Here is a 461,373-nt window from a genome sequence, read left to right on the forward strand (position 1 = left end):
GGAGGTCGCGGGTTCGAGTCCCGTCCGGACCGCCATTTTTCAAAAGAATACATGGCTCGGTAGCTCAGTTGGTAGAGCAACGGACTGAAAATCCGTGTGTCGGCGGTTCGATTCCGTCCCGAGCCACCACTATTTGCCGGTGTAGCTCAATTGGTAGAGCAACTGACTTGTAATCAGTAGGTTGGGGGTTCAAGTCCTCTTGCCGGCACTGTTTTTCAAAAGTGGAGGGGTAGCGAAGTGGCTAAACGCGGCGGACTGTAAATCCGCTCCCTCCGGGTTCGGCGGTTCGAATCCGCCCCCCTCCACCATTTTTTGTTTTCATAGGGGCATAGTTTAACGGTAGAACAGAGGTCTCCAAAACCTCCGGTGTGGGTTCGATTCCTACTGCCCCTGCCAATTATACTTTATCATTCATTACATCTATGGCGGTTGTGGCGAAGTGGTTAACGCACCAGATTGTGGCTCTGGCACTCGTGGGTTCGATTCCCATCAATCGCCCCATTTTATTATTGGGCTATAGCCAAGCGGTAAGGCAACGGACTTTGACTCCGTCATGCGTTGGTTCGAATCCAGCTAGCCCAGTTGATGTGCGGAAGTAGTTCAGTGGTAGAACACCACCTTGCCAAGGTGGGGGTCGCGGGTTCGAATCCCGTCTTCCGCTCCAATAATGGCGGCATAGCCAAGTGGTAAGGCAGAGGTCTGCAAAACCTTTATCCCCGGTTCAAATCCGGGTGTCGCCTTTTTTGAAAAGACTGCCGGGGTGGTGGAATTGGCAGACACACAGGACTTAAAATCCTGCGGTAGGTGACTACCGTGCCGGTTCAAGTCCGGCCCTCGGCACCATTGTTTTTTAATATAAGATGCGCTCTTTAATGATCATGCCGGTGTGGCGGAATTGGCAGACGCGCACGACTCAAAATCGTGTTCCTCACGGAGTGCCGGTTCGACCCCGGCCACCGGTATCTATTTTTAGATATTCTTTATTGTTTACAGAAGAATTAAGAAATATCAACGTTTAAAACGTCTTTCTACAAATTGTAGGAGGGCGTTTTTTTATTTGTTTTTTAGCTGATTTTTCACACGACAAAATTACTTCAAATCGTGTTCACTGCTGAAAGGGGACCTAGCTAAATGGCAAGACGTAAAAATATTTTAGAACAAGTTGAATTGGAATTTTAGAAAAGGAAACTAAGTCTTATGTTGAATCATTTCGGAAAGCTATTGAATTATTTGTTTAGGACTGTGAGTAATAAATTTAAGGCGTTTCTTAATTTCCTAACAGCAAAAGGAATAAGTATTGCTGAATTAAAGCCTTACAATATGACAGAGGAACATATTAAGGAGATTAACTTTTACTTTATTGATGGTTACCTTATGATTAAACTAAAGGGGCAGGATAATTGAAGAAGGATTGGATAAATTGTACACAAGAGGTGTTGTAATGATTACGGTTAAAAATGCTGAACGTTATCTTAAAGATACCATTGGTGAAGATACCGATGATATAAAAAAGGTTTGGGAAATATTTAAGGCTTTTTCAAGGGAGACAGTTGAGGGCGAAGAAGATAAAGAAATTTTATTTCAGTGTGGTGTCTATGATTTTACAGGAGAGAAACTATTTCATTTTGACTTTGTACGTCAGTTTACAGTTTATGAAGAAGATGATTATTCTCACATGGAACAACTACACTGTGAATTTTTATTTAAACCAACAAGCGAGTTAAAAAAGTTAAAGGTGGTAGAAGAATGGTCAATGGATTATGACGATATCGATCATTTCTTTAATCATATTGAAGGTATTCATGAGTTTAAAATACCTTTGAGTTTAAAGCCGATAAAATCAGAAATATACCAAGAAGAACTTTAATTCTTATTTCATAAACGGGTGCTTTACTTTAAGAGGGTATACCTTTCCTTTTAGGAATAATTTATCATGGAGTGCCGGTTCGACCCCGGCCACCGGTATCTATTAAAAGTTTCATGATTGGTTTTTCCATGAACCTAACGTTTCACCCTTGTGGTAAAACGTTTTTTGTGGCTTAAATGAGTTATTTAGATAAAAATAGAAACCTATTAGAAAATAATGAGCATGTACTTCTTTTAGCAGAATAATCTTTAGATGATTTGCAACGTTTGATAAGATACATTTAATCATGTAAGGAAACAAAATGGGGCAGCACATTCACATAAAACAGTGTACTACCTTTGTGTAACTAAATGAATATTTGTGGGTACATACATATCTTTAGCTGACATCATCATTGTGACCCAGTTTGAGGGGAGAATTTATGAAAAAACAAAATGATTATGAGGAGTTATTGACAGGTGGCAATGTCTCGAACGTATATCGTTCTGGAGATACGGTTCGTCGAGAAGTAAAGTCAGACAATATCAATATACGAAAGCTGCTAAAGCATTTAGAAAAAAAGAATTTCTCCTATGCTCCAAAGTTTTTAGGGGTTGATGAACAAGGTAGAGAGATATTGTCCTTCATTGAAGGCGTAGCCGGTCATGATCCTTTAAAAGAATACATGTGCTCTCACCCTGCCTTAAAAGAAATAGCGAGAATGCTTAGACTGTATCATGATGCTGTTTGTGATTTTCCTATTTCAGACGATTGGGAACGAATGGACAATACGCCTAACAACATAGAGGTTGTTTGCCATAATGATTTTGCGATGTACAACATCATTTTCAATAATGAAAAACCAGTGGGTATCATTGATTTTGATGTAGCTGCTCCTGGTCCGAGACTATGGGATATCGCTTATACCCTTTATACATGTGTGCCTCTAAGTAGATTTTTTCGCACTGAAACAGGGGAGGTCGTAAATTATCTTTCATTAGACCATGCAGACCAGATAAAGCATAGAGTGAAACTGTTTTTTGAAGCTTATGGTGAGGAAATAGCAGAAGATTATTTGGATATGGTGCTGCTGCGTTTAGAAGGATTATGTCAGTATATGAAACGAAAAGCGAGTGAGGGGGATATCGCTTTTCAAAACATGATTCAAGAAGGACATCTTGAACATTATCAAAAAGACATTCAATTTATTCATAAATATAGAAAAGAATGGATGTAAAGAGGCGGCGTTGTGATCATGCAAACGAAGACGATATTACAGGCTATCATTCAAGACGAAGGAGTAAATGATTATCCTCTTTTTAGACAGTACTGTGTGAGAAAAGAACAGGGCCTGCGTAAAGATGCACTAAACGTTCTTCAGGCCTTTATTGAAGAGATGAAAGAGAACGATTTTGAAGTACAGCGTGAATTTGCTGCTTGGCTGTTTGAGTGGATTGAACGATTTGAGGATGGTCATCATCTGCTTGTGTATCCGCTGGTAAATGGGGTGATCCAGCCTGTTTTTCAAACGTGGGAGAATGTTGACCCATTGGATGTGAGACCGTATCGCTGGCAAGGTTTGTTTGTGCATCAGGGAGAAGGGCTGCCTCATTTATTGAAGGCACTAGAGCTTGGGGGCAGCAAGGAACAGCGTGTGATTGTTCAAATTTGTGAAATCTATTTATCGGCCTTGTGGTATTCGTTTCATCATATACATGAAGATCTTTATTTAAGCACCTATGAGAAGGATCAAGAGAGAATTCAGGGGATTGAACGTGTTATGATGCTGATTCAAGATCAAAGAACTCGTACGAATGTTCAAAGACAAGCCGCTTATTATGGCCAGCTTTTAACGGATTGGATGGCGTTTCAGCAGACGGAGACAAGAGGCTTTATGAAATGGTGTGCGGAGCGTAAGAAACCGTATGAGTGGGTAGAGTCCTTTTATTATCAGCAATAGTTGAGAAAACGGCAGAGTTCATTCTGCCGTTTTTTTATTGCCATATTCGCTTTGCTTCTATATGATCTGGACTAAAATATTTCAGGGTATAGACATCTGGATTGCTTAGTTTCTTCCACTCCTCGAATCCAATCGATGGATCGGCGTGTTTAAGAAGCAGGCTCATGATATTGCCATGTGTGACGAATAGGGTATAATCTTTTTCTAATTTTATTTGTTCGTGGAGTGCTTCTACAATACGATTCATGGCTTCTAAACTCGATTCTCCGCCTTCACAGGTCATATGTAAGTCTGTAAAACTGAGCTTTAGCTTCTCATACCAATTGTCTATTGGTTTGCTGCTTAATACACGTTCAGAGAGGCGCTGATCGATTTTTATCTCGAGCTGTTTTGTATGAGCAAGAGGCTCAATAGTTTGGATCGCTCGTTTATAAGGACTTGAGATAATTTGATTGAGATGAATGCTGGAAAAAAACTGTGTCAGTTCATGAGATTGAGTGATGCCTTGTGGTGTTAAAGCTGCATCTTTAGATTGTCCATCTGCTTGGCAGTGTCTGACGATATAATATGTTTTCATTGGCTACACCTTTCATTGAGTATAAAAAAATCATCCAGTATTGGATGAGGATTTACGAAGGTCTAGGTAAGCTTGTTCGTATCTGTTTCTTTATAGGGATCTGTGAGCTTGGAGGTCAGGTCTAGGTTGAACAAAAAATCATCGACGGTGTCTGTGCCAAAGGGAAGTGTGGAGAAGTTGATTGGGATGCTGTCTTCTTGCTTTTCTGAAGTGATTTGCTGTGCAGGCTGCTTTTTTCTCCAGTTCTTAAACAAGCGCATGTGAGGCCCCCTTTTCTTTGAAAAAGATGGATTTATACATAATATACGGGGAGAGTTGTCCAGGCGTCAAATGTTTTCTTCAAAAGGAACGATTCAATTGATAAACAAGAGCCACAGGAAAGTGCGGCTCTTGTTGTCAGTTTACATTGCGCGTTGTAATGCTTGCAGTAATTTACGTTCGCATCTTAAGTTGTAGCGCTTCTTATGGAGTTTCTCCGTTTTAAACCTGCCTATGACACGTCGAACATCGGAATCATAAATGATGAGGTCCCTGCAAGTTTGATCATGTAATAGTGTTTGAAACCAGTAATATTTTTTGAGATGCGCTGCGTTCTTCGAGATCTTCTCTTCATCCACTTGTAGAAAAGGGATATATACAGCAAGTGAAAAGATGTCTAAAATGAATCCCATTTTGCTTCCTCCTTTCATATTATTCATTACGCTTAGGAGCTGGCAAGGTTTCATTCAATAGACGTTAAAAACAATCCCAGTGCATAAACCATTCTTTTAATTCTTTGTTGTAATAGAAATACATCGTGCCGTTATCACCAATCATGAAACGAGGTTTTTCTTCTGAGGCGATTTGCAGCATGAATTCGCCTTGTTGTTGATGGGGCGGGGATTGAATATATGCCCCATATCCACCGATTTTTGTGAATGAATAATTTGTGTATTGATGAAAGAAGTGGTTAGTGGCTTCTTCACTTTCGTTGACTTCTGATAAATCGACGTATGTCCATGCTTCTTCCCAGCAAGGGAAGTCCCTTTGCTCACTTTCGTTCCATTGGATTTGAAAGGGTTTGAGTCCTCTCACTTCTTCAGGAGTTTCAGCTACTTCTAAACCTTCGATTGTTGAATATTCAATGAGCTGCCAGCCTTCGCCGTTTTTGGTGAGATCAATCGGAAGCGTTTTCTGATTGAGAAAAATTTGAATCAACTTACATTCATTGAAACCGTTCATTCCTCCTGGCACTTCTGGTAAATAAATTTGTACAATCGGAATCATGGCCCCATCTTGATCAGTCGGCCAGCCTTGATTAGGATCGATGAAAAAATGGCCTGCAAACCAGCTGTGTACAGCTGGATCAGGACGGAAGCCGCCAATTTTGGCGAGGGCTGGCGTTTTCCCAATTAGATTTAATTCTTGAAAAGCTTTGATTTCCATGGGTTATTCCTCCAGCCTTTAGCCTGCAATGTGGGCATCATGAAATGTGCCATTTATATTTCCTGTGACAATAATGACATGACCCCAAAATAAATCACCATCATGATAGTAGACTTCGAACTCTCCCTCAGGGTAAACATGCAGGCTTTCAAGTGAAATGCGGCTTATAAATTGATTCATTGTGAGTTCTTCTTGCTCTTCAGCTGATTCGTCTTGTTCCTGCCAATCCTTTGCTAGATCTATCAGCTGATTCGCGGCAAATGATTTAATAGAAGAATCCCATTTGGCTTGCTCTTGCATAAGTTGGTTTGCTGTTCGAAGAGAGTCATTTATTTTTTCATCTTCTTCGAGGTTAAAGTAGAGAAGGCACTCTTCATTGCTCCATTGGATCGTCTTTTCAAATAAGTCTAGTCCTTTCACTAATTCAAAGGTTCCAAGTGTATCATCATGATAAAACACAGGCTTTTGGGCTTCTTCTAAAATTTCTTGAAGCGCTTGATCCTGTGTATCTGTTTCGATCAAAGATACAAGCATGAATTCACCTTCGCCTTTTCGAACCTGAAGTGTAACGATTGATTCTTTATGTAATTGTGCCTGTTTTTCCCTTAATCCCTTATCATCTGTTAGCCAGCAAAGTCTTACATTTTCGGTTGTGATATGGCCGTTTTCCTTCCAAGCAATCAGTGGAATAGAAGCGGTCCAAAGAGGTGCCTGTCCTGCTTTTCCTGCTCCTACGCCAGAAGGTCCTGTAACAGCAATGATAGTGACTACATCTTCTGAAAATCTCTCTTCAAAAGTGTTGATTTGTTTGTTCATCTTCATGTGATGTCCTCCAGCCTGATTTTTTTCTCATGAACATATAAGTGTTGCGATCAAGTTCTACCTCTTTATCACACCGCACATCAGTAGGGGAAATCAAGTTTTTTTTGTTTTAAACTGTTTTTTTAGGGAGGTACATGGATTAATGGAGGTTGAGTCACAATAAAAGAAGCAAGGATCGAATTTTGTATAAATTTGGGTAAATGAGTCGAAAAGCCTAGGTGATTCTTCCTTTTCTTTATAATTACTTTGACACGAATAGATGAAAAAAGTAAAGTAATACTGAGTGATTTACAAAACCTTCTTCATCCACTAAAACATGAAGTGTGCGTAAATTTAATGTAAATGGATATTTTTCCTTTTATTTACTCGTATTTTTTTTGAAACTTATGATGCCTCTCATTCGTTATATTAAAGGAGCGCATGTATCCGGCGGAGACAGAGCATCGGCATGCTTGGCGAAGAAGATTTACATTTGCAAAATGAATGTAAATTTTTTATGATTTCATTTATATCAGAACGATGATAAGAAAGAAGAGGTTTTATGAAAAAAATATTTGCAAACAAATATAGCTTTTTTGTTTTGGCTGTCCTTTTATTCTGGGCTAAATCGTACACAGCCTACAAAATGGACTTTAATTTAGGAGTAAAAGGTTCTTTTCAAGAGGGGCTTCTCTTATTGAATCCATTTAGTTCAGCCATCGTGTTTTTTGGACTTGCTCTCTTTTTGAAGGGGCGTAAATCTGCCATTGTTTTAATTGTTATTGATTTTATTATGACCGCACTTTTATATGCGAATGTAGCGTATTACCGTTTCTTTGATGACTTTTTGACTTTCTCAACAATGAAGCAGGCAGGAAATCTTGGGGGAGGGATGACTGGCGGTGTGCTAGCAAGCATTAAGCCGCATGACCTTTTATACTTCCTTGATATTATCATCTTGATTGCGATTGTCATTTGGAGACCAGAAGTGAAGAAGTTCCAAATGAAAAAGACGTTTGCACTGCTGATTGTAGCTGCAGGTATTGGACTGTTCTTTGTAAACCTTCATTTGGCTGAAAAGGATCGTCCAGAATTATTAACGAGAACCTTTGATCATAAGTATGTTGTCAAATACTTAGGTGTTTATAATTATACGATTTATGATGGGGTACAAGCAGCACAAAACGCAACACAGGTAGCAAATGCAAGCAGTGAAGATTTAACGGATGTTGTGAACTATACGTCTTCTCACTATGCGAAGCCAAATGCAGAGTATTTTGGGAAGGCAAAAGGCAAAAACATTATTAAAATTCATTTAGAAAGCTTCCAGTCTTTCTTAATTGACTACAAATTAAATGGAGAAGAAGTGACTCCATTCTTAAACAAACTGGCTCATGGGAAAGACGACTTTACGTATTTCGATAACTTCTTCCATCAGACTGGTCAAGGGAAGACATCAGATGCTGAGCTGATGATGGATAATAGTATGTTTGGCTTGCCAGAGGGAGCAGCATTTGTGACAAAGGGTGAAAATACCTTCCAATCACTACCTGCCATCCTAGATCAAAAAGCAGGCTATACGAGTGCAGTACTTCACGGGGACTATAAATCTTTCTGGAACCGTGACACGATTTATAAACATATGGGAATTGATCAATTCTTTGATGCTTCCTATTACAACATGGATGAAGAAAACCTTGTGAATATGGGTCTGAAGGATAAACCGTTCTTCAAAGAATCAATTCCAATGCTAGAATCAATGAAAAAGCCATTTTATGCACATTTAATGACACTGACAAATCACTATCCATTTAATTTAGATGAAAAAGATGCGACAATTGCTAAGGCAACAACTGGCGATAAAACAGTCGATAACTATTTCCAAACAGCAAGATATTTAGATGAGTCATTAGAGCAATTCTTCAAAGACTTGAAAAAATCAGGTATGTATAAAGACTCAGTCATTTTATTATATGGTGACCATAACGGTATTTCTGAGAACCATAACCGTGCAATGAGTGAAATTCAAGGGAAAGAAATCACTCCTTATCAAAATGCACAAAACCAGCGTGTTCCGCTCATGATTCGTATTCCTGGTAAGAAGGGCGGCGTGAACCATACGTATGGTGGTGAAGTCGACGTTATGCCAACACTTCTTCACTTACAAGGTATCGATTCAAATGAATTCGTGAATTTTGGAACAGACTTATTCTCTAAAAAGCATGATGAGACTGTTGCCTTCCGTAATGGAAACTATGTGACACCGAAATACACACTTGTCGATAATACCGTTTATGATACGAAAACGGGTAAAGTGGTGAAACAAAATAAAAAGACAGAGGCGATTAAAGCCCGTGTTGATAATCAGTTAAGTCTTTCAGATAAAGTGCTCTATAGGGATCTTCTTCGATTCCATAAGTTATCTGATTTCAAACCAGTGAATCCATCGGATTATTTCTATGGAAAAGCAAACAAAGAAAAAGAAGCGGATTCTTCTGCTAACTAACTGAGTTTTGGGCAAGCACAGAAAGGTGCTTGCCTTTTTCTCTCTCTTCGCTTGATTTGTTGGCAAAATATGTTTATATTTAGGGAGAAACAAGCGTGACGCCGGCTGGTAGCTGGTGACACACATTTCGTCCTTGGGGAATTCAGGAGGAGCTTATGACAACAAATACAAAAACACAAAAAAAGAAATCAGAATTATGGGGCTGGATCAAAGCCATCTTAATCGCATTTATTGCTGTTTTTATCATTCGGAACTTTTTATTCGCGCCATACATTGTCAAAGGATCTTCCATGTATCCGACATTGCATGATACAGAGCGGGTGTTTGTGAATAAAACGGTTGATTATTTCGGTGATTATAAACGGGGACAGATCATTGTTCTTGATGGGGAAGACCGCAGCACTCATTATGTCAAACGATTGATTGGTTTACCTGGTGATAAAATTGAAATGAAAAATGATCAGCTATATGTTAATGGAAAAAAAGTGGCGGAGCCTTACTTAGCATCAAACAAAAAGAAAGCAGCTGCAGATGGCACCTTGCTGACACCTGATTTTGGCCCTCTGACTGTTCCAAAAGGAAAGTACTTTGTCATGGGGGACAATCGTCAAAATTCAATGGACAGCCGCAACGGCTTAGGTCTTTTTACAAAGCGTGATATTCAAGGAACTACCTCATTTGTATTTTATCCTTTCCAAGACATTCGATTACTCAATCATTAATAAACAATAAAAAAGCACACGGCCGTGTGCTTTTTTCTATGTCATTCAGACTGACTTTTTGTAATCGCCTGTTCAAGATCTGCAAGAATATCTTCAATCGCTTCTGTTCCAACAGATAAACGAATGAGCTCTGGTGTGACACCTGTCGCTTTTTGTTCTGCCTCGCTTAATTGCTGATGCGTTGTGCTGGCAGGGTGAATGATGAGGGATTTAGAATCGCCCACGTTTGCGAGATGGGAGAAAAGCTGCACAGAATCAATGAGCCTTTTACCTGCTTCGCGTCCACCTTTAATACCGAATGTGAGGATTGCGCCTTGTCCTTTTGGTAAATAGGTTTGAGCAAGCTCATAGGATTCGTGACTTTCAAGACCCGGATAGCTTACCCAATCGACAAGAGGGTGATCCTGTAAGAATTGTGCTGTTTTCAAGGCATTTTCACTATGCCGCTCAAGACGAAGATGTAATGTTTCTAAGCCCTGCAGAAGTAAAAATGAGTTGAATGGTGACAGAGCTGCCCCTAAATCACGTAATAGCTGTACTCGTGCTTTTGTGATATAAGCCGCTTCTCCAATCGCTTCTGTATAGGTCAGACCGTGATAGCTTGGATCTGGTTCAGTCAGTCCTTTGAACTTATCGCTGTCAGCCCAAGGGAATCGGCCGCTATCAACGATGACGCCGCCAATTGATGTACCATGACCGCCAATAAATTTCGTCGCTGAGTGGACGACAATGTCTGCACCAAACTCGATAGGTCTTAATAAATAAGGGCTGGCGAGCGTATTGTCCACAATAAGCGGGATATGATGCTTGTGTGCAATGGCTGAGATGGCTTCAATATGTAAAATGTCGCCTTTTGGATTTCCAATGCTCTCTGCATACACTGCCTTTGTTTTGTCTGTGATCGCCGCTTCGAGTTCTTCAAGGTTGGATGAATCGACGAATTTTACTGTAATTCCGAGTTTTTTGAGTGTATGGGCAAATAAATTGTAGGTGCCGCCATAAAGACTGCTTGAGGATACGATTTCATCTCCGGCTCCTGCGATGTTTAAAATAGAATAAGTCGTCGCTGCTTGTCCAGAAGAAACAGCAAGTGCACCAATTCCACCTTCAAGCTCAGCAATACGCTTTTCAAATACGTCATTTGTAGGGTTCATAATACGTGAATAAATATTTCCCGGTTCCTGAAGACCAAATAAATTCGCTGCATGCTCACTGTCTCTAAAACCAAAGGAGCTTGTTTGGTAAATAGGCACGGCTCTTGAATAGGTTGCTGAATCAAGCTCCTGACCTGCGTGAATGGCTTTTGTTTCTAAACGAAATGGACGTTCTTCTGACATGGGTATATCCTCCTTTTGTTAGATAAAACCAACTGTTTTGATAAGAAATATTTAATAAGACTATAAATCTTGTTCCCTGCTCGGTCAATCATTTTTTAGATAAATCTGAAAAAACAATAAATATAGTTGACAGGTAGGAATAGTGTGTATTAACATGAGCATACTGAAAAGACGAACAAGAATGGCTGATCGGTCAACCGAAGGCTCTATCACTCAAGCATGAGTGAAGAGCCTTTTTTTATTTGAATGAGAAAGGATGATGAAGATGGAAAAAAAGAAAAAACGAAAAAAATACAGAAAACACATGGATATCACACTAGACATATTGATTGAGCGGAACAAATATGAGATTTACAGCAGCAAGGAACGAATAGAATCGATTTACGATCGGATCGATGAAAAGCATACAAGGACAAAATAACCATTTTATAAATTTGAGTTGATTTATGGGATTGATATGATTTAGGATGGTGCTAACAAATCAATATGATTAGCTGATCGGACAACGCGAAGGCTCTTATCTCTTTTTTGGGATAAGGGCCTTTCTGTGTATTTATCTGATCGTATGAGGAGTGGAGGTTTCAATGACGATTTCAATTGATATTGTGGATAAATCCTTTTGGAAAGACAAACAGACCATTCGGGTACTTGAAGACTTAAGATTGAGCATTATTCCCGGTGAATTTGTAACAGTGATAGGTCCGAGCGGATGCGGGAAAAGTACATTGCTAAAAATCATAGGCGGGCTCGACACAGCGTATGATGGGCAAATTTTGATAGGAGACAGACGGGTCGCAGAACCAGGAATGAAACAAGGCTTTATCTTTCAGGAACACCGCCTGTTTCCATGGCTGACGGTTGAAGAAAACATAGCGGCCAATTTCAATTTAAAACAACAGGATGTACGCCGCAAAGTGGATGAATTGATTGAAATTGTTCGATTAAAAGGATTTGAACATGCTTATCCACATGAGCTTTCAGGAGGAATGTCACAACGGGTTGCCATTGCGAGAGCACTCCTTCGTGATCCGGAGATCTTATTGCTTGATGAACCATTTGGTGCGCTGGATGCATTCACACGAAAACACTTGCAGGATGTGCTGCTGGACATTTGGCAGGAGAAAAAAACAACGATGATGCTCGTAACTCATGATATTGATGAATCGATTTATTTAGGAAATGAAATTGTGCTCTTACAAGCGAGACCTGGCCGAATCCATAAGATTCTTCCTGTGAACCTGCCTTTTCCGCGTGATAGAACGTCAGCCGCTTTTCAAAGCTTAAGACAAAAGGTGCTTTCAGAATTTGAGAAAACAGATGAATTGTTACTAACCCATGGATCAGGGATTTAGGGAGGGGAAATCGCATGAAAAAGAAACAGATGATCGTTATCTTTTTGACTCTTCTGCTTGTTTTAGCAGGGTGTGATCAAGCAGCAGACGGCTCAGAAAACAAGGTGAAAGAAATTCGGATTGGGATTCAGCAAAGTTTGAGCCCGCTGCTTTTAGCAAAGGAAAAGGGGTGGTTTGAACAATCATTTGAAAAAGAAGGAGTGAAGGTAAAGTGGGTGGAGTTTCAAAGTGGCCCTCCCCAATTTGAAGGACTTGCGGCAAATCAATTAGATTTCTCACAAGTTGGAAACTCACCTGTCATAGCAGGTCAGGCTGCAGGTATTGATTTTAAGGAAATTGGTTTATCTCAGGATGGGCTGAAAGCGAACGGTATTTTAGTGAATAAGAACAGTGAGATTCAAAAAGTAGAAGACTTAAAAGGGAAAAAAATTGCTGTCGCTAAAGGGAGCAGCGGCTTTGACTTTTTATACAAAGTATTAGATCAGGCAGGTTTATCTGCGAAGGATGTTCAGATCATTCAGCTTCAGCCAGATGAAGCGATATCAGCATTTGAAAATGGGTCCGTTGATGCTTGGTCGATCTGGGAGCCGTTCTTATCACTTGAAACGATAAAGAAAGGAGCAAAGCTGCTGGTGAATGGGGAAGCGACCGATTTATATTCTCCAGGTTTCACACTTGTTCGAACTCAGTTTGCTGATCAGCATCCTGAACTAGTAGTGAAATTTTTAAGGGTATATGACCATGCGGTGAAGTGGCAGAAATCACATCCAGAAGAGGCTGTTACTCTATATGCGCGTTTAAAAAATTTAGATAAGAAGGTCGTCACACAAGTATTAAACAATACGGAACCACTCAATAAGCCCATTTCGAAGAAGATCATCAATGCTCAGCAGCATACCGCTGATTTTCAATATCAAACAAAAGCGATCCAGCGGAAAATTGATGTCAATCAGGTTGTAGAAAATTCGTTTATTGAAAAAATGCTAAAAGAGGAGATGAATAAATGAAAGCTATTTCGAATCCGGCTTTAGCATCTGAAATCGAGCGAACAAAGAGAAAAAGGAGAAAAGCTTTATCTTTATATAAGTTAAAGGGACTGGTATTACCTGTTCTACTTATTGCGGTTTGGCAGATCATAGCTGGTTCTCAAATCGTTTCTTCCACTGTCTTGCCTTCGCCCGTCTTGATTGCAGAATCCTTTCGAGAGTTGATTCGTTCTGGTGAACTGTTTGGCCATCTATACATCAGCCTTTATCGAGCGATATGTGGATTTTTACTTGGTGGAGGCTTAGGTCTTATGCTGGGTGTATGCGTAGGATTTTCTAAAAAAACAGAGCAGTATGTAGATCCGACTTTGCAAATGCTGAGAACCGTTCCACATTTAGCGGTCACTCCTTTATTCATCCTCTGGTTTGGCTTTGATGAAACGGCGAAAATTTTATTGATTGCACTTGGGGCTTTTTTTCCGATTTATATTAATACGTTTCTAGGTATTCGCAGTGTAGACAATAAGCTGTTTGATGTGGCTCGCGCCTTAGAGTTTAATGTGTATCAAAGCATCACAAAGCTGATTTTACCGGCTGCTCTTCCTCATATTCTTCTGGGCGTGAGACTGTCATTAGGAATTGCTTGGCTTGGTTTAGTGGTAGCTGAGTTGATGGGTTCAAGCAGCGGCGTCGGCTATATGATTATGGATGCAAGGCAATTCTCCCAAACGGATAAAGTGTTTGTAGGAATTATCATCTTTGCAGTAGTTGGTAAGCTGACAGATTCATTTGTACGTCTGTTAGAAAAGCGTCTGCTCAAGTGGCGCACTAGTTATCAAGGTGAATAATAACAGGGGGCGATGTCATGAATATTTTATGGTTTATTCCAACGCATGGAGACGGCCGTTATTTAGGATCAGCAAAAGGGGCAAGACAGGCAGACTATCCATATTTTAAACAGATTGCTCAAGCAGCTGATCAGCTTGGTTATACAGGGGTCTTGCTGCCTACTGGGAGATCATGTGAAGATCCATGGCTGACGGCAGCTGCTTTAGCTGCGGAAACCACTCATTTAAAGTTCCTCGTGGCTCTTAGACCAGGGCTGATGCAGCCGTCTGTTGCTGCTAGAATGACTTCTACGTTAGATCGTCTTTCAGGCGGGAGACTGCTGATTAATGTGGTAGCAGGGGGAAGTAAAGAGGAGCTTGAAGGGGATGGGCTGTTCATTTCTCATGATGAACGCTATGAGGCAACAGAAGAGTTTTTGACAATTTGGAAGCGGTTATTGAAAGGAGAAAATGTACAATTTCATGGCAAACATCTACAAGCGGAGAATGGCCGTCTGTTATTCCCACCAGCTCAAACACCCCATCCACCAGTCTTTTTTGGCGGATCATCATCAGCAGGAATTCAAGCAGCCGCCAAGCATACAGATGTCTATTTAACTTGGGGCGAACCGCCTGCACAAGTAAAAGAGAAAATTACACAAGTGAAGAAGCAGGCTGAAAAGGAAGGAAGAACGGTGAAGTTTGGCATTCGTCTTCATGTGATTGTGAGAGATACCGAAGAGGAGGCATGGCAGGCAGCGGAACATCTGATTCGTCATTTAGATCAAAAAACAATTGATGAGGCGCAAAAAGTGTTACAGGGGATGGACTCAGTAGGTCAAAGACGAATGGTGGAATTGCACCAAGGGAGGAAAGACAAACTTGAAATCAGCCCAAATCTTTGGGCAGGCATTGGTTTAGTACGCGGCGGTGCAGGAACAGCACTCGTCGGAGATCCGCAAACAGTAGCAGATCGTATCATAGAATACCAGTCTCTAGGCATTGATACATTTATATTTTCTGGATACCCGCACCTAGAAGAAGCTTATTATTTAGCAGAGCTTGTTTTCCCGCTCCTTCCATTCAAGAGATCAGGGGCTACAGGACTCTCTGTGCCAGCTGGTGAAATCATTGGGAACAATCATTTCCCAGATGCTGCCTCTGCTGCTAGTTCCTCATAAATATGAAAAAGCAAAGCAGTCTGCGGTGGCTGCTTTGCTTTTTTTATAGAATAGCGGGAGCCTTATGTTGTGTACTGCTGAACAAAGTAAGGGCTTTTTTCCCAATCGCTTTTCTTGTATATACACATTTATAGAGTCAAGAAAAGAAGGGAAATATGCCCACTCTTTTATCAGAATGATCAGTAAATATTTCATAATTGGCATTATTGCGACATAAAATCAGGACTTTTTTATCTGATATATCGGGGGAATTCTTTCTATCTCACAAAAAAGAAAGAATAAATATGATAGATGATAAATATGGACTATTTGAAAAAAAGAAGAAAAAAGATGGTGCAAATGACATTAAATGGGTTTTGTGGTTCTTATGGGGTGTCAAAATCTAGTAAATAAGAGAGGGTTTAAACGGATGAAAGTGAATAATTGAATAAAAAGTCACATTTTAATCAAATGTATGTTCGGTCAAAAATGGGATGTTCTGTAGATGTTTGGAGTGTGACGCCTATGATACGATCATCATAAGCTGGGAGGTGAAAAGTATGACTTATGCAGCGCCGCAAGTTGACTATTCCACTATGGAACCTGCTATTATGGACCAAGCTTGGTTCTTAGTATTTGTTGCTGTCCTTCTTGGATTGGGAGCAACAGTCGTTCTAGGAGCAGCAGTTTGGTGTATCGCAAACGGCAAGGGTAGCTTTACAGGAGCCGTTCAGTGGGAAAGTGGCTTAAAAGTCAAAATTGAATGTAAGTAGCTATACTTAGGATTCATCTTTTTACTTCTTAGATAAGACACCAGGGCTAAACCGTCTGTGGCGGGCGGTTTAGCCTGATCTGTTTTTAAAGAATATGCAGACACTTGGAGGTTATATGTTTACGATCGAGAATTTAACCAAGACGTATAAAAATAACGTGACTGCTGTCAATGATTTTCATTTAAAGATCGACCCTCATCAAATCGTTGCTGTTGCTGGACCGAATGGTTCGGGTAAAACAACGATGATTAACTGTATACTCGGCATTATTAAGCATACAGAAGGAAGGATTCACTTGCAGGACGTCCCAAACGATGAACCATCCTTTAAAAAACAAGTAGCCTATGTTCCAGATGACCTGCTGCTCCCTGAAGCATTGACTGGTGCTGAATATTTAGATTTTGTTTCTTCTATGTATGAATGTAAAACAATTCACAGAAGAAATCAACTAATTGAACTGTTTGATATGGACTCGGCTTTATCAAGACCGATCGAAACCTATTCACATGGGATGAAAAAAAAGACACAGCTGATTGCTGCATTTATGCTTGATAGTCAATTGGTGATCATGGATGAGCCCTTTAGAGGACTTGATATTGAAGCGGTTATAAACACAAAGAAACTGATGAAGCGGTATGCCAAGCACCATGGTGCGATCTTGCTTTCAACGCATGATATGCTTTCAGCGGAAGAGCTGTGCCACAAAATCGCCATTATTTCTAAAGGAAATAAAATGGATGAAGGGACGGTCTCAGCCTTAAAGGAGAAGTATCAATCAAGCACATTGGAACAGGTGTTTCTGAAAGCTTCAATGTTAAGTGATAGGGGTGCACATTTTGATGAAATCATTAATCATTTCTAAAATGATGCTTAAAATGTGGCAGCAGGAGATGTATAAGCTCTTTGATACTCAAACGAAGCGGATCATTGTGGTCTTATTCTTTTTGTTTGCCATCACAATGGGAGCCATTATCGGATACAGCTTTACAGGTGTCTTTATGAAGGCTTTCTTAAATGGAGATGAACGTTCACTTGGATTACTTGTCGTGTCAATGGCGATCAATGCCTCTATTTTTACAAGCTTGTTATTCGTTTTGATCAAGGTCAGAACACCTGAACAAGACCGGTTTTCTATGCAGCTCAGCTGGTTCCCGCTCTCTACCTTTCAGAAAAGTTTTGGATACTTCATTCCGATGGTGACAGTGGTGGCAGGGCTTGTTTTATTTTTTATCGGCATCCTGCTTTTACCTAATTTTATTGCCCAGGGAATTGGTATTTTCTTTATCTTTACTTTCTTTTTGATGGTGCTTTTGCAGTCGCTTTTTGTCTTAATGCTGCTGCAGTTTATTTACAATATCACTTATTTACTCGTTTTGAAATTAAGATTACCGTTGCAAAAATTTGCAGCGATATTTGTTTTATTGGCACTGGTTGTCACGTATGGATTGACGCACTTTGATATTAGCCAAATTCAGCAATCATATATTCAGTTTGATTATCATTTGATGTATTTGACAGCTCCGTTTTTCCTAGCGGCACAAGGAATGCCTCCTGAAGGAGTAAATTATGCCATCTTGATTCTGATCATCCTCTTATCGGCAGGCGGCGCATTTCTTTCTCTTGCGATGATGCCGATTATGGCAGAGAAAAAAGCGTTAACCTTTTTACACAAGCTGCCATTCTCTTCTTCAAAAAAGTGGTCACTTATTGTGAAGGAAATGAAATCACAGGTGCGAAATGAAGAAAATATTTTAAATTTTCTTATTCTCCTTATTGTGATCTTATTCGTTCGTTATCAATTTGGATTCCGCTTTGAAGAAGAAGCATTTTTTGTACTATGCGCTCTTGCTGGATTAACAGCCTTCAATTCGTTTGGCAATGATAAACGAATGCTGGGCATGTATAAAACATTTGGTCTGAGATCGTGGGAAGTGGCTTTGTATAAGTTTATCGGCCTTCTGCTCGTTGGTGTACTGCAAATTGTTTTATTCATGCTGACAACGCTGACGCTTCCTGATCAGATTTGGCACACATTGATTGGTGCCGCTGTGTTATGCAATGCGACTGCGCTCTTTTATGTGGTAGGTATTTTACTTCCTCTTGATCGAAACAATCCCTATACAGGCATTTTTTCATTTGGAGCGCTTATTTTACTCATGATTCCGATTGTTTTTATTGGAAACTATGTCATAGGGGCGTCGAGTCAAACGCTTCAATGGCTGCTTGTGGCTGCATTTGAGGGTCTGCTCATCTTTGCCATATACAAAGGTTTTTCATGGAGGTATTCACATGATTCAACTTCTTAACAATAAGCTAAAGATTGAGCGGGTACCGGCACTAGCGCCGTATGTGACCTTACAAAAAAGGCATCTCACGGATACGCAGTATGGAAGCACACTCCCGATCAATGAAAGTGCCTATCATATGTTAACGAAAGTGGACGGTAAAAGAACAGAAGCGAGTATTACCGCAGAGCTCGCCGATTTGTTTCAGGTCGATGAGTCGGTGATTGCTCGTGATTTTTATCAGCTGATGACGGGATTGAATCAGCATCACTTGCTATCAATTCATTATCATTCACCATATCGGATTGTGACAGCCTGCTGCCAATTTTTCAAGCAGTATCAAGTCAAAATGAAGGAACGATTTGATTGTACTGGTCACTCGTTCCTTCACATTTTTGGGACGGCTTTGCTCATGGTGACACGTAAAATCATCTTTTTCTGGATGCTTTTCATGGTCATGGCAGGGATCGCTTTTTTATTCATTCCTGATCCGTCGATTGCAGCCATTGCGATTTATTTTACGATTATTTATTTCGGGTTAATTACCGGAACCGCTTTACATGAAGCGGCACATGGCTATGCGCATCGAAAATTTGCAGGACGAGATGGTCCTCAAGGCTTTTTTGCGAGTGACATGATGTCAGTGAAGTTTGTAAGACCCGTATTAGATCCATTTCAGAAAAAGCAGGTATGGATTACGCTGCTTGGACCGCTTGTTCCCGGTGTGATTGGCGCAGCAGGCATCATTGTGACCATTTTATTTCTAAAAGAAAACCCGGTTTCGACAGCTTTTTTCATTTTTTCAATCACGTATTTTATTCAATTACTCTATCTTCTTCCGTTTATGGGGGATGGTAAGTCCATTATGAAGCAGCTATTGCTTGGGGGAATGGGAGGACAACGATCATGAACGTACAGGCGATGAAACAAGGCGCGATAGTTGGTAGTTTTCTAGGGTTCTTAGGCTTTCCGATGCTGACAATCGGCGTACTATTCTATCATTTATTTCAATCAAAAACGAATGATGCTTTATTATTTAACAGTCTCGCTTTTGAGATGGAAGGCTCATCCGCATTTACTTTTCAGATCAAGCCAAACTTTTTTATTTATATGATGGTGATTTTTGCTGTGAGTTTTCTCATGGTGGCATTCCTATCAGCCATGAAACAGAAAAAAGCAAAAGGTTAGGAGAATTCTCCTAACCTTTTTTTGTATTCCGACCAAATTTTAGTATAATAAGAAATAAAAAACATCAAAGGGGATCACAATGTTTAAAAAATGGAGCATTCTTTTATTCACAGTTTTTCTATTAGCAGGATGCGGCGAGAAGGCCGAAGAAACCACGACGACAGAGAAGACGGTATCAGAAAAACCAGCAACAGAGAAAAATAAGGAAACATCAACTCACGATAAAGTAACCGTTGAACCAATGAAACTAACAAAGAGTGAAAAAAATCTTTTGGATGTAATAACAGCAGATAAACCCGAATTAATGATGACAGTGCAGGGGCTTAATGCAAGTAATAAAAGCGTTTCCTTAATCGGTGTGCATTACAAGGATGGGCAATTACTGAAAGAAGACACAAAAGATCTCACCATTAAACTTCATCAAAATGGTGTCGATAAGAGTGTGAATTTTATCTACCAGCTAGATGAGGAAAAAGATGATTTGTTAAAAGCAGCGTATGGCTTTTGGATAGAAAAAGAGAATAATGAACTAAGGAAACTCTCGACTAACATGGATTTTAAACAGGACGTGGGAGGAAACCTAATGATAAAGCAAGCAGAACCTTTTCACATGACTCCTGGAGAGAAAAAATTAATATCAATAACCATCACAACTGGAGCTAAATCATCAGTTCCTGGTTTAATAGAATTTGAAAAGAACCCTAAAAAGAATTTAAAGAAAGTGAAGCATGCCCATTTGGTGTATTTGCATTTAGATAAATAACTATCGTAATATATACGGAGAATATGAAGTTTTTTGACGAAAAATCTTCATATTCTCTTGACGAATTGTTAAGAAAGTTGTAACATAATAAAAGTCAACGCGATGACGTTGCTTTTAAAAGATTGATGCGGGTGTAGTTTAGTGGTAAAACCTCAGCCTTCCAAGCTGATGTCGTGAGTTCGATTCTCATCACCCGCTCCAATACATAATTTTGTTTATAACGCAGTATTTCGTTTCTTAGATAAACGAAGTGTTGCGTTTTTTATTATGTCAGTATAATGTGAAAAAGCACTGTCAGGCTACAGTGCTTTTTCAATGAGTTCATATTTGCTTTCTCCGCCATGTATTTGTACAAACATCTTCGTCAAGGATTGAATAAGAGCTTCACTCTTTTCCCGGGAAATAGATGGCGGGAAAAGGATGATTTGAAGAATGTTCTTTGTGTCGTGAGAAATTTGTGCTTTACTTGCTTCAGAAAATAATCCATTCAGTCCTGCGCTGTCCTGCCATTCGATGTGACCAGCCTCTTGTTTTGCCAGTGAAAGTGGTCCTTTGATGCGATCGGCATCTAAAGTCAGGATAGGTAAGAAATATTTTAGTGAGAAAAATATCGACAAATCCTGTACGGAATTGGTCGAGTCAATGAATTGTTCCTTTTGGATGTCAGAAAGAAGTGGAAGGAAAGGAACGTCTTTTAAAAGATCCGTCCATTCTTTGATGGCTGATACTTCTTCTAAGACTTTATCTTCGTATTCAAAAAATAAAGATTCTTGAAACAGGCGTAATCGGCCTTTTAACATTTGAGGTGATGTACCCACTTCAATATGAGAATATTCAATCTGTCCAACATGGATAGACGGGTTTTGAGGATGAGAAATTTCCATATGTATCTTCACAGTGACTCACTCCAATCGGTCATGATACACTCGTATTATACTGAAAACAACAGAAGAAACAAAGAAAGGAGGTTTGCAAGGTGATTCATGTTGGAGAATTAAAAGAAGAATTGATTCAATATGCGAAAGAAATTGGTGTCGATAAAATTCGATTTGCAAGTGCCGATACATTTGATTCATTAAAGGACCGTCTCATCTTACATGAATCGTTAGGGTATTTGTCAGGCTTTGAAGAGCCTGACATTGAAAAACGGACAAACCCTTCTTTGCTGCTTCCGAAGGCCAAATCAATTGTTGCGATAGCGCTCGCGTATCCTTCCAAAATGAAAGATGCTCCTCGAAGTACAAAGGATGCGAGACGGGGGATTTTTTGCAGGGCTTCATGGGGAACGGATTATCATGTCGTGCTGAAAAAAAAGCTCGATATGCTCGAGGAATTTTTGCGAAGCAAACATGTCGATATACGGACAAAATCAATGGTGGATACAGGAGAATTGTCTGATCGTGCTGTAGCGGAACGTGCTGGCATTGGTTTTAGTGCAAAAAACTGTATGATTATCACGCCAGAGTTTGGATCTTATGTGTATTTGGCTGAAATGATCACAAATGTCCCATTTGAACCGGATGAGAAAATTGAAGACCAGTGCGGAACTTGTAATAAATGTGTGGATTCGTGTCCAACGGGTGCGCTGGTGAATCCAGGACAGCTGAATTCTCAGCGGTGTATTTCATTTTTAACGCAGACAAAAGGCTTTTTACCTGATGAGTTTCGTTCGAAAATAGGGAATCGATTGTACGGGTGTGATACATGTCAAACTGTCTGCCCGATCAATAAAGGAAAAGACTTTCATCTGCATCCTGAAATGGAGCCAGACCCTGAAATTGCGAAGCCGCTGTTAAAGCCGCTTCTGACGATCAGCAATCGTGAGTTTAAGGAAAAATACGGTCATGTTTCAGGTTCATGGCGGGGGAAAAAGCCCATTCAGCGGAATGCAATTTTGGCACTCGCTCATTTTAAAGATACATCTGCCTTACCAGTATTAATTGAGTTGATGCACAAGGACCCAAGACCGGTCATTCGAGGAACGGCTGCATGGGCAATTGGCAAAATTGGTGATGATCAGCAGCTCCCAGAGCTGGAAAAGGCCCTTGAGCGGGAAAGTGATGAAGAAGCGAAAGAGGAGATTGTGAAAGGGATTGAGCTTTTACAGACACCTTTAAATACTAAATAACATCCCTGTGAACATAGAATGAACCAAACAAAGATTTTAAAAAATGTTTGGTGGTGTCTGTGTGAAACAATTATTAGAGAAAACTTTAGAAGACAGGCTGGCGTATTTAATCAATGACCGTGCAATCAAACAGCCGCAGCTTATGTCTGATGTGGAAGCAGTAGAGCGGAAAAAAGAGCTTTTTGCTAGAAGACAGGTTGAGATTGTGAAGGCGAAAGCAAAAACAAAACTTCTCGATTCAGCCCTTCAAGATGATGGGGCTCAGCATGTGCAGTACCTTGCTCATCTCACATATGTATGCAAGGATGTAGACGATTCTTTTTATTTAGAGGAACAGGTGGAAAAAAGAGAAGCATTTCTTTATAACAACATGCTTGTCAAAGATCGGATGATGTTAGAAGAGCGGCAAATGGAAGAGTATTTGGATGAGCGCTTTCAGACCGAAGAACAATTTGGGAGAGCCTTTCATTATGACCGGCGGGCGGCCGTGAAGTATGCGGAGACATATTGGAATAAACGGAATCCAGCCTATAAAAACTTTGAAGATAACTGTACAAATTTTATTTCACAATGTTTGAAAGCAGGGAATGCGCCAACGAGAGGGTATCCGAACCGCGGGTCTGGCTGGTGGGTGCGTCCGCATACGTGGAGCTATAGCTGGACGGTGGCTCATTCGATGAAAAATTATTTAGCGAATTCAAAAGCGGGTTTGAGAGCAAAGAAACTCAAAGAAGCGCACGAGCTTCAAATTGGTGATGTCATTTGCTACGATTTTGAAGGTGATGGAAGGTATAATCATACAACCATTGTCGTTGATCATGACAAAGGAGGAATGCCTCTTGTGAATGCACAGACGTATGACTCCCGCATGCGTTATTGGTCATACGAGGATTCGACTGCCTATACACCTTCTATTCGATATATGTTTTTTCACATTCTGGACGATGCCGCGAAGGATAGTTAGTGGTATAATGTTGAGCGGAAAAGAAAATTAGAGGTGAACTTTTTTGGGACTTCATGTCGTTTTATATCAACCAGAGATTCCAGCTAATACTGGAAATATTGCGCGTACATGTGCAGCAACAAATACAACCCTTCATCTGATTCGTCCGCTTGGTTTTTCGACAGATGACAAAATGCTGAAGCGTGCAGGACTCGATTATTGGAAATATGCCAATGTGGTCTATCATGATTCACTTGATGAATTGTTTGAGGCACATCCGAAGGGGCAATTTTTCTATATCACTAAATTTGGCCAAAAGCCGCATACAACATTTGATTACTCTCAGCTGGATGAAGACTATTTCTTTGTGTTTGGAAGAGAGACAAGTGGATTGCCAAAAGATTTGATTGAACAAAATATGGACCGTTGTCTTCGATTACCGATGACAGAGCGTGTTCGTTCTCTGAATCTGTCGAATACGGCAGCCATTCTTGTATATGAGGCACTTCGCCAGCAGCAATATCGCGATCTCATATAAGATCATGATAAAAGCCGAGATACTGAACTCGGCTTTTTTATGTGAAATCACTTTTTTTGACATGTTGAAAATGAAAAGGATGTTCCGCAAATGGAACATCCTTTTTTTTCATTTACCAGGCTTGCCTTCGTAGCCAGCAGTGAAAATGGATACTAAAAACGTAATGATGACGCCCATCATAATGACCGTTCTCATATAAGCTCCCCCTTATCCCTTTGTTCCGTTCGCTGCCTGTTTCATATGATGTGAAGTTCACCTTGAAAAGCAGGAGAAGAAAATCATTTTTCTCCTATTTTTCCTTTATTATGAAGGGTCTTGCGGATGGTTGTCAATTCAGTTTGCCAATTCGTCATTTTGAAGAACAAAAGCATGTAATAGGACGCCTCCGCATAGATTGTAAAACAGTATCTGATTTCTAGCTTCAATCTTGAAAGAGGAGGTTCATATGGATATTTTAAAGAAAATCGAACAGCACAGAGAAGAAGAGCAGCGTCTCAAATGGGAAGGCACATTCAGCGATTATTTAGACATTATTAAGGAAAATCCACTTGTCGCTCAATCTGCTCATTCTCGCGTTTATCATATGATTAAAGACAGCGGGATTGAAGAGGAGAATGGGGTCAGAACCTACAAATTTTTTGATCAGGAGCTGTTTGGGTTAGAGGAATCACTCGAAAGATTAGTGGAGGAATATTTTCACCCTGCTGCCAAGCGGCTAGATGTCAGGAAGCGTATTTTATTACTGATGGGACCAGTAAGCGGGGGGAAATCGACGCTTGTCACTAGATTGAAAAGAGGACTTGAAGAATATTCACTGACAGATCATGGCGCAGTTTATGCGATCAAAGGCTGCCCTATGCATGAAGATCCGCTTCATCTCATTCCGCAAAATCTGCGGGAGGATTTCTATAGAGAATATGGGATTCGTGTGCAGGGGAATTTGTCGCCTCTGAACATGATGAGACTGGAAGAGGAATATGGCGGCAGAATTGAAGATGTAAGGGTCGAGCGGATCTTTTTCTCTGAAGATAAACGGACCGGTATTGGTACTTTTAGTCCGTCTGATCCGAAATCTCAGGACATTGCCGATTTAACAGGAAGCATCGATTTTTCAACCATTGCTGAATTTGGATCAGAGTCAGATCCCCGCGCCTACCGCTTTGATGGAGAACTCAATAAAGCAAACCGAGGGATGATGGAGTTTCAGGAGATGTTAAAGTGTGATGAGAAATTTCTCTGGCACCTCCTGTCATTAACGCAGGAAGGAAATTTTAAGGCAGGAAGATTCGCCTTAATTAGTGCAGATGAATTGATCGTCGCCCATACGAATGAAACCGAGTACCGGTCGTTTATTTCAAATAAAAAGAACGAGGCGCTCCATTCAAGAATTATTGTGATGCCAATTCCTTATAACTTAAAGGTCACAGAAGAAGAACGCATTTATCATAAAATGATTTCAGAGAGTGATGTCTCAGATGTGCATATTGCCCCGCATACGCTGAAGGTAGCAGCAATGTTCTCCATTTTGACGAGATTGAAAGAGCCGAAGCGTTCTGATATTGATTTGGTGAAAAAAATGCGTTTGTATGACGGAGAAAGTGTCGAAGGCTTCCAATCAGTCGACATTGATGAGATGAAAAAGGAATTTCATGACGAAGGGATGAGCGGAATTGATCCGCGGTATGTGATTAACCGAATTTCATCTACCATCATTCGAAAGAATATGGAATCGATCAATGCACTGGATGTCCTTCGCTCCTTAAAAGAAGGGCTCGATCAGCATCCGTCTATCTCCAGCGAGGACCGGGAGCGTTATTTGAATTTCATTTCAGTCGCGCGAAAAGAGTATGATGATATTGCGAAGAAGGAAGTGCAAAAGGCATTTGTGTATTCCTATGAGGAGTCTGCGAAAACGCTGATGGATAATTACTTAGATAATGTCGAGGCATACTGCAATAAAAACAAGCTGCGTGATCCGTTAACGGGTGAAGAAATGAATCCTGATGAAAAGCTCATGCGTTCAATTGAAGAGCAGATCGGTATTTCTGAAAACGCCAAAAAGGCATTTAGAGAAGAAATTCTAATTCGTATTTCGGCTTATGCGAGAAAGGGAAAACGCTTTGATTATAATTCGCATGAGAGATTGCGGGAGGCCATTCAGAAGAAGCTGTTTGCTGATCTAAAAGATGTGGTGAAAATCACGACATCGACGAAGACACCGGATGAACAGCAGCTGAAGAAGGTCAATGAAGTAGTGGCTAGATTAATTGATGAGCATGGCTATAATTCAACAAGTGCAAATGAACTTTTAAAATATGTAGGCAGTCTTCTGAATCGTTAATATATGAAGGAGGCATTATTGGCGCATCAGCACCGGTAATGTCTTTTTTAGAAATGATCGTCAACTTGGATGACGAGCAGCATAGGATAAAGGAATCGATGGTTAGAAGAATTGTGCAAATAGGTGAGGAGGGGGATGGATGTCCCGGCAAGAAAAAAGTCAGTTTATTGTGTCTCAGGAAGACTGGTCCCTCCATCGAAAAGGCTATGACGACCAGCAGCGTCATCAGAAAAAAGTCAAAGAGGCGATTAAAAACAATTTGCCGGATCTTGTCACAGAAGAAAGCATCATCATGTCGAATGGAAAAGATGTTGTGAAAATTCCGATCCGTTCATTAGATGAATATAAAATTCGGTATAACTACGACAAAAATAAACATGTGGGTCAAGGCGATGGAGACAGCGAGGTTGGCGATGTTGTTGCGCGTGACGGCTCAGACAGCAAGCAGGGTCAAGGAAAGGGGCAGGGTGCTGGAGATCAAGCTGGTGAGGATTATTACGAAGCAGAAGTCTCATTAATGGATCTCGAGAAAGCACTGTTTCGTGAACTAGAGCTGCCAAACCTCAAGCAAAAGGAGCTTGACGACATCATTGTTGAACAAATTGAGTTTAACGATATTCGCAAAACCGGGTTAACAGGAAATATCCACAAAAAACGAACGATGCTGTCGGCATTTAAACGAAATGCGATGACAGGCAGTCCTTCCTTTTATCCAATCTACCCAGAGGATATCAAGTATAAAACGTGGAATGAAGTGACCAAACCAGAGTCGAAAGCCGTCGTTTTGGCGATGATGGATACGAGCGGAAGTATGGGGCTTTGGGAAAAATATATGGCGAGAAGTTTTTTCTTTTGGATGACACGTTTCTTACGGACAAAGTATGAGACGGTCGATATTGAATTTATTGCCCACCATACAGAGGCGAAGGTGGTAGACGAAGAACATTTCTTCTCACGGGGTGAGAGCGGGGGGACCATTTGCTCGTCTGTCTATCGAAAGGCACTAGAGCTCATAGATGAACGATACCCGCCGTCGAGATATAATATTTATCCTTTTCACTTTTCTGATGGTGACAATTTGACCTCAGACAACGCCCGGTGTGTGAAACTTGTTTCTGAAATCATGAAAAAAGCCAATTTATTCTGTTACGGTGAGGTCAATCAATACAACCGGCATTCTACGTTAATGTCAGCATATAAGCACATTCAGGATGAGAAATTTAAGCATTATATTTTGAAGCAAAAATCAGACGTTTTTCTCGCACTAAAAAAATTTTTTCAGCAGGAAGAAGTTCATTCATAACGAGCACATTTGAAAAAACCTTTCAGCATAAGGGCTGAAAGGTTTTTTGTGTGGAGAAGGAAAGGATCGCCAAAAAAAAAGTAAAACTTTCTCTTTGACATTTCAATTTTCATTTATTAATATTTAATCTTGTTAAATATAAGTTTTTCAAAAAAGATGCCGATCGTCTTTTCTTCTTTTTCTGCTCTTTGCTCATAAGTGAACAATAAGTATAAATGGGCTGCACACCATGATAGGGGCGGGAGTAGATGAAGGGAAAAGGACAGATTGTTGAGCTTGTTTCATATTCTGTCAGATGATGGGCATTCTAAGTTTGCTAAAGCAGATGACACTATATTTTTATACATGAAAGGAGAAACAAAACATGAACAGAGGGCGTTTATTGCTAACGAACATTATTGGCCTTATTGTGATTCTTGCCATTATTGCCGGAGGTGCTTATTACTACTACGAAAGCACAAACTTTGTCAAAACAGATGAGGCAAAAGTGACAGGTGACATGTATCAAATTACAGCACCAGCAGCTGGACAAATCAAAGGCTGGGATATCAACGAAGGTGACGAAGTTGAAAAAGACAGCACAGTTGCAAAAGTTGAAGGACAAACAAAAACAAACATTAAAGCAGTGGCTGATGGCACATTAGTCAAAAAAGAAGTACAAAACAATCAACAAGTGCAGCCTGGTACAGTTCTTGGTGAAACAATTGATTTAAGCAAGCTTTACATCACAGCAAATATTAAAGAAACAGATATTAAAAACATTGAAAAAGGCGACAAAGTCGACATCGTTGTAGATGGAGATCCTGATACAACATTTGAAGGAACTGTTGAACAAATTGGTTATGCGACAAACTCAACATTCAATATGCTGCCAGCAACGAATTCAAGTGGTAACTATACAAAAGTAACGCAAAAAGTAGCAGTGAAAATTTCAATTAAAAATCCATCAGACAAAGTGCTTCCAGGTATGAATGCTTCTGTCAAAATTTCATCTTAATGATGATTGATATCAAAATATGAAAGGAGGTTGTCTGAGATGGCAAATCAACCTGCAGCGACAAAACAGGGAACAGGCTCCTTGTCTTTACTGATCATTTTAATGGCCGGTTTGTTCGTAGCGATTTTAAACCAAACGCTTTTGAACGTAGCCATGCCCCATTTAATGACAGAATTTAATGTGAGTGCAACGACGATTCAGTGGCTGACAACAGGCTACATGCTTGTCAACGGTGTGCTGATTCCGTTGTCTGCGTTTTTAATCACACGTTTTGGACAGCGCAGCTTATTCCTAGTGGCTATGATCTCTTTTACACTAGGTACATTTATTTGCGGTATTGCGCCAAACTTTTCAACGATGCTTATCGGCCGTTTGATTCAGGCTGTCGGCGGCGGTATCTTACAGCCGCTCGTCATGACAACAATCCTTTTTATTTTCCCTCCGGAAAACAGAGGGAAAGGAATGGGGATTTTTGGTCTTGCGATGATGTTTGCTCCTGCAGTAGGACCAACATTATCTGGTTACATTATTGAACATTATTCTTGGCGTATTATGTTTTATGGACTTGTGCCAATCGGTGCGATTGTCATTATCGCGGCTTTCTTTATGTTTAAAAATATTGTAGAGCCTAAAAAAATCAAGCTGGACAGTCTTGGTGCGATTCTTTCAATCGTCGGTTTTGCTTCCCTTCTATACGGAGTGAGTGAAGCAGGAAGTGATGGTTGGACAGATCCGATCGTCTTATCTACGATTATTATTGGTGCGATTGCGATCATTCTCTTTATTTTCCAACAGCTGAAAGCTGATAATCCAATGCTTGATTTCCGTGTATTTAAATACAGCATTTTCTCATTATCAAGTGTCATTAACATCATTATTACAGTTGCCTTATATACGGGGATGTTCTTACTTCCGATTTATCTGCAAAACCTCGTTGGGTTTACGGCATTGCAATCTGGGCTATTAATGCTTCCAGGGGCACTTGCGATGCTCATTATGTCCCCGATTTCAGGAATCTTATTTGATAAATTTGGACCTCGTCCGCTTGCCATTGTGGGGATGCTCATTACCGTTGTCACGACATATGAGTTTACAAGGCTGACCATTGATACTTCCTATAGTCACATTGTGCTCATGTATGCAGTACGTGCATTTGGTATGTCACTCTTGATGATGCCGGTTATGACAGCAGGGATGAACCAATTACCGCAGCACTTAAACAGCCATGGTACAGCGATGTCTAATACATTAAGACAAATTAGCGGTTCCATCGGTACGAGTTTGATCACAACGATTTATACGAATCGGACGACATTCCATTATTCCAATATGGCGGATCAAACAAATACAGCGGACCCGTTCTTTATGAATTCATTCCAGGCGGCTGTATCGAATGTGATGCATCATATGGGCATGACAGCAGAAGCTGCACAAAAATATGTATCCACCCAGCTCTTTACAAAAGCACAGGTTGATTCAAACGTGATGGGCATCAATGATGCTTACATGTGGGTGACATTATTCTGTGCGGCTGGTGTTATTCTCAGCTTGTTCCTGCGAGATGTTCGTAAGGATAAAAAGCGAAAAGAACAGCAGCATAAGAAACAAGAAATATCACTGCTTCCAGCACCTAAGGAAGCTAACCAAGATGCAAGATAAGTGTGGAGGGACCGTACATGAAAATTTATGTTGTATACGATAGTGAAGGTGACCATACAAAAGCACTTGCAGAAGCGATTGCAGCAGGCGCGGGTGAAACAGAGCAGGCTGAAGTATTCATTGATCACGTGAAAGATGCGGATATTCGCAAGCTCGATCAAATGGATGCGATCATTTGGGGCTGCCCTGGTCATTTTGGTACCATTAGTTCTGGGTTAAAGACATGGATTGACCGTCTCGGCTACTTATGGGCAGAAGGAAAACTAATCGATAAAGTCGGTGCTGTTTTCTGTACAACTGCTACAACACACGGCGGTTTAGAAATGACAATGCATAATTTGATCACACCAATGTTCCACCAAGGAATGCTTGTTGTCGGCCTTCCTGGAAATGTTCCAGAGAATGCTTTATACGGCTCTTACTATGGAGCTGGTGTGACATGTCCGATCGATTCAGATGAATTGATTTCGACTGAAGGCATTGAACTTGGAAAAGCACTAGGAAGACGTGTAGCATCAGTCACTGCATCATTTAAGCGATAAGGAGAGGGTTCTTTTGGCGACGATTATTGTAGCGTTAGTAGCTGCTGTTCTAGTCATTATTGGATTAGTAGCGTTCAATGTCAGACACGCATCAGCCGATAAGGAAGAGATCAAAGAAGATGTCTCCAATCAGCCTGACGTGCCGCATAGCGAGCCAGAAGCTGTGGCGAGACATGTAGAGCCTGAAGTTGAAAAAAAAGCGTCAGAGCCTTCTCAAACGGATGATGCTGCGTCTGGCGACGATTTCTATAGACAGGCGCTTCAAAAGTTTAAGCAGCCAGAACCACCTGTCAAAGAAGAAGAACCAGAGACAAAAATGAATGATGACATGTATCGTTCTGCTTTGCAGAAGCTAAAGCAGAAGGACAAATAAAAAAGAGAACCCCTCATCAGGTTCTCTTTTTTTATGGCACAAAAAAACCGCCGGCAGAAGCCGGGCGGTTTTCCTTCACTCTATAAAGTGCTAAAAGAGCAGATGCTCTTAAATTACGCTTTGTTAACGTTAGCAGCTTGTGGTCCACGGTTACCTTCAACGATTTCGAAAGAAACTGATTGACCTTCTTCTAAAGTTTTGAAGCCTTCGCCTTGGATAGCAGAGAAGTGAACGAATACATCGTCTTGACCTTCTACTTCGATGAATCCGAAACCTTTTTCAGAGTTGAACCATTTTACTTTACCTTCTAACATGAAATTTCCTCCTAAAGCGATCTTAACGCTTAAATTCACTATTCTTGCTCTTACACAAACTTCAAAGACGAAAACTCTTTCAAAACTTTCTTCTTAAAGATGATACGAACAAAAATAATTACCTTTACTTTACCAGTGTTTGCGGGAAAAAACAACTGTTATACGAAAACTTTTTTAAAAATAATTAGCGCTAACAAATTGAGGAAAATGCCTATGTCAAATGGTCTTTTTTTCTCTCTGAAAAGCTCACTTGATTTCGGCCAGACTCCTTCGCTTTATAGAGCTCCTGGTCAGCTATAATCGGTAATTGCTTGATGTCTGCACCAATTCCTTGAGAATAAGCACATCCAATTGATACCGTAGTGTGGATAGACAGACCGTTTTTTAAATAAATCGGCTGATCGGCTATTTTTTTTCGCAAGCGTTCTGCAATCTGCCATGTTTTTTCAATTGTACAATTTGGTAGAAGGACAGCGAATTCTTCACCGCCAATCCGACCAATATAATCAGAGCTTCTTGTGTTTTTAATCAGCCTTGTACCGATTTCTTTTAAAACAATATCTCCCTCATGATGCCCATATTGATCATTGATGGTTTTAAAGTAATCGATGTCTAGGTAAATAAGGGACATTTGATGGATAGGCTGCTTCAACTTTTTAGTAAAAGCATCACTTAATACCTCATCGAACTTCCGTTTATTTAAAACACCTGTTAAAAAGTCATAATGAGCCTGGAATTTATACAAATTTAACAGCTGATATGCTTTTGTTTGATGCTCAATGACATAAAAGTTAAACAATCCAGCAATATATGAGAAAATCCAATAAGTAGAATGCAGCTGAAATGATGTCTCATGCACGATCAAGATGAACAGGCTTGTGGCAACCACATTACCAATCGTAATGGATAACAGCATTTTCACAACATGATTCATATGACGCTCTGCAATCAAAAAAGAAGCGGCTGCGATAAACATCATGGAAAAAATATTGATGGAAGAAGCGATATTGGCATCAATTAATAATCGGCCAATGATCACAACAAAAGCTGCAATCATTGTTTGGGCGATGCCTCCATAAAAGGCCGTTAAAATAAGGGGAATATGTCTTAAATCGATGATCGCTGGTCCTGTTTTAATAGAGAAGAACATTAAAAGGACACCGAGTAACCCAGAAAGCATGCCTTTGCATATTTGTCTGAGCAAGGTATCTTCTTTCTTCAGAAAATTCTCTTTAAACACAAGTATAAATAAGTAATGGAAAGTGACAAGAATTGTTAAATTAATAAAGAGGTCTCTTAGCAAAATAGAATCACCTTTTTAAAATTACTAAAATTTGTTGCAAAAGAAAAGGGGAAAAAAGATAATTAATAAAAATTTTAATGATGAGGAATTGAAGAAAATGCGAGGAAAACGCTTTCCAGATCAAACGGACTGGCTTTCTTTTTTTGAAAAAATGCCAGATGCCGGATTTGAAAAAGAAATGCCGGTTGAATATCAAGATTTGACTTTTCGGTTCGAGAATCAGGAGGAGCGATTTGTTGTGAACATGTCGCTTGCTATGAAGGAGTTTAGCTTAAACGTCGTTCGAAAAAAGACCGAATCCGTTTTAGGAATATATGATTTTAAAACAGTGCAGCATGTAGAGATAAAAAAAGATCGGAAGGAAGAAAAGGAGCTTTTGCTGATATTAGAGCATCATGACGACTTCATCACAACAATCGAAATCACATTTCTACCTTCCTTTTGTCTTATGGTCAAAGAACATTTTTCAGGAGAATAAACAGGAGCCTCTTTTATGAAGGCTCCTGTTTTATTATTTGTGCTCGATGTCATTGATGACTTGCTGGATCGATTCATCATCCATCACATTCATCACACTTTCATCAATGTGAAGAGATTGCGCATAAGACTCTCTTGGCTGATGAGTTTTTGATGGTGATTGGTGCTGGTTCGTTTGATTTGGCTGGACAGCTGTGAATGCCTGCTTGATCATTTGGCCAACTTCACCTGTTCCTTTTGATTCCTTATGTGAGTGGGACTCATGGCGAGATGAGTTTTGGTGCTGATGGTTTGCGCCTTTCATCATTGAAGACATATTCATTTGTGTCATGCTTTTCAGTCTTCTTCGTAAAACCGGGGAGAATAATGCAATGATTGCTGTTGATACTGCGATCATTGCGCCAGTGCTCATACCTTTTCTTTTTTTAAACAAACGAATCCCTCCATTTGATCGTGATGATCTTTCATCAAGTTTAGGATGACCAATCACAGCTGAATTATGAATTCATTTTGCGGAAAGAGAGGATATGTGCATAAAAAGCCGGCTGGATGAAAAACCTATGAGCAAAAGGAGGGAATAATTGATGAATAAGAAATGGATGCTATCTTTACTGCTCGTGCCAACATTAATCACCGCTGGGTGTGGAATGAACAACCAAGGCGATGAGCGTATAGGAACAATGAAAAGGCAGTATGAAAATGTCACATATAAGAATGACAACATGAGACAGGATCAGCAAGATGTTCAAACACCTCAGAAGGTCAAAGTGGCAGATAAGGCGTCAGAGCTTGTAGCCAATATGTCTGAAGTGAAGACAGCAAACGTGCTTGTCACAGGAAAAAATGCATTTGTTGCCGTTGTACTTGAAGGCAATAAAAGCGGTGATGTGACGGACGATCTGAAAAAGAAAATTTCAGACAAAGTCAAATCAACGGATCAACAAATCGATAACGTGTATGTATCTGCTAATCCAGACTTTGTCGATCGTATGCAAGGTTACGGAAAACGTATTAAAAGCGGAGAGCCAATTTCAGGATTTTTCGATGAATTTACTGAAACGGTTAGACGTGTCTTCCCTGAATCAAAATAGCTACGACAAAAGCCGTATGTCATATGCGGCTTTTTTGTTTGGAACCGCACCTCGCGCACCTGACTGCATAAAGTAAAAAATATATCACCTCTTGTTGATCTTTGTTTCTTCATAGAGAGAGAAAGAGGGTGCAGGATGAATTCAGGTGGGGAGCAAATGAAAGCAGGGCCGTCATTGATTCATAAAAAACTTGTAGGCGGGATGATTGCAGCAGGTCTGATTTTTTATGCTTTCACCGCGTACTTGATTTATGTTGCGTTTCAGCTGACAGGACAATATTTGGAGCAGTCGTCTCCTAAAACGGTTATCACGGAGGGACTCAATAAGCAAGTCTATGAACATATTCGAATCTACTATGCAGAGGAAGAGGATGCTTTTGTTGATCTGACCATAGAGGCCATGAAGCAAGCAAAGAAGAGGACAGCGTCAGTGTTTCAGTTTGAAGCTGACAGACCTTTAGACGTTATTTATTTTGATGATAAAGAGACGATCGAACAAATGGCTGGAATTAAGCATATAACCGGATTTTACTCCGATCATGATCAAATGATTGGGTTATATCCAGATAAACGGGAAGCATTATTGAAGAAAGAGACACTGCCTTTATACTTTTTCAATACGCTTTTTATTCATGAGTATGCTCATTTTGTTTTCTATGAAAAGGTCCATTCATATGAAGTATCTCCAGGCATTTTTCCGCTTTGGTTCCACGAAGGAACAGCAGAATGGACGGCCTATGACGTGTTAAATGCTACGTCTGAACGCTTCGACGTGATTCCTTTTCAATCTCTTCATTCTGATCAAGACTGGCAGAACTCCCGGGTGACATATGAGACAGATGTCTATTTACAAAGCTACTATATAATCTATGAGCTGGTGCAGCTTTACGGACGAGACATCATACATGAGATCATGGAGGAAACTGCAAAAACGGGCCAATTTGCTAGCGGCTTTGAACAGGCGACGGGGGAGAGGCTCACAGATTTTGAAGAACAGTTTAAAGCGATGTACCAAAGAAAAAACGGCTGACCAAAGAAGGGGGTCAGCCGTTTTTTTAATGAAGAGGCTTTTGTTGATCGGCCTTGCTAGAAGGCATTTGAACCTGCCCCTGAAGCGGTGCAAAAGCTGATGTCATGGCTGTCATATCTTGTTTGGAAAGCTGAGGAACTTGATAGTAGCCATGCTTGTTTTGATACAAGAAAATTTCATAGGCCATTTCGATAAAGTTCGGAATCTGCGCAGCAAGCACACGTCTGACAACAGGGTTTGTAACTTCTAATGCGGACATGGAAAGTAACCCAGCGTGTGATTTGACTAGGCTGAGCATATGTCCTGTGATGCCTAAGTCTTTTACATCCTGTAATGACTGATTCGGCTTCTTCGGCTGAGTAGGTTTGATTCCGTATGTCACTTGTGTGTGTTCTTTCATCATATAAGTAGCGGTTTCTTCACTAGGCTTTTGGCCTGTAGAAAAACAATCTACAGTGACATTGTACTGGGATAAAACGAATTGATATTGTCGATCCAGGATGTCGGATAATGCAGGATCTTGAATAAATTGCCGCAGGATCATATATTGATCCAAAATATTAATCGTGCCGGCTAAAATTTCATGTAAATCGAATAACTCATGCCCGCCATGGTTGAGTTCAGGCTGCTGAGCGTTTCCTTGAAACATTGGCTGTTGATCGTTTTGCATTGAGATTCCTCCTTTTGTTTATACAATCTGTTTTAATGTGAGGATGTTTTCACGTTTTCATGCAAAAAACATTATTTACAATTAGAGGGTTTTCTTTCTTTTTGTCGAAAAAAAGTATCAGACGAATGAACATGGGGGTACCAGATGCAGGACAAAATCATTAATCGTTTGATAGAAGACGAACATGTGCAGGCACCAGTGATCGGCATCGGTGTTTCGCCGTTTGAACAGCATCATCTTGAGGCTTTTTTTCAATCGTTGCCACCTGAATTAAATGCCTCTTTTATTGTTGTGCAAAATCATGTGACAGGCGATTGTATCACAGATTTAGAAGCACTTGTTTTACCGATTGGCTACCGGGCAAAAACGATTAAACATGGTGAGAAAGTCATGAAGAAGACCATCTATTTTTGTCCGCAGCATGCGGCTGTGACGTTAACAGAAGATCATCGGCTTCATGTATCAGAGCAGCTGCCAACAAACAAGGCATGCTCTGTCGACTCGCTTTTTAAGTCACTTGCCAGTGTTCAAAAAGAAGAAGCGTTTGCGATCTTTTTTCAAAAAGGTCATTGTGTGGGGAGTGGATTGCTTCGGTTGGTTGAGCAAGGCGGTACAGCCTTATCATGCAGTGAGGTAGAGAGTGGTTTTGACAGCATGTATCATCACACATTCAAAAATCCATCCACCCTTGCAGCTTATATGGCCAATATCATCAATGTCCCGTATGTGGATGAGACGGATCCAGCTTTACTAAGAATCATTGAACGTCTCGAAATGTATAAAGGGATTGCCTTTTCAACCTATGAAAAGAAAAGGCTGCTTTCTGTTATTCAAAAACGCATGCGCACTGCAAACGAACCGATGTCATTATTAACAGAGTACGATCGTTTATTAGAAAGAGAACCAGATGAGCTTGACCGCCTGCATGCCCAGCTCCTAAGCGGCACGACTGCTTTCTTTAGAGATATGGAGGCTTTTCGAGTATGTGAACAGAAGGTGATCCCGTCAATCATTGACCATTCGATGAACAACGGGAAATCTCGATGCCGAATTTGGATTGCGGGATGTTCGACAGGGGAAGAAGCTTATTCTTTTACGATTTTATTTTTAGAAGAAATGAAGCGAAGAGATGTGTCCATTGAACTTCAAGTCTTTGCGACAGATATCAACCGAAAAGCCATTCAAATAGCTAGTAAAGGTCTTTACTCGATAGAGTCTATGGCAAGCATACCGGAAAAATGGCGGGCGCGATATTTCGAAAAAAAAGGTGACGCTTTTATTGTGAAGCAGTCGCTTAGAAAACATATTGTTTTTGCTCCTCACAATTTATTGATTGATTCACCTTTTATCCACCTCGATTTTATCAGTTGCCGAAATGTTCTGATGTACTTTGAGCCAGAAGTACAAAAACGAGTATTATCCCGATTCCAATATGCTTTAAAAAATCAAGGGGTGTTAATCTTAGGGCCAAATGAAACTGTTCCCAATATTCCTCGATTGTTTCAATTGTTCAATGAGAAGTGGAACATTTACACCTATTCAAATGTTCCTGCATCTAGTGTCCCTTGGGTATATGACGCTCGTGATGCCGAGTTAAAAAAGCGAGCTGCACAATATATGGAAGAAGTGAGCGGAGAATATGACGCATGCATGGTGATCAATGATTGTGACAAAATTCTGGCGATGTCAAATGGGGCCTATTCCTTCTTAGACCATGCAGAGGTGTCAGATCAATCATGTGAATATGTGACACCTGATTATTTGAAAGAGATGTTGAGTCAAACCTTTCAAAAGGTGTGGACAGACGAGACAGAGCTGGTGTTTCAGCATGTCCTCATTTCGGAAAAAGGAAAAAAGCAGTATGCGGATTTTATTGTAAAGAGTTTTGATCACCGTTTTAAAGGGGTATACGTCATTCTCATTCGAATGAATGAGAGAGGGAAAATTCAAAAGAACAGCAGGGAAAAAGGGATGCCAGATCAGAATTCAGTTTATCAGCAGCGTATTGTCGATTTAGAAAATGAACTCAATGAAATTAAACAAAAGGAGCAGGAGGCAAGGGCTCAATTAAAAGTGAAAAACACGCAAATAGCGGAGCTTGAGAAAAAACATGAACATTTTATTAATATCATAAACAACTTAAGGGTAACAAGGGAAGAACTGTATAGACCTTCTGTTAAGCCTCAGCTTGCGACGTTGTTTGTGGACCGGGACATGAATATTCGCTATTACACTCCTACAGCCGCCTCTTTATTTACTTCAGCTCAAATAAGGCAACAGCAATCCTTTCAGGCGATGGCTAAGAAGCTTACGCAGGAAACGCTCTATCATGACATACAATCGGTTATCTCGGACAGGCGCGTCATCGAACGAGAAATTGAAACGAATGAAGGAGAACAATTCACTGTACACATCACACCTATCTTTGACCAAGATCATGAGGGAGCGGTGATGACGTGGATTAAAATGACGGAAATGACAAAAATCAAACAGTCACTCCATCTAGCGGTAACAGCACTGGATAATAGCCATATCCATATTGTTGTTGCAACTGAGGAAGGGGTCATCCAATGCGTGAATCAGCGTTTTTGCCAGTTTGTACAGCAGCATGAATATGACCTGATCGGCAAAGATATTTTTTCTGTCTATCATTCGCTGTGTCAATGTGATGATTTAGAAAAGCAATGGGACGTTTGTTTAAAAGAAGGCAGCTGGACTGGTGAGCTGTACTTTCAGGATTTATCAGGACGTGAACGATGGGAGAGGGTCTCTTTACACCGAATTGATGATCCTGACAAAATGCAGTCAACCGTGATGCGGATTTCAGAGGACATTACCAATCAAAAGCAGTCAGAGAAGATGCTGATGAAGTCAGAGATGCTGTCCGCAGTTGGTCAGCTTGCAGCCGGCATCGCCCATGAGATACGGAACCCGCTGACGTCGTTAAAGGGATTTTTACAGCTGATGATTCAAAGTAAGAAATATCAGAAGGATTATGCAGATGTGATGATGTCTGAATTTAATCGGCTTGAAGCGATTATTAATGAATTCCTTGTGCTCTCTAGAAGCAAATCGGTGAAATTTGAGCCGGTACATGTCAATCTTCTGCTTGAAGAAGTGATCATGGTCGTTGAATCACAGGCGGTTTTAAAAGGCGTGTCTATTCAGAAGAATTTGTCTCCGTCGCTGCCAAACATTCAAGGTATACCGAATGAGCTGAAACAAGTTTTCTTAAACATTCTTAAAAACGGTATTGAAGCGATGGATGGTGTGACAGGTGTTATTCAAGTCACATCCGTATTGGAACATAATCAGATGATGCTAATCTTTGAAGACCAAGGAAAGGGCATACCAGAAGACGAAATAGGGAAACTGGGTGAACCTTTTTATACAACGAAAGAAAAAGGGACTGGCCTTGGTTTAATGATGACGATTAAAATCATTGAAAGCCATGGCGGCAGCATTCGTTTTGAAAGCAAAAGCTTTGAGGGGACACGAGTGATTATTACGTTTCCAATGAGCTGACAGACATAAGATTTACAAGAAATCCATCTACCATCAATATTTACTTAGTACACTATGAGAGATAAAGCTCGGAAGGGGAGGGTCTAATGAAACGTGTTCGATCCATTCGAATGATCTGTTGTCTGGTTTTAGTGATCTTTAGTCTGCAATCCTTACTGCCTGGCATGATCACAGCAGAACAAGCCATTGCGTCTGAAAAGAAGGAAACGGTTTGGAACCAAAAGAAGTCAATGAAAATCAAGAAAGCCCGCCAGCTGATCGGAGAGACGGTGACGGTGAGTGGAATTGTGACAGCAGACCAATCGGCTATAGGCAATGGGAAACTATCAACGTACATTCAAGACAAATCAGCTGGAATCAATATGTATTCAGCACAGCCCAACAATTTCCCAGAACTAAAAGCAGGCATGAAGGTGACAGTAACGGGGAAGATCACGTCTTATAAAGGACTGATTGAAATTGTGCCGGATCGAGACCGTCTGAAGATCGATGGTGTGAATCAAACTTTGCCAAAGCCGAAGCGAGTCTCCGTGAAACAACTAGAAACGGATCAGGCACGTAAACATGAAGGAAAACTTGTGAAGGTCAAAGGCTATGTTGAATCAAAACCAGAGCAGCCGGCTGGCGGAGGATACAATGTCGTGATCATTGATAAAAAATATCACAGCACCATCCTTAGAGTGATGGTGGATACAAGTGCCATTGATGAAGTAAAGACAGGGAAATGGTATGAGTTTACAGGAGTGTTAAGCAGATATGATACGCTGCAGGTGCTTCCAAGACACAAGGGTGATGTCAGTCTGCTCAAACGCCAGCCAAAGCCGCCAAAAATGAAGAAAGAATACGAGGCAACGGTTGACCGGGTGGTAGATGGAGATACGATTCATTTAAAGAAGCCTGTGCTTGGTACAACAAAGGTGCGCTTTGTGAATATGGACACGCCGGAAACGTACCATAAGCCAAAAAATGAATTAGATCAAAACCAGCTGCGTTTTGGACAAAAGGCGGCGGACTATTTAAATACGCTTCTTTCAAGCGGAGATAAAGTCACATTAAAGATTGGTCCTGAGACGAAGGATGGCTATGGACGTCTTTTAGCTCAAGTGAAAACCAAAAAAGGGGTCAATACGAATTTAGAGCTTGTGAAAAAAGGATATGCCCCTACGTATTTCATCTGGCCGGTTGGAGATGAAAAGGACTATCAGATGTTCCAAAAAGCTGTCAAAGAGGCAAAAGAAAAAGGGCTGGGCATATGGAACGAAGCGGACCCGCTGCTGGAACAGCCGTTTGAATTTAGGGCACGTGAACAGAAAAAAGGACTGACACGCTACGTCGGTGATTCATCAGCGAAAACCTACGTATCGCCTGGCAGCTGGAAAGAAATCGCTGTAGATAAACGCATCTTTTTTGCTTCAAAAGAAGAAGCAGAACGGGCTGGCTATCAGCCGGCAGAGGAAGCTGGGGAAGTCCCATTAACCATTTTAAGCATGAATGATTTACACGGAAAAATTGATCAACAATACGAGCTGGATCTAAAAGGTGATGGCAACAAAGGAACGTATGGACGGATGGATTATGTGGCGGCTTATATGAAACAAAAACAAGCAGCCCACAAAAATACGATCACAGTCCACGCCGGAGATATGATTGGCGGCAGCTCTCCAATATCGTCGCTTCTGCAGGATGAACCAACGGTTGAACTCATGGAGAACATAGGCTTTGATGTTGGCACGGTCGGCAACCATGAATTTGATGAAGGGGTGGACGAGCTATTACGTATCATAAATGGCGGAGATCATCTTAAAGGCACAAAGGGATATGACGGACAGAATTTTCCGCTCGTTTGTGCAAACTGTGAATACAAGGATACAGGTAAACCCCTTTTACCTGCTTATGAAATCATGGATGTCGAGGGAATTCCTGTAGCATTTATCGGTGTTGTGACAAAGTCAGCCGCAGGAATGGTGATGCCAGAAGGGATTAAAGACATTCAGTTTACAGATGAAGTCAAAGCCGTAAATGAAGCCGCGAAGGAATTAAAACAAAAAGGGATCAAAGCCATTGCGGTCTTAGCTCATATGACGGCCTCTCAAAATGGAGATACCATCACTGGAGAAAGTGCGAAGCTGGCTAAAGAAGGCGATGATGAAATTGATGTCATCTTTGCGGGGCATAATCACGAAGTGGTAAACGGAGAGGTCAATGGGAAATTAATTGTTCAAGCCTTTGAATATGGGAAGACCATTGGCGAGGTCAATGTAACACTTGACCGCAAAACGAAGGATATTGTCAAAAAGAGTGCAAATATCCAGTATGTAGACCAGTCTGGTATTGAAAAGGACAAGGAAGCAGCCGGCATCTTGGCTCATTACGGGAAAGAAGTTGAGCCGATTATTAGTGAGGTAGTTGGAGAAGCTGGTGTCAAAATGGAAGGCGGCTATTCAAATGATGGAGACACGCCGCTCGGTAATTTGATTGCTGATGGTATGAGGTATTCTATGAAAAGTGATTTTGCCATGATGAATGGCGGCGGCATCAGGCAAAACCTTGAAAAAGGGCCGATTACGTGGGGAGATCTGTTTAATATTCAGCCTTTTGGCAACGTCTTAGTTAAACTTGAGATTAAGGGGAAAGACTTGGCTGAGATCATTGAAGCGCAAATTTCTCCTCAATTTGGACCAGATTATAGCATTTCGGGCTTTTCATATTCCTATGATCCGGTAACATATAAAGTAGTCGACTTAAAGCTGCCAGATGGATCAAACGTTGCGCTCGATCAAACATATACACTCACGGTGAATAACTTTATGGCAACTGCAACTGGCAGTAAGTATGCACCGATAGGAAGGCTGGGGAAAAATCCTGAAACAGGTCCAGAGGATTTAGAAGCCACTGTCGCTTTTGTGAAGAGCTTTGAAGGAGCTTCCATTGTGTATCAAAAAGAGGGACGCATTCAAAAAGCAAAACAAGAAGAAAAAGCAGCAAGCTAAAGAGCGTATCATCTAAGAGAAATGTAACAGGTAAAGGAGTTTAAGCATGAAAAAGTGGCTTGCACTTACTGTGATGACAGCAGGAATTGTCTTGCTAGGCTGGGGAATTTGGCAAATCGCCTCTACGCACCTTCAAACAGCACAATCATTAGAAGACGCGAAGAAAGCGGTAGCGGACGATCAAAGGATATCAAAGAAGCAGTTTTCTCCTGAAGTGGGGAAAGCCTCTGGCATTCTGACGATTCCGAAATTAAAAGCAGACCTTCCCATTGTCGAAGGGACAGATGCGGATGATCTTGCCAAAGGAGTCGGGCATTACAAAGGCAGTTATTACCCTGATCAAAAGGGACAAATCGTCCTATCTGGCCATCGTGACACGGTATTTCGTCGAACAGGTGAATTGAATATTGGAGATCAGCTGAAAATCACTGTGCCGTATGGTGAGTTTGTTTATAAAATCACACATACGAAAATCGTGGATCAGCATGATACATCCATTATTACTTTGCAGAATAAAAAGGAAGAGCTGGTGTTAACGACATGCTATCCATTTCATTTCGTCGGCAATGCACCAGAGCGGTACATTATTTATGCCAAAAGAGCATCTGTCTAATGAAGAAAGAGCCTGCTTATCAAAAGCAGTCTCTTTTTTAATGAATGATCTCGTCCATGAGCTGAGCCATATCTAGTGGAAGCGGTGCTTCTATGCTCAGTTGCTCACCTGTAAAAGGATGTGTCATGTCTACTTGTTTGGCGTGGAGAGCGCATCTGTTGATATGATGGCGAGCTCCGCCATAAAGTGTATCTCCGGCTAAAGGGTGCCCAAGACTGCTAAGATGGACTCGAATTTGATGTGTTCTTCCCGTCTCAAGTTGCAGATTGACGGCTGTCATTTGCAGGCGTTTATTGATGTCCATGACCTGAAAGTGAGTGACAGCACTTTGACCAGTAGGAGAGATTCTGCGTCTGACGGCATGATGCTTGTCACGGCCGATCGCTGCATCGATAGTTCCTTTCTTTTTCTTGAAAAGTCCTTCTGCGATAGCGATGTAGGTTCGGCTGATCGTTTTTTTAGAAAGCATTTGATCAAGCACAGCATGAGCTAATCTGTGTTTGGCAAAAATGACTGTGCCGCTTGTGTCTTGATCGAGTCTGTGAATATGTCTCACTCGCTTTTCCTCGCCATTTGCTTGAAAATGAAAGGCCACAAGGTTTGCTAGTGTGCCTGTTTGTCCCTTTTCATTCGGGTGCGTTGGTCGTCCAGCGGGCTTTTGTACAATCAATAAGTGCTCGTCCTCAAAGAGCACCTCTAATTCACCATATTCTGGCGTCACATCACTTTCTTCCGTTTCAAATAAATCGATCAGGATGTGATCGCCTGTACTGACTTTTGCCGCGTGATGGGCAGGCTTTTGATTTAAACGTATTTTTTGATGCTCCATCCAAAAATGGATAATCGGTTTTGAGGCCGACACGGCTGTTTTTAAAAACTGACTCAGTGAAGTGTCATGATCGTGCTCACCTGCTTTTAGCGAGAGCGTGTGTCCGTTAATGTTCATGATATCCGTTCCTTTCTTTGGGTATATATAGGAAACACTTACCTTGGCGAACGCCTTTTTTTCTGTGCTATTCTGAATGGAGAACTAACGACAGAGAGGTAGATGCCACGTGAGAATAATGAAAGCTGCTACAGACCTGCAAGAGCAGGCAATTGAAGAAATATCAAAGGATGTTGAAGATCTTCTATCCCATGCTGTCGGTGAAAACCCAGCTGCGCGACAACAAGAACGCCCGCTGACCTTCGTTGAAGGGGTTTATAACGGAACGATGGACGATGCTTTTCGTATTTTATCGGGACTTCAGCTATTACATACCATTATTGTAAAACCTAAACGCCATATTACAAAGCGTGATCGTGAGCTATTCGAGCGAAATCGTGATCAGGTCAATGCATGCGGCTTTTCTTTTCCGTTTGATTTAGACGATTTTGCCAGCCGCCGTCTTCAAAATGCGTAAAAGTTGGTGTGAACTTCCTTGTTAACTTACAAGGCTGCCGCACATACTATTTTTAAGGGAACGGAGAAACCTTAAGATCTGTAATACCAAACCCGCTCTTTTTCAACATTGCCTATTTCTCCACGAATCGGAGCGCTTGGACCTCTTGCAGAATAAACCGAACACGGGTAGGAGCCTGACAAAATGGTACAGGCTCCTTTTATACATAATGATTTTAGCAGACATTCATCTTTGAAAGTCAATTTTATTCACGATATGATAGCATTGAGTATCATATTAAAGACTTTCGTAAAAAAAGGAGTGGCCTCGTTGGTAAAGGCGATTATATTTGATTTTGACGGATTAATTTTAGATACAGAAACACATGAATATGAAGTTTTACAAGAAATGTTTGCAGAGCATGAGTCGGAGCTGCCTCTTTCTGTATGGGGCAACGTCATTGGGACGCAGGCAGGCTTTAAGCCTTTTGAATACTTAGAAAAGCAGCTAGGAAAGACGCTCGATCATGAGGCACTCACAGCGGACCGGCGTTCTCGTTTTCAAAAGAGAATGAAGGATGAATCAGCACGACCTGGCGTAGAAGCTTATTTACAGGCAGCGAAGGAGCTTGGGATCAAGATTGGACTTGCTTCCAGCTCAGACTATAAATGGGTGTCTGATCACCTGAAGCAAATTGGTCTTTTCGATTATTTTGAATGTATCCGCACGTCAGATGATGTGGAAGAAGTCAAACCTCATCCAGAGCTTTATTTGCAAACCGCAAGCTGCTTAGGTGTAGAGCCAAAGGATTGTGTGGCATTTGAGGATTCAGTGAATGGATCAATTGCTGCCAAACGCGCAGGCATGAAATGCGTCATCGTCCCAAACAAAGTGACGAGCACGCTGCAGTTTGAAGAATATGATGTCAGATTAGAATCCATGGCTGAAATCGAATTGCTCCAGCTATTCCATCAGCTTGAAAAAGAGGATCAGTAAGGGGGCAAAAACATCATGGCAGAAAAACTCGATTTAACGCGGTTTGAAAAAAGAATGGTGATCCGTAATATCCGAGAAGAAGATATTGACCGAATCATCGCCTTGCAGGAGGTATGCTTTCCGGGCATGGACCCTTGGAAACGAGAGCACCTTGAAAGCCATCTTGAGCATTTCCCAGAAGGTCAGTTTTGTGCTGAATTTGAGGGAGAAATCATTGGCTCTTGTTCAAGTTTATTAATTAACTTTGATGAATACGATGACCGTCATACTTGGCAGGACATCACAGATGATGGGTACATCACAAACCATAATCCAGATGGGATGAATATGTACGGAATTGAAGTGATGGTTAGTCCTGAGTACCGCCGCATGAAAATTGGCCATCGTTTATATGAAGCAAGAAAAGACTTAGCGAGAAGATTAAATTTAAAAAGCATCATCATTGGCGGACGCATCCCGAATTATCATAAATACCAAGAGGAAATGACGCCTCGTCAATATGTGGAGCAGGTCATGCTTCACCAAATTTATGATCCTGTTTTATCTTTTCAGCTGTTAAATGAGTTTAGCCTCATGCGGATCAATCCGAATTACTTGCCGGATGATAAGGCATCGAGCACATATGCGACGTTAATGGAATGGAACAACGTCGATTATCGTCCGCAATCGAAGAGATATTATAAATCGGCATTCCCAGTTCGTATTTGCGTCATTCAATATGCGATGAAACAAATTCATTCCTTCGAGGAATTCATGAATCAGGTGGAGTATTATGTTGATGTCGCATCAGATGCGTCAGCTGACTTTGCCGTATTCCCAGAAATTTTTACAACGCAGCTCATGTCTTACTTAGAGGAGCGCTCCCCAAGTCTTGCAGTACAAAGGATCACAGAATATACCGAGGATTACATTAATTTGTTCACAGACCTTTCTGTGAAGTACAACATTAACATCATCGGCGGATCCCATTTCGTTGAAGAGGAAGGGAAAATCTACAATATCGCTTATTTATTTAGACGTGATGGAACAATTGAAAAGCAATATAAGCTCCATATCACACCGAATGAAAGAAAATGGTGGGGGATTTCAGCAGGTGATCAAGTTCGGGTATTTGATACAGACTGCGGTAAAATTGCGATCCAAATTTGCTACGATATTGAATTTCCTGAGCTTGCTCGGATTGCAGCTGATAAAGGAGCGAAAATTATTTTTACTCCGTTTTGTACAGAAGACCGCCAAGGCTATTTAAGAGTGCGTTACTGTGCACAGGCTAGAGCGGTTGAAAATCAGATTTATACCGTTATCTCAGGAACAGTCGGAAACCTTCCGCAAACCGAAAATATGGATGTCCAATATGCACAATCAGCGATCTTTGCCCCATCAGACTTTGAATTTGCAAGAGATGGGATTGTAGGTGAGTGTAATCCGAATATAGAAATGGTTGTCGTTGGCGATGTCGATTTAGAAATTTTAAGAAGACAGCGGCAAGATGGAACGGTACGTCAGCTCAAGGACCGAAGAAGAGACGTGTACCATATTGAATATAAGAAATAATGAAAGGAAGCGCCTGTCACAAGGCGCTTCAGCGCGCAGACAAACCCTCGCATTCGGTGTCAGGTCTGCGCTCCAGTGCTCATGAATGTTTCATTCGCTCCGCTCCGGTGCTCGATCTTCCTAGACTGCAAAGGTTTTCTATCACGCTGAAAAGAAGCGCCTGTCACAAGGCGCTTCTTTTTGTTGACATTTTTTAAGAGACATAGTAGAGGCACGAGCGCTGCTACCTGTTCAAGATTCATCATCATTTTTTGCCTACATAAGATGGAGAGCTTATTTTTTTATGTGATAAAGGGATGCCGGAGCAAAATCTGAATATACTGAAAGGAGATCATGTGTTCAAAAAGGAGAGGAACATGGGACGACAAGCTAAACATTTATATATCAATTTGCCGGTAAAGCATGTCAAGGAATCAAAGGCTTTTTTTGAGCAGCTGGGTTTTGAGTTTCAAGAGCAGCTGACGAATGATCAGGCAGCTTGTTTGGTCATTGGTGACACCATTACGGTCATGCTGTTAACCCATAAGCATTTTCAAACCATCTCAGAAAAACAATTGGTGGATGCAAGGCAGGGATCAGAGGTCATTGTCTCTATGCGGGTTGATTCACGAAAAGAGGTCGATGAGCTTGTCGAGCAGGCGATGGCAGCAGGCGGGTCACCGTTTAAGGAAAAGCAGGATCATGGGTTCATGTACGGTTGGAGCTTTCAGGATCTTGATGGTCATTTGTGGGAAGTGTTCTATTTGGATGAGGAGAGAAGCGGCCTTTCATAAGGGTGCTTCTTTTTTATTGTTTAACAGTGGTATGATTATGAGGAAGAATAGGAATTCATCTAGAGAAAAGTAGGTGCAGCATGGAGTTTTTACTTGTCTTACTGCCAGTGTTCGGTATTTTCCTTATCGGGTATATTGGGCAGAAGGCCATTGGTTTTGACATACATACGCTCTCATCAATGTCTTTATATTTAATGTCACCATTTCTTGCGTTTGAAACCTTTTATCAAAACAAAGTATCGATGGACTATGTGTACCTATCTATTTTTGTCATCGGACTTTGTCTTTCACTTGTTTTATGTGTCTTTATTTTATCTCGTATTTATGGTTATTCGAAGGAAATGTATTGTGCCATGATTCTGTCGTCAGCATTTATGAACAATGGGAATTACGGCACGCCCGTTGTCCTGCTTGTCTTCGGAGCAGCAGGTTTAGATATTGCCATCGTCTTAATGGTACTGCAGCAGCTTGTCATGAGTACAATCGGTATGTATTATGCAGCAAAGGGCGGAGAGGATGCAGGAGATGGAAAGGTTGTGCTGAAAAAAGTGCTGCGTATGCCGGTGGCATATGGGGCACTCCTCGGTCTATTATTTCAGCTGATTGATCTTTCATTACCTAAAGAGGTGATGACGGGTGTCCAGCTTGTGGGGGATGCCGCCATACCGACGATTATGCTTATTTTAGGCATGCAGCTCGCCGTCATTTCTTTTAAGCAAGTGGATTATCGAAATATTTCTTATGCTGTATTGCTGAAGCTGTTTATCTCACCACTCATCGCATTTGGTTTTACGCTCATTTTACCGGTAGACGATTTGGTGAAACAAATTATGATCTTAGTTGCAGCCATGCCGACAGCAGCAAATACCACGCTGATGGCTGTACAATTCCGAACGAAGCCTGAGTTTGTCTCAAGCACGACATTTCTCAGTACTGTTTTAAGTATCGTGACATTACCAGTTTTATTATGGATTTTATCGATGCACCCTCTGGGATAGGGGATGGGCGGCAAAACAAAGGGGGACATATCAATGAATGTAGATGTTCATTTTCAAGTGAGTGATGTGTTGAAAACAAAGTATTTTGCCCATGCAAAAGTGTTAGCAGGAGAAAAGGGATTGTTTCGGCAGGTCAAATGGGTCCATGTGCTAGAAGTGCCTGCTGTAGAAGATTTGTTAAATGGGGGAGAGCTCATACTAACAACAGCCGCAGGCTTTCATGATCAATTGGATGTGTTTCAAGCATTTTTAAAACAGCTGATCGTTTCTGGTGCGGCAGGCTTGTGTATTGAATTTGTTCCGCTCAGATTCGATGTGCCGGAAGAACTGATTGCGTATGCAGAAGAAAGAGATTTTCCGCTGATTCTGTTTACAAAAGAAGTGAAATTCGTCAACATCACACAGCATCTCCATACGATGATGATTGAACGCCAGTATCAAATGATGGCTGATTTAGAAGCACTATCATCAAAGCTGAATGAGCTTTTATTGACTCCGCATCCGCAGATGGATATTTTGGATCAAGTGTATCAGCACGTAAGGGGCATTCTTTTACTTATTCCTGTTCAGGGGGAGCCGATTATTTTATGTGATTCCTCTAAACAAACCGAAGAGCTGGTCATGAATTATTTACAGTTTGCTTCCTTGCCAAAAGGATACGAAGTGACCAAAAAAGAAGTGCTTGCACTCAAGCAGACATTTGCAGACCTTGTGCTCATTCATCAAACGAACACACTCTCAGAATTCGAACTGCTCGTCATGGATAAAGGGGCAAATGCTCTTGCCCAGCAAACGCTAAGAGAGCTTTATACAGAAGAGCTGAAGAAGACAAAAGAGAACGAATGGCTGCAAAAATGGTTCCAAGAAGAGCATACAGAAAGAGATATTTTAGAGCATCTTGAAGAAACAGAAGGATTGAAAAAGCCAACCGGCTGTGTGGTGATGCTCTTTCAAAAGCATCATCAAATCGAAGAAATCGCAGGAAATCTTTATTTTCTCGTATCGTGCCGCTCCATCTTTCAGCGTGCGGGTTTCCACTTGATTCCATATGAGCATCAAGGACAAACCTTGTTTATTTTATTGAACACGAGAAAGAAGGAGGATTGGAAAGAGCGTGCAGAGAGGGCTGCGAGTGACATCAAACAATTGTATGATCGGGAGCAGCCCCGCGGAACTGTGATCAATTTTGGCATCGGTCCATATTGTGAACAGTTTCAGCATATGAGAAAAAGCTTTCAAGCAGCCAAAGAAGTGCTGCATTTAAAGAAAGTGATGCCCCAGCGTGTGGAAAGCCCATTTTATCAAGATTTGCATATGCTCCGTCTCATGCCTTTCATGAAGGAAAGCGGACTGCTTGAATGTATGGTGAAAGAGTATTTGGAGCCTGTCATTTTATATGATAAGCAAAATAGCGGAAGACTTTATCAAACGCTGAATATCTTTTTACAGACAAACGGTTCTAAAAAGGAAACTGCAAGCCAGCTCTATATTGTCAGGCAGACGCTTTATCATAGACTAGATAAACTGCAAGCATTGCTTGGCGAGGATATGATGCAGGCACCGAAACGACAGGCGCTTGAATTTGCGATTCTTGCATATGAATTCCTGCAAGGAAATGACCGTTAACGAGGTATGTTAGATTTGCTAAGCATCCGAGTGGAGTGTCTTACGGTTCTTTTCAATCAGTTGACGATCTGTCTAATGTAATGGGCCCGGCCCCTTTTTTATAATGAAAGTAATGGTTGGTTCTCTCTTACGGGCGGCCTAGTTTCAGTTTCATATGCCTCCCTTTTCAGCCATATAATGAATAGAGGGGCAATGTGCTGCTGAACCGGTTTAAGCTTCTTTAATGATGAAAACGGATACATGGGGGTCGGGAAGATGAAAATACATGAGCAGGCTCAAAATCTTCAGACGAAAGATGATCAGTTGATCTGGCATCATATGAAAGGGACAAACAAGGAAAATGAAAGCATGGTCATTCACAAGGCAGAAGGCGCATGGGTGACTGATATTCATGGGAATCGCTATTTAGACGGGATGTCAGGTCTTTGGTGTGTAAATGCCGGTTATGGCAGAAAAGAGCTTGCAGAAGCGGCATATAAGCAGCTCAATACAATGCCTTACTATCCGCTGACGCAAAGCCATGTGCCAGCGATTCAGCTGGCTGAAAAGCTAAATGAATGGCTTGGCGGGGACTATGTCATCTTCTTTTCTAACAGCGGTTCTGAAGCCAATGAAGCCGCATTTAAGATCGCCAAACAATATCATGCGCAAAAAGGAGAGAGCACAAGAACAAAGTTCATCTCCAGGTATCGGTCGTATCACGGTAATACCGCAGCAGCTCTTGCTGCAACGGGGCAGGCGCAGCGTAAATATAAATATGAACCATTAGGTCAAGGCTTTATCCATGTCGCACCGCCTGATATGTATCGTCATCCTGAGGATCAAGAGACTTTGGCAAGTGCAGCGGCAATCGATCAAGCCATGACGTGGGAACTAAGTGAGACCATTGCTGGGGTCATTATGGAACCGATTATTACAGGCGGCGGTATCTTAATGCCGCCAAAAGGGTATTTGAAGAAGGTCAAAGACATCTGTGAGGCTCATGGAGCGCTTCTCATTGTGGATGAAGTCATCTGCGGCTTTGGCCGGACAGGGAAGCGGTTTGGTTTTATGCATGAAGATGTAAAGCCGGACATCATTACAATGGCAAAAGGGATCACAAGCGGCTATTTACCTCTTTCTGCAACGTGCGTGAAACGAGAAATCTATGAAGCCTACGCAGGGGAAGATACGTATGACAGGCTGCGCCATGTAAATACATTTGGCGGTCACCCTGCTTCTTGTGCGGTTGCCCTTGCCAACCTAGAGATCATGGAAACCGAGAAATTAGTAGAACGGTCTGACACGCTGGGGCAAGACATGCTTGAACGTTTGCAAGAGTTAAAAGAGCATCCATTTGTCGGTGATGTCAGAGGGAAAGGCCTGCTGTTTGGTATTGAACTTGTTCAGGATCAACAGTCTAAAAAACCGGCTGATCCACAGGTTGTCGGTCAATTGATTGCAGAATGTAAAAAACGCGGACTGATCATTGGGAAAAATGGTGATACGGTTGCCGGCTATAATAACGTTGCCCAGCTTGCACCGCCGCTAAATATAACAAACGAAGACGCCTCATTTATTATCAACACGCTAAAAGAAAGTATGGCGCAGTTATAGCAGAGAGATTTCTCTGCTTTTTTCTATGGGAAGAGCACATACATTAAGATGCTGTTAGGTAAAATCGGCATTGGATACATTAGGTGTATTGAAAAATAGAAGAGATTCTATTACTGTTAGGAGAAGACTGAACCAATACACTTTAGAAGGAGACGGCATATGAGTTTTCATGATCAACCCATTCTACCTGCTGTTCGCAATATGAAGCAATTTGAGGAATTTTTAAAAAGTCCATTTACATATGGGGTCTTACTTGATGTGCATTTAGGCCGGCTAAAGGGCATCATGAATGAGGCGAATGCCCATCATAAAAAAATGTTTGTCCATGTCGATCTCATTCATGGGATCAAACATGATGAGTATGGAACGGAATTTATTTGTCAGGAAATGAAGCCGGCAGGAATTATTTCTACTAGGTCTTCTGTCATAGTGAAAGCCAAGCAAAAGAAGGTATATGCCATTCAGCGAATGTTTTTACTTGATACAAGTGCGATGGAAAAAAGCATGGAGTTCGTAGGAAAACATCGTCCAGATTTTATTGAAGTATTGCCTGGGGTTGTGCCGGATTTAATTACTGAAGTGCGCGAGCGAGCTGGGATTCCAATATTTGCAGGCGGATTTATCCGTACAAAAGAAGATGTGGAAAGAGCGCTTGAAGCGGGAGCTACAGCTGTGACAACATCGAATACAGCCCTTTGGAAAGCGTTTCAAAAGTGAAAAAGATAAAATGTGAAAATTGATTGACAACGTTTTCATCCTCTGATACTATAGCACTAAGTTAATATCATGTGATGGAGAAACGGAGATCCACAACAGCGCTTTACTAGGTGACAAATGACCCTGATGTAAAGTATGTTTGTTGTGGATCTTTTTTCTTTATCTTTTTTTACACATTCATAGGGATGGCAACTGAACCAGAGGAGGAATTTTCATGACACCATTTTGGGGTGAAGTCGTAGGTACAATGCTTCTCATTATTTTTGGAGGCGGTGTATGTGCGGCAGTCAATTTAAAGAAATCGCTCGCATATCAGTCCGGCTGGATTGTAATCGCTTTCGGATGGGGATTTGCAGTAGCCATAGCAGCTTATGCAACAGGTGGAATCAGCGGAGCACATTTGAATCCAGCACTAACAATTGGGCTTGCGCTTGAAGGAAGTTTTCCTTGGGCTGATGTACCAATGTATATTGCCGGTCAAATGCTTGGCGCATTAATAGGAGCTATTATTGTCTTTTTACATTACTTACCGCACTGGAAAGCAACAGACGATCCAGGTGCAAAGCTGGGTGTATTCTCAACTGGTCCTGCGATTCCGCATACTTTTGCAAACGTACTTAGTGAAGTCATCGGTACATTTGTATTGGTTCTAGGAATCTTAGCGATTGGTGCAAATAAATTCGCAGACGGAATCAATCCGCTGATTGTTGGATTCTTAATTGTCGCAATTGGTCTTTCTTTAGGCGGAACAACTGGTTATGCAATCAATCCTGCACGTGATTTAGGTCCGAGAATTGCACATGCGATTCTGCCGATTCCAGGTAAAGGTCCATCGAATTGGAAGTATGCTTGGGTGCCAGTCGTTGGTCCAATTTTAGGCGGCGCATTTGGCGGTGTTTTCTACAATGCAGCCTTTAAAGCGAACATCACTCCAGCCTTTTGGATTGTAAGCGTTATTTTAGTTGTGGTATTGTTAGGACTCTATGTCTCTACGAAAAATCAAACAAATGCTGTAAATGAAAGTATGTAAGGGGAGGAAAACACCATGGCAAAAGAAAAATATATTCTCGCTTTAGATCAAGGGACAACAAGCTCAAGAGCGATCTTATTTGATCAAGAAGGCAAAATTGCACATACAGCTCAGAAGGAATTTAATCAATATTTTCCGAACCCAGGCTGGGTAGAACATAATGCAAATGAAATTTGGAGCTCTGTTCTATCCGTCATTTCAACTGCTTTAATTGAATCAGGCATTGAAGCAGATCAAATCGCCGGTATCGGAATTACGAACCAGCGTGAGACAGCTGTTGTTTGGGATAAACATACAGGCGCACCCGTTTATAATGCAATTGTTTGGCAGTCTAGACAAACGTCTGGCATTTGTGAAGAGTTAAAAGCGCAAGGACACAATGAAACGTTTAGAAATAAAACAGGTCTTCTCATTGATGCTTATTTCTCAGGGACAAAAGTAAAATGGATTTTAGACAATGTAGAAGGTGCTCGTGAGAAAGCAGAAAATGGCGACTTGCTGTTTGGCACAATTGATACATGGCTCATTTGGAAGATGACAGGCGGTCAATCACACGTCACAGATTACTCCAACGCGTCAAGAACGTTAATGTTCAACATTTACGATCTGAAATGGGATGAAGAATTACTTGAGATCCTTGGCGTACCTGCTTCTATGCTTCCTGAGGTGAAACCATCTTCACATATCTATGGTGAAACAACAGACTATCACTTCTTCGGCAGAAATATCCCGATTGCAGGGGCGGCGGGAGACCAGCAGTCTGCACTATTCGGTCAGGCTTGCTTTGAAGAAGGAATGGCGAAGAACACGTATGGCACAGGATGTTTCATGTTGATGAATACAGGGGAAAAAGCAATTAAGTCGGATCATGGTTTATTAACGACAATTGCATGGGGCATTGACGGTAAAGTTGAATATGCTTTAGAGGGAAGTATTTTCGTAGCTGGTTCAGCGATTCAGTGGCTGCGCGATGGACTGAGAATGTTTAAAGACTCAAAAGACAGCGAAGCCTATGCAAAGCGCGTTGAGTCAACAGATGGCGTATATGTCGTTCCAGCATTCGTTGGTCTAGGCACACCATACTGGGACAGTGATGTCAGAGGCGCTGTATTCGGATTAACACGCGGTACTTCTAAAGAGCACTTTGTCCGTGCAACGTTAGAATCACTTGCTTATCAAACGAAGGATGTTTTAGATGCGATGGAAAAGGATTCAAACATCTCATTAAAAACGTTGCGTGTGGATGGCGGAGCTGTAAAGAATGATTTCTTAATGGGCTTCCAAAGTGATTTGCTGGATGTACCAGTAGAGCGTCCAGAAATTAATGAAACGACGGCACTCGGTGCGGCCTATCTTGCGGGAATAGCAGTTGGCTTCTGGAACGACCGTTCAGACATTGCAAAACAATGGAACCTTGACAAGCGCTTTGACCCTAAAATGGAAGAGGACAGCCGCGACTCGTTATACAGCGGGTGGAAAAAGGCTGTAAAAGCAGCTCAAGCTTTCAAATAAACCAAAAGTATGGTATACTTCAAGTAAGTTAATAGAACGGTTGGAGAACTGGAGAGACCGCAGGCACCGAAGTGTAGAAATACGCTTTGGGTGTTTGCGGTCTCTTTTTCTTTACCGTACAACATGGGAGGAACAAGAGATGACTTTTTCTAGCTTAGAAAGAGAACAAATGCTGCAGGAAATGACAAAAAAACCATATGATGTGTTTATCATTGGTGGGGGTATAACAGGCGCTGGTACAGCACTTGACGCGGCTTCACGCGGAATGCGTGTCGGTCTTGCAGAAATGCAGGATTTCGCAGCAGGTACGTCTAGCCGCTCAACGAAACTAGTGCACGGCGGACTTCGTTATTTAAAACAATTTGAAGTGAAAATGGTCGCAGAGGTCGGTAAAGAGCGTGCCATTGTATACGAAAATGGTCCTCATGTGACAACGCCAGAATGGATGCTTCTTCCGATGCATAAAGGCGGGACATTTGGTAAGTTTTCAACCTCTATTGGACTTAGAGTGTATGACTTTTTAGCTGGCGTAAAGCATAGCGAACGCAGAAGCATGCTAAGTGCAAAAGAAACACTTGAAAAAGAACCGCTTGTCAAAAAGGACGGCTTAAAAGGCGGCGGCTACTATGTTGAATACCGTACAGATGATGCACGCCTCACAATCGAAGTCATGAAAGAGGCTGTGAAATTCGGAGCGGAAGCGGTCAACTATGCGAAAGTAAAAGAATTTATTTATGATAAAGGCAAAGTGGTTGGTGTTGTCATTGAAGATGTCATGACGCAGAAAACATACGATGTGTATGCGAAGAAGATCGTCAATGCGACAGGTCCATGGGTAGATCAGCTGAGAGACAAGGACCACTCAAAAGAAGGAAAACACTTACAGCATACAAAAGGAATTCACTTAGTATTTGACCAATCGGTCTTCCCATTAAAACAAGCGATTTACTTTGATACACCTGATAAACGTATGGTCTTTGCCATTCCAAGAGAAGGCAAAACGTACGTTGGAACAACAGATACAGTGTACAAAAAACAGCTGGAGCACCCGCGTATGACAAAGGCCGATCGTGACTATGTCATCCAAGCGATTCAGTACATGTTCCCTGATCTCAATATTACAGAAAAAGATGTAGAATCCAACTGGGCCGGTCTTCGTCCGCTCATTCATGAAGAGGGCAAAGATCCTTCAGAAATTTCTCGTAAGGATGAAGTGTGGACATCATCTTCAGGCTTAATCACCATTGCTGGCGGTAAATTAACAGGCTACCGTAAAATGGCTGAGCATATTGTCGATCTAGTACGTGATGGACTGAAACAGGAAACGGGCAAAGATTACGGACCATGTAAAACAAAGCATATGCCAATCTCAGGCGGCCATGTAGGCGGATCTAAAAACATGGCAGCCTTTGTTCAAGCGAAAACAGCAGAAGGAGCATCTGTTGGTTTAACAGAACCGATTGCACAAAAACTAGCTGAAAAATATGGTTCAAACGTCAGCAGTGTCTACAAACGAGTAGAGCAGCTTCAAGGGGAAGCAGACAAACGAAACATTCCAGCATATGTGCTGGCAGAGCTTGTCTATGCGATCGAAGAAGAACTAGCTGTAACACCTGTCGATTTCTTCTTAAGAAGAACAGGAAGCCTATTATTTAATATCAATTGGGCAAAAAAATACGCACAGCCTGTTGTTGACTACATGGCAGAGCGTTTTGGCTGGGATGAAGCAGCAAAACAGAAACATCAAACAGAATTAGATCAACTATTCCATGAAGCAGTCGTACCGCTTGATGCTGAATAAAAAGAAGACAAAGGGTTAAAGCAAGATCATTTTAGCCCTTTGTCAACAATCTGAAAGCCGATCATGTATCGGCTTTTTTTATTTGTGCAGCATTTTTTCCAACTGCTAATGATATAGCATGACATAAAGGATGATTCCATATAGAATAACAGTAGATGTTATTTTATTGATGATAAGAGCTGGGGAGGACGACCATGAGTTGGAAGACGAATTATGAGCGATGGATCAATGAGAAGCACCTGGATACTGAACTAAAGGAATGGCTAAAGACGCATCAAGATGACCACCAAGCACTTGAAGACTGTTTCTACAAAAACCTTGAGTTCGGCACTGGAGGAATGCGCGGTGAGATTGGTGCAGGCACGAACCGAATGAATGTGTACACTGTTCGTAAAGCATCAGCAGGTCTTGCTGCGTATATTGCGAAACATGGAGAGGATGCAAAAAAAAGAGGCGTCGCCATTGCATATGATTCACGCCATAAATCGCCTGAATTTGCGATGGAAGCAGCCAAAACACTTGCTTCACAAGGCATTCAAACGTATGTATTTGATGAATTGCGTCCGACACCAGAGCTCTCCTTTGCGGTTCGTGAGCTGCATGCATTTGCTGGAATCGTCGTGACAGCAAGTCATAATCCACCAGAATATAATGGCTATAAAGTGTATGGTGAAGATGGCGGGCAGCTGCCTCTATTTGAAGCAGATCAAGTCATTCAAGAAGTAGATGCAATTGAAAATGAACTGTCGATTTCAGTTGATTCTGAAGAAACGTTGAAACAGCAAGGGCTGATCAAAATAATCGGAGAAGAAATCGACCATGCTTATATTGAAAAATTAAAAACCATTAGTGTGCACCCTGAGCTGGCACATGAGGTCGATGTCAAAGTTGTGTTTACTCCGCTTCATGGGACAGCCAATCACCCTGTCAGAAACGGGCTTCAGGCTCTAGGTTATCAGCATGTCACTGTTGTGCCTGAGCAGGAAAAACCAGATCCACAATTCTCAACAGTGACCTCGCCGAATCCAGAGGAGCATGCAGCATTTGAGTACGCCATCAAGCTTGGTGAAAAACAAAATGCCGATATCCTCATTGCCACAGACCCAGATGCTGACAGGTTAGGCATTGCGGTCAGAGATCACGAAGGAGAATTTACCGTCTTAACAGGCAACCAAACAGGCGCCCTGCTGCTCCATTATTTATTGTCTGAAAAACAAAAGCTGGGTCAATTGCCGCCTCGTCCCGTTGTGATGAAAACCATTGTTACAAGTGAGCTTGGGCGCGCTGTAGCATCAGCTTTTGGTGCCGACACGATAGACACACTCACAGGCTTTAAATTTATTGGAGAAAAAATTAAGCAGTTTGAAAAGAGCGGAGAATACACGTTTCAATTCGGTTATGAAGAGAGCTATGGCTATTTAATCGGTGACTTTGCCCGAGATAAAGATGCGGTGCAAGCGGCACTTTTAGCCGTTGAAGTCGCTGCTTTCTATAAAAAGCAGGGCAAGTCCTTGTACGATGCGCTTGTCGATATTTTCAAGCAGTTTGGATTTTACCGGGAAGGGTTAAAGTCGTTAACCTTAAAAGGAAAAGAAGGAGCAGAGCAGATTTCAGCGATCCTTCATACCTTTAGAACAAATCCGCCAGCTGCCATCGCAGGGCAGCGCATAACAGTGATTGAGGATTACCAATCAAGACAAAGACAACTTGTGGCTGAAAAGAAAGAGGAAACCATTCACCTGCCAGCATCAAATGTGCTGAAATATTTCCTTGAGGATGGTTCGTGGTTCTGCTTAAGACCTTCCGGAACTGAGCCTAAAGTGAAATTTTATATTGCAGTCAAAGGCACGTCTTTAACAGATAGTGAAGAAAAGCTAAAGCATTTGTCAGAAGAAGTGATGAAAGTCGTTTATGATATTGTGGAAGAAACAGCGAAATAACGAAAGATAAGGCCATCATGTATGAATACATGATGGCTTTTTCTCATCCAAAAGGATGAGAAGAAATCATTCTTTTGGAGAAAGAGCGACGAAGGGGCTCATGGTATAATGAGCGTAATGATAAGTGAAGGCTGCAAATGCCGGGGGTAAACAGTATGGGAGAATATCAAGAGAAGGTTGAAACATTAAAAACGTTAAAAGAAATTGCTGAAAAGCTTAATGAAGGCATGGAAATGAAAGAAACGCTCCATGAAGTGCTCCATATGCTGATGGATGTCACAGGCTTTCATTCAGCATGGATTTATTTTATAGAAAAAGATGGGTCATATGAACTGATGGCAGAGGTTTCCTTACCTGAAGCACTTGCAAAGCATCAAAAGCAGCTCATGTGTCAAAATGATTGTTATTGCATCAATCGATACACAAAAGGTTCACTGCAATCAGCCACCAATATTATTAATTGCAAACGGATTGAAACGGCGATTGAAGAAAAGCTCGGGGATACAGAAGGAATTACTCATCATGCGACCGTACCGTTAAAAGCGTGTAAGCGTACATTCGGTTTATTAAATGTGGCGGCAAAAGGAAAAGTCACGTTTACGCAAGAAGAGCTGAATTTGCTTGAAAGCATTGCACTTCAAATTGGCACTGCCATTCAGCGGATGAAGCTTGTGCAAAATGAACAGCAGCACGCACTTCTGGAAGAAAGAAACCGGCTCGCACAAGACTTGCATGATTCTGTCAACCAAATGCTGTTCTCTGTCAGTCTGACTGCTAAGGCTGCACGGCAAATGACAAGCGATCAGAATCTAGGGGAAATGATTGATTTTATTCAGCATTTGTCACAAGACGCTCTGATTGAAATGCGATCACTCATTTGGCAGCTGAGACCAAGAGGCCTTGAAAAAGGGTTTACGACAGCAATTGAAGAGTATGCACAGCTTTTAGGATTACGCTGCACTTTATCTTTATCAGGCTGTATAGAAATGGATCATTCTCACAATGAAACTTTGTTTCGGGTATGTCAAGAAGCGCTGAATAACTGTCAAAAACATGCGGAAGTAGAAGAAGTCGAGGTCAAGCTTGAGCAATCAAAAGACACGTTGGAGATGAAAATCCTTGACCACGGAAAAGGTTTTCAATATGACGAGCAGATGAGCCTTCCTTCACTTGGGCTGAAAGGGATGTCTGACCGCATCCGAAGAGCAGGAGGTACATTTTGTATCCATTCAGAGTTAGGTAAAGGAACTACGATTCATGTAAAAGTGCCATTTTCACAAGAAAGGAAGGGATCGTCATGAGAGTTGTCATTGCAGATGATCATCATATTGTGAGAAAAGGGCTTGTGTTTTTCTTGCAGACACAGCCTGATGTGGACATCGTTGGTGAGGCGTCCAATGGGCAAGAGGCATTAGAGGTTGTCAGAGAGTCTCAGCCTGACATTGTCTTAATGGATTTGTCTATGCCTGTAATGAATGGCATTGAGGCAACGAAACAAATGACGCTGGAAATGCCGGACGCCCGCATTGTGATCCTGACAAGCTATGCGGATAAAGATTATGTCATTCCCGCCATTCAAGCAGGGGCGAAAGCCTATCAATTAAAGGATGTAGCACCAGAAAAGCTGCTTTCGACCATGATTGAAGTCCAAAATGGCACCTATCAGTTAGATGGTCATATCACGACCTTTCTCGTGCAGCATCTGACAGAGCCAAAAGAGCAGAAATGGGCATTGATGAAAGAGCTCACCAATAGAGAGCGAGATGTCTTATTTGAGATTGCAAAAGGCAAAAGCAACAAAGAAATTGCCTCATCGCTGTTTATTTCTGAAAAGACTGTCAAAACGCACGTATCTCATGTATTATCAAAATTAGAGCTGGCAGATCGAACCCAAGCGGCTCTGTATGCAGTGGATTATCAAAAAAATCAGCCGAAAGAGCTGCTATAACAGAAAAGAATTTAGTCGTTATGCTAAAACTTTTAAGCGCACATTCAAAACAATGAATTGAATAAAAAAGAGCACAGATGTTGGTTATTTGACGTTTCTAATAGAAAAACAAAAAAAGACTTGATGAGAGTATGCTCATCAAGTCTTTTTTTATTTTAAAGGAGGTGAAGAGCTGGTCAATCAAAGGTGAATGTAAAATGGGGGGGGATCAGGTGGAGGCATATGAATTAGTAAGTGATTTTCGTTAGGATTATCTCTAACGCTCCCGTCTATTTCATGTCAGCCACTTTATGTTTCCCATCACAGCGCACTGCTAATTGTATGTAAAAGGGAAGGGCTAAAAAAATTCATTTTAGCCCTTTTTCTTTATGTGTACATCGGTTGTGAATAAACTTCAGCAGCAGCAGCCTCTGAAGCATGGTCAATGTACTGCAGGAGCCCATATAAACATTTTTCAACATCTGCATCGTTCCGGTTAAATTGATACGCATGTAAGAAATGCTCAATACGTTTCGAGAGCAAATCATCTTGCGTACGTACCATAAGAATAAGTAAATTATCCCATTGCGAGCGATGCGTATAATAAAGTGCTTTATCATAATCCGCCACATTCATTAAACCTTCTCCTTTCCCTTGAGAAGTCCTCATTAGTTTGCTCGGATGATATCGACTTTTTCAGGGGAAAAGTTGGTGTCCGCATCAATCGTGTACCGGGAATTATAGGCTGAATAATTGCTTCATGTATGAAAAAGGACCAGCCAGCTAAACCTAAACAAAACATATATGAAAGTGAGTTCAATGATATCATGCAGCCGAAATGGTGGATGCTTATTGCAACAGAAATCGTTTTGCTTGGCAGTTTGATGATTCATCCTGCATCAAAAGCAGCGGTGCAGCCGTTTGAAAATTGGGAAAGACTTGCGTACACAGCGTTTAAAGATGAATATAAAGGTGCCGCTTTCAATGATTATCATTACATTGGCCGGACAGAAGTGAATGATGAGCAGACAAAAGATGTGTTTCGCGTCACTGTAAAGGAAGGATCAACTCGCTTTGCCGCACATGCAGAAATTTATTTTCATCCGGTAACCGGTCATTTGATTAGTATTAACGTGTTTCGGCTATAAAGAAGCACCTTTTTTTGTAAAAGATGCTCGAGGCGTTCAGTCAAAAAAGACAAAGGGCTAAAATCAAGATCATTTTAGCCCTTTGTCCAACAATTTTTTTCGAAATGGAATTACTTCATGCTACCTTGAAGATAAGCGCGAATATCCACTCCAAGTGAATCTGCTAAACGCTGGCCGTAATCTTCATCGGCACGATAGAAGTTGCAGATTGCAAGTAATTTTGTTTTGTCATTCACATCTTTCAAATCAGCTGTTAGGTTTTTAATCAATGCTTGTTTCTCTTCTTCAGAGTAGCTTCGATATTTTTCTCCAGCTTGTTTGAAATCGTTCGGTTTTTCAATTTTTTGTCTCACCATACGGTCACCGTGAAGAACTGGCTCACTTTCTTTGTAGTGAGGGTTTTCTTTTGGCTGATCGGCATAACGGTTTGGTTCATAGTTAATATGACCGCTTGGACGAGTCGTTGTCATAAAGCCATCCTGCTGGTTATTGTGTACAGGTGCATAAGGGCAGTTAACCGGAATGCGCATGTAGTTCGCACCAAGACGGTGGCGCTGCGTATCAGGATATGAGAACAGACGGCCTTGAAGCAGTTTATCTTCAGATGCCTCAATTCCTGGAACAAATGCACTTGGCGTGAAAGCAGACTGTTCTGTTTCAGCAAAGAAGTTATCAGGATTGCGGTTGAGTGTCATGCGTCCTACTTTTTGAAGCGGGTAATCTTCCTCGCTCCACGTTTTTGTTGGGTCACATGGATCATAATCAAGGTCATCATAATCGCTAAGCGGCATAAGCTGAACATATAAGTCCCATGCTGGGAAGTTGCCTTTTTCAATGCGGTCATATAAATCTCTTGTCGCATGCTGGAAATCATTTGCTTGAATTTCCGCTGCTTCTTCCATAGATAAGTTGCGAATACCTTCAGAAGGTCTCCAGTGATATTTCACATATTTTGCTTCGCCGTATTTGTTCACCCATCTAAATGTATGCACTCCAGAACCGCGCATTTCAGCGTAGCTTGCAGGGATTCCTTCGTCAGAGAAAAGCCATGTGAGCATATGAGTGGATTCAGGTGTTAAGGTCATAAAATCCCAATAACGGTCAGGATCTTGAATATTGGTTACAGGATCTGGCTTGAGAGAGTGAACCATATCAGGGAATTTCAATGCATCACGAATAAAGAAGATCGGCAAGTTGTTACCAACGAGATCATAGTTGCCTTCTTCTGTATAAAATTTGACAGCAAATCCGCGCGGGTCACGCAATGTTTCAGGTGAACCTTTCGGATGAATAACGGTAGAGAAGCGAACAAAAACGTCTGTTTGTTTTCCTTCTTCACTTAAGAAGGCTGCTTTTGTATGTTTCTCCATGCTGTTTTCTACTTCAAACACACCGTAAGCGCCGGCGCCTCTTGCATGAACGACGCGCTCTGGAATACGTTCACGATCAAAGTGTGCAAGTTTTTCAATCAAATGGTAATCATCAAGAAAGGTAGGTCCGCGGTGACCAGCAGTTCTTGAGTTTTGGTTATCGCCAACAGGCACGCCTTGGTTCGTTGTCAAATTTTTATGATTTGAATTTGTCATTCTTTTCTCCTCCTGTAAACAAAAAAGTGTTTTCTAGCAATCTATATACCCTAATTATATTGAATCAAACATGATAGTCAATATTTATTTATAATAATTTTAAATAAATTATTATTACAAGAAGGTAAAGAAAAAGACGAAAGAATAAATTCTTTCGCCTTAAAGCAGGAGCTCTCTAAGAGCATCTTTGTTTCGTGTTAAATCGTTTAGTGTGTATCGGTCTAGAACGCTTAAATAAGCAGTGAGTGCTTCATGAAGTACATGCTTTAATGAACAAATTGGGGAGATGATGCAGCTGTTTTTCTTTGGATCAAAGCATTCAACCATGACTAAATCATCCTCTGTATAACGGACAACCTCTCCAATATTAATGCTTTCTGGGCTTTTTCCAAGCCTGATCCCGCCATTTCTTCCGCGAATCGTTTCCACATACCCGCGTTTTCCAAGATGATAAATCACCTTCGTCAGATGATTTTTAGAAATGCCATAAACATCGGCGATCTGCTGAATATTTGACAGTTCATTATTTTCTCTCGAAGCTAAATAAATGAGTACCCTTAATGAGAAATCTGTGTAATTCGTAAGTTTCATTTTGACGACCTCTAAACCTAATAGAGTTTTGTATCATCGTAACACATTTTAGACAAAAACTGTTCGAGAAAGTGTAAAATGTGACAACATTTAAAACATGTATTATAAATATTGCTTTTAGAGACTGTCATCTATTACGATAAAGATGTATTTAAAATACTTCTTTTGAAAGAAGGAATGACGATGTTATCTAAAGATCAAATGAATGCAATAAAGCAATCAGCCCCTCTACTAAAAGCCGAGGGAACCAAACTTGTCACTGTTTTTTATCAAAATATGATTCGCCAGCACCCGGAGCTGCTCAATCAATTTAATAAAACAAATCTGATGAACGGAAGTCAGCCAGAAGCACTTGCTGCGACACTATATCAAGCTGCACTGCACATTGATCGGTTAGAGGAATTACTTCCTGCGGTCAAACAAATTGCCCATAAGCATGTCAGTGTCATGGTCAAAAAAGAACAATATCCAATTGTTGGCTATCACCTGATTGAAGCGATGAAAGAGGTGTTTGGCTTAAGAGAAGAAGATGCCACTTTATTAGCTTGGAAAGCTGCATATGACATCATTGCGAATATTTTCATAACCATAGAAGCAGAAATGATGGATGAAAATGTGAAACAGACAGGCGGATGGGCAGATGTGAAGCCGTTTGTGATTAAGAAAAAGAAGCAAGAATCTCCATCGCTTATCTCTTTTTATTTAGTACCAAAAGATGAATCAGAGCTGCCAATGTATAAAGCAGGCCAATACATTACGGTTCAGGCAGATATGCCAGGAGAAGCCTATATGTGCAGCAGACAATACAGCTTATCAGACGAGCATCATCCATCTTATTACCGTATTACTGTGAAGCGTGACGGTCATGTGTCTACATTTTTGCATGATGAAATGGAAGAAGGGGACGTTCTTCAAGTGAGTATGCCGCAGGGAATGTTCTGCTTGCAGGGAGACACAAAAGAGCCTGTTTATTTTATCAGTGCCGGGTCTGGTGTCACACCAATGATTGGTTTAGTGAAAACTGCCGCACAAAACAGCCAGACATTCACGATGATTCATGCAGATCGATTAGAGGATGTAAACGCTTTTGAAAATGAGTTTGAACGCGTTCTAGCTTCAGCTTCCTATGGGCGCATCATCCTATGTAACGAACAATTTGCGCAGTCTGGAAAGGGTGAACTTGTTGAGAAAGCGGCTTCCCGCATTGACCGTCCATTTCTTCAATCGGTGATCGGAGAGGGGAAAGGCCAATTTTATCTATGCGGTTCCCCGGTGTTTACACAGGAGATCATTCATCATCTAAAAGAGCTGGGAATTCCAGCACACCATATTCATTTCGAAGCATTCGGCGGGCAATCCACGAAAGAAATAGAAGTCGTCTAAACGATTGGCGGAACATCATGTTTTTTTACATACGCTCATATAGTAGGGATAAGTCCGATGAGGAGGGATGGTTTCCTTGAGCGTATCTGAAAAACGTCTTTTACAAAGAGCGATTGATGAAATTACAGAGATTGCAGAAGGATTTGGTCTAGATTTTTATCCGATGAGGTATGAAATCTGTCCCGCGGAAATTATTTATACGTTCGGTGCATATGGAATGCCAACACGATTCAGCCACTGGAGCTTTGGGAAGCAATTTCATAAAATGAAGCTTCATTATGATTTAGGGTTAAGCAAAATTTATGAACTTGTCATCAATTCAAATCCTTGCTACGCCTTTCTACTTGATAACAATACGCTTGTTCAAAATAAATTAATTGTGGCTCATGTATTGGCGCACTGTGATTTCTTCAAAAATAATTGCCGTTTCCAAAACACAAAACGAGATATGGTCGAAAGCATGTCAGCAGCGGCAGAGCGGATCAAAGAATATGAGCATATCCATGGAACAAAAGAAGTCGAGTCCTTTTTAGATGCCGTATTGGCTATCCAAGAGCATATTGATCCGTCTCTTGTTCGATCAAAATTAAGCTGGAATATGGACGATGAAGAAAGTGAAGATGATAAACCAAAACGTCAAACGCCTTATGATGATTTGTGGGGAATGGATGAGCCGAAAACGCGTGAGAAAAAGAAAACCGTTAAGCAATTTCCGCCAAAGCCGGAAAAGGACCTTTTACTCTTTATTGAAGCGCATTCCCGGGAGCTGGAGCCGTGGCAGCGGGATGTCCTTACCATGCTGAGAGAAGAAATGCTCTATTTTTGGCCGCAGCTGGAAACCAAGATTATGAATGAAGGCTGGGCATCGTATTGGCACCAGCGGATTATGCGAGAGCTTGATTTAGATTCAAGTGAATCGATAGAGTTTGCGAAATTAAATGCAGGTGTGGTGCAGCCATCTAAAACAGGCATCAATCCTTACTATTTAGGGCTGAAAATTTTTGAAGATATTGAAGAACGCTATAACAACCCATGTGAAGAATTAAAAAAAGCAGGGGTCACAGAAGGATCTGGCCGCAGCAAAATGTTTGAAGTCAGAGAAATTGAGTCAGATATTTCCTTTATTCGAAACTACTTAACGAAAGACCTTGTGATGAGAGAAGACTTGTACTTGTTTCAAAAGCAGGGGAGAGACTATAAAGTCATTGATAAAGAATGGAAGGCGGTTCGTGATCAGTTAGTCAGTATGAGAGTGAATGGCGGCTTTCCGTATTTGACCGTGATCGATGGCGACTATTTAAAAAATAACGAACTTTATATCAAGCATTGGTATGAAGGCATTGAACTTGATTTGAAATACTTAGAAAAAGTCCTTCCGTATTTATATCAGCTGTGGGGAAGAAGTGTGCATATCGAGTCAGTTCTTGAAGGAAAAGAAGTGATGTTTTCTTATGATGGAAAAGGGGTTCATAGGAAATATCTTGCATGAAAAAGACCAAAAAAGATGTCTCTTAGCAGACATCTTTTTTGTCCATTTTATTGGTTTTTCAGCAGTTTGAAAATGTGTTTTGCTTGATCGGTATTTTCCATCAGACCTTTTAGCTGCTGGCTTGTTGGGCCATACGCAAAGAATGGAACTTCATCACCGGTATGACCAGATGTTGTCCAGCCTGTATGTGATCTTGTATTGATCACTTCTTCAATCGCATCATCAATTTTAACAGTATCCTTTGTTTCAGCGGCCTTTTGAATGGATGCTATTTCTTCTTTTGTGAAATCAAGATTGATATATTGTTTCAGTGCTGACTCGACAGGCATGCCGCTGACAATTTTGTTTGCGATAAAGTCAGGCGTTTTTTTCGCTGCTTTTACCGGTTTGTAATCCCAGCTGCCTGAACCGTCTGCTCCGAAGGAAAGTCCGCCAGTTGAATGATCCGCAGTCGTGATGACTAACGTGTTTTTATCCTTTTTCGCAAAACGAATCGCTTCTTCAAATGCTTTTTCAAAATCCTTCATTTCGCTCATTGCACTGACAATATCATGATCATGTCCTGCCCAGTCAATTTGACTGCCTTCGACCATAAGGAAAAATCCTTTTTTGTTTTTAGACAGCTGTTTGATGGCTGAGGATGTCATGTCTTGCAGGGAAGGAGTCGCTTTATCACGATCAATGGCTTTATCGAGACCTCCATCAGCAAAAATGCCTAACACTTTTTCATTTTTGTTTTTTTGTAAGGCAGCTTTATTGGTGACATAATCATAACCGGCTTGTCTGAATTCCTTCGTCAGATCACGATCCTTTCGGACAAAGTCGACAAGTCCTCCGCCAAGCATGACATCGACTGTATGCTGTTTTCCGATTTTCTCATCGAAGAAGTCATCAGCGATGGCTGCTGTGTTCTTCCTAGACACATCGTGAGCGGCATACGCAGCAGGCGTAGCATTTGTTAATTCAGATGTCACGACAAGACCCGTCGATTTTCCTTTTCGTTTGGCTTCTTCTAAAACGGTTTTTAGTTTTTTGCCGTTTGTGTTTACACCAATGGCATTGTTGTATGTCTTTTTACCAGTGGCCATGGCTGTACCAGCAGCTGCTGAATCGGTAATGTTACTTTTAGAGTCGTCAGGGTATGTTTTATGCATGCCAGTGAGGTAAGGGTCAAACGCTGTTTGCTTTGAAAGGTCTCCGTTGTGTTTAAATGAGCGGTAAGTTGAAAGATAAGGTGTTCCCATGCCATCTCCAATCAGCACGATCACATTTTGCACGTCATTTTTCGGCTTCTTTTTAGCCTCAGCTTTGTCAGCTTGTCCAAATTCAATCCCTGAAAAAATGCCAATCGATAGCACAGATGCTGCTGCCACTGCAGCGATTTTCGTTTTCGAGCTTTTCAACACACTCATTCATTTTGCCTCCTCATTGTTTATGTATCGCTCTTACGTTTACAATGGTAGAGCAGAAGTGTGGATTCCTTTTTACAGCACCGTAAAGTTCACTTTAAAATTGTAAAGGTCCACTTTACATAGAATGAACCAAAAAGAGAAATGAATGTATCATTTATCCATGACAAGATACGATTCTTTTGTCATGATTGTGTAATAAAAATGAAATAAAAAGAACCCTAAAAAAAAATAAATTTTGCCGAATTAATAAGCATAATGTCGTAGGAAGTCAAGACTATTTCTTCTGGTATTTGATCCTTATAATAGGGAGTAGATAAAAATTCGGATCAGATAGATACATACAGGAGGAACAAATGAAAAAACAATTGATCACAGCTGCAAGTGCAGTTCTACTTGGGACGACATTATTTGCCGGAGCTGCCTCAGCACAATCAGTAAAAGTTCAAAAAGGTGACTCTCTTTCTGTTCTAGCGAAAAGATACAAAACAAGCGTGAGTAAAATTAAATCAGACAATAAGCTGAAATCTAACGTGATTTATGTTGGACAAACCTTAAAAGTGAATGGCACTTCTTCGAAAAAAGCAGTGAAGACATCAAAAACAACAACAAAAGTAAAAACAGCTTCAGCAACTGCCACTCATAAAGTTGTCAAAGGTGATACTTTATCTAAGATTGGCAAAAAATACGGGATGACTGTGAAAGAGTTGAAATCGTTAAATAAACTTAAAACAGACCTCATTAAAATCGGGCAAAAGCTAAAGGTGAAAAAGACGTCTAAAGTAAAGACGAAACCTGTGAAAGAAAAAACAGTCTCTACTTCTTCCTTAAACACGTCTAAACTCATAGCAGATGCTAAAGCGCAAAATGGTACTCCATATAGATGGGGTGGAACGACACCGAAGGGCTTTGATTGCAGCGGATTTATGTGGTATATCATTAACAAACAAAAAAAGATTTCAAGACAAACAACTGAAGGTTTCTGGGGATCGATGAAAAGTGTGTCCAAACCAAAGGTTGGAGATTTTGTCTTCTTTACAACGTATAAATCGGGTCCATCTCACATGGGTGTCTACCTTGGGAACAATAAGTTTATCCATGCTGCTTCTGACGGTGTAACGATCAGTGATATGACATCAAGCTATTGGAAGCCTATTTATCTTGGAGCGAAAACATTTGTAAACTAATTCATTTTAAGAGACTGCTATGAAGCCGTCTCTTTTTTCATATATCATTTATGCCGCAGAACTGGTCTTTTTCTCATAGATCACTATCAGTCTAAAGGCTTTAAAATAACATAAATGTGGACCCGCTTTTAAAAAAGGGTCTTATTTTTGTTGAATAATAAGTATATGAAAAAAATATAATCTTCCATGTTGTATAATAAATAGAGGGAGACAAACTATCAATTGAATAAGGATTGAAGAAAATCTAACCGTTTTATTGACAATATTTTCGTTGATATATAAGAATTTTCACTCTATTTTTTAAAAAAGTGTTTTCATTTTTTAATTTTCATATATAATAATTTTACGCCACCAATTTATTGTGCTAAATTTAATCTAAATATTCAGAAAATATTGTGAATTATACGAATGTGGCGTCTTTAGACTGATACTAAGTTTTGGGAGTGATGGTATGAGCAATTCGTTGTTTAGAAAAAAGAGCATTTCAGAGCTCATTGCGGCAACACAAGGGGAAAAAGCATTAAAAAAGGAATTGGGTTCATTTGATTTAACCATGCTGGGCATTGGAGCCATTATCGGAACAGGGATATTTGTTCTAACAGGTACAGGAGCCGTCACTGCGGGGCCAGGACTTGTGCTATCATTTGTCATCGCAGGTCTTGCTTGTTTGTTTGCAGCACTGTCATATGCGGAATTTGCTTCCACAGTGCCTGTATCAGGGTCTGTGTATACATTTACGTACGCATCAATGGGGGAATTTCTAGCATTCATCATTGGATGGGATTTAATATTAGAATATATGCTGGCCGCTAGTGCCGTTTCAGCGGGATGGTCAGGCTATTTTGTGTCTTTTTTAAATGGGATAGGGATTCATATACCAGTTGAGTTAACGGCAGCTCCAGGTGGTTTAAAGGGGCAAGTGACATATTTTAATCTTCCAGCATTTATTATTTTAATGGTCATCACCTTCCTGCTGTACTTTGGTATTAAAGAATCAAAACGAGTAAATAACATCATGGTTATTATGAAAATTGCTGTGATTCTGCTCTTTATTTTAGTCGCTGTGAAATATGTAAAACCTGAAAACTGGACACCATTCGTACCATTTGGGACATCAGGGGTCTTAAGTGCAGCAGCCCTAGTATTCTTTGCATTTATCGGGTTTGATGCAGTTGCTTCTGCGGCAGAGGAGACAAAAAATCCATCACGCAACCTGCCTAGAGGGATTATTACTTCCTTATTGATTTGTACACTGCTTTATGTCGTTGTCAGTGCGATTATGACGGGCATTGTTCCTTTCATGAATTTTGAAGGAGTATCACATCCAGTGTCTCTCGTTTTACAAGTAGCCGGACAAAACTGGGTGGCTGGTATTGTGGATGTCGGAGCGATTCTAGGGATGACAACCGTAATGCTTGTCATGCTGTACGGTCAGACACGCGTGATGTTTGCTATGTCTCGTGATGGTTTGGTGCCAAAGGTATTATCAAAAGTTCACCCAAAGCATAAAACTCCTTACATCAATACACTGTTCTTCGGTACATTGTCAGCATTAATGGGTGGATTTATTCCACTTGATGAGCTGGCAAGCCTAGTGAACATCGGGACACTTTCAGCATTCATTTTGATTTCAGTGGCGGTCATTGTGATGAGAAAAACGCAGCCGGACTTACCAAGAGCTTTCAGATGCCCAGCAGTTCCGCTTATTCCGATCTTAGCTATTCTATCTTGCGGATTGCTCATTTATAAGCTTGGTGCAATCACCTTTGTTCGTTTCTTAATCTGGCTTGCTATTGGACTGGTTGTGTATTTCTTATATTCAAGAAAGCATTCAGAATTGAATAAAAAGTAAATGAAAAAAGCCCGTGCTTGGCATTAGTCAAGTAACACGGGCTTTTGCTTTTGGTGCTGATTAAAAACCTAATTGAAGATCGACATCGATTGATACGATGGCATAGACACAAACAATGACAAAGATATTCAGTACGACACCGAGGAAACCTGGACCCGTACGGCCTTTTTTAATGAACAGTTCAATAATGCCAAATGGAACTGCGGCCATTGCAAAAGGAAGCATTTGAAAAGAATAAAATGTCACGTTGCTGATAATGGCGAGGTTTAGCATGAGCAGGGATAATATCGCTGTGCCGACAGAAATCCAGCCAAATACATTATGCTCTTTAAAAATTCTTACCAATTCCATAATTCCACCTCGCTCACTTTTGCCGTTTTAATGCGTTTTGTCTTTACAAATTTCTCAATTTCTTTTGAAGGCCCAGTGACCACAGAGCCATAAACCGTGACGCCATTTTGATCGATATAGCGTATACGATTAGACAGGTCAAGATCAGGTCTGCCAGAGATCGTTGTTGCCCATGTCGGGTGCTGATTAACATAAGCAAGGGCATCTTTGAATTGATCTACCTCAGTTTTTGATGTGTGCTGAAGCTCTTTTAAAAATTCAGAGTCCTTCCCAGGAAAGCCGATTGGCCGCTGATTTCCACTTAATGAATCCTCTGTTTTAATCGCATTCCACAGCACTTTCATATCGTATTTTTTAGCAAAGGAATAAATATCCTTTGGTGTGTAAGCTCTATCATAGGATACATACACTTCACTTACTGTTCCTTCAGGAAGCTTGTCTAACGTAGTGAGTGTTTGTTTTTTTGAGGCATCTGCCTGCGACGAAGGATGGGTAAAGAAACCCTCCGTTTCGCGTGCGCTGTCACCATAATAAGAGATAGTAGGCTGCTTTAATTTATCGAAAAACATCTCGATTTGTTCACTGCCAATAGCTTCTGTTTTATTGCCAATTTGTTTTTGCAGCTTCAATTCAGTGTTCATCCCAAAAAGTTTGACCTGACCTTTTAAATCCTTCATATCAATGGCCACGTTTGGTTTGGTTAAAGCGACGGTGACAGCGGCTGTTTCCATGAAGTGATTGCCTTTGCTCTCGGCTCCGCCAACGCCGTAGTATAAATAACTTCCTAATGTACAAAGCGGTAAAATAATGAGTGTCGATATGACAGCAAGTACGGAAATACGTAAATATGACTTTCTTTTTCCGTATTGTAAAATGGCTTTTTGCTTCTCAGGACTGATGGAAAAATCTGTCCAATCCGAGTCGTTCAGTTCCTGGCTTAAGCGTTTTTCGTTTTCTTCCAGCTCTTCTTCAAACGCTATCATTTCTTCCTCATTCATCTCACCATTATTATATTGTTCCCATCGCTTGTTAAACTCTTCATTCATCATTAACACCTCTGTTGTAAAGTGCTTTTAGGCGCTGCCTTGCACGAAATAAAACACTTTTAAAATTTGCTTCAGTTATATTCATGACCTTGGATGCTTCCTTGTAATTTAGCTCTTTTAAATAATACAATGTCAACGCTTCCTTGTAGTTATCTGGAAGCTGCTCCAAATACATGGTGAGGACTTCCTTTATTTCAACCTGTTCAGCAGGGCTTTGTACAGACGTTTGTAAAAGACCGCCAATGAGGTCATCCGATATGGTCACTTCTTTTTTATGTTTCCTGACATAATCAATAAAAGCATTTCGTGCCACCTGAAATAACCAAGGTTTCACTTTGCTATGGTCGTAGGAATGAATATGTATATACGCACGCATAAAGGTTTCCTGCAATAAGTCTTCTGCCAAATGTTTGTCTTTTGTCATGGAGAGCAGAAACCTGTAAACATCGTTCATATACATTTGATAAATTTCATCGATCGTCACTGATTTTTCTCCCCTCTATGTTATACACGCATAAGAAAGGCATAAAGTTGCACGAAACTTCTCATTACCGTACATTACTCATTTCTTTCGCCGAATCAAAATCATTTCTCCTTATCATAGCGAAATTTGCATCATTTATAAAGTATTTTCAATAGAACAAATCAGGAAAAAACATCGAAAAACGACAAAATTGGACACAATTCCTATTCTATTCTCCCCTAAAACCTTGTGCTTGAATACAGTCAGAACGTTCATTTTTAAACGAAAAAAATAGGGAGGATTGGACTGTGTACAAATTTTTAGTACCAGGTAATAAAAAATTTGTTATAATAGAGACAAATCCTTCATTCTTCAAACAAAGGAAGTGCACTATGTATAAATTTTCAGGCTATACCGTCAAACTATTATTTGGTCTCCGAGGTGGAATCAAAGTATATCAAAAAGAGAATCTGCCCACTGATCGGGGTTTTGTCATTGCTTGTACACATGAGGGTTTTGTGGATGTTCTTGCATTAGGCGCAGGAATTCTTCCGTTTGAGATCCACTACATGGCGAAAAAAGAATTGTTTGCAAATAAATGGATTGGTGGATTTTTAAAAAAGATTCATGCCTTTCCTGTTGATCGAGAGAATCCTGGGCCAAGCAGTATTAAAACGCCCATTAAATTATTAAAAGAGGGAAAGATCGTTGGGATTTTTCCAAGCGGAACACGTACAACAGAGGATGTTCCTTTAAAAAGAGGGGCGGTTACCATTGCGCAGCTCGGTAAAGCACCAATTGTTCCAGCCGCATACAAAGGACCTTCAAATGCGAAAAGCCTTTTCAAAAAAGGGAAAATGCGCTTAATCATCGGTGAACCGATTGAGCTGTCTGAATTTGACCATCTGCCGCCAAAAGAAAGATTAGGTGCCATGACAGAAGTATTAAACACAAGAATCAAAGAGCTAGAAGCTCAATTAATGGAAAAGGCATAAGAAAAACGACCGCTTGCTTAGGCAAGGGTCGTTTTTTCCTTAAGAAGCGCCTTCTTCAGCTGCTTCTAATAACTGTTCATTTAACTTTTTTACTTCGATGTATGCCACATGGTGTCCATCGACTTCATTAATAATAAATTCATAGCCTTGTTCACGAATGGCGTCATTTTTCTCTACTTCATATTTCTGAGTAAGGAACCAGCCGCCGATTGTGTCGACCTCTTCATTATCAAGCTGTATACCTAATAGCAGGTTGACTTGATCAACAAGAACCTTGCCATCAAAGATGTAATGGTCTTCTCCAAGTTTACGTACTTCGTTGATTTCATCAATGTCGAACTCATCACGAATTTCACCAACGATTTCTTCAAGGATGTCTTCAACGGTCACAAGACCTGCTGTACCACCATATTCATCTGATAAAATGGCCATGTGTACACGTTCACGCTGCATTTTGAGCAGTAAATCATGAACAGGAACCGTTTCAATCACATGAATAATCGGATTTACAAACTTTTCGATCGTATCGCTTGTAGAGCACTCACCGCTAATGCAGGCAGTGAGAACCTCTTTAATGTTAAGAACACCGATAATGTTGTCTTTGTCGCCATCTTCAATTGGATAACGTGTATATTTCTCTACCTTTGTTACCTTCAGCATTTCCTCAATAGTAATATCATACGGGAAGCTGACAACTTCGGTACGAGGAATCATAATTTCTTTCGCCAGACGGTCATCAAATTCGAAAATTTTATTTACATATTTGAATTCAGACTGGTTAATCTCGCCGCTCTTATAGCTCTCTGATAAAATAATCCGCAATTCTTCCTCAGAGTGCGCCATGTCATGCTCAGAAACTTGCTGAAGTCCGAACGCTTTCGTTAACAAACGAGCAGATCCATTTAATACCCAAATGAACGGGAACATCACTTTGTAAAAGATCATCAGTGGTCTAGCAAAAAGAAGGGATACTTGCTCAGCCTTTTGAATGGCGAGTGTTTTCGGTGCAAGTTCTCCAACTACAACGTGTAAAAACGTCATGATACTAAACGCGATAATAAAAGTGACAATAGAACTAGCTGATTGAGGAATGGACAACTCTGCAAAGAGCGGCGCAAGCATATGCGCAATTGTTTCTTCCCCTAACCAACCAATACCAAGGGCGGTAATGGTAATACCAAGCTGACAGGCTGATAGGTACTCATCAAGGTGAGTCGTTACATGCTTGACAGCAACTGCTGTTTTATTACCTTCTGCGATTAACTGATCAATTCTTGAGCTTCTTAAGCGAATGATCGCAAACTCTGATGCAACGAAAAACGCGGTTAAAGCTATAAGTAAAGCAACTATGAGTAAATTAACTATGTCCAATTAAGGCCTTCGTTCTGACTTTGAGAACGAAGGTAACACCTCCTGTTTAGTAAAAATTTTAACTTAACAGCAGTAAAAATGATTGGACAGCCGTCATTTTTTCAGGAGTAAGCTGCTCTTTTAGTTTTTCACGTTGTTCCGGCTGAAGCTGCTTACAACGTGCCAAAATGCGGTCCATATGCTCATTCATCCGATCGATATCAGAGGTTAAATGGACAAGTTCATCATGATCTTCCTTTTGAGAAGGGAATTGTTCATCTAATCTGGATTTGATGTCAGAAAGAGCCAATCTCTGCTGTTTGCAAAGAACGATTAATTGTAATCGTTTTAAAGCATATTCATCGTAATAACGATAATTTGAGCAAGATCTAACAGGCGCAAGCAAACCTAGATTTGTATAATAATCTACAGTTCGTTTCGTCACCTGTGCAATCTGTGCTAGTTCACCAATACGATACTTTTTCTCAGCCCCATCTGAACATCTCCTCCTAACCGTCACGTTATAGTTTATGAAAATAGTTTAATATAATTCTAGTCTGAAACACAAGTTAATTGTTCATATTTCCTGCCAATAAGAAGAAACAGAGGAGGATTTCCCTCAATTTAGTCAGTCATGTCAAAAACAGCATGATGATACAGGAATTTTCAGATTATTTATGGTAAGATAAAATGAATACCGTTTCATATATATGTAGTGAGGCGGAATTTTACGTGAACCGGAGGTGGTTAAGTGGGGCCCTCAATGTAGTCTTATTTAATCAGTTAACCGTTTTGCAAAACATAACATCATCAATCAGGAGGTGACTCCTTGTTCTTCTAAGAAAGAGCAAGGTTAAATGGACGATATTGTTAATCTGAGTATAGTCGGTGTTTTGATTGCTTTAACAGCTTTCTTTGTTGCATCTGAATTTGCCATAGTAAAGGTGAGAAGTTCAAGAATTAATCAGCTTGTTGCCGAAGGGTCCAAAAAGGCCATCATGGCGAAAAAGGTGACATCAAGGCTAGATGAATATTTGTCAGCCTGTCAGCTCGGTATTACAGTGACATCCCTTGGTTTAGGGTGGATTGGTAAGCCGGCTGTGAAAGAACTTTTGGTTCGAGGTTTTGGTTTGACAAACATTCCTGATTCAGCAATCAGCCTGATCTCAGCAACACTTGCGTTCTCTATTATTACCTTTTTGCATGTAGTTGTAGGTGAGCTTGCACCAAAAACGCTTGCCATTCAAAAGGCGGAAAAAATGACGCTATGGCTGTCAGGCCCGCTGCATGCATTTTATATCCTTATGTTCCCTTTCATTTATGTGTTAAACGGGTCAGCCCGTGTGCTTACTAAAATGATGGGTATCGATATGGGGTCTGAAAAAGAACATTCCCATTCTGAAGAGGAATTGAAGATTTTATTATCTGAGAGCTTAAAAAATGGGGAAATCAACCCATCAGAATATAATTATATGAACAAGATTTTCGATTTTGATAATCGAATTGCCAGAGAGATCATGATACCGCGGAGAGAAATTTGTGCGATTCCAGAAGATATGCCGTTAGATGATATCCTCGCCATCATGACACAGGAAAAGTATACACGTTTCCCTGTGTTTTCAGGAGATAAAGACCATGTCATCGGCATGCTGAACAAAAAGCAGCTCTTTGCAGATCTTGTGTATCAAGGAGAAAAAGATCAACTGAAAATTCAAGATTATATATATCCAGTGATAGAGGTCATTGACACGATTCCTATTCAAGAGCTTCTCGTCAAAATGCAGCGTGATAGAATGCATATGGCGATCTTAACTGACGAATATGGCGGAACGTCTGGACTTGTCACAACGGAAGATATTTTAGAAGAGATTGTCGGAGATATTCGAGATGAATTCGATGAAGATGAGCAGCCAGTTATTCAAAAAAGAGCGGATCATCATTATGTTTTAGATGGCAAAGTGAGATTAGATGAAGTTCAAGATTTGATCGAGATCTCTTATCATGATGAGGAAATTGATACAATCGGCGGACTCATCTTAAAAGAGAATATTGATATCAGAGAAGGACAATCCGTCTATCTTGATGATATTCGAATGAAAGTGCTGGAAATGGATGGACGCTACGTTAAAAAGATCGATTTGAAAAAAGGCGTCACATCGTCAGAAAAAGGCAGCGCACGCACTGGGCTTGATTTAAAGGAGCCGCTGCTAGTAAACGAAATGACCTTGAGCGAAAAATAAGCTCAAGGTTTTTTTAGGTATTTAGTCTCTTTTAAAAGAATGTATGTTCGATATATAATAAGAACAAACGTTCGATAGAGGGGGATGGACATGCTTTGGTATGAAACAGCAAGTATCACGGAGAAAAAAACCTCAATGAAACGAATTGAGTTTCATTTAAAGAATTTCAAAAATTATCAAGCAGCAATCTTAAATATCGAAAGGCAGCTTGAAAAAAGAAGCCCGCATCATCTCGACCACATGACACGGAAAAAGTTAGAAGAGCAAAAAAGTCAGTATGAACTCATCGTTGCTTGTATTGAAACGGCATTAAAAGAGTTGGACGAAATAGAGCAGCAGCTCATCGATTACAAATATTTTCGAGATTGGCGGATGGCAAAGTGTGCAATGGAAATTGGCTATAGTGAAAAAACACTCTTTTTGATGAAGCGCCAGCTCATGGATCAGCTGCTCATCAGCTTAGCCGCTATTACAAATATTTAAAAAAGATGCTGGCCTATTTGATAAAACGCAGCAAAGAGACATAAAGATCCGATGATTGTGACCAATAAGTAGACAGCAAGAAGTCCAATTTGCCGCTCACACAGCATGGACGCAGCCTCTACACTAAATGTAGAGAAGGTTGTAAAACCACCGAAAAACCCAGTACCAATGATCATAAGCAGCGGATCATTGTCAGTTACTGCACCTGTCAGTAAACCTAAACCGGCAGCGCCGAGTAAGTTGATGAGAATAATACTATACGGAAAACGAGTATGAAACTTGGTTTTCTGAATCGATTGACTGAGGAAAAAACGAAGGGTACTGCCCATCCCGCCGGCAACAGCTGTATAAAATACAATCATTTATCTGCTTCCTTTCGGCTGCTCATTTTGTTGAAAGAGACGCTGAGCGGTGATCAGCCCACATAAGGCAGCGCCCACTCCAGCAATCACTGAGAGTATAATGTACATGATACTTGATGTGAACAGTCCATCCTGTAATAAGAGAACCGTTTCTTTAGAAAAAGTGGACATTGTCGTAAAACCACCGCAAAATCCTGTTCCGATCAAAGCAGCAAGATATTTTTTTCCCTTCCGAAACATAAAATACCCTGTTGAAAAGCCAAGAAGCAGACTGCCTGTCATGTTTTCAATCAGTGTTGCATAGGGGAATGTCTGGCTGACAACGGATTGGCTAAGTTCATATCTGCAAAGGGTACCAACCAATCCACCGATAAATACGGCGAGATATGCTTTCATTTAATCATTTCTCCTTTAGAAAAAATGGCGGGTGATCCGTCACCACTCCATCAATGTGGTATGTTTTAATCCTGTCGGCTGTTTTTTGATCTTTCACTGTCCATATAAAGACATCCATTCCAAATGAGTGGATGCGATCAATCCACCATCTGTTGATCATCGTTTTCTTCATATTAAGGCAATCCGCAAAGGAGCTGTACTCCACTAATTTCCTTTTCGTCAGTTTAAAGGCAGAGGGTTTTATAATAAAAGCTGTTCGAAGAGAAGGGGCGTAAGCTTTGACTCTTTGAAGTGCATTGGCATCAAAAGATTGAACCATGATGTGACGGGAATAGGCAAACCGGTTGATGATGTCGACAACTGCCTTTTCAATCCCAATCTGCCGTTTTGGATGCTTGATCTCAATCAGTATCCCGACACGCTGACTGTATCTTTCAAGAATTTCCTGTAAGGTGGGAATTCGTTCGTTGGCGTACTGAGAATCGAACCAGCTTCCTGCATCTAATTTCTTCAGCCGATCAAGTGTATAACTTTTCACTAAGCCGCTTCCGTTGCTCGTTCGATCAACAGTATCATCATGGATGACGGCTACGTGCTGATCCATTGTCAGCTGGACGTCTAACTCAATATAATCCGCACCCTGCTGAACAGCTAAATCAAATGCAGCGATTGTATTTTCTGGGGCAGCGCTTGAGGACCCTCTATGCGCAATAATATACACATGCTCCAGCTCCTGACATAAGTTCTGGTCTTATCATATCAAATTTTTGCTGTTTTTCCTTCTTTACTATATGGTACGAGGGAGAGCTGTATGTAATGGAACATGGCATATGGTGAGAAAGCATCGTGTATGAAAGGTGAAAAGTTGCAGGAATATCCCAAGCTCTTATTGAGTAAATCTGAACTACATCATTTTTTCTTCGATCAATTTTGTCCAAATCGTCAGCGTTCGTCAAAATATTAGTGCTTTCGTCATGTTGACTGAAAATTCTGATGTTTTATAATGATGAAAAGGAGGCGAGATGATTGGGTAAAGGGAGAATTAGAGTGGAAGAACGTATTAAGGCCGAAACGGATGCTGAAATGTTTAAAGCGACTCTCCTTGATCAGGCTCAGAAGAAAAAGTAGTTTGCTGCCCGTCGATATGTCTCTAGCCAAAATTTCATATTTGAACTTCATGCCTCGGGATCTGTCCCGAGGCTTTTTATGTAGAGGTCAGACATTTAAGAGAGGACATGAACGAAGGTTATATTATAAACTAGAGAGGATTGTTTTAAAGGAGAGAGACAGACATGTTTACACAAAAATGGATGGATACATATTTTACAGTAGATATTGCGATCCAAATTGGTATTAGCCTTTGTATTTTATTGCTTTTTTTATTGCTTCGGAAAGTATTTACGAAGTATTTATTTCAGCTTCTGTTTAGGCTGACGAATCGGTCTAAAACGGAGGTCATTAACCAAATTGTTGTGGCATTTGAAAAACCAGCCAGGCTGTTTTTCGTGGCACTTGGTTTATATTTTGCGTTAAGACAGGCACCATACTTTGAGCACCATATGGATGTCATCATTAAATTGTATAGATCCTCAATTATATTGATGCTGACGTGGGGGCTTTGTAATTTAACCGCTGCATCTTCTTTCTTGTTTCAAAAGGTCAATTCGAAATTTGAATTAGATATGGATGATATTTTAGCACCATTTTTATCAAAGGTACTTCGCTTCATTATTATTGCACTGAGTATTAGTGTCATTGCACAAGAATTTAATTATGACGTAAATGGACTTGTGGCAGGTCTTGGTCTAGGTGGTCTAGCCTTTGCGCTCGCCGCTCAGGATACAGTGGCTAACTTTTTTGGAGGGATTGTCATCATTACAGAGAAGCCTTTTACGATGGGCGACTTTGTGGAGACACCAAGTGTTCTTGGGACTGTGGAGGACATTACATTTCGAAGTACAAGGTTTCGAACACCTGCTGAAGCCGTCGTGACCGTTCCGAATTCTACGCTTTCTAAGGAGCCAATCACAAACTGGACAAGAATGAATAAACGTCAGATTACGTTCTCTGTTCGCGTTTCCTACAATACACCAAAGGAAAATATTGATAGGTGTATTAAGCGTCTCAAACAGATGCTTCACGAGCATGATGGTGTGCATAAGGAGACAATCATGGTAAATCTCGATGTACTGGCAGACAGCTATTTGAACTTGTTTTTCAACTTTTACACAAACACGACAGCTTGGTCTGAAAACCTTGATATTAAGCAGGATATTAACTATCGCATCATAGATATTTTCCACGAGGAAGGCGTAGAATTTGCTTTCCCTGGTCAGGCCATTTATATGAAACAAAAAGGTGAGAAGCAGCTGGGTGAATAAAGGAGGAATGATGCGTGGACCAAACAAAGGTGGATGTGTTAAGAGAGAAATTATCGCAGGCTTCACATATCACAGTACTCTCAGGTGCAGGTATGAGTACAGAATCCGGTATTCCTGATTTTAGATCAACGGGTGGTCTGTGGACAGAAGATACTTCCCGCATGGAAGCGATGAGCCGGTCCTACTTTTTATCAAACCCTCATCAATTCTGGCCGAAATTTAAGGAATTGTTTCAGATGAAAATGAGTGGAGAATATGAGCCAAATAGCGGGCACACCTTTTTAGCCAGCCTTGAGCGACAAGGGAAACATGTGGATATTTTTACCCAAAATATTGACGGTCTTCATAAAAAGGCGGGAAGCCAGCATGTATATGAACTCCATGGCTCCATTCAAACGGCCACTTGTCCATCGTGCCAGGCGGTATATGATCTGCCTTATTTATTAAAAGAGGAGGTGCCGGTCTGTCAAAGGGTTTCCTCAGACGGCAGTACGTGTGGACGTGTGCTAAAAACAGATGTTGTCCTATTTGGCGATATGGTCAAACATTTAGATCAAGTGGAGATATCACTTCAGAAAACGGACATGCTTCTCGTCATGGGGACTTCCCTGGAGGTAGCGCCAGCAAGGTATATTCCAGAAGATGCAGCTCATGATCCTTCCATCTTCATGGTGATGATGAATTTGAGTGAAACAGAATTCGATCCGCTTTTTGATCTTGTCTTTCATGAGCGAATTGGTGATCTCGTGAAAGCTTTATAAATCATTAAAAACCCGCATCCTAAAGGTGCGGGTTTTACTTTATTGCTGCAGCGGCTTCATTGTTTCATCAAGGACTTCAAATGTATAGCCCTTTGCCTTTAGCTGCGTAATTAAGCTGCTTAAGTATTTTGCCGTCGCCGGCTGATCATGCATTAAGATGATTTTTGGTTCTTTTGGATATTTTGTCTCCAGCACTTGCAGCTGATTTAATACCTCTGGTACATATTTTGAGCTTTTATATTTCCAGTCAAGACTGTCAATGGTCCAGTCCCAGTAGACAAAGCCTTTTTGTTTTAAACGTGCCTTTTGCTGATCGGTTAAATTTGGGGTGCTGCCATAAGGTGTTCTTACAAGATGGGTATACTCACCTGTGACAGAAGCCAAAATGCGCTGATCTTCCTTCATCTCGTTTACAGGAGAATCTTTTTTTTGATAAAAGCGTTTCACATCATGGGTGATGCCATGAAGCCCTAATTGATGACCTTCTTGATGGAGTCTTTTCACAGCTGCCGGGTGTTCTTTAATCTGCGGTCCGAGCATAAAGAATGTGGCTTTCACTTGATGCGCTTTTAGCACATCTAACAGCTGATTTGAAGTCGCTGATGGACCATCATCAAAGGTTAAAAAGATCGTTTGATCCGTTACATGTTTATTTGAATTGATCTTAAAATGTGCATCTAATGTTTTCCGAGAAGCATCTTTTGCTTTCATACTAGTGCTTGTGTCCCTAAATTGACTGCTCGCAGACAATTTCGCCGGCTGATCTGCTGCCTGCATATTGGTTTTGGACATATCCCAAATAAAAAAGAGGATCAGTGTCAGGATGACAAAACCAATCGCCTTTGAGAGCAGCATTGTGTTTGAAGGTGTCTGTTTTTTTTTAACCCGTTGCATTACAATCGCTCCAATAAATCAAAAATTTGTGTCGAATCATGTAGTGGATTCTGTCTTTTTTCGCTGTTTTTTGTCGTGTTTATATGGAGTAAGTATACAGGAAAAAAGAGCCTATGAATATAGAAGATGCTAAAAAATTGGAATCTTTTTGGTTATCAATCTATATTTGTTACAATGAAAGGTTATCCATTTCATATGATGTGAAATAATTCTGAATAATCATTGAAACGAACCCATTTATCCGCTAAGATAGCATCAGATTCAACCATTAATGCAAAGCGAAGGGGAGATTCCATATGAAAATATTGTACAATGGAGATTTCATTGAAAAAAAGGATGCACATGTTGATATTGAGGACAGAGGCTATCAATTTGGTGACGGAGTCTATGAGGTCATCCGTGTATACAATGGTACTTTGTTTACGTTAAAGGAACATACAGAGCGTCTGTTCAAGAGTGCAAAGGAAATTGGCATTCATCTGCAAGGTACAGTATCTGAAATGGAAGAAAAGTTACAACAGCTCGTCGCTCACAATCAATTAACAGATGGCGGTGTGTATATTCAAGTCACGCGGGGTGTCGCCCCTCGTAAACATCAATATAGTAATTCTCTTACTCCTCAAATCACGGCATATACGTTCCAGGTGAAAAAGCCTGTTCAAGAGCAGAAAGCTGGGGCAAAGGCCATTTTATCTGAGGATCTTCGCTGGTTAAGGTGTGATATCAAAAGCTTAAACCTTTTATATAACATCATGGAAAAGCAGAAAGCATCTGAAGCTGGTGCGTTTGAAGCAATCCTTGTGAGAGACGGTTTTGTGACCGAGGGAACCTCCTCGAATGTATATGCCGTGATTGATGGCGTGATTCGTACTCACCCTGCAAACAATCTCATTTTAAACGGCATTACTCGTAGAAAGCTGCTGGAGGTATGTGAGGAAGAAGGGTGTACTGTTGAAGAAACTCGTATAAGCAAAGAAGAACTGCTGCGCGCTCAGGAAATCTTCATCAGCTCGACGACAGCTGAAGTCATTCCGATTGTTGAAATAGATGGCGAGCCAGTAGGGGAAGGCGTTCCAGGCAAGCTGACAAAGCGTGTACAGGAAGGCTTCCAGCAAAAAATTAAACATGAAAGTGAAGCATCGATCTCTTCATAAATAAAAAAAGGCTGTAAACCAATGTTTACAGCCTTTTGTGATGCGTTTATTTCACAATAAGCACAGGTATATCTGATTTTGCTGATAACTTTTCACTCACACTGCCAAACAGCATTTTTTTCAATCTGCTTTGGTCACGTGCTCCCATGACGATGAGGTCTGCTGATATTTCCTCCGCATATTCGATAATCGCTTCCGCTGGTTCTCCTTCTACAATTTCAATGGCAGCCTCAAACTGCTCCTCATTTAAAAGCATTCTTGCTTCCGCAACGACCTCTTCTGTATGGTCTTCAAAAATCAAGGGATTTTGCTGTTCATCATGAGGTACATATACAGGGGGTGTTTGAAGATCTGCCGTACCGCCGCCGATATAAGCTCCGCCAGTCATTGGGCGCGGCACATCAAACACCTGTCTGTCTGTTTTGCCATCATGTGCATAGGTAACGGTCAGCTTGGCATGTAAGGTTTTAGCTAAAGCGATTGCCTTTTTTAATGCTTTCTTACTGTCTTCATGTCCATCAAACGCAACGACCATCCGATCAGCTTGAAACAATGTCCTCATTCCTTTCAAAAGGAGTCTTTACACTCATGGTATACCCGTTAATAGAAAAAGATACACATAAGGAAGATTGATTTTTGTTAGAAAATTTCATTTATTGAAAAATATTTATTGACAAAATGGTGACAGCCGCTATAAGATAAAAAAAGATTCAAGAGCCAAAAGGAGGAAATGTCATGTGCAACATTGGAAGAATGAAACCAAACTGCATGAATGGGTTGATTCACGTGACAATTACACCTTCATTGGTCATTGAAAAGGAACTCGTCTGTTCCAATTGATCGGATGAATCAAGGCGTATGTTGCGTATTTGTCAACATGCGCCTTTTTACATGACGAAAAGAGGCGTACCAGCCAGCTGGTGGCCTCTTTTTTTGTTGAATTCATTTCGCATTTCGAAATAAAGGGATGAAAAACAACAAGTAAATGAAGAGGAGTGAAAGCATGTGAACATGCCAAAATCAAGACAAATGACAAAACCTCAAAAAACGAAACAAGGTGACTTGCAGGAAAATTTAGAAAGCGGCTAGCTTGAAAAGGAGAGACAAACATGTTTTCAGTATTTGCGAAATTAGGCTGGTTCTTTAAACAAGAGTGGAGGCGTTATACGATTGCTATTACGCTCCTGCTCATTGTGAATGTGCTTGAAATGCTGCCGCCAAGATACCTTGGCCAGGCAGTTGATGACATTCGTTCTGGTCAATTTACAACATCCAGTATTGTGTTTTATGTGACCATTTTTTGCTTACTAGGTGTCGTCGTCTATACACTTACATATTTTTGGATGTATCAGTTATTTGGCGGCGCAAATGTCATGGAGCGTGTGATGCGTGGGAAACTGATGCGCCACTTGCTTAAGATGACGCCTACCTTTTATGAAAAGAAAAAAACCGGCAACTTAATGGCATTAGGTACAAACGACTTGAATGCTGTGGCCTTAACAACAGGCTTCGGCGTTCTGACCTTGGTTGATTCCACTGCTTATATGCTGATGATCTTCTTTACGATGGGGCTGACGATTAGCTGGAAATTAACCTTAATGGCGATTATTCCTATGCCGCTGATGGCGCTCTTGATTGCGTTTTATGGAAGCAAAATCCATGAGCGCTTTACAGTCGCTCAAGATGCATTTGGAGATATGAACGATCGCGTTCTTGAATCAGTGGCAGGTGTCCGGGTCATTCGGTCTTTTGTGCAGGAGAAACAAGATGTCGAACGCTTTCGAGAAATGACAGATGATGTATTTCAAAAAAACATGCGAGTGGCGATCATTGATTCTTTGTTTGAACCGACAGTGAAATTACTTGTGGGGATCAGCTACTTAATCGGAATCGGCTACGGAGCCTATCTCGTGTTCCAAAGTGATTTAACCATTGGGGAGCTTGTTGCATTTAACGTCTATCTTGGCATGATGATCTGGCCAATGTTTGCGATCGGCGAATTGATTAATATTATGCAAAGAGGAAATGCGTCGTTAGACCGGTTAAATCATACACTCAGCTACAAGCCGGACGTAACAGATGCTGCTCAGCCGAAAACGTTACAAGAGCCTGGAGATATTGAGTTTGATCATGTGACATTCAGGTATCCAACTTCATCTAAAGATAATCTCATTGATGTGTCCTTTACCGTTCGAAAAGGACAGACGATTGGGATTACAGGCAAAACGGGAAGCGGCAAAACGACCATTGTCAAACAGCTTCTGCGCCAGTACCCGGCAGGTGATGGGCAAATCTTGCTATCAGGTGTTCCAATCCAAGACATTGAGTTAGATCAGTTATTTCAATGGATCGGATACGTCCCTCAGGATCATATTCTTTTCTCAAAAAGTGTGGAACAGAATATGCGCTTTGGTCATCGGGACGCGAAACAAGATGAGTTAGCACAAGCAATTAAGGATGCTTACTTTGAAAAGGATCTACGCCTTCTGCCAGAGGGTCTGGAGACCATGGTTGGGGAAAAAGGTGTGGCGCTCTCAGGCGGACAAAAACAGCGAATATCCATTGCACGTGCTTTATTAATTGATCCAGACATTTTAATTCTGGATGACTCATTATCTGCTGTAGATGCAAAAACAGAAACCGCTATCCTAGAAAATCTAAGACAAAACCGTCATGGCAAAACGACGTTTATTACAACTCATCGCCTATCAGCTGTAGAACATGCGGATCTCATTCTTGTCATGGAAGAAGGACGCATTGTCCAAAAGGGCACCCACAACGAGCTCATCCAGCAGGATGGGTGGTACAAAGAACAATTTTTGCGTCAGCAGCTAACAAATCAGCTGGAAGGAGGGGATGAGGCATGACAACAGGAAGAAGACTCCTTGCCTACGCACTCCTATATAAGAAAGTATTGTCTGTTGCCTTAATCTTTCTCATGATTGCAGTTGGTGCTGAGCTGACAGGGCCATTTATTGGGAAGAAAATGATTGATGATCACATTTTAGGTGTAGAAAAACCGTATGTCGAGGTCCATGAAAAGACAGACAAAACCGTTTATTACCAGGGAAATAACTATATACGAAGCGATCGATTAAATAATGGAATGGATTCTGGAAAGCAAATCAATGTAGTGCAAGTCGGGTTCGGTTACTATTTTGTGAATGAGCCGATTCGTTTTGATGGAAACAGAAAAATATCGGGAGATCAGCTCACCATTGATAATGGGAACGAGCGTGAAACCTATGAGGTAAAGCGTTTATCAAAAGAGGAGATTTTCGCTTTTTATCAGCCAGAAATCAGTGGTTTGGTGCAGCTTGTTCTATTTTATCTAGGACTGCTCATCGTTGCGATTTTCTTTCAGTATGGGCAGCATTATTTGCTCCAGAGGATTGCAAATCGAATTATTCAAAAAATGAGGGTAGACGTATTTGAGCACATCCAAACGCTGCCGATCCGATATTTTGATAATTTACCGGCTGGAAAAGTTGTCGCGAGGATTACAAATGACACGGAAACCATTCGTGATTTATATGTAACGGTCCTTGCAAATTTCGTGACAAGTGCTATTTACATGATTGGGATTTACATTGCCATGTTTTTATTAAATGTGAAGCTGGCACTCATCTGTTTGGTCGCTGTACCGATTATTTTCCTTTGGTCGATGACTTATAGAAAGTTTGCATCAGTGTACAATCACCGCATTCGTTCAATCATCAGTGAAATCAATGCCAAACTAAATGAAGCCATTCAAGGGATGACAATCATTCAAGCGTTTCGTCATGAAAAAGCGACGCAAGAGGAATTTGATGAGCTGAACAACAATCACTTTCGATATCAGCGAAAGATGTTGCATTTAAATTCACTTCTTTCACATAACTTGGTTAACCTGCTGCGAAATTTAGCATATGTGGCACTCATTTGGTATTTTGGTGGTGCGTCGCTAAGTGCGACAGGCATTGTGTCCATTGGTGTGCTCTATGCATTTGTCGATTATTTAAATCGATTGTTCCAGCCGATTACAGGCATTGTGAATCAGTTCTCTAGGTTGGAGTTAGCAAGGGTTTCATCGGAAAGGGTTTTCCGATTATTAGATGAACCAGGAACAGAAGTTGAAGAACCTGTTCAGAAGAAGCTGGAGGGACACGTTCAGTTCAAAGATGTCACCTTTGCTTATAATGAAGGGAAAAATGTCTTAAAGAACATTACGTTTGAAGCGAAGAAAGGTCAAACGGTTGCACTAGTGGGGCATACTGGTTCTGGGAAAAGCTCGATCATGAACTTGCTGCTGCGTTTTTATGACATTCAGAAAGGAGACATTCTCATAGATGGTGAAAGCATTTATGATCAGTCGCGCCAAACGCTGCGTAAACAAATGGGCATCGTGCTGCAAGACCCGTATTTATTTTCTGGAACGATTGCCTCCAATGTCAGCTTAGGGAATGAAGACATCAAAAGAGAAACCATTGAATCCTCATTAAAGCAAGTAGGTGCCGCAGAGTTATTGAAGCACCTGCCAGAAGGCTTTGATGAACCAGTCGTTGAAAAGGGAAGCACCCTTTCCTCGGGGGAACGTCAGTTGATTTCATTTGCGCGCGCATTGGCGTATGATCCAGCGATTTTAATTTTAGATGAAGCTACAGCCAACATTGATACAGAAACAGAAGCGATCATTCAGCGGGCACTTGATGTAGTCAAAGAAGGACGGACGACTTTTGTGATTGCTCACCGATTATCCACCATTAAGAAAGCCGATATGATCTTGGTGTTAGAAAAAGGTGAAATCGTCGAGCGTGGCAGTCATGAACAACTCATGCAGCAAGAAGGGCTGTATGCACAAATGTATGAACTGCAAAAAGGTGCTGTTGCCAACAGCTGATGAATAGTAGAAAAAAAGAGCCTCTTCCAATTGAATGAGGCTCTTTTCCTTTGCATGAAAAAGTCGAGGATTCTGTTCTCGACTTTTACTGATTATATTGTTTGGACAGGCTGCATCATCAATAAGCGATGCCGACGCGTTGATGTACAAACTCCTTCGAATTTAACTGCTGATATAAAAAGTGTGCGGTATCTTCAACTGAAATTTTCTTTCCATCTATAGGGAGAAAATCTTTCTCATAGCGATATGACCGTGTCACTTCTCCATTTGGTAAATAGGTTGGACAAATAATGGTCCAATCTAGATCAGTCGATTGAAGGATTTCAAACGCTTTCGCATGCTCTTTAGCTGCTCGGGAAGTGGTCCGTCTTGATTCATTTGTTTCAAAACGGTAGAGCTCCGGCTGCTTTCTTGCTTTTAAAATACCTGCTGTACCAATTGTAATAATTCTAGATGTATTTGTTTGCTTCATGGCTTGTACGATATGCTCCATTGAAACAGATAATGTATCATCACCATCTGTTGATAGACAGCTCACAACAATATCTGCTCCTTTGATTGTCTCAAGCACATCTTCCCGATTTCTTGAATTGCCGGTGACTTGAAACATACCCGCAAGCATTTCTTCTCGGTTTGTCCGAATCAATGAACGAACCATGTAACGATCATCTACTTGAACGAAACGAAGAAATGCTTGTCCTACACGTCCATGAGCACCGAAAAGAGCTATTTTCATCTGTTCGATCCCTCCACTACATACTATAAGTGAAAAGAACCCAAAATGGTACAACTTTTATGTGATGCTTTTTTTATAAAGGTGAAAGGACCGAATACTATGAGCATATTCATATAATAGAGAGATCCCTACAAATTGTAAAAGTTCAAAGTTCATACCAGAAATAATGTCCATGAAGATCCGCTCCTTTCTACTACATGATATGAGCTGAAAGGAGTTTGGTGAGGGATAAAAACAAAAAAAGAAGACACCATAAGAGGTGCCTTCTATGATCCAAATATGAAATTAAGCTTTTGTTCCGCCAAGGTTTTGTTGAGCGAAAGACACAAGACGTTTTGTAATTTCTCCACCAACTGAACCGTTAGCACGAGATGTTGTTTCTGCTCCAAGGTTTACACCAAATTCAGAAGCGATTTCGTATTTCATTTGATCGATCGCTTGCTCTGCTCCAGGAACTAGTAATTGGTTTGAACTATTAGAATTTGCCATGATGTGATTCTCCTTTTTGTATATGATTTGTTTTTTTGGTTGGGTTTGCTGGAATCGCACCAGCGAAATGATCAAGTCATTTGCCACTTGGCGAAACCCAATGCAGTAACTGCTTTGTACTAAGTATTATGGTTATTTCCGAAAAAAACATACGAGAAAAGAACATGGTAAATGTTGTGTTAACATACAAAAAACCATCACCCAATGATGAGTGATGGCGCTGCTTATATATCTTTTTATTCTGCTGAGCGAATGCGCAGCTCCGTATCCGCATCAAAGAAATGGGCTTTGTTCATATTAATCGCAAGAGGGATAGACTGTCCGGCCTGTACATCGGTACGAGAATCAACACGTGCAATAAATGATTGACCATCGATAGAAGAATAAAGCATCGTTTCTGCCCCCATTAATTCAGCTACTTCTACGTCAGCATGAATTTTTGTGCCTTCAGACGCCTCTATAAATACTGGTTCATCGTGAAAATCTTCTGGTCTGATGCCTAAAATGACATCCTTTCCAATATAGCCTTGGCTGCGTAATACTTTCATTTTTCCTTCTGGTACACGAATATGAGTTTTTCCAACCGCAATGGCACCGTCAGAGAGCTTTCCTGTGAAAAAGTTCATCGCAGGTGAGCCGATAAATCCACCTACAAACACATTCTCTGGGTTTTCATATACATCTTTCGGCGCTCCTACCTGCTGAATAAAACCATCTTTCATGACAACAAGGCGTGTTGCCATTGTCATGGCTTCAGTCTGATCATGTGTCACATAGATAAATGTCGTTTGCAGACGCTGATGAAGCTTAGAAATTTCAGCACGCATCTGAACACGGAGTTTTGCATCTAAATTAGAAAGCGGCTCATCCAAAAGAAAAACCTTTGCATCACGTACAATCGCTCTGCCAAGTGCAACACGCTGCCTTTGACCTCCAGACAGTGCTTTTGGTTTTCTGTCTAAATATTGCTCAAGCCCTAATATTTTAGCGGCATTTCGAACCCGCTCATCAATTTCTGCTTTCGGAAACTTCCGCAGCTTTAATCCAAAAGCCATATTATCGTACACATTCATATGAGGATATAATGCATAGTTTTGGAAAACCATTGCGATATCCCGGTCTTTCGGCGCTACATCATTCATCCGTTTTCCATCTAACAGAAAGTCTCCTTGTGAAATTTCTTCTAGACCTGCAATCATGCGAAGGGTTGTTGATTTTCCGCAGCCTGATGGACCAACAAACACAATAAATTCTTTATCTTCTATATGTAGATTAAAGTTGTCTACTGCTGTTACCTTGTTATCATATACTTTATAAATTTGATTCAGCATCATTTCAGCCATTAGATGTCAGCCTCCCCAGTCCCTCTTTTTTGAAAGCGCTTTACTAGTAAATAAAGTGTATAAAATGAGGAAGAGTCTGTAAATGGACAACGTGCACAACATCCTATTTTCATTTTTGGGCAGGATGCTCATGTCTTCATTCTTTATGAAAGATCGAGTAGAGTCATCATCAAATAAGCAGCGGATGCTTCTGGAAAATGTCGTATATCTAGCCCAGTGCGCTCAATAAATTTATCAATTCGATATTGAAGACTGTTTCTGTGAACATATAACGCTTTTGCTGCCTTGGATGCGTTTAAATTACATTGCATATAGGTCATGAGAGTTCGGTAAACATCCCGATCAAAGACCGCTTCTTTAAAAGCATCTGAAATAGCGTGAGAGAGTGCAGAAACATCATAACAAATGAACGAAGGCAGGCATTGATAAAATGTGGCAGCCCCTGATCTAAGCTTTTCTCGCTGTATATGACATAAAAAGAGCTGTTGTTCATTTAATAGCCTCATCTGTAAATGGTCATTTGGCAAATGCAGCTGTCCTTGTATAAAGACTGAGTCTGTTAAAAAATCACTTGTAATAGCCAGAGACAAATCATTTAACTGATCTAATTGACTGTTTTCTGATGTGGCATTTGGTTGAATCAGCATAGCTGTTTCAGGGCCTGTCCATATGAAATGAGTATGTTCGAGGCTGTTATTCACAGCCTCTTTTATTTGCTGTCTTTGTTCTTCTTGATGGATCATTTGAAAATAATAAACACGGACGGGATGTTGGACAGTTAGTGGTTTGTTTTCAAAAAGATAGCTGAACCATTTTTGTTCATCCTCGGTCTGCGCTTTTTGAAATAGCTCAATTGGTGTAAGAAAAGAGTTGAGAAGAAGTGTTTCTCTTTCTGAAAGCTCCGATTTGTTTACTCCAAATATTTCGCCTTCTTCTGTTTGATACCAAAGAATATGTTTGTCATGAGTAGGTGTGCTGATGATATGGTCTCCGTAAACAAGTTTTAATTTTTCTAACATGGCGGGGCTCCTTAAACAGTTTAATCATAGACATGGAACAGCATTAATTCGTGGATTTCTTCTTTTAAAGTTGGCTCAACTTCATGGGGCGGAAGCTGAGATCCCCATTCAATGTCACCTGTTTTGTGGTAGATGCCTTCATAGTGCGCACCATTGTGGAAAAAGGATATTTTCCAGCCTGGCAATTGTGCTTTCTTAAAAAGGGGTTTCCATTGAAAATGAGAAATCATATCATCATTGCCTCCTTGCTTTTATTGATGAAACAATAAACAAACACGACAACACGGAAACAACCTTGAACTTGATTTTATTGTATCTCATCTCATGAAAAGAGCATAGAAAAAGCATAAATTTAAGAGCACTGCCATGTGACAAAAAAGCGTCAGTAGACGTTCGTGTGATCTGAAGTGGTGAGTGCCGTTTTTGAAAGGTAAGATGCGTAATCCATGATTCTTTTCCCAATCAGCCATTCTGATTTTTTCAAAGAGACATGCTGGAAAATCTCTCGGCCAGGGCGAGAATTGGCTTCGAACATCCAAATTGCACCTGTTTGATCAATGCCTAAGTCAAAACCGATTTCACCAATATGCCCGGTCATTTTTTGATCTATCACTTGGCTAAGCATGATGGCAGTATGAGAAAGCTGCTGTAAAATCTGCAAACGTTTCTTTTCTTCTGGAAAGACAGCATAAAGTGTTTTCACCGTTCCCCCGTGTAACTGGTGAGTCGTGATGGTATGATCTCCAGAAACCTTTGCTGCTGCTGCTGTGACTGTCCAATCACCTTCTTTATTTTTATTCGTATGAACTCTGAAATCCATCGGTTGATTGCCTATTTGAAGAAGCTCAATGCCTTGTTGTGCAATAAAATCATGAATTGCATGATCCTTTCGCAGCCTTTGAACAAACTGATCTATTGAATCATATGGAATGGGCATTCCAAAATTTGAGAATACAGTGATTCCGTCGTTTTCCTTCTTTAACTGATAAATCCCGTCTCCATGACTTCCGTTTGTCGGTTTTAAGTATATAACTTGATGCAGGTAGAGAAGTGTTTCAATTTTACTTAGAGCGTCCACGGGATCTAATTGTACAGAATGTGGGAGAAAGGACCATGTTTTTTCATCTGTTAATAGCTGTTCATGAATCTCCCATTTATTAAAAAAGTAAGGATTGAACCAAGGGATATCATAGTCTTGGGTGAGTTTTCGCTTCGTTTCTTGAATGAGTGCCGACTGAGCAGCTTTTCTATTTGGAAGCCGGTCATAAATGACTGACGGAAGGGGAAGCTGTTTTTTAACCCATGAATCTTGGTGGTAGAACAGTCCTTCTACAATTCCTTTTTCCCAATCAATAGAATGTGACCCAAAAAGATAGGCAAAACCAGGATGCTGCCTGAAAGAGTGCAGCAGTTTGATAAAAAATTCTGATCTCGTTCCTAATGGCTGTGTACTTTGCTCAAAACCTGCAGTGAAAATGCCCATCAACGGCCCTATAAAAAGTGTATGGTCAATGATGATCACATCAGCTTTTGATTGGTAAGGAATCAGTAAACTTCTGTATAGATCTTCAGACAATAAAATTTTATTTGGATGCTGATGATAGGAAATGTTGAAGCCATCTACTAAACGAGACCCTAGAGCAAGAGAATAGATGGCATCTTTCTGTTTATAATGGACGGGAAGATGAATTGTTTTTTCACTTGTGAGGTGTGGGGCGATGATGCAGCGCTTTCTGTTCATTAGAAACCTCCTTCGGTTGAGACTTTATCGATTGAGCATGTTCAAGAATGATACGAATCAATTCGTGTTCCTTGTCAGGATAAACTTTTAAAAAAGCGGATCGCCCTGGCTTTGATCTGATATTTGATATGAAAAGTCTGCCTTCACTTGAATGAAGTAAGTCTACTGCGAATTCAAAGCAAGGAGAGTAAGTTTTATCTATATAAGCTGGGATTGATGCCTGAATGGATGCAATATCATCTAAAAGGAGTTCCTTGATGTGTGGCTGCAATGTATTTAGATAGTGTTCAAAGCCTATCACAGGAGCTGATTTTTGTGTATGACTTAAAAGACTATTTTCTGCAGGTGATTTTGTGTGAATTCCCATGCGTTTCCATTGATTTTGTGAATCTTTCATAAGAAAAATCTTGATTTCATTGAATAAAATTTCTTTTTGATCATTCGTGTTGAAAAATTGAAGGAAATACCGGCCTGCATATTTTTTGCACCAGCGCTCCAGCTCTGACGTACGAGAAAATGTAATGGTTTGATTGGAACTTAGCTGAACAGTAAATGTTGATTTGCCATCAAAGGAAATGAAGTAAGTAGATGCTGCATGCTGATGGGAGAGAGGCTGCATTCTACAATAACCGCCAGCCCCGCACTCTCTTACCATATTGATCAGGTCTGAGGGCTCTTTTAATAAAAAGCAGACAGGTAAATATGGCTGTGAAGCAGAGAGGAGACGGAGCTGCTCAAATAGCACCATTTTATTTGAGATGCCGGTATTCAAAAAATCTGTTTTTGGATATTTTTTTAGCCATTCCATGATGGGTTTTGCTTTTTTAGATTGTGCGTCATGCCGGTAAAGACATCGGTCATAAATCAAGTCGGGAATCGGAAATTGTGCGTCGGCAAACCCTTGGCCATTCGTATATGTTTGGCCTTTTATCAAATTTGAAGCCGGCTTTAAATCAAATGGTGTAAAACGAACAACCTCTAAACGATAAGAAGAGGCAGCTTTGGCGAGCTGCCGTGTGAATGCCTCTTCATACTGCGGAGAAAGGCTCGCAATACCTAATGTTGTCATTAAAAAACACCTTCTTTTCAACTTCTTTTTTTACCATCAAAAAAACATTTTTTTATGATTTTACATAAAGCTCATGCTCCTTTATCATTACGACAGATCGCTTGATCATATGTCTCGCTGCATGCTTCATTTGCTTGGGAACTTGACAACAACTATAATACGTATAGATCAAAACAATAAACTTCGGGTGTTGTTTGAAAGGTAGATGACGACTTTGAATATATTCACAACGTTTATCTTTATGATTGTTATTGGCGCAGTCATAGGAGCAGCGACAAACCATCTTGCAATTAAAATGCTTTTTAGGCCTTATAAGCCATATTACTTATTCGGAAAACAGCTTCCATTTACACCAGGGCTTATCCCTAAAAGAAGAGACGAAGTAGCCAAGCAGGTTGGTGTCATGGTTATGGAGCATTTGCTCACGCCAGAAGGTATTCAAAAAAGATTTGAATCATCGGAGGCAAAGCAGGAGATCCTGCGTACAGTCCATCGATATATTGACAAAGGCGCAAATATGGAGATCACCGTATTCTCTCTGCTAGAAAAATTCGGCGTTACAGAGGCTGATGTCAAAGCAGATGAATGGCTCCATCAGTGGTCTGACCAGAAGCTTGCTTCACTGCTGGAAACATATAACGAGCAAACTTTATCTGAATTGCTCCCGGTAGAAGTTGAAACCAAAATATCATCAAAAATTCCAGATGCAGCAGATTATATTTTAAAGAGAGGTATTCATTATTTTGAAAGTGATGAAGGCAAAGCCAGGCTTGGCAATATGATTGATGATTTCTTAAAAGAACGGGGAATGCTTGGCAGTATGGTTCAAATGTTTCTAGGGAATTCAAGCTTAATTGATCGTGTGCATCCAGAAATTATCAAGTTCTTAAGAAACGCAGAAACCAAAAGATTTTTATCAGATTTACTTGTTCAAGAATGGGACAAGGTGAAGCAATTTTCTCTTCATGAGCTTGATGAAAAATGGAATGTGAAGGAACTTATTTTTAGTGTGAAAAATCAATTGCTTTCTCATTTCTCTACAAAGCTGATATTAGACAAACCAGTTGGAACATATGTCAGTGCTGTAGCGGATGATCTTAAAACACATTTTGCGCCAGTGTTGATTGATAAGGGGATCGAAGCGGCTTCAAATTCTTTAGAGAGTCTGCTTGCAAAGCTGCAATTTGAAGATATCATTCGTGAACAAATTGAACTTTTCCCGCTTGAAAAAATGGAAGAGCTTGTAGTCAGCATCTCTAATAAGGAGCTGAAGATGATAACATTTCTAGGCGGTCTTTTAGGCGGGATGATTGGTGCTATCCAGGCTGTTTTTGTGGCGCTATTCTAAGACAAGCTATAGAAATTTTAATGAATTCATTGTATATATGTGAAACGAAAGCCATAGTTTGTTATAGTGGAGTGGTGTCCGCCGATCATATCGGTGATAACGGATAGAAAGGAGACATAACATGTCTGTAAATCTTTATGATGTTGCATATGACCTTGAAAAAGCATTGCGTCATAGCGAAGAATATTCAACTTTAAGAAATCTTTATGATGAGGTAAACGCGGATGATTCCTCTAAAAGAATGTTTGAGAACTTCCGTGACATTCAAGTAAACCTTCAACAAAAACAAATGACTGGTCAAGAGATCACACAAGAAGAAGTGGAGCAAGCTCAAAAAACAGTTGCTCTTGTTCAGCAGCACGACAAAATCTCTCAGTTGATGGAAGCAGAACAACGTGTGAGTGTTCTTATCGGTGAATTAAATAAAATTATCATGAAGCCACTTGAAGAGCTTTATGGGAATCCAGAAGAAAACTAATGGAAAGGGCGATGTCATTCGCCCTTTTTTGTTTTATCTTTTCTCCTCAATATCTTTTAAAAAAAGGTTGTCGAAGCACATAAATTCTGCGATAATACTTATATTGAAAGTGCTTTCAAAAAGGCGCTCTCAAGGGACAATTGGGTGCGTTTCACTTGGGATTTATGGCGGTGAGCCAAACGAGAGAGAAGCGCTTCTGGGAGAAACGCAAAGCATCATAAGGGGATCTGATATAAGCAATGCTTTGGTGTGTAAATGATAAGGGGATCATGGGGAGCTTCATCACTCCATTGTAACGCATCCAAACCATACATAAAAAAAAGCCTAGGGGTAGGCTTTTTTTATTTATCCATCTATTCATAACCTGGGGCTCTTTCAACTGCATGTTCTAAAGCACCAAGCTAGGGCATATCCTCATCGTAAGTACAGTCATCAAGAAGGGGGATGCCTCAGTGTCAAAAAAACTACTTGCACTCAATATAGATGGGACGTTACTTCGTTCCAATGGTAAAATCCATTCTGCTACAAAAGAAGCTGTGGAATATGTAAAGAAAAAAGGGGTTTACGTGACGATTGTCACCAACCGGCATTTTCGTTCCGCTCAAAAAATTGCCAAGGCGTTGAAGATTCCAACATCAACCCTTGTGACGCATAGTGGTGCATTTATCGCCGATAAACTCGATGAGCCGCTTCATGTGAAAAAATTAACGGAAGAAAAGACATTTAATCTTGTGCAAATCCTTGAAAGCTTCGATTGTAATGTCCGCTTGCTGCATGAAAAATTCTCGATCGGCAACCGGAAAAAAACGCAGTCTCAGCTGATGGGAAAGACGCTCATTCATCCGTCTGATCCAATTTTCTATCCTGTCCAATTTGTTGAATCGTTAAGTGATATGCTGATGGATGAACCAGTCAGTACTCCAGTGATTGAAGTATATTCGACCGCGGAGCTTCAGCCTGAGATTCACAGGACTATTCAACAAGCATTCCCATCTGTTGATCTTATTAGGATCAGTGATGAGAAAATGAATATTGTATGCAAAGGGGTTTCGAAGGAAGCGGGACTTTCTCTTTTAACCTCTGCACTCGGTTTTACTTTAGAAGATACGGTCGTCATTGGCCATGGAACAGATGACATTCCAATGCTTGAATTGGCTGGTTTAGGCGTTGCTATGGGAAATGCCCCCAATGATGTCAAGCGTAAAGCCGATTGGGTGACGCGCTCGCATGATGAACAGGGTGTGGCTTATATGATCAAGGAATACTTTAGAATGCAGCAAAGAGAAGGATTTTTACATCAATTCGATATTAAGAGATAATAAAGTGAAGGCCCTGTCAATCAAGAAATGACAGGGCCTTCGTCTGTTCCCTTCATTGCTTTTCCTACATGAATTTTGTAAAATGAAACAAGTTTGAAGATAAAGGTGATATGATGCGAATTTTAATTAAAGGGCTGTCAGATGAACGATTTCATCGCCCGCTTGTCAATATAGCCAATTTATTTGAAGAAGATAGTGAAGTGATGTTTGAACCAAGTGAATTGGATGATGGTTTGATCATGGAATTTAGCTGGAAAGAAGAAAATGGCATGGTGGAAGCATCTGGCCATATCGATGGATCAGACATCACCAGTCGTTTTTCGCGGGATGTCCCAGAGAGCTTGAACGATAAGGAGCGCTGGAAACAAATCAAAAACACAGTGCTGTCTGTTTATTTACACTTGCTTCAGGAGCACACAGGAATGACACAAAAGTGGGGGATTCTCACAGGAATACGTCCGACGAAATTGCTTCATAAGATGCTGAGAGAAGGCATGTCAAAGGAAGATGCACATGCGGCGTTAAAGCGTGATTACTTGATTCATGATGAAAAAATCAATTTGATGCAGGAGATTGTCGACCGTCAGCTTAAAGCCATTCCAGATCTGTATGACCTTCAGCAGGAAGTGAGTATTTATATTGGCATTCCTTTCTGCCCCACAAAATGTGCTTACTGCACGTTCCCTGCTTACGCCATTAAAGGACAAGCTGGCAGAGTGGGAACGTTTTTGTTTGGTCTGCATTATGAAATGCAAAAAATGGGCGCATGGCTAAAAGAACATGGGATCAAAGTGACGACTGTTTACTTTGGCGGAGGCACGCCAACGAGCATCACAGCGGAAGAAATGGACTTGCTGTATGAAGAAATGTATCGCTCGTTCCCAGATGTGAAGCATATACGGGAAGTGACTGTCGAAGCAGGGCGTCCTGATACGATTTCGCCTGATAAGCTAGAGGTGCTAAATCGCTACAATATTGACCGGATTAGCATTAACCCGCAATCGTATGAGAATGAAACACTAAAGGCTATTGGCCGGCATCATAGTGTGGAAGAAACGATTGAAAAGTATCACTTATCAAGACAGTACGGCATGAATAATATCAATATGGACTTAATCATTGGATTGCCGGGAGAAGGGCTCAAAGAATTTCAGCACTCCTTGCAGCAGACTGAAGAGCTCAAGCCTGAATCTTTGACTGTGCATACACTCTCCTTTAAAAGAGCATCTGAAATGACGCGCAATAAGGAGAAATACCAAGTAGCAGACCGAGAAGAAATCACACGTATGATGGATGAAGCGGTCACTTGGACGAAATCACATCATTATCACCCGTATTATTTATATAGACAAAAAAATATTTTGGGAAATCTCGAAAATGTCGGGTATTCATTAGATGGGCAGGAAAGTTTGTATAATATCATTATCATGGAAGAAGTACAGACAATCATTGGCATTGGATGCGGTGCAGCAAGTAAATTCATTGATCCTCGATCAGGAAAAATTACGCAGTATGCCAATCCAAAAGATCCAAAATCGTATAATGACCGCTATGAACACTATACAGAAGAGAAAATTCAATTCCTTGAATCATTATTTGTTTCTCACGTTTAAACACTGCGATGACGCAGTGTTTTTTTCATTTGTAAAAGGGTATATAAGTGATAAAAAGGTAAAGCAGGTGTACATATGATAGATGTGATCGGAATTGGGATTGGGCCCGCCAATTTAGGGTTGGCCGCTTTGTTAGAGGAGTATGAGGATGTCTCATGCTGTTTTTTTGAACAAGAGTCTGAGTTTGCTTGGCATCCTGGTATGCTGATCAAAGGAACGGATTTGCAAGTTTCCTTTTTAGCAGACCTTGTCACAATGGCGAATCCAAGGAGCAGGTATACATTTTTAAATTATTTACATGAATCAAATAGACTTCACCGGTTCTATACATTTGAACAGTTTGATATCCCGCGGAGAGAATTCAATGAGTATTTATCATGGGTAGCAGGAGAATTAGACAGCTGTCAGTTTGGGATGAAGGTAGAAGAAGTGACGGACTGCCAAGATGGCTACCTTGTGAAAGTCAGACGGCTGAAAGATGGATCGCTTTCTGAGTATCGTGCAAAGCATGTCGTGTTAGGCACAGGAAGCAAACCGATGATTCCAGTCGATGTGCCTGAAGCAGCATATCCATATGTGACCCATAGCAGCCGTTATTTAGATCAGCAGAAAGCACTTCATGAAGCTGAGTCGGTGGCGGTAATCGGCTCAGGGCAGAGTGCAGCTGAAATTTTCTTAGACCTGCTTCAGCATCAAAAGAAAGGGCAGCAGCTTTCATGGTTTACGCGTTCTAGTGAATTTAGAGAGCTGGAGACAGCAGAACTTGGCCAAGAGCTTTTTACACCAAAGTATGTCGAGTATTTTCATTCGCTTCCTTATGAAGAACGTATGAACACATTGCCTAGGCTGACAGGATTAAGAAATGGCATCGATGCATCGACGCTTTCGCGCATTTATCAGGAGCTGTATCATCGCTCCGTTTCAGGTGAAGAGCCATCTGTGCTCATTCAGCCAATGACAGAGCTTGAAGCGATTCAAAGAGGAGAGCATCAGCCTTTGGAGCTGCACCTCAAACAGTGGCAGCTGAAGAAAGAAAAAAGCATAACTGTAGATCATGCTGTATTGGCTACAGGGTATACACCGAATATTCCTGAATGGTTTAGCGCATACGAACCTTTGATTGAATGGGAAAGTGATGAGCATTTTAAAGTGACAGACGACTTCAGGCTTGTGTTCAAAGACAAGCGTTCAAATTATTTCTTTACATTCACGAATCTTGATCATTCTCATGGAACAGCGGCGACCAATTTGAAACTATCGATTTACCGCAACCAGAAAGTCATTCGAACCATTCGCGGGGTCGAGGAAACGCCAGTCAAGCAAGAAACTGCATTTCAGCAATTTGAATAAAACATAGAAAAGGGCCCAAGCATAGGGCCCTTTTTTATTAGAACGTCGTTTCTTTTTTTACTTTTGGTTTTTCAGGTTTCCATTTGAAGATTTTGTTTAGGATTTGATAGATTTTCTTAGATTCTTTCGTTACGAGCGGTCCTAAGATCGCAAGGATTAAGACATACAATGCAGCAAAGGGCTTCAAAGTAGCGGCAAGTCCGCCGGCGATGCCAAGCTCGGCAACGATGATTGAAAACTCTCCTCTCGATACGATGGTTAATCCAATATTAGAAGAGGCTTTATGAGAAAATCCAGCTCTCCGTCCAGCGAACATTCCGGCAGTGAAGTTCCCAATTAAGGTAAGAATCACAGCACCGATCGCAAGCCAGAAGGCATCACCCAATGTAAACGGATCGATACTGAGACCAAAGCTGAAAAAGAACATCGCTCCAAAGAAATCTCTAAACGGAACCACGAGATGCTCGATGCGGTCTGAGTGCTCTGTTTCTGAGAAAACAAGACCAAGTAAGAGAGCCCCAATAGCCTCTGCTACATGAATTGTTTCTGAAAAACCAGCGACAAAGAACAAAGCCGCAAAAATCACAATGATGAACACTTCGTTCGAACGGATATCAAACAACTTATTTAATAGTTTTGGCAGCTTCCGCGCAATGATAAAGAAAAGCATCATATAACCAAAAGCGATTAAAATCGATAATAAGGCACCGCCCACAGTAGTGGCATCTCCAAGGACAAGACCTGATACGACGGATAAATATACGGCAAGGAAAATATCCTCAAACATAATAATCCCTAGAATTAACTCTGTTTCAGGATTTGCCGTCCGTTTCAAATCGACAAGGACTTTGGCCACAATGGCACTGGATGAAATGGTGATCACACCTGCCATAATGAGAACCTCAAGGAATCCAAATCCTGTGATAAAACCGTAGAGCAGTCCTAAGCTGAAGTTGATCAAAATATAAATAGATCCGCCGACTGCAATAGATTTACCCGATTTAATGAGTTTTCCGACAGAGAACTCAAGTCCAAGATAGAAAAGAAGGAACAGGACGCCCATTCTGCCAAAAAACGAAATGATCTCCGTGCTTTCGATAAATTTCAAATCAATGATCCCGATAGTTGGAGCATGCGGCCCAACAATCATTCCGAGGACAATGAGAAAAGGGATGATAGAAAATTTAATTTTATTGGCGATTAAGCTGGCGATGGCGATAAGAATTAGCGCCGTCCCAACTTCAAAGACTAAATGATCCATTCATCACTCTCCCCCTCTAGAAAGAAAATCACGTACCAATCGCTTCAAGTGTTTTCTTTCGCCCGAAATGACCATCGTATCATTTGCTTGAATAATCGAATCGGCACCAGGGTTGAGTAATTTTTCATTTGTATGTTTAATGATCGCAATCACGGTGACTTCATAATTTTGTCTCACATCTAAATCACCGAGTGTATGTCCAACCGCTTTTGCACCTTTTTCCACCTTAAACCATTCAATGATCAAGTCGTTGAAGGCCATTTCAATGGTTTCTAGTGCCTGCGGTTTATACACCATACCGCCGATAATAGCAGCGATTTGCCGGGATTCAGCATCATCGAGTGAAATGGTAGACAGCACTTCATCTGGATCATCATCGTCAAAACGATAAATTTCCCGTCTGCCATCATCATGAATCACAATCGTCATCTTTTCTCTATTTCTCGTTTCAATTTCAAATTTCTTTCCGATCCCAGGAAGATCATTTTCTTTAATGTTCATTTTATCCCTCCGAATTTGATAGGCTGTGTTTTTCAAATAGTAAATGCGGATGAAATAAAATGAATCAGTAGAGGTAATTAGATTGATACATAACGGGGATCGCACACTTCATTTCCAAAAAACATAGATCAATGGACAATGCAGCTGATGGGGCAGGCTTTGGCAGAAAAGTCTTGGCATCCACCATGGATAATCTGTCCTTCAACAGAATGGATGAAGCATGTTTTTTTGAAAATGAAGGTGTCTTCACAGCATTGATTTCTTCATCATAAATGGATGGAGAAATCATGCTAGTACTCGCTTCTGCCTGTGAAGCAAAAACGACATTTGAAAAAGGAGAAAACATGACGATGAAGCTAACCAATATTATGATGGAACATCTGATCAATCATCCTCCTCCTTTCAAATTTATTTTCTTTCTTTTTTTACTATATAAAAATATATTTCTTGTTTCAATCATTATGCTTATTTTAGTATCAATTGATCTTGAAATTTTTTATTTAGAGAAAAAGGTTTTACATGATGGAAATGGAAGTAAGTGATGAGCTTTTAAAAGAAGAGGGGGATGGATGATGACATATATCAATTGTCAGTTAGACGGGGATGTTTTTGAAATCGTTTTCAATAGGCCTGAAGCTTATAATTCTTTTCATGTGGACATGTTTGCTGAATTCAAAGAAGCATGTGATGCAGCGGAGGAAAGTAGTGCAAAAGTCGTTGTCATCAAGGGAGAGGGAAAAGGATTTTCAGCAGGCGGAGATATTGGGATGATGCTTAAGCAGGAAAGTGAAGAAGATTTCCATCGTGTGATGGATTTGATCGAGGGAATTACACTTTCTCTAGCTAGTATGAAAAAAGTGACGATTGCGCTTGTCCACGGGTCAGCAGCAGGCCTCGCTTTTAGCTTTGCCCTAAGCTGTGACTACTTGTTTATGCATCAGGATGCAAAACTCGCCATGAATTTTAATGGAGTAGGATTAATTCCAGATGGCGGGGGGCATTTTTTCCTCACAAAAAGAGTGAGTGAGCAAACCGCTAAACAATTGATTTGGAGCGGACAAAAGCTGCCGGCTGAAGAAGCGTTAAAGCTGCGCCTTGCAGACGGGGTGTTTCAGGATGAGGTCGATACGTACCAAAAAGTGTGTGTGAAGCCATTTATGAACATGCCGCTTCAAGCCTTTATCGAAACAAAGATGATCTATTTCCAGCAGTCAGAATCAAAGCTCTTAGCAGTTCTTCAAAAAGAGAGAGCAGCACAGGCAAGACTGAGAAAAAGTCATGATCACAAGGAAGGTATACAAGCCTTTTTAGAAAAAAGACGTCCTGTCTTTCAAAAAGCATAAATGAACATGAGGCCGGCGAAAGCCGGCTTTTTTAACGTTCAAATAAAAGCAGCTTTCCTGCTTGATCAACGAGTCGATGAGAATGTTTTGTATATTGCTGTTCCATTAAGCGATGACGTCCTAATTCCTTTGCTTTCTCATCACTATCCGCTGTGATTTTTTCATTTAATAAAGTATCACCCGACCGGTCAAATACGGTTAAAAAGTATGTCTTCTCCATTCCTCATCTTCCTTTCCTCTGTTTTTAATGTAATTAAACATGGAATAAGTCAAAACCTCTTTTTTAGCCCTTAAAAATGTGTTTTTTAGATTGAGAGTGATAGAACGTGCATTCGTAAAAATGGCATGATAAAATATGGACAATGACAGTATCGGACAAGGAGATAGACGTTTGACTAAGCTCACCTTTATTCATGCCGCAGATTTACATTTAGACAGTCCCTTTGCAGGAATGTCGACTATACCTAGTTCTATATTTAAGCGGCTCAAAGAAAGTACATTTCAAAGTGCTAAGAACATCTTTGATCTTGCCGTTGCGCGGGCGGTAGACTTTGTGCTGCTGAGCGGAGATTTATTTGATGAATCCAATCGCAGCTTAAAAGCACAGCTGTTTTTAAGAAATCAGTTTGTAAGACTGCAAACGCACGGGATTGAAGTCTTTATTATTTATGGGAATCATGATCATTTAGGCGGGGAATGGACACCGATTGAGTGGCCTGAGAATGTACATGTCTTTACGAGCAGTACACCAAGTGAGCACTCCTATTATCGAGGGGAGCAGCTTGTCGCCAGTATTTATGGGTTTAGCTACAAAGAGCGGGCTGTCTATGAAAATATGACATCTCATTATGTCAAAACAACAGACGCTGCCTATCACATTGCAATGCTTCACGGCACATTAGCCGGACAAGAAGGACATGATGCATATGCCCCATTTCAGCTTCAGCAGCTCATAGCACGGGATTTTGATTATTGGGCGCTCGGACATATACATAAAAGAGCCCTCCTGCATGAAGACCCATATATACTTTATCCTGGTAATGTGCAGGGCAGACATATAAAAGAAACGGGAGAAAAAGGCTGTTACTTGATTCACCTTTCCGAAGATTCACGGGCAGCGGATTTTATCAGCTGTGCAGATATCATCTTTGAGAAACTGGCAATAGACATCACAGAAACGGCTCATATGACGGATCTTGTCACACTTGTGGAAGGCAAAATAAATGACCTGAAAGAGGAAGGCGTTCCTCATTTTGTGAGAATTGAATTGACAGGTGATGCACCTTCTTACTTTGAGCATACGCAGCTTGAGATCCTAGAAGAGCTGTTGACTGTTTTTCATGAGCAGGAGGAAGATGAAGATGTGTTTGTTTGGGTGATGTCAATTGACTGCCGAACAAATGAGGATGGGATCTATCCAGAGGATTCTTTTTTGAAGGAACTAACAGCAGAAATTGCACAGTTTGAGTCATATGAAGAGCTGCTTTCACCGATCAAGCGTCACCCAATCTACAGGAAGTCAGGAAAAGCGCTCACAAAAGAGGATGAATTGGATATAAAAGAAGAAGCACAAAGGCTGCTGACGGAACAGCTGAAGCAATTATGAGAAAAGGAGAGGTATGATGAAAATACGTTCACTCCATATAGCGAATTTCGGGAAATTTTCAAATCGAACCTTTCACTTTTCTGATGACGGTTTTCAGCTAGTTTACGGCCTGAATGAATCGGGGAAAACGACATTGAAGGCGTTTATTGAATCGATGTTATTTGGTTTTTCAAAAAACAAGATATACAAGCCGAAACAAGGATCTTTCTATGGCGGCTCCCTCACTTGCTTAGATGAGGAGTTAGGTGTCATTCACATTGAGAGATCGTCCGATCGAGGCGGTCAAGCACAGGTGTTTTTACCGAATGGTGAAGTGAAAGATGAAGCATTTCTACGAACTCTTTTAAAGGGAACAGATCGCAGATTATTCCAATCAATCTATTCATTTGATGTGTTTGGTCTGCAAAATGTCCAAGCCTTAAACGAAGATCAAATCGGTGAATTTCTCCTTTTCTCAAGTTTATTTGGCTCAGATGCTGCCTCCAAGATGGATAGCAGGCTGCTTAAGCGGCAGGAGCAGCTGTTTAAACCAAATGGACGCAAGCCGGAATTAAACCAGCAGCTTGATCGTTTAAAAGAGCTGGCTGCACAGCTGAAACAAGCTAGATTGGCAGAAGGCCGTTATACAGAAAAAAAACGGGAGCATTCTGAATTAATAGAGACGATCGCAGCGCTTCAAAAGGAAATGAAGCAGACAGAAGAACAGATTCAGCAGTTAAACGAACACATTCGACTTTATCCCATGATAGAGAAGAAGATGGAGTTAAAAAAAGAATTAGCCCGTTATCCAGAACGAGTCAAACGCTTTAGAGCAGAAACAGAGCATGAATTGGATAAATTAGAATCACACCTTCACCCGAAAAAGGCTCAAATGACTGCACTAAAGCAAAAATTAGATCATTTGCAAACCTCGCTGGCACAAGTTCAACCGCTTTATGACAAGGATACATTACTGGAGATGAAGCGTGTTGTTGATGAATCTTCTCATGCTGAACGTGTCAAAAACCGCTTAGCTGAATGTAAAGCAGAACGTGATTCATTAAAACAAAAAATGGACGAAGCCGCAGCGAAGCTAAAGTGGCAGCGTTCAGTCAAGCTTGATCAGATTGACGACTCCCTTGAATTTGAGTGGGAATTAAAGGAGGCTGTCAGCCAATACGTTCGTTTAATGGACAGAAAGGCACAGCTGGATGACCGGTTTGATCATGCAAGACATGAGCTGGAAGAAGCGGAAACCGCTTTAAAAGGATTAAAGGAACAGCAGGCCAAATCGCACAGTTCAGTGGAAGCTGGGGAAACAAGAACAAAAGAGAAACGGGTTCATTCCCGGGCGTGGTTATTTCCTGTGATGGTGATATTTGATGCTGCACTTCTGCTTGTCCTTTTCTTTTTAACAGAGTGGTGGGTTACTTTCTTATTTGCAGGGTTTTCTGTTTTTGTCTTCTTTGCTATTTACCCATTTTTGAAATCGACACAGGTGAAACACGGAAGCGGCGGGGGAACATTCGATTCCTTCCAAGTACAGGCAGCTTCAGCTGAAACGCTTGTGAGGCAGAAGGAGCTTTTGTACGAAAGGATCATCCGGCAATATGAAGACTGGGAGCAGGAGCTGGAACCAGTCCAGCAGCAAGTAGAGGAAAAGAAAAGACAGCTGGGCTTGTCCTCAGAGCTTTCTTTCCTAGTAGAAGCCTTCCTTATCCTGAAGCAATTAAAAACGAATACAGCGGGATATGAGGAGCTTAGCCGGGAAATAGACGAGCTTGCCGGCCAGCAATCCAATTATGAGCACAGGGTGGAAGCGTTAAGCAGTCTTCTGCAACGAAAGGAAGGCACCATTCAAGAGAACATCTCGGCCTTTCAAGAGATGTTGAAAGATGAGGCGAAAAGAGAAAAAGAACGTCAGACATTGGATGTATCGATTCAACATGTGAAACAGCAGATCACGACACTAGAAGGGGAAATTGACTATTACGAAAAACAAATGGACGCGCTTTTTCGTCAAGTAGAGGCAGAGTCCAAAAAAGATTACCAAATTCTTTCCCATCTATCGAAAGAATATCGGGAGCGGCTTTCCCATTTGCAACAGCTGAATCAAGAGCTGCATAGAAGCGGCTGCTTTGATGAGGAAGAATCGATTGTTCGTAAAGGATTGCGTCTTCTTGAAGAAGAGTGTGCGGAAGCAAAGCAGCACCTGAATAACATACAATCGAATGCGGCGAATATGGAAAAACGTTTGGCAGAACGAGCAGTGGAAATCCGGCAAATAGAAGCTTCAGGTACGGTGTCTGATTTGACTCATCAGCTTTCAGCTGAGCAGGAGCATGCAAAGCACCTTGCGAAAAAATGGGCGGCGATTCAGCTTGTTCGCTCCGTCATTCGAGAAAAAATGAATGAACATAAAGAAAAAAGGCTGCCAGCACTGCTGCAAACAGCTTCCCGCTTTATTCAGCCGTTAACGAATGATCGATATGAAGCCATTTTATTTTCACCAGAGGATGACCGGCTGATCGTGAAAAGGATGGATGGACGAATATTCCGCCCAGAAGAGCTCTCGCAAGCAACATGTGAACAAGTCTATCTGGCCATTCGTTTTGCACTCGCCTTGTCTCATCAGCAGGAATGTCAGCTTCCGTTTATGATGGATGACAGCTTCGTTCATTTTGATCATGTTCGTCTAGGAAGAGTACTGGAGTTGATTAATGAACTCACGCGTTTTGAAACACAGCTGTTTTATTTTACCTGTCATCAGCATATGACGCAGGCAGCTGAAGATGGACAGATTACGAGTTTAGCAGTTGAATGATTGACAAATAATGACTTATGTTATACTTATATGAGCAGAAACATGGAAGGAGCTTTTATTGAATGGCTAAAGGGATCATGACCTATGATGTCGGCGAACAAGTTGACCTGCATTTATTAATTAAATCATCTACTAAAGGGATTGCAAGTAATGGCAAACCATTTTTAACGCTCATTCTTCAAGATCAAAGTGGAGATATTGAGGCGAAACTATGGGATGCAAAGCAGAATGATGAAATCACCTACGGCCCGCAAACCATTGTGAAGGTAGTAGGCGACATTCATCATTATCGCGGGAGGAATCAGCTGAAGCTTAGGAATATACGCCCTGTTGCTGAAAACGAGCAAATTCGAATTGATGACTTTCTCGAAACAGCTCCTATTCCAAAACACGATATGATGGATACGATTATGCAATATATCTTTGATATGAAAAACCCTAATATTCAGCGTGTTACAAGGCATCTGCTAAAGAAATATGGACAGGAATTTGCTGATTATCCGGCAGCGACAAAAAATCATCACGAATTTGTCTCTGGACTCGCTTACCACGTTGTGTCCATGCTGCATTTAGCAAAATCCATTGTTGACTTATATCCATCACTAGATCGAGATCTTTTATATTCAGGCATCATTCTTCATGATTTAGGGAAAGTCAAAGAGCTTTCGGGTCCAGTCTCCACGACATATACGGTGGAAGGGAATTTAATTGGCCACATTTCCATTATGGTGACAGAAATTGCGAAAGCTGCGGAAGAGCTTAGCATTGATTCTGAGGAAATTCTCATTTTACAGCACTTAGTCCTGAGTCATCATGGAAAAGGGGAATGGGGCAGCCCGAAACCACCAATGGTGAAAGAAGCTGAAATTCTCCACTATATTGATAATTTAGATGCGAAAATGAACATGATGGATCGTGCGCTTGAGCATGTGAAACCAGGAGAATATACAGAACGTATTTTTGCACTTGAGAATCGTTCGTTTTATAAACCAACCTTCCATCACGAATAATCATGTCAAAACGTCCGTTTATGCGGGCGTTTTTTTCATAACTTGTCTTCTTTTCGCATAAGCATGTAACACAAAGGAAGAGAGGAATGTCCTTAAGAAAAGGAGGCGATGAAAAAATGTTGTTTTTTCCGTGGTGGGTGTATGCATGTATTATCGGCATTATTTTCTGTGCGTATAAATTAATGACAACAGCCAAAGAGGAGCAAGAAATTGATCAATCCTTTATTGAAAAGGAAGGAGAAATTTTTATCGAGCGAATGGAACAGGAAAGAGAGCGCAGACGCCAGAATCAGCAGGTGAAAAGATCACAGGATACTGCGGCACATGAAGATCATTCAATTGCTTAATCTCGTCATACAAAACCCCTCTGCACGATGACGGCAGAGGGGTTTTTTGTGATTACTGGTTCTGTTGTGTCTGCTGATTTTGTGCAGGCTGTTCAGATTTTTCTTTGAACGTTTTTTGAAGCTCTTTATCTTTTACTTTCACATCAGCATCTTTTACTAATTTGTTTAAGATGTTTTGGATTTCATTTGTGTCTGCTTGTTTTTGGTCAAGCAGTTCTTTTTTCAAGTCCGCTTTCATGTCATCATATTTACCGCGTTCTTCAGTCTTTTTAATGATATGGTAGCCGAATTGGGATTTTACTGGCTTGCTGATTTCATTTACTTTTAGTTTGAAAGCTGCTTTGCTGAAGTTCTCGTCCATTTGGCCTTCTTTTGCGAACCAGCCTACATCGCCGCCTTGTGCTGCTGAAGCAGTATCAGTTGAATATTCAGAGACAAGGGAATCCCATTTTTCACCTTTATCTAATTTCTTTTCCACTTCGTCAGCTGTTTTCTTATCAGCTACTAAAATGTGGCTTGCACGGATTTTTCCTTTAAGGTCATCGTAATACGATTTTACTTCTTTATCAGTGATTTTGATGTTAGCTTTGGCAGCCTTTTGAGTCAGCAGCTCATATTTCACTTGATCTTTGATGTAATCTTTACCGAATTCATCTTGAAGCTGTTTTAAACGATCTTCACCAAGTGTCTTTTTATATTCTTCCAATTTCTTATCAATTTCTTTATCAGATACTTTGTATTTGTCAGCAAGAACCTTTTGTTGAACAAGTAGGTTTAGAGCATCTCCACCTGCTTGTTTCTTAAGAGTTGTATAAAGTTCTCCTTTTGTGACATCTCCTGATTTCGTTGTGGCGATCACATCTTTATCACCGCTACTGCATGCGCCAAGAGTTAAAACACTTACTGCTGTTACAGCTGCTAAAGCCATTTTTTTCATTCAAAAAACACTCCTAATCTTTCCAATTTATTTATCATTGCTTGTATCATAACATATTGTGACACGCTGTAAAAAGAAATGCAAATGGAAGGGCATTCGTCTAGTCAAAAAATTGCGAGCGACATACACATATAGTGATCACAAAAAGGAGGCTGAATTATATGGGAGCAGGATATTCTAATGGGTTTGCTTTATTGGTCGTGCTATTCATTTTGCTGATCATCGTTGGTGCAGCATATCTTTACTAATTAAATCGCTGTGACAGAAGGGAGCCGTCCTGCCGTGCGTGAGGGCGGTTCTTTTTTCAAACGATGACAGGTGCCTAAACGTTTTTTATTTTTCTGCATACACTGAGCTTAGAACAGAGGAAGAACTGGCAGGAGGTGTTTTCACATGGGAGGAGAAGTCTTTGCTGGCGGTTTTGCACTAGTCGTCGTATTATTCATTTTATTGATCATCATCGGTGCATCTTGGATTTGCTAATTCAAATATACACAAAAAGCTGCCCTCAAACTGGCAGCTTTTGCTTTGATCTTAAATGGAAATGGTAATTTCAACAAATGATGAGATAAGTAAGATCAGTATCGATACATTGATAAAGCGAAACACCTTATCTTGCCGTTCTTCAGGAATCTCTCTGACAAGGCATAATGTATTAGTAAGCCTGTTTATTGAATACACAATAAACGCGGCAAAGACGATGAAGTAAAATAAAACTATCGGAGATCCCCCCTCTCTATGCTATTCCCATACTACATTACCAAATTTTTTATGAAAAAGATAGAAGTTGGCTTTAAAAACCTCATGATGAGGAAGTTTGGTCAACTAAAATATCAAACTCGTCTTGAGCTTGATCGATGATGCAGGATTTAGGTGCTTTGAGCAGCTTCCATGCAAATAAAAAGTCAGGCAAACAATAGCCTGCATGTATACTAGCGATGATGATAAAATAGTGTGCGTACATAGGAAACGCCACGCCTAACACAAAGTAAACCGGTGAGATGACACAAAACGGGCTGAGAAGTGAAAAAAGCATCACTTTCTTAGGCACGCGCTGCCAGCAATTTCGTTTCATCAATAGCGTCATTTTTTTCTTATTTTTCATCACTGGGATCAAGTGAACCACACGGTGGACAAGCAATGTCACAAGTAAGAGCACGGCAAAAAGCGGTGCGTTATGGCTGCTTAGCCTCGTTTCAGGATGAGTCAGTTGAAAACATAAAAATGCCATAATGAAAAAAAGGATAGCAAGACTTATGGCAGAAATCATCATTCTCGTATAACCATAATCCTTTTCAAGATTAATGGTCTTCCAACAATTCATTTTTCATCCTTCCAATCTAAAAATCGAATTGAATATCTCAAGATAATTTACTCTTCCTGAGGATAAAAATCAATGGTTTTGATGAAAAAAAATAAAATGGTGCCTTCATATGGAATAAAGAGAGGAAACTTTGGATTTTTCAAGAAAAAAGAACTGAAGGGGGAGGTTCGTCTCTTTCGTCAATGAGTAATTTCGGCTAAAATAGAAGGACTAAGAGAAAGAGGGAACGTACATGAGTATTGAGGAACGAATGAGCCAGCTTGAATATTATATGGAACTTTTATTGACGGCAACCGATATGAGCCGTTATCCATATTATGCGTTATTGATCAGGCAGCGTGTATCGAAAGAAGAGGCAGAGGAAATTGAGCGTATTTGTGCTGAGCTTTCAGAGGAAATGGATAAGCAAAAAGCACAAGGCTACGTCATGTTTGACGATCTCCTTGCGCTCTTTGCGGGACAGTTAATTGAAAAGCTGGATGTTCATGAGACGATATTTGCTTTGCATGATCAAGGGCTCTTTCAGCCGCTAATGAATGAATTTATAAAGATCATTAAACAATTTGATTTGTTTTAGACGCTTTTTCTGCTGCCTCAGCTGAGTTTTCGAGTTCCTCAGTCTTTTTTGTGACTTTTCCTTGCTCATTCAAAAAGTCCTTCTCAATGTTTGAAAACGATTTCTCAAAAATCTCCATGAAATCCTCACCATAAATGTTTCGGATGATACACATCATTTCTAAAATCTCAGGGAACTTTCCGTAAATGTCATGAAGCGGCTGTGCGCCTTTGACAATACCAGTTCGGGCCGGGTCATAATCTTCGAGTAGTTTATGGAATGTCTCTTCGCCTTTTGGCGTTAGCTCAATATACGTATTGCGCTTATCGTTTAACTTTTTAGAAAATTTTAAAAATCCTCGTTCCTCCAGTTTCTTGGAGAAGTTAAACGCCGTTGATACATGCATGACGCCAAACTTTGCAATTTCTGATATTGAAGCTCCTTTTAATTGATACGCAATCCACAAAATATGATGTTCATTGATATTTAGGTTATACGGTTTGATCCACTGCTGCCAGTCCTTTTCAATGGATTTCCAAAGAGCTTTGCTCAATTGGGCCATTCTTTGACTGAATAAAAGTGCTTCTTTTACATCGAAAGGCTGTTCCGAATGATTCATCCATTTCACCTACTTCTCTTTTTCTTGTAATTCTATTATGCCAATAAAATAAAGATTAATAAAGCTGAAAATTCAAGAATTTTTAAAAGTCATGAAAAACATTGTCAAAATAACCTTTTTTCAACAAAAAAAGTGCGGGATACGCACCCCGCACACTTTTGTAAACGAATATTTTTTTGTGAGTATATTAGTTTTGTAAGGTTTTCTCCAGTTGTTTGAGCTTTTCCTCAATTTCCTGAATTTCCTTTTGTAAGTCCTGCTGATGAGGTTTGATTTCTTCGCGCCATTGCTGAATCGATGTTTGCAATTCAGACCCGACTTCTTTAATCACCTCTGCGCTTTCTTTTGCTGTTTCCACAATTTGCTCTTTTAAAGCTTGTCCATCTCTTTTTAATTTTGTCAGCGTATCTTCGAATTTGTCATAGCCGTCTTTCACTTTTCCGCGCACATCTCTGCCAGAAGAGGGAGTCGTCAGGAGCACTGCCGCACCTCCGAGGAGACCGCCTACAAATAATCCTGTTAATAAAGAACGTCCACTAGCCATTCAAATCACCTCTAGTCAAATTTTACACATTCGCATGTTCTCTCTGAGCTGACGATCAGCTTCATTGAACTTCCATACATAGCTTGCTTTATTTTAGCATACTTTTGAAGAAAAGGGAGGGGAGAAGGTTGTCTGTCTTTCTGTTCGTTTTTATGTGTATCGTCATCGTTTTTACAGGTGGTTCTATTCATTATGCAAGACAGCTTGGGTATGCAGGGTCTTATCCGCCAAAACATGTTTTAAAGCAAAAAGCACTTGTGTGTGCGGCTGGTGCAGGAATTTCGCTCCTCATTTTGCTGCTGACCCTTTTTCTTTTATAAAAGCATGAAAAAAACCTCTTCATCTATCATGAAGAGGTTCGGTTATTCGTTAAGCAACTTCTATCATTCTTGCACGTCTCAGAATGGACTGAGCAATTGGGAAGACAAATACCATAGCAATGGTATTAATCACGGCTGCTGGCAGGACAACACCCACAAGAAGTGCCGGTAATGCAGCTGGCAGTCCAGTGATCAATAAAGCGGCAGATAAGAAAATCACGCCGGATACGATGGTTCCAATCGCAGTTAACACAGCGGTCAGCACCACTTTGTTCTTTATCTTCAAGCAAGATAAGAAAAGGGCTAAGAAGATAAAGGCTGTCACTGGCTTATCAATCATATTCGGAATTTGTCCGCCTGGGAATCCCGTTGTTAATGCAGAAATCACGCCAGTCACTAGCGCAATTACGACAACATGCTGTACCTTTGGGAAAAGGATGATGCTTAAAAACATCATGACCAGCATCATGTCAGGTTTCATTCCAAAAAAGATGGGCGGGAAAATCGTATGCAAGACAGCTCCCATTGCTGCAAGCAATGACATAATCACTAATTCTTTTGTTTTCATTTCTATGCTCTCCTCTGCTAAGCTCTTATAGGACTCTCCAATAATATGGCTCATCATTTATTGCAAGAGTCATGACTTTATATTTCTCGTTATTATAACAAATTTATTTCCCTATAGAAAAGCCTTTTTACTCATTTTCTTGCTGGAACTTTTTCATAAAGTCCGCAAGCTTTTGGCAGTCTTCAATTGAGACCGCATTGTAAATAGATGCTCTGCATCCACCGACAGAACGGTGGCCGGCAAGTCCAACCATTTGCTCTTGCTTTGCTTTTTCCACAAAGGAAGAAGTAAGTGCATCATCGCGAAGAGTAAAGGTGACATTCATATGCGAACGGCTGTCAGCGCGCGCATGTCCTTGATAAAAACCGCCGCTTTGATCAATGGTATCATAGAGAATACCTGCTTTTTGTTCATTGCGTTTTTCCGCTGCTTCTACACCGCCAGCTTGTTTGACATGCTCAAGGACAAGTGACAGCATATAAATCGCAAAAGTCGGTGGTGTATGATAAAGAGAATTGGCTTTTGCGTGTGTTGAATATTTTAATATTTTCGGCGTGCTGCTTTTCTCTTTCTCTAATAAACGTTTGCGCGCAATCACAATCGTGATACCTGAAGGTCCTAGGTTTTTTTGTGCCCCAGCATAGATGAGATCAAATGAAGAAACGTCTATTTTTTTGCTGAGAATATCACTGGACATATCCGCAATGAGCGGGAGTGACGTGTTCGGGAACGTTTTCCACTGGGTACCGAAGATCGTATTGTTCGATGTGATGTGTAAGTAAGCACCATCTGTTAAACCGGAAGCATCTACTTCTGGAATATACGAGTAGTTGTCATCTTCACTTGAAGCAAGCACAGATGTCTGACCAAACCCTTTTGCTTCTGACAATGCTTTTTCTGACCAAGCGCCTGTTTGAATGAAATGAGCTGTTTCGCCTTTATGTAAGAAGTTCATAGGAATCATCGCAAATTGAAGACTAGCTCCGCCTTGTAAAAAGAGGACTTCATAATCTTCTGGAATGTCCATCAACTCCATCAAAAGCGCTTTTGCTTTATTGTGGACTTCTTCATATTCACCGCTGCGATGAGAAAGCTCCATCACAGACATCCCAGTTTGTTTAAAATCAACAAGTTCTTCCTGTGCTTTTTGAAGCACTTCTAGCGGCAATGCCGCCGGACCAGCATTAAAATTCGTTGTTCGCTTCATCACAATCTCTCCCTATTTCTCGCGTTAATGGATCAAAAGATAAAACCATCCTATCACAAATTTGAAGCATTTGGACAAAAAATTTGAATCGTTCAAAATATCTTACTATTAAGAGAAGGAAGCGATGAAAAGGGGTAAAAATAAGAAAAACCTCATCTGTTAAGATGAGGTAAGCCGCGTGTGGATGGCAGAGGAAATGTCTTTTAAATCCTCTGACGTGTATTGATCTTGATGTGATTTCCATACGGCACCAAAGCCATCGCCTTTTCCGTAGCGCGGAATGATGTGCATATGGTAATGGAACACCGATTGACCGGCTTTTTCACCGTTGTTGTTCAGGAGGTTTAACCCGATTGGTTCAAATTCCTGTTTGATCGCCCTTGCAATTTTCGGAATCGCTTGGAAGTAGTGGTTAGACACTTCTGGTGTCATCTCATAGATGTTTTCTTTATGTATTTTCGGAATTACAAGGGTATGTCCTTTTGTTACTTGGCTGATATCAAGAAAAGCCAATACATGCTCGTCTTCATATACTTTTGCACATGGAATGTCTCCATCAATGATCTTGCAAAAAATGCAGTCGCTCACGCCATGTCACTCCTCATTATTTTTCCTTTATCGTATCACAAAAAGAAGCAAAAAAGAAAACAGGACAAGCGAACTCCTTTGGTCGCTCATCCTGCTCCTGCAGAAGAAATGCTGATGCTTTCATTCGAATGCCTTTTGAATTCTCTATTTATTGAAATAAAGAATTCACGTGCCTGCTATTTCTGCCGTAAACACCTCATTTGACGTTTTGGTTTGTCGTATACATATTGTATAGGACACAAAAATCAAGAATCAGTGAAGCAAAACAGAAGCTAAGGTTTTTAGATGAAAAACCAACTTGTCATGCGGTTCTTTGCCTTTAACAAACACCTCATTTACTTATTGGTCATCAAGTTCATTTCTTCTACATACATTATGATGACCAAGGCGCCTATTTTTTATTCATGACTCGTCTATAGGTAAACATTTCAAATTATCATTCGTTTTTGTTACTATAAAGGAAAAAAGAAAGAAAGGAACGAATTCATGTCCCTTCTCACTGTAAAAGATGTAACGGGCGGATATACGAAGAATCCCGTTCTAAAAAATATTTCATTTGAATTAGAAAGAAATCAAATCGTCGGTCTCATTGGCTTAAACGGGGCGGGGAAAAGTACAACCATCCGACATATTATCGGGCTCATGAAACCGCATAAAGGTGTCATTGAATTAAATGGACGAACCCTTCAAGACGACCAAGAGGCGTATCGTTCACAATTTACGTTTATTCCTGAAACACCTGTTTTATATGAAGAATTAACGTTAAAAGAGCATTTAGAGCTGACAGCGATGGCTTACGGTCTATCAAAGGAACAATTAGACGAACGCCTGCCATCGTTGCTGAAAGAATTTCGAATGGAGAAAAGGCTGAAATGGTTCCCTGCTCATTTTTCAAAAGGAATGAAGCAGAAAGTCATGATTATGTGTGCATTCCTTGTGGAACCAGAGCTGTATATCATCGATGAACCGTTTTTAGGGCTTGATCCTCTTGCAATCAATGCACTGCTTGAACGGATGAATGCTGCGAAGAAAAGCGGCGCTAGTGTCCTGATGTCAACGCATATTTTAGCGACAGCTGAGCGCTATTGTGATTCCTTCATTATTTTGCACGAAGGGGAAATCAGAGCGAAAGGAACACTGGCAGAGCTGAGAGAACAGTTCGATATGAGAGATGCGACACTCGATGATCTTTATTTGGAATTAACAAAGGAAGAAAGCTATGAGTAAAACAACGCTTACTATCTGGAAATCAAGATTAGAGGAACACATACAAGAAACAAGAAAATACTTAAAATACATGTTCAACGATCATCTTGTCATTGTGCTCATTTTTTTCCTTGCAGGCGGAGCAAGCTGGTACAGCAACTGGCTCAAACATATTCCGGCTCACTTCCCATCCTACTGGGTGATGGCAGTTGTTTTCTCATTGGTACTTACAAGCTCATACGTACGTACGTTGATTAAAGAAGCCGATCTCGTGTTTTTGCTTCCTTTGGAAGGGAAGATGGAGCCTTACTTAAAACAGGCGTTTAACTTTAGCTTCATTTCTCAGCTGTTTCCTCTCATTGCTGTATCCATTGTCGCACTTCCGCTTTATTCGGCGGTGTCTTCAGGAGGCATCACGGAGTATGTGCTGATATTGGCGCAAATGATCTTAATAAAGGGCCTGAATACAGCCATTCAATGGAGAATGACTTATTTTCAAGGAAAACACGTGAGATGGCTCGATGCAGCCCTTCGTTTTCTATTAAATATGATGTTGATTTACACCGTTTTACAGGCAGCCTATGCGATTGCAATCGTTTTTTATCTTATCTATGGTGTCTATCTCGTCTACTTAACAAATGCAGTGAAAAAACAGCCCTTTCAATGGGAAATGCATATTTCTGATGAATTAAAACGGAAGCAGCGCTTTTATCGTTTGGCAAACTTATTTACAGATGTGCCTCACTTAAAGAAACAGGTGAAAAGAAGAGCATACATGGACTGGATTTTGAAGTTTGTTCCTTACGATCAGCGTAAAACTTTTTCTTATATGTATGTGAGGGCGTTTGTACGCTCAAATGACTATTTTGGTCTCGTGTTTAGATTAACGGCTGTGTTTGTCCTGATTATTTTGTATACAGGTGCAGCAGGCTGGGTGGGTGCGTTACTAGTCTTGTTCACAGTATTTATCACAGGTGTACAGCTTGTGCCGTTAACGAAGCACTTTGCTCATCTTTCATTACAGGCACTCTATCCAGTTTCTCAAAAAGAAAAGGATCGAAGCTTTTTTGTTCTCGTCCGTAATGTGCTCATCATCCAATCGATATTGCTGAGCTGTGCGCTACTTCCAGCAGGAGGCTGGCAGGGAAGCGGACTTGCCTTTCTCATTTCTTTAGCATTTGTGCTTGTCCTCTTTAAGCCTTACGTGCAAAGCAGGTTAAAAAAGATGAGATAAGTGGAGATTACAGCGAGCGTATGATGACATCAAGGAGGGGACCGGATGAATGCAGCTGAACGGGAGTTGTATGAAGAAGCCATTCTTTTTCAAACACGTTTTTTAAGAAAACCTTCAAAGATCGAACGGTTTTCAAAAGGAGTTCAGCAGCAGGTGAACCGCCGAATTCCTGCCAGGTTTCATCAAGTCATCACAAGTGCAGTCAAAACAATGGTTGAATCCACCGTATCAGGATCACACTTTACTTCATTTTCAGTGATTGATGAACAATTATCTATTGTAGAACGAAATGAACTGGCAAAGGATAAAGTGAAGTATTACCAAAAGGCGGCTGCTATCGAAGGGGTTGGAACAGGTGCAGGCGGTTTATTCCTTGGAATGGCAGACTTTCCGCTGCTGTTAAGCATAAAGATGAAATGCCTTTATGAGCTGGCGTGTATTTATGGCTTTGATTTATCTCAAAAGGAGGAAAGACTCTTTTTGCTCTGCATATTTCAACTCGCCTTTTCCAGCAGTGCCCATCGTCAAAAAATGATGAAGATCATAGATGATTGGGAAACGAGCCGCAAGGAAATGGATTGGTACAGCTTTCAGCAGGAGTATCGAGATTACATTGATCTTGTAAAGCTGTTTCAATTAATGCCGGTCGTCGGAGCCGCTGTTGGCGGGGTGGCAAATCATCAGCTGACAGGACAGCTCGGAGAGGTTGCACGCCATGTGTTTCACTTGCGAATATTGAAAGAAATGAAATAGAAAAGCCGCTGATGACAGCGGCTTTTTTTTTATTCATTGTAGGAAAGAACGGCGTTAGCGAGTACCTTTGCTGCGATAGGCATTGCTTTTTCGTTGATATCAAACTTTGGATGATGATGTGGATACACGTCTTGGCTGTTTTCGGGCATGGCGCCTGTGTAGAAGAAGGTACCAGGGACATGCTGAAGGTAGTAAGCAAAGTCTTCTCCGCCCATTTGGGTTTCCGCTTCTTTTACTTCTGTGACACCTTCTGTCTGGTTTGCGATGTCAGCAATATATTCAGTCGGCTTTGGATGGTTTTTGACAGCAGGGTATCCTCTGACGTATTCATATGTGTAGGCAGCATCATGCATCTGGCATACCCCTTTTACCACCTGTTCAATTTCTCGTTCGATGATATGCCGTGCATTTTCTTCAAAGGATCGTGCAGTACCAGTTAAAACAGCTGAGTCTGCAATAACGTTAAAGGCATTCTCCGCTACAAAACCTCCAACAGAAACAACAGCAGAATCAATTGGATTGACTTTACGTGCAACGACTTGCTGCAGGTTTGCGACGATTTGTGAACCGATGAGTACGGCATCTTTTGTTAAATGAGGCTGGGCGCCGTGTCCGCCTTTCCCTTGGACTTGAATGGAGAAACGATCCGCCGCTGCCATAAAGTTCCCGCTTTTATAAAGAATCGTGCCACAAGGCTCTGAAGACCAAAGGTGCGTACCGAATATCACATCGACACCGTCTAAACAGCCGTCTTCAATCATTGGTTTTGCACCGCCGGGAGCATATTCCTCGGCATGCTGATGAATGAGGACGATCTTCCCTTTTAATTGATCACGATGCGTATGCAAAATTTTAGCTAATACAAGAAGTGTCGCAGTATGCCCATCGTGACCGCACGCATGCATCACACCAGGCTTTGTTGATTTGTAAGGTACATCTTTTTCATCGTGGATGGGAAGTGCATCAAAATCAGCTCTGAGGGCAATGGTTGGTCCCGGAGAAGCTCCTTTAATAAAAGCGAGTACGCCATGACCGCCCACCTTGGTGCGCGTAGGTATTTGTAATGTATCATAGTAGCTGGCGATGAAAGCGGCTGTTTCTTCTTCCTGAAAAGAAAGTTCAGGATTCATATGGAGATGGCGTCTAATTTCAACCATTTCCTCATAATGTTCATCAAGACGTTCATTGATGCTTTTTTGTAAAGTGGATATTGTCATTGAATCGAAAACCTCCTTCATGCTCTTTTACTGATTGTATGGTAATTGTTAGAATCTTTCAACAGAAGAGGATTTCGTGGTCAGTATCAAAAGGTCATTTTACATAAAAGTCGAAGTGGATATGAAGCAAGGAAAGGGAGGAGTAGCGTTGGGAAGCTGTCCAAATTGTTCAAAAACATTTTCTTTCGTCGAAAAATTTCATTTATCACATACGAAAATGATGATGTGTCCAAGCTGCCGGCATCAAATCAAAGAAACATTTGTCTCAAAAATGAGTTTTTTCATGATCTGCTTGATTCCACTATTGGTGCTGCTGATTCAATTGAAAGGTGCTTCACCTATGTTGAAGTGGCCGATCTTATTAGGTTGGATATTGCTAAATTTCTATGTGCTTCAGCCGATCATTCATCGGTACGAGCTGAAATCAAGCTCATAAAATGAAGAGCCCAGCGACTGGGCTTTTTTTGATGAAAAAAAGAAGTGCTAGAGCAGCACTTCCTTAATTGTCTGTGACGGCATGGTAGGATGTGAGGTAAGCTGGACGAGAGAAAATGGAGCCTGTATCCTCGTGTGGCTGAAAGAATGCTTCTGATTCTTGAAAGTCTTGAAATAAGTCCTCTGATTCCCAAAGTGTCAAAATCAAATAAACTTCTTCATCTTTTTTAGGTCTTAACACGCGAATAGCCTGGAAGCCGCGCTGATGTTCTGAGATGTTCGTCTTTTTCTGAAAGGTGGATTCAAACAGTGCTCTGCTTTCAAGCTTAACAGGGATATGATTCAAGGTGACGAAACCAGATTGGACAAGCTCGCCTTTCGCATAAATCACATCATAGGCATGAGGGGCTTTAAATACAGTCTCACCCTCCGTTTCATGAAAAAGAGCTGCTTGTTCTTTTCCGACCATATAAAGCAGATTTTCCAGATGGTGTTTTTTTGCGATTTTATGCAAAAAATCTGCTGTTCCATATGTAATATAGAAATTCATCTAAACCGCCTCCTGCTTGATAGTATAACAAAAGAATGATATATAATTCTTTGGCAGTCAATCCATAAAACATATTATGAAGCAATACATCCCATACTATCCGTATAAAGGAATGAGGTGACCTAATTTGAAGAAAAAGAAGATAATCATTCCATTAGTCATTGCAGGAAGTACAATTGTACTCTCATTTATTGGCTATCTGACGATTTTATTTTTAGGACATTATGTCATAGATGAAAAGAAGCTTGTTTTTCATGCTTCCTCCAAAATCATTGATCAGAATGGAAAAGAACTCACAAGCATGTATTCAGAAAATCGGGACCCTGTTTCATTAAAAGAGGTGCCCGATAAAGTAGCAAAAGCTTTTGTGGCTGTCGAGGACAAGCGTTTTTATGAGCATCACGGAATTGATGCACAGTCTATTTCAAGGGCGGTTTATCGAGATATATTAGCAGGAGGGAAGGTAGAGGGCGGCAGTACAATTACCCAGCAGCTCGCAAAAAATATTTTTCTCACAAATGACAAAACCTTTCTTCGAAAAACGAAAGAAGTCATTATTGCCATTAATTTAGAGAGAGATTATTCAAAGGATAAGCTGCTAGAGATGTATTTGAATCAGCTTTACTTTGGCCATGGTGTTTATGGTATTCAGGCAGCAGCCAATTATTATTTTAGTAAGGATGTCAAAGATTTAACGGTCAGCGAAGGTGCCACACTCGCTGCGATGCCAAAGGCACCATCTTCTTACTCGCCTGTTTTACACCCTGATAAAAATAAACAGAGGCGGGACACCATCCTGAATTTAATGAACGAACAAGGATATTTGTCTTCAACAGAAACAGTAGAAGCAAAAGGGAGAACACTAGGCATTCATTTAAAAAAGAAATCAGAAACACCTTGGGTGGACAGCTATGTTGATCTCATTATTAAAGAAGCAGAATCAGAGTATGCCATTTCACATGAACAATTGCTTCAAGGCGGCTATACCATTACAGTTCCGATTGATATGAATCTGCAAAAAACCGCTTATGATGCGACGAAGAACAACCGTTATTTCCCGGGAAAAAGCGGTTCTCCGGAAGGCAGCGCCGTATTCATTGATAACGAGTCTGGTGGAGTGAAAGCAGCCATCGGTGGACGAGAATATCAGGCAAGAGGCTACAACAGGGTGACAGCTGTTAGGCAACCGGGATCTGTTTTTAAGCCGATCGCAGTCTACGGTCCGGCAATGCAGGAGAAAAAATTCAGACCTTATTCACTGCTTGAAGACAAAGAAAAAAGCTATGACGGCTATTCACCTAAGAATTACGATGGGCAGTATGAAGGCAGGGTCACAATGGTGGAAGCCCTCATGAAAAGTAAAAATACCGCTGCTGTGTGGACATTAAGCCAGCTGGGCATTGATATGTCGAAATCATATCTCGAGAAAATGGGGATAGATATCTCGGATAAAGGCTTAGCTATTGCGCTTGGCGGTTTAGAAAAAGGAGTTTCTCCATTACAGATCGCTGGAGCCTTTCATACATTTGCAAATGAAGGCGTATATAAAAAGCCTTTCTTTATTCAAAAAATCACCAATGATGAAGGAGAAACTGTAGAAAAGAATCGTAGTCAGCAAGAACGAGTATTTAGTGTGCAGAATGCTTGGAATATGACAAGAATGCTCCAGCAAGTCGTCAAGGGCGGAACAGCCCAGAGCGGTTCATACGCTGGAGATTTAGCAGGTAAGACAGGTACGACCACATATTCAGGTGTGAAAGGTGCAACAAAGGATGCTTGGTTTGCCGGCTATACGCCTAGTACAACGGGTGCAATTTGGATGGGGTATGACAAAACCGATAACAGCCACTATTTAACTGGAGGCAGTCAATACCCTGTGCAGCTGTTTAAAGATATTTTAACAGCAGCTCAAATCACCAATGAAACGTTTGAAAAACCAGAAGGGATTAAAGAGCTCGAGTCGCCCATCCATTTAGAGGGATTATCAGGATTTGAAGCCCGCTATGCGTTTAAAATCAAAGGCTTGTTTACATTAGAGCTGTCTTGGGACAATCAGGAGGATAAACGCATTGAATACCGCATCTATGAAAAGAGAAATGGAAGCGAGACGCTGATCGACACAGTGACAGGCGTGGACAGCTATACAATGCCGTATGCCAATGTATTTTCAAATGCAGAGTATAAGGTTGTTCCCTATAATACCCAAACGCAAGAAGAAGGAGAAGGCAGTCCATATGTCAAGCCAGAGGCTTTTGGACGTTAATATTCGGCGATTTTTTGAACATTGAGCCGCTTTAGTATACCGTGCCTTGAAAAAACGGTATAGTAAAAGCAGGTTTGAGCCTTGTACAAAAAGAGAGTATAAGGCGAAAGGTGGAATGAAAGGTAATGGGAAAAACGAAGGTTTTTAATGACACGTTCTTAAAGGCGTGTAAAGGGGAAAAAACAGACCATGTACCAGTTTGGTATATGAGACAGGCAGGACGCTCACAGCCTGAATATCGTGCCCTTAAAGAAAAATACGGGCTATTTGAAATTACGCATCAGCCAGAGTTATGTGCTTATGTAACAAGACTTCCTGTAGAACAATATGGTGTAGATGCCGCTATTTTATATAAAGATATTATGACCCCGCTTCCGGCTATTGGAGTGGACGTAGAAATTAAAAATGGAATTGGACCTGTGATTGATGCACCGATTCGATCTAAAGCAGATATTGAACGTCTTGGGGAACTTCATCCTGAAGAAGACCTGCCATATGTGCTTGATACCATTCAGCTTTTAACGAAGGAGCAGCTGAATGTTCCGCTTATCGGTTTTGCTGGCGCACCATTTACGATGGCAAGCTATATGATTGAAGGCGGTCCATCTAAAAATTATCATAAAACAAAGGCGCTGATGTACAGTGATCCTGAGGCGTGGATGCTGCTCATGAACAAGTTAGCTGATATGACGATCACGTACATACGTGCGCAGGTAAAGGCCGGGATCAGTGCATTTCAAATTTTCGACTCATGGGTTGGCGCTTTAAATGCAGCAGATTACCGGACATTCATTAAGCCTGTCATGCAGCGAATTTTCACAGAGCTGAAGTCTGAAAACGTCCCAATGATCATGTATGGAGTTGGTGCAAGCCATTTAGCGAAAGATTGGCATGACCTGCCGCTTGATGTGGTTGGACTGGATTGGCGTATGAGTGTAGACGAAGCAAGAAAAGAAGGGCTCACAAAAACGTTACAGGGGAACCTCGATCCAACCATCTTACTTGCTCCTTGGGAAGTCATTGAAAAGAGAGCAAAAGATATTTTAGATCAAGGAATGAAATCAGATCACTTTATCTTTAACTTAGGTCATGGGGTATTTCCTGATGTTTCACCAGATACGTTAAAGAAGCTGACAGATTTTATTCACGATTATTCAGCGAAACATAAAGAATCATCCATCTAAACTATTTCAAATGATCTGAAGGAGTGTTGGTTGTGGAGAAAAAGAAAATGGGACTTCTTGTCATGGCATATGGCACCCCATATAAAGAAGAAGATATTGAGCGTTATTATACACATATCCGCAGAGGCAGAAAGCCGGAGCCAGAGATGCTGCAAGATTTGAAGGATCGCTACAAGGCAATCGGCGGTATTTCTCCTTTATCAAAAATTACCGAACAGCAGGCAAATGGTTTGTGTGATCATTTGAACGACATCCAAGACGACATTGAATTTCATGTCTACATTGGCTTAAAGCATATTGAGCCGTTCATTGAGGATGCAGTTGCAGAGATGCACAAGGACGGCATCACAGAAGCAGTGAGTATTGTTCTTGCGCCGCATTTTTCAACCTTTAGCGTGAAATCGTATAACAAGCGTGCACAAGATGAGGCAGACAAGCTTGGCAATCTGAAGATTACGTCTGTGGAAAGCTGGTACGATGAGCCGAAGTTTGTGGACTATTGGGTGAAACAAGTGAAGGATACGTATGCATCGATGAGTGAAGAGGAAAGAGAATCAGCCGTACTCATTGTGTCTGCACACAGCCTTCCTGAAAAAATTATTGCAGCAGGAGATCCATATCCTGATCAGCTCGCACAATCTGCCAAAATGATTGCAGAAGGTGCAGGAATTGAACATTATGAAATTGGCTGGCAAAGCGAAGGCAACACGCCTGATCCATGGCTTGGACCAGACGTTCAAGACTTAACACGGGATCTATTCGAACAAAAAGGCTATAAAACGTTCGTATATGTGCCTGTTGGGTTTGTCGCTGACCATCTTGAAGTGTTATACGACAACGATTATGAATGTAAAGTCGTGACAGATGAAATCGGTGCAGCCTACTATCGTCCAGAAATGCCAAATGCGAAACCAGCATTTATTGATGCTCTCGCAACTGTCGTATTAAAGAAGCTTGACGAAAGCAAGTAATTATATAAAAGAAGGCGATCCTATGCATGACAATCAAAAACACCTTGTCATCATCGGCGGTGGCATCACTGGTTTAGCCGCCGCCTTCTATTTGGAAAAGGAAGTCGAAGAAAAAGGTCTTCCCATTCAAATATCTCTTATTGAAGCGAGCCCTAGGCTAGGTGGAAAAATCCAAACATTATATAAAGACGGCTACATCATTGAACGTGGACCTGATTCATTTTTAGAAAGAAAGGTCAGTGGACCGCAGCTGGCGAAGGATGTGGGGCTCGCAGATCAGCTCGTCAATAATGAAACAGGGCAGGCATATGTACTAGTTAATGAAACCCTTCACCCGATGCCAAAAGGCGCTGTCATGGGTATTCCAACTCAAATCAGCCCATTCATCACAACCGGTCTTTTTTCAGTTGCAGGAAAAGCGAGAGCCGCAATGGATTTCGTCTTGCCAAAAAGCAAACAAACAGAAGATCAGTCGCTCGGTGAATTTTTTAGAAGACGTGTCGGTGATGAAGTAGTTGAGAATTTAATCGAACCTCTTCTATCAGGCATTTATGCAGGTGACATTGACCGTCTCAGCTTAATGTCCACCTTCCCGCAGTTTTATCAAACAGAACAAAAGCATCGCAGTTTGATTCTTGGGATGAAAAAATCACAGCAGCATGCGAAAGCGCAGCAAGTGACAGCGAAAAAACAAGGGCAGTTCCAAACGATCAATCAAGGACTGCAAGCGCTTGTTGAAGCAGTAGAAGGCAAGCTCAAGCTGACAACGATTTATAAAGGGACAAAAGTGAAGCAGATTGAAAAAACAGATGGGGGCTACGGTGTGCAGTTAGACAGCGGTCAAACGCTTTTTGCTGATTCAGCCATTGTGACAACTCCGCATCAATCGATCTATTCCATGTTTCCAAAAGAAGCGGGGCTTGAGTACTTGCATGATATGACATCTACTTCTGTTGCAACGGTTGCACTCGGTTTTAAAGAAGAGGATGTTCATAATGAATATGACGGCACTGGTTTTGTCATCTCAAGAAACAGTGATTTCTCTATTACAGCCTGTACGTGGACGAACAAAAAATGGCCGCATACAGCTCCTAAAGGAAAAACGCTATTGCGTGCTTATGTAGGGAAGGCTGGCGACGAATCAATTGTCGAACAGTCAGACCATCAAATCGTCAGCATTGTGCTGGAGGACTTGAAGAAAATTATGGATATTAAAGCAGATCCAGAACTGACGACAGTGACTCGCTGGAAGACGAGCATGCCGCAATATCACGTCGGTCATCAAAAGGCCATTTCGAACATGCGAGAAACGTTTAAGCAATCATATCCTGGTGTTTATATCACAGGTGCTGCTTTTGAAGGTGTCGGAATCCCTGATTGTATTGATCAAGGAAAAGCTGCCATTTCAGAGGCTGTATCTTATCTATTTTCATAAAACAAACTCCCTTTTCTATTAAGGAAAGGGAGTTTTTCATGTTCGAATCATTCAAAAAGAGTTGTGAATCATAAAAGTGAACAAAGTTGTTGCATCCGGAGAAAAGGATATGGTATATTACTTTCTGTACTTAATGACCAAAACGTTCAAATAGTCATTTTGGGAGTGAGATCATGAGTGTTGATAGGAGACAAATGATTTTAGACGGGGCTACGAAGGCATTTACTCAATTCGGTTATAAAGCCACCACAATGGACCTTGTGGCGAAGCTTGCCAACGTCGGAAAAGGAACCATTTATACCTTTTTCAAAAACAAAGAAGAGCTGTTTGATGAAATTTTCACATCCCTTTTAATGGAGATGAGGAAAATTGCGGATGAAGCAATGGATGAGGAGAAAAGTTTCTCTGAAAATCTTCACTTAGCACTCTTTGCAATATTGGAATTTCGAAAAAACCACCAGCTCACAATCAAAATCTTTCAGGAAAGTGCGGAGCTTGGCACGTCAGCGGTCAAGGAAATGATTGAGAAGATGGAGCAAATGATCATTCGCTATATTAAAACGAAAGTAAAAGAAGCGATTGATAAAGGCGATATTAAGCCTTGTGATCCTGAATTGACTGCATTTGTGATGGTGAAACTATATATTGCACTTATTTTTGATTGGGAAAAGCGATACGAGCCTTTAACAAAAGAAGAGGTGGCCGAGTCGCTGGAGCTTTATGTACTCAAAGGACTTTTAGCAGCAACATAATTTTTTTTAAGTTCAAATGACCAAATTCTAAATTTAGTCATTCATCTATGGGAGGAAAACAGCAATGAATTTAATTCGGAATCAATGGAAAGACATTGTGACGAGCAAAAAACTACTGATCCCGATTTTCGCTGTCTTATTTATTCCGCTGATTTACAGCGGCGTATTTTTAAAAGCGTACTGGGATCCTTATGGTACAGTTGATCAATTGCCTGTAGCGGTTGTCAACTTGGATGAAGGCAGTCATTATGACGGAAAAACACTGCATGTCGGCGATGATTTAGTGAAGGAATTAAAGAAAAATGATAATTTCAAATGGAACTTTGTCGATAGTGAAGAAAAAGCCTTGAAGGGATTAAATAACGAGGATTATTATCTCGTCGTGGAAATACCAAAGAATTTCTCGAAAAATGCAAGTACAGTCCTTGATAAACATCCGAAAAAATCGAATCTGAAATATTATACGAATCCAGGCGCCAACTATGCGGCGTCACAAATTGCGAATAATGCCATTATCAAATTAAAAGATTCGGTTTCAAAGGAAGTCACAAAAAATTACGCAGAGGTCATTTTTGATAACTTCAAAACGATTGCAAAAGGCTTAGATCAAGCAAGCGATGGTGCGAAGAAAATTGATGACGGAACAAAAAGTGCAAAAGATGGCAGTAACAAGTTAAAGGATAATTTAGCAAAATTGGCTGAAGGAACATTAACCTATAGCGAAGGTGTTCATCAGTTTGCTGGTAAAATGGGTGAATTGAACACAGGGATACAATCTCTTGACAGCGGTCTTGGCCAGCTCTTAACAGGCTATCAAACCATCGATCAGAAATTTGGGGAGCTTGGTACAGGGATTGATACATTGACTGAAGGGCTAAACACAAGCCGCGAAGGCCATCAGCAGCTCGCTTCTAAAATGCCGCAATTTACAGCGGGTATTGAGCAGCTAAACAACAAAGCACAATCTTTTTCAGAAAAAATCGAAGCAGTAGAAAAAGTCTTGTCTTCACCAGAATTAGCGAATCTTGAAAAGATGGCGCCTAAACTTGATCAGGTGAAAAAAGACGCAAAAACGTTTAGTACAAAACTTGCTTCATTAAAAGAAGCGTTATCGAATCGAGATGCTAAAGTAAAAAGCATCATCCAAAACAGCTCAATGACAGATGAAGAGAAAAAGGCGGCAATGGATCAGCTTGACAGTTTGCCTAAAATCGAACTGCCTGATCTGTCTGGACTTGAACAAAGCTTAGCAGCCTTGCAGGAACTGCCTGATGCTAGTGAGGTTCAATCTGCGGTTGCTTCTGCAAAAGCTCAGCTGCAGCAAGTCAAACAGCTGCCAAAGAAAACGGAACAGCTGTACACGTCTACAGTCGCGATACAAAATGCGATTGATCAAATGACATCTGGTACGAATAAATTGTATCAAGGTGCACTAAAGCTCCAAACAGGCCAAGGCCAATTACAAGATGGTCTGCAAACAGCAAATGGAAAGCTTGATACAGCGAAAAGCGGTGCGGATAAGCTTGCCAATGGTTCAAGCCAGCTGAGTGCAGCGTTAAATAAGCTGGAAAGTGGTTCAACGAATATCCAAAGCAACACATCTAAGCTTGCTGAAGGCTCAAAATCACTCGATAAAGGATTGGGAGATTTAAAGAGCGGTACAGGTAAGCTGTCCGATAAATTAAAAAGCGCCGCTGATGAAACAGGAGAAATTGATGCGGGTCAAGACAATTACAATATGATTGCGAGTCCCGTGAAAACAGAAAATGATACAGCGAAAAAGATCGATAATTATGGTACAGGGCTCACACCTTATATTTTATCGATGGGACTCTTTGTAGGGGCTCTCATGCTCACAGTTGTATTCCCAATGAAAGACCCTGCTGGACGCCCTAGAAATGCGTTTGAATGGTTTTTCAGCAAATATAGTGTGCTCCTCTTTGTCGGTATCCTGCAAGCAGTCATTGCAAGCTCCATGCTCATCTTTGGGCTTGGTCTTGAGGTGGAAAGCCTCTGGCGCTTCTATCTCTTTGCGATTATCGTCAGTCTGACATTCTTAGCGATCATTCAGCTGCTGGCGACAACGATGGGGAACCCAGGACGCTTCATTGCCGTTATTATCTTGGTTCTTCAGCTCGCAGCAAGTGCTGGTACATTCCCGCTTGAGCTTGTGCCGAAATTCTTCCAAGTCATTCATAGTCTGCTTCCAATGACGTATACCATCAACGGATTTAGAACGATCATTGCAAGCGGTGATGACAGCTATTTATGGCACCAAGCAGCGATCCTTGGAACAGTTGCGATCATCATGATGGCAGCAACTACAGCATACTTTGCTTGGAACGTAAGAAAAATGAAACAGGACGAAGCTTAATCTATGAATCCTTTCTCTTTATAGAGGAAGGATTTTTCATTTGAAATTAGACATCTCGAACCTGAAGCGATATATTTTAAGAAGAGATGCTGAAAAAGGCATACATGGAAGGAATTGCTTTCAGACAAAGGAGGAAATGCCGAATGACAACTGAAGTAAACGAAACCGTTCAGCTGATTCAAAAGCTCGTATCAATCCCAAGTCCCTCAGGCAATACAGAAAAAGTGATCGGCTTTGTTGAACGTTTTTTACAAGATTTGAATATTGAGACAAAACGAAATCGAAAAGGCGGATTAATTGCCACCATCAAAGGGACAAATGACAAAGAACACCGCATGCTGACAGCGCATGTTGATACGCTCGGTGCGATGGTTAAGGAAATTAAATCAAATGGACGGCTTCGTCTTGCACTCATTGGAGGCTTTCAATATAACTCAATTGAAGGCGAATATTGTGAAATTGAAACAGCATCAGGCCATACATACACAGGGACCATCCTTATGCATCAAACATCCGTTCATGTTTATGCGGATGCTGGAAAAGCGAAACGAGACCAAGAAAATATGGAGATTCGTCTCGATGAAAAGGTGAAAAATGCAGACGATATCAAAGCACTTGGCATTCAAGTAGGGGACTTTATTTCATTTAATCCGAGAGTGGAAGTGACGTCTTCAGGGTTTATTAAATCAAGACATCTTGATGATAAGGCAAGTGTTGCGCTGCTTTTGCGGCTCATCCACCGGATTCAAAAGGAAAAGATCACATTGCCGCATACGACGCATTTCTTAATTTCCAATAATGAAGAGATTGGCTACGGTGGCAACTCGAATATTCCAGAAGAAACAGTGGAATACCTAGCTGTAGATATGGGTGCGATCGGTGACGGTCAATCAACAGATGAATACAGTGTATCGATTTGTGTAAAGGATTCGAGCGGCCCTTATCACTATGGATTACGCAAGCATTTAGCTGCATTAGCAGAAGAGAACAACATTGATTACCGCCTTGATATTTACCCTTATTATGGCTCTGATGCATCAGCAGCCATTAGAGCAGGGCATGATATCATTCATGGACTGATTGGTCCTGGTATAGACTCCTCGCATGCTTTTGAAAGAACACATGAAGATTCACTTATCCATACAGCGGATCTCCTTTACTACTATGTTCAATCACCATTAATCACAGCATAAAAAAAGAACCCCGAAAGTTGGGGTTCTTTTTCATTAACTTGAAAGCTGTGTTGGCTCAGGTGCCTCTTGTCCAGTCATCACACGATGTCCTTTTTCAGGGTCATACTGCCCTTCCCATTTAGACATGACAACAGCTGCAAGTGCATTTCCTGTTAAGTTCACAACTGTCCGCGCCATATCCATGATACGATCCACACCTGCAATAAATGCAAGACCTTCAGCAGGTACACCGATCGTTCCTAATGTTGCGAGTAATACAACAAATGAAGTACCAGGAACGGCAGCCATTCCTTTAGATGTAACCATCAGCACAAGAACTAGTGTAAGCTGCTGGACGATCGTAAGGTCAATGCCATATACCTGTGCAAGGAAAAGCGCAGCAATGGCTTGATACAAGACGGAGCCGTCCAGATTAAACGTATAACCGATTGGGATAACGAACGAAACAATTCCTTTTGGACATCCGATGCGCTCCATTTTATCCATGACTCTTGGTAAAACTGTTTCAGAGCTGGATGTACTAAAGGCAAGAAGCATTTCGTCTTTCATGTAAGCAAGAAATCTGAAAATATTGACGCCAATCATCTTTCCGATAATTCCGAATACAACGATAAGGAAGAGGGCGAGCGCAAAATAAACAAGACCTACAAGCTTACCTAATGAAATAAGAGATTCAAGACCAAATTTTGATACGGTCACACCAATGAGTGCAAATACACCAAATGGTGCAGCTTTCATCACAACATTGACGACATGGAACATGGCATGTGATACACCTTCGAAGAAGGCGAGCACTGGTTTACCGCGTTCCCCAATCGCTGAAACGCCAAGTGCAAATAGCACAGTGAAGAAAATAATCGCAAGCAAATCACCTTCCGCCAATGATTGGAAGAAGTTCGTTGGAACGATATGAAGGAACGTATCAGCAACTGATTTGCTGCTTTGCTCTTTTTCCGTTTCAACATACTGGCTAATATCTTGTTTTTCTGCATGTCCAAAGTCAACGCCTGCACCAGGCTGTACAAAGTTTGCAAGGACAAGACCAAGAATAATCGCAAATGTTGTGATAATTTCAAAATAAAGAATGGTTCTAAAACCTAGTTTCCCTACTTTTTTACCATCACCCGCACCTGCAACACCTAAAATTAAGCTGGATACGACAATTGGTATGACAATCATTTTGATGAGCCTTAAGAAGAAGTCTCCAATTGGTTTTAAGTATGTCTCGACACCTGGGTTACCGAAAAAGATTGCCCCAACTACGACACCGAGAATAAGACCGATTAGGATTTGAGTAGCCAATCCAAATTTTAATTTTTTCATAGATTTCCTCCCTAACATATTCATTAAAGGAATATTCCCATTATATTAAGTTTTAATATATGAATTAAAGTATAACTAAAATTAAAGAGGTTCGTCCACGATAAAATTATATTAAGAAAATACAAAATTGTTAGAAAAAATAGACATTTAGAACCCCCTTCATTGTTTCGAGTCAATAAAAAGTGTCTTCAGAACTAAAACTCATCATATGAAAATACTAAAAAACCCATTTGTGACGGGGGTTTTACCTTTTTACCTATTTTTCAGAAAAAATAAAAAGCACTTTTGACTCCAACTGACGAAGGAGGAAAAAAGTGCTTTTTTATTCAATTTATTTCCTTATTTAAGATAACTTACTTGTGAGCATTCCTCACATTCATTACCATAACACTCGTGCTGTTCCATTAAATCATTTCCACATTTTGTGCATTTTTTTGAGGGCAAATTTCTAAAAAACTCTGTGATTTTTCCTAGCATTTGTCATCCTCCAATACGTTTTGTTGCTATTATTGTATTATAACAGATTAATAATTGTCAATCTGTTTTGCAACAATAGGCAGGAAGAATGCTTTTTCCATGAAAAATGGGTATATTGTAAGAAGGGGATTTTTAGAAAAGGAGGGAAAAATGACGATGAAATTAACCGTAATTGGATGCTATGGAGGGTTTCCGGCAGCTGGTGAAGCGACATCAGGCTACCTTTTTGAATCAGATGGCTTTCGTCTTCTTGTAGACTGCGGAAGCGGTGTTCTTTCAAAGCTGCAGCAATACATTGATATAGAAGAACTAGATGCTGTTCTCCTTTCTCATTATCACCATGATCATATTGCAGATATCGGACCACTCCAATATGCGAAGCTAGTGGGGTATCATTTAGGAAAAAGCAGCGGTCCGCTTCCGATCTATGGCCATACTGGTGATCAAGAAGCATTTGGACGGCTTTCTGATGATGTACATACAAAGGCAGAGCCTTATCAGCCGGAAGAAGGGATTCAAGTCGGACCCTTTCAAATTGATTTTTTGAAAACGGTTCATCCGGCAGAATGCTATGCAATGAGAATTCAGGCAGAAGATGCTGTGGTCGTGTATACAGCAGACTCAAGCTATCAGGAGGCATTTATTCCATTTAGCAAGGGGGCAGATCTGCTCATTGCCGAAAGCAATTTTTACGCTGGACAAGATGGATCAGGTGCTGGACATATGAACAGTACGGAAGTAGGGAAGATTGCAAAGGAAGCAAATGTTGGGGAACTCATCATCACCCATCTGCCCCATTTTGGTCGTCATAAAGACCTAGTCAATGAAGCACAGGCGTTATATACTGGCAGTATACAGCTTGCCCATTCAGGGCTTAGATGGAACAAGGAAGGAAGATAGAGATGCTGTTTATCGATAACGAACAACATTATGATCCAATGATTAATTTGGCAATTGAAGAATATTGCTTAAAATATTTAGATCCAGAAGAAACATATTTGCTGTTTTACATCAATAAGCCGTCGATCATTATTGGAAAGAACCAAAATACAATAGAAGAAATCAACACAAAGTATGTGGAAGACAACGGAATCAAAGTCGTGCGCCGCTTATCCGGCGGTGGTGCAGTTTACCATGACAAAGGGAACTTAAACTTCAGCTTTATCACAAAAGATGATGGAGACAGCTTCCATAACTTTAAAAAGTTCACAGAGCCAGTCATCAAAGCGCTTGAAAAGCTGGGCGTTAAAGCTGAATTGAGCGGCAGAAATGACATCATGGCAGATGGACGTAAAATTTCTGGAAATGCCCAGTTCGCAACAAGAGGACGTATTTTCAGCCATGGCACACTGCTATTTGATTCAGAAATTGAACATGTCGTTTCGGCTTTAAATGTGAAAAAAGAAAAAATTGAATCAAAAGGCATCAAATCGATTAGAAGCAGGATTGCCAATATCAGTGAACTGATGGATCAAAAAATGACAACAGAAGAATTTAGAAAAATTCTTTTAAGCTACATTTTTGATACAAATGGGGACGTGCCTCAATATCGCCTGACTGAAAAGGATTGGGAAAAGATTCACGAAATTTCTCGAGATCGCTATCAAAAATGGGAATGGAACTACGGCCGTTCACCGAAATTTAATTTGCAGCATTCTAAGAGATTCCCTGCAGGCTCCATTGATTTGCGATTAGAAGTGAAAAAAGGGATGATCCAGGATTGCAAAATCTTTGGTGATTTCTTTGGCGTAGGGGATATTGCTGATATTGAGAAGCGGCTCATCGGACAACAATATGATCGTAAAACGATCAGTGATGTCTTAGAAGATATGGATATGCGCCACTATTTCGGCAACGTATCAAAAGAGGATTTTCTTGATTTGATTTATTAAATGCGGGAAAGCACGGCTAGAGATAGCAGTGCTTTTTTGATTGAAGGAAATGAAAGCGATTTACATTTGATCTTGTGGATTTTTTCGATTGTCTATTATAATAGAAAGGAGGAATGTTCGGCCATAAAATGAATGGTCATTCATTCATTGATGACATGTAAGGGGTGGGAGAATGGATTTGATCAAAAATCTTCAGCAGACGGCGATGACGAAGGGAGAAAATATCGCACTGATCTTTGAAGGAAAGAAGTGGACCTATCGAGAGCTGATGACAAGTATCGAGCGTTTTGCAGATGGATTAGTGAGCGAAGGGTTTCAAGCTGGGGATCATATCGCGCTTATTTTGGGAAATTCACCGCATTTTGTCATTTCTTTTTTTGGCGCATTAAAGGCAGGGCTTGTCGTTGTACCTATTAACCCAACATACACACCTAGTGAAATTGGATATATGCTCATCACAGGCGATGTGAAAGGTATTGTGGCGCCTGAACAGCTTCTGCCAGTTTACGAGCAGGTGTATGAGCAGCTTCCGTCCATTGAAAGAGTCATTATTTGTGCAGAAAATGAATCGGCGTGCAGATCAAGCTTCAAGGAAGTATCTGATCGACTTGTTTTCTTTGGAAAGCTTGTGACAGGTTCTGCGAATGAAAACGTACATCCTTCCATTCAGCCAGATGATACTGCTGTTATTTTATTTACATCTGGCACGACAGGAAAACCAAAAGGTGCCATGCTGACTCATTTCAACCTTTATTCAAATGCCAGAGATGTCGCTGAGTATTTATCAATTGATAAAAAGGACAAGGTTATTGCCGCTTTGCCAATGTTCCATGTATTTTGTTTAACAGTCTGTATGAATGCGCCGTTGATTCATGGTGCGACGATTTATGTCTTGCCACATTTCAGCCCGTCAGAGCTTTTGAGCATGATGGAAAAAGAGAAGCCAACGCTATTTGTTGGAGTGCCCACCATGTATAACTATTTGTACCGCCAGGAGGGACATGAGGAAGCGATGTCATCCGTGAGGATCTGTATATCAGGTGGTGCCTCAATGCCTGTTGCCTTACTCCATGGCTTTGAGGAAAAATTCGGTGTTACGGTCCTTGAGGGCTATGGGCTATCAGAGGCATCTCCAGTGACTGCATTCAATCCTCTTGACGGAAAAAGAAAACCAGGTTCTGTCGGGACTGACATTATGAATGTGAAGAATAAAATTGTGAATGAACTAGGAGAAGAAGTCGGTCCAAATGAAGTCGGAGAGCTGATAGCAAAAGGGCCAAACATCATGAAAGGCTATTATCAAATGCCAGAAGATACAGAAGCTGCACTAAGAGACGGCTGGCTATATACTGGCGATTTGGCGAGAAGAGATGAAGAAGGATATATTTATATTGTCGATCGGAAAAAGGATATGATTCTTGTTGGCGGTTATAATGTTTATCCAAGAGAAGTAGAAGAAGTACTCTATCAACATGAAGCTGTAGCAGAAGCCGTCGTCATCGGTGTGCCAGACCCAAACACAGGAGAGGCAGTCGTCTGTTACATTTCCCCTAAGAAACATGCTCACATTAATCAAGAAGACATCATCACACATTGTTCACGCTATTTAGCAAAATATAAGCAGCCCCAAACGATCCATTTCATAGATGATATTCCTAAAAACACAACAGGTAAAATTTTAAGAAGAGCGCTAAGAGAAAAGTATCAAGCAGAAGAAAGTAAATAAAAAAAGGGAGTCTCTGATGAGGAGACTCCCTTAGCATGTAGACAAATCCTCGCAATTCAAGGTTTTCTCTCAAAGATCATTTCAGCTCTTTTGAATGGCTTCTTTTAACTGTCTTTGAAAAGAATTCGACTGTTTTTGATTCAGTTCATAAAACGTTCCATCAACTAAAAAAACGACCTGTGATCGGTTGGTCCAAAGCTGGAAGGTGGTGCCGTTTGTTCGTCCGAACATCACCTTGGCGATATAATCGGGCTTTTTTAAATTTTTCTTGAGATGATTGCTTGTTTGTTTGCCTTTATTTAATTCTTCAATTAAATCTTCTACTGTGTCTTTATCATCTATTTCATAAGAGATGGCTTCATTCGCAGGTGAGAGCAGCAATTTTTCTGCTCGATTCTCATCAAAGATTTCGCTCGTCCGGCTGAACACATAAAAGAAGGTGATTAATAAAAGTCCAAAAATCACAACTCCTGCAAGGATTTTCTTCATTTTGATCCTCCAACTTACTGTTTTACATGTAGCTTCTCCGATTTTTGAGTCGCATAATCATTTTTTTCGCGAAAGCTTTTTCAGATGGGGCATGCTATGATGGAGCCACATGAGACAGGTTCTAAACGAAAAAATGCGTGACTAGAATAGAGAGAGGGATGGAAAGGAGGCTGACCTGTGCGAGTACGTAAATGGGTAGCTCTTGCAACGGTAGCATACATATTGTACGGTCTTTTTATTTATTCGTATCTGTTTCTAATGGGGGATTCATCGGTACCTGAAAGTGTAAAAGGGACAAGTGCAGATCCGCATACCTTTATGACAAGTCATGAGCTTGTGATCAGCGAGAATTTCTCGAATATACGGAATCTGCTGTATTTCATAACCATCCCATTAGATTGGTATGTCTTTTTTCTTTTGCTCATTTTAGGGTTTTCACGGAAAATAGCAGACTGGAGCTTGGCAGCAGCTCGTTTCAAGTTCTTAAGCAAACTTGTGTATGTGTTTGTGCTGTCACTTCTAACAATGATCATTTCATTCCCAATTAAATGGATTGGCTATCAGCTGTCTTTACACTACGGAGTTTCTGCACAAAGTACGGCAAGCTGGTTGAAAGATCAAACACTGGATTTTTGGATTCAATATCCGCTCCTTGCCCTTTGTGCTATTGTGTTCTTTTGGCTGATTCAAAATAGAAGAAAACGCTGGTGGCTGTATGCGTGGTGTTTGACAGTCCCAGTTACGCTGTTTCTCTTCTTTATACAGCCGGTCGTCATTGATCCGTTATATAACAATTTTTATCCACTAAAGGATCAATCTCTAGAGAAGAAGATATTAACGCTGGCAGACAAAGCGCATATTCCGGCAGATCATGTATATGAGGTCAATATGTCTGAGAAAACGAATACGATGAACGCTTATGTCACAGGAATTGGTGAAAATAAGCGTATTGTCTTATGGGACACAACACTGCAAAAGCTGAAAGACCGAGAAATTTTATTTATCATGGCGCATGAAATGGGTCATTACGTCATGAAACACGTCTATATTGGATTAGCAGGATATTTAGTGCTGTCATTGGCCGGATTATTTGCGATCGACCGTCTTTATTTTTATCTTTATCAAAAAGGAGCGGCCACATTTCGTCTCAAGGTGTCACATGACATTGCTGCTCTTCCGCTTCTTTTAATCATCGTATCGATGCTGTCATTTGCAGCTTCACCTTTTACAAATGCAGTGTCAAGGCATCAAGAACGGGCAGCCGACGAATATGCGGTGAACATGACAAAAGACGGGGAGGCAGGCGTAACGTCTTTTCAAAAGCTTGCAAAATCAGGACTGTCCCAGGTAAATCCACCGTTTTTAGTGAAGGTCTTCCGCTATGGACACCCAACTATGATGGAGAGAATCATGGATATGGAAAAAGCGGCGGAAAAAGAGAAAACGCCCAAAAAGCAGTAATAAATAAAATCCGGCTGGATCAGCCGGATTTTTTTATCACACTTGGTTAGTTAGAAGCAGCTTGAACGTTGATTAACCCTTTTCCATAATAGAATGAGTCACCAAGCGGTGTCGCTGTATTTTCTAAGCGCTGGCGAACCTGTGAATTTGTTAGGTTCGGGTTTTTAGAAAGAATAAGCGCTGCTGCTCCTGCTACATGAGGAGACGCCATAGATGTTCCAGTATAAGATGTGTATCCGCTGCTTGGCACTGTACTTAAAATAGAAGTACCAGGTGCAGAAACATCTAATTCAGGACCTGCGCTAGAAGATGAGTTTCTGACATTGTTACTGTTTACATTGGCAACAGCAATTGTAGAATCGTATTTTGCTGGATAGCCAACGGTGCTAGTAGAGCCAAATGAACCTGAATTTCCTGCTGCGGCAACGACAACGACTCCGCGGTTATTCGCTGTGTCAACAGCATTTTTAAGCGCTGTGGAGCCGTTTGGTCCGCCTAAGCTCATATTGATGACATCCATGTTATTGGCTACAGCCCATTCAATACCGCTAATAATCCAGCTGTATTGTCCGTCGCCATTACGGTCTAATACTTTCACAGCATATAGGGAAGCGCTTGGAGCGACCCCAAGAACACCAATTGTGTTATCAAGGGCAGCAATGGTTCCAGCTACGTGAGTTCCATGTGATTGAAAGTCTTGGGTGGCATTTGGCTCTGAAGGGACGAAGCTCGCACCGCCTGCAACATTTAAGTCAGGGTGTGCAGCGTGGATTCCAGTATCAAGGACAGCTACTTTGACATTAGCACCTTTATAACCTTGAGCGTGTACAGCTGGAGCTTTGATTTGAGGGATTCCATAAGGGACGGTTTGTGCATATGCTTCTGCTTTATGGTCTTCTTCTACGTAAGCAATGCTAGGGTCATGTTCAAGTTTTTGGGCGGCTTGTTCGGACATTTTCACTTGTGCAGCATTAATGAGGCGGTATTGTTTTTCTAGTTTTCCACCATTTTGAACGACAGCTTGTTTCTTAGAGCTGTTTGTGGTGGCAGAGGCTTTAAAACCAACAATATAGCTTTTTTCACTATCTGTTTTGGAGACCGTCTCGGCATTTGCCATGGATCCTCCAAACCCTGCTGAAAACAGAAGAGGGACAGCCAATAAAACACTTGTCATCACATTTTTCTTTTTCACGCACATTCCACATCCCTTTTTTCTTATTTCAGAATAATCATCCGTAGTCTATAAGAATGAACCGTTTGATTATTCTGTATATTCAGTTTAAGGGAAGTAGGCAAATAAGAGTAGACCCGAATTTTTGTGAAAGTCCTAGCGAAAATTGGGGAATTAAGTCACTTGGAACCGGTGGTAAAATATGTTTATTCTATCGTTTCAGCGATAATCTATTAAAAAGGGAGTGTGCTTTTTTTCTCATGATCCATTTCCGGTTAAATATTCGATACCCGAAAAGCCATAAAATAGGTAGAATCGTCTAGCATCTATTTCGAATTTCGATATAAAAAAATATTATTTTATCATTGTTTTTGTCATAAAAAAGAACCTGCTCAGATAACAGGCTCTTTAAGAAGGGGCGGATTGAGTTAAATGGCTGACCACGTTGTATTCACGGACCTTCCATTTACCATCTGACCATTCCACATAATTTAAGCAAGCATTAACAAGTCTCGTGTTCTGTAGACCCATATGTTCATCAGCCAAAGTGGTGAGTAAAGCATGGATAGCAGCTCCGTGAGCCACGATCAGGACATGTTGATCTGGATAGGCGGCTCTGACTTTCTCAATACCTTCTAGCATTCGGTTTTGAATCGTCTCAATTGGTTCCATATTTGGATACTGTTTATCTGGAAACAGCTTCTGACGCTCCTCAAACGACATGCCTTCAGCGTCACCATAATCTCGTTCTATAAAATCATCCATGATGACAAGTGGGGCATGGACATGATTTAAAATCAAGTGTGCTGTTTCTTTTGCCCTTGTTAGTGGACTGGAAATGACAACATCCCAATGGACATCCTTTAAGTAAAGTCCAGTTTGTTCAGCCTGCCATTTACCTGTATCGTTTAAAGGGATATCTGTTCGTCCTTGAATTCGTTTCGCTGCATTCCAATCTGTTTCCCCGTGTCTGACTAGGCAAATTGTTGTCAATCAAATCCCGCCTTTTCTATCTTTTCTTCTATTATACTAAAGTAGAAGAAAAAAGACTGTATTAGCGATTTGTCAGGCTTGTTAAGGATTCGACGGAGCTTGCGACTTGAGACACCGTTTGTTTGACTTCCTTCAATTCGTTAAGGAAGGTCTGAAGGTCAATTTCAATTTTTCCGTTTTGGTTTTTGCTTAAGTTCATGCTGCTGACGATATCATCAAAGAGTGAATTGATTTGTGTCATTTTTTCTTTACTGTCTGTCACAAGTAGATTCACGTCCGCAATGTGCTGAGAAACAATGGCGATTTGTGAATTGGTATTGTTGACAAGTTCAGATACAGTTGAAACCGTTTTCTTGGTGTCCTCTGATAATTTGCGTACCTCGTTTGCAACCACAGCAAAACCTTTTCCATGTTCACCTGCTCGTGCAGATTCGATTGAGGCATTTAAAGATAACAAGTTCGTCTGCTCTGCAATGCCTGTGACAATCCCAAAGATTTGTTCAATTTGTTTGGCGATTTCTTCAAGGCGCTTAATTTCTGTTTCAATTTTTGTCATGCTGCCATCAATTTGGTTCATTTGTGTTTGCTGAATTTCTAATTCTTTTTTACCGCCGATTGATTTTTCTTCGACTTGTGCTGAAATTTGTGTTCCAGCTTGTGACATGTCCGCCATCTCATCCGATTTTGAGACAAGCTTGTCGACTGCACTTGTTGTGTTTGAGAAGAGCGAAGCAAGCGAATTTGAAGTCTCTGTGATTTTTGTATGAAGCTCCTGCTGCTGCTCTTCTGCTTCATCACGAATTTTAGAATATTCATTTTGGAATGTATCTAGGACTAACTGCTGTTCTAAATTTAAAATTTTCGTCGTCGCTTTGACCGCTGTCTGATATTCTTTGAAATCTTGGATATGGTTAGCGAATAAATCCATAATGGATAGCAGAAGGTCTTGGAATGCTGCCATGTACCATTTAGGCTGGAGTCCAATCCGTAAATGAACTTGCGCAATTTTAATGCGTTTTGCCACATAGGCTTCGTCAATCACACCTGCAAACATTTCGCTAATATGAATGCGGAGTGTTTTTTTCAAACGATCGACAGAACTATTGTCTTGAATGATATGCATCAAGGAAGACTCGACTTCTAAATTTTTATAAAACTTATCAACAATATGTGCAATATCATCCTGAACAATTGGATTGAGCTGCTTTAATATCAATAGGTCATGCTGCGTCAGGTCAATCATTTTGATTTGTTTGGCGATGTCCGTATTGTTCGAGAAGTTGATTCGTTTTATCCCATCATCCTGCTGTGTGAAAAAAGCAGTGTTTTTTCTTTTCGGTTCTTTTTTAAATAACAATGTGTTTGTCCCCCCATAATCATCAAAAATATCAGACTTTATGTTTTTTATCGGATAATATTGGATTTTTTAAAGGGGGGACGAGTGAAATTTCACTGTTCTTTATATGACCTTTTTAGTGGTTTTTTAGCAGGGCCTTCTACTACTTCTCCAGTAATGGAAAAACGTGAACCGTGGCACGGGCAATCCCAAGTGCGGTCACTATTATTCCAAGCCACTTCACAGCCTAGGTGAGTACACGTTGTATCGACTAGAAAGACATTCCCATCCTCTGATTTATAGGCGCCGCACCTTTTATGTTCATACGAGATAATGCCGCCCTCGCCTGGTTTTAAATCATCGATTGTTTGATCAGTTCGTTTGAATTTACCACTGATCAGCTTGGTAGCGACATTGGCATTTTCTTTAACGAAATCTTTGACGAAAGAGTCAGTAACAGGTCTTGATGGCGTAAAGATTGATTCATATGGATTCGATTTTCCTTCAATTAAATCACCGATAAGAGTGGCTGCGACGTGGCTTGTGGTCATACCCCATTTTCTAAAGCCGGTTGCTACAAAGATATTCTGGTGGTGTTTGGTCAGGCGGCCAATGTAAGGGATTTGATCCATTGTGACCATATCGTGTGTCGACCAGCGATACAGCACCTCTTCTATTCCAAGGGTGGCGTCTCCAAACGTTTCTAGTCCTTCATAGTGAGCGGATTCATCTCCGCCTTGTCCAGTTTTATGGCCTTCTCCTCCGATGAGGACTACTTCTTCACCGTGCCATTCTGCTGTTCTTAAAGAGTGAGCAGGCTGGTCAATTCCTAGGTACATTCCGTCTGGGAGTGGTTTGGTTGTTCTAGCTGCTACGACATAGGATTGCTCTGGATGAATTCGGGTGAAATAAAGTCCTTTTCCATCATAAAAAGGAAAGTGTGAACATGAAATGACATAGCGCCCTGTCAGATGATGTCCGCTTTTTGTGACGACAGCAGGGCGGTTCCCTTCTTTTATATTAACAGCGGTTGTTTGTTCAAAGATACGTACACCTCGCTCTAGGAGCTTGTCGATTAGCGCATTGAGATAATGAAGGGGATGAAACTGTGCCTGCTTGGTCATCGCAAGGGCTGCTTTGATGTCAGCGTCAAAAGGAAGCTTTGTTTTCCATTCTCGGTCAATACCAAGCTGTTTGTAGGCATCTAATTCCTTCTTTAACTTTTTTACACCGCTTTCTTCCTTTGTATAAAGGTAAGCATCTTTTATCTCTAGCTGACAATCGATGTCGTGCTCTTTGATACGAGCTTGAATGAGGTCTTTTGCTTTCTCATTTGCTTCTACATACAAACGTGCTTTTGGCATCCCAATTTGTTGAATCAGCTCATAATAGTACACATCATGCTGTGAGGTGATTTTAGCCGTTGTGTGTCCGGTCGTGCCTTGCAGCAATTGTTCGGCATCAATGATAATTACATCTAATCCTCGCTCTGTCATTTCAAACGCCGCAGCGATACCGGTAATACCGCCGCCGACAATGATCACATCTGCTGTGAGATCTTCACTGACAGAAGGAAAAGAATGTTTCTGACTGTCCGCCAGCCATAATGATTTTGCCTGTTCCATTCCTTTATGTTCTTGTTCCATGTTGTCGCCTCCATTGACTTGTTGTGTATAATTTTTCCACAATGCTGAAAATCATACATCAGAAAGGAAACAGGGGTGCCATACATAAAAAAGCCGCCAGCACATAAAAATAAACAAGATAAAAGGAAGGAGTGGACTAACGTGTCAACAAAGCAGCCGAAGAAAACATTACCGCCTCAGCACCAAAATGAACGTCCGGGTCTTGAATATAAAATGAACCCTAGACCTGTCTTTGATCGTGAGGTGCAGGACAAAAAGTTAGCAGGAAAAACAGCCATTGTGACAGGTGGAGACAGCGGGATTGGAAGAGCAGTTTCTGTCTTATTTGCGAAAGAAGGTGCCAATGTCGCCATTGTTTACTTAAGTGAACATCGTGACGCCGAGGAGACGAAGGACTATATTGAGAAAGCGGGAGGCCGTGTCATTTTAATTGCAGGTGATTTAGGGGATGAGGCTTTTTCGAATGAGGTCGTCAAAAAAACAAAAGATGCCTTCGGTTCCATTGATATTTTGGTGAATAACGCCGGGGAACAGCATCCGCAAAAAAGCATTGAGCAAATTACCTCGCATCAGCTTCTTCGGACGTTTCAAACGAATATTTTTGCCATGTTTTATTTAACAAAGGCTGTTCTTCCTCATTTAAAAAAAGGAAGCAGTATCATTAATACAGCATCTGTCACCGCCTATAAAGGGCATGAAACATTGATCGATTATTCATCCACAAAAGGGGCGGTCGTAACCTTTACGAGATCATTATCTTTATCGCTAATTAAACAAGGGATTAGAGTGAATGGAGTAGCTCCTGGCCCTATTTGGACACCACTGATTCCCTCAACCTTTACGGAAAAAGAAGTCTCTGAATTTGGCGGAGATGTCCCAATGGAACGTCCTGGTGAGCCAGTAGAGCTTGCGCCAAGTTATTTATTTTTAGCGAGCGAAGACTCATCTTATATGAATGGACAAATGCTGCATGTGAATGGCGGGACCATTTTAAATGGATAAACAAAAAACTTGCGGTAAAGAGACGAGTTGATGTCTCTCTGCCGCAAGTAAAATCATCATGATTGATGTAAGCAGTGTTCTGCATATTGAGCTGACAGGTCATTGAATCGCTTTTCATCACGCTGATCCAGTGCCTTATCAATCTCTTCTCTTAGGAAGGTTAAGCGCTGTTTATAAAGCGCTTCATCTAAAACCATTTGAATATAGATGTCTAAAATGGTGACGCCGTTTTCTTCGGTTTTTTGGGTGTTGCGGGACTTCATGAGCTCAGCATACGTTTTTTTCTCTTTCATAAAGAATCCCCCCGATGCCTTTTTTATAGTATATGGATTGGCGGAGAAAAAATCAACAAGAATTTATAATTTTTAGACAATTTATTTTTGAGCAGAATCGACACCTCTTGTCCAATCGACAGGATGTGATATATCTTTAAAAATGGCTTTTCGATAGATCGAATGGACTAAAAAATATGATAAAAAGATGATTTTTAATAAATTTTGAAAAAATCCTGTCGTTTCTTATATGTTGGTGATAGATTAATAGTATCTTAAATAACCAAATATTAACACAGGAGGAAATGAAGTGTCAGGAATTAGTGAAACACCTTTAGATTCATACGTCATTAATCAAACAACAATGGCGGTCCTTCCAGTTGAAGAAGGAAAAAGAGTATATTCAAAAGTCATAGAAAGAGAGACAAGCTTTTACGTTGAATTAAAGCCCCTGCAAATTATTGAACGCAGCTGCAGATTCTTCGGCTCAAGCTATGCAGGCAGAAAGGCGGGAACATACGAAGTAACAGGAATTTCTCACAAACCCCCAATTGTGATTGACTCATCCAATCATCTATATTTTTTCCCAACCTATTCATCCAACCGTCCTCAGTGCGGCTGGATCTCCCACAAATACATTCATACCTTCCAAGAATCATCCCTCGGAGACACGGTGGTCACCTTTACAAATGAGCAAACCGTCAAACTTGATGTCTCATATAAATCATTTGAGAGTCAGGTGCACCGGACAGCATATCTCCGAACGAAATTTCAAGATCGTCTTGATGGTGGTCTTCCGAAGAAACAAGAATTTATGCTGTATCCAAAGGAACAGCAGCTCAATCTCGTATACGATTTTATATTAAGGGAGCTTCGCAACAGATATTAGTCAAAATCCAGCGGCAGAACAGCCGCTGGATTTCTTATCAAGCATGAATGCAATGCAAAAAGGCGCCGCTACATCATAAAGATGAATTCATTGAAACCAAATACGTATGTCTCGTCGTCTATTGGTTGTATTGGGAAATGACAGGGAAATGTGAATCCTTAGACATATTTTCATCCATTTACTCATAAATCACAGAAGTGACACGAGCTTGTCTGTTACAATAAAAGAAATCTTATGTGGTAAAGGATGCATATATTTGACCGATATGAACGAATGGGATAAAGAAATGGAGGCTCTGTATGAAAAAACAATCACATTTGGTGCTGCTATTTATCCTAACAGTGACATTACTAGCAGCCTGTCAGCAAGCAGGTCAATCGCCTTCAAAGCAAGACGCAAAAGAAGCTGCTTATGAACAATGGGTTCAGTCTTATATGGATGAGTTAAACGAAGCATATGAAAAGATGACCGATCAGTTTATCTCAGATGGACATGGAAAGATCCAAACAAATAAAAAATTGACAGAAGCGACGAAAGCATTTGATCGTGTGATTCAAAAAGGGCTTGATCATCAAGAAGTTCCAGCCGCTTATCAAAAGGCCGATCAACAATTAAAGACAGGCCTTGCTTCATTTGAAAAAGGGATTAGTAAGGTGGAAAAGCTCTTGAAGCATCCCGATCAAGAAAAGCTGTTTATTTCCGCTACCCATCATTTTCAGGATGGCTTGCAGCAGACAGCCGCATTTATTGAAGAAGTAGGTCAGATTCAGCAATCATCCTAAAAAAGCCTGGAAGTAAACCTTCCAGGCTTTTTTAGATGTGAAGGATTTTCTTTAAACGGCGAACGCCCTCTTGAATCATGCTTTCGTCCGTACAGGCGAATCCTAGCAGTAATCCCTTTCGATTGCTTTCAAAACAATAAGGACTTAATGGATAAATGCCAACGCCAGCTGCTTTTGCTGCCTCAATGGTTCCTTTTTCATCAAAGTCTTGCGCTCCTTCTAAAAAGACATGAAGGCCCGTATCGGTTCCGTAGATACGGAAGTGTTTGTCAAAGTGATGTGTCAAAAGGGCTTCCATCATGGCTGCCTGTCTTTTTTTATACAGCTGTCTCATTCGCCTGACATATCGTGTGAATTCTCCTTCTTTGAAAAAAGAAGCGAGTGTGATTTGTTCCATGATGGGCAGCTGCCTTTGAATGAGTGATTGCAGTGCGGCAATTTCTTTCATGACTGCTTTGGAGCCGACAATGGCAGCCAGGCGGATGCCAGGTGCCAGCACTTTTGAGAAGCTTAAGATGTAAATCACATGCTCGGGTGCTTCTGAAAATAGGGAAGGGAGCGGCCCGCCATGGTAACGATAATCTCCATCAAAATCGTCCTCTAATATATAAGACTGATGGCTGACAGCAAACTTCAGCAGCTGCTGCCTTCTGTTTACACTCATACATACTCCAGTTGGACGCTGATGGGAGGGCGTCACAGCAATCAGTTTTGTTCGCCGGGGCAATGTGTTCACCACCATTCCTTCTTCATCAACTGGTGCGGGGTGAATGTTCATTTCGCGATGCATAAACGACAGCCTTGCCCCAGGAAAACCTGGATCTTCAACAGCCACTGTATCACCTTTTTTAAGCAATACCTGTGAAATCAAATCAATGGCTTGTTGCGTGCCACCCGTTAACACCATTTGATCTTCTTCTACATCGATCCCGCGTTCAACAGATAAGTATTGGCGTATTTCTGAACGTACTTCCCATAATCCATGCGGTGAGGAATAGCCCCAATCCTTCATATCTAATCGCTGTAATGCTTTCATGAGCGAGCGCTTCCATATGTTTTGAAAGTGTGCATCGATGGCTGGCTCCTGATGACGAAAATCAATATCAAGCTTCTCATGAAATTGATTGGCTGACAGCCAATGATCCATTTGTTTTTCGGCCTCTTCAAAGTGAGGTCTTATCGGAGGTGAAAAAGGCGGTTCACTTTGATAGGGAGGGGAAGCTGTATATTGATCGCTTGAAATGACCTTGGTACCGCCTCTTCTAGATGTGCTCACGTAACCTCTTGCCAGCAGCTCATCATAGGCAAGCTGTACGGTTGATCTTGATACATTAAGCTCCTGTGCTAACACTCTTGTCGGTGTTAACTGATCGTCAGGATGCAGTTTTTGTGTATGAATTTTTTGAATGATCTCAGTCACGATTTGTTGCCAAAGCGGAGTAGCGCTTGAACGGTCTAAATGAATATACATCGTGCACCTTCTCTCGTTTTCACATCATAAGTTGATGATGACACGGAATTATGGACTGGTCAATAGTGTCATTTTTGGATGTAGGAAGTAAGCCAAATAGTGTGTACACTGTTCTCATATGCAATGACATAGAGGAGAGAGTCAAATGATCCCAGCATCCAAAGAGGAAACGGCACACTTATCCATCATCCCGTTTATTTTCGTTTTACTTGGTCTTTTTATGATTACGATTGCTGTGAATCTGCAAGTGCCCCTTTATACGGCGTATGCAGAACACGCAGGGTACGGAAAGGCGGCAACAGCACTTGTATTTGCCGCGTATGTCTTCGGACTTATTCCAGTTTTGCTTTTTCTTGGCGGCATTTCTGACCGGGTTGGACGCAAACCGATTTTATTGGTTGCGCTTAGCTTTTCGTTATGTGCCACCTTGTTGATGATTGTCCACCCTTCCATACAGATGCTCTTTGCTGCCCGGCTTTTGCAAGGTGTCGGACTTGGTCTTAGTGTTGGAACATGCACCGCATATTTGATTGCTTTATATCCAGAGAAGTCAGGCTGGATTCCAACTTTTATTGCACTATGCAGTTCGGTTGGATTTGGGGGCGGTGCTCTTTTTACGGCACTTCTTTCTTTTCAGCGTGTGTCCCTCACGCCGCTTAGCTATTGGATTGTGCTGGCTTTTTTGATCTTAACCATTGTGGGTGTCTTCTTTTTCGTGCCACCTGTCCAAGGAGATTCAGGTAAACCGATGATGAACATGCCAAGATTTCCAAAAGGAACAATGCCGGCGAATGCAGCCATTGCTATCGCATGGTCGGTGTGCGGCCTTGTCATTTCGATTTTGCCAGCACAGCTTAAACTAAATGGTTATGAATTGTGGGTAGGGCCAGCGCTCTTTTTAATTAATATGGCAGGTGTCCTGATGCAGCCCTTTGTGCGCAAGATGAATAGCAGCACAGCGCTCCTTTTGGGGTTTATCTGTCTTCCATGCGGATATGGCCTCTTACTATACGGTGCAAGCAGCGGATCTATTTTCCTTGTGCTTGCCGGAACGATGCTGGCGGGTACTGCCTGCTATGGATTTACTTATTTAGGTGGCCTTCAGCTCATTGTTGAGCGAGGGAAAAAGGAGGCGGCTAGAGCCGTTGCAGGGTATTACTTGTTTGCCTATTTAGGACTTGGTATTCCGAGTGTTTTTGTTGGACTCTTTGCTGATATATACGGTACTCAGATCGTGTTAACCCTCTTTCTCTTGATCGTTTTGGCTGCCTGCCTCATTCTCTTGATCTCAGGTGTCAGGCAGAAACAAAAGTAAGATGTCCATCTTTCTCTTTCTCCTCCAATTCGTTTAAAATATAGGCAAGAGAGGGGAAGATGAACATGAAAAAAGTGCAGCTTGATGGCGCAGCGTGCAGGTCGCAAGAAGAGCTTCATGACCAGCTAAAAACAGTTTTACACCTTCCTGACTATTACGGGAAAAACCTTGATGCCCTTTGGGACTGTTTGACAGGAGAGGTGACTCTTCCAGTAGAACTGACATGGGTGAATTTTCAAACGAGCAAAGACGCTCTTGGTGATTATGCTGAGAACTTGCGTCAGTTATTTCAAGAAGCAGAAGAGGAATTGAAAGGACAATTTCAATTGAATATTCAATCATGATGTAAAAAGCAGCCGCTGCCGCAGGCTGTTTTTTTTTGAGTTTTCGCCTTTTTTATACCGCTATTGAATATTTCACTAGATGTGATAATATATGAACTGTCGCTTAATTGATAATGATAATCATTTATGGCGGATAGAGCTTGATAGAAAGTGAGAAACCTGTATGAAGTTGTATCAATTAAGTTTGTTATTTGTATGTTTGGCATGTATATCTCTGTTTGTGGGTGTACAGGATCTGTCCATTTTACAGCTGTTTCATTTAACAGATGAACAAGTGCACACGTTAGTTTCAAGCCGCCTCCCGCGTCTCGTGAGTATTGTGCTTGCTGGTATGAGCCTGAGTTTATGCGGCTTTATTATGCAAAGCATGACGAGGAATAAATTTGTTTCACCAACCACTGCAGGAACGATGGATTGGGCGAAGCTTGGTATTTTAGTAGCAATGCTTGTTTTTACACATGCGAATCCGCTTATGAAAATGGGGATTGCGTTTCTATTTACTTTAGCTGGGAATCTTCTTTTCTTAAAAATCCTGCGGCATATCAAGGTGAACGATACGATTTATGTACCATTAGTCGGCTTAATGTTTGGGGGGATTGTCAGTTCAATATCTACGTTTATAGCCTATAAATATGATTTGATCCAAAACGTATCCGCATGGCTTCAAGGGGATTTTTCTCTTATTGTCCAAGGGCGTTATGAACTGCTTTATGTGAGCGTTCCACTGTTGATCATTGCGTATTTATATGCTGACCGCTTTACAGTGGCAGGCATGGGCGAGAGCTTTGCTGTCAACTTAGGTTTAACGTATAAACGTGTGATGGCAGTTGGTTTGGTGATCGTTTCAATGATTACGTCTGTCACCATTTTAACTGTCGGGATGCTGCCATTCCTTGGATTAATCATTCCGAATATTGTTTCGATCTACCGCGGCGATCACTTGAAAAAAAGCCTCCCGCATACAGCTTTACTAGGAGCTATTTTTGTTCTGATTTGTGATGTGCTCGGAAGGGTGATCATTTATCCATATGAAATATCAGTTGGGCTCATGGTAGGCATCATCGGGAGTGCGATCTTCCTGTACATGTTATTAAGGAGGAAACGCTATGCATAAGAAACGTATATTATATCTGATTGCAGCCATTGCAGCCGTGTTGATCGTAATTTTTATTACCTTTCAAATGGGGTACTGGCCGTACACAGTCCCAAGCCGTTTAAAGAAAGTGCTTGCGATGACATTAACGGGAGGCGCGATTGCCTTTTCATCTGTTGTCTTTCAAACTTTGACCAACAATCGAATCTTAACGCCGAGCATATTGGGTTTAGACGCACTGTACTTGTTTTTGCAAACAGCGATTATTTATGTGTTTGGGTCGACTCATTTAATGATCGTCAATAAGAATTTTAATTTTTTCCTTTGCGTTGGGCTGATGATCCTATTTTCTGTACTGCTGTATACAGTCATGTTCAAACGCAAAAATAAACACATTTTCTTGCTTCTGCTTGTTGGAATTGTGTTTGGGACATTGTTCAAAAGTCTTTCTTCGTTTATGGAAATGCTGATCGATCCGAATGAATATCAGGTCGTACAGGATAAATCCTTTGCAAGCTTTAATCACATGAACACGGACATCTTACTGATTGCTTCTGTTTTATTTGCGGCGCTGTGTGTTTACATTTGGACATTCCGCTCCAAATTAGATGTCATGTCTCTTGGTAAGGAGCATGCGGTAAATCTAGGCATTGACTATGACAGCATCACAAAAAAGATGCTGATCGTGATAGCTGTCCTTGTGTCTATCGCAACAGCACTTGTCGGACCAATTACGTTCCTCGGCTTACTCGCCGTAAACGTCGCACGAGAGCTTTTTCGGACATACCGGCATACATACTTGCTATTAGGCTCTTTTTTTATTAGTGTGATTGCCCTTGTAGGCGGGGAATTTCTTGTAGAAAAGGTATTTACTTTTCAAACGCCGCTTAGTGTGTTGATTGATTTAGTCGGCGGACTGTATTTTATTTATTTACTGTTAAAGGAGAGTCGTTCATGGTCTTGATGAAGGGCGTCAGTAAGGCGTATAACGGAAAAACAGTGCTTCACGACACAACGATCAGTGTGAAAAAGGGACAGCTGACGTCTCTCATTGGTCCGAATGGTGCGGGGAAAAGCACGCTTTTATCCATCATGAGCCGGCTGATTCAGCCAGACTCAGGTGCAGCTTATTTAGAAGACAAGCCATATAGTGCATACCCTCCGCAGGAACTTGCAAAGAAGATGAGTATTTTAAAGCAGGCCAATCATATGAATGTGCGGCTGACCGTTCGGGAGCTTGTCAGCTTTGGCCGTTTCCCTTACTCGCAGGGTCATCTGACAAAAGAGGATGAGAAGATGATTGATGTGTCCCTCCAATACATGAAGCTTGCCGATATCCAGCATCAATATGTAGATGAACTGAGCGGTGGACAAAGACAAAGAGCTTTTATTGCAATGGTGCTGGCGCAGGATACAGATTATATTTTCTTAGATGAGCCTTTAAACAATTTGGATATGAATCATTCTGTCGAGATGATGAAGCTCTTTCAGCAGCTCGTGAAAGATCTTGGGAAAACAATTGTTGTGGTTCTTCATGATATTAACTTTGCCTCTGTGTATTCCGATCATATCGTCGCCTTAAAAGATGGACAGGTCATTAAAGAAGGTGGAGTGGACGACGTGATTCAAACAGAAGCACTTGAACAAATTTATGACATGCGCATACCGATTGAAGTTATTCGCGGTGAGCGTATTTGCTTATATTTTTCTTAAAAAATGAAGAGGTGATTACGTATGAAAAAATGGACTTGGATGATGACTATATTAATAGCAATCGTGGTACTCGCTGCCTGCGGGAACCAAGGGAAAACTGAAGGCACAAAAGGGGAAACCGTCACGGTAAAAGACATGCTGAATAAAGATGGTGTAAAGATCAAGAAAAACCCGAAAAAAGTGGTCGTGTTTGATATGGGAAGCCTTGATACGTTAGACAAACTAGGTGTGAATGTAACAGCTTTACCGAAACAAGCGGTGCCTAAATATTTATCTAAATATGAAGGAGACAAATATGAAAATGTCGGCGGATTAAAAGAGCCGAACTTTGAAAAAATTGCAGAAATTAAGCCGGATTTAATCATTATCCAGCACCGTCAAGCAGATGCATTCGATGAATTTTCTAATATTGCCCCTACGATTTATATGGATGTAGACAATGCCAATTATATGGAATCATTTAAAAAGAATGCCAAAACTTTAGGCAAGATTTTTGATAAAGAAGACAAAGTTAAAGAAGAACTTGCAGCCATTGATCAAAAAGTGGATGCTTTAAAGAAAGAAGCAAAAGAGTTAAAGAAAAATGGGCTGGTGATCATGGCGAACGACAGCAAAATGACAGCGTTCGGACCTAAGTCAAGATACGGTCTCATCCACGATGTGTTTGGTATCACACCGGCAGATCAAAAGCTTGAGCCATCTGATAAACACGGTCAAAGCATTTCGTATGAATACATGGTCAAAACGAACCCAGACTATCTATTTGTCGTTGATCGAGGCGCAGCGATCGGAGAAGAAACGTCTGCGAAACAGCTTGTTGAGAATGATTATGTGAAATCAGTCAAAGCGGTCAAAAACAACCATGTGGTGTATTTGAACTCTGACATGTGGTATCTATCCGGCGGCGGGCTTGAATCATTATCTGCCATGATTGGTGAAGTAAAACAAGGTATTAGCCAAAAATAATGAACGAAAGCTGCTCATCTTGAGCGGCTTTTTTATTGTGGATTCATAAAAATATGTTGCGTGCAGGAAACTTTCATCTAAATATGTTATAGTGGAACCTACATTGATAGACTAAGATAGAGTGAGGGTTCGGAAAGGATGAAGGAAAAAAGATCAAAAAGAAGACTAAGGCCTTGGGTAAAAGCCGTGCTGTTTATCATGGCATTTGTCATGGTGATGGCAGTGTCCGTGACTGGATACGCATACTATAAAATTTCAAAAGCGTCGAATAAGGCGCAAGTATCATTAGAAAGAGGAGACACTTCGCAAAAGCGTGTGAAAGCTTTTGATCCAGGAAAGGACAGCTTTTCGGTGCTGCTGCTTGGAATTGACAGCCGTCCAGGTGAAACGGTAGATGAAGCAAGAAGTGATGCGGTCTTACTGGCGGCGGTGAACCGAACAGACAAAACCATTAAGCTTCTCAGTATTCCTCGTGATTCTTATGTAGATATACCGGGAAGAGGATATGATAAAATTGCTCACGCCCATGCGTTTGGGAGTGCAGATTTGTCAGTCAAAACGGTCGAAAATTTGTTGAACATTCCTGTAGACTATGTGATTTCAGGGAACTTTAAGGCGTTTCAAGACATTGTGGATGAGCTAAATGGAATTGACGTAACGATTAAAGATGAAGGTATCGCAAAACAGATGGAAAAGGATTCAAAGGGAAAAGTTCAAGTGCAAACAGGCACTCATAGACTGAATGGCGAAGAAGCTTTGGCCTTTGTGAGAACGAGAAAGGCTGATAGTGATCTCATGCGCGGAAAGCGCCAAATGGAAGCACTTCAAGCCATCTTTGAAAAATCTAAATCGATTTCTTCGATCCCGTCATACGACAACATCATTGATACGCTTGGTGATAATGTCTCAACCAACCTTTCCATGAAACAGTTCATCGGTCTTTTTCCATTACTGAGCTCATTGAAATCAGTTGATACGATTCAGCTAAAGGGCCATGATTATCAGCCTGGGAATGTATATTACTTTGAGTTAGATGGACCAGGATTAGAAGAAGTTAGAACAGAGCTGAGAAAACAGCTTGAATTATCATAAATAAGAAGGAGCCTGCCGCAGCGGCAGGCTTTTTTTGCATGGGTACCACGCCGCATTTCAGCAAGAAGTTAATTTGCTTGATGCAGAAAATATGCAGTCAGCAGTTCCTCTACTCGATGACGTATACGCGGATTAAAGTATTTATGCTTTTCTTCATAGCCATTTATGATAAATAGATACGTTGTAAATCCTTCATCGTGTTCAATTTGCTGTACTTTCATATTTTCTTTACGTAAATGCTGCTTCAGTTCGTAAAGTGCTTTCTGTGCTTCCTTTAACACAGAGGTCACAAGCTGAATGTATGGTTCATTTAGTTTAAATGTTTGATGTTGTTTTAAGTGTGTCAGGTCACGATTGAGGATGGAGATGACCATTGGAAGAAAGATGGCCTGTTCCATCATCTGAAGCTGTATTCTTGTTAGTCTTGTCATGTCCAAGCCTGCTTTCTTTATGGATAGAACAAATGTTCTTATTTATTATATCGAATGAGTCAAACAATCTCAAGGGGGGCGAGTGGGATTCATTTGTATATTTTTATGTTTTCCATGTAAAATGAAATGTAGACAAACCTTGAAGGAGTCAAACAAGTTGACATCATTTCTTTCTCTATTTACTCATGAAAATATCACATCATTTTTTGAAAGCTACAAGGCCTTTGGACCAATTGTCGCTATATTGCTTCCTCTGATTGAAGCATTTCTTCCGTTTTTACCACTTGTGGCGTTTGCGGTGGCCAATGCAAATGCATTCGGCCTTTGGGAAGGCTTTTTATTAACCTGGATCGGTGCAAGTGCAGGGTCTATTCTTGTCTTTTTACTGATCAGAAAATTTGGACAGATGAGAATGCTGAACTTTATCAGCAGACACCCTTCCATTAAGAAATTGATGCTTTGGGTAGAGAAGCGGGGATTTGGTCCGTTATTTATTTTACTCTGTTTTCCTTTTACACCTTCTGCAGCTGTCAATGTTGTCGCAGGCTTATCAAGAATTAGCATGTGGCAATTTTCATTAGCTGCTTTAGCTGGTAAGTGTGTCATGCTCTTTATCATTAGTTTTATCGGTTATGATCTTTCTGCTTTAGTAAAGAATCCGTTAAGAAGTGTTTTTGCGGTTCTAGTTATCGTTTTATTATGGTATGTTGGAAAGAGAGTAGAAAATAGGTTGAATATTCGAATGAGCAAGCGTGAGGACAAAGGAGGCTCTTAATGAAAAAGAAGCCATTGCTATGGTTGATGATTATTACATGCATCGTCTTATTGTTCCAGGTAAAGAATTTCATGTTTGTGAAGTATAAAGTAGAAGGGGTTAGTATGGACCCTACATTTACAGATGGAACAGAATTATTAATCAACAAGTTCTCGCCAAAACTCACGAAAATTAATCGGTTTGATTATGTGTTATTTCACGGACCCAAAAATCAAATTTTGATCAAACGAGTCATTGGGCTCCCAGGAGAATCGATCAAGTATGTAGATGATCAGTTATTTGTCGATGGGGCAAAATGGAAAGAACCCTATTTAAAAGAGCAGAAAAAACATAAAATGGGGAATGTCCTGACAGGAGATTTTCAGCTGAAAGCCATCACAGGGCAAAATAAAATCAAAAAAAACCATTACTTCGTGATCGGAGATAACCGAATACATAGCTTCGACAGCCGGCATTTTGGAACGATATCAAAGGATCAAGTAGTTGGTGTCAAAAGAAATCAGGATGAATAAAAAAAGAGGCGCTCTGCACATGCAAAGCGTCTCTTTTTTTATTTTGCGGCTTTATATTCAGGATGTCTTTTTGCCCAGACATGATGTAAGAATCGAAAAAACGGTGGCAGCATCGCAATGACAAGAATGATTCTAACGACTTGTACAGCTACTACAAAGGTTGAGTCCTCATGGAGTGTGACTGCTGTTGTTGCCATTTCTGCAATACCGCCAGGCGAAAAGGCAAGAATGGCTGTAATGACAGAAATGCCTGTGACCTCTGCAATGGCAATTGAACTGAGAACCGTTGCAGCAATCAGCCCAGCTGAGCTGACGACGGCCACAATTAACGTGTTTTTTAGCCCGACAAACATCTGTTTATTCATTTTTGACCCGATGGTTGCACCTAGAAATACCTGTGATGCGATATTCGCTTGTGCTGGCCAGTAAGGAATCAAATCATGACCTATGAGCGCACCTGCACCTACTTGAAGAGCTGCAACTCCTAACATGCTGCCAATCAGCCAAGGGGCAGGGAAATGAAGCCGAACCGCGAGGCGTGACATAAGCCAGGCACCTAAAATAAGTGCAGCAGTCCACGAGATATTTGACAGGGTGAAAACGCCGGATGAAAAGGCGCTCCCTTGCACGGTTGCAGCTGCATCCGCTGGATTTTTTGTATTTAAATAGAACACCGTAAATGGGATGGTGAGTACCACCATTAATACACGTGTTGTTTGTACGAGACTGACAACGGCTGTATTTGCTCCAACCTCTTGGGCAATCCCTGGCATAGCAGATAAACCGCCTGGTGCTGTTCCGACAAAGCTGGTCAGCATATCTGTTTTACTCAGCTTCCATAAGGCAAAGCCAGAGAGCATCGCCAGTAGAATAGAAAAAACGAGCATGAAACTCACAGGGAGCCAATGTTCAGCGAAAATATGAAGAACTTTCATGTTCATTTTCTGTCCGAGTTCGATTCCGAGAATGAATTGACCAAGGAGTAGCCATCTGCTGTGAATACGCAAGGTGTTGTTTCCTTTACGCTGAAACAGGGTGGGACGTCGCATGGCAATAAATGCAGCTGTGATTAATGTACCGACCATCCAGCCAATAGACATTCCTGTTAAAGACAAAAGAAATCCACCTAAACCGCTTATCGCGATCAAAATGAGATCGGTTCGAAGGCTGTTTCCTTGTTTCATCACATGTAAACCTTCTTCCTATAAATTTGTTCAGTAAGTGAAATGTTGTTATCTTCACTATAATACAAAAGTCTCTATAAATAAAATACGAATTTTTTTACCATTTTCATAAGATTATCTTATCGTGAATCGGATAGCCTATTGATATAAATAGGTTCGTAATTTTTACCAAAAAGCAAGGTAATATGCAACGATTTTCCCCTATTTTGGTTATCTGTTGACTATCATTTTCAATTACACTACAATGCTTAGTGTGAGGTGATGACATGAAAATTCCTTCTTTTAAATATAATGAAAAGGGATTGAATCGCTTTTTCGGTCCTTTAGAGGGAAGGATTATGGAGATCCTTTATCAAGGTGAGGATATGCCGATTAAAGAAGTGCAGCAGAAGCTGTCAGATGAGAAGCCGATTAATTTCAACACGGTGATGACTGTGCTGAACCGCTTAACCGAAAAGGGAATTGTCGAGAAGAAAACAAAAGGGCGTTCATCTATTTATAATCCCATTTTAACAAAAGAAGAATTTCTAAATGAGCAGACAAAATGGATTACCCAAGGGCTGATGGACGATTTTGGTCCACTGGCAGTGAATCATATGGTGGATGCAATTGAAAGTGCTGACCCTGAATTACTCAAAGTGCTTGAAGCAAGGCTGGCATCCAAAAAAGAGGAGCAGCAAAATGAATAAAATGAAATCGAGCCTGCTGTTTTTAGGCGGTATATTGATTGGTTTAACGATTTTTTATCAGATGGGTTATTACGTGCTTTCAAGCTTTTTTGGCTGGAATCAAGCATATAATCTCATTCATGTATGCCAGTCTGTTCTCGAATTCTATGGATTCACTCCTTTGAAATATTTTCTAGATGCTTTAGTCCTCTATACACTGGGATTTGCGATTTTCTATATGACGAAGCAAATCAAAACGTACATTCAATTCAAGCAAAATCTGATGCTTGCAGTCGATTACCACTCGACCGAATCTTTATCTGAAAAATATGCAAACGACATCATTGTGTTTCATTGTCATGAACCGCTTGCTTTCGCCATGGGGATGCTTCACCCAAAGGTCTACTTATCAACGTCTCTCATGGACATGCTGGATGAAGAGGAGATTGACGCTGTTGTTTATCATGAATTACACCACAAATACAGCTATGATCCTTTAAAGGCCTTCACATTCTCAATGCTCACAAAAGTCATTTGGTACATTCCAGTGTTAAAGCATATGAGACAAAGCTATTCCGTTTTTCGTGAAGTGATCGCAGATGACTATGCGATTCGGCAGACAGGCACTGAGCTTGGAGTAGGGCAAGCCCTTTTGAAACTGATTAAAAAGAGAACGCAGTTTCAAAAACAAACGAAGTTTGCGGTATCCTTTGGAGATCGGGCATTGAATTTAAGAATACAGAAGATCTTAAATCCAACATACAATATTCCTTTCAATGTACCCATCATTCCCATTGTCACATCAACCATTCTCATGGTGGCCTTAATGATTATGCTTAACCTAAATTACTAATTTTTTTTACTTATTAACATTACATTATGTAGTGTAAAAACAGGAGGAAATCACTATATGAAAACGAATCAAGAAATAGGAACACTTTTTGTACGTGTTATTTTAGGTATTATCTTCTTTCTACACGGACTTCAGGCATATCAAGGAGGTCTGGGGGGAACAGCGGCATTCTTTGGACAAATCGGTGTACCGGAATTTATGGCCTATATTGTAAAGACAATTGAGCTGGTCGGTGGTATCGCCTTGATTTTAGGTCTAGGAACACGTATTTTCGCAGCATTATTTGTACCAATTATGGCTGTGGCGATTATTACGGTTGGTTTTTCTAAAGGATTTGTTGGCGGTTATGAATTTGAACTATCGCTGCTTGTCATGGCGCTTTATTTAACACTCAGCGGCAGTAAGATGCTGTCCATTGATGGGTTGCTAAAACATCAGCAGCAAAGCAATGAAGCAAAATTTCATTAAACGATCATGAAAAAAACTCCTTCTGCTATTTGTGGTAGAGGAGTTTTTTTATTTATCAAATTGTCGTTTTCACGTTTGAAAAAGTGAAAGAGATGAGGGATTTGTTGAGAATAGTATTTTATTTGATAGATTGAATGAACAAAAAGCCGATTTCATTTTTTGACGGAACATACGATCTCCTATTAAAATAGGACTATCTAAGACACATGGTGCGTTATAAGATATAAAAACCATACAGCATGCTGCTGTTCATCTTGAGCGATACGTTTCATCAGCTCTTTTGTTCCTTGATCCCGGACATAATCTGATATCGTTAAGTAAAAATCGACCGTTCTTTGTTCATCTTTAAATGCGAAAAGAAGTCCTTCTCTAAATTGATCTGGACAAGGTTCTGTTACGCTTGGTTTGTGGCTTTTACCTGTTAAAGAATAATACAGCTTTGAAAATAGTTGATAGTGTCTGACTTCATCCTGGCGTATTTCTTGAATGATTTTTTTTGCCTCAGGAGTTTTTGCTCTTTGGGCAAGTTTTTCGTAGCATTGGATCGCAGAATATTCACCATTGATTGCTTTTTCAAGATCTGAAATGATTCTTGTGTTTTGGCGCATGTCATATGGCGAGTAGTCATAATAACCGTAATACATGATATTGCCAGCCTCCTTTGAGTTCATGATGGTTTATGATATGAGAAGAGTAAGGAAAGGTGCCTATATCTTTTTAGGAAGGAGAAGGGGAAAATAGCTATTTACTTTTATTTTCGCTAGAATATGAGTACATAAGAAAGGTGTTGTGGAGCGTGGAGATTCAGTTTTTAGCAGGCAGATCGGGGAGTGGAAAAACGACTGCAATCTTAGAGGAAATCAAAGAACAGCTTCGGCTTGATCCGTTGGGTCCGCCAATCATTTTTTTAGTCCCGGATCAAATGACATTCTTAATGGAATACGAGCTTGCAAAAACGTCTGAAGCTGGCGGGATGATCAGGGCCAAAGTATTTAGTTTCACGCGTCTTGCTTGGTCTATTTTACAGCAGACTGGCGGAGCGAACAGGCAATTTGTGACAAGCACAGGAATTCAAATGCTTTTAAGAAAAGTGATTGAAGAGGAGAAAGAAAAGTTTAAGGTATTCAAAAAAGCGAGTGATAAGCCGGGGTTTGTCGAGCAAATCGAAAAGACGATGGCTGAGTTCAAGAGATACTGCATGCTGCCGGAGGATATTGAAAAAATTTCATTATCGAGCATGCATTCAGAGTATACAGAAGAAAGACGGGCAGCCGAGAAATTGCATGATCTGCATGTTCTTTATCAGCAGATGGAGCAGCATTTACAAGATGAATATGTGCACTCAGAAGACTATTTGACGCTTCTCACGCAGCAAATTCCTTTATCTGAAGAAATAAAAGGAGCACACATTTATATAGATGGTTTTTATCAATTTACACCGCAGCAGCTTCTCGTCATTGAACAGCTTCTGCTGCATGCTGAGAAAATAACGGCTGCTTTCACAGTGGATCGTTCCTATCATGATAAACAGCCAAATGAACTTGATTTATTTCGTATGACAGGTAAAACGTATTTCCAGCTCTATCAGCTTGCCAAAGAGTGCGGCGCGTCCATTTCTGAGCACATTTTGGAGAGAAATAACCGTCATCTTCATACGCCAGATCTTGCTTATTTAGAACGGCAATATGAGCAGAGACCGGTGAAGCCATATCAGGAAATAACCCCTCATCTCACAATATCTAAAAGTGCAAGTAAACGAGCTGAAATTGAGGGAGTAGCGAGAGAAATTCTTCATTTAGTGAGAGAAGAAGGACTCAGACTGCGAGATATTTCGATTGTAGCGCGGCATGTAGACGACTATAAAGATACGTTAAAAGAGGTTTTTCGAGATTACGATATTCCTTTTTTTATTGATGGAAATGAATCGATGCAGTATCATCCGCTCATTGAATTAATTCGTTCGAGCTTGGATGTCATAAAAGGAAACTGGCGTTATCAGGCCGTTTTTCGCTGCGTGAAGACAGAGTTCTTATTTCCGCTCGAACTTGCCAAAAACAAAGCGAGAGAACAGGCAGATCAGCTTGAAAACTACTGTATTGCTTATGGTGTAAAAGGAGAACGCTGGACAAACGGTTCCCGTTTCCATTACAGACGATTCCAATCCTTAGATGAGGATTTTGGACAAACAGATCAAGAAATTGAAATGGAACAGATGCTGAATGATGTAAAGGAATGGATCGCACCGCCGCTTTTCCAATTGCAAAAAAGGCTGAAAAAAGCGCAAAAAGTAAAAGACATGGTAGAGGCAGTCTATGTCTTTTTAGAGGAAATACAAGTGCCGGATAAACTTGAAAAGGCTAGGCTGGAAGCTGAAGAAGCAGGTAGATTAGCTGAAGCCATGCAGCATGGACAAGTATGGGATGCTGTTATTCAATTAATGGATGAATTTGTTGAAATGCTCGGTGAGGAGGAGCTCTCATTTCCTTTATTCCAACAGATGATGGATACAGGATTGGCCTCTTTAAAATTCGCTTTAATTCCGCCTTCACTCGACCAAGTATTTATCGGAAGTATGGACTTATCGAGAATGTATCAAGTGAAGTGTATGTTTATCATTGGGGTAAATGATGGCGTTATTCCCGCACGCCCTTCTGACGAAAGTGTTTTGTCTGAGGATGACCGGGAATGGTTAAAACGAGCAGGAGCAGAACTCGCAGAGACAGGAAAGGAACGGCTGCTAGATGAGCAATTTTTAATTTACCAGGCGCTGTCGAGTCCATCTCATCATTTGTATCTGTCTTATTCAGTGTCAGATGAAGAGGGGCGCTCTCTATTGCCTTCGACTCTTATCAAGTATTGTCAGGAGCTTATGCCAAATCATGAGCATGCTTTGTATGTGTTAGACCCGGAACAGCTGGATGACAAGGAGCAATTAAAATTTGTAGCGAATGAGCATGTCTCGTTATCGTATACTGTCTCGCAGCTGCAGCAATGGCTCAACCAATACCCCATCAGTGGTGTATGGTGGAGTGTCTATAATTATTTGATGACGTCATCTCATCGGGATGTATCAAAAAACATCTTATCGAGTTTGTTTTTTACAAATCGAGCGAAGCGCTTAAAACCAAACGTCACAAAAGAACTTTATGGTGATCACATTCAAGGCAGTGTTTCAAGAATGGAGAAATTCAATGCGTGTGCATTTTCTCACTTTGCTTCCCACGGGTTAAAACTAAAGGACCGGCAATTTTATAAATTGGAAGCACCCGATATCGGCCAGCTGTTTCACTCAGCTTTAAAGCATATTTCAGATACGCTTGTTGAACAAAAAAAGGATTGGAAAAATCTAACGAAGGATGACTGTGTCAACTATTCAAGACATGCAATCGAACAGCTTGCACCGCGTCTTCAAAAGGAAATCCTATTAAGCTCTAACCGGCATGCTTATATTAAAGAAAAGCTCCAGAAAATCTTGATTCGAGTCTCTTCTATCTTAAGTGAGCATGCAAGAGTGAGTGGATTTTCTCCCGTTGGGCTTGAGTTAGGCTTTGGCGGCCAAGGGCCACTTCCGCCGTTTACTTTTCAATTGAAAAATGGCTGCACGATGGAGCTTGTCGGAAGAATTGACCGGGTGGATAAAGCAGAAGGTTCAAAAGGGCTGCTGTTGAGAATCGTCGACTACAAATCGAGTGAGAAAGGTCTTGATCTAGCAGAAGTATACTATGGGCTGGCCTTGCAAATGCTCACATACTTAGACCTGACCATTACGTATTCGAAGGAGTGGCTCGGTGTAGAAGCAACGCCAGCTGGCATTTTATATTTCCATATTCATGATCCGCTCATTCAAGCACCGATTCCGCTTGCAGAGGATGAAATTGAGCAGGAAATATTCAAGAAATTTAAAATGAAAGGTCTATTGCTTGAAGATGTAGAAGCGGTAAAGCTAATGGATCAAACGCTTGAATCAGGAAGATCACAAGTCATTCAAGCTGGATTGAAAAAGGATGGGTCTTTCCGTTCTGACTCTGCTGTTTTAAGTGAAGATCATTTCCATATACTCACACAGCATGTTCGGCGCACGTTTGAAGAGGCAGGCGAAAGAATTACAAATGGCGAGGTAGCCATTAATCCATATAAATTGAAGGATCAAACACCATGCCGCTTTTGTTCATTTAAGTCTATTTGCCAATTTGATGAATCGATAGAGGATAATGAATTTAGAGTGCTTTCATCTGAAAAGGATGATGTTGTGATAGACCGGATCAAAAAAGAAGGGGATCAGTATGCAAATACCAAAACCGAATAACAGTACTTGGACGGATGACCAGTGGGAAGCCATCGTTTCAGAAGGACAAGATATCCTTGTTGCGGCGGCGGCAGGGTCAGGTAAAACAGCTGTTTTGGTTGAACGGCTGATTCGAAAAATGACCCGTCCTGAAGATCCAGTCGATGTGGATCGTCTGCTCGTTGTGACTTTCACAAATGCATCTGCGGCAGAGATGAAGCATCGGATCACAGAAGCACTTGAAAAGGAATTAGCCAAGAACCCCGGGTCTCTTCATATGAGAAGACAGCTGTCACTCATGAATCGTGCCAATATTTCTACCCTGCACTCCTTTTGCTTGCAGGTTCTGCGCACCTTTTACTATGAGATTGACCTTGATCCAGGCTTTCGTTTGGCTGATCAAACAGAAGGAGAATTATTAGGAGATGAAGTGTTAGATGAACTGTTTGAGGATGAATATAAGGCTGGAAAGCCAGCGTTCTTTGAACTGGTTGATCGTTACACTTCTGACCGTCATGATTTAGACTTGCAATGGCTTGTGAAGAGAATTTATGAGTTTTCCAGATCTCACCCTTCACCTGAGCAATGGATGAGGGCATTCCTTTCTCTTTATGATGTAGAAGCTCAAACAAAAGTAGAACAATTACCGTTTTACCCATATATCAAAGAGGACCTTTCTCTCGTTTTTCGAAGCTGTCTGGAACTGCTCGAACGAGCTCTCGCCCTATCAAAAGAACCGGGTGGGCCGGCGCCGAGAGCAGAAAATTTTATAGATGATTTAGAGCAAGTCAATGAATTAATCAGGCATCAAGATGATTTTGAGAGGCTTTACGAGCTTTTGCCAAACATCAATTTTAAAAGGCTCAAAACATGTAAAGGGGACGAATATGACCCTGTGCTGTTAGAAAAAGCCACAGATGCACGCAATCAAGCAAAAAAACAATTAGAAAAGCTCAAAGATGAATACTTTATGCGCAGTCCCGCCCAGCATTTGAAAAGCTTAGCTGAAATGAAGCCGGTGGTCGAAACACTTGTGGAGCTTGTCATCCAATTTGGACAGCGCTTCGAAAGAGCGAAGCAAGAAAAATCAATCGTGGATTTTTCGGATTTAGAGCATTATTGCTTACGCATTTTAGCAGAGCAGGACGCGGAAGGAAATTTGATTGAAACAGAAGCGGCCAAGTACTATCAACAGCAGTTTGAAGAAGTGCTCGTTGATGAATACCAGGATACAAACCTTGTACAGGAAACGATTTTAAGGCTTGTCTCTAAAGGGGAACATGCTGCAGAGGGCAACCTGTTTATGGTTGGTGATGTAAAGCAGTCCATATATCGTTTTAGACTGGCTGAACCCATGCTCTTTTTAAACAAATATAAACAATTTACACCAGACGGCAAAGAAACAGGGAAGAGAATTGATTTAAATAAAAACTTCCGCAGCCGTTCAGATGTGTTAGACAGTACGAACTTTTTGTTCAAACAGCTGATGGGGGAAACAGTTGGAGAAATTGAATATGATGAACAAGCTGAATTAAAGCTTGGAGCGAGTTATCCAGAAAGCGAAGATACAACGACAGAAATGCTTCTTGTACATTTAGATCAACAGGAAGCAGAAACTGACGAAGAGAGAGAAGAGCTAGAGACCGTACAACTAGAAGCGAGAGTCATTGCTAAAAAAATAAGGCAATTGGTGGAGCAGCCATTTCAAGTGTACGATTCAAAACAGCAAATGACCCGTAACTTGCAGTATCGGGACATTGTGATTTTGCTTCGCTCCATGCCATGGGCACCGCAAATGATGGAGGAATTGAAGAAGCAGGGAATCCCTGTGTATGCGAATCTTTCCTCCGGTTATTTTGAAGCAACAGAGGTGTCTGTGATTCTTTCTCTGTTAAAAGTCATCGATAATCCATATCAGGATATCCCGCTTGCAGCTGTATTAAGATCACCAATTGTTCATTTAGACGAAAATGAAATGGCACTGATTCGCACGAGTGATAAAAAAGGCACTTATTATGATGCTGTGAAGGCATTTATGAGTGTGACTCATTCAGATCACCCTACATGCAAAAAACTAGAACGATTTTTCAGGTTGCTGCGTAAGTGGCGTGATTTCTCCATGAATCATTCAGTAGCGGAATTGATTTGGGAAGTATACCGCGATACGCAGTATCTAGATTACGTTGGCGGGATGCCTGGAGGCAAGCAGAGACAGGCGAACCTCCGTGCTCTTTATGATCGAGCGAAGCAGTATGAAAAAGCTGCCTTTAGAGGGCTGTTCCGTTTTCTTCGTTTTATCGAAAGAATGCAGGAGCGTGGAGATGATCTTGGTGCGGCAAAAACGTTCAGTGAAACAGAGGACGTTGTTCGCATGATGACGATCCACAGCAGTAAAGGATTGGAATTTCCAATCGTCTTTACCGCAGGACTCGGCAGGAACTTTAATATGATGGACTTAAACCAGTCCTACTTGCTTGATAAAGAATTAGGATTTGGAAGCAAATATATTCATCCAGAGCTGAGAATTAGCTATGCAACATTACCGCTTGTGGCAATGAAAAAAAAGATGAGAAAAGAGCTATTATCTGAAGAGCTGAGAGTTCTATATGTAGCGCTCACAAGGGCTAAAGAAAAATTATTTCTTGTCGGCTCTGTCAAAAATCAGGTGAAGGCATTAAGCAAATGGCAAAATGCTGCAACCGGAGAGGACTGGCTCCTCCCTGATTTTGAACGTTATCAATCGAAAACATACTTAGATTTTATTGGTCCTGCTCTCATCCGTCACCAAGCAATGTCATCTATTTTAGAAGAAACAGGTGATGTTGTTCTTTCACACCCATCAGCATTCACGATCTCATTTACTCAAGCTTCCGATCTTCTAAAAGAAGATATGTCACTTGAAAAGAAGCAGCAGGACGAGGTGGTACAAGCTTTGATGGAAGGTCTGCCTGTTGAAGAATATGGTGATGCTGATGAGAAAGTAGCAGAGAGACTTTCATGGAGATACCCGTATCTAGCGGCCTCACAAGTCGGCACAAAGCAGTCTGTTTCCGAGATAAAAAGAATGAAAGAAATACAGGATGAGTACAGTGTTCCTTCTTCTCTTCAAAAAGCCCGTGCCACGATGTATGACCGGCCGGCTTTCATGAAGAAAAAAACACTCACAGCCGCAGAGCAAGGCACCGCAATGCATACAGTCATGCAGCATATTGCGCTTCCTTCTGACGAGCCCTTCGATGAAATCCGTATACATCAGCTGCTCGATTCCTTACAGCAGCGAGACTTGCTAACAAATGAACAAGTCCAGTCAATTGATCAAGAAGGAATTGCAGCTTTCTTCTCTACTTCTATTGGTCAAAAGCTGCGGAAAGCGGACTGGGTGAAACGAGAAGTGTCATTTAGTATGGTGTTACCTGTTAAAGAGGTATACAGCCATATTGATGCAGAGGGGGAGCCTGTCCTTATTCAAGGGATGATTGACTGTTTATTTGAAACGGATGGAAAACTATATTTACTAGATTATAAAACAGATAGAGTGCAAGGCAGATATACAGGCGGTCTTGAAGCAGCTGTACCTATATTGAAAAAGCGCTATGAAACTCAAATAGCGTTATATGCACAAGCAGTGGAACGTTTAACAAACAGAACATTAGAGGAGAAAATTCTTTATTTCTTTGATGGGAATTTAGAAATTTCATTATAAATGTATCGGAATGAGAGGTGAATCACATGAGGATTTTGCATACGGCAGATTGGCATTTAGGAAAAACCCTTGAAGGCCGGAGCCGGCTTGATGAGCAAGCACAGTTTTTAGATGAGCTGTATCAAATCGTAAAAGACGAACATATTGATGTCATTGTCATGGCTGGAGACGCCTTTGATACAGTGAATCCGCCTGCTAGAGCAGAACAGCTTTTTTATGAAAGTCTATCCGCCTTATCTGATAAAGGAAAACGTCAGGTCGTGGTCATCTCAGGCAACCATGATAATCCGGATCGACTATCTGCCGCATCTCCTTTAACAAATGATCAGGGGATTCATTTAATTGGATATCCGACAAATGACATCATCCGCGTCGATGTTCCTTCTTCGAGTGAACGTTTATCCATTGCAGCACTCGCTTATCCGTCTGAAGCGCGACTTAACGAGGTGCTGGCTGAAACATTTGAAGAGAAATTGCTTCGTGATCATTACAATTTAAAAATACAGCAAGCGTTCCAACATTTAAGCGCTCAATTTCAAGCCGATACGGTCAATATCGCAACAAGCCATATTTATGTGGCAGGAGGAAGTCAAACAGATTCAGAAAGACCGATTGAAGTAGGCGGTGCATATACCGTTGCAGCTGAAAGTCTGCCAGAAGCAGCCTGCTATGTGGCCCTTGGTCATTTGCACCGCCCGCAAACCATCAAACGTGCCAAAACGATTGCCCGCTATTCCGGGTCCCCTCTTGCTTACAGCTTTTCTGAATCAGGATATGCCAAATCAGTCACGATTGTAGAGGCAAAACCTAATGAAAAAGCAAGCTGGAAAGAAGTGTTGTTATCAAGCGGAAAACCACTTGTGAAATGGAAGGCAACTGAAGGATTGAGCCAAGTACACGAGTGGCTGGATGAAAAACGGGATCTTCAGGCATGGATTGATTTAGAGATTCATTTAACAGATCAGCTCTCCATAGAAGAGATCCATCAGCTCCGAAAGCAGCATAGCGGGTTTGTCCATATTAGACCGAAATTTAAAGAACTTCAGCAAATGGAAGAACAAAAGCAAGCCGAAAAGCTCTCAATCGAAGAGCGGTTCGTGAAATTTTATGAGCGCCAGACAGGCGGCGGTCTTCCTGATGAAAAAACAGTCAAGCTGTTTTTGGAGCTCGCCAATGAAATGCAAGAGGAGGAAGCGACTTGAAGCCGATTACGCTAACCATTAAAGGACTTCATAGCTTCAGAGAAGAACAAACAATTGACTTTAGCTCATTATGTGATGCAGGTGTGTTTGGCATTTTTGGACCGACAGGAAGCGGAAAGTCGTCCATATTAGACGCCATGACCCTGGCACTTTATGGAAAAGTGGAACGTGCGTTAAATAATACACATGGTATTTTGAACCAAGCGGAAGAGAAGCTGTCAGTTTCCTTTACGTTCGCTTTACAAAAGGAACACCACATTTCTTATAAAGTCGAACGTGGCTTCAAGCGGGCAGATGAAATGAAAGTCAGAACGACACTATGCCGTCTGATTGAAATTGGTGATACGCAGACAGTTCTTGCAGATAAAGCGAGTGAGGTCAATCGTAAAATAGAAGAATTACTCGGGTTAACCATTGATGATTTTACGCGAGCGGTTGTCTTGCCTCAAGGGAAGTTTGCAGAATTCCTTTCCCTAAAAGGAACCGATAGACGACAAATGCTACAGCGTTTGTTTAACCTGGAAAAGTATGGGGATCAGCTCGTCAAACGTTTGCGCGCAAAGGCGCAGAATCAGTATGGACAAAAAAATGAACTGCTTGCTGAGCTGAATGGCTTAGGAGAAGCTGGCCCAGAGGCGCTCGCAAAGGCAAAGGAAGCGGCTGAGCAGGCAAAGGCTATTTTTCATGAGAAAAAACAAGCGCGGGATGAAGCGTTCACTGCTTTTACAAAGGCGCAAACAATTTGGCAGTATCAAAAGGAACGAGAAGCTTATGAGACGGAACTAAACCATCTGAATCAACTGGCACCATCAATGGAAGAGAAAAAGGCCAAGCTTCATATTGCTGAGCAGGCAGAGGCATTAAAACCTTATGCGGATGCATTAACAAAAGCTGAAAATCAGCTTTCTCAAGCATTAAAAGAGAAGCAGGAAGCAGAATATCAGCTTCTGCATCAACGAACGATCTATGATCAAATGACGCAAAACTATGAGCAAGCCAGGCAAAAGAAAATAGAAACTGAGCCAGAACTTCTCCAAAAGAAAGAGCAGCTGATTCAGCTAAAGGAAATTGAACGGAAAAAAGAGGCGGCTCTTCAGGAAAAGACGACAATCGAACAGCGGAAAAATGATACAGCGCAGCAATTATTACAAAAAAAAGAAGAAGCAGATAATCTCCAATCTTTGTTAGAACGTGCACTCGCAAAACAAACACAGCTGAAGCGTGAGCTGGAGCAATTACAAGTCTCTGTAAAAGAACGGAAAAGTGTACAGGATGCTTTGCGTTTAAGCGAAAATGTTCAAAGAATACACCAAAGCATACACAAGGAACAACAAAAGATGGAGGAGCTCAAAAAGCGATCAACACAGACCGCAGCAGCATATGAAAAGCTTCAAATACAGCAAAAAGACCATCATGAAAAAATAGACCAATCGTTTCAAGCGATAGAACAGCTTTATTTCTATGTATGTGAATTCGAACGGGCTTTTACAGAATGGAGTAAAAGAGAACAAAGTCAGAAGCTCGAAAAATTAAAACAGCGTGATGCTGTTAGGGCGGCAGAATTAAGAAAAGAATTAGCGGCAGAGCTCGTAGATGGTGAGCCATGTCCTGTTTGTGGATCGATTCATCATGACCCAAAGGCATTGGAAAACAATGACCATGAAGAAACAGTGGCACAAATCGATGAAGTGATTCAACGGATGGACACAGAGCTCAAGCAAGCAGAGGAATATACAAGAGACATGTATGCCGCCAAGCAGTTATTGGAAACGCACGCCAATCAATTAGTAAAGCAGTTTGCCTTTTTATCTCAGAAAGCTCCAGGTGCGGAAGTTGCAGCAGCAGTAGAAGCAGTGCAAAAGCCGGAGTCCTTGCAGTATCTCATGCAAGAATGGAAAGGCTTGAAACAAGATATTCAAGAAGTTGAACGTAAAAGAGCTCGTTTAATGGATGAAACATATGATCAAGCAGCAGAGATAAGCAAGACGAAAGATCAAATGACATTTGATCAGCAGCGTATCGAAGAATTAGACGGGCTGATCAAGGAGCTCCAATCTGAGCTTTCAGAGCAAACGTCTCAATTTGAACAGGCCTTCCCGCACTTAACATTGCACCAAGTACAAGAGATGCAAAAGCAGATCGACGAAAAGGACCAGCAAGCGGAAGGCTATAAAGAGCGTATTGAGAAAAGTATTTCATTTTTGGAAGAAAAACAGCTGGCAAAAGAACAGCTGCAAACAGCCATATACGATGTAGAGAAGGAACTTGATAAACTCGCGCATCAGCTAGAAAGCCAGCATCAGCTCATTCATCAATATGAAACAGATTTAGGGAGATATCCATTGAAAGCTGTCTCTATTTCTGATGAACTGATTGAAGTTGAACACACGCTTGCTCGTCTCAATGAAATGGAACAGCAATCGTACAAGCAATTTCAGCACGCGCAGGAGCTCTTTAGTGAAGCACAAAGTCATTTTTCAAGCTGTGAGCGTCAGCTTCAAGAGGCTGACCGGAGAAAACAAGAAGCAAGTGTCGCATGGACTAAAGAATCGGAGTCTTCTCCTTTTGATAAGCCTCAAGAGATTGAATCTGCTTTCATGAATCAATCAGTACGTCAATCTGTTAAACAAGAAATTGACGAATTTGAGGATAAAAGAAAGCAATGTGCCGCAAACTTAAAGCGAATTTCTGAACTGCTGAAAGATGAGTCACTAGATGAAAAGCAATGGACTGACATTCAACTGAGGAAAGAAGCGGCAGAAAAGGCATTGGAAGAAGCAACAGTGATGAGCGGCTCTGCATATGAACATCTGCGTGTAATGGAAGAAAATCACCAGCGATTTGCAAGTATTCATGAACTCTTGGCGGAGCTGCAGCAAGAAATTGATCGGCTCGATAAGCTGCAAACCGTGTTTAAAGGAAATACATTTGTTGAGTTCTTAGCAGAAGAACAGCTGGAAAGTGTCAGTCGTGATGCATCTGCCCGTCTTGGTATTTTGACAAGACAAAGGTATGCGATTGAGGTTGATTCAGAAGGCGGCTTTGTCATGCGTGATGATGCGAATGGCGGTGTCAGACGTCCAGTGTCCAGCTTGTCCGGCGGGGAAACCTTCCTGACGTCGCTTGCGCTTGCGTTAGCTCTTTCAGCACAGATTCAGCTGAGAGGTGAGTTCCCGCTGCAATTCTTTTTCCTTGATGAAGGCTTTGGTACCCTTGATCAAGACTTGCTTGATACAGTGATTACTGCATTAGAGAAATTACAGTCTCAAAACTTAGCTGTTGGTGTCATCAGCCATGTGGAAGAATTGAAAATGCGGCTGCCGAAAAAACTGATTGTCCATCCGGCAGATCCAAGCGGGAAAGGGACAACAGTCTCAATGGAATTAATGTAAATATTGAGGTGATGACGCGGTGGCAAAGCAAACAATTGGATTATGTGAGATGTGTGGAAGACAAGATGTCCTGCTCACAGAACATCACTTAACCCCAAGAGAAGAAGGCGGGACTTTTTTACCGACTGCCTTCCTATGCATCCCTTGTCATAAACAAGTACATGCCCTCTTTACAAACCAGGAGCTTGCCGCACGTTTGAACACAATTGATGCGCTGAGGCAGGATGAAAAGCTTGCTTCGTACATCAAATGGATTCGGAAACAGCCGGCAAGCAAGCTGGTCAAAACAAAAAAATCGAGACAGCGCAGAAAGAAATAAGCATAAAAAAGCGCTCCTCTATTTGAAATGGATGTAGAGGAGCTGCTTTATGCATTGCCTACCATATTCTGATCATTTAAGTCAGGATCCACATAGTTGGTGGCGCTAATACCATTATTTAATATCAAGAAATCTCCGGTATTCCCCGCTCCAGAGCCTAAAGCAGATTTTGACGAACTTTTAGGCGACAGGTAGAATGAGTCACCGACGTTTACGACGCCTCCAGAAATAGAGTTAATGTAAATGGGTCCGACAATTGCTGGCATAATCGACATCCTTTATTCGAAGTCATATCACCATCATATGCGCAGGTAGGTCCATTTGTGAGTTTTGCGGACTTTCATCATTGCTAAACAGCTCTCTAATATGCTTCACTCGCGCAACGCCATTCATTCTACAAGTAGAGCCGATTTGATAGACAGAGGACGATGATACCCCTTCTACATGGATTGAAGACACTTTAATCACAGGCTTTTCATGGTAAAATGCCGTTCTCACTGATCGTTCTGGCAGCATCAATGGAATGGGCTCATAATACACTTCAAATTCTTTCGCATCTAAATTTTCTGCTTCATAGCCATAAAACAAACTAATGGTTCGTTGAACAGCTAATACCTTGACTTTCGGGCATAGCTCCTGAGTATCACCAATTTGAACCACACTCGAAATCCCGACAGAATTCACCTTTGAAAACTTCACTTGAGATGTGCGTTTGATCATTATCGAGGCGCCAGAGGAACAAACGGGCCAATAATCAGTGATTCTGGCGGTGTATCGAAAATCGAGGATAATTGTACATGGTCTGTGTCCCCGATGATAAATAGGGAAGAGGACGATACCCCGACTACTTTAATGCTTCCAGTCTCGATGTTGCGGTTGACAACTGTGAAATTCATCCGTTTTCCTCTCCTTTCGTTTCACTTGGAATATGGGCTAAAAAGTGCTCAATCGCTCGCTTTACATCATGCTTCACATATTCAGCAATTTGCTCTGAACGCTGCAGCGGTGTCATATCTTCCCGGTGTGGCAGCTGTCCCGCATAGTATTTGATCCTGCTGTCAATTTGCTTGCGAATATCCTCAATGATATGGTGTTTGTTGCTTTCATCGAGGGACCCTTCATATCGCTGTTCTAGTTCTTCAAGAAGTTCTGGAGCTTCTTCATTTAAAAATGCATCGACAAGCTGCCGTGTTTGATTGAAAAATTGACCAGCCATTTCTTGCTGCATCATTCCAATTCCCGGGGTTGTTGTTTGGCCCACTTCAAAGTTTTGAACACTGTTTGGATCAGATGGATTGAGGCCGATATTCAGCGTTCCTTCCAGCCGTTCGATTTTCAGTTGATCAAATTGATAATCAATCCGTTCAATATTCGTTGTCGGTTTATCTTTGATCATTTGTATTTCCTGCTGAAGCTCGTTAAGCCTTTTTTCAAGCATCATGATTTGTTGCGAGTGTTTTTGAATGATGCCATATACTTGTGAAGCGTTGCTCTGATAATCATACATTTACATACACCTCCGGGGATTGCAGATGGCTTAAGTTGTTGGTGACTGAAGAGGTACAAAAGGTGCTGTGCTTGCGCCTTGAGATTCTTCAATTCCTTGTGTACCTGCTGCGGCAGGCGCTGCTTCTACGTAGCTTCCCGTGTTATACAGGTTGGAAAGGGCCTTGATGGATCCAGCACTCCCAATTTGCAGAACAGAGGAGTTACTCACAGACTCTACACGTAAATAATTAATTTGTATCGCTTGATTAATATAGAAGTTCAACGGATCCTCACTCCTTACAAGTTACCAACAAGCGGTTGATCAATGACATCACTGTCGTACGTATTTGTCACACTTTTGTAGTTGCTAATTTGTAATTGATCACCTGTATTAAAACTGCCTGCGCCAGCAAACGTTTTAACCTGACTATTTGGAGAAATGGTGATGCAGTCTCCAACATGAACGACTCCGCTCGTTCCGACGGCATTTACTTTAAAGGCTCCCACAATAGCCGGCATAGCGGTGCACATCCTTTATAAAATTAGGGCACTTGTTTTGGGCGTTTCACCATAGCTTATGATGGGTCTTTTAATGTGTGATTGTCTTTTTGAAAGCTTTTGATGAGAGGAATTAGATGTATGGCTTACCCTTTTTTTGAGCAATCTTTAGAGGTGGATTTGATGCCTTTATTTAAGAGTGTGTCAAGCTCTTGACTGCACCTGATTGTTTCTTCGGCATTCATCCCGAATTTTTTCGCAGTCTCAATTAAATGTAATCTTTTTTGTTCAATTTCATAATTGATCATAACGGACGCCAACTCTCACATTTTTTATCAAATAGAAGGATATGGTTAGTATACCCTATTTTTCTATAAAAAAAGCTGTTTCGTCAATATGAGTAATAAAGTGACAAAATTCGAAAGTGTTCTTACGTACCAAATATCTCTTTTTTGATCTCAGTCTGTAAATAACGTCGTCTTTTGTTGATATACTGCCGAATTAAGTCTCTTTCAGACTGCAAGATGTCTTTTCGATCTTTCATATATGGATCATCTCCAATTCGATCCTCAATCGATTCATGCCATTTCTCGATGACTGGGCAGAGCCGGTCTTCTACAAAATGTGTATCGAGTACATGCTGGAAAAGTGTGTAATAGGCTCTTTTAAACGAAGGGATATCTAGTAATCTAGCAGTTAATGTATTAAAGCCGTTTACTGGGATATAATCAAACGGCATTTCTTCTCCATGAATGTCACGACCCCATGTTGCATCATAATCCCAAGGAAGTACTTGAAACCTCCCTTGTTCATTTACATAAAGAGCGTAGTTATGAACAAAACCATCAAAGTTTTGTGTGCATACCACACCGATGAGCCAGCGGAAATATTGTGTCACATCTAGGTATTGTTCAATTTTTTCTGCAAAAGTGTCATCTTTCGCTGTGTTGAGAAAGTAAATAAATTCGCTCAGCTGCTGATCATGTTGAGAAGTCCCCGTTTTTTTCTCGTATCCGAGAAGAAGGTGCTTTTTTGGTTTTTTATCAAAAGAACTCAAAAGGGAGAAGTTCGCGTCATCATCAACCGCATAATAAATGCCGCCTCCTGAAAGCTGCCGTTTTTGAAGAAAGAACTCATCGACGGATTCTATTTTCAAATAAATCCCTTCTTTTCTTCCATTTATGGTGAGAAACACATGAGAAGCAGCGGGGCTATGCACCCCCATCTGCTCAAAGAAATAAAAGGACAGCCTGTTTCGGATAAACGAAGGATCATTGTACTCTGCATTTAAATGAAAGATGGATTCGCCTTGTCTTTGTTTTGGCTTTCGATATTCGATTTGATAGGACTTTTTCTTAAGCTTTCTAATGTGTGATCCGCGGTATGAAGCATAAATATGTGATTTGGTTTGGCCGGTTTTTAGAATAGCTTCAACAGGTTCATCGTTCCAAATGTCTTTTTTTAATTCAATCAGGTCTTTTGGATGAATCCACATATCAAGTTGTTTTAAAGATTCTGTGTTCATATGTTCATCAGCCTCCTATATGCTCTTCTTTACGATATGAAAGTGAAGGAATGTCCTGTACCGGCTGGTAGGTATTCATGGAGTTTTCAAGGAAAGAGGCATTCGTCACGAACACTTGTCTACCGAGTCTCGTAACATAAAGCAGAGAAGATAAACAGCTTTGTCTGTTTGTTTTGTCGAAGATAGACTGGGAGGGGAATTGTTCGTGAGTACATTTGATCATTCACACATTGAACATGCAGTAGCTTCACTTCGAAGTGAGGGACGTGATCATCACTTAGATCGTGAACCAGAATCGAGACGTTCTCATAAGTCAGCTCGTTCTCGTCATTCAAGTCGCGGTCATTGGTTCTTTGGCGGTGGTGGACGCCGTAAATCACGCCGCAGTAAAAAAAGCTACAGAAGCTATCGTTCAAAGAAAAGTTATCGCTCTAAGAAAAGCTATCGTTCGAAGAAAAGCATGAAGAGTAAAAAGTCATATAAAAGCAAAAAATCTTACAGAAGCAAAAAGAGCGAACCGAAAAAGTCACACCGCAGCAAACACAGATCTCATCATAAGAAGAGCTGCCGCAAGTCACACCGTAGCAAATGCAGATCTCATCATAAGAAAAGCTGCCGTAAGTCACACCGCAGCAAATGCAGATCTCATCATAAGAAGAGCTGCCGCAAGTCACATCGCAGCAAGCACAGATCCCACAATAAGAAGAGCCGCAAGTCGCGCCGCAGCCATCGATCTAAACGTTCTCATCACCATAAACGCAGCCGCTCTTGCCGAAGATGTGGAAAGAAATCGCATCGTTCCCGAAATAGAGGAAATGTTGAGCGTAAATGGGATCAAGGGAACATGTGGGAGTACCGCCGTTTCCGCTAAGCATTCAATCATCATTTTTGAAACCCTTTTTAAAAGAGAGTATGATAAAAAAGGGTTTTTTTTATTTCGTAGAGAAATAAAATGAGACATCATAACTTAGCGAAATGAAGATTGTGAGGGGAAGATATGAAGTTTTTTACAGGTGAGATACATAGCAGCATGTTTATTGGGGTAGTCATTGATGATGAATGGGTGATGGACGTCAAAAAGGCAGAAGCCAAATTATTTGAGCTTGAGACACTGCCAAACTCTTTATCTGAGTGTATCAAAATGGGGGACAAGTTTGTGGAACATGTAGGGCAGCTTCTTGATTGGGCTGAGAAAAAAGAAGAAGACCGCGGTTCTTATGTATATCCGCTTTCGGACGTGAAACTCCATGCCCCGATTCCAAAGCCGTCTAAAAACATCATGTGTGTTGGAAAGAATTATCAAGATCATGTCATGGAGATGGGAAGTGCGGCGGATATTCCTAAAGACGTGATGATTTTTACAAAGGCACCTACTTCTGTCATTGGACACGAAGCGGACATTCTTCTTCATGAAGGTGTGACAAGTGAATTGGATTATGAAGGGGAGCTTGCCATCGTGATGGGCAAATCAGGGAAAAACATTGCTCCTGAAGAGGCCCAAGATTATATATTCGGTTACACCATTTTAAATGATGTGACGGCAAGAGATTTGCAGAAAAAACATAAACAATTTTTCATCGGCAAGAGCTTAGATACTACCTGTCCGATAGGACCTTATATCGTTCATAAGTCAATGATCGAGGATCATGGTGCGCTCCATGTCGAAACAAAGGTAAACGGAGAGGTTCGGCAGTCTGCCAGTACGGAATTAATGATCTTCACAATTGAAGACATTGTCTCCACTCTTTCAAAAGGGATGACATTAGAAGCGGGTGACATCATTGCAACAGGTACACCTTCTGGGGTAGGGAAGGGCTTTGAACCGCCTAAGTTTTTAGCTTCTGGAGATCGAATTGACATCACGATTGAACCGATTGGAACGCTGACAAATCACGTCAAATAAAGCGCGTGATGACACAGGATTGTCGCTTTGTGTTCGACTTATTTCGTGGTACGATGAGAAGGTACTTGTTCTGATAAAGGGGGAAATCACAAATGGGAACACATTTACATATCACAGCATGGGTGCTGGGGATTATTTTATTCTTCGTAGCCTTTGCTCTAGCAGGTAAAAACGACAAAGGCGCTAAAATTGTGCACATGATCGTTCGTTTATTCTACTTGATCATCATCGCAACAGGCGTAGAATTGTATGTTCGCACAGGAATGAAAATTCCAGGTTTCGGAGGCGAGTATATTGGGAAAATGATTCTCGGTATCCTCGTGATCGGTTTCATGGAAATGGTCCTAGTGCGCAAGAAAAAAGGAAAATCGGTGACTGGTGTGTTGATTGGTTTTATCGTATTTGCGATTGTGACCATTCTTCTCGGTTTACGTCTGCCGATCGGTTTCCATATCTTTTAATATAAAAAGGACATTGCTTATACGAAGCAGTGTCCTTTTTATGTGGCATCAAATTGTGAAACGATCCGTTGTCCGTCTGAAGTGGTCCATTCAAAACGAATGTGGCTGGCGGCTGGCTCATGGTGACATTGAAGTGCAAGTGATTGTGTATCTGCCGAAAACTGAAAGAAAGAGACGCGCTGCATTGAATGAAAGGAAGAGAAGACACAATCATAGACGGAAAAACCAAGCTGCTCAATCTGGTCAAGGATGTGATCAAAGGCGTTGTCCGGTACGAACATGAGAAGATCAAGCCAGCCTTTGGCAAGAGACGCCGTATATTGAATGTTTTCTCCTCCCTGTACTTCTATTAGCTGCCCGTTTTCATGAAGAATCATAGAACCAAGCAATTCTCCTTTTGTCCATCGGTCATTTTCCTTCAAACAGATCATTGTGCTTTGAAGACTTTCTGGCAGCATGATCTCTCCTTCTTCATCTTCAATTAGACAATGCCCGTTCTCAATGAGCAAATACCCTTTACACCATCTTCTGCTGCAGCGTTCAAGCTGCTTCATTCGATTCTCCATATGCAAAAGCTCCTTTCCTCTTTCTTTTCTTACCAAATCAAGCTTGTCCTATACGCCGGGAAAAAAGGACAAATCAACTATCAAGGAGACGATGCATAAACTAAGAAAGGCTGAATGAGAACACTTGAGGAAAAACGGATGGGAGCTGATGATGATGTGTGGAATTACAGGCTGGGCAGACTTTAAAAAGCAGCTCATCCAACAGGATCATGTAATCAATCAAATGACAGATACATTATCTAAAAGAGGGCCAGATGATACAAACACGTGGAAAAGTGAGCACGTTCTTTTCGGGCATAAAAGGTTAGCGATTGTAGATGTAGAAGGCGGAAAGCAGCCGATGACATATACACATCAAAACCATGCTTATACGATTGTATACAATGGAGAGCTCTATAACACGGAGGATATAAGAAAAGAATTGTTAAAAAGGGGGCACCGCTTTCTTGGGCATTCTGATACAGAAGTTCTTCTTCATGCCTATACAGAATGGAAGGAAGAGTGTGTCTCTCATTTTAATGGCATTTTTGCATTTGTGATCTGGGATAGTGAGCGTGAATTGTTATTTGCAGGGAGAGACCGGTTAGGCGTCAAGCCATTTTTCTATACAGAACATCATCATTCCTTCTTATTTGGTTCAGAGATCAAAGCACTTCTTGCTCACCCTGATATCAAAGCAAAAGTCGATCATGAAGGGCTGTCGGAGATCTTTGGCTTAGGACCGTCAAGAACACCAGGTCAAGGCGTGTTTAAAGGGATAAAAGAGCTGAGACCTGCACATGCCTTGACCTTTTCAAAAGACGGTCTGCGCGTGTGGAGATACTGGAATGTCAAAAGCAAGAAACATACCGATTCACTTGATGACACCGCACAGCACATTAAGCATCTCTTTACAGATGCCGTGACAAGACAGCTCGTCTCTGATGTGCCGGTATGTACATTTTTATCTGGGGGCGTCGATTCTAGTGCCATTACTGCCATTGCCGCTAAGCACTTTGAGAAAATAGGGAAAGCACCGCTTCATACGTATTCCATTGACTACGAAGGAAACGATCAATTCTTTGAGGCAAATCAATTCCAGCCGAATGCTGACGGTCCTTGGATTGATCGAATGACCAAAGCGTTTCAAACGAATCATCATAGCTGTATCATTGGACAAAAAGAGCTCGCTTCCTATCTGAAGGAAGCCGTTGAGGTTCGAGACTTACCGGGTATGGCAGATATTGATTCTTCCTTGCTGTGGTTTTGCCGAGAAATTAAAAAGGACTTCGTTGTTGGCTTGTCAGGTGAATGTGCGGATGAAATCTTTGGAGGCTATCCTTGGTTCCATATGGAAAATGAAACGAATGGTTTTCCGTGGATGAGATCGACTGAAGCGAGAACTCAGCTCCTGCAAGACTCGTGGCAAAAAAAGCTGTCACTTAAGGAATACGCGCAAAGCAAATATGAAGAAACAGTGGCAGAAACGCCTCTTTTAGATGGAGAAACTGGCGTCGATAAAGCCAGGAGAGAACTTTTTTACTTAAATATGATCTGGTTTATGACAACACTGCTTGATCGAAAAGATCGAATGAGTATGGGGGCTAGTCTTGAGGTACGTGTGCCATTTGCAGATCATCGCCTTGTCGAATATGTGTGGAATATTCCTTGGGAAATGAAAATGCATGGAAATCGTGAAAAAGGGGTTTTACGAAAAGCATTAGAGGGAATTTTACCGAATGAAGTGCTTTATCGAAAGAAGAGCCCTTACCCGAAAACACATCATCCAGCCTATACTCAGGCTGTGAAAGAGATGCTCACAGACTGTCTCGCGCAAAAAGACTCTGTACTTCACGAATTTTTAGATCCACATCAATTAAAGCAGCTGATTGAAACGGAAGGGGCTTCCTTTCATGTGCCATGGTATGGCCAGCTCATGAAGGGCCCGCAGTTGATTGCCCATCTAGCACAGATTCATCATTGGTTTGAAACGTATCGAATTGATATAGAAGCGTAATAAAGAGTCGGCTTTCTTGCACTTGTTGAAAGGAAGCCGGCTTTTTTGATACATAACATGAGACTTTTTGAGCACATCAAAAGTTGATCAAATCTTTCTAATTTGTATAATTAACTTAAAGTGAATTAATTTGGAGGAAAAAGGATAATGAAAATCATTGTGATTGGAGCGGGACCAGGGGGCCTTGCAGCAGCTATGATGCTTCAAAGCAAAGGACATGATGTTCATGTATACGAAAAACAGCCCTTTGTTGGCGGGCGTAACGCTAAGTTTCAACTTGGTGATTTCACGTTTGATACAGGTCCTACCTTTCTCAGTATGATTCATATTGCAGAGGAGCTGTTCACCTTTGCTGGTAAAAATCTTTATGACTATATTGATGTGATTGAATTAAAAGAGATGTATAGATTAATATTTCAAGACAATCAGCTCGATATGATCCGGGATCGCGATGAAATGCACAAACGATTAGAAGCCTTTGCACCTGGTGAGGGCGAAGGGTATCTAAGATTTATGAAGGATACAAAGCGCAAAATGGATCGTTTGACACCAATTTTACAAAGTAAAATGGATCGCTTTCATCATTACCTTCGTCCGAAGGTGATCAAAGCACTTCCACAGCTTTCACTAAATAAAAGTTTGTATGATGTGCTGTCAGACTATTTTTCGAATGAATCAGTGAAATACGCTTTTACATTTCAATCAAAGTACTTAGGAATGTCCCCGTGGGAATGCCCTGGTGCGTTCTCGATCCTTTCGTTTATGGAACATGACACAGGTGTATTCCATCCGAAGGGCGGTGTCAATCAGCTGTCAGAAGCGATGGCAAAGGCCGCGCTTGAAGCTGGAGCAGAGATTCATCTGTCAGCTGGCGTCGAAAAGCTGCTCACGGAGGGAAGAAAAGTAAAAGGAATTCGTTTAGAATCTGGGGAAGAAATACAAGCAGATGAGGTTGTCGTCAATGGAGACTTTGCACATGTGATGACAAAGCTTGTCGAGCCAGGACTCTTAAAGAAATACAGCGAGAAGAAATTAAAAAAGAAAAAATTCTCTTGCTCTACCTTTATGCTTTATTTAGGACTGGATACCATATATGATGAGCCGCATCATACCATCGTTTTTTCCGATGATTATGCTAGATTTGTCAAAGGCATTACGAAAACATATGAGCTGCCAGATGACCCGTCTATTTATATTCAAAATGCAAGTGTAACCGATGACTCACTTGCTCCAAAAGGAAAATCAGCTCTTTATGTGCTGGCTCCAGTTGCTAATAACCAAAGCGGTATTGATTGGGAGGCGCATCAAGGTAAATTTAGAGAGCTTGTGCTGGATACATTGGAGCGGAAAACGGGCTTTCAGAATGTGAGACAGCATATAGAAGTCGAGCGGATGATCACACCGAAGCAATGGGAGGAAGACCTTTACGTATATGAAGGAGCTACATTTAACCTCGGCCATCAGCTGACGCAGATGATGGTCCTAAGGCCGCACAATGAATTTGATGAATTAAAGCACTGCTGGCTCGTTGGAGGAGGAACACATCCAGGAAGCGGACTGCCAACCATTTTAGAATCAGCACGTATTACGACAAATGCCATTCTTAAAAAAGAGAAACATTCACACAAAACAATGCCGCATCAAGAAAAGGGGAGCGCCTCATGAAAAAACATATATTGATTGCAGGTGGCGGTATTGGCGGAATGATCTCAGCGCTTTATTTAAAAAAAGCGGGACATGATGTCACCCTTGTTGAAAAAAATGAACGGCTTGGCGGGAGACTTGCTTTTGTACGTGAGAAAGGATATAAAGTAGATGAAGGTCCGACCATTGTCCTACTTCCTGACATGTTAAAAGGCATTTTACATGAGGTAGGAATTGACGAATCATCTCTTGACCTTGTGGAGCTTGATCCGCTGTATACAATTCAATATCAAGATGGAACCTCCTATACGAAATACTCTGATGCACTTCGTCAGTTAGATGAAATCAGACGTGTTTTTCCAAAAGAAGATCAAGGGTTCCTGAGGTTTATGGAAGAAATGACGGACCGGTTTCAAGAAGGGCAGCAAGCCTTTCTAGAAAAATCATTTCACGAAAAACGTACATTTTTTACAAAAGCGAATATGAAGATTTTAATGAAATTAAAGGCGTATCGAACGGTACAAAGCGCTCTGAAAAAATATTTCTCAGACGAACGCCTGCGAGATGCATACGCACTTCAAACCCTCTATGTTGGGGGAAACCCGTATGAAGCATCGGCTATTTATTCGCTTGTGTCCTATAGTGAGCACGCACATGGAATCTACTATTTAAAAGGCGGCTATGCGAGTTTAGTAGATATATTGGAAGGTCAGCTCATCAACATGGGTGTGCATGTAAGAAAAAATGAAGAAGTCACGCAATTGGTGTTTGAGGGGAAACGGGCAGTCAAAGCAAAAGTAAATGATGAATATGAAACCGCTGATGCATTTGTGATCAATGGAGATTATCCAGCTGCGTTAAAACAATTTGGTTTAGACGAACAAGATCGCCGGAAATACGTGCCGTCCTCTGGCTGTGTGATGGTGTATCTCGGGTTAAACAATATGTATCATGAAGCACCTGTTCATCAATTTTTTATGGGAGAACACTTTGATCAGCATATGAAAGAAGTTTTTCAAACGAAAACGATTCCTCAAGACCCGTCGTTTTATACATTTAATCCATCGATCATTGATCCATCTCTTGCCCCAGATGGCTGCAGTGTTCTTTATATGCTGATTCCCGTTCCTTCAGGAGATCATATCAACTGGGAAGAGGAGACAGATTTTGTCGAGAACATGGTGAATGTCCTTGAGAAAAGAGGCTTTCCAAGATTGAGAGAGTCGATTGTCTGGAAAAAGGTCAGAACACCAAATGATTCCTTGCGAGAAGGATTGTTTGAAGGCGGCAGTTTTGGACTTGCGCCTAATTTGTTTCAATCAGGTGTCTTCCGCCCGCAAGTGAAGGTCAGTGAGACAGATAATCTTTATGCGGCAGGTGCTTCCATCCATCCGGGCGGCGGGGTGCCGATCGTGATGCAAAGTGCAAAGCTCATGGCTTCTGTACTACTAAAAGATTTGAATGATAGAAAGGAAGTGAAGCTAAGTGGTTGATGTACAAACAGCATTAAAAGTGTGTGAGGAAACCATTCAAACCCATTCAAAAACGTTTTACCGGGCCTTTTCCATGCTGCCTAAAAAGAAAAGACAGGCCGTCTGGGCCGTATATTCCTTTTGCCGTAGAGCAGATGACATTGTAGATGAATCCCCTTCGCCAAAAGAGGACCTTGCATCCTTTCGGGAGACGTTTGATCGATTTTTACAAGGAGAGGTAGACCGGAATGATCCAATATGGGTGGCGCTAGAGCATACATTTCAAGAGTTTCGGATGGATGAAGCCCCGTTTCGTGACCTGCTCCAAGGACAGGAGATGGATTTAGAGCAGCAGCGCTACGAAACGTTAGATGAACTGCTCATCTATTCCTATCATGTTGCTAGTACCGTTGGACTGATGCTCCTTCCCATTATTGCACCGCGTAAAAAAGAGCAGTTAAAAGAAGCAGCCATTTCGTTAGGGATTGCTATGCAGCTAACCAACATCCTTCGAGATATTGGGGAAGATCAGGCTGAAAGAGACCGCATCTATTTGCCAAAGCAGGTGATGGATCAATTCGGGTACACAGAGCAAGAATTGCAGGAAGGGATTGTGAATCAAGCCTTCCAGCACGTCTGGGAGTACATTGCCTTTGAGGCAGAGGCATACTACGAGGAGTTTTTTGACCATCTTCATGAATTCCCGCTCTATTCACGTATACCGGTGAAAGCAGCAGCTCACTTTTATAAAGCCATTTTAGATAAAACAAGAGAAAACGAATACCGCGTCTTTACAGAGCGAGTATTTATTTCCAAACAGGAAAAAGCACTTATTTTAGAAGATATTACGTAAAAAAGGACTGCACCCAGTCCTTTTTTATGTGGAAGAAAAGCGATACTCCGTCCATACTCTGGAACGCCAGCGCCTATACATGAAGATGCCTCTGACCCATTCATCCACGATAAAAGAAATCCAAACCCCGATGAGCCCCATTTCAAACTGAATGCCTAACAAGTAAGCGATCGGAAGCCCAATTCCCCACATTGATATCATCGCCATATACACTGGAAACTTCGCGTCACCAGCAGCCCGCAATGAATTAATAATGACCATATTAAAAGAGCGCCCCGGCTCTAAAATGATCGTCAATAGGAGAAGTGTGGCGGCGATTTGAATGATTTCACGATTGCTAGTGAAAAAGGTAAGCAAATGCGTCGATGATAAAGATAAAGCAGTGGAAGAAAGAAGAGAGATCCCAATGGCCCAGTATAAGCTTTTCATACATCTGCGGTAGGCAGCATCAAATTCTTTCGCCCCAATATGGCGCCCGATTAAAATCTGTGTCCCTTGGCTAATCGCTGCACCAAACAAAATAATGAACATCATCAAATTTTGAGTGTAGACCTTTGCTGCTAAAGCCTGCGTTCCCATAAATGTAATAAACAGTGTAATAATCATTTGAGAGCCGTTATAAGAAAGCTGCTCTCCAGCAGAAGGAATGCCAATTTTCAGCAGCTTTTTTAAATGCGTCCGCTGGATGTGAAACATACTCTTCAGCGAAAAGCGCAATCCAATTCGGCGGCGGACAATGAGGATCATCACCATCAAGCCGATCAATCGAGCAAGCGAGGTTGAAAAGGCAACACCCATGACACCTAATACAGGAAAGCCAAACGGACCAAAAATGACCAAATAATTGCCGGCAACGTTTAGCAAATTCATTCCGATGGTGACATACATCGTGTCTCTTGTATATCCGTAGCTTTTTAAAATAGCACTATACGTCATAATGAGTGCTTGAATAAAAGAAAGCAGGCCGACAATTTGTAAAAAAACCGCCGCATCCGGCATGAGTTCACTTGATAAGCCCATCATGTGCAGGATTGGCACAGCTAACACAAACATAAGGAGACTAATGACAAAGCTGATCAAGAAGTTGGTTCCTAGTGAAACATAGGCGACTTGAGTCGCTTCCTGCTTGCGGTCAGCTCCTAAAAGCTGCGCAATGACAATGGTCGTTCCTGTTGTAACGAAGCTGAACATGACAATTAATAAATTCAGGAGCTGGTTGCTTACACCTACTGCGGCCACACTGTTATCGGAGTATTGGCTGAGCATAAGTGTATCAGCGCTCCCCATGAGCATATATAAAGAGATTTCGATAAAAATAGGCCAAGTTAATGCAAATAATGAAGGATGGGTTTTCTCATCTTTGGCTTGAACCTTTTCATATGACAGGGTTTGAGATTTCATCACACAGCCCCCTTTCGTATAAATCCGATTTATAGTGTACCGTGCATCGACTATAATAAGAAGAGATGAAACCGAAACTTATTGGAGAAATCCGACTTCATAAGGGGATGAATATGGATCGATTTATTACATTTACCGTACCGCCTTTTCCTATTTATATTGCTTCAGGTAAAGGTGTATTTCATCAAGGAGAAAGACATATCTCAAGAACCTTCACTGTATTTGATCTTCTCTATGTCACAAAAGGTAAACTATGGATGACAGAGGACGAGGCAGCTTATCAAGTAAAAGAAGGTGAATATATGATTCTCTCACCGGGCCTGTCTCATGGTGGACATCTGCCATGTGAAGAGGAAACCCACTATGAGTGGCTGCATTTCTCAATTGATCGATTTGAGTTGACGAACCGGCCGAGAGAACACTGGATTGATATGAAACAAAATCAAGCTACCTTCGAAAAGCCGGCAACCTATGAATTTAGTCTGCCCCGTTTAGGAAAAGTGAAAGGGCGAAGTGTGTTAAAAAAACACCTTTCAGCGATGAGAGCACTAAATCATGATGCATCTGAACTTCCGCTGAAAAAACAGCTATTATTTGAGGAACTGCTCATTCACCTGCAAAAGGAAGCATTCCATATTCCAAGTGCAAAGGAGACCGTCGCATCAGAAGTGGTTCACTATCTTGAGCATCACTTTATGGAGAAATTACACATGGAGCAGCTTGCAGAGAAACTGCACTATCATCCTGACTACATGACAAGATGTATGCAGACGGTATATGGATTGACACCAAACCAGTACAGCCATCGTCTCAAAATCGAAAAAGCCAAAAGCATGCTGGCATCAACGAATGAAAAAATCGCTGTTATTGCAGATCATGTAGGTATTGACGACCCTACTTATTTTTCTAAGCTGTTCCGGCAAAATGAAGGCATGACGCCGATCGAGTACCGTCATTTAGCAAAAAGAACGACAAAGTAAAGGAACGTGAACAGATGAAAAGTGAAAAGGAAGAGCTTGTGAACATACGTCCATTAACCGAAACGGACTTAGAGACGGTGTGGCATTTAAAATTTAAAGCATCAGACCAGTCCTATCGAAAATGGAATGCCCCTTATTTTTATGAACACGAAATCCCGCTTGCTGTATTTAAGAAACGTTACTTACAGGAAGAATCCATTCCCCAAAAGCTATATGGCATTGAAATAGATGGTGATATCAAAGGCACCGTATCTTATTATTGGGAGAATGAACGTACGAGGTGGCTTGAATGCGGCATTATCATTTATGACTCACGTTTTTGGAGCGGGGGTATTGGGACAAAGGCATTAAATCTTTGGATTGATGTGTTATTTACGCATATTGATATCCCTCGAATTGGTTTAACAACTTGGTCAGGGAATGAACGGATGATGCGGTGCGCAGAGAAATGCGGATTTATCCTTGAGGGGAGACTGAGAAAGGTTCGTTATTATCAAGGGGTTTATTTTGATTCAATGCGCTACGGAATGTTGAGAGAAGAATGGCGAAGCCTTCCGCGGAACAATGATAAAATATTTTAGGACAAAAGTATCGTATGTTTGAATAAATTGAAAAAAATCGGTTATTCAACCGAATAATAGAATATGTGTTTTTTTACATAAGGGGGAATGTAAATATGAGATTAACGGGTCTATTCGTTTCACTTGCTGTTGCCATCTATTTATGGTTTGATGCGCCAAAGCATAACAAAGACAAATGGCTGTGGGCCATTTTAGGCGTGCTATTTAGCACCATCGTACTCGGTATTTATTTGATCAAGACAGAGAGAAAGGGGCTGGGATGGACGATCTTGATTTTAACCATCTTGTTTTATCTCATGCTGCTCATCTCTGTTTTGATCGGTGTTATTCTTTTTTATCAGGCGCCTTCATGAAGAAGGGCCTTTTTCTTTTACCTTTTGAGCCGGTACACCTGCAATGACGATCTGCTCTTCATGAAAGGAACGATTCACCACGGCATTTGCTCCGATAGAAATATGATTTGCAATATAAATGTCTCCAAACAGCTTAGCACCGGGGCCAATCCATACGTGATCTCCAATGGTTGGTACATCCTTTTCGGAATGGTTTTGGCCAATATTCACCCCTTGATGAATATCACAAAATGCCCCAATTTTTGCGTGCTTATTCACAATTAAGAGTCCACTATGATTGATTCTAAGGCCGGGGCCAAAGACGCCAATCGGAATATCAAAGCCAAGCTGCATGCCTTTCTTTTTATGTAAATAGCGATAAAACCATTTGCGCAGTAGAGCGCCGCTATTAGAATAGTATTCATATTTTCGTAAATACCTTTGATATTTCCATATATCGTCTCCAAACCACTTTGGTCTTCTGCGCGTAATCGCTAATGCTTTCTTATCCTGCGTTAAGTAATGGTGAAGATCGTGCTTTGTAAAAATCATCAAATTCCCCTCCATTCCTTTATGTTTCAGAGGAATTATACCATTCAAACCATTTATATCAAGAAAAAATGATGTTACTTCTTCAATTTTCTACCTTCATTTCATCCAAATTTCTTCATAAAATGAGCGCTTTGAGTTGAGTAGAACAAAAGAACCAGGAAGAATGATTTGTAATTATTTTCAATATCAAACCGTCTCATGCGTTCCATCTCCTTATGGCAGTAAGGTTTGTAAAAATTACTCGAAAATACTCATTAAAAAGAGAATATTGCATTCATATGCTTTTTGAATCATCTTTTTGAATACAATTGACTTTCCTATCTCACATCCTCTAGGCTAATAAATGAAAATGATAATCTTTATCAATTGGAGGAGTGTTTTATTATGTCCATCAAAACCGTTTCTAAAAATCAGCAATTTTTAGAGCAGCAAAGTCAAAGAGAATCTAATGCAAGGTCTTACCCGAGACGGTTCCCGTTAGCCATGCAAAAAGCCGAGGGTATGATCGTGACAGATGCAGATGGCAGAGAGTTTTATGACTGTCTGGCAGGCGCAGGAACACTTGCACTTGGTCACAATCATCCGGTTGTTATAGAAGCTATTGAACGTATGCTTCATGAAAAAAGACCATTGCATACGTTGGACATAACCTCAGAAATTAAAGAAGAGTTTGTGAATGAAATTTTTTCTCACCTGCCAGAAGAGTTTGCAAAGAGAGCAAAAATTCAATTTTGTGGACCAACTGGCGGTGATGCGATAGAAGCTGCGATTAAATTAGTCAAGACAGCGACAGGAAATCGTTCCATTCTTTCTTTCCACGGTGCTTATCACGGTGCGACACATGGCACAATGTCATTAAGCGGAAATTTGTCTCCAAAGGAAAGAGTGCAAGGGTTAATTCCAGATGTGCATTTCATGCCTTATCCATATGAATATCGCTGCCCATTTGGCATTGGCGGGAAAGATTCACACCGTATTTCCAGTTCTTATATTGAGCGTGTATTAAATGATCCTGAAAGTGGTATTCTTCCGCCAGCAGGTATGATCTTTGAAGCAGTGCAAGGTGAGGGAGGTTCAATTCCAGCATCTATTGAATGGATAAAAGAAATGAGAAGAATCACAAAAGAAAAAGGCATTCCGCTCATTATCGATGAGGTTCAATCAGGCATTGGCCGAACAGGCAAGATGTTTGCCTTTGAACATGCGGGAATTGTGCCAGACGTTATTGTATTATCTAAAGCCATTGGTGGAAGCCTGCCGCTTTCAGTTGTGATTTATGATCAAGATTTGGATCAATGGAATCCAGGTGCACACATTGGCACATTTAGAGGAAATCAAATGGCGATGGCTGCAGGAACTGCTACGCTTAAATTTATAAAAGAAACCAATCTGCTTGATCATGTAGACCAGTTAGGGAATCGCATGCAGGCTTATTTAAAAGACATTCAAAAAAATGTACCTGCTATCGGTGATGTTCGAGGAAGAGGATTAATGATTGGTGCTGAAATTGTCAATCCAAATGAAAAGCAGGATGTAGATGGAAGTTATCCAGCAAATCCTGAGCTAGCCAGTCTCATTCAAAAGAATTGCTTCGACAAAGGCTTAATTGTAGAGACAGGAGGCCGTTTCGGTAGCGTCATTCGATTCTTACCGCCATTGATCATGACAGAAGAACAGCTTGAACAAGTCATCGCTATTTTCAAAGAGGCCGTTTACGATGCAATCAACTAAAGCTTCTATAGATTCATTATTTATCAATCAAAGCCAGCTTGGAAGAGAGTCCTTCCGAGCGGCTCTTCATACATCTATCGACAGCTTACTGGATCAGTGGCAAAAAGACGAAGGACCATACAGCGGAATATTGCCTGGGAAATTAGCGGCTAGTGTCGAATCCTTATTTCAGTTTCAACCGTCTGGCGAATCAATGGAATCTGTCTTTCAAGATTTAAAGCAGCACCTTTTGCCGCATCTCGTTGATGTATCGCATCCTAAATGCTTGGCACATTTGCATTGTCCGCCGCTTATCCCTGCTCTTGCCGCAGAGGTGATGGTGAGCTCCTTTAACCAATCAATGGATTCCTTCGATCAGAGCGGTATTGCATCTTTGGTTGAGGAGGAAATTTTAAAGTGGCTATGTGCGAAGTTTTCTTATGGAAATCTAGCAGATGGGACATTTACGAGCGGTGGCACCCAATCTAACTACATGGGACTGCTTCTTGCAAGAGATGCATTTTGTGAAAACACATGGCAATGGAATGTTCAGCAGAAAGGCTTGCCAAGTGAGGCTCACCGCATGAGAATTCTTTGCTCTAAGAATGCTCACTTCACTGTGAAGAAATCTGCATCACAGCTAGGCTTAGGGGAGCAGGCAGTCGTTCTAGTAGAAACGGATGAGCATCACCGTATGGACCTCAATGATTTGAAGAAGAAACTTGTTGAGTTAAAAGAACAGGATCTCCTGCCTTTTGCGGTAGTTGCGACTTGCGGGACAACTGATTTTGGCAGTATTGACCCGGTTCGAGATGTGTATGACATCGTCAAGCCATTCGGTTTGTGGATTCACGCAGATGCTGCCTACGGCGGTGCGCTTGTATTAAGCGAAACCTACGGGCGGAAATTAGACGGTATCGAGCTTGCAGATTCCATCACGATCGACTTTCATAAACAATTTTATCAGCCGATCTCCTGCGGGGCATTTTTGCTGAAGGATAAAAGGCATTTTGGTTTGATTCATTATCATGCAGATTATCTCAATCCAAAGGAAGATGAACTAGATGGAATACTACACCTCGTCCATAAATCTGTCCAAACGACGCGCCGGTTTGACGCACTGAAATTACTTCTTTCTCTTCGTCTAATTGGAGAGGAAGGGTTTGGTGACATCATTGACCATACCATTGATTTTGCGAAGGATGTGGCTGCGCTTATTGAAAGCAATGATCACCTTGAAGTGATCAATCCTGAGCCAGAAATCAATGCAGTAGTGTTTCGATTTAAGGGTGGGAATGACATCAATAAAATCATCCATCGAACGCTATTCAAATCAGGAACTGCTGTCATTGCGAAAACAGTGGTGGATGGTCAAACATGCTTAAAATTCACTTTGTTAAATCCGAGAACGACAATCACACATATTGAGGAAATCCTTTCTGACATCGTTGATATCGGGATCGCTCATATTCAATCCGGGAGGGTACTACGTTGAGTCAATATAAACAAATGGCTGAAAATGCAACTATGCAAAGCTTTTTAAACTGTTTTTTACGTGAAACAGGAATCGATCGATCTGCAAAAAAAGAGACGAAAGCAGATGGTTCGCTTGTATTCGTGGCAAAACTAGCAAAGCAAGACCTTGAGCTTGTGATTCCGATCCGATATTTTTCATCTGTAGGCCGCCATCTCTTTAATTTTCCGATTCGCTTTCGTCCAAGTGGCAGCGAAAAAGAGGGAACGATCGTCGATTACACGACACTTGTTGCTTTATGTTCAAAGGAGCTTCTCATTGCATATGGCCGCACAGATGCAGAGGATGAATTCATGCTTCGCATCATTTTAAGCTGCCGAAATATTGAACGTTTCTTACGGGAGAGAGAAAGTGATCAAGCTGCTTTATCTCAAGCTGATTTTGAGTACATCGAGGCTGAGCAGTCACTTCTCCTTGGACATTTAACACATCCTACACCAAAAAGCAGACAAGGAATGACAGAAGAGGAGGAAGCCGTCTATTCTCCTGAGCTGAAAGGAGCTTTCCAGCTTCATTACTTTAAAGCGCACCATTCGATTGTGCTTCAGGATTCGTCTATTTCACAACCTGCGGCAAGCCTCATGTTAGAAGAGCTTTCGCGTCAGGTGCCAGAAGAAACAGAGAAACTGAATAGGTTAACAGAAAACGGAGAATATGTGCTCATTCCGATTCATCCGCTGCAAGTCAAAGTGGTCATGGAGAAGGCATTCGTGAAGCGTTATATAGAGGAGGGGAAACTGACTTATTTAGGCCCGCTGGGGTCTGAATACACAGCGACCTCATCCTTTAGAACGGTCTATCAAAAGGATTCTGCTTACATGCTCAAATTCTCTGTTCCTGTGAAAATTACGAACTCGTTACGCATCAATAAACAAAAGGAACTGGATCGAGGAGTAGAGATGTCCCGCATCTTAAAAACAGAATTAGGCGTTTCTTTATATGAAAAATTCTCTGGATTCCGGGTCATTGAAGATCCCGCATATCTCTCTATTCGAGGAGATGAAGCGGAATCAGGTTTCGAAGTGGTCATTCGTCAAAATCCATTCTTGCATCGTGAAAAAGGCGCAAGCTTAATTGCGGGGCTGTGTCAGGATCATGCGTACGGAGGAAAATCGAGATTAGCAGGAATTATTCATAAACTTGCAGGCGCAGAAGGCAGGTCAACAGAAGCGGTCAGCCAAGATTGGTTTAAACAATATTTGACCATTTCGTTAAAGCCGATGCTCTGGCTGTTTGAAACGTATGGTCTTGCACTCGAGGCCCATCAGCAAAATGCTGTTGTGCAAATGAAGGATGGTTATCCAGAGACTTTCTATTATCGTGACAACCAAGGCTACTATTATAGTGAATCAAAAAAAGATAAGCTCGCGAATCTAGTTCAAAACTTGAGCGTAAGAAGTGAAACCATTTGTGCGGATGATGTAGCCGTTGAGAGACTCCGTTATTATTTCTTCTTTAATCATTTATTTGGTCTCATTAATGGCTTTGGCACGGAAGGTCTTGCAAAGGAAGAAGATTTGCTGGCACTCGTGAGAGATACATTGCTCGCTCATGAGGAGACGTACGGAGCATCTGATCTGACTAACAGCCTTCTCCGCTCAAAAGAACTTCCTTCAAAAGCGAATTTGCTGACACGATTTGAAGATATGGATGAGCTGACAGGATCTCTGGAAACACAGTCTCGTTATACGGCTGTCTTGAATCCGCTCTTTTTACATAAGGAGGCGCTGATTGGATGAGGCATCGTATCAGGTTTATTCGTGCTGAATATGAAAGAGACGTCCAGCTTGTCCATAAGTGGATGCAAGAAGAGTATGTTCACCCATTTTGGCATTTGAATATTCCGTTTCCTGCTTTTGAAAAGCATTTTTATCAGGCCATACATGATCCGCATCAAACCCTTTATTTAGGCACGATTGATGGGACGCCAATGAGTTATTTTGAGGCTTATAATGTCAAAGGAGATATCATTGAATCCTACTATGAGCCTTCTCCGCATGATCAAGGCATCCACCTATTAATAGGGGAGCCGGATTATGTGGGAAAAGGATTTGCTGCGCCGCTCCTTCAGGCAATGACAGCATTTCAATTTGAGCAGAACAAACGAACAGAAAAAATCGTTGCTGAGCCGGATATTCGCAATGAAAAAATGATTCATGTATTTGAGAAATGCGGCTTCGAACGTGTGAAACCAGTCACTTTACCCGATAAAACAGGTCTTTTGATGTTTTGTGATCGAGAACGATTCGAAAGGAAGTATAACCATGACGCGGTTCAACAAGCAAAATAATGTAGTGGATGTAATTGGGATCGGCATTGGCCCGTTTAACCTGGGGCTTGCCGCATTATCTGAAGAGGTAAATGAAATCGACGCTTTGTTTTTTGAAAGAAGTGAAGCTTTTCACTGGCACCCAGGGATGCTCATTGAAGGGACGACACTGCAAGTCCCATTTTTAGCGGACCTTGTCAGCATGGCAGATGTGAAAAGCAAATATAGCTTCCTCAACTATTTGCAGGAACAAAACCGTTTGTATTCATTTTACTTTCTAGAGGACTTCCATATCCCGCGCAAGGAATACAGTCATTATTGCCGCTGGGTCGCTGACCAGTTAGACTCTTGCCGATTTGGCATGAACGTCGAATCTGTCTCACTGATCGAAAAGGCAGGAGAAAAGCGGTATGAAGTGCATGTCCGTCATGTAAAGAACCAAACTGTAGAGGTGTTTGAAAGCAAACATCTCGTTTTAGGAATTGGCACGCAGCCGGCGATACCCGCTTCGCTCCAGCCAGCTTTAGGAGAGAAGGTTTTTCACTCAGCTGACTATTTAAAACGAAAGAAAGAAGGCTGTTTCAAAGGGAAATCTGTAACAGTTATCGGCTCTGGTCAAAGTGCGGCAGAAGTGTTTTATGACATTTTATCAGATGATGAAGCGAAGGATATTTACTGGTTCACACGGTCAAAAGGATTTTTCCCAATGGAATATTCAAACCTTGGACTTGAGTATTTCTCCCCTGACTATATTGATTTCTTTTATGAGCTTCCGCAAGCCAAAAAGGATGCGTTATTAAAACAGCAAGACCTGCTGTATAAAGGCATCAGTTCGGCGATGATTCGTGATATTTATCATTTGCTTTATGAACGTTCTGCCTGTGGAAAGCAGCTGAACACAGTGCTTCAAGCCATGACAGAGGTTAACTTGATTGAGGAAACTACAGGCAGATTATCACTTTCATGCACCCAATGGGTCAAGGAAGAATCCTTTACACATGAGACAGATATTGTCGTATTGGCGACTGGCTATCAATCCGTTCTGCCGCCATTTATCAATCCTATTTCTCATCACATTCAATGGGATGATCAAGGGAGATTCCAAGTTGAACGTGAATATCGTTTGAAAACAAATACGATGGGTGAAAATGATATTTTTGTACAAAATGCAGAGCTTCATACACATGGGGTCGGCGCTCCAGATTTGGGGCTGGGGGCTTATCGAAACAGTGTGATCATCAATGAACTTGCTCGTCAAACTGTGTATCCACTTTATCAAAAACACGTCTTCCAGACATTTGGTACACACAAGAACGCACACACATTTGAAGAAATCAAAGGATAAGGAGGATGAAGCGATGAGTGTACAAGATGAATTGAAAAAAGCGGTGAATCCTGCTGCTTGGAAAAAGGCAAACCAGCGAATGGTGGCAAAAATGCTGTCTGAATATATGTATGAGGACATGCTTCATCCTGTTGAGCTGGATTGTAAGGATGGCATCGCGCAGTATGAATTAATCATTCACGAACATAAGAAATATCGTTATCTGGCAAAACCTCGGTTGTTTGATAGTTTTGATACAATCGCTGAATCAATTGAGTACTGTCAAGATGGAAAATGGTCAAAGGATGTCAGTGCCATTGTGTTTTTACTAGACATTCAGCCGATCATTCCAATGTCTTCTGACACAACAGGCCATCTTATCAAAGAGCTTCACCATACTTTGTTAGCCGATGTCCATTTGCTGTCGAAAAAAGCACTTCGTGCGAATGAACTGACAGATACGGATTATGCTTGGATTGAAGGAGAAATGACAGGCCATCCTTGGATTGTGTATAACAAAGGACGTATAGGATTCAGCTACGATGATTACTTAGCCTATGCACCAGAACGGCAGGAATGTGTGCAGCTGTCTTGGATTGCTGTACATAGAGAGCTTGCGACATTCCATGCAGTCGATCATGAAAACTATGAGCAGGTGATCGCCAAAGAATTAGATGAAGTCACGATTCGTCAATTTCAGCGTGTGTTAAAGGATGAAGGACTGAATGCAGCTGACTATTATATGATGCCTGTTCATCAGTGGCAGTGGACGCATATGATTATTCAGCATTTCCCTGAAGATTTGGCCATGCGCCGGATTGTGTATTTGGGAGAGGGGCTGGATCAATATATTCCGCAGCAGTCGATCAGAACCTTTACAAATATCTCAAATAAAGACAAGCATCATATTAAACTGCCAATGAGTATTTTAAATACGCTCGTGTACCGTGGACTCCCATCAGAACGTACGGTCATTGCCCCGCGCATTACAGCGCATATTAAAGGGATTGCCGATCAAGACTCATTTTTATCTGATGTCTGCCGCGTCATTTTACCAGGTGAGAATGCAAGTATCAATGTCGATCATCCATACTACAGCAAACTGCCTGGTGCGCCGTATCAATATCTTGAGATGCTCGGTGTCATTTTTAGAGAAAGCATTTATACGTACTTAGAAGAAGGGGAAAGCCCTGTTACACTTGCGGCACTCACTTATGAGGATCAAGAAGGTGAGCCATATATCAAGCAGCTGATTGAAAAATCAGGTCTCTCAGCAAAAGAATGGATGGCGAAGTTCTTCCATGTTGTGATGCCGCCGCTGCTGCACTTTATGTATCAATACGGCACAGTCTTTTCACCGCATGGGCAAAATACAATTCTTGTGTTAAAAAATCATCAGCCGCATCGTTTGGCGATCAAAGATTTCGTTGATGATGTGAATATAAGTGACCAGCCGCTGCCTGAATTAGCTTCACTAGAAGAAGATTTAAAAGAAGTGCTGCGCAGTGAGCCGCCAGAAGGTCTAGTGCAATTTATCTTTACAGGATTATTTATTTGCAATCTGCGTTATGTATCCAACGTATTAGACAATCACAATCTGTTAGATGAAACGACTCTTTGGCGCTTGCTTGCAGAAGAAATTCAGCAGTATCAAAAGCAATTTCCGCAGCTAAAAGACCGTTTTGAATTATTTGATCTATTCCAGCCGAAGCTGACAAAGCTTTGCTTAAATCGTAATCGAATGATTGATTATGGCTATGGAGATGGTGATGACCGCCCGCATGCTTCAGAGCATGGGAAGGTCACAAATGCACTCGCTCATGTTCTTTCGTCAGTTGGGGAGAAGTAATAGAAAAGCTGTAGACATCAAATGTCTACAGCTTGTTTGTTTTTTAAGAAAATGCTTGAGAGGCAAGGAAATAGAAAAGGGCGGGATCATTCAGTTTTTCTTTCCCGCGAATCATCATAAAATGCGCTACGTTTGTTTTTGTAAATCCTGCTTCAACAAGTGTTTCATGCAGGCGTTCAGCAGTTTCTTCCTGCATATCTAAACGAATTGCCCCTGAATAAGACGAGATGAGTGATTGGATGAGCGAGAGAGCGGTTTGTTCATCGTTTGCTGTAAGCGGTCCAATCATTAGATTAGCAGGGGTTTCGATGCCAAATGCAAAGCCAGTTGTTTCATGATGCTCATTCTTTGCAATCAGCCGGAACGATGCTCGTTCCATTCGCTTTTTTATAAAGCTTGATCGATTGGTGCCTGCACCTTTTTCGTCAAGTGCTTCAATAGACGGCAGGTCCGTTTCATCAGCAGGAGAAAGGTGAATCCCGCCTGACACACGAAAAGCCGATGGATTCGTGGTCTGTGCTTTGTATGTATGAATATAGCCGACCGTTTGAAATCCGATTTTTTCGTAAACGGGCTGTCCTTGTACAGTAGCAGTTAAAACGACAGAAACGCTTTGATCGCTTCTGCGAAGCAGGGTGTCAATCATTTTCCGTGCAAGGCCTAAGCCGCGATGCGTCTCAGATACAATAACGGCACCAATTGATGCTGCTTTATCATATTGGAAAAGTCCTGCACATGAGATCACTTGTCCATCTGTTGTTGAAAAACCTGTAAAATATCCGTTTGTTAAAAGAGATGTAAGCTCATCCGCATTGTAATCTGGCCAGTCGACCTCTTTTGACAATGCGATAAGATCGGGTATGTCATCAAGTGTTAAAGTTCGTTGTACAACGTTTTCCAATACACGCAACTCCTTCTTAGCTGATTTCATCTATATGTATCGTACCATAAGAAGGCATAAGAAAAAGGAAAAGGGAGATCCTTTTCCTCTCAGCGTGTATCAAAAAAGAACCCCCAATGACGGAGGTTCTAGTCTTAATGAACATTAAAATATCGAGCTTCAGGGTGGGAAACGACGATCGCTGAAACAGATGCTTCAGGTTCCATCATGAATCCTTCTGTCAGATGGATGCCGATTTTTTCAGGCTGAAGCAGCTTGAACAGCTTTTCTTGGTCCTCAAGATTTGGACACGCTGGATAACCAAAGGAATAGCGCTGCCCTTGATATTTCGCTTGGAATCGTTTTTCCATTGTAAAATCGACTGGGTCAGGGAATCCCCATTTGTCACGAATCACTTGGTGGGTTCTTTCAGCTAATCCTTCTGCAAGCTCAAGTGCCAGAGCTTGGACAGCATGCATTTTTAAATAATCTCCTTCCTGCTTAAATTGCTGCGCGACTTCACGTATACGCGCGCCGGCTGTGACGGCAAATAAGGCAATATAATCTTTCTCGTTTTCATCACTTTTCCGTACATAATCAGAAATAGAGCGGTACGGGAGCTTCTCCTGCCTTGGAAATTGGAACGTTTCAATGATGCGGTCAGGCTCTTCGGGATCATAAATATGCAAATCATTTCCGTCTGAACTGGCAGGGAAGAATTGATACACAAATGCTGGCGCAAACCAGTTTTTCTCTCTGCCTTCGTTTAGAAGATCTGTGACAAGCTGTTTTAATTCCAATGCTTTTGGGTGCTTTTCAGCTAATAAGGTTTTGACCTTTCCCTTTAAGCCGAGATGATGACCAATGAGCATTTGTTCATTCACATAAGGCATAATATGATGCAAATCGATGTCCCTCACATAATGGCGTGTGGTATTTTCTGGCGTGAATACCGGTGCCTTCGGGAGTGCTGCGCGTTTTTCTAGTAATTCAATGACAGCTTTCGGCTGCTTTCCTTCTTTCTCCTTGATAGGTGCCGCTGGCTCCTCTTGCGGCTCTGTTTGAAATTGAAGAGGATTCGCTTTTAACTCATTGGCTAATGATAGTCCGTCCATCGCATCTTTTGCGTAAAGAACAGGCCCATCATAATGAGGCGAAATTTTCATTTTTGTAAATTTACGAGAAAGGGCAGCACCGCCGACCAAAATAGGAACAGAAATGTTTGCTTTTTGTAAATCTTGAGCGGTTAGTACCATTTGCTGGGCGGACTTTACAAGTAAGCCTGATAACCCGATCATATCTGGTTTTTCCTTTTGCACAGCTTCAATCAATGTTTGAGGCGTCACCTTGATGCCGAGGTCGACCACCTGAAAGCCGTTATTGCTCAAAATGATGTCGACAAGGTTTTTCCCGATATCATGGACATCTCCTTTTACGGTCGCAAGTAGAATCTTTCCTTTCCCGCTCGCATGCTGCTTTTCCATATATTGCTCAAGAAACGAAACAGATGCTTTCATGACCTCAGCCGATTGAAGCACTTCGGCTACAATCAGTTCGTTTTGATTAAAAAGACGACCAACTTCAGCCATTCCCTGCATTAACGGGCCATTGATGATATGAAGCGGCGATTCATATTGCTCCAAAGCAAGGGATAGATCATCGATGAGACCTTCTTTCGTTCCCTCGACGACATAGAGCGCCAGCCTTTCATCAAGTGATAAGGAGATCTTTGGTTTTTTCTCCGTTTTCTTTTTGCCGCGGTAAAATTGGGTGAATTCAGCCAGTGTTTGATCATTTGTTTCATAAAGTAAGGTTTCAGCTAGTTTGATTTCTTCCTTTGGAATGGAAGCGAAGCGTTCAAGCTTTTCTGTATTGACAATGGCATAGTCAAGCCCTGCTTGCACGCAGTGATACAAATAGACGGCATTTAAGATTTCTCTTCCAACAGGCGGAAGTCCAAAAGATACGTTGCTGATGCCTAAAATGGTGAGGCACTCAGGCAGGGTTTCCTTGATCATTTTAATGCCTTTGATCGTTTCTTCAGCGGCGCCAATATATTGCTCGTCTCCAGTGCCTACGGGAAAGACAAGCGGATCAAAAATGATGTCACTTGCGGGAATACCATACTTCCTCGTTAGTAAATCGTGAGAACGTACAGCAATTTCAAGCTTTCGTTCTGCTGTCACCGCCATTCCTATTTCATCAATCGTGCCAACAACAAGTGCACCGCCATATAGCTTTACAAGAGGAAGAATCTCTTCAAAGCGTTCCTCGCCATCCTCAAGGTTGATGGAATTGATGATGGCTTTCCCTTGAGAATAGGTGAGTGCCTTTTCAATCACGTGTTGATCCGTTGAATCAATGACAAAAGGGGCTTTCACCTTTTTCATGGCTTCTTGTAAAAAGCCTTCCATGTCTGCTGCCTCATCACGGTCTGGATCGGCGAGACACACATCAACGACGTGAGCGCCATTTTTCACTTGAGCACGAGCAATTTCTGCTGCTTCTTCAAACTTTTGTTCCGCAATGAGCCGTTTGAATTTGCGAGAACCAATGACATTGGTCCGTTCGCCTACAAAAAGAGGACGCATCGAATCCTCATAAATAAGGGGATCAATTCCTGATACGGTATGCTGCGGTGATTCGCGATTGATATGACGCGGCTGAAGCGTGCGTACTTCATCTGACAATGCTTGAATATGCGCAGGTGTAGTCCCGCAGCAGCCGCCGACGATATTTAACCAGCCTTCCTTAGCAAAGGCGGCGATTTTTTTAGCAAGGGAGGCAGGGGATTCATGATATTGGCCTTCTTCATCTGGGAGACCAGCATTCGGATAGCAGCTCACCGCTGATTTTGCGATGGAGGAGAGCGTGCGGATGTGGTCTGTCATAAATTCTGGACCAGTCGCACAGTTAAGGCCCACACTGATTGGTTTCATATGCTCAAGAGAGATATAAAAGGCTTCAATATCTTGACCAGCAAGGGTGGTGCCCATCGGTTCAATCGTTCCTGATACCATGAGTGGTAATTGAATGCCCGTCTGCTGAAAGGCTTCCTGAATCCCTTTGAATCCTGCTTTTACATTCAGCATATCTTGGCTTGTTTCTAAAAGAAGGGCATCACACTTTCCATCAATCAGAGCGCGGGCCTGCTCTTCATAGTTTCTGACGAGCTCACTGAAGGTTGTGCCGCCTGTTACAGATAATGTTTTCGTTGTCGGGCCCATTGCGCCTACAACAAAACGAGGCTTTTCCGGTGTGGAGAAACGGTCTGCTTCTGCCTTTGCCAGCTGCGCAGCTCGAACATTGAGTTCATAGGCAAGATGGCCAAGCCCATATTCATCAAGGACGAGCTCTGTCGCGCCGAACGTATTTGTTTCAATGAGGTCAGCATTTGCTTCGAGGTACTCCCTATGGATATTGGAGATGATGTGAGGGGCTGTCACATTCAAATACTCGTTACAGCCCTCATACTCTTCTCCGCCAAAGTCCTCTGCTGTCAGGTTGGCGTTTTGAATCATTGTGCCCATTGCCCCATCAAGGACGAGGATGCGTTTTTTGAGCTGTTCAGTGATAGTTGACATGGACGTTAGACTCCTTTTCTTTCTGATGGATGTAGGTGGTCAGTTCTGCTGTTAAATCTGATCGAAGGAAAGGAGTAATTAAATAAATGCCATTAAACAATTCGCAGGCTGTATCTAATAAAGAGCGGGCAATCGCTAAGCCTTCTGCTCGCTGCTTTTCTTTATCCTCGCCAGCTTTGGCCATAATGTCACGAATAGAATCAGATAATTTGATACCTGGAATTTCGTGATGAATAAACTCGGCGTTTCGGCTGCTTGTTAACGGCATAATGCCGATATAAATCGGTTTATCCAAGTGGCGGCTTTCCTCATGAATTTTCACAAGCTGTTCCTCAGAATAAACAGGCTGTGAAATAAAATAATCAGCCCCGTATTCGATTTTTTTCTCAAGACGTTTGACTGCTTTATCAATATGGCGCACATTTGGGTTAAACGCGCCAGCCACTGAAAAATTGGTCTTTTTGCCAAGGGGCTTTCCTGAGAAAGAAAGGCCTTCGTTAAATTGTTTGATGAGACGAATCAAATCAAAGGAGGTTAAATCATACACAGATGTTGCACCTGGGAAGTCTCCAATTTTAGATGGATCGCCTGTGATCGCTAAAATATCGGTTAATCCAAGGGTGTCGAGCCCCATTAAATGAGATTGAAGTCCAATCAAATTACGGTCGCGGCATGTGATATGAACAAGAGAACGCATATCAAGCTGCTGCTTTAATAATGCGCCGCAAGCGACATTGCTAATGCGCGGAGTCGCAAGAGAATTATCGGCTAACGTCAATGCATCAATGCCAGCATCCTTTAATTCATTTGCAGCAACGAGAAATTTTTCGAAGTTCAGCTTCTTCGGCGGATCAAGCTCTACGATAATCGAACGTTTTTTCACAGCCAGCTCATCAAGACCTGGCTCAGTGCGCTGATCTTGTATTGAAATGATTTCCTCTTTTAACACCTTTACTTCTTTTTCAGTGATCGGTGCTAAATCTTTGACCGCTTCAGCCATTGCGCTAATATGCTGAGGTGTTGTTCCGCAGCAGCCTCCGATAATACGTGCGCCCTGATTTCTAAATTCAAGTGCACTTTTTCGGAAATAATCGTTATCTGTATCATAGACGAGTCTGCCTGCTTCAAGAGAGGGGAGACTGCTGTTAGGGTAGACAGATAAATGAGAATTTTCCAAAAGTGGAACGCCTTCGAGTGCCTGAATCATGTGATAAGGGCCTAGCCGGCAGTTGATGCCGACAACATCTGCACCAAGAGATGATAACTCAGATAAACCATCCTTCAGCGGGGTACCATCCTGCAAAACGCCTTGTTCATGCATAGAGACGTTCATGACAATCGGGAGAGTCGTTTCTTTTCGGGCAATTTGAAGAACAGCCTTTGCTTCTTCTATGTCATAATACGTTTCAAGCAACAATCCGTCAGGTTCTTCATTTAATAGAATGTACAGCTGCTCTCTAAAGCTTCGTTTGATTTCTTCTATAGAGTAGGCATTTTTGTTAAACGTCCGAATGCCGCCAATTGTTCCGAGTACATAAGCAGAGCCTGCGGCTGCTTTTGCAATTTGTACTGCTTTTGTATTGATGCGTTTTGTTTCTTCCTCTAAGCCGTAGCGGGATAGTTTAATATAATTCGCGCCGTATGTGTTTGTTTGGATGATGTCAGCGCCTGCCTGCACATATGCCTCGTGCACCCGTTTCACTTCATCCTCTTTCGATAAATTTAATTCTTCAAAGCAGCGGTCAATGCCGTAAGAGTATAAAAGTGTTCCCATCGCTCCATCAGCTATCAGTACGCGGTTTTGTAAGTCTTGTAATAGGCCCATTGTATTCCTCCTTATTTCTATGTAACAAAAAAAGCCTTCTGATAAGAAGAAGACTTTTTGGCTGTATCGTAATTCTTCTCCTTATCTTCCAAGCAGTTGCTTGCTGGATTTAGCACCTTGGTCATAGAAAATAGATTTCTACTACACCGGTTGCTGAGGCTTCACAGGGCCAGTCCCTCTGCCTCTCTTGATAAGAAAGCAATATGAACATGTCAATGAATTGAACTTCCATCAACTGTAACGAAAAATGCAGAAATAATCAATGGAAAATTTGAAATTTATCGAAAATTTATAAATTGGACATCAATCGGCAAATCAGCCTTGCGCATAAGAGAAATTACCTCTTGTAAATCATCTTTATTTTTCCCTGTCACACGCACTTGGTCATCCTGAAATTGTGATTTCACTTTGATACCAGACTGCTTGATAAGCGCGTTGATCTTTTTGGCGTTGTCTTGATCAATCCCGCTGATCAGCTTCGCACGCTGGCGTACTGTACCGCCAAGGGCATGCTCGGTTTTTCCGTAATCGATGTTTTTAGTTGGAACATTTCGTTTGATCAGCTTTGTCACAAGCACATCTTTTAGCTGCTCAAGTTTGAAGTCATCATCAGAGATGAGAACGAGCTCTTCTTTTTCGAGAGAAATATCACTTTTACTTCCTTTAAAATCATAACGGTTTTTAATTTCTTTCAGCGCTGCTTGAACAGCGTTTTGCACTTCAGGCAGTTCAACCTTCGATACAATGTCAAATGAGCTTTCTTTTGCCATCACACATGACCTCCAAGTTTAGATATTGCGTCTATTTTATCATGCAAATAGCAGAAGAAGAAAACTTTATCAAAGAGTAAAGGCGCCAGCCGTATAAATCGTGTCCAGTTTGTCCACTTTAGCTAACAGAACTAGAGATGTTCATGCAGGAAGAAGTATAGTAGAATAGAGTGAATCAAAAGATGAACGAACGCTCTTTTATGGGCAGATAGGAAGGAAGAGAACATGAGACCAGGTGAGCAACTGACCTTGCAAATAGAGAACGAAATGGAATACGGCTACTTTTTGACAGACGGTGAAGATTCGGTCCTCTTACATCGCAGTGAAATGACAGAAGATATTGGTGACCGAGATGAAGTAGAGGTCTACTTATATGTAGATCATGAAGAAAGACTCGCTGCCACGATGAAAATACCTACAATTAACGCACATACATACGGCTGGGTAGAAGTCGTGGACGTGGTAGAAGACATGGGCGCATTTGTCGATGTTGGGCTGTCAAAGGATGCACTTGTTGCAACAGAACACCTCCCGCCTTTTGAGGAAGCATGGCCGAAAAAAGGAGACAAACTCTACTGTATGCTGAAAGTCACAAGCTACGGCAGAATGTTCGCAAAACCAGCCACAGAAGACGTAATCAGTGAATTGTTCACAGAGGCACCAGAAACCTTAATGAACAAAGAAATCACTGGAACAATTTATCGTTTAATTGCGACAGGTTCTTTTATGCTGACAGATACAGGCGTGCGAGGGTTTATTCACCGCACGGAACGAAAGGAAGAGCCAAGATTAGGATCGACCGTTACAGGACGCGTCATTGCAGTGAAAGAGGATGGAACCGTGAACGTTTCTCTGCTTCCTAGAAAACAGGATGCATTATCTGTCGATGCAGAAGAAATTTTAACCTATATGAGAACAAGAAACGGCGCTATGCCTTATGGAGACAAAAGTGATCCAGAGGATGTCCGCGAAAGATTTCAAATGAGCAAAGCAGCCTTTAAACGAGCACTAGGTCATCTCATGAAAAATGATTTAGTTTACCAAAAAGAAGGCTGGACATACGAGAAAAAGTGAGCATTTGCTCACTTTTTTATTTTTGTCTTAAATAATGGATTTTTTCTATGAAAAAAGTCACGAAAAACCTTCACTATATCATTGAAACAACGCCTCTCAAATCCGATAAAAAAGGAGTAAGGATGATAAAAGGAGTGTGTTTTTGGATGAAAGTGAAGATTTCATTACTTCTGATGGCAGCCATGCTTATGGTGCTCGCCGCATGCGGTAATCAACAGGAGGGGGCGCCAAAATCAACTGCGAAGCATATTGGCGTTATGCTCACAGATGATGGTCTTGGTGATCAATCATTTAACGATTCATCATTTAAAGGATTAGAAAAAGCACGTGATGAGCTTGGCATTGAATTTGATTATAGAGAAATTGCAGAAACTGATACATATGAAAAAGGGCTGACAGAGCTCGTAAAAGATGGAAATGATCTTGTCATTGGTGTAGGTTTCAGTATGCAAGAAGACCTAGAAAAAGTTGCGAAGAAATATCCGAAGAAGCAGTTCCTTCTGATCGATGCTGTATCTGAGCTGAAAAATGTGACCTCTGTGACATTTAAAGAAGAGCAAGGCAGCTATTTAGCAGGTGCACTTGCTGCGATGACAACGAAAAGCGATGTCATTGGATTTGTTGGCGGTGTTGACGCAGATGTCATCCATCGTTTTGAAAAAGGATTTCAAAAAGGCGCCAAATCAGTCAATCCGAAAATCAAGATTTTATCTACCTATGCCGGTACGTTTAGTGATGCAGGCAAGGGGAGTAAAATAGCCAAAGACATGATCAAAAAGAAAGCAGACGTTTTATATGCGGCAGCCGGTTATACAGGTGTCGGTGTATTAAAAGAAGCACAGTCACAGGGGAAATATGCCATTGGTGTAGACAGCGATCAGTACTATACTGCTGAAAAAGCGGTCATTTCGTCTATGGTGAAAAAAGTCGATGAAGTGGTCTATCAATTCAGCGAACAGCTCGTCAAGAACAATCAAATGAAAAGCGGGCATGTTGTCTATGACTTAAGCAATGATGGAATCGATATGGCAAAAATCCGGATCCTGAAAAATGCTGAGACACTGACCAAAAAATTAAATGGTCTGAAGCAGACGCTTCTAAAAGAAGAGGGGGGCGCATCATGAGCTTACGCGTCAAAATTTTACTCAACTCACTTATCTCACTTCTTTTAGCAGTTGGCGTTATCGCCTTTATCATTGTCAGCATGACAAAGATCCAATCATCAAATGAGACAGATGTCCAAACCTTATTAAATGTACAAAAAACGAAGGCAAGCTTTGAAAGTGTCGAGCAAGCCATGACCAATTATTCGATGACACTCTCAGATGAACAGCTAGAGATCGTTCAAAACGATATTTCTACAGCAAAAAAACAGCTGCAAACGTTAAAAAAACATGCAGGAAATATGAACAAAGAGGCATTAACAAGGTTAAATTCAAAATATGACACGTGGACCAAGGAAGCAAACAATGCCATTGGTGAAAAAAACGCATCGGATGCAAGACGTGTGGCAGCAAGAATTGATGGCGTTTTAAACGATGTGCATACGATGAATAAAAGAGCAGAAGAAGCGTATAAACAAAATCTAGAGGCTGCAGCAGACAATGTCCAATGGATTATCACAAGTGCACTCGTCTCAGCCCTCACACTGATTGTCATTGCCGTCTTTTTAAATATTGGATTAACGCGATCCATCGTGACACCCATCAAATCACTATCCTACAGAGCAAAGCAGATCGCAGAAGGCAATCTTGCTGTGGAGCGGATGGATATTCAGCGCAAGGATGAAATCGGCGGCTTGAATGAATCCTTTAATCAAATGACAGATCAGCTGATTAGTCTGATTAAAGAAATCAGCAATGTCTCAAGCCGAGTAGAGACATTCTCGATCCACCTGAATGATGAAAACAAAAAGATGATGGAGTCTGCGAATCAAGTATCTGTTTCGACAGATGAAATGGCCAATGGGTCACAAGCGATTTCAGAAGATCTCCAGCACGGCGTCAGCTTGATTGAGAAAATGGACCAGCATGGACGTAAAAATTCCGAACGCTCGCAAACGGTCATCCGCAGTACAGAGGATGCCATCGAAGCCGTAGAAAGCGGAAAGCACACGTTAACAGAAACAAAAACAGCGATTGAAAAAAATACACATGCCACGAGACAAATCGAAGAATCAGCAGGAGAATTCACGCAATACGCCAGCGGAATCTCGGCCATGGCCAAAACGGTTTCTGACATTGCGGACCAAACAAACCTGCTTTCCTTAAACGCAGCCATTGAAGCGGCAAGAGCAGGCGAGGCTGGAAAAGGCTTTGCCGTTGTAGCAGATGAAATTCGCAAGCTTGCTGATGAATCATCTAATGCAACAAGACAAATCTTTGACATGGTCAGTCATATTGAAAGAGGCATTCAATCCATTAGTCAAACTGTTCAAGAAGGGGTCAAGCTTTCACTTCAGCAGCAGGATGCGATGGACAAAACCTCACACTCCTTTGAAGATATAGAAACAAAAGCGCAGCATATTAAACAAGAAATGGCGGTCTTAAATGACCAAATTATGCAATCAACAGAACTTGGCGGACAAGTACTGCACTCGATTGAAAATATTAGTGCAGTGGTAGAAGAAACAGCAGCTGGCAGCGAAGAAATTTCTGCCTCAGCCAATGAACAGCTGCAATCGTTCCATCAAATGAACAAACAGGTCGAAGAATTGATGAGTATGACGGCGAGGTTAAATGAAACCGTCCAGCGATTTAAACTTTCATAAGAAAAGCACCCTTCCCGTGTTGTGTCAGGGAAGGGTGCTTTTTATGATCATTTGCCTGTAAAAAAGATCGCAAGCGTGCTAGGTCCTGAATGGGACCCAACAGCGGCGCCGATGATCTGAATATCAATTTCCTTTGGATGAAATTCGGCTTCGATCAGCTGTTTCATGTCTTCCGCCAGTGCAGGATCATCACCATGACTAATACCAACCGTTTGGTTCGACCAATCCGTTCCGCGTTCTTTCATTAGTTCAATAATGCGTTTCAGCAGCTTTTTACGTCCGCGGATTTTTTCAAGCGGGATGAGTTTTCCATCTTCGACATGTAAAATGGGCTTAATGCTTAACAAACCGCCAACAAATGCGGACGCTTTACTGATTCTTCCGCCCCTTGCTAAATACGATAAATCGTCTACAGTAAAAATATGTTGTAAAGATTCACAAAAATGCTTTACAGACGTTTCAATTTCTTGTATTGTATTTCCGTCAATGGCAAGTGATTGAGCGTGTTTGACAGCAAGCCCATAGCCGAGTGAAGCGCATTTAGAATCAATGATTCGTAAATCAAAATCAGGGTATTCTTCCTTCACTTCGTTTGCCATCATCACAGCTGTCTGGTATGTGCCTGAAAGCTCTGATGAAAAAGCGACATAGATGGCAGATGTATGGGTTTGAGCGGCAGAAACAAAGGTTTCCTTGATCCGGTTTGGTGAAGCCTGTGACGTTTTTGGACTGGCTCCTTGTCTCATCGCATCAAATACTTGTTTTGGTTCAATGGTGATCAAATCCTCAAATTCCTGCTCGCCAAGCAATACGCGGAGCGGAATGAGCGTTATGTTATGTTCATCATAATAGGAAAGAGGCAGATCAGCAGCACTGTCTGCTATGATATGAACAGTCATATAAATCCCTTCTTTCTAAAAAAATAAGCTATAATTTCCATCTTTTTAGCCTAACTATATCATAGAAATCATCTTTTCGTGTTCAAATTCTAAATTTTAGGGAAAACCATAGAGAGAATGGTAAGTGGAGGAATGACAACATGTTCATTGGAGAAGCAAAAAAACTCATTGTCGTCGTTATTGGTGCATTACTCAATGCGATTGGGCTGAATTTATTCTTAATCCCAGCTGACGTATATGCGAGCGGTTTTACAGGGGTAGCCCAGCTGTTATCCAGCTTAATCGATCAATATGCGCCATTTTATGTATCAACAGGGATTCTATTATTTATTTTAAACATTCCAGTCGGCATTTTAGGCTGGATGAAAGTTGGCCGTTCCTTTACTTTGTACAGCATCATCAGTGTTGCACTGACGACCATTTTCCTTGGCATTTTACCAGAAACGAGTGTTTCCCACGATATTTTGTTAAATGCTGTGTTTGGCGGTGTCATATCCGCAGTAGGGATTGGGATCACGCTCAAATACGGGGCATCGACAGGCGGACTCGACATTGTTGCTATGGTTTTAGCGAAGTGGAAGGATAAACCAGTTGGCACGTATTTCTTCATTTTAAATGGAATCATCATTTTTACAGCAGGATTATTACAAGGTTGGGAGAAAGCATTATATACCCTTGTCACATTATATGTGACCACAAGGGTCATTGATGCCATCCATACAAGACATGAGAAGCTGACCGCGATGATTGTCACGAAGAAAGCAGATGAAATCAAAGAAGCCATTTATGGAAAAATGGTCAGAGGCATTACGACTGTACCTGCAAAAGGCGCATTTACCAACGAGCAAAAGGAAATGATGGTGATCGTCATTACAAGGTATGAGCTGTATGAACTTGAACAAATTATTAATGAAGTCGATCCAAAAGCCTTTACAAATATTGTGCAGACAACCAATATTCTTGGATTTTTCAGACGAGATTAAAGGTGGGTAGCAGATGAAAAAAGGGTTAGTGCTTCTTCTCATTCTATTGGTTTTAGCCGCTTGTGGACAACAAAAAAAGGATGAACCAGACAAGGAGGTATCCGGTCAAATGGGAGAAAAAACGGTTGAGCTCACAGTAGACCCCGTCCAGAAAGGTTCTTCAGTTCAATTTAACATGTCACTGAAAAATGAATCAGATCGAGATATTGAATTTACCTTTAACACAAGTCAAAAATTCGAACTTAGTGTGTTTGACGAAAACGGGGATGAACAATACCGCTATTCGAAAGACCGTATGTTCACACAGGCCATCCAAACTTTTGTGCTGAAAAAAGGCGAGGCCTATGACTTTCAAGATACGTGGTCAAACGGTGTAAAGCCGGGAACATACGAAGCGGTCGTAACGTTTAAAGGAAAAGCAGAAGGGCTGAAACAAATCACGGAAAAGAAAACATTCCAAGTCAAATAAGCGAGGGATCAGAAAAAGCTGTCCACATTAGGTGAACAGCTTTTTTATGTTAGAGATCATCGAGCAAGTCTTGGAAAGTATGCAGCTGGTTTCTTTCTGCATCTGTCGAATTGGCAAATGCAGAGGATACAGCATTTTTCGCTCGTTTGACTGCCTGCTGACGCTCTAACCCAGATGAAAATGAAGAAGTAAGAGCTTCTTCAGTAAATGATTTGGCTTGATCAAAAAGTTCGTTTCTCACAATGAACCTCCAGAAGCATCAGTCTTCATATTTCCTCTGTCTGACGCTTCTTCAAGTGTCGAACGATAAGGAAAACGTGCGTCATGAAGACTGACTGAATCTTTACCTTGTTGTATAAAGCGTTTCGATTTGCTTCTTTTACCCATTCGGAATCCGCCCCTTTACACAAGCTGACAGGACAACCTGTCTAACGGTAGTATGCCCGCTTCCATCTGCTATGTATGAATGGAAAAATTAAAGCGAGAAGTAATTCGTTAGAAACTTTGCAATCCCATCTTCTTCATTTGTATCAGTGACTTCATTTGAGACTCGTTTCACGGCATCAATTCCGTTGCCCATTGCTACACCGCATCCAGCAAATTCAAGCATTTCTAAATCATTGTCTTCATCTCCGAATGCCACAATCCGCTCCTTAGGAACACCGTAATAATCACTGATCTTTTGCAGTCCAACGGCTTTGTTCATGCCTGTTTTAATGATTTCAATCACGTGCCACGGGGCAGCCCAGCGCCTGTGATCAATCACTTCTGCATGAACATCTGATAAATAGCTTCGAATGGCCCCGACGTCCTCTTCTTTTGCATGAATTAACACGCTCGTCACATTCTCTCCAAGGTTGTCCCTAAGGTCTCCAACAGTGACTTTGTTTGCATTCATATTAAAGATATCAATGAGTTTTTCATCATGATAATGGAAATACAAATCGTCTAACACTTCAGCTAACACATTGTGCACTTTATACTCTTCACTAATGTCTACAAGCTGTTTGACTACTTGAAGATCAAGTGACGTATGAAATCTGCCCCATTTTTCATCAAGAGGATGATGGACAAACGCTCCGTTAAAATTCACAATGGGTGAATCAAGCTGTAATTGCTGATAATAAGGAGAGCTGGAACGAAATGGCCGGCCTGTTGATATACAGACGTGATGACCGCTGTCTCTCACTTTTCGAATGACGTCAAGTGTATGCGCAGAAATGGTTTTATCATCTTTTAATAATGTGCCATCCAGGTCAAGTGCGATTAGATAAGGTTTAGTCTCCATAAAATCTCCTTTGATCTGTAAGTAATAGGAGGCAATTTCATGTTAGCGCCTCTTTCTATAGTGTATCTTTATCACATCTTTGTTGTCTACATGTTAAAATAAACAAAGACGGGAATGATAAAGGAGGATTCATAGGCTGTGATCACCATTGATGAGCAAATTGAGCGCGATATTCCATTTTTACATATCGTAAAAGCTGAAAATAAAGACAAACCGCTGCCGCTTGTATTTTTTATTCATGGATTTACAAGTGCACGTGAGCATAATTTACACTTCGCCTTCCATTTGGCGGAAAAAGGCATGAGAGTCATTTTGCCTGACTGTGCTTATCATGGTGTAAGGTCAGAAAACCTCAGCTTAGAGGAACTGGCATCAAAGTTCTGGGAAATTGTCCTGAACGAAATTCGTGAAATCGATATACTCAAAACATACTTTCAAGAAAAACAATTGATTGAAGCCGATCTGATAGGCGTTGCGGGTACATCCATGGGCGGCATCACCACCTTTGGTGCACTTGCCAAGCATGATTGGATCAAAGCCGCTGTCAGCTTGATGGGAAGTCCAAACTATACGACGTTTCTAAAAGCACAAATCATGGACATGCGTCACAAAGGGTTGATGAAAGACATTACAGACGAAGAGGTTCATCTGCAATTAGACGCCCTGCGCCCATATGATTTAACGCTGCAAACGGATCGATTAAACAAAAGACCGCTCTTATTCTGGCATGCAGAAAATGATCCTGTCGTCCCTTACCGGCACGCAAAATCCCTATATGATGAGTTAGCGGCCACACAATATAAGCAGGATCCGCATCTGATTCGCTTTATTACTGATGGACAAGCAGGCCATAAAGTCTCAAGACAAGCGATGTTTGAAACGATTGACTGGTTTGTGACACATCTGAAAAGCACAAACGTTTAGTCATAAGAGAAAGTACGTTATACTAATGGAAAAAGGAGTGGATATCATGGATGAAGCATTGAAAGAAAATATTTTAGGCGCCCTAGAACAGGTGATTGACCCTGAGCTGAATGTCGACATCGTCAACCTTGGACTTGTCTATGATGTCGATCTTGATGAGAATGGAAAAGCGGATATCACCATGACCTTAACATCAATGGGGTGTCCTCTTGCACCAATTATCGTGGATGAAGTCAAAAAAGCATTAAGTGATCTTCCAGAAGTAAAAGAAACAGAAGTTCACATCGTATGGAATCCGCCTTGGACACGAGACAAAATGTCAAGATACGCAAAAATTGCGCTCGGTATTCAATAAGCAAAAATGAAAAATGCCTGGTATGAGTTGAACTCATGCCAGGTTTTTTTATGAAAAATTAAGGTGGAGGAAGAGAGTAGCTTGATATAATGGATGTTTTTCGCCAGCAGTTTAATATTTCCTTTTACATTATTCTTATTAAAAATGTTGAATCAAGCTATTCACAGTTTGGTCTTGCCTAAGGTGTGTTTGGTTTAAGTGGTCCTCACAACAGAGAACAAAAGAATGAAAGAAGTCGGTCACTATCATTTTTGGACAGCCCTATTTTCATCCATTGCCATTATGCTTGGCGGCCTGTTTGCTGATTTCTTTACCGTTTACTTCATTTTTTATGCAAGCTCCATATTATATTTATGCAGTGCACTCATGGTCCTCTATATCAAAAACGAAAGATAAATCCGCATGTCTCATGAAGATATGCGGTTTTTTTGTTGAAAAAAAATGAAAACAAATATTAAATATACAATTGAATTAATTTTTATACATGTTATAATGTTAAATAATTTCACAAAGATCAAGAGGGTGTATTGACGTTGAAAATAGGTATTATAGGTGCTACAGGGTACGGTGGTGCGGAATTGGTTCGTATCTTCAAGCATCACCCGCATGTGGAGGAATGTATATTGTATTCATCAACTGGTGATGGGCAATCATACAGTCAATCTTATCCGCATCTAACAACTATGACTGACCAAACATTAAAAGCCATTGACCCGGCTGCCATTGTGCAAGAGACAGATGCTGTGTTTTTAGCGACACCAGCAGGCGTATCAAGTGAACTGACGCCAAAGCTTATGAATCAAGGAGTGCCGATCATTGATTTATCAGGTGATTTGCGCATTCAAGATGGAGCAACCTATGAAGCTTGGTATAAACGAAGGGCAGCGAATGCAGCATCTGTTCAACAAGCGGTGTACGGTTTATCCGAACTGAATCGTGACAAAATTCAACAGGCTGAAGTGATTGCCAATCCGGGCTGCTTTCCTACCGCAGTTCTTCTCGGTTTAGCACCGCTCATCAAACAGAATGTCATCGATGAATCCATGATTATAATAGATGCAAAAACAGGGGTGTCCGGTGCCGGACGATCTGCCTCGCTTGGCACGCATTTTTCAGAACTAAACGATAACTTTAAAATTTATAAGGTGAATGAGCATCAGCATACGCCAGAAATAGAGCAAATATTAAGAGAATGGAATCCGCAGACGGCGAACGTCACATTTTCTACGCATCTTGTCCCGATGACAAGAGGGATTATGGCGACGATGTATACACAATTAAAAACAGGTGTCACAAAAGAAGAATTGATGAAGCGAATGAAAGACTTTTATGAAGATTCCTATTTTGTCAGAGTGAGAGATCACGGCGTTTATCCACAAACGAAAGAAGTATACGGCAGTAACTTCTGTGATATTGGCTTTCATTTAGATGAGCGTACAGGGAGACTTACAATCGTGTCGGTCATAGACAATCTCATGAAAGGCGCGGCCGGCCAAGCGGTTCAAAACTTCAACATTATCAAAGGCTTACATGAAGAGGCGGGCCTCACAATGACACCTCTTTATCCATAAGAGAACAGGGGAGACAACAAACATGATTGAATTGAATGAAAAAAGCATTGTCAAAATAGACGGTGACGTATCATCACCAAAAGGCTTTGAAGCAAAGGGGATTCACATTGGCTTGCGCTATTCAAAAAAAGACCTTGGCCTTATCGTCAGTGAAGTACCAGCAGTAAGTGCAGCGGTCTACACACAAAGTCACTTTCAAGCTGCGCCTCTCAAAGTCACACAACAAAGCTTAAAAAAGACAGGACAATTAAAAGGTGTCATAGTCAATAGTGCCATCGCCAATGCATGTACTGGTGAGCAGGGATTAAAAGACGCATACGACATGCAGGCAGCCTGTGCAGATATGTTAGGTGTAGCACCGGATTATATTGCTGTTTCTTCTACAGGTGTCATTGGGGAATGTCTGGAGATGGATAAAATCAAAAAGGGCATCGCCGAGTTAAAAGAAGCAAAAGCCGAAAAAGGCCATTTTGAAGAAGCGATCTTAACGACAGATACTGTCATTAAAAATACAGCATACACCCTTACGATAGACGGAAAAGAGATCATCATTTCAGGCGCAGCAAAAGGCTCTGGCATGATTCACCCGAACATGGCGACAATGCTTGGCTTTGTCACAACAGATGCAAATGTCGAACAGGAAGCCTTACAGCAAGCGCTTCGTGACATTACGGATGTGACTTTTAATCAAATTACCGTTGATGGAGAAACTTCGACAAACGATATGGTGCTCGTGATGGCAAATGGCATGGCAGAAAACAATGTACTCAATGAAGAGCATCCAGAATGGCCATTGTTTAAAGAAGGATTAAAACTAGCTTGTGAGGATTTAGCCAAAGAGATTGCGAGAGATGGAGAAGGCGCAACCAAATTAATTGAAGCAAAAGTCGATGGTGCTAAAAATAACTTGGAAGCCGGCATCATTGCAAAAAAAATCGTTGGTTCAAGTCTTGTTAAAACCGCTGTGTATGGTACGGATGCCAACTGGGGACGAATCGTTGGAGCCATTGGTCATAGCGCAGCTTCCGTTACACCGGAAGAGGTAGAAGTCTATTTAGGCGGACAATGTTTGTTCAAACACAATGAACCGCAGCCATTCTCAGAAGAGGAAGCAAAAGCATATCTAGAGCAGGATGAGATTACGATATTCATTCAAATGAGTGAGGGGAATGGTAAAGCAGCAGCATGGGGCTGTGATCTTACCTATGATTATGTGAAAATTAACGCGAGCTATCGCACATAAAGAAGGAGATAGACATGAATAAAACGATCGTGTTCAAGTGTGGAGGCAGTGTCATTCGAGAACTTTCAGATACATTTTATGAAAATGTCCGCTCACTTCAAGCTGCTGGATTTAAGCTGGCTATCGTGCATGGCGGAGGACCTGAAATCACCGACATGCTGCAAAAATTAGAAGTGAAAACAGAATTTGTTGACGGTCAGCGTAAAACAACGAAGCCTGTGTTAGAGGTAGCCGAAATGGTTCTCTCAGGAACAGTCAATAAATACTTTGTGTCTGAGCTCGCAAAGCATGATATATCATCTGTCGGCGTATCCGGTAAAGATGGGCAGATGCTTGTCGCCGATTTCCTTGATCAAGACGTTTACGGGTACGTTGGCGAAATTAAAGAAGTTCATCCAGAAATGGCAGAAGCACTCATGGAGAAACAATTCATTCCTGTGATTGCGCCGCTGTCTATGACGGAAGAATGCCAAACGTTAAATGTGAATGCTGATTTAGCTGCATCAGCTGTCGCCGGAGCTATGAAAGCTGATAAGCTCATGTTTGTCACAGATGTTGAAGGCATTTTAAAAAATGGTGAACTATTAGATGTCGTCACAGAACAAGAAGCCCTTTCACTCATTGATGAAGGCATTATTTCCGGGGGAATGATTCCAAAAGTACAATCCGCTTTGAGTGCTTTATCAGGTGATGTAGATGAAGTGATGATCGTAAATGGCAAAGGCAGTATCTTTACAGGGGAAACCTTTAAAGGAACAAGAATCGTGAAACAAAAGGAGGCGGTCCTGTGAGTCATCTTTTTCAAAACTATGGACGGTGGAATGTTGAAATTAAAGAGGCAGCAGGTTCTTGGGCAATCGATACAAATGGAAAAAAATATTTAGACTTTATACAAGGCATTGCCGTTACAAATTTAGGCCACAATCACCCAAAGGTCAATCAAGCCATTAAGGAACAGCTTGACCACGTCTGGCATGTATCGAATCTATTTGAAAATGGACTGCAAGAAAAAGCAGCAGAAAAGCTAGCAGCAAACAGTTCAGGGGATCTCGTGTTTTTCTGCAATAGCGGGGCAGAGGCAAATGAAGGTGCCATTAAATTAGCACGTAAAGCGACAGGGAAAACAAATATCGTCACATTTTTGCACTCTTTCCATGGGCGCACGTATGCTGGTATGGCTGCCACAGGTCAAGATAAAATCAAAACTGGCTTTGGCCCTATGCTAGAAGGCTTTCACTACGTACCGTTTAATGATCCAGACGCTATGTCAGCCTGTGCAGTCGATGATGTGGCAGCGGTGATGCTGGAGGTTGTGCAAGGTGAAGGTGGAGTGAATCCAGCGACACCAGAGTTTCTTGAAGCCGTTCAAGCATTTTGCAAAAAGCATGAAGCACTGCTGATTGTAGATGAAATTCAAACGGGCATCGGTCGTACAGGAACAGCATTTGCGTACGAAGAGACGTGTCTTGACCCTGATATTATCTCAGCAGCAAAAGGATTAGGAAACGGCTTTCCAGTTGGTGCAGTCATAGGGAAAAAAGCTCTAGGGGATGCATTCTCTCCAGGTTCACATGGTACAACATTTGGTGGGAATATGCTCGCCATGGCCGCTGTGAATGCGACACTCGATGTCATTTTCAAAGAAGAGTTTCTTTCAGAAGTGAAAGAAAAGGGTGATTACCTGTTAGAAAAGCTGCAAAATGTCAAACAGCTGAATATCGTAAAAGAAGTGCGGGGAAAAGGATTGATGGCAGGTATTGAATGTGATCAGCCAGTCGCCGGCTATATCACAGCTCTTAGAGAACAAGGGCTGCTGGTGCTTCCAGCTGGTCCGAATGTCATTCGTTTATTACCTCCGCTGAATGTGAAGAAAGCAGAGCTGGATCAAGCGATCGAAGCAATTGTTCAAGTATTAGCCAATAAAACAGTTTCGGTGTAAATTTTTTTACAAACGAACGTATAAAAATGCATTTATATCATTAATTATTCAATTTCTGGGGTGACATAAGCATGAAAGGTTATTTAAATTTAGAAGATGGAGCCTCTTTTGAAGGAGATCTGACAGGAGAAGCTGGCATCACAGGTGAAGTGGTCTTTTTTACAGGTATGACAGGTTATCAAGAGGTGCTCACGGATCCTTCCTATAAAGGTCAGATCATTGTTTTCACTTATCCGCTGATCGGAAATTACGGCATTAACCATGAAGACTTTGAGAGCAAGAAGCCTCAAGTAAAAGCGGTAGTTGTGTACGAGGCAGCAGAACATTTTTCACATCATCTTGCAGCGGTCAGCTTAAAAGATTATTTACAAAAGTGGAATATCCCGCTTCTGACACATACAGATACGCGCGCAGTCGTGCAAAACATCCGGGCAAATGGAACGATGAACGCTGTGCTCAGTGTAGACGAAAACGAAACGCCGCCTGCAATGAAACAAGACAATGTCGTCGCACAGGTGACAGATAGCGAGATCTACACACAATGCAGCGGTGAGGAGCATGTGGCGCTCATTGATTTTGGCTTTAAAAAATCAATTGCAGATTCGCTTGCAGCGCGCGGCTGTAAAGTAACCGTCATTCCATATAAACAAATGGAAAAGGTATTTGAGATCAAGCCGGATGCGATCCTGCTGTCAAACGGACCTGGAGACCCGAAAACCATGACACCGTATTTAAAATCAATTCATGACATCATGATGTCATTTCCGACACTTGGGATCTGCCTAGGTCACCAATTAATCGCTCTTGCACTTGGCGGAGATACGTATAAGCTGCCATTTGGCCACAGGGGAGCGAATCATCCTGTCCAGGATACAGAATCCAAACGTGTCTTTATGACAAGTCAGAACCATAGCTATGTTGTGAATGAAAAAAGCATGAATGACAAAGAAGTGGATGTGAAATTCCTTCATGTCAATGATGGATCTGTAGAAGGATTCATTCATAAAGAAAAGCTGATTATGTCAGTTCAATTTCATCCAGAAGCACACCCAGGGCCTGCTGAAAGTGAATGGGTATTCGATGATTTTATTGAGAAAGTGAAACAAGCAAGGAGAGAAGTCGCACATGCCTAAAGATCAAAGCATACAAACCATTCTAGTCATCGGGTCTGGTCCAATCATCATTGGTCAGGCAGCAGAATTTGATTACTCAGGAACACAAGGATGTATGGCCTTAAAAGAAGAAGGCTACAAAGTCATCTTAGTGAATAATAACCCAGCAACCATTATGACAGACGAGTCATTTGCTGATGAAATCTATTTTGAACCGCTTTCAGTTGATTCAGTGACAAGAATCATTGAAAAGGAAAAACCAGATGGTCTTTTAGCCAACCTTGGCGGACAGACGGCTTTAAACCTTGCTGTCGAGCTGGAAAAAGCCGGTGTGCTGAAAAAGCATGGGGTGACTCTGCTCGGAACGTCAGTTGAAACCATTGAAAACGGTGAAGATCGAGAGAAATTCCGTGCTCTCATGAAGCATTTAAACGAACCTGTGCCAGATAGTGAAATTGTGGATAATGCGGAAGATGCTCTTCAATTTGCAAAAGAAGTCGGCTTCCCAGTCATCCTAAGACCAGCATACACACTTGGCGGTAAAGGCGGCGGAATCGCTCTAACAGAAGAGGCGTTTAAGCCGCTCATTGAAGGAGCTCTTTTAGCGAGTCCGATTCACCAGTGTTTAGTTGAAAAAAGCATAGCTGGCTTTAAAGAAGTCGAATATGAGGTCATGAGAGACCGTCAAAATACGTGTATCACGGTATGCAACATGGAAAATATCGATCCAGTTGGTGTGCATACAGGAGACTCGATTGTCGTTGCACCTTCCCAAACATTAACGGATCAGGATTACCAAATGCTCCGTTCTGCAAGCCTGAAAATCATTTCAGCGCTGGATGTAGTCGGCGGCTGCAACATCCAATTTGCCCTTGATCCACTCAGTAAAGAATACTTTGTCATTGAGGTGAATCCTCGGGTCAGCCGTTCTTCCGCTCTTGCATCAAAAGCAACAGGCTATCCGATTGCGAAAATGGCAGCTAAGCTTGCTGTAGGTTATACGCTAGACGAATTGAAAAACCCGCTTACAGGTACAACCTATGCTAGTTTTGAGCCGGCACTCGATTATGTTGTCGTGAAATTCCCGCGCTGGCCGTTTGATAAATTTAAACAGGCAGACCGTCAATTAGGCACAAAAATGAAGGCCACTGGCGAAGTCATGGCGATTGATCGGAATTTAGAGTCAGCCATTCAAAAAGCAGTTGCATCACTTGAAATTAAAACGAAGGGCTTCCATCTGCCAGAACTGAAAGAGCAATCGACAGAACAATTATTTGAACTCATCAAAACACCAGACGATCGCCGGTTTTTTGCTGTTATGGAGCTTCTTTTAAGACAAGAAACGGTTGAAACGATTCATCAAACGACGAAAATCGATCGATTCTTCTTACATGTGTTCCAGAATATGATTACGCTCGAACAAGAATTGAAAGATCATAAGGGGACGCTATCAAAAGATACCTTGAAAAAGGTAAAGGAAAAGGGTTTCCTTGATGAAACGATTGCTCTGCTTACGGGTCACACGGAAGAGTCAATCAGGCAGCTTCGTCAAGAATACGGCATTGCTGCTTCATTTAAAATTGTCGATACATGTGCGGCGGAATTTGATGCAAAAACGAATTACTTCTATTCCACTTACTTTGGCAAAAGCGATGGTGAGCATCAAGAAAAAACAAAGCAGCGTGCACTCATCATTGGCTCTGGTCCGATTCGAATCGGGCAGGGGGTCGAGTTTGATTATAGCGCTGTTCATGGTGTTCTGACCTTGCAAAAGCTTGGATTTGAAACCATCATGATGAACAACAATCCAGAAACAGTCAGTACTGATTATGAGATTGCAGATCGTTTATATTTTGAGCCGATTACATTAGAGCACATCCTAAACGTTGTGGAAGCAGAACAAATTGATTTTGTCATTGTCCAATTTGGCGGACAGACTGCGATTAACGTCGCAGAAGGCTTGGAAAAAGCCGGTGTCACGTTGTTAGGTACGTCCTTTGATACGCTGGATGCACTTGAAGACCGTGATTTATTCTATCAGCTTCTTGATGAACTGAATCTTCCTCACGCAAAAGGAGATACGGCTCATTCAAAAGAAGAAGCACTCGTACATGCGAAAAGCATCGGTTACCCTGTATTAATTCGCCCATCGTATGTCATTGGCGGAATGGGAATGATCGTTGTTCAGTCAGAAGCACATTTGGCGTCACTGCTTGATCAGCCAGATCATTTGCCATACCCAATCTTAATTGATGAGTACGTCACGGGAAAAGAAATTGAAGTCGATCTTATATCTGACGGAAAAAAGGCGTTCATTCCAACCATCGTAGAACATATTGAGAAAGCGGGCGTGCACTCAGGTGACAGCTTTGCCATTTTACCAAGTATCTCAATCAGTGAAGACATCAAACAGCAGGTGCATACCGCGTCTGAACAAATAGCGAAGAAATTAGCGTTCAAGGGCATTATGAATATCCAATTTGTCATCAAAGGTGATCAGGCGCTTGTATTAGAAGTGAATCCACGGGCAAGCCGGACTGTACCAGTCGTCAGTAAGGTAATGGGCATTGATATGATCCCAATGGCCACTCAATTATTAGCTGGTGCGTCGCTTGAAGAACTAAACCCTGCAACGAAAAACAAAGGGGGGACAGCGGTCAAATTCCCAGTGTTCTCATCCCATGCCATTCAAGATATCGACCTCAAGCTGACACCTGAAATGAAAGCGACAGGAGAAGGAATGTGTGTAGGCAAGAACCCCGAAAGCGCCTTGAAAAAAGTGTTTGCGCCGATCTGGAAGCAAAAAGGAAGCCTCTTTATACAAGGCAGCGATCAATTGATAGATGAAGCGAAGCATGCAGGCTTTGACGTCTGGACTGGCAGCTTTGAATCTTGGCTGCAGAATGAAGATAAATCCCTTCATATTCATTTAGGAGAAGATGAAGAGGCAAAAGAACAGCGTGTAAAAGCACTCACACACGGCGTTCAAGTCCTAACCGAATATGAAACAGTTCAAGCATTCCTGCAAGGGAAAAATGGAGATGTATCACCAGTATCACTCCATGAATTATATAAAAAGGAAGTGACGGCATGAGTCAAGTCGACGTGCAACCGGCATTATACGGAAAAGACTTTTTATCATTAAAAGATTTCTCAATCCATGAGATTGCTTATTTAATTGAAAAAGCGGAAGAAATGAAACAAAACCCATATCAAGATTTATTCAAAGGAAAAACGTTAGCGATGATCTTTGAAAAATCTTCAACTAGAACCCGTGTCTCGTTTGAAGCGGGGATGACGCAGCTAGGAGGACATGCGCTCTTCCTCAGCTCAAATGATTTGCAAATTGGCAGAGGAGAAACCATCAGTGATACAGCGCAGGTGCTGTCTGGTTATGTCGACGGTATTATGATTCGAACCTTTGAACATGAGAAGGTTGAAGAGCTTGCACAATACGCGTCTATTCCAGTCATTAATGGATTAACTGACTACTCACATCCATGTCAGGCGCTTGCTGATTTATTAACCATTAAAGAAACAAAAGGCACTTTAAAAGGAATCAAAGTGGCCTATATCGGTGACGGAAATAACGTGGCGCACTCCTTGATGGTCGGCTGTGCGCAGCTAGGCTGTGACATTGCGGTTGCATCACCAAAAGGCTATGAACCACTTCAAGAAGTAACAGACACTGCCCGTGAGTTTGCAAAACAATCAGGCGCAGAAGTGACCGTGACAACAGATCCTGTTGCAGCTGTAAAAGATGCAGATGTTATTTATTCAGATGTGTTTACAAGCATGGGGCAGGAAGCAGAAACAGAGAAACGTCTTGCTGAATTTAAAGAATATCAAGTCAATGACGAACTGATGAGTCATGCAGCAAAGGACTATATTTTCCTTCATTGTCTCCCGGCACATCGCGGGGAAGAAGTGACGGCAGATATTATTGACGGGCCGCAATCAAAAGTATTTCAACAGGCAGAAAACCGCCTGCATGTGCAAAAAGCGTTAATGAAAGAACTTATGTATCAACCATCCAAATAAATCCAAGTGTCCTTGACTCGTATGAGCAGGGACTTTTTGCATAAAGGATTGGAGAGGCAAGGGACGGGACATAATAACATCAATCGAGAAAGGAGGATGAAAATGGGTCAGCAGCATCAGTTTAAATCAGGGAATAAAGCACCGAATAATGGTGTGTATATCGAGATCGGCGAAACTGGAAGTATGGTGAAAGATCCTTTAAAGATTAAGCTTAAAGCAGGCGACGTCTTTCCTGATAACTCGAACCATAATCGTGTTTGGACCTACCAAAGAAAGCCGTAAGCAATTGACTAAGAGTCAGCAGGAATAAGACTTTAGAGGCATGTGTCATGCCTCTTTTTTCTTTATAATAAAAAACAATTAAGTTCAAATTTTCAAATAAATAGTATGAAAAAAAGAGAACTTAAGGTAAAATATGTAATATATTGTTGAAAGGATTTGTGTGATGGAAAAGATGAATCTCAGTGAAAGTGTTTGGAATAAACGCTTCACCTCATTATTCATATCAAGACTCATAAAAAACACAGGGGAAAGTTTTGCTTTTACATCCGTCCTTTGGCTATTGATTTTAAGAGGGGATGGAGCGCTCGGTACAGGACTTCTTCTAGCAGTAACTGTTCTCCCTTCATCATTGTTAGCCCCAATATTAGGACCTCTTATGAAAAAGCACCATTTGTCTAAATGGATGTTCGCTTCAGATGTTGTTCGAGCAACAATTGTACTCATTATTCCACTTCTGCACTTTTCGCATCTATTGCCTCTATGGTTATTGATTTCATTAATGGTTATTCAATCGGCAACAGGTGCAGCTTATAATCCAGCTTCGGTGGCGATCTTACCGCAGATTGTTCCAAAGCATCTCATTCAAAAAGCAAATGCAATCCTGCAATCTTCTTTTGAAATTGTTGCACTTGCAGCAGTCATGGTGGCAGGTCTTTTGGTTAAATTAATTGGACCTGCAGATACTCTGCTGATCACCACTGCTTTATTTGTGATTTCTGGTCTGTTTATTATCGGGGTCAAACTAAAGAAAAGCGATGAAGAAAAAGCAGCGGGCATTAAACAAGCGAAGAATACATATTTGTATAACTTAAAAAGAGGTTTTCTCGTTGTCAAAAACCATCACATTTTATTTGCGCTCACGCTGTATTGTATCTTAATGAATGTCGCAGCAGCTCCGTGGCAGGCACTGTCAGCGGTATACGTAGCAGAAGCGCTGCAAAGCGACTCCATGGTGTATTCTATTTTAAGAGGCGTTGCCGCAGTTGGCGCGTTTATGATGGGCTTTGCTCTGGCAAAGGTGAAAATTAAGAGATTTGGTTTGTTCTTTATTGTCGCTGGCATGATTGAAGGAGCTGCATTCTTTATTACAGGGATGAGTACATGGCTGCCGGTTGTTCTGCTTGCTTCCTTTATTTTCGGAGCTGCTGTCAGTGCGATCAATGTGCCGGAAATGGTCATTATTCAAACATCTGTTGACCAAGAGGATCAGCCGCAAGTATATGCTGTGATCAATGCCTCATCAAATGTCTTCCTCCCGCTTGCAGCTGTCGTATCAGGCGTCCTGGCAGAAAGATTTGGAGCGGGACCTGTCATTGCTGGCGGAGGAATCCTTGAAATTTTATCAGGTATCGCGATCTTCCTGTTTACAGGGCTTGCGAAAAGCCATTTGACTCAAGACAAACAGAAGTCCGAAACCGTCGAGGTATAAACAATAAAAACCCCCTGTATGTTTAGGCAGGGGGTTTTAGCATGCCGCTTTTCAATCACGCAGAAAAAAAGAAAAAAGAGCTAAAAATCAATTTAGCTCTTTTTCACAAGTCATATTAAGAATGTTTTGTTGAACTTTCCGTTTCTTTCATTGGACTTACTTCAGCAAAGATGAATAAAATAACCGTAAACACAACTGCAAGAATGGAAGTGAGCGTAAAATCATAAGCAGCTCCATTCATAGAGGCAACGATGTAACCAGCCATATGTGTCAGCAGAAAAGTCCAAATGAGGGTGATAATATAATGCATAATCCCACCGTCCTTTATGTAACAATCTATTGATTATCATACCATAGATGCAAGTGAAGGGAAAAGACTGTTTTCCGCCTTTATGTGACCATTTTGAGACCTTCTGCTATAAAAATAAAAAGAATTCTTCTGTCTTTAGGGGATTTCCTTATTCCTACAAGAGTTGTTGTTCATATCATAGAAAGCAGAATCACTGAAAGGAGGCTGGCCATATGGGTGTAAGCGAACGTTTTTTCCAGCTTGGTTCCCAGTGGAACATCATTCACCTTCCTCAAAAACCAAATGGCTTTGGCATTCTAATCCTCGGTGACCGAAATCACTTTGTGCAGGAAAATACATCATTCTGGCTTCAGCATTATGGAAGAAACCAGCTTTTAACTGCCTTAAAGGATGAAGGATATACATTGTTTAATAGTCATCTTCATGGGAATCACTGGGGATGCGAAGATGCTGTTTTTAGTGCCAAGCAGCTCGTGCATCACACACTAAAACAAGAAATATTAAACCGGGAAATTCATGTGCTCGCAGAGGGAATGGGTGCACTTGTTGCCATGAGCCTTGCTGAGGAGATGCCTGAAGTACTAAGGTCCATTGCGATGGTAAATCCATGTCTGAATCTGGATGCACAACGAGAAAGAGAAAAGGAACACAAATTCTTTTATAAGCAGCTGCTAAAAGAGTTAGCAGAGAGCTATGGCTGTTCTGAAAAGGAAGCTGAAACGTATCCACTGCCTTCTTGTCCAGTTCATTCTGCTCATGTGCCGATTCATATATGGCAAAGGCTAAACGGCGCACCTTATGCATATGAACTTCACGCAAAGCCTTTTATTGATCAGCATATGAAAAATCCAGAACATTGTCAGGTCGATCTCACGCTGCATATGTTTGATCATCCGAGAAGAATCTTTCAATCCATTCACAAGTTTTATAAATCGCATGAAAGAGAATTGTGATGAATAGGATGATAACAGCCCTTCATAGAAAGGGCTCTTCTTTTTATTCGATATTAAAAAAGGGGACATGAACATGGAAACAGGACTGATCATAGGGGCAGATGAGTTTTTTGGCCTGACACTTTGTGAATATATGATGAAAGAGGGCATTCAAGTGGATATCACGCGTCCTCATGATCTTAAAGAAGAACAAAAGGGACTGTTAGAAGAGCGGATGATGTGGCTGGGCAGAAATGATCTCGTTCGTGTCATTGACCTTCAGGATAGTAAAGACACGTATGACCTCATTTTTATTCAATCAGAGGAACCGTATAACAGGCAGGAAGACATCAAAGCAGAGCATGGCATGTACCAGATTCTTTATGAAAAACCTGAAAACGAATCAGCGAAACAGAATGTGCCGGCAGTTATTCTTCCTCGCATGTTCGGACCATGGTCACTCAATGAAGATCGAACAAAGCGTGCAAATTCACTTTTTGTAGAAGATGTGGCAAAGGAATTGTTACAATGGGCATCGGACACAGGTCAAAGTCAGGACATGACGTATGAATTGAAGGTAGAAAGGCAAACAGATGACAAACAAGCAGAAGACATGATTGCAGAATGGAAAAGACAAAACTCAACATTTTTCGACAAAAAGCAAGAATGATCTTCCATCTTATCTTTTTTCAGTATAAAATAAACCTATATTTAACATACAGGTTCATCACTGCATGTTGCAAAAGGGAGTTGAACATGGCATGAAGTACCAGCGGCTTGTCATGATCTTTTCGTTCCTTCTTCTATTATCTGCCTGCTCGCAGGCGCCTTTAAAAGGAAAAATTGAGAAGGTGGGTTTACTCGTCCCCGATACGATCAATGATCAAGTTTGGGGAACGAAAGGTTATAAAGGCTTATTAAATATCCAATCAACATTTGGTGTAGATGTTTATTATAAGGAAGGAATGGTTGACAAGGAGAAAATCGTTGATGCCATTGAAGAATTCCATAAAAAAGGAGTCAATTTGATTATTGGCCATGGCAATGAATACAGTGAAATTTTTAACTTGATCAGTGAAGATTATCCAAACATACAATTTATTACGGTCAATGGAAACAAGCCTCAGGCGGGCAATGTCACAAACGTGACGTTTAAAGGTGAAGCGATGGGCTTTTTCGGAGGCATGACAGCTGCACATATGTCAAAAACAAAAAAGATTGGGATTCTTGCTACATATGATTGGCAAAGTGAAGTAGACGGCTTTATCAAAGGGGCAAAATATCAAGATGAACATGTACAAGTATTAGCAGAGTTTGTCGAAAACTGGGATGATGCTGACAAAGCGGTGGAGCTCTATCAAAAATTAAAAAAGCAGGGCGTTGATGTTGTGTATCCAGCAGGCGATGGTTATAATATCCCTGTCATTGAACAAATCAAAGCCGATAATTTATCAGCGATCGGATACGTCACCGATCAATCCAACCTCGGCAGCCATACAGTTTTAACGAGCACTGTACAGCATGTTGATAAAGCGTACAGTATCATTGCAAAGAAGTTTAATGAAGGCAAGCTAAATGAACAAGATGAGTACTCCTTTGATTTTAAAGAAGGAGTGGTCGAGATGGGGAAATTTAGTTCCACCATTGACGACGCTTTTGTGAAAGACATTGAAAGTGATATTGTGTCATACAAAAAAACAGGTAAACTGCCAAATGAAAAGTGAGGAGACGAAGACATGCAGCACGAAAAATCGATGGAATTTTTACAAATTGCCATGAAGTATTTTCCGCAGGCGAAGGAAGAGTTAGATAAAGCAGGGATTCAGCTTGAGCCTGAAGCACTTCAGCCGCTTCTAACATTATTTACATCTGTCATGCAAGAAGCATACGAGCTTGGAAAAGCAGATGCAGAATCAGAAAAAGCCACAGAATAGTGGCTTTTTTTTATGATAATTTTTTCTTGAAGGCACTAATCATAGGACCAACATCTTTAAACACAGGCTTCAGCTCATCGATGGAGTTCATAATGTTCCCAATTTGATTCATGACATGCATGTAGTCAATTGAGTCCTCACTTGAAGATGTCTCCGCACGTTCCTCCTTTGCCTCTGTCTTGCTTTTCTCCTTTTCAATCGGCTGTCCAAACATCATTGCTGAGAAAATATCTTTTTGCGCCATATCACATGTTCCTTTCTACTATTGGTATATATCATTAATCTATGAAAAAAGTGAGAGGAAAGGTTAGACGTTTGTATTGCCAAGAAGAAAAAAATAAGGTAAAATTAGTACCAGATACTAATATAAGATCACAATATCACATGCTCGTATGAGTAAAAGGAGTCTTATTCAATGAATGCTGGAATTATTGGCCTTGGCCGCTATATACCTGAAAAAGTATTAACAAATCATGATTTAGAAAAAATGGTTGAAACTTCTGACGAGTGGATTCGTACTAGAACAGGTATAGAAGAAAGAAGAATTGCATCTGATGATGTCAATACATCTCATATGGCGCTTGCTGCTGCAAAAAAAGCATTAGCTGACGCAGATGTGGCTGCAGAAGATATCGATATGATTCTTGTGGCGACAGTCACGCCAGATCAAGCATTTCCGACAGTTGCTTGTATGATTCAAGAGCAGCTCGGTGCACATAAAGCATGTGCAATGGATATTAGCGCTGCGTGTGCTGGCTTTATGTATGGGCTTGTTACTGGAAAACAATTTATCGAATCAGGAACTTACAAACACGTGCTTGTCGTCGGTGTTGAAAAGCTTTCTCGCATTACCGACTGGGATGACCGCAATACAGCTGTTTTGTTTGGAGATGGAGCTGGAGCTGCTGTGCTGGGAGAAGTCAACGAAGGTAAAGGAATTCTATCATTTGAACTTGGAGCAGATGGAAGCGGCGGGAAGCACTTGTACTTAGATGAAAAAGATCATACAATCATGAATGGACGAGAAGTATTTAAATTTGCTGTAAGACAAATGGGCGAGTCAAGTGTAAATGTCATTGAAAAAGCTGGACTATCAAAAGAAGACGTTGATTTCTTGATCCCGCATCAAGCAAATATTCGCATTATGGAAGCAGCACGCGAACGCTTAGAGCTTCCAGTTGAAAAAATGTCGAAGACTGTCCATAAATATGGAAACACATCAGCAGCATCCATTCCAATTTCACTATGTGAAGAAATCGAAGCCGGAAAAATTCATGACGGCGATGTGATTGTAATGGTTGGTTTTGGTGGCGGATTAACTTGGGGCGCAATCGCTATGCGATGGGGCCGATAAAAGAGTGGGGTGCACAAATTAATGGATAAGAAACGAGTAGTTGTTACAGGATTAGGTGCTTTGACACCACTTGGCAACGATGTAGAGTCAACATGGAAAAATGCTTTAGCGGGTGTATCAGGGGTTGGACCGATTACACGTGTCGATTCAAGTGAATATACCGCAAAAGTAGCGGCAGAACTAAAAGATTTTAACATTGAAGATTACATGGAGAAAAAAGAAGCGCGAAAAATGGCACGCTTCACGCAATATGCAGTCGTTGCTGCTCAAAAAGCGCTGGAAGATTCACGTCTTGAAATCACAGATGAAATCGCACCGCGTGTTGGTGTATGGGTTGGGTCTGGTATTGGCGGACTTGAAACATTTGAAGAGCAGTTCGAAGTGTATTCAAATAAAGGGGCAAGACGCGTCAGTCCATTCTTCGTCCCAATGATGATTCCTGATATGGCGACAGGCCAAATTTCTATTGCACTTGGCGCAAAAGGGGTTAACTCTTGTACAGTGACAGCATGTGCAACAGGAACAAACTCAATTGGTGATGCATTTAAAGTCATTCAGCGCGGCGATGCAGATGCGATGATCACAGGCGGAACAGAAGCGCCGTTAACAAAAATGTCGTTTGCAGGTTTCTGTGCGAACAAAGCCCTTTCGACAAATCCTGATCCAAAGACAGCAAGCCGTCCATTCGACAAAAACCGTGACGGATTTGTCATGGGTGAGGGTGCAGGGATTATTGTTCTTGAAGAACTTGAGCATGCCTTAAAACGTGGTGCGACCATTTATGCAGAAATCGTTGGTTATGGTTCAACTGGAGATGCCTACCATATTACAGCACCAGCTCCAAATGGAGAAGGCGGCGTCCGTGCAATGAAAGAAGCGATTCGAGATGCAGGGTTGTCTGTGGAAGATATTGATTATATCAATGCCCACGGTACAAGCACACCTTACAATGATAAATTTGAAACAATGGCGATTAAAGAAGTGTTCGGAGAGCATGCGAACCAGCTTGCGATCAGTTCGACAAAATCAATGACAGGTCACTTACTTGGCGCAGCAGGCGGAGTAGAAGCCATTTTCTCTGTTCTTGCGATTAAAGACAGCGTCCTTCCTCCAACCATTAATCTTGAAACACCGGATGAAGAATGTGATCTTGATTATGTAGCAAATGAAGCACGTTCAAAAGAAGTACAAGTGGCTTTAAGTAACTCACTTGGTTTTGGCGGGCATAATGCGACAATTATTTTCAAAAAATACGAAGCGTAATACTTTCTGAGAAAGCGGCGGTCGATAAACAGATCGCCGCTTTTTTGCATATGATGAAAATGGAGGTGTTCAGCGGTATGGGTCTGATCAATACACAATATCTCATTCATCAATCATCATCATTTCAGGAGCTTGCAGCGCGCTTTGTTCCTTATTTTAAAGGGGCCGAGGATAAAGAATGGTCGTCTATCCTCGCTCACCTGCAGCATCACGGGATGGTTCGGTCTTGGAGCTCGTGCAAAAACATGATCGACAGGCTCAAGGAAAAAGGGTACTTCAAGCTTGTCATGAAAGAATACCAAACGCTTCAAAAGCAGTGGAAAGGTCCTGACATTCCCGTGTTTATTTTACCTGTCAACGAGAGTAGCAGAGAAATCAGAGAGCAATTTTATTATCAATCTGGCATGGCATTTGATGACAAGGTCTTTCTTTTTTTGTCTCCAAATACCCCGAAGGAGCGAATCGGTACATTGCTGACTCATGAATATCACCATGTATGCAGGCTGCATTTTCTCTCAAAAGAAGAAAAAGACTTTACATTCCTCGATACAATCATGATGGAGGGGCTCGCTGAATATGCTGTGTATCATAGATATGGAGAAAACTATACAGCGAAATGGACCACCTTCTATAGCGAAGATCAGCTGCAGCGTATGTACAAGAAATGGGTATCCAGTCATCTTGATCAAAGAGTCCAGGACGACGAAAGGCTGATACAGAATCTTCTTTATGGAAAAGGGAACTACCCTAAAATGCTTGGTTACGCTACCGGGTTTTATATTGTGAAAAAATATTTCAATGAGCACCGAATCAGCGAGGAGTCTATGATTGCAGAGCCAGCAGAAACCTTTTTAAAGGCGATAGAATCACAAAGTGAATAATTCACATAAAAAGAGACATATTACAAATTTACTAAATACTTCTTGATTTCGTCATAGCGATGTAATAATATACAAATAATTCTTTTTATTTTAAAAAGACGGAATATTCAGGTTCAATTCTATTGATCTATGGAGAAAGGGGCGAATGAATGAGCACGCTGCTTGAAGTGCAAAACTTAAAAACATATTTTTTTCGAAAAAAGGAACCGATACCTGCTGTGGATGGCGTTGATTTCAGCATCAACAGAGGAGAAACTGTCGCATTAGTCGGTGAGTCTGGGTCTGGCAAAAGCATTACGTCCTTATCCATTATGGGTCTGATTCATGGCACGGGCGGGAAAATTATGGACGGTTCCATCAAACTTGATGGAAAGGACCTTGTTACATATAGTGAAAAGGAATTATGCAGCATCCGCGGTAATGATGTATCTATGATCTTTCAGGAACCCATGACCTCACTTAATCCCGTCTTAACGATCGGAGAACAAATAACAGAAATCCTCATCTATCACAAAAAAATTTCAAAAAAAGAAGCGGTCAAAAAAGCGGTTGATCTGCTGAAGCTTGTTGGTTTTTCCCGTCCGGAGCAAATCATCAAAGATTATCCGCACCGTTTATCAGGCGGGATGAGGCAAAGAGTGATGATTGCCATTGCGCTAAGCTGTGATCCGAAGCTTCTTATTGCAGATGAACCGACAACTGCCCTGGATGTAACCATTCAAGCCCAGGTACTCACATTAATGAAGGATTTATGCTCTACCTTTGGTACATCTATTCTTCTTATCACACATGATTTAGGTGTCGTGTCTGAAGTTGCAGATCGAGTGATTGTCATGTACTGCGGACAGGTTGTTGAAAATGGGACTGTCGAAGAGTTGTTTGAACAGCCGCTTCATCCTTACACAGAAGGGCTTCTTGAATCGATTCCTGTCATTGACGGAGACATACAGCCGTTAACAGCCATCAAAGGGAATGTTCCTGCGCCAGATCAGCTTCCAGCCGGCTGCCGCTTTGCTCCTAGATGTCCGCAAGTGAAGGAACGCTGCCTGGGAGAACTGCCTAAGCTGAGAACATTTGAAAATGGCAGAAGCGTCAGATGTTTCTTATATGAGGAGGCAGACAACACATGACACTTGCTCAAAATCAAACACAAATAACAGACTTACCAGAGAAAGAAACGATCCTTGAACTGAAACAGATTCGAAAACATTTTCCGATTAAAGCGGGCGTCTTTCAAAAGAAAGTCGGTGCAGTGAAAGCTGTTGACGGCATAGACTTGAAGATTTATAAAGGTGAAACGTTAGGTATTGTCGGGGAGTCAGGATGCGGGAAATCCACACTAGGCCGGACAATGATTCGCCTATACGAACCAACTGACGGTCAAATCTTTTTTAAAGGGCAAGACATCACGCGCGTATCAGAATCAAAGCTAAGACAATCTACACGAAAAAACATCCAAATGGTTTTTCAAGATCCCTTTGCATCACTCAACCCTAGAAAAACACTTCGAAGCATCATCAAAGAACCCTACAAAACACATCACTTATATTCCTTAAAAGAAAGAAATGAAAAAGTAGAACAGCTTTTATCAAAGGTAGGTCTTCATCCAAGCTTTGCGAACCGCTATCCCCATGAATTTTCAGGCGGGCAGAGGCAGCGAATCGGCATCGCTCGTGCGCTTGCCATGAATCCCGACATGATCATCGCAGATGAGCCTGTATCAGCACTTGATGTATCCATTCAGGCGCAGGTTATTAATCTGATGGAGGAGCTTCAGGAGGAATTTGACCTTACCTATCTATTTATCTCACACGATTTAAGTGTAGTCAGGCATATTAGCGATAGAGTCGGCGTCATGTATCTCGGCAAAATGATGGAGCTTGCCGATAAGCACAGTCTGTACGATGATCCGCTCCATCCGTATACACAGGCTCTGCTTTCTTCCGTTCCTGTCACCCGTAAAAAAGGGCAGACGAAAAGAGAACGCATTATGCTCCAAGGCGATTTGCCGAATCCTGCAAATCCGCCAAAAGGCTGCGTATTTCACACAAGATGCCCGCACGCGAAAGAAATCTGTAAAGAAAAAGTACCAGCATTTCAGGAATTAAAAACGAACCACTTTGTTGCCTGCCACCTCTACAACGCTTGATCAAGCTTGTATGATCTCATCTTTGAGAGGGGGGATGAAACAGGATTCGGTCATTATTTTTAAAAAAGAATAGGGGGAATTGTCTATGAAAGTTAGAAATAGAAAGTCCATTTTGATCAGTTTACTGCTGATTTTTACATTAATCCTTGCTGCTTGTTCTGGTGGAAATAAAACGTCTGGAGATAGTGGAAAGAAATCCACAGGTAAACCTGTACAAGGCGGCGATCTTGTCATCGGTTCAATTGCAGAGCCAACATTATTTAACTCGCTGTATTCTACAGATGTGGCAAGCTCTGATATTGAGGAAAGAATCTACAGCTTCTTACTTCAAACAGACGGAAAGCTCAACCCTCAGCTATCGCTGGCAGAGGATATTAAAGAATCTGATGACGGCAAGCAGTTTGATGTCACCATTAAAAAAGGTGTGAAGTTTCATGATGGTGAAGAACTGACTGCTGATGATGTTGTGTTTACATACAGCATTCCAATCAATAAGGATTACAACGGGGAGCGCGGATCAGGCTTTGAAGTTTTAGAGTCTGTTAAAAAGACAGGGGACTACTCGATCGAATTCAAGCTCAATAAAAAAGATCCTTATTTTTATAATGTCACACTAGGAAGCTATGGTATTTTACCTAAGCATATTTTAGGTGATGTGCCTATAAAAGATCTCGGTGAAAACGAATTTAACCGAAAAAAACCAATCGGTTCTGGTCCATTTAAATTTGCAGAATGGAAAGAAGGAGACTACGTCAAACTAGAAGCCTTTGACGATTATTGGGATGGACGTCCTTACCTTGATACTGTCACAATTAAAACCATTCCTGATCAGAATGCAGCGATTGCCCAGCTGTCAGCAGGAGATATTGATTTCTTTGCTGTACCAGGCTCCGAGCTGCAAACAGCTGAAAAAGTGAGCAACATTAAAATTGAATCTGATCTAGGACTCAATTATTCATACATTGGCTGGAACCAGAAAAATGAACTCTTTAAAAGTAAAAAGGTCCGCCAAGCGCTGACACATGCTATTGATCGTCAAACGATTGTTGACCAAGTGCTAGATGGAGACGGCAAAGTAGCCAACATTCCAGAAAGTCCGCTGTCCTGGAACTATCCAAAGGATGAAAGTGTGCCAGTGTTTGAATTTGATCAAGAAAAAGCGAAAAAGATGCTGAAAGAAGAGGGCTGGGAGGATACAGATGGAGACGGCTATCTTGATAAAGATGGCAAGAAATTCTCCTTTGTCATAAAGACCAACCAAGGAAATAAAGTTCGTGAAGATATCGCTGTCGTTGTCCAGCAGCAGCTCAAAGAAATCGGTGTGGAAGCGAAGCCGCAAATTGTGGAATTCAGTGCACTCATTGAGCAGACGACACCGCCTAAGTGGGATTATGATGCACTGCTGCTCGGCTGGAGCCTTGCGACATTCCCTGATCAATTCAGCATATTCCACTCAAGCCAGTCAGAAAAAGGCTTAAATAACATCTGGTATAAAAATAAAGAGGTCGATAAGCTGTTAGTTGATGCTAAAAACTTAAGCGATCGAAAAGATTATTCAAAGGCATATGAAAAAATTTATAAACTGATCGCAGAGGATCAGCCGTACACGTTCCTTTACTATGCTAACTCACATCGTGCTATGCCATCTAATCTCCAAGGCTACTCTTACCACCCGAAAGATGAATATTACAAAATCGAAAAATGGTGGCTTGAACAGTAGGCTGATAGTGAAGAAGGGGGGGATTCTCCCCTTTCACCGTGAAAACAATCCCTTGCATTCGGTGTCAGTTCTCTGCGTGGGTGCTAAAAAGATCACTTCGTTCGCTCCGCATCAGCATGAGGATTCAAGGGTTTTCATATCACGCTGAAAAGCAGACAAAGGGCTAAAATAACATCATTTTGGCCTTTTTTTTCACAGAATGGCGATCCGATGAAAAAGGAGTTGTGCATATGGTTACATATATCATTAGAAGGACATTGCTCTCGATTCCCATTTTATTAGGGATTACCATTTTGTCCTTTGCCATTATGAAAGCAGCACCAGGCGATCCGATGTCACTCATGATGGACCCTACCATTAGTGCGGCAGACCGGGAAGCCTTTATTGATAAGTACGGCTTGAACGATCCTGAATATGTGCAATATATGAAATGGCTTGGCAATATGCTTCAAGGTGACTTTGGCACATCCATTGTCAAAAAGGGAACACCCGTGGCTGATTTGATTTTTGCCCGGCTGCCAAATACCCTCATCCTCATGATCTTTTCTACATTAGTTGCCCTGCTGATCGCCATTCCATTTGGTGTTCTTTCAGCAAAACGTCCATACACAAAGCTTGACTATGGCATTACGGTTACATCTTTTATCGGACTGGCTATTCCAAACTTTTGGTTTGGTCTCATCCTTATTATGGTTTTATCCGTGAACCTAGGTTGGTTTCCAACTGGCGGAGTCTCTACCTTGAATGCCGATTTTAATGTGTTTGACCGGCTCCATCACATCATTTTACCAGCCTTTGTTTTAGCAACGGCTGACATGGCAGGGCTGACCAGGTACACAAGGTCAAGTATGCTTGATGTCATGAGGCAGGATTATATTCGCACAGCAAGAGCGAAAGGCTTTAGAGAAAACAAAGTCATTTTTAAACATGGTTTAAGAAACGGTCTTATGCCTGTCATAACGATTTTCGGATTAATGATACCATCCTTTATTGGCGGCGCAGTCGTGGTGGAACAAATATTCACCTGGCCAGGACTTGGAAAGCTGTTCATTGATTCTGCCTTTTCGAGAGATTATCCGGTCATTATGGCGATGACCGTTATTTCCGCAGTGCTTGTGGTGGTTGGAAATTTAATAGCGGATATTTTATATGCGATTGTTGATCCGCGTATTGAATATTAGAAGGGAGCTGAAGCACAATTGGCACAGCCTAATATGGGAACACCTCCTGTTGATATCAAATTAAAGGAGGGCCTTCAACCAAAGCCAGAGACGATGCTGCGTTTATTTTGTGAGAAATTTTTTAAAAATAAATTGGCGGTTGCCGGCTCCGTGATCTTATTGGTCATTATCTTTTCAGCCATTTTCGCTCCAGTGATCGCTCCATATACACCAGAACAGCAAGATTTATTGAAGCGGCTCCAGCCGCCAAGTGCTGAGCATTTTATGGGCACTGACAAGTTTGGCCGCGATATTTTCTCAAGGGTGCTATATGGCGCGCGGGTCTCTTTATTGGTTGGTTTCGTCTCAGTGGTCGGTGCAATCACCATTGGCACTGTCGTTGGCGCGGTCGCGGGGTATTTCAAAGGGTTTGTTGATTCTTTGTTAATGAGGTTTGTCGATGTCGTGTTGTCGATTCCAGACATTTTTCTTTTGATCACGCTTGTCACCATTTTCAAACCGGGCATTGATAAATTGATTTTAATCTTTGCTTTGACAGGCTGGACAACAACCGCAAGGCTTATCCGCAGTGAATTCTTATCACTTCGAACAAGAGAGTTCGTCCTCGCGGCGAGAACCATTGGAACGAAAAATCATGTCATCATCTTTTCGCATATTTTACCGAACTGTATTGGTCCTATTATTGTATCAGCTACATTAAAAGTAGGCTCCGTCATTTTAGCTGAATCAACGCTCAGCTACCTTGGCTTTGGTATTCAGCCGCCAACTGCAAGCTGGGGCAACATGCTGCAAGATGCACAAAATTTCTCGATTATGGTGCAAGCTTGGTGGTACCCGCTTTTCCCAGGTTTATTCATTTTGCTGACTGTTTTATGCTTTAATTTTTTAGGAGATGGGCTGAGAGATGCACTTGATCCTAAAAAGCTGAAATAAAGTTTAAAGGGGCTCTGCGTTTCCTGAACGAAAGAAAGACATGAAGCTCATCATTCTCAGCTTGAAGTTTTGATAAAGTTGGAATAATTTCTCTATCCCTTGCCCATACTGTGGACAACAGTTTTTATAAAGTGAGGGATTGGTTATGTTATTTCTTCATGACGTATGGGTGAATTGGTTTGAAGGGGAAGAAAATGGCTACAATGTGTGTCATTTTCATGAGTGGCGTAAGGAGGACAGCGTTGAACTGTTAGATCAAGTGCCTTTACTTAAGGTGCAGAGCCCTTTGTTTGATTACATAGAGAATGATCTATCAGAGCTGCCGAAGACACTGCTAGAGTCTGTATTTGAGAAATCCTATATTCGAAAAAATCATGAACGCCGTAAATTAGAGTATTGCTTTGTGGTCACAGACGGCATTCGAATTATTGCTGTAGATACGATTGGGTATTCCATACCTGTGAGAAAAAGCCGCTTGATCCCAAGGCAGGAGCAATTGGTGTATGAAATGGTGAAAGATGTGAAGGCAGAGGAATATGAATTTTCTAAGGACAGCCTTGAATCGACAAAAGAGTATCACATTCTATCACTGCCGCCGCAGCATATCAGCGGATTAACGAGAAAAGAAAGACAGCTGAAACAGCTGATGTTTATGGCGCTCGATCAATTAAAAGGGCTCAAAAACAGGGCGGAGATTGCGTATTGGTATACGGAATGGAACCCGCGGATGTACAACCAAATCAAACGAATGTCTTTCGAAGAGATTTGGAACATGCTTTACAATGAAACGATTGATGGGTGGTCAGAGAATCATTTAGCCTTCTGTGAAAAAATGATTAAAGGACAGCCTTTTTTCGAAAAGCTTTGGGAAATGGAAAACGAATCAAAAGTAAACTAGAAAAAGCTTGCAGCGAGTCGTGCTGCAAGCTTTTTTTATTTGCGTTTTCTGCCAAGACCCATCGCATTCTCCATTTTTTTCAGCATTTTGTTTGCTGCGCGGTTTGCTTTTTCAGCACCTTCGTCTAGAATACGGTCAAGCTCGTCTGATTCAATGAGTTCATGGTATCGATCTTGAATTGGTTTTAAAGCATCAATGACAACGTTCGCAAGATCTCCTTTAAACTCACCATATCCTTTGCCTTCGTACTTTTGCTCCAGCTCTGCAATCGATATGTTGCCTAATACAGAATAAATCGTCAGCAAGTTGGCAATTCCAGGTTTGTTCTCTTTGTCATACCTCACGATGCCTTCTGAATCCGTCACAGCACTTTTAATTTTCTTTTCAAGTTGCTTTGGTTCATCTAATAAGGTAATGAAGGATTTTTGGTTCGGATCGGATTTGCTCATTTTTTTCGTTGGATCTGTTAAAGACATAATCCGAGCGCCTTCTTTTGGGATTTTCACTTCAGGCACAGTGAAGATATCATTGTACTTTCGGTTAAAGCGTTCAGCAAGCGTTCTAGTCAATTCAAGGTGCTGCTTTTGGTCTTCTCCAACAGGGACTAAATCAGTACCATATAATAAAATATCGCCAGCCATTAATGGGGGATACGTTAATAGGCCTGAAACAACTGCTTCCTTACCAGCGGATTTGTCCTTAAATTGGGTCATTCTTTCTAATTCCCCAATATAAGCAACACATTGCAGCATCCATCCTGCCTGGGCGTGAGCAGGTACCTCTGATTGGATAAACAATGTCGCTTTCTCTGGATCAAGTCCAACAGCTAAATAAAGAGCTGCTAAGCTTCTAATATTTTGGCGGAGAGCTAATCGGTCCTGACTCACTGTAATCGCATGTTGATCCACGACACAAAAATAGCCATTATAGTCATGCTGCAAATCGACAAATTGCTTCATTGCTCCAATATAGTTCCCTAACGTGACAGAACCGCTCGGCTGAATACCTGAAAAAATTGTCTTCTTTGTCATACTAAAACCTCTTTTCTTCAATATAAAAAGGCCCACCCATCACTTTTCAACAGAAAAGGGACGAATGAACCGTGGTACCACCCTTGTTATTTCACATAGAAATCACTCAAGACGTTGATAACGGAGACTGCTCCGTCTAAGCCTACTCACTTTTTTAGAAGTGTTCGGTTAGCTGCTCCAAAGCCCATTCCATACATGCCATTATCTGCTCACACCGGCCGCAGACTCTCTGTAAATGGTGAATATATGTACTCTTCTTTTTCATCGCAACAATATGTCTATCTATTATAAAGGATGACCATGAAAAAGTCACGAAGCCTTTATGTGACCTTCTCATCATGCCTATTGACACTTAAAATTTTAGATAAAATACCAAATAACTGTCAGAATTTTTTAAAAAAGGATGATTAATTATATGTATAAAACATTATTCCTGCTGAATTTGTTAAATTATTTTAATCAATTTACGCTTTAATTTGTTGAAGTGATTGAGACTTTAGTTTATAAAAATCCCTCTTTATCCCCATTTACGTTTTTAAAAAATATATGAAATTGATATTGCAATAAATTATTCTATTCATTATAATGAATTTGTTCACACGTTTGTGCTAGGCTCTTTACATAGTGAAAATTCAGAAAAAACAAAAGAAATAGAAAGTAAGCTATTTAGGGACTTTTTTACGCTATTTCTTAAATCTGAATCTCATCTTCTATCGAGACCTTTGAACTAAAAACATATTATAAGGGGGAATACAGTTGAAAAAGCGTTGGTCTGTTGTTACTTTAATGCTTATTTTCACACTTGTATTAAGCGCTTGTGGTTTCAGCGGAAACAAATCAGGCGACAGCACGAGCAGTTCTGGAGAGGCTAAAACAACATTAAATGTGAATATCTCCACTGAGCCTTTTTCTTTACATCCGGGATTGGCAAATGATTCAACTTCAGGTAGTGTCATCCGTCAGACTTTTGAAGGGTTAACAAGAATTAACGCTGAAGGAAAGCCAGAAAATGCAATGGCTTCTGATATCAAAACAAGTGCTGATGGTAAAACTTATACATTCACACTTCGTGATGCAAAATGGTCTAATGGTGACCCTGTAAAAGCAGAAGATTTTGAATATGCTTGGAAATGGGCATTAGATCCTAAAAATGAATCTCAATATGCTTACCAGCTTTACTATATTAAAGGTGCTGAAGCAGCAAACAAAGGGAAAGCGAAAGTTGCTGATGTTGGCATTAAAGCTAAAGACGACAAAACGCTTGTAGTTGAGCTAGAGAACCCAACACCGTTCTTTACTGAACTAACTGCATTCTATACTTATATGCCAGTCAACAAAAAAGTGGCTGAAAAGAATAAAAACTGGTACACAAATGCTGGTGAAAACTACGTATCTAACGGACCATTCGTTCTTTCTAAATGGAAACATGGCGGTTCTATCACGCTTGAAAAGAACAATGAATACTGGGATAAAGATACTGTGAAATTGAAAAAAATCAACATGTCTATGATCAAAGATACAAACACTGAACTTAGCATGTTCAAAAAAGGCGAGCTTGACTGGGCTGGTTCTCCAACTGGAAGCCTTCCAACTGAGTCTTTAAAAACATTGAAAAAAGAAGGCGGTCTGAAAATTCAAACGATCGCTGGTATCTATAACTACAAATTCAACACAGAAGTAAAACCTTTAAACAATGCAAACATCCGTAAGGCCCTTGCATACTCAATCAACCGTCAAGCGATCGTTGACAAAATTACGCAAGGTGAACAAGTTCCAGCAATGGCAATCGTTCCACCAACAATGGAAGGATTCACAGATAACAAAACTGGCTACTTCAAAGATCATGATGTAGATACAGCTAAAAAGCTTCTTGAAAAAGGTGCGAAAGAATTAGGTTATAAGTCTGTTTCTGATCTTCCAACATTGAAACTTTCTTACAACACAGATGAGGGCCACCAAAAGATTGCACAAGCAATTCAAGAAATGTGGAAAAAAGATTTAGGTGTGAAAGTTGAACTTGATAACTCTGAGTGGAACGTATACATCGACAAAATCCACAGCGGAGACTACCAAATCGGACGTATGGGCTGGTTAGGTGACTTCAACGATCCAGTGAACTTCCTTGAGCTTTACAAAGATAAAGACGGTGGAAACAACGACACTGGATGGGAAAGCAAAGAGTACAAACAATTGTTGAATGATTCTGCAAAAGAAACAGATAAAACGAAGCGTGAAGAAATGCTGAAAAAAGCAGAAGAAATCATCATCAACGATATGCCTGTAGCACCAATTTACTTCTACACTCAGCTTTGGGTACAAGATCCAAAACTTAAAGGTGTAGTTGTATCTGGACTAGGTGATGTTCAATACAAATGGGCACATTTCGAAAAGTAAGAGTAATAGTGTAAGAGATCTACGGCAAGGATCTTAAGGTATATGGAGGATGTCTCTCCATATACCTTTCTTGCTGATTAGAGAAATTGTTGTAAAATCATGGAGGTGCAATTCCGTTGCTTAAATATATCGGTAAGCGATTAATATATATTTTAATCACACTGTTTGTTATTGTAACTGCAACTTTCTTTCTCATGCAGGCAGCACCTGGTGGTCCATTCTCTGGTGAGAAGAAACTTCCTGCTGAAATTGAAGCAAACCTAAACGAGCACTACGGATTGGACAAGCCCTTATTTGTTCAATATGTAAGCTACCTAGGTTCAGTTGCAACATTAGATTTTGGTCCCTCATTTAAATATAAAGGACAAACCGTAAATGACTTAATCAGTTCTGGATTCCCCGTTTCCTTTACCCTCGGAATTGAGGCAATTCTCCTCGCATTAGCATTTGGTGTATTGTTTGGGGTCCTTGCAGCGCTCTATCATAACAAGTGGCAAGACTATACGATTGCCATTTTAACGATCTTTGGAATTTCAGTTCCAAGTTTCATTTTAGCGGCGCTACTACAATATGTATTTGCATCTGAGGCAAGTATTATAGCGATCTTCCCAGTTGCAGGATGGGAGTCTTGGGCAAGCACCGTACTACCTTCTATTGCACTTTCCTTCATGCCAATGGCATTTATCGCTAGACTTGCACGGTCAAGTATGCTTGAAGTACTAAATAGTGACTACATTAGAACGGCTAGAGCAAAAGGCTTAACAAAATCTGCTGTGACGATCAAACACGCCATCCGAAACGCATTGTTACCTGTTATCACATACATGGGACCAATGGCTGCTTCAGTTTTAACAGGTAGTTTTGTCGTTGAGAAGATTTTTGGTATCCCTGGATTAGGCTCTCACTTTGTCACAAGCATTACAAACCGTGATTACACCGTCATCATGGGTGTTACAGTCTTCTACAGTATTATTCTATTAATCAGTATTCTAGTCGTTGACGTCCTCTACGGTATTATCGATCCTAGAATTAAACTGACGAAGGCGAAGAAAGGGGTCTAACACATGGAAGAGATGAGAAAAGATTTATTTGTGCCTGCGACAGCTGACGCAGCAGAATCTGAAAAAATTTCTAAACCTAGTCTATCTTTATGGAAGGATGCCATGCTTCGCTTCCGTGCCAATAAACTTGCAATGGTTGGACTTACAATCATTTTTATTATTGTGATGCTGGCCATCTTTGTTCCGATGTTTTCTAAATATGATTACTCCACGACCGATTTGCTGAATGCTGACCAGCCGCCTTCAAAAGAGCACTGGTTTGGTACAGATGATTTAGGACGTGACATGTTTGTCCGTACATGGGTCGGGGCAAGAATTTCGATCTTCATCGGTCTTGCTGCAGCGGTCCTTGACGTGATCATCGGTATTATCTGGGGAAGTATTGCTGCGTTCAAAGGCGGCCGTACAGATGAAGTGATGATGCGTATCGCAGACGTTTTATGGGCAATTCCAACACTATTAATGGTTATCTTAATGATGGTTGTTCTGCCAAAAGGATTATTAACGATTATCCTCGCCATGACAGTCGTAGGCTGGATTAACATGGCACGTATTGTTCGGGGACAGGTTTTACAATTAAAGAGTCAAGAATACGTTCTTGCAGCACAAACATTAGGTGCGAAAACATCTAGACTTTTATTTAAACACTTAATTCCAAACTCAATGGGACCAATTCTTGTGACGATGACATTAACGATTCCTTCTGCTATCTTCACAGAGGCATTCCTAAGCTACCTAGGGCTTGGTGTACCGGCTCCGTTAGCGAGCTGGGGAACAATGGCGTCTGACGGAATTCCGGCCATGACGTACTACCCTTGGAGATTATGGTTCCCAGCCGCATTTATCTGTATTACAATGTTTGGTTTTAACGTGGTTGGAGACGGACTAAGAGACGCTTTAGATCCGAAGTTGCGTAAATAAGGAGTGATTAGGATGGAACGTGAACGTATTCTAGAGGTGAAAGACCTTGCAATCTCATTTAAAACATATGGTGGAGAGGTTCAAGCCATTCGTGGTGTGAACTTCCACTTAAATAAAGGCGAGACACTTGCTATTGTAGGTGAATCTGGCTCTGGTAAAAGTGTGACATCACAAGCGATCATGAGATTAATTCCGATGCCGCCGGGTTATTTCAAGCGCGGACAGATCCTGTTTGATGGCCAAGATATTGTCAAGAAAACTGAGAAACAAATGCAAACCATTCGAGGAAAAGATATCTCAATGATCTTCCAAGATCCGATGACGTCTTTGAATCCAACGATGAAAGTCGGGAAACAAATTACAGAAGTGCTATTCAAGCATGAACAAATTTCAAAAGAAGCGGCTGAAAAAAGAGCCATTGAACTATTGGAGCTCGTTGGAATTCCAATGCCTGAAAAAAGAATTAAACAATATCCGCACGAATTTAGTGGCGGGATGAGACAAAGGGTTGTCATCGCCATGGCGCTTGCAGCAGATCCAAAGTTGCTGATTGCCGATGAGCCAACGACTGCACTTGATGTAACAATTCAAGCACAAATTTTAGAATTAATGAAAGAAATTCAGCAAAAGGTTGACACTTCGATTATCTTTATTACGCATGATCTAGGTGTTGTTGCCAACGTCGCTGATCGTGTAGCTGTTATGTATGCAGGACAGATTGTGGAGACAGGGACTGTCGATGAAATTTTCTACAATCCTAAGCATCCGTATACATGGGGACTTTTAGCATCCATGCCGAGTCTTGACACAGATGGCGGAGATGAAGGAAAGCTGACTGCCATTCCAGGAACACCGCCAGATCTGACAAACCCGCCGAAAGGAGATGCATTTGCACTCCGCAGCGATTATGCAATGAAAATTGACTTTGAACAAGAACCGCCAATGTTCAAAGTATCAGATACGCATTATGTGAAATCATGGCTACTTCATCCGAATGCACCTAAAGTTGAACCGCCTGCTTCTGTAAAGGCGAGAATGCGTGAACTAGAAGGTAGCTACGAAAAACCTGTATTAGTAAAAGAGGGTGAATAGCATGGCAGAAAAACTGTTAGAAATCAAAAATTTGAAACAGCATTTCCATACAGCAAGAGGAACTGTGAAAGCAGTTGATGGGGTTTCATTTGATATTTACAAAGGTGAAACGCTTGGTCTTGTAGGTGAGTCTGGTTGTGGTAAATCCACTACGGGCCGTTCGATCATTAGACTTTATGATGCGACAGATGGTGAAGTTCTTTATAAGGGAGAAAATGTACACGGGAAGAAATCAAGACAAAAAATGCTTGAGTTCAACCGTCAAATGCAGATGATCTTCCAAGATCCATATGCTTCACTCAACCCTAGAATGACAGTGCTTGATATCATTGCAGAGGGCATCGACATTCATGGCCTTGCAAAAACAAAACAGGCGCGTAAAGAGCGTGTGTACCAATTACTTGAAACTGTTGGCTTGAACAAAGAGCATGCGAACAGATACCCGCATGAATTCTCAGGCGGTCAAAGGCAGCGTATCGGAATTGCACGTGCATTAGCAGTAGAGCCGGATTTCATCATCGCCGATGAACCAATCTCTGCATTAGACGTGTCGATCCAAGCGCAGGTCGTCAATTTATTGAAAGAGCTTCAAGAGGAAAAAGGTTTAACGTACTTATTCATTGCCCATGACTTGTCCATGGTAAAATACATCAGCGATCGTATCGGCGTGATGTATTTCGGAAAATTGGTTGAGCTGGCACCAGCGAATGAATTATACGAAAACCCGCTTCATCCATATACAAAATCATTGCTGTCTGCGATTCCGCTTCCAGATCCTGATTATGAGCGTAACCGCAAACGAATCAAGTATGATCCATCTGTTCACAAAGGAACAAACACCGAGTTCCGTGAAGTGAAGCCAGGCCACTTTGTGAGCTGCACAGAGGAAGAATTCAAAGAGCTACAGGCGAAACAATCATAAGAAGGAAGAAGCACTGCTAAGTCAGTGCTTCTTTTTTTATTTTACAAAAAAACAAGATGATGGTAATTTTTAGTTAAGTGCAATCAGATACCGGAGGAAATCAAATGTTAAATTGGAAAACTTATCGTTATTCATTGCTTCATGTTCTCCTTGTATTCATGCTTTTTTCAACGTCTTTTTTCAGGAAACCAAACGGAGGAAAGTGGATGCTCGCGTTTATGGTGCTCATTGGGATTGTGTCTTTTTCGGTGGAATATTTGCTTAACCGAAAGACAAGCGGTCAGAAGAAAGAAGCACGGCGCGTAAAATATCTTTATTTCATCATGCTTCAAATTGCGATGACAATTATCCTGTTTGTCTGTATTCAACTCGTCATGAATCGTTCGTTATAAAACTTTTTTTGCGTTAATTGAAAAAAAGTGAAACTACTTTAGACTTTGCTGCGTCTTACTAGTACAGGCGTTTAAATAGCAGGAAATCGGGAATATCTAAGGAAGTGGTTCTTAACTATAGCATAAGGAGCAAATCCATGAATTGGTATGAAAAGCTCAGTGAATACTTCCCGATAGAAGAAATGAAGTCAAAAGAGCATATGGAAGCTTTATTAAAGGAAAGAAGTGATATTTATCATAAGGAGGAAGGACCTCATCATGTGATGATGTACGCCGAATTTGATTCTTTCATCTTTATTGATTATTTATTTGTTTCCAAAGATGCAAGAGGTGAAGGCCTCGGGTCAAAGCTTATTCATAAGCTGAAGGAAAAAAAGAAACCGATCTTGCTTGAGGTCGAGCCTGTAGATGAAGATGATGCAGATACTGCAAAACGCCTAAAGTTTTACCAAAGAGAGCACTTCAAGCATGCAGAATCAATCGGTTATAAACGCAGGTCACTTGCAACTAATGAAGTGAACCGCATGGAAATTCTTTATTGGTCGCCTCTTACAAATCATGAGGAAGAGATCATGGAAGCCATGAGGAAGACCTATGAACGAATCCATACGTATAAAGATGAAGAATGGTATGGACAATCGTATGAGGATGTTGATGATGTATTGAAGATCATTGAAAATAGAAAGCAAAAAAATATTTTCGATCATCTCGAGTAAATGAGAATGTTCTGACATCCAGCAGCACGACAAAATGAATGAAATTGTCTAGTTTTTGTCACAAAAATTGCAAGAAAATCTGTTCACACTTACTTTTTTATAGTATAATCACTATAAAGATTACTTATTTAGAACAATTTTAATTTAAGAATACAGATCAATATTCATTCTACAAATTGAGGAGTGAAGATTTATGGTAACATTATACACATCACCAAGCTGTACATCATGTAGAAAAGCAAGAGCGTGGTTAGAAGAGCACAATATCCCATATCAAGAGAGAAACATTTTTTCTGAGCCTCTTTCAATCGATGAAATCAAAGAAATTCTTCGAATGACAGAAGACGGTACAGACGAAATTATCTCAACACGTTCAAAAGTATTCCAAAAACTAAATGTCAATGTTGAGACAATGCCGCTTCAACAATTGTATAAACTAATCAATGAGCATCCAGGTCTTTTGCGTCGTCCAATTATCTTGGATGAAAAAAGATTACAAGTTGGGTACAATGAAGATGAAATTAGACGTTTCTTACCAAGAACGGTTCGTACATTCCAACTAAGAGAAGCTCAGCGACTTGCTAACTAATAAAAACGCGAAAAGCTGCCGATCATTTGGCAGCTTTTTTTATTTGTTTTCAGCCGTTTGTTCGTAAAAGAGGCTTGCTAATATGACAGTAATGACGGTTAAAAACGGTAGCATCAATTCAAGCGTGGCATGCTGTGACATAAATTCAGTCAATTTCACATCACGCACAATCATTTCTCCGCCAGTAAAGGCCAAAAGTGCACTTCCTCCGTATAAAAGAAACGGAATTTTAGTTAAAGCTGCATGAATCAGTTTGCTTCCCCAAATAATAATCGGTACAGAAATCATGAGGCCAAACGCGGTCAGAAGCATGTTCCCTTTTGCTGCACCTGCAACTGCGATGACATTATCAAGTGACATAAAGAGGTCGGCAATCACAATGGTTTGAACTGCACGCCAAAGGGAGCCGCTGCTCTTAATCCGAATGGATTCCTTCTTTTGTTCAATTAACAGATTGTATCCTATATAAAGGAGAAAAAGACCGCCAATAAACTGCAAATAAGGGATAGTCAATAAATAAACGGCGGCACCAGTCATTGTAATTCTCATCAACACGGCTAAAAGAGTGCCGATCCAAATGGCTTTATTGCGTTTGTCATGTGATAAACTTCGACTGGCCATCGCAATGATGAGTGCATTATCTCCGCCTAAAATCAGGTCTATGCCAATAATCATCAGTAAGGATACGATCCACTCTGTTTCCATCCATTTCACCTCTTGTCCTAATAAAGCTCGTACAACCAATATATGAGGACAATTCAAATATATGTTTCTGCAAGTTTTCTCTGCAAAAAATGCGTTTTTATTTCTTTTATTCATGTTTTATCATAAAATAGACAGTACGAAGCAATACCTCAATTCTTTAAACGGTTAACATGTAGACGGAACGGGTAAAGTGTAGTAAAGTACTATTAATTGGGAGCTTGTATGTCCCTTCAACATCTTATATAGAAGGGAAGGTTGGCAAAATGGAAATCGAAAGAATAAATGAACATACAGTAAAATTTTATATTTCCTACGGTGATATTGAAGATCGCGGATTTGACCGTGAAGAGATTTGGTATAATCGTGAGCGCAGTGAAGAGCTGTTTTGGGAAGTAATGGACGAAGTGCACGAAGAAGAAGAATTTGCAGTAGAGGGACCGCTTTGGATTCAAGTACAGGCACTTGACAAAGGTCTTGAAATTGTCGTGACAAAAGCCCAACTTTCTAAAGATGGACAAAAGCTCGAATTGCCGATTCCAGAAGATAAAAAAGATCAAACAGATGAAGAAAGCTTAGACGCACTGCTTGATGATTTTCATAAAGAAGAGCAAGATCAAGAAGAACATAATGAGAAGGACAAAAAACTTCAACTTCAATTTGTGTTAAAAATGGATGACTTTGAAGATTTGATTGCACTTTCTCAATTAAATATGCAGGATTTTACCACAAGTTTATATTCGTTTGAAAACCGTTATTATCTATATGTTGACTTCCACGAGGATTTGTCAGATGAGCAAGTGGAGAATAAGCTCAGCATTTTGCTTGAATATGCTCATGAATCAGTGGTCAGCATCTACAGACTGAAAGAATACGGTCAGCTGATTATCGAAGGGAATGCCCTTGAAACGATTCAACAGCACTTCTCGTAACTAACAAAAAGTCGATTTCTATAGAGGAATCGGCTTTTTTATCTGAATGAATAGGTAAATAAAGAGATCGGCAAGGAGAAAAATGAAATGAGAAATTTAGTCAAAGTTCTATTTTTTCTAATCATTACGATAGGTGCTTATTTAATCATCCAATTGATTGTCGGTGATTTAGCGGTAAGTGTATTAAGTTCTGTCAGTGTTCTATTTACTTTATCGATTATTTTCATCGGATTTGTTATTTTCTTGGAGAACCGGAATCCGTCTCAAACGATTACATGGCTTGTCCTGCTTGGCAGCTTTCCGTTATTCGGCTTTTTGTTCTACATTTTCTTTGGACGCAATATCAAAAAGCGCCGGCTGTTTGAAAAGAAGGCGGTATTGGACGAGAAGTTAATCCAGGAAGATGAACGTATCCATAGAGAAGCGATTGAAAAAATGACGCATATGGGTGATCATCAGCAGCTCTTATTTAAGCTGGCCCACAGACTCGGACATACTCCTATTACATATCGCACGTCCTCTAAAGTCTTAACCAATGGTGAAGAAACATTCTCTCATATTTTTGAAGAGATTAAAAAAGCAACTCATCACATTCATTTAGAATATTACATTCTCCGCCACGATGACCTTGGTCAAGAATTAAAGGAGATTCTCATTGAAAAAGCGAAAAATGGCGTGATTGTCCGTTTTTTATATGACGATGTAGGAAGCTTAAAGCTTTCTCGTCAATATATTGCTGACCTAGAAAAGGCTGGCGTTCAGATCGTTCCGTTTTTACCAGTAAGGCTCCCCCTTTTAAATAATAAAATCAACTTCCGAAATCATAGAAAAATTGTCGTAATTGATGGAGAAGTGGGATTTGTCGGCGGGCTTAACATTGGAGACGAATACTTGGGCCGAAGCAGACAATATGGATTCTGGCGTGATACACACCTGATGATTAAAGGCGAAGCTGTTCGTGACCTCCAGCAGATTTTCATGCAGGATTGGTATTATATGACGAATGAAAGATGCTCAGGTGTGGACTATTTCAAAGATTTCAGCCACCTTGAGAGTACAACAGAAGGCGTACAAATGATTGCTGGCGGGCCTGACAAGCAGTGGGAGGTCATTAAAAATCTCTTTTTCTCTATGATCATCTCCGCTAAAAAGTCCATCTGGATCGCTTCACCGTATTTTGTCCCGGATGATGATATTTTGTCAGCATTGAAAATTGCCGCATTGAGCGGAGTAGATGTCCGGATTATTGCTCCAAAGAATCCAGATAAACGGATTGTTTTCCATGCGTCTCGTTCATACTTCCCAGAGCTTCTTGACGCAGGGGCGAAGGTGTACGAGTATGATCAAGGCTTTATGCATAGTAAATTTATTATTGTGGATAATGAACTGGCTTCAATTGGAACGGCAAACATGGATATGAGAAGCTTTCATTTGAACTTTGAAGTGAATGCCTTCCTCTATAAAACGAAAAGCACAGAGAAGCTCGTCAACGATTTCTTAGGTGATTTAGAGCATTCACATGAAATTGTTTCAGAAGAGTTCGCAAAGAGACCTTTGAGGGTCAGACTGTTTGAATCAACCGCAAGATTATTATCACCACTTTTATAAAGATTATATTTTCCCCCTTTTCTATAAGGGGGATTTTTGATTTTACTGAAGAAATGATTATTAAAATCATCTTTTGACACGGTAAAAATTCATTTTGCCTTTTCGCTTCCTTATAGAAGAACAAGCTATAATACGGTTATCAAAGAGCAAGGGGCGAACTGAATGAATGCAGCAATTATGGATAACGGTAAGCTTATCCGAATGACACATCATCTATCGAAAAGCCGTCTGGAGCATGTAAGAACGACGTGCAAATTTTATTGTCCTGAGTGCAGGGAGGAGGTGCAATTAAAGCTAGGGGAGCATCGTGTCTATCATTTTGCGCATAAACAGCTGACAGCATGTCCGTTAGCCTCAGGCGAAACGGCTTATCATCAGGCGGGAAAGGATGCTATTATGAATTGGCTGAAGGGGCTTGGACATAAACCTGCGCTGGAAAAGTATATGTCAAATATTCATCAGCGTCCTGATGTGACCGTCTCTATAGGAAATGAAACCTATGCAATCGAATTTCAATGTGCAAATATTTCCCGGCAAGAGCTTCGCAAAAGAACAGCAGGTCTCCGCGAGGCAGGGCTCTTTCCCATATGGATGATAGGGGCAAATCGTTTAAACCGAAAATCTGCCCAGCTTTTTTCTTTCTCCTCCATTCATTGGGGAATTTTAAGGGAATCAGAGGAAAGGCGGTTGATTTTTTTCTGCCCGATCCAGAATAGGTTCATCCATCTTGATCAATTCCTCGTGTTTCAACCAAAGAAAATATGTGCGGCCATGACTGTCAGACCGCCTTCATCATACCGCGTAATTCCGGCATTTCTATCTCCGCCTTCAAGCAAGCGTCAAGTAAACCAACAATGGATTAAATGTATACAGCAATTTAGGTTGCGTCCTCCTCGCATTTTATCAAATGAAAGCAAACGTTTGAGAGATATTTTTTATGAGCATCATCAAACAGCATTCCCTTTTTTGCCAACTGAATTATTTATCCCGGTGCAAGAAGCGTATATCTTTACAAGTCCCGTGTATGTTTGGCAGGGGTGCCTCTATGATTGGATGATGCGGAAAAAAGGAAGCGGAAGAGTGACGATTCAACAGCTGATGATGGAAATCAATCGATGTGTGCAAATGAAAGAAGTGAAACTCCGATATGGCGATGTTTCAAGAGAAGAAATAAAAGAGGTGGTCACTGCATATGTAAATGCGCTTGTAAGACAAGGGTTTTTACATATGACGAAAGAGGGTAATTATGAAGTATCGTCGAATCAAATGCCTATACGAACACTAGATGAAGTGTTAAAACGAGATGCTTTCTTATTTCATTAGCATGTTTCATGACCACTTTGATCATGATAAGAAAAAGGTGGTGCTGCTATTGAATCAAAAGAAACGCTTTTTTCTCATTTTTTTAGTCTGTTTGGTATTTATTTCTGCATATGATTTGACAAATATAGTTCAAAACAAAGAAGATAAATACAACACCAATTTCTTTCACTTTCCGAAAGGTTGGTTCAACACAACTCATGCAAGGGGGATTCATATGACTTCACAAAACAAAAACAATCATTTACCAGACAGAAGCGAAGTAAAAGAAGAAAACAAATGGCGTCTTGAAGATATTTTTGAAAGCGTTGATGCATGGAACAAGGAATTCGAAGCGGTCAAAAAAGAAATTCCGAAGCTGGCCCAGTTTAAAGGCAAGCTGGCCCATTCTGCTGATGTTCTGTATGAAGCCCTCACCTTTCAGGATCAACTTTCTGAAAAGCTTGGCAAGCTTTATACATATGCGCACATGAAATATGATGAAGATACAACGAACTCATCATTTCAGGCGTTAAATGATAAGGCATCGAATCTATTTACACAGCTGTCTAGTACATCTGCTTATATTGTTCCAGAGATTTTATCGATTCAAGAAGATAAATTGCAGCAATTCATACTAGAAAAAGAAGAATTAAAACTGTATTCACATGCTCTCGAAGAAATTAATAAAGAGCGTCCACATATTTTAAGTGAGGAGCAAGAAGCTTTATTAGCTGAGGCATCTGAACCACTTTCATCTTCATCTACTACGTTTAGTATGTTTAACAACGCCGACATTTCGTTCCCTTCTGTAAAGGATGAGAATGGGGAGGAAAAGAAGATTACCCACGGCAACTTCATCACATTTTTAAATAGTGATGATCGTGAAGTGAGAAAGAATGCTTTTAAAGCTGTGTACAAAACGTATGATCAGTATAAGAATACACTTGCTTCTACACTGAGCGGTTCGATTAAAAAGGATAATTTTTATGCAAAAGTACGAAATTACAAATCGGCAAGAGAAGCAGCACTATCACGAAACAGCATCCCGGAAGAAGTGTATGACAATCTAATTGATACAGTTCATCAATATTTACCGTTATTACACCGTTATATTGAATTACGTAAAAAGGTATTAAAGCTTGATGAAGTGCACAATTACGACTTGTACACACCACTTGTGAAAGATGCTGGCATGAAGCTCACCTACGATGAAGCAAAGGATTATATGCTGAAAGGGTTAGCCCCATTAGGAGAAGAATATGTGTCCGTGTTAAAAGAAGGACTCGAAAATCGCTGGGTAGACGTTTATGAGAATAAAGGGAAACGAAGCGGTGCTTATTCATCTGGGAGCTATGGTACAAATCCATATATCCTCATGAACTGGCAAAATAATATTGATAATTTGTTTACACTGGCTCATGAATTTGGGCATTCCGTCCACAGCTACTATACAAGAAAGCACCAGCCATATCCGTATGGAAACTATAGTATCTTTGTAGCTGAAGTGGCTTCCACTACAAATGAAGCGTTACTAGGCGAATACCTGCTTAATCATTTAGACGATAAAAAGCAGCGTTTGTATGTATTAAACCACTTGTTAGAAGGATTTAGAGGAACGGTATTTAGACAAACGATGTTTGCTGAGTTTGAGCATCTTATTCATGTGAAAGCACAAGAAGGAGAGGCTTTAACGCCAGAATTTATGACGAACCTTTATTACGACCTGAACAAGAAGTACTTTGGTGACGGCATGGTGGTTGATAAGGAAATCGGATTAGAGTGGACGAGAATCCCTCATTTTTATTACAACTATTATGTGTATCAATACGCGACAGGCTATAGTGCGGCGCAGGCATTAAGCAAGCAAATCTTACAAGAAGGAAAACCAGCGGTAGAGCGCTACACCGATTTCCTTAAAGCAGGAAGCTCTGATTATCCAATCAATGTGCTGAAAAAAGCAGGTGTTGATATGGCTTCTAAAGAACCAATCGAAGCAGCATGTCAATTGTTCGAAGAAAAACTAAAAGAAATGGAAGAACTCATCTCCAAAACAGGTGAGTAATGAAAAGACTTCTGTCAGACGTGTGAGTGCTATCTCATCTTTTGACAGGAGTTTTTTTCTCATAAAAAAGACCTCTTCAGATGTCGAGGCCGTTCCTGGTCAAGCATCAACCTTTAAAACCTCTAAAGGTCTTACGGTGATTCATTCGATAAAGCGTAAAAAGAATAGAAGCAAATAAGAGTGGAGACGTCAAATAAAGAGGAAGCATCTTCATTAAGCCTAATATATTTAAAAAGAAACATAAGCCAATGGCAACAAGTCCAATAGTTGTGCTGCGCATGCAGATCCCCCCATTTTTTTGTTACTTTTACTATATGAAAGTGACAACCCTCTTATGTTTTGTGACAAAAATATGAACATATAGTATATCTGTTGTCATAAGTCGACAAAATTTGATATACTACAGATGTGAAATTAATCACATACAAACATTACCCCTTTGTTTGACCGTGAAAAATTTCTCCCATCCCCTTTGTTGTCGTTAAGACATAGTGAAACCGCGCTTATCCCGGCGCGGTTTCTTCGTATTTATAAACAGAACACATGTTCCTGGTGAAGGTAAAGAAAAACATGGGTCAGCACCCATGTTCATTTTCACAGCGATAGACATCAAGATCTGTATGGTGGTCATTCTCTTTATAGCGCCAAAACATTTCTTGCTGCACTTGTACACGTTCTACCTTTTGAGCGAAAGCCAGCTTCTTCATTTCTCGTTCAACTTCTTCAAGCGTCAGGTCATAGACAACGGCTATTTCTTTTGCGGAAGCAAATTGAAAGTAAGCAATAAACCATTCAATTGGAGGCCGTTCTGATGGTGTTGGTTTTTCACCAATCATTTCAAAAAGGATTTCCTCGTATATATCATAAGAGTAGGCACCTGAAATTTTTAATCCTTCATCTCCATTTACGGTATTAAAAAAGGCGAAGGTCGGAAGCTCAGTTACGTCCATTTCAGCTGCAATTTTCATATCACATTGCAGGGCTTTCACAGCACTTTGAGAATGAATGTCCCGCTGGAATTCCTCGATGTCCAGACCAGCACTTTTTGCATTTTCTATCAGTACCTGCTCACTTGTGACATCTTGCTGATGGCAAAAAAGTGATTCTTGAATAAGACGCAAAAATTTCATTCCGCATTTTCTGCCTTGAAGCTCCGCTGCTTTTAGTGCGAGTGAGGCGAGGTAGGGTGATGTCACAATTTGTTCAGACAGCATTTGTTCTTTTTTGGTCTGCGTTTTAGTGGCAAATTTCCCCCATGCTTCAGTCAGTAAATGTTTCTTTCTTTTCCGATTCAAAGCATTAATACTAGAACTTGTTACCGTTCGTAAAGTGAAAAAACGGCCATATTTCATTTTCAACTTTTTAATGGATGGCTCTAATAACCAGCAGTCTGGGCTTAGAGGATCAATGAATACATAGATTTCAATCGGCTTTTGAGGATGTCCGTGACAGTGTGAGAAATATTGATCGTGCGTATTGCAGCTCAAGATCGTCCATCCTTTTCAGGTGTTTGGTTGACCATATGACGAGCCGTCAGAGAAAGCCGTTCAAATAAAAAGTCACGAATATCGCCGGTTAATCCTACTTGATCCATTGCATCCTCCATGCATTCAAGCCATGCGTCAGCCCGCTCCTCAGTAATCGGAAAAGGGAGATGTCTCGCCCGCAGCATTGGGTGGCCATGCTCTTCTGTATAAAGCGGTGGTCCGCCTAAATATTGCGTTAAAAACTGTTTTTGTTTTCTTGCTGTTTCTTTTAAGTCATCCGGGAAAATAGGATGAAGCAAAGGATGACACTTTACATTTTCATAAAAAGTATCAACAAGTTGCGATAGAAGTTCCTCTCCAACCGCTTCGTAAGGTGCGTTAAACGATTGTACCATGTTGACTACTCCTTTTACTCGTAGTTAATAGGATGACTCACCCTATTGCGCATTTCATTTATTTCAAAAGTGATATTCAGTTTGTTCTATTTTATTGTTTCTATTCTTGTACTTATTTTAACAACCTCATCTCAATTCCACAAACAAACCGCTTTGGTCTGCTCGAAATAAAGAGAGAATCGGATTCTGTGATCAATTGACCATATCATAACACATTCAGTCAAAAAAGGGGGAAAAGCGACATACAAAAAACCGAAGAGGTTATTCTCTTCGGTTTAAGCGAAATATTGAGCTGTGATTTTCTTTACATAATTTTGTGTTTCTTTAAATGGAGGAATGCCTCCATATTTATCTACATTTCCTGAGCCTGCATTATAGGCCGCTAAGGCGAGTGAGATATTTCCGTTATATTTATGGAGCATTTGTTTTAAATACTTCGTTCCGCCTTCAATGTTTTGGGCGGCATCAAAGGCATTGTTGACGCCAAGTGATTTAGCCGTAGATGGCATGAGCTGCATGAGTCCAAGCGCACCTGCATGGCTGACAGCATTTGTGCGGTAGCCGGATTCCTGCTTGATGACCGCGTGAATCAGCTTTTCGGGAACGCCATGCTTTTGAGCCATTTGTGACACGATTTGATTAATCTCTTTTGATGATGAGCCGCTTGAGACTGCCTTTTGAAGCGGCGGTGTGTAGCTGTTGTTTAAGACATTTCCAATGCCATTCGCTGTATTTAATTGATTGTCATTTGCGTACAAAGATTGGGCCTGAAGCTGCTCACTGCCGGAAATGGCAGATAAATATGGATTTGTACGCGCATATTGCGTGTTCGGAGCCGTTGACGGGTCCGTGCCCATAAAAGCAGAGATGGAAAGCGGGATACGTGATAATTCTGATCCGCCTAAAAAATCTTGCAGCAGCGACTGAAATGAAGCTTGGGCATTCGATTCTTGACCTGCAGACATTTGCGTTTGTGCTGGATCTGTCTGTAACGTTTTAAGCGCTTGAAGCTGCATAAAGGATTGAAGTTGATTGACGTTCATCATGTTCCTCCTTCAAGGAATTCATCTATTCTGTGTTTTCATTTTTTCTTCATAAAAACGAACGACTTTGTTTTTCGTGTTTCGTACTGGAATATGAAATTTGCGGAGCAATGTGGAGAAAGCGGCTTGTCCGATTTCCAGGTCGCTCACTTCAAATTCAAGTTCATAGTCCTCTACTGTTAAATATCGGCTGTGATCCAAAACAATTAAGCCTTCTTGGATCATTTTTTCTGCTCTTGACGTTTCAAGTGAACCAAAGTACACAATTTGATCCTTTTGAATGTTCAGGTGGTCTAATCTGTCCGCAACTTCACCTTCTGGCAGCTCAAAATCGTCAAGTTGAGATGGGGGAGCGATTGTTTGGTGGGTTTCGAGCAAGCCTAATTCGTGCGGTTCTTTTAATGTGAGCACCCATTGACCGTTTTTTTCTCTCATTCTTAATGCAGCCAATTGAGATTTTATATCAAATTGAGGTGTATCAAAATAATAGTTGGTTTGCGTGTGGAAATCCGCATCCTTCAATTGAAAATGGTGTTTCAGCCGTTCAAATTCTTCTTTCATTAATAATTGCTTTAGTTCGATTTCAATTTCCTGTGCCATTTTGACATCAACCTTTCATTAGAGGAAATATGATTATTGTACATGAAGTGTATTCACCATGTAAAAGACTGTTTTTTTCTCTCTATTTTCTTTAGGTATGGACCAAAATGAATGAAGAATCTTGGGAAAGGATCATTTAAAAGAGAAAAACAGGATTTTCTCAAAAAGTTCGGTTTATCAATATTGAACTTGATATGATAAAATAAAGCTGTACTTTGTTGTAAAGGAGATCATGATGCAAAACAGAATTGAAATCACAGAAGCAACTTTAAAAGAAGATAGGCTGATTTTGACAATCCAGTCAGAAGAGCAAATCCAAAAAGCAAAAGCATCAGGACAAATGCTTGTTGATTCTGATCACTTTGCGTTCGTTTACATACTTGAAACCGAGGAGTCCTTTTCGTATCTTATTTTAGGGGAACATACATGGGCTCCATTAAAAGAAGCAATGAATCGTGACATCCCTGTCTATTTGGCATCGGGTGAACAATCGCTGGAACTCATTCAGCTTCAACAGGAATTACATTATTTAATCGACAATATTAAAGACAATGCCAATTACGGAGATATGGAAGAGAAAGTGAAAAGCACATTCCTCTGAAATAATTAGGTATATGGAATTGGGGGAAGTTTCATGGACAAAAAACAATGGGATCAATTCCTCGCACCGTATAAACAAGCAGTCGAAGAATTAAAAGTGAAACTAAAAGGCATTCGAAAGCTGTATGAATTCGAGGATGACCATTCACCAGTAGAATTTGTCACAGGCCGAGTGAAACCCGTTGCCAGCATATTAGAAAAGGCAAAGCGTAAAAACATCCCGATGCATGAGATTGAAACGATGCAGGATATTGCTGGGCTTCGCATTATGTGCCAGTTTGTAGAAGATATACAAGTCGTGAAAAAAATGCTCCAGTCACGTAAAGATTTTGTGGTTGTAGATAAACGCGACTATATTGCAGAACATAAAGAAAGCGGATACCGCTCTTACCACCTTGTTGTGTTATATCCGCTGCAAACCGTAAGTGGAGAGAAACAGCTCCTCGTCGAAATCCAAATTCGTACGCTTGCGATGAACTTTTGGGCGACCATTGAGCATTCTCTGAATTATAAATATAGTGGGAATATCCCGGAGAAGGTCAAGCTGCGCCTTCAAAGAGCATCTGAGGCAGCATCTCGTCTCGATGAAGAAATGTCCGAAATCAGAGGGGAAATTCAAGAAGCACAAGTGGCATTTTCCCGGAAAAAGAAAAACGACAACTGAGCCAGTTTGATCAAATATGATGCTGCCCTCTTATAGCAGCAAGGTGAAAAAGGAGAAGAATTCATGAAATTTGCAGTTTCTTCAAAAGGGAATTCTGTATCTGACACGCTCAAAAGTAAAATTCAGACCTACTTATTGGATTTTGGTATGGAACTAAATGAAGAGGAACCGGATCTTGTCATTACGGTTGGTGGAGACGGCACCCTTCTTTATGCGTTTCACCGTTATAGCGACCGTCTAAATGAAACAGCTTTTGTCGGTGTTCATACAGGTCATCTTGGCTTCTATGCTGACTGGGTGCCGAGTGAAATTGAAAAACTCGTCTTAGCCATTGCGAAAACGCCTTATCATATTGTGGAATATCCGATCTTAGAAGTCATTGTCAGATACAACGACGGCGGCAGAGAAGAGAAATATTTAGCAATGAATGAATGTACAATTAAAAGTATGGAAGGGACACTTGTGGCAGATGTTGAAATTAGAGGCCAGCTGTTTGAAACATTCAGAGGTGACGGCCTTTGTCTGTCTACACCATCTGGCAGTACGGCCTATAATAAGGCACTGGGTGGCGCTATTATTCATCCTTCCATTAGAGCCATTCAGCTGGCAGAAATGGCTTCAATCAACAACCGAGTGTTTCGGACGGTCGGTTCACCGCTTATTTTGCCTGACCATCATACTTGTGTGATTAAACCGAGGAATGATGTCGATTTTCAGGTGACCATTGATCATTTGACACTGCTTCATAAAGACGTCAAATCCATTCAATGCCGGGTGGCAGACGAGAATGTCCGTTTTGCCAGATTTAGACCTTTTCCGTTTTGGAAAAGGGTGCAAGATTCCTTTATCGGAAAAGGAGAATAAGAAAGAGGTTGTTCCCGCTGGAATACTTTACGTTAAACAAAACCATAACAGCCAAAGAAGAAGGGCTGCTTTTAAAGGAATATTTAATTGATCTTGGCATTTCGAAAAGAATGCTGACGGATATTAAGTTTGATGGCGGTGACCTCCTCATTAATGGAGAGCATGTTACCGTGAAGTGCGAGCTGCATGAAGGGGACAGGCTCACCATTTTATTTCCCGAGGAAAAAGTGAGTGAAGGACTGAAGCCTGCACCGATTCCGCTTGATATTATATTTGAGGACGAGCATGTCCTTGTGCTGAATAAAAGGCCGTATATTCCTTCGATCCCTTCTCGGGAGCACCCTGAGCACAGTATTGCGAATGGATTGCTGCATCATTATGCCAAGCAGTCTGTTCGGCATACGGTTCATTTGGTGAACCGTCTTGATCGTGACACATCTGGCGTCATGCTTGTGGCGAAGCATCGCTTTGCCCATAGCCTTTTATCAAAGGCGCAAAAAAGTGGAGCGGTTAAGCGAACATACAGAGCGTTTACACATGGCATGATCACAGAAAAACAGGGAACGATCGCTGCAAAAATTGCCCGAAAAGGGGATAGTATTATCGAGCGGATGGTTGATGATACTGGGCAGGAGGCAGTGACGCATTATTCCGTGCGAGCGGTAATCGCCGAGTTGAACATGTCGGATGTGTCTCTCTCGCTTGAAACCGGGAGAACACATCAAATTCGTGTTCATATGCAATTTCTTGGGTATCCGCTCATCGGAGATACGCTGTATGGCGGAACGGCCGAGCGGATGGACCGGCAGGCACTGCATAGTGAAACCCTTGTATTTCCTCATCCGATGACAGGTGAGCAAATGACATTTTCAGCCCCGCTTCCTGATGATATGAAATCATTGCTTTTTTAAATAGAGAACCCGGTCACCTGCAGCGCAGGGCCGGGTTTTTTATGATGTGAAATGCTGAAATCTTGACTCATCATAAGGCATGGATGAAGGAACGGAGACCGTTTTAAGCTCAGGGTATGTGAGGGCAGACAGCTTGTTGCCAAATACGCAGCCTGTGTCAATATTGACGGTTCTGCCAACGAATCGAGGTTCTTTCACTGGTGTATGGCCATACACAATCCACGGTTTTCCGTGATACTCCTTTGCCCAGTCCTTGCGAACAGGTCGTCCATCTGGCCATGTTTCTCCTGTGACGGCACCAAATAATAAATAGGACCGCATTTGTTTATTCGGCTTTTTTCCAATATCCTTTTCTTTCATCGCTGCGTGTGCAATGATCAGCTCATCAGGAATGAGTACATCATAAAGCGGAGCCTTCTCGAATAATTGCTTAAATTCATGTGACAATTTATTTTGTTCATGAATTGGCAGTTTTTTTATTTCGTTCACTGTGGTTTCGATGCCATGAAGCAATTTGACGGGATTTCCTTTTAAGTAACGATAAAGCTTAAAGCAATGGTTGCCAGGTACATAGCGGATTGCGCCGTGTGAATAGGCATGAATGACAAATCGCATGACGTCTACTGACTGAGGTCCACGATCTGTTAGATCACCAACAAGGGCCAGCGTTCTCTTATCAGGATGGATGGGTAATCCATGTTTGAGTTCGTATCCTAGTTTGTGTATGAGGGTAAGCAGCTCTTCGTAGCAGCCGTGGATATCGCCAATGATATCGAATTTCATAAGGTTTCCTCCTGATTTTTTTCATCCATTCGTCGGATATAAAGAAGTTTGAATTTTAGAAAATATAACGAATGGCTTTCATTTCATTTGGGCAATTGTTAGAATCAATGCTTTAACGTAAGACTTAAAAATTAAACATGAATGTTAGGAGGCTTTAGCCAATGGAGCATACATCTGTTTCATCACTCGTTGTCGTTATCATTGTCGCCTTTTTCACCCCTATTTTATTGCACCGATTTAAGCTGACCATTCCGGTCGTTGTAGCTGAAATCATCATGGGGCTCATCATTGGGAAAAGCGGTCTTCAACTGGTTGTCGAACATGATGCGTGGTTAGATACATTATCCATGCTCGGTTTTATTTTTCTGATGTTTTTAAGTGGACTTGAAATAGATTTTTCTTCTTTTGAGTCAAAGAAGAAAGCACGAGAACTTCCAAATGGTTTAAAAGAACCAAATACATTTAAAGCTGCCACCATTATTTTTCTTGGGGTATTTTGTATTTCTTTTATTCTGTCCTATGCGTTTGTACTCGCAGGGTTTATCCAAAATGCCTTTTTAATGACGCTCATTATCTCTACCATCTCATTAGGCGTAGTGGTTCCAACATTAAAAGAGGAAAAGTTGATGCAGACGAATATCGGTCAAATCATTCTGCTTGTAGCTGTCATTGCCGATTTGGTCACGATGATTTTGCTTGCTGTGTTTTCCTCCATTTATGGAGATGGAACAGGGAACATGTGGCTCCTGCTCTTATTATTTGCTGCAGGCATTCTTCTTTATTTATTTGGCCGCGTATTTAAGACAAAGTCAATTTTTCAGTCGATGTCTAAAGGAACCGTGCAAATTGGGACAAGGGCAATCTTTACTCTCATTATAGTCTTAGTTGCCTTATCTGAATCACTCGGGGCTGAAAATATTCTTGGGGCGTTTTTAGCTGGCGTGCTTGTGTCCCTTCTTTCGCCAAATAAAGAACTCGTTCAGCAACTGGACTCATTTGGCTACGGATTTTTAATCCCGATCTTTTTTGTGATGGTCGGAGTAGATCTGAATATATGGGCACTGTTTAAGGACCCAACCATCATGATCATGATTCCGCTGCTGTTTATTGCGCTGCTTATGAGTAAGCTCATCCCGATTCTTTATTTGAAAAAATGGTATGACATGAAAAAGGTCATTGGCTCCGGCTTTTTATTAACTTCAACGCTATCTCTCGTCATTGCAGCTGCGACGATTGGTGAGCGGCTAGGTGTCATTGATCATAAAATGTCAGGAGCGCTGATTTTAGTTGCTGTGCTAACGAGTATTTTAACACCTGTTTGGTTTAAAGCGCTGTTTAAAAAAGAACAAGCGGCAAGCCATAAGAAGCGTGTGACCTTTATTGGAGCAAATCAGCTGACCTTACCTGTCACACTTGATTTACATCAAGATGAATATGACATTCGGATTTTGCATGTGTTTCAAGAAAATAAGGAAGCACTGCTGGCAGACTCTATCTTTGAAGTCGAATCAATTGAACAATACGACGATGAGACGCTGAGAAAGGCAGGCGTCGGTCAAGAGGATGTCCTTGTCGTCGCAACAGGCAGTGAGACGAAAAATAAGGAAATTGCTTTATTTGCAAAAGAAGAAGGAGCGAAACAAGTCATTGCAAGTGTCAACAAAGCAGAGGCAGAGCTGACATTGAAGGAAGCGGGCATTGATACGTTTTCTACTTTCCTTTCATCTAAAACGGTGCTAAGAGCTTTGATTGAAGCACCTGATGCGATTCGATTGCTAACAAATGAGGATTCTTCTTTGTATCAAATTCAAATGAACAATCATCGTTATCATAATGTCATGCTGAGAGAATTTCCTTTCACCGGTGATTTGGTATTTGTCCGCATTTTCAGAGGGATAGACAGCTTAGTACCGCATGGAGATACGACACTCAGAAGCGGCGACCGTGTGCTTGTATCGGGCTCTCGTGAGTATGTGGCAGGACTAAGAGCCCAATTAGAATGACAATGAACCCTTGACCAATGAACAATTCCTGATTAAGATAGAGGTACAACATCATATATTTGATCCACTAGGGGAGTCCTTTAAAAGGGCTGAGATAAAAGTGTTCACTTTTAGACCCTCATTACCTGAACAGGTTCATACCTGCGTAGGGAAGTGGTGCGGTTTTTGACTATGCTTTTTACAAATTCCAAGCCACTTTCCACGCGGAAAGTGGCTTTTTTATATGGAAAAACAGGAGGAGAGGAACATGACGTTTTCAACAGAATGTAAAGAGGCTGCAGCAACATGGTGGAATGGAAGCTTTACACATCCTTTTGTCAAAGGGATTGGAGATGGAACACTTTCACTCGATCGTTTCACCTATTACGTGATGCAGGATTCTTATTATTTAACTCATTTTGCAAAGGTGCAGGCATATGGAGCGGCGATGAGTGAGGACTTACATACGACGGGCAGAATGGCGTATCATGCCCAGGGCACGTATGAAGCAGAGCTGTCGCTGCATAGGAAATTTACAGAGCTTCTGCAAATTTCTGATGAAGCCATTGAGAACTTTAAGCCTTCTCCCACTGCTTATGCGTATACCTCTCATATGTACCGATCTGTAAAAAGTGGACGGTTTGAAGAGATTTTAGCCGCGTTATTACCGTGTTACTGGCTCTATTATGAGGTAGGTGAAAAGCTGAAACAAACAACACCTGACCATCCAATTTACCAAGAATGGATTTTGACATACGGAGGCGATTGGTTTAAGGAACTCGTCTTCGAACAAGTGAACCGCTTTGATGAACTAGCAGAAAAAGCACCAGACCATGTACGGGCCAATATGAAAGAAAATTTCGTGATTTCAAGCTATTATGAATATCACTTTTGGGAGATGGCGTATCAAAAAGAAATGTGGCAAACAGCTTGCTTAGATGGGGTTGGTGCAAATGGAACTCCACGCAGTGACAAATGATTCCCTTTCTGCGGGTGAACTGATCAAACAAATAAAAGCCATAGCGTCTGAAGTGGATTTTATTCATATTCGGGAACGGTCTAAAACAGCAAGTGAGCTTGTTGATCTCGTGAAGAATCTCCTTTTAGAAGGTGTGCCGAAAGAAAAGCTCGTGATCAATGACCGAGTAGACGTTGCACTGCTTACCAATATTCACAGGGTGCATCTCCCGGGCCACAGCTTTTCGCCAAAAGAACTGCGAAAAAAATTTCCTCACCTTCATGCGGGAGTATCTGTCCATTCGATAGAAGAAGCGAAAGCAGCAGAGAAAAATGGAGCAGAGTATGTCATGTTTGGGCACATATATGCTACCTCTTGTAAACCAGGACTTCAGGCAAGAGGTGTACAGCTTGTGAAAGAACTGACTTCTGCACTAACGATTCCAGTGATGGCCATCGGCGGGGTGACCCCAGAACGAGTTCCAGAATTGAAACAAGCAAATGTGAAAGGAATTGCTGTCATGTCTGGGATTTTTGCTCATCATCAGCCGCGTATGATGGCACAAGCATTTTCTGAAAAGGTAAAGGAGAATCCTTATGAAAAAGCATTATGACGTTGCAATCATTGGTGGTGGAATCATAGGGGTCTCCATCGCCTATCACCTTGCAAAAGCAGGAAAACAGGTGGTCTTATTTGAAGCGAGTGGGATAGGGAAGCAAACGACAAGTGCGGCTGCCGGGATGCTCGGTGCACATGCTGAAGGAGAGGGTCATGAGGATGTTTTCTTTCAGGCAGGCAGAGCAAGCCAGGCATTGTACGAAAAATTAAAAGTCGATCTTCTGCATGAATCAGGCATTGATATTCGAACTTCAGCGGGCGGTATCATGAAGGTCGCCTTTACAGAAGAAGAGAAACAAGCCCTTTGCCGGATGCAGCATTTGTCTACATTTAAATGGCTTGACGCTAGCAGCGTAAAAAAATGTATGCCTCAAGTTACAGATCACATGCTGGGAGCAGGTTTGATTGAAGAGGATGTGCATGTGGAGCCTTACGCTGTATGCAGGGCTTTATGGCAGGCGGCGGTCCGGTACGGAGCAGATGTGAAAGAGTGTACACCTGTTATCGATGTGAAGCGGGGCAAAGAAGCGTTAACTGTCAGAACAACGAAGGGCACATTCACATGTGATGATCTGACAATCGCAAGTGGTGTATGGTCTGGCCGTTTTTTTGAAGAACTCGGATTATCGCATTCTCTTTATCCAGTAAAAGGGGAATGTGTGTCTGTATGGAATAATGGTCCGGCGCTCGCACACACCATTTATCATGATCATTGTTATATCGTTCAGCGAGATAGCGGAAAGCTTGTTATCGGCGCAACAATGAAGCCAAACGAGTGGCAGGCTGTTCCAACGCTTGGCGGCATGGAAGCTGTGATTCAAAAGGCGTCTCAGCTTATGCCTTCTATTAAGGAGATGCCGATTGAAGAGTGCTGGGCAGGCCTTCGTCCGGCGACAAACGATCGGCATCCCTATATCGGAAGACATCCAGAAGACAAGCGTATTCTTTTTGCTGCAGGGCATTACAGGAATGGCATTTTACTTGCGCCGATTACTGGAGAAATCATTCGTGACCTGATATTAGACGAACCGGTCAAAGAGGAATGGCTACACGCGTTTCGTATTGGACGAAAGGAGGCACTATTCGTATGAAGATTCAATTGAATGGCAGAATCGTTGATTTCGATCAAGAGAATGGAACGATCTATGATCTGCTATCAGCCTATCAGCTTGAAAACCGTGTGGTGATCGTTGAAAAGAACCATGAAATCATTGATAAAGAAGCGTTTCAACAAGTAGAAATTCAACCAAATGACACGATTGAAATCGTTCATTTCGTAGGAGGAGGATGATCCAATGCTGCACATTGGCGGAAAAACATTCACATCAAGACTATTACTCGGAACAGGAAAGTACCCATCATTTGAGGTTCAAAAAGAAGCGGTGAACGTATCGGAAGCCGAAATTTTAACCTTTGCTGTCAGAAGAATGAACATATTCGAAGCATCTCAGCCTAATTTTTTGGAGCAGCTTGATTTATCAAAATATACGCTGCTTCCGAATACAGCTGGAGCAAGTACAGCAGAAGAGGCAGTGCGTATTGCCCGTTTAGCAAAGGCTTCTGGACTTTGTGACATGATCAAGGTAGAAGTCATTGGCTGTTCAAGGTCTCTTTTGCCAGATCCAGTTGAAACATTAAAAGCATCTGAAATGCTGCTCGAGGAAGGATTTATCGTGCTGCCATATACATCTGATGATGTGGTGCTGGCAAGAAAATTAGAAGAACTCGGTGTCCATGCCATCATGCCAGGTGCTTCACCAATTGGTTCAGGCCAAGGCTTACTAAATCCTTTGAATCTCTCATTTATTATTGAGCAGGCGAAGGTGCCGGTCATTATTGATGCTGGCGTAGGTTCTCCGAAGGATGCAGCTTATGCGATGGAGCTTGGAGCAGACGCTGTATTACTAAATACCGCTGTCTCTGGTGCAAAGGATCCTGTGAAAATGGCAAAAGCAATGAAACTGGCGATTGAATCAGGAAGACTAGGCTATGAGGCAGGACGTATTCCGCTAAAAAACTATGGGACAGCGAGCAGTCCACAGGAAGGAATGCCGTCATTTTGAGCACTCGTTATTCACGCCAAGAGCTTTTTCAGCCAATCGGAACAGAGGGGCAAAAGCGGCTAAATGACTCAAAGGCGATCATTATTGGAGCGGGGGCACTTGGAACCGCAAGTGCTGAAATGCTCGTTCGTGCCGGCGTTGGATCTGTCACCATTTTGGACCGAGATTATATTGAATGGAGCAACCTTCAGCGTCAGCAGCTTTACACGGAGCAAGACGTGAAGGATCGGCTGCCAAAGGCTGTAGCGGCTGAAAAAAGACTCAAGCAAGTAAACAGTGACGTGCACATCAAAGGAATCGTAATCGATGTGACTGCTCACAATATTGACGAACTTGTCAGTGAGGCTTCAATCATTGTCGATGCAGCGGATAATTTTGAGGTAAGAATGATCGCAAATGATGCCGCTGTCAAACATCAAATTCCGTTCCTTTATGGGGCCTGTGTAGCAAGTTACGGCATTCAATTCACAGTGATCCCTGGTGAGACGCCGTGTTTACACTGTCTGCTTGAACATTTACCCGCACAAGGCATGACATGTGATACAGCAGGTATCATTAGTCCAGTTGTGCAGCAAGTGGCGGCATATCAAGTGGCAGATGCACTTAAATATTTAACAGGACATCAAGTGACTCCAATTTTAAAATCCTTCGATTTATGGAAAAATGAACGGTCTGACATTCGGTCGGCCGCGTCTTTAAAGAAGAAGCAATGTCCAAGCTGTGGACTAAAGACCTATCCATTTCTTTCATATGACAAGAGAGCGAAGGCAGATGTACTATGCGGCCGCAATACGGTACAAATCCGCAGTGCAGCAGAAACACCGCCGCCTTTACATGAAGTAGCTCTTCGGTTAAAAAAAGCAGGGATGGATGTGCTTGAGAATCCATATTTGCTTTCGTGTCAAAAGGATGAGTTTAAGCTTGTCTTATTTAAAGATGGCAGAGCGCTTGTTCATGGTACGAATGATATTTCTAAAGCAAGAACCATTTATCATCAATGGATTGGCTAATGAGAGGTGTGAAGAAATGACGATCAAAAAAGCATTCACAATCGCGGGTTCTGATTCTGGCGGCGGAGCAGGCATTCAGGCAGATTTGAAAACTTTTCAGGAGCTCGGTGTGTACGGAATGTCTGCGATCACGGCGATTACTGCGCAAAACACACTAGGTGTTCACGGGATATACCCGCTTTCAATTGAGGCGTTAGAGCGTCAAATAGATGCAGTGGCAGAAGACTTACTGCCAGATGCCGTCAAAACAGGGATGCTGTGGAGTGCAGACATGATCAAGATCGTAGCTGAAAAAACGATTCAATATGATATGAAGCTGATTGTAGATCCAGTCATGATCGCAAAAGGAGGGGCCTCTTTATTAAATGAAGATGCGGTCTCTGCGATGAAAACACACTTGCTGCCTGTCAGCTATGCTGTAACGCCGAATCTTCCTGAAGCAGAAGTACTGACAGGGATACAAATTCAGACGAAAAAGGACCGCTATCTGGCAGCGGAGCGCCTTTATGAGCTCGGTACGAAACATGTCGTGATCAAAGGCGGCCATGGGCCATCTGATGGGATGATTACAGATCTGCTGTATGATGGAAAAGGCTTTATTGAAGTCACAAATGAACATATTGATACACCGCATACACATGGCACAGGCTGCACGTTTGCAGCAGCATTAACAGCTGAAATTGCGAAAGGATATTCGATGCAAAAAGCCTTTGAAACAGCAGAAACCTTTGTTCATGAAGCCATTAAATTCCCTTTGCGTATTGGAGCTGGACACGGACCTACGAACCATTTTGCTTATCAGCAAAACAGAATCAAACGATAAGGGTATCGAACCGTCTTCACTTGTGAGGGCGGTTTTTTCGCGAAAATGAAACTTTCTTTCAGCGGAAATTGTCATTCTCTTATGATCTGTGATAATATTATGATCAGGTACTAATACTATGTCTTGAAAAAATAGGAGGCTTTATTACATATGAACTTTTCTTTAGAAGGCCGTAATATCGTGGTGATGGGTGTTGCCAATAAACGAAGCATCGCTTGGGGAATTGCCCGCTCACTTCATGAAGCTGGAGCTCGTTTGATTTTTACTTATGTTGGAGATCGTCTTGCTGAATCGGTAAAAGAGCTGGCAAGCACACTTGAGCGTGATGATTCAATCATTCTTCCATGTGATGTGACAAGTGATGAAGAAATCGAAAAATGTTTTGCTGCAATTAAAGAAAAAGTACAAGTCATTCATGGCGTTGCGCATGCCATTGCATTTGCAAACAAGGAAGAGCTTGTTGGCGAATACTTGAACACGAACCGTGAAGGTTTCCTTTTGGCGCACAACATTAGTGCATACTCATTAACTGCTGTAGCAAAAGCAGCACGTCCATTAATGACAGAGGGTGGAAGCATTGTGACGCTTACATACCTAGGCGGAGAACGTGTTGTATCAAACTACAACGTAATGGGTGTAGCGAAAGCATCACTTGAAGCAAGTGTGAAATATTTAGCAGCTGATTTAGGCGCAGAAGGCATCCGCGTGAACAGTATTTCTGCTGGTCCAATTCGTACGTTATCTGCAAAGGGCATCAGCGGCTTTAATACCATTCTGAAGGATATCGAAGAGCGCGCACCACTTCGCCGTACAACAACTCCTGAAGAAGTTGGCGATACCGCTCTATTCTTATTCAGTGATCTATCTCGCGGCATGACAGGTGAGAATCTGCATGTTGATTCCGGCTTCCATATCATTGCCCGCTAAACGAATACATGACTTGCAGCATACCGATGAAGGGTATGCTGTTTTTTTATTTTTCTTCTGATTTAAGGCCTCCGTTCATATATATAAGGAATGAATCATTCGGGAGGGATTAGTATGTCAAATAAAGGTGATGAGAATCAAAAGCCGCTGATGTATATTGTTCAGCCGAGCTATCATGAATCAAAGCCGGCCATGCAAAATATTGTGAGAAAGCGAAAGAAATCAGAAAAACAGCCAGAAAGTGATACCACTGCAAAAGACGTGATCGAAGAAAGCACGCAGGAGGAGCCTGCAGCTCAAGAAATAGAGCATAAAAAAGAAGCCGAGCCGCCTAAACTTCAACATGAACGAGATATGACACAAGAAGTTGAGTTTACAGAAGAACAAGAGATCCCACAAGAAGCCGAGCCTGCACAGGAACAAGAGATCACAGAAGAAGCCGAGCCAGCGCAGGAACAAGAGATCTCACAAGAACTAGAGCTCATACAAAAGCGAGAGTCTCAAGAAGAAGAGGGAAACCAGCCAGAAGGTGTCTTTCATGAAACAAAAGAAGAATCAAGAAGAAAACGAGTGAAAAAGCCTTTAAGTCAGATGAGTATTGATGAAAAAGTCGATTTTCTCACAAGACTGCCTCATAATATGCCAAGGGCTCTTTGTCTGATTGAAGCTGATGGTAAAACATATAGAGGAATCATCATGGATCGAAAAGATGATACAGTGATCATTCGTACAGCAGGCGGGGGAAATCCAGTTGAATTAGCGATTGCTGAGATTTCTTCCATTCACCCGCTAGGTTTTTAACTAATAAAAAAAGTCCCATTTAGGGACTTTTTTTGTTAGCAGTTACGATTGATGAGTCTTGGGTTTAGACACTCGATTGCGCAGAAGCAGTCAAGGTCTACTTCAACACAATACTTCGATTTTTCTAATCGGAACACATCACATAAGGAATCTTTATCTGTAAAATCTAAAATATGACGGTCTTTGTCAAATGCGATAAGCAAGCTGAGTGTTGCACAGTGATCACAGATATGTTCGACTCTGAAAAATGCAGTGCTGAAGCAAGGGCCTGCATCTACTTCTCCGACGTTTCCGAATGCGACGAATGGTTTTGATTTGGATGTAAAGAGAACAAACGGGACAGTGTCACCTAATGAATGTGATGGAGAAAGGAGATTGCTGTAACAGCTGGTCGGGCAATCTTCTTTGACAGCATTTTGCAAGTCGCTAATGTTTTCAACAGCCTCTGTTACACAGCTCCATGAATGATTGCGGCTCATATTCAACCCTCCTATACTAGGAAATTTGTTTGAGTGTTTGAGCACTGTCATCATCTTCAAGCTATCTATGCCGGCTCGTGCATCTACTTTTAACCAATGCGGAAGCGGCCGCTTCTTATGCTGACTGCTCCGCATCATTGGCTGTCTTTCGTGAGGAAGGGGATGCTTTGACTCATGACAAGTTAGATGAGCGGCCTGTTGATTTAGCCGTGGTGATGATGCTTTTTATCTTTTGATGGCATGACTCTGTCGACAAGCTCTGGGTTTAAGCATTGGATTGCGCAGAAGCAGTTTAAATCAACCTCAATACAAAAGTCCGTTTTTTCTAGACCAAAGAAGTCAGGGTCACAAGGGTGACACACGCTTAGCGTATGTCCGTGTACATCAACAGGTCTTAATACAGATAACGTAGCACAGCAGTCGTGTAATTTTTCAACCCGGAAGAAAATAGATTCGAAGCATTGGCAATCGTCAACGAATCCTCCGATGTTTCCGAAAGTAGAGAACAACCCGCCCTTTTTATCAAAAAGTAAAAACGGAATCGTATCTTTTCCAGAAACTGTTGGGCTTAATAAATTACTGTAGCAGCTCGTAGGACATTTATCTTCTACAGCTTCCTGCTCTGCTAAAATCTTATCAACCGCATCGCATACACAGTTTTCATCATGTCGGCCATGGTGTTTTCCGCAGCTCATGGATTTCAGCTCCTTTAACAAGGTATTTGACTTTAGTCCTTAACAACATATGTATGCGCCCGCTAGTTGGTGTGGGTAAATGACCATTTATATTTGATGTATTTTGATAAAAGGAAAAGCAGAGCTTTTCGCTCTGCTTTTGGACATTAGAGGATACCGATTGCAACGATTGTCGCAACAAGTGTTTGAGTAAGTGTTTGGATTGCGATAGAGATGTCCGCATCGATTGTAGATACTGTAACGTTTCTTGAATTTTCGATGACAAGTTTTTGGCGGTTTGTTTGTTTGTGAGTAGCAGCTTGTAAGAGATCCTGCGTGACGCGGTCTGCCAAATCACCGTCTGCGATTGAGATATTTGTAATCGTGATGATCGCTGTTTGAATCGCTACTTGGATAGATGCTGCAACCTGTGCATCAACAGAAGAGACGTTAATGTCACAAGAGTCTCTGACGATAATGACTTCTTCAGATGTCTGCTTTGTGAAACTTACTTGATCCAAGTCTTGTAAGACATTTTCATCATCATAATAGTCGTCACAAAGTGCTTTTCTTTCATAGTTGCAATCGTCGTGGTATCTGTGGTGTCCGTGGTGTCCGTGATGTGTACAGTTACGATCTAGAGCGACCCAAGAATATGGTTTAGAATCCATTTCTATTCCTCCTTCCGTTTACTTTATTAAATGCTGGAATGCGTGGTTTTGTCTCGGGCATTTACCCTAGCAGGCAACCCATTTTTATTTAATCGTTATTACGCTGCGCATCACGGCGCTGCTGAATACGATTTCGAAGTGAATTTCGTTTTGGACGTACTTTTGGTTCAGGCTCTTGTTCCGGCTGTTTTGCTGCCTCAGCCTGCCTTTTTTTCTCCTGCTGCTGTTCTACGAAATCATTTGCTTTCTTTTGCAAGTCCTCCACTAATTTCAAAATCATTCTTCTTTGATCATCTGAGATATTTGCTTTCTGATCATCAGTGATATTGTTTTTGTTTAACACATCACTTACAAGAAGACTTGTTAATGGATCAATATCAGTATTGATTTGAAACTCCTTTTTTTCGTTCTCTTCAGCCACGATGATTTCACCTCTTTCATACGTCATTAGAAAAAGAAAGGGTCAAAGAATGCCGGCTTCAACTAAGAGCACATTCAATGTTTGAGTGAGAATTTGGACGGAGTTCATAATGGATGCATCTGATAATGTAATCGTAATGTTATAGCAGTTGATGATTTGAATCACAGTTTTCTTTTGGACTTCCACTTGTTGCACAGCTAAAAGCTGGTCTGTGATGTCAGCAGCCAATTCATCGTCTGGTACAAGAATTTGGATTAAAAGAGTAATGATTGTCGTTACGGTCGCTTGAAGGGAGAGTGCAGCTGTTACATCTGTTTTATGAATTGTGACATTTTCGGAATCTTTGATCTCAATGAAATCATCATAATTGCTGATTAATTCGTTTAACAGTTGTGTATATAATATTTCAGCACTTTCTTCAATAGACAATACTTTCACTCCTTTCTTATCTATACATTATTTAATGCAGGAAGGACTCAAGGTGGAATCGGAAAGTGTGAAAAAGTACAACCCAATTTTATTTCCGCTCGATTCATCATGACGGTCTTTTTTCTTGCATATATAAAGAAAGGACGGAAAAAGAAGAAAGAAGGAGGTGGAGGCTTCTGAGCGGTGCTTTGTCATTTGTCGTGTTTGCCCTCGCATCCTTTAGACTGACGAGACTGATTGTGTTTGATACCATTACGGCCCCTTTCCGCCGTCTATTTCATGAAGAACAGGAAGAGGTAAACGAACAAGGTGAGGTCGAAACATATATCATCATTAAAGGGGAAGGACTGCGGTCTTGGGTTGGAGAACTGTTAAGCTGTTATTGGTGTACTGGCATATGGTGCACTGCTGCCTTACTTCTGATATACATACTTTTTCCTGTCATTAGTATGTGGCTTAATTTACTATTAGCGATTGCCGCAGCAGCAGGCATCATTGAAGCGGTCGTCTCAAAGCTTGTGAAATAAACAGGCATTCTGATCAGACACGCTTTCAACAAATGCATATACTATCATGGAATAGGAAAGGAAGGGTTGCGATGAAACCAAACGAAACGCCGTCACATACGCTTCAAGGTTATCCAGCGCAGTCAAATCAACAATCTGTATATACGAAGAAAATCAAGAAAACAGGCTGCGGCTGTGGAAACAAAAAGAAACCTCAATAGAAGAGAAAAACAAAAGCCGGATTTATCCGGTTTTTTTGTTGCCCTTTTTTTGAGTGATGCATATGTAAGAGAGAAGGGGTGACCAGAATGGATGCATTCGAACAATTAATCGGTTCCTTGTTCACTAAACCTCATGATGGGAAAGAACAAGCGCACGAGAAGGCTGAATTGGATCTAACGGATAAAGCGAATGATCTTGAGGAGCACTTAAAAGCATTTGGCGTGAAGATGGATGCTTTTGCGAAGGAAACAGAAGCATTCATGGTGCGTCATAGAGAGGCAGATTACATCTTTAAACAGCAGAAATAAAAATTCCGCACTTTTTTATGTGATCGTCCAAACCATTTCTTTCATTTTTCATACTTTGTAAGGGAGAAGAGGAGGTGCTTATATATGAGTTACGGTTACGGTGGCGGTTCTTGCGGCGGCTACGGTGGTGGCTACGGCGGCGGATATGGATCAACATTTGTTCTTGTCGTTGTGCTTTTCATCCTTTTAATCATCGTTGGTGCTTCTTTCTTTAACTACTAAAAAGTAAGAAGGTGAGGGAAGCAAGGGGGAAGCCTTTTGCTTTCCTTTCTCTTTGGTCAAACAAGGCTTTAGGATAGGCACATATCTCGCCTATTTTCATATAGTAAGGTGATTACTCCACAAAGAGGAGGCAAATGAATGGATAATAAATTCTTTAAAAGCGTAGAAAACAAAACCGGTGTGAATATGAATGATGTGTTTAAACTTGCAGGTTCTTTGCAAAATGCCAACTTTAAAGATGAGAATACCGTTCGAGGTGTCATTAAAAAAGTAGCACAGCTTGCGAACAAACGTGTACCTAAAGAAATGGAAGACAAAATCGTTCAATCGATTACAAGTGGAAAAGAAAAGCTTGATTTCAATACAATCTCTAAAATGATGAACAACAAAAAATAAACAACAGGCTCTCCGTTTAAAGGGGGGCCTGTTGTTTTTGCGTAAATAATTCACGGTTTTTCTTTAGAAGAGGATATAAAAAGCGAGAACGATGAGCCGTTTTTCCTCGTCTAAATGATGGAACAGACAGATAAAGAGATTGTTCAGCTCTTGTCATAGCAACGTATAATAAACGGCGCTCTTCTTCCAGCGCTTCTTCATCACCGTTTCTGAGTTCATCCAGTGAGAAATCATGGGGAAGTGCCCCGTCGACCACACAAGTAATGTATACTGTCTGGAACTCAAGTCCCTTTGCGCGGTGGATCGTCATGAGCTGAACACCGGGTTCATCTGTTTTTTCCTTTTCGGCAGACTTCATATGTTCGGCATGTGCGAGAAAGGCTTCAATCGTTTCAAAGCGTTTGGCGGCTGTTTTCACATCACGTACATCATCCGCTCCTTTTTCAAGTACATTCGTATCGTTCACCCGTTTTTTTAAGTAATCCCCGAGTCCCATTTTTTGTTCAATAAATGTCACTGCGTCCGATGGCTTTAACGTCCGTAACGTTCGGAACAAAGGAACAATTGATTGCAGCTTTTTCCGTTGAAACGGCTGTATATCTGTCAGTTTTCCAAGCGCTTCTATCATTGAGCAATCTTCTGTGATGGTCAGTGCCTTTAGTGTATTCAGGGTTTGCTGCTTTAAAAAGAAAACGGGCAGCAGCTGTTTTATGGCGGCCACATCATCTGCATCCTGACTTAAGGAAAGAAAGGCGAGGAGTACCCGAACCATTCGTCTGCTGTAGAAGGCTTTGACGCCAGCATCCGTCTCATATGGAATCGCCGATTGATGCAGCCGTTCATAAATCGCACGGCCGCCTGTATTCGTTCGAAACAGCACGCAGAAGTCATTCGGCTTTGCACCATTTTTAATTTTCTCCTGAATATCTGCGACAATCATCGTCGCTTCCTCTTCTTCGTCATATGGATAGAAGAGCGTCGGAGGAATTTTCTCCGCGCGCACGGCTTTTAACGTCTTCTCATAACGATGCTGATTTTTCTTAATAATCGCATCAGCACTTGCGACAATCGTATGGTGAGACCGGTAATTCGCATGTAAATGGACGATCTGAGCCGAAGGATAGTCCTGTTTGAATTCAAGAATGAAAGCAGGATTGCTACCCCTAAAGGCGTAAATGGCTTGATCATCATCCCCTACACAAAATAACTGCTCTGATTCTCCGGCTAAAAGCTGAATTAATTGATATTGCACTGGATTAATATCCTGAAATTCATCCACTAAAATATACTGGAATCGTTCTTGATACCGTTTTAGCAGTTCTGGCTGTTCTGTGAGCATATGTAAGCAGGCAATCGCCATATCATCAAAGTCAAATTGCTGATGATCTCGTTTTTGCTGTTCATATGATTGATAGATCGTCCACATGTGTTTTTCCTTTTCATCATTCAAATCAGGAAGTTCACCTGGTAAAAAGGCATTTTTCCAATAGCCGATCGATTGCAGTACTTGATCGGTAGGGTAGTCTTTCTCATCAAGTCCTTCATTCATAATGGCTTTTCGAATGTATTGCTCCTTTTGCCAGTCAAACTTGATCAGATGCTGGCCGTTCCATTTGCTTGCGTCATCGTGAAGCAGCATTTTATAAAAAAGACTGTGGAAGGTGCCTGTCACCACTTGGCTGGCTTGTGAAGGATGAAGCTGATATTGCTTACGCAGCCTTTCTTTCATCTCATTGCTCGCTTTTGTGGTGAAAGTTACGAGTAAAATATGGTGAGCAGGAATATGATGATGGGACATGAGATAAGCCGCTCTAGCCGTCAGGACTCTTGTTTTCCCGCTGCCGGCACCAGCCAGCACAAGCATCGGACCATCTAAATGTGTGACAGCTTGAAGCTGCGGTGTGCTAAAGGTGATATGCGGGAAGAGGTCGATCGTATGAACTTCTTCATTCTCTTCTAAATGTAAGGCATCGCTAAATTGAATCGACCTTGGTTCCTGCCAGTCATATGATTCGCTCGTTTGCGAGATGATCTGTTTGCCGGTTGGAAAACGGAAGCCTCCGAGTTCTTTATAGGAAGTCTTTTCCTCTTGTTCAGCCGTTTGATGATGATCTGCTTGTTCTTCAGCTTTTTCACATATCTCTTGCTGAGACATGTGCTTATGAATAAAGGCAGGTTCATCATGTATATTTAATCTAAAAAAGACCGGTTGTCCGCAATATGGGCAGAATAATTGTCCTTTTTTTCCCTCGTCATGGAGGAATTGATAGTGTTCTCTCGAATACATATGTAATGAGATCGTTCGATCATATCGTCGTGCGCATTTCAAAGCTAGTCCTCCAATAGTCAATCAATCTTAAAACGAAACACATCTAATCATATCAAATGAGGCGTGTTTCAAACAGTCATAATTAGGGAATAGTAGAATAGAAGAGAAGCAAAGGAGGCGTTCTTGATGGGATATATAGCCCCGATTCAGCCGGATCTGTATTTTCAATATATCAATCGTCCAGCTCCTCAGGATAAAGAAGACTATGCGAAAGTAACAAAGGTTACTCGCACCTTTCATGACAAGATATACAGAGAGCTGGAGAAAAAAGAGGACTTAGTGACAGAAGCGGAAACGAAAGTACAGCAAAAAAAGCGGGAACGCTTTGTACGAGATATGTTTATGGAGGAAGGCAAGGGCATTCATATCAATACGTATATATAAATGATTGCGCTTTCTTCCTGTGGCGAACGATAATGAAAAAGAAAAAGCCAGGGCATCTTGAATGCTCTGGCTTTTCTTTTGGTCAAACAGACAGCGTTTTTGTCATTTTGACATGTGTGATCCCTGCTTCTTCAAACGGTTCAGAAACCGCTTTGTAGCCTTTCTTTTCGTAGAAAGGAAGAGCTTGGACTTGGGCATGCATAACCGCTTCTTTTGCTCCATTAGCAATCGCTTCTGTTTCTAGCGCCTCTAATAGTTTGTGGCCAAGGCCGAAGGAGCGCGCCTCTTTTAACACACAAATGCGTTCAAGCTTTGCCTTTGAACCCTCAATGATCCGCAGTCTAGCGGCTGCCTGAGGCTTTTTGTCATCATTGTAAATGACAAAATGGGTGGCTTTGTCCTCTAGTTCATCTATTTCGATCTCTACTGGAACTTCTTGTTCTTTTACGAATACTTCTTTTCGTACATAATATGCATCTTCTCGTTGTGTTTGTTCTGTTACGATGACTGTTTTCAAATGTCTTTAACCCTCTTCTCCTAAAATAAATGTTTCATAGACGGTCCAAGAACCGTTCTCTAATTGATATAAAAGGTGGAAGCGATCCACTGTTTCTTCATGGTCAATCTTTCTCAGCTTTAATGTGCCAAGTACGTCTGAATGCTCATCATCTGATAGTTTTTGAGCCACTGTCACATGAGGAACAAAGGCATATTCAGGTGTACCAGCAAGTGGATCTGCGTACAATCTTTCATTGAGCGCTATGATGTCCTCGTTCGGTTCTACTTTCATATAAATGACGTTGTTTACAGGAGCGAATGAACTGAATTTTTTAATACGTAACGTAATAGGAGAAGCATTTTTTGCATAATCTCTTAACGTTGAGACGACCTCAGCCGCTTCTAGATCCGTTAATTCAAAAGGTGTTCTTAATGTTAAATGAGGCGGTATGAGTGCATAGTTCGGATCATAACGCTTCCGGTAAGAGTTCGCAATATCTTGCAATTTTTTTGATGGAAATATAACAACTCCGTATTTCATCATGTTCCCTCCTGAATAAGAAAGTATTTATTATTGTTTATTATAACAAAATTCAGTTGATTAACGAATATGGGAGCATTCTTTTTAACGAAGGCGCAATGAGCGGCTGCCAAAACGTCCATTTATGATCCCCTTCGAATGTCTCAAATAAGTAATCCGCACCAGATTGTTCAAGAAGGGCCTTTAAATCTTCGTTCGGCTGAACAAAATCAAGCACCTGGCCATCTGTTGTTTTCACAGCCGTTTCCTCAAGCCCAATTTGATGGATAATGGCATAATGAGAAAGGGCTGTTGACTGTTTGACGGCTTCTAGAACCGACTCGTCAACGTAAGGGGACTGCAAAATCAGCCCGCCAAATAAAGAAGGATAATCAATGGCTGTCATGAGGGAAATCGTCGCACCCAGTGAATCACCAATAAACGTCCGTCCTGATCCAATTTGATAGGTTGGATAGTGTTTATCAATATAAGGGACCAGTTCATTTGCTAAAAAGCGTTTATACGCTTCAAACTTTGTACCATCTGGATGATACGTGTTTCGTCTTTCCGTGACATTTTCATAAGGAACACCAATGATAATCGAGCGTTCCATTTCTTTGTTTTGCATCAATTCTTCTGCCTGTCTGCCTATTTTGCCTAGGCGGAAATAATCATGACCATCCTGGGCAATGATGACATGATATGTATAAAGGGGGGAGTAATTGACTGGCAAATAGATCAAAATGGTCATGTCCGCCCCAAGTTCTTTTGACTGTAAGGTTTCTTCTTGAATGATTCCTGTTTTCTTCACCATAATCCATTCCTCCAGCTAACCAAATTCATCATAAAGTGAAACGTTTCCATTCATTGTAACATGAAAAACAGCGTTGTTCCTATATGCTAACATGCAATCAAACCGTATAACATCGATTCTGTTATAAAATACAGAAAATTTTAATTAATCATGACATTTCCCCTTGAAAAATGAGATTTAATGGGTTACAGTATTAAGAATTAGAACAGACAGACAACACATTCTTATCGTGAGAGGTGGAGGGACTGGCCCTTTGAAACCTCAGCAACCGGTATGCATCACTTCATGTGATGTACCAAGGTGCTAAATCCAGCAAGCAGCTTTTTTGCTTGGAAGATAAGAGGAAGCGATTAAACCCCTTCTTCTTATGAAGAAGGGGTTTTCTGTTTTGAAATCAGATTTTTACTTAGGATGGTGTCAAATGACAGAACATGTGGAAACGAAATTAGCGCAGATTGGAAACCGTAGCGAAGAGGTGACTGGCACTGTCAGTCCTCCCGTTTATCTTTCGACAGCATACAGACATAGAGGTATAGGGGAATCTACAGGATTTGATTACATTCGAACGAAAAACCCAACAAGACAGCTCGTAGAGGATGCAATTGCTTCACTCGAAGAAGGGACGGCCGGTTTTGCCTTCAGTTCGGGAATGGCAGCGATCCAAACGATCATGGCTCTATTTGAAAGCGGAGATGAACTCATCGTCTCTTCAGACCTATATGGCGGTACATACCGTTTGTTTGAAAACGAATGGAAAAAGTACGGATTACGTTTTCTTTATGATGATTTTTCAGATGAAGACTGTTTACGCTCTAAAATCACGCCAAACACAAAAGCGGTCTTTATTGAAACACCGACAAATCCACTGATGCAGGAAGCAGATATTCAAAAAATAGCGAAGATTGCAAAAGAGCATGGCGCTTTGGTGATTGTCGATAACACCTTTTACACACCAGTCTTGCAAAAGCCGATTACGCTTGGAGCGGACATTGTCATTCATAGCGCAACCAAATATTTAGGCGGACATAATGACGTTCTTGCAGGGCTTGTGGTGACAAAAGGAGAGCAGCTGTCTGAAGACATGTTCCAGCATCAAAACGCGATTGGAGCGGTTCTATCACCATTTGACTCATGGCTTTTAATGAGAGGAATGAAAACACTGGCTCTTAGAATGCGCCAGCACGAGGCAAATGCGAAGGAGCTGGCACAGTTTTTAGAGAAGCAGCCAGAAATTCAAGATGTGCTTTACCCAGGAAAGGGAGGCATGCTGTCATTCCGAGTAGCCAAAGAGGAATGGGTCAATCCATTTTTGAAGCAGCTGAAAACGATTTGTTTTGCTGAAAGCCTTGGCGGAGTCGAAAGCTTCATTACGTATCCTGCGACACAAACGCATATGGATATTCCAGAAGAGATTCGCATTGCAAACGGTGTATGTAACAAGCTGCTCCGTTTCTCTGTTGGCATCGAGCATGTAGATGATCTGAAAGCAGACCTGAAACAGGCACTCTCACAAGTAAAAGAGGAGGTACACGCCAAATGACCACACACGATTGGACACTTGAAACACAACTCGTTCATAATGCGTTTAAAACAGACCGTTCAACAGGTGCAGTCAGTGTACCGATTCAGCATGCATCCACATTTCATCAAAGCAGCTTCGATGAATTTGGCCAATATGACTACTCCAGATCGGGGACTCCGACACGTCAAGCATTAGAAGATACAATTGCAGCGCTGGAAGGAGGAACAAGAGGGCTTGCTTTTGCATCAGGCATGGCAGCTATTTCGACTGCTTTTCTTCTATTATCAAAGGGAGATCACGTCCTTGTCACAAGAGATGTGTACGGCGGGACTTTCCGAATGATTACCCAAGTTCTTTCAAGATTTGGAATTGAGCATACCTTCGTGGACATGACCGATTTGAATGAAGTTAAAAGAGGCATTCAATCAAATACAAAGGTCATTTACATGGAAACACCGTCAAATCCAACACTAGGGATTACAGATATTGAAGGTGTTGTCCAGCTTGCGAAAGAGCATGGCTGTCTGACTTTCTTAGATAATACGTTTTTAACGCCTGCGCTTCAGCGTCCGCTCGACCTTGGTGTTGACGTTGTTTTGCACAGCGCAACGAAATTTTTAAGCGGCCATAGTGATGTGCTGTCAGGCTTAGCTGTGGTGAAAGATGAGAAGCTGGGAGACGAACTCTATTCGCTGCAAAACTCTTTCGGTGCGGTCCTTGGCGTGCAGGACTGCTGGCTTGTGTTAAGAGGGTTAAAAACCCTTCAGGTGAGATTAGAAAAAGCAAGCCAAACGGCCTTCGAACTAGCTTCCTTTCTCAAAGAACATCCTGCGGTGAAAAAAGTATACTACCCAGGCTTAGACGATCATCCAGGCGCAGATATTCAGCGAAAGCAAGCAAGCGGAGCAGGAGCGGTTCTCTCATTTGAACTAGAAAATCAAGCGGCAGTCAAAGAATTGGTGGACGCTGTCACATTACCTGTATTCGCCGTCAGCCTAGGTGCCGTCGAATCCATTTTGTCGTACCCAGCCAAAATGTCACATGCGGCTATGCCAAAAGAAGAAAGAGAAAAAAGAGGGATTACAGATGGGCTGCTTCGTTTAAGTGTCGGAGTTGAAAACGGAGAAGATCTCAAACGCGACTTCAAACAAGCACTTGATCAACTAAAGCCCGTCCTTGTGAACCAATCATAAAGAAGGAGAGAAAAAAGCCGGCACAGCCGCCGGCTTTTTGACCTTTTTTGAACAAAACCATTGACGCTTTATTATTATGGTTATATAATAGAGACTGTCAGTAACAGAAAGCCCAGAACTGATACATAACCCGATTCCGTAGCTCAGCTGGGAGAGCGCTACCTTGACAGGGTAGAGGTCGCTGGTTCGAGCCCAGTCGGAATCATCGTTTAAACCCTTGCGTAGCAAGGGTTTTTTGTTTTTTTGACAACGAATATCTGTTCAGTTTCTTTTGATTGGGGACGAACTTTATCCGCCAGATTGTTTCTCAGTTGGCAGGAGGTTTTTGACTGATTGCCTAACGATCTTCTCGTCTTTACCTGTTTTTCTTTTCAGGTCATCAATTGTTGGATTCTTACGAAAGCGACTCATATTATAAATAATTCGATAAATCTTTCTCTCAATATCAGGCATGCAATCACACCATAAAACAGTTTGATAGAATGTACGTTCGTAAAAGAGTTTTGTTAAATGACACTAGGAGGAAAAAACTTTGAAATCTTTTTGGGAAATAGACGAGGAAGGTTACTATACGTTAAAAAAGATCACTGCATACGAATTAGCTAAGGCTGAAAAGAAACTTGGAGTCACTTTGCCAGATACATATAAAAAGCTCATATTAGAACAAAATGGTGGTTATACAGTTCATAATGCTTTTCCAACCACTCACTCTAATTCATGGGCTGAGGATCATATTCAATTTAATCATCTTTTAGGAATTGCAGAAGGTGAAGGAATTATGGATAGTGGCTACTTAATAAAAGAGTGGGAGCTTCCAGAAGGGCTTGTTTTGATTAGCGGGGATGGACATACTTGGGTAGCAATGGATTATCGAAAAACGAAAGAGAATCCTGCAATTCATTATTTTGATGTTGAGATGGAAGAAGACTTTAAATTAGCAGATTCCTTTGATGAATTCATTCAGGGGCTGTATACAACTGAGTACACTGTTGATGAGGAAGCAGCAGAGGGTGAATATGAACTTCCTGAAGCTCATTTAAGTAAAGAAGAACTTGAAGCCATATTTGAATTGGACGTCCTTGATGAAGGTAATCTGTATAAAATTCAATATTACCCGATGGTTGATTTGAACGAAATTGAATGGTTTTTTAAAAAGATGCAATATCATATTGAAAAAACAAAAGATGAAGATGCGCTTTATCAAGTAGCTGATACGATTCTCTGCATTTTCTTATTAAATCAAAATATGCCGATTAACGAAAAAATTAGTGAGGTTCTGTATCAAATTGTTAAATTTTTAGAAAAAAATAAAGATCCACTTATAGTAAATCAAGGAGAACAAATTGCTATGCAAACAAGTTTCCTTTAATAAGCTTTGAGCATGCAAAGACAGGCCATACTGGTGGAAGACCTATCTGGGGAAGCATGAAATAAAATGAATATCATTTTGCCGTCCAAAGGGACGGCTTTTTTCAATAGAAACAGTTAACGGAAATACAACATTTCAAAACGTATATACAAGATAGATAGGGGCTATTCATTCCTATAGTATTCATTAGATTAGAAGTTCTCTATAGCTCCATTGCCCTTCATAGTCAATACTTGAATTATCTATACAAAAAGAATTTAATTACTTCGATTTTTCTCTCCCCAATCACATAACTGTTCTAAAATTGGTAAAAGTGTTTCTGCCTTATCTGTAAGACTGTATTCCACTTTAGGGGGGATTTGTGGATATTCCTTTCGTATAATCATCCCATCTGCCTCCAAATCTTTAAGTTGTGCACTCAATGTTTTAAAGGTAATCGTTCCAAGTCTCCTTTTCATATCATTAAAGCGAACGGGTTGATTTTCCGAAAGGAGATACAGAATTAGCATTTTCCATTTGCCTCCTATAACTGATAATGTATATCCAAAAGGTGTCTCTTGGATATTACCCGTTTTTCTATAATCAGCCATACTCATATTGACACTATCCTTTCTGATAGTAGCTATCTAAATAGTGCGTACTATTTTTTTATTTATATTCATTTTATACTTACTTTACTTTGAAATAAAGGAGAGAAAACGATGACTAATATTAAAACCTACAATCACAATCTATGGGATCACGGTATTACCCAAGGATATAGCGTTAAAGGAACAATCTACATTTCAGGTCAGTTTTCATACGATAAAAATGGTATGTTCGTTGGTAAGGAGAATATTGAAGCTCAGACTCTGCAAACATTTGAGAACCTTGATCGGGTATTGGTGGAATTGGGAGCTACGAAATCCAACATTGCATATGTTGAAATTTTTCTAACAAATCCACAAGAACACTCCGAAACAGTCATAGATCTATTCAAGGAATACTTAGGTCAACACCGACCAGCTGGCAGTCTCATTGGTGTGACATATCTGGCTTTCCCAGAGCAATTGATTGAAGTCAAGGCTATCGCACACACTGATTAAATACGTTATCAGATTAATTTGACCAATTCTCTATACAAGGGAAAGGGTAGAATCTAGAATTGCTCAACGTGTAACCAATAAAAGGGCAGAGGATAGACAGCACTATTTAAAGCATATGTGGGAAAAACTGAAATACAAAGTTATGTGCAGATGAAGGCTTCTCATTAGATATGAATTAAATTAAAACAGACCTTTAAGGGTCTGTTTTTTTATGGGGACGGATTGGGGACGAACCCTTTCAGTTTTCTTCAGAAATGCACATTTTTTATCAGAATAGCTCATCATAAATCAGTCTTTTCAAGAAAGGTCTGTTTGCTTCGGATGAGGTCATTCACCTTGACAGGGTAGAGGTCGCTGGTTCGAGCCCAGTCGGAATCATCGTTGAAACCCTTGTGTAGCAGTTTTTTGTTTTTATCTTTCTTCATGAAAACGTATGAAATTTGTATCGCAACGCCTTTTGAGTCACCTAATAAATAGACCAGTAACGTTTAAATCCTGTATGATTTTATTTCCTTTATCTTTCCAGACTTTGCAGCACTACTAAAAATATATACATCACAGAAATCAATTTTTAAACCATTCGCTAATAACATCACACCATTTATTGAAGCAAATTTCCCGTGTGTTATTACTTGGTAAATTTCAAGGTTGCCAACGATTTCTCTGTCCTCTTTGTACAAAGTGGAGATTAAGGCATTTCGCCCTTCAAGCTTTGTATTATCCTTTAACTGATACCAGATAATAGATTCATCCGCAAATTCCTTAATAACTTCAGTCTGCCGCGTTAATATAGCTACTGTAAAATCAATGACTATTTGCTTCCTGGGAGCATTGTCACATCCTGTTGGAATGATAAGCTTTATTTCATTGAGGGAACTGTCCACTAATGTTAACCTCCTAAAAATACGTATTATAAAAGCTTTTTGTGATGTAATCTGGATCGTCTGTTAAAGTTCAAAAAAGGCATTTTTAAACTGATATTGAATTATAACATAAAGAATTTATAGTTCATTCCCTAAGATGGGACAGATTAATTTAGAAAAACAATTAAATTCTTCCTTAAAAAAGGTAGAGTAATCCTATCTGAGGGTGTTTTAGCCCTAGCATGTCCAGCTCTTTTTTGAATAGTATTTAAGGAGTGCGACCATTATGAATCGTGGTTGTTGAAATAGGTAATTTTGATGTGAAAGAGTCATTAGACAATAAAAGAACCAGAAACAAAGTATGGGGATATATGACGGCTTGGCCCGCCATCTCGTAGGGGGATAACGACGTTTCAAAGTATTGATGGAAGATAATCCGTTGAACAAATTTTCCTTTCCATACTAATCACACATCTTTTAATAGTATCAGCATATCCAGTTTAAGAGGATTCTTACAAAATATTTAGTATTTTTTGCGAGAATCCTCCTAAATGTAATAATATTTTCATTTATAATTCTCTATTTGTCTATACTTTTCATATCGCTGTTGTATAAGCTCTTCTGAGGATAATGGTATCAATTTTTTTAGAGATGATTCGATCACAGATTTAATCATTTGTGCCTGTGATTTTATATCATTTTGTGCTCCACCTTGCATTTCAGGGATGATTTCATCAATCATTCCTAACTGTTTTAAATCTTTTGCTGAAATTTTCATATGTTCAGCAGCTTCTGGAGCATACTTAGCGTCCTTCCATAGGATAGATGCTGCTCCTTCTGGCGAAATTACCGAGTACCATGAATACTCTAACATATGGATATGGTTACCGACACTAATGCCAAGAGCTCCACCACTTGATGCCTCTCCAATTACAATACAAACAATTGGCACTTTAAGCGTAGCCATTTCAAATAGATTTCGAGCTATCGCTTCAGAAATTCCACGTTCTTCAGACCCTTTCCCTGGATAGGCACCTATTGTATCAATAAATGTAATAATAGGGCGATTAAATTTATCAGCTTGTTTCATAAGTCTTAGCGCTTTTCTATATCCTTCTGGATGAGCCATTCCAAAATTTCTTTCTATATTTTCCTTTGTACTTCTACCTCTTTGATGACCAATAACCGTAACGGGCATTCCTTTAAATTTTGCAATACCACCTATCATTGCTTTATCATCACCATATAATCGATCACCATGAAGTTCGAAAAAGTTTGTAAACAATAAAGGTATATAATCCAATGTCGTGGGCCGGTTACGTAGTCTTGCAATTTGAACTCGTTGAAAAGCTGTAAGATTAGAATAAATTTCATCTTGCATTTTATTTAAACGTTTTTCTAATAAATGAATTTCTGACGATAAATCTACATTACTTTCTTTCATCATTTTCTTTAATTCATCAAATTTCTCTTTTAGTTCAATAATAGGACGTTCAAAATCCAAACTCATTTTATCCTCCAAAGGTTATGATTTACCTCACTCTAATCAAAAGACTTAGAAATAGAATCAATAAATAATTCAAAACCATCCACAACTATTTTTTGTTCTGATTCTGATAAATTATTGAGGATACGTTGATAAAATGTAAGGGATTGCTCTCTTAAGCGATTAACAGTAATGTGTCCTTTTTCTGTGAGGTGCAGAAAAAGTTCTCTTCTGTTTTTTTCATTTACTTCACGATAAACAAGCCCCATTTTTACTAACTTATCTACCAATCTACTTACAGTTGAAGTCTCTAATCTAAGTTTATTGGATAGTTGCCAAACAGTTAATTTTTCCACCTCTAGTTCCTCTAGCGCCATCATTTGAGAAGTTGGTAGAGGTTTTTCAAATGGTCCATTGGGCAAATTTTGAGATTCAAAAACCCCAGTGATTATAATCATTTTCTTAATATCTGTTCTTAGTTTTAAGGCATCTTCTCTTTTCAAAAAGGTCATCCTCCTACAATTGATGTATCATACATCAATTGTATTATACATGAATATGATTTTTTCACAAGCTTAACGTAAGCCAATATTCAGGAATGCACAGTATTGCAGCTGATCGAAACACAACTTCTCAAAACGTATAGGCAAAATTAAAACAGACCCTGCATGGTCTGTTTTTTATGGGGACGGATTGGGGACGAACCCTTTCAGTTTTCTTCAGAAATGCACATTTTTTATCAGAAAGGCTCATCATAGAACCTTATTAAATCAGTTTTTTTCAAGGAAGGTCTGTTTGCTTCGGATGAGGTCATTCACCTTGACAGGGTAGAGATGACGGTTCGATCCAGCTGAATTAGAGACCATCGTAAAGAACTCTTCTCTGTTAAAGATTAAAGAAGCAATCGGTAAAAAAATATGAAACTATTTTATTTCCTCATCCATTACTTTCTTATATTTTTCAAACTCAGAATCCTTCATTTCTCCGTTCATTTGAAGCAGGAAGTTCCCTTTTGAATATGTGTGAGAGAAGAACATAGATCCAGCATTTCCTAACTCATCATAATAAGATTTGGCTTGGTTAAGGTCAGTTTCATTTCCAAATTTAAAAATCCTTCCACCAGCATTTTCACCTAAAGAAGGAATGAGAATCCTTTTTCCTTCTTCTCTTATATTTCCAAACTCTTTTTGTTCAAGATCAGTTGGTTTTTCTGCTTCAAGCCCAGCACTTTTGAAAGCTTCAATCACGTTGTCTGTGGTGAGCTGTTTTTTAGTAGATGCTGCATTGCTACAAGCTGTTAACAATAATAAACATGTAAAACATAATACAAAATATTTCTTCATAGTAGATCCTCCTGATTGATAGATGCATAAGGATCTTACACTAAGTAATTCCTGTTTACTATCATTTCGACAAAAATAGACAAATATGAAAAATAAAGAAGGGTAAAATGATAACGTTCAGGTAAATAGATATTTGATAAACCATTTATCGAGGGGGAGGAAGATATGAAGTCATTTTTACTAATTGGACAATCAAATATGGCGGGGCGCGGCTTCAAACATGAAGTGCCTCCGATTTATAATGAAAGAATCATGATGCTGCGAAATGGTAGATGGCAAATGATGACTGAGCCCATTCATTTTGATAGGCCGGTAGCTGGCGTAGGACTAGCGGCTTCCTTTGCGGAGTCTTGGTGTAAGGATCATGAAGGAGAGAAGATTGGCCTGATTCCTTGTGCAGAGGGAGGCAGTTCCATTGATGAGTGGCCGCCGGATGGAGCATTATTTCGTCATGCTATAAGTGAAGCTAAATTTGCAAAGGAAAATAGCGAATTGGCAGGGATATTATGGCATCAAGGAGAAAGCGACAGCCAAGATGGGAAATACAAAGAATACGATGAAAAAATACGAAGATTATTTCATGAACTAAGAACTGAGTTATCTGTACCTAACATTCCGCTTGTAATAGGAGGTTTGGGTGATTTCTTGGGAAAAGTGGCATTCGGCGCAGGATGTGTGGAATATCCACTGATGAATGAGGAACTTCAAAAATATGCACATCATCATGAAAATTGTTATTATGTTACTGCCAAAGGCCTTGCGCCTAACCCAGACGGAATTCACATCAATGCGATGTCCCAGAGAATTTTTGGTATAAGATATTATGAAGCATTTCGAAAAAAAGAACATATACATGAACCATTACCAAATGAACATGAGTTAGTGAATGAATGTCATAATAGAATGAATACCACAGCGGAGAAAACATATATAGCACTAGAAAAGTTCACGTTAGGCAAGATGACTTACGAAGAGTTGCTGAAGACTTATCGTAGGAAAAACTCATGGTAGACTTTGAATGGACAAAAACATGACATATCTCTTGAAAGGATGATTGTGGTGGTGAAAACAGATAAAGTCTCCTCCTGAATACATGAAATTACATTCAGGAGGAGATAAAAATGTTCAAACAAATAGATGAAAATTATCCGAGAAAAGAGCACTTTCATCATTATATGAAGGTAACCCGATGCTCATATAGCCTGGTGATCAATCTAGACATCACGACATTGTATTCAATATTAAAAGAACAAAAGCTAAAAGTATATCCTGTACAAATTTATTTGTTAGCAAGGGCTGTGCAAAAAATACCGGAGTTTCGGATGGATCTAGTGAACGATGAACTTGGTCACTGGGATCTTCTCCACCCTAGTTATACGATTCTAAATAAAGAAACAAAGACATTTTCAAGTATTTGGACGCCTTATGACGAAAATTTTGCTCGGTTTTATAAAAGCTGTGTAGCTGATATTGAAGCTTATAGCGAAAGTAACAAACTATTTCCGAAACCTCATATGCCAGAAAATATGTTCAATATTTCAAGCCTGCCTTGGATTGATTTTACTTCTTTTAACCTTAATGTATCTACAGATGAAACTTATTTATTGCCGATATTTACGTTAGGGAAATTTAAGGTGGAAGAAGAGAAAATTATCTTGCCAGTCGCCATTCAAGTACATCATGCTGTTTGTGACGGCTATCATGTCGGTCAATATGTGGAATATTTGAGGTGGCTTATAGAACATTGTGAAGAGTGGTTAAATGATTCATTGTATACTTAATTTTCAAAAGGTGTAGTCATTTGATTTTTAGAAAAAAGCAGACTTTTGCAGAGTCTGCTTTTTCTGTTGTGAAAAGAAATATGAAAAATCACGGTTACTCAACTGTTCTTTTTGCGGTTTCTTTTCGGTGCCTTGAAAACTTATACATGTGATAATAAATGTAATATAAGGGAAATTAGTGGAAGGGGAATAAGGGATGGAGAAAGTTCTTTCTTCACATGTAGGTGTGAAAATAAATGAATGGTATAAAATGATTCGGCAATTCAGTGTACCTGATGCAGAGATTTTGAAAGCTGAGGTAGAACGAGAAATTGAGCGAATGGAAGAGGATCAAGACCTGCTCATTTACTATCAATTGATGTGTTTTCGACATCAGCTTATGCTCGATTATATTAAACCTTCAGAAAAACGATCGCCTTCTGTTTCTGATTTGGTTGATAAAATCGAAAATTCAAATCATCAACTTTCTGGTATGCTGCAATACTATAATGCTTTTTTTAGAGGAATGCATGAGTTTAGTAAGAAAGAATACATACAGGCTATCCAATATTATAAGATCGCTGAAAGGCAGCTCGCATTGGTGGTCGATGATATTGAGCAAGCGGAGTTTCACTTCAAGGTGGCTGAAGCCTACTATATTATGAAACAAACTCATGTTTCTATGCATCATATTATAAAAGCCTTAGACATCTATAAGCAGCATGAACAATATAAAGTTCGCCAAATACAAAGCTTGATTGTTATTGCAGGAAATTATGATGATTTCAAGCGATATGACAAGTCATTAAAGCATCTAAATACAGCTTTTTCTATAGCAGAAGAGCTCGCCGATAATATGTTAATTGCTAAAATTCTATTGAACATAGCGAATACATATGATCGACAACAAAAGTACACTGAAGCAATTATACGCTACAGAGAAGTTTTAGACATTATTACACCACGAAGTATTGAAATAAAACCAATCACCCTATTTAGTTTAAGCTGGTCGTTGTATAAGTCTAGTCAACATGATGAAGCCGCTCCACTCGTAGAAGATGGTCTTAAGTGCTCCTTAGAGATAAATGATTCGTTGTGTTTGATGTTATTTAAAGCTTTAAAAGCGATTTATATAGATGCTAATGAGAAAGCAATTCAAGAAGTGCTAGATTATTTTGAGGAAAAGCAACTATATGTCTATGTCGAGGTATTTGCTCAAAGTATAGGATTATCTTCTGAAAAAAAGGGGGACTTTGAAAAAGCTGTCGAATATTATAAAAAGGCTCTTAAAGCTCAAAATGATATTCAAAAAGGAGAGTGTCTGTATGATTATTAAAAAATTACTAGTCATTGTTTCCATTGTATTGTTAAGTGTTTCAACAGCAGAAACTTTGAAACTCATTGAAACAAAATCAATTCGGAATACAACTATGGAGGAACATCAAAAATCAAATCGAAACACGACTATGATTGATCGAAATACAACCTCTGAAAACGTATAGACAAGATTAAAACAGACTTTAATAGTCTGTTTTTTTATGAAGTAGAATGAGCAAATGAACAGTTGGTCAATGCTATACTTATCTCAATAAATATAGGGAGGCATCCACTTTGAAACCTTTCTGGGAGAAAGAAGAAGAGAGTCCTTTCACGTTAGAAAAGATAGATGAGGAAAAAATTCGTGAAGCAGAGGGAAGACTTGGTGTCACTTTACCTGATACATATAAAAAGCTCATTTTAGAATGGAACGGTGGTTTTACAGTTCGTAATGCTTTCCCAACTGAACAGCCGAATTCATGGGCTGAGGATCATGTTCAATTTGACCATTTAAGAGGAATCGCCAAAGATGATGGCATCATGAATAGTCTTCAGTTAAGTGATGAATTGGAGCTGCCTGAGGGACTTGTAATCATCAGCGGAGAAGAAGATACATGGATCGCAATGGATTATCGACAAACGAAAGAACATCCTCCTATTCACTATTTTGATTTAGAAATGGGAGTCGATTTTAAGCTGGCGGATACTTTCGATGATTTTATTGAGCAGTTATATACAGCTGAAGATGTGATGGTCGAGGTAGTAGAGATTGATGAGGAATCCTCGGATTTGTATGTCAGTAAAGAAGAGCTTGAACAAATTTTTGAGAGACAAGACCTTCGTCAGCAGAATCTCTTTAAAATGGCACATTATCCGATGGAAGAAATTGAAGAGATTGAATGGTTTTTCGATCGTATGAAACAATGCATCAAACAGATAAAAGATCAACATGTTTTATATGAAGCAGCGACAACGATTCACTCCATCCTTCTGTTAAACCCGGATATGCAAAGAAATGACCTCATCAATCAAGAGCTGAAAGAAATAGCGGAGTTCCTAGAAAATAGTGGTGAGCCTAATACCTCTTTTTTGGGAGAAGACATTCATCCAGTGAAAAAAAGATAGTGAAAGAATAAAAGCCCCTGAAAAGGGCTTCTTTTTGTAATCTTATTGAAAGTCATATTTAAATAAAGTATAGTAACTTTATATGATAAAGAGGAGGATGGTTAAAGATGATGCATGCAGGAAGATTACGCCAGCAAACTTTGAACAATCAGTAATTTCATATGTTCAAAGGCTCTGTTTTCATCAAACGGAGTAAACGGGGTAGTCTGCACATTTTTAATGATCTTCAGCGGGAAAGTATGCAATTTCACTAGAAGACAGGCAGATAATTGTTCTGTCTTTTTTGTATGTTTTTTAATACAAAGAATGGCATAAGTCCAGCTTTGTTTACTCTGACCACATAAAGTAGCCTTTTGTGGTTTTTTGTGATGATATTCTTGATGCCTATTGATCATGACTAAATGAGCAATTGGAGGAATGAATATGAATAGATTAGAATTAAAGCAGTTAGCCAATCATCACGGATTAGACATTTCAGAGAATACCATTAAAATAAATGAATCAGGTGTTGATTTTCGTGTCGCGCATGTCGAAGATTTACATGGTGATCAATGGATATTAAGAGTGCCTCGCAGACCTGAATCAATGAAACATACCTTACAAGAAAAAAAGACATTAGATCATATGAGTAAGCAGGTTCACTTTCAGGTCCCTCAGTGGTCTATCTTTTCAGAAAGTCTGATTGCTTATAAACAATTAGAGGGGGTACCGGCGGCTAGTATTGATGTGGAGAAGGAATCGTATGTGTGGAGTTTTGACCAAACGAAAGTACCGCAAGCTTATTATGAATCATTAGGAAGAGTTTTAGCGAATGTACATTCCTTAGATCAACAGCCATTTAAAACGATCGGTGTGGAGATGCTCAGTGCTCATGAATTAAGAGGATCAATGAAACAGCGAATGGAACGTGTCAAATCGCAATACACCATTAACAGCGGTTTATGGGAGCGCTGGCAAGAATGGCTAGCTAAAGATTCTTTATGGCCGCCTTTCGTGGGAGTGAAGCATGGAGATTTGCATCCTGGCCACATTCTGATTGATGAAAATCAATGTGTGACGGGTGTGATTGATTGGTCTGAAGTGGGGGTTGGTGATGTATCTGCAGATTTTTTGTCGCATCAACTTCTCTTTGGGAAAGAAGGATTAACAAAACTTATCCATGCGTATGAAAAAGCAGGCGGGAGAACTTGGCCAGGAATGGATGAACATATAATAGAACTTCTGACGACAAGTGCGATCACTGTGGCCGAGTACGCACAGAGATCAGGATTGAAAGATATGCATGAAACTGCAGCATACATGTTGGCAAACGAAAGCTAATCAATCAGAACGAATCCAAAAAAAGCCCTGAAAAGGGCTTTTTTTAATCTAATTCATGAAAAACTGTTTGAGTTGATCAATGAAAACGGATTTGGATTTTCCTTTTTTATAAATGAACTCGATATTGATGTTGAACAAATGATTCAGCATCTTCGTATGTGTAGTTTTCCCAGGATTGAAATATTGCAATTGTGGGATTTGCTCGGTATTGATAAAACGCTTCAATATCCTGTCTATCGAATTGGCGAATAACAACTCGGTTTGTTCTTGTAAATATGCTATCTGCATTCTTCATGTGTTAACCTCACTTTTTAATTTGTTCTTGATTTGAAAAAGTCTATCAGCCATTCAGATAGCTGCTGCTGTGCTTTGCTGACAAATCGATCTGCATAATAAATTAATTCCAAGTGCCGGACAGGTGCTGGCTCAGCAATAGGGATCGAAACAATATTAGGCCACGTCGAATGTTGTTTTAGTAATCCTCTTGGCTGAATGGTTGCACCGATCCCGGCTTCAACCAGCTGCAATAGCGAAAACGCGGACCCAACCTCCATGGCAGTGTCCAGTTCAACACCCTGTTCTTTACATACGTCATCTACTAAATCCCTTCCTAGATATCCCTTCGGATACATGACCAACGCATGGTGAGTCAGCTCTTTTAATGACACTTCGCTCTTTTGGGCCAAATCACTTTCTGAATGAACAAATAATTCGTAAGGCTCACTTCCAAGTGGAATTTGAACGAGACGCTTATCCGCAGGCCCTCGCAGTCCGATGCCGAGATCCACTTTATGCGAAAGGACTTCTTCACGAACAAAGATATTTGAATATGCCTTCAGATTAGTTTCTGGATAAAGTGTTTTAAATTCTACAAAAAGTGGCACCAGCTGAAAATCAAGATCTGATGGGAGAACTGCGAGACGAACGGTTCCTCGTTTTTCCGATAATAGTTCTTTCATCGCATTTTTTGCATCTCTTTCAGCTTGCAGCATTTTCATCCCATATTGATAAAGCAGCGAACCAGCTTCGGTAGCAACGACCTTTTTGCCGATTCGATCAAAGAGCGGCATCCCAACTTCTGCTTCAAGCAGTCGAATTTGCTGGCTAAGTGTAGGCTGTGATATGCCTAGCTGCTCAGCAGCTTTTGTAAAATGCAAATGATTGAATACAGCCATAAAATAGGTAATATGCCGGGTATCCATAAGTTCTCCTTTTATAAATGATAGTTTTCTCCTATCATCATAATACGAATTATTGTATTGATCAATGAATGCAGCAGATTTATACTCAAAGTAACCTTAACAAGATGAGAGAGAAAGAAGGGTATTGATGAAAAAAATATATTATTTAGCCGCTTTATTTTTAGCCGCTTTAAACTTACGTCCGATCATTACGTCCGTGGCTTCCATGATGAGCATGATCCAATCAGAGCTTGGCGTAAACGCACTGACAGCAAGTCTTTTGACCACTTTGCCTGTCCTTTGTATGGGAATATTTGCTCCCGTTGCAACGATACTCAGCCGGCGTTTTGGTTTAGAGAGAACGCTGTTTTTCTCGATTCTTCTGATCACGATTGCCACTGCACTGCGTGGTACTAGCCAATCGGTTGCTATCCTGCTCATGACTGCGTTTGCTGGAGGGGTAGGGATTAGCTTCGCAGGTCCTTTATTGTCTAGTTTTATTAAAAAATATTTCCCGAGAAATCCTGGTATCGTCAGTGTGTATTCAATTTCGATGACGATTGGTGCAGCGCTCGCTTCCGGCTTCACCATTCCAATTTATCTGCGCAGTCAGCATCACCTTCCATTTGCATTGTCCTGCTGGGCTATTCTAGGGGTGATTGCCCTTATTCTATGGATAGGTTTAGTTCGCAAAAATGAGCAGAGTGATCATGTAACGTTGCCGTTAAAATTGCCGCTGAGAAACAAAAAGGCCATTCAATTCACCTTGTTCTTTGGCTTTATGTCCAGTATGTTTTATTCTTTGACGGCATGGATTTCACCGATTGCTCTTAGCTTTGGCAACAGTCCGCAATATGCTGCAATGCTCTTGACCATATTTACACTCATTCAGATACCGGTGGCACTACTCGTTCCAGCGGTCGTTACTCGATTAGGAAAACCGAAATTATTTCTCATCTTATGCAGTCTGTCTGAACTCATTGGCCTTATCTTTCTTCTTCTGCCAATGCCGATCTTGCCAGCCGTCATTTTCCTAGGTATGGGTGCAGGTGGATTATTTCCTTTAGCGCTTATGCTCCCGATTATGGAGACGAGTACTCCGGAGGAAGCTGGAACCTGGTCTGCGATGTCGCAGATGGGCGGGTACATTGTGGGTGGATTCGGTCCGTTTTTCATTGGCTTGGTTTTCGATCTAAGCGGACATTTTGATGCTTCCATTGTGGCAATGCTTGTCATCGTCTCGTTAATGATTGGCGTTCAGTTATCTATGAAACTTGGTAGAAAAGAAGGAGAAGTGTCGAGTTAAATAATGCTGCTTCACATTTCAATAAAAACGGGGGAATTCTATTGCTCATTCGAGAAGCAAAAACGATCGATTATCCACAATTAAGACAAATCTATTTAGAATCACGGCGCCAGAGCTTTCACTGGCTCAATCCAGAAGAACTCAATCTGCAAGATTTTGATCAAGATACGCAGGAAGAGCAAATTTTCTTAGCTGAGGAGAACAATAAAATCCTTGGATTCATTTCTCTATATGTACCAGATCGTTTTATTCACCTCTTGTTTGTACATCCAGAAGCTGCTGGTCAAGGGGCAGGCGATCTGCTGCTCAAACAAGCGATAAAAGTTTTGGGAACACCGGTCACCCTCAAATGCGTCTCCGAAAATCACAAAGCTTTATCTTTTTATCAAAAAAGAGGGTGGAAGGCTGTTGTAGAAGAAGGAGAACCTGGGGCGGAATACTGGGTGCTTATTTATGAATAGAAGTCTTTTTATCTTATCATTCACGGGCCCTTTATAGGGCTTTTTTGCGGTTTCTTTTCGGTGTCGAATGGTTCATAAAATGATAATATATGTCATTATAGGGAAAATAGAGGAAGGGGTAAGGGCTGATGGAGAAAGTGCTTTCTTCTCACGTCGGTTTGAAAATCAATGAATGGTATTATCATATTCAAAGATTTAACGTACCGGACGCCGAAGCATATAAAGAGGAAATCAAATCAATGCTTGATCATATGGAAGAAAATCAAGATTTATTATTGTATTTCTCACTCATGGAGTTCAGACATAAATTAATGCTTGATTACTTGAATCCTTTAGAAAATGGGAAAGAGCGGGCCAACTTCAAGGAGCTCGCAATGAAGATCAAAAGGGACCAAGAGAAATTAACAGGATTACTCGAGTATTACTTCAATTTTTTCTACGGCATGTATGAATTTGAAAACTATGAATACCTAAATGCGATTACCTTCTATAAACGGGCAGAAAAAAAGCTGTCTCTTGTCAGCGACGATATTGAACGGGCCGAGTTCAATTACAAGATGGCTGAAATCTATTACCACATGAAACAAACCCACATGTCCATGCACCATATCGCACAGGCGATACAATGCTATCGAGAAAAAGATACATACACTGTAAGAGAAATACAATGTTCTTTTGTGATCGGATTAAACTATATAGATATGGGCTGCCCCGAAAAAGCAATACCCCATTTTCAACACGCACTAGAAAAAGCCGCCGACAACTCAACAAAACGATTAAAAGGATCAGCACTCTATAATTTAGGGTTGAGTTATTTTCATCATAATGACCTTTCAATGGCAATTAAATATTTTAATGAATCTATTCATTCATTTAAAGAACAAGGTTATGAGCATTTAAACAAAATTCTTGATCCGCTGGTCATGTTGACAAAATCATACTTTAAAAATGATCAGAGTGATTTAGGTTTATATGCATTAAACTATGGATTTGAATTAGCTGAAAAATTAAAGGATGATATTTTTATAAATACATTCATTATGTTGAAATCACTATATATAGATAACAATGTGAATCGTATAACAGAGTCAATGGCTTATTTGGAATCAAAGTCTTTTTTTGCAAATCTTGAAGATTTAGCGAAAGATGCAGCGAAGCATTATAATAAAGCAGGAGATATTGAACGCTCAAACGAATTTTATGAGAAGATTCTATATTTCCAACACCAAATTAAAAGGGGAGACTGTCTTTATGAAATTTAAGTCAGTAGCAACCGTATTTATAATTGTCAGTGTGTTAGGTGCTTTTAGCTATGTTTCGTCAAACGATATCCATAATGAAGCCCAAAGAGGACATACATCTAGTATCGGTTATTTTGCTTAAACTAAAAGAGCCTTTTTAATGCCTTTTTTGGTTTTCAATGTGCTAAGCCTTCAAAAAATGAATCGTAATAGAAAGGGAGCGGCCGTTGTCAGTTCTTTTTTGTTTTAAAGATTCAAATCTTGAAAAATATGTATTTCCCATCATACACTACATTATTTTTAATATCCTACTGCATTCTATTTTAAAGGATGTTACCGTTGTTTGTAAGGAATGATTGGCCAGTCTTCCAATACGAGTTGGAGGGAAATCATGAATTACAAAATTGAAATGTTAACGAATATGAAAATGGTGTATATGAGAAATATCGGATCATATGGCAGCAAAGAGAATTTTGAGATGATGAAGAGATTTAAAAAATGGATGAAGCAACATCATTTAAATGATGAATTAAAGGAATATGGCATATATGGTGTTCCTCAAGATGATCCTGGAAAAATTCCATCAGAAAAATGCAGATACGACCTCATGCTTATGACAAATAGAGATTTCTCAAAAGATCAAATGGTTCAGACTGGCCATTTTGAAGGAGGAAAGTATGCTGTGTTTACGGTGACACATACAACTGAAAAAGTGAATTTGTTTTGGAGACAATTGCCTCAAATGATCCAAAACAATCGATTAAACATGCGTCAGGCACCTATAATGGAGAGATATAAAGAAGAAGAAGGCGAAGATAAGGTGTGTGAATTCTTACTGCCTATCTTTTAAACACTTTATCAAACTGCAATGAAAACAGACCTCTTATGGTCTGTTTTCATGAATATTATATGTTTAAATATTTTAGGACTCGTTCCTTTAAATATCGATATTGATCCTCATTCGTATCTTCAAATGCTTCTTCTCGATTTGAAGGTACATCCATATAAACGATTTCCTCAGAGAATTGTGAAGAAGTAAAGTCGATTCTTGTTCCATTCACTACGTTGTAAAAGTGCCATCCGTTGGGTAATGCGGTTTTGTTTATTTTTCCGCCTAAAAGATCATGGACGACTAAAGAAGTGACACCGCATTGTCCATTGGCCGGGTTGTCTTTACTCCATTTTGAACTAGATTGAGAGGACCAGGCTTTAAAAAGAGCATCAATGATTTCGTCTGTCGTGTAGAGGTTCATCATAAAAATCCTTTCTATTTAAAAGCGAAATGAATATAGTATCTGTTTAGTCTATTGTAGATTTTTTTTCGATTAAAATCCAGATGCTATACTTGATTAAACCAATATAACAATGAGGGTCATGACAGGAGGAGCATGGAGTGATATTCATCATAGGCATTGTAATCGCTTTTATTGTTGCTATTTTAGGCTTTACTGTTTTCGTAGATGTAGGTAATGGGCTGGGAACGGTTTTTAGCATCATCGGTGCAATGGTCATTTTATGGATAGCGGGAAGGCTGCAAAGGCAAAAAGAAAAGAATGATCCAAATATATTATTAGATAAAATGATGATGCTTTTTCAAGAAGACGGGTTTCAGGCTTCCACATACCTTTTTTCACAAAAAGTTGATAAAGGCTTTGCGATTGATGATGAGCGAAAGATAATACGCTTTATTACACATCAACCTGGCGGCTCATCTCGAAAATTCAAGTTTGAAGTCACTGAGCTTTCCTTGAAAGAGTTGAAACAAGTTGACATGTTAGAAGATGGTGTGCCGATTGAACAATCTGTTGAGATTGATAATAATGAAGAGATCTCGACACTTGAATTGAGATTAACTATGAATGATCAGGAATCATCAACGATCACGCTCACCTTTCTGACATTTGATGTGCCTGTTCGTAAGAGCACTGCCGAATATTTGACTGAACGAGAAAATCTGGAGGAGATTTATCATGAAATTAATTCAATGATGAAATCTGTGGATTAATAAATGGCTGTTCATAAAGAAGAAATCACAATTTGAGGTGGTTTCTTTTTTTATGTCCATCAAGACAAAGCTGGTTCAGTCATTGCGGTTGAATGTTTTTCTCAAAAATGAATAAAGATAGACTAGACACGAAAACGAACATTGATATCGAAATGACTGGAGGAAACATACATGCAAAAGCTTTGCAGGGAAGTCTGGATCGAGGTCAATCTTGACGCGATTAAAAGAAATATCGAAGCCATTCAAGCACATATTCCAAGGAAAAGTAAGATCATGGCTGTCGTAAAGGCGAATGCTTATGGACACGGTTCAGTTGAAGTAGCGCGGCAGGCACTAGAAAGCGGTGCGACAGAGCTTGCGGTTGCCAGCTTGGAAGAAGGCATTGTATTGCGAAGAGCAAAAATTGAAGCACCGATTCTGGTCCTTGGATTTACCCCGCTCGACTGTGTGAAAAGGGCTGCAGCCTGGAGAATTGACCTATCCGGGCTTCGAGAAGACTGGATTGTTCAAGCAAATGAGATTTTAGCGGAAGAAGAAAGTCAGCATCGCCTTGGGATTCATGTCAATGTTGACACAGGGATGGGACGATTAGGTGTACGGACAAAGGAAGAGCTGTTAGAGGTGGTGGAGGCGCTTGAAAAGAGTGAAAACCTGAGGTGGGATGGAATATTTACGCATTTCTCCACTGCGGATGAGCCTGACCCTGATTTCACACTGCTGCAGCACAGCATTTTTATTGATTTTCTTCGTTTCTTAAAAAAACAAGGCATTACACTGCCCACAGTACATATGAACAATACAGCGGCTGCTATCGCGTTTCCTGAATTTAGCGCAGATATGATTCGGCTCGGCATCGGGCTATATGGACTGTATCCCTCGCAATACATTGAGAGTTTAGACGCTGTTCAGCTAGAGCCCGCTCTCAGTTTAAAAGCAAGGATTGCGTTCGTGAAGGAAATGGTGACAAAGCCAAGAACCGTCAGCTATGGGGCAACCTATGTAGCAAAACCTGATGAAGTTATAGCAACCATACCAATAGGTTATGCAGATGGGTACTCACGTGCTTTATCCAATCGAGGATTCATGCTTTTCCGAGGAAAACGAATGCCGATTGCTGGCCGCGTCACAATGGATATGACCATGATCAGTTTAGGAGAAATGAAAGCAAAGCAAGGCGAAGAAGTCGTCATATATGGTCGTCAAAAGGGCGGAGAAATTTCTGTCGATGAAATCGCCGAAATGCTCAATACGATCAACTACGAAGTCATCGCCACCTTAAGCCGCCGCGTCCCAAGATTTTATCGTCGCGGCGGAAAGATTATTAAAATATCAACGCCGGTGATGTATGTGTGAGGGTAAATAACATGTACAATTTTAGGATATTTGTTGTGGTGTACAATGATAAAAATTAAATTTTATTACAAATATGTCGATAAAAGGAGGGATATTTAAGATTTGGAGGAATGAAATAATGAAAAAAGGTTTATTCTTAGTGCTTTTGACCATTTTTATGATGGTCACAATTCATCCGTTAAAAGCTCATGCTGATGAAACAAATGGGTGGACGAAGCGAGCGGACTTACCGGAAGAGAGACTTCATTCTAGTTCCGCAGTAGTAGATGGGAAGATTTTTGTTTTTGGGGGAAGTAGTGAAAAGGCATATAGTAATAAAAATACTTACATGTATGATCCTCATAAAAATGAGTGGAGCTCAAAAGCAGATATGCCTAGAAAAAGAACAGATAGTACGGCAGTGGCTATAGGTAAGAAAATATACGTCATTGGAGGTGCATACCGAGAGAGCGAAAATACGATTGATATTTATGATACAGAATCCGATAAATGGTCGGAAAAACCAATCTTAATACCAAGTTCTGCTGTGACAAATGGAGATATTATTGCGACTGAAGAAAACGATAAAATTTATATTCTTGCAACGAATAAAAGTCCTTATCAAGAACATAATTTTTATAGTTATGATACAAAAACGGATAAATGGCAACAATTAAAAATGTTTCCTCAGCAATTTACGGGAATGTCTATGTCAGAAGTTATTAATAATAAAATTTATGTCACAGGCGGGGAAAGAACAGTTAGTAATCACAAAAATGCCCAAGTATATGAATATAGCATTGAAACAAATCAATGGGTACAAACAAAATCACAGTTAAAGTTTTATCAATTAGGGGCTGCATTTACAACATATGAGGGGAAATTGTTTATGGCTGGCGGTCAGTATGACGATGACAGGTCTAGCGTAATCTCACCTTATACACAATATTATGATGTTAAGTCTAATTCTGTGAAAAAAAGTATAAGCAAATTGCCTGAAGCTAGAGTGGGGTCAAGTGCTGTAACACTTGATGATACGATATATATCATAGGTGGAAGAAATTTTCAGGAATATTTTCATTCAAAATCGATTAAAAGTGATTACAAATCAGTGATATCTATTTCATTAAAAGATTTGCAAATTGCTGAAGGTGAAACAAAGCCAGGTGATGGCACAACGGAAGAACCAAAAGATCAGGACGGGACAAAGCCAGGTGACGGTACAACCGAAGAACCAAAAGATCAGGACGGGACAAAGCCAGGTGACGGTACAACCGAAGAACCAAAAGATCAGGACGGGACAAAGCCAGGTGATGGTTCAACTGAAGAACCAAAAGATCAGGACGGGACAAAGCCAGGTGATGGTTCAACTGAAGAACCAAAAGATCAGGACGGGACAAAACCTGGTGATGGTTCAACTGAAGAACCAAAAGATCAGGACGGGACAAAACCTGGTGAAGAAGCAACAAAAGGTATACTTTCAATTACGATCATAAATGGGCTTCAAAAGGATTATTTGCTTTCAATGAAAGAAATCAACGATTTTCTTAACTGGTATAAAGAAAGAAGCTTTGGAATTGGTATGAACTTCTATGAAATCAATGATGAACACAATAAAGGTCCTTTCACAAGTAAGAAGGATTATGTCGTGTACCAAAATATCTTAATGTTTGATATCAAGCAATACTGAAATTCATAAATTGTAAAGCTGCTGATAAGAGATCAGCAGCTTTTATTTTTATAAAATTGTTAAAATTAGGATCAATATCATGAAAAAATACGATATTTTTTAAAAAATCTGCTAAACATCCTATAAACACATCCGATAATAGAATTGTCAGGGTTGATAAGCCCTAGAATAAAGGACTTTTTTCAGACAAGGACGTCTGTCAGGTCCCACATACATGGAGGTAATAGGAAATGAGAATTAACCACAATATCGCAGCACTTAACACATTAAACCGTTTGTCTGCAAACAACGGTGCGAGCCAAAAGAACATGGAGAAACTTTCTTCTGGTCTTAAAATCAACCGTGCAGGAGATGACGCTGCAGGTCTAGCAATCTCTGAAAAAATGCGTGGACAAATTCGCGGATTAGAAATGGCGTCTAAAAACGCACAAGACGGTATCTCTCTTATCCAAACAGCTGAAGGTGCATTGACTGAAACTCATGCGATCCTTCAACGTATGCGTGAACTAACTGTTCAAGCAGGTAACACAGGTACTCAGCAAACTGAGGATTTAACTGCTATTAAAGATGAGATGGATGCACTTGTTGAAGAAATCGATGGAATTTCTAATCGTACTGAATTCAACGGAAAAAAACTATTAGATGGTACTGAAACTACAGGTTTTACTTTCCAAATTGGTGCTAATGCAACTCAAAATATCAATGTTACAATTAGTAGCATGGATGCAACTACTCTAGGCGTAGATACTATTGATGTTGCGGCTACTGGTTTCAGTTTTGACACAGAAATCGCAAAAATCGATACAGCAATTAAAAGTGTATCTTCAGAGCGTTCTAAACTTGGTGCAGTCCAAAACCGTCTAGAGCACACAATCAACAACCTTGGTGCTTCTGGTGAAAACTTAACAGCTGCTGAGTCTCGTATCCGTGACGTTGACATGGCGAAAGAAATGAGTGAGTTCACTAAGAACAACATTCTTTCTCAAGCGTCTCAAGCAATGCTTGCACAAGCGAACCAACAGCCACAAAACGTACTTCAATTACTACGTTAATGACAGGCCCCTTTATGGGGCTTTTTTTTATGCTTTATTCTTCGCGTTTTCTCCAGACTTATGATTCTTAAATCCCTCTGATAAATCATGAAAAATGACCTTTAAATTTGGCATACTCTAGCGAAACGATCATATTGAATGAGACTTATTCCTTATTTATTCCTTTTTTGTTAAACATATTCCATTAAAGTTCGATAAATGGATTGTAAGGCTTACAAAAAAATTCTAATTTAGAACTTTTGGATAAGGACGTCCAATTGGTTCAAACACACGGAGGTCATTTAACATGAGAATTAACCACAATATCGCAGCACTTAACACATTGAACCGTTTGTCTGCCAACAATGGTGCAGGGCAAAAGAACATGGAGAAGCTTTCTTCTGGACTTCGTATCAACCGTGCAGGAGATGACGCAGCAGGTCTTGCGATCTCTGAAAAAATGCGTGGACAAATCCGCGGATTAGAAATGGCGTCTAAAAACGCACAAGATGGCATTTCTCTTATTCAAACTGCTGAAGGTGCATTAACTGAAACACATGCGATTCTTCAACGTATGCGTGAATTAACAGTTCAAGCAGGTAACGTTGGAACTCAACAAACAGAAGATTTAACAGCTATTCAAGAAGAACTCACTGCTTTGGTTGATGAAATTGATGGTATTTCTCAGCGTACAGCATTTAACGGAAAGAATCTGTTGGATGGTAGCGTTGAGGAAGGGTTCCAATTCCAAATCGGAGCGAACATTACGCAAAATATCAACGTAAAGATCGGCAAAATGGACGCTGAAACATTGACTGTCAAAGATATTTCAGTAAATGAAGATGGTTTTGACTTTGACGTCGAAGTAGCGAAAATTGATGAAGCAATCGGCGCTGTATCTAAACAGCGTTCAGCACTTGGTGCAGTCCAAAACCGTCTAGAGCACACAATCAATAACCTTGGTGCTTCTGCTGAAAACTTAACAGCTGCTGAGTCTCGTATTCGTGACGTTGACATGGCGAAAGAAATGAGTGAGTTCACAAAGAACAACATTCTTTCTCAAGCATCTCAAGCAATGCTAGCGCAAGCAAACCAGCAGCCGCAAAACGTACTTCAATTATTACGTTAATGAAAAAGCCCCCTTTAAAGGGGCTTTTTTTTGTTTCAATCGAATGACAGCAAGTGCTTTAGACGGAAGTCAGGAACCGCTTCATGGAAAAAAGCTCGGTTGCCTTCATCGTTCTTTTGATCCCATTGCTTCCACCATTCGGCGGTTTCTCCTGAGGTGTCAGCTTGAATTATGTCGTGCAGCTGTTCTAAGTTGATGATTTCTCTCGGTTCTAATAAAAAAGAATGCATCCGGTGATACGCTTCAAGACGTTTAGGCTGTTTTGTGACAATGGCGTATTGTACGTAGCGATTTAAAAATTCCTGTACGAACGTCAAGTAGGGGATGGTTGTTTCTCCTTTTAACTCGACGCCGTCCCACGCCAAATCAGCAATCGCACAAAGCCACCAGCCAAGTTCACTCGCTTGCTGCATTTGTTGTAATGTGTCCTTTTCAAAAGACAGCCGCTCATTTTTTTGTGCTAGTTTGAGCATACGGTCAAGTGTTTGTGCTTCGAGGGCTGCCTTTGTCATGCCCTGTCCATGAATGGGATCTAACGTACACAAGGCATCGCCCATCACCAATAATCCACTTGGCCAATCCTGCATGTGTTCATAGTGATGTCTTACGCAAGAAGGGACTCTAAATCCTTTTGGTTTTGTAAAGGGCGTTAAATGGGTGATGGCTTCTGCTATCGCGGGATGGGTCAGTGCAGCGGTTTCTGAATCAAATTGAGCATCATCCGTTGTTGGATAATGTGAACCGCCGGCTGCAGAAAGAAGAACAGCCACTAAATCATGATCTACCCGTTCAAACAGCCCTGTTGGGATTTGCTTGTCTGGCTGGCCAACTACGACCATTGATTGCAGGGGTGGGGCCTCTGATGGTATGTGATAATATCTTGTGCTGTAGCCTAGAAACACATGTAACTCATCAGTCTTTGGTAATGTCCATCCAGCGTTTTTCAGCCATTTTGGCAATTTGGACATTCTTCCAGACGTATCGATCACTAAGTCTGCTTTCATTTCATGAATGCTTCCAGGTTTTACTTGCCGGTTCTTCACGATGAGCCCCATGACCTGATTTGTTCCCTCTTTAAACTGAAGAGAGATGGCTTCATGTTTTTCTAAAAACTGCACACGGTCCTCTTTTACAATTCTTTCTATCAGCACCCACTCTAGCATCGCGCGTCTTGTGACGGCGGTTTCTTCTGTATCAGTGAGCGTTAATTCGCCATCTTTTGTGATAAATCGAGAGGTTTGATTCCTTGTATTAAATCCGCCCATTGCCAGTAACTCTTTTGTATAACCAGGGAATAGACGTTCAACGATTTGCTTGCCAAGCGGCAGCATTCTATGTGGATGAAAGGCTTGAGGAGTGCCGAGACGATTCTCAGGAGAGTCTGGCAGTTCATCCTTTTCAATAATTAAGACTTGATGATAATATGTTGATAAAACTTTTGCAGCGAGCATCCCGGTGATTCCTCCGCCAATGACGATTGCCCGCTCATATTTCATGGGTTGTGTCACAACATGCGCCTCCAATGAATACACAAAATGGTTACATGACCATTTCATCATATGTTGATTCATTAATTATAGCAAATATGCGTTTGAATATAGAAAGGAAAAGTACTTCTTTTTACTCGTAATTATGAAGAATTTCTTCTAATCATCATCATTATTTTTAAAAAGTAACTATTAATTTAAGAAGAACGACCGATAAACTATATAAGGGGGTAGAGAAATTGGATATACTACAGAGTATTGTGACAGCAGCACCTTATATGATGCAGATTTTAAAAAACGAAGTGACGATGGGTGTCATTGATCGAGAGAAATTCTTGCTGTATTTGCCATCGAAAGATGTGGATTTTCAAATTCGAGCCGGAGAACTCATTAAGCCAGATGATTTAAATATGAAAAAAGCGCTCAGAGGTGAGACATCAAGTATGTTTGTGCCTGAATCGGTTTACGGAATACCGTTAAATGCAATGGGTCTGCCAATTTTTGATGAAAATCAACAAGTGATCGGCGCACTCGCTTTAGGTTATCCACTTAAAAATCAATTAGAGCTTGAAGCATATATGGAGTCATTAAATGACATCATTCAAAGTATTCAAGAAAAGGTGCATGTGGTGGCGGCACATTCAGAAGAGCTTTCTGCGACAAGTGAGGAAATGACCTTACAAACGCAGCAAACACTTGAAAGCTCGAAAAAAACATCTGATATTACAAAAATGATTAAGGGCATTTCGAAACAAACGAGTTTGCTCGGATTGAATGCGTCAATCGAAGCAGCCAGGGCAGGAAAAGAGGGGGCTGGTTTTAGTGTTGTAGCCAGTGAGGTTCAAAAGCTTTCAAGTGAAACTTCACGTGCAACAGAAAACATTGAAAGCTCACTGCAAGGGATTTCCTCTAATATACATACATTACTTGAGAGTATGGACCATATGAAAGGTTCATCATCAGAGCAGGCTTTACTTGTGACAGAGTTTAGTGAAATTGTGGAACGACTAACGAGCGTAAGTAAAGAAATGAAAGAATTCATGCAGCATGTGATGTCAACGTAAAAAACGAATCCAAGAGGGATTCGTTTTTTTTGATACGCTATTTTCTTTTGTTCCGGTCAAATCGATAATCGTATGTTTCTCCCTTTACCACATTTAAAAACTCATGCCCAATTTGAACAAGCTGTCCATTTTTCCATTTGATGAGAGGGTCTTTATCAGGGTATTTCCAGTAAATCGTTTTCTTTCGGTGGGTGAGTTTGTTTTCAATCTCTGCTCTAACTGCGTTCTCCTTTAGTTTCCCTCCGCTATGTCGATAGGTGTTGATGATATATGTTCCGTCAGGTGATGTCATCGAGCGGATAAAGGTTCCGTGAGATACGCCTTGAAGAGAAAAGCATTTCCAGTAAATGATGCCAGCGAAGCTAAGGATTAAGATGACAAGGGTGATGGTGGTTTTCTTTTTTAACATGAATTCCTCCAGATGTAGATCACAATATTTCTAATTTATGAGAGAGAATGCAAAAAGATTCATATAGTCCAAAAGTTCTATTCATTTCAATTATCGGTCATTTTTTCTCAAAATTCAACAGATAGGCGAAAAGATAAGGAAAATTTAAGGATGTATTAAGTCGATAGGTCATGCGAAATCCCTTTACAAAAGAATTTAAGATCAGTAGACTTATGCTCATATAGAGAAATGGGGAAGATGGAATGACGCAAATCATTGATACATATCAAAGTTATGAAGAGCTTTCCGCTCATGAAAGAGAGGGAATCGACTATCAAATTCTTCACGAGCGGAAAGGTGACCAGCTTTTGGTTTTGTCCCCTCATGCTGGGGGAATTGAATCTGGCGTGAGTGAGCTCATTCATGAAATCGCAAGTGATGATTCTATGTATTTATTTGAAGGCCTTAAAGTGAAAGGCAATCATGTGCTTCATATTACAAGCACACGTTTCAATGAGCCGGTCTGCCTTTCTCTAGTGCATGCCCATCATTACACGTTTGCGCTCCATGGCTACGGGGAAACGGAGGTGCTTCAAACATTAGTGGGCGGGACAGACAGAGAAAAAGCGGCAGAAACAGTGAAACGTTTAACGCTTAATGGATTTCCCGCAGTGCTGCTATCTGAATCTGATCGCTATTCTGGAACACATCCTCACAATATTAATAATCAATGTCTGACCGGAAAAAGTGTACAGCTTGAAATCAGTCAGGCGCAAAGAAGAGCATTCTTTCAAGACTTCAGACGGCGCTATCGCCGTGAAACGCAAAATGAGCAATTTTATCGGTACACAAATGTACTCAAGCAAGTATTAAATCTTTATGGATAAACCCTGTCGCCCTATGCAGAAGAGGCTTACGTTTGATAAACAGCTTCTTTTTCCGCGACCTTCTCGGCTTTCATTAAATAAGATGTAAACTCTTGTTGGAAGCGAATGCCTGCTTTCCGCTGTTCGAACAAGGCCAGCCGCTTTTCAGCGAAAGCCCAGGTGACGTGAAATGTTTGCGCAATGTGCAAAATAGCTTGCTGCCGAAGGTTTGGAAGCTTCATTTGCATCAGCATAAAGGTCGGCACACAAAAGTGATACATGAATTGTTTAGCCTGAAACTCTTGCAGTTCTCGAAAGAGTTTGTGCATCTTGAAATGATTGCCTGCATGCTTCAGTACATGACAAAGCTCGTGGGCAAAATCCTGCCATTGTTCCTCTGACGATAGAGATCTGTTTAATATAATACTGTAAAGACCTTGATGTTTGATCATCATGCTGCCAGTATCCTCATAGTGGACCCATACATGAAATTCAGAAGCGATCCTTTGCATGTCTCTATAAGCAGGACCGCTTATTTGTAATTTGGCATATAACCGCTTAATCTCTTCTTCTAAATGGGTTAAAAAACCAGTCATTTAAAAACCTCCAGGCAAACGTATGTTCTGTTTTTGACGTAAAAGAAAAGTCCATATAGGACTAAATAGCTAATGAAGCTATTACTTACTTTTAATATCGGCTTATTTTTAACAATTTTAACATAAAATCAAGGAAAAATGGAATTAATTCCTGTTTTTTTCTTCATTTTTGCGTTTTCCATTACTAAAAAGAGTGGATTGAATTCAAATTTTACCATAGTCTTATCACTAAAACAAACCCAAATTGTCTTACGAACGCCACCAATTGATGAGAAAGATCAATTCAATTTAGCAAAAGGGAGTGCAGAACATGGTAGAAATTTATCAAGATTTTATTCCAGTTGGAAACGGGAACCGCCCAGGATACGCCATGACACCGATGTATGTGACGGTTCATAACACAGCAAACACGTCAAAGGGAGCGGATGCGAAAAGTCATGCGGCATATGTGAAACGACCAACGACAGAAGTGAGCTGGCACTTTACAGTGGATGATCATGAAATCTTTCAGCATCTGCCGTTAAATGAAAATGGCTGGCATGCAGGGGACGGACATGGAAATGGGAACAGAAAGTCGATCGGCATTGAAATTTGTGAAAATGAAGATGGAAATTTCCAGCAAGCGGTCAAACATGCGCAATGGCTCATTCAAAAGCTGCTGAAAGAACATAACATTCCACTAGCGAATGTGGTCACACATCAGCACTGGTCTGGAAAAGCATGTCCGCGCCTGCTTCTCGCTACGTGGGATGAATTTAAAAAAGGAATTGAAACGGCAGGAGACCCTGAGACGGTCATCACTTATGTCGTCAAAAGCGGGGATACGTTAACGAGTATTGCCAAAGCTCATGACGTCACAGTTCAAGATCTTCAAAAGTGGAATAACATTAGCGACCCGAACAAGATTCAAATTGGACAGGTTCTCAAAATTTATCGAAACGATGGAAAAATGATGTATGAGCTGCCAGATGGGATTTTAAAGGTGACTTCGCCTCTAACGAAGGGAGAGCACGTACGCCTCGTCCAAAAAGCGCTTGCTGCTGTATATTTTTATCCTGATAAATCGGCTGCAGATAAAGGCATCGATGGTGTTTACGGAGAAAAAACGGCGAATGCCGTAGCGCGCTTTCAGCTGGTGAACGGTTTGACAAGTGATGGAATATACGGTCCTAAAACGAAGGAGAAGCTGCTTAAACTGTTAAATCAGTGAGTGTTTCTGTTTGTATGATTGGATGGCTGTTTCACTCTTTTCAATTAATCGCTTAGTATATGGGGACGGCTGATATTCGGCAAACTGAACATATCTCAGTTGTTTGATTTTCTTTTTCATTTTGGCACCTCAATCGTTGCAGCGTATAGTGTATTGTATGCAAGTCTATGTAAAAATGGAATCAGGACGCGGAATTCGTTCCGCGTCCTTTAGTGTAATCATGCCTTTTTGTTTTTATACTCATCCAGAAGCTGTTCATTCTTTTTAAAAATTCGCTCAGTATGGGGGCTTACCTTATAATCGGCCATACTGATATGGCGTTTTTTCTTTAAAATCTTAAAAGGATTTTTCTTAGGATTGTTGTTATCCCCTTGAAGTGCGTGGTCCATCTTCATCACCTTCCTCTTCGTCAGGCAAGATTAGGTCATAAATTGTTGTAAGTGATGTCATTAATAAATAGTCGAACTCCGTGACAATCTCATCGGAGGTGAGCTTAATGACAAAATGAGCATCTGCTACAGAAAATGGGATGAGCACTAAATGACCGAAATCATCGTAATATACTTCCTGCCTGTCAAGCTTCGCCTGAATAAGAGCCCGCTGGTCAAGTGTCCGAAGCAGGTCGTCTTTTTGTTCCTGCATATCGTATGGACAAAGCACCGCTTGAATATTCATCTTGTCGGCAAAAGAATAAATCAGCCGCTCAATTCCCTCTATATATGCCTCTACACTTCCATAATATACATGGATCGGTTCATTTTTCAATAGGTATTGGTACGTTTTTAGTTTATTGAGGTAGGAATGAAGCAGATCGTTATTTTGTTCAAGGAGTTGATGCGTGTCAGTTTCCAGCTCATGATTTCCGAGTTTCTTAATATAGGAGCTAAGAAAGATGAAAGCATCGGTTAATGCGAAAAATACGGCAATGATCAAGTAGTGCATCCAGTCGGTGAAGATAGAAGAAGGGTCATTTGTCCAGTAAACAACAGCACCTGCTACATAAATCCAATACCACGTTTTACGAATGGCAAACATCTTTTCTTTTACTTTTTGTTCAAAGCGCCAAACCGCAAATACATACACAGCCAGAGCACCTAGCAATAACCATACAGTCAATTGAAAAAATAATAGCATGTTCTTCTCTCCCATAGACAGATGAATACTTGTTTATTTCTATGGATATGATTGGAAACCCTGCTTCATGAAAAAATGTCCTGCAGAAGAAGAGTTTTAAGTGTGCGGGCAAATAAAAAAAGACCTGTCTGACAGGTCTTTGATATTAGAGAATCGCATTTAACACAAAGTATATAAGAGCTCCTAGAGTTCCTGAAATCGGTAATGTAATCACCCAAGTGACAAGCATACGTTTTGCCGTACCCCAGTTAACCCCTTTGACTCTGTGTGCAGAACCTACACCTAGAATAGAAGATGAGATAACGTGAGTCGTACTAACAGGTAAGTGAATAAACGTCGCACCGAAGATAATAGCTGCACCCGTTAAGTCGGCAGATACTCCGTTTACTGGACGAATTTTCATAATTTTACCGCCGACTGTTTTGATAATCTTCCAGCCGCCGATAGAAGTACCGAGTCCCATTGCAAGCGCACAAGAGAATTGTACCCAGAAAGGAATGTCGTCTGTTGTATGCAAATTACCAGCAATTAAAGCCATCGTAATAATACCCATCGCTTTTTGCGCATCGTTTGTCCCATGGGTATACGATTGCAGTGCAGCCGTTAAAATTTGAACACGTCGGAATTGTTTATTTGTTTTTGCGAGATTGTTGTTTCTAAATATAATTTTGATAATGGTATATACGATATATCCCAATACGAAAGCTAGGATAGGTGAAAGCAAAAGTGCTTGAATGATTTTAATGAATCCCGAATAGTTTAAAGCGCCAAAACCGGCAGAGGCAATAACCGCACCTGCAATTGATCCGATTAATGCATGTGAAGAACTACTCGGAATCCCGTAATACCAAGTAAGCAAGTTCCATGTGATAGCGGCAATTAAAGCAGCCAAGATCACAACAGAGCCGTTTTGAAGTGTGAATGGATCTGCGATATCTTTTGTAATGGATTTTGCCACACCTGTAAATGTCATTGCTCCTAAGAAGTTCATGAACGCTGCCATGATGATCGCATGTCTAGGCTTTAATGCCTTCGTTGAAACTGAAGTCGCAATGGCATTTGCTGTATCGTGGAACCCGTTAATGAAATCAAAAGCAAGTGCACAAATGACAATAAGTATGGTAAGGATGAGTAATGTGTCCATGTTTAACTAACCCCGTTACGCATTCTTCATAATGATTGTTTCTAGATTGTTGGCAACACTTTGACAGGAATCAGCGATTTCTTCAAGTGTTTCGTAAATTTCTTTGTATTGAATCACTTTAATTGGATCTGTTTCTTTTCCAAACAAGTTCTTTAATGATTTACGATGAAGATTGTCACAATTATGTTCAATCTCTTTAATCTTGATTGCGTGCGGATGAATATCTTTCAAGCGATTTTCAGCTAGTAGATCAATTGTGATTAAAATTTCTTTCGCACACTCTCTGATGTAGTGGCTGAATTTGTCGATATGTTCGTCAGAGCTTGTGATTGAGTAAATTTCTAATGTTGCGGAAAAATGCTCAATTCCATCTAAAACATCATCGAGGCTATTCGTCAATTGAAGAATGTCTTCACGTTCAATCGGTGTAATAAAGGCTTTGTTCAGCTCTTTAATCATGGTATGAACATGATTATCACCTTTTGTCTCATATTCCTTCAATGTGTCAGAAAATTCTTTCAGAGTGGTTTGATTTGTTACTTTATAGCTAACAAAATACTCAGCAGTTTCATCTAAATTTTTAGCAATTTCCGTTAACAAGACGGAAAACTTGTCTTTTTTCCTTTTTAACATGTAAAAACCCTCCATTGTATAAATGAGACAATGCACACATCAAATAATTATATATTCTTTTGTCGAAAAAAAACAGGTGTAGTCGAAAATTTCTTCACTTTTTCTATTTGATCTTATTCTGACCTAAAGATGTGATCTCAACTCACCTTTTTCTAAAAGGGGAAAAGCAACGAAAAAAGCGGGCCATATTTGGCGCCGCTTAAAGGCTAAGAAGCTGAATGAATCAGCTTAAACCGTTCACAAACAAGAAGCATATCCTCTTTGAATTCTAAACCGTATGATTGGAGTGCTTCTGTGAAAAATTCTTTATGTTCTCTGTACCAATAGTCATAAGATAAGTCGCCTTCACCCTCTGCTTGTGCAAATGATACGGGGACTTCATTCATTGGCATGATATCTACATGTGTAATTTCAATGATGGCTTTTGGCTCTTCCTGGCTGTCCAAAATGACCGCATATTGTCCGGGTTGTGGAAGCGGCTCTTGTTCCTTTTCATAAAAAAGGTGTCCAGAACAAGTGGCTGTTTTTTTTCCTTGCTTTACAAGATCAAGCAAATGATCTGGATCTGAGCCGAATGCCCACGCCGAAACAAACGCATCAGCAGGTGCTTTTTCTGATTTCTCTTTCCAATAGTCTTCCCAAAATAATCTGCTTTTGTTGTTCAATGTTTTTCCCCCTCTTTGTTGTGTTTATTATACCTTGAAGCTGAATCGTTGGAAATGCTGTGTCTTTATTCCTAATGAGTGAGTGCGTCATATGTTTTGAAAAACAATGTTTGATTTGGGAAATGTAGGATGATAGGATGAAAATTTTTGAAATTTTAGAATAATCTATTGTATTCTGGTCAAGAAGTCGGTAAGGTCAAAGTAAGAATATGGAAGGGGTGTTGTTCATGAAACGCATTTCTCTAACTGTTTTGTCCATATGTCTGTTTGTTTTCTCGTTTTTTCTGCCTGTCAGCCAAGTCAATGCGAACGAATCTCATGGGAGTAAAGTAGCTGTTGGTAAAGATGGCATGGTGGCTACTGCTCACCCACTGGCATCAGAAGTAGGTGCTGATGTATTGAAGAAAGGTGGAAACGCAGTGGATGCTGCTGTTGCCATCCAGTACGCACTGAATGTGACAGAGCCAATGATGTCTGGAATTGGCGGCGGTGGTTTTATGATGGTTTATGATGGAAAGACAAAAGAAACATCCATCATCAATAGTAGAGAACGAGCACCACAGGGCGCAACACCTGACATGTTTTTAACGGATGAGGGAAAAGTCATCCCATTTGCTGAGCGGTCCGCACACGGTAATGCGGTTGGTGTTCCAGGGACAGTAAAAGGTCTCGAAGCAGCATTAGATAAGTGGGGAACCCGTTCGATGAAGGAATTGATTGAGCCTTCCATTCAGCTTGCAGAGGATGGATTTGAAATCGATTCTGTTCTAGCAAAAGCCATTGAAGATCATCAAGAAAAGCTGAAAAAAACGGCTGCAGCGCCAATCTTTCTTCCAGATGATCAGCCGCTCAAAGAAGGCGATCTGCTTGTACAGCCAAGTCTTGCGAAAACATTTAAGCTCATTGCAAAAAAAGGAAGCAAAGCATTTTATGAAGGAAAAGTAGCAAAAGCACTTGCAAATACAGTCCAAGATTTTGGCGGAACGATGACAACTGATGACCTTGGTCGTTATGAGGTCAAGACTGACAAGCCTATCTGGGGGGACTATAAAGGATACCAGCTTGCAAGTATGCCTCCACCAAGCTCAGGCGGTGTGTTTATGCTGCAAATGCTCAAAATACTAGATCACTTCAATCTATCACAATATGACCCCAAATCGTTCGAAAAATATCAGCTGCTAGCTGAAACAATGCATCTCTCCTATGCTGACCGTGCTGCATATGCAGGCGACCCCGAATTCGTAGATGTTCCACTAAAAGGACTACTAGACGATGATTACATTTCAAAAAGAGCTTCTCTCATTCAATTAGATCAAATGAACAAAAACCCGAAAGAAGGAGATCCATGGGCGTATGAGGATGAAAAAAATCCATCCCCAATTGTCCCGCAGCCAGAAGATAAAACCATTGGCGAGACCACTCATTTTACTGTTGCCGATCAGTGGGGAAATGTCGTGTCATTTACAACAACCATTGAACAGTTATTTGGTACAGGAATCCTTGTTCCGGAATATGGCTTTTTCTTAAATAATGAACTAACAGATTTTGACGCAAGACCAGGCGGAGCAAATGAAGTCCAGCCGAATAAGCGTCCATTATCCAGTATGACCCCGACCATCATATTCAAAGATAACGAGCCGGTCATGACTGTGGGCTCACCTGGAGGAACGACCATTATTGCTTCTGTTTCACAAACGATCCTAAACTTGCTTGAATACGACATGGAGCTGCAAGATGCGGTGGAAGAGCCGCGGATTTATACAAACAGTACAACTTCTTACCGTTACGAAGTAGGTGTTCCCCTTGATGTGAGAACGAAGCTAAATGACATGGGTCACCGTTTTGGCAGTTCACCTATTGATATAGGAAATGTGCAAGCCTTACTCATTGATCGGAAAGCAGGGACATTTACAGGAGTAGCTGACTCCTCGAGAAATGGAACCGCTGTTGGTGTCAATTTAAAGCTATCTGCTGATTAAAAACCATTTCCCGGGAAAAGAAGCGCCTCTTCAAGATGGCGTTTCTTTTTTTGTTTAAATGAAAAAACATAGTTGACACCTGTGAATAGTTTGAATAATATATAGACTAACATCAATCATACATAGCTGATCGGACAACCGAAGGCTCTTGGCAATTTGAAGTACAGAACTGTGATGTATTTCAGGTGGCTAAGGGTCTTTTTTTGCGTATGAAACGGCAAGGTTGGTGTCACTATTTTTGATAACGGGGGAGCGGGATAACATGAAAAAGTGGAAATGGGTCTGGGTCGTGACCATTATATTAGTCTTGGCTGTGACGAGTACTGCATGCTCAAACGCAAACGAAGCTTCAAAGCAAAAGGGAAAGGTTGAGCTGTTAAATGTTTCGTATGATCCTACACGTGAATTGTATCAGGAATACAATCAAGCCTTTCAGACGTATTGGAAAGACAAAACAGGTGAGGATGTCACGATCAAGCAGTCTCATGGTGGATCAGGAAAGCAGGGAAGATCGATTATTGATGGACTCGAGGCAGATGTGGCAACACTGGCTTTAGGGTATGACATTGATGCGATTGCAGATCGCGGACTGCTTTCGAAAGATTGGCAAAAAGAATTTCCAAATCAGTCAACACCGTATACATCGACTATTGTGTTTCTTGTGAAGAAAGGGAATCCCAAAAATATTAAAGATTGGGACGATTTGATCCGGCCAGGTGTATCCATCATTACGCCAAATCCGAAAACGTCCGGCGGTGCGAGATGGAATTACTTAGCTGCATGGGCCTACGCCGATAAAACATTTCATGGGAATGAAGAAAAAACAAAGGGTTTTGTCAAAAAGCTATATGAACATGTCGAAGTCCTTGATTCAGGTGCACGCGGAGCCACAACGACCTTTGTTGAACGCGGACTTGGGGATGTGTTAATTGCATGGGAGAATGAAGCCTATTTAACGCAGCACGAACTAGGCAAAGACAAATTTGAAATTGTCACCCCATCAATTAGTATTCTAGCGGAGCCGCCTGTTGCGGTCGTTGATCAAAATGTGAAACGTAAAGGAACAGAGAAAGTGGCGAAGGCTTATTTAGATTATTTATATTCTAAAAAAGGGCAGGAAATTGCGGCGAAAAACTATTATCGCCCTAGAAATCAAGAAGTCTTAAACAAATATAAAGACCAGTTTAAAAAGATTGATATGGTGACGATTGATCAAGCGTTTGGCGGGTGGAGAAAGGCGCAGAAAAGATTTTTTGATGATGGCGGCTTATTTGATCAAATATACATCAGACAAAAATAGGGGGCGATGTGATGAAGAAAGCACATGCAGCCGCCAATAAAAGAAAACGTATATTGCCTGGGTTTGGGCTGAGCCTTGGGGTGACGCTCGTTTATGTGAGTGCGATTGTCGTCATTCCTTTATCCATGGTATTTATTTGGACGGCTTCATTAGGAGCAGAGGGGATTTGGAAGGTTTTTACCGATGCAAGAGTATTGAAGTCGCTTCAGTTGACCGTGACGACTTCCTTTGCAGCTGCTCTCATCAATGCAGGGTTTGGTGTACTGATTGCCTGGGTTCTCGCCAGGTACACATTTCCTGGAAAGAAAATCTTAGATGCTCTCATTGATTTGCCTTTTGCTCTCCCAACAGCTGTTGCGGGTATTGCCCTCACCACCCTTTATTCTCCTAATGGATGGATTGGTCAATTTCTGCATATAAAGGTGGCGTACACACCGATTGGGATTATTTTGGCACTGATTTTTATTGGTATTCCATTCGTTATCCGAACCGTTCAGCCTGTGATAGAGGGGCTGCAGCAGGAAGTGGAAGAGGCTGCGGCGATTCTTGGTGCGACAAGGAGACAGACCTTTTTTCACATACTGCTGCCGGCCTTGTTTCCTGCGGTGATGACTGGATTTTCACTTGCGTTTGCAAGAGCGCTAGGTGAATATGGCTCTGTTGTGTTTATTGCTGGAAATATTCCGTTTAAAACAGAAATTACACCGCTGATGATCATGTCCAAGCTTGAACAATATGATTATCATGGTGCAGCAGCGATTGCATGCTTGATGCTGCTTCTTTCATTTTTCATCCTGTTATTGATTCACGGCATTCAGTGGTATGTTGAGCGGAAAAAACAAGTATACGTGAGGTGAAACCATTGGAGAGAGAGCTTAGTCATCGGCACCATGTTCAGTATAAAAGTCCTGTAACCGAATCAAAAGCGGTGAAAATCCTATTGATTACGGTCGTGTATGCTTTTTTGATTTTATTTTTACTCATACCGCTGATCGCCGTGTTTTCAAAGGCATTTGAGAAAGGGTGGGGTTCATACCTTCTGGCCATCTCACATCCAGATACACTCGCGGCGATCAAATTGACCGTTTTCATTGTCGTCGTCACCTTGCCGCTTCAAATGATCTTTGGGGTGAGTGCTGCATGGCTTATCACAAAATTTAATTTCCGCGGAAAACGTTTGTTAACGACTGTGATTGATCTCCCGTTTGCTGTTTCGCCTGTGATTGCTGGACTTGTATTTGTGCTTTTATTTGGTTCAAACGGGCTTTTAGGACCTTGGCTTATGACGAATGGATGGAAAGTCATTTATTCTGTACCAGGCATGATCCTAGCTACCATATTCGTTACATTTCCGTTTATTGCTAGAGAATTAATCCCATTTATGCAGCATGAAGGCATTCATGAGGAGGAAGCATCGCTCACACTTGGTGCAAACGGATGGAAGACTTTTTTCTTTGTGACACTGCCGAATATCAAATGGGCTCTTTTTTACGGTGTTATTTTAGCCGGGGCAAGAGCGATTGGTGAATTTGGTGCCGTGTCGGTTGTATCAGGTCATATTCGAGGGATGACCAATACGATGCCGCTTCATATCGAAATTTTATACAATGAGTACCAATTTCAAGCCGCTTTTGCTGTGGCGTCTCTCATGGCGTTTGTGGCAGTCATTACTTTAATCATTAAGCAAATCATTCAGCAGAGGGATCATCGGCTTGGCAAGCGGTCAACATAAATGGAGGGATCGGTCTTGGGAATTACCGCAAAACAAATATCAAAACAATTTGGTCAGACAAAGGTTTTGCAAAACGTGGATTTATCGATAAGAAATGGGGAATTGATCTCTTTATTAGGACCGTCTGGCTCTGGAAAGACGACGTTATTAAGAATCATTGCAGGTCTTGATTACGCCAATAACGGGCAGATTTTATTCGGAGATCAGGATTACACACACATTCCAGTACGAAAACGGCAGATCGGTTTTGTGTTTCAGCAATATGCGCTTTTTCGAAATATGACGGTTTTTGATAATGTGGCATATGGACTGAAAATTAAACCTAGAGGAGAAAGACTGCCTAAAAAAGACATCAAAGAGCGGGTACATGAGCTTTTAGAGGTTGTTCAGCTTACGCAGTATGAGCAGCGGTATCCAGATCAGCTGTCAGGCGGGCAAAAGCAGCGTGTAGCACTGGCGCGCGCACTTGCCGTTCAGCCGAAGGCACTCCTGTTGGATGAACCCTTTGGCGCACTTGATACAAAGGTGAGGAAAGAATTAAGGCATTGGCTGAAAAAAGTCCATCGTGACTTTCAAATGACCACCATTTTTGTGACACATGATCAAGAAGAAGCATTCGATATTGCTGATCGTGTTGTGGTGATGAATGAAGGAAGAATCGAAAAAATTGGTACAAAGGAAGAAATGGCAGTACAGACAGACAATCTATTTGTATCTGAATTTTTAGATATAGGAAGCCACATTTAACAAGCAGTATAGAAGGTTAGAAGGAAGAGACGCAGTGATCACTGCGTCTTTTTTTATTTAAATTTCCCTAGGGACATTGACTTATAATTTTGAATATTATAATATCTTTACAAAGGTAACAGTATTGAACATTTTTCAGAACGCATAATTGTAAGCGTTTTATAAAAGGTTCTATTCTAAAATGTTCTTTCTTTTTGTTACATGTGTTCATATTTATATCAAATGAAAGGGGTGGTTGTTTGAACAGCTTGTTTGAGTTAGATGAACAACTGATTAAGCTGCAGTTCGAAGCATCTTCGAGAGAGGAGGTGACCACATATTTAGCAGGGCGGTTAGAAGCTGGAGGGTACATTAAATCGAGCTTTTTACCAGCAGTGCTTGAAAGAGAAAAAACATATCCTACAGGCCTTCCACTTGCAGCCTTTGGGGTAGCGATTCCGCATACAGATCCTGAGCATGTGAACAAACCGGCGATTAGTGTAGCTACTTTAAAGGAACCTGTTATTTTTCATAAGATGGGAAGCCCTGATGAAACAGTGCAAGCCAAAATTGTGTTTGTCCTAGCAATCTCTGAGCCTAGCAAACAGCTTGTGATGCTTGAGAAGCTGATGACACTTTTTAGAAAAGAAGAAGTGATGACGAAGCTCTCTTATATGACATCTTATGAAGAAGCGGTTGACGTGCTTCAGCAAGAACTAAACCAATAGCCATTCACGAAAATATGTAAGCGCTTTATCTGAAAAATTCAGGAGGTGGATGTATGATCAAGCAAGCCGTCGATTTTATATTAGACCTTGGACCAACTATTATGCTCCCGATTATTATGACGCTTTTCGGTATGATTTTAAGGCAGGGCTTTAAGAAATCCTTCAGGGCCGGTATTACGATCGGAATTGGATTTGTCGGTGTTAATCTTGTCATTAATTTGCTCGTGAGCGGTCTAGGGCCAGCAGCAAAAGCCATGGTTAATTCCCTTGGGCTAAAGCTCGATATTTTGGATGTTGGATGGCCGATTGGAGCTGCCATATCCTTTGGTACACCCGTTGCCCCGCTCATGATTCCTCTTGTGCTTTTACTAAATGTCATCTTATTGTCCGTGAACTTTACGAAAACGCTGAATGTGGATATTTGGAACTTCTGGCATTTGATTTTCGCAGCCTCTGTTACTTACTACGCTTATCATAATATGTTCTTGGCTCTTGCTGTTGGCTTGATTGTCTCTGCGATCACGCTAAAATTAGCCGATTGGACGGCGCCGACAATTGAACACCATTTCGGATTAAAAGGCGTATCGATGGCTCATGCTGAAACGGTCAACTTCGCCCCGCTGATGTATGCGTCCAACCGCATCATTGATAAGATCCCTGGTTTAAACAAAATTCATGCTGATCCAGAAACATTGAAGAAACGCTTTGGCATCTTTGGTGAACCGCTTGTGATGGGTCTCATACTTGGTATCATTATTGGTCTTCTCGGCGGCTATGATGCAAAAGGCGTGATGACGCTCGGTATTCAAATGGCGGCAGTTCTTGTCTTAATGCCAAGAATGGTTGCGTTATTAATGGAAGGACTCATTCCAATCTCTGAGGGCGCTCGTTCTTATATTCAAAAGCGTTTCCCAGGGAAAAATGTCTATATTGGTTTAGATACAGCGATTGTAATTGGTCATCCAGCGAATATGGCGGTAGCCCTTTTAATGGTGCCGATTACGATTTTGCTCGCAGTTGTTCTCCCTTACAATGGCATGCTCCCGTTTGCTGACTTATCGGTTCTGCCATTTACAGTTGTCTGGGCAGTAGCAGCCGCTCGTGGAAATATTATTCGCGGCCTTATTAACAGTATTTTTACATTAATGATTGTCTTCTTTATCGCAACGAACCTTGCTCCGCTTGCGACAACAATGGGGAAAGCAGTCGGCTTTGATTTCCCAGAAGGGGCAAACATGATTTCAGGTATTGACCTTGGTTCTCACGTCATTCCTTGGATCATGGTGAGACTTCTTGATCCGAGCAACCCTTACTTTATTGCAGCCATCATCTGTGCTCTGGCTTATGGGCTTCTATGGTACTGGGTGCGAAATGATATTAAAAAGCAGTATGCAAAAGAAATGGGCTTAGATCAGAAAGAACAATAAATGAGCTGGAGGGATTCTAATGGCGAAGAAAATATTAGTATCATGCGGAACGGCAGTTGCAACATCAACGGTTGTCGCTAAAAAGGTAGAAGAGACGTTAAAGGAAAAAGGATATGATGTCGTGGTGGAACAGTGTAAGGCATCTGAAGTCCCGCAAAAAGCAGAGGGTGCTGATTTAATCGTGACAACAACGCCTGTAAGTGATACAAAAGGGACGCCTGTGATTCAAACATTATCCTTTTTAACTGGATTTGGTATTGAAGATGATATCGAGAAAATCATCGATCATATCAAGTAGAAGACTATTTCAAGGAGGAGCTTTCGGGCTCCTTCTAGTGATCTGAAGGAGGAAGTCTTATGCAGCATCACGCTTATAGCCGAACGTCTGCAGTGTTGTCTATTTTTCTTCCGGCTGTGCTCATTTGTCTGTTTTTTCTCTGGTCTCTTTATACGTTATGGTCAGCAGGACCTGAGCCGTTAGCTGTGTTAGGCGTTTATACACTGCCTATTCTCATGCTTTCTAGTATCACAGGACTGAACCAGCCGACAAGCGTCATCATTAGTGAAGATCAACTGAAGATAGGGGCTTTTGGCAGATGGCACACATATGCAGTTTCTGATATTAAAGGAAAGCTATTTTTAAAGCCTTATCCTCATATCGGGAAAGTCTATGTCAGGGTGGGTCCATCTCGTATATTCGGAGGGCGTTACTGGATATCCAGTGAGATGAGTGAGTACAAGCAGCTTGTTCAAACGTTGCAGGATTTTGCGAAGGGTGATGAAAAGGAGGATGCCGCTACATGAAATCAGCTGTCTTTTATTCTTCAGAGGACATTCGGTATGAGGAGCGGAACCGGCCAGTCATCGGTGATGATGAAGTTTTGTTAAAGCTGCGAGCCTGCGGCTTATGTGGAACGGATATTTACAAAGCAACACATGAGACAGTACCTCCTGGGACAGTACTGGGGCATGAAATCGCTGGTGATATTGTCGAGACCGGCAAGCACGTGACAAATGTCCAAACGGGAGACAGGGTCTATGTGGCACATCATGTGCCTTGTTTTACCTGTGACTTTTGTCAAAAGGGTTTTTATACGATGTGTCCGCAGTTTACAGCCACAAATGTAGAGCCGGGCGGGTTTTCAGAATATATCCGTGTACCTGCTTTGCATGTCAAGCACACGATGGGCAAGCTTCCAAAAGACGTATCGTATGAGCAAGGGGCGATGGTAGAACCGGTTGCCTGCTGCCTGCACGGGTTTGAACGAGCTCCTGTTCACCCAGGAGATTCCGTTTTGATCCTTGGAGCGGGGCAAATTGGCTGTATTCAATTGCAGCTCGCCAAATATTATTTGGCTGGGAAAGTGATGATAACAGACGTGAATGAGAACAGACTGCTGCAAGCGAGGAGTTTAGGTGCAGACGTCTCCTTTCATCCAGCAGCCGAGCCGGTGGAAAACCGGGTGATGAAAGAAACAGATGGAAAGGGAGCAGACCTCGTCATTATTTCTGTTGGGAGCAGTGCGCTTTTAAAAGAGGCGTTTCAGGCTGTAGCGCGAGGCGGGACGATTTTGGTGTTTGCTCATTTTCCAAAGGGAGATGTGCCCATTCCTGCTGAACGATTTTTTAATGATGAAGTGAAGGTAGTAGGAGCCTATTCCTCGCATCCATATCATTATCGTGAAGCCCTTGAGCTTTTGAAAGCAAAAGTGGTCAACACTGAAAAGATGGTGACGCATCGTTATCCGTTAAGCCAGCTGCTTCAGGCGATAGAATGTGCGAGGCATCCTGAGGGTGAGAGCGTCAAAATCATGATGTATCCAGATGAATGAGTGTAGGAGATTAAAAGAGAAAGAGAAGTTCTTTGGAAAAGGGCTTTGCCTTTCTCTTTTTTTCTGACAAAAGATGAAAACGCTTAAAAATGAGAGAGAAATGCTTGACTTCGATGACACTTAAACGTATGATGATTACAAATGTAACACATAAGAACAAATGTAAAGGGGAGAGAAGAAATGCAAAAACAAATCACTTTGCCTGAACAGATTAGTCATGAGAAATTAGCAGATTTATATAAACAAATGTGGTTAGTGAGATATTTTGATGAAAAGGTCGATCAATTTTTTGCAAAAGGACTTATCCATGGCACCACTCATTTATGTGTTGGACAGGAAGCATCCGCTGTTGGATCGATTGCCGTATTAAAAGATAAAGATAAGATCGTCAGCACACACAGGGGACACGGTCACTGTATTGCAAAAGGGGCCGAGGTCAATAAAATGATGGCTGAATTGTTTGGACGTGAAACCGGCTATTGTAAAGGAAAAGGCGGCTCCATGCATATTGCGGACTTAGAAAAAGGAAATCTTGGGGCAAATGGAATTGTTGGCGGCGGTATCCCGCTGGCAACAGGTGCAGCGCTCACATCTAAAATGAAGCAGGAAGGCTTTGTTGTTCTTTGTTTCTTCGGAGATGGTGCCACAAATGAAGGCAGCTTCCATGAAGCATTAAACCTTGCATCCATTTGGGATTTACCGGTTGTGTTTATTTGTGAAAACAACCAGTACGGCATGTCTGGCCCTGTGAAAGAAATGATCAACATTGAAGACATTTCAACAAGAGCAGAAAGCTACGGAATGCCAGGAAAAACGGTTGATGGAAATGACATGGTCGAAATTATGAACACAGTTGATGAAGCAGTCAGCCGTGCGAGAGCGGGAGAAGGCCCATCACTCATTGAAATGAAAACATACCGCTGGAAGGGTCACTCTAAGAGTGATGCGAAAAAATATCGTACACGTGAAGAAGAGACAGAATGGAGACAAAAAGACGGAATCAAACGCTTTAAGTCTCTCTTGATTGAACTGAATGTTTTGACAGAAGAGCAGGCGGCAAGCTTACAGGAAGAAGCAAAGCAGGAAATTGAAGCGTCTGTCGAATTCGCCAAAAACAGTAAAGAACCGTCAATTGACACACTATTAGAGGATGTATACGCCTAATTAGGAGGGGAATCACGTGACAAAAACAACAGTGAGAGAGATTTCATATTTAGAAGCCGTTCGAGAGGCAATGAGTCAGGAAATGAGAGAAAACCAAGATGTCTTCATTTTAGGTGAAGATATCGGCGTATATGGAGGTGCTTTTGGTGTCACGCGCGGCATGATTGAAGAATTCGGGCCAGAGCGCGTTCGCAATACACCTATCTCAGAGGCTGCCATCGCAGGTGGGGCAGTCGGAGCGGCTTTAACTGGTATGCGTCCGATTTTAGAACTTCAATTCTCTGACTTTATTACAATTGCAATGGATCAGCTTGTGAACCAAGCAGCCAAAACACGATACATGTTTGGCGGAAAAGGAAAGGTGCCGCTTGTCGTAAGAACACCAGCAGGATCAGGAACGGGTGCAGCGGCGCAGCACTCCCAAAGCTTAGAAGCGTGGATGGCGCATATTCCAGGACTTAAAGTGGTTCAGCCTTCAACAGCCTATGATGCAAAAGGACTTTTAAAAGCGGCGATGGATGATGACAACCCTGTCATTTTCTACGAGCACAAGCTTTTATATAAAACAATCGGTGAAGTGCCTGAAGAGCAATATTCCATTCCTCTAGGGAAAGCAGATGTGAAAAGAAGCGGGAAAGACGTCACGATTGTAGCAACAGCGATAATGGTACACAAAGCGTTAGAAGCGGCGAAGGAACTAGAAGCTGAGGGAATCGATGTTGAAATCATTGACCCAAGAACACTCGTCCCATTAGATGAAGAAACGATTATCGAATCTGTGAAGAAAACAGGTAAATGTATCGTCGTTCATGAAGCGGTAAAACGAGGCGGCTATGGCGGAGAGATTGCAAGTATGATAGCGGAAAGTGAAGCCTTTGACTACTTAGATGCTCCAATTAAACGACTTGGCGGTCTTGCGGTCCCAATACCATACAACCCGACGCTAGAAAAAGCGGTCATTCCACAAGTGCCAGATATTATTGAAGCAGCAAAAGAGCTTGTGCGCTCTTAAGTAAAGGGGAGAAGATCATGCCAAAAGAGATATTTATGCCGAAGCTGAGCAGTACGATGGAAGTCGGCACCTTGCTTCAATGGTTTAAAGAAGAAGGAGATTCGGTTGAAATCGGTGAGCCTCTTTTTGAAATTATGACAGACAAGATCAATATTGAGGTGGAAGCCTATGATGATGGTATTTTTCTAAAGAAATATTATGAAGCCGATGATCAAATTCCAGTCAATGCTGTCATTGGATACATCGGAGAGGCAAATGAACAGGTGCCAAGCGAACCGCCAGCACAATCAGATGAAGATTCACCAGGCAGTAGCGAATCGTCCTCATCAGACGCGGCTTCTTCCAGTTCTGCTGAAGCCCCAAAAACACCTAATGAAAAAGTACGTGCCACACCTGCGGCGAGAAAAACGGCAAAGGATCATCATGTAGCGATTCATGAGGTATCTGGCACAGGACCTAATGGCAGAATTCAAAAGCGGGACGTCGAGGCGGCCGTCCACTCTAGTGAGAAAGAGCAGCGCGTGTCACCGCTTGCAGAAAAAGTGGCTGCTCGTGAAGGAATCGATTTAGCGAATGTTGCTGGATCTGGTGCACACGGGAAAATTATGAAGAGTGATGTAACGGCAGCAGCTGTACAAACAGCAGAGTCTTCTCCAGTGAAAACACAAAAACTAGCTGGTATGAGAAAAGTGATCGCTGATCGCATGTCACAAAGTGCCTTTACAGCACCGCATGTGACATTAACAAGTGAAATCGATATGACAAAAGCGAAAGAAATACGCAAACAGCTATTGCCAGCGATTGAAAAAGAGACAGGCTACAGACTGTCGTTTACAGAAATTATCATTCATGCGGTCAGCAACGTACTCACGCGCCACCCGCAGATCAATATGACGTTTGAACAAAATGAGCTCCATTTCCATGATGATGTGCACATTGGTCTCGCTGTCGCTGTAAAAGATGGCTTAATGGTTCCAGTCATTTCTCATGCGAACCAAAAAGGGTTAAAACAGCTGACAAAAGAGGCGAAAGAAATCGGCCGAAGCGCACGTGACCAAAAACTGCTGCCAGACCAGCTGAAAGGGTCCACTTTTACCATTAGTAACTTAGGGGTGTATGCCATTGATACCTTTACCCCGATTATTAATCAGCCGGAAGTGGCGATCTTAGGGGTTGGGCGCATTCAAGAAAAAGCTGTTGTAGTAGATGGAGAAATTCAGGTGCGGCCGATGATGGGCGTTAGTTTATCGTTTGATCACCGAGTAGTAGATGGCGCACCAGCGGCTGCCTTTTTAACAGATCTTAAAAAAGTGCTTGAACAACCATTTGAATTGCTAATGTAGGAGATGAATCGGATGACGAAAACGTATGATCTGACAGTCATTGGCGGAGGGCCTGGCGGGTATACTGCCGCCCTTCAAGCAGCTGAGCGTGGACGGAAGGTCGCATTGATTGAAGAGGATTTTCTAGGCGGTACTTGTTTAAATCGGGGCTGTATTCCTTCAAAGACGCTGCTCAAACATGCAGAAGTTATTGAATCAATTGAGAAGGCGAAAAGCTGGGGAATTGAAACAGGTGATTTGGTCCTTTCCTTCGATAAAATGAGAAAGCGCAAAGATGACGTCATTGAAAAGCTCAGAGGCGGAATTGCCTTTTTATTAAAGCAAGGAAAGATTGATGTATATAACGGCAGAGGTACAGCTGTTGCAAAGCACCGGATTGAGATTGAAAAGCAAGATGGGGCAGAATCGATCGAAACGAAAGAACTCATCATTGCTACTGGATCTTCACCTGCCATTCCGCCAATACCGGGCCTTAAAGACATTCAATTTGACACAAGTGATACGATCTTTGACATTCCAGATATTCCGGCTTCTGTCGTCATCATTGGCGGCGGTGTCATTGGACTTGAGCTGGCTTGTATCTTCCAGAGTCTTCAATCAAAAGTCACGATTATCGAAGCGGCTCCGTCTATTATTCCGCAAGAGGATGAGGAAGCATCTAAGCTGCTAGAAAGAGAATTAAAGAAAAAAGGCATCCATATCGCGAAGAAAACCACTGTGACAGAGGTGACGGAAAGCGAAGGAGTCAAAGCGGTTCATGCATCAGACGATAAAGGAGAGACGCATATCTTTACGGCTGAAAGACTGCTTGTTTGTGTAGGAAGAAGACCTAGTGTATCTGCCGTCAGCCAGCTTGACCTTCAGCTGGATGGTCCTTTTATCAAAGTGAATGACAAGATGCAGACAAGTGTGGAAGGTGTCTATGCAGTTGGGGATGTCGCTGGCGGCTATCAGCTGGCTCACGCAGCGATGGCAGAGGCCGCTGTTGCGGTCAGTAATATTTGCGGTGTGTCTGAAAAAATGAATGCTGATATCATGCCTAGATGTATTTATACATTACCAGAGGTAGCAAGTGTTGGTCTGACTGAGAAAGAGGCAAAAGCCAAAGGACTTAACGTGCGGGCAGAACGATTTGATTTAGCGGCAAGCGGTAAAGCACTAGCGGCAGGCGAGCAAACAGGTTTTATTAAATTGGTATACGATACAGCCTATGGTGAAGTGATTGGTGCGACGATGGTTGGCCCGCACGTCACAGAGATGATTTCAGAAGCTTCCTCCTTTATGTATTTAGAAGGAACAGCAGAAGAGATGGCGAAAATGATTCATCCGCATCCGACCATCTCAGAAGGTTTTTATGAAGTAGCACTTGATATCGTGAGTAAGCTGAGAAAATAATGGCCAAACAAGGGATAGGGAGGAGATGCATGTGCACGTCCAGCTTCATCAGAAAGCGGCACTTGTGACAGGTAGCACAGATGGATTTGGAGAAGCCATCTGCCTGGCTTTAGCCCGGGCAGGTGCACATGTTTTTTTACACACGTTTCATGATGAGTCAAAGGCTAAAACCATTCGTGAAGACATTCAAAAAATGGGCGGTCAAGCGAGTATCATTCAGAACCCGTTGGAAACGCCGCGTGATGCCACACGGATGCTGAGGCAAGTGATTGATACATGCGGTAAACTGGATATTTTGGTCAATCAAGCAGAGCAAGGAGCGGACGCGGAACTTGATGACGTGAGCCCTGATGAGTGGGTGGGTGAAGTGGAATCGGCTGTGAATACCGTCTTTCTTTCCAGTCAGGCCGCCGTATGGCATATGGTTGATCAGAGGCAAGGCTGCATCATTAATATATCGTCATCAGGCAGTATCACAGGTGATGGCGGGATCTCGCATGCTACATCGAATTCTATGCTGAATGCCATGACAAAAGGGTTAGCGAGAGAATTTAAAGACAAAGGTATCCGGGTGCTTGCGCTGCTGCCGCCGCCTCTCCATTTGTTTCCTGATACAGAGCAAATCAAGGAGACTGTGGCCCATATGACGGTGTTCCTCAGTACCTCCTATGGTGCATTTACAGATGGCGTGGCGATTATGCTTGATGGGGGTGAGAGTGCTGGCTAATGTTCAAAAACCAGTTCTCATCGTTGGCGGAGCCCAAGGGATCGGAAAAGAAATTACTGAGCGATTTTTAAAAGAAGGGCACCAAGTCGCCGTGTCAGATATAGACGAAAAGGGACTTTCGCTCTTAAAGACACAGTATCCTCAGCTGCTGACTATTCAAGCTGACGTTTCATCGTGGGAAAGTGTTCAGCAAATGATATCAGCAGCTGAAAGGGAGCTGGGCGGTATTGCTCACCTTGTGTATTCAGCAGGAATGACAAAATCACTGCCTTTTTTAGAAGTCGATTTTTCACTTTGGAAAAAGACACTGGCTGTGAACTTATATGGTCTTTACTATTGCATCAAAGCGTTGGCACCCTATATGTGTGAGCGGCAGGAAGGCAGTGTTGTCATTATTGGATCGGGATCTGCAATCACCGGCTCAGGCGGCGGTATTCAATATTATGCATCAAAAGCAGGGGCTTTTGGATTGATGCGTTCGCTCGTAAAGGAACTAGGCTCGCATCAAATACGCATCAATGTGATTGCCCCCCGCGTAATTGAATCTCAAATGCTTGATACGCTCTATCCTACTGTAGAGGAGAAACGGCAGCTGCAATCACTCATTCCCATCGGAAGATTAGGAACACCTGAGGATATCGCAGGGCTCACTTTATTTCTCACACGTCGCGAGGGGAGCTATTTGCACGGACAAATGATCCTGTTAGACGGAGGGAGAACGTATCAGCCAAAATATACTGAGGGAAAAAGAGCGGAGAGTTAATCGCTCTTTTTGTCATTTTCATAACAATTGTTCCAATTGGAAACGAATGTTTGGTATACTGGTAATCATAGTATATTAAAAGGATGATGTCACATGCTGAATTGGGAAGAAAGACGACAGCTCGTCAAAGTTGCTCATCTTTATTATACAGACGGGTGGACGCAGCAGGAAATTGCAAAAAAGCTCAATGTCTCAAGACCAGTCATTTCAAAGCTCTTACAAAAAGCAAAAGATGTGGGAATCGTTGAAGTGTACATTAAAGACGAAAGCATTCATACGGTGGAACTTGAAAAGCAGCTAGAAACAACCTTTCAATTAACAGATGCGGTCGTTGTCCCAAGTGTCGGGACAATGTCTGAGATGGTGAAGCGGGCAGTCGGTCAAGCAGGCGCCTATTATTTGTCTAAAAACATGAAAGATGCGGAGAAAATCGGTATTTCATGGGGCACGACGCTTGCTGAACTTGTCAAAGAATATCCGTTTGAACGAAGAAACGATGTGAAGGTCATTCCTTTAGAGGGCGGAATGGGCAGGCAGGCGGTCGACATTCATGCCAATCAGCTGGCATATGAGCTGGCAAAGAAAATGAACGGCACGTGTTCCTATTTATATGCCCCTGCGATTTTAGAAACAGAAGAATTAAAAGAACGGCTTATGGCGATGCAGGACATAGAAGCTGTGCTTGAAGAAGGCAGAAATGTGGATATTGCCCTCATCGGTATTGGCAACCCGCATAAAGGGTCAACTTTAAAAACAGTCGGTTATTTAAAAGAAGAGGACTTATCTGGTTTAAGGCAATCAGGGGCTGTCGGTGATATTGGCTTTCGTTTCTTTGATGGAGAAGGAAAACCTGTCCAAGATGAACTGAATCAAAAGGTCATTGGCTTATCGCTGGAACAATTAAAGAGCGTCAAAACGGTCATCGCTGTTGTAGAAGGAACCCATAAAGCTGAGAGCATTTTAGGGGCTTTAAATGGCGGCTTCATCCAAGTACTGGTGACAGACGAACTAACGGCGGCAGCCATTTTAAAGGAAGCATCCGTTCAATAAAAGGCTGGCAGCGTTCGAATGGTATAACAAGAGCAACATCAAACGAGAAAGGAGCTGTGTATCTTGAAGAAAACCGAAATGGAAGCAAACCTACACTGTACTCGGTGCCAAGAAGAGACCCTCCACAGCATCGTTTATGTGAATGATCAGATGAAAAGCGTTGAGTGTACAGAGTGTCATCAAAAGATCAGTGTGCAAGTCGACATCATGAAGGAATTTTACAAGGAAGTATACGAGAAAATAGCGACAAAGCCAAAGCGGATCACGCAGGAATATAAGTCGAACCTGAATGGATTTATCTCAAGGCTCCCAATCCGCGTGCTTAGTAAGCCATACCGGCTGATGAGATATTTAAACGAATCATACAAAGTGATCAAACAATATAAAAAATGAAGCAGAGACCTTTTAGCGCTCTGCTTCAGCGTGTAGGCAAACCCTCGCATTTTTTGTCAGTCCTCCGTTCCTGTGCTCACGAATGTCACATTTTCTCCGCTCCGGTACTCGTCTTTCCTAGACTACAAAGGTTTTCTATTACGCTGAGAAGAAGGAAAAAAAGCAGAGCACTGATTAGTGCTCTGCTTTTTTTTGTGCTTTTTTCATATAATAATAAATAGGCAGTCCAGCCATCCCGATCAGCATGGAGATCAGGCAGCTTTTCCAATCGGTGATCATGGTGCTGATTAAAACGAATAATGAACCGATAATCGCAATGATCGGTGTCAGCGGGTAAAGTGGTACACTGTAAGCACGCTTCATTCCGCTGTTTTGTTTTCTCAGCTTAAAGACGGCGAAAAAGGCCATGACATAAAAGATGTAGATCATGAAAATCGAGACCTCAGACAGCTTCTCTGGATTACTGACGATCATAAACACAATGGCGATCAAAATTTGCACAAATACAGCGATCCAAGGTGTTTTAAACGTTGGGTGAATCCGCGAAATCGCATTGGCGAAAGGAATCTGCTTTCGTTCTGCCATCGCAAAAATCACACGTGGGAATGAAAGAATCTTGCCGTTCAAACAGCCAAAGATGCTGATGATGATCCCAATACTAATGATTTTCCCGCCAATTGGTCCAAAGAGCATGGTAGCAGCAGTGCTTGTCGCATTTTCACCTAACTGGACGATTTGATCAGCTGGCAGCACGTGCAAAAGTGCGACATTAATAAAGAGATAACAAGCCGTCACGATTAAAATTCCGCCTGCCATCGCGCGAGGCAGCAGTTTCTCAGGGTTTTTCATTTCTCCCCCAAGCGCCGCAAGTAAAATCCAGCCATCATAGGCAAACAGCGTAGCCAAAATCGCTGCACCGAAGTTCATTTGAGCGATACTATCGTTGACGGTCATCAAGATGTTTTCGTTACCTTTCCATATGCCAAACCCAATAATAGCGGCAATTGGGACAAGCTTTCCGATAGTGGTCAGCCCCTGAACAAATCCGCCGTATTTTGTTCCCATGATGTTAATGATACATAAAAATAAAACGGTGATAATGCCGATCGTTGTAGACCATAAAGTCGAAAGAGAAAATAAATTGGCTAATAATGAACCAAAATAAAGACCAAGTGCACCAATGATGGCGGGTCCGTAAATAATAATCTGCACCCAGCCGCATAAGTAGCCCCAAAATTCACCATACACTTCTTCAAGATAGGCGTACAAACCGCCGGTTCTCGGGATTTGTGTACCAATTTCAGCGACAGTCAGTCCGCCTGCAAGGGTTAAGATTCCACCTAACAGCCAAGCGAATAATGCGATGTCTGAGCTTCCTGAATAGGAAAGGACGTTGCCTGGCTTCATAAAGACGCCTGACCCAATAATGGTCCCGATGACAAGAGATAGGGCGAAAAATAAGCCGATGTCTTGTTTTAACGCTGGTTGTTCTTTGTTCATTACACACGACCTCCTGCATCACTTTCGTACGTTACTGTGACATGTATTTTGTTCATTGTAATACGATTTTAGGAAAACAAGAATTAAAAAAATTTTCTGATTTTCGTATTTGTATTTGAAAGTGTTCATTTATTGGAGATATTAGGGTAAATGTTGTGTTAAAAACGAACATTGAAAGTTTATTCTTGATTAAATGTTAATTTAATGACCGGAAACCGAACATCCAGTAAACGTGCAGCCAAATGGTTGACTTTTCTTGAAAAATGAACTATTTTATTCATAAGGATATTATCTCGAATTCGAGATAATTTAAAATAGGAGTGAAAAATATGAAAATCAATGGGATTCACCACGTATCTGCGTTAACAGCCAATGCTCAGAAAAATGTTGATTTCTACCGCCAAATCCTTGGCTTGAAACTTGTAAAGAAAACAGTCAATCAGGACGACCCGTCTATGTATCATTTGTTTTATGGAGATGAGGTCGCTTCACCAGGAACGGAGCTTACATTCTTTGAAATTCCAATGCTTGCCCGCCGTTTGGAAGGGACGAATGCGATCACAAGCACAGGTCTTCTCGTTTCTTCTGAAGAGGCACTCACGTTTTGGGAAAAGCGGTTTGAAGATAAAGGCGTGCAGCAAGAAACAGCTTCTTTGAGAGGCGGAAGACCTGCTTTGCGTTTTAAAGACCCAGAAGGGCAGCAGCTGTTTTTAACAGTAGAACCGAATACGCAAGAGGCAGGCTCACCGCCAGTACATGACGATATTCCGGCAGAGTTTGCGATTAGAGGTTTAGGTCCAGTTGAATTAACCGTTGCAGAAGCTGACAAGACGATCCGTGTTTTAACGGACATCCTTGGTTTCACTGAAAGAGCACGTGAACAATCAAATAATGGAGAGATCGTGACCATTTTTGAGTCAGGAAATGGCGGTGCTGGAACAGAAATTCATGTGATGGAAAAAACAGAAGGGCCTTCTGAACGTTCCGGCAGAGGAAGTGTGCATCACGTCGCATTTCGCGTGAAGGATGCAGAGGAGCTTGAAAAATGGTATGAAAAAATCTCAAAAGCAGACTTTACGAACTCTGGTGTTGTAGAACGCTTTTACTTTAAAGCTCTTTACTTTAGAGAGCCAAATGGTATTTTATTTGAAATTTCAACAGATGGCCCTGGGTTTACAGTGGATGAAGGGGTGGACGAACTTGGTGATCAATTAGCCCTTCCGCCGTTCCTAGAGCATAAACGAGCAGAAATTGAACAAAGATTAACGCCAATTCAGTCGTCATAAAAAAACAGCTCATCAACTGAGCTGTTTTTTTATTAGGAACTGACCTGCTTAGATTCAGATTGTGTTAATGTGACCTGCTTTGTTTCTTGTTTTCCGTTTCGAATGAGGGTGATGCTCACGGTGTCCCCTACTTTTGCATTCGTGTATAGCTCATGACGTAATTCACTGCCAGTTTTGATTTGTTTCCCATTGATGCCGGTAATGACATCCTCTGACTTTAAGCCAGCTTTGGCGGCAGGTGAACCTGCGGCGATATCTTTGACGTAAACGCCTTTATCGAGCTGACTGGTTTTGAGTCCGAGAGTTTCTTTCTGATACACATCTGGAACTTGTTCGAGATCCAGCATGCTGATGCCGATATATGGACGTTCAATTTTTCCTTTTGCGAGAAGCTGATCAGCAATTGGTTTGACATCATTGATTGGCAGTGCGAACCCAATGCCTTCAACACCTGTTTCAGATATTTTCATACTCGTGATCCCCACAACCTTTCCGTCTGTCGTCAGAAGCGGGCCGCCGCTGTTACCTGGGTTAATGGCTGCATCTGTTTGAATGACATTAATGCTGCTTTCGCCTGCTGATGTGTTCATAGAGACTGTTCGGTCGACGCCGCTGACAATTCCTTGTGTCACCGTTCTTGAAAGATCTTCACCAAGCGGGTTTCCGATTGCAATGACGGTTTCTCCAGCACGCAGTGAGGAGGAATTGCCTAATGCCGCAACCTTTGTCACATGACTGCTGCTAATTTCCACAACGGCTAAGTCAGTGAGCGGATCAGCTCCAACCAGTTTTCCTTCAATGGTTTTGCCATCGTGTAAGGATACGGTTAGTTTGTTTGCCCCTTCAATGACGTGGTTGTTTGTTAAGACATAGGCTTTATTGCCTGATTTTTTGAAAATGACTCCTGAGCCTGTACCGGTTTTTTCCTCTTGACTGCTTTTGTTTTGCGGTAATTCATCAAAAGGCGTATTGAAATCGCCAAAGCTCGTGTCTGTTTGAGTTTGCGCTTGGTAGTTTGTAATGCCGACAATAGCTGGTGATACATTTTCGACCATGCTGGAGATGTTGCTTGATGAATTTGATGTTTGGACGGCTGTTGTTTTTGACGAATTTGTGTGATTTGTCGATACTGCTTCTGTTTTTGCTGCCGAATCATTTGCGGTGCTGTCTGATGAATGCTGAGCATATGGCGTAAGAACGTAGACACCTAACGCTAATGTACCGCCTACAACACCGCTGAGAAATGGCTTAAACCAGCCGTTTGGCTTTTTCTGTTTTTGAGGTTGTTCAATTGTTTGTTTGTCATCTTTGTGCTGTGTCATTTCAATCACTCTCTTTCAATGATTTTTTCATGTATGTGTTTGGGTGTTTTACCGTATGTGGTGGGGACTGACTTTATCGTATGAAAAAAGTGTGGGATAAAAATGAAAACATTGTGGGAAATTGTTAAAATAAGTAGTGAATCTAAGCAAGATAGAGGAGATTAAACTGTGGAGACAATTGGAATCATTGGATATGGAAGTATGGCTGATATGATGGTGCAAAAGTGGCTGGAAAATGGGGTGCTAGATGCTCATCAAATCATGATCCATACAAGAAGTGAAACGGAGCGCCTTCATCAGCTCAAAGAAAAGCACCAAGAAATCAACATTTGTTCATTAGAGGACCTATCTGCGTCATGTGATATATTGTTTGTCTGCGTGCCGCCGCTTGCTGTACTAAATGTTCTGGATCAGCTGCCTTCTAAAGGGAGAGCGGTACATATTGTGTCAGTAGCAGCAGCTGTAACATTAGAAAAGTTACAGGCGCATACAACACAGCCAGTATCCAGATACATCCCAACGCTCACGTCAGCTGTTGGGACAGGCGTATCTCTTGTTGCGCATGGTGCAGCCGCAGGACGTGAGGACAAGGAGCGCTTGCACCTGCTGCTTTCAGCTTTTAGCATCGTCAGGGAGGTAGAGGAAGACCGATTTGATGCGGCGAGCAATTTGACAAGCTCATCTCCTGGTTTTATCGCTGCTCTTTTTGAAGAAATGGCGAAAGCGGCTGTGAGAAATAGTGATCTTTCCTTAGAGGAAGCGAATGAATTTTTAACGTATGCCCTTTTAGGAACTGGCCAGGTTCTCGTAGAACGAGGCCTAACCTTTGCTGAAACTGTCGATAGAGTGGCGACAAAAGGGGGAATTACAGGAGAAGGTGCTGAGGTCATTCAACAGCAGGCACCTCAGATGTTTGATGATTTATTTACACAAACCATAAAGAAATATGAACAGCTGAAATCTCAGATCAACGAAGCGGATAAACACCACTAAAGACATAGTTAGTGGTGTTTTATTTGTTAAAAAAATCCTTTCTAAAAAAGTCTTTTGACCTGTATTATCTAAGTCTAAACTCCTTATTTTCGGACATTGTATTGAAAAATCAATCAAGTTCTCATATAATTTTTTAGAAAATTTAGAAAAATATACACAAATTTTATGTTTAATTAAAGGGGGATGGGAATGAAGCTCTATCTATCTGTCGATATGGAGGGAATTACTGGTCTAGCTGATCATACATTTGTTGATTCACAACAGCATAACTACGAGCGTGGCAGACGCATTATGACCGGTGAAGTGAACGCCTGTGTAGAGGCGCTTGTCCAGCATGGTGCCACAGACATTTTGGTGAATGACAGTCATTCTAAAATGAATAATCTTTTGATCGAAGAGCTGCATGAAGAGGCAGTTCTCATATCAGGTGACGTAAAGCCTTATTCAATGGTGCAAGGATTGGATCAAACCTATGATGCAGCTGTTTTTTTAGGCTATCATGCAAGGGCATCAATGAAAGGTGTGATGTCACACAGTATGATTTTTGGGGTCAGACATTTTTACATAAATGATCATCCAATTGGCGAAATGGGCTTTAATGCGTATGTTGCAGGCTACTATGGTGTGCCGGTGATTCTTGTTTGCGGAGATGATCAAGCAGCACGTGAGGCAGAAAAGCTGATGCCTGGTGTGAAAACAGTGGCAGTGAAAGAGACCATCTCAAGATCTGCTGTGAAATGCTTATCTCCAGCCAAAGTCAATAAACAAATCTCACAGCAAGTGGAAGCCGCGATGAAACAGATTGATCAAATGAAGCCGCTGACGCCTCCTGATCAGCCGCTGCTTAAGATTGAGTTTGCCAATTATGGACAAGCTGAATGGGCGAATTTAATGCCGGGTACTGCCATCATAGAAGGAACAACGACGGTGACGTACCAAGCAGACAATATATTAGAAGCCTATCAAGCGATGCTTGTCATGACAGAGCTTGCCGCACGTACAACATTTTGTTAAGCGAGGGGGAGACAGCAGATGGCCAGCTTTTTGCTCAAGCGTTTTATTGCGATGATTGCTACGATCTTAACGATTACGACTTTAACGTTTATTTTAATGAAGGTCATCCCAGGATCGCCTTTCAATGAAGAACGAAATACAAACGAAACCGTCCAGCGAAACCTCGAAAGCTACTATCACTTAGACGAACCACTCTATGTTCAATATGTCATCTATTTAAAATCCATTGTTACCTTTGATTTTGGTCCTTCCATTAAAAAGCCTTCTGAAAGTGTCAATGATCTATTGGCGAGAGGCTTCCCAGTCTCATTAGAACTTGGTCTTATCTCAATATTGATTGCTGTTATCTCTGGCATCCTGCTAGGGGTTATGGCTGCCCTCCGGCATAATGGTTTGATTGATTACATCGCCATGACGATTGCTGTATTCGGTATATCCATTCCAAACTTTATCTTTGCTACCTTATTAATTCAGCAGCTTGCTGTCAATTTGCAGCTCTTTCCTACAGCGATGTGGACAAGTCCAATGCATATGGTGCTGCCTACAATCGCCCTTGCTGTCAGCCCAATGGCCATTATCGCCAGGTTAACGAGATCGAGCATGATTGAAGTGCTGTCGCAAGACTATATCCGTACGGCCAAAGCAAAAGGACTTTCTCCCTTTAAAATTGTATTTAAACATGCGCTTCGGAATGCACTTTTACCCGTTGTAACTATTCTTGGAACACTTGTCGCAAGTATTTTAACAGGAAGTTTTGTCATTGAAAAAATATTTGCCATTCCTGGAATGGGAAAATACTTTGTCGAGAGTATTAACAACCGTGATTATCCTGTCATCATGGGAACCACTGTTTTTTACAGCATTATTTTAATCACACTTCTCTTCATTGTCGATGTGGCGTATCGTCTTCTTGATCCAAGGATTCAGCTGCATCAGAAAGGAGGAAAGGCATGAGTATACACCTTCAGCATGATCCATCGAACAGGCATCCTGAAGTGCCGGACGAATGGTTTTCTCCACGAGAGCAAAAGAAAAAGGAAGCCCATGCCATTAAAAGACCCTCTCTTTCCTATTGGGCAGATACATGGAGGAGGCTGAAGCAAAATAAGCTTGCGATGTTTAGCCTATCGGTTCTGATTTTTCTTTTTGTCATGGCAGTCTTAGGCCCATTGCTTGCGCCAAATAGTGTGACAGAGCAGCGTCTTTCGATGCAAAATCTGCCGCCCTCGGCTGCTCACTGGTTTGGAACAGATGAGCTTGGACGAGATGTGTTCACACGTACTTGGTACGGAGCCCGTATTTCATTATTTGTGGGTGTCATGGCAGCCTTGGTTGATTTTGCCATCGGTGTAATTTATGGGGGCATAGCCGGCTATAAGGGAGGCAAATACGACCATGTCATGATGCGGATTGTCGAGGTGCTCTACGGACTTCCTTATTTACTCGTCGTCATTTTATTGATGGTGCTGATGGGGCCAGGGCTTGTCACCATTATTGTAGCGCTCACTGTCACCGGATGGATTGGAATGGCAAGAATTGTGAGAGGTCAGGTTCTTCAGCTGAAAAGCCAGGAATATGTCCTTGCCTCAAAGACCTTTGGTGCCAAAAGCCTGCGGATCATTCGCCGCAACCTGCTTCCGAATACGATGGGGCCGATTATCGTCCAAATGACCCTGACTGTACCGACCGCGATATTTGCTGAAGCATTCCTAAGCTTTCTTGGTTTAGGTATTCAAGCGCCGTTTGCAAGCTGGGGCGTGATGGCTAATGACGCTTTGCCGACTGTGCTGTCAGACAATGGACATTGGTGGCGTTTATTTTTCCCGGCATTTTTTATTTCACTCACGATGTTTTGCTTTAACAATTTAGGTGATGGCTTGCAAGATGCGCTTGATCCAAAGATGAAGAGGTGAAGCGCTTTGAAAAAAGTTCTACAAATTATCGATCTGCACGTCAGTTTTCGGACATACGGCGGTTCAGTTCAAGCAGTACGCGGAGTGAATGTCGATGTATATGAAAAAGAAACCCTCGCCATTGTGGGAGAATCAGGCTGCGGAAAAAGTGTGACATCACAAAGCATTATGAGGCTTCTGCCTGCATACAGCGCGCAAGTCGATCAGGGAGAAATCTGGTTTCAAGACCGCAACTTGCTGTCATTATCCGAGAAAGAAATGCGCGCCATACGAGGTGTCGATATTTCGATGATCTTCCAAGATCCGATGACAGCACTCAACCCAACCTTGACAATAGGAGATCAGCTGATGGAGGCGGCGAAGGAGCATCAAAAGCTGACGAAAAAAGAAGTGAAAGAAGCCGCCATACAGATGCTTGATTTGGTTGGTATTCCGCAGCCGAAGGAGAGATTAAAGCAATACCCGCACCAATTCAGCGGGGGAATGAGGCAGCGGCTTATGATTGCCATGGCACTGATTTGTGAGCCAAAGGTGCTGATCGCAGATGAACCGACGACGGCGCTGGATGTGACCATACAGGCACAAATTTTAGAACTGTTTAAAGAGATTCAGAGGAAAACAGGGGTTACCATTATCTTAATCACACACGACTTAGGGGTCGTAGCCCAAGTTGCCGACCGGGTAGCAGTCATGTACGGAGGGAAAATGGTTGAAACCGGAACAAGGCAAGATATTTTTTACAGTCCGCAGCATCCTTATACAAAAGGGCTCCTGCAATCCGTTCCAAGACTTGATATGAAAGATGAACTGATTCCGATTGAAGGAAGCCCGCCTGATTTATTTGCACCGCCAAAGGGCTGTCCGTATACCGATCGCTGCCCGGCTGCCATGAAAGTGTGCGATCATATCATGCCGCACGAAACGCAGCGGTCACCTACTCATACAGTGCATTGCTGGCTCCAGGATGGGCGAGCGAACCAAGCGATGTTATCTTCAACACAAAGGGGGAGTTTTTGATGAGGAAAAAAGGGTGGATCATTAGTGTTTGTTTGTTCATCATCATGCTGCTCGTAGGATGTACAGCCAATGAGCAAGCAGGTAAAGGATCATCGAGCAACAAGAATGAAAAGAAAGTATTAACCTTAAATAACGAAAACGAACCGACGTCATTTGACCCGCCGATTGGTTTTAATAATGTATCGTGGCAAGGTCTGAATAACTTAATGGAGGGATTAACAAGACTGAATGAAAAGCACGAACCATCTCCTGCAATGGCGGAAAAATGGGAAATTTCAGAGGATGGAAAAACGTACACATTTCATTTAAGAGACGGCATCAAGTGGTCGAATGGTGATCCAGTGAAAGCGAGTGACTTTGAATATGCGTGGAAGCGTCTGCTTGATCCGAAAACAGGCTCTTCTGCATCGTTCTTAGCTTACATGATTGAAGGCGGAGAGGCATTTAACAGCGGAAAAGGAAAGAAAGAGGATGTAAAAGTCAGTGCTGAAAATGACAAAACGCTAAAGGTCACACTGGCATACCCGCAGAAATCGTTCTTAAATATGACCGCAAACCCTGCCTTTTTCCCTGTCAATGAGAAGGTAGCAGAGAAGAATCCAAACTGGGCAAAGGATGCCAAAACCTTTGTTGGGAATGGACCGTTTCAGCTGACAGAATGGAAGCATGATGAGAGCTTCACTATGGAAAAAAGTGAGACGTATTGGGACAAAAAATCAGTCAAGCTGGATCAGGTAAAGTGGCTGATGATCAGCGATCGAAACACTGATTATCAAATGTATCAATCGGGAGACTTAGATACTGCCTTCGTCCCAGCAGAACAAAGTGAAAATTTGCTGAAAAATAAAGATGTACAAATTGAAGATCAGGCTGGACTGTTCTTTTATCGTCTGAATGTGAATATGGAACCTTTTCAAAATAAGAACATTCGCAAAGCCTTTCAAATGGCGATCAACCCGCAAGATATCGTGGATTATGTAACGAAGAATAAAGAAAAGCCAGCCCGCGCCTTCGTTTCGCCGGGGATTCTAGATTCAAAGGGTGAGGATTTCAGAGAAGCTGGCGGCGATCTTGTCAAACAAGATACGAGTGAAGCTGCGAAGCTATTAGAAAAAGGACTGAAAGAAGAGAACTATTCAAAGCTGCCGCCCGTCACATTAACATATAGCACAAAGCCTGAGAACAAGAAAAAAGCTGAAGCCATCCAGCAGCAATTAAAAGAAGCGCTTGGTGTGGACGTGAAGCTTGCAAACATGGAAGCCAATGTATTTGCAGAAGATCAAAAGGCGCTGAAATTTCAATTCTCGCAAAGTTCATTTTTAGCAGACTATGCAGATCCGATCAATTTCCTAGAGAGCTTCCAAACAGGGAATGCGATGAACCGGACTGGATGGTCAAACGACACCTATGATCAGCTGATTAAAAAGGCGAGCCAGGAAGCAGATGAACAAAAAAGAAACAGCATCCTTCATGATGCAGAGGCACTTCTCATTGAAGAAGCACCGATCATTCCAATTCATTTTTATAACCAAGTTCATTTGCAAAAAGAGGGCGTGAAGGGAATTGTCCGCCACCCTGTTGGGTATATCGATTTGAAATGGGCACAAGTAGATGGAGAGTAATTGAAGGGAATGAGGGATACGGACGCTTTGAACAAAAGCGTCTCAGCGCGCGGACAAACCCTCGCATTCTTTGTCAGTCCTGCGCTTCGGTGCTCACGAATGTCAAATTCGCTCCGCTCCGATGCTCGTCCTTCCTAGGGCTGCAAAGGTTTTCAGGTCACGTTGAATAGAAGACAAAGGGCTAAAATAAAGATCATTTTAGCCCTTTGTCAACAATATGGGACGCTTTGAACAAAAGCGTCTGTTCCTTTATTTGTTCATGTTATGGAGAAGATGCCCATAGATTGTAAGAAATAAAGAGAAAGAGGGGATTGGCATGAACCAGCTGCCAGCGGCGCTTCAAACAGGGGATACGGTGGGGATTATCGCACCAGCAAGCCCGCCTGATGAATTGAAATTAGCAAAAGGGATTGCCTTTTTAGAGAGCCTCGGGCTGAAGGTGAAAAAAGGGAAGTATCTCGATTCCCGGTACGGATATTTAGCAGGGCGTGATCATGAAAGAGTGGAAGATCTTCATGGCATGTTTCAAGATCCAGAAGTCAAAGCAGTTATTTGTGCCTGCGGAGGGTACGGAACTGGCAGACTTGCGGAAGCCATTGACTATGATCTCATTCGCCGGAATCCAAAAATCTTTTGGGGTTATAGTGACATTACGTTTTTACATACGGCCATCCAGCAGCAGACGGGTCTTGTGACTTTTCATGGACCAATGCTTTCCTCTGATGTGGGACTTGAAGAGGTCCATCCGTATACGAAGGATACCTTTTTGCAGCTGTTCACGCCGAAGGCCTTTACGTATACGCATCACTTGTCACCTCTTCATACCTTCTACCCCGGCACCGCTTCAGGTGACATCATAGGAGGGAATCTTGCCCTCATCGTGACAACACTTGGCACACCTTTTGAAATTGATACGAAGGGGAAGTTGTTGTTCATTGAAGATATTGACGAAGAGCCCTATAAAATCGATCGCATGATGCAGCACCTTACCTCTGCTGGGAAATTGGATGATGCGGCAGGATTCATCATTGGCGATTTTCATCAATGTGAACCAAAAAAGAAAGACCAGTCCTTAACCTTGGAACAGCTATGGGAAACCTATATTGTCCCGCAAAAGAAACCTGCACTCGGCGGCTTTCGGATCGGTCATTCATCACCGAACTTTGCCATTCCGATGGGCGTGCAGGCTGCACTAGATGCGGCAGGGAAAAAACTGCACATTTCTCCAGGCGTTGCAGCGAAAGAGGCGATCAAATGAAAATCGTGGATGTTCGTACATGCAGAACGAGTGTACCGCTAAAAAAGCCTTTCAAAACCGCTTTAAGAACGGTGTATGACGCAGCATCTCTGATCGTCATCATCACATATGATCAAGGTGACGCCAGCTACGGAGAGGCAGTTCCCACATCGGTGATTACAGGAGAAACGCTGGAAAGCATCGACTATGCCATCCGTGAAGTGATCAGACCCATTTTGCTCGGGGCTTCCTTGGCAGAGTATGAGCAAATCTTTTCTGCTATGAACCGCGTGCTCGCAAGCAACACAAGCGCAAAGGCTGCAATCGATATGGCCATTTATGATGGCTTAGCAAAGCAGGCAGGACTTCCGCTTTATCAATACCTTGGCGGATATCGTCATCAGCTCGAAACCGACTATACGGTCAGTGTAAACCGTCCGCTTGAGATGGCGGAAGATGCGAAGCAATACGCAGCCGAAGGCTTTCAGACGTTAAAGATCAAAGTAGGAAAAGATGATATACACACGGATATTCAGCGGATCAAGCGGATTCGAGAAAAAGTCGGGCCGGACATTCAGATCAGGCTCGACGCCAATCAGGGCTGGACGTGGAAGGAAGCGATCATAGCCATTCGAAAAATGGAAGCGCTGAATATTGAACTAGTAGAACAGCCAGTGCCGAAAGAAGATATCGAAGGTCTGCGCCGTGTGACAGAAGCAGTTGATCCATTGATCATGGCAGACGAAAGCATTTTCAGTTTTCATGATGCCATCAAGGTGCTTGAAACGAGAAGTTGTGATCTGATCAATTTAAAATTAATGAAATCAGGCGGCATAAAAGAAGCATTAAAAATCAATGCCCTTGCCGAAGCCTACGGTGTTCAGTGCATGGTTGGCAGTATGATTGAGTCAAAGCTTGGCATTACAGCAGCGGCACATTTCGCCGCAAGCCAGCCGAATATCACCCGCTGCGATTTTGATGCCCCGCTTATGCTGAAAGAGGACATGATAGACGGAGGAATCGTGTACAAAGGAAAAGATATATTTTTACCACTGCATCATGGGTTAGGCATTCAAGGGGTGAAAGGAGTCTCATGATGATATACGAATCAAAGGTTCCAGTCGCTAACGTTTGGACAGCGCCGCAGTCTCCCCGAGAAATCGATCGAAAGGTACTTCAGGACTCCATCAACATCAAAGAATGGATTGACCAGCAAACATATGAAGAAAAGCTGGTTTTATGTGAAGAAAATTTGATTCAATCTCAAGTACTGCTCGGCGGACGAGTGATTGGATTAGAAGAGACAGATGGCTGGATGAAAGTCGTCATTCCGCAGCAGGCCAGCCGGAAACATCCGCAAGGCTATCCAGGCTATATACCTGCTGAGCAATTAAAACAAGTAACAGAGGGAAGTGCGTCAGCTGCATCTCTTATCGTTTGTCAGAAAAAAGCCACACTCTATCAAAACGGGGAACCTGATATGGAGATTAGCTTTTTAACAGAGCTGGCAGCAGCCAAAGAAACAGATGATCAATTTCATGTTGTCACCCCATTAGGAATAAGAGAAATCAACAAAGCGGATGTACGCCCAGTTTCGCAAGCTTTCTCTATGACCGGCAAAGATGTCGTAGACGCAGGAAAACAATTTATGGGCCTTTCTTATTTATGGGGAGGCATGAGCAGCTTTGGCTATGATTGTTCAGGCTTTGCTTACAGCATGTACAAAGCGTGCGGATATCTTTTGCCGAGAGACGCAAGTGACCAAGCCGTTCAAGGAACGCCGGTTACATCAAGCCATTTAGAACAAGGTGACTTGCTGTTTTTTGCAAATGATAACGGAAAGGGAGCGGTCCGACATGTAGGGATCTACGCTGGGAACGGGATGATGCTTCATTCGCCTAAAACCGGCAGACAAATTGAGCTTCTTTCCCTTTCTGGCACTTCATATGAAAAGGAATGGGCAGGTGCAAGGCGGTATTTACCAAGCGAGAGGAGGAGCGATCATGACAGTTGAACCACTTTTACAAGTAAACAACCTTAAAAAACATTTTCATCTATCGAAAGGGAGAACCTTAAAAGCGCTGGATGGTGTCTCTTTTCAGCTGAAACAAGGTGAAACCTTTGGTCTCGTTGGTGAGTCTGGCTGCGGCAAATCCACACTTGGAAAAGTGCTCATGCGTCTTTATGAACCAACAGATGGTGAAGCCTTATATGAAGGGAAAAGTCTTCACCACCTTTCTAAAAAAGAATCATTTGATTTCAACCGGCAAATGCAAATGGTCTTTCAAGATCCATATTCCTCCTTAAATCCAAGACTTTCAGTGAAAGATATTATGCTGGAGCCAATGGAGATTCATCAGCTTTATGGCAGTCAAAAGAAAAGGATTGCCCGCGTGAAAGAACTGCTTGAAGCGGTAGGATTAAGCTATGATTTTGCTACCCGCTATCCGCACGAATTTAGCGGGGGGCAAAGGCAGAGAATCGGCATTGCAAGAGCACTTGCCTTAGCGCCAAAATTTATTGTGGCAGATGAGCCGATTTCTGCACTAGACGTCTCCGTCCAAGCGCAGGTCGTGAATCTGCTGAAGAAACTGCAAAAAGAGGAAGGATTAACTTTTCTATTTATTGCACATGACTTGTCCATGGTGAAATATATTAGTGACAGGATCGGTGTCATGTATTTAGGTCATCTCGTTGAATTGACGACGAGTGATGCATTATATCAAACACCGCTTCACCCATATACACAAGCCTTGCTGTCTGCAATCCCCATTCCAGATCCTGACGTAGAGGACAAGCGCAAAAGGTTTATTTTAAAAGGAGAAATTCCAAGTCCAGTGAACCCACCTAGCGGCTGTGTATTTCGAACACGATGTCCTGCCGCGATGGATGTGTGTGCTGAAAAAAAGCCGACATTACAAGCGGTGGAAGAAGGTCATGAAGTCGCCTGTCATTTATATAATAGAAAATAGGACAAGCTAGACAAAAGCCAGCAAGTAGACAAGCTGTTCTACACGATGGCTTTTTTAATAGATGAACGCCGAATAGGCAATGTGCAGCATCTGAAAGAGCCGCCAGACTTAATAATTTCCGAAAAGTCCACTTCAATAACGGTGTATCCGTGAGCGGTTAACGCAGCATTTGTTTCTTGGTTGCTGGGCAAGCTGATCACTTTTTTCTGCCCAATGGATAAAACATTTGGTCCAAGTGTGAATTGCTCTTGTTCGCTGATTTCAATCAAATCATAATACGTTTTGAGCAGCTGGAGATCCTTTTGCTTGAACGCTTCAGGATAAATGATGATCTCGTCATGAGACAGAATATTCATCACACAATCAAGATGCAAGATGTGAGGAGGAAGGTGAATCGGAATAATGTCGTGATCCGGCAGTTTCTTTTTGAGCTGATAGATAGCGGCTGGACTAGTTCTTTTGCTCGTGCCAACAAACACACGATTCTGATCCACAAGCACATCGCCGCCTTCAATCGTTCCGTCTGTCAAAGTGACAGCTGACCACCCTTTTGCCTGTGCCCATTCTTTTAGGTATTGTTCTTCCCCTTGCCGAACCGGAGCGGCCATACTTGAAACAAACAGTGTATGTCCAATCGTAAACCCAATATCCCGAGTGAAGACTTGCTCAGGGAAGCGGTCATTCGCCGGGAGCAGGATGGGCCGTACTTGATGATCTTTAAGGGTTTGGATCAATTGCTTATGCTGAGCAACTGCTTTCATTTGAGAAATATTTTCTTTCGCAAAATGTTTCTGGGTTTCATTGATAATTTGTTTGATTTCCATATAAATAGGACTGCATAAAAGAACTTCTTCTAAATCGTCGTATTCACTCATGCATTGCGGCATTTTGTATAATTGCTCTGCTCTCATAGAATCCATCAAATGGCCTCCTTGTTCGTTCATAGTTCTATTATTCCTTCTTCTAGCCATGGTTGAAACATTTCCGAAAGAAAATCTCTCACATAAGACTAAAGCAAAAAGTTTAGACAAACCTAAAAGAATAGTGTTTAATAAAAGTCGTTCCGCATTCACGAAAACAGCAAGAAGGAGCTATGATGATGAGTGAAGAAAATTTCAAATACTGCAAGGAATCGAAAGTTGTTAAAACCAGCAGGGTATTCCCTCTTGATACGAATAACCACCAAACGTTATTTGGCGGGAAATTAATGAGTTATATAGATGACATTGCCTCCATCTCGGCTGCAAGACACAGCCGCAGTGAAACGGTCACAGCTTCAATGGATTCTGTTGACTTTTTAGAGCCGATTGGACAAAAGGAGTCAGTATGCTTGGAATCCTATGTCACATGGGTGGGCACGTCTTCTATGGAAGTGTTCGTCAAAGTCATTAAAGAAAACTTGATGTCTGGAGAGCGCAGACTCGCAGCGACTTCATTTCTGACATTTGTCTCATTAGATGAAAACGGAAAGCCTAAACGAGTCCCGCAGGTGATGCCGGAAACAGAGGAAGAAATCATGCTTCATCAAACAGCGAAGCAGCGGGCAGAAGAAAGGAAAAGCCGCCGAAAGCATAGTAAGGCGCTTGCTGACGCACTTGGGACAGATAAGCCTTGGGCGTAAAAATCACCCTTTAAGCGGTGATTTTTTTCTGTGCCAGTATCTTGCATGGCAAGATAGTGTGTGGTAAGATAAAGCTATCTTGTGATGCAAGGTACTGGAATCGGAGGAACAATCATGACAACATCCACACAAATGCTAAAAGGAATTTTAGAAGGCTGCCTGCTGTCGATTATTTCTGAGGGCGAAATTTATGGGTATGAAATGACGAAGAAGCTCGCGCATTATGGGTTTGATCAAATAAGTGAAGGCAGTATCTATCCGATTTTGCTGCGAATGCAAAAGGAACAGCTGGTGACCACCGTCACAAAAGCGTCAGCGACCGGCCCGAAAAGGAAATACTATACGCTCACACAAGCGGGAGAACAAGCGCTCACAGAGTTTATTGACCGCTGGAATGAGCTTTCAAAAAATGTAAACCGCTTATTACAAAAAGGGAAGTGAGATTATGGTATCAAAAGAAACACGACACATTCTACTAGAGCTGCAACTTTATCTCATATCAAAGGGAAAAAATCAGGATGAGGTTGATGAGCTGATGGACGAACTGACAGCACATGCGGTTGAGGCTGAAAAAGATGGGAAAACAGGTGAGGATGTGTTCGGCGGAGATCCGCGAAGCTATGCTGATGAACTGGCACAAGAGCTGACAGGAAATCATAAAGATTGGGTGCCGTTTGTCAGTGCTTTCTTAATTGGATCGCTTTTTTACATGATTTTAGCAGATGCAATCAGCCAAAACTTATCGTATTCTTGGTTTGCTTTAATTGGATACCCGCTCGTTTTAGTGGCCAATGTCATCATGATCATTATGATGTTTAGAGCGTCCGCCTTTCAAACAAGCAGCCGGGTATTTCTCTACTTTTGGATGTTAGGAATCTTTCAGCTGACAGCGATGGTGACAATCAAACTATTGGATCAAAAAGTCGGCACACCACTACTTGTCCTTACTTCTGGCCAGAGGTGGGGCGTCATTCTGCTCATGCTGCTATGCATCGTTGTATTCAATGCAATCTTAAAGGCGAATGTCGTTTCATTCATTCCGATCATCTTTTTCGGTCCGCAGCTCATATTCGAATGGATTGGCTGGACGTCACCAAGTGTGATTTTGCTGCAAAGTCTGCTATCTATTGTGATTTTAATAGGGCTTATACTCATTGTCCTGCGACGGACAAATAAGAAAAATGAAAATACGAATGTAAACTGAGCACATCTCATACGATGTGCTTTTCTTTTTCTAAAAAAATGTAGAAATGGAATTGTATTTTTCATTACAATGGGGAGAGGACAAAAATGAAAAGGGGTTCTGTTTTTGGATATCATATGGGGATATGTGCTCGTTTTTGTATTGGCTGCTTTGCCTTTTTTTGAAGTGATTGGTGTCGTTCCATTCGCAATCTTAAGTGGACTGCATCCTGTGACAACGGCTGTGATTGGATTCATCGGCAACTTTCTCACAGTCTTGCTTCTCATTGTGTTCGTCGACCGGTTTAAAGCATGGTGGTTAAAAAGAAAAGAGGAAAAAGGTGATGAAAAAGGAGAGAAAAAGCAGCTGCGGGCGAGAAAGATTTGGGAACGATACGGTCTGCCTGGATTAGCGCTCATTGGTCCTTTTATCATCGGCAGTCATTTAGCGGCCTTGATGTGCATGAGCTTTGGAACGAAAAGAAAGCAAGTCGCGGTGTGGATGACCGTCAGTTTAATGATGTGGACAGCGCTGGCTGCTAGTTTAACCGGTGCGGGCTTCCATTACTTTGCCCCAGATTCAAATGGATTGTTCGGAGATATTTTTAGCAAGTAAAAAAGGGGGATCATCAATGACTTATCAAACAAGGACAGTGCTTGAAACAGAGCGCCTGAAACTGAGAACGATGAATGAACATGATGCGTCATTTTTATATGACGAGCTGTTCCAAGATGAAGAAGTGATGAAATATTATCCTTCTTTGAAGGATAAAGCGCAGACAAAAGAGTGGATTGCATGGAATCAAAAAAATGACCGCACGTACCACACCTCATTATGGATCATCGAAGATAAAGAAACAAATGAACGTCTTGGACAAAGCGGAATTGTTCTGCAAAATATCGAAGGACAAACGGAGCTTGAGATCGGCTATATGCTAAAGAAAGCAGCGTGGGGGAATGGCTATGCTGCTGAGGCTGCAAAAGGCTGCCTTACCTATGGATTTGAAGAAATGAAGGTCAGACGGATGGTCAGCCTAATTCGTCCTGAGAATGAAGCGTCGGTGAAGGTCGCTTTAAAAATGAGCATGAAAAAAGAAAAAACCATTTCAAAATGGGACCAAATCATTGATGTATACAGCATCACCCGTAACGGAGAAAACGGCTCGCTTACCGATTAAGCAGAGCCGTTTTTTTATGCACGCTGTTCTAACTGAAGCAAATATTTCTTCCGTTCAATCCCCCCGCCGTAGCCTCCAAGCTCACCACTTGTTTGAATCACGCGGTGGCAGGGAATGATAATCGCCAATTGATTGGCACCATTTGCATTACCAACGGCACGAACCAAATGCGGATCACCCAGTTTCGTGGCTAGATCTCGATAGGATCTCGTTTCGCCTGCTGGAATGCGTGAGAGCTGGTCCCACACCTTCATTTGAAAAGGGGTGCCATGTAAGGAAAGCGGTACAGTAAACTTGGTCAGCTTTTTCTCAAAATATAAGGCCAATTCCTTTGCTAATTGCTGATGGACGTTTGTTTCTCCAACTAAAATGCGGGCATGATGCTTCTTTCTTAATGTTTCAATTTCTTTTTCGAGTCCCCGCCTGTCCATAAACTCCAGTAAATACACATGTGTGGCATCTGTCACACTCATCATTCGCCCGATCGGTGTGGAAATAAAATTAGCATAAAGAATGTGAATCTGCGCTTTTTTAGGGGGATTTCCCATGATTTTCGTAAATGCATCATTGAAGGCACTTGAAGATTCATAGCCGAAAGTGACCTGCTGATCGATTACTTTTTTTCCGTTCAAAATTTCTTTAAAGGCAAGTCCCATTCGGCGTGATCTTGCATATTGAACAAAGGTCATGCCGTAAATGTCTTTAAACTTTCTTCGAGCTGTGGCGGAGTGAATCCCTAATTGGCGGAAGTCCTCTTCCTTCCAGCGTTTCTCAGGATTTTTTTCTACTGCTGAAACGAGTGTTTTGACTTCTTCAGGAATGCTGTTAGGGTATGTTAATGGTGTGCAGCGCTTGCACGGGCGATACCCTGCCAGCAGTGCTTCCTCCGCTGTAAAGAAAAACTCGCAGTTTTCAAATTTTGGCTTTCTGGCCGTACATGTGGCATGACAGAAGATACCGGTTGTCTTAATACAGGCAAAGAATGTGCCGTCATATTGCGGATTCTTGTCAACAAGTGCTTGATAAAATTCATGTTTTTGTTCATCAGTCATCATCATATGAATCCACCTCTTCATTTTCTATAAAATGTTTTTCAGCATTGTTTGGGGTACGACGGATGATCTGTAAATACATCATCCTAAAGTTGAACGTTCATCACATCAATCTGATTTCATTATATCAGCGGTGTGATCATTGACGTACCCGCGCTTTAAGGAATGCGAAATAGATCCTTTTTACAATCAAGCATCATAAACATGTCAATCTCCTCCTTTTCTCATTCCTGTTTTAGTTCATATATTTTAGCTGCTTCTGTTTCATTTCTTCATAAAATGCTTCAACTTCTTGTTCGTAAAGTACGGTCTCCATGTCCTTGTATTTACGCTTGATCGTCAATGTCATAAAAAATAAATGGATTGTCATATACGCTCATTTCCCTTCAGTCCGCAGCACACGAAACAGCCCGCAAATCTTCTTTATCAGTTGACCTGTTTCTAACCTTTAGTATACGGCGGTCCCATAAAAATTCTTTCGAAAAATGAACAAGTATATTTGCATGTAGAAAGCAAAGCGGTAGACCGGTATTTCGGGGTGTGATACAATTTTGACACACAGAATCTGCTTTAAGTCAGATCTGCTTATTAAGAATTGGTTTTCTAGGGTTCCGTGCGGGTGGCGCAGTCTGGACCGAGAGAAAACACATAGGGTCTAGACAATAGACCGTATGGACACGGAGGGATAAAAGCCCGGGAGATTTGATCAAACGATCGATTTCCGGGCTTTTTTTATTGCTTGGAATCGTTCAGAAAGGAAGAGAATCGGATGAAATGGGGAAATGTATTGATTGCAGCCATCTTTGAAGTTGGCTGGGTGATGGGGCTGAAATATGCTGACTCTCTTTTGGAATGGGCCGCAACCATCGTTTGTATTGTCGTCAGCTTTTATTTACTCCTGAAAGCCACGACTGTACTGCCAGTTGGCACACTTTATGCCGTTTTCACCGGACTTGGGACAGCAGGTACTGTCATAGTAGGTATGGTACTGGGAGAGCCAGTGCAGCTAGTGAAATTACTTTTAATCATGGTGCTTTTAAGCGGTGTATTAGGGCTTAAACTAACCACAGGTGAAAAGAAAGGAGAGACTGAATCATGAGCTGGCTTTTACTCATTGGGGCAGGCATTTTAGAAATGCTTTGTGTCACCATGATGAATCAATTCCAGAAAGACCGGCATGTCAAATGGATTTTATTCATTGCCGCTGGATTTTCGCTGTCCTTTCTCATGCTCTCTCTTGCGATGAATACAATTCCGATGGGAACGGCATACGCCATTTGGACTGGCATTGGAGCTGCTGGAGGAGCCATTGTCGGCATGCTGTTTTACGGTGAGTCGAAGGACGCAAAACGTATATTCTTTATCGCACTGATTTTATCTGCGGCGGTCGGGTTAAAAATCATTGAATAAAAAAGGCTGTCATCTGTCTGTCAGCCTCAGCATGTAGACAAACCCACGCATTCTTTGTCAGAGGCCTGCAAAGGTTTTCTATCATGCTGAAAAAGGAGAAAAAGGGCTAAAATAAAAATCATTTTAGCCCTTTTTTGTTACATCGAATGATGATTGGAATCGTTTTCATTTTTGCGGTAAAGCTGACTCACTAGAAGAAAACAGACACCAAATGTGAGCAAAGGAATGAGTCTCTCACCGGCCATAAAAAGATAAATACCTGTGATCAGACATACGATGCCGAGCCAAAAGCTCACTTTACCAAACAAAGTCATGCTTTTCATCTCCATCACTCCTTTTGTGATAAAAGGTCTACTCACATTATATCACGCTAGGTGCAGAATTGAATGAATATTCAATAAAAAATGGACTCTTCATTGCTTTTTCTCTTTCCAGTCCAGTATAATATTTCATTAGAATGAAAACGTAAATGAGGTCATGATACATGAGAACATTGATTACAGAAAAACTTGAATTACACAGACAAAAGCACGAGCAAAAAGGCAGATTACTTGTCAGCTGCCCAGATCAGCCTGGTATTGTATCAGCTGTTTCTTCCTTTTTATTTGAGCACGGAGCGAACATCATTGAATCGAGCCAATACACAACCGATCATGAAAGCGGCCGGTTCTTTTTAAGAATTGAATTTGACTGGAAAGACATCTCGGCGAATATGGATCAATTGAAAAATAGTTTTGAGCCAATCGCAGCATCATTTCAAATGACGTGGAGCATGTCGCGTGCAAGTGAGCTTAAAAAGCTGGCAATCTTTGTCTCAAAAGAGCTTCATTGTCTGCATGAGCTGCTGTGGGAATGGCAAAGCGGAAATTTAATGGCTGAAATCGCAGTTGTGATCAGCAATCATGAAACGGCAAAAGATACAGTAGAATCGCTTGGAATCCCATTCCATTTTGTAAAGGCGAACAAAGACATTCGCAAAGAAGCTGAAAAAGAGCAGCTCGCCTTATTAGAAGAGTACGACATTGATGTGGTTGTGCTTGCTAGATACATGCAAATTTTAACGCCTGGATTCATTGAAGAGCATCCGAACAAAATCATTAATATTCATCATTCGTTCCTGCCAGCGTTTATTGGTGCAAACCCATACAAGCGGGCATATGAGCGGGGAGTCAAATTAATTGGTGCGACTTCTCATTATGTCACCAATGATTTAGACGAAGGCCCGATCATTGAACAGGATATTGAGCGGGTAGATCACCGGGATGATGCGGAAGCCCTAAAAAATATTGGCCGGACAATTGAGCGCAGTGTGCTTGCACGTGCTGTCAAATGGCACCTTGAAGATCGAATTATTGTTCATGAGAATAAAACGATTGTCTTTAATTGACCGCTTGACTTTTCTTTAGCAATTGGTGATAATATAAAAAAATTAACGAGCGTTGAAAAGGAATAGTAAGCAGGAACTGGTGCGTAAAGAGAGCAAATGATGTGCTGAAACATTTGCCGCAGACAGCTGCTGAACCTGCCCTTTGAGCCTTAGAGGAAAAATCTAAGCGCGTGCCTGGCGTTACAGGAGTTGAGTGGAATAAGCAGATCGCATGCTTATTCAATGAAGGTGGTACCACGGAAAATCCCTTTTCGTCCTTTACATAAGGAGAAATAGGGATTTTTTTGTGCCTAAAGGTATAGCGGAGGGAATCAAGGATGAAAAAGCAAAGGATCGTCATAAAAATTGGCAGCAGTTCATTAACAGAGCAAAAAGGAGCCATTGATGAACAAAAGATGCAGGATCATGTAAGAGCCATAGCAAAGCTCAAAGAAGCAGGTCATGAAATCATTTTAATTTCATCAGGAGCCGTTGCAGCAGGATTTGGCAGCTTAGGCTATCCATCAAGACCTGTGACTTTAAAGGGGAAACAGGCAGCTGCCGCCGTTGGTCAGGGCTTGTTAATGCGGAAATATACAGAGCTTTTTTCACAGTTTCACATGACACCTGCTCAAATGCTTTTAACACGTAATGACTTTTCAGATCGAACAAGATATCGAAATGCTTACGCAACGATGATGGAGCTGCTGGAAAGAAAGATTTTACCGATCATAAATGAAAATGATTCAGTCTCCATCGAGGAGCTTACCTTTGGGGATAATGACATGCTGTCAGCTCTTGTCAGTGGATTAATCCATGCAGATCAATTGATCATATTAACAGACATCAATGGCATTTATGATGCAAATCCAAATGAGGATCCTGAGGCGAAGCGGTTTGATGTCCTGACCCACATTTCAGAAGAATTGTTTTCATATGCAAAGAGCACCGGTTCAAAGGTTGGAACAGGCGGAATGAAATCGAAGCTGTCTGCTGCACAAACGGCACTTTCACTTGGCGTGAAAGTCTTCATTGGCACAGGCACTGGGGAAGACAAACTGCTTCGCATTCTTGCGGGACAAGGAGATGGAACGTATATCGGTGAACAAGATTTATCAGCCGTGAACAACCGCCGTCAATGGATTCAATTCCACTCACCGGTCTCTGGGAAGATCATGATTGATGCAGGAGCAGAAGCGGCGATTTTGCATAATGGCAGAAGTCTTCTTCCGGCAGGAGTCATTGATGTCGCTGGTGACTTTTCTAAAGGAGAAGTCGTAGAAGTCGTCGGTCCAAACGGATTAGTTGGTAAGGGACAAACCTTGTACGCCTCCGATGAGCTTCTCGGCATTAAAGGAATGCGAAGTGACGAGCTTTCAAAAGAGAAGCCTGAGGTCATACACCGAGATCACTGGGTACAGCATGTACAAAACTGAGGAGGGAATACGATGAATGAAGTTCTTGAAAAAGCAAAAAAAGCAAGTGTAGCCAAAGATCAGCTGCTTCTAAAAACGACGGAACAAAAAAATGCTGCCCTGCACGCCATCGCAAGTGCACTAAAAGCATCTTCAGCTTATTTAATAGAGGAGAACCAAAAGGATGTTCAGGCTGCTGAGGAAAAGCAGTTCACGCCATCTGTCATTGACCGGATCACACTCACGGAAGAGAGAATTGAAGCCATTGCAGACGCGACCCTTCAACTCATTCAGCTAAAAGACCCAATTGGTGAAACGTTAGAAACCATTCAAAAAGAAAACGGTCTGTTCATCGAAAAGGTCCGTGTACCGCTTGGAACGGTTGGAATGATTTATGAAGCAAGACCAAACGTGACAGTCGATGCTGCGACCCTTTGCTTGAAAACTGGAAATGCTGTGATTCTGCGCGGAAGCTCATCTGCTATTCATAGTAATAAAGCAATTGTAAAGGTGATTCATGAAGCGCTTCATACGACGGATATTCCAGTAGACAGTGTGCAATTGATTGAAGATACTGGCCGTGAAACGGCGAAAACGCTGTTCACCTTAAATGAATACCTGGATGTCCTCATTCCGCGCGGCGGGAAGAATTTAATTGATCTTGTCGTGAGAGAGTCAACTGTGCCGGTGCTTGAGACAGGTGCAGGAAATTGTCACATCTATATTGATGAAACAGCGAAAAACGAAATGGCTGAGCGGATTGTGCTGAATGCCAAAACCCAAAGACCATCTGTTTGTAATGCGATCGAGAGCATTGTCATTCATGAAACATGGGCAAAAACCTACGGTGCCTCGTTATTTGAAGCCCTTCAATCAAATGGGGTAGAAATACGCGGTGATGAAGCCGTTTGCGCGCTTGCTCCTAGTGCTGCATTAGCGACAGCAGAGGACTATGCAACGGAGTTTTTAGCGCCGATTGTCAGTATTAAAATTGTAGAAAACATAGAACAAGCGATTCAGCATATTCAAACATATAGCTCTAAGCACTCTGAAGCGATCATTACGGAAAATGATGAGCATGCAGCCCTTTTCTTAACAGCTGTCGATGCTGCCGCTGTCTATCATAATGCCTCTACTCGTTTCACAGATGGCTTTGAGTTTGGCTATGGAGCGGAAATAGGTATTAGTACACAAAAACTTCATGCAAGAGGGCCAATGGGTCTGCCAGCCTTAACGTCTGAAAAATTTGTCATTCGTGGTCAAGGACAAATAAGAGAATAACGAATTCAAAAGAGAGTCTTGTGACAACAGGCTCTCTTTTTCCTTTCATTTTTGTATTTCTTCGGTCAAGTATGATAAAATATGGTAATGTTTTATATTTTGAGAAGATTGGAGAAGGCAACGTATGGCGAAAATCATTCCCTCTTCGGATATTGGAGTGAAAATCAACAAGTGGTATGAATTAATCCGCAGATTTGATTCAGAACAAGCAGAACAGTTAAAACAGGAAATTCGCACCTCTCTTGATTCAATGGAAGAAGATCAGAATTTGCTTCTCTATTTTTCTTTAATGGAATTTAGGCATGAGGTCATGCTCGATTATTTAAAGCCATTAAAGGAAGGAAAGCTTCGCGCCAACTTTTCCGAGCTTTCGAAAGAAATAGATGAGCATCAAACGCATGTCACAGGCATGCTTGAATACTACTATCATTTTTTTAGAGGCATGTATGAATTCGGACGGAGGGAGTATATTGCTGCCATATCGTCTTATCAAAAGGCAGAGCACAAGCTTTCTTTTGTATCAGATGATATTGAACGTGCGGAATTTCATTTTAAAATGTCAGAAATATATTATCACATGAAACAAACACATATCTCAATGCACCATGCTAAACTAGCGCTGGATGTTTATGTTCAGCATGAACTGTATGCGCTTCGCACGATTCAGTGTGAATTTATTGTGGCCGGTAACTACGATGATATGAGAAGGCATGAAAAAGCATTACCACATCTCGAAAGAGCACTTGCGAGATCAAGAGAGTTTCAAAATGTGCGTTTTATTGCCTCCTCTTTGTTTAATATGGGCAACAGTTATTACCGAATGGGAGATTTGGGCCGCGCACTCGAATTAATGAAAGAATCCATCTCGTTATTTGATCAAAATCAATCCGATCATCTTCGTCGATCTATAGACCCTCTTTATACAGCCGCTCAGATATTATACAAACAAGGAAAACACGATGAAGCATTACACTACAGAGAAGAATGTATGAAGCGAGCAGAAGCTCTTCAAGATGACATTCATCTTCAGAAAACCATATTTCTAGAAGCATTGTATTTAAGACAAGATGCTGAGCATATTAAACGGATTTTCCATTTTTTAGAGTCTGCCTATGCATATCCAGATATAGAGGAGCTGGCATTAGATACCGCAAAGTATTATAATGAAATGGGGGATTATGAAAAATCTTCCATGTTCTATGGGGAAGCGGAACATGCTCGAATCTATATTCAGAGAGGGGATTGTTTATATGAATTTTAAAAAATGGGCAGTCGTCTGTACAAGCATCACCATCATGGCATTGTGGCTGGCAGCAGCAAATGCCGACCCAGATAACAGAAACCATACGCTAGAACAACCGAATCCGCAGCACGACACGATCTAAAAGCCCTTGTTAAAGGGCTTTTTTTACTGTCTAACAATTTTCGGACATGCTCATAAAAAGGGTTCAGGCAGGAAAGCTTAAAAAAGAGTATTAATTGATTGACTCCGCAAATTAAATTGTGTACAATTCAATTGTAGAAAATATTATTGGAGAGAAAGAGGGTTTTATTCATGTCAGACGTTTTATTTACAGCAACGGTATCAGCTGTCGGAGGAAGAGAAGGTAAGGTTGTTTCAACAGATGGTGTACTTGAGCATGATGTAGCAATGCCTGGAACACCAAGAGCAAAAAAACTTGAAAAAGCAACAAATCCAGAGCAATTATTCGCAGCAGGCTACTCTGCATGTTTTGATTCAGCCCTTCAAATGGTCGCAAGACAAGAGCGTATCCGTTTTGAAAGTGAAGTAACAGCACATGTCAGCTTATTAAAAGACAGTTCAGATGGCGGCTTCAAACTAGGTGTTCAATTAGAAGTAAAGGGAACTGGAATTGAGCAGTCTGCATTAGAAGAACTTGTTCATAAAGCACACGGCGTATGCCCATATTCAAAAGCAACTCAAGGAAACATCGAAGTAGAACTAGTAGCTGTCGCACAATAATAGATATCAATAAAAGGCTGAGGGAACATTCCCTCAGCCTTTTGATTGTGTTAAATTTTGCAAAAGCTCATGTAAAGAGGCACGCAGTGTTTTTAGCTCTTCTTCCGATCTTCCTGTCCCAGTCAGCATGTGAGACGGAATCGCAGTGGCCTTTTCTTTTAGCTGCTCTCCATATTCCGTTAAACGAATTTGTACAGACCGCTCATCTTCTTTCGAACGTTCTCGGATAATGAGTCCGTTTTGCTCCATTCGTTTCAGCATGGGCGTGAGTGTACCAGAGTCTAAATAGAGAAGCTCTCCCATCGTTTTCACATTTAATGTTCCATGCTCCCACAATAAAAGCAGTGCCAAATATTGCGGATACGTAATGTTTAATTCTTCTAACAACGGTTTATACTGCTTCGTCATCTCTCGTGAACTTGCATATAACAAGAAACAAAGCTGATTTTCCAGCTTCATATGTTCAAATTCATTTGTCATGTCAGTCACCAACTATTTTTTGTCATACTTATCATTGTATAAGATTTTCTTCCTTTTTAAAATAAATACAGACGAAAAATGAAAAATTCTTCAATGTGCCATAAATGTTTGAGAAATGAATAGAACGTGAAAAGGATGAATAGATGAAGGAGGAGATGAAGATGAAACCATTATTCACAGCAAAAGTAAAGGCGGAGCATGGAAGAGCTGGACATGTTCGTTCAGAGGATGGTGTGCTCGATCATAACATTGTCATGCCTAACGCTAAGAAAGATGGAGAGACTGGTACAAACCCAGAGCAATTATTTGCAGCAGGCTATGCAGCTTGTTTCGGAGGAGCACTAGAGCAGGTAGCGAAGAAGCAAGGGATAGAAATAGAATCGGAAGTAGAAGGACATGTCAGTCTTTTAAAAGATGAAAGTGACGGCGGCTTTAAGCTTGGCGTAAAGCTGATTGTATCTGCGAAAGGTCATGATCATGACAAAGTGAAAGAGCTTGTCCATGCTGCACATGAATTCTGTCCATATTCAAAAGCAACAAGAGGGAACATTGAAGTAGAGCTTGAAGTGGCTAAATAAAAGTTTTCTATCACGCTGAAAAAAGAGACACCTGCTTACGAGCAGGTGTCTTTTTTTAATATTCTTTCTTTTTATCGTATGTTTCCCATGCTTCAAATGGCGCAAGGGTTTTTTGAGGTGTCAGCTTATAAAATGGTATATTTCTTGATTCGTATTCTTTGTTGATTTCTTCATAAATAAATGAGTCATCAAAACCAGCATCCGCTGCATCCTGATGTCCAGCAGCAAAATACACAGCTTTTGGTCTAGCCCAGTAAATAGCGCCAAGGCACATCGGACAAGGCTCGCAGCTTGTGTATAGAATGCAATCTTCTAATTGGTATGTATGTAGAGTTTGGCACGCTTTGCGAATGGCTGTGACTTCTGCATGTGCGGTTGGATCGTTACTCGTTGTCACGTTGTTGCTGCCCTCGGCAATAATCTGACCATCCTTGACAATGACTGCTCCAAAAGGGCCGCCAGTACCACTATTGACTCCTTCTACTGCAAGATCAATTGCGCGTTGTAAAAAATCTTCGTGATTCATTGTCTTCCTCCCTTTGTTCGACTGACTTCTCTAGTATAAACGAATCATGCTAGAAAAGAAATCATCATAGTAGGAGATCGAACAGGCCAATTTGCGCATAAAAAACCCCTGCTGAGTTCAGCAGGGGAGAGACATTCAATTATGCGTGCTGCGCCAGCTTTTTACGAGCGACTTCAGCAGCTGTGACCATGTTTTTCAAAGCAGCAATGGTTTCAGGCTCTTGTCTAGTTTTTAGACCACAATCGGGATTCACCCAGAAGCGATCTGTCGGACAAACGTTCAGTGCATCATCAATGATTTCGCTCATTTCTTCAACAGATGGAACGCGCGGGCTATGGATATCATAAACGCCTAGTCCAAGTCCTTTCAAATACGGGTGCTTTTCTAAGTAATCGAGGAATCCGCCATGACTGCGTGAATGTTCAATTGTAATCACGTCAGCATCCAAGTCTTCGATGGTATCGACAATATCCTCGAAGTTACTGTAGCACATATGTGTATGAATTTGTGTTTCATTTTGAACGGATGATGTGGATAAACGGAATGACTCTGCTGCCCAGTTTAAATATTCTGCCCAGTCACTTTCTTTGAGCGGAAGTCCTTCTCTTAGCGCTGGCTCATCCACTTGGATCACTTGAATACCAGCTGCTTCTAAAGCTTCTACCTCTTTACGCAAAGCGAAAGCGATTTGGAAAGCAATGTCTTTGCGAGAGATATCTGTTCTTGGGAAAGACCAGTTTAAGATGGTAACAGGTCCTGTCAGCATGCCCTTGACTTTTTTCTCTGTTAAACTTTGTGCGTAAACCGTCTCTTTCACTGTCATTGGCTCTGTAAACTCTACATCTCCATAAATGATTGGCGGCTTCACGCAGCGTGATCCATAGGATTGTACCCAAGCAAATTTCGTAAAGGCAAATCCGGCTAGCTTCTCACCGAAGTATTCAACCATGTCTGTACGTTCAAATTCTCCATGTACGAGCACATCCAGACCAATTTCTTCTTGAATATCAATCCATCGTTTTGTTTCTTTCTTAATAAACTCATCATACTCTGCATCTGTCCACTCATTTTTGCGCCACTTTTGACGAGCACTGCGCACTTCGGCAGACTGTGGGAAACTGCCAATTGTTGTTGTTGGCAAGAGCGGGAGCTCAAGAGATTCGTTTTGGATACGCAGGCGTTCTTCAAAGGCAGCTGGACGTTTAAAATCTTTCGATGAAAGATTGTTGCGTTCCGCTGTTAGATCCGCATTTGTTCCTTTTGCGAACTCTTTTAAGGTAAGAAGTGCTTGTGCTGCTTCGTTAATATCAGCATCAATGGCAGCTGCTCCTTTTGTTAAACCTTCTTTTAGCAGTGTCAATTCAGCCAGCTTTTCAGTGGCATAAGACAGTCCGTTTAATAGTTTTTCTTCAAGCTGTTCGCTTGGGTGTTTGGCAACTGGCACATGCAGTAAGCTGCTTGATGGCTGCAGCCATACTTCTTTCGGCTGAACGTCAGCAATGACTTCAGAAATAAAGGATAATCTTTCGCCAAGGTCTGATCTCCAAATATTTCTTCCATCAATGACGCCTGCTGCTAAAATTTTATCTTTCGGGAAGCCGTGCTTTTTCACTTGATCAAGGTTGCGCCCTTGATCATGGACAAAATCAAGACCGATTGCTTCAACAGGATATGTGACAAGCTCTTCATACGCATCTACTGAATCAAAGTATGTTTGAAGAAGAATGTTCAACCCAGGTACGGCTTCTTTGATCGTTTGATAGATTTCTTTTACGGATTTTACGTCTTCACTTGAAGCTGTGACAAGTGCAGGTTCATCAATTTGAACCCATTTGACGCCTGCTTCCTTAAGTTCTTTTAAAAGCTGAGTATAAAGCGGCACTAGACGCTGCTGGATTTCTTTCACTTCATTTGCTTCATAACCTTTAGAAAGTGAGACAAATGTATATAGACCAAGTACAACCGGTTTTGTTTCAACACCAAACGCCTTTTTCACCTTTTCGTAAGCTTCAAGCGGTTTGTTGTGTGTGAGTTTAAATTCTGTGCTTTTTTCGTATTCTGGAACGATGTAGTGATAGTTTGTATTAAACCATTTTGTCATTTCACTTGAGACGGCATCTTTTGTTCCCCTTGCCATCGCGAAGTATGTATCTAGCGGGTCTTTTAAGCTGCGGAAGCGCTCTGGAATCCAATTGAACATAACAGCGGTATCCAGCACGTGATCATAGAAGGTAAAGTCTCCAGAAGGAACAACATCAATTTGTTGATCGATTTGTGTTTTAATGGCAGTTAAAAATTGTTCATCCAGTGTGCTTAAGAGGGTTTCGCGGTCTGTTTGACCTTTCCAGTAAGACTCAAGTGCTTTTTTCCATTCTCTGTTTAAACCAATTCGCGGAAAGCCTAGATTACTTGTTTTAACAATTGTCAATTCCAATTCCTCCTCTAAATATAAAAAGACATTTACGCTCATGATCATGATTGATGAGGTAAATGTCTGGTTTAAAAGACAAAATGTGTGTGCGAAATAAGGCGTGAGTATCACTGACGCTTTTCCGACATCTCCTATCAACCGTAGGGGGTTTGATGTGATAGAGCGGCTGGTATCCTGGCTGGTGAATCTGCAAGCTTTTCATCCTTCCCATCCTAATGACAGTGGATTCCTGAGAAAAGCTCTCCTCACTCACAGTGGCGGGACCGCGCCGGATTTTCACCGGTCTTCCCAATTAAAATTCGACGTGTAATCGAATTACCGACTCTCAAACTATGAATTTATTGTGTTCGATTATATAACGTTCACTTCATTTCGTCAAAGTAAATTTTGAATAATTTTAATTAAAAAAATCCTGAGAAAATTCTATCTTTTCTCAGGACCTCTATTTAAGCTATAGAGATAAAAGATCTGCTTCCAATGTTTTTTCTAAAAGGACATCAGGCGCAGTTAAATATAAAAATCCATTCCCTACAAGGGCTTTCGACTGTTTTAATGGGAGGGTTCTTCTGACAAGCTGAGCATAAACCTCAGGCTCTGTCAGCTTGCGCTGGAACGCTTCTTCTTCGGCATTTTTAATAATGGCTAGTGCACCGCTTACGTGAGGGGCAGCCATTGAAGTTCCTGTGAGCCTGCCATATTTATGGTTAGGGAGAGTGGATAAAATGTCTTCTCCTGGAGCGACGAGGTCGATTTCTTTATTGGCGTTAGAAAACTCAGAGGATTCTCTAGCAAGGGAAACAGAACCGACGGCAATGACTTCATTGTATGCTGCTGGGTAGGAGAACTCTTCCGTACGCTCGTCCCCGTCCCCTTCATTTCCTGCTGCGCACACAACAAGCACACCGCTTTTTACCGCATTTTGAATGGCTTCCTGCAGGGCAGGCTCATTGCTTGGACCACCGAGAGACATGGAGATAATATCAACCTTCTGCTCTGCGGCATAGTTGATGCCATCAATGATCCACTCATATTTTCCGCTGCCATTTTCACCGCCAAGAACTTTCACGATGAGAAGCTTGGCTTCAGGGGCAACCCCTAAAATTCCGCCATTTTGATCTGTTGCGGCAATCGTTCCTGCTACATGGGTGCCATGCCCATTGTAGTCTTTTACATTTTCAGCATCTCCATCGTCATCATCGGTAAAGTTCTTCCCACCGATAATCTGATCTTTTAAGTCGGGATGCTCTGTGTCACAGCCTGTATCAAGGACAGCAATGGTTATGCCTTTTCCTTTGAAGCCACTTGACCAAAGTTCGGGTGCTTTAATCTCCTGAATACTTTCCGGCGTCTCTTTCGCTTCCATCACATTGGCTTTTACTTCATACGGAATTAAGCGAATTTCACCTTTCATAAGAAAGCCCTCCTTATTTTGTTTTCAAAGTAGATTCAGGCTGCATAATGTTATTGTATAAAAGAAACTTTTGATCGGAAAGGGTCAATTGTAATAATTTTTCAAATAATCAATCTATTATCAAAAGTGCAGTTCTCCTCACATATTGACGAAAGAGCTCACCTTTTGAAGAAAACTCTTGATATCATATGAAAAAGAAGGAAATGCTGCATAGTGAGGTTGCACCTGTACAGAACAAAATGGGTGAATAGAACTAAAAGAGGCAGACTAAAAAATAATGAGATGAAGTAACAAATTGAGAAGAAGGTTCAAGTTAAATGTTTTTTCTCAAAAATAATTCCCTCCATAAAAAAATAGATGTGAAGATTGTGACTGTTCCAAATAAGAAAGGCAACATATAATAATGGAAAGACAAGCTTGCCTTTTAGATAGGAGAGATAGAGATGAACAAAGGGAAGATACTCGTAGTCGAAGATGAAAAGAAAATCGCAAGGGTGCTGTCACTTGAGCTTGAATATGAAGGATATGAGGTGACAGTCAAAGAGACAGGAATAGACGGGCTTCAGGCTCTTGAAGAAGATAGCTTCGATTTGGTACTGCTTGACGTCATGCTTCCAGAGTTAAGCGGGCTTGAAGTGCTGAGAAGGGTTCGGAAGACAAATACAGCGACACCTATTATTTTGATTACAGCAAGGGGAAGTGTTCCTGATAAAGTAAGCGGGCTCGATCTTGGGGCGAATGATTATATAACAAAACCTTTCGACATAGAAGAATTATTAGCGCGAATTCGCGCACAGCTAAGGTTGAATATACAGTCACAAGAAGAAAAGGAGACAGAGCTGAGCATAGCAGACTTAACGGTCAACGAGAAAACAAGAGAAATACAAAGGGCTGGGCAAATGCTTGAACTCACACCGAGAGAATATGACCTGCTTGTTCACTTACTGAACCATCAGCAGCAAGTGCTCACAAGAGATCAGCTTTTAACAGCGGTTTGGGGTTTTGATTATTTCGGTGATACAAACGTGGTAGATGTCTATATCCGTTATTTAAGGAAAAAAATCGATTACCCATTCGAAAAACAGCTGATTCACACAGTGAGAGGTGTGGGTTATGTGATGAAAGGATAAAGAATGAGATTAAAAAATAAGATTCAGCTTTATACGTCGTTGTCTTTGTTTTTAATGGTGCTCTTGTTTCATACAGCCATTTATTTTATTTTTTCGATGACCTTGACGCAAAAAGATATGTCCCGCTTGTCTGAGGTGGCTGAAAATATTGCGATTGCTTTAAAAAAATCAGAGGAAGAGGGTCTTCCGTCCTCGGAGCTGCTGAAGGCGTACCTGCCTCAAAATGGTATGATCCGTGTCGTGACAGAAACGGGAGAGTCAAAACTGACTGTCACAAAGGAATCAACGTTTAGCTCACTGCCTTTTACATACGAATCTGGTCAGACAGCAGAAATCAAAGAATACAATAAGCATATGATTGCGTTCGCTGCTATTCCGGTCATTTGGACAAATGGTGAGATTATGTCGCTTCAAGTATATGAAGAAATCGAAAATACGGAAGAGAACTTAGCGTTATTAAAAATGATTTTAATCGCTACCGGCGTTTTGTTTATTGTGCTTTCCTATTTTGCAGGCCACGTTTTAACAAAGCAAATTGTCCGGCCGATTAGCAGAATGACGAGTACTATGAAGGCAAGTATGAAAGAGAAGGCGTTTAAACGAATTGAATTAACAGGCGATTCAAAGGATGAACTATATCAAATGGGACAAACCTTTAATGAAATGTCCGAGATTCTCGAGAAGCATTATGAAAAAGAACAGCAATTTTTGCATGATGCCTCCCATGAATTGAAGACACCGATTACCGTCATTATGAGCTACAGCAATTTACTCAAACGCTGGGGGCAAACACGTCCAGAGGTTGTAGAAGAATCCTCCCAAGCGATTCATGATGAAGCGAAAAAAATGAAAAGACTGACAGATCAATTATTGACATTGGCGAAAAACGGCCAGCCGTTATACTTGGATATGAAGCCGGTTGATCTTGGTCATTTGTGCAAACAGCTATGTCATACACTTGAAGTGGCCACCAATCGAACGATTCAATCTCATGTGCAGACAGATCAGCCGCTGATCGCAGAAGGGGACGAAGAGAAAATCAAACAGCTTTTGACTATCTTAATTGATAATGCGGTCAAATATAGCAGAGAGCCAGTTGATGTGACCTGCGGATGGGTAGGAGACAAGCCATTTATTTCAGTGATTGATCAAGGAATTGGCATAAAAGAAGAGGATCTGCCGAAAATCTTTGACCGCTTTTTCCGTGTGGATGAAGCGAGAAACAGTGAGACGGGCGGAACCGGACTCGGTCTTTCAATTGCGAAGCAAATTGCAGAAGAACATGAGGCCGAGCTGAAGGTAGACAGCCGTATCGGCGAAGGGACAGCCATGACCATTCTTTTTCAGAAATAAATGGGTCTTTTCTCATCAATTTCTCATTTCCTCCTTATAAAATAGGAAATAGGAAGGAGGCGCTGCATGTCTAGAAAAACGAAAATGGTGCTTGCGCTCGCAGGATGTCTTGTGATTCTTGCGGCCTTTGCAATGCTCATGATCCAAACCATTGATCAAAAAATATTAAGTGAAGCAGAAATGAAAAAAATGATCGCAAAAGACTACAATGGAAACATTACACATATTGATTTAATCAATCATAAACAGGACTATACAATGACGCTGGAAAATGCAAATGGCATCTATCAAATCATTGCATCTTCTGCAAGCGGTCAAATGAAAGAAATTAGACAGTTAAAAAGCTATCAGAAGCCAAATGAAAAAAATGCTGAGCTCCAGGCAGAAGAGGTGGCTGTTAAAAAGGTGAGCGGGACCGTCATTCAAAAAAAGGAGACGTCAGATCGTTTCATTTTTACCATCCAATCAAAAAAAGAATTGTATCAAGTCGAGGTCGACAAACAGTCATTTAAGGTGCTTGAAGCAGAAAAGAAAAAACCAACCTCTAAAGAAAAGAAGCTCACGAAAATCACCGTCGAGGAGGCCATCCAAATTGCCGTCAAAGAAGTTGGCGGAACAGTGGATGATGCTGATCTTGAAACATTCAGCGGTATGCTCGTATTTGAGGTAGAGCTGGATTTGCCTGACGGCAGAGAGGCAGAGGTGCTTGTGAACGCCTATACAGGAGACATTGAGGGCATTACGTACGAAAACTAATCCTTTTCTCATGATATTCTCATGTTTCTTTCCTTCCTTTATCATCTTGTTTTTTTAAGATATAGAAGAAATCAAACAGAGGAGGAAATGAACATGATGAAAAAAGTACTAGTAGCTACAGCATTAACGGGAACTCTTGTCGCAGGTGGTTTCACACTTCAAGCGCAAAATACAAATCAAACAGCAAACGCCGAGCAAGTCGTGCAAAAGAAATCGTCATTTGTTTCAAAGAAACAAGCTGAAAAAGCAGCCTTAAAAGTGGTGAAAGGCTATGTGGACGATGTGGATCTTGAGCGTAAAAAAGGAAAATGGGTGTATGAGGTCGAGATTAAAAAAGGCGGCTTTGAATATAAAGTATATGTCGATGCGAAAACTGGAAAAGCGTTGAATGATCCAGTCAAAGAAAAGAAACAGAACGTGAAGATCACGAAAAAACAAGCTGAAAAAATGGCTCTTGCAAAAGTAAAAGGTACAGTCACCGATTCTGATCTAGATAAAGAAAATGGTGTGTATATCTATGAAGTTGAAATCACAACACCAAACGGCGAAGAAGTTGATTTTGAGATTTCCGCTAAAACGGGCAAAATCCTGAAGCAAGAATGGGATGATTAAGCTATGACCAAACCTTACACTTTCATGTGTAAGGTTTTTTCATTGGGACAAACTACGGGAAAGGAGGCGAGAGAATATGAAGAAAAAAGAAGAAGAGCACACAATGGATCACGCGGAATACGTTCCGCATCCTGATGGAGAAGGATATGCTTTGTTTTTGCATGATTCCTTTCATCTCCTCTCCCAAGAGGATATGAATCAGCCGGAAGAAGAATAAAAAAACATGAAAGGGCGATGGCTGAGCTGTCTATCGCTCTTTTTTTGAAAAGTAAGCGAATACATAAGGATACTTGGCATCTTGCTTATTGACATCATTCCGCTTTTTCTGTAATCTCAGTGTGTTAACAATATGAGACTTCGTTAGGTGAGGCTCCTGTATGGAGATACGCTGCTGCCCAAAAATGTCCAAAGACGCCAATGGGTCAACAGAAATCATCGACATAAGGTGATTTTTAATGCAGCTGGATTTTATCCTATGCCATACAGTGCTAAAGCTCTACGATTGAAGGAGCAAGTGTTTATTTTGTCATGCTTACAAAGCGCCTTCATTCGGTTGAAGGTGCTTTTTTATGAGAAAAGGAGGTGTGGGGATGGATCATCCCGATTCGAGACACATAGAGAGTATGTCAAAAGATCAGATTGACGCATCAGACAGAGGAGATCCTGACCCCCGCACATTCTAAGGGATTCGGGTATCTCCTGACTTTGGGGAGGTAACAGCGATGATACAGAACATTACGTACGATGAACTCATTTTAAGAATCATTATTTTATTAAGAGATGGCAAACGCAAAGAATTTAAAAACATTATGGAAGAACTTCAGCCATATGATATGGCCTATTTATTTAAAGAACTTCCAGAAAAACACCGCGGCCGTTTCCTCAGCTTCTTAACAGTCGATGATGTGACGGAAATGATGGGTGAGCTTGAGCGCGAGTACCAAGAAATTGTGCTTGAAAAAGTAGGGAAAGACAAAGCCACCTTCGTCACAAACAAAATGGATAACGATGACCTAGCCAACTTGTTTGATGAAATGGATGATGAGCTGAAAGATCAGCTTTTATCAAACATGGAGGCAGAGGAATCAAAGGCCGTCCAGCTTCTCATGAATTATCCTGCTGAGACAGCAGGCCGGATCATGACCAACCGATACGTATGGATTCCTCAGCACTATACGGTTCAGGACGCAGTTGTAAAGCTGAAAAGCTTTGCTGAAATTGCAGAATCGATCAACTATTTATATGTCATTAATGATCAAAAGCAGCTTGTAGGGGTTCTGTCGTACCGGGATCTCATTTTAGGTGAACCAGATGAAAAAGTGCAGGATCTTATGTTTACAAGAGTCATTGCCGTTGGAGCCTTTCAGGATCAGGAGGAAATCGCAAAGCTGATTGAACGGTATGATTTTCTTGCTATTCCTGTTGTAGAAGAGAACAATGTCCTGGTCGGAATCGTCACAGTCGATGATATCATTGATGTCGTCATTCAAGAGGCAGGAGAAGACTATGAGAAGTTCGCTGCCTCTGGTAAAGATATTACATTCGACACGCCCGCTTTTGTTGCGGCATACCGCCGTCTCCCGTGGCTCATTTTACTCTTATTCATTGGGCTGATTTCAGGCAGTATTTTAAATTACTTTGAAGATACCCTTCAGCAAGTCGTCGCCTTAGCCTTCTTCATGCCAATGATTGCCGGGATGACAGGGAATACAGGCACACAGTCGCTTGCCGTCGTCATTAGAGGACTTTCAAAAGAAGAATTAACGAAAAAAACCATTATGCGCCTGATTTTTAGAGAGCTCCGAACAAGTATTTACATTGGGATTGTCTGTTCCATCATTATTACAGTCGTCGCAATGGTGTGGCAGGGCAATATGATTTTAGGATTTGTTGTCGGTTCCTCACTGCTTGCCACACTGATTATTGGAACGATGGCAGGTACGATCGTGCCTATTATTTTACACAGATTAAACGTCGACCCTGCGATTGCATCTGGGCCGCTGATTACAACATTGAACGATATTTTATCACTGCTGATCTATTTTGGTATTGCGACAGCGTTCCTTCATACACTTATGTAGCAAGAAGACTGTAAAACATGACGTTTTACAGTCTTTTTTTGTATAAAGATTGCATATAGCGCTTCCATCCTTTACATTTTAAGGAGAAGGTGGGAGAGAAACATGAAGAAATTCTTATTCGTTTTGATGTGTATGCTTTTACTGAGTGCATGTCAAAGGGAGGACGAGGGGAAAGACCGGAGACTAGTGGCTGCAGAACATATGCTTGAAGCCATCACCGAAGGAAATAAAAGAAAAATGGAAGACATCTACGTCGAAGGTGCGGTCCCGAGCCCGGAAGACATTCTGAAACTGAAAAAAGAATGGGGCATAGACACGCTTTCTTATGAGGATTTTCAATTGGAAGAAGCCAGCATTCATGTATTCCATGCGAATTATGAAGATGCAAAAACCGGGAAGAAAAAGGCACTTGCCCTGCGGGTGAAAGAAGACCCTGAAAGAGGCGGCGTGCTGATTGACTTTGTAGGGGTTGTAGAAGGTACTGAAGCTTCCTCTAAATAAAAAGAATCGTTCAAAAGAGCGATTCTTTTTTTGTTTAACGATTTTTATACCGAAAGTGTGCGTTAATCTGGCCTTCCAGCATTTTTTTCTTAAATTGTCCGCTTTTTAGCGCTTGTTCTTTTTTCTTCATGTCTTTTAAAATTTCAGCTGTCTGCACACCGTCTTCTCGTTTATTGGCGATGTCCATCAAACGTTCAACATCTGCAAAAGAATATTTCCGTGTGCCTCTTGTTGAGCGCTGGGGGTAAATGAGTTTACGTTCCTCATAATATCGGATTTGCCTGACGGAAAGCCCTGTTAACTCACTGACAATCCCGATTGAAATGACTTTTTTATCTTTATAAGATACATCTTCCTGCGTCATATACTCACCCCTGCAAGTCTTTTCTTCATATTATATAGAACGAGAAGTGAAAAAACCTATCGTTTGTTAGAAAATATAACACAAAAACGAAAAAAATGAAAAAACCATGGAAGGAAAGATAACAGAGAGTGTGCAATACATCTTACGGCGGCATATAATCATGGTGAATTGACATAGGAGGAGGAGCATATGATGGAGCAAGCACAGATCATTCGTATGGCAAAAGAAATCATCGCATTAGATGTGAAGAGGGATGAATTGCTTGAGCAATTCATGCAGGCTGCAGGTCAGAATGCACATGCGCTTCTAAGAGCCATGCAAAATGATTTGTATAAGAAGTCTTCATAAGCACCCGATCCAAATCACTTGATAGGAGGGATAATTGGTGCGGCGTATATTAAAAGAAGCTTTAGCAAAGGAAAGACATTATTATACGAAGCAGCTATGTTCATTAGGAGTTTACAGCCCTGATGCGGCCAAGAACATGACAATTAGTGACTTAAAAAAAGAGTATCATTTCTTTTTCAACAAAACAGAGCGCTATCTGTAAAAATCCCTTGAAATGTGCGTATGTCACATAAAGGGTTCTTTTTTTGTGTTTAATATTATAGCAATATTGAATTTTGTAGAAATTTGGCGAATGAAGTGTAAGAAACCATAGATTCTTTACAGATTTTGTTAAAGTGTGTCGCATCTTGATGGTTTGCTGAAAAAGCTTTTTTTCGAGATGATTGTGAAAAATAAGAAGGATTTTAAAAGTTTATATCGAAACCTTATACATAACACGAATGGAGTCACTTATGTGGTTGAAAGGGTTTTCAAAAACGTACTTCTATTTTTTACGAAAGGCTCCAACTGCACCGCAAGACAGCCTTGAAGTTAAAAAAATATTATAAGAGGTAGATATGTGATGAGACTATCGTTTAATGAAGAAGAAGTAGAACGCTCAATGACGCTTTACAAGGTTTTTGCAAGAGCATTTAAAAGCGTTTCAGAACACAGTATTAGAGACAGCAAAGAGCATGGATTCAATCCAACTGAATTTGCCGTTCTTGAATTACTGTACACAAGAGGTGCTCAAAAGCTTCAGCAAATCGGCTCAAGACTCCTGCTTGTCAGCGGGAATGTGACGTACGTAATTGACAAATTAGAACGAAATGGTTTCATTGAAAGAGAACAGGACCCCAAGGATAAACGGTCGGTTTATGCCCATTTAACGGAAAAAGGGCGAAGCTATCTTGACAAGATTTATCCGATCCACTCTCTTCGGATTGCGCGTGCATTCTCTGGTCTGACACGTGAAGAACAAGAGCAATTGATTAGTCTATTGAAAAAAGCAGGTATTCACAGTCAGCATTTATTATTTAGATAAAACGAAAAGGTGCCAATGATGGCACCTTTTTTATGTGTCAAGCAGCGCCGGATAGGCGATGAATTTTTCAATATCGCTTGCTGGCAGCGGCTTGGCATAATAAAACCCTTGCAGGTCGTCACAGCCCTGGGCAGATAATAGCTGAGCCTGTGCAAACGTTTCAACACCTTCTGCTATCACTTCGAGAGATAATTGGTGTCCCATCGCTATAATAGCCCCTGTAATCTGTTCAGACTTTGAATCACTTAAAATATCCTCAATAAAGGATTTATCAATTTTCAGTCGATGAATCGGTAAATCCTTTAAATAGCTTAATGAGCTGTGGCCTGTACCGAAATCATCAATACTAATACGGACGCCAAGCTGTTTTAGCGACGTTAACACCTGTTTTGATTGCTTGATATTGTCCATTGTCATACTTTCTGTGACTTCAAGCTCCAAGAGTGATGGTTTCAGATCGTATTTTTTCAGTGTCAGCTTGATTAAATCAATTAAGTCTTCAGAATTGAATTGTTTCGCAGATAAATTGACAGCCACAGGGATCTTCAGCCCAGCGTCATACCACATTTTTGCCTGCTTGCCAGCCGTATCAATGACCCATCTGCCAATATCAATGATCAGACCTGATTCCTCTGCCAGCTCTATAAAAGCCTCAGGTGATTTTAAGGAACCATCTGGTGCCTTCATTCTTAAAAGGGCTTCAACCCCAGTCATCTTTCTTGTTTTGGCACTGACTTGCGGCTGGTAGTGAAGGACAAATTGCTCTCTTTGAATGGCATCCCTCAGCTCCAGCTCCCGGTTTAACCTGTCCTCACTTAATCTTTCCATGGATTCGGTAAAGAACTCATATCGGCTTTGCTTATGTTTTTTGGATAAATACATGGCCATATCGGCTTTTCTCATCAGCTCCATCCCGTCTTTGCCATTTTGCGGAGAGATGGCGATCCCAATGCTGATCGAAGTAATGAGCTGATGGTTCTGGATGAAAAAAGGACGTTCAAATTGATGGATGATATTTTTAGAAAATTGTTCGATTTTATGTGTATCATGATCCATGTGGGGAAAGATCATTAAAAATTCATCACCGCCAAGTCTTGCGATAAAGCCATTGTCCGGTAAACATTGCGTCAGTCTGTTTGCGGCATTTTTCAGCAGTAAATCTCCTATGTTATGCCCGAGTGCATCATTAATAATTTTAAAACGATTTAAGTCCAGAAACAGAACCGCTGTTGATGTTTTTGACTTTTCTTGAGCGGAGAGAACATCATTTAAATGATTGATGCCGTGGCGGCGGTTAGGAAGCTCTGTTAGTGCATCATAATGTGCCATCACATGAATTTCCTTTTCTGCAATCCGTTGCTGCGTTAAATCTTTTAAAACAAGATAAATGCTGTCGAGTGAATTGTTCACATGAACAGGTATGTAAGTGACATGATAATAATAAAAACGATCTGCTGCTTTCAGTTCTGCTTCGCGTGTGATGGCTTTTTTTGACTGAGAAATAAATTCTTCCCACAACTCAGTCGGCATCACATATTGGCTGAGATCATCACCAATCTTAGAATTGCACAACTCTAAGATTTGTTTACCAGAGTCATTTGCAGAAAGAACCTTTCGATCGACAGATAACACGATAATGCCGTCTATATTATGTTTGATAAGCGATTGAAACCGCTGTTCATTTTCTTTCAGCTGATCTGACTGCGTCATGATCCGGTGATCAATATAGGCACCAAAGATCATCAGCGTTTGGACAATAAGTGTCATCAATCCGATGAAAAGCGACAGACTAAAAGGTGACATTTCAAGAAAACCACCTGCAGCAGCCTGTCCATTTGAATGATAAAACATGGTAGAGGCAGCCATACCAGTATAATGCATACCTGCTATAGCACCGCCCATCAACATTGAACCAAAGCTCTTTAAAAGATAATTCTTCTGTTTACTTTTAATGTGCTCAACACGAAAGAAGAGCTTCAATGAAAAGTAGGAGGCAATGGCAGCAATGAAAAATGAAAGAAAAAAGAGGACGGGATCATAGCTGATTGAGACATTGGCCATTGATTCCATTCCAAGATAATGCATGCTGCAAATAGCTGTACCCATGGTGATTGAACTAATGAGCAGCCGTCTTGTAGAGAGCTGCTTTTGAATGCATATTGAAAAAGCGATCAAGGATCCGATAAATGAGGCCAAAATCGATAGAATCAGTAAGGATGTATCATATGTAATGCCAACACGCATTTGAAATGCCATCATGCCAATAAAATGCATCGACCATATCCCCATTCCCATGATCATTGCACCAATGAGCAGCCATACCTTTTTCTTTGCACCGCTTGACTGTGCTACCCTGCTGGCTATATGAAGAGCTGAGTAGGAGGCGACAGCGGCGACAGCGATTGACAGAAAGACAAGCCATCCATTGTAGCTTCCTGTTAAATGGGTCATGTAAGAAAACCTCCTGTATCTTAAAACAGACATATACTTAATATATCGGATCGAATGGCTTCTGTGTTCACCTTTCCTTCACTTAAATACAACAATCAACGTTTTTTTCACCCTTCTTTTATAGTAAAATCAAATTTAATGTAAAAAAACGATAAAAAGCGAATCGTTTCTTCGGTTTTATTCGTTTAATATATGGTGTGATTCTAAAAGAGATAGAATCAGTCAAATGATTATGTGTGAAAGGGATTGATAAACATCGAAGATTTTATTATTTCTTTAGCTGATGCCTTTAAGAACTTGTCATACTTTGGCATCTTCCTCGCATTATGCATTGAATTTGTACCTGCTGAAGTGGTTTTGCCTCTTGCGGGTTACTGGGTCTCAGAAGGAGACATGGCCTTTATCGGTGTTGTGGCGGCCGGCTCTATTGGCGGCGTGGCTGGCCCTTTGACCTTGTACTGGTTAGGACGTTACGGCGGCAGACCCTTTTTAAATAAATATGGAAAGTACTTTTTTATAAAACCTGAGTCGCTTGATAAATCGGATGCTTTCTTTGAAAAGCATGGCGGATTCGTCGCATTCAGCGGCCGGTTCATACCAGGAGTCAGAACGCTGATCTCCATCCCGTGCGGTATTGCCAAGATGAATGTGTGGGTCTTTTGCCTGTATACGTTTTTGGCAATTACACCAATTACGTTTGTGTATGTGTATCTTGGGTTTATGCTTGGGGAGAATTGGAAAGAGGTTGGCGCCATGATAGATCCTTATCTTTTACCAATTGGGATCGGTGTTGTGTTATTGTTTGTTGTCTACCTATTGATAAAACGAAGAAAAAGAAAAACAGAAACGCCAACTGCCTAATCAATGGATCGAACAGAAAGTCACCTGTTGACAATCGAGTGTCTATTGATTATGATATAAGTAATCTAAATATTCTAAATCCCGCCAAAGGGGAGTAGCGTCCGGTTTTTACCGGAAACAAAGTCGTCATTACATGGACTGATGTTCATCGGCTTTGTTGGCATGATTCTACATATCACATGTCTAGCAAGACCTTTGCCATTACAGGCAAAGGTCTTTTTTGCATTCATAAGCCTTTGTCTGTTGTGGGACAATAGAAAAAAACAAGGAGGAATGATGATGGATGCAGCCATTATTTTAGAGTACGGGTGGGTTCTGCTCGTACTGATTGGATTAGAAGGGATTTTAGCAGCTGATAACGCGCTGGTCATGGCCGTGATGGTCAAACACCTTCCAGAAAAACAAAGAAAAAAGGCACTGTTTTACGGACTTGCAGGAGCATTTATTATGCGATTTGGTTCTCTGTTTCTTATTTCGTTTTTAGTGGATGTGTGGCAAGTTCAAGCCATTGGTGCCATTTATCTTCTTTATATTTCCATTCACCATATTTTAAAATCGCACGTATTTAAGAAAAAGGAAACAGATACAAACATGAAACAAAGCGGTTTCTGGGCAACAGTCGTGAAAGTAGAGCTTGCCGACATTGCTTTTGCCGTAGATTCCATTTTAGCGGCCGTCGCTTTAGCTGTGACACTGCCAAAAACAAGTCTTCCGCAAATCGGCGGACTCGATGGCGGTCAATTTATTGTTATTCTTTTAGGCGGTATCATTGGTCTTGTTATTATGCGATTTGCAGCAACGGTCTTTGTGAAACTGCTCAAAACAAGACCGAGCCTAGAAACAGCAGCATTTGTCATTGTCGGATGGGTGGGTGTGAAGCTCACGCTTTATACACTGTCACATCCAGCTATTGGGGTCGTATCGTCTCATTTTATCCATTCAGCATTATGGAAAGTCATTTTCTGGACAGTGCTTCTCGCAATTGCAGCATTTGGCTGGTTTTTATCAAGCCCATCAAGAAAAGGCGGGCAGGAAAACGAGGAGAAGCAAGAGGCACGCCTGGGAGAGTAGGTTTTTTGAAAGAAATATCATTTCATTTTCATAACACGTATATTACAAATAAGGGGGAGATACCCCCTTATTTCTTTGCTTTTAGACGAAACATTGTAAAGTAGATGGTGACATACATGTCATAATTGAGTAATAGGAAATGAATTCCTCATTTCTTCCTTTGCGCTTCCCTCATAAATTAGCTATCATAAATGAGTAATATAGGGAGAACTGAGGTGAAACCATTGCTTAGCCTTTTGTTTAAAAAAGGAAAGAAAAAGCAAACATTAGAGCAGTCGGCTATCAGTATTCAACAAGGTGATATCGAACTGCAAAATGCATTAATAGAGCAATACAAACCATTTGTCGCTAAGACGGTTTCATCCGTTTGTAAACGATATATAGATGAAAAAGATGATGAATTCAGCATAGGCTTAATAGCCTTTAATGAAGCGATAGAAAAATACTCTGCCGAAAAAGGAAACTCACTGCTTGCTTTCGCAGAATTAATTATTAAAAGAAAAGTGATTGACTATATTCGAAAAGAAGCAAGAAATGCGCCAACGGTTCAAATGGACCTGCAAGAAAGTGAGAATGGCGAATACTCTCAAAGCATGATTGAAGCAGAGCTCTCGGCAAATGAATATAGGCGTTTAATTGAACAAGAACATAGAAGAGAAGAGATTGAACATTTTAAAGAACGATTGAAAGTATACGGTCTCACGTTTCAAGAGCTGCTTGAGCATTCACCAAAGCATGCAGATGCCAGGCAAAATGCCATTAAAGTAGCCCATACACTCGTTGAACACGATGAGCTGAGAACCATTTTATTTCAGAAAAAACAATTGCCCGTCAAACAGCTGGAAAAGTTAGTGGAAGTCAGCCGCAAAACGATTGAGAGAAATAGAAAATATATCATTGCGATGGCGATCATTATGACAGGTGATTATGTGTATTTGAAAGATTACCTTAAAGGGGTGCTTAATTCATGAGAAGAGGCATTATAGTAGAGAAAAACAAAAAATATGTCACGCTGCTGACCCCTGATGGACAATTTCTGCGGACAAAATATGAAGAGCAAAACTATGAAATCGGCCAAGAAGTGACATTTCCGAATGAATCACGTCTCGAAAGAAAAAGAGCCGGTTTTTTTGACCTGCTTCGTTTACGTCCGTTAAATGCAGGAATCCTATCAATAGCAGCGATTATTGTCGTAATTTTTACTATGATGCCATCTCTCTCAAGTCAAAAAGCATATGCGTATATGACAATTGACATTAACCCAAGCTTTGAGCTGAAGCTTGATCACAATTATCAAGTGATCGGTGTCACACCGCTGAATAAAGATGCAAAGCAAGTACTGGCGAGTATGAAGGATTTAGAAAAAAACGACATGACCAAAGTCGTGCAGGAAATTATAGATGACTGTGACAAAAAAGGATATGTGAACAATTCTAAAAGTATTTATATTTCAACCGTTTATGAAAACAAGCAGGACAATACATATAAAACAAACGTAAAAAGCAAAATCAACACCATTTCTGGTGAATATCAAAAACGCAATTATAAGCTGGAAACTGTGGAAAGTGACCTGGAAACAAGAGAAAAAGCTCAAAAGGCAGGCATTTCAACAGGAACATATATTAGAAATCAAGAAATGCAAGATAAAGAACATGAAGACATCAAAGAGGATGAAGACGCAGCAGATAACGATGCTGTGAAGGAAGAAGATCCTAAGAAACATGATGAAGAACAAGCAGATAAAGACAAACAAGAAGACGTAAAGACAGACGATAGCGAAGAGATGAAGCCAGATCAAGAGGCTCCTGAAGCTGAGGACAAAGAGCAGAAAGAACCAGAGAGGGAAGAGCAAGGATCTGTTCAAAAGCCTCAAAAACCTGATGATGAAAGCAAAGACAAAAAGATAAAGGAAGAAAAGGATCCTTCTTTCGATAAAGAGCAAAAAAAAAATCACTCAACTGATCCTGATGAAAGAAGACACTGGAACGGCACATCACGTGGTGATGCAGAAAAACATGCAAAAAAAAACGGCAGGGATCAGAACAATCCATCCGCTGAACAAAAAAGAGAACATGCAAAGCAAAAAGGGAAAGGTGCACCGTTTCCTTATCGCGAGAACCGGCATGAGCACACATATGAACAATAAAAAACGCCAGATTAGCTCCGGCGTATTTCACCATGTCTTTATTTAGATTGATTGCCCATTTGTGATTGAGCCTGTTGAACGAGTCTTTTTGTGATTTCACCGCCAACAGAACCGTTTGCACGTGAGACTGTATCTGAACCGAGATTGACGCCAAATTCTTGAGCGATCTCGTATTTAAATTGATCTAAAGCTTGTTCTACTCCAGGAACAAGAAGTTGATTTCGATTTGCCATGTCATATTCCTCCTTTCACCTCATGTTTGATGCGCCTTCTTATTTTGAAAAAAACGGCGTGCAATTATGCTGGCAATTGCTGTACAAAAAAACCGAGGTGATGGAAGTCACCTCGGTTCTTATTTATCCCTTATTCAGCTGCAGCGTATTTAACATCATTTCTTGTGCGGTACTTTGCAAATGAGAAGTAAAGACAGAGAAGACGGTAGAACTGATAATGCCTTTAATCAAATTCCATTGGCTCTTCGTCAATTCTGTAAACTCGTCATGGAGCTTATCTGTCTGCTCTTCGGTTATTTCTCGTAAATTTGTTTCCTTTAATGGAAATTGAGTATGGTGATAAATAAAATCAAGGACGTGCGCATAAGCTTCATAAAAACGGATTGGACTAATAATATCATCTGTTCGATCTGTGATGGTGTTAAATAAGGCAGATAAGATCATACGAATGGTATCGAAGTCAAAAACTGATTTTAAATCCCTGACAATTAATAAAATAACGACCTGATCAATAGAGTACTTCTTGCCAAGCTCTGGATGGCCAATCATATCTTTAATATCACGTTTGATCCAATTTTGAATCGCCGTCGATTTAAGAGAAGTCAGCTCACACAAGTTGCCAAGCTCAACAATTTCATTTGTAGAAAGACCATGCTCTGATTTTTGCTTCCGCCGTTCAAGCTTCTCAAAAAAAGACGGGATCTTTAATTCATCATAGTTATGATCCTTGCCATTTTTTACAGATAGTTTCAAAAGCTGAAGCGGAGTCAGATCTCCCTCTCCTTTTAGAGAATACAGAAGTCTTGTCATGTCAATTCTCGTTAATTTAAAAGTAACCATGTTCCACCTCATTTGTACGTCAAAACGTGATTATTGATCTAATTCAACATCATAGTCTCTTTTTGATGAAAATGCAAAATAAACTCAAAATCAGACCTGTGCGTCACAATTTGTTCACTTTTCTGCTGGGACAAATGTCGTAAATATTGATGTGACGGGGCTTTAGCCGTTATGATAAACAGAGAAAGTGATTCCTTTTTCCTTGCAATTTGAGAGGTTTATTTTTATAATTTTATTAATAAGTTCATTTGAACTTAATATGACAGCGGAGGTTATGTATGGGTAAGAGAATATTTCTGTTTATATTAACGAACATTCTTGTTATCACTACGATTGGTATTGTACTGTCGGTTATTAGTGCAGCAACTGGTGTTGGTTCTTATATAGGAGCAGACGGAAGACTTAATATCCTTTATCTTCTTGTATTCAGTGCAGTTGTTGGTTTTGTTGGCTCGTTTATGTCACTTGCAATGTCTCGCTGGATGGCAAAAATGATGATGGGTGTACGTGTGTTAAATCCAGAAAAGGATTCATTAACATATGATGAGCAGCAGCTTGTTGACCGCGTGCACAGACTTTCAAGAGCAGCAGGCCTTTCTAAAATGCCTGAGGTTGGTATTTATCAATCATCTGAAGTAAATGCATTTGCAACAGGTCCTTCTAAGAGAAGATCACTTGTTGCGGTATCAACTGGATTGCTTCATGAAATGGATGATGCAGCAGTTGAAGGTGTCATCGCCCACGAAGTCGCTCACGTTGCGAATGGTGACATGGTGACGATGACGCTGCTTCAAGGAATCGTCAACACGTTCGTTGTGTTCCTTTCAAGAATTGCGGCATGGATCGCTAGCCGTTTTGTTTCACGCGAAGAGCTTGTGCCGATTGTTCACTTTATCGCTGTGATTGTTTTCCAAATCATTTTCTCTATCCTAGGAAGCCTTGTCGTATTTGCATATTCTAGACACCGTGAATTCCATGCAGACCGCGGCGGAGCCGACCTTGCAGGTAAAGATAAAATGATTCATGCGCTTCGTTCACTTGAGGCGTACACGTCAAGAATCAAAGATGATGATCAAACAGCAGTTGCTACGCTGAAAATCAGCGGTAAACGAAAAGCTTCTCTTTTCTCAACACACCCTGATTTAAACGAAAGAATCAGAAGACTAGAAGCAAAATAAGAAAGAGGAATAGACATTCTTTAACAGGATGTCTATTTCTTTTTGATGAAAAAGAAAATAAAGCATAAAATAGCTTTAAAATCATGTCTCTTTTCATTAAAATGATAAAGGTATTCGAAAAGATAGATAAAAGAAGGAATGACAATGAATCCTATAAAAAAGCTAATTGACCGGCTGTCAGCGTTTCAGTTGATTGCCCTTTATTATTTTCTTGCTGTGACCGTGTCGTTTATTCTTCTCAGCCTGCCAGTGGCTCATCAAGAGGGAGTCAAATGGACATTCATTGATGCCTTGTTTACAGCGGTAAGTGCGGTAAGTGTTACAGGACTGACTGTTGTCGACACCTCACAAACATTTAGTGTGGCAGGGATGTGGATCCTTGCGTTTGTTCTGCAAATCGGAGGCATCGGCATTATGACGCTCGGTACCTTTGTATGGCTTGTCATGCGGAAAAGAATTGGAATTAAAGAAAGAAAGCTTATCATGGCAGATCAAAACCAAAGCAATTTATCTGGAATTGTGAAACTAATGAAGCAGGTCTTATATTTAATTTTGCTGATTGAGTTTGTCGGCGGCCTGATTTTAAGCATGTATTATCTCAAGTATTACGATGTGCAAAGCGCTTTCTTACATGGCTTCTTCTCAAGTATTAGTGCGACAACCAATGGGGGCTTCGATATTACAGGGAGTTCTCTTATCCCTTACAAAGATGATTATTTCGTTCAGTTTATTACGATGCTGCTGATCATCTTTGGAGCGATTGGCTTTCCTGTACTTGTGGAAGTGAAGGATTATTTGTTCAATCAGGACCGAAAGCACGCATCGTTCTCATTGTTTACAAAAATCACAACGCTCACATTCGGCGGCCTTGTCGTTGTTGGAGCAATTGGAATCTATGCACTTGAAGCAGGGTTTAGCTTCGTAGGGAAAAGCTGGCACGAAATCTTGTTCTATTCTTTATTTCAATCGACTGCAACAAGAAGCGGGGGGCTGACAACGTTAGATATTACACAGCTGACGGAACCGACGCTTTTATTTTTATGTATGCTCATGTTTATCGGGGCTTCCCCAAGCTCTGTGGGGGGCGGAATTCGGACAACTACGTTTGCCCTTAATTTACTCGCCTTGTTTCATTTTGCTAGGGGAAATAAGTCCATTAAAATCTTCAAGAGAGAGCTTCATCAAGCGGATATTAATAAATCCCTTATGGTAACCATGATGGCCTTTATTTTGGTCTTTGGCGCTACGTTCCTGTTATCCTTAACAGAGCATAATACACTTCTTGAAAATTTATTTGAAGTTTGCTCTGCTTTCGGAACAACGGGGCTGTCGCTTGGTATCACCTCAGATCTCACTGTGTTCGGTAAATGTATCATCATGGTTGTCATGTTTATTGGCCGGATCGGCATTCCAAGCTTTTTATATTTAATAGGCCGAAGAGAAAGCGAAGCGAATTATCATTATCCGAAAGAGCGCGTCATCATTGGCTAAACAGCATTCAAATGGAATGCTGTTTTTTTATTTCCATTATCTAACTGGCTAAATCACATGAGATGTTCGCAATCTATAGGTAAGAGGTGAACGAGACGTGCTGGATGTAATATGGAAAGCAATTGTCATGCTGCTAGTTGGTACCTTGCTGCTGAGAATAGCAGGACCTAAATCCATTAGTCAATTAACTGTGCAACAAACAGTGATTATGATTTCAATCGGATCGATTATTATTCAACCCTTTATTGAGCACAATTTACTTGAAACGATTTATGCCGCCGCTACATTTATCACTGCACTCGTCATCATGGAAAAATTGTCTATCCGATCTGATTTCTTTGAAAAATTGGTTTCAGGGAAATCTGTGGTCATTTTGCAGGATGGAGAAATGCTTGATCACAAGCTGAAGAAAACGAGGCTCACAAGGGATGAATTCAAAATGCGTTTAAAGCAGCAAGGCATCACTGACATCAGCAGTCTCAAAAAAGCCACGCTAGAAGCCAATGGACAAATTGGCTATGAGTTAAAACCTGAGGAAAAGCCAGTGACGGTCAAGCAAATGAAGGAACTCCTTGACCAATTAAGAGAAGAACTAAACCTGTCAAAAAAGGACTGAATACAGATGAAAAGAAAAGCAGCGAAAAATGAAGCATTAACAAATAATATGACGCCGACAGAAAGCATGGCACATGATCAAGGACAAACTCAATTTGATGAACAATCAAGAGATCGTCAGGCAAACCGAAATTCTCATAAAGGGAAACAAGGGGGAGCATCTCGTGACTAAGAAGCATGTAAAGAGCAAAGAGATGAAGGACCATAAAAAGCCAATGGACCCAGATATTTTAGAAGAGGAATTTGGCAGTGAGCTTGGAGATATTAACAGCAGCAAATGGATTGATACATTGGTGAAGCCAAAGAAAGATGCTGCATGTCAGCAGAATAAGAAATAGAAAAAACGATCCATGAAGGATCGTTTTTATTTGATATAACTCCCTTGCCTGCCGGTGATCGTTCGCATGAGATGGGTCATTTTGAGCTCAATCACTGGCTGTGCAACGGTTTTGACAAAAGTGCTAGACAGGGTAAAGGTTAACAGAATGGTCAGCAGTAATAAAATGAGTACACTTGCTGCATTTAGCGCCCAGTCATCAAACCAAGTGGTTCTTAGCAGCTTGATCACAAAGCCATGTAATAAATAAACATATAACGTTCTTGTTCCCCATTTTGTAAAGAAGAAACGGCGTGTTGGAACTAATGCAAAGAAGCTGAATGTAGCGCCAAATGCAAGCAAATACCATGCCATTCGTTTCATCGCCGCAATCATTCCTTCATCTCCAAGAGAAGCATACGACTTTGAGCCAAATAAGAAGGAATAATCAAATTCATAGAAGTAGCAAAACAGGAACACAGCCATTAATACAAAAAGTGCTGCCAGCTTTCCTTTGCTTGTACGGATGAATTCAAAATGCTGCTTTTTTAAATAGAATCCAGCTAAAAACATAGGCAAAAAGACAAACGTACGTGATAAGCTGAGTGTATCACTGATGCTGTCCACATAACCGACAAGTAATGCAATCGATAAACTGACGATCATCGCCCAGTGGAACGGCAGTTTTGAAAAAGGAATGAGCAGCAAGTTCCAAAAGAATAAACTAATTAAAAACCATAAGGACCATTGCGGATCAATTGGATTTAAATTGGCCATGCTTTGATCCTGTAAGAGATAATAATAAACCGAATAGATCACCTGAAAGATTAAATATGGGATGATCAGCTTAACGGCGACTTTCTTCATAAAGCCAGGTTTTCTAAACCCTTTTGCAAAAAAGCCAGAAACTAAAATAAAGGCGGGCATGTGAAAGGTATAAATAAACTTGTATAAATAGAGCATCCAGTCATTATCATGAATGAATGATCGTAACAAATGACCAAAAACAACTAGAAAAATCAGAAGGAATTTCGCATTATCAAAATAACTATCTCGTGAAGATGCCATAACATCACCTTTCCTGCTCGATTTCAAACATAAATGTTCTAAGTGCACTGTTCCCTTATTTGCCTCATTCTAAAATACATTTTGGCTTAATTCGCTATTTGATGTGAAATTGTAGAATGGTTGTAAAAGAAGCGTAAGAAAAGTGAACCGTTATACAACCCTGTCATCCAAATGAAATAAATGAGACAGTCTTCGTGTAAAAAATTATCTTTTTTTATGAGTCGAATGAAGGAACAATGAAAATATTGTAGAAATATTGTAGAGGAATGAGGCTGGAAAAGGAGTGTAAGAGAATGACTGAAACGCTCGATGGCAATAGGTTAACCCCTGCGGGAGATATCAGAAAATTAGAAAAAGAGAACGAATATTTGCGGACTGAGTTAATGCAGCAAAAAATGCTGTTAAATAAGACGCTAGATGCCATTTTTATATTTGATCAGCACCTCAACATCATCCAAGCCAACGAAGCAACATGCAGGCTTGTCCAGACACCGAAAGAAGACCTCCTCAATAAATCCGTTCTAGATTTCCTATACGGCATCCCGAAAGATAAAATTGAATGCTCACTCGATCTATTTTTTCGAAAAGGTACATTAAAAAGAGAAATCTCCATTCAGCTGAAAAATGGTGAGACAAAATACATTGAATTTGTCGCAGAGCACGATACCATGAATCAGCAGTATATAGTGGTTATGCGAGATATTTCATCAAAGAAAATATTAGAACGAGAACGCTCCATGAATGAGCAGCTGTTCAAAGATTTGTTTGACCGAGCCATTGACGGGATGGTCATTTTTGATCAGGATGGCTGCATGATTGATGCGAATCATTCTTTTTGTCAGAGCTTTGAGCTGCAAAAGACTGATTTAACCGATCGCTATTTACATGAATTTGTCGAAGAAGAAAATCTTCCCGCCTTGCAGCACCTTTTAACGTCACTTAAAGAAACAGGGAAAGCAAAGGGGGAGCTTCCTGTTACCCTTCAATCTGGTCAGCAAAAACTATTTGAACTCACCATCACATCAAATGTGATGAGTGGTTTTTATATGTCCATCATGCGGGATATTACAGAAAAAAGACTGATGGAAGAGAAGCTGTTAAAAAGTGAAGAACGCTTTAGAGAAATTTTCGAAAATGCAATGGATGCCATCATCATATGGGCGGACGATGGAGAGATTGTGAGAGCCAATGAATCAGCCTGCCGAATTTTTGAATTACCTATGCACTCGCTCATTGGCAAAAAACTTACCGACTTTCTCGTCAAATCTGATAAGAGATATAGACCAACAAGAAGACGCTATATCCGGAATCATGAAATAAGGGAAGAGCTATTGTTCAAAATGGCAAATGGACAGTATAAAGAGCTTGAGTTTACATCAAAGCATGCGGTATTAGAAGGACAGCACTTAACCATTTTACGTAATGTAAGTGATCGAAAAAGAATGGAGCAGGAGCTGCGCGAAAGTGAGCTCAAATTCCGCAAAGTATTTAATGGATCAATGGACGGCATTGTTCTTTTTGATAATCAATACCGAATCATTGAAGTCAATCCATCTGCCAGCGAGCTGCTTCAATTGAAGGACGATCATTTAACAGAAATGAATCTTTTCCACATCCTTGCCCCTTATCAAATAGAAAATTTAGCTCAGCCTGCCGAGGCGATGTCATTAGATGAAATGGATAATGAGGTTCCGTTTGTACTGAACCATCCAGATCAGCGTATCTTGGAATTCTCTTTTAAACGCAACATTATTCATAATATGAATTTGGCGATCTTTAGAGATGTGACAGAGCGGAAGGAATTAGAAGAGCGGGTGAGAAAATCAGATACCCTTCATGTGGTCGGAGAGCTTGCCGCTGGAATTGCTCATGAAATTAGAAACCCGATGACAGCATTAAAAGGCTTCATTCAGCTGTTAAAAGGAAATATAGAAGGGGAGTATTCGCTCTATTTCAATGTCATCACATCAGAGCTGAAAAGAATTGAATCCATCATCACTGAATTTTTGATTCTAGCAAAACCGCAAGCCATTGTATATGAAGAAAAAAATGTGGTGCAAATTGTGAAAGACACGATGGATCTTCTGCACGCACAGGCGAATCTTGGCAATGTTCAAATGCATCTCAATGTGCTGGATGAGATTCCGCTCATTTATTGTGAACAAAACCAATTAAAGCAGGTCTTTATTAACATTTTAAAAAATGCAATTGAAGTCATGCCGCGCAAAGGAAATGTCTATGTGAGCATTCAACGGAAGGGCGAGGAGCATATTGTTATTTCACTGCGTGATGAAGGCTGCGGAATGACAGAAGATAAGCTAAAGCGTCTAGGTGAGCCTTTTTATACAACGAAAGAAAGAGGAACTGGACTTGGGTTAATGGTTAGTTATAAAATTATTGAAGAGCATCAAGGAACCATTGAGGTAGAAAGTGAGGAAGGCGTGGGAACCGTCTTCCATCTCACGCTACCACTTAGGCAGCAGAAACAAGAAGGAGAGCAGTAACGTGTATTATACCGTCTATCACGCACCCATCGGGGATTTATACATACTAGAAAAGGACGGTGCCATCATCGAGGTGATGTTTGATGATGAACCGTTTTTAGCAAAAAAGCAGGCAGCGAATCTAAAGCAAGCAGATACGCCTGTCTTACAAGAAGCGAAAAAACAGCTAGATGAATATTTCAAAGGTGAGCGGCAAGTATTCGATCTCCCGCTCAAGCAAACAGGTTCTCCGTTCCAAGAGCAGGTGTGGGGAGCATTGTCGGCCATACCATATGGTGAATCAAAAAGCTATGCAGACATTGCAGAAGCGATTGGCAATCCAAAGGCTGTAAGAGCCATCGGACAAGCTAACAGACGAAATGCATTACCTATTTTTATCCCATGTCACAGGGTGATTGGAAAAGACCGGTCTCTGACGGGCTATGCAGGATCGAAGACAGACATGAAAGCGGTCCTCCTTGAATTAGAAGGCGTCCCATTTGTTCAAAAATAAATCGATTGACCTGTTCCAAATGTTTGTTAAGCGACATATCCTTTTATTAAGCTAAAAAAGTTGGTCAAGGGAAAAAGGAGGGCGCTGGCATGTTTTGGGGCAAAAAAGGTAAAATGTATGCCGTTACGTCACTATGTGTCAAAATGAACGTTTTGACAGAAGAACAAAAAAAAGAAATCTTAACAAAAACGAATCAAGAACCAAAAAAGCGCGGTGCTCTTAAATGACAAGAACACGGCGCTTTTTTGCGATCATTGGGAGATGCTTTCGGCGAAAAGAGCATCAATCTCTTCTGCATAGTTCGATGTGATAATTCCCTTTTCTGTAATGATGCCTGAAATAAGATGATGAGGAGTGACATCAAAGGCGGGATTGAATACCTGAACATCAGGCGGTGCGATGGGGACGCCGTTTAATTCCTTTACTTCCAGCGGGTCGCGCTCTTCAATTGGAATATCTGACCCGTCGCGGGTGGATACATCAAAGGTTGAAAGCGGTGCTGCTACAAAAAACGGAATGTTAAAATGCTTGGCTAGAACGGCAAGACCTAACGTTCCAATCTTATTTGCTGTATCTCCATTACGGGCGATACGGTCAGCTCCAACAATGACAGCAGAAATTTGCTTTTCCTTCATCGTATGGGCTGCCATGTTATCTGTAATGAGCGTCACATCCACGCCGCCTTGCATAAGCTCCCATGTAGTCAGACGAGCACCTTGAAGAACAGGGCGTGTTTCACATGCATAAATGTGAAGATCAAGATTTTTCTTTTTGGCTAAATAAAAAGGAGCAAGGGCTGTTCCGTACCGGCTCGTTGCGATGGAGCCTGCATTACAAATGGTCATGATACGGTCACCTGATTTAAAGAGCTGAAGAGCATTTTGACCGATTTGTCTGCATGTTTCTTCATCTTCTATTTGAATTTGAATGGCTTCATGGACAAGGTCTGTTTTGGCTGCATTCACTGATGCTGCACGCTGAATGCGCTGCAGCAGCCGGTCTAATGCCCAGGCGAGGTTCACAGCGGTTGGACGAGCACTGTTTAAATATTCTTTGATTCGAATGACTTCTTGTTTAAACACATCCATTTCTTCTGTCTCAATGGCTTGCGCACTAAGCGCCAGCCCAAAAGCTGCTGTAATACCAATTGCAGGCGCTCCGCGTACTTTTAATGATACAATCGCATCATACACATCTTCTTTCGTATATAAATGCTCAAATACGGTTTCGGCCGGTAATTTTTGCTGATTTAAAATGTTAATACGGTTTTCTTCCCATTCGACAGAACGGGGGACTTCAAATTCTTTTGACAAAACCCGTCACTCCTTTACAGATGGCTGGAATAATGCGACGAGATCAGACGCTGTTTCCACTGTATGATATTGTTTGATAAATGTTTTTCCAAGTGTCAGTGCTGCTTTTTTCTGCTGAATCCGTCTAGTTGGTGATGGAATCGCATCAAGATCAGCGGCATGGGCAAGACCAATTGTTCGGCGGACAAGCTCACAGCCGGCAAAGCCTGTCGCTTCTTTTAAAATCCGGTCAAAGGTTGTTTCTAAAAAGCTGTCCGATACACTAAACGCTTCAATGCTGTCCTCTTTCCAAGCTTTTGTGAACACTTCTTTGAATGTTGCCCATACATTGACGACATGGTCAAAAAGGTGCTGCTGCTCGTGTTCATTCTCGCGAGATAAAGCATTCAGGAACAAATTGGCGATAAAGTGGCCGATATCGAATCCAAAGGGACCGTAAAACGCGAATTCTGGATCAATGATTTTCGTTTCAGTCTCATTTGCGAAAATACTGCCTGTATGAAGATCTCCATGAACCAATGTTTCAGCTGATGTTAGGAAGATACGCTTCAATTCTGCTGCTTTGGCTTGCAGCTCAAGATCTGTCCAAAGCGCTTCTGCTGATTCTCTTAATTCTTCTTCGAAGTCATTTGTTTCACTATTAAAGAAAGGGTCTGTGAAGACGAGTTTTTCTGTGATATCACACAGGTCAGGGTTCGTAAATTGCTTCACAAATTGTTTTTTGATTTTAGGATTTGTAGCAAAGTCAGATGTGTAAAAAAGTGTTTTTCCTAAAAATTCTCCAACATGATCAGATAAATGCGGATATTGTTTTCCGGCAATTAGCCCTTTTCTGACGATTTCTAAGTGAGAGAGATCCTCCATGGCTGTCACTGCAAGAGCTGTATCTGAATAATAGACTGCTGGTACGAGGTGCGGCGCATATTCTGACTGCTTGATCAGGGCGGCACTTTCAATTCTTGCCCGGTCTAATGTAAGCGGCCAGCTCTCCCCAACCACCTTTGCATAAGGCAGCGCCTGCTTGATGATCAATCCTTTTTCTTGTTTGTGATCATAAATATGAAAGACGTAATTTAAATTCCCGTCACCAATTTCAGTACATGTCAAATGACTGCTTTCTTGGATCAAGCCAAGTCTAATTGCGAGTGCAACTGCCGAGCTTTCTGTTAGTTCTTCATATGATGCCGTAAGTGTAACCAATTGCTTCCCCTCCAAATCATATAAAAAAGCCTCTTTCTCCTGAGAGAAAGAGGCTTGATGGTGTGTATGCTCAAAGCCTCTCTTATCTCTCAGCACATACGTCTGATGGAATTAGCACCGTGCCCTATAAGACAATTGTCTTGGCGCGTTACTTGCTGCGCCCCACTTCACAGTGGTATTAACGGTCGGTTGCTGTTGGGGTCAAAAGGCCAAATCCCTCGCCCAACTCTCGATAAGAGAAATCAATATGTAATTGTTTCGTGTCTGTTTGCATTTCTTAATTCAAGATATTATCAGAGCGGCGCTTTACATGTCAATCTTTTTTCAAAATTGCTTTACAATTCATAAAACAATCCATTACAGTGATTGTATTGTCACGTAACTTGAATAGAAGGTGAAGAAATGGAATTCCAGCAATCAGATGTGTTGAAACAATTACCGAAACAATTTTTTGCTTCCCTTGTCCAAAAGGTGCAGAAAAAAGTGCAGGAAGGGGCAGATATCATTAATTTGGGGCAGGGAAATCCTGATCAGCCAACGCCTCCGCACATTGTAAAAGCCATGCAGCAAGCGGTAGCAAAACCTGAAAATCATCAATACTCCTCATTCCGTGGAACAGCGAAATTAAAAAAGGCTGCTGCCGCTTTTTATGAAAGAGAATATGGCGTCACACTTGATCCAAAGACGGAAATTGCGATTTTATTTGGCGGGAAAGCAGGGCTTGTTGAGCTGCCGCAATGCCTGCTGAATCCGGGTGATACGCTTCTTGTCCCTGATCCTGGCTATCCTGATTATTGGTCAGGCGCTGTGCTTGCTGGAGCGCATATGGTAACTATGCCACTTCTTGAGAAAAATGATTTTTTACCTGACTACGATTTGCTGCCTGAGGATGATAAGAAAAAGGCAAAATTAATGTACTTAAATTACCCCAACAATCCGACGGGGTCTACGGCAAACCGTTCATTTTTTGAAGAAACCGTTACATTTGCGAAAGATCACAAACTATGTGTTGTCCATGATTTTGCATATGGCGGCATTGGCTTTGATGGAGAAAAGCCGCTCAGCTTTCTGCAAATAGAGGGAGCGAAAGAGACGGGAATAGAAATTTACACATTGTCTAAAACGTACAATATGGCAGGGTGGAGAGTAGGATTTGCAGCTGGAAATGCATCTGTTATTGAAGCAATTGAGCTTTATCAGGATCATCTGTTTGTCTCTCTGTTTAAAGCCACTCAAGATGCAGCAGCGGAAGCTCTATTAAGCGATCAAACGTGCGTACAGGTGCAAAATGATCGATATGAGAAAAGGCGGAATGTGTGGATTTCTGCCTGCAAAGAAATTGGCTGGGAAGTCAGTGCACCAAAGGGATCATTTTTTGCTTGGTTAAAGGTGCCGGAAGGATATACATCTGAAGCCTTTTCTGACTTATTATTAGAGAAGGCACATGTTGTTGTTGCGCCAGGTAATGGCTTTGGTGCGCACGGGGAAGGGTACGTGCGAGTAGGACTTCTAACAAGTGAGGAGCGGTTACAAGAAGCCGCTCAGCGCATCGCTGCCTTGAAGCTGTTTGAAAAAAAGCCATTGACAACATAAAAAAATGGTGCGATAATTCAGGCAATATTTAAGAAAATTGAATATTCTTATCAAGAGTAGGCAGAGGGACTAGCCCAATGAAGCCCGGCAACCGACTTCCATGAAGCACGGTGCTAATTCTTGCAGCAAGCGCTGAGAGATAAGATTCGGACGAATGACACGAAACAACCTCTTTAAGGCGCTCAAGAAGCACTTGAAGAGGTTTTTTTATTGAACATATGCATGACGCAATCGAAAGGGGATTCCTAGTGAGTGAATTACTGGCAACATACGTATTAACACATCGAGAGGATGAACAAATAAATCGAAAAGCGGAGCAGATCGCGCTTGGTTTAACAGTTGGATCATGGACGGATTTGCCGCAGCTCAAAAAGGAGCAGCTTCAAAAGCATAAAGGCCGAGTTGAAAAAGTATCAGAAAAGGCTGCTCCAGCCGAAAATGGTCTTTATCAATCAGAGGTGACCATTGCTTATCCTGAGGCAAACTTTTCAGCTGATTTACCAGCTGTTTTCACGACGATTTTTGGAAAGCTTTCACTAGACGGAAAAGTGAAGCTAGTCGATATCCAATTTTCTGAAGAATTTAAAAAAAGCCTGCCAGGACCTGTATTTGGAATTGATGGCATACGAAAAAAGGTAGGCGTGTTTGATCGTCCATTATTGATGAGTATTTTTAAAGGCGTTATCGGCCGTGATTTGCAGGATTTAAAAGAGCAGCTCCGTTTACAGGCATTAGGCGGGGTTGACTTCATCAAAGACGATGAAATTTTATTTGAAAGTCCATTAGCTCCTTTTGAAGAGCGAATCAAAGAAGGAAAAGCGATTTTAAAAGAAACCTATGAAGAGACAGGACACCGCACGCTGTATGCTGTCAATTTAACGGGCAGAACCTTTGACCTGAAGGATCGAGCGAGAAAGGCCGCTGAACTTGGGGCGGATGCGCTCTTATTCAATGTATTTGCTTACGGCCTTGATGTCATGCAAAGCCTAGCTGAGGACCCAGACATTCCACTGCCGATTATGGCGCATCCCGCTGTGAGTGGTGCTTTGACATCCTCTCCTGAATATGGATTCTCGCATTCTCTTCTTTTAGGCAAATTAAATCGATATGCTGGCGCTGATTTGAGCCTTTTTCCCTCACCTTATGGGTCGGTTGCACTTCCGAAAAAAGATGCCCTTGGAATCTATGAAGCTTGCGTGAAAGAGGATACGGTTCAAAAAACATTCCCTGTCCCGTCAGCAGGCATTCATCCAGGAATGGTTCCAGTATTGATAAAAGATTTTGGAATTGATCATGTGATAAATGCAGGTGGAGGCATTCACGGACATCCGCGCGGAGCCATCGGCGGAGGGCAAGCATTTCGATCGATCATTGATGCAGTGATTCACGAAGAGTCCATCCGAGATAAGGCGGCTTCCTGCCAAGACTTAAAAGCGGCACTTGATCTTTGGGGAAGGGTAGCAGAATAATGAAAAAACCAATTGTATGCTGTGATTTTGATGGAACAATTACAAAAAATGATAATATCATCCGCATCATGAAACAGTTTGCACCAAGTGAATGGACGAAGCTGAAGGATGGTGTCCTGTCAAAGGAAATCACCATTCAAGAAGGTGTCGGGCAGATGTTTCAATTACTGACAAGTGATCAGAAGGAAGCCATTCAATCATTTATTTTAGAGGATACAGAGATTCGAGAAGGGTTTAAGCAATTTGTGGATGAAGTAAAAAAAGCAGACATTCCTTTCTATGTACTTAGCGGCGGTATGGACTTTTTTGTCTACCCTATCCTCGAAGGCATTGTCGATCGAGACGATATTTATTGCAACCATGCATCATTTGGGGAAGACCATATTCAGATTGAATGGCCGCATGCCTGCGATACGCAATGTCAAAATGGCTGCGGATGCTGCAAGCCCTCAATCATTCGAAAGCTGACTCATGAGGATGACTTCATCATCATGATCGGAGATTCAGTGACTGATGTGGAGGCGGCGAAGCATGCGGATCTTACGTTTGCGCGAGACTACTTGCTCAATGAATGTCAAGAGCTCGGGCTCGTACATAAGGAGTATGACACATTTATTGATCTACACGCGCAATTTGTTCAAATAAAGGAAGTGAAGGAATGGCAGACGCAAAGAGCAAACGCTGGCAGGAGCTAGCAGACGTTAAACGTGAACTGGCCAAAAGAGACTGGTTTTTCGGAACAAGTGGTAATTTATCGATCAAGGTGTCGGATGATCCAATCACGTTTTTGGTGACGGCAAGCGGCAAAGATAAACGAAAAGAAACAAACGAAGATTTTGTGCTAGTAAATGCGGCAGGCCAGCCCCATCATCCGAACGAGCCGCTTAGACCATCAGCTGAAACACTGCTTCACACATACGTGTATGAACAGACGAAAGCAGGCTGCTGCCTCCATGTCCATACAATTGATAATAATGTGATGTCAGAGCTGTACGGGGATAAGGGAGAGATTCGTTTTAAAGGCAACGAAATCATCAAAGCGCTTGGTTATTGGGAAGAGGATGCAGAAGTGTCGATTCCGATTATTGAAAATCCAGCTCATATTCCGCAGCTTGCAGAGCAATTTGCCAAACATCTGACACTAGAGGCGTCATCTGGTGCTGTACTCATTCGCAATCATGGCATTACGGTCTGGGGAAAAACAGCCTTTGAAGCAAAACGAGTATTAGAAGCATATGAATTTTTATTTAGCTATCACTTAAAATTAGCGCTTTATCAACAGCAGCTTGTAAGATAAAAAGGAGGAAAAGCACATGGCGACGATTTTGATTCATAACGAAGAGAACACATTACTGGAAAGCGAGCAAGAGGTAGCATCATATTTAGAAAACCAAGGGGTCATTTATGAGCATTGGGATATTGAAAAGCTGCCAAACCGTTTATCAGAAAAGTATGATTTAACTGATGAGGAAAAGGAAGAGATTTTGACTGTTTTCCAAAAGGAAATCCAAAGTATTTCTGAAAAAAGAGGGTACAAAGCGCAGGATGTCATTTCATTATCTGATGCCACGCCAAATCTTGATGAGCTGCTTCAAAACTTTAAACGTGAGCATCACCATACAGATGATGAAGTACGCTTTATTGTGAGCGGGCACGGAATCTTTGCTATTCAAGGCAAGGATGGCGTCTTTTTTGATGTGAGATTGAATCCAGGTGATTTAATTTCTGTTCCGCCAAACATTCGTCATTACTTTACACTTCAAGAGGATCGCAAAGTGGTCGCAGTTCGCATATTTGTCACAACTGAGGGCTGGGTGCCAATTTACGAGCAAGAAACGGTTTAATGATAGAGCTGATCATTCCGCATGAGGTGGAAGATCAGCTTTTTTTTAGGAAATTAGACATAAAATGAGAAAGAAAATAGTTGATTTTGATCTTCTGCATAGGATAAAATTCTGTTTAATCAATGTGTCAGTCCTGTCCAAATTTGAAGTTTACCCCCAAATTTGATTGGGTAAAAGGTCTTTAGGCTGTAAAAAATTAAATAAAATAAGCATATTTCATTTAATTTACAAATAAAGTATAATTTTGGTGTCGGATCATTTTGAGCATAGACAGTCGAAATCATTGCGGGAGCTGAGATCATGAATATTTATGTAAGGAAAGAACAATTGCTGATGTCCATTGATGAGAAGAGAAAACAAATGGTAGAAGCTGCTCAAGTGGAAGGTTACACTGGTGAGACGACAATTAAATATAGTCAAGAACTGGACAACCTGATGAATGAGTATCAGCATCTTCTTTTTCATGAGAAACAATCTGCCCCCTCCTTTCATGATCTTGTGTCTCAAATGAGTCTTTTATCTGTGAACCGCCCCTCTTATTGACATGAAAAACCGGTCTTGCATAAGCAAAACCGGCTGACATCTTCAGTTATGCTGAGTGAGCAGAAGGAAGCATGATCATGACAGTCGTTCCTTTATTCACTTCGCTATGAATATCAATTGTTCCGCCATACATCGAAATGATTCGTTTACACACGACAAGCCCAAGACCTGTGCCTTTTTCCTTCGACGTAATAAAGGGGAGGAAGATGTGCTTTAACATCTCTTCTGGTATGCCTTCACCTGTATCCTCTACTTTAATGATGACATGTTCTTTTTCAGCTTCGATCACAATCTTCAAATGACCGCCGTTTGGCATCGCTTCTAAAGAGTTTTTTGCTACATTTAAAACGACTTGTTTAATATGATCCTTCGTGCAATACACGCCCACATCTTGAATCGTATTGATTTGCAAATCCACTTCCACATTATAAAGGTTTGCCTCAGAGAAAACGATCGGCATGATCTCACTTACAATTTCTTTTACAGAGTTATTTTGCCATTTTTCTGCCGTTGGTTTTCCTAATACAAGAAATTCACTGACGATTTGGTTAATCCGTTTAATTTCTTCCTCGATGACAGAAAAATAGAGCTGATCTTCTTCTGAATGATACTTCTTTTGCAATAGCTGGATAAATCCGCTAATCCCTGTTAATGGGTTGCGAATTTCGTGTGCTGTACTTGCTGCGAGTGTTCCGATCAATTCAAGCTTTTGCGCTTCATTTTCATGACGCTCCTGCTGAGTTTGCCGCCTTAACACGATATATTGGACGAGTGTGAATAAAATATTTAATAAAATAAACGCACTGGATAAAGGGATGAGCATCACAGACAGCACTTCACTAGTTGAAGCACGCTGCGGAAAAACCTCCAGCTTCCAGCTGTTTTCATCTAAATATGTAGATACGGTGCTGCCGCCCTCGGGTACTGGCTGTGGACCGCTTGTAAACACGACATGTCCATTTTGATTCAGCATCTTAAAATGAAGATCAGGGTTCAATACATTCATAATATTTCTTAAATAATCAATTTGAATGGCGGCAATCAGTACATTGGTGACCTCTTCGTTTTCATCGAGAACAGGCACACAAATGGAGAGAATCCGCTGTTTTGTAATTCGGCTCACATAGTTGTCTGTGATCACGGTCTGCTTGGTCACTTGAATGCGTTTAAAGTAATCTCTGAATGATAGGTTGATTTTTTCTTTTAACGGGGTGGTGCTTGCTGTTACATTTCCTTTTTTGTCTAGGAGATACAGACCTGAAAAACGAGGTTCTTGTTTATAGATTTTCTCTAGGATGTTTTGTACTTTTTTCGTCTCAAGCGGCTGGTCAAATCCCATGGCAAGGGAAGTTAATCTCGCTTCTGTTTCACTTATTAAATAATTCATTTGGTTTTTGTGAATATTTAACATAAGTGTAGCGGTTTGTTTGTTCTTTAAATCGATTTTTTCAGTTTCTTTTTCGTAGATAAAATAACTAATGATTAGGGTTGGAAGCATGACCAAAATAAGGTAAAGCCTGATCTTCTTCCACAACCCTTTCAGTATACTCATCATTCATCGCTCCAACGTATTACCTAATAGACTTATTATAGCATTGAACCTATCTTTATTACGATGACTTGTGTGATTTTTAAAAAATTAGGTGATTCGTTCTGGTCTCATTTTCGTGCTAAAGATGGATCAAAATGTTGACATTTTACTTATTGTTTATTAATGTCACATTAGTGGGTTGCATTTCATAAAGGATGATAAAAAATGGAAAATCATAATGTTGAAAAATCATTGAAACTATTTATTGTATTATCACGTGCCTATCGCTCAATTAATCATCACATGAACAAACATATTGTGAAGCACGGGCTGAATCCAACTGAATTTGCTGTGCTAGAATTGCTGTATCATAAAGGTGATCAGCCGCTTCAGCAAATCGGTGATAAGATTTTACTTGCAAGCGGCAGCATCACGTATGTGGTCGATAAATTGGAGAAGAAAGAACTCCTCAGTCGCAAGGCTTGTGCAGAAGACCGCAGGGTGACATTTGCGCATATTACCAAGCAGGGACGAGCTTTGCTTGATGACATCTTCCCAGATCATGCGAAAGAAATTCATGAGATGATCAGTGTCCTGAGCGAAGAAGAGAAAGATGCCTGCATTGATATGCTCAAACATGTAGGGCTGCGTGCAAAGCATTTATATGATCATCAAGAATAAATAAAAAGGAAGCCGCTGGCTTCCTTTTCAGCGCGCAGGCAATCCCTCGCATTCGGCGTTAGTCCTGCGTGCCGGTGCTCGTTCCTAGACTGCAAAGGTATTCTATCACGCTGAAAAGAAGACAAAGGGCTAAAATAGAGATCATTTTAGCCCTTTGTCAACAATCTGTAAAGAAGCCGCTGGCTTCTTTTTTTATTTCGCTTTTTTCTCAATCGGTAAAATGAGTACTTCTACACGCCGGTTTTTACTTCTGCCTTCTGCTGTATCGTTTGAGGCAATCGGTTTGAATTCGCCGTATCCTTTTGTACTAAAGTTCTCTTGGTTTAGATTGCTGTTTTCAAGAAGGATATTTAAAAAATTCACAGCGCGAATGGCACTTAAATACCAGTTTGATTCAAATTCTGAATTTCTGATCGGTACATTATCTGTATGTCCGCTAATGACAATGTCACGAGCAGGATTAATGACGAGCAGTTTTGAGATTTCTTTTGCTAACGGGACATCTTGAGGGCGAATAACTGCCCGCCCAGAATCAAAAAAGATGCTGTCTTCAATCGTAATGAGAAGTCCTTCATCCGTAAGCTTTGTTTCGAGCTTGGCACCAAGTTTTTTATTTGCAATGAATGAATCGACCTGCTTTTTGACCTTTGTGAGAACCGCTTGGTCCCTAGCCTTTGCTTTGGCTTCTTCATCTTTCTCTTCCTCGGCTGCTTTCTTGACCTGGTTGCTGTTTTCTGTTTCTTCCGTGCTTTGCATGCTGGATTGATCCATAACACCGGTACCGCCAGTAAAAACTACATTAAAAGACTTAGCCATCTGTTCATATTTTGCCGCATCAATTGAACTAGATGCAAAAAGCACAATGAAGAGGGCGAGAAGAAGCGTCAGAAGATCGGCATAAGGGATAAGCCAAGATTCATCTACATGGTCTTCATGATCATGGTTTTTACGTTTCCTAGCCATTTTGATTTTCTCCTTCTTCAATGACAAGATTTGCACGTTCTTTTGCTGGTAAGTACATAAGAAGTTTTTGTTCAATGACTTTTGGAGACTGACCTTCAAGAACAGACAGAATACCTTCGATCATAATCAGACGAAGCTTTACTTCTTCCTTTGATTTACGCTTCAGCTTATTGGCAAATGGATGCCATAATACATACCCGGTAAAAATCCCAAGCAGCGTGGCGACGAAGGCAGCACTGATGGCATGTCCAAGTGCCTCAATATCTCCCATGTTGGCAAGTGCGGCAATAAGTCCGACAACGGCGCCAAGTACCCCTAGCGTCGGAGCGTATGTACCAGCTTGTGTAAAGATTAATGCACCTGACTGGTGTCTTTCAGACATGGCGTCAACTTCTTCTGTTAAGACGTCTCGAATAAATTCAGCACTTTGGCCGTCAACTGCCATGCTTAACCCGTTCTTTAGAAAATCATCATCGACTTCCTCAAGACTTGCTTCTAATGCCAAAAGACCTTCACGACGCGCAATTTGTGCCCAGTTTGAAAATAGAGGGATCATTTCTTGAATCGTTGGAAGCTGGCTGTCTTTGAAAATTTTGCCGAACAATTTTGGTGTTTTCTTAATTTCACTAGAAGGGAATGCGATGACAACAGCTGCAACCGTTCCAACAATGATGATTAATATAGCCGCCGGGTTGAGAAGAGCAGTTAGACTCACACCTTTCAAAACCATACCGACACCTAGTGCAATAAATGCTAAAATAATACCAATTAACGATGTTTTGTCCATTATCTCACCAAATCCTTTAACTATCTTTTTCTATAGTTAATATCGGTGTGTTCTAGAAGGGTTTTAGTCAGAATATAAAATTAAGACAGTTTCTGTGAAGAATTTTTGACGAAAGCGCTTTCTGAATATGTAAAAAGAAGAAACTCCCTTTCATATAAAGGGAGTCTCCATTTAATCATTTTGAGCTGGTTCATCTAAATGAAGCAGCTCTTTTAATTTTTCTTCATACATGATTTTGACAAGATCGTAGCTCCAATTCATCATGTGATTCACCTCTTTTTCTTTTATCGTAAAGGAAAAGAGGTGGGGGAGCGTCGGCGTTCAGATGGAACTTAGACGCCTCAACATGATGGAGGTGCATATCATCCTGAAGATGTAGTTATCCTTTTTTTACGACGATTTCGTCATGTTCAACATCCACAGTAAATCCAGAAAGCTGCTCCTCTTCAAGCAGGATCTCCGTCATTTGGTCTTCAACGTGCTCTTGGATGGTTCTTCGAAGTGGACGAGCACCAAATGCAGGGTGATATCCAAGCTCTGCGATTTTTTCTTTCGCTTCATTTGTGACATGGACTGTTAAATTTTGCTCTTTTAATTGCTCTGACAGTTCATTGAGCAGAAGATCAACAATCTTCACTAAATCATCTCTGTCTAATGATTCAAACTGAATGATGCTGTCAAAACGGTTCAAAAATTCTGGTTTGAAGTAGCTGCTCAGTGAATCAATGAGTGATTGTTCCTCAATCGCTTCTTCCTGATCAGATTGGAAGCCCACTTTGACTGTTTTTTCTGCACTGCCTGCGTTACTTGTCATGATGATGACTGTATCTTTAAAGCTGACCGTTCTGCCTTGGCTGTCTGTTAAGCGGCCATCTTCCATGATTTGCAGGAAGATGTGCTGTACATCTGGGTGTGCTTTTTCGATTTCATCCAGCAAAATGATGCTGTATGGTTTTCTGCGCACTTTTTCAGTCAGTTGGCCAGCTTCATCATGTCCAACGTAACCAGGAGGAGAACCGATGAGTTTGGACACAGAGTGTTTTTCCATGTACTCACTCATATCTAAACGAATGATCGCATCTCTTGAACCGAATAATTCTTCAGCTAACGTTTTAGACAATTCGGTTTTCCCGACACCTGTTGGTCCAACGAAAAGGAAGGAGCCTGTTGGTCTATGTTTCGATTTTAAACCAGCTCTGCTTCTTTTCACGGCTTTCGCCACTTTATCAACCGCATGCTCCTGTCCAATCACTCGTGCTTTTAGACGGACGTCAATTTCTTTCATTTTGGTTTGTTCGTCTGCTTGCAGTTTACCGACAGGAATGCCTGTTTTTTGTTCCACAATGGCCTGAATGTCCTCTGCTGTAACGATATGCTCTTTTTCAGTTGTTTTGTTTTGAAGTCTTGCTTCAATGGCTTCTTCTTCATCGCGAAGCTTCGCTGCTTTTTCATATTGTTCTTCTTTTAGCGCAGCTTGTTTTTCTGCGGCAATTTGCGCTAATCGGTTTGTCAGCTCATCTTCACTTGCTGCATCAATGGAGAGGTTCGCTTTTGAACCAGCTTCATCCATTAAATCAATGGCTTTATCCGGCAAATGACGGTCTTGAATATACCGCGAAGATAGTTGAACGCACGCTTTGATTGCTTCATCTGAATAGGTGACACCATGATAGGCCTCGTACTTATCTTGGATGCCTTTTAAGATGTCGATCGCTTCATCTTGTGTTGGCTCATCTACGATGACGGGCTGGAAGCGCCGTTCGAGTGCAGCATCTTTTTCAATTTGGCGATATTCTTTTAATGTCGTCGCACCTACTAGCTGCAGTTCGCCTCTTGCAAGGGCTGGTTTTAAAATGTTTCCAGCATCCATTGATCCTTCTGCAGATCCTGCACCCACAAGAAGGTGGATTTCATCTACAAATAAGATGATATTTTTACGGCTTTGCAGTTCCTTGATTAACTGCTTCATTCTTTCCTCAAATTGACCGCGTACACCTGTGTTTGCGACAAGTGAAGAAACATCTAATAAATAGATTTGTTTGTTCTTTAATTTATTTGGCACATCGCCGCTCGCAATTTTGAGCGCGAGTCCTTCTGCGATCGCTGTTTTCCCAACACCTGGTTCACCAATAAGAACAGGGTTATTTTTATTTCTTCTATTTAAAATCTCAATGACTCTTGCGACTTCTTCATCACGGCCAATGACTGGATCAATTAAACCAGCATTTGCTCCATCTGTTAAGTTACGGCCAAGCTCATCGAGTAAGCCTTTTTGCTTTGGCTGCTCCATGTTTGGGGCATGACCTGCTGCCTGAGAGAAGAATGAACTTCCTCCAAAAAGCTGAGGTCCCATTTTCATTTTTGACTGCTCCATCAAAGAGGTATAGCAGTCTTCACATAAAACCATTTGGCTCCGGGACGAATTTACTTGCATATTCAGGCGAATAGTTGCTTCATTTACTTGACAATGTTGACAACGCATTTGCCATGACCTCCTTAAAATAAAGTTTGACTTTATTTGACCAATGAATGTTAAAGAAAATGGTCTATTGTTTGACCATCTTTGACTATAGTATACTCTGACCTATTTTGACTTTCAACTGTTTTGCTCAAAAGGGAATAAAAATCCTTTTTTGCATTTAATCATGGTTTGTCCTTCTTTTCAAGGAACTTGTCTCATAGGATAAAAAAGGAACAATCGAAAGTGATGGGTGCGGAGGGGTCACATGAAACGTTCAAATGAATCCGCTTTTCAGCTTGCCTTTGTTTATGTAGGAACAGTGGTTGGAGCTGGGTTTGCGACAGGGAAAGAAATCGTAGAATTTTTTGTTCGTTTTGGCTGGATTGGACTATTCGGAATCCTGATTAGCGGTGTTATTTTTACTGGCCTTGGGGCAAAAATGATGCTGATTTCGAAACGAATCGAAGCAGAATCTTATCAAGATATGAACCGTTTTTTATTTGGCGCAGCTGCGAGTCGATATATTAATATTGTCATGTTTTTTATTTTACTTGGTGTCACCTCAGTCATGATTTCAGGCGCAGGGGCTATTTTTGAAGAACAGCTTGGTATATCGAAGGAGTATGGGATCTTTTTGACGATCATTCTGAGCGTCATTGTACTTTTTAAAGGTTCAAAAGGGCTATTTGGAGTCAACGTCCTTGTCGTTCCAATGCTGATTTTCTTTTCAATGATCGTGTTTCTTGATTCATTTGTGTTTAGCAGCAGTGAAAGTTATGTTCTTGCGCTGCAAATGGGTGAGGGCGAGTGGATATTATCAGCAGTGTCATATGGTGCCTTTAATTTAGCACTGTCACAGGCAGTGTTAGTACCCGTCGCAAATGAAATGACCTCTGAGACGGTCATTAAAAAGGGAGCGGTGCTTGGGGGCGTCATGCTGACACTCGTTTTGCTTGCTTGTTTCTTATCTCTTTCTTCATTAGATATGCTGGAGGCGTTTGATATTCCAATGGCCCAGGTGGTGTATCAAGTTGCAAACTCCATTCATCTCATTTATCTATTTGTCATCTTCGGTGAAGTTTTTACATCCGTCATAGGCAATTTATACGGGCTGGAGAGACAAGTGAGGGCGTATATCCGAATGAACAGCATCTTTACGATATCCCTTATTCTCATATGCTGCTATGTGATTAGTAAAATTGGTTACGGTACACTGATTTCAACGGTTTATCCGGTTTTTGGCTATGTCAGCATCTTTTTTATCCTCTTTCTTTTCCTAAAAAAAGTGCCTGCACCGCTAGATAAGTAAAGAAAGGATAGCCTGCATGAAAAATATGTGGTACACTATCCTCTGTGAAAATTGAACAAAAATCCGTGAAGACGGGAGAGGTTCTAGCAAAACCCTCTATAAAAAACTAAGGACTTGCCGTATCCTTGGATGTGGCATTTTTTATTTTTTATGGCTGGGACACCTCATACACATGTAAAGGTGTCTTTTCTTTTGAGAAAAATAGGGGTTTTTAGGAGCCTTTCAGATGCAGGGGTGTACGGTTGTACCATCTGCAAAAGGAGGAGAACAGAAAATGAAAAATGAAAAAGCAGTTGTTGTCTTTAGCGGGGGACAGGACAGTACGACCTGTTTATTATGGGCACTTCAACAATTTGAAGAGGTAGAAACAGTGACCTTTCATTATAATCAGCGTCATCAAGAAGAAATTGATGTCGCCAAAAGAATTGCTGAGAAATTAGGTGTGAAGAATCATCTATTAGATATGTCACTTTTAAATCAACTGGCACCTAATGCTTTAACAAGAGATGACATTGACATTGAGGAAAAAGAAGGAGAGCTTCCTTCCACATTTGTACCAGGAAGAAACTTAGTGTTCTTATCCTTCGCTTCTATTCTGGCGTATCAAATTGGAGCAAGACATATTATCACAGGTGTTTGTGAGACGGACTTTAGCGGCTATCCAGATTGCCGTGACGAGTTTGTGAAATCTTGCAACGTCACAGTGAATTTAGCAATGGAAAAACCATTTGTGATTCATACACCACTGATGTGGCTGAATAAAGCAGAAACATGGAAGCTGGCAGACGAGCTTAATGCGCTGGATTTTGTGAAAAATGAAACGCTCACTTGCTATAACGGCATCATCTCTGATGGCTGCGGGGAATGTCCTGCGTGTAAGCTGCGGAAAAATGGCTATGACACTTATATGGAAATGAAGGAGGCAAACTAAATGCTTTCTCAAATCTATCCACAAACCGATCATCCATTTTCATTTGAATTAAATAAAGACATGCATGTATCTGCTGCCCATTTCATTCCTCGAGAAGATGCGGGCGCATGCAGCCGTGTTCATGGTCATACGTACACCATCAATATCACGATTGCAGGAGACGAGCTAGATGAATCGGGTTTCCTTGTCAATTTCAGTACATTGAAGAAGCTCATTCATGGGCAGTACGATCACACGCTGCTCAATGATCATGAGGAATTCTCATCAAACGATCGATACGCGATGCCAACCACTGAGGTGGTGGCAAAGACCGTACATGACAAAGTTGCAGCGTATTTATCAACTTTATCGAACAAGCCGGCATGTGTTCAGGTCTTTGTCAGAGAGACACCAACAAGCTATTGCATTTACCGTCCGAAACGAGTTGAGATCAATGGCTAAAGCGATTCCCGTATTAGAAATCTTTGGACCAACCATTCAAGGAGAAGGAATGGTCATTGGACAAAAAACCATGTTTGTCAGAACGGCTGGCTGTGACTACTCGTGCAGCTGGTGTGATTCCTCCTTTACATGGGATGGCTCAGCGAAGCATGATATTCAGTGGCTTGAGGCAGAAGACATTGTCAAAGAATTAAAAAGAATAGGCGGACAGGCTTTTTCTCATGTCACCATTTCAGGAGGAAACCCGGCGCTTTTAAAACAAATGGAATCCCTCATTGATTTGCTGCATGAAGAAGGAATTGACACAGCGCTTGAAACACAAGGGACGATGTATCAGGAATGGTTTTTGAAAATTGATGATTTAACCATTTCTCCTAAGCCGCCAAGCTCGAATATGAAAACAGATTTTACGAAACTAACGCGTATCATAGATGAGCTGAAAAACGGGAATAGATTGCAGCATGCTAGCCTGAAGGTCGTGATTTTTGACGATCGTGATCTAGCGTATGCGAAGGATGTTCATGCGAAATACCCTGAGCTTCCTTTTTATTTGCAGGTAGGAAATGATGAGACGACGACAGGTGATGATGCGTACTTATTGACGCATTTATTAAAGAAATATGAAGCGCTTGTCGATCAAGTCGCGCAAGATCCAGACTTAAACCGCGTAAGAGTGCTGCCGCAGCTGCACACGTTATTGTGGGGAAATAAACGAGGCGTATAGAAAGGAAGAGATGACATGACGACAAGAAAACCAGAAGAATTAGAAGGTGTCACGTTACTAGGAAACCAAGGAACCAATTATTTGTTTGATTATGCACCACAAGTGCTTGAAACGTTTCCAAATAAACATACAAATAGAGATTACTTTGTGAAATTCAACTGCCCAGAATTTACATCACTATGTCCGCAAACAGGTCAGCCGGATTTTGCGACAGTTTATATCAGCTATATCCCAAATGAAATCATGGTCGAAAGTAAATCGCTAAAATTATATTTGTTTAGCTTCCGTAACCATGGTGACTTCCATGAGGACTGTATGAACATTATTATGAACGACCTGATTGAATTGATGGACCCGCGCTACATCGAAGTATGGGGCAAATTCACGCCAAGAGGCGGTATTTCCATTGACCCGTATACAAATTACGGAAAACCCGGCACGAAATATGAGGAAATGGCAGAATACCGTATGATGAACCATGATATGTATCCGGAGACGATTGATAATCGGTAATTATTCCGCTGTGTGAGACGGAGTGTGAAACGAATTGGTGTCACAGTAAAAGTGGAAAAAGTCACACCTGAAAATACTCATGGGAATTGTATGATAAAGTGTGACCTGAGGTGCAACCTGAACTGTGACTTTTATGCAGTGAAAAATTGATAGTTCAGAAGCAGATGAAGGCGTACAATTTGTACGTCTTTTTTTATCCGAAAGAAAAAATGCCTATCTAGACATCAGAGGCATTAAATATTATGATCATATCTTCATTCATTTTTTGGCTAAGTTTCTAAACCTTCTCTAACATTTGAAAAAGCTCTTTTTTGAATTTCATCAAAGTTCTCCTGAATATAGTCCATGACACTTCTGAATAGAACTTCACTTTCAAAATTGACTATCTCATTTATTTCTGACTGCTCTTCATCTGTTAGGTGATGGTATTGATGTTGTTTAGCATTTACTTCAGCTGCTGCAGCTCTGATTGTACAATTTCATATTCACCTTCTGCATACTCTTGCTCCGCATAATGGCTCCCCCATTGACAGAGCTCCTGCAAGATAGGTTTAAGAGATTCTCCAAGTTCAGTGGATGAATATTCAACCTTCGGCGGTACTTGATTATACATTTTTCTTGTCACAAGTCCACTGGCCTCAAGCTCTCTAAGTGTTTGAATCAGCATTTTCTGAGTGATATTTGGGATAATGCGCTTTAATTCACTCGTTCTCTTTGGTCCATTCATTAAAAAGTATAATACAAGGCCTTTCCATTTTCCGCCAATCACTTCCTTTGTCACTTCAAACCCACAGCTAAATTTTTTCATGTCTAAAGCTCTCCATTCCACATTTATTACTTTTTAGTTACTATATCACAAAAAAGTGGGTACTTCCGATAATGTGCTTACTGAAGGATACTATATCTTGTAAGTTGTTCTTCAAGTACTTAAAGGTACTAGACATAAAATAATATGAATTCTAAAGGAGTGTTAAGTATGGGGAAATTTGAAGGTAAAGTAGCGCTTGTAACGGGTGGAACAAGTGGGATTGGTCTTGCTACAGCACAAAAATTTGTAAACGAAGGTGCATATGTTTATATCACGGGACGTAGACAAAACGAACTTGATAAAGCTGTTAACCAAATTGGCAAGAACGTAACCGGTGTTCAAGGTGATATTTCTAAGCTTGAAGACTTAGACAAACTATATGAAATGATAAAGCAGGAAAAAGGTAAGTTGGACATCCTTTTTGCTAATGCAGGCATCGGCAACTTCCTTCCATTAGGTGAAATTACTGAAGAGCAGGTTGATAGAACGTTCGACATTAACGTGAAAGGAACCATTTTTACTGTTCAAAAAGCGCTATCACTATTCCCGGACAAAGTAGGTTCTATTATTGTAACGGGCTCTACTGCTGGATCAATTGGTAACCCAGCATTTAGTGTATATGGAGCATCTAAAGCAGCATTAAGAGCACTAGTTCGCAACTGGATTCTTGACCTAAAAGGTACTGAAATTCGTGTAAATGTGGTAAGTCCAGGAGTTATTCTTACACCTGCATACGATGAGCTTTTTGGTGATGCACTTGAAGGAGCGATGGAAAATGCCAGAAAAACTGTTCCAGCTGGAAAAGTTGGGACACCTGAAGAAGTAGCAAACGCTGTATCTTTCCTTGCTTCAGACGAAAGCAGTTACTTGACGGGTGTTGAATTGTTCGTAGATGGCGGGCTAGCACAGGTATAATGTCACTGCGAAGGGATTACAAATCGTCCCCAAAAAAAGTTAATGGGGATTTACTTGAGTCGCATAAAAAAGTCGTTTTCCTTATGTCCTTGAGTAACCACAAATGCTGCAAACTAAGTTTGGTGATGGATATGTAAAATGAGAAAAAAGGAAAAGACATGCCGGGTGCATGTCTTTTTTTGCGAATCAGCCATAAAAAAAGAGAAGAGTCATGTCACTCTTCTCATACGAATGGGAATAGAACTTGCTAGGACGGCTGGGGGCTACCAGCTCGTAAATTTATTATACATGACAGAACGTATGTTTGTAAAGAGGGATCATGCTTTTTTGCTTATTTCATTTGATGTAAGATAAAATAGAGGCAATGAATGATAAACGGAGGCGTTTGAGTTGGCAAACAAAGAAGAGCGGGCAGAGCAGCTGCTAATGGAGCTAAAGGAAGAGCTTCAAATGCTTGAACATCAAAACAAAGAACGGTATAAATGGAGTGCCTCCACATTGCTTGGAGTGATTGCCCTCTTGATTGATAAAGGAGTAATCACACCCGAGGAAGTCGAGATGTACAAGACGAAGGCGGAAATGCAAACCTTTCATACGCAAAAAGACTGACCCCTCTTTAAGTGGTATCAGTCTTTTTCATATGTGATTGTTCAAATAGAGCAAAGTTGTCAAACGAGCCAAATTTGCTTTATATATACGTATGTACCGATCGTCTGAATTGAGGATTGCAAATTAATGTACGGAGTCTTTGATGATTTTATAGTTTTTATGATTAACGACTGTTAGTGAATCCAGTTCTAAATCTCTATAGTTGTCCATAATGGTGACATCCACAATGACAGAGTTTTCATTCACTTTTTCAACTACACCTGTTAAACCATTTCTAAATTCGATCACATTTCCAATTTTTGCAATCTTCAACCGATCCCTCTCCTTTAAAAACAGATTTCATTCCCTATTAAAAAGTATTTTGCAATATTTTCATACCAATGTAAAGGATAAAGACGTTTTTGTTTTGTTTTCGTTGTATGCTCTTCTAACGAATGGTATATTTAATAATTGATCATGGCTGAAAAGGAGCGGTTTTTTTGACTGAAGAACAAATCCTCACCATCCTCGAATCTTTACGGAATGGGACGGAAAAACAGGTGACCATCCAAAAAGATGACTTTTTAACGTTTCGTTCTGTTTTGGTGAATCAAGATGATTTTAAACATTTTCGCGGGATCGCCAAACATGGTGGAGATGTTATTTTTGAATATCTTACAGAAGCAAGAAGCTAAAGCTTTTTCTCATTGATGAGAGAAAGCTTTTTTATTTTCGTTCTTTTGTCACACTTCAAACCACTCTGATACATATGAAAAGAAAATGTAATAACCCATAATCAGGAGCATAAGGATGATGATAGGTGAAAAAGGGACCTTTTTAAGCGCTAACAATTCCATTTTATGTGCGCAAAACTAGGACATGCCATTTAATGACGGAATTTGGACAGGCATGTAAATCTTTGTGCGTGAAAATAGAATGAGGTCTTGTTAGAGTGGACAAGTATCTTACAGCCTACTTTGATTAAAGGAGGAAAAAGGCGAATGATTAAAATTCATACAGCTCTTTTTGTCATCCTTATGCTCGTTGCAGCAATGAAGATGGACAATATACAAGAGCAGCAAGGCACATTAAGTCACGAACTTTCACAAGCACCTGTTAAACATCAGCTTTCATATATAGATCAAGATCACGATCAAGTCATCCCAGCATTTTCTGAAGAAAAGCGTCAGCCAAAAGTGAAATTGCTAAGTACGTCAACAGAAGAAAAGTCTTCAAAACCGAAGCAAAAGAAAAAAGTAAAATCTGAAACGACGAATAAGGCAAGCGGCAAACAGTATTCTAATGAAGAAATGGATTTGCTTTCTCGATTGGTACATGCTGAAGCGAAAGGTGAATCTTACGAAGGGAAAAAAGCGGTGGCAAGCGTTGTTTTAAACAGGGTAGAGCATCGTTCTTTTCCTGACAGCGTGAAAGGTGTGATTTATCAGCGAAATGCTTTCCAGCCAGTATCGAATGGAAGTATTCATGATAAGGCAGATCAAGATTCCATTAAAGCGGTAAAGCAGGTAGTAAAAGAGCATGACAGAACAACAAAGGCTATCTATTTTTATAATCCAAAAACGGCAACAGATCACTGGATTCGTTCCCGCAAAATTGTAGAACGTATTGGACGTCACGTGTTTGCCGTATAGAGAAAAAGAGCGATCAATGAGATTGCTCTTTTTTTGTCTTCAATTATTAAAATATTTTTTGGACTTGTCTCATAGAATGTGAAAAGAATTTGCTTTAGACAAGGGGAGGCTACATGAATCGATTTGTAAAAGGGGTCATTCTGCTATCTGTCGCAGCTTTTATTGCAGAGTGTATAGAGTTTTTAGTCAATATGATTTTAGCGAGAGAGCTTGGAGAACATGGAATGGGCTTATATATGAGTATCCTTCCAATCATCATGCTTGTCCTTGTAATCGCCAGTTTAGAGCTGCCAGTCTCCATTTCTAAATTCATTGCAGAATCACATGAGCGTCTCCACAAAAGCATGCTCCGTCATGCCTTTAAAATGACGCTTGTGGTGACAAGTACAACTACAGCTATAGCAGCCATTGTACTGCCTTTCATTCCAGTGTTTCAGTCGTATCATCCATTAATGAAGGGTCTAGTGCTGTCACTTATCCCGATTATTGCGTTTACCTCCATTGCCCGCGGCTATTTTATGGGAAAACAGCAAATGGGCAGAATCGCTTTAGCCAATATGCTGAAGAAAACGATCCAGCTTATTTGCTTGTTTTTGTTTTTTCATTGGTATTCGTTTGATATTGAAACAGCAGTACTCATCGCCATTGGTGTCATTGTTGCGAGTGATCTTGTTGTCTTTATTTATTTATACTCCCAATACGTCATGGCAAAAAATGCTGTGAAAGTCAGGTCTGTTGAATTAAGAGGAAGTGATGTGCGAAAGCGCCTATTAGCCGTTTCCATTCCGACAACGGGCATGCGCATCTTTCATGCGATTGCCAATGCGGTTGAACCATTTTTAATCAAAGGAGCGCTCGTTGCAGCAGGCATTTCTGGAACACTTGCTGTTGATCATTACGGCATGCTGGCTGGTGTCGCAATGTCGATCGGTTTTTTCCCAGCGTTTATCGCTCATTCCATCATGATTGTGATGATTCCAAGTGTCTCTGAAGCCTATGCTTTAGGTCAGTATGATCTTGTGAAAAAACGTGTCAGACAGGCGATTCTCATAACGTTTGGATACGGGGTGCCGGCAGTGATGGTGATGTATTATTTTGCTTACCCGCTCACACAGCTCTTTTTTGATTCACCGCAGGCTGCTGTCTATTTACAGCTGCTTTGGCCATACTTTTTATGCCATCTGTTTGTGATGCCGTTTCAAGCGTGTTTAATCGGTATGGGGCTCATCAAAGATGTGTTCCTACATAATATATGGGTGCATGTCGTCTCTTTTTCTATGGTGTATTTCCTCGGTTCAATTGAAAGCTTGAATATGATGGGGGTCATTTTAGGGATGAACACAGGCATGCTGCTTTTGACTGCCCTGCATTATGCGACGATTTGTAAGGAGCTCGGCGTTTCAATGTTTCTTACATTGAAAAGAGCTTGAATGTCATCGCCATCGAGAGGGCAAGCTAGAAGAAAACTGGGAAGGAAGATCATGATGAATCGTAAACATCTACCCGCCAGTCTTCTGATGATGACCCTGCTACTATTTCTAATGAGCACAGCAACAGAAGCAAAAGAGCCCGTGATGGCACCAAGGATAGAGGCGCCGACATTAAATGGTGACATGCAGATGGTTCCCGAAAAAGGGAAAAAGACCATTTTGCATTTTTGGACAACATGGTGCCCGTCCTGCAAAATGGAGCTGCCTGAATTTGAACAGATTGTGAAAGAAAATCAGAGTGATGTTGACATATTGACCGTGAATTTACTAGGTGCTGAACAAAGTAAACATGCTGTTGCCCAATTTGTGAAAGATAGAAGGTTTACATTCCCGATCATACTAGATGAACACGGAGAAATGATGAAGAAATATCAAATCATCACCATTCCAACGACCTTTTTGATTAATGAAAAAGGAGAAGTGGTGAAAAATCATGTAGGTCCACTGACGAAAAAACAAATCAAAGAGTGGACAAATTCGTAGAACAAATCCTTTCTGTGAAAGAACCAATTCTGTTGGTTCTTTTTTGTGTTCGTTTGCTTTTCATCTGAATACACTGTGCTCAGAAGAAGACGGAACGGTCTATATCAATAATGATAATTATTATCAAAAAGAAATTATAATAATTATTAATTGAAAATTGATCAGAACCTGTTATAATGAGTTACAGACCAATAAAAAGCTTGGAATAGCAGAAAATATAGATGGAAAAAGAAACGGGTAACGATTGATAATGTGAAAACGATTATCAATTAGAGAGGAGAAAACAATTATGAATGAGAATACAGCACTTTACCAAACGACAAATCAAAAGGAATCGAAATGGTCCTTACATAAATGGGCACAGCACGGAGAATTAATTGCAGCAGGTATCTCAGGGATTCTCATTTTAATTGGATGGGTTCTAAAGGATGAGAGCATGTGGAGCATTCCTCTTTTCATCCTAGCATTTGTTATTGGAGGTTTTGCAAAGGCGAAGGAAGGAATTGAAGAAACGATTTCGTCTAAGACCTTGAATGTGGAACTTTTAATGATTTTCGCAGCAATAGGCTCAGCTCTAATCGGCTATTGGGCAGAAGGCGCTATCTTAATTTTTATTTTCTCACTGAGTGGTGCGCTCGAAACGTATACGTCAAATAAAAGCAAGAAAGATTTAACAGCATTAATGAGCATTGCACCGGATGAAGCAACTTTAATTGAAGAAGACGGTACGACCATTCAAATCGCCGCTTCATCATTAACACCAGGTGACCGGATTATGGTCAAAGCTGGGGAACGCATTGCAGCAGATGGTGTCATTTTAAGCGGGAGAACAAGTGTGGATGAATCTGCCCTCACAGGCGAATCTATTCCACAGGAAAAAGGGCAGGGGGAAGACGTATTTGCAGGAACAGTGAATTTAAATGGTTCCTTAACAGTGGAAGTCACGAAACATAATGAAGAAACGTTATTCCATAAAATTATTAAACTTGTTGAATCCGCTCAAGAAAGTGTTTCGCCAAGCCAGGCATTTATCGAAAAATTTGAAGGGGCCTATGTAAAAGGTGTGCTGATCACCGTTGCGGTATTAATGGTACTGCCTCATTTTGTCCTCGGCTGGAGTATGAGTGAAACCTTCTACCGGGCAATGGTGTTTATGGTCGTTGCTTCACCTTGTGCTCTAGTTGCATCCATCATGCCAGCAGCATTGTCATTGATCTCAAATGGCGCGAGAAATGGAATGCTTGTTAAAGGAAGTGTCTTTTTAGAAAAACTAGGCACGAGCAGCATGATTGCTTTTGATAAAACGGGGACGATTACAAGCGGGAAGCCAGCCGTAGAACAAGTCATCATGGCTAAAGGACAGGATGAATCTGCTTTTTACCAGGCACTCTATCAAATTGAGAGTCAATCAAACCACCCATTAGCGAAAGCAATTTCTGATATGGCAAAAGAGCACCAAACAGAAAGAACAGTCCATGTCACCATTGAAGAAACCTCTGGATTTGGTGTGAAAGCACAATTAAATGGAGAAACGTGGCGGATTGGGAAGAAAGACTTTGCGGGTAAGGCGTCAATCGACCGCGAGATTGAAGAGACAGGTGATGACCTTTCCGCGCAAGGATACACAGTGGTCTACGTTCAAAAGGATGAAAAAGTGGTTGGCTGTCTTGGCCTTAAGGATCAAATCAGACCTGAAGCCAAAAAAATGATTCAAGAACTAAATGATTTAGGCATCCAAACCGTCATGCTGACAGGAGATCAGCAAAAAACGGCTGAAGCTATTGCGCAGGAAGCCGGTATCCAAGCTGTCGTGGCTGAATGTCTTCCAGATGAAAAGGTACATGAGGTCAATCAATTAAAAAAACAAGGTAATTCAATCATCATGGTAGGAGACGGAATCAATGATGCACCAGCGCTCGCCACAGCAGATGTTGGGGTTGCGATGGGCGGAGGCACAGATGTTGCCTTAGAAACAGCGGATCTCATCTTAATGAAGAACAATTTAAATAACCTAACAAAGATGATCCGTCTTTCAAGAAAAATGAATCGAATCATTAAGCAAAACATTATTTTCTCATTAACGGTGATCTGTCTGTTGATTTGTGCGAATTTCTTACAAGTGCTTGATTTGCCTTTTGGTGTCATCGGGCATGAAGGAAGTACGATTTTGGTCATTTTAAATGGTCTGCGTCTGCTTCGTGCATCTTAAATCAATCATCAGGGCGCACTGGATTCATGCCAGTGCGCTTTTGTGCGAAATACAGCAAAAACTGATACAATAGACCAGTAGTAAAACGTGTGAGGAGGATCATGATGAACCGAATGAAGAGCTTGTCTTCTTGGCTTAAGAAAGAAGACATTCAAGGTGCATTTATACATACAAAGGAAAATGTGTTTTATCTATCTGGATACTTCACAGAGCCGCATGAAAGAGTGATGGGGCTGTTTGTGTTCCAAGAGGCAGAACCATTTTTTATTTTGCCTAAAATGGAAGTCGAGCAGGCAAAAAATGCAGGATGGTCCGGCGATATTATTGGATATGAAGATCATGAGAATCCATTTGATTTCATTCAATCAGCGATAGAAAAACGAGATATTCAAACGGCGCGTCTTGCGATTGAAAAAGAATCGATTCCGCTTCAAAGAGCAGAACAGCTCCAAGCTGTTACCGGAGCTAAAACGTTCGTTCGGGCTGAAGATGCGCTCAATCAGCTCAGACTGATTAAAGATGAATCTGAAATTGCTACACTGAAAAAAGCGGCTCAATTGGCAGATGAAGGTGTAAAAATTGGGGTTAACGCCTTAAAAGAAGGAATCACAGAAACAGAAGTGCTCGCTGTCATAGAATATGAACTAAAGAAAAAAGGCATTCAAGGTATGTCCTTTTCCACCATGGTTCTCTTTGGTGAAAAATCAGGCGAGCCTCATGGAAATCCGGGGCAGGCAGCCTTAAAGAAAGGCGATTTTGTGTTATTTGACCTTGGCGTCATTGTCGATGGATATTGCTCAGACATCACAAGAACATTCATCTATCAGGAAGCTTCTGAAAAACAAAAGGACATCTATCAAACCGTCTTAAATGCAGAAATGGCAGCACTTGAAATGAGTAAGCCCGGCGTGAGGATCGGTGATCTTGACTTAAAAGCTCGCGGGCTAATAACAGAAGCGGGATATGGTGAATATTTCCCTCATCGCCTCGGCCATGGATTAGGCGTTTCTGTTCATGAGTTTCCTTCTATGAGTCAGGCAAATGATGACCTTCTGCAAGAAGGTATGGTGTATACGATTGAACCAGGAATTTATGTGCCAGGAGTCGGCGGCGTAAGAATTGAAGATGATGTTCTCATTACGGCAGATGGTCCAGTCACCTTAACCAATTATCCGAAAGAGCTGACGATCATCAAGTAATAAAAAAATCACGATGAACGTCCAGGTCTTGGAAGTGTCATCGTGATTTTTTATCACTCTTCTCGATCCTTATCAACAAAAAAATCATCAATTGATTGAAACGGTTTGATTTTATGTTCTTTTCCTAAAGGATGTAATGCAAAACGAGCAGAAAACAAAACAGTCATACATAATATAATCCATATGATGAAACCCATCTTGAATTCCCCTTTCCATCCAGTGATTTGTTCAGCTCACATACATCTTAAAGTATGAAACGCTTACCATATCAAGAGAAAGTAGGAGAAAAAATGGCAAACATAAGGGAGATTGCGAAAAGAGCGGGCGTATCTGTGACAACCGTATCACGTGTGTTGAATGAGCATCCTTATGTTAAAGAAGAAAAAAGAGAACGTGTTCTACAAGCGATGGAAGATCTCAAGTATACGAGAAACATCCAGGCGGTCCATTTAGCGAAGGGCTATTCGAATATGCTTGGCATTGTCCTTCCAAACATTGAACACTCTTATTTCAGCACACTCGTCACAGGTATTGCAGAAAAAGCACAGGCGCGCGGTATGCACTTTGCTTTATTTCAAACAGGATATGACCCATTAAAAGAAAAAGAAGCGTTAATGAGTTTAAAAGAACGCCGTGTGGACGGTTTAATATTTTGTTCAAATGCATTAAGTGAAAGGCACATTTTAAAGTGGCAGGAATCAGGACCGATTATATTTTGTCATCCTGCGCTGCACGATCAATGCTCAACCGTGTCGATTGCGCATGATCAAGCATTTAAGGAAGGCCTGCGTCATTTGGCGGCATGCGGCCATCAACGAATTGCGATCGTTCTCGCCAGAACAGAAGGAGCGAATAGCAAGTCGCGCCTTCAGGCTTATCAAGACATGATGCAATCGCTCGGGCAGACCATTGATGAGGAATGGATCATCGAAGGGAAGTTATCCCTGCTTGATGGGAAGCAATTATTTGCAGAATGGCAGGAAATGAAAAATCGTCCTACAGCTTTATTCATCACAAATGACGAAGTCTCTGCAGGCTTTTTATTAGAGGCGCAGCGTCATGACATAAAAGTAGGAGAATCACCAGCCATACTCAGCTTTCAAAATAACCAATTGAGTGAGGCTTTGGGGATTTCCAGCATTCATATTCCCCTCAAACAAATGGGGCAGGAAGCGTTTGACTTGTTCGATCGGGCATTAAAGGGAGAGAAATCAGAAAAAAGAATGCTGCCATTTCGCCTGATTGAGCGAACAACAACCGTTTTGAAAAACAATCGTTGACGCACGTTTCATCTGTTTTGTACGATAAGAGGGATTGAATAAGAAGGAGGTGGGGATGTTCATGGAATCCTTCACCGTTGATAAAGCGTTAAATAATAATGTCATCATCGCAAGACACCCTTCTTTGGGCGAAGTGGTTCTGATTGGGAAAGGGATCGGCTTCGGTAAAAAATCGGGGGATCTTCTCGATCAAGACGTGTTTGAAAAAATGTTTGTGTTAAAAAACACGAAGGAACAAACAGAATATAAACAACTGCTTCATCATATTGATGAGAACATGATTGAGCTTGCCAATGACGTCATTTATCATATACGAGAAAAAATGGGACAACGATTGAATGAGCATATACATGTTGCACTGACCGACCATATTGCGTTTAGTTTTAAGCGGGTGCAGCAAGGCTATGATATCACGAACCCTTTTATGCTTGAGACGCAATCGCTTTACCCTAAAGAATACGAGGTTGCAAAGGAAGTCGTTGAACTGATTAACGAGCGGCCAGATGTCGAAACGAAGCTGCCAGAAGGAGAAATAGGCTTTATAGCGCTTCATATTCATTCAGCTTTGACGAATCGGCCTTTATCTGAAGTGAACCGTCATTCGCAGCTCATTACACAAATGGTCCAAGTCATCGAAGATTCATTTCATATGAAAGTAGACAGAGAAAGTATTCATTATTTACGCTTATTACGCCATATTACGTTTTCAATTGAGCGTATTAAACGGGGAGAATCATTAGAGGAGCCAGAAAAATTGCTTCATCTATTGAAAAATGAATATCCTTTATGCTACAATACTGCTTGGAAAATGATCAAAATTTTGCAGCATGCATTGAAAAAGCCTGTACAGGATGCTGAGGCTGTCTACCTGACACTTCATCTGTACAGATTGACAAATAAAATTTCATAGTTTCCTTGAAACGTGTAACTGATTCGATCAGGCATGAGTGACTTAAGGTAAATACAGGATAAGATCCTGTTATTTGCGCAACCTTATATCACCATGCCTTTTTTTGCGTTTGAAAGTGAAATGTAAACGGTTAATTATGAAATGTACGTCAGGGAGCATCCCAAATGTATGTTGTAAGCGAAAACAAAAGGAGGTTCAACCAGTGTTTAAATCACTTTTTGGTGTGTTGCAAAAAATTGGACGAGCACTCATGCTTCCAGTTGCGATCCTTCCTGCTGCTGGTATTTTACTGGCACTTGGGAATGCGATGCAAAATCCGCAGCTGATTGATGTAGCTCAATTTTTAAGCAATGATACAATTCAGCTTGTTGCAAGTGTCATGGAGAATGCGGGGAACATCGTTTTCTCGAATCTTCCGCTATTATTTGCTGTAGGGGTTGCCATCGGTCTTGCCAATGGAGACGGAGTGGCAGGGATTGCCGCTATCATCGGTTACCTTGTCATGAACGTCACGATGAGTGCTGTATTAATGGCCAACGGATCCATTCCATCCGATTCACTCAAACTGGCCCAGTTCTTCAAGGAAAGCCATCCAGCATATATTAATATGCTCGGCATACCGACTTTGTCTACCGGCGTTTTTGGCGGGATTATCGTCGGGGTATTAGCAGCTTATATGTATAATAAATTTTACAAAATTGAGCTTCCGCAATATCTTGGCTTCTTTGCTGGTAAGCGTTTTGTTCCAATCGTTACTTCTATTTCAGCACTTATTTTAGGGCTATTGATGCTAGTCATTTGGCCGCCAATCCAAGGTGCACTGAACTCATTTTCAACAGGACTGCTCGCAGCGAATGAGCCGCTGGCTGCCTTTGTATTCGGTGTCATTGAACGATCATTAATTCCGTTTGGTCTGCACCATATTTTCTACTCACCATTCTGGTATGAGTTCTTTAGCTACAAGAGCTTATCAGGAGAGCTTGTCCGTGGTGACCAGCGTATTTTCATGGCGCAAATCAAAGATGGTGTTCAGCTGACAGCTGGTACATTCATGACAGGGAAATATCCGTTCATGATGTTCGGTCTTCCAGCAGCAGCACTTGCGATTTACCATGAAGCAAAACCAAAGAATAAAAAGCTAGTAGCAGGAATTATGGGATCAGCGGCCCTTACTTCTTTCCTAACAGGGATCACTGAACCACTTGAATTCTCATTCTTGTTTGTTGCACCAGTATTATTTGCGATTCACTGTGTATTTGCTGGATTATCCTTTATGATAATGGATATTCTAAACGTGAAAATCGGGATGACCTTCTCAGGAGGGTTAATCGACTTCTTCCTATTTGGTATCCTGCCAAATAGAACTGCTTGGTGGCTCGTCATTCCAGTAGGTCTCGTACTTGCTGTCATTTACTACTTCGGATTTAGATTCGCCATTCGCAAATTTAATCTGAAAACGCCAGGCCGCGAGGATGAAGCAGCAGACGGAGCAAGTGAGGCGAAGTCTGAAAAAGGTAATGACTTGCCTTATGAAATTCTTGAAGCAATGGGTGATCAAGAAAACATTAAGCACCTTGATGCTTGTATCACGCGGTTACGTGTCACTGTGAATGATCAGAAGAAAGTGGACAAAGACCGTTTGAAAAAGCTTGGCGCTTCTGGTGTTCTCGAAGTAGGGAACAACATCCAGGCCATTTTCGGCCCGCGCTCTGATAACTTAAAAACACAAATGCAGGACATCATTGCAGGCCGCACGCCTCGCCCAGCGAAAGACCCTTCTGCAAAAGAAGAAGTCAGCCAGCAGGTCGAAGAAGTTATTGCAAAGCCGCTTCAAAATGAGCAAGGGGAAGAAATTTTTGCTTCACCAATTACAGGGGAGCTTCATCCAATTACAGATGTACCAGATCAAGTATTCTCAGGGAAAATGATGGGTGACGGTTTCGCTATCTTGCCAACAGATGGAACGGTGGTTTCACCGGTAAGAGGGAAGATCTTAAATGTGTTCCCAACGAAACACGCTATTGGTCTGCAATCTGATGGTGGACTTGAAATTTTGATCCACTTCGGAATTGATACGGTCGGCCTCAAAGGAGAAGGATTTGAAGCATTTGTACAAGAGGGAGATCAAGTAGAAATCGGTCAAAAACTTTTAGAGGTTGATATTGATAAAATTAAGTCTGAAGTACCATCTTTGATGACTCCAATTGTATTTACCAACTTAAGTGAAGGACAATTTATTGACCTTCAAGCATCCGGTGAAATCAAAGCTGGACAAGAAAACATCATGAAAATTTCAAAATAATTTTCATAACTGCCGTTCTTGTTAGATGACAAGCTCGGCAGTATGATATAATATTGTGGATGTATTAATTGTATAAAAAGGAGATTGATAAAAATGGCTCAACAAACATTCAAAGTAACTGCAGATTCTGGAATTCACGCACGTCCTGCAACAGTTCTTGTACAAACTGCTAGTAAATATGATGCTGATATCAACTTAGAATATAATGGTAAAACAGTGAACCTGAAATCTATTATGGGTGTAATGTCTCTAGGAATTGCGAAAGGTGCTACAATCACAATCTCTGCTTCTGGTTCTGATGAAAATGATGCACTTGCTGCGCTTAAAGACACAATGAAAAGTGAAGGCCTAGGCGAGTAATGCAACAACTGAAAGGAATCGGTGCTTCAGCAGGCGTTGCGATTGCAAAAGCGTATCGTCTGGAAGAACCAGATTTAACAGTTCACCAAAAAGACATCAATGATCCAGAGACAGAAGTGAAGCGTTTTGAAGAAGCAATTCATGTTTCTAAACAAGAACTTGAAGCAATTAAAGAACATGCGCTAAAAGAGCTTGGCCAAGACAAAGCAGATATCTTTTCTGCCCACCTTCTTGTGTTAAGTGATCCTGAACTGCTAAGCCCAGTAAAGGATAAAATCAAATCTGATAAAGTAAATGCTGAATTTGCTTTAAAAGAAACAGCGACGATGTTTGTCACAATGTTCGAAGCAATGGACAATGAATACATGAAGGAACGTGCAGCGGATATTCGCGACGTAACGAAACGTGTGACTGGACATTTGCTAGGCGTTGACATTCCAAACCCAAGCATGATTTCTGAAGAAGTCATCATCATTGCTGAAGATTTAACACCTTCTGATACTGCTCAGCTGAACAGACAATTTGTCAAAGGCTTTGCAACAGATATCGGCGGTCGTACTTCTCACTCCGCGATCATGGCAAGATCTATGGAGATTCCAGCAGTTGTTGGGACAAAAGAAGCAACAAAAACGGTGAAAAACGATGATCTGATCATTGTGGATGGTATTACTGGAGACGTCATCATTCAGCCTTCTGAAGATGAAGTGAAAGCGTATCAAAAAAAGCATGAAGACTACTTAGCTCAAAAAGCGGAATGGGCGAAACTTGTTGACCAGCCAACGGTTACAAAAGACGGCGTTCACGTAGAGCTAGCTGCAAATATCGGAACACCTGAAGATGTAAAAGGTGTACTTGAAAATGGCGGCGAAGCAGTTGGATTGTACCGTACTGAATTTTTATACATGGGCAGAGACCAGCTTCCTACAGAAGAAGAGCAGTTCGATGCGTATAAAACAGTTTTAGAGAAGATGGAAGGGAAAGCAGTGGTTGTCCGCACACTAGATATTGGTGGCGATAAAGAACTTCCTTACTTGCAGCTTCCAAAAGAAATGAACCCGTTCCTTGGCTATAGAGCCATTCGCCTTTGCCTGGAAGAGCAGGAGATTTTCAGAACACAACTACGCGCCTTACTTCGTGCAAGTACATATGGAAACTTGAAAATCATGTTCCCTATGATCGCGACGTTATCAGAATTTAGAGAAGCAAAAGCCATTTTACTTGAAGAAAAAGAAGCATTGGTTGCCGCTGGTACAGACGTTTCTGATTCGATTGAAATCGGAATGATGGTAGAAATTCCATCAACGGCTGTCATCGCAGACCAATTTGCAAAAGAAGTAGATTTCTTCAGTATTGGAACGAATGATTTGATTCAATACACAATGGCTGCTGATCGAATGAACGAACGAGTGTCTTATCTTTACCAGCCTTACAACCCAGCGATTTTACGTCTTATTACGCTTGTAATCGAAGCAGCGCATAAAGAGGGTAAATGGGTTGGCATGTGCGGTGAGATGGCAGGAGATGAAATCGCAATCCCGCTTCTACTTGGATTAGGATTAGATGAATTCTCAATGAGTGCAACATCCATTCTTCCAGCTAGAACGCAGCTAAGCAAGCTTTCTAAAGAAGAAGCTGCATCATTTAAAGAGCATATTTTATCACTTAGCACAACAGAAGAAGTGGTTGATTTCGTCAAGAAGACGTTTCAACAGAACTAAGTGAATGAAAACCAGACAGGTGAAACTGTCTGGTTTTTTTGTCGAATTTTATCATATTGAGTCATATTGGGCAGTGAGAAGGGCACCCTATAATTAAAAAATGGAGGTGACCAGATTGCCTTTCTCAGACTACAAACCAGGTGATCAAGTATATGTGATTTATCGAAACCCACATGCTGCAAACGTAGCACAAATTAAAGAAGCAGAAATTGTTTCACATCCATACAACGAAGAAGAGCTTGCCCTCTTTTTACTTGAAACGTATCATCCACTAGCACCTGATGATGCTGTGTTTCCAACATATGAAGAAGCAGAAGCTCTTTATCAAGACTTGTTTGAATAAGGGAGATTTTAGAAAGGATAAAAGCCATCCTGTGCGGTTAAAGTAACGGTATGAAAACCTTAAAGGTAAGGATGTGCTTAATATGATCAAACCTTTCGTTCCCCAGCTTGTTTACATTGAACCCCGGGCGTTAGATTACCCGTTAGGACGAGAGCTGAAGGAAAAGTTTGAGGGTATGGGAATCGAAATAAGAGAAACGACTTCACACAACCAGGTCAGAAATATTCCGGGAAAAAATGACTTGCAAAAGTATCGTAATGCGAAGTCAACGCTTGTCATTGGTGTGAGGAAGACATTGAAGTTTGACTCGTCTAAACCATCTGCAGAGTATGCGATCCCATTTGCAACAGGATGTATGGGGCATTGTCATTATTGCTATTTGCAAACAACAATGGGAAGTAAGCCGTACATTCGAACGTACGTCAATGTAGAAGAAATATTAGATCAGGCAGATCAATACATGAACGAGCGGGCGCCGGATATCACGAGATTTGAAGCATCATGTACTTCAGACATCGTAGGAATTGACCATTTGACACATACACTCAAACGAGCGATTGAATACTTCGGGCAGACGGACCTAGGAAAACTTCGCTTTGTCACGAAATTCCATCATGTCGATCATCTGTTAGATGCAAAGCATAATGGCCGGACACGATTCCGTTTTAGCATCAATGCCGATTATGTCATTAAATATTTCGAGCCTGGCACATCACCGCTAGATAAGCGGATTGAAGCGGCTGTTAAGGTCGCAAAGGCAGGCTATCCTCTAGGCTTTATTATTGCCCCAATCTACATCCATGAAGGCTGGCAGGAAGGGTATAAAGTTCTATTCGAAAAGCTCGATGCAGCCCTTTCTGAAGATGTGAGAGACGATATCACCTTTGAGATGATTCAGCATCGCTTTACAAAACCAGCAAAGCGTGTGATTCAAAAAAATTACCCAAAATCAAAATTAGAGTTGGACGAAGAAAAAAGAAGATACAAGTGGGGAAGATATGGTATAGGAAAATATATCTATCAAAAAGATGAGGAACAAGAACTAAGAGAGACTTTAGAGTCATATATAGATCAGTACTTTCCTTCTGCAAAAATTGAATATTTTACTTAAAACAAGCCTATACGGCTTGTTTTTTTCTATTTAAATTTTCTTACAACTATTGAATGCGGTATCATTTTGCCGATATATAAATTAAGGTGTGAAAGTAGATGTAGGGGTGATGAGATGTTTAAGAAACTTCAAGTGAGAATAGCTGTTTTCATCTCAGTTATTTTAATTTTAACCGTCGTGGCTGTTCAAGTGGGGTCCAACTTAGTGTTAAGACCACTTATTGAACGAGATGCAAAAACCACCGCAGCAGCAACGGCAGAAAGTATGAGAGACATTATTACTGAAAAGCTTGATAATTACGGCAATACAATTAATAAACTCGCAACAAGTACAATGACTGAAGAATTTGCGCGAAAACAAACCAAGCAAACATTGGCTTTTGAAAACGATGAACTAAAAAACATGCAGGAACAGGATAAACTCATTTCGTTTGCCTATATAGGAACAAGTGACGGGAAAATGTTCGGCTTTCCGGAGTTCGATCTTGGCGAAGGATATGATCCATCTAAACAAGGCTGGTTTAAACAAGCAGCCGAAAAGCCTGATCAGGTCGTTTGGACAGATCCATATATTGATGAAGCAACGAAAAAAATGATTGTCTCAGCCACGAAGGCGATTGTCAAAGATGGAAAGGTCATTGGGGTCGCTGGACTTGATTTGAAGCTGTCCTCCATTCAAACGTATATAAATGAACAAGAGATTCCTTATAAGGGGACCGCTTTCTTAGTTGATGGCACAGGCACCCTTTTGGCGCATCCAACAGAGCAAGGAAAAAACATATCAAAGGTCGCTTCTGTGAAAAAAGCGCTTGACAACTCAGGTGTTGATGACAGTAAAGAACTGACGGTCATATCTAAAATCAAAGAAGCTGATTGGACGGTTGGTGTCAGCTTTGAGAAAAGTAAACTGCTGTGGATCACAGAACAAATGAATCAGACAAGTATCATTATATCCGTCATTGCCATTATTCTTGCGATAATCCTCAGCTTCTTATTGGCAAGAAGCATTACAACGCCAATCAAGCGTCTAATAGAGCATGTGCGTAAGGTGTCAGAAGGCGATTTAACAAGTACGCTTGCAGTGAAATCCCAAGATGAAATTGGTTCCCTCACGAAAAGCATTAATCAAATGACCGAGGATGTCAGGGAGTTAATTGAAAAAGTGAAAGGGGCTTCAGATCAAGTTGTGAAATCAGCGGATGAAGTGACCCACATTTCAAATGAGACTTTGCTGTCTAGCGAACAGATTGCAACGGCCATTCAAGAGGTGGCAACAGGAGCGACTAAGCAGGCGTCAGATGCAGAAACGATTAATGAAAAATCAGAGTATTTGTATGAGAAAGTGCGCCATATGGGTGAGCTCGCTTCACAAATGCAAACCAACTCAAAATCATCTGAAGATGCAAGCTATAAAGGGCTTGACGCACTTGGTTTGCTCGTCCAAAAATCAACACAAGCGAGTGAAGAATCGAAAAAGGTTGAGCAAATGCTGCTAGACCTTGAGCATAAAACGAAAAATATTGAAAATGTCGTGACCGCCATCTCTGAAATCTCGGATCAAACGAATTTACTTGCACTGAATGCAAGCATTGAAGCAGCGAGAGCAGGAGAAAGCGGACGAGGATTTGCTGTAGTAGCAGAAGAAGTGAGAAAGCTTGCTGAACAATCTGCGCAGTCAACAAAACACATTAGTGAAACCGTCAAACTCATTCAAGATGAATCGAAGAAGGCGGCTGAAGCGATGACAACAGCAAGTAAAATGAATGAGGAACAAGGTGCCGCCATCAATGCAACAGGTGAGGCACTCAGCAGCATCACAATGGAAATGCAGGCACTTGTCGGTTCAATCGACAGCATTCATACACAGATTAATGAAATGACAGAAGAACAGCAGAAGATGAGTGACTCCATTCAAAGTATTGCTGCCATTTCAGAAGAATCTGCTGCCTCAGCTGAGGAAGTGCATGCGTCTACAGATGAACAAGTTCAAGTGTTAGAAAGAACGAAAACCTCAACTGAAATGCTGAACGAATCAAGCCAGGCACTGCGTCAGGCGGTTGACCGATTTAAGGTGTAATGAGCGGAAAGGAACCTTGCGATGTGAGCAAGGTTCTTTTTGTATGATAAAATAAACTAGAGGAGGTGTTGACATGGATGTCAATCTAACTGGAAAAAAAGCATTGGTAGCTGCAAGCAGTCAAGGTATCGGAAAATCGATTGCCTTTGCTCTAGCAAAAGAGGGAGCAGATGTGATGCTCTCGGGAAGACATGAACAGAAGCTGAAAGAAACAGTCAAGGAGCTGTCTCCGCTTGTCAAAGGACAGCTGACTTATCAAGTATGTGATGTATCTGACGCCGGGCAAATCAAGGCGCTTGTTCAAGCGGCGGCTGGTGATGAGAAGTGTCTAGACATTCTTGTGAACAATACAGGCGGGCCTAAAACAGGAACGCTCGACACCTTAACAGATGAAGATTGGATCGAATCATTTCAGCTTCATTTACTCAGCTATATTCGATTATTAAAAGAGGCATTGCCTTATTTGAAAAAACGCGGCGCACGTGTTTTAAATATTGCGTCAATGTCAGTGAAAGAACCGATCCCGGGCTTGATGCTGTCGAATACATTTAGACCGGCCATAGCCGGCTGGACAAAAACAGCCGCTCTGGAGTTTGCAAAGGATGGTATTTTGATCAATACGTTAGCACCGGGAAAAATTGAAACAGACCGTGTGAAACAGCTGGAGAAGCACCGCGCACAAAGAGAGAATCGAACGGTTGAAGAAATCAAAGCACAGGCTGAACGAGCGATCCCGCTTGGCCGTTACGACCAGCCAGAGGAATTTGCAGCATATGCAGTGTTTCTTTTATCAGAAGCCAATACATATATGACAGGTCAAACACTGATCATTGATGGTGGATTGACAAAGTCTCTTTAAGGAGGAACAAGTGATGGCACAAATCAAAACAGTTGGTTTTATAGGAATCGGTGTAATGGGTCGCAGTATGGCAGGACATTTAATGGATGCAGGCTATGAAGTGATCGTTTATACAAGAACGAAAGCAAAAGCAGACGCATTGATTCAAAAAGGCGCATCATGGAAGCCGGCAGTAAAGGAGATTGCAGAAAGTGCAGATGCCGTCATTACAATGGTGGGATATCCATCTGATGTAGAAGAGATCTATTTAGGTGAAGATGGGCTTGTGGCACATGCCGCGCCAGGTACATATCTCATTGATATGACGACATCGAAGCCTCAGCTTGCAAAAGAAATTGAGTTGAAAGCGAAGGAAAGAGGTATATTTACATTAGATGCACCTGTATCAGGCGGAGACATAGGAGCCAAAAATGGCACGCTGGCCATTATGATCGGCGGAGAAAGGTCAGCCTATGAAGCCTGTCTGCCGCTATTTGAGCAAATGGGTGAAAACATTCAATATCAAGGACCGGCAGGAAGCGGTCAGCATACAAAAATGTGTAACCAAATTGCCATTGCAGCGGGAATGGTCGGTGTCGCAGAGGCAATGGCTTATGCCGAAAAATCAGGGCTTGATCCAGAGCAGGTGCTCAAAAGCATCACAACAGGTGCAGCCGGCAGCTGGTCTTTGTCAAACCTTGCACCAAGAATGCTGAAAGGCGATTTCGAGCCAGGGTTTTATGTGAAGCATTTTATCAAAGATATGGGCATTGCACTTGAAGAAGCAGAGCTGATGGGGGAAGAAATGCCAGGGCTCTCACTTGCGAAGTCCCTTTATGAAAAGCTGAGCGAACAGGGCGAAGAAAACAGCGGGACCCAGAGCATCTATAAATTATGGGTCAAATAGTTTGCAGCATCCTCAAAACAAACTAAAAACCTGTCCCAAATAGGGACAGGTTTTCTTGATATTATTTTCCGATGAATTGCTGCGTCCAGTAGTTGCCAGATTTCACATAACCAACACCGATATGTGTGTAGCTTTTGTTTAAAATGTTCGCTCTGTGGCCTTCACTGTTCATCCATGCTGTCACAACTTCTTGAGGAGATTTTTGACCTTGGGCAATGTTTTCACCTGCTGATTTGTAAGTGATACCGAATTGCTTCATTTGATCAAATGGAGATCCATAAGTTGGGCTTGTATGAGAGAAATAGTTTTTATCTTTCATATCTTGAGATTTTGCGCGAGCAGATTTGCTTAATTTAGAATCAACAGAAAGGGCCTTTAAGCCTTGTTTTGCACGCTCTTTATTTGTAAGCTCAACCACTTCTTTTTCAAATGCATTTAAGCTGCTGTCTGCTTTTGATGCCGTTGTGTCTTTTTGGTCAGCTTTTGTGTTGCTGTTGTTGTTTGTATTTTCTTTTGCTGGAGTGCTTGGTTTAGAAGCAGTTGGTTTTTTCACTGATTCTTGTTTTTGTTCTTGTTTTGCTTTGTTTACTTCTTTTACTACTTTTGTTCCTGTAACAGGTTGACCGCTTTTGATCAGTTTGTTTAATAGAGCTTCGATCTCTTTTTGATTCGACTTGCTTAGCTTGTTTACATCTGAAGAGATATGTAATTTTGCTGCTAGTGTATGAAGATCAATGGCTTGATGCTGTACATTTATTACTTGTTTCAGGTTAAGCTCCTTCGCATCAGCTGAATGTCCTCCAGTGAACGTGATGAGTGCAGCAGCTGTCAGCGCTGAAAAAAAGAATGATTTCTTCTTCATATTGTAACTCCTCCTAAAATCTTTGTTTTGTTTTCTCACAAAAAATCATAACATGGACTTTTTGTTATAAACGTACCAGCATCCTCCATTGACAATGCAAGTTTGTCATTTTTGTTAAAGTCATCGTAAGAGCCGCTTCATATCAAAGGATAGGGAATTCTTCCATTTAAAGAAAACGACATAAACATACCAATATTTTAAAGTGTTAGTATATTTTTTTGCAGATTAGGGATTGACAGCTTTTTTTCACTCGTTTCGCTGTAACAACTATTACAAAAGTGTTACAATAATGAGTGGTAATTGTAAAAGATTGAAAAGGATGAGAGGAGCTACATAAGTGGGAGAGAAACAGCATCAAGGTGCTGCCGAGCAAAAAAAAATCAAGCGCCGGAACGCCTGGAGAATTAATCTCTTTTTCTTCGCTGTATTTAGTTTATTTGCTGGACTTGTGATCAAGCTGGGTGTGCTGCAAATCGTCAATGGTGAAGATTATAAAAAGCAAGCCAACCGAACAGAGGTCAAAACAGCATCATACCCGTCTCCAAGAGGAAAAATGTATGACGCGAGAGGAAGAGTCGTCGTTGATAACGAAAGTGTACCTGCCATCGTTTATACATCAGAAAGCGGTGTGAAAGCGAAGGATAAGATTAAGGTAGCAAGAAAACTTGCGACTTATATAAAAATGGATACTGATTTTTTGAGAGAGCGTGACATTCGAGATTTTTGGCTGGCGAGCCATCCGAAAGAAGCGGATAAACTCATTTCAAAAGCGGAGAAAAAAGATATCGATGCAAAGGATGTCTATCCGCTTCAAGTAGAGCGTGTCCCAAAGAAAGAAGTCAAAGCGATCGAAAAGGATGCAGAGGAAAAAGCTGTTGCAGCGATCTACCGTAGATTTACAGGCGGATATGCCTTTGAGCCCCAAATCGTGAAGGCAATGAACCCAAACGAAGAGAAAAAAGGGGACGAAAAAGTGGCTTTACTCGATGAAACGAAAGAATCAAAACAAACTTCATCCGTAAGCCTGACATATGAAGAAATTTCACTTGTCTCAGAGCATCTTGATGAACTGCCTGGTGTGAACGTCATCAACGACTGGACAAGAAAATATCCGTATGAAAAGACCCTTTATAATGTACTTGGCGGTGTGACTACACCAGAGCAAGGAATCATTAAAGAGCGTGAAGATTACTATATGGCAAGAGGCTACTCGCGAAATGACCGGGTAGGGAAGAGCTATTTAGAATATCAATACGAGGATTTTCTAAACCCAGAGAAAGCGACCGTTCAATATACACAGGTTGGCGGGAAGCTGCTCGATGAAATCAAGCGGACAGAAGGACGAAGAGGACTTGATCTTGCGCTGACATTTGATATGGAGCTGCAAAAGGAAGTCGACAAAATCGTTGAATCAGAGCTTAGATCTGCCAGCGCGAGAAACTATATGATGGATCGTGCCTTTGTCGTCATGATGGACCCTCACACAGGGGATGTTCTCGCGATGTCAGGCAAGAAAATGGACGGCAGAGACGTCACAGATTATGCAATCGGAACATTTACGACCCAGTACGAAATGGGCTCTGTTGTCAAAGGAGCCACTGTCCTCTCTGGTTATCAAGACGGAATGTCACACAACCAAGCCTATATGGATACACCGCTCTACTTTGCAGGAAGTAATGGAAAACCGAAGCGGTCTTACAAAGATCTTGGATGGGTTAACGACATTCAGGCACTCCAAAAAAGTTCCAACGTCTACATGTTCCAAGTAGCGATGAGAATGGCGGGCATCACCTATCAAAAGGATGGTCCGTTACCTGCAAGGCCTGAGCACTTACAAAAAATGAGAAACTACTATGCGCAATTCGGTCTTGGCGTGAAAACGGGGATCGATCTGCCGCAGGAATCAAGCGGGATGCAGACGCATCCTAAGACGGTCGGCGGACTCTTACTAGATGAAGCAATTGGTCAGTATGACACGTATACACCGCTTCAAGTGGCGCAATACATGTCAACGATCGCCAATGGCGGGAGCCGTATTCAGCCAAGAGTAGTGAAAAGTGTTCATCTCCCAACGAAGAAGGATGAAGTAGGCCCAGTCGTAAAAAAATATGAGCCGAAGGTGCTGAATACGATTAACAACTCGAAAGCAGATATTGACCGCGTAAAAACGGGTCTGAAAATGGTCACATCAACAGGCGGAACGGCCGCTGGCCGGTTTGGTCAGCATGATGTCGCAGGAAAAACGGGTACAGCGCAAACCTTCTACTATGGCGCCAACCGCAGCTGGTGGGGAAATTCAACGTACAACTTAACCTTTGGAGGATATTATCCTTCTTCTAATCCAGAGGTAGCCTTTAGTGTCGTGACACCTTATGTTTCAGATAAAGATCCTGTTATTAAAAACATCCCAAGTAAAATTGTGGATAAGTACGTTGAATTACAAAAGAAATATGAAAAACAATAAACCGCAGGGAGCACATCAGCAGAAAGTGCTCCCTTTTTGCTGAATTTATGGACGTTTCCCTCGATGACAGAAGGAAAATACGGGTTTTCTAGCGAATCTTTTTTATACATCAATCTAAGGACAACCCTAAAAAATGAAAAGGAGGGTCGGACGACGATGGAACAACAAATGAAAGATTCGAATCAATTGTATTCGAACATCGATTTACATGCCGTTCTTTCTTCTAATGGCCGCTTTCTCTACATTTCTTCCAACTGTAAGCAGCTTTTGCTCTATGAACAAAAGGATTTACTAGGGTGTTTTTTGAAAGACTTTGTTCATACCGAAGATCAATTTCTCGTCGAAAGTTATTTTTACAATCAGCACATGCTAGAGGTTTGCCACTTTAGACTGTTAAGAAGTGATCTGACAGCTGTATGGATCGAAGCAAGCATTGATTTTGTTGCTTGTGATGGGTTAGGTAGCGAAGTAAGTAGAGAAATGATCCTGAAAATGAGGGTGCTGGATACTGAGCCCCAAAAAGCAGCATTTCAAACAACATCAAAAGTAGCAGAACAGTCGTTAGGCAGTCTGCCGGCTTTCCAAAATGTCAGTGAAGCTGAACAATTGATTGCCATGCTGCCAAATCCGTTATGTATTACGACTTTAGGGAAAATTGTGTATGCGAATGATGCGATGCTGCAATTAATGGGGGTAAGTGCAAGAGATGACATGATCGGCAAGTCCGCGTTTGATTTTATTGCTGAAGAGTACCATGATATTGTCAGAAGCCGAATAACAAGGCTGCAGCAAGGCCTTCCAGTCGGAATGATTGAACAGATATGGAAGCGTCAAGATGGGAGCAGTATTCATATTGAGGTAAAGTCATCACCGACGATTTATCAAAATCAGCGGGCAGAGCTTTTGCTGCTCGTGGACATCTCATCCCGTAAAAAATTCCAAACCGTTCTTCAAAAAAGCCGGGAGAGGTATCAGCTGCTCATTCAAAACTCCATTGATACGATTGCGGTCATCCATGATCACAAGTGGGTATTTATGAATGAATCAGGCATTAAATTATTTGAAGCCGAGCATTACGATAAATTAATAGGAAAGGATATCTTTCATCAAATCCATTCCTGTGATCAGCAAAAGGTTAAAAAGAGCTTATCACGTATTATTGAAAGAGCATCAGATTCTGAGATTGTCACGATGAGCTGTCATACGTTTAAACATAAGCTGATTTATACAGAAATGGTCTGTATCCCAACTACATTCTTTGGAGAAACAGCGGTTCAAATTATATTAAGAGATATCTCCGAACGTAAACAGACAGAAGAGCTCATGCTCCGCTCAGAAAAATTATCGATCGCAGGTCAATTGGCGGCTGGCATTGCACATGAAATCAGAAATCCATTGACCGCCATCAAAGGCTTTTTACAGCTCATTAAACCGAAAACAAAAGATCGCGATCAATACTTCGAGATTGTTTTCTCTGAGCTGAGCCGAATAGAAATTATATTGAGTGAGCTGCTAATGCTGGCAAAACCACAGCAAACGGCATCGATGCAGACGCTTGATTTGAAAAAAATCATCAGCGAAGTCACGGCCTTGTTAGAAACACAAGCGAACTTAAATGGCATTTTAATGAACACAAGTGAGATAGAGGAAGGTCTTCTGATAAACGGAGATCAAAATCAGCTCAAGCAAGTGTTTATCAATTTAATCAAAAATGCCGTAGAATCCATGCCGGACGGAGGAAAGGTAGACATCACGGCCAAAGCAGAAAGTGATGGAATACTTGTCACCATTCGTGATGAAGGGGTCGGGATTCCTGAATCGGTGATGAAGCGGATTGGAGAGCCCTTTTTAACCACAAAGGAAAAAGGAACCGGACTTGGCCTCATGGTCACATTTAATATTTTAGAAAATCATAACGGGACGATCCGTGTGGATAGTCAGCCTGAAAAGGGCACCGTTTTTCACATCATGTTTCCTGCAAAATAAAAACAACGGCAAGAGGGCCGTTGTTTCAATCTAGCGAATGAATGGAACGTTTTTCAAGTACAAATTGTTCTAGCCGGTCAAGTCCTTCTTTCAGCGTTTCAAGTGAATAAGCATAAGACAGGCGCACGTACCCTTCGCCGAGTGGAGAGAAGGCAGAGCCTGGTACGACCGCAAGTCTTGTACTTTCTAACAGCTCCATGCAAAAATCAAAGGAACTCATCCCAAACGATTCAATGGATGGAAAAATATAAAAAGCGCCAGAAGGTTTAATCACCGGAAGCCCCATAGAAATGAGCCGATCATATACATAATCGAGTCTTTTCTTATATTGCTCTCTCATGATCAGTGCATCATCCACACCATTTGTCACAGCTTCAAGTGCCGCCTTTTGTGAGACAGCCGAGGCACAAGACACGTTATATTGATGTACTTTTAATACATGTTTAGCAATTGGAGCTGAAACAAATAAAAATCCAATTCTCCATCCAGTCATGCTATGAGATTTAGACAGTCCATTGATGACAATGGTCTGTTCTTTTAAGAAAGAGGCAATTGATTGATGCGGCCGGTCAAATGTCAGCTCGCTGTAGATTTCATCGGATAAAATAAAGATGTCTTTTCCTTCAAGGAGCTGGGCAATTTCTTTCAATTCTTCTTCTGAAAGCGTGACACCAGTCGGGTTTGAAGGGTAAGGAAGAACCACACACTTTGTCTTTTCCGTTAACGCATCCTCAATCAGCTTGGCATTCAATTTAAAGCCAGCATTCGTTGTGTCAATATGTACGGGCATGGCACCGCACATTCGAATGATCGGTTCATATCCGGGGTATACAGGTCCAGGTAAAATGACCTCATCGCCTTCTGTTAAAATGGTTCGAAACGCAGCATCAATTGCTTGACTTGCACCTGTCGTCACAATGATTTCTGACTCTGCATTATAATCAAGATTCACTTTCTTCTTGATATAACGCTGGATCGCTTGTCTTAGCTCTAGGAAACCAGCATTGTGAGTGTATGAGGTGAAATTCTCGTCAATGGCTGCTTTGGCAGCTGTTTTGACATGATGCGGCGTATAAAAATCGGGCTGGCCTATCGTCAATGAAACGACATCCTCATATGACGATACGAGATTTGAAAATGTTCGAATGCCTGAAATTTCAATATCCTTTACTCTTGGATTCAGCAAATGCTCCATTTCTCATCACCTTAAAAATTTATGTTTTTATCCTATTTTACCATTCACTGCATAAATGTCACCTGCGAAAGGCACTGGATATCGTTATATGTAGTCTATTCTCCTATCCATCACCGCATGAGTGATATATTGAAGAAAGAGCAACATTTATTATAGCGTAACCTCAAGAGAAAATACAGGCTGTGATGAAGATGATTAGAAAACGGCAAAACTGCGTAAACTGAAAGAACGTGAGAATCAGGGTCATGGGAATGGCTTTCATAGACATACGATCTCCTAAAGGAGGACGATAGATGGAACAAACAGCGAAGACATCGAAAATCGCGTTCCTATCCGTGCTGAGCAACACATTTGTGGTCATCTTAAAAATCATTGTGGGTCTTTTAACCGGATCTGTTGCGGTTTTATCAGAAGCCATTCATTCGTTTCTCGATTTAATGGCGTCGTTTATTGCCTTTATTTCTGTTCGTATTTCAAGAAAGCCAGCAGATTCTAAACATCCTTATGGACATGGAAAAGTCGAAAATATTTCTGGAACGATTGAGACCCTGCTGATTTTTGTTGCTGGCATTTGGATTATATACGAATGTGTTCACAAATTAATGAATCCAGAGCCAGTCAAGCTGCCTGTGCTTGGTATTGTGGTCATGCTGCTAGGCGCGCTCATCAATTTTGTTGTTTCGAGGATTGTGAACAAAGAGGCTGAGCGAGTACATTCAGTCGCCATGAAATCAAATGCGCTGCATCTTTTAACGGATGTGTTTACGTCACTAGGGGTGGCATTTAGTTTATTGCTTGTGGCATTAACCGACTGGTATTTCTTAGATCCGATCATTGGAATGGTTTTGGCCCTCTTTATTATGCGTGAAGCGTTTAAACTCATGAAGGAAGCCTTCCCGCCGCTTGTTGATGCTCGATTAACACCAGAGGAAGAACAATCAATCGAAGCGATCATTCAAGGATTCAGTCAAGAATTTATTGAATATCATGATTTTCGAACAAGGCGGTCTGGTGCCGAGGAATATATTGATTTTCATTTGATTGTAGATGGAAAGACAACGATTGAAGATGTTCACCAATTATGTGATCGAATTGAAGAGAAGATTCAGCTGGAATTTCCGCATGCACAAATCTTTATTCATGTGGAACCTGAAAGTGAAAGAAGCGCACAAACGTAAAAAAGGCGATCAACCTATTCTCAGGTTGTATCGCCTTTTTTTACGCTTCATCTATGAAATGAAATCAATATCCATAAGCAGTATCGTAGTCTTCATACCAAGAGATATAAGCTGTGTCATCATTTGACAAACCATGCTTCATATCTAAAAAATCAGCCTCGCAAATATCTTCAATTACAGTCATTTCGTTGTTCTTTAATAATACGACAGTTCCCATCATGAACACCTTTCTTTAAAAAATCCTTGACTATTGTACCATTTGAAGAATCATTGTCAACAGAAGAATGGAAACAAGACGAAAATATCACAAAATGTTAAAAAATCAGGAGGTAAAAGAACTAGAAGTGCCATGTTTTTCACAAATTTTCAGTATTTATTCACATAAATTGCTTAGATCAAACTGATCTAAAATGTATGTAAAAGTGTAAAGCTCCATTGATCTTGCTATATTCATAGGATATAATAACGAATGATTATAAGAAATTTATAGAAAACATACATAATAAAGGAGAAATAGGATGGAAACCAACATAACAGAACCACACATTCAAGAAAAGAAGCATCCTGAGCTAGCAGGTGTAGGCTATCGTTTTCTTGCCCACCTTTTGGACGGTATCATTATCGGAGTACCAATTGCATTTATCATGTTTATTTTGGCGTCAGTCTTTTTTATCTCAAGCCCAGAGGCAGCAATGATAATGGATGACGAAAGTTATTACTATTCTTCAACCGTCATAACGGATGAGGAATGGGAAGCTATTATGGGACTGATCTTTTTCTATATAGGGGCGATCTTGATGGGTACCGTGGTGACATGGCTTTATTACGCCATCATGGAATCATCAAAATTGCAAGGAACACTTGGAAAGATGGCTCTCGGCATCAAAGTAACAAAAGTGACAGGCGAAAAGGTCACATTTGGCCGTGCAACTGGCCGCTTCTTTGCAAAAGGCTTTTTGTCTCCGATCTTATATATTGGCTATATCATTGCCTTTTTCACAGAGAAAAAACAAGCACTTCACGATTTGATTGCAAGCACCATTGTTGTGAAGAAATAACGAAAAAAGCACCTCTGCTATATATGGTAAGAGGTGCTTTTTTTCATAGATCGCTTGTATGGATGAGGGAAACAGCACATAAAATAGAATGATAGTGAAAAATGAGGCAGGGAAGGGAGACAATCGATTGAGAACAGGAAAAAAGACCGCACAGAAAAAAGGGGCAGGCTTTGGGCTGTTTTTGACAGCACCTGTGCTGGCCTGGGCGTTGTATGATTTTGCAAATACGATCTTTTCATCAAATATGATCACCATTTTCTTCCCGTTTTACTTGCAGGAAACGATCGGGGACAGTGCGAGAATGGACCAGATCGCCAGCACCTTTATTTCTTATGCAAACGCACTAGCCAGCTTTTTTCTCGTCATTTTTACACCTTTATACGGAGTGCTGATTGATCGTACAGGAAAAAAGAAACGCTACATTACGGTGTTTACGTTCATATGTATTGCCTGTACGCTTTTGATGGGGATTTTTGCTGGGATTGATTTCTCAAGTGAATGGTTTGGGCTGCCTGTTTCTTTATTAGTCGTGGTTACCTTGTTTGTGATCGCAAAGTTTTTTTATCATTCTAGTCTTGTTTTCTATGACACCATTTTGCCCGATCTTGGGACAAAGGAAGAAATCCCGCTTATTTCAGGATTTGGTATCGCCGTTGGCTATTTAGGAACACTTGTCGGTCTCTCTGTTTATTTACTTGTCGGCAATGACCAGTTTCATGAAGCATTTATTCCGACAGCTCTTTTATTCCTTCTCTTTTTTCTACCCTTTCTCTTTTTTGTAAAAGATCCTCATCCGCTGCCTCAGCGAGAGAAAAAGGCGTCTTTTTTCAGCGGGTATAAAGAGATTATTCACACGTTTAAAGAGATGAAAAAGTACAAGCCAGCTTTTATCTTTATGATTGCTTTCTTTTTTATGAATGATGCTTTACAAACAGCGATTGCGATGATGGCTGTTTATGCCAAAATCATCATTGGCTTTACTGCTGGGCAATTTATTTTGCTCTATCTTGTGTCGACCATTTCAAGTATCATTGGCTCCTTTCTGTTTGGTTATATCACAAAAGCGATAGGGGCAAAGCGATCGATTACAGTCGTGTATGTCATTTTGATTGTGGCGCTCATTCTGGCTGTGACAGCGGCAACCGAATGGGTCTTCTGGATAGCGGGCAGTTTATTCGGGATTTCACTTGGCGCAAGCTGGGGAGCATCACGAATCTTGATTATTGAACTGACACCGAAGGAAAAAAGGGGACAGTTTTTTGGCCTCTTTGCATTCTCAGGGAAGGTATCTTCAATTATCGGGCCGATCATTTATGGCTCAGTTACCCTGCTGTTTGCAGAGCACGGAAATCTCGCAAGCCGCCTTGCACTAGGGTCTTTGCTCATCCTTGCAGCGATAGGACTTGTGATTCATCAATTCGTTCGAGAGAAAGCGTAAAGAAACGTCAACTTTTTACCTATGCTGCCGATATAAAAAGTACAATCTTATATTGAAGAATAGAGGGATTTCCGTGGCTTTAAACAAACAAGAAATTTTACTTGACTCTGGTACCAATGAATTGGAAATTGTGAAGTTTGAAATTGGTGCAAATCAATTCGGCATTAACGTCATGAAAGTAAGAGAAATCATTCAGCCGGTTGAGGTGACGGTTGTACCGCACTCTCACCAAGATGTAGAAGGGATGATTAGTTTACGAGGCGAGATTTTACCAGTCATCAATCTATTTTCCTTTTTTAATGTCGAGTCAGATCAGTCAGAACAAGAGAAATATATTGTGACTGAATTCAACCAACGGAAATTTGTGTTCCATACAGGAACGGTATCACAAATTCACCGCGTCAGCTGGGAAGAGATTGAGAAGCCGACTGCACTCAATCAAGGGATGGACCGTCATTTAACGGGCATCATTAAGCTTGATGAAAAAATGATTTTCCTTCCAGATTACGAAAAAATCATTTATGATATTGAATCCGCTTCTGGTGTTGATACGTATCATATGTTTGACGGTGAGAAAGACGAGAGAAGAACAGGGAAGAAACTGTATGTCGTTGAAGATTCTCCGCTTCTCATGCGTTTATTAACAAATGAATTAACCGAAGCAGGCTATAAAAACATTGTGACCTTTGAAGATGGCAAACAGGCATATGATCATGTCATGGACCTTGTCAGCAAAGGAATCAGTGTCACAGAAGAAATTGATATGATTATTACGGATATTGAAATGCCTAAAATGGATGGCCACCGGTTAACAAAACTGCTCAAGGACAATCCTTTAACAAATTCCATTCCGATTCTTATTTTCTCTTCGTTAATTACTGAAGATTTGCGTCATAAAGGGGAAACGATCGGGGCAGATGATCAAATCAGTAAACCAGAAATTCATCAGCTGATTGAAAAAGTCGATCATTTTATTATCTAAACAAAAAACCACTCGGTATGAGTGGTTTTTTCTGTTTAAAAATAACTTTCCCCGAGTCGTTTGAAGACGGGCTTTGTGTAATGTGATTTTTGTTTTGTGGCGGCAGGTTTTTCTTTTAAACCGACATACGTTTGAAGTATTTGCTTTGCTCGGTTTAATGACATATTCGCTTTCGGATTGCGATATGATTGATTTAAATTTCCTAAGTGTGGCAAAAATTCGAAGTCTTCTTTCGTTGGTGGCAGGTGAAAATAATAATCTCCAATTTCAATCAGCACGTCGGACTGTTGTTGACTATACTTGGGATTGTTAGAGAAATGTAGGCCCACTTTTCTTCCTTTACCTTCTTGCAATAGTTTTTGCAGCGCGCGTTTTTTCAAAAGATAAAGAAACTTGGGGTTTGGTGCGGTTTTAGCATGGCGGTTAACAGTATAAATGGCTTTTGCGATGTTTTCTGCTGTAGGTTCTATGTCTTTAGTATGAGCATAATCGTCCATTTTTTCTCTCCTTTGTCTTTCGTCTTCCTGTGCTTAGTATAAATTATACGTTTTTATTAGTAAATTGCAAATAGGGTTATGGTTAAAAGTGATATATGTATTGGACTTGGTCGGCATTTTTTTTAAATTATGAACATGACTTTGATGTTTATTATAGAAACAAAATGGGATTAAATACGAAAAAATTATTTATAATATGAAAATTGAATAAATAATTTTGAAAACGTTTTGGTATATTGTAATTCAGAAAGAATTGTTGATCAAAATGTAATAATATTATATAATTTCTATATATTTTAAAAAAAGGGTGATTTTATGAAGTTAAGACTAGTAATATCGTTTGTATTTTTATGTGTATCAATCTTTTTTTCTATCGATGCATCAGCTGCTACTAGCAATTGGCAAACCCCTTATTTTGCTAAATCTACATGTAAGGTAAGAGTATGGACAGATGCTACCAATTATTCTAAAAAAGCTAAAACTGTTGATTTTACAATTGAACAAAATGGTAAATGTGGTGAACTAAGATATGATGCTCATTTGTCCCCAATCGGACTCTATACATATACCGCAAAATTTGAAAGAGGGAGTTTTAAATATAAAACCCCGCTGAAAAAATTAAGCTTAAATCTACCAGAATACAAACATAGAGGATATGAAGCTGTTGTACATGTCGATTTATCTAGTAAGAATGGTAAAGATCTAGGGTATGTACAATCTAAAACAATTAATATAAAAAAACGTTAGAAACCTCATAAAAGTTAATAACTAATATATATAATTCATTCTCCCTTTAATAGGGAGAATTTTTATTTTACAAATTAAAGTTAAATAGGTTTAGATGACTGCAGATTTATCATATGTAAGACAAACATAACATCATGTTTTATTTTGTATGAATAGAATAAGCGCAATAGAAACATCCATTAAAATCAGCTTCATTCGTCAATTGTTTGGCTTCTTCAATGGCGCTTTCACCATTCATATGCAGGCCAATCAACGTTCGGCTTGCAGCATCACCTAAAAATGCACAATCTTCTGTATGTACAACAAATTGTCCCTGTTGATCTTTTGTATGAATAAAATAGTAGCTTTTTAGCATTTCTTTCACCTCCAACCTGACTATACTACTATAAAACTTCCAAATGTAAAGGGGTTTTATTAAAAATGTTGTAATTTTATACACATTTTTGTTATATAAAAACCCAAAAAAAGGGATCAACATAACGAGAGATACTATATCGATGGAGGGTTTAGTGCTGCAAGATATGATAAAAATGAAAAAAAGACTTTCTTTATAAAGAAAGTCCTTTTGACTATTCATTTATTGAACTCCTTGACCCTTTAGTTCACGCTGCACGTCTAAGTCGGCAGCTTCTCTGCTGAACTTTGGCAGTGTAATGAAGTAAAAAAGGAAGACGAGTAAAATAATAAAGCCCATTCCGTAATAAATATAAGAAACATTTGTGATGAGTTTTGGAAATAATACAGCAATCAGACCTAATGTCATCGATTGAGCAAACATAGTAAGCGGATCAACCCATCCTGACACACGGCCCATCAGGCGAGGGTGGACGATTCTAGGCAGCCAGCCGCCAATGACAATGTTGACTGGGCCAATGCATGTACCAATGACAAATGATGTGACATAAAACAACCATAATGTATGGGTAGAACCAAGGACAAAAATCAAAATACCTGCGACCAGAATTGGAATCGACATGAGATATTGCATCTTTACCTTCTTAGCGAGGACAGAGCCCATTAAGCTTCCAACGAGCAATCCTGCACCGATCGCAATTGTAAAGAAGGATGTATGCAGTTCAAAATGGTCTGGTGAAAGTCCATATTTCATTGTAAACATCGGAAGAACGGCAAATGCGCCATTGACTAGACCGAAAACAAAAAAGCCAAAAATTAAAGAAGCCAATAATTTATTTTTTAAAATATACAGTATGCCTTCTTTAAAATCTTTTAGAGACGTTTTAATGGTCATGCCTCTCCAGCCAGCTTGTCCATTTGGCTGACGCGCTTCAATTGGAATGTTACATGAACGAATCAGGATGCCTGAAATAATAAAGCTGACTAAATCAATTGTAATGGCACCGTGAAGACCAATCGTTTTATACATAATGGCACCGAGTCCAACGCCAAATACCATAAATAAACTAAACAGCATTTGATTTAAGCCAGCGGCTTTTGCATATTGATCTTTATTTAAAATGGCCTGAACGAGAGAAGCTTCAGCTGGATAGAAGAATTTCGTAATGGCACTTCGAATAAACAAGATCAAGAAAATAAGTGGCAGTGAATTAAAATAAATAACGATGAATAATACAATCGTCAGCCCAGCTCGTATCCAATCACAATTCTCTGCGACTTTTTTACGATCAAACCGGTCTGCGACCACACCGACCATAAAAAAGACAAAGACAGTAGGAAGAGAATACATAAGCTCAGCCAATGTGGCGTATGCGGGCTGATGACTAAAATGGTCGAGCAAATAAAAGGCAAACGCCATATTGCCTACTGTTGTCCCCATTTGCGAAGCAAGTGCCGCAAAAAAGAGACGAACAAAATTTCTGTTTTTAAAAATATCCATAAATACGCTCCTTAACCTGAAGATCCCACTTTATATCATATAAAATTTTAACCATTCGTACAATTGATTTCATCTACTGGCTAATGGTCACAGGTGTTCCGTTTGGAACGAGTGAAGCAAGCTCGATGACATTCTGATTATACATGCGAATGCATCCTCTAGAAACAGCTTTACCAATTGAAGACGGGTTATTCGTACCGTGAATGCCGTAATGAATTTTTGAGAGGCTCAGCCAATAAGCGCCAAAGGGACCTCCTGGGTTTGGCTGTCTGTTGACAATATAATAAGAACCTGTCGGTGTCATATTTAAAATTTTCCCTGTTGCAATCGGATACGAACGAATAAGCTGTGATCCAGAAAACAAAACAAGACGTTTCGTTGAAATCGAAACAAAGATGCGGTAAGGGATCGTATTAGGATCCGGCAAACCAGGAATAATGATGACCTCATTTTGTTCGGGCTCGCGAGCTTGAAGTGACGGATTTGCAGCCTTTAAGGCATCTGTTGTTGTTCGAAAATCAAGTGCTATAGAAGCAAGGGTTTCCCCGCTTTTCACCGTGTATCGAAGCACCAAAGCACACTCCTTTTACTCAAATAAAAGAAGCCGTGATGCCGTCGCTTGACATACTATATGGACGGAATCAGGCCCCGTAAGGTTTCTCCTAACATTTGTCATGAGAAAGATCTTTGATTATACATATGCAGGAGAGGGCGGTTTGGCTTCTATTTATACGCGAGATGTCAAGGTAAAAAAGGTTAACTCGGGTTTGGCTAAAAACCGAAGCGGCAGCCGCGTTGTTCCAAGTCCACGGTTGACATAGATGCGGTGCTGATCGCTTCCGTATAAACCTTCTATATATGTACGGCCGTAAGGTGCTGTGAGAATCGGTCCATAGAAAGGCAGCTGCACTTGACCGCCATGCGTATGCCCGGAAAGCTGCAAGTTAATAGGTGTTGCTTTCAGCTCTAATGCGGCATCAGGCTCATGGACGAGCAGTAATGTAAATAAATCAGTTGATACTTCCCGTTTGATCAAATCGTAATCAGGCACGCTCATCATGAGATCATCCAGTGAAGCAATCTGAATATGCGCATGATCTTTTTCTAATAGAAACACATCATTTTTACATAAAGTAAATCCACAAGCCTCCATTGTTTTCTCATAAAGCTCCACGCCAAATGGTCCGTAGTCATGATTTCCGTAGATGGCAAGCTTACCGAACGGAGCATGAAGCTTATTCAAATAAGCCTTCGCTTTTTCATGCTCTTCAGAGGATGCTTGAAAATCAACGAGATCACCTGTGAACACAATGAGATCTGGAGATGCAGCATTGATTTTCTGGACGATGGCTTCTAGATTCTTCGCAGCGAATGTATCACTCAAATGAACGTCACTAAATTGGGCTATTTTAAACTGGTCAAATGAAGCTGGAAGCTGAGCATCTTGAATGGTCAGTGACACGGTATCGATCATGCGCGGCTCAATGTACCTGGCATATCCATATCCACAACTTGTAGCCAAAAAACCGAGAATACTCGCACCAGCTGCTCCTTTTAAAAATTGTCTGCGGGAAAGCTGCTTCATATAAGACTCCTTTATAAATAAAATTAAGTATAGCATCATATTTGGATAATCTCCCATATGGTGCACCGAGGGTCAATCATGATATGATAGACAATAATGAATGAATAGTCATTCAAATGACACAGAGGGGGAGAACAAATGACGAAACAAATAGTGATTGTCACAGGGGGATCAAGCGGTATGGGGAAGGCGATGGCTGCTCATTTGGCAGCTGAAGGCTGGAATGTCGTGATTACTGGTAGAACGGAAGAGACGCTGGAAAAAACGGCAAAAGAAATGAAGCAGAAGGGCGGATCGGTCGCTTATTTCCAAATGGATGTACGAAACCCAGAGGATGCTGACCAAATGGTCAAGTTTGCAGTGGATACATTTGGTGATGTCGATGCCCTCATTAACAACGCAGCAGGAAATTTTTTAGTGCCAGCAGAAAAACTGTCTCCTAACGGCTGGAAGGCTGTCATTGATATTGTGTTAAATGGTACATTTTTTTGCAGCCATGCAGTGGGGAATTACTGGATTCGTCAAAAGAAAAGAGGAAGTATGATTAACATGGTGGCCACCTATGCATGGGGTGCTGGTGTAGGCGTGGCGCATTCGGCGGCAGCAAAGGCCGGTGTGTTGTCTCTCACTCGAACGCTTGCTGTGGAATGGGGGAAGCAATATCGAATTCGCGTCAATGCGATCGCACCAGGTCCAATTGAGAGAACAGGCGGTGCAGATAAACTATGGGAATCTGAAGAGGCAGCGCAAAGAACATTAGATAGTGTTCCTCTTGGCAGACTGGGCACACCTGAGGAAATTGCAGCGCTTGCGAGCTTTTTATTGTCTGAGCATGCGTCTTATATAAATGGAGATTGTATCACGATGGATGGGGGACAATGGCTCAACCAATCACCATTTTGATTGACGATGTAAGACCTGCTTTTGATGTGGTATAATCACACAAAGAGAGAAGCAGGTGATGAAAATGGTCGATCCATTGGATATTTTAACGAATATTGAAGATGTTTTCCCGCACTATCAAGCAATATTCAGTGCGGAAGAGCAAAAAGTGATAGGCTATGAGATTCTAGGAAGAATGAAGCTTGAGTCAGAAACGGTCAGCCTAGGCTCCTTCTTTACGGATTCATCTATTCCTGACGAATATAAATTGGAAGTAGATCACAAAGTATTGACTCAAGCACTTGATCTCTTCACAACTGCAGATGACGATTTGCTCATTTTTATTAATCATGATGCCAATATCCTCATGCTGGATCATGGAGAAAGCTTTTTAGAACTTTTAAAGGAATATGAAACACGGGGCATTCAGCTTAACCGGTTTGTTATTGAGTTTGCAGAACATACGTTTAGCGGCGACATTGAACAGCTATACCATACGTTAACGTATTATCGTACATATGGGATTAAAATCGCCGTCTCAAATATAGGAAAAGAAAGCAGTAATCTGGACCGGATTGCCTTGCTTTCACCTGATTTATTAAAAATAGATTTACAGGCATTAAAGGCATCGGCTCCATCTCCTTCCTATGAATATGTCTTGTACAGCATTTCATTGCTTGCAAGAAAAATAGGAGCAGCCTTAATTTATGAGGATATTGAAGCAAATTTCCAGCTGCAGTATGCTTGGAGAAATGGCGGGAGATATTTTCAAGGGTTCTATCTTCATGAGCCTGCAGGAGAATTAATCGACCGAAGCCACCGAAAAGATCAGCTTAGAGAAGAATTCCAGCAATTTATTGCCCATGAGAAAAAGAAGCTGCAAGCGGTCTACGAACATTCTGAAACATTCTATAAACGAATTCATCAAGCTGTTACGACTTTAAAGAAATCGTGCAGCACAAATGATGAGCTCATTCAAAAGCTGGCACTCGAACTAACAGATTGCAGCTTCCGAATTTATATGTGTAATGAAGAAGGCTTTCAAATCACTGGAAATGTGTTCAAAAAAGAAGAAGAATGGCTGTTTCAGCCAGAGTATATCGAAAAAAACTGGAGCTGGCGTCCTTATTTCCTAGCAAATATTCTTCAAATGAGAATTAGCGGAAAAGGATTTTTCAGCGATATTTACAGTGATTTAGAAACCGGTGAGAGGATACGTACGTTTTCTTATCCTTTAGAGGGAGATATGTATTTGTTTATAGACCTTCCGTATGCTTATTTATATGAGCAAGATGGATTAATTTGAAGATGCGGCGTGAAGGCAAACCCTCTCATTCGCCCGCAGTCCTATGTGCTAGTGCTCACGAATGTATAATTCGCTCCGCTCCGGTACTCGTCCTTCCTAGTCTTCAAAAGTTTTCTATCACACTGAAATGTAAACAAAAGGCAGCCTTGAAGGCTGCTTTTTTTGATAGAAAAAAGAAATAAAAAATGGTTGACAATGAAACTGATAATCATTATCATTTAGTTATAGAGAGAAGCTACTCTCTGTTCCCCAACCCCTCTATCAGATCAAGATCCAAAAAACTTGGCGCTACCCCCGCCAAGTTTTTTTTGTGCTTCAATCTTTCCCTTCATGCATAGGACAGCCCAAACCTTCCATACATCTTAAGTGATGATAGTTAGACGGTAGGAGGGAAACATCATGATCAAACGTGACACGCGGCTGCTCATTGATTTGCCAAGGCCAGATCACCCAGATGCAAATGGTGCCGCTGCTGTGCAAGAATTACTCGGCGGAAAATTCGGTGAAATGTCCACATTAAATAATTACATGTTTCAATCCTTTAACTTTAGAGGAAAACGAAAACTTAAACCGTTTTATGACCTCGTATCCAGTATTACGGCTGAAGAATTCGGTCATGTTGAGCTTGTAACCACAGCCATCAATCTCATGATTACAGGAACCACCCATGGCGGGGACCCAGATACGACGCCGATGAAGGCAGCTGTCGATAAACGAAATACACAGCATTTTATTCAAACAGCCCAAACAGGCTATCCGTTTGATTCAATGGCAAAACCTTGGACCGGAGAGAATGTGTTCTCAAGTGGCAACCTCATTCTTGATCTTCTCCATAATTTCTTTCTTGAATGCGGAGCACGTACGCACAAAATGCGCGTATATGAAATGACGGACCATCCTACAGCAAGAGAGATGATCGGTTATTTACTTGTCAGGGGCGGCGTGCATATTGTGGCATATGCAAAGGCACTTGAAGTCGCTACAGGAGTAGATGTGGGGAAGATGTTGCCAATCCCAAACCTCGACAACAAATACTTTGACTCAGCGAGAAAATTTGAAGATCAGAATGTTCATACAAAGCTGTATACATTTAGTGATACGGATTACAAGGATATTAATAAAATTTGGAAAGGGAGCCATCCGATTGATGGAAAGCCGCTGACAGTCATTGAGGGCACCCCGCAAGGTGCACCTGTGCCAGATTATAGAGAATTACCGGAAGAGTTTGCTCCAGGCATTTCAAAAGAGGATTTTGATGAAATTGCGAAACGGCTGATGAGATCTGCTGGGTTATAAAAATCATGGTGCATGAGATGAGAAAAAAGACTCAAACTAAAAAAACAGATTCTTTTTCTTTTTTTGAATTCAAGAGGAAAAATATCATCTGAGAACACTTTATGGTATGATGCTTTGTAGGACTTGTGTATAATCAATACGGGTTCATCTTGAGTTGTTTTTTTGAAAGGAGTCTTTTTTTAGAATGTCACAATTAATGGGTATCATTACAAGGCTGCAAAGTCTTCAAGAGACAGCAGAAGCTGCAAACGAGCCGGCACAGCGTTATTTCGAAGTGAACGGTGAGAAAATCTGTAGTGTTAAGTATTTCGAAAAGAATCAAACGTTTGAATTGACTGTTTTTCAACAAGGGGATAAGCCAAATACTTTCCCATTTGACAACATTGATATGATTTCGATTGAGATTTTTGAGCTTCTACAATCCTAAGCTGAATCGTATGAAATGTTTTTTCTGAGGATTCCTTCGTTTATTGCGGCAGCATACATGGATCATCATAGATGATATGTACAAATGGAAGATGATCAATCAGCGCATTTTTCGGATAAGAGACCATTAAAAAGGAGTTCCTTTCTGTGAGTGATTCTTTTTTCTACAATCTTTCTGAAGACTATTTAGCGTTTTCTGATGTCGTCATGAGAATGAAAGACTTTATACGAAAAGACCCTAGATCCGCCTATGTGTTATCAATTGGTACGGACTCTCAGGTCAATCAAAATGTCACAACATTTATGACTGCAATTCATCTCCACCGGATTGGCAAAGGAGCATGGGGCTGTCTCACACAACAAGTGATCAAGAGGCCTGTGCAAAGTCTTAGAGAAAAAATTTCATTAGAGACAGCGTTTAGCCAAAAGGTATGTGCAGACATCCTTGAGGGGCCTTTAACAGAACTGATGGATTTGCTTCTTCCGTTTGCTGAGGAAGGGGCAGACCTTCGTTTTGAAGCCCATCTGGATATTGGCAAAAAAGGAAGTACGAAAGAGCTGATTCAGGAAATGACCGGAATGATCACAGCTATGGGAATTGAAGCAAAAATAAAACCCGACTCATATGCAGCATTTTGCTATGCCAATCGATACACAAAATAAATTCCGTCATTTTTCTCCAAACCTTGTCGAAACGTGCGGTTGACGATTCGATTCTAGTTCCTTATTCTAGCTGTATAGAGAGGAAGCAGACATTCAAAAGCCTGCTAATCAATATAAAAGCATATATGAAACAGGGGGCCTGATGTTGAATGAGCGTCATCGAAAATCGTTTTAATGAAGAAGAGAAAAAGCTATTATTAAACGTATTGCTGAATCAGGAATATGCTGTCGAATTACTAAGCAGTGAGATCAATGATATAGAATGTGGAACAAAAAATGTCGACGACAATACGTATAAGCAATTGATCACATTGTATGACAGAGTAAGGTTTGAGAATTAATATTGGTTTAACATTCTATTAGATACTCGGGGGCTGAGTATCTTTTTTATGCAGAAAAAATCTTTCGACAAAATTCGTTTTAGTTTATGCTTAATCGTAATGGGGAATGTATGATTGATGATTGAGAGAAAAGGGGTCGAAGAAACATGATAGAGATAGAACCGACTCAATTGCTTGAGTCCACAGTAGCCGAGCATATGATTGATGCAGATAAAGTCGCACATGTTCAAATTGGAAATAACCTTGAGCATGCCCTATTGGTTCTAACAAAAACAGGATATACAGCTATACCGGTATTAGACGCTTCTTATCATTTACACGGGTTAATTGGAACGAATATGATTATGGATAAAATCTTCGGTTTAGAACGAATCGAATTCGAGAAGCTCGATCAGTTGAAGGTTGAAGAAGTCATGCTGAAGGATATTCCGAGACTTAAAACAACAGATCCTGTACTAAAAGGCGTTCACGCTGTGACGAATAATGGATTTGTTTGTGTAGAAAATGAGGAGCAGGTCTTTGAAGGCATTTTTACTCGACGAGTTGTATTAAAGCGCTTAAATGAGGTCATTCATTCCGCAAAAAAATGAGCTGCAGCCCAGCTTATTTTTTTTGCCTTCATAAGTTAAAATTTATATAATGAGCATATAAAATAAGAAAAACTTATAGAGAGAAAGGGGACGCCCATGCAGCTTCAGGAGTTACATATGCTTGTTGTGCTAAGTGAAGAATTGAATATGAGAAAGGCTTCAGAGCGGCTCTTTGTCTCTCAGCCTGCATTATCTCAAAGATTGCAGACGATCGAAAAGGAATGGGGAACCAAAATCTTTTTTCGTTCACAAAAGGGGCTGACTGTGACCTCGGCAGGTGAACAGATTATTCAATTTGCAAAAGAGGTGACGGTTGAACAGGATCGAGTGAGAGAGCGAATTGATGAACTTGAGGGTGATATTCACGGTACACTCAAGCTTGCGGTGGCGTCGATTATTGGACAGCACTGGCTGCCAAAGGTGTTAAAACGGTATGTTGAAAAATATCCAAATGCCAAAGTATCACTCGTTACTGGCTGGAGCAGTGAAATGCTCAAAAGCTTGTATGAAGACCACGTGCACATAGGAATCATTCGCGGAAACCCTGATTGGAAGGGGACAAAGGAATACTTGATGACAGATCATTTATATTTAGTCGATTCCGTGATCAAGGACGTAGATGAATTAATCAAGACAGAGCGGCCATTTATCCAATTTAAAAGCGACAGCACGTATTATCAGGAAATCCAGCACTGGTGGCACCAAAAGTTTAAAGTGTCTCCAAAGCAGACGATTTTAGTAGACCAAATTGAAACATGTAAACAAATGGCCTACCACGGCATCGGCTACGCCATTTTGCCTTCTGTTACCTTATATGACCACGAAAAAAGTGTTTATAAAACACCGCTTGTTGATGTGAACGGAGAGCAAATCGGCCGTGACACATGGCTGCTAGGCTATGAAGCGTCTTTTCAGTTAAAACAGGTACAAGCATTTGTTGGTGTGGTTAAAGAAATGCTTGAGAATGATGCCGTGTAAGTACCTTCTTAGAATTAGGAGGTACTTTTTTTTATGAAATCATTTGACAATGAAAATCATTATCATTTAAAGTGTACATATAATAATTGAAAATGATTATCATTTAGATGAGGTGACCGATAGATGAAAGCACTAATTGCATTTGCGAGTATGTCTGGAAATACGGAAGATATGGCAGCGATCTTAAAGCAAACACTTGAAGGAAAAGGGATCGATACAGAGATGATGGAGTTTGATGATACGAATGCTGAAGACCTTTCCTCATACGATTACGTATTCATTGGTTCTTACACTTGGGGTGATGGAGATTTGCCATATGAAGCTGAGGATTTTTATGAAGAGGTCTCTACGCTGGAACTTCGTCACATCAAAGCAGCTGTCTTTGGATCGGGTGATTACAGCTATCCAAAGTTTTGCGAGGCTGTCCATACATTCCATGACATGCTGAAATCAACGGGTGCCTCTGTTTTTCCTGAAACATTAAAAATGGAGCTTGCACCGGATACAGATGAAGATGTGGCGTGCTGTCAGGAATTTGCAGCGAGCTTTTTAACGTGGGCTGCTTTATCTGAGAAACGAGTTGAAAATCATGTTTCATAAAGGAGCAACAGCCGTTGCAGCATCTAAAAGTGGTGGATACTTTGTTGCTGTAAAACGTGAAGGTATTTTTCACTATAATGTGGAGAGCGGATGGCAGCAGCTGTTTAAGCTCAAGCATAAAATCCATGCGATCAGCTATATTGGCCCTTATTTATTCGGTGTTGGTGAAAATGGCACAGTAATTAGATCAGGAGATGAAGGCAACACATGGGCGTTATCTTCATTCCCAACAAATGCAGTCGTTTGGTCTATTACAGGACGTAAAGATGGGTTTGTATGTGCGCATGGAAAACATAGTATCTATGTGTCAAATGATTTCGGAATTTCCTGGGAAATTATGAAGCCGTTTGCTCATGTGAATCATCCGCCGGTCATTCGTTCTTTATGTGCTGCAGGTGACCATCTTTATATTGGAACACAGATTCATGAGGTTCACGGAGGAATATGGGTGTATGACTTGCAAAGTGAACAGGTTTTTCTTCTAAACAGAGAGGAGCACCGAATGACAGCTTCTATGCTGCTCTGTCATGAACATCTTCTTGTTTGTGCATTAGGTTCAAAAAAAGGCAAAAAAGGATCTGTTCAAATTTTAGATTTACATACAAATATTCTGCATGATATTCAATCACAGGCCTTTGCTAAAGAAGAATCATTTTTGGATGTGTCTGAGGATAATGGCATTGTGTATGTGACCACCTCACAAGATGAACACGGATTTTCTAAAGTGTATCAGCTTGATATTGAGCAAAAAGAGCTCAAATGGTTTGATACGATCAAAGGACACGGTTTTCGTGTAGCCAATCAAAACGAAAACTTTTTCTGTGCGGGTTTATATGAAAGTAAGTTTGTCAGGCCATATGAGGAGCCTGCATTGATTCATTGATAAGGAGGAAGAAAAAGTGACAGAAAAGGTTTTATTGGTATATGCCACGATGTCTGGAAATACAGAAGCGATGGCAGATTTAATTGAAAAAGGGTTAACGGAAGCAGGAGCCAGCGTGGACCGGCATGAAGCGATGGATATTGATGCCGAGCTGCTTAATGAATACTCGCACATTATGTTAGGGGCGTATACATGGGGAGATGGCGATCTTCCGGATGATTTTATTGATTTATATGAAGAAATGGAAGAGCTTGATTTAACGGGAAAAGCATTTGCAGTATTTGGTTCTGGCGATACATCTTACGAACATTTTTGCGGAGCTGTTGACTTAATCGAAGAAAAAGTGAAGGAGCTTGGCGGTGACATTGTCCTGCCCTCAGTTAAGATTGAGCTTAATCCAGAAGGGGAGGAGGAAGACGAATTAATTTCTTTTGGCAGACAATTTGTTCAGCTTCACCAGCAAGAAGCGGGATAATCGGTCCCGCTTGTTTTATTTTCCATTGCGGAGATGACTCTAACACTTGTCATTAAAACACTCCTTTGGTACAGTAATGAAGTATAAATTAAGAGGAGGACATACATACATGAAACAAATGGACGCTAATGAAATTATTTCATTTATTCAAAATAGTACAAAATCAACACCTGTCAAAGTCTATATCAAAGGTGACTTAGAAGGTATTGAGTTTGGTGAACATGCAAAAACATTCATCACAGGAAACACTGGAGTTGTTTTCGGTGAGTGGAGCGAAATTCAAGAAGCGCTAGCATCTAACAAAGACAAAATTGAAGATGTTGTCGTGGAAAATGACCGCCGCAACTCTGCAATTCCGATGTTAGATTTGAAAAACATTAAAGCCCGTATTGAACCAGGGGCAATCATTCGTGATCAAGTTGAAATCGGTGATAATGCAGTCATTATGATGGGTGCTTCTATTAATATCGGTTCTGTGATTGGCGAAGGTACGATGATTGACATGAACGTGGTGCTTGGCGGCCGTGCGACAGTAGGTAAGAACTGTCATATCGGTGCTGGATCTGTTCTTGCAGGTGTCATTGAGCCGCCGTCTGCTAAACCAGTTGTTGTAGAAGATGACGTTGTCATCGGTGCGAACGCTGTTGTTCTAGAAGGCGTGACAATTGGTAAAGGTGCAGTAGTAGCTGCTGGTGCGATCGTTGTAAACGATGTAGAGCCTTACACAGTTGTAGCAGGTACACCTGCAAAGAAAATCAAAGACATCGATGAGAAAACAAAAGGTAAGACTGAAATCAAACAAGAACTGCGTCAGCTTTAATTCATATAATTCGCAGCTGAAGACAAAGACGTGGATGAGATATCCACGTCTTATTCGTATAGAAGAAAGGAAGCGAGTTCACTTGTTAAATCGTGAGCAATTAATATCCATTCGAAGAGATTTACACCAAATCCCTGAGCTTGGTTTCCAAGAATTTAAAACACAAGCGTATCTCATTCAGCACCTTAGTACCTATTCAAAAGATCGAGTTGAGATTGAAACGTGGCGAACTGGGCTATTTGTGAAAGTGAAGGGAACAAATCCAACGCGCGTATTTGCTTATCGTGCAGATATGGACGGTCTGTCTATTCCTGAGGAAACAGGGTATCCATTTGAATCTGTGCATGAAGGAAAGATGCATGCATGTGGACATGACCTTCATATGACCATTGCACTTGGTATCATTGATCATTTCGTTCATGAACCGATAAAAGAAGATGTATTATTTATCTTCCAGCCGGCAGAAGAAGGTCCAGGCGGAGCTGAACCGATGCTTGCAAGTGATGTATTGAAAAAATGGACGCCAGACTTTATTACAGCGCTGCATATCGCACCTGAATACCCTGTTGGAACAATTGCTACGAAGCCTGGTTTGTTATTTGCCAATACGAGTGAGCTTGTGATTGAGCTTGAAGGAAAAGGAGGACACGCTGCGTATCCTCATTTAGCAAATGATATGGTTGTTGCTGCAAGTGCACTTGTAGGTCAGCTGCAATCGGTCATTTCGCGTAATGTCGACCCCCTTGATAGTGCGGTCATTACAGTCGGTACAATTACCGGTGGAACGGCTCAAAATATTATTGCGCAGCATGCAAAGCTTGACGGTACCATTCGCACACTATCCCCAGAGTCTATGGACAAGGTGAGAAAGAGAATTGAAGCATTGGCAAAAGGTATTGAGATTGGCTACGAATGCAAGGCAACCGTTCGATACCCTTCATCTTATTACGAAGTGGACAATTCAAAGGATTTGACTGAGGAATTTATGTCATATGTAGCTGAAGAAGGGCTAGCAAATGTGATTGAATGCAGAGAAGCCATGACAGGAGAAGATTTTGGGTACATGCTGAAAAAGTATCCCGGCTTTATGTTTTGGTTAGGGGTCGATTCAGAATACGGCCTGCACCATGCAAAGCTCCAGCCTGATGAAAACGCGATTGAAACAGCTGTGAATGTCATGACGGCTTATTTTAAAAAGCAAGCTGGCGAATGAATAATCGAGCTGCCTCCTGTACACCTTATGAACAGGAGGTGTTCTTGATTATGACAAGAATTGGTGTAGAACCATCTTTATCCGATGTAGAAGAACTATTGAAGCAAAAAGGGTATGATGTCGTACGTATTCAAAATGAGCAGCAAATGGATCAGTGTGACTGTTATGTCGTCACAGGACTAGATTCAAATGTTCTTGGCATTTCAGACACAACAACAAAGGCATCTGTTATTACAGCATCAGGTATGACGGCTGATGAAATTTGCCAAGAAGTAGAACAGCGTGTTCAATAAAACAAGAAAAAGAACCGGTAGATTATGATCCCGGTTCTTTTTGCTCTTTTTCTATATCGAGTACTTCTTTCATTTTTTTGCGCAAGATTCGTTCCACTCGCCATTGCTCCATTGTTTCAGTTTTCGCTATGATGCGCAGCACAAGGGAAGAGGAGCCGAACGCCTCCACGCCGACAACTTGAGGACCTTCGATAATTTGAGGAGTTTCCTCCCGTACCTCATCACAGGCAGCTTGGAGGGCTGTGATCATCTGATCCACATTTTCATCCGGTGACAGCTCAATATCAACGAGTGCCTGCATCGTCCCTCTTGAATGATTGCTCACATTCAGTATGCTGCGATTTGGAATGAAATGAAGGGTGCCGTCAAAGCTTCGAAGCTGCGTGGTTCTTAGGCCAATTTGTTCGACAATCCCATCGAAGCCAGCGACCGTTATATATTCTCCTACATCAAATTGTTTTTCCAATAATATAAAGAATCCGGTCACAATATCACTCACTAACCCTTGAGCGCCAAAACCGATCGCAAGTCCCAGAACGCCTGCACCTGCCAGTAAAGCGGTCGGGTTATAATGAAATAAGTCGAGGATCATCACAACTAGAATAAAAATCAATAAGTAGGCGAAAATATTTAACGTCAGACTTTGCAGTGTCTGAGCTCTTGATAAAGAGACTTCATGCTTTTCAGCGAATGTTGAATAGGCGCGCTTAATCATCTTGTTTCCTATGGCTCTGATGATAAAGTAAATGGCAAAAATGGCGACAAATTTTAGCAAAATCATACTGCTATTGAGGATAATGGAAACCCAATCTACTTGTTGAAATGCTCTCATAATCTTCAAAACCTTTCTATGTATGCTCTAAAAGAGAAGCTAATCATTTGTTCCCTTATGCAAGTCATGTTAAACTTTTGATAAGTAGAGCAGGAATTGTGACAAATCGTTAATTAAATTTATTATTAATTAATATTGACTAAAAATCGCATAAGTATTATAATTGTAATTGTGAAGTTATTAACTAAATGAGAATTTTAAGTTTTGATTCTCATTTTATATACAGCTAAGAAGACTGTATAAAGATATTATTTTTTGGAGGGATTTACATATGGCAGAGCGTTTTGTAGGAAAACAAGCTCCACGTTTTGAAATGGAAGCAGTACTTGCTAACAAGGAATTTGGTAAAGTAAGTTTAGAGGAAAACATGAAGAATGACAAATGGACAGTTCTTTTCTTCTATCCAATGGATTTCACATTTGTTTGCCCAACTGAAATTACAGCAATGAGCGATCGTTATGACGAGTTCGAAGATTTAGATGCAGAAATCATTGGTGTATCTACTGATACAATCCACACGCATCTTGCTTGGATCAATACAGACCGTAAAGACAATGGTCTAGGTGAATTAAAATACCCGTTAGCTGCTGATACTAACCACACAGTATCTAGAGAATACGGCGTTTTAATTGAAGAAGAAGGAATTGCTCTTCGCGGTTTATTCATCATTAACCCAGAAGGCGAACTTCAATACCAAACAGTATTCCACAACAATATCGGTCGTGATGTAGATGAGACATTACGTGTTCTTCAAGCATTACAAACTGGTGGACTTTGCCCAGCGAACTGGAAACCTGGTCAAAAAACACTTTAATTGATAACTGAAGAAACAGGAGGGTCTAACTGATGTTAGACCTTTTTGTTTCGACACATACAATGGATGGAGGCGCTTCATAATGAAATTACGTCAACCAATGCCAGAACTAACTGGTGCAAAAGAATGGTTAAATGGAGAAGTAACAAAAGAAGATTTGATTGGTGACAAACCAACATTGATTCATTTCTGGTCAGTCAGCTGTCATCTTTGTAAAGAGGCAATGCCTCAAGTCAATCAATTCCGTGATGAATACAAGGACCAACTAAACGTTGTGGCAGTTCATATGCCTCGTTCAGAGGATGACCTAGATTTAGAAAAAATCAAAGAAGTTGCGAAAGAGCATGAAATCACGCAGCCAATCTTTGTGGACAGTGATCATCACTTAACAGAAGCCTTTGAAAACGAATATGTACCGGCATATTATGTATTTGATAAAACAGGTGCTTTGCGCCACTTCCAAGCCGGCGGAAGCGGAATGAAAATGCTTGAAAAACGTGTCAATCGAGTGCTTTCTGAGTCTGAAAAGGCTGCAGAATAGGCTTTCCCCCCGTAAATGGGGGTTTTTTCATGGGCGAAAATAGGCGGCATATTGCACTGGACGAGCTTTTATGTAGGTGTTATTCCTAAGAAAAGAGAAAATGAGGGAGTTTATTAAAAAATATCCCTGAAACAAAAAGGTATAACGACCTATTTACATTTTTGTTTTGAAATGAAAATGTAAAGATTTTAACTTTTTACTATTCAGAACGTTTTTGCACAAAAGAAATTTCAGTTAGGTAAATAACTATATAAATCAAGAAGTATAAGCGTTTATTCAATTTTTTTACAATATTTTAAGGTTTGTCAAAAGCCTATAGTGGCAATGAAATGGGTGCCGATTTTTCCTCTTTGGCAAAATTTTAGTTGAAAATACCTATCTGTTAGCAAACTGTAAAATGATAAAAAAATAGTTGATAAAATTAGTTTTCTAATCTAATATTTACTATAGAATATTTTTTATATGATGAGGGGGAAATCCATTGTTTAATGAGAGGGAAGCGTTACGTTTACGATTGGAACAATTAAACGAGGCAGAAGTAAAGGTCATCCGTGAATATCAAATTGAGCGAGATGCGATTTATGCAAAATTAAGAGAATTAGACCGTCAAGGAACAGGTCTAGTGTCAGATACAAAAAAAGAAGTACGTACAGAGAGAAAGACGGATTCACTGCCTGTATTAGCTGAGCTTGCTGCGCAAGAAATGAGAAGCTACCAGCAGCCAGCACAACCACAATCGTCATCTATAGGAACAGGACAGCTAAACGGTGCGCCTGTAGGTATTCCTGAAGGATCGACAAGACGCAGAAGAGGCACAGCTCGTCCTGGCTCTAAGGCAGCGAAGCTTCGTGAAGCTGCGATTAAAACGTTAAAGCGTCATAATGCAGCGATTAAAAGCTCAGAGCTTCAAAAAGAGATCGAAAAAGAGAGCGGTCTTGAAATCCCAAATATGACAACGTTTATGCAAAGCTTAATTAAAATGTACCCTGAAGTGAAGAAGCCTTATCGCGGACAGTATATTTTAGAAGGCGACATTCAAACAGAAGACGAATAAATAAAAAACTGCTGGGCGTAAAAGCCAGCAGTTTTTTATTTCGAAAATTACTTCTTTTGATCAACTGTATAGACAATTTTGCGTTCCTTGGGCAGGTGATCACGCTGTTTTTTGAAGCTGTCGATTTTGACTGTCATAACCTCTCCGTTACGCTGCACTGCATCGACTTGTTCCTGAAGTGTTTGAACTTGTTCGTTGAGTTTCTTCAAGATCGGTTCGATTTCTTCTGTCGTTTGCAGGATGCGGTCTCGTGAGAATGGCTGTGCATTTGTTTGCGCTGACTGGTCAATATCAGCAAAATGAGAGGCGATCCATTCTTCGCTTTCTGCTAACTGTTTTTGATAGCTTGTGAGCGTTTCGTAAAAAATCGCTTCTTTTGCTTTTTCTATTTGCAGCAATTTCTCTTGTGTTTCATAAAAACGCTCTTGAAGGTGTCTGACGCCTTCCTGTAATACATGAAACTCTGCATTTTTATCGCTCAATGTTTGCTGCAGCTTCTCAATCACTGCGGATAAAGTATTTCCTTTTTTCTCCTCTTTTGCAAGTCGTTTATCTTGATCCTCTATCCGTTCATTTAATTGTTGAGAGATTTCTTTATATTTGACAACTTTCAAATGCAGCCTGTGTTTTTCTTCGGTTTCTTTTCTTCTATGATAGGTTTCCTTTTGCAGCATCTCGTGGAGAAGGACAATTTTATGTAATAATTCTGATTTGCTGTAGGAGAGTTCCTGTATTTTTGAGGCAGCACTGTGTTGATCATTGGTCATTTCATCCAATTGTTGTTTTAATTGCGTGAAATCCTTTTTCATCTCATGATATTCTTGTGTTAACTTCTTATTTTTAGAATACGTATATGAGGACTGTAAATCAGAGATCATTTGTTGATATTTGGCAGTTTCAGCTTTTAAGTATAAATTCTCTTGAGATAAATCATGGAATAGGGGAGAAGCATGGCGCCTGTTCATCGATAGACCCTCCTTATTCATGTTACCAATAAAGTATGCGAAAGGAGTGCGATTAGAACAACCATATCAAAGGAGGACTTAGAGGATGCACGTAGTGAATGTAATTTTAGCTGGAGGAGCTTCCAGACGCTTTGGAGAGCCAAAGGCAAGTCATATGTATCAAGGGAAACCATTATATGAGCATGTGAAAGAGCAGCTTTTAGAAGGGCAGAAGGTTATCATCAGCCATCCATCGCTTCTTCCTTTTTTCAAAGCAAGAGGTGAACAAAGTGTGTGGTTAGATAATGAAGAGGTGCGCGGATGCGGACCGCTTGCCGGCATATATACGGCGATGCAAAAGCAAGAGGCAGAATGGTATTTAGTAACGGCATGTGATATGCCTTTCATACGGAAGGAAACGGCGAAAGTATTATCGTCCTATTGCAGCGAGCACGCAGATGCCATTATCCCGCTTGTTCAGGGCAGATTACAGCCTTTGTTTGCGCTTTATCACCGCCGCTCTCTGCCGTTTATTCGCGCGTGTTTAAAAGAAAATCAATTAGCCATTAAAGACTTGCTTCAAAAGCTTCATGTGCGCATCGTTTCAGAGGAAGAACTGAACGTGACATCAAACGAATTTCGTAATATCAATAAAAGAAGCGATTTACCTGAAAACGGTATGATATGATACATAAAAAACGGTGAGGAGAGAACAGCATTGAATGACCGATATTCAAGACAAATCTTGTTCCCTCCGGTTGGGGAAAAAGGACAGCATGCGCTGGCTGAAAGTCACGTTCTGATCGTTGGAGCCGGTGCTCTTGGTACCGCCTCT

Annotated in this window: 475 protein-coding genes, 12 tRNA genes, 3 pseudogenes, 10 riboswitches and 2 other annotated features (1 of these 502 only partly in view); of the genes and pseudogenes, 340 read left to right on the forward strand and 150 right to left on the reverse strand. The window is 41.1% G+C overall.

All coding sequences use genetic code 11. The features are described from left to right. The first annotated feature begins 53 nt into the window (after positions 1 to 53). The 13 genes from AAZR19_RS00005 to AAZR19_RS00065 all read left to right on the forward strand — a co-directional run bounded on the left by AAZR19_RS00005 (position 54) and on the right by AAZR19_RS00065 (position 3,806). Positions 54 to 129, forward strand: a tRNA-Phe gene (locus AAZR19_RS00005). A 6-nt stretch (positions 130 to 135) separates the two neighbouring features. Further along, a tRNA-Thr gene (locus AAZR19_RS00010) sits at positions 136 to 208 on the forward strand. Positions 209 to 223: 15 nt separating this feature from the next. Further along, a tRNA-Tyr gene (locus AAZR19_RS00015) sits at positions 224 to 308 on the forward strand. Between the two features lie 14 nt (positions 309 to 322). Next, positions 323 to 396, forward strand: a tRNA-Trp gene (locus AAZR19_RS00020). A 29-nt stretch (positions 397 to 425) separates the two neighbouring features. Further along, positions 426 to 501, forward strand: a tRNA-His gene (locus AAZR19_RS00025). 9 nt (positions 502 to 510) lie between these two features. After that, positions 511 to 582 (forward strand) — tRNA-Gln (locus tag AAZR19_RS00030). A 7-nt stretch (positions 583 to 589) separates the two neighbouring features. After that, positions 590 to 664: transfer RNA gene (locus AAZR19_RS00035), tRNA-Gly, on the forward strand. Between the two features lie 5 nt (positions 665 to 669). Then, positions 670 to 740: transfer RNA gene (locus tag AAZR19_RS00040), tRNA-Cys, on the forward strand. 14 nt (positions 741 to 754) lie between these two features. Then, positions 755 to 843: transfer RNA gene (locus tag AAZR19_RS00045), tRNA-Leu, on the forward strand. Positions 844 to 880: 37 nt separating this feature from the next. Beyond that, positions 881 to 962 (forward strand) — tRNA-Leu (locus tag AAZR19_RS00050). Between the two features lie 479 nt (positions 963 to 1,441). Continuing rightward, positions 1,442 to 1,867 carry a hypothetical protein gene (locus tag AAZR19_RS00055; protein ID WP_041109819.1) on the forward strand — a complete coding sequence of 142 codons (426 nt, stop codon included), beginning with the start codon at positions 1,442 to 1,444 and terminating at the stop codon, positions 1,865 to 1,867. A 421-nt stretch (positions 1,868 to 2,288) separates the two neighbouring features. Beyond that, positions 2,289 to 3,083, forward strand: coding sequence for a phosphotransferase (locus AAZR19_RS00060; RefSeq protein WP_041109821.1), 795 nt, complete (start codon positions 2,289 to 2,291; stop codon positions 3,081 to 3,083). Between the two features lie 18 nt (positions 3,084 to 3,101). Continuing rightward, a complete protein-coding gene (locus tag AAZR19_RS00065) occupies positions 3,102 to 3,806 on the forward strand; it encodes a hypothetical protein (protein WP_076839186.1) in 705 nt (234 codons plus the stop codon). 34 nt (positions 3,807 to 3,840) lie between these two features. On the opposite strand, the gene AAZR19_RS00070 is transcribed toward AAZR19_RS00065, so the two are convergent. The 5 genes from AAZR19_RS00070 to AAZR19_RS00090 all read right to left on the reverse strand — a co-directional run bounded on the left by AAZR19_RS00070 (position 3,841) and on the right by AAZR19_RS00090 (position 6,630). Beyond that, positions 3,841 to 4,383: a histidine phosphatase family protein gene (locus tag AAZR19_RS00070; RefSeq protein WP_076839183.1), complete on the reverse strand. Its 543-nt coding sequence runs from the start codon at positions 4,381 to 4,383 to the stop codon at positions 3,841 to 3,843. A 62-nt stretch (positions 4,384 to 4,445) separates the two neighbouring features. Next, on the reverse strand, positions 4,446 to 4,643 hold the full coding sequence (locus AAZR19_RS00075) for a hypothetical protein (RefSeq protein WP_041109825.1): 198 nt from the start codon (positions 4,641 to 4,643) through the stop codon (positions 4,446 to 4,448). A 141-nt stretch (positions 4,644 to 4,784) separates the two neighbouring features. Next, positions 4,785 to 5,054, reverse strand: a complete 270-nt coding sequence (locus AAZR19_RS00080; protein ID WP_076839181.1) for a hypothetical protein — start codon at positions 5,052 to 5,054, stop codon at positions 4,785 to 4,787. A 64-nt stretch (positions 5,055 to 5,118) separates the two neighbouring features. Beyond that, a complete protein-coding gene (locus tag AAZR19_RS00085) occupies positions 5,119 to 5,808 on the reverse strand; it encodes a DUF1963 domain-containing protein (RefSeq protein WP_076839180.1) in 690 nt (229 codons plus the stop codon). 18 nt (positions 5,809 to 5,826) lie between these two features. Continuing rightward, positions 5,827 to 6,630 carry a DUF2262 domain-containing protein gene (locus AAZR19_RS00090; RefSeq protein WP_076839178.1) on the reverse strand — a complete coding sequence of 268 codons (804 nt, stop codon included), beginning with the start codon at positions 6,628 to 6,630 and terminating at the stop codon, positions 5,827 to 5,829. 541 nt (positions 6,631 to 7,171) lie between these two features. Here AAZR19_RS00090 and AAZR19_RS00095 point away from each other — a divergent pair. Beyond that, a complete protein-coding gene (locus tag AAZR19_RS00095; RefSeq protein ID WP_024427404.1) occupies positions 7,172 to 9,115 on the forward strand; it encodes an LTA synthase family protein in 1,944 nt (647 codons plus the stop codon). A gap of 155 nt (positions 9,116 to 9,270) precedes the next feature. Next, a complete protein-coding gene (lepB, locus tag AAZR19_RS00100; RefSeq protein WP_024425343.1) occupies positions 9,271 to 9,837 on the forward strand; it encodes a signal peptidase I in 567 nt (188 codons plus the stop codon). A gap of 41 nt (positions 9,838 to 9,878) precedes the next feature. On the opposite strand, the gene AAZR19_RS00105 is transcribed toward lepB (AAZR19_RS00100), so the two are convergent. Next, on the reverse strand, positions 9,879 to 11,174 hold the full coding sequence (locus AAZR19_RS00105; RefSeq protein ID WP_034624044.1) for a homocysteine synthase: 1,296 nt from the start codon (positions 11,172 to 11,174) through the stop codon (positions 9,879 to 9,881). Between the two features lie 265 nt (positions 11,175 to 11,439). Between AAZR19_RS00105 and AAZR19_RS00110 the strand changes: the two genes are divergently transcribed. The 12 genes from AAZR19_RS00110 to AAZR19_RS00165 all read left to right on the forward strand — a co-directional run bounded on the left by AAZR19_RS00110 (position 11,440) and on the right by AAZR19_RS00165 (position 20,709). Continuing rightward, positions 11,440 to 11,595: an FbpB family small basic protein gene (locus AAZR19_RS00110; RefSeq protein WP_041109840.1), complete on the forward strand. Its 156-nt coding sequence runs from the start codon at positions 11,440 to 11,442 to the stop codon at positions 11,593 to 11,595. Positions 11,596 to 11,758: 163 nt separating this feature from the next. Continuing rightward, a complete protein-coding gene (locus AAZR19_RS00115; protein ID WP_076839177.1) occupies positions 11,759 to 12,526 on the forward strand; it encodes an ABC transporter ATP-binding protein in 768 nt (255 codons plus the stop codon). 29 nt (positions 12,527 to 12,555) lie between these two features. Beyond that, complete coding sequence (locus AAZR19_RS00120; RefSeq protein ID WP_373272907.1) at positions 12,556 to 13,533, forward strand: aliphatic sulfonate ABC transporter substrate-binding protein; 978 nt, start codon at positions 12,556 to 12,558, stop codon at positions 13,531 to 13,533. Next, on the forward strand, positions 13,530 to 14,360 hold the full coding sequence (locus AAZR19_RS00125) for an ABC transporter permease (RefSeq protein WP_076839173.1): 831 nt from the start codon (positions 13,530 to 13,532) through the stop codon (positions 14,358 to 14,360). The genes AAZR19_RS00120 and AAZR19_RS00125 overlap by 4 nt, the downstream gene beginning before the upstream one ends. A gap of 17 nt (positions 14,361 to 14,377) precedes the next feature. After that, the gene (ssuD, locus tag AAZR19_RS00130) at positions 14,378 to 15,520 is read left to right on the forward strand and encodes an FMNH2-dependent alkanesulfonate monooxygenase (protein WP_076839172.1); all 1,143 of its coding nucleotides are present in this window, start codon (positions 14,378 to 14,380) and stop codon (positions 15,518 to 15,520) included. Between the two features lie 539 nt (positions 15,521 to 16,059). Further along, complete coding sequence (locus AAZR19_RS00135; protein WP_024425336.1) at positions 16,060 to 16,272, forward strand: hypothetical protein; 213 nt, start codon at positions 16,060 to 16,062, stop codon at positions 16,270 to 16,272. 115 nt (positions 16,273 to 16,387) lie between these two features. Further along, the gene (locus tag AAZR19_RS00140) at positions 16,388 to 17,134 is read left to right on the forward strand and encodes an ABC transporter ATP-binding protein (RefSeq protein WP_076839170.1); all 747 of its coding nucleotides are present in this window, start codon (positions 16,388 to 16,390) and stop codon (positions 17,132 to 17,134) included. Beyond that, the gene (locus AAZR19_RS00145) at positions 17,112 to 18,578 is read left to right on the forward strand and encodes a hypothetical protein (protein ID WP_076839168.1); all 1,467 of its coding nucleotides are present in this window, start codon (positions 17,112 to 17,114) and stop codon (positions 18,576 to 18,578) included. Before AAZR19_RS00140 ends, AAZR19_RS00145 begins: the two co-directional genes overlap by 23 nt. Further along, on the forward strand, positions 18,562 to 19,467 hold the full coding sequence (locus AAZR19_RS00150) for a PqqD family protein (RefSeq protein ID WP_044333672.1): 906 nt from the start codon (positions 18,562 to 18,564) through the stop codon (positions 19,465 to 19,467). Before AAZR19_RS00145 ends, AAZR19_RS00150 begins: the two co-directional genes overlap by 17 nt. Then, positions 19,464 to 19,745 (forward strand): hypothetical protein, encoded by a 282-nt coding sequence (locus tag AAZR19_RS00155; protein WP_076839166.1) that lies wholly within the window; start codon positions 19,464 to 19,466, stop codon positions 19,743 to 19,745. The genes AAZR19_RS00150 and AAZR19_RS00155 overlap by 4 nt, the downstream gene beginning before the upstream one ends. A 79-nt stretch (positions 19,746 to 19,824) precedes the next feature. Then, positions 19,825 to 20,508, forward strand: a complete 684-nt coding sequence (locus AAZR19_RS00160) for a hypothetical protein (protein WP_076839165.1) — start codon at positions 19,825 to 19,827, stop codon at positions 20,506 to 20,508. A gap of 127 nt (positions 20,509 to 20,635) precedes the next feature. Then, positions 20,636 to 20,709: transfer RNA gene (locus AAZR19_RS00165), tRNA-Gly, on the forward strand. A 98-nt stretch (positions 20,710 to 20,807) separates the two neighbouring features. On the opposite strand, the gene AAZR19_RS00170 is transcribed toward AAZR19_RS00165, so the two are convergent. Continuing rightward, positions 20,808 to 21,404, reverse strand: a complete 597-nt coding sequence (locus tag AAZR19_RS00170; RefSeq protein WP_249895831.1) for a hypothetical protein — start codon at positions 21,402 to 21,404, stop codon at positions 20,808 to 20,810. A gap of 83 nt (positions 21,405 to 21,487) precedes the next feature. On the opposite strand from AAZR19_RS00170, the gene queG reads away from it, so the two are divergent. From queG to AAZR19_RS00215, 9 genes are all read left to right on the forward strand, one after another. Beyond that, positions 21,488 to 22,636, forward strand: a complete 1,149-nt coding sequence (queG, locus tag AAZR19_RS00175; protein ID WP_024427417.1) for a tRNA epoxyqueuosine(34) reductase QueG — start codon at positions 21,488 to 21,490, stop codon at positions 22,634 to 22,636. Between the two features lie 61 nt (positions 22,637 to 22,697). After that, complete coding sequence (locus AAZR19_RS00180; RefSeq protein WP_076839163.1) at positions 22,698 to 23,600, forward strand: amidase domain-containing protein; 903 nt, start codon at positions 22,698 to 22,700, stop codon at positions 23,598 to 23,600. A 43-nt stretch (positions 23,601 to 23,643) separates the two neighbouring features. Further along, entirely contained in the window at positions 23,644 to 24,117 is a 474-nt protein-coding gene (trmL, locus tag AAZR19_RS00185; protein WP_434702063.1) for a tRNA (uridine(34)/cytosine(34)/5-carboxymethylaminomethyluridine(34)-2'-O)-methyltransferase TrmL, read from the forward strand. Between the two features lie 445 nt (positions 24,118 to 24,562). Further along, positions 24,563 to 26,458 carry a PrkA family serine protein kinase gene (locus tag AAZR19_RS00190; RefSeq protein ID WP_024425326.1) on the forward strand — a complete coding sequence of 632 codons (1,896 nt, stop codon included), beginning with the start codon at positions 24,563 to 24,565 and terminating at the stop codon, positions 26,456 to 26,458. Positions 26,459 to 26,597: 139 nt separating this feature from the next. After that, positions 26,598 to 27,761 (forward strand): sporulation protein YhbH, encoded by a 1,164-nt coding sequence (yhbH, locus tag AAZR19_RS00195; RefSeq protein ID WP_076839162.1) that lies wholly within the window; start codon positions 26,598 to 26,600, stop codon positions 27,759 to 27,761. A gap of 364 nt (positions 27,762 to 28,125) precedes the next feature. Further along, a complete protein-coding gene (locus AAZR19_RS00200) occupies positions 28,126 to 28,758 on the forward strand; it encodes an HlyD family efflux transporter periplasmic adaptor subunit (protein WP_024425324.1) in 633 nt (210 codons plus the stop codon). A gap of 39 nt (positions 28,759 to 28,797) precedes the next feature. After that, on the forward strand, positions 28,798 to 30,417 hold the full coding sequence (locus AAZR19_RS00205) for a DHA2 family efflux MFS transporter permease subunit (RefSeq protein ID WP_041109865.1): 1,620 nt from the start codon (positions 28,798 to 28,800) through the stop codon (positions 30,415 to 30,417). A gap of 17 nt (positions 30,418 to 30,434) precedes the next feature. Beyond that, positions 30,435 to 30,959 carry an NAD(P)H-dependent oxidoreductase gene (locus tag AAZR19_RS00210; protein WP_024425322.1) on the forward strand — a complete coding sequence of 175 codons (525 nt, stop codon included), beginning with the start codon at positions 30,435 to 30,437 and terminating at the stop codon, positions 30,957 to 30,959. A gap of 13 nt (positions 30,960 to 30,972) precedes the next feature. Beyond that, positions 30,973 to 31,332: a hypothetical protein gene (locus AAZR19_RS00215; protein ID WP_024425321.1), complete on the forward strand. Its 360-nt coding sequence runs from the start codon at positions 30,973 to 30,975 to the stop codon at positions 31,330 to 31,332. Between the two features lie 113 nt (positions 31,333 to 31,445). On the opposite strand, the gene cspB is transcribed toward AAZR19_RS00215, so the two are convergent. Together cspB and AAZR19_RS00225 are read right to left on the reverse strand one after the other, a co-directional pair. Then, positions 31,446 to 31,646: a cold shock-like protein CspB gene (cspB, locus tag AAZR19_RS00220; RefSeq protein WP_008349061.1), complete on the reverse strand. Its 201-nt coding sequence runs from the start codon at positions 31,644 to 31,646 to the stop codon at positions 31,446 to 31,448. Positions 31,647 to 31,857: 211 nt separating this feature from the next. Continuing rightward, positions 31,858 to 32,949: a GGDEF domain-containing protein gene (locus AAZR19_RS00225; RefSeq protein WP_041109867.1), complete on the reverse strand. Its 1,092-nt coding sequence runs from the start codon at positions 32,947 to 32,949 to the stop codon at positions 31,858 to 31,860. Between the two features lie 97 nt (positions 32,950 to 33,046). On the opposite strand from AAZR19_RS00225, the gene AAZR19_RS00230 reads away from it, so the two are divergent. Continuing rightward, the gene (locus AAZR19_RS00230; protein WP_024426614.1) at positions 33,047 to 33,427 is read left to right on the forward strand and encodes a hypothetical protein; all 381 of its coding nucleotides are present in this window, start codon (positions 33,047 to 33,049) and stop codon (positions 33,425 to 33,427) included. A 33-nt stretch (positions 33,428 to 33,460) separates the two neighbouring features. Here the strand turns inward: AAZR19_RS00230 and AAZR19_RS00235 are convergent, their stop codons facing one another. Beyond that, positions 33,461 to 33,859, reverse strand: coding sequence for a hypothetical protein (locus AAZR19_RS00235; protein WP_041109869.1), 399 nt, complete (start codon positions 33,857 to 33,859; stop codon positions 33,461 to 33,463). A 151-nt stretch (positions 33,860 to 34,010) separates the two neighbouring features. Here AAZR19_RS00235 and AAZR19_RS00240 point away from each other — a divergent pair, with 151 nt between their 5' ends. Beyond that, complete coding sequence (locus tag AAZR19_RS00240) at positions 34,011 to 34,517, forward strand: YhcN/YlaJ family sporulation lipoprotein (protein WP_434702064.1); 507 nt, start codon at positions 34,011 to 34,013, stop codon at positions 34,515 to 34,517. Positions 34,518 to 34,673: 156 nt separating this feature from the next. Further along, entirely contained in the window at positions 34,674 to 35,546 is an 873-nt protein-coding gene (locus AAZR19_RS00245) for a hypothetical protein (RefSeq protein ID WP_349905279.1), read from the forward strand. A 25-nt stretch (positions 35,547 to 35,571) separates the two neighbouring features. On the opposite strand, the gene AAZR19_RS00250 is transcribed toward AAZR19_RS00245, so the two are convergent. Next, the gene (locus AAZR19_RS00250; protein WP_326350067.1) at positions 35,572 to 36,216 is read right to left on the reverse strand and encodes a spore coat protein; all 645 of its coding nucleotides are present in this window, start codon (positions 36,214 to 36,216) and stop codon (positions 35,572 to 35,574) included. A 144-nt stretch (positions 36,217 to 36,360) separates the two neighbouring features. Between AAZR19_RS00250 and AAZR19_RS00255 the strand changes: the two genes are divergently transcribed. The 3 genes from AAZR19_RS00255 to AAZR19_RS00265 all read left to right on the forward strand — a co-directional run bounded on the left by AAZR19_RS00255 (position 36,361) and on the right by AAZR19_RS00265 (position 43,344). Beyond that, on the forward strand, positions 36,361 to 39,741 hold the full coding sequence (locus tag AAZR19_RS00255) for a CheR family methyltransferase (RefSeq protein ID WP_434702065.1): 3,381 nt from the start codon (positions 36,361 to 36,363) through the stop codon (positions 39,739 to 39,741). Positions 39,742 to 39,827: 86 nt separating this feature from the next. Next, positions 39,828 to 42,731 carry a 5'-nucleotidase C-terminal domain-containing protein gene (locus AAZR19_RS00260; protein WP_434702066.1) on the forward strand — a complete coding sequence of 968 codons (2,904 nt, stop codon included), beginning with the start codon at positions 39,828 to 39,830 and terminating at the stop codon, positions 42,729 to 42,731. Between the two features lie 46 nt (positions 42,732 to 42,777). Further along, complete coding sequence (locus tag AAZR19_RS00265) at positions 42,778 to 43,344, forward strand: class D sortase (RefSeq protein ID WP_434702067.1); 567 nt, start codon at positions 42,778 to 42,780, stop codon at positions 43,342 to 43,344. A 37-nt stretch (positions 43,345 to 43,381) separates the two neighbouring features. On the opposite strand, the gene AAZR19_RS00270 is transcribed toward AAZR19_RS00265, so the two are convergent. After that, complete coding sequence (locus tag AAZR19_RS00270) at positions 43,382 to 44,290, reverse strand: RluA family pseudouridine synthase (RefSeq protein WP_434702068.1); 909 nt, start codon at positions 44,288 to 44,290, stop codon at positions 43,382 to 43,384. 109 nt (positions 44,291 to 44,399) lie between these two features. On the opposite strand from AAZR19_RS00270, the gene AAZR19_RS00275 reads away from it, so the two are divergent. From AAZR19_RS00275 to AAZR19_RS00340, 14 genes are all read left to right on the forward strand, one after another. After that, positions 44,400 to 44,747, forward strand: coding sequence for a DUF5365 family protein (locus AAZR19_RS00275; protein WP_315972897.1), 348 nt, complete (start codon positions 44,400 to 44,402; stop codon positions 44,745 to 44,747). 309 nt (positions 44,748 to 45,056) lie between these two features. Next, positions 45,057 to 45,722, forward strand: a complete 666-nt coding sequence (locus AAZR19_RS00280) for an HAD family hydrolase (RefSeq protein WP_034282284.1) — start codon at positions 45,057 to 45,059, stop codon at positions 45,720 to 45,722. A gap of 15 nt (positions 45,723 to 45,737) precedes the next feature. Beyond that, positions 45,738 to 47,276, forward strand: a complete 1,539-nt coding sequence (locus AAZR19_RS00285) for a bifunctional GNAT family N-acetyltransferase/carbon-nitrogen hydrolase family protein (protein ID WP_012009394.1) — start codon at positions 45,738 to 45,740, stop codon at positions 47,274 to 47,276. Between the two features lie 356 nt (positions 47,277 to 47,632). Continuing rightward, positions 47,633 to 48,049: a VOC family protein gene (locus tag AAZR19_RS00290; protein WP_041109886.1), complete on the forward strand. Its 417-nt coding sequence runs from the start codon at positions 47,633 to 47,635 to the stop codon at positions 48,047 to 48,049. An 80-nt stretch (positions 48,050 to 48,129) separates the two neighbouring features. Beyond that, positions 48,130 to 49,047, forward strand: coding sequence for an AEC family transporter (locus AAZR19_RS00295; RefSeq protein WP_041109888.1), 918 nt, complete (start codon positions 48,130 to 48,132; stop codon positions 49,045 to 49,047). Positions 49,048 to 49,080: 33 nt separating this feature from the next. Beyond that, positions 49,081 to 50,673: a PucR family transcriptional regulator gene (locus AAZR19_RS00300; RefSeq protein WP_041109890.1), complete on the forward strand. Its 1,593-nt coding sequence runs from the start codon at positions 49,081 to 49,083 to the stop codon at positions 50,671 to 50,673. A 255-nt stretch (positions 50,674 to 50,928) separates the two neighbouring features. Next, the gene (locus AAZR19_RS00305; protein WP_041109892.1) at positions 50,929 to 52,269 is read left to right on the forward strand and encodes an aspartate aminotransferase family protein; all 1,341 of its coding nucleotides are present in this window, start codon (positions 50,929 to 50,931) and stop codon (positions 52,267 to 52,269) included. 159 nt (positions 52,270 to 52,428) lie between these two features. Then, entirely contained in the window at positions 52,429 to 52,986 is a 558-nt protein-coding gene (locus AAZR19_RS00310) for a glycerol-3-phosphate responsive antiterminator (protein ID WP_024425304.1), read from the forward strand. 214 nt (positions 52,987 to 53,200) lie between these two features. Next, positions 53,201 to 54,016 carry an MIP/aquaporin family protein gene (locus tag AAZR19_RS00315; RefSeq protein ID WP_024425303.1) on the forward strand — a complete coding sequence of 272 codons (816 nt, stop codon included), beginning with the start codon at positions 53,201 to 53,203 and terminating at the stop codon, positions 54,014 to 54,016. 15 nt (positions 54,017 to 54,031) lie between these two features. After that, positions 54,032 to 55,528 (forward strand): glycerol kinase GlpK, encoded by a 1,497-nt coding sequence (gene glpK, locus AAZR19_RS00320; protein ID WP_041109894.1) that lies wholly within the window; start codon positions 54,032 to 54,034, stop codon positions 55,526 to 55,528. A gap of 139 nt (positions 55,529 to 55,667) precedes the next feature. Continuing rightward, positions 55,668 to 57,329, forward strand: coding sequence for a glycerol-3-phosphate dehydrogenase (gene glpD / locus AAZR19_RS00325; protein ID WP_024426602.1), 1,662 nt, complete (start codon positions 55,668 to 55,670; stop codon positions 57,327 to 57,329). A 194-nt stretch (positions 57,330 to 57,523) separates the two neighbouring features. After that, the gene (locus AAZR19_RS00330) at positions 57,524 to 59,269 is read left to right on the forward strand and encodes a phospho-sugar mutase (RefSeq protein WP_434702069.1); all 1,746 of its coding nucleotides are present in this window, start codon (positions 57,524 to 57,526) and stop codon (positions 59,267 to 59,269) included. Positions 59,270 to 59,424: 155 nt separating this feature from the next. Then, positions 59,425 to 60,570 (forward strand): GAF domain-containing sensor histidine kinase, encoded by a 1,146-nt coding sequence (locus AAZR19_RS00335; protein ID WP_434702070.1) that lies wholly within the window; start codon positions 59,425 to 59,427, stop codon positions 60,568 to 60,570. Next, entirely contained in the window at positions 60,567 to 61,217 is a 651-nt protein-coding gene (locus AAZR19_RS00340; RefSeq protein ID WP_056766033.1) for a response regulator, read from the forward strand. Before AAZR19_RS00335 ends, AAZR19_RS00340 begins: the two co-directional genes overlap by 4 nt. A 366-nt stretch (positions 61,218 to 61,583) precedes the next feature. On the opposite strand, the gene AAZR19_RS00345 is transcribed toward AAZR19_RS00340, so the two are convergent. Beyond that, positions 61,584 to 61,832, reverse strand: a complete 249-nt coding sequence (locus AAZR19_RS00345) for a YhdB family protein (RefSeq protein WP_024425297.1) — start codon at positions 61,830 to 61,832, stop codon at positions 61,584 to 61,586. A gap of 191 nt (positions 61,833 to 62,023) precedes the next feature. On the opposite strand from AAZR19_RS00345, the gene AAZR19_RS00350 reads away from it, so the two are divergent. Further along, positions 62,024 to 62,344: a YqzG/YhdC family protein gene (locus AAZR19_RS00350; protein WP_434702071.1), complete on the forward strand. Its 321-nt coding sequence runs from the start codon at positions 62,024 to 62,026 to the stop codon at positions 62,342 to 62,344. 110 nt (positions 62,345 to 62,454) lie between these two features. Here AAZR19_RS00350 and AAZR19_RS00355 read toward each other — a convergent pair whose 3' ends face one another. Next, positions 62,455 to 63,930: a catalase gene (locus AAZR19_RS00355; protein WP_041109904.1), complete on the reverse strand. Its 1,476-nt coding sequence runs from the start codon at positions 63,928 to 63,930 to the stop codon at positions 62,455 to 62,457. A 159-nt stretch (positions 63,931 to 64,089) separates the two neighbouring features. Continuing rightward, positions 64,090 to 64,521 (reverse strand): Rrf2 family transcriptional regulator, encoded by a 432-nt coding sequence (locus AAZR19_RS00360; protein ID WP_034282262.1) that lies wholly within the window; start codon positions 64,519 to 64,521, stop codon positions 64,090 to 64,092. A gap of 183 nt (positions 64,522 to 64,704) precedes the next feature. Here AAZR19_RS00360 and AAZR19_RS00365 point away from each other — a divergent pair, with 183 nt between their 5' ends. Both AAZR19_RS00365 and AAZR19_RS00370 read left to right on the forward strand, forming a co-directional pair. Continuing rightward, positions 64,705 to 65,904 carry a globin domain-containing protein gene (locus AAZR19_RS00365; protein WP_434702072.1) on the forward strand — a complete coding sequence of 400 codons (1,200 nt, stop codon included), beginning with the start codon at positions 64,705 to 64,707 and terminating at the stop codon, positions 65,902 to 65,904. 67 nt (positions 65,905 to 65,971) lie between these two features. Further along, complete coding sequence (locus tag AAZR19_RS00370) at positions 65,972 to 67,393, forward strand: SpoVR family protein (protein WP_370880851.1); 1,422 nt, start codon at positions 65,972 to 65,974, stop codon at positions 67,391 to 67,393. Positions 67,394 to 67,440: 47 nt separating this feature from the next. Here the strand turns inward: AAZR19_RS00370 and AAZR19_RS00375 are convergent, their stop codons facing one another. Further along, on the reverse strand, positions 67,441 to 68,805 hold the full coding sequence (locus tag AAZR19_RS00375) for an alkaline phosphatase (protein ID WP_335371708.1): 1,365 nt from the start codon (positions 68,803 to 68,805) through the stop codon (positions 67,441 to 67,443). Between the two features lie 353 nt (positions 68,806 to 69,158). Between AAZR19_RS00375 and AAZR19_RS00380 the strand changes: the two genes are divergently transcribed. Both AAZR19_RS00380 and AAZR19_RS00385 read left to right on the forward strand, forming a co-directional pair. Next, positions 69,159 to 69,989, forward strand: coding sequence for a C40 family peptidase (locus AAZR19_RS00380; RefSeq protein WP_025093318.1), 831 nt, complete (start codon positions 69,159 to 69,161; stop codon positions 69,987 to 69,989). A gap of 451 nt (positions 69,990 to 70,440) precedes the next feature. Next, complete coding sequence (locus AAZR19_RS00385; RefSeq protein WP_024425289.1) at positions 70,441 to 71,841, forward strand: amino acid permease; 1,401 nt, start codon at positions 70,441 to 70,443, stop codon at positions 71,839 to 71,841. A gap of 60 nt (positions 71,842 to 71,901) precedes the next feature. Here the strand turns inward: AAZR19_RS00385 and AAZR19_RS00390 are convergent, their stop codons facing one another. Genes AAZR19_RS00390 through AAZR19_RS00400 form a run of 3 tightly spaced genes read right to left on the reverse strand, consistent with a single transcriptional unit; the run spans position 71,902 to position 73,722 of the window. Beyond that, positions 71,902 to 72,192, reverse strand: a complete 291-nt coding sequence (locus AAZR19_RS00390) for a hypothetical protein (protein WP_024425288.1) — start codon at positions 72,190 to 72,192, stop codon at positions 71,902 to 71,904. Then, complete coding sequence (locus tag AAZR19_RS00395; RefSeq protein WP_434702073.1) at positions 72,180 to 73,238, reverse strand: anti-sigma factor; 1,059 nt, start codon at positions 73,236 to 73,238, stop codon at positions 72,180 to 72,182. Before AAZR19_RS00395 ends, AAZR19_RS00390 begins: the two co-directional genes overlap by 13 nt. Next, positions 73,231 to 73,722 (reverse strand): sigma-70 family RNA polymerase sigma factor, encoded by a 492-nt coding sequence (locus AAZR19_RS00400; RefSeq protein ID WP_024425287.1) that lies wholly within the window; start codon positions 73,720 to 73,722, stop codon positions 73,231 to 73,233. The genes AAZR19_RS00395 and AAZR19_RS00400 overlap by 8 nt, the downstream gene beginning before the upstream one ends. A 371-nt stretch (positions 73,723 to 74,093) precedes the next feature. Between AAZR19_RS00400 and AAZR19_RS00405 the strand changes: the two genes are divergently transcribed. Next, a complete protein-coding gene (locus AAZR19_RS00405; protein WP_024425286.1) occupies positions 74,094 to 74,696 on the forward strand; it encodes a lysophospholipid acyltransferase family protein in 603 nt (200 codons plus the stop codon). A 39-nt stretch (positions 74,697 to 74,735) separates the two neighbouring features. Here the strand turns inward: AAZR19_RS00405 and AAZR19_RS00410 are convergent, their stop codons facing one another. Beyond that, a complete protein-coding gene (locus tag AAZR19_RS00410; protein ID WP_034282244.1) occupies positions 74,736 to 76,067 on the reverse strand; it encodes a hemolysin family protein in 1,332 nt (443 codons plus the stop codon). Between the two features lie 58 nt (positions 76,068 to 76,125). After that, positions 76,126 to 76,566 carry a MerR family transcriptional regulator gene (locus AAZR19_RS00415; RefSeq protein ID WP_034667702.1) on the reverse strand — a complete coding sequence of 147 codons (441 nt, stop codon included), beginning with the start codon at positions 76,564 to 76,566 and terminating at the stop codon, positions 76,126 to 76,128. 337 nt (positions 76,567 to 76,903) lie between these two features. Between AAZR19_RS00415 and AAZR19_RS00420 the strand changes: the two genes are divergently transcribed. Together AAZR19_RS00420 and AAZR19_RS00425 are read left to right on the forward strand one after the other, a co-directional pair. After that, entirely contained in the window at positions 76,904 to 78,286 is a 1,383-nt protein-coding gene (locus tag AAZR19_RS00420; protein WP_434702074.1) for a hemolysin family protein, read from the forward strand. Between the two features lie 90 nt (positions 78,287 to 78,376). Beyond that, on the forward strand, positions 78,377 to 78,769 hold the full coding sequence (locus tag AAZR19_RS00425; RefSeq protein WP_034282242.1) for a hypothetical protein: 393 nt from the start codon (positions 78,377 to 78,379) through the stop codon (positions 78,767 to 78,769). Here the strand turns inward: AAZR19_RS00425 and crcB (AAZR19_RS00430) are convergent. From crcB (AAZR19_RS00430) to AAZR19_RS00440, 3 genes are read right to left on the reverse strand one after another with little or no spacing between them, the layout of a single operon-like run. Further along, positions 78,766 to 79,131: a fluoride efflux transporter CrcB gene (gene crcB, locus AAZR19_RS00430; RefSeq protein WP_434702075.1), complete on the reverse strand. Its 366-nt coding sequence runs from the start codon at positions 79,129 to 79,131 to the stop codon at positions 78,766 to 78,768. The genes AAZR19_RS00425 and crcB (AAZR19_RS00430) overlap by 4 nt on opposite strands. Then, positions 79,132 to 79,527, reverse strand: a complete 396-nt coding sequence (crcB, locus tag AAZR19_RS00435) for a fluoride efflux transporter CrcB (RefSeq protein WP_056766047.1) — start codon at positions 79,525 to 79,527, stop codon at positions 79,132 to 79,134. It lies immediately after the preceding gene. A 4-nt stretch (positions 79,528 to 79,531) separates the two neighbouring features. After that, positions 79,532 to 80,248, reverse strand: a complete 717-nt coding sequence (locus tag AAZR19_RS00440) for a glycerophosphodiester phosphodiesterase (protein ID WP_056766049.1) — start codon at positions 80,246 to 80,248, stop codon at positions 79,532 to 79,534. A gap of 305 nt (positions 80,249 to 80,553) precedes the next feature. Here AAZR19_RS00440 and AAZR19_RS00445 point away from each other — a divergent pair, with 305 nt between their 5' ends. The 3 genes from AAZR19_RS00445 to AAZR19_RS00455 all read left to right on the forward strand — a co-directional run bounded on the left by AAZR19_RS00445 (position 80,554) and on the right by AAZR19_RS00455 (position 82,669). Further along, positions 80,554 to 80,655, forward strand: coding sequence for a YhdX family protein (locus AAZR19_RS00445; RefSeq protein ID WP_017360338.1), 102 nt, complete (start codon positions 80,554 to 80,556; stop codon positions 80,653 to 80,655). Between the two features lie 164 nt (positions 80,656 to 80,819). Next, a complete protein-coding gene (locus tag AAZR19_RS00450; RefSeq protein WP_395894441.1) occupies positions 80,820 to 81,908 on the forward strand; it encodes a mechanosensitive ion channel family protein in 1,089 nt (362 codons plus the stop codon). Positions 81,909 to 81,937: 29 nt separating this feature from the next. After that, positions 81,938 to 82,669 (forward strand): NAD-dependent protein deacylase, encoded by a 732-nt coding sequence (locus AAZR19_RS00455; RefSeq protein WP_434702285.1) that lies wholly within the window; start codon positions 81,938 to 81,940, stop codon positions 82,667 to 82,669. 39 nt (positions 82,670 to 82,708) lie between these two features. Here the strand turns inward: AAZR19_RS00455 and AAZR19_RS00460 are convergent, their stop codons facing one another. Continuing rightward, positions 82,709 to 83,563: a polysaccharide deacetylase family protein gene (locus tag AAZR19_RS00460; RefSeq protein WP_041109926.1), complete on the reverse strand. Its 855-nt coding sequence runs from the start codon at positions 83,561 to 83,563 to the stop codon at positions 82,709 to 82,711. Between the two features lie 296 nt (positions 83,564 to 83,859). On the opposite strand from AAZR19_RS00460, the gene dat reads away from it, so the two are divergent. Further along, positions 83,860 to 84,717, forward strand: a complete 858-nt coding sequence (gene dat, locus AAZR19_RS00465; RefSeq protein WP_434702076.1) for a D-amino-acid transaminase — start codon at positions 83,860 to 83,862, stop codon at positions 84,715 to 84,717. A 46-nt stretch (positions 84,718 to 84,763) separates the two neighbouring features. On the opposite strand, the gene AAZR19_RS00470 is transcribed toward dat, so the two are convergent. After that, entirely contained in the window at positions 84,764 to 85,270 is a 507-nt protein-coding gene (locus tag AAZR19_RS00470) for a universal stress protein (RefSeq protein ID WP_434702077.1), read from the reverse strand. Positions 85,271 to 85,826: 556 nt separating this feature from the next. On the opposite strand from AAZR19_RS00470, the gene AAZR19_RS00475 reads away from it, so the two are divergent. Further along, positions 85,827 to 87,584 carry an ABC transporter ATP-binding protein gene (locus AAZR19_RS00475; protein WP_034282232.1) on the forward strand — a complete coding sequence of 586 codons (1,758 nt, stop codon included), beginning with the start codon at positions 85,827 to 85,829 and terminating at the stop codon, positions 87,582 to 87,584. Then, the gene (locus tag AAZR19_RS00480; protein ID WP_076839455.1) at positions 87,581 to 89,596 is read left to right on the forward strand and encodes an ABC transporter ATP-binding protein; all 2,016 of its coding nucleotides are present in this window, start codon (positions 87,581 to 87,583) and stop codon (positions 89,594 to 89,596) included. Before AAZR19_RS00475 ends, AAZR19_RS00480 begins: the two co-directional genes overlap by 4 nt. A 118-nt stretch (positions 89,597 to 89,714) precedes the next feature. On the opposite strand, the gene AAZR19_RS00485 is transcribed toward AAZR19_RS00480, so the two are convergent. The 7 genes from AAZR19_RS00485 to AAZR19_RS00515 all read right to left on the reverse strand — a co-directional run bounded on the left by AAZR19_RS00485 (position 89,715) and on the right by AAZR19_RS00515 (position 95,993). Beyond that, positions 89,715 to 90,332: an NAD(P)-dependent oxidoreductase gene (locus tag AAZR19_RS00485; RefSeq protein ID WP_041109935.1), complete on the reverse strand. Its 618-nt coding sequence runs from the start codon at positions 90,330 to 90,332 to the stop codon at positions 89,715 to 89,717. Between the two features lie 285 nt (positions 90,333 to 90,617). Then, the gene (locus tag AAZR19_RS00490) at positions 90,618 to 90,821 is read right to left on the reverse strand and encodes an alpha/beta-type small acid-soluble spore protein (RefSeq protein WP_024425744.1); all 204 of its coding nucleotides are present in this window, start codon (positions 90,819 to 90,821) and stop codon (positions 90,618 to 90,620) included. Positions 90,822 to 91,057: 236 nt separating this feature from the next. Further along, the gene (locus tag AAZR19_RS00495; protein ID WP_041109937.1) at positions 91,058 to 92,164 is read right to left on the reverse strand and encodes an ABC transporter ATP-binding protein; all 1,107 of its coding nucleotides are present in this window, start codon (positions 92,162 to 92,164) and stop codon (positions 91,058 to 91,060) included. Between the two features lie 143 nt (positions 92,165 to 92,307). Then, positions 92,308 to 93,183: a helix-turn-helix domain-containing protein gene (locus AAZR19_RS00500; protein ID WP_076839453.1), complete on the reverse strand. Its 876-nt coding sequence runs from the start codon at positions 93,181 to 93,183 to the stop codon at positions 92,308 to 92,310. Positions 93,184 to 93,203: 20 nt separating this feature from the next. Beyond that, entirely contained in the window at positions 93,204 to 93,413 is a 210-nt protein-coding gene (locus AAZR19_RS00505; protein ID WP_003211787.1) for a YheE family protein, read from the reverse strand. Between the two features lie 152 nt (positions 93,414 to 93,565). Further along, the gene (locus AAZR19_RS00510; RefSeq protein WP_076839452.1) at positions 93,566 to 94,924 is read right to left on the reverse strand and encodes a YheC/YheD family protein; all 1,359 of its coding nucleotides are present in this window, start codon (positions 94,922 to 94,924) and stop codon (positions 93,566 to 93,568) included. Continuing rightward, on the reverse strand, positions 94,881 to 95,993 hold the full coding sequence (locus tag AAZR19_RS00515) for a YheC/YheD family protein (RefSeq protein ID WP_076839450.1): 1,113 nt from the start codon (positions 95,991 to 95,993) through the stop codon (positions 94,881 to 94,883). Before AAZR19_RS00515 ends, AAZR19_RS00510 begins: the two co-directional genes overlap by 44 nt. Positions 95,994 to 96,207: 214 nt before the next feature. Between AAZR19_RS00515 and AAZR19_RS00520 the strand changes: the two genes are divergently transcribed. The 5 genes from AAZR19_RS00520 (at position 96,208) to AAZR19_RS00540 (ending at position 102,101) form a co-directional block, all read left to right on the forward strand. Then, the gene (locus tag AAZR19_RS00520; protein WP_076839449.1) at positions 96,208 to 97,341 is read left to right on the forward strand and encodes a DUF445 domain-containing protein; all 1,134 of its coding nucleotides are present in this window, start codon (positions 96,208 to 96,210) and stop codon (positions 97,339 to 97,341) included. Between the two features lie 121 nt (positions 97,342 to 97,462). After that, positions 97,463 to 97,819, forward strand: a complete 357-nt coding sequence (locus AAZR19_RS00525) for a YlbF family regulator (RefSeq protein WP_056766061.1) — start codon at positions 97,463 to 97,465, stop codon at positions 97,817 to 97,819. 452 nt (positions 97,820 to 98,271) lie between these two features. Beyond that, positions 98,272 to 99,138 (forward strand): Cof-type HAD-IIB family hydrolase, encoded by an 867-nt coding sequence (locus AAZR19_RS00530; protein ID WP_039177545.1) that lies wholly within the window; start codon positions 98,272 to 98,274, stop codon positions 99,136 to 99,138. Positions 99,139 to 99,251: 113 nt separating this feature from the next. Next, entirely contained in the window at positions 99,252 to 100,751 is a 1,500-nt protein-coding gene (locus AAZR19_RS00535; protein WP_326148755.1) for a coproporphyrinogen III oxidase, read from the forward strand. A gap of 75 nt (positions 100,752 to 100,826) precedes the next feature. Continuing rightward, the gene (locus AAZR19_RS00540) at positions 100,827 to 102,101 is read left to right on the forward strand and encodes a lysine N(6)-hydroxylase/L-ornithine N(5)-oxygenase family protein (RefSeq protein ID WP_087975651.1); all 1,275 of its coding nucleotides are present in this window, start codon (positions 100,827 to 100,829) and stop codon (positions 102,099 to 102,101) included. Positions 102,102 to 102,138: 37 nt separating this feature from the next. Here the strand turns inward: AAZR19_RS00540 and AAZR19_RS00545 are convergent, their stop codons facing one another. The 3 genes from AAZR19_RS00545 to AAZR19_RS00555 all read right to left on the reverse strand — a co-directional run bounded on the left by AAZR19_RS00545 (position 102,139) and on the right by AAZR19_RS00555 (position 104,251). Beyond that, the gene (locus AAZR19_RS00545) at positions 102,139 to 103,362 is read right to left on the reverse strand and encodes a cation:proton antiporter (protein ID WP_087975650.1); all 1,224 of its coding nucleotides are present in this window, start codon (positions 103,360 to 103,362) and stop codon (positions 102,139 to 102,141) included. Between the two features lie 3 nt (positions 103,363 to 103,365). Then, positions 103,366 to 103,863: a cation:proton antiporter regulatory subunit gene (locus AAZR19_RS00550; protein ID WP_024425442.1), complete on the reverse strand. Its 498-nt coding sequence runs from the start codon at positions 103,861 to 103,863 to the stop codon at positions 103,366 to 103,368. Between the two features lie 64 nt (positions 103,864 to 103,927). Further along, positions 103,928 to 104,251, reverse strand: a complete 324-nt coding sequence (locus tag AAZR19_RS00555) for a potassium:proton antiporter (protein ID WP_229137060.1) — start codon at positions 104,249 to 104,251, stop codon at positions 103,928 to 103,930. Positions 104,252 to 104,432: 181 nt separating this feature from the next. Here AAZR19_RS00555 and AAZR19_RS00560 point away from each other — a divergent pair, with 181 nt between their 5' ends. Then, positions 104,433 to 105,206, forward strand: a complete 774-nt coding sequence (locus AAZR19_RS00560) for an enoyl-CoA hydratase (protein ID WP_083703964.1) — start codon at positions 104,433 to 104,435, stop codon at positions 105,204 to 105,206. A gap of 31 nt (positions 105,207 to 105,237) precedes the next feature. Here the strand turns inward: AAZR19_RS00560 and AAZR19_RS00565 are convergent, their stop codons facing one another. Then, positions 105,238 to 105,426, reverse strand: coding sequence for a YhzD family protein (locus tag AAZR19_RS00565; protein WP_041109960.1), 189 nt, complete (start codon positions 105,424 to 105,426; stop codon positions 105,238 to 105,240). 171 nt (positions 105,427 to 105,597) lie between these two features. Between AAZR19_RS00565 and AAZR19_RS00570 the strand changes: the two genes are divergently transcribed. The 4 genes from AAZR19_RS00570 (at position 105,598) to AAZR19_RS00585 (ending at position 110,972) form a co-directional block, all read left to right on the forward strand. Beyond that, positions 105,598 to 106,812 (forward strand): metallophosphoesterase family protein, encoded by a 1,215-nt coding sequence (locus tag AAZR19_RS00570; RefSeq protein WP_434702078.1) that lies wholly within the window; start codon positions 105,598 to 105,600, stop codon positions 106,810 to 106,812. A gap of 16 nt (positions 106,813 to 106,828) precedes the next feature. Further along, positions 106,829 to 109,615, forward strand: coding sequence for an AAA family ATPase (locus tag AAZR19_RS00575; protein ID WP_434702079.1), 2,787 nt, complete (start codon positions 106,829 to 106,831; stop codon positions 109,613 to 109,615). A gap of 62 nt (positions 109,616 to 109,677) precedes the next feature. Then, the gene (gene yhaM / locus AAZR19_RS00580; protein WP_024425447.1) at positions 109,678 to 110,625 is read left to right on the forward strand and encodes a 3'-5' exoribonuclease YhaM; all 948 of its coding nucleotides are present in this window, start codon (positions 109,678 to 109,680) and stop codon (positions 110,623 to 110,625) included. Between the two features lie 116 nt (positions 110,626 to 110,741). Further along, entirely contained in the window at positions 110,742 to 110,972 is a 231-nt protein-coding gene (locus AAZR19_RS00585) for a sporulation YhaL family protein (protein ID WP_024425448.1), read from the forward strand. Positions 110,973 to 111,024: 52 nt separating this feature from the next. On the opposite strand, the gene AAZR19_RS00590 is transcribed toward AAZR19_RS00585, so the two are convergent. Beyond that, entirely contained in the window at positions 111,025 to 111,909 is an 885-nt protein-coding gene (locus tag AAZR19_RS00590) for a peptidylprolyl isomerase (protein WP_024425449.1), read from the reverse strand. Between the two features lie 161 nt (positions 111,910 to 112,070). Between AAZR19_RS00590 and AAZR19_RS00595 the strand changes: the two genes are divergently transcribed. Further along, positions 112,071 to 112,157, forward strand: coding sequence for a YjcZ family sporulation protein (locus AAZR19_RS00595; RefSeq protein ID WP_008361129.1), 87 nt, complete (start codon positions 112,071 to 112,073; stop codon positions 112,155 to 112,157). Between the two features lie 145 nt (positions 112,158 to 112,302). Next, entirely contained in the window at positions 112,303 to 112,392 is a 90-nt protein-coding gene (locus AAZR19_RS00600; RefSeq protein ID WP_017360317.1) for a YjcZ family sporulation protein, read from the forward strand. Positions 112,393 to 112,443: 51 nt separating this feature from the next. Here AAZR19_RS00600 and AAZR19_RS00605 read toward each other — a convergent pair whose 3' ends face one another. Further along, positions 112,444 to 112,629, reverse strand: coding sequence for a hypothetical protein (locus tag AAZR19_RS00605; RefSeq protein ID WP_072368131.1), 186 nt, complete (start codon positions 112,627 to 112,629; stop codon positions 112,444 to 112,446). 82 nt (positions 112,630 to 112,711) lie between these two features. Continuing rightward, entirely contained in the window at positions 112,712 to 113,233 is a 522-nt protein-coding gene (locus AAZR19_RS00610; protein WP_024425450.1) for a DUF3267 domain-containing protein, read from the reverse strand. A 232-nt stretch (positions 113,234 to 113,465) separates the two neighbouring features. Here AAZR19_RS00610 and AAZR19_RS00615 point away from each other — a divergent pair, with 232 nt between their 5' ends. Continuing rightward, positions 113,466 to 113,810, forward strand: coding sequence for a YhaI family protein (locus AAZR19_RS00615; RefSeq protein ID WP_041109967.1), 345 nt, complete (start codon positions 113,466 to 113,468; stop codon positions 113,808 to 113,810). Here AAZR19_RS00615 and AAZR19_RS00620 read toward each other — a convergent pair. Then, the gene (locus tag AAZR19_RS00620; protein ID WP_024425452.1) at positions 113,788 to 114,408 is read right to left on the reverse strand and encodes an HTH-type transcriptional regulator Hpr; all 621 of its coding nucleotides are present in this window, start codon (positions 114,406 to 114,408) and stop codon (positions 113,788 to 113,790) included. The two genes, AAZR19_RS00615 and AAZR19_RS00620, sit on opposite strands and share 23 nt — an antisense overlap. Positions 114,409 to 114,595: 187 nt before the next feature. Further along, entirely contained in the window at positions 114,596 to 114,952 is a 357-nt protein-coding gene (locus tag AAZR19_RS00625) for a YtxH domain-containing protein (protein WP_024425453.1), read from the reverse strand. Positions 114,953 to 115,080: 128 nt separating this feature from the next. Between AAZR19_RS00625 and AAZR19_RS00630 the strand changes: the two genes are divergently transcribed. Next, a complete protein-coding gene (locus AAZR19_RS00630) occupies positions 115,081 to 115,272 on the forward strand; it encodes a hypothetical protein (protein ID WP_024425454.1) in 192 nt (63 codons plus the stop codon). 49 nt (positions 115,273 to 115,321) lie between these two features. Here the strand turns inward: AAZR19_RS00630 and AAZR19_RS00635 are convergent, their stop codons facing one another. The 3 genes from AAZR19_RS00635 to AAZR19_RS00645 form a co-directional block, all read right to left on the reverse strand. Next, entirely contained in the window at positions 115,322 to 115,840 is a 519-nt protein-coding gene (locus AAZR19_RS00635; RefSeq protein ID WP_024425455.1) for a tryptophan transporter, read from the reverse strand. Positions 115,841 to 115,967: 127 nt separating this feature from the next. Continuing rightward, positions 115,968 to 117,047: a 3-phosphoserine/phosphohydroxythreonine transaminase gene (serC, locus tag AAZR19_RS00640; RefSeq protein WP_076839436.1), complete on the reverse strand. Its 1,080-nt coding sequence runs from the start codon at positions 117,045 to 117,047 to the stop codon at positions 115,968 to 115,970. Positions 117,048 to 117,206: 159 nt separating this feature from the next. Further along, a complete protein-coding gene (locus AAZR19_RS00645) occupies positions 117,207 to 117,635 on the reverse strand; it encodes an HIT family protein (RefSeq protein ID WP_024425457.1) in 429 nt (142 codons plus the stop codon). Positions 117,636 to 118,121: 486 nt separating this feature from the next. Here AAZR19_RS00645 and AAZR19_RS00650 point away from each other — a divergent pair, with 486 nt between their 5' ends. The 3 genes from AAZR19_RS00650 to AAZR19_RS00660 are packed head-to-tail and all read left to right on the forward strand — an operon-like array spanning position 118,122 to position 120,828. Next, the gene (locus tag AAZR19_RS00650; RefSeq protein ID WP_024426563.1) at positions 118,122 to 118,862 is read left to right on the forward strand and encodes an ABC transporter ATP-binding protein; all 741 of its coding nucleotides are present in this window, start codon (positions 118,122 to 118,124) and stop codon (positions 118,860 to 118,862) included. Next, on the forward strand, positions 118,855 to 120,075 hold the full coding sequence (locus AAZR19_RS00655; protein WP_326350051.1) for an ABC transporter permease: 1,221 nt from the start codon (positions 118,855 to 118,857) through the stop codon (positions 120,073 to 120,075). The genes AAZR19_RS00650 and AAZR19_RS00655 overlap by 8 nt, the downstream gene beginning before the upstream one ends. Before the next feature lie 45 nt (positions 120,076 to 120,120). After that, positions 120,121 to 120,828 (forward strand): EcsC family protein, encoded by a 708-nt coding sequence (locus AAZR19_RS00660; protein ID WP_041109974.1) that lies wholly within the window; start codon positions 120,121 to 120,123, stop codon positions 120,826 to 120,828. 29 nt (positions 120,829 to 120,857) lie between these two features. On the opposite strand, the gene AAZR19_RS00665 is transcribed toward AAZR19_RS00660, so the two are convergent. Further along, entirely contained in the window at positions 120,858 to 122,045 is a 1,188-nt protein-coding gene (locus tag AAZR19_RS00665) for a M20 family metallopeptidase (protein ID WP_163115324.1), read from the reverse strand. 148 nt (positions 122,046 to 122,193) lie between these two features. Here AAZR19_RS00665 and AAZR19_RS00670 point away from each other — a divergent pair, with 148 nt between their 5' ends. Further along, the gene (locus AAZR19_RS00670; RefSeq protein WP_226015057.1) at positions 122,194 to 122,481 is read left to right on the forward strand and encodes a hypothetical protein; all 288 of its coding nucleotides are present in this window, start codon (positions 122,194 to 122,196) and stop codon (positions 122,479 to 122,481) included. Between the two features lie 63 nt (positions 122,482 to 122,544). Here AAZR19_RS00670 and AAZR19_RS00675 read toward each other — a convergent pair whose 3' ends face one another. Then, positions 122,545 to 123,030: an antibiotic biosynthesis monooxygenase family protein gene (locus AAZR19_RS00675; RefSeq protein ID WP_024426559.1), complete on the reverse strand. Its 486-nt coding sequence runs from the start codon at positions 123,028 to 123,030 to the stop codon at positions 122,545 to 122,547. Positions 123,031 to 123,157: 127 nt separating this feature from the next. On the opposite strand from AAZR19_RS00675, the gene AAZR19_RS00680 reads away from it, so the two are divergent. From AAZR19_RS00680 to AAZR19_RS00710, 7 genes are all read left to right on the forward strand, one after another. Beyond that, positions 123,158 to 125,293 carry a transglycosylase domain-containing protein gene (locus tag AAZR19_RS00680; RefSeq protein ID WP_163115323.1) on the forward strand — a complete coding sequence of 712 codons (2,136 nt, stop codon included), beginning with the start codon at positions 123,158 to 123,160 and terminating at the stop codon, positions 125,291 to 125,293. A 125-nt stretch (positions 125,294 to 125,418) separates the two neighbouring features. Continuing rightward, positions 125,419 to 126,477, forward strand: coding sequence for a uroporphyrinogen decarboxylase (gene hemE / locus AAZR19_RS00685; protein WP_041109981.1), 1,059 nt, complete (start codon positions 125,419 to 125,421; stop codon positions 126,475 to 126,477). Positions 126,478 to 126,509: 32 nt separating this feature from the next. Next, positions 126,510 to 127,448 carry a ferrochelatase gene (gene hemH, locus AAZR19_RS00690; protein ID WP_024426557.1) on the forward strand — a complete coding sequence of 313 codons (939 nt, stop codon included), beginning with the start codon at positions 126,510 to 126,512 and terminating at the stop codon, positions 127,446 to 127,448. 22 nt (positions 127,449 to 127,470) lie between these two features. Then, positions 127,471 to 128,883, forward strand: a complete 1,413-nt coding sequence (gene hemY, locus AAZR19_RS00695; RefSeq protein ID WP_041109984.1) for a protoporphyrinogen oxidase — start codon at positions 127,471 to 127,473, stop codon at positions 128,881 to 128,883. A 173-nt stretch (positions 128,884 to 129,056) separates the two neighbouring features. Further along, the gene (locus AAZR19_RS00700) at positions 129,057 to 129,635 is read left to right on the forward strand and encodes a TetR/AcrR family transcriptional regulator (RefSeq protein ID WP_034282193.1); all 579 of its coding nucleotides are present in this window, start codon (positions 129,057 to 129,059) and stop codon (positions 129,633 to 129,635) included. 64 nt (positions 129,636 to 129,699) lie between these two features. Further along, entirely contained in the window at positions 129,700 to 132,009 is a 2,310-nt protein-coding gene (locus tag AAZR19_RS00705; RefSeq protein ID WP_041109986.1) for a YhgE/Pip domain-containing protein, read from the forward strand. Positions 132,010 to 132,152: 143 nt separating this feature from the next. Continuing rightward, a complete protein-coding gene (locus tag AAZR19_RS00710) occupies positions 132,153 to 133,202 on the forward strand; it encodes a M42 family metallopeptidase (RefSeq protein ID WP_041109988.1) in 1,050 nt (349 codons plus the stop codon). 33 nt (positions 133,203 to 133,235) lie between these two features. On the opposite strand, the gene AAZR19_RS00715 is transcribed toward AAZR19_RS00710, so the two are convergent. Continuing rightward, positions 133,236 to 134,525, reverse strand: coding sequence for a cation:dicarboxylate symporter family transporter (locus AAZR19_RS00715; protein WP_041109990.1), 1,290 nt, complete (start codon positions 134,523 to 134,525; stop codon positions 133,236 to 133,238). 339 nt (positions 134,526 to 134,864) lie between these two features. Then, on the reverse strand, positions 134,865 to 135,002 hold the full coding sequence (gene yhfH / locus AAZR19_RS00720) for a protein YhfH (protein WP_008359029.1): 138 nt from the start codon (positions 135,000 to 135,002) through the stop codon (positions 134,865 to 134,867). Between the two features lie 156 nt (positions 135,003 to 135,158). On the opposite strand from yhfH, the gene AAZR19_RS00725 reads away from it, so the two are divergent. The 3 genes from AAZR19_RS00725 to AAZR19_RS00735 all read left to right on the forward strand — a co-directional run bounded on the left by AAZR19_RS00725 (position 135,159) and on the right by AAZR19_RS00735 (position 138,620). Further along, positions 135,159 to 135,902, forward strand: coding sequence for an MBL fold metallo-hydrolase (locus AAZR19_RS00725; RefSeq protein ID WP_041110186.1), 744 nt, complete (start codon positions 135,159 to 135,161; stop codon positions 135,900 to 135,902). A gap of 2 nt (positions 135,903 to 135,904) precedes the next feature. After that, positions 135,905 to 136,894, forward strand: coding sequence for a lipoate--protein ligase (locus AAZR19_RS00730; protein WP_041109992.1), 990 nt, complete (start codon positions 135,905 to 135,907; stop codon positions 136,892 to 136,894). Positions 136,895 to 137,066: 172 nt separating this feature from the next. Continuing rightward, on the forward strand, positions 137,067 to 138,620 hold the full coding sequence (locus AAZR19_RS00735) for a fatty acid--CoA ligase family protein (protein WP_041109994.1): 1,554 nt from the start codon (positions 137,067 to 137,069) through the stop codon (positions 138,618 to 138,620). An 81-nt stretch (positions 138,621 to 138,701) separates the two neighbouring features. Here the strand turns inward: AAZR19_RS00735 and AAZR19_RS00740 are convergent, their stop codons facing one another. After that, positions 138,702 to 139,109 (reverse strand): hypothetical protein, encoded by a 408-nt coding sequence (locus AAZR19_RS00740; RefSeq protein ID WP_041109996.1) that lies wholly within the window; start codon positions 139,107 to 139,109, stop codon positions 138,702 to 138,704. A gap of 177 nt (positions 139,110 to 139,286) precedes the next feature. Between AAZR19_RS00740 and AAZR19_RS00745 the strand changes: the two genes are divergently transcribed. Further along, the gene (locus AAZR19_RS00745; RefSeq protein ID WP_163115319.1) at positions 139,287 to 140,570 is read left to right on the forward strand and encodes a M48 family metallopeptidase; all 1,284 of its coding nucleotides are present in this window, start codon (positions 139,287 to 139,289) and stop codon (positions 140,568 to 140,570) included. Between the two features lie 46 nt (positions 140,571 to 140,616). Here AAZR19_RS00745 and AAZR19_RS00750 read toward each other — a convergent pair whose 3' ends face one another. From AAZR19_RS00750 to AAZR19_RS00770, 5 genes and pseudogenes are all read right to left on the reverse strand, one after another. After that, on the reverse strand, positions 140,617 to 141,762 hold the full coding sequence (locus tag AAZR19_RS00750) for a serine alkaline protease SapB (protein WP_204305249.1): 1,146 nt from the start codon (positions 141,760 to 141,762) through the stop codon (positions 140,617 to 140,619). A 387-nt stretch (positions 141,763 to 142,149) separates the two neighbouring features. Then, the gene (locus tag AAZR19_RS00755; RefSeq protein ID WP_087975635.1) at positions 142,150 to 142,734 is read right to left on the reverse strand and encodes a histidine phosphatase family protein; all 585 of its coding nucleotides are present in this window, start codon (positions 142,732 to 142,734) and stop codon (positions 142,150 to 142,152) included. A gap of 61 nt (positions 142,735 to 142,795) precedes the next feature. After that, positions 142,796 to 143,407, reverse strand: coding sequence for a methyl-accepting chemotaxis protein (locus AAZR19_RS00760; protein WP_404841197.1), 612 nt, complete (start codon positions 143,405 to 143,407; stop codon positions 142,796 to 142,798). A gap of 144 nt (positions 143,408 to 143,551) precedes the next feature. Further along, positions 143,552 to 144,091 (reverse strand): annotated as a pseudogene (locus AAZR19_RS00765) (protoglobin family protein); the annotation flags it as partial. A 92-nt stretch (positions 144,092 to 144,183) separates the two neighbouring features. Next, positions 144,184 to 145,716: an FAD-dependent oxidoreductase gene (locus AAZR19_RS00770; RefSeq protein WP_163115317.1), complete on the reverse strand. Its 1,533-nt coding sequence runs from the start codon at positions 145,714 to 145,716 to the stop codon at positions 144,184 to 144,186. A gap of 141 nt (positions 145,717 to 145,857) precedes the next feature. Here AAZR19_RS00770 and AAZR19_RS00775 point away from each other — a divergent pair, with 141 nt between their 5' ends. Beyond that, positions 145,858 to 146,718 carry an SDR family oxidoreductase gene (locus AAZR19_RS00775; protein ID WP_024425480.1) on the forward strand — a complete coding sequence of 287 codons (861 nt, stop codon included), beginning with the start codon at positions 145,858 to 145,860 and terminating at the stop codon, positions 146,716 to 146,718. Positions 146,719 to 146,774: 56 nt separating this feature from the next. On the opposite strand, the gene AAZR19_RS00780 is transcribed toward AAZR19_RS00775, so the two are convergent. After that, positions 146,775 to 147,011, reverse strand: a complete 237-nt coding sequence (locus AAZR19_RS00780) for an IDEAL domain-containing protein (RefSeq protein WP_008348804.1) — start codon at positions 147,009 to 147,011, stop codon at positions 146,775 to 146,777. A 289-nt stretch (positions 147,012 to 147,300) separates the two neighbouring features. On the opposite strand from AAZR19_RS00780, the gene AAZR19_RS00785 reads away from it, so the two are divergent. Then, positions 147,301 to 147,879: a competence protein ComK gene (locus tag AAZR19_RS00785; protein ID WP_024425481.1), complete on the forward strand. Its 579-nt coding sequence runs from the start codon at positions 147,301 to 147,303 to the stop codon at positions 147,877 to 147,879. A gap of 299 nt (positions 147,880 to 148,178) precedes the next feature. Then, positions 148,179 to 148,661, forward strand: coding sequence for a hypothetical protein (locus AAZR19_RS00790; RefSeq protein ID WP_163115316.1), 483 nt, complete (start codon positions 148,179 to 148,181; stop codon positions 148,659 to 148,661). A 31-nt stretch (positions 148,662 to 148,692) separates the two neighbouring features. Here the strand turns inward: AAZR19_RS00790 and AAZR19_RS00795 are convergent, their stop codons facing one another. Beyond that, complete coding sequence (locus tag AAZR19_RS00795) at positions 148,693 to 150,132, reverse strand: PLP-dependent aminotransferase family protein (protein WP_163115315.1); 1,440 nt, start codon at positions 150,130 to 150,132, stop codon at positions 148,693 to 148,695. 145 nt (positions 150,133 to 150,277) lie between these two features. Between AAZR19_RS00795 and AAZR19_RS00800 the strand changes: the two genes are divergently transcribed. The 7 genes from AAZR19_RS00800 (at position 150,278) to AAZR19_RS00830 (ending at position 156,655) form a co-directional block, all read left to right on the forward strand. Next, a complete protein-coding gene (locus tag AAZR19_RS00800; RefSeq protein ID WP_163115314.1) occupies positions 150,278 to 151,447 on the forward strand; it encodes an MFS transporter in 1,170 nt (389 codons plus the stop codon). A gap of 65 nt (positions 151,448 to 151,512) precedes the next feature. Continuing rightward, positions 151,513 to 151,791, forward strand: a complete 279-nt coding sequence (locus AAZR19_RS00805) for a barstar family protein (RefSeq protein ID WP_041110016.1) — start codon at positions 151,513 to 151,515, stop codon at positions 151,789 to 151,791. 163 nt (positions 151,792 to 151,954) lie between these two features. Continuing rightward, positions 151,955 to 152,905 carry an ABC transporter permease gene (locus AAZR19_RS00810; RefSeq protein ID WP_041110018.1) on the forward strand — a complete coding sequence of 317 codons (951 nt, stop codon included), beginning with the start codon at positions 151,955 to 151,957 and terminating at the stop codon, positions 152,903 to 152,905. Continuing rightward, complete coding sequence (locus AAZR19_RS00815) at positions 152,898 to 153,848, forward strand: iron chelate uptake ABC transporter family permease subunit (protein ID WP_041110020.1); 951 nt, start codon at positions 152,898 to 152,900, stop codon at positions 153,846 to 153,848. Before AAZR19_RS00810 ends, AAZR19_RS00815 begins: the two co-directional genes overlap by 8 nt. Further along, a complete protein-coding gene (locus tag AAZR19_RS00820) occupies positions 153,839 to 154,597 on the forward strand; it encodes an iron ABC transporter ATP-binding protein (protein WP_041110022.1) in 759 nt (252 codons plus the stop codon). Before AAZR19_RS00815 ends, AAZR19_RS00820 begins: the two co-directional genes overlap by 10 nt. Before the next feature lie 21 nt (positions 154,598 to 154,618). Beyond that, on the forward strand, positions 154,619 to 155,563 hold the full coding sequence (locus tag AAZR19_RS00825) for a siderophore ABC transporter substrate-binding protein (protein WP_041110024.1): 945 nt from the start codon (positions 154,619 to 154,621) through the stop codon (positions 155,561 to 155,563). Positions 155,564 to 155,701: 138 nt separating this feature from the next. Further along, positions 155,702 to 156,655, forward strand: a complete 954-nt coding sequence (locus AAZR19_RS00830) for an LCP family protein (RefSeq protein WP_041110026.1) — start codon at positions 155,702 to 155,704, stop codon at positions 156,653 to 156,655. Between the two features lie 68 nt (positions 156,656 to 156,723). On the opposite strand, the gene AAZR19_RS00835 is transcribed toward AAZR19_RS00830, so the two are convergent. Continuing rightward, a complete protein-coding gene (locus AAZR19_RS00835; RefSeq protein WP_041110028.1) occupies positions 156,724 to 157,086 on the reverse strand; it encodes a hypothetical protein in 363 nt (120 codons plus the stop codon). 157 nt (positions 157,087 to 157,243) lie between these two features. On the opposite strand from AAZR19_RS00835, the gene AAZR19_RS00840 reads away from it, so the two are divergent. Together AAZR19_RS00840 and lepB (AAZR19_RS00845) are read left to right on the forward strand one after the other, a co-directional pair. Beyond that, entirely contained in the window at positions 157,244 to 157,861 is a 618-nt protein-coding gene (locus AAZR19_RS00840; protein WP_024425492.1) for a TVP38/TMEM64 family protein, read from the forward strand. Continuing rightward, positions 157,861 to 158,373, forward strand: coding sequence for a signal peptidase I (lepB, locus tag AAZR19_RS00845; protein WP_041110030.1), 513 nt, complete (start codon positions 157,861 to 157,863; stop codon positions 158,371 to 158,373). The genes AAZR19_RS00840 and lepB (AAZR19_RS00845) overlap by 1 nt, the downstream gene beginning before the upstream one ends. Before the next feature lie 38 nt (positions 158,374 to 158,411). Here lepB (AAZR19_RS00845) and AAZR19_RS00850 read toward each other — a convergent pair whose 3' ends face one another. Then, on the reverse strand, positions 158,412 to 159,557 hold the full coding sequence (locus AAZR19_RS00850) for an AbrB family transcriptional regulator (protein WP_151039543.1): 1,146 nt from the start codon (positions 159,555 to 159,557) through the stop codon (positions 158,412 to 158,414). A 266-nt stretch (positions 159,558 to 159,823) separates the two neighbouring features. On the opposite strand from AAZR19_RS00850, the gene AAZR19_RS00855 reads away from it, so the two are divergent. The 3 genes from AAZR19_RS00855 to AAZR19_RS00865 are packed head-to-tail and all read left to right on the forward strand — an operon-like array spanning position 159,824 to position 161,546. Further along, the gene (locus AAZR19_RS00855) at positions 159,824 to 160,246 is read left to right on the forward strand and encodes a BlaI/MecI/CopY family transcriptional regulator (RefSeq protein ID WP_024425495.1); all 423 of its coding nucleotides are present in this window, start codon (positions 159,824 to 159,826) and stop codon (positions 160,244 to 160,246) included. Then, positions 160,239 to 161,078 carry a M56 family metallopeptidase gene (locus AAZR19_RS00860; protein ID WP_034282157.1) on the forward strand — a complete coding sequence of 280 codons (840 nt, stop codon included), beginning with the start codon at positions 160,239 to 160,241 and terminating at the stop codon, positions 161,076 to 161,078. The genes AAZR19_RS00855 and AAZR19_RS00860 overlap by 8 nt, the downstream gene beginning before the upstream one ends. Positions 161,079 to 161,135: 57 nt before the next feature. Then, complete coding sequence (locus tag AAZR19_RS00865; RefSeq protein ID WP_034282155.1) at positions 161,136 to 161,546, forward strand: DoxX family protein; 411 nt, start codon at positions 161,136 to 161,138, stop codon at positions 161,544 to 161,546. 197 nt (positions 161,547 to 161,743) lie between these two features. Here the strand turns inward: AAZR19_RS00865 and AAZR19_RS00870 are convergent, their stop codons facing one another. Then, positions 161,744 to 162,190 (reverse strand): ferritin-like domain-containing protein, encoded by a 447-nt coding sequence (locus AAZR19_RS00870; RefSeq protein WP_041110034.1) that lies wholly within the window; start codon positions 162,188 to 162,190, stop codon positions 161,744 to 161,746. 152 nt (positions 162,191 to 162,342) lie between these two features. Between AAZR19_RS00870 and addB the strand changes: the two genes are divergently transcribed. The 5 genes from addB to AAZR19_RS00895 are packed head-to-tail and all read left to right on the forward strand — an operon-like array spanning position 162,343 to position 174,447. Then, positions 162,343 to 165,852, forward strand: coding sequence for a helicase-exonuclease AddAB subunit AddB (gene addB, locus AAZR19_RS00875; protein WP_434702080.1), 3,510 nt, complete (start codon positions 162,343 to 162,345; stop codon positions 165,850 to 165,852). Continuing rightward, positions 165,830 to 169,534: a helicase-exonuclease AddAB subunit AddA gene (gene addA, locus AAZR19_RS00880; RefSeq protein WP_218677312.1), complete on the forward strand. Its 3,705-nt coding sequence runs from the start codon at positions 165,830 to 165,832 to the stop codon at positions 169,532 to 169,534. The genes addB and addA overlap by 23 nt, the downstream gene beginning before the upstream one ends. A 26-nt stretch (positions 169,535 to 169,560) precedes the next feature. Beyond that, the gene (sbcD, locus tag AAZR19_RS00885) at positions 169,561 to 170,736 is read left to right on the forward strand and encodes an exonuclease subunit SbcD (RefSeq protein WP_024425501.1); all 1,176 of its coding nucleotides are present in this window, start codon (positions 169,561 to 169,563) and stop codon (positions 170,734 to 170,736) included. Beyond that, on the forward strand, positions 170,733 to 174,128 hold the full coding sequence (locus AAZR19_RS00890; RefSeq protein WP_434702081.1) for an AAA family ATPase: 3,396 nt from the start codon (positions 170,733 to 170,735) through the stop codon (positions 174,126 to 174,128). The genes sbcD and AAZR19_RS00890 overlap by 4 nt, the downstream gene beginning before the upstream one ends. A gap of 19 nt (positions 174,129 to 174,147) precedes the next feature. Continuing rightward, complete coding sequence (locus AAZR19_RS00895; RefSeq protein WP_395894462.1) at positions 174,148 to 174,447, forward strand: HNH endonuclease; 300 nt, start codon at positions 174,148 to 174,150, stop codon at positions 174,445 to 174,447. A 47-nt stretch (positions 174,448 to 174,494) separates the two neighbouring features. Here AAZR19_RS00895 and AAZR19_RS00900 read toward each other — a convergent pair whose 3' ends face one another. The 8 genes from AAZR19_RS00900 to AAZR19_RS00935 all read right to left on the reverse strand — a co-directional run bounded on the left by AAZR19_RS00900 (position 174,495) and on the right by AAZR19_RS00935 (position 177,958). Next, positions 174,495 to 174,713: a spore germination protein gene (locus tag AAZR19_RS00900; RefSeq protein ID WP_003211468.1), complete on the reverse strand. Its 219-nt coding sequence runs from the start codon at positions 174,711 to 174,713 to the stop codon at positions 174,495 to 174,497. Positions 174,714 to 174,735: 22 nt separating this feature from the next. Beyond that, entirely contained in the window at positions 174,736 to 175,167 is a 432-nt protein-coding gene (locus tag AAZR19_RS00905; protein ID WP_024425504.1) for a spore germination protein GerPE, read from the reverse strand. Further along, a complete protein-coding gene (locus AAZR19_RS00910; RefSeq protein ID WP_003210893.1) occupies positions 175,167 to 175,343 on the reverse strand; it encodes a germination protein GerPD in 177 nt (58 codons plus the stop codon). Before AAZR19_RS00910 ends, AAZR19_RS00905 begins: the two co-directional genes overlap by 1 nt. Then, entirely contained in the window at positions 175,340 to 175,954 is a 615-nt protein-coding gene (locus AAZR19_RS00915) for a spore germination protein GerPC (protein ID WP_024425505.1), read from the reverse strand. The genes AAZR19_RS00910 and AAZR19_RS00915 overlap by 4 nt, the downstream gene beginning before the upstream one ends. 30 nt (positions 175,955 to 175,984) lie before the next feature. Further along, complete coding sequence (locus AAZR19_RS00920) at positions 175,985 to 176,218, reverse strand: spore germination protein GerPB (protein ID WP_003210877.1); 234 nt, start codon at positions 176,216 to 176,218, stop codon at positions 175,985 to 175,987. 14 nt (positions 176,219 to 176,232) lie between these two features. Beyond that, the gene (locus tag AAZR19_RS00925; RefSeq protein WP_024425506.1) at positions 176,233 to 176,454 is read right to left on the reverse strand and encodes a spore germination protein; all 222 of its coding nucleotides are present in this window, start codon (positions 176,452 to 176,454) and stop codon (positions 176,233 to 176,235) included. Positions 176,455 to 176,579: 125 nt separating this feature from the next. Next, positions 176,580 to 176,741, reverse strand: coding sequence for an aspartyl-phosphate phosphatase Spo0E family protein (locus AAZR19_RS00930; protein ID WP_029707539.1), 162 nt, complete (start codon positions 176,739 to 176,741; stop codon positions 176,580 to 176,582). Between the two features lie 122 nt (positions 176,742 to 176,863). Then, entirely contained in the window at positions 176,864 to 177,958 is a 1,095-nt protein-coding gene (locus AAZR19_RS00935) for a CotH kinase family protein (protein WP_395894463.1), read from the reverse strand. A 205-nt stretch (positions 177,959 to 178,163) separates the two neighbouring features. On the opposite strand from AAZR19_RS00935, the pseudogene cotG reads away from it, so the two are divergent. Continuing rightward, positions 178,164 to 178,589 (forward strand): annotated as a pseudogene (gene cotG, locus AAZR19_RS00940) (spore coat protein CotG); the annotation flags it as partial. A gap of 39 nt (positions 178,590 to 178,628) precedes the next feature. Here the strand turns inward: cotG and AAZR19_RS00945 are convergent. Next, on the reverse strand, positions 178,629 to 178,844 hold the full coding sequence (locus AAZR19_RS00945) for a hypothetical protein (protein WP_041110048.1): 216 nt from the start codon (positions 178,842 to 178,844) through the stop codon (positions 178,629 to 178,631). 111 nt (positions 178,845 to 178,955) lie between these two features. On the opposite strand from AAZR19_RS00945, the gene AAZR19_RS00950 reads away from it, so the two are divergent. Together AAZR19_RS00950 and AAZR19_RS00955 are read left to right on the forward strand one after the other, a co-directional pair. Beyond that, positions 178,956 to 179,861, forward strand: a complete 906-nt coding sequence (locus tag AAZR19_RS00950; protein ID WP_041110050.1) for a fumarylacetoacetate hydrolase family protein — start codon at positions 178,956 to 178,958, stop codon at positions 179,859 to 179,861. Positions 179,862 to 179,953: 92 nt separating this feature from the next. Further along, complete coding sequence (locus AAZR19_RS00955; RefSeq protein WP_034282135.1) at positions 179,954 to 180,322, forward strand: YisL family protein; 369 nt, start codon at positions 179,954 to 179,956, stop codon at positions 180,320 to 180,322. Between the two features lie 38 nt (positions 180,323 to 180,360). On the opposite strand, the gene AAZR19_RS00960 is transcribed toward AAZR19_RS00955, so the two are convergent. After that, positions 180,361 to 180,888, reverse strand: a complete 528-nt coding sequence (locus AAZR19_RS00960) for a DUF2777 family protein (protein WP_041110052.1) — start codon at positions 180,886 to 180,888, stop codon at positions 180,361 to 180,363. A gap of 154 nt (positions 180,889 to 181,042) precedes the next feature. Between AAZR19_RS00960 and asnB the strand changes: the two genes are divergently transcribed. From asnB to AAZR19_RS00980, 4 genes are all read left to right on the forward strand, one after another. Next, complete coding sequence (gene asnB / locus AAZR19_RS00965) at positions 181,043 to 182,884, forward strand: asparagine synthase (glutamine-hydrolyzing) (protein ID WP_041110054.1); 1,842 nt, start codon at positions 181,043 to 181,045, stop codon at positions 182,882 to 182,884. Between the two features lie 147 nt (positions 182,885 to 183,031). After that, entirely contained in the window at positions 183,032 to 184,549 is a 1,518-nt protein-coding gene (locus AAZR19_RS00970; RefSeq protein WP_041110056.1) for a phytoene desaturase family protein, read from the forward strand. Next, the gene (locus tag AAZR19_RS00975) at positions 184,546 to 186,021 is read left to right on the forward strand and encodes a phytoene desaturase family protein (RefSeq protein WP_218677315.1); all 1,476 of its coding nucleotides are present in this window, start codon (positions 184,546 to 184,548) and stop codon (positions 186,019 to 186,021) included. The genes AAZR19_RS00970 and AAZR19_RS00975 overlap by 4 nt, the downstream gene beginning before the upstream one ends. Beyond that, on the forward strand, positions 186,014 to 186,853 hold the full coding sequence (locus AAZR19_RS00980) for a phytoene/squalene synthase family protein (protein ID WP_041110061.1): 840 nt from the start codon (positions 186,014 to 186,016) through the stop codon (positions 186,851 to 186,853). The genes AAZR19_RS00975 and AAZR19_RS00980 overlap by 8 nt, the downstream gene beginning before the upstream one ends. 24 nt (positions 186,854 to 186,877) lie before the next feature. On the opposite strand, the gene AAZR19_RS00985 is transcribed toward AAZR19_RS00980, so the two are convergent. Further along, positions 186,878 to 188,254 (reverse strand): MATE family efflux transporter, encoded by a 1,377-nt coding sequence (locus AAZR19_RS00985; protein WP_434702082.1) that lies wholly within the window; start codon positions 188,252 to 188,254, stop codon positions 186,878 to 186,880. A 113-nt stretch (positions 188,255 to 188,367) separates the two neighbouring features. On the opposite strand from AAZR19_RS00985, the gene AAZR19_RS00990 reads away from it, so the two are divergent. The 3 genes from AAZR19_RS00990 (at position 188,368) to AAZR19_RS01000 (ending at position 190,168) form a co-directional block, all read left to right on the forward strand. After that, positions 188,368 to 189,234 (forward strand): AraC family transcriptional regulator, encoded by an 867-nt coding sequence (locus tag AAZR19_RS00990; protein WP_218677317.1) that lies wholly within the window; start codon positions 188,368 to 188,370, stop codon positions 189,232 to 189,234. 14 nt (positions 189,235 to 189,248) lie between these two features. After that, positions 189,249 to 189,815, forward strand: coding sequence for a GNAT family N-acetyltransferase (locus tag AAZR19_RS00995; RefSeq protein ID WP_163115303.1), 567 nt, complete (start codon positions 189,249 to 189,251; stop codon positions 189,813 to 189,815). Positions 189,816 to 189,910: 95 nt separating this feature from the next. Next, the gene (locus AAZR19_RS01000) at positions 189,911 to 190,168 is read left to right on the forward strand and encodes a hypothetical protein (RefSeq protein WP_024425086.1); all 258 of its coding nucleotides are present in this window, start codon (positions 189,911 to 189,913) and stop codon (positions 190,166 to 190,168) included. On the opposite strand, the gene AAZR19_RS01005 is transcribed toward AAZR19_RS01000, so the two are convergent. Next, positions 190,163 to 190,699: a serine O-acetyltransferase gene (locus AAZR19_RS01005; RefSeq protein ID WP_056766114.1), complete on the reverse strand. Its 537-nt coding sequence runs from the start codon at positions 190,697 to 190,699 to the stop codon at positions 190,163 to 190,165. The two genes, AAZR19_RS01000 and AAZR19_RS01005, sit on opposite strands and share 6 nt — an antisense overlap. Before the next feature lie 384 nt (positions 190,700 to 191,083). On the opposite strand from AAZR19_RS01005, the gene AAZR19_RS01010 reads away from it, so the two are divergent. From AAZR19_RS01010 to AAZR19_RS01035, 6 genes are read left to right on the forward strand one after another with little or no spacing between them, the layout of a single operon-like run. Next, on the forward strand, positions 191,084 to 192,430 hold the full coding sequence (locus AAZR19_RS01010) for an aspartate aminotransferase family protein (RefSeq protein WP_024425084.1): 1,347 nt from the start codon (positions 191,084 to 191,086) through the stop codon (positions 192,428 to 192,430). Then, a complete protein-coding gene (locus AAZR19_RS01015) occupies positions 192,417 to 193,904 on the forward strand; it encodes a pyridoxal phosphate-dependent decarboxylase family protein (protein ID WP_163115302.1) in 1,488 nt (495 codons plus the stop codon). The genes AAZR19_RS01010 and AAZR19_RS01015 overlap by 14 nt, the downstream gene beginning before the upstream one ends. Further along, a complete protein-coding gene (locus AAZR19_RS01020; protein WP_041110074.1) occupies positions 193,901 to 195,682 on the forward strand; it encodes an IucA/IucC family protein in 1,782 nt (593 codons plus the stop codon). The genes AAZR19_RS01015 and AAZR19_RS01020 overlap by 4 nt, the downstream gene beginning before the upstream one ends. Next, positions 195,679 to 196,233: a GNAT family N-acetyltransferase gene (locus tag AAZR19_RS01025; RefSeq protein WP_024426511.1), complete on the forward strand. Its 555-nt coding sequence runs from the start codon at positions 195,679 to 195,681 to the stop codon at positions 196,231 to 196,233. The genes AAZR19_RS01020 and AAZR19_RS01025 overlap by 4 nt, the downstream gene beginning before the upstream one ends. Continuing rightward, positions 196,208 to 197,557, forward strand: a complete 1,350-nt coding sequence (locus AAZR19_RS01030; RefSeq protein WP_248351379.1) for a lysine N(6)-hydroxylase/L-ornithine N(5)-oxygenase family protein — start codon at positions 196,208 to 196,210, stop codon at positions 197,555 to 197,557. The genes AAZR19_RS01025 and AAZR19_RS01030 overlap by 26 nt, the downstream gene beginning before the upstream one ends. Positions 197,558 to 197,570: 13 nt before the next feature. Next, entirely contained in the window at positions 197,571 to 199,385 is a 1,815-nt protein-coding gene (locus AAZR19_RS01035; protein WP_248351380.1) for an IucA/IucC family protein, read from the forward strand. 43 nt (positions 199,386 to 199,428) lie between these two features. Here the strand turns inward: AAZR19_RS01035 and AAZR19_RS01040 are convergent, their stop codons facing one another. From AAZR19_RS01040 to AAZR19_RS01055, 4 genes are all read right to left on the reverse strand, one after another. Continuing rightward, entirely contained in the window at positions 199,429 to 200,286 is an 858-nt protein-coding gene (locus tag AAZR19_RS01040; protein WP_087975611.1) for a GNAT family N-acetyltransferase, read from the reverse strand. Positions 200,287 to 200,420: 134 nt separating this feature from the next. Then, a complete protein-coding gene (metH, locus tag AAZR19_RS01045; RefSeq protein WP_326349711.1) occupies positions 200,421 to 203,849 on the reverse strand; it encodes a methionine synthase in 3,429 nt (1,142 codons plus the stop codon). After that, a complete protein-coding gene (locus AAZR19_RS01050) occupies positions 203,833 to 205,674 on the reverse strand; it encodes a bifunctional homocysteine S-methyltransferase/methylenetetrahydrofolate reductase (protein WP_034621789.1) in 1,842 nt (613 codons plus the stop codon). Before AAZR19_RS01050 ends, metH begins: the two co-directional genes overlap by 17 nt. A 78-nt stretch (positions 205,675 to 205,752) precedes the next feature. Then, positions 205,753 to 205,871: riboswitch (SAM riboswitch) on the reverse strand. An 81-nt stretch (positions 205,872 to 205,952) separates the two neighbouring features. After that, positions 205,953 to 206,444: a YajQ family cyclic di-GMP-binding protein gene (locus tag AAZR19_RS01055; protein ID WP_012009527.1), complete on the reverse strand. Its 492-nt coding sequence runs from the start codon at positions 206,442 to 206,444 to the stop codon at positions 205,953 to 205,955. Between the two features lie 225 nt (positions 206,445 to 206,669). Between AAZR19_RS01055 and AAZR19_RS01060 the strand changes: the two genes are divergently transcribed. The 3 genes from AAZR19_RS01060 to AAZR19_RS01070 all read left to right on the forward strand — a co-directional run bounded on the left by AAZR19_RS01060 (position 206,670) and on the right by AAZR19_RS01070 (position 210,288). Continuing rightward, positions 206,670 to 207,518: a CvfB family protein gene (locus AAZR19_RS01060; protein WP_218677324.1), complete on the forward strand. Its 849-nt coding sequence runs from the start codon at positions 206,670 to 206,672 to the stop codon at positions 207,516 to 207,518. Between the two features lie 146 nt (positions 207,519 to 207,664). After that, the gene (locus tag AAZR19_RS01065) at positions 207,665 to 208,642 is read left to right on the forward strand and encodes a BMP family lipoprotein (RefSeq protein ID WP_041110190.1); all 978 of its coding nucleotides are present in this window, start codon (positions 207,665 to 207,667) and stop codon (positions 208,640 to 208,642) included. Continuing rightward, a complete protein-coding gene (locus AAZR19_RS01070; RefSeq protein ID WP_076840841.1) occupies positions 208,639 to 210,288 on the forward strand; it encodes a methyl-accepting chemotaxis protein in 1,650 nt (549 codons plus the stop codon). Before AAZR19_RS01065 ends, AAZR19_RS01070 begins: the two co-directional genes overlap by 4 nt. Before the next feature lie 47 nt (positions 210,289 to 210,335). On the opposite strand, the gene AAZR19_RS01075 is transcribed toward AAZR19_RS01070, so the two are convergent. Next, positions 210,336 to 211,187: a DegV family protein gene (locus AAZR19_RS01075; protein WP_024425073.1), complete on the reverse strand. Its 852-nt coding sequence runs from the start codon at positions 211,185 to 211,187 to the stop codon at positions 210,336 to 210,338. 140 nt (positions 211,188 to 211,327) lie between these two features. Between AAZR19_RS01075 and AAZR19_RS01080 the strand changes: the two genes are divergently transcribed. Further along, on the forward strand, positions 211,328 to 212,170 hold the full coding sequence (locus tag AAZR19_RS01080) for a YitT family protein (protein ID WP_076840842.1): 843 nt from the start codon (positions 211,328 to 211,330) through the stop codon (positions 212,168 to 212,170). 13 nt (positions 212,171 to 212,183) lie between these two features. Beyond that, positions 212,184 to 212,639, forward strand: a complete 456-nt coding sequence (locus AAZR19_RS01085; protein WP_041110090.1) for a BsuPI-related putative proteinase inhibitor — start codon at positions 212,184 to 212,186, stop codon at positions 212,637 to 212,639. Positions 212,640 to 212,688: 49 nt separating this feature from the next. Here the strand turns inward: AAZR19_RS01085 and AAZR19_RS01090 are convergent, their stop codons facing one another. The 3 genes from AAZR19_RS01090 to AAZR19_RS01100 all read right to left on the reverse strand — a co-directional run bounded on the left by AAZR19_RS01090 (position 212,689) and on the right by AAZR19_RS01100 (position 213,927). Then, positions 212,689 to 212,880, reverse strand: a complete 192-nt coding sequence (locus AAZR19_RS01090; protein WP_024425070.1) for a DUF3813 domain-containing protein — start codon at positions 212,878 to 212,880, stop codon at positions 212,689 to 212,691. Continuing rightward, on the reverse strand, positions 212,877 to 213,026 hold the full coding sequence (locus AAZR19_RS01095; RefSeq protein WP_024425069.1) for a hypothetical protein: 150 nt from the start codon (positions 213,024 to 213,026) through the stop codon (positions 212,877 to 212,879). The genes AAZR19_RS01090 and AAZR19_RS01095 overlap by 4 nt, the downstream gene beginning before the upstream one ends. 88 nt (positions 213,027 to 213,114) lie before the next feature. Continuing rightward, positions 213,115 to 213,927, reverse strand: coding sequence for a Cof-type HAD-IIB family hydrolase (locus tag AAZR19_RS01100; protein ID WP_076840843.1), 813 nt, complete (start codon positions 213,925 to 213,927; stop codon positions 213,115 to 213,117). Between the two features lie 138 nt (positions 213,928 to 214,065). On the opposite strand from AAZR19_RS01100, the gene AAZR19_RS01105 reads away from it, so the two are divergent. From AAZR19_RS01105 to AAZR19_RS01160, 12 genes and pseudogenes are all read left to right on the forward strand, one after another. Beyond that, positions 214,066 to 214,851, forward strand: a complete 786-nt coding sequence (locus AAZR19_RS01105; RefSeq protein WP_076840844.1) for an alpha/beta fold hydrolase — start codon at positions 214,066 to 214,068, stop codon at positions 214,849 to 214,851. Between the two features lie 46 nt (positions 214,852 to 214,897). Continuing rightward, on the forward strand, positions 214,898 to 215,206 hold the full coding sequence (locus tag AAZR19_RS01110; protein WP_024425066.1) for a metal-sulfur cluster assembly factor: 309 nt from the start codon (positions 214,898 to 214,900) through the stop codon (positions 215,204 to 215,206). A gap of 93 nt (positions 215,207 to 215,299) precedes the next feature. Then, positions 215,300 to 215,602, forward strand: a pseudogene (locus AAZR19_RS01115) (hypothetical protein). 137 nt (positions 215,603 to 215,739) lie between these two features. Next, positions 215,740 to 216,777: an N-acetyl-gamma-glutamyl-phosphate reductase gene (argC, locus tag AAZR19_RS01120; RefSeq protein WP_041110100.1), complete on the forward strand. Its 1,038-nt coding sequence runs from the start codon at positions 215,740 to 215,742 to the stop codon at positions 216,775 to 216,777. A 22-nt stretch (positions 216,778 to 216,799) separates the two neighbouring features. Then, complete coding sequence (argJ, locus tag AAZR19_RS01125) at positions 216,800 to 218,020, forward strand: bifunctional ornithine acetyltransferase/N-acetylglutamate synthase (RefSeq protein ID WP_041110102.1); 1,221 nt, start codon at positions 216,800 to 216,802, stop codon at positions 218,018 to 218,020. A gap of 14 nt (positions 218,021 to 218,034) precedes the next feature. Next, positions 218,035 to 218,811 (forward strand): acetylglutamate kinase, encoded by a 777-nt coding sequence (gene argB / locus AAZR19_RS01130; RefSeq protein ID WP_025093396.1) that lies wholly within the window; start codon positions 218,035 to 218,037, stop codon positions 218,809 to 218,811. After that, entirely contained in the window at positions 218,808 to 219,959 is a 1,152-nt protein-coding gene (locus AAZR19_RS01135; protein ID WP_041110104.1) for an acetylornithine transaminase, read from the forward strand. The genes argB and AAZR19_RS01135 overlap by 4 nt, the downstream gene beginning before the upstream one ends. Positions 219,960 to 220,030: 71 nt before the next feature. After that, positions 220,031 to 221,092 (forward strand): carbamoyl phosphate synthase small subunit, encoded by a 1,062-nt coding sequence (locus tag AAZR19_RS01140; RefSeq protein ID WP_434702083.1) that lies wholly within the window; start codon positions 220,031 to 220,033, stop codon positions 221,090 to 221,092. Beyond that, entirely contained in the window at positions 221,085 to 224,165 is a 3,081-nt protein-coding gene (locus AAZR19_RS01145) for a carbamoyl phosphate synthase large subunit (RefSeq protein WP_434702084.1), read from the forward strand. The genes AAZR19_RS01140 and AAZR19_RS01145 overlap by 8 nt, the downstream gene beginning before the upstream one ends. Continuing rightward, positions 224,162 to 225,112: an ornithine carbamoyltransferase gene (gene argF, locus AAZR19_RS01150; RefSeq protein WP_041110110.1), complete on the forward strand. Its 951-nt coding sequence runs from the start codon at positions 224,162 to 224,164 to the stop codon at positions 225,110 to 225,112. Before AAZR19_RS01145 ends, argF begins: the two co-directional genes overlap by 4 nt. A gap of 102 nt (positions 225,113 to 225,214) precedes the next feature. Then, the gene (locus tag AAZR19_RS01155) at positions 225,215 to 225,394 is read left to right on the forward strand and encodes a YjzC family protein (protein ID WP_008348517.1); all 180 of its coding nucleotides are present in this window, start codon (positions 225,215 to 225,217) and stop codon (positions 225,392 to 225,394) included. Positions 225,395 to 225,557: 163 nt separating this feature from the next. Next, entirely contained in the window at positions 225,558 to 226,823 is a 1,266-nt protein-coding gene (locus AAZR19_RS01160; protein ID WP_434702087.1) for an MFS transporter, read from the forward strand. Between the two features lie 115 nt (positions 226,824 to 226,938). Here the strand turns inward: AAZR19_RS01160 and AAZR19_RS01165 are convergent, their stop codons facing one another. Next, positions 226,939 to 227,133 carry a YjzD family protein gene (locus tag AAZR19_RS01165; protein WP_003211779.1) on the reverse strand — a complete coding sequence of 65 codons (195 nt, stop codon included), beginning with the start codon at positions 227,131 to 227,133 and terminating at the stop codon, positions 226,939 to 226,941. A 212-nt stretch (positions 227,134 to 227,345) separates the two neighbouring features. On the opposite strand from AAZR19_RS01165, the gene AAZR19_RS01170 reads away from it, so the two are divergent. From AAZR19_RS01170 to AAZR19_RS01185, 4 genes are all read left to right on the forward strand, one after another. Then, the gene (locus AAZR19_RS01170) at positions 227,346 to 228,086 is read left to right on the forward strand and encodes a hypothetical protein (RefSeq protein ID WP_024425057.1); all 741 of its coding nucleotides are present in this window, start codon (positions 227,346 to 227,348) and stop codon (positions 228,084 to 228,086) included. Between the two features lie 73 nt (positions 228,087 to 228,159). Then, complete coding sequence (locus AAZR19_RS01175) at positions 228,160 to 228,735, forward strand: nad binding enzyme (protein WP_434702090.1); 576 nt, start codon at positions 228,160 to 228,162, stop codon at positions 228,733 to 228,735. A 91-nt stretch (positions 228,736 to 228,826) separates the two neighbouring features. Beyond that, positions 228,827 to 229,789 (forward strand): BMP family ABC transporter substrate-binding protein, encoded by a 963-nt coding sequence (locus tag AAZR19_RS01180; RefSeq protein WP_075622799.1) that lies wholly within the window; start codon positions 228,827 to 228,829, stop codon positions 229,787 to 229,789. 12 nt (positions 229,790 to 229,801) lie between these two features. Beyond that, positions 229,802 to 229,999 (forward strand): ComZ family protein, encoded by a 198-nt coding sequence (locus tag AAZR19_RS01185; protein WP_024425054.1) that lies wholly within the window; start codon positions 229,802 to 229,804, stop codon positions 229,997 to 229,999. A 10-nt stretch (positions 230,000 to 230,009) separates the two neighbouring features. On the opposite strand, the gene AAZR19_RS01190 is transcribed toward AAZR19_RS01185, so the two are convergent. Beyond that, positions 230,010 to 230,243 carry a hypothetical protein gene (locus AAZR19_RS01190; protein WP_034282082.1) on the reverse strand — a complete coding sequence of 78 codons (234 nt, stop codon included), beginning with the start codon at positions 230,241 to 230,243 and terminating at the stop codon, positions 230,010 to 230,012. Between the two features lie 171 nt (positions 230,244 to 230,414). Between AAZR19_RS01190 and AAZR19_RS01195 the strand changes: the two genes are divergently transcribed. From AAZR19_RS01195 to AAZR19_RS01235, 9 genes are all read left to right on the forward strand, one after another. Beyond that, positions 230,415 to 231,353 (forward strand): beta-ketoacyl-ACP synthase III, encoded by a 939-nt coding sequence (locus AAZR19_RS01195; RefSeq protein ID WP_434702093.1) that lies wholly within the window; start codon positions 230,415 to 230,417, stop codon positions 231,351 to 231,353. 21 nt (positions 231,354 to 231,374) lie between these two features. Next, on the forward strand, positions 231,375 to 232,616 hold the full coding sequence (gene fabF / locus AAZR19_RS01200; RefSeq protein ID WP_034282078.1) for a beta-ketoacyl-ACP synthase II: 1,242 nt from the start codon (positions 231,375 to 231,377) through the stop codon (positions 232,614 to 232,616). A gap of 77 nt (positions 232,617 to 232,693) precedes the next feature. Next, positions 232,694 to 233,497, forward strand: a complete 804-nt coding sequence (locus AAZR19_RS01205) for a DUF2268 domain-containing protein (protein ID WP_041110121.1) — start codon at positions 232,694 to 232,696, stop codon at positions 233,495 to 233,497. 149 nt (positions 233,498 to 233,646) lie between these two features. Continuing rightward, positions 233,647 to 234,627, forward strand: a complete 981-nt coding sequence (locus tag AAZR19_RS01210) for an ABC transporter ATP-binding protein (protein WP_395894471.1) — start codon at positions 233,647 to 233,649, stop codon at positions 234,625 to 234,627. Next, positions 234,624 to 235,646: an ABC transporter ATP-binding protein gene (locus AAZR19_RS01215; protein WP_076840859.1), complete on the forward strand. Its 1,023-nt coding sequence runs from the start codon at positions 234,624 to 234,626 to the stop codon at positions 235,644 to 235,646. Before AAZR19_RS01210 ends, AAZR19_RS01215 begins: the two co-directional genes overlap by 4 nt. Positions 235,647 to 235,731: 85 nt before the next feature. Further along, complete coding sequence (locus AAZR19_RS01220) at positions 235,732 to 237,366, forward strand: peptide-binding protein (RefSeq protein WP_076840860.1); 1,635 nt, start codon at positions 235,732 to 235,734, stop codon at positions 237,364 to 237,366. Positions 237,367 to 237,596: 230 nt separating this feature from the next. Next, positions 237,597 to 238,547: an ABC transporter permease gene (locus AAZR19_RS01225; protein ID WP_034621771.1), complete on the forward strand. Its 951-nt coding sequence runs from the start codon at positions 237,597 to 237,599 to the stop codon at positions 238,545 to 238,547. A 33-nt stretch (positions 238,548 to 238,580) separates the two neighbouring features. Continuing rightward, complete coding sequence (gene opp4C / locus AAZR19_RS01230) at positions 238,581 to 239,480, forward strand: oligopeptide ABC transporter permease (protein WP_080769567.1); 900 nt, start codon at positions 238,581 to 238,583, stop codon at positions 239,478 to 239,480. Positions 239,481 to 239,625: 145 nt separating this feature from the next. After that, complete coding sequence (locus AAZR19_RS01235) at positions 239,626 to 240,378, forward strand: YjbA family protein (protein ID WP_024426484.1); 753 nt, start codon at positions 239,626 to 239,628, stop codon at positions 240,376 to 240,378. 35 nt (positions 240,379 to 240,413) lie between these two features. Here the strand turns inward: AAZR19_RS01235 and trpS are convergent, their stop codons facing one another. Then, the gene (trpS, locus tag AAZR19_RS01240) at positions 240,414 to 241,409 is read right to left on the reverse strand and encodes a tryptophan--tRNA ligase (RefSeq protein ID WP_218677330.1); all 996 of its coding nucleotides are present in this window, start codon (positions 241,407 to 241,409) and stop codon (positions 240,414 to 240,416) included. A 53-nt stretch (positions 241,410 to 241,462) separates the two neighbouring features. Continuing rightward, positions 241,463 to 241,683, reverse strand: a binding site (T-box leader). Between the two features lie 482 nt (positions 241,684 to 242,165). Here trpS and AAZR19_RS01245 point away from each other — a divergent pair. The 8 genes from AAZR19_RS01245 to spxA all read left to right on the forward strand — a co-directional run bounded on the left by AAZR19_RS01245 (position 242,166) and on the right by spxA (position 249,496). Continuing rightward, positions 242,166 to 243,803: a peptide ABC transporter substrate-binding protein gene (locus AAZR19_RS01245; protein ID WP_024425045.1), complete on the forward strand. Its 1,638-nt coding sequence runs from the start codon at positions 242,166 to 242,168 to the stop codon at positions 243,801 to 243,803. 116 nt (positions 243,804 to 243,919) lie between these two features. Next, a complete protein-coding gene (locus tag AAZR19_RS01250; protein WP_024426481.1) occupies positions 243,920 to 244,864 on the forward strand; it encodes an ABC transporter permease in 945 nt (314 codons plus the stop codon). Between the two features lie 3 nt (positions 244,865 to 244,867). Next, positions 244,868 to 245,785 (forward strand): ABC transporter permease, encoded by a 918-nt coding sequence (locus AAZR19_RS01255; protein ID WP_024425043.1) that lies wholly within the window; start codon positions 244,868 to 244,870, stop codon positions 245,783 to 245,785. A 12-nt stretch (positions 245,786 to 245,797) separates the two neighbouring features. Then, entirely contained in the window at positions 245,798 to 246,877 is a 1,080-nt protein-coding gene (locus AAZR19_RS01260; protein WP_024425042.1) for an ABC transporter ATP-binding protein, read from the forward strand. Between the two features lies 1 nt (position 246,878). Beyond that, positions 246,879 to 247,799, forward strand: coding sequence for an ABC transporter ATP-binding protein (locus tag AAZR19_RS01265; RefSeq protein WP_024425041.1), 921 nt, complete (start codon positions 246,879 to 246,881; stop codon positions 247,797 to 247,799). Positions 247,800 to 247,903: 104 nt separating this feature from the next. Then, positions 247,904 to 248,191, forward strand: a complete 288-nt coding sequence (locus AAZR19_RS01270) for a hypothetical protein (RefSeq protein WP_076840866.1) — start codon at positions 247,904 to 247,906, stop codon at positions 248,189 to 248,191. Between the two features lie 137 nt (positions 248,192 to 248,328). Further along, positions 248,329 to 248,907 (forward strand): GNAT family N-acetyltransferase, encoded by a 579-nt coding sequence (locus AAZR19_RS01275; RefSeq protein ID WP_034282062.1) that lies wholly within the window; start codon positions 248,329 to 248,331, stop codon positions 248,905 to 248,907. Between the two features lie 193 nt (positions 248,908 to 249,100). After that, the gene (spxA, locus tag AAZR19_RS01280; protein ID WP_003211421.1) at positions 249,101 to 249,496 is read left to right on the forward strand and encodes a transcriptional regulator SpxA; all 396 of its coding nucleotides are present in this window, start codon (positions 249,101 to 249,103) and stop codon (positions 249,494 to 249,496) included. A 39-nt stretch (positions 249,497 to 249,535) separates the two neighbouring features. Here the strand turns inward: spxA and AAZR19_RS01285 are convergent, their stop codons facing one another. Beyond that, positions 249,536 to 250,201 carry a TerC family protein gene (locus tag AAZR19_RS01285; protein WP_076840867.1) on the reverse strand — a complete coding sequence of 222 codons (666 nt, stop codon included), beginning with the start codon at positions 250,199 to 250,201 and terminating at the stop codon, positions 249,536 to 249,538. Between the two features lie 263 nt (positions 250,202 to 250,464). Between AAZR19_RS01285 and mecA the strand changes: the two genes are divergently transcribed. The 4 genes from mecA (at position 250,465) to pepF (ending at position 256,102) form a co-directional block, all read left to right on the forward strand. Then, entirely contained in the window at positions 250,465 to 251,130 is a 666-nt protein-coding gene (gene mecA, locus AAZR19_RS01290; RefSeq protein ID WP_041110140.1) for an adaptor protein MecA, read from the forward strand. Positions 251,131 to 251,217: 87 nt separating this feature from the next. Beyond that, positions 251,218 to 252,738 carry a cardiolipin synthase gene (gene cls / locus AAZR19_RS01295; protein ID WP_076840868.1) on the forward strand — a complete coding sequence of 507 codons (1,521 nt, stop codon included), beginning with the start codon at positions 251,218 to 251,220 and terminating at the stop codon, positions 252,736 to 252,738. Positions 252,739 to 252,900: 162 nt separating this feature from the next. Beyond that, positions 252,901 to 254,061 carry a competence protein CoiA gene (locus AAZR19_RS01300; protein ID WP_434702102.1) on the forward strand — a complete coding sequence of 387 codons (1,161 nt, stop codon included), beginning with the start codon at positions 252,901 to 252,903 and terminating at the stop codon, positions 254,059 to 254,061. Between the two features lie 214 nt (positions 254,062 to 254,275). After that, positions 254,276 to 256,102, forward strand: coding sequence for an oligoendopeptidase F (gene pepF, locus AAZR19_RS01305; protein ID WP_281733681.1), 1,827 nt, complete (start codon positions 254,276 to 254,278; stop codon positions 256,100 to 256,102). A 106-nt stretch (positions 256,103 to 256,208) separates the two neighbouring features. Here pepF and AAZR19_RS01310 read toward each other — a convergent pair whose 3' ends face one another. The 5 genes from AAZR19_RS01310 to AAZR19_RS01330 all read right to left on the reverse strand — a co-directional run bounded on the left by AAZR19_RS01310 (position 256,209) and on the right by AAZR19_RS01330 (position 259,627). Continuing rightward, complete coding sequence (locus AAZR19_RS01310; protein ID WP_024425034.1) at positions 256,209 to 256,382, reverse strand: hypothetical protein; 174 nt, start codon at positions 256,380 to 256,382, stop codon at positions 256,209 to 256,211. A 295-nt stretch (positions 256,383 to 256,677) separates the two neighbouring features. Beyond that, positions 256,678 to 257,589, reverse strand: coding sequence for a ClpXP adapter SpxH family protein (locus AAZR19_RS01315; RefSeq protein WP_076840870.1), 912 nt, complete (start codon positions 257,587 to 257,589; stop codon positions 256,678 to 256,680). Then, a complete protein-coding gene (locus tag AAZR19_RS01320; protein ID WP_008355333.1) occupies positions 257,586 to 257,984 on the reverse strand; it encodes a thiol management oxidoreductase in 399 nt (132 codons plus the stop codon). The genes AAZR19_RS01315 and AAZR19_RS01320 overlap by 4 nt, the downstream gene beginning before the upstream one ends. 275 nt (positions 257,985 to 258,259) lie before the next feature. Continuing rightward, the gene (locus AAZR19_RS01325) at positions 258,260 to 259,027 is read right to left on the reverse strand and encodes a lytic transglycosylase domain-containing protein (RefSeq protein WP_226015084.1); all 768 of its coding nucleotides are present in this window, start codon (positions 259,025 to 259,027) and stop codon (positions 258,260 to 258,262) included. Positions 259,028 to 259,048: 21 nt separating this feature from the next. Next, positions 259,049 to 259,627, reverse strand: a complete 579-nt coding sequence (locus AAZR19_RS01330; RefSeq protein ID WP_076840872.1) for a CYTH domain-containing protein — start codon at positions 259,625 to 259,627, stop codon at positions 259,049 to 259,051. 235 nt (positions 259,628 to 259,862) lie between these two features. Here AAZR19_RS01330 and AAZR19_RS01335 point away from each other — a divergent pair, with 235 nt between their 5' ends. The 4 genes from AAZR19_RS01335 to AAZR19_RS01350 all read left to right on the forward strand — a co-directional run bounded on the left by AAZR19_RS01335 (position 259,863) and on the right by AAZR19_RS01350 (position 262,666). After that, a complete protein-coding gene (locus AAZR19_RS01335) occupies positions 259,863 to 260,228 on the forward strand; it encodes a hypothetical protein (RefSeq protein WP_041110150.1) in 366 nt (121 codons plus the stop codon). 33 nt (positions 260,229 to 260,261) lie between these two features. Continuing rightward, positions 260,262 to 260,891 carry a GTP pyrophosphokinase gene (locus AAZR19_RS01340; RefSeq protein WP_075622820.1) on the forward strand — a complete coding sequence of 210 codons (630 nt, stop codon included), beginning with the start codon at positions 260,262 to 260,264 and terminating at the stop codon, positions 260,889 to 260,891. Between the two features lie 63 nt (positions 260,892 to 260,954). Then, positions 260,955 to 261,755 (forward strand): NAD kinase, encoded by an 801-nt coding sequence (locus tag AAZR19_RS01345; protein ID WP_003211364.1) that lies wholly within the window; start codon positions 260,955 to 260,957, stop codon positions 261,753 to 261,755. A gap of 17 nt (positions 261,756 to 261,772) precedes the next feature. Further along, on the forward strand, positions 261,773 to 262,666 hold the full coding sequence (locus tag AAZR19_RS01350; RefSeq protein WP_202739259.1) for an RluA family pseudouridine synthase: 894 nt from the start codon (positions 261,773 to 261,775) through the stop codon (positions 262,664 to 262,666). Between the two features lie 39 nt (positions 262,667 to 262,705). On the opposite strand, the gene prpE is transcribed toward AAZR19_RS01350, so the two are convergent. Continuing rightward, on the reverse strand, positions 262,706 to 263,449 hold the full coding sequence (prpE, locus tag AAZR19_RS01355; RefSeq protein WP_349905189.1) for a bis(5'-nucleosyl)-tetraphosphatase PrpE: 744 nt from the start codon (positions 263,447 to 263,449) through the stop codon (positions 262,706 to 262,708). A gap of 161 nt (positions 263,450 to 263,610) precedes the next feature. Between prpE and AAZR19_RS01360 the strand changes: the two genes are divergently transcribed. The 10 genes from AAZR19_RS01360 (at position 263,611) to AAZR19_RS01405 (ending at position 272,631) form a co-directional block, all read left to right on the forward strand. Beyond that, positions 263,611 to 265,452, forward strand: coding sequence for a monovalent cation:proton antiporter family protein (locus AAZR19_RS01360; protein ID WP_098676820.1), 1,842 nt, complete (start codon positions 263,611 to 263,613; stop codon positions 265,450 to 265,452). Positions 265,453 to 265,511: 59 nt separating this feature from the next. Beyond that, positions 265,512 to 265,621, forward strand: a riboswitch (TPP riboswitch). Between the two features lie 78 nt (positions 265,622 to 265,699). Further along, a complete protein-coding gene (gene tenA / locus AAZR19_RS01365; RefSeq protein WP_041110154.1) occupies positions 265,700 to 266,410 on the forward strand; it encodes a thiaminase II in 711 nt (236 codons plus the stop codon). Then, a complete protein-coding gene (gene tenI / locus AAZR19_RS01370; protein ID WP_197203159.1) occupies positions 266,385 to 267,002 on the forward strand; it encodes a thiazole tautomerase TenI in 618 nt (205 codons plus the stop codon). The genes tenA and tenI overlap by 26 nt, the downstream gene beginning before the upstream one ends. After that, positions 266,986 to 268,098: a glycine oxidase ThiO gene (thiO, locus tag AAZR19_RS01375; RefSeq protein WP_197203158.1), complete on the forward strand. Its 1,113-nt coding sequence runs from the start codon at positions 266,986 to 266,988 to the stop codon at positions 268,096 to 268,098. Before tenI ends, thiO begins: the two co-directional genes overlap by 17 nt. Then, positions 268,095 to 268,298, forward strand: a complete 204-nt coding sequence (gene thiS / locus AAZR19_RS01380) for a sulfur carrier protein ThiS (protein WP_024426466.1) — start codon at positions 268,095 to 268,097, stop codon at positions 268,296 to 268,298. The genes thiO and thiS overlap by 4 nt, the downstream gene beginning before the upstream one ends. A gap of 4 nt (positions 268,299 to 268,302) precedes the next feature. Continuing rightward, on the forward strand, positions 268,303 to 269,070 hold the full coding sequence (locus tag AAZR19_RS01385; RefSeq protein ID WP_025093416.1) for a thiazole synthase: 768 nt from the start codon (positions 268,303 to 268,305) through the stop codon (positions 269,068 to 269,070). Continuing rightward, on the forward strand, positions 269,067 to 270,080 hold the full coding sequence (locus AAZR19_RS01390; protein ID WP_087975594.1) for a thiazole biosynthesis adenylyltransferase ThiF: 1,014 nt from the start codon (positions 269,067 to 269,069) through the stop codon (positions 270,078 to 270,080). Before AAZR19_RS01385 ends, AAZR19_RS01390 begins: the two co-directional genes overlap by 4 nt. A gap of 16 nt (positions 270,081 to 270,096) precedes the next feature. After that, positions 270,097 to 270,903: a bifunctional hydroxymethylpyrimidine kinase/phosphomethylpyrimidine kinase gene (thiD, locus tag AAZR19_RS01395; protein ID WP_076840877.1), complete on the forward strand. Its 807-nt coding sequence runs from the start codon at positions 270,097 to 270,099 to the stop codon at positions 270,901 to 270,903. Positions 270,904 to 271,053: 150 nt separating this feature from the next. Beyond that, positions 271,054 to 271,830 (forward strand): enoyl-ACP reductase FabI, encoded by a 777-nt coding sequence (gene fabI / locus AAZR19_RS01400; RefSeq protein ID WP_024425017.1) that lies wholly within the window; start codon positions 271,054 to 271,056, stop codon positions 271,828 to 271,830. Positions 271,831 to 271,944: 114 nt separating this feature from the next. Continuing rightward, the gene (locus tag AAZR19_RS01405; RefSeq protein ID WP_197203157.1) at positions 271,945 to 272,631 is read left to right on the forward strand and encodes a CotO family spore coat protein; all 687 of its coding nucleotides are present in this window, start codon (positions 271,945 to 271,947) and stop codon (positions 272,629 to 272,631) included. Positions 272,632 to 272,666: 35 nt separating this feature from the next. Here the strand turns inward: AAZR19_RS01405 and AAZR19_RS01410 are convergent, their stop codons facing one another. The 5 genes from AAZR19_RS01410 to AAZR19_RS01430 form a co-directional block, all read right to left on the reverse strand. After that, positions 272,667 to 273,110, reverse strand: a complete 444-nt coding sequence (locus tag AAZR19_RS01410; protein WP_024426462.1) for a CotY/CotZ family spore coat protein — start codon at positions 273,108 to 273,110, stop codon at positions 272,667 to 272,669. A 203-nt stretch (positions 273,111 to 273,313) separates the two neighbouring features. Beyond that, a complete protein-coding gene (locus tag AAZR19_RS01415) occupies positions 273,314 to 273,805 on the reverse strand; it encodes a CotY/CotZ family spore coat protein (protein ID WP_003211658.1) in 492 nt (163 codons plus the stop codon). Between the two features lie 146 nt (positions 273,806 to 273,951). Further along, positions 273,952 to 274,455 (reverse strand): spore coat protein, encoded by a 504-nt coding sequence (locus tag AAZR19_RS01420; protein WP_041110160.1) that lies wholly within the window; start codon positions 274,453 to 274,455, stop codon positions 273,952 to 273,954. Between the two features lie 88 nt (positions 274,456 to 274,543). Beyond that, positions 274,544 to 274,876: a hypothetical protein gene (locus AAZR19_RS01425; RefSeq protein WP_041110161.1), complete on the reverse strand. Its 333-nt coding sequence runs from the start codon at positions 274,874 to 274,876 to the stop codon at positions 274,544 to 274,546. A 42-nt stretch (positions 274,877 to 274,918) separates the two neighbouring features. Then, the gene (locus AAZR19_RS01430) at positions 274,919 to 275,314 is read right to left on the reverse strand and encodes a spore coat protein (protein WP_224426357.1); all 396 of its coding nucleotides are present in this window, start codon (positions 275,312 to 275,314) and stop codon (positions 274,919 to 274,921) included. 167 nt (positions 275,315 to 275,481) lie between these two features. On the opposite strand from AAZR19_RS01430, the gene AAZR19_RS01435 reads away from it, so the two are divergent. From AAZR19_RS01435 to AAZR19_RS01455, 5 genes are all read left to right on the forward strand, one after another. Continuing rightward, positions 275,482 to 275,832 (forward strand): DUF1360 domain-containing protein, encoded by a 351-nt coding sequence (locus AAZR19_RS01435; RefSeq protein ID WP_024426459.1) that lies wholly within the window; start codon positions 275,482 to 275,484, stop codon positions 275,830 to 275,832. Between the two features lie 71 nt (positions 275,833 to 275,903). Further along, positions 275,904 to 276,032 carry a hypothetical protein gene (locus AAZR19_RS01440; protein ID WP_255290946.1) on the forward strand — a complete coding sequence of 43 codons (129 nt, stop codon included), beginning with the start codon at positions 275,904 to 275,906 and terminating at the stop codon, positions 276,030 to 276,032. Between the two features lie 87 nt (positions 276,033 to 276,119). Then, positions 276,120 to 276,341, forward strand: coding sequence for a hypothetical protein (locus tag AAZR19_RS01445; protein WP_041110165.1), 222 nt, complete (start codon positions 276,120 to 276,122; stop codon positions 276,339 to 276,341). Between the two features lie 84 nt (positions 276,342 to 276,425). Then, positions 276,426 to 276,563 carry a YjcZ family sporulation protein gene (locus AAZR19_RS01450; protein ID WP_024426457.1) on the forward strand — a complete coding sequence of 46 codons (138 nt, stop codon included), beginning with the start codon at positions 276,426 to 276,428 and terminating at the stop codon, positions 276,561 to 276,563. Between the two features lie 138 nt (positions 276,564 to 276,701). Continuing rightward, on the forward strand, positions 276,702 to 276,959 hold the full coding sequence (locus AAZR19_RS01455) for a stage VI sporulation protein F (protein ID WP_034282022.1): 258 nt from the start codon (positions 276,702 to 276,704) through the stop codon (positions 276,957 to 276,959). A gap of 16 nt (positions 276,960 to 276,975) precedes the next feature. Here AAZR19_RS01455 and AAZR19_RS01460 read toward each other — a convergent pair whose 3' ends face one another. After that, complete coding sequence (locus AAZR19_RS01460) at positions 276,976 to 279,288, reverse strand: ATP-dependent helicase (RefSeq protein ID WP_218677339.1); 2,313 nt, start codon at positions 279,286 to 279,288, stop codon at positions 276,976 to 276,978. 126 nt (positions 279,289 to 279,414) lie between these two features. Between AAZR19_RS01460 and AAZR19_RS01465 the strand changes: the two genes are divergently transcribed. Next, the gene (locus AAZR19_RS01465; protein ID WP_024425007.1) at positions 279,415 to 279,672 is read left to right on the forward strand and encodes a hypothetical protein; all 258 of its coding nucleotides are present in this window, start codon (positions 279,415 to 279,417) and stop codon (positions 279,670 to 279,672) included. An 82-nt stretch (positions 279,673 to 279,754) separates the two neighbouring features. On the opposite strand, the gene AAZR19_RS01470 is transcribed toward AAZR19_RS01465, so the two are convergent. From AAZR19_RS01470 to AAZR19_RS01480, 3 genes are read right to left on the reverse strand one after another with little or no spacing between them, the layout of a single operon-like run. Continuing rightward, the gene (locus AAZR19_RS01470) at positions 279,755 to 280,189 is read right to left on the reverse strand and encodes a GNAT family N-acetyltransferase (RefSeq protein ID WP_075622833.1); all 435 of its coding nucleotides are present in this window, start codon (positions 280,187 to 280,189) and stop codon (positions 279,755 to 279,757) included. A gap of 6 nt (positions 280,190 to 280,195) precedes the next feature. Next, positions 280,196 to 280,711, reverse strand: coding sequence for a YjcG family protein (locus AAZR19_RS01475; protein ID WP_326349698.1), 516 nt, complete (start codon positions 280,709 to 280,711; stop codon positions 280,196 to 280,198). A 52-nt stretch (positions 280,712 to 280,763) separates the two neighbouring features. Next, positions 280,764 to 281,504, reverse strand: coding sequence for an alpha/beta hydrolase (locus tag AAZR19_RS01480; protein ID WP_075611257.1), 741 nt, complete (start codon positions 281,502 to 281,504; stop codon positions 280,764 to 280,766). A gap of 221 nt (positions 281,505 to 281,725) precedes the next feature. Further along, positions 281,726 to 281,847, forward strand: a riboswitch (SAM riboswitch). A 78-nt stretch (positions 281,848 to 281,925) separates the two neighbouring features. Here AAZR19_RS01480 and AAZR19_RS01485 point away from each other — a divergent pair. From AAZR19_RS01485 to AAZR19_RS01495, 3 genes are all read left to right on the forward strand, one after another. Next, positions 281,926 to 283,044, forward strand: a complete 1,119-nt coding sequence (locus AAZR19_RS01485) for a methionine biosynthesis PLP-dependent protein (protein ID WP_125586482.1) — start codon at positions 281,926 to 281,928, stop codon at positions 283,042 to 283,044. Continuing rightward, positions 283,041 to 284,219, forward strand: coding sequence for a cystathionine beta-lyase (gene metC / locus AAZR19_RS01490; protein ID WP_041110172.1), 1,179 nt, complete (start codon positions 283,041 to 283,043; stop codon positions 284,217 to 284,219). The genes AAZR19_RS01485 and metC overlap by 4 nt, the downstream gene beginning before the upstream one ends. Before the next feature lie 132 nt (positions 284,220 to 284,351). Beyond that, positions 284,352 to 284,424 (forward strand) — tRNA-Val (locus tag AAZR19_RS01495). Between the two features lie 83 nt (positions 284,425 to 284,507). Here the strand turns inward: AAZR19_RS01495 and AAZR19_RS01500 are convergent. Next, positions 284,508 to 284,672: a hypothetical protein gene (locus AAZR19_RS01500; protein WP_172400636.1), complete on the reverse strand. Its 165-nt coding sequence runs from the start codon at positions 284,670 to 284,672 to the stop codon at positions 284,508 to 284,510. Positions 284,673 to 284,751: 79 nt separating this feature from the next. On the opposite strand from AAZR19_RS01500, the gene AAZR19_RS01505 reads away from it, so the two are divergent. Beyond that, entirely contained in the window at positions 284,752 to 285,588 is an 837-nt protein-coding gene (locus AAZR19_RS01505; RefSeq protein ID WP_434702117.1) for an SMI1/KNR4 family protein, read from the forward strand. A 257-nt stretch (positions 285,589 to 285,845) separates the two neighbouring features. Here AAZR19_RS01505 and AAZR19_RS01510 read toward each other — a convergent pair whose 3' ends face one another. After that, a complete protein-coding gene (locus AAZR19_RS01510; RefSeq protein WP_218677341.1) occupies positions 285,846 to 286,184 on the reverse strand; it encodes a winged helix-turn-helix transcriptional regulator in 339 nt (112 codons plus the stop codon). A gap of 105 nt (positions 286,185 to 286,289) precedes the next feature. Between AAZR19_RS01510 and AAZR19_RS01515 the strand changes: the two genes are divergently transcribed. Next, positions 286,290 to 286,673: a RidA family protein gene (locus AAZR19_RS01515; protein WP_061109701.1), complete on the forward strand. Its 384-nt coding sequence runs from the start codon at positions 286,290 to 286,292 to the stop codon at positions 286,671 to 286,673. A gap of 488 nt (positions 286,674 to 287,161) precedes the next feature. Here AAZR19_RS01515 and AAZR19_RS01520 read toward each other — a convergent pair whose 3' ends face one another. From AAZR19_RS01520 to AAZR19_RS01535, 4 genes are all read right to left on the reverse strand, one after another. Next, positions 287,162 to 287,557 carry a hypothetical protein gene (locus AAZR19_RS01520; RefSeq protein ID WP_218677342.1) on the reverse strand — a complete coding sequence of 132 codons (396 nt, stop codon included), beginning with the start codon at positions 287,555 to 287,557 and terminating at the stop codon, positions 287,162 to 287,164. 544 nt (positions 287,558 to 288,101) lie between these two features. After that, complete coding sequence (locus tag AAZR19_RS01525; RefSeq protein WP_041105891.1) at positions 288,102 to 289,046, reverse strand: acetyl-CoA carboxylase carboxyltransferase subunit alpha; 945 nt, start codon at positions 289,044 to 289,046, stop codon at positions 288,102 to 288,104. Positions 289,047 to 289,078: 32 nt separating this feature from the next. Beyond that, complete coding sequence (locus AAZR19_RS01530; RefSeq protein WP_041105892.1) at positions 289,079 to 289,525, reverse strand: MarR family winged helix-turn-helix transcriptional regulator; 447 nt, start codon at positions 289,523 to 289,525, stop codon at positions 289,079 to 289,081. 420 nt (positions 289,526 to 289,945) lie between these two features. Next, complete coding sequence (locus tag AAZR19_RS01535; RefSeq protein ID WP_076840885.1) at positions 289,946 to 290,365, reverse strand: stress protein; 420 nt, start codon at positions 290,363 to 290,365, stop codon at positions 289,946 to 289,948. 165 nt (positions 290,366 to 290,530) lie between these two features. On the opposite strand from AAZR19_RS01535, the gene AAZR19_RS01540 reads away from it, so the two are divergent. The 5 genes from AAZR19_RS01540 to AAZR19_RS01560 all read left to right on the forward strand — a co-directional run bounded on the left by AAZR19_RS01540 (position 290,531) and on the right by AAZR19_RS01560 (position 295,887). Further along, entirely contained in the window at positions 290,531 to 291,376 is an 846-nt protein-coding gene (locus AAZR19_RS01540; protein WP_434702121.1) for a sialate O-acetylesterase, read from the forward strand. Between the two features lie 110 nt (positions 291,377 to 291,486). Then, entirely contained in the window at positions 291,487 to 292,146 is a 660-nt protein-coding gene (catA, locus tag AAZR19_RS01545) for a type A chloramphenicol O-acetyltransferase (RefSeq protein ID WP_434702123.1), read from the forward strand. A 196-nt stretch (positions 292,147 to 292,342) separates the two neighbouring features. Next, positions 292,343 to 293,461 carry a tetratricopeptide repeat protein gene (locus AAZR19_RS01550; RefSeq protein ID WP_076840888.1) on the forward strand — a complete coding sequence of 373 codons (1,119 nt, stop codon included), beginning with the start codon at positions 292,343 to 292,345 and terminating at the stop codon, positions 293,459 to 293,461. Between the two features lie 275 nt (positions 293,462 to 293,736). Next, positions 293,737 to 294,567 carry an SMI1/KNR4 family protein gene (locus AAZR19_RS01555; RefSeq protein ID WP_076840889.1) on the forward strand — a complete coding sequence of 277 codons (831 nt, stop codon included), beginning with the start codon at positions 293,737 to 293,739 and terminating at the stop codon, positions 294,565 to 294,567. Positions 294,568 to 294,990: 423 nt separating this feature from the next. Beyond that, a complete protein-coding gene (locus AAZR19_RS01560) occupies positions 294,991 to 295,887 on the forward strand; it encodes a macrolide 2'-phosphotransferase (RefSeq protein ID WP_076840891.1) in 897 nt (298 codons plus the stop codon). A gap of 311 nt (positions 295,888 to 296,198) precedes the next feature. On the opposite strand, the gene AAZR19_RS01565 is transcribed toward AAZR19_RS01560, so the two are convergent. Then, positions 296,199 to 297,089 (reverse strand): LysR family transcriptional regulator, encoded by an 891-nt coding sequence (locus tag AAZR19_RS01565; RefSeq protein ID WP_151862981.1) that lies wholly within the window; start codon positions 297,087 to 297,089, stop codon positions 296,199 to 296,201. A gap of 127 nt (positions 297,090 to 297,216) precedes the next feature. Here AAZR19_RS01565 and AAZR19_RS01570 point away from each other — a divergent pair, with 127 nt between their 5' ends. The 4 genes from AAZR19_RS01570 to AAZR19_RS01585 all read left to right on the forward strand — a co-directional run bounded on the left by AAZR19_RS01570 (position 297,217) and on the right by AAZR19_RS01585 (position 300,926). Next, positions 297,217 to 298,374, forward strand: coding sequence for an MFS transporter (locus AAZR19_RS01570; protein WP_087975574.1), 1,158 nt, complete (start codon positions 297,217 to 297,219; stop codon positions 298,372 to 298,374). A 41-nt stretch (positions 298,375 to 298,415) separates the two neighbouring features. Continuing rightward, positions 298,416 to 298,835 carry a GNAT family N-acetyltransferase gene (locus AAZR19_RS01575; protein WP_024424975.1) on the forward strand — a complete coding sequence of 140 codons (420 nt, stop codon included), beginning with the start codon at positions 298,416 to 298,418 and terminating at the stop codon, positions 298,833 to 298,835. A gap of 128 nt (positions 298,836 to 298,963) precedes the next feature. Next, a complete protein-coding gene (locus AAZR19_RS01580) occupies positions 298,964 to 300,097 on the forward strand; it encodes a Rap family tetratricopeptide repeat protein (RefSeq protein WP_087975573.1) in 1,134 nt (377 codons plus the stop codon). Between the two features lie 370 nt (positions 300,098 to 300,467). Beyond that, positions 300,468 to 300,926: a GyrI-like domain-containing protein gene (locus AAZR19_RS01585; protein ID WP_218677351.1), complete on the forward strand. Its 459-nt coding sequence runs from the start codon at positions 300,468 to 300,470 to the stop codon at positions 300,924 to 300,926. A gap of 55 nt (positions 300,927 to 300,981) precedes the next feature. Here the strand turns inward: AAZR19_RS01585 and AAZR19_RS01590 are convergent, their stop codons facing one another. Further along, positions 300,982 to 301,329: a YunG family protein gene (locus AAZR19_RS01590; protein ID WP_087975684.1), complete on the reverse strand. Its 348-nt coding sequence runs from the start codon at positions 301,327 to 301,329 to the stop codon at positions 300,982 to 300,984. A 140-nt stretch (positions 301,330 to 301,469) separates the two neighbouring features. Here AAZR19_RS01590 and AAZR19_RS01595 point away from each other — a divergent pair, with 140 nt between their 5' ends. The 5 genes from AAZR19_RS01595 (at position 301,470) to hag (AAZR19_RS01615) (ending at position 307,263) form a co-directional block, all read left to right on the forward strand. Beyond that, positions 301,470 to 302,081 (forward strand): GlsB/YeaQ/YmgE family stress response membrane protein, encoded by a 612-nt coding sequence (locus tag AAZR19_RS01595; RefSeq protein ID WP_434702128.1) that lies wholly within the window; start codon positions 301,470 to 301,472, stop codon positions 302,079 to 302,081. A 171-nt stretch (positions 302,082 to 302,252) separates the two neighbouring features. Further along, positions 302,253 to 303,434, forward strand: coding sequence for an alanine racemase (gene alr / locus AAZR19_RS01600; protein ID WP_034621719.1), 1,182 nt, complete (start codon positions 302,253 to 302,255; stop codon positions 303,432 to 303,434). A gap of 118 nt (positions 303,435 to 303,552) precedes the next feature. Further along, positions 303,553 to 305,103, forward strand: coding sequence for a Kelch repeat-containing protein (locus AAZR19_RS01605; RefSeq protein ID WP_434702131.1), 1,551 nt, complete (start codon positions 303,553 to 303,555; stop codon positions 305,101 to 305,103). Positions 305,104 to 305,333: 230 nt separating this feature from the next. Further along, the gene (gene hag / locus AAZR19_RS01610) at positions 305,334 to 306,155 is read left to right on the forward strand and encodes a flagellin Hag (protein WP_041105913.1); all 822 of its coding nucleotides are present in this window, start codon (positions 305,334 to 305,336) and stop codon (positions 306,153 to 306,155) included. Positions 306,156 to 306,441: 286 nt separating this feature from the next. Further along, the gene (gene hag, locus AAZR19_RS01615) at positions 306,442 to 307,263 is read left to right on the forward strand and encodes a flagellin Hag (RefSeq protein ID WP_041105914.1); all 822 of its coding nucleotides are present in this window, start codon (positions 306,442 to 306,444) and stop codon (positions 307,261 to 307,263) included. Positions 307,264 to 307,298: 35 nt separating this feature from the next. On the opposite strand, the gene AAZR19_RS01620 is transcribed toward hag (AAZR19_RS01615), so the two are convergent. Continuing rightward, positions 307,299 to 308,771, reverse strand: a complete 1,473-nt coding sequence (locus tag AAZR19_RS01620; RefSeq protein ID WP_087975568.1) for an NAD(P)/FAD-dependent oxidoreductase — start codon at positions 308,769 to 308,771, stop codon at positions 307,299 to 307,301. 218 nt (positions 308,772 to 308,989) lie between these two features. Between AAZR19_RS01620 and AAZR19_RS01625 the strand changes: the two genes are divergently transcribed. Beyond that, complete coding sequence (locus AAZR19_RS01625; RefSeq protein ID WP_041105915.1) at positions 308,990 to 309,814, forward strand: methyl-accepting chemotaxis protein; 825 nt, start codon at positions 308,990 to 308,992, stop codon at positions 309,812 to 309,814. Positions 309,815 to 309,851: 37 nt separating this feature from the next. Here AAZR19_RS01625 and AAZR19_RS01630 read toward each other — a convergent pair whose 3' ends face one another. After that, positions 309,852 to 310,223 carry a DUF5412 domain-containing protein gene (locus AAZR19_RS01630; protein ID WP_041105917.1) on the reverse strand — a complete coding sequence of 124 codons (372 nt, stop codon included), beginning with the start codon at positions 310,221 to 310,223 and terminating at the stop codon, positions 309,852 to 309,854. A 242-nt stretch (positions 310,224 to 310,465) separates the two neighbouring features. On the opposite strand from AAZR19_RS01630, the gene AAZR19_RS01635 reads away from it, so the two are divergent. After that, on the forward strand, positions 310,466 to 311,089 hold the full coding sequence (locus AAZR19_RS01635) for a poly-gamma-glutamate hydrolase family protein (protein WP_024424964.1): 624 nt from the start codon (positions 310,466 to 310,468) through the stop codon (positions 311,087 to 311,089). Between the two features lie 26 nt (positions 311,090 to 311,115). Here AAZR19_RS01635 and AAZR19_RS01640 read toward each other — a convergent pair whose 3' ends face one another. Beyond that, entirely contained in the window at positions 311,116 to 311,664 is a 549-nt protein-coding gene (locus AAZR19_RS01640) for an ImmA/IrrE family metallo-endopeptidase (protein ID WP_024424963.1), read from the reverse strand. 310 nt (positions 311,665 to 311,974) lie between these two features. Here AAZR19_RS01640 and AAZR19_RS01645 point away from each other — a divergent pair, with 310 nt between their 5' ends. Continuing rightward, complete coding sequence (locus tag AAZR19_RS01645; RefSeq protein WP_075622854.1) at positions 311,975 to 312,874, forward strand: N-acetylmuramoyl-L-alanine amidase; 900 nt, start codon at positions 311,975 to 311,977, stop codon at positions 312,872 to 312,874. On the opposite strand, the gene AAZR19_RS01650 is transcribed toward AAZR19_RS01645, so the two are convergent. The 6 genes from AAZR19_RS01650 to AAZR19_RS01675 form a co-directional block, all read right to left on the reverse strand. Further along, positions 312,863 to 312,994 (reverse strand): type II toxin-antitoxin system SpoIISB family antitoxin, encoded by a 132-nt coding sequence (locus tag AAZR19_RS01650; protein WP_120207232.1) that lies wholly within the window; start codon positions 312,992 to 312,994, stop codon positions 312,863 to 312,865. The two genes, AAZR19_RS01645 and AAZR19_RS01650, sit on opposite strands and share 12 nt — an antisense overlap. A 98-nt stretch (positions 312,995 to 313,092) precedes the next feature. Further along, positions 313,093 to 313,263, reverse strand: coding sequence for a type II toxin-antitoxin system SpoIISB family antitoxin (locus AAZR19_RS01655; RefSeq protein ID WP_024424961.1), 171 nt, complete (start codon positions 313,261 to 313,263; stop codon positions 313,093 to 313,095). Then, complete coding sequence (locus AAZR19_RS01660; protein ID WP_024424960.1) at positions 313,238 to 314,008, reverse strand: type II toxin-antitoxin system SpoIISA family toxin; 771 nt, start codon at positions 314,006 to 314,008, stop codon at positions 313,238 to 313,240. Before AAZR19_RS01660 ends, AAZR19_RS01655 begins: the two co-directional genes overlap by 26 nt. Before the next feature lie 145 nt (positions 314,009 to 314,153). After that, positions 314,154 to 315,152, reverse strand: coding sequence for an inorganic phosphate transporter (locus AAZR19_RS01665; RefSeq protein WP_017359158.1), 999 nt, complete (start codon positions 315,150 to 315,152; stop codon positions 314,154 to 314,156). A gap of 15 nt (positions 315,153 to 315,167) precedes the next feature. Beyond that, positions 315,168 to 315,785: a DUF47 domain-containing protein gene (locus tag AAZR19_RS01670; protein ID WP_024426775.1), complete on the reverse strand. Its 618-nt coding sequence runs from the start codon at positions 315,783 to 315,785 to the stop codon at positions 315,168 to 315,170. Positions 315,786 to 315,991: 206 nt separating this feature from the next. Continuing rightward, a complete protein-coding gene (locus tag AAZR19_RS01675; RefSeq protein WP_041105925.1) occupies positions 315,992 to 316,450 on the reverse strand; it encodes an ASCH domain-containing protein in 459 nt (152 codons plus the stop codon). Positions 316,451 to 316,677: 227 nt separating this feature from the next. Here AAZR19_RS01675 and ggt point away from each other — a divergent pair, with 227 nt between their 5' ends. The 18 genes from ggt to AAZR19_RS01765 all read left to right on the forward strand — a co-directional run bounded on the left by ggt (position 316,678) and on the right by AAZR19_RS01765 (position 334,021). Continuing rightward, positions 316,678 to 318,429 carry a gamma-glutamyltransferase gene (ggt, locus tag AAZR19_RS01680; protein WP_434702138.1) on the forward strand — a complete coding sequence of 584 codons (1,752 nt, stop codon included), beginning with the start codon at positions 316,678 to 316,680 and terminating at the stop codon, positions 318,427 to 318,429. 262 nt (positions 318,430 to 318,691) lie between these two features. Then, positions 318,692 to 319,729 carry a sulfate ABC transporter substrate-binding protein gene (locus AAZR19_RS01685; protein ID WP_076840905.1) on the forward strand — a complete coding sequence of 346 codons (1,038 nt, stop codon included), beginning with the start codon at positions 318,692 to 318,694 and terminating at the stop codon, positions 319,727 to 319,729. A gap of 11 nt (positions 319,730 to 319,740) precedes the next feature. Further along, positions 319,741 to 320,586: a sulfate ABC transporter permease subunit CysT gene (gene cysT, locus AAZR19_RS01690; protein ID WP_041116359.1), complete on the forward strand. Its 846-nt coding sequence runs from the start codon at positions 319,741 to 319,743 to the stop codon at positions 320,584 to 320,586. Positions 320,587 to 320,591: 5 nt separating this feature from the next. After that, positions 320,592 to 321,461, forward strand: coding sequence for a sulfate ABC transporter permease subunit CysW (cysW, locus tag AAZR19_RS01695; RefSeq protein WP_076840906.1), 870 nt, complete (start codon positions 320,592 to 320,594; stop codon positions 321,459 to 321,461). A gap of 15 nt (positions 321,462 to 321,476) precedes the next feature. Then, positions 321,477 to 322,208, forward strand: a complete 732-nt coding sequence (locus AAZR19_RS01700) for a sulfate/molybdate ABC transporter ATP-binding protein (RefSeq protein ID WP_052462925.1) — start codon at positions 321,477 to 321,479, stop codon at positions 322,206 to 322,208. A gap of 239 nt (positions 322,209 to 322,447) precedes the next feature. After that, entirely contained in the window at positions 322,448 to 322,915 is a 468-nt protein-coding gene (locus AAZR19_RS01705) for a PTS sugar transporter subunit IIA (protein WP_041105930.1), read from the forward strand. A gap of 53 nt (positions 322,916 to 322,968) precedes the next feature. Continuing rightward, entirely contained in the window at positions 322,969 to 324,342 is a 1,374-nt protein-coding gene (locus AAZR19_RS01710; RefSeq protein ID WP_041105932.1) for a PTS galactitol transporter subunit IIC, read from the forward strand. Between the two features lie 19 nt (positions 324,343 to 324,361). Further along, entirely contained in the window at positions 324,362 to 324,640 is a 279-nt protein-coding gene (locus tag AAZR19_RS01715; RefSeq protein ID WP_003212259.1) for a PTS sugar transporter subunit IIB, read from the forward strand. 59 nt (positions 324,641 to 324,699) lie between these two features. Next, the gene (locus AAZR19_RS01720; RefSeq protein ID WP_076840909.1) at positions 324,700 to 325,146 is read left to right on the forward strand and encodes a hypothetical protein; all 447 of its coding nucleotides are present in this window, start codon (positions 324,700 to 324,702) and stop codon (positions 325,144 to 325,146) included. Then, entirely contained in the window at positions 325,143 to 326,174 is a 1,032-nt protein-coding gene (locus AAZR19_RS01725; protein ID WP_087975563.1) for an alcohol dehydrogenase catalytic domain-containing protein, read from the forward strand. The genes AAZR19_RS01720 and AAZR19_RS01725 overlap by 4 nt, the downstream gene beginning before the upstream one ends. Positions 326,175 to 326,354: 180 nt before the next feature. Beyond that, positions 326,355 to 327,338, forward strand: a complete 984-nt coding sequence (gene pdhA / locus AAZR19_RS01730) for a pyruvate dehydrogenase (acetyl-transferring) E1 component subunit alpha (RefSeq protein WP_039177954.1) — start codon at positions 326,355 to 326,357, stop codon at positions 327,336 to 327,338. A gap of 31 nt (positions 327,339 to 327,369) precedes the next feature. Further along, a complete protein-coding gene (locus AAZR19_RS01735; protein ID WP_034281944.1) occupies positions 327,370 to 328,350 on the forward strand; it encodes an alpha-ketoacid dehydrogenase subunit beta in 981 nt (326 codons plus the stop codon). Between the two features lie 17 nt (positions 328,351 to 328,367). Further along, complete coding sequence (locus AAZR19_RS01740; RefSeq protein WP_087975562.1) at positions 328,368 to 329,693, forward strand: dihydrolipoamide acetyltransferase family protein; 1,326 nt, start codon at positions 328,368 to 328,370, stop codon at positions 329,691 to 329,693. A 12-nt stretch (positions 329,694 to 329,705) separates the two neighbouring features. Further along, positions 329,706 to 331,088, forward strand: a complete 1,383-nt coding sequence (gene lpdA / locus AAZR19_RS01745; protein WP_087975561.1) for a dihydrolipoyl dehydrogenase — start codon at positions 329,706 to 329,708, stop codon at positions 331,086 to 331,088. 25 nt (positions 331,089 to 331,113) lie between these two features. Further along, positions 331,114 to 331,815, forward strand: coding sequence for an SDR family NAD(P)-dependent oxidoreductase (locus AAZR19_RS01750; protein WP_229137058.1), 702 nt, complete (start codon positions 331,114 to 331,116; stop codon positions 331,813 to 331,815). Beyond that, on the forward strand, positions 331,793 to 332,578 hold the full coding sequence (locus tag AAZR19_RS01755; RefSeq protein WP_087975559.1) for an SDR family NAD(P)-dependent oxidoreductase: 786 nt from the start codon (positions 331,793 to 331,795) through the stop codon (positions 332,576 to 332,578). Before AAZR19_RS01750 ends, AAZR19_RS01755 begins: the two co-directional genes overlap by 23 nt. 93 nt (positions 332,579 to 332,671) lie before the next feature. Then, positions 332,672 to 333,628: a sugar-binding transcriptional regulator gene (locus AAZR19_RS01760; protein ID WP_024426787.1), complete on the forward strand. Its 957-nt coding sequence runs from the start codon at positions 332,672 to 332,674 to the stop codon at positions 333,626 to 333,628. 63 nt (positions 333,629 to 333,691) lie between these two features. After that, entirely contained in the window at positions 333,692 to 334,021 is a 330-nt protein-coding gene (locus AAZR19_RS01765; protein WP_024426788.1) for a hypothetical protein, read from the forward strand. Between the two features lie 174 nt (positions 334,022 to 334,195). Here the strand turns inward: AAZR19_RS01765 and AAZR19_RS01770 are convergent, their stop codons facing one another. Continuing rightward, positions 334,196 to 335,521 (reverse strand): APC family permease, encoded by a 1,326-nt coding sequence (locus AAZR19_RS01770; protein ID WP_041105947.1) that lies wholly within the window; start codon positions 335,519 to 335,521, stop codon positions 334,196 to 334,198. Positions 335,522 to 335,850: 329 nt separating this feature from the next. Here AAZR19_RS01770 and AAZR19_RS01775 point away from each other — a divergent pair, with 329 nt between their 5' ends. Further along, entirely contained in the window at positions 335,851 to 336,807 is a 957-nt protein-coding gene (locus AAZR19_RS01775) for a ring-cleaving dioxygenase (RefSeq protein WP_076840918.1), read from the forward strand. A gap of 32 nt (positions 336,808 to 336,839) precedes the next feature. On the opposite strand, the gene AAZR19_RS01780 is transcribed toward AAZR19_RS01775, so the two are convergent. Then, positions 336,840 to 338,129: a S1C family serine protease gene (locus AAZR19_RS01780; RefSeq protein WP_041105952.1), complete on the reverse strand. Its 1,290-nt coding sequence runs from the start codon at positions 338,127 to 338,129 to the stop codon at positions 336,840 to 336,842. A gap of 168 nt (positions 338,130 to 338,297) precedes the next feature. On the opposite strand from AAZR19_RS01780, the gene proG reads away from it, so the two are divergent. From proG to AAZR19_RS01830, 10 genes are all read left to right on the forward strand, one after another. Further along, positions 338,298 to 339,122, forward strand: a complete 825-nt coding sequence (gene proG / locus AAZR19_RS01785; RefSeq protein ID WP_434702146.1) for a pyrroline-5-carboxylate reductase ProG — start codon at positions 338,298 to 338,300, stop codon at positions 339,120 to 339,122. Between the two features lie 189 nt (positions 339,123 to 339,311). Further along, positions 339,312 to 340,136 carry a M55 family metallopeptidase gene (locus tag AAZR19_RS01790; protein WP_076840920.1) on the forward strand — a complete coding sequence of 275 codons (825 nt, stop codon included), beginning with the start codon at positions 339,312 to 339,314 and terminating at the stop codon, positions 340,134 to 340,136. Between the two features lie 18 nt (positions 340,137 to 340,154). Continuing rightward, positions 340,155 to 341,090: an ABC transporter permease gene (locus AAZR19_RS01795; protein WP_041105958.1), complete on the forward strand. Its 936-nt coding sequence runs from the start codon at positions 340,155 to 340,157 to the stop codon at positions 341,088 to 341,090. Beyond that, positions 341,087 to 342,049, forward strand: a complete 963-nt coding sequence (locus AAZR19_RS01800) for an ABC transporter permease (RefSeq protein ID WP_218676907.1) — start codon at positions 341,087 to 341,089, stop codon at positions 342,047 to 342,049. The genes AAZR19_RS01795 and AAZR19_RS01800 overlap by 4 nt, the downstream gene beginning before the upstream one ends. A 6-nt stretch (positions 342,050 to 342,055) precedes the next feature. After that, a complete protein-coding gene (locus tag AAZR19_RS01805) occupies positions 342,056 to 343,066 on the forward strand; it encodes an ABC transporter ATP-binding protein (RefSeq protein ID WP_024426795.1) in 1,011 nt (336 codons plus the stop codon). Beyond that, complete coding sequence (locus tag AAZR19_RS01810) at positions 343,066 to 344,688, forward strand: peptide ABC transporter substrate-binding protein (RefSeq protein WP_024426796.1); 1,623 nt, start codon at positions 343,066 to 343,068, stop codon at positions 344,686 to 344,688. The genes AAZR19_RS01805 and AAZR19_RS01810 overlap by 1 nt, the downstream gene beginning before the upstream one ends. Positions 344,689 to 345,004: 316 nt before the next feature. Further along, positions 345,005 to 345,946 carry a S66 peptidase family protein gene (locus AAZR19_RS01815; RefSeq protein WP_039177981.1) on the forward strand — a complete coding sequence of 314 codons (942 nt, stop codon included), beginning with the start codon at positions 345,005 to 345,007 and terminating at the stop codon, positions 345,944 to 345,946. Further along, entirely contained in the window at positions 345,943 to 347,022 is a 1,080-nt protein-coding gene (locus tag AAZR19_RS01820; protein WP_076840923.1) for a dipeptide epimerase, read from the forward strand. The genes AAZR19_RS01815 and AAZR19_RS01820 overlap by 4 nt, the downstream gene beginning before the upstream one ends. Beyond that, complete coding sequence (locus AAZR19_RS01825) at positions 347,022 to 347,939, forward strand: C40 family peptidase (RefSeq protein WP_076840924.1); 918 nt, start codon at positions 347,022 to 347,024, stop codon at positions 347,937 to 347,939. The genes AAZR19_RS01820 and AAZR19_RS01825 overlap by 1 nt, the downstream gene beginning before the upstream one ends. Continuing rightward, entirely contained in the window at positions 347,929 to 348,897 is a 969-nt protein-coding gene (locus AAZR19_RS01830; RefSeq protein WP_041116397.1) for an ABC transporter ATP-binding protein, read from the forward strand. The genes AAZR19_RS01825 and AAZR19_RS01830 overlap by 11 nt, the downstream gene beginning before the upstream one ends. 38 nt (positions 348,898 to 348,935) lie before the next feature. Here the strand turns inward: AAZR19_RS01830 and AAZR19_RS01835 are convergent, their stop codons facing one another. Beyond that, positions 348,936 to 349,817 carry a dimethylarginine dimethylaminohydrolase family protein gene (locus tag AAZR19_RS01835; protein WP_218676908.1) on the reverse strand — a complete coding sequence of 294 codons (882 nt, stop codon included), beginning with the start codon at positions 349,815 to 349,817 and terminating at the stop codon, positions 348,936 to 348,938. Positions 349,818 to 349,996: 179 nt separating this feature from the next. Between AAZR19_RS01835 and AAZR19_RS01840 the strand changes: the two genes are divergently transcribed. From AAZR19_RS01840 to AAZR19_RS01860, 5 genes are all read left to right on the forward strand, one after another. After that, the gene (locus AAZR19_RS01840) at positions 349,997 to 350,518 is read left to right on the forward strand and encodes an acyl-CoA thioesterase (protein WP_008346212.1); all 522 of its coding nucleotides are present in this window, start codon (positions 349,997 to 349,999) and stop codon (positions 350,516 to 350,518) included. Between the two features lie 114 nt (positions 350,519 to 350,632). Beyond that, positions 350,633 to 350,959, forward strand: coding sequence for a PadR family transcriptional regulator (locus AAZR19_RS01845; protein ID WP_024424630.1), 327 nt, complete (start codon positions 350,633 to 350,635; stop codon positions 350,957 to 350,959). A gap of 4 nt (positions 350,960 to 350,963) precedes the next feature. Continuing rightward, positions 350,964 to 351,722: an HAAS domain-containing protein gene (locus AAZR19_RS01850; protein WP_202739139.1), complete on the forward strand. Its 759-nt coding sequence runs from the start codon at positions 350,964 to 350,966 to the stop codon at positions 351,720 to 351,722. 105 nt (positions 351,723 to 351,827) lie between these two features. Continuing rightward, positions 351,828 to 352,316 carry a small multi-drug export protein gene (locus tag AAZR19_RS01855; protein ID WP_041105976.1) on the forward strand — a complete coding sequence of 163 codons (489 nt, stop codon included), beginning with the start codon at positions 351,828 to 351,830 and terminating at the stop codon, positions 352,314 to 352,316. A gap of 16 nt (positions 352,317 to 352,332) precedes the next feature. Further along, a complete protein-coding gene (locus tag AAZR19_RS01860) occupies positions 352,333 to 352,878 on the forward strand; it encodes a GNAT family N-acetyltransferase (protein ID WP_163115232.1) in 546 nt (181 codons plus the stop codon). A 14-nt stretch (positions 352,879 to 352,892) separates the two neighbouring features. Here the strand turns inward: AAZR19_RS01860 and AAZR19_RS01865 are convergent, their stop codons facing one another. Continuing rightward, complete coding sequence (locus tag AAZR19_RS01865) at positions 352,893 to 353,936, reverse strand: bifunctional transcriptional activator/DNA repair enzyme AdaA (protein ID WP_025092309.1); 1,044 nt, start codon at positions 353,934 to 353,936, stop codon at positions 352,893 to 352,895. Positions 353,937 to 354,165: 229 nt separating this feature from the next. Next, the gene (locus tag AAZR19_RS01870) at positions 354,166 to 354,300 is read right to left on the reverse strand and encodes a YrzI family small protein (RefSeq protein WP_073204910.1); all 135 of its coding nucleotides are present in this window, start codon (positions 354,298 to 354,300) and stop codon (positions 354,166 to 354,168) included. A 222-nt stretch (positions 354,301 to 354,522) separates the two neighbouring features. Then, a riboswitch (guanidine-I (ykkC/yxkD leader) is annotated at positions 354,523 to 354,632 on the forward strand. Positions 354,633 to 354,699: 67 nt separating this feature from the next. Between AAZR19_RS01870 and AAZR19_RS01875 the strand changes: the two genes are divergently transcribed. Then, positions 354,700 to 355,029 carry a DMT family transporter gene (locus tag AAZR19_RS01875; RefSeq protein WP_025092310.1) on the forward strand — a complete coding sequence of 110 codons (330 nt, stop codon included), beginning with the start codon at positions 354,700 to 354,702 and terminating at the stop codon, positions 355,027 to 355,029. After that, positions 355,026 to 355,340, forward strand: coding sequence for a DMT family transporter (locus AAZR19_RS01880; protein ID WP_024424636.1), 315 nt, complete (start codon positions 355,026 to 355,028; stop codon positions 355,338 to 355,340). The genes AAZR19_RS01875 and AAZR19_RS01880 overlap by 4 nt, the downstream gene beginning before the upstream one ends. 137 nt (positions 355,341 to 355,477) lie before the next feature. Here AAZR19_RS01880 and AAZR19_RS01885 read toward each other — a convergent pair whose 3' ends face one another. Further along, the gene (locus tag AAZR19_RS01885) at positions 355,478 to 355,663 is read right to left on the reverse strand and encodes a hypothetical protein (protein ID WP_024424637.1); all 186 of its coding nucleotides are present in this window, start codon (positions 355,661 to 355,663) and stop codon (positions 355,478 to 355,480) included. 161 nt (positions 355,664 to 355,824) lie between these two features. Here AAZR19_RS01885 and purU point away from each other — a divergent pair, with 161 nt between their 5' ends. The 6 genes from purU to AAZR19_RS01915 all read left to right on the forward strand — a co-directional run bounded on the left by purU (position 355,825) and on the right by AAZR19_RS01915 (position 361,386). Then, positions 355,825 to 356,727, forward strand: a complete 903-nt coding sequence (purU, locus tag AAZR19_RS01890) for a formyltetrahydrofolate deformylase (RefSeq protein WP_024424638.1) — start codon at positions 355,825 to 355,827, stop codon at positions 356,725 to 356,727. A 43-nt stretch (positions 356,728 to 356,770) separates the two neighbouring features. Next, positions 356,771 to 356,989: a binding site (T-box leader), on the forward strand. Positions 356,990 to 357,044: 55 nt separating this feature from the next. Then, positions 357,045 to 358,142 carry a glutamate 5-kinase gene (proB, locus tag AAZR19_RS01895; RefSeq protein ID WP_434702156.1) on the forward strand — a complete coding sequence of 366 codons (1,098 nt, stop codon included), beginning with the start codon at positions 357,045 to 357,047 and terminating at the stop codon, positions 358,140 to 358,142. Positions 358,143 to 358,154: 12 nt separating this feature from the next. Beyond that, positions 358,155 to 359,402 carry a glutamate-5-semialdehyde dehydrogenase gene (locus tag AAZR19_RS01900; protein WP_041105982.1) on the forward strand — a complete coding sequence of 416 codons (1,248 nt, stop codon included), beginning with the start codon at positions 358,155 to 358,157 and terminating at the stop codon, positions 359,400 to 359,402. A gap of 124 nt (positions 359,403 to 359,526) precedes the next feature. Further along, entirely contained in the window at positions 359,527 to 360,663 is a 1,137-nt protein-coding gene (locus tag AAZR19_RS01905) for a tetratricopeptide repeat protein (RefSeq protein ID WP_076840931.1), read from the forward strand. Next, positions 360,653 to 360,787, forward strand: coding sequence for a hypothetical protein (locus AAZR19_RS01910; RefSeq protein WP_024424642.1), 135 nt, complete (start codon positions 360,653 to 360,655; stop codon positions 360,785 to 360,787). The genes AAZR19_RS01905 and AAZR19_RS01910 overlap by 11 nt, the downstream gene beginning before the upstream one ends. Positions 360,788 to 360,957: 170 nt before the next feature. After that, positions 360,958 to 361,386: an organic hydroperoxide resistance protein gene (locus tag AAZR19_RS01915; RefSeq protein ID WP_024424643.1), complete on the forward strand. Its 429-nt coding sequence runs from the start codon at positions 360,958 to 360,960 to the stop codon at positions 361,384 to 361,386. Between the two features lie 33 nt (positions 361,387 to 361,419). Here the strand turns inward: AAZR19_RS01915 and AAZR19_RS01920 are convergent, their stop codons facing one another. Next, positions 361,420 to 361,866, reverse strand: a complete 447-nt coding sequence (locus tag AAZR19_RS01920) for a MarR family winged helix-turn-helix transcriptional regulator (RefSeq protein WP_024424644.1) — start codon at positions 361,864 to 361,866, stop codon at positions 361,420 to 361,422. Between the two features lie 161 nt (positions 361,867 to 362,027). Here AAZR19_RS01920 and AAZR19_RS01925 point away from each other — a divergent pair, with 161 nt between their 5' ends. Next, entirely contained in the window at positions 362,028 to 362,444 is a 417-nt protein-coding gene (locus AAZR19_RS01925) for an organic hydroperoxide resistance protein (RefSeq protein WP_335371670.1), read from the forward strand. Positions 362,445 to 362,499: 55 nt separating this feature from the next. Here the strand turns inward: AAZR19_RS01925 and AAZR19_RS01930 are convergent, their stop codons facing one another. The 3 genes from AAZR19_RS01930 to AAZR19_RS01940 all read right to left on the reverse strand — a co-directional run bounded on the left by AAZR19_RS01930 (position 362,500) and on the right by AAZR19_RS01940 (position 366,812). Then, on the reverse strand, positions 362,500 to 362,970 hold the full coding sequence (locus AAZR19_RS01930) for a nucleoside deaminase (protein WP_075622897.1): 471 nt from the start codon (positions 362,968 to 362,970) through the stop codon (positions 362,500 to 362,502). A 139-nt stretch (positions 362,971 to 363,109) separates the two neighbouring features. After that, entirely contained in the window at positions 363,110 to 365,398 is a 2,289-nt protein-coding gene (gene metE, locus AAZR19_RS01935; RefSeq protein WP_046310735.1) for a 5-methyltetrahydropteroyltriglutamate--homocysteine S-methyltransferase, read from the reverse strand. Positions 365,399 to 365,548: 150 nt separating this feature from the next. Next, a riboswitch (cobalamin riboswitch) is annotated at positions 365,549 to 365,740 on the reverse strand. A 112-nt stretch (positions 365,741 to 365,852) separates the two neighbouring features. Next, the gene (locus AAZR19_RS01940) at positions 365,853 to 366,812 is read right to left on the reverse strand and encodes a S8 family peptidase (protein WP_024424648.1); all 960 of its coding nucleotides are present in this window, start codon (positions 366,810 to 366,812) and stop codon (positions 365,853 to 365,855) included. A 443-nt stretch (positions 366,813 to 367,255) separates the two neighbouring features. On the opposite strand from AAZR19_RS01940, the gene AAZR19_RS01945 reads away from it, so the two are divergent. From AAZR19_RS01945 to AAZR19_RS01975, 7 genes are all read left to right on the forward strand, one after another. Then, positions 367,256 to 367,942, forward strand: a complete 687-nt coding sequence (locus AAZR19_RS01945) for a response regulator transcription factor (protein ID WP_163115227.1) — start codon at positions 367,256 to 367,258, stop codon at positions 367,940 to 367,942. 3 nt (positions 367,943 to 367,945) lie between these two features. Continuing rightward, positions 367,946 to 369,295, forward strand: coding sequence for an ATP-binding protein (locus AAZR19_RS01950; RefSeq protein ID WP_041105992.1), 1,350 nt, complete (start codon positions 367,946 to 367,948; stop codon positions 369,293 to 369,295). 66 nt (positions 369,296 to 369,361) lie between these two features. Beyond that, entirely contained in the window at positions 369,362 to 370,051 is a 690-nt protein-coding gene (locus tag AAZR19_RS01955; protein WP_041105994.1) for a PepSY domain-containing protein, read from the forward strand. A gap of 93 nt (positions 370,052 to 370,144) precedes the next feature. Beyond that, positions 370,145 to 370,663 carry a PepSY domain-containing protein gene (locus AAZR19_RS01960; protein WP_087975550.1) on the forward strand — a complete coding sequence of 173 codons (519 nt, stop codon included), beginning with the start codon at positions 370,145 to 370,147 and terminating at the stop codon, positions 370,661 to 370,663. Positions 370,664 to 370,739: 76 nt separating this feature from the next. Beyond that, the gene (locus tag AAZR19_RS01965) at positions 370,740 to 370,880 is read left to right on the forward strand and encodes a hypothetical protein (RefSeq protein WP_087975549.1); all 141 of its coding nucleotides are present in this window, start codon (positions 370,740 to 370,742) and stop codon (positions 370,878 to 370,880) included. Positions 370,881 to 371,012: 132 nt separating this feature from the next. Next, a riboswitch (M-box (ykoK) riboswitch) is annotated at positions 371,013 to 371,177 on the forward strand. A gap of 208 nt (positions 371,178 to 371,385) precedes the next feature. After that, positions 371,386 to 372,744 carry a magnesium transporter gene (mgtE, locus tag AAZR19_RS01970; RefSeq protein WP_039178033.1) on the forward strand — a complete coding sequence of 453 codons (1,359 nt, stop codon included), beginning with the start codon at positions 371,386 to 371,388 and terminating at the stop codon, positions 372,742 to 372,744. A 102-nt stretch (positions 372,745 to 372,846) separates the two neighbouring features. Then, on the forward strand, positions 372,847 to 373,245 hold the full coding sequence (locus AAZR19_RS01975; RefSeq protein WP_434702163.1) for a hypothetical protein: 399 nt from the start codon (positions 372,847 to 372,849) through the stop codon (positions 373,243 to 373,245). A gap of 34 nt (positions 373,246 to 373,279) precedes the next feature. On the opposite strand, the gene AAZR19_RS01980 is transcribed toward AAZR19_RS01975, so the two are convergent. Further along, positions 373,280 to 373,609, reverse strand: coding sequence for a MerR family transcriptional regulator (locus AAZR19_RS01980; RefSeq protein WP_024424656.1), 330 nt, complete (start codon positions 373,607 to 373,609; stop codon positions 373,280 to 373,282). Positions 373,610 to 373,801: 192 nt separating this feature from the next. On the opposite strand from AAZR19_RS01980, the gene AAZR19_RS01985 reads away from it, so the two are divergent. The 3 genes from AAZR19_RS01985 (at position 373,802) to AAZR19_RS01995 (ending at position 374,981) form a co-directional block, all read left to right on the forward strand. Next, positions 373,802 to 373,957 carry a hypothetical protein gene (locus AAZR19_RS01985; protein ID WP_087975683.1) on the forward strand — a complete coding sequence of 52 codons (156 nt, stop codon included), beginning with the start codon at positions 373,802 to 373,804 and terminating at the stop codon, positions 373,955 to 373,957. Between the two features lie 37 nt (positions 373,958 to 373,994). After that, on the forward strand, positions 373,995 to 374,159 hold the full coding sequence (locus AAZR19_RS01990; RefSeq protein ID WP_041106000.1) for a hypothetical protein: 165 nt from the start codon (positions 373,995 to 373,997) through the stop codon (positions 374,157 to 374,159). Positions 374,160 to 374,516: 357 nt separating this feature from the next. Further along, positions 374,517 to 374,981 carry a MarR family winged helix-turn-helix transcriptional regulator gene (locus tag AAZR19_RS01995; protein WP_087975546.1) on the forward strand — a complete coding sequence of 155 codons (465 nt, stop codon included), beginning with the start codon at positions 374,517 to 374,519 and terminating at the stop codon, positions 374,979 to 374,981. Between the two features lie 30 nt (positions 374,982 to 375,011). On the opposite strand, the gene AAZR19_RS02000 is transcribed toward AAZR19_RS01995, so the two are convergent. Then, positions 375,012 to 377,432 carry a bifunctional diguanylate cyclase/phosphodiesterase gene (locus AAZR19_RS02000; protein WP_434702166.1) on the reverse strand — a complete coding sequence of 807 codons (2,421 nt, stop codon included), beginning with the start codon at positions 377,430 to 377,432 and terminating at the stop codon, positions 375,012 to 375,014. Positions 377,433 to 377,678: 246 nt separating this feature from the next. On the opposite strand from AAZR19_RS02000, the gene AAZR19_RS02005 reads away from it, so the two are divergent. The 4 genes from AAZR19_RS02005 (at position 377,679) to AAZR19_RS02020 (ending at position 381,510) form a co-directional block, all read left to right on the forward strand. Further along, complete coding sequence (locus AAZR19_RS02005; RefSeq protein WP_025092317.1) at positions 377,679 to 378,293, forward strand: DedA family protein; 615 nt, start codon at positions 377,679 to 377,681, stop codon at positions 378,291 to 378,293. Positions 378,294 to 378,370: 77 nt separating this feature from the next. Next, positions 378,371 to 378,541: riboswitch (yybP-ykoY riboswitch) on the forward strand. 31 nt (positions 378,542 to 378,572) lie between these two features. Continuing rightward, positions 378,573 to 379,364: a TerC family protein gene (locus AAZR19_RS02010; protein ID WP_041116428.1), complete on the forward strand. Its 792-nt coding sequence runs from the start codon at positions 378,573 to 378,575 to the stop codon at positions 379,362 to 379,364. A gap of 215 nt (positions 379,365 to 379,579) precedes the next feature. Further along, a complete protein-coding gene (gene sigI, locus AAZR19_RS02015; protein ID WP_003210952.1) occupies positions 379,580 to 380,335 on the forward strand; it encodes an RNA polymerase sigma factor SigI in 756 nt (251 codons plus the stop codon). Beyond that, positions 380,332 to 381,510 (forward strand): anti-sigma factor domain-containing protein, encoded by a 1,179-nt coding sequence (locus tag AAZR19_RS02020; protein ID WP_076840938.1) that lies wholly within the window; start codon positions 380,332 to 380,334, stop codon positions 381,508 to 381,510. The genes sigI and AAZR19_RS02020 overlap by 4 nt, the downstream gene beginning before the upstream one ends. Before the next feature lie 38 nt (positions 381,511 to 381,548). Here the strand turns inward: AAZR19_RS02020 and AAZR19_RS02025 are convergent, their stop codons facing one another. Both AAZR19_RS02025 and AAZR19_RS02030 read right to left on the reverse strand, forming a co-directional pair. Then, positions 381,549 to 381,743 (reverse strand): alpha/beta-type small acid-soluble spore protein, encoded by a 195-nt coding sequence (locus AAZR19_RS02025; protein ID WP_076840939.1) that lies wholly within the window; start codon positions 381,741 to 381,743, stop codon positions 381,549 to 381,551. Positions 381,744 to 381,866: 123 nt separating this feature from the next. After that, the gene (locus AAZR19_RS02030; RefSeq protein ID WP_434702169.1) at positions 381,867 to 382,583 is read right to left on the reverse strand and encodes a DUF1836 domain-containing protein; all 717 of its coding nucleotides are present in this window, start codon (positions 382,581 to 382,583) and stop codon (positions 381,867 to 381,869) included. A gap of 278 nt (positions 382,584 to 382,861) precedes the next feature. Between AAZR19_RS02030 and htpX the strand changes: the two genes are divergently transcribed. From htpX to AAZR19_RS02055, 5 genes are all read left to right on the forward strand, one after another. After that, a complete protein-coding gene (htpX, locus tag AAZR19_RS02035) occupies positions 382,862 to 383,761 on the forward strand; it encodes a protease HtpX (RefSeq protein ID WP_024424664.1) in 900 nt (299 codons plus the stop codon). Positions 383,762 to 383,905: 144 nt separating this feature from the next. Next, on the forward strand, positions 383,906 to 385,252 hold the full coding sequence (locus tag AAZR19_RS02040) for a TrkH family potassium uptake protein (protein WP_087975544.1): 1,347 nt from the start codon (positions 383,906 to 383,908) through the stop codon (positions 385,250 to 385,252). A 97-nt stretch (positions 385,253 to 385,349) separates the two neighbouring features. Then, the gene (locus AAZR19_RS02045; protein WP_326148621.1) at positions 385,350 to 385,868 is read left to right on the forward strand and encodes a DUF421 domain-containing protein; all 519 of its coding nucleotides are present in this window, start codon (positions 385,350 to 385,352) and stop codon (positions 385,866 to 385,868) included. A 6-nt stretch (positions 385,869 to 385,874) separates the two neighbouring features. After that, positions 385,875 to 386,039 carry a hypothetical protein gene (locus tag AAZR19_RS02050; RefSeq protein WP_087975542.1) on the forward strand — a complete coding sequence of 55 codons (165 nt, stop codon included), beginning with the start codon at positions 385,875 to 385,877 and terminating at the stop codon, positions 386,037 to 386,039. Beyond that, positions 386,032 to 386,205, forward strand: coding sequence for a hypothetical protein (locus AAZR19_RS02055; protein WP_162860202.1), 174 nt, complete (start codon positions 386,032 to 386,034; stop codon positions 386,203 to 386,205). Before AAZR19_RS02050 ends, AAZR19_RS02055 begins: the two co-directional genes overlap by 8 nt. 26 nt (positions 386,206 to 386,231) lie before the next feature. Here AAZR19_RS02055 and AAZR19_RS02060 read toward each other — a convergent pair whose 3' ends face one another. Next, positions 386,232 to 387,251 carry an acyltransferase family protein gene (locus tag AAZR19_RS02060; protein ID WP_024426826.1) on the reverse strand — a complete coding sequence of 340 codons (1,020 nt, stop codon included), beginning with the start codon at positions 387,249 to 387,251 and terminating at the stop codon, positions 386,232 to 386,234. A gap of 293 nt (positions 387,252 to 387,544) precedes the next feature. Here AAZR19_RS02060 and AAZR19_RS02065 point away from each other — a divergent pair, with 293 nt between their 5' ends. The 3 genes from AAZR19_RS02065 to AAZR19_RS02075 all read left to right on the forward strand — a co-directional run bounded on the left by AAZR19_RS02065 (position 387,545) and on the right by AAZR19_RS02075 (position 390,475). Continuing rightward, positions 387,545 to 389,755, forward strand: a complete 2,211-nt coding sequence (locus tag AAZR19_RS02065; protein WP_263640169.1) for a PAS domain-containing sensor histidine kinase — start codon at positions 387,545 to 387,547, stop codon at positions 389,753 to 389,755. Between the two features lies 1 nt (position 389,756). Continuing rightward, entirely contained in the window at positions 389,757 to 390,248 is a 492-nt protein-coding gene (locus tag AAZR19_RS02070; protein ID WP_041106011.1) for a methylated-DNA--[protein]-cysteine S-methyltransferase, read from the forward strand. An 89-nt stretch (positions 390,249 to 390,337) separates the two neighbouring features. Continuing rightward, the gene (locus AAZR19_RS02075; protein ID WP_165585032.1) at positions 390,338 to 390,475 is read left to right on the forward strand and encodes a hypothetical protein; all 138 of its coding nucleotides are present in this window, start codon (positions 390,338 to 390,340) and stop codon (positions 390,473 to 390,475) included. Between the two features lie 24 nt (positions 390,476 to 390,499). Here the strand turns inward: AAZR19_RS02075 and mtnA are convergent, their stop codons facing one another. Further along, positions 390,500 to 391,561, reverse strand: coding sequence for an S-methyl-5-thioribose-1-phosphate isomerase (gene mtnA / locus AAZR19_RS02080; RefSeq protein WP_434702174.1), 1,062 nt, complete (start codon positions 391,559 to 391,561; stop codon positions 390,500 to 390,502). A gap of 6 nt (positions 391,562 to 391,567) precedes the next feature. Continuing rightward, complete coding sequence (gene mtnK, locus AAZR19_RS02085) at positions 391,568 to 392,761, reverse strand: S-methyl-5-thioribose kinase (RefSeq protein WP_326148623.1); 1,194 nt, start codon at positions 392,759 to 392,761, stop codon at positions 391,568 to 391,570. An 80-nt stretch (positions 392,762 to 392,841) separates the two neighbouring features. Then, a riboswitch (SAM riboswitch) is annotated at positions 392,842 to 392,999 on the reverse strand. Between the two features lie 164 nt (positions 393,000 to 393,163). Here mtnK and AAZR19_RS02090 point away from each other — a divergent pair. The 6 genes from AAZR19_RS02090 (at position 393,164) to AAZR19_RS02115 (ending at position 398,210) form a co-directional block, all read left to right on the forward strand. After that, positions 393,164 to 394,354 carry a pyridoxal phosphate-dependent aminotransferase gene (locus tag AAZR19_RS02090; RefSeq protein ID WP_076840942.1) on the forward strand — a complete coding sequence of 397 codons (1,191 nt, stop codon included), beginning with the start codon at positions 393,164 to 393,166 and terminating at the stop codon, positions 394,352 to 394,354. A 44-nt stretch (positions 394,355 to 394,398) separates the two neighbouring features. After that, a riboswitch (SAM riboswitch) is annotated at positions 394,399 to 394,500 on the forward strand. Positions 394,501 to 394,602: 102 nt separating this feature from the next. Then, positions 394,603 to 395,823 carry a 2,3-diketo-5-methylthiopentyl-1-phosphate enolase gene (gene mtnW / locus AAZR19_RS02095; RefSeq protein ID WP_076840943.1) on the forward strand — a complete coding sequence of 407 codons (1,221 nt, stop codon included), beginning with the start codon at positions 394,603 to 394,605 and terminating at the stop codon, positions 395,821 to 395,823. Further along, positions 395,823 to 396,518 (forward strand): 2-hydroxy-3-keto-5-methylthiopentenyl-1-phosphate phosphatase, encoded by a 696-nt coding sequence (locus AAZR19_RS02100; protein WP_041106021.1) that lies wholly within the window; start codon positions 395,823 to 395,825, stop codon positions 396,516 to 396,518. Before mtnW ends, AAZR19_RS02100 begins: the two co-directional genes overlap by 1 nt. Next, entirely contained in the window at positions 396,482 to 397,120 is a 639-nt protein-coding gene (locus tag AAZR19_RS02105; protein ID WP_041106023.1) for a methylthioribulose 1-phosphate dehydratase, read from the forward strand. The genes AAZR19_RS02100 and AAZR19_RS02105 overlap by 37 nt, the downstream gene beginning before the upstream one ends. 16 nt (positions 397,121 to 397,136) lie before the next feature. Then, positions 397,137 to 397,667: a 1,2-dihydroxy-3-keto-5-methylthiopentene dioxygenase gene (locus tag AAZR19_RS02110; RefSeq protein WP_076840944.1), complete on the forward strand. Its 531-nt coding sequence runs from the start codon at positions 397,137 to 397,139 to the stop codon at positions 397,665 to 397,667. 300 nt (positions 397,668 to 397,967) lie between these two features. Then, entirely contained in the window at positions 397,968 to 398,210 is a 243-nt protein-coding gene (locus tag AAZR19_RS02115; protein ID WP_034322108.1) for an aspartyl-phosphate phosphatase Spo0E family protein, read from the forward strand. A 46-nt stretch (positions 398,211 to 398,256) separates the two neighbouring features. Here AAZR19_RS02115 and AAZR19_RS02120 read toward each other — a convergent pair whose 3' ends face one another. After that, positions 398,257 to 399,762 carry an ATP-binding protein gene (locus tag AAZR19_RS02120; protein ID WP_041106028.1) on the reverse strand — a complete coding sequence of 502 codons (1,506 nt, stop codon included), beginning with the start codon at positions 399,760 to 399,762 and terminating at the stop codon, positions 398,257 to 398,259. A 204-nt stretch (positions 399,763 to 399,966) separates the two neighbouring features. On the opposite strand from AAZR19_RS02120, the gene AAZR19_RS02125 reads away from it, so the two are divergent. Next, the gene (locus tag AAZR19_RS02125) at positions 399,967 to 400,422 is read left to right on the forward strand and encodes a MarR family winged helix-turn-helix transcriptional regulator (RefSeq protein ID WP_034281539.1); all 456 of its coding nucleotides are present in this window, start codon (positions 399,967 to 399,969) and stop codon (positions 400,420 to 400,422) included. Between the two features lie 192 nt (positions 400,423 to 400,614). Here the strand turns inward: AAZR19_RS02125 and motB are convergent, their stop codons facing one another. The 3 genes from motB to AAZR19_RS02140 form a co-directional block, all read right to left on the reverse strand. Then, complete coding sequence (gene motB / locus AAZR19_RS02130) at positions 400,615 to 401,385, reverse strand: flagellar motor protein MotB (protein ID WP_024424679.1); 771 nt, start codon at positions 401,383 to 401,385, stop codon at positions 400,615 to 400,617. After that, positions 401,378 to 402,172 (reverse strand): flagellar motor stator protein MotA, encoded by a 795-nt coding sequence (gene motA, locus AAZR19_RS02135; protein WP_024424680.1) that lies wholly within the window; start codon positions 402,170 to 402,172, stop codon positions 401,378 to 401,380. Before motA ends, motB begins: the two co-directional genes overlap by 8 nt. Before the next feature lie 379 nt (positions 402,173 to 402,551). Beyond that, entirely contained in the window at positions 402,552 to 404,654 is a 2,103-nt protein-coding gene (locus AAZR19_RS02140) for an ATP-dependent Clp protease ATP-binding subunit (protein ID WP_076840945.1), read from the reverse strand. A gap of 244 nt (positions 404,655 to 404,898) precedes the next feature. On the opposite strand from AAZR19_RS02140, the gene AAZR19_RS02145 reads away from it, so the two are divergent. The 5 genes from AAZR19_RS02145 (at position 404,899) to queF (ending at position 408,551) form a co-directional block, all read left to right on the forward strand. Beyond that, positions 404,899 to 405,942 carry a YkvI family membrane protein gene (locus AAZR19_RS02145; protein WP_434702181.1) on the forward strand — a complete coding sequence of 348 codons (1,044 nt, stop codon included), beginning with the start codon at positions 404,899 to 404,901 and terminating at the stop codon, positions 405,940 to 405,942. Positions 405,943 to 406,013: 71 nt separating this feature from the next. After that, positions 406,014 to 406,058: riboswitch (PreQ1 riboswitch) on the forward strand. A 158-nt stretch (positions 406,059 to 406,216) separates the two neighbouring features. Next, positions 406,217 to 406,873, forward strand: coding sequence for a 7-cyano-7-deazaguanine synthase QueC (queC, locus tag AAZR19_RS02150; protein ID WP_434702289.1), 657 nt, complete (start codon positions 406,217 to 406,219; stop codon positions 406,871 to 406,873). Then, on the forward strand, positions 406,874 to 407,314 hold the full coding sequence (gene queD, locus AAZR19_RS02155) for a 6-carboxytetrahydropterin synthase QueD (protein WP_202739126.1): 441 nt from the start codon (positions 406,874 to 406,876) through the stop codon (positions 407,312 to 407,314). Then, on the forward strand, positions 407,307 to 408,038 hold the full coding sequence (queE, locus tag AAZR19_RS02160; RefSeq protein ID WP_434702184.1) for a 7-carboxy-7-deazaguanine synthase QueE: 732 nt from the start codon (positions 407,307 to 407,309) through the stop codon (positions 408,036 to 408,038). Before queD ends, queE begins: the two co-directional genes overlap by 8 nt. Positions 408,039 to 408,053: 15 nt before the next feature. Next, complete coding sequence (gene queF / locus AAZR19_RS02165; RefSeq protein WP_024426839.1) at positions 408,054 to 408,551, forward strand: preQ(1) synthase; 498 nt, start codon at positions 408,054 to 408,056, stop codon at positions 408,549 to 408,551. 445 nt (positions 408,552 to 408,996) lie between these two features. Here the strand turns inward: queF and AAZR19_RS02170 are convergent, their stop codons facing one another. After that, the gene (locus AAZR19_RS02170) at positions 408,997 to 409,359 is read right to left on the reverse strand and encodes a winged helix-turn-helix transcriptional regulator (RefSeq protein ID WP_254805823.1); all 363 of its coding nucleotides are present in this window, start codon (positions 409,357 to 409,359) and stop codon (positions 408,997 to 408,999) included. A gap of 168 nt (positions 409,360 to 409,527) precedes the next feature. Between AAZR19_RS02170 and AAZR19_RS02175 the strand changes: the two genes are divergently transcribed. Further along, on the forward strand, positions 409,528 to 410,274 hold the full coding sequence (locus tag AAZR19_RS02175) for an SDR family NAD(P)-dependent oxidoreductase (RefSeq protein WP_434702187.1): 747 nt from the start codon (positions 409,528 to 409,530) through the stop codon (positions 410,272 to 410,274). Positions 410,275 to 410,664: 390 nt separating this feature from the next. Next, entirely contained in the window at positions 410,665 to 410,883 is a 219-nt protein-coding gene (locus tag AAZR19_RS02180; RefSeq protein WP_024424687.1) for a hypothetical protein, read from the forward strand. Positions 410,884 to 411,006: 123 nt separating this feature from the next. Here the strand turns inward: AAZR19_RS02180 and AAZR19_RS02185 are convergent, their stop codons facing one another. Next, positions 411,007 to 411,195: a YkvS family protein gene (locus tag AAZR19_RS02185; RefSeq protein WP_003211747.1), complete on the reverse strand. Its 189-nt coding sequence runs from the start codon at positions 411,193 to 411,195 to the stop codon at positions 411,007 to 411,009. 167 nt (positions 411,196 to 411,362) lie between these two features. Between AAZR19_RS02185 and AAZR19_RS02190 the strand changes: the two genes are divergently transcribed. From AAZR19_RS02190 to AAZR19_RS02215, 6 genes are all read left to right on the forward strand, one after another. Beyond that, on the forward strand, positions 411,363 to 411,557 hold the full coding sequence (locus AAZR19_RS02190) for a hypothetical protein (RefSeq protein WP_024424688.1): 195 nt from the start codon (positions 411,363 to 411,365) through the stop codon (positions 411,555 to 411,557). A 306-nt stretch (positions 411,558 to 411,863) separates the two neighbouring features. Continuing rightward, the gene (locus AAZR19_RS02195) at positions 411,864 to 412,514 is read left to right on the forward strand and encodes a cell wall hydrolase (protein ID WP_024424689.1); all 651 of its coding nucleotides are present in this window, start codon (positions 411,864 to 411,866) and stop codon (positions 412,512 to 412,514) included. Between the two features lie 113 nt (positions 412,515 to 412,627). Beyond that, the gene (locus AAZR19_RS02200; protein ID WP_434702190.1) at positions 412,628 to 413,944 is read left to right on the forward strand and encodes a polysaccharide biosynthesis protein; all 1,317 of its coding nucleotides are present in this window, start codon (positions 412,628 to 412,630) and stop codon (positions 413,942 to 413,944) included. A gap of 54 nt (positions 413,945 to 413,998) precedes the next feature. Continuing rightward, entirely contained in the window at positions 413,999 to 414,487 is a 489-nt protein-coding gene (gene stoA, locus AAZR19_RS02205; RefSeq protein ID WP_315972903.1) for an endospore biogenesis thiol-disulfide oxidoreductase StoA, read from the forward strand. A 289-nt stretch (positions 414,488 to 414,776) separates the two neighbouring features. After that, complete coding sequence (locus AAZR19_RS02210) at positions 414,777 to 416,696, forward strand: heavy metal translocating P-type ATPase (protein WP_041106051.1); 1,920 nt, start codon at positions 414,777 to 414,779, stop codon at positions 416,694 to 416,696. Positions 416,697 to 416,800: 104 nt separating this feature from the next. Beyond that, the gene (locus AAZR19_RS02215; RefSeq protein ID WP_218676920.1) at positions 416,801 to 417,895 is read left to right on the forward strand and encodes a M24 family metallopeptidase; all 1,095 of its coding nucleotides are present in this window, start codon (positions 416,801 to 416,803) and stop codon (positions 417,893 to 417,895) included. A gap of 53 nt (positions 417,896 to 417,948) precedes the next feature. Here the strand turns inward: AAZR19_RS02215 and AAZR19_RS02220 are convergent, their stop codons facing one another. Beyond that, entirely contained in the window at positions 417,949 to 418,092 is a 144-nt protein-coding gene (locus AAZR19_RS02220; RefSeq protein ID WP_162842493.1) for a hypothetical protein, read from the reverse strand. 93 nt (positions 418,093 to 418,185) lie between these two features. Here AAZR19_RS02220 and AAZR19_RS02225 point away from each other — a divergent pair, with 93 nt between their 5' ends. From AAZR19_RS02225 to AAZR19_RS02270, 10 genes are all read left to right on the forward strand, one after another. Beyond that, positions 418,186 to 419,175 (forward strand): LacI family DNA-binding transcriptional regulator, encoded by a 990-nt coding sequence (locus AAZR19_RS02225; protein ID WP_041106055.1) that lies wholly within the window; start codon positions 418,186 to 418,188, stop codon positions 419,173 to 419,175. Between the two features lie 55 nt (positions 419,176 to 419,230). Continuing rightward, on the forward strand, positions 419,231 to 420,085 hold the full coding sequence (glcT, locus tag AAZR19_RS02230; protein WP_024424695.1) for a glucose PTS transporter transcription antiterminator GlcT: 855 nt from the start codon (positions 419,231 to 419,233) through the stop codon (positions 420,083 to 420,085). 202 nt (positions 420,086 to 420,287) lie between these two features. Continuing rightward, on the forward strand, positions 420,288 to 422,387 hold the full coding sequence (gene ptsG, locus AAZR19_RS02235) for a glucose-specific PTS transporter subunit IIBC (RefSeq protein ID WP_024424696.1): 2,100 nt from the start codon (positions 420,288 to 420,290) through the stop codon (positions 422,385 to 422,387). Between the two features lie 93 nt (positions 422,388 to 422,480). After that, positions 422,481 to 422,747 carry a phosphocarrier protein HPr gene (locus AAZR19_RS02240; protein WP_003211078.1) on the forward strand — a complete coding sequence of 89 codons (267 nt, stop codon included), beginning with the start codon at positions 422,481 to 422,483 and terminating at the stop codon, positions 422,745 to 422,747. Then, a complete protein-coding gene (gene ptsP / locus AAZR19_RS02245) occupies positions 422,747 to 424,465 on the forward strand; it encodes a phosphoenolpyruvate--protein phosphotransferase (protein ID WP_041106058.1) in 1,719 nt (572 codons plus the stop codon). Before AAZR19_RS02240 ends, ptsP begins: the two co-directional genes overlap by 1 nt. Before the next feature lie 100 nt (positions 424,466 to 424,565). Beyond that, positions 424,566 to 424,808 (forward strand): transcriptional regulator SplA domain-containing protein, encoded by a 243-nt coding sequence (locus tag AAZR19_RS02250; protein ID WP_044331928.1) that lies wholly within the window; start codon positions 424,566 to 424,568, stop codon positions 424,806 to 424,808. A gap of 82 nt (positions 424,809 to 424,890) precedes the next feature. Further along, positions 424,891 to 425,919 carry a spore photoproduct lyase gene (gene splB / locus AAZR19_RS02255; protein ID WP_041106060.1) on the forward strand — a complete coding sequence of 343 codons (1,029 nt, stop codon included), beginning with the start codon at positions 424,891 to 424,893 and terminating at the stop codon, positions 425,917 to 425,919. 114 nt (positions 425,920 to 426,033) lie between these two features. Then, the gene (locus AAZR19_RS02260) at positions 426,034 to 427,995 is read left to right on the forward strand and encodes a methyl-accepting chemotaxis protein (protein WP_041106062.1); all 1,962 of its coding nucleotides are present in this window, start codon (positions 426,034 to 426,036) and stop codon (positions 427,993 to 427,995) included. Positions 427,996 to 428,068: 73 nt separating this feature from the next. Further along, complete coding sequence (locus tag AAZR19_RS02265; RefSeq protein WP_434702196.1) at positions 428,069 to 428,854, forward strand: SDR family oxidoreductase; 786 nt, start codon at positions 428,069 to 428,071, stop codon at positions 428,852 to 428,854. Positions 428,855 to 428,867: 13 nt separating this feature from the next. Beyond that, positions 428,868 to 429,740: an NAD(P)-dependent oxidoreductase gene (locus AAZR19_RS02270; protein WP_024426850.1), complete on the forward strand. Its 873-nt coding sequence runs from the start codon at positions 428,868 to 428,870 to the stop codon at positions 429,738 to 429,740. Positions 429,741 to 429,801: 61 nt separating this feature from the next. Here the strand turns inward: AAZR19_RS02270 and AAZR19_RS02275 are convergent, their stop codons facing one another. Further along, complete coding sequence (locus AAZR19_RS02275; protein WP_041108781.1) at positions 429,802 to 430,602, reverse strand: CAP domain-containing protein; 801 nt, start codon at positions 430,600 to 430,602, stop codon at positions 429,802 to 429,804. Positions 430,603 to 430,939: 337 nt separating this feature from the next. Between AAZR19_RS02275 and AAZR19_RS02280 the strand changes: the two genes are divergently transcribed. Together AAZR19_RS02280 and AAZR19_RS02285 are read left to right on the forward strand one after the other, a co-directional pair. Next, positions 430,940 to 433,066 carry a peptidoglycan D,D-transpeptidase FtsI family protein gene (locus tag AAZR19_RS02280; RefSeq protein ID WP_041108782.1) on the forward strand — a complete coding sequence of 709 codons (2,127 nt, stop codon included), beginning with the start codon at positions 430,940 to 430,942 and terminating at the stop codon, positions 433,064 to 433,066. A 156-nt stretch (positions 433,067 to 433,222) separates the two neighbouring features. Next, a complete protein-coding gene (locus tag AAZR19_RS02285) occupies positions 433,223 to 435,052 on the forward strand; it encodes a PAS domain-containing sensor histidine kinase (RefSeq protein WP_041108784.1) in 1,830 nt (609 codons plus the stop codon). Between the two features lie 25 nt (positions 435,053 to 435,077). On the opposite strand, the gene AAZR19_RS02290 is transcribed toward AAZR19_RS02285, so the two are convergent. Continuing rightward, complete coding sequence (locus AAZR19_RS02290) at positions 435,078 to 436,247, reverse strand: aminotransferase A (RefSeq protein ID WP_041108786.1); 1,170 nt, start codon at positions 436,245 to 436,247, stop codon at positions 435,078 to 435,080. Between the two features lie 293 nt (positions 436,248 to 436,540). Between AAZR19_RS02290 and AAZR19_RS02295 the strand changes: the two genes are divergently transcribed. Continuing rightward, positions 436,541 to 437,425, forward strand: coding sequence for a cation diffusion facilitator family transporter (locus AAZR19_RS02295; RefSeq protein ID WP_024426855.1), 885 nt, complete (start codon positions 436,541 to 436,543; stop codon positions 437,423 to 437,425). 64 nt (positions 437,426 to 437,489) lie between these two features. On the opposite strand, the gene AAZR19_RS02300 is transcribed toward AAZR19_RS02295, so the two are convergent. Beyond that, the gene (locus AAZR19_RS02300; RefSeq protein WP_162842519.1) at positions 437,490 to 437,642 is read right to left on the reverse strand and encodes a hypothetical protein; all 153 of its coding nucleotides are present in this window, start codon (positions 437,640 to 437,642) and stop codon (positions 437,490 to 437,492) included. 301 nt (positions 437,643 to 437,943) lie between these two features. On the opposite strand from AAZR19_RS02300, the gene AAZR19_RS02305 reads away from it, so the two are divergent. The 3 genes from AAZR19_RS02305 to AAZR19_RS02315 all read left to right on the forward strand — a co-directional run bounded on the left by AAZR19_RS02305 (position 437,944) and on the right by AAZR19_RS02315 (position 440,903). After that, the gene (locus AAZR19_RS02305) at positions 437,944 to 438,483 is read left to right on the forward strand and encodes an RDD family protein (RefSeq protein WP_327831795.1); all 540 of its coding nucleotides are present in this window, start codon (positions 437,944 to 437,946) and stop codon (positions 438,481 to 438,483) included. A 127-nt stretch (positions 438,484 to 438,610) separates the two neighbouring features. Continuing rightward, complete coding sequence (locus tag AAZR19_RS02310; RefSeq protein ID WP_034281575.1) at positions 438,611 to 439,921, forward strand: MFS transporter; 1,311 nt, start codon at positions 438,611 to 438,613, stop codon at positions 439,919 to 439,921. A 73-nt stretch (positions 439,922 to 439,994) separates the two neighbouring features. After that, positions 439,995 to 440,903, forward strand: coding sequence for a chemotaxis protein (locus tag AAZR19_RS02315; protein WP_024424709.1), 909 nt, complete (start codon positions 439,995 to 439,997; stop codon positions 440,901 to 440,903). Between the two features lie 35 nt (positions 440,904 to 440,938). Here AAZR19_RS02315 and AAZR19_RS02320 read toward each other — a convergent pair whose 3' ends face one another. Beyond that, positions 440,939 to 441,400 carry a YkyB family protein gene (locus AAZR19_RS02320; protein WP_008356877.1) on the reverse strand — a complete coding sequence of 154 codons (462 nt, stop codon included), beginning with the start codon at positions 441,398 to 441,400 and terminating at the stop codon, positions 440,939 to 440,941. Positions 441,401 to 441,715: 315 nt separating this feature from the next. Between AAZR19_RS02320 and AAZR19_RS02325 the strand changes: the two genes are divergently transcribed. Further along, positions 441,716 to 442,147, forward strand: a complete 432-nt coding sequence (locus AAZR19_RS02325; RefSeq protein WP_046310795.1) for a hypothetical protein — start codon at positions 441,716 to 441,718, stop codon at positions 442,145 to 442,147. A 139-nt stretch (positions 442,148 to 442,286) separates the two neighbouring features. Here AAZR19_RS02325 and AAZR19_RS02330 read toward each other — a convergent pair whose 3' ends face one another. The 4 genes from AAZR19_RS02330 to AAZR19_RS02345 all read right to left on the reverse strand — a co-directional run bounded on the left by AAZR19_RS02330 (position 442,287) and on the right by AAZR19_RS02345 (position 445,587). Then, entirely contained in the window at positions 442,287 to 442,502 is a 216-nt protein-coding gene (locus AAZR19_RS02330) for a hypothetical protein (protein WP_046310797.1), read from the reverse strand. Between the two features lie 222 nt (positions 442,503 to 442,724). Continuing rightward, on the reverse strand, positions 442,725 to 444,002 hold the full coding sequence (locus AAZR19_RS02335; protein WP_024426859.1) for an MFS transporter: 1,278 nt from the start codon (positions 444,000 to 444,002) through the stop codon (positions 442,725 to 442,727). Positions 444,003 to 444,075: 73 nt separating this feature from the next. After that, positions 444,076 to 444,573, reverse strand: coding sequence for a L,D-transpeptidase family protein (locus AAZR19_RS02340; protein WP_034623332.1), 498 nt, complete (start codon positions 444,571 to 444,573; stop codon positions 444,076 to 444,078). A gap of 156 nt (positions 444,574 to 444,729) precedes the next feature. Beyond that, positions 444,730 to 445,587: a metallophosphoesterase gene (locus tag AAZR19_RS02345; RefSeq protein ID WP_163115195.1), complete on the reverse strand. Its 858-nt coding sequence runs from the start codon at positions 445,585 to 445,587 to the stop codon at positions 444,730 to 444,732. A gap of 138 nt (positions 445,588 to 445,725) precedes the next feature. Here AAZR19_RS02345 and fadH point away from each other — a divergent pair, with 138 nt between their 5' ends. The 14 genes from fadH to AAZR19_RS02415 all read left to right on the forward strand — a co-directional run bounded on the left by fadH (position 445,726) and on the right by AAZR19_RS02415 (position 456,353). Then, the gene (gene fadH / locus AAZR19_RS02350; protein WP_218676890.1) at positions 445,726 to 446,490 is read left to right on the forward strand and encodes a 2,4-dienoyl-CoA reductase; all 765 of its coding nucleotides are present in this window, start codon (positions 445,726 to 445,728) and stop codon (positions 446,488 to 446,490) included. Positions 446,491 to 446,554: 64 nt separating this feature from the next. After that, positions 446,555 to 447,775, forward strand: a complete 1,221-nt coding sequence (locus AAZR19_RS02355) for an EAL domain-containing protein (RefSeq protein WP_061109969.1) — start codon at positions 446,555 to 446,557, stop codon at positions 447,773 to 447,775. 399 nt (positions 447,776 to 448,174) lie between these two features. Beyond that, positions 448,175 to 449,071, forward strand: coding sequence for a manganese catalase family protein (locus tag AAZR19_RS02360; protein ID WP_024424718.1), 897 nt, complete (start codon positions 448,175 to 448,177; stop codon positions 449,069 to 449,071). Positions 449,072 to 449,255: 184 nt separating this feature from the next. Further along, positions 449,256 to 449,498 (forward strand): YkuJ family protein, encoded by a 243-nt coding sequence (locus AAZR19_RS02365; protein WP_003212254.1) that lies wholly within the window; start codon positions 449,256 to 449,258, stop codon positions 449,496 to 449,498. 146 nt (positions 449,499 to 449,644) lie between these two features. Further along, positions 449,645 to 450,160, forward strand: a complete 516-nt coding sequence (locus AAZR19_RS02370; protein ID WP_048238789.1) for a ribonuclease H-like YkuK family protein — start codon at positions 449,645 to 449,647, stop codon at positions 450,158 to 450,160. Positions 450,161 to 450,309: 149 nt separating this feature from the next. Further along, the gene (gene abbA, locus AAZR19_RS02375) at positions 450,310 to 450,501 is read left to right on the forward strand and encodes an antirepressor AbbA (RefSeq protein ID WP_003210802.1); all 192 of its coding nucleotides are present in this window, start codon (positions 450,310 to 450,312) and stop codon (positions 450,499 to 450,501) included. Between the two features lie 146 nt (positions 450,502 to 450,647). After that, positions 450,648 to 451,091: a cyclic-di-AMP-binding protein CbpB gene (gene cbpB / locus AAZR19_RS02380; protein WP_024424720.1), complete on the forward strand. Its 444-nt coding sequence runs from the start codon at positions 450,648 to 450,650 to the stop codon at positions 451,089 to 451,091. 96 nt (positions 451,092 to 451,187) lie between these two features. Further along, positions 451,188 to 452,069 (forward strand): LysR family transcriptional regulator, encoded by an 882-nt coding sequence (locus AAZR19_RS02385; RefSeq protein ID WP_024424721.1) that lies wholly within the window; start codon positions 451,188 to 451,190, stop codon positions 452,067 to 452,069. 123 nt (positions 452,070 to 452,192) lie between these two features. Beyond that, positions 452,193 to 452,669, forward strand: coding sequence for a flavodoxin (locus AAZR19_RS02390; protein ID WP_041108802.1), 477 nt, complete (start codon positions 452,193 to 452,195; stop codon positions 452,667 to 452,669). Then, a complete protein-coding gene (locus tag AAZR19_RS02395; protein ID WP_041108804.1) occupies positions 452,659 to 453,552 on the forward strand; it encodes a WD40/YVTN/BNR-like repeat-containing protein in 894 nt (297 codons plus the stop codon). Before AAZR19_RS02390 ends, AAZR19_RS02395 begins: the two co-directional genes overlap by 11 nt. 16 nt (positions 453,553 to 453,568) lie before the next feature. Next, positions 453,569 to 454,027 (forward strand): flavodoxin, encoded by a 459-nt coding sequence (locus tag AAZR19_RS02400; protein WP_080769534.1) that lies wholly within the window; start codon positions 453,569 to 453,571, stop codon positions 454,025 to 454,027. 109 nt (positions 454,028 to 454,136) lie between these two features. Next, positions 454,137 to 454,847, forward strand: coding sequence for a 2,3,4,5-tetrahydropyridine-2,6-dicarboxylate N-acetyltransferase (gene dapD, locus AAZR19_RS02405; protein WP_008347987.1), 711 nt, complete (start codon positions 454,137 to 454,139; stop codon positions 454,845 to 454,847). Positions 454,848 to 454,881: 34 nt separating this feature from the next. Then, on the forward strand, positions 454,882 to 456,060 hold the full coding sequence (locus AAZR19_RS02410; protein WP_075622950.1) for an N-acetyldiaminopimelate deacetylase: 1,179 nt from the start codon (positions 454,882 to 454,884) through the stop codon (positions 456,058 to 456,060). A 50-nt stretch (positions 456,061 to 456,110) separates the two neighbouring features. After that, a complete protein-coding gene (locus tag AAZR19_RS02415; protein ID WP_003211408.1) occupies positions 456,111 to 456,353 on the forward strand; it encodes a YkuS family protein in 243 nt (80 codons plus the stop codon). Positions 456,354 to 456,375: 22 nt separating this feature from the next. On the opposite strand, the gene AAZR19_RS02420 is transcribed toward AAZR19_RS02415, so the two are convergent. Then, on the reverse strand, positions 456,376 to 457,185 hold the full coding sequence (locus AAZR19_RS02420) for a mechanosensitive ion channel family protein (RefSeq protein ID WP_434702209.1): 810 nt from the start codon (positions 457,183 to 457,185) through the stop codon (positions 456,376 to 456,378). A 271-nt stretch (positions 457,186 to 457,456) separates the two neighbouring features. Between AAZR19_RS02420 and ahpA the strand changes: the two genes are divergently transcribed. The 3 genes from ahpA to rok all read left to right on the forward strand — a co-directional run bounded on the left by ahpA (position 457,457) and on the right by rok (position 459,594). Next, positions 457,457 to 457,999: a biofilm-specific peroxidase AhpA gene (gene ahpA / locus AAZR19_RS02425; protein ID WP_003211758.1), complete on the forward strand. Its 543-nt coding sequence runs from the start codon at positions 457,457 to 457,459 to the stop codon at positions 457,997 to 457,999. An 82-nt stretch (positions 458,000 to 458,081) separates the two neighbouring features. After that, on the forward strand, positions 458,082 to 458,540 hold the full coding sequence (locus AAZR19_RS02430; protein ID WP_024424727.1) for a TlpA family protein disulfide reductase: 459 nt from the start codon (positions 458,082 to 458,084) through the stop codon (positions 458,538 to 458,540). A gap of 481 nt (positions 458,541 to 459,021) precedes the next feature. After that, positions 459,022 to 459,594: a transcriptional regulator Rok gene (gene rok, locus AAZR19_RS02435; RefSeq protein ID WP_041108810.1), complete on the forward strand. Its 573-nt coding sequence runs from the start codon at positions 459,022 to 459,024 to the stop codon at positions 459,592 to 459,594. Positions 459,595 to 459,641: 47 nt separating this feature from the next. Here the strand turns inward: rok and AAZR19_RS02440 are convergent, their stop codons facing one another. After that, the gene (locus AAZR19_RS02440; protein ID WP_434702212.1) at positions 459,642 to 460,559 is read right to left on the reverse strand and encodes a sigmaE regulated sporulation protein; all 918 of its coding nucleotides are present in this window, start codon (positions 460,557 to 460,559) and stop codon (positions 459,642 to 459,644) included. Positions 460,560 to 460,644: 85 nt separating this feature from the next. On the opposite strand from AAZR19_RS02440, the gene AAZR19_RS02445 reads away from it, so the two are divergent. Together AAZR19_RS02445 and AAZR19_RS02450 are read left to right on the forward strand one after the other, a co-directional pair. Beyond that, entirely contained in the window at positions 460,645 to 461,226 is a 582-nt protein-coding gene (locus tag AAZR19_RS02445) for a molybdenum cofactor guanylyltransferase (protein WP_202739114.1), read from the forward strand. Positions 461,227 to 461,256: 30 nt separating this feature from the next. Beyond that, positions 461,257 to 461,373, forward strand: the start of a protein-coding gene (locus AAZR19_RS02450; protein WP_041108817.1) for a thiazole biosynthesis adenylyltransferase ThiF. Its footprint extends 900 nt past the window's final position; the window shows 117 of its 1,017 coding nt (coding positions 1-117); it begins with the start codon at positions 461,257 to 461,259; its stop codon lies beyond the right edge, outside the window.

The organism is Bacillus sp. Je.9.29.b, from assembly GCF_051129925.1.
Taxonomy (GTDB): Bacteria; Bacillota; Bacilli; order Bacillales; family Bacillaceae; genus Bacillus; species Bacillus safensis.

Bases quoted from the DNA above. Each gene is read 5' to 3' on its own strand.
- AAZR19_RS00055 (WP_041109819.1), top strand. From the start codon at position 1,442: ATGATTACGGTTAAAAATGCTGAACGTTATCTTAAAGATACCATTGGT.
- AAZR19_RS00060 (WP_041109821.1), top strand. From the start codon at position 2,289: ATGAAAAAACAAAATGATTATGAGGAGTTATTGACAGGTGGCAATGTC.
- AAZR19_RS00065 (WP_076839186.1), top strand. From the start codon at position 3,102: ATGCAAACGAAGACGATATTACAGGCTATCATTCAAGACGAAGGAGTA.
- AAZR19_RS00070 (WP_076839183.1), bottom strand. From the start codon at position 4,383: ATGAAAACATATTATATCGTCAGACACTGCCAAGCAGATGGACAATCT.
- AAZR19_RS00075 (WP_041109825.1), bottom strand. From the start codon at position 4,643: ATGCGCTTGTTTAAGAACTGGAGAAAAAAGCAGCCTGCACAGCAAATC.
- AAZR19_RS00080 (WP_076839181.1), bottom strand. From the start codon at position 5,054: ATGGGATTCATTTTAGACATCTTTTCACTTGCTGTATATATCCCTTTT.
- AAZR19_RS00085 (WP_076839180.1), bottom strand. From the start codon at position 5,808: ATGGAAATCAAAGCTTTTCAAGAATTAAATCTAATTGGGAAAACGCCA.
- AAZR19_RS00090 (WP_076839178.1), bottom strand. From the start codon at position 6,630: ATGAAGATGAACAAACAAATCAACACTTTTGAAGAGAGATTTTCAGAA.
- AAZR19_RS00095 (WP_024427404.1), top strand. From the start codon at position 7,172: ATGAAAAAAATATTTGCAAACAAATATAGCTTTTTTGTTTTGGCTGTC.
- lepB (WP_024425343.1), top strand. From the start codon at position 9,271: ATGACAACAAATACAAAAACACAAAAAAAGAAATCAGAATTATGGGGC.
- AAZR19_RS00105 (WP_034624044.1), bottom strand. From the start codon at position 11,174: ATGTCAGAAGAACGTCCATTTCGTTTAGAAACAAAAGCCATTCACGCA.
- AAZR19_RS00110 (WP_041109840.1), top strand. From the start codon at position 11,440: ATGGAAAAAAAGAAAAAACGAAAAAAATACAGAAAACACATGGATATC.
- AAZR19_RS00115 (WP_076839177.1), top strand. From the start codon at position 11,759: ATGACGATTTCAATTGATATTGTGGATAAATCCTTTTGGAAAGACAAA.
- AAZR19_RS00120 (WP_373272907.1), top strand. From the start codon at position 12,556: ATGATCGTTATCTTTTTGACTCTTCTGCTTGTTTTAGCAGGGTGTGAT.
- AAZR19_RS00125 (WP_076839173.1), top strand. From the start codon at position 13,530: ATGAAAGCTATTTCGAATCCGGCTTTAGCATCTGAAATCGAGCGAACA.
- ssuD (WP_076839172.1), top strand. From the start codon at position 14,378: ATGAATATTTTATGGTTTATTCCAACGCATGGAGACGGCCGTTATTTA.
- AAZR19_RS00135 (WP_024425336.1), top strand. From the start codon at position 16,060: ATGACTTATGCAGCGCCGCAAGTTGACTATTCCACTATGGAACCTGCT.
- AAZR19_RS00140 (WP_076839170.1), top strand. From the start codon at position 16,388: ATGTTTACGATCGAGAATTTAACCAAGACGTATAAAAATAACGTGACT.
- AAZR19_RS00145 (WP_076839168.1), top strand. From the start codon at position 17,112: ATGAAATCATTAATCATTTCTAAAATGATGCTTAAAATGTGGCAGCAG.
- AAZR19_RS00150 (WP_044333672.1), top strand. From the start codon at position 18,562: ATGATTCAACTTCTTAACAATAAGCTAAAGATTGAGCGGGTACCGGCA.
- AAZR19_RS00155 (WP_076839166.1), top strand. From the start codon at position 19,464: ATGAACGTACAGGCGATGAAACAAGGCGCGATAGTTGGTAGTTTTCTA.
- AAZR19_RS00160 (WP_076839165.1), top strand. From the start codon at position 19,825: ATGTTTAAAAAATGGAGCATTCTTTTATTCACAGTTTTTCTATTAGCA.
- AAZR19_RS00190 (WP_024425326.1), top strand. From the start codon at position 24,563: ATGGATATTTTAAAGAAAATCGAACAGCACAGAGAAGAAGAGCAGCGT.
- yhbH (WP_076839162.1), top strand. From the start codon at position 26,598: ATGTCCCGGCAAGAAAAAAGTCAGTTTATTGTGTCTCAGGAAGACTGG.
- AAZR19_RS00200 (WP_024425324.1), top strand. From the start codon at position 28,126: ATGAACAGAGGGCGTTTATTGCTAACGAACATTATTGGCCTTATTGTG.
- AAZR19_RS00205 (WP_041109865.1), top strand. From the start codon at position 28,798: ATGGCAAATCAACCTGCAGCGACAAAACAGGGAACAGGCTCCTTGTCT.
- AAZR19_RS00210 (WP_024425322.1), top strand. From the start codon at position 30,435: ATGAAAATTTATGTTGTATACGATAGTGAAGGTGACCATACAAAAGCA.
- cspB (WP_008349061.1), bottom strand. From the start codon at position 31,646: ATGTTAGAAGGTAAAGTAAAATGGTTCAACTCTGAAAAAGGTTTCGGA.
- AAZR19_RS00230 (WP_024426614.1), top strand. From the start codon at position 33,047: ATGCGAGGAAAACGCTTTCCAGATCAAACGGACTGGCTTTCTTTTTTT.
- AAZR19_RS00240 (WP_434702064.1), top strand. From the start codon at position 34,011: ATGAATAAGAAATGGATGCTATCTTTACTGCTCGTGCCAACATTAATC.
- AAZR19_RS00245 (WP_349905279.1), top strand. From the start codon at position 34,674: ATGAAAGCAGGGCCGTCATTGATTCATAAAAAACTTGTAGGCGGGATG.
- AAZR19_RS00250 (WP_326350067.1), bottom strand. From the start codon at position 36,216: ATGCAAAACGATCAACAGCCAATGTTTCAAGGAAACGCTCAGCAGCCT.
- AAZR19_RS00255 (WP_434702065.1), top strand. From the start codon at position 36,361: ATGCAGGACAAAATCATTAATCGTTTGATAGAAGACGAACATGTGCAG.
- AAZR19_RS00260 (WP_434702066.1), top strand. From the start codon at position 39,828: ATGAAACGTGTTCGATCCATTCGAATGATCTGTTGTCTGGTTTTAGTG.
- AAZR19_RS00265 (WP_434702067.1), top strand. From the start codon at position 42,778: ATGAAAAAGTGGCTTGCACTTACTGTGATGACAGCAGGAATTGTCTTG.
- AAZR19_RS00270 (WP_434702068.1), bottom strand. From the start codon at position 44,290: ATGAACATTAACGGACACACGCTCTCGCTAAAAGCAGGTGAGCACGAT.
- AAZR19_RS00285 (WP_012009394.1), top strand. From the start codon at position 45,738: ATGGCAGAAAAACTCGATTTAACGCGGTTTGAAAAAAGAATGGTGATC.
- AAZR19_RS00290 (WP_041109886.1), top strand. From the start codon at position 47,633: ATGGGACGACAAGCTAAACATTTATATATCAATTTGCCGGTAAAGCAT.
- AAZR19_RS00295 (WP_041109888.1), top strand. From the start codon at position 48,130: ATGGAGTTTTTACTTGTCTTACTGCCAGTGTTCGGTATTTTCCTTATC.
- AAZR19_RS00300 (WP_041109890.1), top strand. From the start codon at position 49,081: ATGAATGTAGATGTTCATTTTCAAGTGAGTGATGTGTTGAAAACAAAG.
- AAZR19_RS00305 (WP_041109892.1), top strand. From the start codon at position 50,929: ATGAAAATACATGAGCAGGCTCAAAATCTTCAGACGAAAGATGATCAG.
- AAZR19_RS00310 (WP_024425304.1), top strand. From the start codon at position 52,429: ATGAGTTTTCATGATCAACCCATTCTACCTGCTGTTCGCAATATGAAG.
- AAZR19_RS00315 (WP_024425303.1), top strand. From the start codon at position 53,201: ATGACACCATTTTGGGGTGAAGTCGTAGGTACAATGCTTCTCATTATT.
- glpK (WP_041109894.1), top strand. From the start codon at position 54,032: ATGGCAAAAGAAAAATATATTCTCGCTTTAGATCAAGGGACAACAAGC.
- glpD (WP_024426602.1), top strand. From the start codon at position 55,668: ATGACTTTTTCTAGCTTAGAAAGAGAACAAATGCTGCAGGAAATGACA.
- AAZR19_RS00330 (WP_434702069.1), top strand. From the start codon at position 57,524: ATGAGTTGGAAGACGAATTATGAGCGATGGATCAATGAGAAGCACCTG.
- AAZR19_RS00335 (WP_434702070.1), top strand. From the start codon at position 59,425: ATGGGAGAATATCAAGAGAAGGTTGAAACATTAAAAACGTTAAAAGAA.
- AAZR19_RS00340 (WP_056766033.1), top strand. From the start codon at position 60,567: ATGAGAGTTGTCATTGCAGATGATCATCATATTGTGAGAAAAGGGCTT.
- AAZR19_RS00345 (WP_024425297.1), bottom strand. From the start codon at position 61,832: ATGAATGTGGCGGATTATGATAAAGCACTTTATTATACGCATCGCTCG.
- AAZR19_RS00350 (WP_434702071.1), top strand. From the start codon at position 62,024: ATGCAGCCGAAATGGTGGATGCTTATTGCAACAGAAATCGTTTTGCTT.
- AAZR19_RS00355 (WP_041109904.1), bottom strand. From the start codon at position 63,930: ATGACAAATTCAAATCATAAAAATTTGACAACGAACCAAGGCGTGCCT.
- AAZR19_RS00360 (WP_034282262.1), bottom strand. From the start codon at position 64,521: ATGAAACTTACGAATTACACAGATTTCTCATTAAGGGTACTCATTTAT.
- AAZR19_RS00365 (WP_434702072.1), top strand. From the start codon at position 64,705: ATGTTATCTAAAGATCAAATGAATGCAATAAAGCAATCAGCCCCTCTA.
- AAZR19_RS00370 (WP_370880851.1), top strand. From the start codon at position 65,972: ATGGTTTCCTTGAGCGTATCTGAAAAACGTCTTTTACAAAGAGCGATT.
- AAZR19_RS00375 (WP_335371708.1), bottom strand. From the start codon at position 68,805: ATGAGTGTGTTGAAAAGCTCGAAAACGAAAATCGCTGCAGTGGCAGCA.
- AAZR19_RS00380 (WP_025093318.1), top strand. From the start codon at position 69,159: ATGAAAAAACAATTGATCACAGCTGCAAGTGCAGTTCTACTTGGGACG.
- AAZR19_RS00385 (WP_024425289.1), top strand. From the start codon at position 70,441: ATGAGCAATTCGTTGTTTAGAAAAAAGAGCATTTCAGAGCTCATTGCG.
- AAZR19_RS00390 (WP_024425288.1), bottom strand. From the start codon at position 72,192: ATGGAATTGGTAAGAATTTTTAAAGAGCATAATGTATTTGGCTGGATT.
- AAZR19_RS00395 (WP_434702073.1), bottom strand. From the start codon at position 73,238: ATGAATGAAGAGTTTAACAAGCGATGGGAACAATATAATAATGGTGAG.
- AAZR19_RS00405 (WP_024425286.1), top strand. From the start codon at position 74,094: ATGTATAAATTTTCAGGCTATACCGTCAAACTATTATTTGGTCTCCGA.
- AAZR19_RS00420 (WP_434702074.1), top strand. From the start codon at position 76,904: ATGGACGATATTGTTAATCTGAGTATAGTCGGTGTTTTGATTGCTTTA.
- AAZR19_RS00425 (WP_034282242.1), top strand. From the start codon at position 78,377: ATGCTTTGGTATGAAACAGCAAGTATCACGGAGAAAAAAACCTCAATG.
- crcB (WP_434702075.1), bottom strand. From the start codon at position 79,131: ATGATTGTATTTTATACAGCTGTTGCCGGCGGGATGGGCAGTACCCTT.
- crcB (WP_056766047.1), bottom strand. From the start codon at position 79,527: ATGAAAGCATATCTCGCCGTATTTATCGGTGGATTGGTTGGTACCCTT.
- AAZR19_RS00450 (WP_395894441.1), top strand. From the start codon at position 80,820: ATGTTTACACAAAAATGGATGGATACATATTTTACAGTAGATATTGCG.
- AAZR19_RS00460 (WP_041109926.1), bottom strand. From the start codon at position 83,563: ATGCAACGGGTTAAAAAAAAACAGACACCTTCAAACACAATGCTGCTC.
- dat (WP_434702076.1), top strand. From the start codon at position 83,860: ATGAAAATATTGTACAATGGAGATTTCATTGAAAAAAAGGATGCACAT.
- AAZR19_RS00475 (WP_034282232.1), top strand. From the start codon at position 85,827: ATGTTTTCAGTATTTGCGAAATTAGGCTGGTTCTTTAAACAAGAGTGG.
- AAZR19_RS00480 (WP_076839455.1), top strand. From the start codon at position 87,581: ATGACAACAGGAAGAAGACTCCTTGCCTACGCACTCCTATATAAGAAA.
- AAZR19_RS00485 (WP_041109935.1), bottom strand. From the start codon at position 90,332: ATGAAAATAGCTCTTTTCGGTGCTCATGGACGTGTAGGACAAGCATTT.
- AAZR19_RS00490 (WP_024425744.1), bottom strand. From the start codon at position 90,821: ATGGCAAATTCTAATAGTTCAAACCAATTACTAGTTCCTGGAGCAGAG.
- AAZR19_RS00495 (WP_041109937.1), bottom strand. From the start codon at position 92,164: ATGGCTGAAATGATGCTGAATCAAATTTATAAAGTATATGATAACAAG.
- AAZR19_RS00500 (WP_076839453.1), bottom strand. From the start codon at position 93,183: ATGTTAGAAAAATTAAAACTTGTTTACGGAGACCATATCATCAGCACA.
- AAZR19_RS00505 (WP_003211787.1), bottom strand. From the start codon at position 93,413: ATGATTTCTCATTTTCAATGGAAACCCCTTTTTAAGAAAGCACAATTG.
- AAZR19_RS00510 (WP_076839452.1), bottom strand. From the start codon at position 94,924: ATGAACAGAAAGCGCTGCATCATCGCCCCACACCTCACAAGTGAAAAA.
- AAZR19_RS00515 (WP_076839450.1), bottom strand. From the start codon at position 95,993: ATGACAACATTAGGTATTGCGAGCCTTTCTCCGCAGTATGAAGAGGCA.
- AAZR19_RS00525 (WP_056766061.1), top strand. From the start codon at position 97,463: ATGTCTGTAAATCTTTATGATGTTGCATATGACCTTGAAAAAGCATTG.
- AAZR19_RS00535 (WP_326148755.1), top strand. From the start codon at position 99,252: ATGCGAATTTTAATTAAAGGGCTGTCAGATGAACGATTTCATCGCCCG.
- AAZR19_RS00540 (WP_087975651.1), top strand. From the start codon at position 100,827: ATGATAGATGTGATCGGAATTGGGATTGGGCCCGCCAATTTAGGGTTG.
- AAZR19_RS00545 (WP_087975650.1), bottom strand. From the start codon at position 103,362: ATGGATCATTTAGTCTTTGAAGTTGGGACGGCGCTAATTCTTATCGCC.
- AAZR19_RS00550 (WP_024425442.1), bottom strand. From the start codon at position 103,863: ATGAACATTAAAGAAAATGATCTTCCTGGGATCGGAAAGAAATTTGAA.
- AAZR19_RS00560 (WP_083703964.1), top strand. From the start codon at position 104,433: ATGATGACATATATCAATTGTCAGTTAGACGGGGATGTTTTTGAAATC.
- AAZR19_RS00565 (WP_041109960.1), bottom strand. From the start codon at position 105,426: ATGGAGAAGACATACTTTTTAACCGTATTTGACCGGTCGGGTGATACT.
- AAZR19_RS00575 (WP_434702079.1), top strand. From the start codon at position 106,829: ATGAAAATACGTTCACTCCATATAGCGAATTTCGGGAAATTTTCAAAT.
- yhaM (WP_024425447.1), top strand. From the start codon at position 109,678: ATGGCTAAAGGGATCATGACCTATGATGTCGGCGAACAAGTTGACCTG.
- AAZR19_RS00585 (WP_024425448.1), top strand. From the start codon at position 110,742: ATGTTGTTTTTTCCGTGGTGGGTGTATGCATGTATTATCGGCATTATT.
- AAZR19_RS00590 (WP_024425449.1), bottom strand. From the start codon at position 111,909: ATGAAAAAAATGGCTTTAGCAGCTGTAACAGCAGTAAGTGTTTTAACT.
- AAZR19_RS00595 (WP_008361129.1), top strand. From the start codon at position 112,071: ATGGGAGCAGGATATTCTAATGGGTTTGCTTTATTGGTCGTGCTATTC.
- AAZR19_RS00600 (WP_017360317.1), top strand. From the start codon at position 112,303: ATGGGAGGAGAAGTCTTTGCTGGCGGTTTTGCACTAGTCGTCGTATTA.
- AAZR19_RS00610 (WP_024425450.1), bottom strand. From the start codon at position 113,233: ATGAATTGTTGGAAGACCATTAATCTTGAAAAGGATTATGGTTATACG.
- AAZR19_RS00615 (WP_041109967.1), top strand. From the start codon at position 113,466: ATGAGTATTGAGGAACGAATGAGCCAGCTTGAATATTATATGGAACTT.
- AAZR19_RS00620 (WP_024425452.1), bottom strand. From the start codon at position 114,408: ATGAATCATTCGGAACAGCCTTTCGATGTAAAAGAAGCACTTTTATTC.
- AAZR19_RS00625 (WP_024425453.1), bottom strand. From the start codon at position 114,952: ATGGCTAGTGGACGTTCTTTATTAACAGGATTATTTGTAGGCGGTCTC.
- AAZR19_RS00635 (WP_024425455.1), bottom strand. From the start codon at position 115,840: ATGAAAACAAAAGAATTAGTGATTATGTCATTGCTTGCAGCAATGGGA.
- serC (WP_076839436.1), bottom strand. From the start codon at position 117,047: ATGAAGCGAACAACGAATTTTAATGCTGGTCCGGCGGCATTGCCGCTA.
- AAZR19_RS00650 (WP_024426563.1), top strand. From the start codon at position 118,122: ATGTCCCTTCTCACTGTAAAAGATGTAACGGGCGGATATACGAAGAAT.
- AAZR19_RS00655 (WP_326350051.1), top strand. From the start codon at position 118,855: ATGAGTAAAACAACGCTTACTATCTGGAAATCAAGATTAGAGGAACAC.
- AAZR19_RS00660 (WP_041109974.1), top strand. From the start codon at position 120,121: ATGAATGCAGCTGAACGGGAGTTGTATGAAGAAGCCATTCTTTTTCAA.
- AAZR19_RS00665 (WP_163115324.1), bottom strand. From the start codon at position 122,045: ATGACAATATCCACTTTACAAAAAAGCATCAATGAACGTCTTGATGAA.
- AAZR19_RS00675 (WP_024426559.1), bottom strand. From the start codon at position 123,030: ATGAATTTCTATATTACATATGGAACAGCAGATTTTTTGCATAAAATC.
- hemE (WP_041109981.1), top strand. From the start codon at position 125,419: ATGGGAAAAACGAAGGTTTTTAATGACACGTTCTTAAAGGCGTGTAAA.
- hemY (WP_041109984.1), top strand. From the start codon at position 127,471: ATGCATGACAATCAAAAACACCTTGTCATCATCGGCGGTGGCATCACT.
- AAZR19_RS00700 (WP_034282193.1), top strand. From the start codon at position 129,057: ATGAGTGTTGATAGGAGACAAATGATTTTAGACGGGGCTACGAAGGCA.
- AAZR19_RS00705 (WP_041109986.1), top strand. From the start codon at position 129,700: ATGAATTTAATTCGGAATCAATGGAAAGACATTGTGACGAGCAAAAAA.
- AAZR19_RS00710 (WP_041109988.1), top strand. From the start codon at position 132,153: ATGACAACTGAAGTAAACGAAACCGTTCAGCTGATTCAAAAGCTCGTA.
- AAZR19_RS00715 (WP_041109990.1), bottom strand. From the start codon at position 134,525: ATGAAAAAATTAAAATTTGGATTGGCTACTCAAATCCTAATCGGTCTT.
- yhfH (WP_008359029.1), bottom strand. From the start codon at position 135,002: ATGCTAGGAAAAATCACAGAGTTTTTTAGAAATTTGCCCTCAAAAAAA.
- AAZR19_RS00725 (WP_041110186.1), top strand. From the start codon at position 135,159: ATGAAATTAACCGTAATTGGATGCTATGGAGGGTTTCCGGCAGCTGGT.
- AAZR19_RS00730 (WP_041109992.1), top strand. From the start codon at position 135,905: ATGCTGTTTATCGATAACGAACAACATTATGATCCAATGATTAATTTG.
- AAZR19_RS00735 (WP_041109994.1), top strand. From the start codon at position 137,067: ATGGATTTGATCAAAAATCTTCAGCAGACGGCGATGACGAAGGGAGAA.
- AAZR19_RS00740 (WP_041109996.1), bottom strand. From the start codon at position 139,109: ATGAAGAAAATCCTTGCAGGAGTTGTGATTTTTGGACTTTTATTAATC.
- AAZR19_RS00760 (WP_404841197.1), bottom strand. From the start codon at position 143,407: ATGGCGGACATGTCACAAGCTGGAACACAAATTTCAGCACAAGTCGAA.
- AAZR19_RS00770 (WP_163115317.1), bottom strand. From the start codon at position 145,716: ATGGAACAAGAACATAAAGGAATGGAACAGGCAAAATCATTATGGCTG.
- AAZR19_RS00780 (WP_008348804.1), bottom strand. From the start codon at position 147,011: ATGAAAGAGAAAAAAACGTATGCTGAGCTCATGAAGTCCCGCAACACC.
- AAZR19_RS00790 (WP_163115316.1), top strand. From the start codon at position 148,179: ATGAAAAAACAATCACATTTGGTGCTGCTATTTATCCTAACAGTGACA.
- AAZR19_RS00795 (WP_163115315.1), bottom strand. From the start codon at position 150,132: ATGTATATTCATTTAGACCGTTCAAGCGCTACTCCGCTTTGGCAACAA.
- AAZR19_RS00800 (WP_163115314.1), top strand. From the start codon at position 150,278: ATGATCCCAGCATCCAAAGAGGAAACGGCACACTTATCCATCATCCCG.
- AAZR19_RS00805 (WP_041110016.1), top strand. From the start codon at position 151,513: ATGAAAAAAGTGCAGCTTGATGGCGCAGCGTGCAGGTCGCAAGAAGAG.
- AAZR19_RS00810 (WP_041110018.1), top strand. From the start codon at position 151,955: ATGAAGTTGTATCAATTAAGTTTGTTATTTGTATGTTTGGCATGTATA.
- AAZR19_RS00815 (WP_041110020.1), top strand. From the start codon at position 152,898: ATGCATAAGAAACGTATATTATATCTGATTGCAGCCATTGCAGCCGTG.
- AAZR19_RS00820 (WP_041110022.1), top strand. From the start codon at position 153,839: ATGGTCTTGATGAAGGGCGTCAGTAAGGCGTATAACGGAAAAACAGTG.
- AAZR19_RS00825 (WP_041110024.1), top strand. From the start codon at position 154,619: ATGAAAAAATGGACTTGGATGATGACTATATTAATAGCAATCGTGGTA.
- AAZR19_RS00830 (WP_041110026.1), top strand. From the start codon at position 155,702: ATGAAGGAAAAAAGATCAAAAAGAAGACTAAGGCCTTGGGTAAAAGCC.
- AAZR19_RS00835 (WP_041110028.1), bottom strand. From the start codon at position 157,086: ATGACAAGACTAACAAGAATACAGCTTCAGATGATGGAACAGGCCATC.
- lepB (WP_041110030.1), top strand. From the start codon at position 157,861: ATGAAAAAGAAGCCATTGCTATGGTTGATGATTATTACATGCATCGTC.
- AAZR19_RS00850 (WP_151039543.1), bottom strand. From the start codon at position 159,557: ATGAAACAAGGAAACAGCCTTCGAACCGATCTCATTTTGATCGCGATA.
- AAZR19_RS00855 (WP_024425495.1), top strand. From the start codon at position 159,824: ATGAAAATTCCTTCTTTTAAATATAATGAAAAGGGATTGAATCGCTTT.
- AAZR19_RS00860 (WP_034282157.1), top strand. From the start codon at position 160,239: ATGAATAAAATGAAATCGAGCCTGCTGTTTTTAGGCGGTATATTGATT.
- AAZR19_RS00865 (WP_034282155.1), top strand. From the start codon at position 161,136: ATGAAAACGAATCAAGAAATAGGAACACTTTTTGTACGTGTTATTTTA.
- AAZR19_RS00870 (WP_041110034.1), bottom strand. From the start codon at position 162,190: ATGTATTACGGTTATTATGACTACTCGCCATATGACATGCGCCAAAAC.
- addA (WP_218677312.1), top strand. From the start codon at position 165,830: ATGCAAATACCAAAACCGAATAACAGTACTTGGACGGATGACCAGTGG.
- sbcD (WP_024425501.1), top strand. From the start codon at position 169,561: ATGAGGATTTTGCATACGGCAGATTGGCATTTAGGAAAAACCCTTGAA.
- AAZR19_RS00900 (WP_003211468.1), bottom strand. From the start codon at position 174,713: ATGCCAGCAATTGTCGGACCCATTTACATTAACTCTATTTCTGGAGGC.
- AAZR19_RS00905 (WP_024425504.1), bottom strand. From the start codon at position 175,167: ATGATCAAACGCACATCTCAAGTGAAGTTTTCAAAGGTGAATTCTGTC.
- AAZR19_RS00910 (WP_003210893.1), bottom strand. From the start codon at position 175,343: ATGAATTTCACAGTTGTCAACCGCAACATCGAGACTGGAAGCATTAAA.
- AAZR19_RS00915 (WP_024425505.1), bottom strand. From the start codon at position 175,954: ATGTATGATTATCAGAGCAACGCTTCACAAGTATATGGCATCATTCAA.
- AAZR19_RS00925 (WP_024425506.1), bottom strand. From the start codon at position 176,454: ATGCCGGCTATTGTGGGAGCCTTTAAAGTAAATGCCGTCGGAACGAGC.
- AAZR19_RS00930 (WP_029707539.1), bottom strand. From the start codon at position 176,741: ATGATCAATTATGAAATTGAACAAAAAAGATTACATTTAATTGAGACT.
- AAZR19_RS00935 (WP_395894463.1), bottom strand. From the start codon at position 177,958: ATGAACACAGAATCTTTAAAACAACTTGATATGTGGATTCATCCAAAA.
- AAZR19_RS00945 (WP_041110048.1), bottom strand. From the start codon at position 178,844: ATGATGATTGAATGCTTAGCGGAAACGGCGGTACTCCCACATGTTCCC.
- AAZR19_RS00950 (WP_041110050.1), top strand. From the start codon at position 178,956: ATGAAGTTTTTTACAGGTGAGATACATAGCAGCATGTTTATTGGGGTA.
- AAZR19_RS00955 (WP_034282135.1), top strand. From the start codon at position 179,954: ATGGGAACACATTTACATATCACAGCATGGGTGCTGGGGATTATTTTA.
- AAZR19_RS00960 (WP_041110052.1), bottom strand. From the start codon at position 180,888: ATGGAGAATCGAATGAAGCAGCTTGAACGCTGCAGCAGAAGATGGTGT.
- asnB (WP_041110054.1), top strand. From the start codon at position 181,043: ATGTGTGGAATTACAGGCTGGGCAGACTTTAAAAAGCAGCTCATCCAA.
- AAZR19_RS00970 (WP_041110056.1), top strand. From the start codon at position 183,032: ATGAAAATCATTGTGATTGGAGCGGGACCAGGGGGCCTTGCAGCAGCT.
- AAZR19_RS00975 (WP_218677315.1), top strand. From the start codon at position 184,546: ATGAAAAAACATATATTGATTGCAGGTGGCGGTATTGGCGGAATGATC.
- AAZR19_RS00985 (WP_434702082.1), bottom strand. From the start codon at position 188,254: ATGAAATCTCAAACCCTGTCATATGAAAAGGTTCAAGCCAAAGATGAG.
- AAZR19_RS00990 (WP_218677317.1), top strand. From the start codon at position 188,368: ATGGATCGATTTATTACATTTACCGTACCGCCTTTTCCTATTTATATT.
- AAZR19_RS00995 (WP_163115303.1), top strand. From the start codon at position 189,249: ATGAAAAGTGAAAAGGAAGAGCTTGTGAACATACGTCCATTAACCGAA.
- AAZR19_RS01000 (WP_024425086.1), top strand. From the start codon at position 189,911: ATGAGATTAACGGGTCTATTCGTTTCACTTGCTGTTGCCATCTATTTA.
- AAZR19_RS01005 (WP_056766114.1), bottom strand. From the start codon at position 190,699: ATGATTTTTACAAAGCACGATCTTCACCATTACTTAACGCAGGATAAG.
- AAZR19_RS01010 (WP_024425084.1), top strand. From the start codon at position 191,084: ATGTCCATCAAAACCGTTTCTAAAAATCAGCAATTTTTAGAGCAGCAA.
- AAZR19_RS01015 (WP_163115302.1), top strand. From the start codon at position 192,417: ATGCAATCAACTAAAGCTTCTATAGATTCATTATTTATCAATCAAAGC.
- AAZR19_RS01025 (WP_024426511.1), top strand. From the start codon at position 195,679: ATGAGGCATCGTATCAGGTTTATTCGTGCTGAATATGAAAGAGACGTC.
- AAZR19_RS01030 (WP_248351379.1), top strand. From the start codon at position 196,208: ATGACGCGGTTCAACAAGCAAAATAATGTAGTGGATGTAATTGGGATC.
- AAZR19_RS01035 (WP_248351380.1), top strand. From the start codon at position 197,571: ATGAGTGTACAAGATGAATTGAAAAAAGCGGTGAATCCTGCTGCTTGG.
- metH (WP_326349711.1), bottom strand. From the start codon at position 203,849: ATGTCAACTATCACTGAACAGCTCAAAAAACGCATCCTCGTCCTTGAT.
- AAZR19_RS01050 (WP_034621789.1), bottom strand. From the start codon at position 205,674: ATGGGCCTATTACAAGACTTACAAAACCGCGTACTGATAGCTGATGGA.
- AAZR19_RS01055 (WP_012009527.1), bottom strand. From the start codon at position 206,444: ATGGCAAAAGAAAGCTCATTTGACATTGTATCGAAGGTTGAACTGCCT.
- AAZR19_RS01060 (WP_218677324.1), top strand. From the start codon at position 206,670: ATGAGACCAGGTGAGCAACTGACCTTGCAAATAGAGAACGAAATGGAA.
- AAZR19_RS01065 (WP_041110190.1), top strand. From the start codon at position 207,665: ATGAAAGTGAAGATTTCATTACTTCTGATGGCAGCCATGCTTATGGTG.
- AAZR19_RS01070 (WP_076840841.1), top strand. From the start codon at position 208,639: ATGAGCTTACGCGTCAAAATTTTACTCAACTCACTTATCTCACTTCTT.
- AAZR19_RS01075 (WP_024425073.1), bottom strand. From the start codon at position 211,187: ATGACTGTTCATATCATAGCAGACAGTGCTGCTGATCTGCCTCTTTCC.
- AAZR19_RS01080 (WP_076840842.1), top strand. From the start codon at position 211,328: ATGTTCATTGGAGAAGCAAAAAAACTCATTGTCGTCGTTATTGGTGCA.
- AAZR19_RS01085 (WP_041110090.1), top strand. From the start codon at position 212,184: ATGAAAAAAGGGTTAGTGCTTCTTCTCATTCTATTGGTTTTAGCCGCT.
- AAZR19_RS01095 (WP_024425069.1), bottom strand. From the start codon at position 213,026: ATGGGTAAAAGAAGCAAATCGAAACGCTTTATACAACAAGGTAAAGAT.
- AAZR19_RS01100 (WP_076840843.1), bottom strand. From the start codon at position 213,927: ATGGAGACTAAACCTTATCTAATCGCACTTGACCTGGATGGCACATTA.
- AAZR19_RS01110 (WP_024425066.1), top strand. From the start codon at position 214,898: ATGGATGAAGCATTGAAAGAAAATATTTTAGGCGCCCTAGAACAGGTG.
- argJ (WP_041110102.1), top strand. From the start codon at position 216,800: ATGATTGAATTGAATGAAAAAAGCATTGTCAAAATAGACGGTGACGTA.
- argB (WP_025093396.1), top strand. From the start codon at position 218,035: ATGAATAAAACGATCGTGTTCAAGTGTGGAGGCAGTGTCATTCGAGAA.
- AAZR19_RS01140 (WP_434702083.1), top strand. From the start codon at position 220,031: ATGAAAGGTTATTTAAATTTAGAAGATGGAGCCTCTTTTGAAGGAGAT.
- AAZR19_RS01145 (WP_434702084.1), top strand. From the start codon at position 221,085: ATGCCTAAAGATCAAAGCATACAAACCATTCTAGTCATCGGGTCTGGT.
- argF (WP_041110110.1), top strand. From the start codon at position 224,162: ATGAGTCAAGTCGACGTGCAACCGGCATTATACGGAAAAGACTTTTTA.
- AAZR19_RS01155 (WP_008348517.1), top strand. From the start codon at position 225,215: ATGGGTCAGCAGCATCAGTTTAAATCAGGGAATAAAGCACCGAATAAT.
- AAZR19_RS01160 (WP_434702087.1), top strand. From the start codon at position 225,558: ATGGAAAAGATGAATCTCAGTGAAAGTGTTTGGAATAAACGCTTCACC.
- AAZR19_RS01165 (WP_003211779.1), bottom strand. From the start codon at position 227,133: ATGCATTATATTATCACCCTCATTTGGACTTTTCTGCTGACACATATG.
- AAZR19_RS01170 (WP_024425057.1), top strand. From the start codon at position 227,346: ATGGGTGTAAGCGAACGTTTTTTCCAGCTTGGTTCCCAGTGGAACATC.
- AAZR19_RS01175 (WP_434702090.1), top strand. From the start codon at position 228,160: ATGGAAACAGGACTGATCATAGGGGCAGATGAGTTTTTTGGCCTGACA.
- AAZR19_RS01180 (WP_075622799.1), top strand. From the start codon at position 228,827: ATGAAGTACCAGCGGCTTGTCATGATCTTTTCGTTCCTTCTTCTATTA.
- AAZR19_RS01185 (WP_024425054.1), top strand. From the start codon at position 229,802: ATGCAGCACGAAAAATCGATGGAATTTTTACAAATTGCCATGAAGTAT.
- AAZR19_RS01190 (WP_034282082.1), bottom strand. From the start codon at position 230,243: ATGGCGCAAAAAGATATTTTCTCAGCAATGATGTTTGGACAGCCGATT.
- AAZR19_RS01195 (WP_434702093.1), top strand. From the start codon at position 230,415: ATGAATGCTGGAATTATTGGCCTTGGCCGCTATATACCTGAAAAAGTA.
- fabF (WP_034282078.1), top strand. From the start codon at position 231,375: ATGGATAAGAAACGAGTAGTTGTTACAGGATTAGGTGCTTTGACACCA.
- AAZR19_RS01205 (WP_041110121.1), top strand. From the start codon at position 232,694: ATGGGTCTGATCAATACACAATATCTCATTCATCAATCATCATCATTT.
- AAZR19_RS01210 (WP_395894471.1), top strand. From the start codon at position 233,647: ATGAGCACGCTGCTTGAAGTGCAAAACTTAAAAACATATTTTTTTCGA.
- AAZR19_RS01215 (WP_076840859.1), top strand. From the start codon at position 234,624: ATGACACTTGCTCAAAATCAAACACAAATAACAGACTTACCAGAGAAA.
- AAZR19_RS01220 (WP_076840860.1), top strand. From the start codon at position 235,732: ATGAAAGTTAGAAATAGAAAGTCCATTTTGATCAGTTTACTGCTGATT.
- AAZR19_RS01225 (WP_034621771.1), top strand. From the start codon at position 237,597: ATGGTTACATATATCATTAGAAGGACATTGCTCTCGATTCCCATTTTA.
- opp4C (WP_080769567.1), top strand. From the start codon at position 238,581: ATGGGAACACCTCCTGTTGATATCAAATTAAAGGAGGGCCTTCAACCA.
- AAZR19_RS01235 (WP_024426484.1), top strand. From the start codon at position 239,626: ATGTTATTTCTTCATGACGTATGGGTGAATTGGTTTGAAGGGGAAGAA.
- trpS (WP_218677330.1), bottom strand. From the start codon at position 241,409: ATGACAAAGAAGACAATTTTTTCAGGTATTCAGCCGAGCGGTTCTGTC.
- AAZR19_RS01255 (WP_024425043.1), top strand. From the start codon at position 244,868: ATGGAAGAGATGAGAAAAGATTTATTTGTGCCTGCGACAGCTGACGCA.
- AAZR19_RS01260 (WP_024425042.1), top strand. From the start codon at position 245,798: ATGGAACGTGAACGTATTCTAGAGGTGAAAGACCTTGCAATCTCATTT.
- AAZR19_RS01265 (WP_024425041.1), top strand. From the start codon at position 246,879: ATGGCAGAAAAACTGTTAGAAATCAAAAATTTGAAACAGCATTTCCAT.
- AAZR19_RS01270 (WP_076840866.1), top strand. From the start codon at position 247,904: ATGTTAAATTGGAAAACTTATCGTTATTCATTGCTTCATGTTCTCCTT.
- AAZR19_RS01275 (WP_034282062.1), top strand. From the start codon at position 248,329: ATGAATTGGTATGAAAAGCTCAGTGAATACTTCCCGATAGAAGAAATG.
- spxA (WP_003211421.1), top strand. From the start codon at position 249,101: ATGGTAACATTATACACATCACCAAGCTGTACATCATGTAGAAAAGCA.
- AAZR19_RS01285 (WP_076840867.1), bottom strand. From the start codon at position 250,201: ATGGAAACAGAGTGGATCGTATCCTTACTGATGATTATTGGCATAGAC.
- mecA (WP_041110140.1), top strand. From the start codon at position 250,465: ATGGAAATCGAAAGAATAAATGAACATACAGTAAAATTTTATATTTCC.
- cls (WP_076840868.1), top strand. From the start codon at position 251,218: ATGAGAAATTTAGTCAAAGTTCTATTTTTTCTAATCATTACGATAGGT.
- AAZR19_RS01300 (WP_434702102.1), top strand. From the start codon at position 252,901: ATGAATGCAGCAATTATGGATAACGGTAAGCTTATCCGAATGACACAT.
- pepF (WP_281733681.1), top strand. From the start codon at position 254,276: ATGACTTCACAAAACAAAAACAATCATTTACCAGACAGAAGCGAAGTA.
- AAZR19_RS01310 (WP_024425034.1), bottom strand. From the start codon at position 256,382: ATGCGCAGCACAACTATTGGACTTGTTGCCATTGGCTTATGTTTCTTT.
- AAZR19_RS01320 (WP_008355333.1), bottom strand. From the start codon at position 257,984: ATGGTACAATCGTTTAACGCACCTTACGAAGCGGTTGGAGAGGAACTT.
- AAZR19_RS01325 (WP_226015084.1), bottom strand. From the start codon at position 259,027: ATGAACGTCAATCAACTTCAATCCTTTATGCAGCTTCAAGCGCTTAAA.
- AAZR19_RS01330 (WP_076840872.1), bottom strand. From the start codon at position 259,627: ATGGCACAGGAAATTGAAATCGAACTAAAGCAATTATTAATGAAAGAA.
- AAZR19_RS01335 (WP_041110150.1), top strand. From the start codon at position 259,863: ATGCAAAACAGAATTGAAATCACAGAAGCAACTTTAAAAGAAGATAGG.
- AAZR19_RS01340 (WP_075622820.1), top strand. From the start codon at position 260,262: ATGGACAAAAAACAATGGGATCAATTCCTCGCACCGTATAAACAAGCA.
- AAZR19_RS01345 (WP_003211364.1), top strand. From the start codon at position 260,955: ATGAAATTTGCAGTTTCTTCAAAAGGGAATTCTGTATCTGACACGCTC.
- prpE (WP_349905189.1), bottom strand. From the start codon at position 263,449: ATGAAATTCGATATCATTGGCGATATCCACGGCTGCTACGAAGAGCTG.
- AAZR19_RS01360 (WP_098676820.1), top strand. From the start codon at position 263,611: ATGGAGCATACATCTGTTTCATCACTCGTTGTCGTTATCATTGTCGCC.
- tenA (WP_041110154.1), top strand. From the start codon at position 265,700: ATGACGTTTTCAACAGAATGTAAAGAGGCTGCAGCAACATGGTGGAAT.
- tenI (WP_197203159.1), top strand. From the start codon at position 266,385: ATGGAACTCCACGCAGTGACAAATGATTCCCTTTCTGCGGGTGAACTG.
- thiO (WP_197203158.1), top strand. From the start codon at position 266,986: ATGAAAAAGCATTATGACGTTGCAATCATTGGTGGTGGAATCATAGGG.
- thiS (WP_024426466.1), top strand. From the start codon at position 268,095: ATGAAGATTCAATTGAATGGCAGAATCGTTGATTTCGATCAAGAGAAT.
- AAZR19_RS01385 (WP_025093416.1), top strand. From the start codon at position 268,303: ATGCTGCACATTGGCGGAAAAACATTCACATCAAGACTATTACTCGGA.
- thiD (WP_076840877.1), top strand. From the start codon at position 270,097: ATGACGATCAAAAAAGCATTCACAATCGCGGGTTCTGATTCTGGCGGC.
- fabI (WP_024425017.1), top strand. From the start codon at position 271,054: ATGAACTTTTCTTTAGAAGGCCGTAATATCGTGGTGATGGGTGTTGCC.
- AAZR19_RS01405 (WP_197203157.1), top strand. From the start codon at position 271,945: ATGTCAAATAAAGGTGATGAGAATCAAAAGCCGCTGATGTATATTGTT.
- AAZR19_RS01410 (WP_024426462.1), bottom strand. From the start codon at position 273,110: ATGAGCCGCAATCATTCATGGAGCTGTGTAACAGAGGCTGTTGAAAAC.
- AAZR19_RS01415 (WP_003211658.1), bottom strand. From the start codon at position 273,805: ATGAGCTGCGGAAAACACCATGGCCGACATGATGAAAACTGTGTATGC.
- AAZR19_RS01420 (WP_041110160.1), bottom strand. From the start codon at position 274,455: ATGGATTCTAAACCATATTCTTGGGTCGCTCTAGATCGTAACTGTACA.
- AAZR19_RS01440 (WP_255290946.1), top strand. From the start codon at position 275,904: ATGAAACCAAACGAAACGCCGTCACATACGCTTCAAGGTTATCCAGCG.
- AAZR19_RS01445 (WP_041110165.1), top strand. From the start codon at position 276,120: ATGGATGCATTCGAACAATTAATCGGTTCCTTGTTCACTAAACCTCAT.
- AAZR19_RS01450 (WP_024426457.1), top strand. From the start codon at position 276,426: ATGAGTTACGGTTACGGTGGCGGTTCTTGCGGCGGCTACGGTGGTGGC.
- AAZR19_RS01455 (WP_034282022.1), top strand. From the start codon at position 276,702: ATGGATAATAAATTCTTTAAAAGCGTAGAAAACAAAACCGGTGTGAAT.
- AAZR19_RS01465 (WP_024425007.1), top strand. From the start codon at position 279,415: ATGGGATATATAGCCCCGATTCAGCCGGATCTGTATTTTCAATATATC.
- AAZR19_RS01475 (WP_326349698.1), bottom strand. From the start codon at position 280,711: ATGAAATACGGAGTTGTTATATTTCCATCAAAAAAATTGCAAGATATT.
- AAZR19_RS01480 (WP_075611257.1), bottom strand. From the start codon at position 281,504: ATGGTGAAGAAAACAGGAATCATTCAAGAAGAAACCTTACAGTCAAAA.
- AAZR19_RS01485 (WP_125586482.1), top strand. From the start codon at position 281,926: ATGACAGAACATGTGGAAACGAAATTAGCGCAGATTGGAAACCGTAGC.
- metC (WP_041110172.1), top strand. From the start codon at position 283,041: ATGACCACACACGATTGGACACTTGAAACACAACTCGTTCATAATGCG.
- AAZR19_RS01500 (WP_172400636.1), bottom strand. From the start codon at position 284,672: ATGCCTGATATTGAGAGAAAGATTTATCGAATTATTTATAATATGAGT.
- AAZR19_RS01510 (WP_218677341.1), bottom strand. From the start codon at position 286,184: ATGAGTATGGCTGATTATAGAAAAACGGGTAATATCCAAGAGACACCT.
- AAZR19_RS01515 (WP_061109701.1), top strand. From the start codon at position 286,290: ATGACTAATATTAAAACCTACAATCACAATCTATGGGATCACGGTATT.
- AAZR19_RS01525 (WP_041105891.1), bottom strand. From the start codon at position 289,046: ATGAGTTTGGATTTTGAACGTCCTATTATTGAACTAAAAGAGAAATTT.
- AAZR19_RS01535 (WP_076840885.1), bottom strand. From the start codon at position 290,365: ATGAAGAAATATTTTGTATTATGTTTTACATGTTTATTATTGTTAACA.
- AAZR19_RS01540 (WP_434702121.1), top strand. From the start codon at position 290,531: ATGAAGTCATTTTTACTAATTGGACAATCAAATATGGCGGGGCGCGGC.
- catA (WP_434702123.1), top strand. From the start codon at position 291,487: ATGTTCAAACAAATAGATGAAAATTATCCGAGAAAAGAGCACTTTCAT.
- AAZR19_RS01550 (WP_076840888.1), top strand. From the start codon at position 292,343: ATGGAGAAAGTTCTTTCTTCACATGTAGGTGTGAAAATAAATGAATGG.
- AAZR19_RS01560 (WP_076840891.1), top strand. From the start codon at position 294,991: ATGAATAGATTAGAATTAAAGCAGTTAGCCAATCATCACGGATTAGAC.
- AAZR19_RS01565 (WP_151862981.1), bottom strand. From the start codon at position 297,089: ATGGATACCCGGCATATTACCTATTTTATGGCTGTATTCAATCATTTG.
- AAZR19_RS01570 (WP_087975574.1), top strand. From the start codon at position 297,217: ATGAAAAAAATATATTATTTAGCCGCTTTATTTTTAGCCGCTTTAAAC.
- AAZR19_RS01580 (WP_087975573.1), top strand. From the start codon at position 298,964: ATGGAGAAAGTGCTTTCTTCTCACGTCGGTTTGAAAATCAATGAATGG.
- AAZR19_RS01585 (WP_218677351.1), top strand. From the start codon at position 300,468: ATGAATTACAAAATTGAAATGTTAACGAATATGAAAATGGTGTATATG.
- AAZR19_RS01590 (WP_087975684.1), bottom strand. From the start codon at position 301,329: ATGAACCTCTACACGACAGACGAAATCATTGATGCTCTTTTTAAAGCC.
- alr (WP_034621719.1), top strand. From the start codon at position 302,253: ATGCAAAAGCTTTGCAGGGAAGTCTGGATCGAGGTCAATCTTGACGCG.
- AAZR19_RS01605 (WP_434702131.1), top strand. From the start codon at position 303,553: ATGAAAAAAGGTTTATTCTTAGTGCTTTTGACCATTTTTATGATGGTC.
- hag (WP_041105913.1), top strand. From the start codon at position 305,334: ATGAGAATTAACCACAATATCGCAGCACTTAACACATTAAACCGTTTG.
- hag (WP_041105914.1), top strand. From the start codon at position 306,442: ATGAGAATTAACCACAATATCGCAGCACTTAACACATTGAACCGTTTG.
- AAZR19_RS01630 (WP_041105917.1), bottom strand. From the start codon at position 310,223: ATGTTAAAAAAGAAAACCACCATCACCCTTGTCATCTTAATCCTTAGC.
- AAZR19_RS01635 (WP_024424964.1), top strand. From the start codon at position 310,466: ATGACGCAAATCATTGATACATATCAAAGTTATGAAGAGCTTTCCGCT.
- AAZR19_RS01640 (WP_024424963.1), bottom strand. From the start codon at position 311,664: ATGACTGGTTTTTTAACCCATTTAGAAGAAGAGATTAAGCGGTTATAT.
- AAZR19_RS01645 (WP_075622854.1), top strand. From the start codon at position 311,975: ATGGTAGAAATTTATCAAGATTTTATTCCAGTTGGAAACGGGAACCGC.
- AAZR19_RS01650 (WP_120207232.1), bottom strand. From the start codon at position 312,994: ATGAAAAAGAAAATCAAACAACTGAGATATGTTCAGTTTGCCGAATAT.
- AAZR19_RS01655 (WP_024424961.1), bottom strand. From the start codon at position 313,263: ATGGACCACGCACTTCAAGGGGATAACAACAATCCTAAGAAAAATCCT.
- AAZR19_RS01660 (WP_024424960.1), bottom strand. From the start codon at position 314,008: ATGCTATTATTTTTTCAATTGACTGTATGGTTATTGCTAGGTGCTCTG.
- AAZR19_RS01665 (WP_017359158.1), bottom strand. From the start codon at position 315,152: ATGGACACATTACTCATCCTTACCATACTTATTGTCATTTGTGCACTT.
- AAZR19_RS01670 (WP_024426775.1), bottom strand. From the start codon at position 315,785: ATGTTAAAAAGGAAAAAAGACAAGTTTTCCGTCTTGTTAACGGAAATT.
- ggt (WP_434702138.1), top strand. From the start codon at position 316,678: ATGAAACGCATTTCTCTAACTGTTTTGTCCATATGTCTGTTTGTTTTC.
- AAZR19_RS01685 (WP_076840905.1), top strand. From the start codon at position 318,692: ATGAAAAAGTGGAAATGGGTCTGGGTCGTGACCATTATATTAGTCTTG.
- cysT (WP_041116359.1), top strand. From the start codon at position 319,741: ATGAAGAAAGCACATGCAGCCGCCAATAAAAGAAAACGTATATTGCCT.
- AAZR19_RS01710 (WP_041105932.1), top strand. From the start codon at position 322,969: ATGATCAAGCAAGCCGTCGATTTTATATTAGACCTTGGACCAACTATT.
- AAZR19_RS01715 (WP_003212259.1), top strand. From the start codon at position 324,362: ATGGCGAAGAAAATATTAGTATCATGCGGAACGGCAGTTGCAACATCA.
- AAZR19_RS01720 (WP_076840909.1), top strand. From the start codon at position 324,700: ATGCAGCATCACGCTTATAGCCGAACGTCTGCAGTGTTGTCTATTTTT.
- AAZR19_RS01725 (WP_087975563.1), top strand. From the start codon at position 325,143: ATGAAATCAGCTGTCTTTTATTCTTCAGAGGACATTCGGTATGAGGAG.
- pdhA (WP_039177954.1), top strand. From the start codon at position 326,355: ATGCAAAAACAAATCACTTTGCCTGAACAGATTAGTCATGAGAAATTA.
- AAZR19_RS01740 (WP_087975562.1), top strand. From the start codon at position 328,368: ATGCCAAAAGAGATATTTATGCCGAAGCTGAGCAGTACGATGGAAGTC.
- lpdA (WP_087975561.1), top strand. From the start codon at position 329,706: ATGACGAAAACGTATGATCTGACAGTCATTGGCGGAGGGCCTGGCGGG.
- AAZR19_RS01750 (WP_229137058.1), top strand. From the start codon at position 331,114: ATGCATGTGCACGTCCAGCTTCATCAGAAAGCGGCACTTGTGACAGGT.
- AAZR19_RS01755 (WP_087975559.1), top strand. From the start codon at position 331,793: ATGGGGGTGAGAGTGCTGGCTAATGTTCAAAAACCAGTTCTCATCGTT.
- AAZR19_RS01760 (WP_024426787.1), top strand. From the start codon at position 332,672: ATGCTGAATTGGGAAGAAAGACGACAGCTCGTCAAAGTTGCTCATCTT.
- AAZR19_RS01770 (WP_041105947.1), bottom strand. From the start codon at position 335,521: ATGAACAAAGAACAACCAGCGTTAAAACAAGACATCGGCTTATTTTTC.
- AAZR19_RS01775 (WP_076840918.1), top strand. From the start codon at position 335,851: ATGAAAATCAATGGGATTCACCACGTATCTGCGTTAACAGCCAATGCT.
- AAZR19_RS01780 (WP_041105952.1), bottom strand. From the start codon at position 338,129: ATGACACAGCACAAAGATGACAAACAAACAATTGAACAACCTCAAAAA.
- AAZR19_RS01790 (WP_076840920.1), top strand. From the start codon at position 339,312: ATGAAGCTCTATCTATCTGTCGATATGGAGGGAATTACTGGTCTAGCT.
- AAZR19_RS01795 (WP_041105958.1), top strand. From the start codon at position 340,155: ATGGCCAGCTTTTTGCTCAAGCGTTTTATTGCGATGATTGCTACGATC.
- AAZR19_RS01800 (WP_218676907.1), top strand. From the start codon at position 341,087: ATGAGTATACACCTTCAGCATGATCCATCGAACAGGCATCCTGAAGTG.
- AAZR19_RS01810 (WP_024426796.1), top strand. From the start codon at position 343,066: ATGAGGAAAAAAGGGTGGATCATTAGTGTTTGTTTGTTCATCATCATG.
- AAZR19_RS01815 (WP_039177981.1), top strand. From the start codon at position 345,005: ATGAACCAGCTGCCAGCGGCGCTTCAAACAGGGGATACGGTGGGGATT.
- AAZR19_RS01820 (WP_076840923.1), top strand. From the start codon at position 345,943: ATGAAAATCGTGGATGTTCGTACATGCAGAACGAGTGTACCGCTAAAA.
- AAZR19_RS01825 (WP_076840924.1), top strand. From the start codon at position 347,022: ATGATATACGAATCAAAGGTTCCAGTCGCTAACGTTTGGACAGCGCCG.
- AAZR19_RS01830 (WP_041116397.1), top strand. From the start codon at position 347,929: ATGACAGTTGAACCACTTTTACAAGTAAACAACCTTAAAAAACATTTT.
- AAZR19_RS01835 (WP_218676908.1), bottom strand. From the start codon at position 349,817: ATGGATTCTATGAGAGCAGAGCAATTATACAAAATGCCGCAATGCATG.
- AAZR19_RS01840 (WP_008346212.1), top strand. From the start codon at position 349,997: ATGAGTGAAGAAAATTTCAAATACTGCAAGGAATCGAAAGTTGTTAAA.
- AAZR19_RS01845 (WP_024424630.1), top strand. From the start codon at position 350,633: ATGACAACATCCACACAAATGCTAAAAGGAATTTTAGAAGGCTGCCTG.
- AAZR19_RS01850 (WP_202739139.1), top strand. From the start codon at position 350,964: ATGGTATCAAAAGAAACACGACACATTCTACTAGAGCTGCAACTTTAT.
- AAZR19_RS01860 (WP_163115232.1), top strand. From the start codon at position 352,333: ATGACTTATCAAACAAGGACAGTGCTTGAAACAGAGCGCCTGAAACTG.
- AAZR19_RS01865 (WP_025092309.1), bottom strand. From the start codon at position 353,936: ATGATGATGACTGATGAACAAAAACATGAATTTTATCAAGCACTTGTT.
- AAZR19_RS01870 (WP_073204910.1), bottom strand. From the start codon at position 354,300: ATGACAATCCATTTATTTTTTATGACATTGACGATCAAGCGTAAATAC.
- AAZR19_RS01875 (WP_025092310.1), top strand. From the start codon at position 354,700: ATGAAATGGGGAAATGTATTGATTGCAGCCATCTTTGAAGTTGGCTGG.
- AAZR19_RS01880 (WP_024424636.1), top strand. From the start codon at position 355,026: ATGAGCTGGCTTTTACTCATTGGGGCAGGCATTTTAGAAATGCTTTGT.
- AAZR19_RS01885 (WP_024424637.1), bottom strand. From the start codon at position 355,663: ATGAAAAGCATGACTTTGTTTGGTAAAGTGAGCTTTTGGCTCGGCATC.
- purU (WP_024424638.1), top strand. From the start codon at position 355,825: ATGAGAACATTGATTACAGAAAAACTTGAATTACACAGACAAAAGCAC.
- proB (WP_434702156.1), top strand. From the start codon at position 357,045: ATGAAAAAGCAAAGGATCGTCATAAAAATTGGCAGCAGTTCATTAACA.
- AAZR19_RS01900 (WP_041105982.1), top strand. From the start codon at position 358,155: ATGAATGAAGTTCTTGAAAAAGCAAAAAAAGCAAGTGTAGCCAAAGAT.
- AAZR19_RS01905 (WP_076840931.1), top strand. From the start codon at position 359,527: ATGGCGAAAATCATTCCCTCTTCGGATATTGGAGTGAAAATCAACAAG.
- AAZR19_RS01910 (WP_024424642.1), top strand. From the start codon at position 360,653: ATGAATTTTAAAAAATGGGCAGTCGTCTGTACAAGCATCACCATCATG.
- AAZR19_RS01915 (WP_024424643.1), top strand. From the start codon at position 360,958: ATGTCAGACGTTTTATTTACAGCAACGGTATCAGCTGTCGGAGGAAGA.
- AAZR19_RS01920 (WP_024424644.1), bottom strand. From the start codon at position 361,866: ATGACAAATGAATTTGAACATATGAAGCTGGAAAATCAGCTTTGTTTC.
- AAZR19_RS01925 (WP_335371670.1), top strand. From the start codon at position 362,028: ATGAAACCATTATTCACAGCAAAAGTAAAGGCGGAGCATGGAAGAGCT.
- AAZR19_RS01930 (WP_075622897.1), bottom strand. From the start codon at position 362,970: ATGAATCACGAAGATTTTTTACAACGCGCAATTGATCTTGCAGTAGAA.
- AAZR19_RS01940 (WP_024424648.1), bottom strand. From the start codon at position 366,812: ATGAAAGGTGAAATTCGCTTAATTCCGTATGAAGTAAAAGCCAATGTG.
- AAZR19_RS01945 (WP_163115227.1), top strand. From the start codon at position 367,256: ATGAACAAAGGGAAGATACTCGTAGTCGAAGATGAAAAGAAAATCGCA.
- AAZR19_RS01950 (WP_041105992.1), top strand. From the start codon at position 367,946: ATGAGATTAAAAAATAAGATTCAGCTTTATACGTCGTTGTCTTTGTTT.
- AAZR19_RS01955 (WP_041105994.1), top strand. From the start codon at position 369,362: ATGTCTAGAAAAACGAAAATGGTGCTTGCGCTCGCAGGATGTCTTGTG.
- AAZR19_RS01960 (WP_087975550.1), top strand. From the start codon at position 370,145: ATGATGAAAAAAGTACTAGTAGCTACAGCATTAACGGGAACTCTTGTC.
- AAZR19_RS01965 (WP_087975549.1), top strand. From the start codon at position 370,740: ATGAAGAAAAAAGAAGAAGAGCACACAATGGATCACGCGGAATACGTT.
- mgtE (WP_039178033.1), top strand. From the start codon at position 371,386: ATGATACAGAACATTACGTACGATGAACTCATTTTAAGAATCATTATT.
- AAZR19_RS01975 (WP_434702163.1), top strand. From the start codon at position 372,847: ATGAAGAAATTCTTATTCGTTTTGATGTGTATGCTTTTACTGAGTGCA.
- AAZR19_RS01980 (WP_024424656.1), bottom strand. From the start codon at position 373,609: ATGACGCAGGAAGATGTATCTTATAAAGATAAAAAAGTCATTTCAATC.
- AAZR19_RS01985 (WP_087975683.1), top strand. From the start codon at position 373,802: ATGGAGCAAGCACAGATCATTCGTATGGCAAAAGAAATCATCGCATTA.
- AAZR19_RS02000 (WP_434702166.1), bottom strand. From the start codon at position 377,432: ATGACCCATTTAACAGGAAGCTACAATGGATGGCTTGTCTTTCTGTCA.
- AAZR19_RS02010 (WP_041116428.1), top strand. From the start codon at position 378,573: ATGGATGCAGCCATTATTTTAGAGTACGGGTGGGTTCTGCTCGTACTG.
- AAZR19_RS02020 (WP_076840938.1), top strand. From the start codon at position 380,332: ATGAGAAGAGGCATTATAGTAGAGAAAAACAAAAAATATGTCACGCTG.
- AAZR19_RS02025 (WP_076840939.1), bottom strand. From the start codon at position 381,743: ATGGCAAATCGAAATCAACTTCTTGTTCCTGGAGTAGAACAAGCTTTA.
- AAZR19_RS02030 (WP_434702169.1), bottom strand. From the start codon at position 382,583: ATGGTTACTTTTAAATTAACGAGAATTGACATGACAAGACTTCTGTAT.
- htpX (WP_024424664.1), top strand. From the start codon at position 382,862: ATGGGTAAGAGAATATTTCTGTTTATATTAACGAACATTCTTGTTATC.
- AAZR19_RS02040 (WP_087975544.1), top strand. From the start codon at position 383,906: ATGAATCCTATAAAAAAGCTAATTGACCGGCTGTCAGCGTTTCAGTTG.
- AAZR19_RS02050 (WP_087975542.1), top strand. From the start codon at position 385,875: ATGAAAAGAAAAGCAGCGAAAAATGAAGCATTAACAAATAATATGACG.
- AAZR19_RS02060 (WP_024426826.1), bottom strand. From the start codon at position 387,251: ATGGCATCTTCACGAGATAGTTATTTTGATAATGCGAAATTCCTTCTG.
- AAZR19_RS02065 (WP_263640169.1), top strand. From the start codon at position 387,545: ATGACTGAAACGCTCGATGGCAATAGGTTAACCCCTGCGGGAGATATC.
- AAZR19_RS02075 (WP_165585032.1), top strand. From the start codon at position 390,338: ATGTTTTGGGGCAAAAAAGGTAAAATGTATGCCGTTACGTCACTATGT.
- AAZR19_RS02090 (WP_076840942.1), top strand. From the start codon at position 393,164: ATGGAATTCCAGCAATCAGATGTGTTGAAACAATTACCGAAACAATTT.
- AAZR19_RS02100 (WP_041106021.1), top strand. From the start codon at position 395,823: ATGAAAAAACCAATTGTATGCTGTGATTTTGATGGAACAATTACAAAA.
- AAZR19_RS02105 (WP_041106023.1), top strand. From the start codon at position 396,482: ATGGCAGACGCAAAGAGCAAACGCTGGCAGGAGCTAGCAGACGTTAAA.
- AAZR19_RS02110 (WP_076840944.1), top strand. From the start codon at position 397,137: ATGGCGACGATTTTGATTCATAACGAAGAGAACACATTACTGGAAAGC.
- AAZR19_RS02115 (WP_034322108.1), top strand. From the start codon at position 397,968: ATGAATATTTATGTAAGGAAAGAACAATTGCTGATGTCCATTGATGAG.
- AAZR19_RS02120 (WP_041106028.1), bottom strand. From the start codon at position 399,762: ATGAGTATACTGAAAGGGTTGTGGAAGAAGATCAGGCTTTACCTTATT.
- AAZR19_RS02125 (WP_034281539.1), top strand. From the start codon at position 399,967: ATGGAAAATCATAATGTTGAAAAATCATTGAAACTATTTATTGTATTA.
- motB (WP_024424679.1), bottom strand. From the start codon at position 401,385: ATGGCTAGGAAACGTAAAAACCATGATCATGAAGACCATGTAGATGAA.
- motA (WP_024424680.1), bottom strand. From the start codon at position 402,172: ATGGACAAAACATCGTTAATTGGTATTATTTTAGCATTTATTGCACTA.
- AAZR19_RS02140 (WP_076840945.1), bottom strand. From the start codon at position 404,654: ATGCGTTGTCAACATTGTCAAGTAAATGAAGCAACTATTCGCCTGAAT.
- AAZR19_RS02145 (WP_434702181.1), top strand. From the start codon at position 404,899: ATGAAACGTTCAAATGAATCCGCTTTTCAGCTTGCCTTTGTTTATGTA.
- queC (WP_434702289.1), top strand. From the start codon at position 406,217: ATGAAAAATGAAAAAGCAGTTGTTGTCTTTAGCGGGGGACAGGACAGT.
- queD (WP_202739126.1), top strand. From the start codon at position 406,874: ATGCTTTCTCAAATCTATCCACAAACCGATCATCCATTTTCATTTGAA.
- queE (WP_434702184.1), top strand. From the start codon at position 407,307: ATGGCTAAAGCGATTCCCGTATTAGAAATCTTTGGACCAACCATTCAA.
- queF (WP_024426839.1), top strand. From the start codon at position 408,054: ATGACGACAAGAAAACCAGAAGAATTAGAAGGTGTCACGTTACTAGGA.
- AAZR19_RS02170 (WP_254805823.1), bottom strand. From the start codon at position 409,359: ATGAAAAAATTTAGCTGTGGGTTTGAAGTGACAAAGGAAGTGATTGGC.
- AAZR19_RS02175 (WP_434702187.1), top strand. From the start codon at position 409,528: ATGGGGAAATTTGAAGGTAAAGTAGCGCTTGTAACGGGTGGAACAAGT.
- AAZR19_RS02195 (WP_024424689.1), top strand. From the start codon at position 411,864: ATGATTAAAATTCATACAGCTCTTTTTGTCATCCTTATGCTCGTTGCA.
- AAZR19_RS02200 (WP_434702190.1), top strand. From the start codon at position 412,628: ATGAATCGATTTGTAAAAGGGGTCATTCTGCTATCTGTCGCAGCTTTT.
- stoA (WP_315972903.1), top strand. From the start codon at position 413,999: ATGAATCGTAAACATCTACCCGCCAGTCTTCTGATGATGACCCTGCTA.
- AAZR19_RS02210 (WP_041106051.1), top strand. From the start codon at position 414,777: ATGAATGAGAATACAGCACTTTACCAAACGACAAATCAAAAGGAATCG.
- AAZR19_RS02215 (WP_218676920.1), top strand. From the start codon at position 416,801: ATGAACCGAATGAAGAGCTTGTCTTCTTGGCTTAAGAAAGAAGACATT.
- AAZR19_RS02220 (WP_162842493.1), bottom strand. From the start codon at position 418,092: ATGGGTTTCATCATATGGATTATATTATGTATGACTGTTTTGTTTTCT.
- AAZR19_RS02225 (WP_041106055.1), top strand. From the start codon at position 418,186: ATGGCAAACATAAGGGAGATTGCGAAAAGAGCGGGCGTATCTGTGACA.
- glcT (WP_024424695.1), top strand. From the start codon at position 419,231: ATGTTCATGGAATCCTTCACCGTTGATAAAGCGTTAAATAATAATGTC.
- AAZR19_RS02240 (WP_003211078.1), top strand. From the start codon at position 422,481: ATGGCTCAACAAACATTCAAAGTAACTGCAGATTCTGGAATTCACGCA.
- ptsP (WP_041106058.1), top strand. From the start codon at position 422,747: ATGCAACAACTGAAAGGAATCGGTGCTTCAGCAGGCGTTGCGATTGCA.
- AAZR19_RS02250 (WP_044331928.1), top strand. From the start codon at position 424,566: ATGGAGGTGACCAGATTGCCTTTCTCAGACTACAAACCAGGTGATCAA.
- splB (WP_041106060.1), top strand. From the start codon at position 424,891: ATGATCAAACCTTTCGTTCCCCAGCTTGTTTACATTGAACCCCGGGCG.
- AAZR19_RS02260 (WP_041106062.1), top strand. From the start codon at position 426,034: ATGTTTAAGAAACTTCAAGTGAGAATAGCTGTTTTCATCTCAGTTATT.
- AAZR19_RS02265 (WP_434702196.1), top strand. From the start codon at position 428,069: ATGGATGTCAATCTAACTGGAAAAAAAGCATTGGTAGCTGCAAGCAGT.
- AAZR19_RS02270 (WP_024426850.1), top strand. From the start codon at position 428,868: ATGGCACAAATCAAAACAGTTGGTTTTATAGGAATCGGTGTAATGGGT.
- AAZR19_RS02275 (WP_041108781.1), bottom strand. From the start codon at position 430,602: ATGAAGAAGAAATCATTCTTTTTTTCAGCGCTGACAGCTGCTGCACTC.
- AAZR19_RS02285 (WP_041108784.1), top strand. From the start codon at position 433,223: ATGGAACAACAAATGAAAGATTCGAATCAATTGTATTCGAACATCGAT.
- AAZR19_RS02290 (WP_041108786.1), bottom strand. From the start codon at position 436,247: ATGGAGCATTTGCTGAATCCAAGAGTAAAGGATATTGAAATTTCAGGC.
- AAZR19_RS02295 (WP_024426855.1), top strand. From the start codon at position 436,541: ATGGAACAAACAGCGAAGACATCGAAAATCGCGTTCCTATCCGTGCTG.
- AAZR19_RS02300 (WP_162842519.1), bottom strand. From the start codon at position 437,642: ATGGGAACTGTCGTATTATTAAAGAACAACGAAATGACTGTAATTGAA.
- AAZR19_RS02305 (WP_327831795.1), top strand. From the start codon at position 437,944: ATGGAAACCAACATAACAGAACCACACATTCAAGAAAAGAAGCATCCT.
- AAZR19_RS02320 (WP_008356877.1), bottom strand. From the start codon at position 441,400: ATGGACGATTATGCTCATACTAAAGACATAGAACCTACAGCAGAAAAC.
- AAZR19_RS02325 (WP_046310795.1), top strand. From the start codon at position 441,716: ATGAAGTTAAGACTAGTAATATCGTTTGTATTTTTATGTGTATCAATC.
- AAZR19_RS02330 (WP_046310797.1), bottom strand. From the start codon at position 442,502: ATGCTAAAAAGCTACTATTTTATTCATACAAAAGATCAACAGGGACAA.
- AAZR19_RS02335 (WP_024426859.1), bottom strand. From the start codon at position 444,002: ATGGATATTTTTAAAAACAGAAATTTTGTTCGTCTCTTTTTTGCGGCA.
- AAZR19_RS02345 (WP_163115195.1), bottom strand. From the start codon at position 445,587: ATGAAGCAGCTTTCCCGCAGACAATTTTTAAAAGGAGCAGCTGGTGCG.
- fadH (WP_218676890.1), top strand. From the start codon at position 445,726: ATGACGAAACAAATAGTGATTGTCACAGGGGGATCAAGCGGTATGGGG.
- AAZR19_RS02355 (WP_061109969.1), top strand. From the start codon at position 446,555: ATGGTCGATCCATTGGATATTTTAACGAATATTGAAGATGTTTTCCCG.
- AAZR19_RS02360 (WP_024424718.1), top strand. From the start codon at position 448,175: ATGATCAAACGTGACACGCGGCTGCTCATTGATTTGCCAAGGCCAGAT.
- AAZR19_RS02365 (WP_003212254.1), top strand. From the start codon at position 449,256: ATGTCACAATTAATGGGTATCATTACAAGGCTGCAAAGTCTTCAAGAG.
- abbA (WP_003210802.1), top strand. From the start codon at position 450,310: ATGAGCGTCATCGAAAATCGTTTTAATGAAGAAGAGAAAAAGCTATTA.
- cbpB (WP_024424720.1), top strand. From the start codon at position 450,648: ATGATAGAGATAGAACCGACTCAATTGCTTGAGTCCACAGTAGCCGAG.
- AAZR19_RS02385 (WP_024424721.1), top strand. From the start codon at position 451,188: ATGCAGCTTCAGGAGTTACATATGCTTGTTGTGCTAAGTGAAGAATTG.
- AAZR19_RS02390 (WP_041108802.1), top strand. From the start codon at position 452,193: ATGAAAGCACTAATTGCATTTGCGAGTATGTCTGGAAATACGGAAGAT.
- AAZR19_RS02395 (WP_041108804.1), top strand. From the start codon at position 452,659: ATGTTTCATAAAGGAGCAACAGCCGTTGCAGCATCTAAAAGTGGTGGA.
- dapD (WP_008347987.1), top strand. From the start codon at position 454,137: ATGAAACAAATGGACGCTAATGAAATTATTTCATTTATTCAAAATAGT.
- AAZR19_RS02410 (WP_075622950.1), top strand. From the start codon at position 454,882: ATGAGATATCCACGTCTTATTCGTATAGAAGAAAGGAAGCGAGTTCAC.
- AAZR19_RS02415 (WP_003211408.1), top strand. From the start codon at position 456,111: ATGACAAGAATTGGTGTAGAACCATCTTTATCCGATGTAGAAGAACTA.
- AAZR19_RS02420 (WP_434702209.1), bottom strand. From the start codon at position 457,185: ATGAGAGCATTTCAACAAGTAGATTGGGTTTCCATTATCCTCAATAGC.
- ahpA (WP_003211758.1), top strand. From the start codon at position 457,457: ATGGCAGAGCGTTTTGTAGGAAAACAAGCTCCACGTTTTGAAATGGAA.
- AAZR19_RS02430 (WP_024424727.1), top strand. From the start codon at position 458,082: ATGAAATTACGTCAACCAATGCCAGAACTAACTGGTGCAAAAGAATGG.
- AAZR19_RS02440 (WP_434702212.1), bottom strand. From the start codon at position 460,559: ATGAACAGGCGCCATGCTTCTCCCCTATTCCATGATTTATCTCAAGAG.
- AAZR19_RS02445 (WP_202739114.1), top strand. From the start codon at position 460,645: ATGCACGTAGTGAATGTAATTTTAGCTGGAGGAGCTTCCAGACGCTTT.